Annotated in this window: 387 protein-coding genes, 6 tRNA genes, 1 other RNA gene, 1 pseudogene and 1 riboswitch (2 of these 396 cut by a window edge); of the genes and pseudogenes, 189 read left to right on the top strand and 206 right to left on the bottom strand. The window is 58.9% G+C overall.

Annotated elements, in window-relative coordinates:
- A protein-coding gene (locus tag DFT_RS03245; RefSeq protein WP_054029784.1) for a bifunctional lysophospholipid acyltransferase family protein/GNAT family N-acetyltransferase crosses the window boundary here: on the top strand, positions 1–1,168 show its 3' portion. Its footprint begins 713 nt before the window's first position; only the last 1,168 of its 1,881 coding nucleotides appear in the window; its start codon lies beyond the left edge, outside the window; the stop codon is at positions 1,166–1,168.
- 231 nt (positions 1,169–1,399) lie between these two features.
- Positions 1,400–4,240 (top strand): hypothetical protein, encoded by a 2,841-nt coding sequence (locus tag DFT_RS03240; RefSeq protein ID WP_054029783.1) that lies wholly within the window; start codon positions 1,400–1,402, stop codon positions 4,238–4,240.
- Positions 4,241–4,268: 28 nt separating this feature from the next.
- Here DFT_RS03240 and DFT_RS03235 read toward each other — a convergent pair whose 3' ends face one another.
- A complete protein-coding gene (locus DFT_RS03235) occupies positions 4,269–4,532 on the bottom strand; it encodes an IS1/IS1595 family N-terminal zinc-binding domain-containing protein (protein ID WP_054029782.1) in 264 nt (87 codons plus the stop codon).
- Between the two features lie 493 nt (positions 4,533–5,025).
- Here DFT_RS03235 and DFT_RS03230 point away from each other — a divergent pair, with 493 nt between their 5' ends.
- Positions 5,026–5,235, top strand: a complete 210-nt coding sequence (locus tag DFT_RS03230) for a hypothetical protein (protein ID WP_152971843.1) — start codon at positions 5,026–5,028, stop codon at positions 5,233–5,235.
- A gap of 384 nt (positions 5,236–5,619) precedes the next feature.
- Here the strand turns inward: DFT_RS03230 and DFT_RS03225 are convergent, their stop codons facing one another.
- The gene (locus DFT_RS03225; protein ID WP_054029780.1) at positions 5,620–6,342 is read right to left on the bottom strand and encodes a response regulator transcription factor; all 723 of its coding nucleotides are present in this window, start codon (positions 6,340–6,342) and stop codon (positions 5,620–5,622) included.
- 395 nt (positions 6,343–6,737) lie between these two features.
- On the opposite strand from DFT_RS03225, the gene DFT_RS03220 reads away from it, so the two are divergent.
- Together DFT_RS03220 and DFT_RS03215 are read left to right on the top strand one after the other, a co-directional pair.
- On the top strand, positions 6,738–8,201 hold the full coding sequence (locus DFT_RS03220) for an acetate--CoA ligase family protein (protein WP_054029779.1): 1,464 nt from the start codon (positions 6,738–6,740) through the stop codon (positions 8,199–8,201).
- A 201-nt stretch (positions 8,202–8,402) separates the two neighbouring features.
- Positions 8,403–10,523, top strand: coding sequence for a methyl-accepting chemotaxis protein (locus tag DFT_RS03215; RefSeq protein WP_054029778.1), 2,121 nt, complete (start codon positions 8,403–8,405; stop codon positions 10,521–10,523).
- Positions 10,524–10,619: 96 nt separating this feature from the next.
- On the opposite strand, the gene DFT_RS03210 is transcribed toward DFT_RS03215, so the two are convergent.
- From DFT_RS03210 to DFT_RS03190, 5 genes are all read right to left on the bottom strand, one after another.
- Positions 10,620–11,315 (bottom strand): ABC transporter ATP-binding protein, encoded by a 696-nt coding sequence (locus DFT_RS03210; RefSeq protein ID WP_054029777.1) that lies wholly within the window; start codon positions 11,313–11,315, stop codon positions 10,620–10,622.
- Positions 11,316–12,062 carry an ABC transporter ATP-binding protein gene (locus tag DFT_RS03205; protein ID WP_054029776.1) on the bottom strand — a complete coding sequence of 249 codons (747 nt, stop codon included), beginning with the start codon at positions 12,060–12,062 and terminating at the stop codon, positions 11,316–11,318. It abuts the gene before it with no gap.
- Positions 12,059–13,312 carry a branched-chain amino acid ABC transporter permease gene (locus DFT_RS03200; protein ID WP_054029775.1) on the bottom strand — a complete coding sequence of 418 codons (1,254 nt, stop codon included), beginning with the start codon at positions 13,310–13,312 and terminating at the stop codon, positions 12,059–12,061. The genes DFT_RS03205 and DFT_RS03200 overlap by 4 nt, the downstream gene beginning before the upstream one ends.
- A gap of 34 nt (positions 13,313–13,346) precedes the next feature.
- Positions 13,347–14,297: a branched-chain amino acid ABC transporter permease gene (locus DFT_RS03195; protein ID WP_200907005.1), complete on the bottom strand. Its 951-nt coding sequence runs from the start codon at positions 14,295–14,297 to the stop codon at positions 13,347–13,349.
- Between the two features lie 195 nt (positions 14,298–14,492).
- On the bottom strand, positions 14,493–15,767 hold the full coding sequence (locus tag DFT_RS03190) for a branched-chain amino acid ABC transporter substrate-binding protein (RefSeq protein WP_054029774.1): 1,275 nt from the start codon (positions 15,765–15,767) through the stop codon (positions 14,493–14,495).
- A 535-nt stretch (positions 15,768–16,302) separates the two neighbouring features.
- Here DFT_RS03190 and DFT_RS03185 point away from each other — a divergent pair.
- From DFT_RS03185 to DFT_RS03170, 4 genes are all read left to right on the top strand, one after another.
- Complete coding sequence (locus DFT_RS03185; protein ID WP_054029773.1) at positions 16,303–16,764, top strand: MaoC family dehydratase; 462 nt, start codon at positions 16,303–16,305, stop codon at positions 16,762–16,764.
- A gap of 12 nt (positions 16,765–16,776) precedes the next feature.
- Positions 16,777–17,760: an NADPH:quinone oxidoreductase family protein gene (locus tag DFT_RS03180; RefSeq protein WP_054029772.1), complete on the top strand. Its 984-nt coding sequence runs from the start codon at positions 16,777–16,779 to the stop codon at positions 17,758–17,760.
- Between the two features lie 114 nt (positions 17,761–17,874).
- A complete protein-coding gene (locus DFT_RS03175; protein WP_054029771.1) occupies positions 17,875–19,647 on the top strand; it encodes a CoA-transferase in 1,773 nt (590 codons plus the stop codon).
- 153 nt (positions 19,648–19,800) lie between these two features.
- A complete protein-coding gene (locus DFT_RS03170) occupies positions 19,801–20,205 on the top strand; it encodes a PaaI family thioesterase (protein WP_054029770.1) in 405 nt (134 codons plus the stop codon).
- A 94-nt stretch (positions 20,206–20,299) separates the two neighbouring features.
- Here DFT_RS03170 and DFT_RS03165 read toward each other — a convergent pair whose 3' ends face one another.
- From DFT_RS03165 to serA, 11 genes are all read right to left on the bottom strand, one after another.
- Positions 20,300–21,781, bottom strand: a complete 1,482-nt coding sequence (locus DFT_RS03165; protein ID WP_054029769.1) for a 4-hydroxyphenylacetate 3-hydroxylase family protein — start codon at positions 21,779–21,781, stop codon at positions 20,300–20,302.
- 140 nt (positions 21,782–21,921) lie between these two features.
- Complete coding sequence (locus DFT_RS03160) at positions 21,922–22,851, bottom strand: RluA family pseudouridine synthase (RefSeq protein WP_054029768.1); 930 nt, start codon at positions 22,849–22,851, stop codon at positions 21,922–21,924.
- Between the two features lie 64 nt (positions 22,852–22,915).
- On the bottom strand, positions 22,916–23,464 hold the full coding sequence (locus DFT_RS03155; RefSeq protein ID WP_054029767.1) for a CarD family transcriptional regulator: 549 nt from the start codon (positions 23,462–23,464) through the stop codon (positions 22,916–22,918).
- 151 nt (positions 23,465–23,615) lie between these two features.
- Positions 23,616–25,679 carry a sodium-translocating pyrophosphatase gene (locus DFT_RS03150; protein ID WP_152971842.1) on the bottom strand — a complete coding sequence of 688 codons (2,064 nt, stop codon included), beginning with the start codon at positions 25,677–25,679 and terminating at the stop codon, positions 23,616–23,618.
- Between the two features lie 23 nt (positions 25,680–25,702).
- Positions 25,703–26,290: an aminoacyl-tRNA hydrolase gene (pth, locus tag DFT_RS03145; protein ID WP_054029765.1), complete on the bottom strand. Its 588-nt coding sequence runs from the start codon at positions 26,288–26,290 to the stop codon at positions 25,703–25,705.
- 34 nt (positions 26,291–26,324) lie between these two features.
- Positions 26,325–26,960, bottom strand: a complete 636-nt coding sequence (locus tag DFT_RS03140; RefSeq protein ID WP_054029764.1) for a 50S ribosomal protein L25/general stress protein Ctc — start codon at positions 26,958–26,960, stop codon at positions 26,325–26,327.
- A 33-nt stretch (positions 26,961–26,993) separates the two neighbouring features.
- Positions 26,994–27,947, bottom strand: coding sequence for a ribose-phosphate diphosphokinase (locus tag DFT_RS03135; RefSeq protein WP_054029763.1), 954 nt, complete (start codon positions 27,945–27,947; stop codon positions 26,994–26,996).
- 50 nt (positions 27,948–27,997) lie between these two features.
- Positions 27,998–28,072: transfer RNA gene (locus DFT_RS03130), tRNA-Gln, on the bottom strand.
- 55 nt (positions 28,073–28,127) lie between these two features.
- The gene (locus DFT_RS03125) at positions 28,128–29,030 is read right to left on the bottom strand and encodes a 4-(cytidine 5'-diphospho)-2-C-methyl-D-erythritol kinase (protein ID WP_054029762.1); all 903 of its coding nucleotides are present in this window, start codon (positions 29,028–29,030) and stop codon (positions 28,128–28,130) included.
- Between the two features lie 60 nt (positions 29,031–29,090).
- The gene (locus DFT_RS03120) at positions 29,091–29,399 is read right to left on the bottom strand and encodes a DUF1844 domain-containing protein (protein ID WP_054029761.1); all 309 of its coding nucleotides are present in this window, start codon (positions 29,397–29,399) and stop codon (positions 29,091–29,093) included.
- 144 nt (positions 29,400–29,543) lie between these two features.
- Positions 29,544–31,124 carry a phosphoglycerate dehydrogenase gene (serA, locus tag DFT_RS03115; RefSeq protein WP_054029760.1) on the bottom strand — a complete coding sequence of 527 codons (1,581 nt, stop codon included), beginning with the start codon at positions 31,122–31,124 and terminating at the stop codon, positions 29,544–29,546.
- A 375-nt stretch (positions 31,125–31,499) separates the two neighbouring features.
- Here serA and DFT_RS03110 point away from each other — a divergent pair, with 375 nt between their 5' ends.
- Positions 31,500–33,074 carry a class I adenylate-forming enzyme family protein gene (locus tag DFT_RS03110; RefSeq protein ID WP_054029759.1) on the top strand — a complete coding sequence of 525 codons (1,575 nt, stop codon included), beginning with the start codon at positions 31,500–31,502 and terminating at the stop codon, positions 33,072–33,074.
- Positions 33,075–33,144: 70 nt separating this feature from the next.
- Here the strand turns inward: DFT_RS03110 and dnaK are convergent, their stop codons facing one another.
- The 3 genes from dnaK to ffs form a co-directional block, all read right to left on the bottom strand.
- Positions 33,145–35,076, bottom strand: a complete 1,932-nt coding sequence (gene dnaK, locus DFT_RS03105) for a molecular chaperone DnaK (protein WP_054029758.1) — start codon at positions 35,074–35,076, stop codon at positions 33,145–33,147.
- A 53-nt stretch (positions 35,077–35,129) separates the two neighbouring features.
- Entirely contained in the window at positions 35,130–35,759 is a 630-nt protein-coding gene (gene grpE, locus DFT_RS03100; RefSeq protein ID WP_054029757.1) for a nucleotide exchange factor GrpE, read from the bottom strand.
- 212 nt (positions 35,760–35,971) lie between these two features.
- Positions 35,972–36,214, bottom strand: an RNA gene (gene ffs, locus DFT_RS24770) — signal recognition particle sRNA large type.
- A 176-nt stretch (positions 36,215–36,390) separates the two neighbouring features.
- Here ffs and tilS point away from each other — a divergent pair.
- The 4 genes from tilS (at position 36,391) to DFT_RS03080 (ending at position 41,617) form a co-directional block, all read left to right on the top strand.
- Positions 36,391–37,917 (top strand): tRNA lysidine(34) synthetase TilS, encoded by a 1,527-nt coding sequence (gene tilS, locus DFT_RS03095; protein ID WP_083453284.1) that lies wholly within the window; start codon positions 36,391–36,393, stop codon positions 37,915–37,917.
- Positions 37,918–38,031: 114 nt separating this feature from the next.
- Positions 38,032–39,897, top strand: coding sequence for an ATP-dependent zinc metalloprotease FtsH (ftsH, locus tag DFT_RS03090; RefSeq protein ID WP_083453329.1), 1,866 nt, complete (start codon positions 38,032–38,034; stop codon positions 39,895–39,897).
- Between the two features lie 53 nt (positions 39,898–39,950).
- Positions 39,951–40,817, top strand: coding sequence for a dihydropteroate synthase (gene folP / locus DFT_RS03085; RefSeq protein WP_054029755.1), 867 nt, complete (start codon positions 39,951–39,953; stop codon positions 40,815–40,817).
- Between the two features lie 35 nt (positions 40,818–40,852).
- Positions 40,853–41,617, top strand: coding sequence for a type III pantothenate kinase (locus DFT_RS03080; RefSeq protein WP_054029754.1), 765 nt, complete (start codon positions 40,853–40,855; stop codon positions 41,615–41,617).
- A gap of 38 nt (positions 41,618–41,655) precedes the next feature.
- On the opposite strand, the gene DFT_RS03075 is transcribed toward DFT_RS03080, so the two are convergent.
- The 6 genes from DFT_RS03075 to DFT_RS03050 all read right to left on the bottom strand — a co-directional run bounded on the left by DFT_RS03075 (position 41,656) and on the right by DFT_RS03050 (position 46,783).
- Positions 41,656–42,573, bottom strand: a complete 918-nt coding sequence (locus DFT_RS03075) for an MBL fold metallo-hydrolase (RefSeq protein ID WP_054029753.1) — start codon at positions 42,571–42,573, stop codon at positions 41,656–41,658.
- Between the two features lie 67 nt (positions 42,574–42,640).
- Positions 42,641–43,294: a zinc-ribbon domain-containing protein gene (locus tag DFT_RS03070; RefSeq protein ID WP_054029752.1), complete on the bottom strand. Its 654-nt coding sequence runs from the start codon at positions 43,292–43,294 to the stop codon at positions 42,641–42,643.
- 105 nt (positions 43,295–43,399) lie between these two features.
- Positions 43,400–44,566: a type IV pilus twitching motility protein PilT gene (locus tag DFT_RS03065; protein ID WP_054030071.1), complete on the bottom strand. Its 1,167-nt coding sequence runs from the start codon at positions 44,564–44,566 to the stop codon at positions 43,400–43,402.
- 155 nt (positions 44,567–44,721) lie between these two features.
- A complete protein-coding gene (locus DFT_RS03060) occupies positions 44,722–45,804 on the bottom strand; it encodes a type IV pilus twitching motility protein PilT (protein ID WP_054029751.1) in 1,083 nt (360 codons plus the stop codon).
- Positions 45,805–45,933: 129 nt separating this feature from the next.
- Positions 45,934–46,449 (bottom strand): DivIVA domain-containing protein, encoded by a 516-nt coding sequence (locus DFT_RS03055; RefSeq protein ID WP_054029750.1) that lies wholly within the window; start codon positions 46,447–46,449, stop codon positions 45,934–45,936.
- Between the two features lie 22 nt (positions 46,450–46,471).
- Positions 46,472–46,783, bottom strand: a complete 312-nt coding sequence (locus DFT_RS03050; protein ID WP_054029749.1) for a YggT family protein — start codon at positions 46,781–46,783, stop codon at positions 46,472–46,474.
- Positions 46,784–47,038: 255 nt separating this feature from the next.
- On the opposite strand from DFT_RS03050, the gene DFT_RS03045 reads away from it, so the two are divergent.
- Positions 47,039–47,455: a hypothetical protein gene (locus tag DFT_RS03045; RefSeq protein WP_054029748.1), complete on the top strand. Its 417-nt coding sequence runs from the start codon at positions 47,039–47,041 to the stop codon at positions 47,453–47,455.
- Here the strand turns inward: DFT_RS03045 and DFT_RS03040 are convergent.
- Positions 47,450–48,724, bottom strand: a complete 1,275-nt coding sequence (locus tag DFT_RS03040) for a hypothetical protein (RefSeq protein ID WP_054029747.1) — start codon at positions 48,722–48,724, stop codon at positions 47,450–47,452. The genes DFT_RS03045 and DFT_RS03040 overlap by 6 nt on opposite strands.
- 187 nt (positions 48,725–48,911) lie before the next feature.
- Here DFT_RS03040 and proC point away from each other — a divergent pair, with 187 nt between their 5' ends.
- Genes proC through DFT_RS03020 form a run of 4 tightly spaced genes read left to right on the top strand, consistent with a single transcriptional unit; the run spans position 48,912 to position 51,454 of the window.
- A complete protein-coding gene (gene proC / locus DFT_RS03035; protein ID WP_054029746.1) occupies positions 48,912–49,742 on the top strand; it encodes a pyrroline-5-carboxylate reductase in 831 nt (276 codons plus the stop codon).
- A gap of 8 nt (positions 49,743–49,750) precedes the next feature.
- Complete coding sequence (locus tag DFT_RS03030; protein WP_200907004.1) at positions 49,751–50,233, top strand: MauE/DoxX family redox-associated membrane protein; 483 nt, start codon at positions 49,751–49,753, stop codon at positions 50,231–50,233.
- Positions 50,234–50,271: 38 nt separating this feature from the next.
- On the top strand, positions 50,272–50,973 hold the full coding sequence (locus tag DFT_RS03025) for a cytochrome c biogenesis CcdA family protein (RefSeq protein ID WP_054029745.1): 702 nt from the start codon (positions 50,272–50,274) through the stop codon (positions 50,971–50,973).
- A gap of 13 nt (positions 50,974–50,986) precedes the next feature.
- Entirely contained in the window at positions 50,987–51,454 is a 468-nt protein-coding gene (locus DFT_RS03020) for a thioredoxin family protein (protein ID WP_054029744.1), read from the top strand.
- Between the two features lie 21 nt (positions 51,455–51,475).
- Here DFT_RS03020 and DFT_RS03015 read toward each other — a convergent pair whose 3' ends face one another.
- Positions 51,476–51,745, bottom strand: a complete 270-nt coding sequence (locus DFT_RS03015) for a hypothetical protein (RefSeq protein WP_152971841.1) — start codon at positions 51,743–51,745, stop codon at positions 51,476–51,478.
- Between the two features lie 535 nt (positions 51,746–52,280).
- Here DFT_RS03015 and DFT_RS03010 point away from each other — a divergent pair.
- Positions 52,281–55,574 (top strand): PAS domain S-box protein, encoded by a 3,294-nt coding sequence (locus DFT_RS03010; protein ID WP_054029742.1) that lies wholly within the window; start codon positions 52,281–52,283, stop codon positions 55,572–55,574.
- On the opposite strand, the gene DFT_RS03005 is transcribed toward DFT_RS03010, so the two are convergent.
- The gene (locus tag DFT_RS03005; RefSeq protein ID WP_054029741.1) at positions 55,571–56,143 is read right to left on the bottom strand and encodes a M48 family metallopeptidase; all 573 of its coding nucleotides are present in this window, start codon (positions 56,141–56,143) and stop codon (positions 55,571–55,573) included. The two genes, DFT_RS03010 and DFT_RS03005, sit on opposite strands and share 4 nt — an antisense overlap.
- Positions 56,144–56,271: 128 nt before the next feature.
- Positions 56,272–56,685 carry a hypothetical protein gene (locus DFT_RS03000; protein ID WP_054029740.1) on the bottom strand — a complete coding sequence of 138 codons (414 nt, stop codon included), beginning with the start codon at positions 56,683–56,685 and terminating at the stop codon, positions 56,272–56,274.
- Between the two features lie 425 nt (positions 56,686–57,110).
- Between DFT_RS03000 and DFT_RS02995 the strand changes: the two genes are divergently transcribed.
- Positions 57,111–57,590: a DUF3124 domain-containing protein gene (locus tag DFT_RS02995; RefSeq protein ID WP_076750365.1), complete on the top strand. Its 480-nt coding sequence runs from the start codon at positions 57,111–57,113 to the stop codon at positions 57,588–57,590.
- Positions 57,591–57,606: 16 nt separating this feature from the next.
- On the opposite strand, the gene DFT_RS02990 is transcribed toward DFT_RS02995, so the two are convergent.
- The 4 genes from DFT_RS02990 to DFT_RS02975 all read right to left on the bottom strand — a co-directional run bounded on the left by DFT_RS02990 (position 57,607) and on the right by DFT_RS02975 (position 63,426).
- Positions 57,607–58,659, bottom strand: a complete 1,053-nt coding sequence (locus tag DFT_RS02990; RefSeq protein WP_054029738.1) for a potassium channel family protein — start codon at positions 58,657–58,659, stop codon at positions 57,607–57,609.
- A gap of 418 nt (positions 58,660–59,077) precedes the next feature.
- Positions 59,078–59,153 (bottom strand) — tRNA-Ala (locus DFT_RS02985).
- Between the two features lie 73 nt (positions 59,154–59,226).
- Positions 59,227–62,079 carry an FAD-binding and (Fe-S)-binding domain-containing protein gene (locus DFT_RS02980; RefSeq protein WP_152971840.1) on the bottom strand — a complete coding sequence of 951 codons (2,853 nt, stop codon included), beginning with the start codon at positions 62,077–62,079 and terminating at the stop codon, positions 59,227–59,229.
- A gap of 99 nt (positions 62,080–62,178) precedes the next feature.
- A complete protein-coding gene (locus DFT_RS02975) occupies positions 62,179–63,426 on the bottom strand; it encodes a lactate racemase domain-containing protein (protein ID WP_054029737.1) in 1,248 nt (415 codons plus the stop codon).
- Between the two features lie 474 nt (positions 63,427–63,900).
- Between DFT_RS02975 and DFT_RS02970 the strand changes: the two genes are divergently transcribed.
- The 3 genes from DFT_RS02970 (at position 63,901) to DFT_RS02960 (ending at position 64,897) form a co-directional block, all read left to right on the top strand.
- Positions 63,901–64,290: a hypothetical protein gene (locus DFT_RS02970; protein ID WP_054029736.1), complete on the top strand. Its 390-nt coding sequence runs from the start codon at positions 63,901–63,903 to the stop codon at positions 64,288–64,290.
- On the top strand, positions 64,287–64,634 hold the full coding sequence (locus DFT_RS02965) for a cupin domain-containing protein (RefSeq protein ID WP_054029735.1): 348 nt from the start codon (positions 64,287–64,289) through the stop codon (positions 64,632–64,634). Before DFT_RS02970 ends, DFT_RS02965 begins: the two co-directional genes overlap by 4 nt.
- Before the next feature lie 62 nt (positions 64,635–64,696).
- Positions 64,697–64,897 (top strand): hypothetical protein, encoded by a 201-nt coding sequence (locus DFT_RS02960; protein ID WP_054029734.1) that lies wholly within the window; start codon positions 64,697–64,699, stop codon positions 64,895–64,897.
- 16 nt (positions 64,898–64,913) lie between these two features.
- Here DFT_RS02960 and DFT_RS02955 read toward each other — a convergent pair whose 3' ends face one another.
- Entirely contained in the window at positions 64,914–66,308 is a 1,395-nt protein-coding gene (locus DFT_RS02955; RefSeq protein ID WP_054029733.1) for a sigma-54-dependent transcriptional regulator, read from the bottom strand.
- A gap of 6 nt (positions 66,309–66,314) precedes the next feature.
- A complete protein-coding gene (locus DFT_RS02950; protein WP_235506161.1) occupies positions 66,315–67,460 on the bottom strand; it encodes a two-component system sensor histidine kinase NtrB in 1,146 nt (381 codons plus the stop codon).
- A gap of 80 nt (positions 67,461–67,540) precedes the next feature.
- Here DFT_RS02950 and DFT_RS26105 point away from each other — a divergent pair, with 80 nt between their 5' ends.
- Complete coding sequence (locus DFT_RS26105; RefSeq protein ID WP_161807066.1) at positions 67,541–67,696, top strand: hypothetical protein; 156 nt, start codon at positions 67,541–67,543, stop codon at positions 67,694–67,696.
- 127 nt (positions 67,697–67,823) lie between these two features.
- Here DFT_RS26105 and DFT_RS02945 read toward each other — a convergent pair whose 3' ends face one another.
- The 3 genes from DFT_RS02945 to DFT_RS02935 form a co-directional block, all read right to left on the bottom strand.
- The gene (locus DFT_RS02945; RefSeq protein WP_054029732.1) at positions 67,824–68,297 is read right to left on the bottom strand and encodes a hypothetical protein; all 474 of its coding nucleotides are present in this window, start codon (positions 68,295–68,297) and stop codon (positions 67,824–67,826) included.
- 23 nt (positions 68,298–68,320) lie between these two features.
- Positions 68,321–68,884, bottom strand: a complete 564-nt coding sequence (locus DFT_RS02940) for a hypothetical protein (RefSeq protein WP_076750327.1) — start codon at positions 68,882–68,884, stop codon at positions 68,321–68,323.
- Positions 68,885–69,104: 220 nt separating this feature from the next.
- On the bottom strand, positions 69,105–70,250 hold the full coding sequence (locus DFT_RS02935; RefSeq protein ID WP_054029731.1) for a sulfite exporter TauE/SafE family protein: 1,146 nt from the start codon (positions 70,248–70,250) through the stop codon (positions 69,105–69,107).
- Positions 70,251–71,011: 761 nt separating this feature from the next.
- Between DFT_RS02935 and DFT_RS02930 the strand changes: the two genes are divergently transcribed.
- The 8 genes from DFT_RS02930 (at position 71,012) to DFT_RS02895 (ending at position 80,863) form a co-directional block, all read left to right on the top strand.
- The gene (locus DFT_RS02930) at positions 71,012–73,102 is read left to right on the top strand and encodes a molybdopterin-dependent oxidoreductase (RefSeq protein WP_076750326.1); all 2,091 of its coding nucleotides are present in this window, start codon (positions 71,012–71,014) and stop codon (positions 73,100–73,102) included.
- A gap of 49 nt (positions 73,103–73,151) precedes the next feature.
- Complete coding sequence (locus DFT_RS02925; RefSeq protein WP_054029729.1) at positions 73,152–73,685, top strand: 4Fe-4S dicluster domain-containing protein; 534 nt, start codon at positions 73,152–73,154, stop codon at positions 73,683–73,685.
- A 13-nt stretch (positions 73,686–73,698) separates the two neighbouring features.
- On the top strand, positions 73,699–75,858 hold the full coding sequence (locus DFT_RS02920) for an NAD(P)-binding protein (RefSeq protein ID WP_054029728.1): 2,160 nt from the start codon (positions 73,699–73,701) through the stop codon (positions 75,856–75,858).
- A 54-nt stretch (positions 75,859–75,912) separates the two neighbouring features.
- Positions 75,913–76,131, top strand: coding sequence for a hypothetical protein (locus DFT_RS02915; RefSeq protein ID WP_054029727.1), 219 nt, complete (start codon positions 75,913–75,915; stop codon positions 76,129–76,131).
- A 262-nt stretch (positions 76,132–76,393) separates the two neighbouring features.
- Positions 76,394–76,774: a response regulator gene (locus DFT_RS02910; protein WP_054029726.1), complete on the top strand. Its 381-nt coding sequence runs from the start codon at positions 76,394–76,396 to the stop codon at positions 76,772–76,774.
- Between the two features lie 124 nt (positions 76,775–76,898).
- Entirely contained in the window at positions 76,899–77,777 is an 879-nt protein-coding gene (locus DFT_RS02905) for a chemotaxis protein CheX (protein ID WP_054029725.1), read from the top strand.
- Positions 77,778–77,817: 40 nt separating this feature from the next.
- On the top strand, positions 77,818–79,590 hold the full coding sequence (locus DFT_RS02900; protein WP_054029724.1) for a protein kinase domain-containing protein: 1,773 nt from the start codon (positions 77,818–77,820) through the stop codon (positions 79,588–79,590).
- A 184-nt stretch (positions 79,591–79,774) separates the two neighbouring features.
- Positions 79,775–80,863, top strand: coding sequence for a GGDEF domain-containing protein (locus DFT_RS02895; RefSeq protein ID WP_054029723.1), 1,089 nt, complete (start codon positions 79,775–79,777; stop codon positions 80,861–80,863).
- Positions 80,864–81,074: 211 nt separating this feature from the next.
- On the opposite strand, the gene DFT_RS02890 is transcribed toward DFT_RS02895, so the two are convergent.
- Entirely contained in the window at positions 81,075–83,585 is a 2,511-nt protein-coding gene (locus DFT_RS02890) for an efflux RND transporter permease subunit (RefSeq protein ID WP_054029722.1), read from the bottom strand.
- Positions 83,586–84,311: 726 nt separating this feature from the next.
- Between DFT_RS02890 and DFT_RS02885 the strand changes: the two genes are divergently transcribed.
- Positions 84,312–86,393, top strand: a complete 2,082-nt coding sequence (locus tag DFT_RS02885) for a 3-hydroxyacyl-CoA dehydrogenase NAD-binding domain-containing protein (RefSeq protein ID WP_054029721.1) — start codon at positions 84,312–84,314, stop codon at positions 86,391–86,393.
- 141 nt (positions 86,394–86,534) lie between these two features.
- Here the strand turns inward: DFT_RS02885 and DFT_RS02880 are convergent, their stop codons facing one another.
- Positions 86,535–87,218: a TetR/AcrR family transcriptional regulator gene (locus DFT_RS02880; RefSeq protein WP_152971839.1), complete on the bottom strand. Its 684-nt coding sequence runs from the start codon at positions 87,216–87,218 to the stop codon at positions 86,535–86,537.
- Between the two features lie 349 nt (positions 87,219–87,567).
- Between DFT_RS02880 and DFT_RS02875 the strand changes: the two genes are divergently transcribed.
- The gene (locus DFT_RS02875; RefSeq protein ID WP_054029719.1) at positions 87,568–89,502 is read left to right on the top strand and encodes a thiamine pyrophosphate-dependent enzyme; all 1,935 of its coding nucleotides are present in this window, start codon (positions 87,568–87,570) and stop codon (positions 89,500–89,502) included.
- Between the two features lie 2 nt (positions 89,503–89,504).
- Positions 89,505–90,131: an indolepyruvate oxidoreductase subunit beta gene (locus tag DFT_RS02870; RefSeq protein WP_235506160.1), complete on the top strand. Its 627-nt coding sequence runs from the start codon at positions 89,505–89,507 to the stop codon at positions 90,129–90,131.
- Here DFT_RS02870 and DFT_RS02865 read toward each other — a convergent pair.
- From DFT_RS02865 to DFT_RS02850, 4 genes are all read right to left on the bottom strand, one after another.
- Positions 90,128–91,648 carry a DUF1302 family protein gene (locus DFT_RS02865; protein ID WP_054029718.1) on the bottom strand — a complete coding sequence of 507 codons (1,521 nt, stop codon included), beginning with the start codon at positions 91,646–91,648 and terminating at the stop codon, positions 90,128–90,130. The two genes, DFT_RS02870 and DFT_RS02865, sit on opposite strands and share 4 nt — an antisense overlap.
- A complete protein-coding gene (locus tag DFT_RS02860) occupies positions 91,630–92,439 on the bottom strand; it encodes an outer membrane lipoprotein-sorting protein (RefSeq protein ID WP_054029717.1) in 810 nt (269 codons plus the stop codon). The genes DFT_RS02865 and DFT_RS02860 overlap by 19 nt, the downstream gene beginning before the upstream one ends.
- A 3-nt stretch (positions 92,440–92,442) precedes the next feature.
- A complete protein-coding gene (locus tag DFT_RS02855) occupies positions 92,443–95,439 on the bottom strand; it encodes an efflux RND transporter permease subunit (RefSeq protein WP_054029716.1) in 2,997 nt (998 codons plus the stop codon).
- Between the two features lie 106 nt (positions 95,440–95,545).
- Positions 95,546–96,160 (bottom strand): TetR/AcrR family transcriptional regulator, encoded by a 615-nt coding sequence (locus DFT_RS02850; protein WP_054029715.1) that lies wholly within the window; start codon positions 96,158–96,160, stop codon positions 95,546–95,548.
- Positions 96,161–96,456: 296 nt separating this feature from the next.
- On the opposite strand from DFT_RS02850, the gene DFT_RS02845 reads away from it, so the two are divergent.
- The gene (locus DFT_RS02845; RefSeq protein WP_054029714.1) at positions 96,457–97,770 is read left to right on the top strand and encodes a PAS domain S-box protein; all 1,314 of its coding nucleotides are present in this window, start codon (positions 96,457–96,459) and stop codon (positions 97,768–97,770) included.
- Between the two features lie 147 nt (positions 97,771–97,917).
- On the top strand, positions 97,918–98,154 hold the full coding sequence (locus DFT_RS02840; RefSeq protein WP_054029713.1) for a hypothetical protein: 237 nt from the start codon (positions 97,918–97,920) through the stop codon (positions 98,152–98,154).
- A 32-nt stretch (positions 98,155–98,186) separates the two neighbouring features.
- Here the strand turns inward: DFT_RS02840 and DFT_RS02835 are convergent, their stop codons facing one another.
- Positions 98,187–101,459, bottom strand: a complete 3,273-nt coding sequence (locus DFT_RS02835; RefSeq protein ID WP_054029712.1) for a PAS domain S-box protein — start codon at positions 101,457–101,459, stop codon at positions 98,187–98,189.
- 349 nt (positions 101,460–101,808) lie between these two features.
- Between DFT_RS02835 and DFT_RS02830 the strand changes: the two genes are divergently transcribed.
- The 7 genes from DFT_RS02830 (at position 101,809) to amrS (ending at position 107,814) form a co-directional block, all read left to right on the top strand.
- Positions 101,809–102,558, top strand: coding sequence for a (Fe-S)-binding protein (locus tag DFT_RS02830; RefSeq protein ID WP_054029711.1), 750 nt, complete (start codon positions 101,809–101,811; stop codon positions 102,556–102,558).
- Positions 102,555–103,991 (top strand): lactate utilization protein B, encoded by a 1,437-nt coding sequence (locus DFT_RS02825; protein ID WP_054029710.1) that lies wholly within the window; start codon positions 102,555–102,557, stop codon positions 103,989–103,991. The genes DFT_RS02830 and DFT_RS02825 overlap by 4 nt, the downstream gene beginning before the upstream one ends.
- An 8-nt stretch (positions 103,992–103,999) precedes the next feature.
- Positions 104,000–104,668 (top strand): LutC/YkgG family protein, encoded by a 669-nt coding sequence (locus DFT_RS02820; RefSeq protein ID WP_054029709.1) that lies wholly within the window; start codon positions 104,000–104,002, stop codon positions 104,666–104,668.
- Between the two features lie 110 nt (positions 104,669–104,778).
- Positions 104,779–105,282, top strand: a complete 504-nt coding sequence (locus tag DFT_RS02815; RefSeq protein ID WP_054029708.1) for a methylated-DNA--[protein]-cysteine S-methyltransferase — start codon at positions 104,779–104,781, stop codon at positions 105,280–105,282.
- 90 nt (positions 105,283–105,372) lie between these two features.
- The gene (locus tag DFT_RS02810; protein ID WP_054029707.1) at positions 105,373–105,588 is read left to right on the top strand and encodes a dodecin family protein; all 216 of its coding nucleotides are present in this window, start codon (positions 105,373–105,375) and stop codon (positions 105,586–105,588) included.
- A 171-nt stretch (positions 105,589–105,759) separates the two neighbouring features.
- The gene (locus tag DFT_RS02805; protein ID WP_161807065.1) at positions 105,760–106,656 is read left to right on the top strand and encodes a hypothetical protein; all 897 of its coding nucleotides are present in this window, start codon (positions 105,760–105,762) and stop codon (positions 106,654–106,656) included.
- 144 nt (positions 106,657–106,800) lie between these two features.
- Positions 106,801–107,814 carry an AmmeMemoRadiSam system radical SAM enzyme gene (amrS, locus tag DFT_RS02800; protein WP_054029705.1) on the top strand — a complete coding sequence of 338 codons (1,014 nt, stop codon included), beginning with the start codon at positions 106,801–106,803 and terminating at the stop codon, positions 107,812–107,814.
- A gap of 107 nt (positions 107,815–107,921) precedes the next feature.
- On the opposite strand, the gene DFT_RS02795 is transcribed toward amrS, so the two are convergent.
- The 5 genes from DFT_RS02795 to DFT_RS02775 all read right to left on the bottom strand — a co-directional run bounded on the left by DFT_RS02795 (position 107,922) and on the right by DFT_RS02775 (position 115,596).
- The gene (locus DFT_RS02795) at positions 107,922–109,094 is read right to left on the bottom strand and encodes a 3-hydroxyacyl-CoA dehydrogenase family protein (RefSeq protein WP_054029704.1); all 1,173 of its coding nucleotides are present in this window, start codon (positions 109,092–109,094) and stop codon (positions 107,922–107,924) included.
- 17 nt (positions 109,095–109,111) lie between these two features.
- Positions 109,112–110,287 carry a thiolase family protein gene (locus tag DFT_RS02790; protein ID WP_054029703.1) on the bottom strand — a complete coding sequence of 392 codons (1,176 nt, stop codon included), beginning with the start codon at positions 110,285–110,287 and terminating at the stop codon, positions 109,112–109,114.
- Positions 110,288–110,882: 595 nt separating this feature from the next.
- On the bottom strand, positions 110,883–112,019 hold the full coding sequence (locus DFT_RS02785) for an osmoprotectant NAGGN system M42 family peptidase (protein ID WP_235506159.1): 1,137 nt from the start codon (positions 112,017–112,019) through the stop codon (positions 110,883–110,885).
- A complete protein-coding gene (ngg, locus tag DFT_RS02780) occupies positions 112,016–113,785 on the bottom strand; it encodes an N-acetylglutaminylglutamine synthetase (protein ID WP_054029702.1) in 1,770 nt (589 codons plus the stop codon). Before ngg ends, DFT_RS02785 begins: the two co-directional genes overlap by 4 nt.
- 29 nt (positions 113,786–113,814) lie before the next feature.
- Positions 113,815–115,596 carry an N-acetylglutaminylglutamine amidotransferase gene (locus tag DFT_RS02775; RefSeq protein ID WP_054029701.1) on the bottom strand — a complete coding sequence of 594 codons (1,782 nt, stop codon included), beginning with the start codon at positions 115,594–115,596 and terminating at the stop codon, positions 113,815–113,817.
- A gap of 105 nt (positions 115,597–115,701) precedes the next feature.
- Between DFT_RS02775 and DFT_RS26100 the strand changes: the two genes are divergently transcribed.
- On the top strand, positions 115,702–115,857 hold the full coding sequence (locus DFT_RS26100; protein WP_161807064.1) for a hypothetical protein: 156 nt from the start codon (positions 115,702–115,704) through the stop codon (positions 115,855–115,857).
- A 58-nt stretch (positions 115,858–115,915) separates the two neighbouring features.
- Here the strand turns inward: DFT_RS26100 and DFT_RS02770 are convergent, their stop codons facing one another.
- Genes DFT_RS02770 through trpD (DFT_RS02760) form a run of 3 tightly spaced genes read right to left on the bottom strand, consistent with a single transcriptional unit; the run spans position 115,916 to position 118,672 of the window.
- On the bottom strand, positions 115,916–116,599 hold the full coding sequence (locus tag DFT_RS02770; RefSeq protein WP_054029700.1) for a phosphoribosylanthranilate isomerase: 684 nt from the start codon (positions 116,597–116,599) through the stop codon (positions 115,916–115,918).
- On the bottom strand, positions 116,596–117,312 hold the full coding sequence (locus DFT_RS02765; RefSeq protein ID WP_054029699.1) for an indole-3-glycerol-phosphate synthase: 717 nt from the start codon (positions 117,310–117,312) through the stop codon (positions 116,596–116,598). Before DFT_RS02765 ends, DFT_RS02770 begins: the two co-directional genes overlap by 4 nt.
- A 10-nt stretch (positions 117,313–117,322) precedes the next feature.
- Positions 117,323–118,672 carry an anthranilate phosphoribosyltransferase gene (gene trpD / locus DFT_RS02760; protein ID WP_083453280.1) on the bottom strand — a complete coding sequence of 450 codons (1,350 nt, stop codon included), beginning with the start codon at positions 118,670–118,672 and terminating at the stop codon, positions 117,323–117,325.
- 197 nt (positions 118,673–118,869) lie between these two features.
- On the opposite strand from trpD (DFT_RS02760), the gene DFT_RS02755 reads away from it, so the two are divergent.
- The gene (locus DFT_RS02755) at positions 118,870–119,304 is read left to right on the top strand and encodes a hypothetical protein (protein ID WP_054029698.1); all 435 of its coding nucleotides are present in this window, start codon (positions 118,870–118,872) and stop codon (positions 119,302–119,304) included.
- 29 nt (positions 119,305–119,333) lie between these two features.
- On the opposite strand, the gene DFT_RS02750 is transcribed toward DFT_RS02755, so the two are convergent.
- The 7 genes from DFT_RS02750 to DFT_RS02720 form a co-directional block, all read right to left on the bottom strand.
- Positions 119,334–119,777 carry an NUDIX hydrolase gene (locus DFT_RS02750; protein WP_076750362.1) on the bottom strand — a complete coding sequence of 148 codons (444 nt, stop codon included), beginning with the start codon at positions 119,775–119,777 and terminating at the stop codon, positions 119,334–119,336.
- 227 nt (positions 119,778–120,004) lie between these two features.
- Positions 120,005–120,508, bottom strand: coding sequence for a ferritin-like domain-containing protein (locus DFT_RS02745; protein WP_054029696.1), 504 nt, complete (start codon positions 120,506–120,508; stop codon positions 120,005–120,007).
- A gap of 11 nt (positions 120,509–120,519) precedes the next feature.
- Entirely contained in the window at positions 120,520–121,221 is a 702-nt protein-coding gene (locus tag DFT_RS02740; RefSeq protein ID WP_235506158.1) for a phosphoribosylanthranilate isomerase, read from the bottom strand.
- A 29-nt stretch (positions 121,222–121,250) separates the two neighbouring features.
- Positions 121,251–122,093, bottom strand: coding sequence for an indole-3-glycerol phosphate synthase TrpC (gene trpC, locus DFT_RS02735; protein WP_235506157.1), 843 nt, complete (start codon positions 122,091–122,093; stop codon positions 121,251–121,253).
- Between the two features lie 132 nt (positions 122,094–122,225).
- Positions 122,226–123,245, bottom strand: coding sequence for an anthranilate phosphoribosyltransferase (gene trpD, locus DFT_RS02730; protein ID WP_054029694.1), 1,020 nt, complete (start codon positions 123,243–123,245; stop codon positions 122,226–122,228).
- A gap of 13 nt (positions 123,246–123,258) precedes the next feature.
- The gene (locus tag DFT_RS02725) at positions 123,259–123,828 is read right to left on the bottom strand and encodes an anthranilate synthase component II (protein WP_054029693.1); all 570 of its coding nucleotides are present in this window, start codon (positions 123,826–123,828) and stop codon (positions 123,259–123,261) included.
- Positions 123,825–125,327: an anthranilate synthase component I family protein gene (locus tag DFT_RS02720; protein WP_054029692.1), complete on the bottom strand. Its 1,503-nt coding sequence runs from the start codon at positions 125,325–125,327 to the stop codon at positions 123,825–123,827. The genes DFT_RS02725 and DFT_RS02720 overlap by 4 nt, the downstream gene beginning before the upstream one ends.
- Before the next feature lie 706 nt (positions 125,328–126,033).
- Here DFT_RS02720 and DFT_RS02715 point away from each other — a divergent pair.
- From DFT_RS02715 to DFT_RS02630, 18 genes are all read left to right on the top strand, one after another.
- Complete coding sequence (locus tag DFT_RS02715) at positions 126,034–126,660, top strand: TetR/AcrR family transcriptional regulator (protein ID WP_054029691.1); 627 nt, start codon at positions 126,034–126,036, stop codon at positions 126,658–126,660.
- A gap of 54 nt (positions 126,661–126,714) precedes the next feature.
- Positions 126,715–127,869, top strand: coding sequence for an efflux RND transporter periplasmic adaptor subunit (locus DFT_RS02710; protein ID WP_054029690.1), 1,155 nt, complete (start codon positions 126,715–126,717; stop codon positions 127,867–127,869).
- The gene (locus DFT_RS02705; RefSeq protein ID WP_054029689.1) at positions 127,866–131,162 is read left to right on the top strand and encodes an efflux RND transporter permease subunit; all 3,297 of its coding nucleotides are present in this window, start codon (positions 127,866–127,868) and stop codon (positions 131,160–131,162) included. The genes DFT_RS02710 and DFT_RS02705 overlap by 4 nt, the downstream gene beginning before the upstream one ends.
- Before the next feature lie 684 nt (positions 131,163–131,846).
- A complete protein-coding gene (locus DFT_RS02700; protein WP_054029688.1) occupies positions 131,847–133,724 on the top strand; it encodes a GNAT family N-acetyltransferase in 1,878 nt (625 codons plus the stop codon).
- A gap of 44 nt (positions 133,725–133,768) precedes the next feature.
- Positions 133,769–134,533: a short-chain dehydrogenase/reductase gene (locus DFT_RS02695; RefSeq protein ID WP_054029687.1), complete on the top strand. Its 765-nt coding sequence runs from the start codon at positions 133,769–133,771 to the stop codon at positions 134,531–134,533.
- A 44-nt stretch (positions 134,534–134,577) separates the two neighbouring features.
- Complete coding sequence (locus tag DFT_RS02690; protein WP_054029686.1) at positions 134,578–136,098, top strand: class I adenylate-forming enzyme family protein; 1,521 nt, start codon at positions 134,578–134,580, stop codon at positions 136,096–136,098.
- A 225-nt stretch (positions 136,099–136,323) separates the two neighbouring features.
- A complete protein-coding gene (locus tag DFT_RS02685) occupies positions 136,324–137,931 on the top strand; it encodes a B12-binding domain-containing radical SAM protein (protein WP_054029685.1) in 1,608 nt (535 codons plus the stop codon).
- A 537-nt stretch (positions 137,932–138,468) separates the two neighbouring features.
- On the top strand, positions 138,469–140,523 hold the full coding sequence (locus tag DFT_RS26675; protein ID WP_054029684.1) for a methyl-accepting chemotaxis protein: 2,055 nt from the start codon (positions 138,469–138,471) through the stop codon (positions 140,521–140,523).
- Positions 140,524–140,541: 18 nt separating this feature from the next.
- The gene (locus tag DFT_RS02675) at positions 140,542–141,048 is read left to right on the top strand and encodes a chemotaxis protein CheW (RefSeq protein ID WP_054029683.1); all 507 of its coding nucleotides are present in this window, start codon (positions 140,542–140,544) and stop codon (positions 141,046–141,048) included.
- Positions 141,049–141,111: 63 nt separating this feature from the next.
- Entirely contained in the window at positions 141,112–142,002 is an 891-nt protein-coding gene (locus DFT_RS02670) for a response regulator (RefSeq protein WP_054029682.1), read from the top strand.
- Between the two features lie 50 nt (positions 142,003–142,052).
- Positions 142,053–144,071 (top strand): methyl-accepting chemotaxis protein, encoded by a 2,019-nt coding sequence (locus DFT_RS26090; protein ID WP_161807063.1) that lies wholly within the window; start codon positions 142,053–142,055, stop codon positions 144,069–144,071.
- 16 nt (positions 144,072–144,087) lie between these two features.
- The gene (locus DFT_RS26085) at positions 144,088–144,402 is read left to right on the top strand and encodes an STAS domain-containing protein (protein ID WP_054029680.1); all 315 of its coding nucleotides are present in this window, start codon (positions 144,088–144,090) and stop codon (positions 144,400–144,402) included.
- A gap of 3 nt (positions 144,403–144,405) precedes the next feature.
- Positions 144,406–146,514: a chemotaxis protein CheA gene (locus DFT_RS02655; RefSeq protein WP_054029679.1), complete on the top strand. Its 2,109-nt coding sequence runs from the start codon at positions 144,406–144,408 to the stop codon at positions 146,512–146,514.
- A gap of 13 nt (positions 146,515–146,527) precedes the next feature.
- Positions 146,528–147,058 carry a chemotaxis protein CheD gene (locus tag DFT_RS02650; RefSeq protein ID WP_054029678.1) on the top strand — a complete coding sequence of 177 codons (531 nt, stop codon included), beginning with the start codon at positions 146,528–146,530 and terminating at the stop codon, positions 147,056–147,058.
- A 12-nt stretch (positions 147,059–147,070) separates the two neighbouring features.
- On the top strand, positions 147,071–147,520 hold the full coding sequence (locus tag DFT_RS02645; protein WP_054029677.1) for a response regulator: 450 nt from the start codon (positions 147,071–147,073) through the stop codon (positions 147,518–147,520).
- A gap of 5 nt (positions 147,521–147,525) precedes the next feature.
- Positions 147,526–148,590, top strand: coding sequence for a protein-glutamate methylesterase/protein-glutamine glutaminase (locus tag DFT_RS02640; RefSeq protein WP_054029676.1), 1,065 nt, complete (start codon positions 147,526–147,528; stop codon positions 148,588–148,590).
- Positions 148,591–148,657: 67 nt separating this feature from the next.
- The gene (locus tag DFT_RS02635; protein WP_054029675.1) at positions 148,658–149,023 is read left to right on the top strand and encodes a response regulator; all 366 of its coding nucleotides are present in this window, start codon (positions 148,658–148,660) and stop codon (positions 149,021–149,023) included.
- A gap of 14 nt (positions 149,024–149,037) precedes the next feature.
- Positions 149,038–149,904: a CheR family methyltransferase gene (locus tag DFT_RS02630; RefSeq protein ID WP_054029674.1), complete on the top strand. Its 867-nt coding sequence runs from the start codon at positions 149,038–149,040 to the stop codon at positions 149,902–149,904.
- 27 nt (positions 149,905–149,931) lie between these two features.
- Here the strand turns inward: DFT_RS02630 and DFT_RS02625 are convergent, their stop codons facing one another.
- Positions 149,932–151,050: an epoxyqueuosine reductase gene (locus tag DFT_RS02625; protein WP_054029673.1), complete on the bottom strand. Its 1,119-nt coding sequence runs from the start codon at positions 151,048–151,050 to the stop codon at positions 149,932–149,934.
- Between the two features lie 160 nt (positions 151,051–151,210).
- Between DFT_RS02625 and cydD the strand changes: the two genes are divergently transcribed.
- The 4 genes from cydD (at position 151,211) to cydB (ending at position 157,293) form a co-directional block, all read left to right on the top strand.
- Positions 151,211–153,004: a thiol reductant ABC exporter subunit CydD gene (gene cydD, locus DFT_RS02620; protein WP_054029672.1), complete on the top strand. Its 1,794-nt coding sequence runs from the start codon at positions 151,211–151,213 to the stop codon at positions 153,002–153,004.
- Entirely contained in the window at positions 152,988–154,736 is a 1,749-nt protein-coding gene (gene cydC, locus DFT_RS02615) for a thiol reductant ABC exporter subunit CydC (RefSeq protein ID WP_054029671.1), read from the top strand. The genes cydD and cydC overlap by 17 nt, the downstream gene beginning before the upstream one ends.
- Before the next feature lie 99 nt (positions 154,737–154,835).
- A complete protein-coding gene (locus DFT_RS02610) occupies positions 154,836–156,188 on the top strand; it encodes a cytochrome ubiquinol oxidase subunit I (RefSeq protein WP_054029670.1) in 1,353 nt (450 codons plus the stop codon).
- An 88-nt stretch (positions 156,189–156,276) separates the two neighbouring features.
- Positions 156,277–157,293 (top strand): cytochrome d ubiquinol oxidase subunit II, encoded by a 1,017-nt coding sequence (gene cydB / locus DFT_RS02605; RefSeq protein ID WP_054029669.1) that lies wholly within the window; start codon positions 156,277–156,279, stop codon positions 157,291–157,293.
- A gap of 52 nt (positions 157,294–157,345) precedes the next feature.
- On the opposite strand, the gene ftsH (DFT_RS02600) is transcribed toward cydB, so the two are convergent.
- The 4 genes from ftsH (DFT_RS02600) to DFT_RS02585 form a co-directional block, all read right to left on the bottom strand.
- On the bottom strand, positions 157,346–159,136 hold the full coding sequence (gene ftsH, locus DFT_RS02600; RefSeq protein WP_054029668.1) for an ATP-dependent zinc metalloprotease FtsH: 1,791 nt from the start codon (positions 159,134–159,136) through the stop codon (positions 157,346–157,348).
- Positions 159,137–159,455: 319 nt separating this feature from the next.
- Positions 159,456–160,064: a LysE family translocator gene (locus DFT_RS02595; RefSeq protein ID WP_054029667.1), complete on the bottom strand. Its 609-nt coding sequence runs from the start codon at positions 160,062–160,064 to the stop codon at positions 159,456–159,458.
- Positions 160,065–160,095: 31 nt separating this feature from the next.
- Positions 160,096–160,596, bottom strand: coding sequence for an acyl-CoA thioesterase (locus DFT_RS02590; RefSeq protein WP_054029666.1), 501 nt, complete (start codon positions 160,594–160,596; stop codon positions 160,096–160,098).
- A 61-nt stretch (positions 160,597–160,657) separates the two neighbouring features.
- A complete protein-coding gene (locus tag DFT_RS02585; protein WP_054029665.1) occupies positions 160,658–161,116 on the bottom strand; it encodes a hypothetical protein in 459 nt (152 codons plus the stop codon).
- 380 nt (positions 161,117–161,496) lie between these two features.
- Between DFT_RS02585 and aroF the strand changes: the two genes are divergently transcribed.
- The 14 genes from aroF (at position 161,497) to DFT_RS02510 (ending at position 176,781) form a co-directional block, all read left to right on the top strand.
- Positions 161,497–162,507, top strand: coding sequence for a 3-deoxy-7-phosphoheptulonate synthase (aroF, locus tag DFT_RS02575; protein ID WP_054029663.1), 1,011 nt, complete (start codon positions 161,497–161,499; stop codon positions 162,505–162,507).
- 3 nt (positions 162,508–162,510) lie between these two features.
- The gene (aroB, locus tag DFT_RS02570; RefSeq protein WP_054029662.1) at positions 162,511–163,530 is read left to right on the top strand and encodes a 3-dehydroquinate synthase; all 1,020 of its coding nucleotides are present in this window, start codon (positions 162,511–162,513) and stop codon (positions 163,528–163,530) included.
- A gap of 73 nt (positions 163,531–163,603) precedes the next feature.
- Positions 163,604–165,622 carry a universal stress protein gene (locus DFT_RS25390; protein ID WP_083453276.1) on the top strand — a complete coding sequence of 673 codons (2,019 nt, stop codon included), beginning with the start codon at positions 163,604–163,606 and terminating at the stop codon, positions 165,620–165,622.
- Entirely contained in the window at positions 165,615–165,944 is a 330-nt protein-coding gene (locus DFT_RS02560) for a hypothetical protein (RefSeq protein ID WP_054029661.1), read from the top strand. Before DFT_RS25390 ends, DFT_RS02560 begins: the two co-directional genes overlap by 8 nt.
- Before the next feature lie 4 nt (positions 165,945–165,948).
- Positions 165,949–167,493 carry a hypothetical protein gene (locus DFT_RS02555; RefSeq protein WP_054029660.1) on the top strand — a complete coding sequence of 515 codons (1,545 nt, stop codon included), beginning with the start codon at positions 165,949–165,951 and terminating at the stop codon, positions 167,491–167,493.
- Between the two features lie 274 nt (positions 167,494–167,767).
- Entirely contained in the window at positions 167,768–169,855 is a 2,088-nt protein-coding gene (locus DFT_RS02550) for a molybdopterin-dependent oxidoreductase (protein WP_054029659.1), read from the top strand.
- A gap of 33 nt (positions 169,856–169,888) precedes the next feature.
- Positions 169,889–170,416, top strand: coding sequence for a 4Fe-4S dicluster domain-containing protein (locus DFT_RS02545; protein WP_054029658.1), 528 nt, complete (start codon positions 169,889–169,891; stop codon positions 170,414–170,416).
- On the top strand, positions 170,413–171,867 hold the full coding sequence (gene rsxC, locus DFT_RS02540; protein ID WP_054029657.1) for an electron transport complex subunit RsxC: 1,455 nt from the start codon (positions 170,413–170,415) through the stop codon (positions 171,865–171,867). Before DFT_RS02545 ends, rsxC begins: the two co-directional genes overlap by 4 nt.
- The gene (locus DFT_RS02535; protein ID WP_083453275.1) at positions 171,867–172,925 is read left to right on the top strand and encodes an RnfABCDGE type electron transport complex subunit D; all 1,059 of its coding nucleotides are present in this window, start codon (positions 171,867–171,869) and stop codon (positions 172,923–172,925) included. Before rsxC ends, DFT_RS02535 begins: the two co-directional genes overlap by 1 nt.
- Positions 172,922–173,839: an FMN-binding protein gene (locus DFT_RS02530; RefSeq protein ID WP_054029656.1), complete on the top strand. Its 918-nt coding sequence runs from the start codon at positions 172,922–172,924 to the stop codon at positions 173,837–173,839. Before DFT_RS02535 ends, DFT_RS02530 begins: the two co-directional genes overlap by 4 nt.
- 13 nt (positions 173,840–173,852) lie before the next feature.
- Positions 173,853–174,476 carry an electron transport complex subunit RsxE gene (rsxE, locus tag DFT_RS02525; RefSeq protein ID WP_235506156.1) on the top strand — a complete coding sequence of 208 codons (624 nt, stop codon included), beginning with the start codon at positions 173,853–173,855 and terminating at the stop codon, positions 174,474–174,476.
- A 1-nt stretch (position 174,477) separates the two neighbouring features.
- The gene (locus tag DFT_RS25385) at positions 174,478–175,431 is read left to right on the top strand and encodes an electron transport complex protein RnfA (protein ID WP_054029655.1); all 954 of its coding nucleotides are present in this window, start codon (positions 174,478–174,480) and stop codon (positions 175,429–175,431) included.
- Between the two features lie 12 nt (positions 175,432–175,443).
- Positions 175,444–176,337 carry an RnfABCDGE type electron transport complex subunit B gene (gene rnfB, locus DFT_RS02515; protein WP_054029654.1) on the top strand — a complete coding sequence of 298 codons (894 nt, stop codon included), beginning with the start codon at positions 175,444–175,446 and terminating at the stop codon, positions 176,335–176,337.
- Positions 176,338–176,358: 21 nt separating this feature from the next.
- Entirely contained in the window at positions 176,359–176,781 is a 423-nt protein-coding gene (locus tag DFT_RS02510; RefSeq protein WP_083453274.1) for an iron-sulfur cluster assembly scaffold protein, read from the top strand.
- Between the two features lie 277 nt (positions 176,782–177,058).
- On the opposite strand, the gene fliB is transcribed toward DFT_RS02510, so the two are convergent.
- The 8 genes from fliB to DFT_RS02470 form a co-directional block, all read right to left on the bottom strand.
- Complete coding sequence (gene fliB, locus DFT_RS02505; protein ID WP_054029652.1) at positions 177,059–178,285, bottom strand: flagellin lysine-N-methylase; 1,227 nt, start codon at positions 178,283–178,285, stop codon at positions 177,059–177,061.
- The gene (gene gshB, locus DFT_RS02500; protein ID WP_054029651.1) at positions 178,285–179,298 is read right to left on the bottom strand and encodes a glutathione synthase; all 1,014 of its coding nucleotides are present in this window, start codon (positions 179,296–179,298) and stop codon (positions 178,285–178,287) included. The genes fliB and gshB overlap by 1 nt, the downstream gene beginning before the upstream one ends.
- Positions 179,299–179,796: 498 nt before the next feature.
- Complete coding sequence (locus DFT_RS02495) at positions 179,797–181,038, bottom strand: FAD-dependent oxidoreductase (protein ID WP_054029650.1); 1,242 nt, start codon at positions 181,036–181,038, stop codon at positions 179,797–179,799.
- Positions 181,039–181,071: 33 nt separating this feature from the next.
- Complete coding sequence (locus tag DFT_RS02490; RefSeq protein WP_054029649.1) at positions 181,072–181,869, bottom strand: undecaprenyl-diphosphate phosphatase; 798 nt, start codon at positions 181,867–181,869, stop codon at positions 181,072–181,074.
- A 171-nt stretch (positions 181,870–182,040) separates the two neighbouring features.
- Positions 182,041–182,847 carry an ABC transporter ATP-binding protein gene (locus DFT_RS02485; protein ID WP_076750325.1) on the bottom strand — a complete coding sequence of 269 codons (807 nt, stop codon included), beginning with the start codon at positions 182,845–182,847 and terminating at the stop codon, positions 182,041–182,043.
- Positions 182,844–183,626, bottom strand: a complete 783-nt coding sequence (locus DFT_RS02480) for an ABC transporter permease (protein WP_054029647.1) — start codon at positions 183,624–183,626, stop codon at positions 182,844–182,846. Before DFT_RS02480 ends, DFT_RS02485 begins: the two co-directional genes overlap by 4 nt.
- A gap of 8 nt (positions 183,627–183,634) precedes the next feature.
- A complete protein-coding gene (locus DFT_RS02475) occupies positions 183,635–184,570 on the bottom strand; it encodes an ABC transporter substrate-binding protein (RefSeq protein ID WP_054029646.1) in 936 nt (311 codons plus the stop codon).
- A complete protein-coding gene (locus tag DFT_RS02470) occupies positions 184,567–185,592 on the bottom strand; it encodes a biotin synthase BioB (RefSeq protein WP_054029645.1) in 1,026 nt (341 codons plus the stop codon). The genes DFT_RS02475 and DFT_RS02470 overlap by 4 nt, the downstream gene beginning before the upstream one ends.
- Positions 185,593–185,865: 273 nt before the next feature.
- Here DFT_RS02470 and DFT_RS02465 point away from each other — a divergent pair, with 273 nt between their 5' ends.
- A complete protein-coding gene (locus DFT_RS02465) occupies positions 185,866–187,353 on the top strand; it encodes a helicase HerA-like domain-containing protein (protein WP_200907003.1) in 1,488 nt (495 codons plus the stop codon).
- Between the two features lie 18 nt (positions 187,354–187,371).
- On the opposite strand, the gene DFT_RS02460 is transcribed toward DFT_RS02465, so the two are convergent.
- Together DFT_RS02460 and sodC are read right to left on the bottom strand one after the other, a co-directional pair.
- Positions 187,372–188,874, bottom strand: a complete 1,503-nt coding sequence (locus DFT_RS02460; protein WP_054029644.1) for a multiheme c-type cytochrome — start codon at positions 188,872–188,874, stop codon at positions 187,372–187,374.
- A gap of 140 nt (positions 188,875–189,014) precedes the next feature.
- Positions 189,015–189,545 (bottom strand): superoxide dismutase family protein, encoded by a 531-nt coding sequence (gene sodC, locus DFT_RS02455; protein WP_054029643.1) that lies wholly within the window; start codon positions 189,543–189,545, stop codon positions 189,015–189,017.
- A gap of 514 nt (positions 189,546–190,059) precedes the next feature.
- Here sodC and DFT_RS02450 point away from each other — a divergent pair.
- The gene (locus DFT_RS02450; protein ID WP_054029642.1) at positions 190,060–191,277 is read left to right on the top strand and encodes an anion transporter; all 1,218 of its coding nucleotides are present in this window, start codon (positions 190,060–190,062) and stop codon (positions 191,275–191,277) included.
- 22 nt (positions 191,278–191,299) lie between these two features.
- Here DFT_RS02450 and DFT_RS02445 read toward each other — a convergent pair whose 3' ends face one another.
- Entirely contained in the window at positions 191,300–192,616 is a 1,317-nt protein-coding gene (locus DFT_RS02445; protein ID WP_083453273.1) for a class II D-tagatose-bisphosphate aldolase non-catalytic subunit, read from the bottom strand.
- A gap of 420 nt (positions 192,617–193,036) precedes the next feature.
- Here DFT_RS02445 and DFT_RS02440 point away from each other — a divergent pair, with 420 nt between their 5' ends.
- From DFT_RS02440 to DFT_RS02420, 5 genes are all read left to right on the top strand, one after another.
- Positions 193,037–195,103, top strand: a complete 2,067-nt coding sequence (locus DFT_RS02440) for an OmpA family protein (RefSeq protein WP_054029640.1) — start codon at positions 193,037–193,039, stop codon at positions 195,101–195,103.
- Positions 195,104–195,538: 435 nt separating this feature from the next.
- Complete coding sequence (locus DFT_RS02435; RefSeq protein ID WP_054029639.1) at positions 195,539–196,048, top strand: hypothetical protein; 510 nt, start codon at positions 195,539–195,541, stop codon at positions 196,046–196,048.
- An 80-nt stretch (positions 196,049–196,128) separates the two neighbouring features.
- Complete coding sequence (locus tag DFT_RS02430; RefSeq protein WP_054029638.1) at positions 196,129–196,566, top strand: PaaI family thioesterase; 438 nt, start codon at positions 196,129–196,131, stop codon at positions 196,564–196,566.
- A 67-nt stretch (positions 196,567–196,633) separates the two neighbouring features.
- Entirely contained in the window at positions 196,634–197,755 is a 1,122-nt protein-coding gene (locus DFT_RS02425) for an MFS transporter (protein WP_235506155.1), read from the top strand.
- A gap of 3 nt (positions 197,756–197,758) precedes the next feature.
- Complete coding sequence (locus tag DFT_RS02420) at positions 197,759–198,601, top strand: class I SAM-dependent methyltransferase (protein ID WP_054029636.1); 843 nt, start codon at positions 197,759–197,761, stop codon at positions 198,599–198,601.
- Here the strand turns inward: DFT_RS02420 and cls are convergent.
- Both cls and DFT_RS02410 read right to left on the bottom strand, forming a co-directional pair.
- On the bottom strand, positions 198,596–200,035 hold the full coding sequence (gene cls / locus DFT_RS02415) for a cardiolipin synthase (RefSeq protein ID WP_054029635.1): 1,440 nt from the start codon (positions 200,033–200,035) through the stop codon (positions 198,596–198,598). The genes DFT_RS02420 and cls overlap by 6 nt on opposite strands.
- 44 nt (positions 200,036–200,079) lie before the next feature.
- Entirely contained in the window at positions 200,080–200,322 is a 243-nt protein-coding gene (locus tag DFT_RS02410) for a hypothetical protein (protein WP_054029634.1), read from the bottom strand.
- Between the two features lie 280 nt (positions 200,323–200,602).
- Between DFT_RS02410 and DFT_RS02405 the strand changes: the two genes are divergently transcribed.
- From DFT_RS02405 to DFT_RS02300, 22 genes and pseudogenes are all read left to right on the top strand, one after another.
- Entirely contained in the window at positions 200,603–200,914 is a 312-nt protein-coding gene (locus DFT_RS02405; RefSeq protein WP_054029633.1) for a hypothetical protein, read from the top strand.
- 132 nt (positions 200,915–201,046) lie between these two features.
- On the top strand, positions 201,047–202,885 hold the full coding sequence (locus tag DFT_RS02400; protein ID WP_054029632.1) for a sigma-54-dependent Fis family transcriptional regulator: 1,839 nt from the start codon (positions 201,047–201,049) through the stop codon (positions 202,883–202,885).
- 376 nt (positions 202,886–203,261) lie between these two features.
- Entirely contained in the window at positions 203,262–203,795 is a 534-nt protein-coding gene (locus DFT_RS02395; RefSeq protein WP_054029631.1) for a hydrogenase maturation protease, read from the top strand.
- Positions 203,792–203,932 (top strand): annotated as a pseudogene (locus tag DFT_RS26670) (helix-turn-helix domain-containing protein); the annotation flags it as partial. The gene DFT_RS02395 and the pseudogene DFT_RS26670, both read left to right, overlap by 4 nt.
- Positions 203,933–204,031: 99 nt before the next feature.
- Positions 204,032–207,097: an FAD-dependent oxidoreductase gene (locus DFT_RS02385; protein ID WP_152971858.1), complete on the top strand. Its 3,066-nt coding sequence runs from the start codon at positions 204,032–204,034 to the stop codon at positions 207,095–207,097.
- A gap of 54 nt (positions 207,098–207,151) precedes the next feature.
- On the top strand, positions 207,152–207,580 hold the full coding sequence (locus tag DFT_RS25670; RefSeq protein WP_152971837.1) for a hydrogenase iron-sulfur subunit: 429 nt from the start codon (positions 207,152–207,154) through the stop codon (positions 207,578–207,580).
- A 37-nt stretch (positions 207,581–207,617) separates the two neighbouring features.
- Entirely contained in the window at positions 207,618–208,736 is a 1,119-nt protein-coding gene (locus DFT_RS02375) for a Coenzyme F420 hydrogenase/dehydrogenase, beta subunit C-terminal domain (protein WP_054029630.1), read from the top strand.
- A gap of 72 nt (positions 208,737–208,808) precedes the next feature.
- Positions 208,809–209,735, top strand: coding sequence for an NADH-quinone oxidoreductase subunit B family protein (locus tag DFT_RS02370; RefSeq protein WP_054029629.1), 927 nt, complete (start codon positions 208,809–208,811; stop codon positions 209,733–209,735).
- Between the two features lie 176 nt (positions 209,736–209,911).
- Complete coding sequence (locus tag DFT_RS02365; protein WP_054029628.1) at positions 209,912–211,261, top strand: Ni/Fe hydrogenase subunit alpha; 1,350 nt, start codon at positions 209,912–209,914, stop codon at positions 211,259–211,261.
- 612 nt (positions 211,262–211,873) lie between these two features.
- A complete protein-coding gene (locus DFT_RS02360) occupies positions 211,874–213,208 on the top strand; it encodes a hypothetical protein (protein WP_152971836.1) in 1,335 nt (444 codons plus the stop codon).
- Positions 213,209–213,579: 371 nt separating this feature from the next.
- Positions 213,580–213,996, top strand: a complete 417-nt coding sequence (tssE, locus tag DFT_RS02355) for a type VI secretion system baseplate subunit TssE (protein WP_054029626.1) — start codon at positions 213,580–213,582, stop codon at positions 213,994–213,996.
- Between the two features lie 6 nt (positions 213,997–214,002).
- A complete protein-coding gene (gene tssF, locus DFT_RS02350; RefSeq protein ID WP_054029625.1) occupies positions 214,003–215,733 on the top strand; it encodes a type VI secretion system baseplate subunit TssF in 1,731 nt (576 codons plus the stop codon).
- The gene (gene tssG, locus DFT_RS02345; RefSeq protein WP_054029624.1) at positions 215,697–216,773 is read left to right on the top strand and encodes a type VI secretion system baseplate subunit TssG; all 1,077 of its coding nucleotides are present in this window, start codon (positions 215,697–215,699) and stop codon (positions 216,771–216,773) included. The genes tssF and tssG overlap by 37 nt, the downstream gene beginning before the upstream one ends.
- 65 nt (positions 216,774–216,838) lie before the next feature.
- Positions 216,839–218,236, top strand: a complete 1,398-nt coding sequence (gene tssK, locus DFT_RS02340) for a type VI secretion system baseplate subunit TssK (protein ID WP_076750354.1) — start codon at positions 216,839–216,841, stop codon at positions 218,234–218,236.
- A 2-nt stretch (positions 218,237–218,238) separates the two neighbouring features.
- Entirely contained in the window at positions 218,239–218,970 is a 732-nt protein-coding gene (locus DFT_RS02335) for a DotU family type IV/VI secretion system protein (RefSeq protein WP_054029622.1), read from the top strand.
- Between the two features lie 159 nt (positions 218,971–219,129).
- Positions 219,130–222,648 (top strand): type VI secretion protein IcmF/TssM N-terminal domain-containing protein, encoded by a 3,519-nt coding sequence (locus tag DFT_RS02330; RefSeq protein WP_054029621.1) that lies wholly within the window; start codon positions 219,130–219,132, stop codon positions 222,646–222,648.
- Positions 222,645–223,319 carry an AMIN domain-containing protein gene (locus DFT_RS02325; RefSeq protein WP_054029620.1) on the top strand — a complete coding sequence of 225 codons (675 nt, stop codon included), beginning with the start codon at positions 222,645–222,647 and terminating at the stop codon, positions 223,317–223,319. Before DFT_RS02330 ends, DFT_RS02325 begins: the two co-directional genes overlap by 4 nt.
- A gap of 71 nt (positions 223,320–223,390) precedes the next feature.
- On the top strand, positions 223,391–225,823 hold the full coding sequence (locus DFT_RS02320; protein ID WP_054029619.1) for a type VI secretion system Vgr family protein: 2,433 nt from the start codon (positions 223,391–223,393) through the stop codon (positions 225,821–225,823).
- A gap of 26 nt (positions 225,824–225,849) precedes the next feature.
- Entirely contained in the window at positions 225,850–229,572 is a 3,723-nt protein-coding gene (locus DFT_RS02315) for a DUF2169 family type VI secretion system accessory protein (RefSeq protein WP_054029618.1), read from the top strand.
- Positions 229,559–230,614 carry a pentapeptide repeat-containing protein gene (locus DFT_RS02310; protein ID WP_054029617.1) on the top strand — a complete coding sequence of 352 codons (1,056 nt, stop codon included), beginning with the start codon at positions 229,559–229,561 and terminating at the stop codon, positions 230,612–230,614. The genes DFT_RS02315 and DFT_RS02310 overlap by 14 nt, the downstream gene beginning before the upstream one ends.
- A gap of 228 nt (positions 230,615–230,842) precedes the next feature.
- A complete protein-coding gene (locus DFT_RS02305; RefSeq protein ID WP_054029616.1) occupies positions 230,843–231,496 on the top strand; it encodes a DUF3540 domain-containing protein in 654 nt (217 codons plus the stop codon).
- Between the two features lie 16 nt (positions 231,497–231,512).
- The gene (locus DFT_RS02300; RefSeq protein ID WP_054029615.1) at positions 231,513–231,917 is read left to right on the top strand and encodes a DUF4150 domain-containing protein; all 405 of its coding nucleotides are present in this window, start codon (positions 231,513–231,515) and stop codon (positions 231,915–231,917) included.
- Positions 231,918–231,923: 6 nt separating this feature from the next.
- Here the strand turns inward: DFT_RS02300 and DFT_RS02295 are convergent, their stop codons facing one another.
- From DFT_RS02295 to DFT_RS02275, 5 genes are all read right to left on the bottom strand, one after another.
- The gene (locus DFT_RS02295; RefSeq protein WP_054029614.1) at positions 231,924–233,816 is read right to left on the bottom strand and encodes an ATP-binding cassette domain-containing protein; all 1,893 of its coding nucleotides are present in this window, start codon (positions 233,814–233,816) and stop codon (positions 231,924–231,926) included.
- A gap of 9 nt (positions 233,817–233,825) precedes the next feature.
- Positions 233,826–234,224, bottom strand: coding sequence for an NINE protein (locus tag DFT_RS02290; protein WP_054029613.1), 399 nt, complete (start codon positions 234,222–234,224; stop codon positions 233,826–233,828).
- Between the two features lie 34 nt (positions 234,225–234,258).
- On the bottom strand, positions 234,259–234,705 hold the full coding sequence (locus DFT_RS02285; RefSeq protein WP_054029612.1) for a CGGC domain-containing protein: 447 nt from the start codon (positions 234,703–234,705) through the stop codon (positions 234,259–234,261).
- Between the two features lie 95 nt (positions 234,706–234,800).
- Positions 234,801–235,583, bottom strand: coding sequence for an EcsC family protein (locus DFT_RS02280; protein ID WP_054029611.1), 783 nt, complete (start codon positions 235,581–235,583; stop codon positions 234,801–234,803).
- A 23-nt stretch (positions 235,584–235,606) separates the two neighbouring features.
- Complete coding sequence (locus DFT_RS02275; protein WP_054029610.1) at positions 235,607–236,029, bottom strand: GNAT family N-acetyltransferase; 423 nt, start codon at positions 236,027–236,029, stop codon at positions 235,607–235,609.
- Between the two features lie 165 nt (positions 236,030–236,194).
- On the opposite strand from DFT_RS02275, the gene DFT_RS02270 reads away from it, so the two are divergent.
- The gene (locus DFT_RS02270; protein WP_054029609.1) at positions 236,195–237,847 is read left to right on the top strand and encodes an AMP-binding protein; all 1,653 of its coding nucleotides are present in this window, start codon (positions 236,195–236,197) and stop codon (positions 237,845–237,847) included.
- A gap of 43 nt (positions 237,848–237,890) precedes the next feature.
- Here DFT_RS02270 and DFT_RS02265 read toward each other — a convergent pair whose 3' ends face one another.
- The 18 genes from DFT_RS02265 to DFT_RS02200 form a co-directional block, all read right to left on the bottom strand.
- On the bottom strand, positions 237,891–238,259 hold the full coding sequence (locus DFT_RS02265) for a DUF362 domain-containing protein (RefSeq protein ID WP_054029608.1): 369 nt from the start codon (positions 238,257–238,259) through the stop codon (positions 237,891–237,893).
- A 24-nt stretch (positions 238,260–238,283) separates the two neighbouring features.
- Complete coding sequence (locus DFT_RS02260; RefSeq protein ID WP_054029607.1) at positions 238,284–239,063, bottom strand: enoyl-CoA hydratase/isomerase family protein; 780 nt, start codon at positions 239,061–239,063, stop codon at positions 238,284–238,286.
- Between the two features lie 154 nt (positions 239,064–239,217).
- On the bottom strand, positions 239,218–239,760 hold the full coding sequence (locus DFT_RS02255; RefSeq protein WP_054029606.1) for a flavin reductase family protein: 543 nt from the start codon (positions 239,758–239,760) through the stop codon (positions 239,218–239,220).
- Positions 239,761–239,906: 146 nt separating this feature from the next.
- Positions 239,907–240,659 carry a hypothetical protein gene (locus DFT_RS02250; protein WP_054029605.1) on the bottom strand — a complete coding sequence of 251 codons (753 nt, stop codon included), beginning with the start codon at positions 240,657–240,659 and terminating at the stop codon, positions 239,907–239,909.
- A gap of 193 nt (positions 240,660–240,852) precedes the next feature.
- Complete coding sequence (locus tag DFT_RS02245) at positions 240,853–241,065, bottom strand: VOC family protein (protein ID WP_200907002.1); 213 nt, start codon at positions 241,063–241,065, stop codon at positions 240,853–240,855.
- A 97-nt stretch (positions 241,066–241,162) separates the two neighbouring features.
- On the bottom strand, positions 241,163–241,513 hold the full coding sequence (locus DFT_RS24740) for a DUF4405 domain-containing protein (RefSeq protein ID WP_076750324.1): 351 nt from the start codon (positions 241,511–241,513) through the stop codon (positions 241,163–241,165).
- Positions 241,514–241,749: 236 nt separating this feature from the next.
- Positions 241,750–241,929 (bottom strand): hypothetical protein, encoded by a 180-nt coding sequence (locus tag DFT_RS02240; protein ID WP_054029604.1) that lies wholly within the window; start codon positions 241,927–241,929, stop codon positions 241,750–241,752.
- Between the two features lie 131 nt (positions 241,930–242,060).
- Positions 242,061–242,630, bottom strand: a complete 570-nt coding sequence (locus tag DFT_RS02235; protein WP_054029603.1) for a cell division protein FtsQ — start codon at positions 242,628–242,630, stop codon at positions 242,061–242,063.
- A gap of 78 nt (positions 242,631–242,708) precedes the next feature.
- Positions 242,709–243,212, bottom strand: a complete 504-nt coding sequence (locus DFT_RS25665; protein ID WP_152971835.1) for a tetratricopeptide repeat protein — start codon at positions 243,210–243,212, stop codon at positions 242,709–242,711.
- A gap of 154 nt (positions 243,213–243,366) precedes the next feature.
- Positions 243,367–243,813 (bottom strand): hypothetical protein, encoded by a 447-nt coding sequence (locus DFT_RS02230; protein WP_054029602.1) that lies wholly within the window; start codon positions 243,811–243,813, stop codon positions 243,367–243,369.
- 138 nt (positions 243,814–243,951) lie between these two features.
- Positions 243,952–244,377 carry a GNAT family N-acetyltransferase gene (locus tag DFT_RS02225; protein WP_054029601.1) on the bottom strand — a complete coding sequence of 142 codons (426 nt, stop codon included), beginning with the start codon at positions 244,375–244,377 and terminating at the stop codon, positions 243,952–243,954.
- 69 nt (positions 244,378–244,446) lie between these two features.
- Positions 244,447–244,812 (bottom strand): hypothetical protein, encoded by a 366-nt coding sequence (locus DFT_RS25660; RefSeq protein ID WP_152971834.1) that lies wholly within the window; start codon positions 244,810–244,812, stop codon positions 244,447–244,449.
- Positions 244,813–244,886: 74 nt separating this feature from the next.
- The gene (locus tag DFT_RS02220) at positions 244,887–245,216 is read right to left on the bottom strand and encodes a low molecular weight protein tyrosine phosphatase family protein (RefSeq protein WP_054029600.1); all 330 of its coding nucleotides are present in this window, start codon (positions 245,214–245,216) and stop codon (positions 244,887–244,889) included.
- Positions 245,217–245,297: 81 nt separating this feature from the next.
- Positions 245,298–245,615 (bottom strand): quaternary ammonium compound efflux SMR transporter SugE, encoded by a 318-nt coding sequence (gene sugE / locus DFT_RS02215; protein ID WP_054029599.1) that lies wholly within the window; start codon positions 245,613–245,615, stop codon positions 245,298–245,300.
- A 156-nt stretch (positions 245,616–245,771) separates the two neighbouring features.
- Positions 245,772–246,272: a hypothetical protein gene (locus tag DFT_RS25655; protein WP_152971833.1), complete on the bottom strand. Its 501-nt coding sequence runs from the start codon at positions 246,270–246,272 to the stop codon at positions 245,772–245,774.
- 150 nt (positions 246,273–246,422) lie between these two features.
- Complete coding sequence (locus DFT_RS25650; RefSeq protein WP_152971832.1) at positions 246,423–246,836, bottom strand: hypothetical protein; 414 nt, start codon at positions 246,834–246,836, stop codon at positions 246,423–246,425.
- 87 nt (positions 246,837–246,923) lie between these two features.
- Positions 246,924–247,286, bottom strand: coding sequence for a hypothetical protein (locus tag DFT_RS02205; protein ID WP_152971831.1), 363 nt, complete (start codon positions 247,284–247,286; stop codon positions 246,924–246,926).
- A gap of 59 nt (positions 247,287–247,345) precedes the next feature.
- Entirely contained in the window at positions 247,346–247,849 is a 504-nt protein-coding gene (locus DFT_RS02200; RefSeq protein WP_054029596.1) for a hypothetical protein, read from the bottom strand.
- 369 nt (positions 247,850–248,218) lie between these two features.
- Here DFT_RS02200 and DFT_RS02195 point away from each other — a divergent pair, with 369 nt between their 5' ends.
- Positions 248,219–249,340 (top strand): phage integrase N-terminal SAM-like domain-containing protein, encoded by a 1,122-nt coding sequence (locus tag DFT_RS02195; RefSeq protein WP_054029595.1) that lies wholly within the window; start codon positions 248,219–248,221, stop codon positions 249,338–249,340.
- A 68-nt stretch (positions 249,341–249,408) separates the two neighbouring features.
- Here DFT_RS02195 and DFT_RS02190 read toward each other — a convergent pair whose 3' ends face one another.
- The 3 genes from DFT_RS02190 to DFT_RS02180 are packed head-to-tail and all read right to left on the bottom strand — an operon-like array spanning position 249,409 to position 255,310.
- Positions 249,409–252,669, bottom strand: coding sequence for an efflux RND transporter permease subunit (locus tag DFT_RS02190; protein WP_054029594.1), 3,261 nt, complete (start codon positions 252,667–252,669; stop codon positions 249,409–249,411).
- Entirely contained in the window at positions 252,666–253,829 is a 1,164-nt protein-coding gene (locus DFT_RS02185) for an efflux RND transporter periplasmic adaptor subunit (RefSeq protein WP_054029593.1), read from the bottom strand. The genes DFT_RS02190 and DFT_RS02185 overlap by 4 nt, the downstream gene beginning before the upstream one ends.
- A gap of 23 nt (positions 253,830–253,852) precedes the next feature.
- Positions 253,853–255,310: a TolC family protein gene (locus DFT_RS02180; protein WP_054029592.1), complete on the bottom strand. Its 1,458-nt coding sequence runs from the start codon at positions 255,308–255,310 to the stop codon at positions 253,853–253,855.
- A 563-nt stretch (positions 255,311–255,873) separates the two neighbouring features.
- Between DFT_RS02180 and DFT_RS02175 the strand changes: the two genes are divergently transcribed.
- From DFT_RS02175 to DFT_RS02140, 8 genes are all read left to right on the top strand, one after another.
- A complete protein-coding gene (locus DFT_RS02175; protein ID WP_054029591.1) occupies positions 255,874–256,797 on the top strand; it encodes an ROK family protein in 924 nt (307 codons plus the stop codon).
- Positions 256,798–257,098: 301 nt separating this feature from the next.
- Positions 257,099–257,821, top strand: a complete 723-nt coding sequence (locus DFT_RS02170) for a TetR/AcrR family transcriptional regulator (RefSeq protein WP_054029590.1) — start codon at positions 257,099–257,101, stop codon at positions 257,819–257,821.
- 190 nt (positions 257,822–258,011) lie between these two features.
- Entirely contained in the window at positions 258,012–259,514 is a 1,503-nt protein-coding gene (locus DFT_RS02165; protein WP_054029589.1) for a 4-hydroxyphenylacetate 3-hydroxylase family protein, read from the top strand.
- Between the two features lie 184 nt (positions 259,515–259,698).
- Positions 259,699–260,502: an SDR family NAD(P)-dependent oxidoreductase gene (locus DFT_RS02160; protein WP_054029588.1), complete on the top strand. Its 804-nt coding sequence runs from the start codon at positions 259,699–259,701 to the stop codon at positions 260,500–260,502.
- Positions 260,503–260,527: 25 nt separating this feature from the next.
- Positions 260,528–261,682, top strand: coding sequence for an NAD(P)H-dependent flavin oxidoreductase (locus DFT_RS02155; protein ID WP_054029587.1), 1,155 nt, complete (start codon positions 260,528–260,530; stop codon positions 261,680–261,682).
- Between the two features lie 67 nt (positions 261,683–261,749).
- Positions 261,750–262,841 (top strand): 4Fe-4S binding protein, encoded by a 1,092-nt coding sequence (locus tag DFT_RS02150; protein ID WP_054030058.1) that lies wholly within the window; start codon positions 261,750–261,752, stop codon positions 262,839–262,841.
- Positions 262,842–263,119: 278 nt separating this feature from the next.
- Entirely contained in the window at positions 263,120–264,787 is a 1,668-nt protein-coding gene (locus tag DFT_RS02145) for a long-chain-fatty-acid--CoA ligase (protein ID WP_076750323.1), read from the top strand.
- A 70-nt stretch (positions 264,788–264,857) separates the two neighbouring features.
- On the top strand, positions 264,858–266,066 hold the full coding sequence (locus tag DFT_RS02140; RefSeq protein ID WP_054029586.1) for a thiolase family protein: 1,209 nt from the start codon (positions 264,858–264,860) through the stop codon (positions 266,064–266,066).
- Positions 266,067–266,135: 69 nt separating this feature from the next.
- On the opposite strand, the gene DFT_RS02135 is transcribed toward DFT_RS02140, so the two are convergent.
- Genes DFT_RS02135 through DFT_RS02125 form a run of 3 tightly spaced genes read right to left on the bottom strand, consistent with a single transcriptional unit; the run spans position 266,136 to position 268,925 of the window.
- Positions 266,136–267,173 carry a hypothetical protein gene (locus DFT_RS02135; protein ID WP_054029585.1) on the bottom strand — a complete coding sequence of 346 codons (1,038 nt, stop codon included), beginning with the start codon at positions 267,171–267,173 and terminating at the stop codon, positions 266,136–266,138.
- A gap of 1 nt (position 267,174) precedes the next feature.
- Complete coding sequence (locus DFT_RS02130) at positions 267,175–267,408, bottom strand: phosphopantetheine-binding protein (RefSeq protein WP_054030056.1); 234 nt, start codon at positions 267,406–267,408, stop codon at positions 267,175–267,177.
- A 20-nt stretch (positions 267,409–267,428) separates the two neighbouring features.
- On the bottom strand, positions 267,429–268,925 hold the full coding sequence (locus DFT_RS02125; protein WP_054029584.1) for a benzoate-CoA ligase family protein: 1,497 nt from the start codon (positions 268,923–268,925) through the stop codon (positions 267,429–267,431).
- Positions 268,926–269,184: 259 nt separating this feature from the next.
- On the opposite strand from DFT_RS02125, the gene DFT_RS02120 reads away from it, so the two are divergent.
- The 7 genes from DFT_RS02120 (at position 269,185) to recD2 (ending at position 279,543) form a co-directional block, all read left to right on the top strand.
- Positions 269,185–270,507: an ATP-binding protein gene (locus DFT_RS02120; RefSeq protein WP_152971830.1), complete on the top strand. Its 1,323-nt coding sequence runs from the start codon at positions 269,185–269,187 to the stop codon at positions 270,505–270,507.
- Positions 270,504–271,640, top strand: a complete 1,137-nt coding sequence (gene hisC, locus DFT_RS02115; protein ID WP_235506154.1) for a histidinol-phosphate transaminase — start codon at positions 270,504–270,506, stop codon at positions 271,638–271,640. The genes DFT_RS02120 and hisC overlap by 4 nt, the downstream gene beginning before the upstream one ends.
- Positions 271,630–273,942 carry a xanthine dehydrogenase family protein molybdopterin-binding subunit gene (locus tag DFT_RS02110; protein WP_054029582.1) on the top strand — a complete coding sequence of 771 codons (2,313 nt, stop codon included), beginning with the start codon at positions 271,630–271,632 and terminating at the stop codon, positions 273,940–273,942. Before hisC ends, DFT_RS02110 begins: the two co-directional genes overlap by 11 nt.
- The gene (locus DFT_RS26665; protein WP_083453266.1) at positions 273,932–275,356 is read left to right on the top strand and encodes an FAD binding domain-containing protein; all 1,425 of its coding nucleotides are present in this window, start codon (positions 273,932–273,934) and stop codon (positions 275,354–275,356) included. Before DFT_RS02110 ends, DFT_RS26665 begins: the two co-directional genes overlap by 11 nt.
- Positions 275,353–276,558 carry an MFS transporter gene (locus DFT_RS02100; protein WP_054029581.1) on the top strand — a complete coding sequence of 402 codons (1,206 nt, stop codon included), beginning with the start codon at positions 275,353–275,355 and terminating at the stop codon, positions 276,556–276,558. The genes DFT_RS26665 and DFT_RS02100 overlap by 4 nt, the downstream gene beginning before the upstream one ends.
- Positions 276,548–276,880 (top strand): STAS domain-containing protein, encoded by a 333-nt coding sequence (locus DFT_RS02095; RefSeq protein WP_054029580.1) that lies wholly within the window; start codon positions 276,548–276,550, stop codon positions 276,878–276,880. Before DFT_RS02100 ends, DFT_RS02095 begins: the two co-directional genes overlap by 11 nt.
- Before the next feature lie 161 nt (positions 276,881–277,041).
- Positions 277,042–279,543: an SF1B family DNA helicase RecD2 gene (recD2, locus tag DFT_RS02090; RefSeq protein ID WP_054029579.1), complete on the top strand. Its 2,502-nt coding sequence runs from the start codon at positions 277,042–277,044 to the stop codon at positions 279,541–279,543.
- Positions 279,544–279,898: 355 nt separating this feature from the next.
- Here recD2 and DFT_RS02085 read toward each other — a convergent pair whose 3' ends face one another.
- The 3 genes from DFT_RS02085 to DFT_RS02075 form a co-directional block, all read right to left on the bottom strand.
- Positions 279,899–281,092: a vWA domain-containing protein gene (locus DFT_RS02085; protein ID WP_054029578.1), complete on the bottom strand. Its 1,194-nt coding sequence runs from the start codon at positions 281,090–281,092 to the stop codon at positions 279,899–279,901.
- A gap of 5 nt (positions 281,093–281,097) precedes the next feature.
- Positions 281,098–281,940: an AAA family ATPase gene (locus DFT_RS02080; protein ID WP_054029577.1), complete on the bottom strand. Its 843-nt coding sequence runs from the start codon at positions 281,938–281,940 to the stop codon at positions 281,098–281,100.
- Between the two features lie 97 nt (positions 281,941–282,037).
- Positions 282,038–283,108, bottom strand: coding sequence for a uroporphyrinogen decarboxylase/cobalamine-independent methonine synthase family protein (locus DFT_RS02075; protein WP_054029576.1), 1,071 nt, complete (start codon positions 283,106–283,108; stop codon positions 282,038–282,040).
- Between the two features lie 389 nt (positions 283,109–283,497).
- Here DFT_RS02075 and DFT_RS02070 point away from each other — a divergent pair, with 389 nt between their 5' ends.
- The 4 genes from DFT_RS02070 (at position 283,498) to DFT_RS02055 (ending at position 286,934) form a co-directional block, all read left to right on the top strand.
- Complete coding sequence (locus tag DFT_RS02070) at positions 283,498–283,905, top strand: hypothetical protein (protein ID WP_152971828.1); 408 nt, start codon at positions 283,498–283,500, stop codon at positions 283,903–283,905.
- A gap of 68 nt (positions 283,906–283,973) precedes the next feature.
- Positions 283,974–284,156, top strand: a complete 183-nt coding sequence (gene tatA, locus DFT_RS02065) for a twin-arginine translocase TatA/TatE family subunit (RefSeq protein WP_054029574.1) — start codon at positions 283,974–283,976, stop codon at positions 284,154–284,156.
- Between the two features lie 329 nt (positions 284,157–284,485).
- Entirely contained in the window at positions 284,486–285,154 is a 669-nt protein-coding gene (locus DFT_RS02060; RefSeq protein WP_152971827.1) for a cupredoxin domain-containing protein, read from the top strand.
- Positions 285,141–286,934, top strand: a complete 1,794-nt coding sequence (locus tag DFT_RS02055) for an adenylate/guanylate cyclase domain-containing protein (protein WP_054029572.1) — start codon at positions 285,141–285,143, stop codon at positions 286,932–286,934. The genes DFT_RS02060 and DFT_RS02055 overlap by 14 nt, the downstream gene beginning before the upstream one ends.
- A gap of 65 nt (positions 286,935–286,999) precedes the next feature.
- On the opposite strand, the gene DFT_RS02050 is transcribed toward DFT_RS02055, so the two are convergent.
- The 9 genes from DFT_RS02050 to DFT_RS02000 form a co-directional block, all read right to left on the bottom strand.
- Positions 287,000–288,895, bottom strand: a complete 1,896-nt coding sequence (locus DFT_RS02050; protein ID WP_054029571.1) for a diguanylate cyclase — start codon at positions 288,893–288,895, stop codon at positions 287,000–287,002.
- A 296-nt stretch (positions 288,896–289,191) separates the two neighbouring features.
- On the bottom strand, positions 289,192–290,262 hold the full coding sequence (locus DFT_RS02045) for a cysteine desulfurase family protein (RefSeq protein ID WP_235506153.1): 1,071 nt from the start codon (positions 290,260–290,262) through the stop codon (positions 289,192–289,194).
- A gap of 267 nt (positions 290,263–290,529) precedes the next feature.
- Entirely contained in the window at positions 290,530–293,322 is a 2,793-nt protein-coding gene (fdhF, locus tag DFT_RS24725; protein ID WP_083453265.1) for a formate dehydrogenase subunit alpha, read from the bottom strand.
- A gap of 67 nt (positions 293,323–293,389) precedes the next feature.
- Positions 293,390–295,501, bottom strand: coding sequence for a molybdopterin-dependent oxidoreductase (locus DFT_RS02030; protein ID WP_054029568.1), 2,112 nt, complete (start codon positions 295,499–295,501; stop codon positions 293,390–293,392).
- A gap of 20 nt (positions 295,502–295,521) precedes the next feature.
- On the bottom strand, positions 295,522–296,139 hold the full coding sequence (locus tag DFT_RS02025) for an FmdE family protein (RefSeq protein WP_054029567.1): 618 nt from the start codon (positions 296,137–296,139) through the stop codon (positions 295,522–295,524).
- A 229-nt stretch (positions 296,140–296,368) separates the two neighbouring features.
- Positions 296,369–297,289 carry a formate dehydrogenase accessory protein FdhE gene (locus DFT_RS02020; RefSeq protein ID WP_054029566.1) on the bottom strand — a complete coding sequence of 307 codons (921 nt, stop codon included), beginning with the start codon at positions 297,287–297,289 and terminating at the stop codon, positions 296,369–296,371.
- A gap of 120 nt (positions 297,290–297,409) precedes the next feature.
- Positions 297,410–298,153 (bottom strand): 4Fe-4S dicluster domain-containing protein, encoded by a 744-nt coding sequence (locus tag DFT_RS02015; RefSeq protein WP_054029565.1) that lies wholly within the window; start codon positions 298,151–298,153, stop codon positions 297,410–297,412.
- 53 nt (positions 298,154–298,206) lie between these two features.
- Positions 298,207–301,245 carry a formate dehydrogenase-N subunit alpha gene (fdnG, locus tag DFT_RS02010; RefSeq protein ID WP_152971825.1) on the bottom strand — a complete coding sequence of 1,013 codons (3,039 nt, stop codon included), beginning with the start codon at positions 301,243–301,245 and terminating at the stop codon, positions 298,207–298,209.
- Between the two features lie 348 nt (positions 301,246–301,593).
- Positions 301,594–302,001 carry a winged helix-turn-helix domain-containing protein gene (locus DFT_RS02000; RefSeq protein WP_054029562.1) on the bottom strand — a complete coding sequence of 136 codons (408 nt, stop codon included), beginning with the start codon at positions 301,999–302,001 and terminating at the stop codon, positions 301,594–301,596.
- A gap of 430 nt (positions 302,002–302,431) precedes the next feature.
- Here DFT_RS02000 and DFT_RS01995 point away from each other — a divergent pair, with 430 nt between their 5' ends.
- A complete protein-coding gene (locus tag DFT_RS01995; protein ID WP_054029561.1) occupies positions 302,432–303,295 on the top strand; it encodes an amino acid kinase family protein in 864 nt (287 codons plus the stop codon).
- Between the two features lie 41 nt (positions 303,296–303,336).
- Here the strand turns inward: DFT_RS01995 and DFT_RS01990 are convergent, their stop codons facing one another.
- Positions 303,337–303,555 carry a hypothetical protein gene (locus tag DFT_RS01990; protein ID WP_054029560.1) on the bottom strand — a complete coding sequence of 73 codons (219 nt, stop codon included), beginning with the start codon at positions 303,553–303,555 and terminating at the stop codon, positions 303,337–303,339.
- Between the two features lie 75 nt (positions 303,556–303,630).
- Between DFT_RS01990 and DFT_RS01985 the strand changes: the two genes are divergently transcribed.
- Positions 303,631–304,008 (top strand): PadR family transcriptional regulator, encoded by a 378-nt coding sequence (locus DFT_RS01985; protein ID WP_054029559.1) that lies wholly within the window; start codon positions 303,631–303,633, stop codon positions 304,006–304,008.
- A gap of 68 nt (positions 304,009–304,076) precedes the next feature.
- Here the strand turns inward: DFT_RS01985 and DFT_RS01980 are convergent, their stop codons facing one another.
- The 13 genes from DFT_RS01980 to DFT_RS01920 all read right to left on the bottom strand — a co-directional run bounded on the left by DFT_RS01980 (position 304,077) and on the right by DFT_RS01920 (position 319,196).
- Positions 304,077–304,829, bottom strand: coding sequence for a hypothetical protein (locus tag DFT_RS01980; RefSeq protein ID WP_054029558.1), 753 nt, complete (start codon positions 304,827–304,829; stop codon positions 304,077–304,079).
- Between the two features lie 33 nt (positions 304,830–304,862).
- The gene (locus DFT_RS01975) at positions 304,863–305,729 is read right to left on the bottom strand and encodes an ABC transporter substrate-binding protein (RefSeq protein ID WP_054029557.1); all 867 of its coding nucleotides are present in this window, start codon (positions 305,727–305,729) and stop codon (positions 304,863–304,865) included.
- 220 nt (positions 305,730–305,949) lie between these two features.
- Complete coding sequence (locus DFT_RS01970) at positions 305,950–306,627, bottom strand: histidine phosphatase family protein (RefSeq protein WP_054029556.1); 678 nt, start codon at positions 306,625–306,627, stop codon at positions 305,950–305,952.
- Entirely contained in the window at positions 306,624–307,772 is a 1,149-nt protein-coding gene (locus DFT_RS01965; protein ID WP_054029555.1) for a DVU_1551 family NTP transferase, read from the bottom strand. Before DFT_RS01965 ends, DFT_RS01970 begins: the two co-directional genes overlap by 4 nt.
- Positions 307,769–308,836: an XdhC family aldehyde oxidoreductase maturation factor gene (locus DFT_RS01960; RefSeq protein WP_054029554.1), complete on the bottom strand. Its 1,068-nt coding sequence runs from the start codon at positions 308,834–308,836 to the stop codon at positions 307,769–307,771. The genes DFT_RS01965 and DFT_RS01960 overlap by 4 nt, the downstream gene beginning before the upstream one ends.
- Positions 308,837–308,870: 34 nt before the next feature.
- Positions 308,871–310,205: a DVU_1553 family AMP-dependent CoA ligase gene (locus DFT_RS01955; protein ID WP_054029553.1), complete on the bottom strand. Its 1,335-nt coding sequence runs from the start codon at positions 310,203–310,205 to the stop codon at positions 308,871–308,873.
- Positions 310,202–311,578: a radical SAM (seleno)protein TrsS gene (trsS, locus tag DFT_RS01950; RefSeq protein WP_369688298.1), complete on the bottom strand. Its 1,377-nt coding sequence runs from the start codon at positions 311,576–311,578 to the stop codon at positions 310,202–310,204. The genes DFT_RS01955 and trsS overlap by 4 nt, the downstream gene beginning before the upstream one ends.
- Entirely contained in the window at positions 311,575–312,015 is a 441-nt protein-coding gene (locus DFT_RS01945; protein WP_054029551.1) for a DVU_1555 family C-GCAxxG-C-C protein, read from the bottom strand. The genes trsS and DFT_RS01945 overlap by 4 nt, the downstream gene beginning before the upstream one ends.
- Positions 312,008–312,715 (bottom strand): DVU_1556 family methyltransferase, encoded by a 708-nt coding sequence (gene trsM / locus DFT_RS01940; protein ID WP_235506152.1) that lies wholly within the window; start codon positions 312,713–312,715, stop codon positions 312,008–312,010. The genes DFT_RS01945 and trsM overlap by 8 nt, the downstream gene beginning before the upstream one ends.
- Positions 312,716–312,744: 29 nt before the next feature.
- Entirely contained in the window at positions 312,745–312,957 is a 213-nt protein-coding gene (locus DFT_RS01935; protein WP_054029549.1) for a DVU_1557 family redox protein, read from the bottom strand.
- Positions 312,954–315,254, bottom strand: coding sequence for a pyridine nucleotide-disulfide oxidoreductase/dicluster-binding protein (locus DFT_RS01930; protein ID WP_054029548.1), 2,301 nt, complete (start codon positions 315,252–315,254; stop codon positions 312,954–312,956). The genes DFT_RS01935 and DFT_RS01930 overlap by 4 nt, the downstream gene beginning before the upstream one ends.
- 111 nt (positions 315,255–315,365) lie before the next feature.
- Entirely contained in the window at positions 315,366–318,089 is a 2,724-nt protein-coding gene (locus tag DFT_RS01925; RefSeq protein ID WP_054029547.1) for a molybdopterin-dependent aldehyde oxidoreductase, read from the bottom strand.
- A gap of 84 nt (positions 318,090–318,173) precedes the next feature.
- On the bottom strand, positions 318,174–319,196 hold the full coding sequence (locus tag DFT_RS01920; RefSeq protein ID WP_054029546.1) for a molybdopterin-binding protein: 1,023 nt from the start codon (positions 319,194–319,196) through the stop codon (positions 318,174–318,176).
- Positions 319,197–319,522: 326 nt separating this feature from the next.
- On the opposite strand from DFT_RS01920, the gene DFT_RS01915 reads away from it, so the two are divergent.
- The gene (locus DFT_RS01915) at positions 319,523–319,882 is read left to right on the top strand and encodes a winged helix-turn-helix domain-containing protein (protein WP_054029545.1); all 360 of its coding nucleotides are present in this window, start codon (positions 319,523–319,525) and stop codon (positions 319,880–319,882) included.
- A gap of 31 nt (positions 319,883–319,913) precedes the next feature.
- Entirely contained in the window at positions 319,914–320,096 is a 183-nt protein-coding gene (locus DFT_RS26080) for a hypothetical protein (protein WP_054029544.1), read from the top strand.
- Between the two features lie 51 nt (positions 320,097–320,147).
- On the opposite strand, the gene DFT_RS01905 is transcribed toward DFT_RS26080, so the two are convergent.
- Complete coding sequence (locus DFT_RS01905) at positions 320,148–320,369, bottom strand: hypothetical protein (RefSeq protein WP_054029543.1); 222 nt, start codon at positions 320,367–320,369, stop codon at positions 320,148–320,150.
- 245 nt (positions 320,370–320,614) lie between these two features.
- Between DFT_RS01905 and DFT_RS01900 the strand changes: the two genes are divergently transcribed.
- Positions 320,615–321,736 (top strand): TraB/GumN family protein, encoded by a 1,122-nt coding sequence (locus DFT_RS01900; RefSeq protein ID WP_054029542.1) that lies wholly within the window; start codon positions 320,615–320,617, stop codon positions 321,734–321,736.
- Between the two features lie 55 nt (positions 321,737–321,791).
- Positions 321,792–323,783 (top strand): ATP-binding protein, encoded by a 1,992-nt coding sequence (locus tag DFT_RS01895; RefSeq protein WP_054029541.1) that lies wholly within the window; start codon positions 321,792–321,794, stop codon positions 323,781–323,783.
- On the opposite strand, the gene DFT_RS01890 is transcribed toward DFT_RS01895, so the two are convergent.
- Positions 323,746–325,257 (bottom strand): cyclic nucleotide-binding domain-containing protein, encoded by a 1,512-nt coding sequence (locus tag DFT_RS01890; RefSeq protein ID WP_054029540.1) that lies wholly within the window; start codon positions 325,255–325,257, stop codon positions 323,746–323,748. The two genes, DFT_RS01895 and DFT_RS01890, sit on opposite strands and share 38 nt — an antisense overlap.
- Positions 325,258–325,751: 494 nt before the next feature.
- On the opposite strand from DFT_RS01890, the gene DFT_RS01880 reads away from it, so the two are divergent.
- Positions 325,752–326,159: a hypothetical protein gene (locus tag DFT_RS01880; protein ID WP_054029538.1), complete on the top strand. Its 408-nt coding sequence runs from the start codon at positions 325,752–325,754 to the stop codon at positions 326,157–326,159.
- 787 nt (positions 326,160–326,946) lie between these two features.
- Positions 326,947–329,685, top strand: coding sequence for a pyruvate, phosphate dikinase (gene ppdK / locus DFT_RS01875; RefSeq protein ID WP_054029537.1), 2,739 nt, complete (start codon positions 326,947–326,949; stop codon positions 329,683–329,685).
- Positions 329,686–330,496: 811 nt separating this feature from the next.
- On the opposite strand, the gene DFT_RS01870 is transcribed toward ppdK, so the two are convergent.
- Complete coding sequence (locus tag DFT_RS01870) at positions 330,497–331,561, bottom strand: bifunctional chorismate mutase/prephenate dehydratase (protein WP_054030053.1); 1,065 nt, start codon at positions 331,559–331,561, stop codon at positions 330,497–330,499.
- Positions 331,562–331,734: 173 nt separating this feature from the next.
- On the opposite strand from DFT_RS01870, the gene DFT_RS01865 reads away from it, so the two are divergent.
- A complete protein-coding gene (locus DFT_RS01865) occupies positions 331,735–331,935 on the top strand; it encodes a tautomerase family protein (protein WP_054029536.1) in 201 nt (66 codons plus the stop codon).
- A gap of 75 nt (positions 331,936–332,010) precedes the next feature.
- Here DFT_RS01865 and DFT_RS01860 read toward each other — a convergent pair whose 3' ends face one another.
- Positions 332,011–332,280 (bottom strand): HU family DNA-binding protein, encoded by a 270-nt coding sequence (locus tag DFT_RS01860; RefSeq protein WP_054029535.1) that lies wholly within the window; start codon positions 332,278–332,280, stop codon positions 332,011–332,013.
- A gap of 342 nt (positions 332,281–332,622) precedes the next feature.
- Between DFT_RS01860 and DFT_RS01855 the strand changes: the two genes are divergently transcribed.
- The gene (locus DFT_RS01855) at positions 332,623–333,144 is read left to right on the top strand and encodes a hypothetical protein (RefSeq protein WP_054029534.1); all 522 of its coding nucleotides are present in this window, start codon (positions 332,623–332,625) and stop codon (positions 333,142–333,144) included.
- Between the two features lie 87 nt (positions 333,145–333,231).
- On the opposite strand, the gene DFT_RS01850 is transcribed toward DFT_RS01855, so the two are convergent.
- Entirely contained in the window at positions 333,232–334,233 is a 1,002-nt protein-coding gene (locus DFT_RS01850) for a GNAT family N-acetyltransferase (RefSeq protein ID WP_054029533.1), read from the bottom strand.
- A 418-nt stretch (positions 334,234–334,651) separates the two neighbouring features.
- On the opposite strand from DFT_RS01850, the gene DFT_RS01845 reads away from it, so the two are divergent.
- Positions 334,652–336,322, top strand: coding sequence for an FAD-dependent oxidoreductase (locus DFT_RS01845; RefSeq protein ID WP_054029532.1), 1,671 nt, complete (start codon positions 334,652–334,654; stop codon positions 336,320–336,322).
- A 111-nt stretch (positions 336,323–336,433) separates the two neighbouring features.
- On the opposite strand, the gene murJ is transcribed toward DFT_RS01845, so the two are convergent.
- Positions 336,434–337,996, bottom strand: coding sequence for a murein biosynthesis integral membrane protein MurJ (gene murJ, locus DFT_RS01840; protein WP_054029531.1), 1,563 nt, complete (start codon positions 337,994–337,996; stop codon positions 336,434–336,436).
- Between the two features lie 256 nt (positions 337,997–338,252).
- On the opposite strand from murJ, the gene DFT_RS01835 reads away from it, so the two are divergent.
- Complete coding sequence (locus DFT_RS01835; RefSeq protein ID WP_054029530.1) at positions 338,253–339,020, top strand: enoyl-CoA hydratase/isomerase family protein; 768 nt, start codon at positions 338,253–338,255, stop codon at positions 339,018–339,020.
- 144 nt (positions 339,021–339,164) lie between these two features.
- Here DFT_RS01835 and DFT_RS01830 read toward each other — a convergent pair whose 3' ends face one another.
- The 5 genes from DFT_RS01830 to DFT_RS01810 all read right to left on the bottom strand — a co-directional run bounded on the left by DFT_RS01830 (position 339,165) and on the right by DFT_RS01810 (position 344,787).
- Complete coding sequence (locus tag DFT_RS01830) at positions 339,165–340,277, bottom strand: fructose 1,6-bisphosphatase (RefSeq protein WP_054029529.1); 1,113 nt, start codon at positions 340,275–340,277, stop codon at positions 339,165–339,167.
- A gap of 71 nt (positions 340,278–340,348) precedes the next feature.
- On the bottom strand, positions 340,349–341,518 hold the full coding sequence (locus tag DFT_RS01825; RefSeq protein WP_054029528.1) for a 6-phosphofructokinase: 1,170 nt from the start codon (positions 341,516–341,518) through the stop codon (positions 340,349–340,351).
- Positions 341,519–341,878: 360 nt separating this feature from the next.
- Positions 341,879–343,192: a TRAP transporter large permease gene (locus DFT_RS01820; RefSeq protein WP_054029527.1), complete on the bottom strand. Its 1,314-nt coding sequence runs from the start codon at positions 343,190–343,192 to the stop codon at positions 341,879–341,881.
- Positions 343,189–343,749 carry a TRAP transporter small permease gene (locus tag DFT_RS01815; protein WP_054029526.1) on the bottom strand — a complete coding sequence of 187 codons (561 nt, stop codon included), beginning with the start codon at positions 343,747–343,749 and terminating at the stop codon, positions 343,189–343,191. Before DFT_RS01815 ends, DFT_RS01820 begins: the two co-directional genes overlap by 4 nt.
- Before the next feature lie 9 nt (positions 343,750–343,758).
- Entirely contained in the window at positions 343,759–344,787 is a 1,029-nt protein-coding gene (locus DFT_RS01810) for a TRAP transporter substrate-binding protein (RefSeq protein WP_054029525.1), read from the bottom strand.
- A 276-nt stretch (positions 344,788–345,063) separates the two neighbouring features.
- Between DFT_RS01810 and DFT_RS01805 the strand changes: the two genes are divergently transcribed.
- Together DFT_RS01805 and DFT_RS01800 are read left to right on the top strand one after the other, a co-directional pair.
- A complete protein-coding gene (locus DFT_RS01805) occupies positions 345,064–345,462 on the top strand; it encodes an HIT family protein (RefSeq protein ID WP_054029524.1) in 399 nt (132 codons plus the stop codon).
- A gap of 374 nt (positions 345,463–345,836) precedes the next feature.
- Positions 345,837–346,250 (top strand): fibronectin type III domain-containing protein, encoded by a 414-nt coding sequence (locus DFT_RS01800; RefSeq protein WP_054029523.1) that lies wholly within the window; start codon positions 345,837–345,839, stop codon positions 346,248–346,250.
- A 102-nt stretch (positions 346,251–346,352) separates the two neighbouring features.
- On the opposite strand, the gene DFT_RS01795 is transcribed toward DFT_RS01800, so the two are convergent.
- From DFT_RS01795 to DFT_RS01785, 3 genes are all read right to left on the bottom strand, one after another.
- Complete coding sequence (locus DFT_RS01795) at positions 346,353–347,528, bottom strand: iron-containing alcohol dehydrogenase (protein WP_054029522.1); 1,176 nt, start codon at positions 347,526–347,528, stop codon at positions 346,353–346,355.
- A gap of 231 nt (positions 347,529–347,759) precedes the next feature.
- A complete protein-coding gene (locus tag DFT_RS01790; protein WP_076750320.1) occupies positions 347,760–349,763 on the bottom strand; it encodes a methyl-accepting chemotaxis protein in 2,004 nt (667 codons plus the stop codon).
- Positions 349,764–349,849: 86 nt separating this feature from the next.
- Positions 349,850–351,784 (bottom strand): HAMP domain-containing methyl-accepting chemotaxis protein, encoded by a 1,935-nt coding sequence (locus DFT_RS01785; RefSeq protein WP_054029520.1) that lies wholly within the window; start codon positions 351,782–351,784, stop codon positions 349,850–349,852.
- 396 nt (positions 351,785–352,180) lie between these two features.
- Between DFT_RS01785 and DFT_RS01780 the strand changes: the two genes are divergently transcribed.
- The 7 genes from DFT_RS01780 (at position 352,181) to DFT_RS01750 (ending at position 360,276) form a co-directional block, all read left to right on the top strand.
- Positions 352,181–353,107 carry a universal stress protein gene (locus tag DFT_RS01780; protein ID WP_054029519.1) on the top strand — a complete coding sequence of 309 codons (927 nt, stop codon included), beginning with the start codon at positions 352,181–352,183 and terminating at the stop codon, positions 353,105–353,107.
- A gap of 597 nt (positions 353,108–353,704) precedes the next feature.
- Positions 353,705–355,021 (top strand): ABC transporter substrate-binding protein, encoded by a 1,317-nt coding sequence (locus DFT_RS01775; protein WP_054029518.1) that lies wholly within the window; start codon positions 353,705–353,707, stop codon positions 355,019–355,021.
- Between the two features lie 86 nt (positions 355,022–355,107).
- Complete coding sequence (locus DFT_RS01770) at positions 355,108–355,977, top strand: branched-chain amino acid ABC transporter permease (RefSeq protein ID WP_054029517.1); 870 nt, start codon at positions 355,108–355,110, stop codon at positions 355,975–355,977.
- Between the two features lie 2 nt (positions 355,978–355,979).
- Positions 355,980–357,020, top strand: a complete 1,041-nt coding sequence (locus tag DFT_RS01765) for a branched-chain amino acid ABC transporter permease (RefSeq protein ID WP_054029516.1) — start codon at positions 355,980–355,982, stop codon at positions 357,018–357,020.
- A gap of 31 nt (positions 357,021–357,051) precedes the next feature.
- Positions 357,052–358,761: a long-chain-fatty-acid--CoA ligase gene (locus tag DFT_RS01760; protein WP_054029515.1), complete on the top strand. Its 1,710-nt coding sequence runs from the start codon at positions 357,052–357,054 to the stop codon at positions 358,759–358,761.
- 1 nt (position 358,762) lies between these two features.
- Entirely contained in the window at positions 358,763–359,530 is a 768-nt protein-coding gene (locus DFT_RS01755; RefSeq protein ID WP_054029514.1) for an ABC transporter ATP-binding protein, read from the top strand.
- 2 nt (positions 359,531–359,532) lie between these two features.
- A complete protein-coding gene (locus DFT_RS01750; protein ID WP_054029513.1) occupies positions 359,533–360,276 on the top strand; it encodes an ABC transporter ATP-binding protein in 744 nt (247 codons plus the stop codon).
- 119 nt (positions 360,277–360,395) lie between these two features.
- On the opposite strand, the gene DFT_RS01745 is transcribed toward DFT_RS01750, so the two are convergent.
- The 6 genes from DFT_RS01745 to DFT_RS01720 are packed head-to-tail and all read right to left on the bottom strand — an operon-like array spanning position 360,396 to position 368,413.
- Positions 360,396–361,307: an Lcl C-terminal domain-containing protein gene (locus DFT_RS01745; protein ID WP_054029512.1), complete on the bottom strand. Its 912-nt coding sequence runs from the start codon at positions 361,305–361,307 to the stop codon at positions 360,396–360,398.
- A 58-nt stretch (positions 361,308–361,365) separates the two neighbouring features.
- Positions 361,366–363,711, bottom strand: a complete 2,346-nt coding sequence (locus DFT_RS01740; protein ID WP_054029511.1) for an SLC13 family permease — start codon at positions 363,709–363,711, stop codon at positions 361,366–361,368.
- A gap of 25 nt (positions 363,712–363,736) precedes the next feature.
- Positions 363,737–365,035, bottom strand: a complete 1,299-nt coding sequence (locus tag DFT_RS01735) for a metal ABC transporter permease (protein ID WP_054029510.1) — start codon at positions 365,033–365,035, stop codon at positions 363,737–363,739.
- Between the two features lie 4 nt (positions 365,036–365,039).
- Positions 365,040–366,521: a metal ABC transporter permease gene (locus DFT_RS01730; RefSeq protein ID WP_152971824.1), complete on the bottom strand. Its 1,482-nt coding sequence runs from the start codon at positions 366,519–366,521 to the stop codon at positions 365,040–365,042.
- Positions 366,521–367,357 carry a metal ABC transporter ATP-binding protein gene (locus tag DFT_RS01725; RefSeq protein ID WP_054029509.1) on the bottom strand — a complete coding sequence of 279 codons (837 nt, stop codon included), beginning with the start codon at positions 367,355–367,357 and terminating at the stop codon, positions 366,521–366,523. The genes DFT_RS01730 and DFT_RS01725 overlap by 1 nt, the downstream gene beginning before the upstream one ends.
- Positions 367,358–367,372: 15 nt before the next feature.
- Positions 367,373–368,413, bottom strand: a complete 1,041-nt coding sequence (locus DFT_RS01720) for a metal ABC transporter solute-binding protein, Zn/Mn family (RefSeq protein ID WP_083453261.1) — start codon at positions 368,411–368,413, stop codon at positions 367,373–367,375.
- Positions 368,414–368,667: 254 nt separating this feature from the next.
- Here DFT_RS01720 and DFT_RS01715 point away from each other — a divergent pair, with 254 nt between their 5' ends.
- Positions 368,668–369,234 (top strand): metal-dependent transcriptional regulator, encoded by a 567-nt coding sequence (locus tag DFT_RS01715; protein WP_054029508.1) that lies wholly within the window; start codon positions 368,668–368,670, stop codon positions 369,232–369,234.
- A gap of 134 nt (positions 369,235–369,368) precedes the next feature.
- Positions 369,369–369,704, top strand: a complete 336-nt coding sequence (locus DFT_RS01710) for a hypothetical protein (protein WP_054029507.1) — start codon at positions 369,369–369,371, stop codon at positions 369,702–369,704.
- 217 nt (positions 369,705–369,921) lie between these two features.
- Here the strand turns inward: DFT_RS01710 and DFT_RS01705 are convergent, their stop codons facing one another.
- On the bottom strand, positions 369,922–370,902 hold the full coding sequence (locus DFT_RS01705; protein ID WP_054029506.1) for an endonuclease/exonuclease/phosphatase family protein: 981 nt from the start codon (positions 370,900–370,902) through the stop codon (positions 369,922–369,924).
- A 58-nt stretch (positions 370,903–370,960) separates the two neighbouring features.
- Here DFT_RS01705 and DFT_RS26920 point away from each other — a divergent pair, with 58 nt between their 5' ends.
- From DFT_RS26920 to DFT_RS01675, 7 genes are all read left to right on the top strand, one after another.
- Entirely contained in the window at positions 370,961–371,086 is a 126-nt protein-coding gene (locus DFT_RS26920; RefSeq protein WP_268750660.1) for a hypothetical protein, read from the top strand.
- Positions 371,087–371,326: 240 nt separating this feature from the next.
- Positions 371,327–372,412 (top strand): LbtU family siderophore porin, encoded by a 1,086-nt coding sequence (locus DFT_RS01700; protein WP_054029505.1) that lies wholly within the window; start codon positions 371,327–371,329, stop codon positions 372,410–372,412.
- A gap of 318 nt (positions 372,413–372,730) precedes the next feature.
- On the top strand, positions 372,731–373,657 hold the full coding sequence (locus DFT_RS01695) for a metal ABC transporter solute-binding protein, Zn/Mn family (RefSeq protein ID WP_054029504.1): 927 nt from the start codon (positions 372,731–372,733) through the stop codon (positions 373,655–373,657).
- Between the two features lie 10 nt (positions 373,658–373,667).
- Positions 373,668–374,444, top strand: a complete 777-nt coding sequence (locus tag DFT_RS01690) for a metal ABC transporter ATP-binding protein (protein WP_054029503.1) — start codon at positions 373,668–373,670, stop codon at positions 374,442–374,444.
- Positions 374,445–374,449: 5 nt separating this feature from the next.
- A complete protein-coding gene (locus tag DFT_RS01685) occupies positions 374,450–375,289 on the top strand; it encodes a metal ABC transporter permease (protein ID WP_054029502.1) in 840 nt (279 codons plus the stop codon).
- 121 nt (positions 375,290–375,410) lie between these two features.
- A complete protein-coding gene (locus tag DFT_RS01680) occupies positions 375,411–376,505 on the top strand; it encodes a HAMP domain-containing protein (RefSeq protein ID WP_054029501.1) in 1,095 nt (364 codons plus the stop codon).
- 26 nt (positions 376,506–376,531) lie between these two features.
- Positions 376,532–378,325, top strand: coding sequence for a glycosyltransferase (locus tag DFT_RS01675; protein WP_054029500.1), 1,794 nt, complete (start codon positions 376,532–376,534; stop codon positions 378,323–378,325).
- Positions 378,326–378,334: 9 nt separating this feature from the next.
- On the opposite strand, the gene divK is transcribed toward DFT_RS01675, so the two are convergent.
- The 18 genes from divK to DFT_RS01590 all read right to left on the bottom strand — a co-directional run bounded on the left by divK (position 378,335) and on the right by DFT_RS01590 (position 397,271).
- A complete protein-coding gene (gene divK / locus DFT_RS01670) occupies positions 378,335–378,685 on the bottom strand; it encodes a DVU0259 family response regulator domain-containing protein (RefSeq protein ID WP_054029499.1) in 351 nt (116 codons plus the stop codon).
- A gap of 17 nt (positions 378,686–378,702) precedes the next feature.
- Complete coding sequence (gene tmcA / locus DFT_RS01665) at positions 378,703–379,083, bottom strand: acidic tetraheme cytochrome c3 TmcA (RefSeq protein WP_054029498.1); 381 nt, start codon at positions 379,081–379,083, stop codon at positions 378,703–378,705.
- A 70-nt stretch (positions 379,084–379,153) separates the two neighbouring features.
- On the bottom strand, positions 379,154–380,497 hold the full coding sequence (gene tmcB, locus DFT_RS01660) for an electron transfer complex ferredoxin TmcB (protein ID WP_054029497.1): 1,344 nt from the start codon (positions 380,495–380,497) through the stop codon (positions 379,154–379,156).
- Positions 380,498–380,548: 51 nt separating this feature from the next.
- Positions 380,549–381,208 carry a TmcC family electron transfer complex membrane anchor subunit gene (gene tmcC, locus DFT_RS01655; RefSeq protein ID WP_054029496.1) on the bottom strand — a complete coding sequence of 220 codons (660 nt, stop codon included), beginning with the start codon at positions 381,206–381,208 and terminating at the stop codon, positions 380,549–380,551.
- A 69-nt stretch (positions 381,209–381,277) separates the two neighbouring features.
- Positions 381,278–382,540 (bottom strand): electron transfer complex subunit TmcD, encoded by a 1,263-nt coding sequence (gene tmcD, locus DFT_RS01650; RefSeq protein ID WP_054029495.1) that lies wholly within the window; start codon positions 382,538–382,540, stop codon positions 381,278–381,280.
- 181 nt (positions 382,541–382,721) lie between these two features.
- Complete coding sequence (locus tag DFT_RS01645) at positions 382,722–384,671, bottom strand: hybrid sensor histidine kinase/response regulator (RefSeq protein WP_054029494.1); 1,950 nt, start codon at positions 384,669–384,671, stop codon at positions 382,722–382,724.
- Between the two features lie 49 nt (positions 384,672–384,720).
- Positions 384,721–385,200 carry a response regulator gene (locus DFT_RS01640; RefSeq protein ID WP_054029493.1) on the bottom strand — a complete coding sequence of 160 codons (480 nt, stop codon included), beginning with the start codon at positions 385,198–385,200 and terminating at the stop codon, positions 384,721–384,723.
- Positions 385,193–386,131 (bottom strand): universal stress protein, encoded by a 939-nt coding sequence (locus DFT_RS01635; protein WP_054029492.1) that lies wholly within the window; start codon positions 386,129–386,131, stop codon positions 385,193–385,195. The genes DFT_RS01640 and DFT_RS01635 overlap by 8 nt, the downstream gene beginning before the upstream one ends.
- Before the next feature lie 3 nt (positions 386,132–386,134).
- Positions 386,135–386,680 (bottom strand): hypothetical protein, encoded by a 546-nt coding sequence (locus DFT_RS01630; RefSeq protein ID WP_054029491.1) that lies wholly within the window; start codon positions 386,678–386,680, stop codon positions 386,135–386,137.
- A gap of 63 nt (positions 386,681–386,743) precedes the next feature.
- On the bottom strand, positions 386,744–388,126 hold the full coding sequence (gene hmcF, locus DFT_RS01625) for a sulfate respiration complex iron-sulfur protein HmcF (protein WP_054029490.1): 1,383 nt from the start codon (positions 388,124–388,126) through the stop codon (positions 386,744–386,746).
- 98 nt (positions 388,127–388,224) lie between these two features.
- Complete coding sequence (gene hmcE / locus DFT_RS01620; protein ID WP_054029489.1) at positions 388,225–388,902, bottom strand: sulfate respiration complex protein HmcE; 678 nt, start codon at positions 388,900–388,902, stop codon at positions 388,225–388,227.
- A 77-nt stretch (positions 388,903–388,979) separates the two neighbouring features.
- Positions 388,980–389,108 carry a sulfate respiration complex protein HmcD gene (gene hmcD / locus DFT_RS26915; RefSeq protein ID WP_268750659.1) on the bottom strand — a complete coding sequence of 43 codons (129 nt, stop codon included), beginning with the start codon at positions 389,106–389,108 and terminating at the stop codon, positions 388,980–388,982.
- A 23-nt stretch (positions 389,109–389,131) separates the two neighbouring features.
- Positions 389,132–390,301 carry a sulfate respiration complex protein HmcC gene (hmcC, locus tag DFT_RS01615; protein WP_054029488.1) on the bottom strand — a complete coding sequence of 390 codons (1,170 nt, stop codon included), beginning with the start codon at positions 390,299–390,301 and terminating at the stop codon, positions 389,132–389,134.
- Between the two features lie 108 nt (positions 390,302–390,409).
- Positions 390,410–391,459, bottom strand: coding sequence for a sulfate respiration complex iron-sulfur protein HmcB (gene hmcB / locus DFT_RS01610; RefSeq protein ID WP_235506151.1), 1,050 nt, complete (start codon positions 391,457–391,459; stop codon positions 390,410–390,412).
- Positions 391,460–391,503: 44 nt separating this feature from the next.
- The gene (gene hmcA, locus DFT_RS01605) at positions 391,504–393,078 is read right to left on the bottom strand and encodes a sulfate respiration complex hexadecaheme cytochrome HmcA (protein WP_161807062.1); all 1,575 of its coding nucleotides are present in this window, start codon (positions 393,076–393,078) and stop codon (positions 391,504–391,506) included.
- A gap of 77 nt (positions 393,079–393,155) precedes the next feature.
- Positions 393,156–393,605 carry an RrF2 family transcriptional regulator gene (locus DFT_RS01600; protein WP_054029486.1) on the bottom strand — a complete coding sequence of 150 codons (450 nt, stop codon included), beginning with the start codon at positions 393,603–393,605 and terminating at the stop codon, positions 393,156–393,158.
- Positions 393,606–393,787: 182 nt separating this feature from the next.
- Positions 393,788–394,939, bottom strand: coding sequence for a sensor histidine kinase (locus tag DFT_RS01595; RefSeq protein ID WP_054029485.1), 1,152 nt, complete (start codon positions 394,937–394,939; stop codon positions 393,788–393,790).
- A gap of 55 nt (positions 394,940–394,994) precedes the next feature.
- The gene (locus DFT_RS01590; protein ID WP_054029484.1) at positions 394,995–397,271 is read right to left on the bottom strand and encodes a PAS domain S-box protein; all 2,277 of its coding nucleotides are present in this window, start codon (positions 397,269–397,271) and stop codon (positions 394,995–394,997) included.
- Positions 397,272–397,498: 227 nt separating this feature from the next.
- Here DFT_RS01590 and DFT_RS01585 point away from each other — a divergent pair, with 227 nt between their 5' ends.
- The 3 genes from DFT_RS01585 to DFT_RS26075 all read left to right on the top strand — a co-directional run bounded on the left by DFT_RS01585 (position 397,499) and on the right by DFT_RS26075 (position 398,747).
- Positions 397,499–397,984: a hypothetical protein gene (locus DFT_RS01585; protein ID WP_054029483.1), complete on the top strand. Its 486-nt coding sequence runs from the start codon at positions 397,499–397,501 to the stop codon at positions 397,982–397,984.
- A gap of 139 nt (positions 397,985–398,123) precedes the next feature.
- On the top strand, positions 398,124–398,465 hold the full coding sequence (locus DFT_RS01580; protein ID WP_054029482.1) for a nucleotide pyrophosphohydrolase: 342 nt from the start codon (positions 398,124–398,126) through the stop codon (positions 398,463–398,465).
- A 135-nt stretch (positions 398,466–398,600) separates the two neighbouring features.
- Complete coding sequence (locus DFT_RS26075) at positions 398,601–398,747, top strand: hypothetical protein (RefSeq protein ID WP_161807061.1); 147 nt, start codon at positions 398,601–398,603, stop codon at positions 398,745–398,747.
- Between the two features lie 309 nt (positions 398,748–399,056).
- On the opposite strand, the gene msrB is transcribed toward DFT_RS26075, so the two are convergent.
- The 7 genes from msrB to DFT_RS01545 form a co-directional block, all read right to left on the bottom strand.
- Positions 399,057–400,229 carry a peptide-methionine (R)-S-oxide reductase MsrB gene (gene msrB / locus DFT_RS01575; RefSeq protein ID WP_054029481.1) on the bottom strand — a complete coding sequence of 391 codons (1,173 nt, stop codon included), beginning with the start codon at positions 400,227–400,229 and terminating at the stop codon, positions 399,057–399,059.
- A 192-nt stretch (positions 400,230–400,421) separates the two neighbouring features.
- Entirely contained in the window at positions 400,422–400,718 is a 297-nt protein-coding gene (locus tag DFT_RS01570) for a PilZ domain-containing protein (protein WP_054029480.1), read from the bottom strand.
- A 466-nt stretch (positions 400,719–401,184) separates the two neighbouring features.
- The gene (locus tag DFT_RS01565; protein WP_054029479.1) at positions 401,185–403,311 is read right to left on the bottom strand and encodes a ThiF family adenylyltransferase; all 2,127 of its coding nucleotides are present in this window, start codon (positions 403,309–403,311) and stop codon (positions 401,185–401,187) included.
- A 44-nt stretch (positions 403,312–403,355) separates the two neighbouring features.
- Positions 403,356–404,399: a cyclic nucleotide-binding domain-containing protein gene (locus tag DFT_RS01560; protein ID WP_054029478.1), complete on the bottom strand. Its 1,044-nt coding sequence runs from the start codon at positions 404,397–404,399 to the stop codon at positions 403,356–403,358.
- A gap of 512 nt (positions 404,400–404,911) precedes the next feature.
- Entirely contained in the window at positions 404,912–406,240 is a 1,329-nt protein-coding gene (locus DFT_RS01555) for a two-component system sensor histidine kinase NtrB (RefSeq protein WP_054029477.1), read from the bottom strand.
- Positions 406,241–406,289: 49 nt separating this feature from the next.
- On the bottom strand, positions 406,290–409,640 hold the full coding sequence (locus DFT_RS01550; protein WP_054029476.1) for a chemotaxis protein CheB: 3,351 nt from the start codon (positions 409,638–409,640) through the stop codon (positions 406,290–406,292).
- A 416-nt stretch (positions 409,641–410,056) separates the two neighbouring features.
- The gene (locus DFT_RS01545; RefSeq protein ID WP_054029475.1) at positions 410,057–410,500 is read right to left on the bottom strand and encodes a VOC family protein; all 444 of its coding nucleotides are present in this window, start codon (positions 410,498–410,500) and stop codon (positions 410,057–410,059) included.
- Between the two features lie 264 nt (positions 410,501–410,764).
- Here DFT_RS01545 and DFT_RS01540 point away from each other — a divergent pair, with 264 nt between their 5' ends.
- The 4 genes from DFT_RS01540 to DFT_RS01525 all read left to right on the top strand — a co-directional run bounded on the left by DFT_RS01540 (position 410,765) and on the right by DFT_RS01525 (position 415,763).
- Positions 410,765–412,768 carry a methyl-accepting chemotaxis protein gene (locus DFT_RS01540; RefSeq protein WP_054029474.1) on the top strand — a complete coding sequence of 668 codons (2,004 nt, stop codon included), beginning with the start codon at positions 410,765–410,767 and terminating at the stop codon, positions 412,766–412,768.
- A 170-nt stretch (positions 412,769–412,938) separates the two neighbouring features.
- Entirely contained in the window at positions 412,939–413,925 is a 987-nt protein-coding gene (gene wtpA / locus DFT_RS01535; protein WP_054029473.1) for a tungstate ABC transporter substrate-binding protein WtpA, read from the top strand.
- An 18-nt stretch (positions 413,926–413,943) separates the two neighbouring features.
- On the top strand, positions 413,944–414,729 hold the full coding sequence (locus tag DFT_RS01530; RefSeq protein ID WP_054029472.1) for an ABC transporter permease: 786 nt from the start codon (positions 413,944–413,946) through the stop codon (positions 414,727–414,729).
- A complete protein-coding gene (locus tag DFT_RS01525; RefSeq protein ID WP_054029471.1) occupies positions 414,726–415,763 on the top strand; it encodes an ABC transporter ATP-binding protein in 1,038 nt (345 codons plus the stop codon). The genes DFT_RS01530 and DFT_RS01525 overlap by 4 nt, the downstream gene beginning before the upstream one ends.
- Positions 415,764–415,956: 193 nt before the next feature.
- Here DFT_RS01525 and DFT_RS01520 read toward each other — a convergent pair whose 3' ends face one another.
- Complete coding sequence (locus tag DFT_RS01520; protein WP_054029470.1) at positions 415,957–416,448, bottom strand: PaaI family thioesterase; 492 nt, start codon at positions 416,446–416,448, stop codon at positions 415,957–415,959.
- 353 nt (positions 416,449–416,801) lie between these two features.
- Here DFT_RS01520 and DFT_RS01515 point away from each other — a divergent pair, with 353 nt between their 5' ends.
- A complete protein-coding gene (locus DFT_RS01515; protein WP_054029469.1) occupies positions 416,802–420,401 on the top strand; it encodes a DUF3683 domain-containing protein in 3,600 nt (1,199 codons plus the stop codon).
- Positions 420,402–420,455: 54 nt separating this feature from the next.
- Here DFT_RS01515 and DFT_RS27100 read toward each other — a convergent pair whose 3' ends face one another.
- From DFT_RS27100 to DFT_RS01490, 4 genes are read right to left on the bottom strand one after another with little or no spacing between them, the layout of a single operon-like run.
- A complete protein-coding gene (locus DFT_RS27100) occupies positions 420,456–420,992 on the bottom strand; it encodes a UGSC family (seleno)protein (protein WP_273701368.1) in 537 nt (178 codons plus the stop codon).
- Positions 420,989–422,428, bottom strand: coding sequence for a thioredoxin family protein (locus tag DFT_RS01500; protein ID WP_054029466.1), 1,440 nt, complete (start codon positions 422,426–422,428; stop codon positions 420,989–420,991). The genes DFT_RS27100 and DFT_RS01500 overlap by 4 nt, the downstream gene beginning before the upstream one ends.
- 40 nt (positions 422,429–422,468) lie before the next feature.
- Positions 422,469–423,362: an NAD(P)H-dependent flavin oxidoreductase gene (locus DFT_RS01495; protein WP_054029465.1), complete on the bottom strand. Its 894-nt coding sequence runs from the start codon at positions 423,360–423,362 to the stop codon at positions 422,469–422,471.
- Between the two features lie 11 nt (positions 423,363–423,373).
- Positions 423,374–424,630 carry an MFS transporter gene (locus DFT_RS01490; protein WP_054029464.1) on the bottom strand — a complete coding sequence of 419 codons (1,257 nt, stop codon included), beginning with the start codon at positions 424,628–424,630 and terminating at the stop codon, positions 423,374–423,376.
- Positions 424,631–425,074: 444 nt separating this feature from the next.
- On the opposite strand from DFT_RS01490, the gene DFT_RS01485 reads away from it, so the two are divergent.
- The 6 genes from DFT_RS01485 to DFT_RS01465 all read left to right on the top strand — a co-directional run bounded on the left by DFT_RS01485 (position 425,075) and on the right by DFT_RS01465 (position 427,263).
- A tRNA-Val gene (locus tag DFT_RS01485) sits at positions 425,075–425,150 on the top strand.
- A gap of 44 nt (positions 425,151–425,194) precedes the next feature.
- Positions 425,195–425,272 (top strand) — tRNA-Asp (locus tag DFT_RS01480).
- 15 nt (positions 425,273–425,287) lie between these two features.
- Positions 425,288–425,629, top strand: coding sequence for a hypothetical protein (locus tag DFT_RS26660; protein ID WP_152971823.1), 342 nt, complete (start codon positions 425,288–425,290; stop codon positions 425,627–425,629).
- A gap of 16 nt (positions 425,630–425,645) precedes the next feature.
- Positions 425,646–426,038: a (deoxy)nucleoside triphosphate pyrophosphohydrolase gene (locus DFT_RS01475; RefSeq protein ID WP_054029463.1), complete on the top strand. Its 393-nt coding sequence runs from the start codon at positions 425,646–425,648 to the stop codon at positions 426,036–426,038.
- A 50-nt stretch (positions 426,039–426,088) separates the two neighbouring features.
- Positions 426,089–426,856: an alpha/beta fold hydrolase gene (locus DFT_RS01470; RefSeq protein ID WP_054029462.1), complete on the top strand. Its 768-nt coding sequence runs from the start codon at positions 426,089–426,091 to the stop codon at positions 426,854–426,856.
- 38 nt (positions 426,857–426,894) lie between these two features.
- Positions 426,895–427,263: a translation initiation factor Sui1 gene (locus DFT_RS01465; RefSeq protein WP_054029461.1), complete on the top strand. Its 369-nt coding sequence runs from the start codon at positions 426,895–426,897 to the stop codon at positions 427,261–427,263.
- A gap of 208 nt (positions 427,264–427,471) precedes the next feature.
- On the opposite strand, the gene DFT_RS01460 is transcribed toward DFT_RS01465, so the two are convergent.
- Both DFT_RS01460 and DFT_RS01455 read right to left on the bottom strand, forming a co-directional pair.
- Complete coding sequence (locus DFT_RS01460; protein ID WP_054029460.1) at positions 427,472–428,128, bottom strand: ferredoxin-like domain-containing protein; 657 nt, start codon at positions 428,126–428,128, stop codon at positions 427,472–427,474.
- A 366-nt stretch (positions 428,129–428,494) separates the two neighbouring features.
- Positions 428,495–428,905 carry a hypothetical protein gene (locus tag DFT_RS01455; protein WP_054029459.1) on the bottom strand — a complete coding sequence of 137 codons (411 nt, stop codon included), beginning with the start codon at positions 428,903–428,905 and terminating at the stop codon, positions 428,495–428,497.
- A 422-nt stretch (positions 428,906–429,327) separates the two neighbouring features.
- Here DFT_RS01455 and DFT_RS01450 point away from each other — a divergent pair, with 422 nt between their 5' ends.
- The 6 genes from DFT_RS01450 to DFT_RS01425 all read left to right on the top strand — a co-directional run bounded on the left by DFT_RS01450 (position 429,328) and on the right by DFT_RS01425 (position 436,211).
- Positions 429,328–430,713, top strand: a complete 1,386-nt coding sequence (locus DFT_RS01450; RefSeq protein ID WP_054029458.1) for an SLC13 family permease — start codon at positions 429,328–429,330, stop codon at positions 430,711–430,713.
- A 45-nt stretch (positions 430,714–430,758) separates the two neighbouring features.
- Positions 430,759–432,285, top strand: coding sequence for a sulfatase family protein (locus DFT_RS01445; protein ID WP_054029457.1), 1,527 nt, complete (start codon positions 430,759–430,761; stop codon positions 432,283–432,285).
- Positions 432,286–432,351: 66 nt separating this feature from the next.
- The gene (locus DFT_RS01440) at positions 432,352–432,660 is read left to right on the top strand and encodes a thioredoxin family protein (protein WP_054029456.1); all 309 of its coding nucleotides are present in this window, start codon (positions 432,352–432,354) and stop codon (positions 432,658–432,660) included.
- Between the two features lie 77 nt (positions 432,661–432,737).
- Entirely contained in the window at positions 432,738–433,670 is a 933-nt protein-coding gene (locus tag DFT_RS01435; protein WP_054029455.1) for an NAD(P)/FAD-dependent oxidoreductase, read from the top strand.
- 52 nt (positions 433,671–433,722) lie between these two features.
- Positions 433,723–435,582 (top strand): sensor histidine kinase, encoded by a 1,860-nt coding sequence (locus DFT_RS01430; protein ID WP_054029454.1) that lies wholly within the window; start codon positions 433,723–433,725, stop codon positions 435,580–435,582.
- The gene (locus tag DFT_RS01425) at positions 435,579–436,211 is read left to right on the top strand and encodes a response regulator (protein WP_054029453.1); all 633 of its coding nucleotides are present in this window, start codon (positions 435,579–435,581) and stop codon (positions 436,209–436,211) included. The genes DFT_RS01430 and DFT_RS01425 overlap by 4 nt, the downstream gene beginning before the upstream one ends.
- Before the next feature lie 329 nt (positions 436,212–436,540).
- Here the strand turns inward: DFT_RS01425 and DFT_RS01420 are convergent, their stop codons facing one another.
- From DFT_RS01420 to DFT_RS01390, 7 genes are all read right to left on the bottom strand, one after another.
- Positions 436,541–437,506, bottom strand: coding sequence for an alcohol dehydrogenase catalytic domain-containing protein (locus DFT_RS01420; protein ID WP_054029452.1), 966 nt, complete (start codon positions 437,504–437,506; stop codon positions 436,541–436,543).
- Between the two features lie 207 nt (positions 437,507–437,713).
- Positions 437,714–438,832: an anthranilate phosphoribosyltransferase gene (trpD, locus tag DFT_RS01415; protein ID WP_054029451.1), complete on the bottom strand. Its 1,119-nt coding sequence runs from the start codon at positions 438,830–438,832 to the stop codon at positions 437,714–437,716.
- Between the two features lie 199 nt (positions 438,833–439,031).
- Positions 439,032–439,246: riboswitch (cobalamin riboswitch) on the bottom strand.
- 438 nt (positions 439,247–439,684) lie between these two features.
- Positions 439,685–442,135 (bottom strand): endopeptidase La, encoded by a 2,451-nt coding sequence (lon, locus tag DFT_RS01410; RefSeq protein ID WP_054029450.1) that lies wholly within the window; start codon positions 442,133–442,135, stop codon positions 439,685–439,687.
- A 228-nt stretch (positions 442,136–442,363) separates the two neighbouring features.
- Complete coding sequence (clpX, locus tag DFT_RS01405; protein ID WP_054029449.1) at positions 442,364–443,608, bottom strand: ATP-dependent Clp protease ATP-binding subunit ClpX; 1,245 nt, start codon at positions 443,606–443,608, stop codon at positions 442,364–442,366.
- A gap of 5 nt (positions 443,609–443,613) precedes the next feature.
- A complete protein-coding gene (gene clpP / locus DFT_RS01400; RefSeq protein WP_054029448.1) occupies positions 443,614–444,228 on the bottom strand; it encodes an ATP-dependent Clp endopeptidase proteolytic subunit ClpP in 615 nt (204 codons plus the stop codon).
- A gap of 107 nt (positions 444,229–444,335) precedes the next feature.
- On the bottom strand, positions 444,336–445,688 hold the full coding sequence (gene tig, locus DFT_RS01395) for a trigger factor (protein ID WP_054029447.1): 1,353 nt from the start codon (positions 445,686–445,688) through the stop codon (positions 444,336–444,338).
- Positions 445,689–445,842: 154 nt separating this feature from the next.
- Positions 445,843–445,929: transfer RNA gene (locus DFT_RS01390), tRNA-Leu, on the bottom strand.
- Positions 445,930–446,042: 113 nt separating this feature from the next.
- On the opposite strand from DFT_RS01390, the gene DFT_RS01385 reads away from it, so the two are divergent.
- The 3 genes from DFT_RS01385 to DFT_RS01375 all read left to right on the top strand — a co-directional run bounded on the left by DFT_RS01385 (position 446,043) and on the right by DFT_RS01375 (position 447,431).
- Positions 446,043–446,795 (top strand): N-acetylmuramoyl-L-alanine amidase family protein, encoded by a 753-nt coding sequence (locus tag DFT_RS01385; protein ID WP_161807060.1) that lies wholly within the window; start codon positions 446,043–446,045, stop codon positions 446,793–446,795.
- A gap of 71 nt (positions 446,796–446,866) precedes the next feature.
- Positions 446,867–446,943 (top strand) — tRNA-Pro (locus tag DFT_RS01380).
- A 38-nt stretch (positions 446,944–446,981) separates the two neighbouring features.
- Complete coding sequence (locus DFT_RS01375; RefSeq protein WP_054029445.1) at positions 446,982–447,431, top strand: hypothetical protein; 450 nt, start codon at positions 446,982–446,984, stop codon at positions 447,429–447,431.
- A 49-nt stretch (positions 447,432–447,480) separates the two neighbouring features.
- On the opposite strand, the gene DFT_RS01370 is transcribed toward DFT_RS01375, so the two are convergent.
- From DFT_RS01370 to DFT_RS01320, 11 genes are all read right to left on the bottom strand, one after another.
- Positions 447,481–448,500 (bottom strand): HEAT repeat domain-containing protein, encoded by a 1,020-nt coding sequence (locus DFT_RS01370; RefSeq protein WP_054029444.1) that lies wholly within the window; start codon positions 448,498–448,500, stop codon positions 447,481–447,483.
- A gap of 4 nt (positions 448,501–448,504) precedes the next feature.
- Positions 448,505–449,140 (bottom strand): C-GCAxxG-C-C family protein, encoded by a 636-nt coding sequence (locus DFT_RS01365; RefSeq protein ID WP_054029443.1) that lies wholly within the window; start codon positions 449,138–449,140, stop codon positions 448,505–448,507.
- A 55-nt stretch (positions 449,141–449,195) separates the two neighbouring features.
- Positions 449,196–451,511 (bottom strand): type VI secretion system Vgr family protein, encoded by a 2,316-nt coding sequence (locus tag DFT_RS01360; RefSeq protein WP_054029442.1) that lies wholly within the window; start codon positions 451,509–451,511, stop codon positions 449,196–449,198.
- Positions 451,512–451,648: 137 nt separating this feature from the next.
- A complete protein-coding gene (gene wrbA / locus DFT_RS01355) occupies positions 451,649–452,260 on the bottom strand; it encodes an NAD(P)H:quinone oxidoreductase (RefSeq protein ID WP_054029441.1) in 612 nt (203 codons plus the stop codon).
- A gap of 29 nt (positions 452,261–452,289) precedes the next feature.
- A complete protein-coding gene (phoU, locus tag DFT_RS01350) occupies positions 452,290–452,952 on the bottom strand; it encodes a phosphate signaling complex protein PhoU (protein ID WP_054029440.1) in 663 nt (220 codons plus the stop codon).
- 19 nt (positions 452,953–452,971) lie between these two features.
- Entirely contained in the window at positions 452,972–453,811 is an 840-nt protein-coding gene (pstB, locus tag DFT_RS01345; RefSeq protein ID WP_054030049.1) for a phosphate ABC transporter ATP-binding protein PstB, read from the bottom strand.
- Positions 453,812–454,079: 268 nt separating this feature from the next.
- Complete coding sequence (locus DFT_RS01340) at positions 454,080–455,147, bottom strand: PstS family phosphate ABC transporter substrate-binding protein (RefSeq protein ID WP_054029439.1); 1,068 nt, start codon at positions 455,145–455,147, stop codon at positions 454,080–454,082.
- 99 nt (positions 455,148–455,246) lie between these two features.
- Positions 455,247–456,503 carry a phosphate ABC transporter permease PstA gene (pstA, locus tag DFT_RS01335; protein ID WP_054029438.1) on the bottom strand — a complete coding sequence of 419 codons (1,257 nt, stop codon included), beginning with the start codon at positions 456,501–456,503 and terminating at the stop codon, positions 455,247–455,249.
- The gene (gene pstC / locus DFT_RS01330; RefSeq protein ID WP_054029437.1) at positions 456,496–457,887 is read right to left on the bottom strand and encodes a phosphate ABC transporter permease subunit PstC; all 1,392 of its coding nucleotides are present in this window, start codon (positions 457,885–457,887) and stop codon (positions 456,496–456,498) included. Before pstC ends, pstA begins: the two co-directional genes overlap by 8 nt.
- A gap of 226 nt (positions 457,888–458,113) precedes the next feature.
- Positions 458,114–458,476, bottom strand: coding sequence for a tetratricopeptide repeat protein (locus DFT_RS01325; RefSeq protein WP_152971822.1), 363 nt, complete (start codon positions 458,474–458,476; stop codon positions 458,114–458,116).
- An 18-nt stretch (positions 458,477–458,494) separates the two neighbouring features.
- Positions 458,495–459,388, bottom strand: coding sequence for a TP0624 family protein (locus DFT_RS01320; protein ID WP_054029435.1), 894 nt, complete (start codon positions 459,386–459,388; stop codon positions 458,495–458,497).
- Between the two features lie 120 nt (positions 459,389–459,508).
- On the opposite strand from DFT_RS01320, the gene DFT_RS01315 reads away from it, so the two are divergent.
- The 3 genes in view from DFT_RS01315 to DFT_RS01305 are tightly spaced (at most 52 nt apart) and all read left to right on the top strand, a layout consistent with a single transcriptional unit that may run on beyond the window.
- Complete coding sequence (locus DFT_RS01315) at positions 459,509–460,285, top strand: MlaE family ABC transporter permease (RefSeq protein WP_054029434.1); 777 nt, start codon at positions 459,509–459,511, stop codon at positions 460,283–460,285.
- 32 nt (positions 460,286–460,317) lie between these two features.
- A complete protein-coding gene (locus tag DFT_RS01310) occupies positions 460,318–460,983 on the top strand; it encodes a P-loop NTPase family protein (RefSeq protein WP_054029433.1) in 666 nt (221 codons plus the stop codon).
- 52 nt (positions 460,984–461,035) lie between these two features.
- On the top strand, positions 461,036–461,373 hold the 5' portion of the coding sequence (locus DFT_RS01305) for an MlaD family protein (RefSeq protein WP_083453251.1). The gene runs 703 nt beyond the window's last position; the window shows 338 of its 1,041 coding nt (coding positions 1–338); its start codon is at positions 461,036–461,038; its stop codon lies off the right edge, out of view.

Here is a 461,373-nt window from a genome sequence, read left to right as displayed (position 1 = left end):
AAAACCCATTGAGCTGAAAATCGGCAATCTGATCCATCACCGCTGGCTGCGGAACTACAGCGACGACCAGATGCTCAAGTACCTCAGGTTCCGCACCTACGTTATGGGCCATGCCCGGCCTTTGCGCGCCGGCGCACCCTTCCCGGCCATTTTTCGCGGCTTCAAACAACGGCGCCCCCTGGCCGATCCCCAACCCCGTGAGGTGTGCCGCCGCGAGCTGCTGCAGCTGCCAGGGGATCAGCTTCTGGTACAGAGCGGCAACTTCGCCGTCTGGCATGCCCAGTCGACGCAAATCCCTCACCTTCTACTCGAAATCGGCCGACTCCGTGAAACCGCCTTCCGTCTCGCAGGCGAAGGCACCGGCCGGGCCTGCGACCTGGACCGCTTCGATACGCATTACACGCATTTGTTCATATGGGACACGGAAACAGAACAGATCATAGGCGCGTACCGCCTCGGCCTGGCCGATCAGATTCTGTCCCGTCAAGGCAAAAAGGGCCTCTACACCAGCACCCTTTTCCACAGCCGCAGCGCCTTCTTCGATAAGCTTGGGCCGGCCCTGGAACTGGGCCGTTCCTTTGTCCACCCCGACTACCAAAAATCCTATTCCCCCCTGTTGTTGCTGTGGAAAGGCATCGGCGCCTTCGTGGCGCGCTATCCGTGCTACCGGATGCTGTTCGGCCCGGTGAGCATCAGCAACGACTACAGCGATCTCTCCCGCCGCCTGATGGCCACCACTTTGTTGCGTCACGCCCAGACCAACGACCTGGCCATGATGGTGCGGCCCCGGAACCCGGCGAAGCTCAAACCGGTCCGTATCCGCGGCTGCCGCAGAATGCTGCAGGATCTGCATTTTCAGGACCTGAAAGAGATCGGAGCGGTGGTATCGGACATCGAACTGACGCAAAAAGAGGTGCCGGTATTGCTGCGCCAGTATTTGAACTTAGGCGGGCAACTGCTTGCCTTCAACGTCGACAAACACTTCAGCAAGGTGCTCGACGGCCTTATCGTCGTGGATCTGCTGCAAACGGAGCGCAAAACCCTGGCCCGCTACATGGGCGCCGAAGGCCTGTCCGCTTTCCGGGCGTATCACAGCTCCGACACCGAAGCAGACCCTGCCCCGGCACCCCGGCCGCCGGCGGCGCCGGTTTTGCGGCAGGCCGGATAACCCTGTTAAAAAGAGAAAGCAAATCCGCCTGGCAGCAGTAGGTTTATTAATGATCAATACAACCCCCGGGCCATTGCCCCGGCCTGTCGGTCGTGTTAGTTTTCGATGAGGTTATGATGACGCAATTGTTAGCGCACATGGCTGCGCGCCAACCCCCCGGCCCGGCATTGCGTGTCGAAAGTCGCAACAGCCGTTGCGTGGAGGCGTGCAGAAAGCATTCGGGGCACACTGATGCGGAACGGCGGAGGAAAAACCCATCGGAAGATCATCTGCGGCCTCGTGCTGATCGGGATGGGTTTGCCGATTCTTCTGGCCGTGGCGGCCACCACGGGTCCCGCCACCCCAAGCGGCCACCAGATCCATATCGCATTCGGTTTCCACGTCAATCTCTACCACTCGTTCCGCAACGACACCAATGATGAAAGCGGCTTCGGCAAAGACATCCGCATCATCCGCCACATCATCGACACGCTGGACCGCTTCAACGCGCGAGGCATACCCGTCAAAGGCGTCTGGGATTTCGACAACCTCTTCTCCCTGCAGGAACTGCTCCCCAAGTACGCGCCCGATATTATCGCGGACATTCGAAGGCGGGTGCAATCCAACGGTGATGAAGTCATTCTCATGTCCTACAACAACGGCCTGGTTTCCGCCATGACCGAGCAGGAGCTCGAAGACGCCGTAAGTTGGGCCATCTCCAACCCCTGGCAGAGCGGAGTGAAGGACCTCTTCGGCAGTTATACCCCCATCGTGCGCCCTCAGGAGATGATGACCACACCGGGCAATTTCTCGATCTACCAACGGCACGGCATCCATGCCGCGGCCCTTTATTACAGTGCGACCCCTTTCGACGCCTTCCGGGTCTTTTCGCGCCGGTTGACCCGCGTCGAAGCCCACAATCCGATCCGCTACCACCACCCCCAAACCCTGGAAGAGATGGTCATCGTGCCGACCTACCACTTCGGGGACCTGGTGGAACACGTGAGCCTGAAAAATTGGGTCCACGAACTGCGCCGCCTGCAAGCCGGCGGCGAATTCCAACAGGATGCGCTGATATTCATCAATTACGATGCCGACTCGGAGTTGTGGCAGGGTGTCGACCTGCCCTGGCCTTTGGGCTGGCTGCCCAACACCGACGGCCTGGCCGGTCTGATCGAAGAGGTCGCCGATCTTCCATATGTACGATTCACGACCCTGGGGCCGTACCTGGAAGATCATCCGCCGGTGGGCACCGTCGAATTCAGCCAGGATACCGCGGACGGCAGCTACAACGGATACAACTCCTGGGCGGAGAAGGCCGACATTCCCGATTTATGGACCGAAATCGAACGCAGTCGCCGGGTGCGTACAGCGGCCTTGAAATCCCTGCCGTTCATATCCGATCCCACCGCGCGCGCGGCGATCGAACGACAGGTCGCTGCCGCCGACATCCAGCGCCTCAGAGCCCTGTCCACTACCAATTACGGCATGGCAACGCCCTTTTTGGCACCCCAACGGCAGCGGGTGGTGGTCCGGATAATGGCCGATCTGAGCCGCGCCTCGGACCAGATCGCCCAAGCGTGTGCGACGATGCTTCACCGTCACCTCGAACACCAGACGCCACCGCTTCTCAAGGAAGCGCATCTGACGTGGTACGATACTCTCATGGTGCTTCAAACGACGCCCAGCGCGGCATCGGCCGGCCATCGCTTCCTGCAGGTCACACCGCCGCCCGGCCTCCGGAATCGGGCCCCCATCGTGCTGGTCCGACCCGACGGCACACTGCTGCCGACCATCGATCTGGGAGACCGGGTCGACGCGAGCGGTGCAAGACGGCGCCACCTGTATATCATGAACGATGGCGGTGTGACGGACGGTATGTATCACCTCTTTACACGGGATGCCCCGGCACACACCGGCCGGGCAGTACCGCCTCTTGTGCGCGCCGATGTCGATGAACTGGCCAATGGTCACATCACAGTACGATTCACACCCCATGGTGGGGTCGAAGGCGTCTACCATGAGGGCGTCCGCGTGGCCGACCGCGGCAGCCTGCTTCCGCGCCTCACCTATGACCAGCGACCGCTGACGGCCGTATCCGTCTTGAAGCAGCTGCATCCCGCTGCGGATGGCCGGTCGGCTTCGATATCCCTGAAGGGCGCGATGCCGGCGCCGTCTGCCCGTGGAGGCGCAGCGGGGTGGATGGATTATCGATTCACCCTGCTCGCCGATCATCCCTGGCTGTTGATAGAGGGCCGGATCACCTACCTGGCCACCGAACGCGCCGACCTGTTCAAAGCGGGTGAGCCCGGCCTCGCGCAGCCCGCCGACATGCAATGGCAGGAGGTGGCCCCGGCGGAAATTCGTTTTTCGCCGCGGGCGACCCGGAACGATCCTGTAAAGGTGCTCAAGCGAAACTACCTCGAGGTGGAGACCGAGTACCGACTCGACTACTTCAGACACGACCCCCGCAACCTTGCACTGGACAACATCAACAACCATATCACCGCATCCTATGTGGGCATCGTTTCGGGCAAGCACGGTATGGCCGTGGCCAAGGACAACAGCCGCTTGTCCAATTTCGCCTTTGCGCCCCTGAAAATGCGCCACCATGCCGAGAACGACGAATTTTCCATTCGTGTCAACCCCTTCGGCACCTATCACGGACACCAATACCATCCGCCCACATGGGGCAATGGCCAGGGGCACGAAGTCACGCGCCTCACCGGAGAACAATTCGCCAGCGCCGCCCCCACCTATAATGGCAAAAGCCAGGACTTCGCTCTGCTCCTGGCCTTTTTCAACGGCGAACTCCTGCCCGAGGAGATCAAGCAGGACCTGATCGGATTCGCCCACCCGCCCATTGTCATCTCCGCCATCGACACCGAGCGCCGGCGCCCCTCCCTGCCGGACCTGCACCACGCCCAAGCGACGTCGAAGCACGATGGACCCACCGCTGCGCCTCCATCCGCCATTGGGTTTTCTCCGGTGCAAAGTGACAGCACCGCCCGTCAGGAGGTCCCGCTGGCCCTGGGCATCAAGGTCCTCTGGTCAAACCTGCGCGTGCGCGCCAAAATGAGTTCTTACTTTTAGTCGCCGGGAAGGGTCCCGCAAGGGTTGGTTAGCTCAGCATCTTCAGATAGCCGCGGCAATCGGGATAGGCGGCGCATCGAAATCGCACCTCCCGCGCTTTTCGCATGTAAATGTGCATCCGACCGCCGCAAAGCGGACACGTCGGCCGGTCTGTGATCAGGGGCGGTTTTCGTTCCAGCACGAATTGTCGATTGCACATCAGGCAAAGATAGCGTTTTTTTCCGTTCTTCACATGGCCATATCCATAAATGGCGTCGGAAGCACAGTGGGGGCAGCGCACGTTCTGAATCATCGATCGACCTTTCGTCTCCCGTCACTTTTATTTTTCAACAGAGATGTTAGCGAAACGTAAAAGTTGTGTCAGGAGTTGGTCAGTTGGGCATCCCTTACAAAAAATGGAGGAAACAGGCGAATCGATGAACCATTCGATTGTTCATAAAATGTTCATAACTCGATGATCCACCTGAATTTTCAATAAATCCCGGCAACTCAAATTCTTCTCCAATTACGAAGAGTTGCAGTGTGGTGTGCAAAAAAGCCATTACAATACCCGACGTTATTCGAATGACGCCTGCGCGTCTCTAAAAACGCCTTAACCCCGGTTCACGGGTGTTGACTTCAGTCGGCCTGTGCGCAAGAGGATTGCCACAGGGCAATCCATCCACCCCATCCGCTCAGAAACACAGAAACACCGTTCCAGCGAACTATGCACCAACAGGGATCACGACCGGGCCCTTGGATATATTACCGAGAACAGCCGTTTCAATCGGCAAGCGAGGCCCAGCATGGAGCCAACGCCTTTGTATTACCGACCGAGTAAAAAAGCGCTCAGCATAGGGATCTTCCGCAACCACCGCTGTCCATATTACGATCGCTGCCTCGATAAAGCGGCACTCGAAGATCTGTTTCTCGATTGCGCAGCGTGTTGCCTGAAAGACGAAAAAGTGGAAGAGTTTGCAAAGATGTACGCTTTAAACCACACCGGGTATGAATAATTCGGAGCTTGAGGTTTATTGAAGCGCGTCCACCGTCTTTCGGGTACTTCTGGCCCACACATTCGCCAATTTGCCAATCTCCGTTTCCCCGATGGCGGAAGTCGTGGATCGGCATGTCGTGCAATAGACTCTTGGCGTGCCGCGGCCTGTCCAGCGAAGAAAGGTGCGGTGTTCTTTCTCGCACCGTGGGCATTTGCACAACACCAGAAATTTGCCGATGTTTTCTCTTTCTGGTCTACCATAATCTTTTTCTATTTCTCCATACTCTTGCGCAATTGGGACTTTGCTGAATACTTGCGGCGGCATCGACAGGCTCCTTTGTGGGTCGTGATGTGATTCAATTGTTCTATTTTCCGAGAGTAATGCACGCAAATTTGTCCTCGGTTAGACGCCGATTAGGATCTGGTGAGATGGTCGAAAATCCCCCTTGAAACGATAGCCTACCCCCCTCACGGTCTGGATGTAATCACTGCAACCGCCCAACTTGCGTCGCAATCCGACGATCTGGACATCCACGCTACGATCGGTGACGGTGTAATTGAATCCGCGTATCGCGTCTACGATTTGTGCCCGTGAAAAAGCCCAACCCGGCCGCGAGGCCAGGAAGCAGAGCAGTTCGAACTCTGACAAGGTCAAATCAACCGGGCGGCCTTTCACATAGACAGTGTGTCTACGCCTGTCGATGGTAATCCCGCCACGTTCCATTATCGATTCATCCGCCACCTTGACCTGGGAAGTGCGCCGAAGGACTGTGCGTACCCGGGAGACCAACACCCTCGGACTGAAAGGCTTGGTGATATAATCTTCGGCCCCGATCTCCAAACCGGCCACTACATCATGCTCCTGGGTCCGGGCAGTGAGCATGATAATCGGCAAAGCCGACAATGCCGGATCCTGCCGTATTTTTCCGGCAACGGCAAAGCCGTCCATCCCGGGCAACATCAAATCCAGAACCACTAAATCATAGCCGCCCGCCTGGAGAACCGCCAAGGCATCCTCACCATTCAACACCCCTGTAACGACGAAACCTTCGCGAGCAAGGTTGAAACGAACCACCTCCAGGATATCCTCTTCGTCGTCCACGACTAAAATTCTCCCCTGGGCCATCTAAAACATCCCGGTGTTTTTGAATGTGCCTCGTTATCGACACCAATGGTAGCATTTCTTTATCCTTCCACACTTCAGAAATAGTGTTACCCTTGTATGAGAAAAGGGTTAGAAATCCGTTGGCGACTCTATGTCATCCAGAAAATTCATAGCTGCGTTGTGCCACCCGAAGGTTACCACAGGCCTTGTCTTCCGATGCCGATCGATGCCACTCGCTTCTTGCCGAATGATGACTACACCGTTGACAGGCCTGTAACCTTCCGATATCTATTTGCCTTTGTCCGCCTCCGCCAATGGCCTGTGCATTCGGCCCCCTGTGTCCGAAAAAAATCATTGTTGCGGCAGCGCCGATCGACACGACCAAGTGCCAACCCATGCTGAGCAAGGAAAAATCGATGAACCCGGTAACCGACCCCTATCGCGACATACCCCTTTTCCCATTGATCAATCCAAGAAGCATCGCCTTTTTCGGCGCCTCCAACCGCTTTTCGGCCATGGGCACCAACCAGCTCAATTCGATCCTGGCACTCGATTTCAAGGGCAAAATTTACCCGGTGCACCCCAAGGAAACGACGGTTCTGGGGCTAAAGGCTTACGCCCATGTGGCGGAGCTGCCCGAGGTGCCGGACCTGGCGGTGCTGGTGTTGCCGACCGGCATTGTGACCGAAACGCTGAAAGCCTGCGGTGAAAAAGGCATCCGGCACGCCATCGTGGTCTCCGGCGGATTCAACGAAGTGGGCGGCGAGGGCAAGGCGCTGGAGCAGGAACTGGTCGCCGTGGCCCGTCAATACGGCATCCGATTTCTGGGCCCCAACTGCCTGGGGGTGGTCAACCCCCACCACGCGTTCAATGTGACCTTCGCCGCTTTCGAAGGACGGCCGGGGTTCATCGGCATGGCGTCCCAGAGCGGCAGTCTGCTGACCCAGATGTTCGCTTATCTGGAGCAATTTCATATCGGATTTTCCACCGGCATCAGCGTGGGCAATGAAGCGTCGGTGGACATCGTGGATTGCATGGCGTACCTGGCCGCCTGCCCCCACACCCGGGTCATCGGCCTCTACATCGAAAGCATCCGCAGGGGAGAAGCCTTTATAGAGGCCGCCCGGCGCATCGCGCCTCAAAAACCGATCGTGGCGTATTATGCGGGCGGTTCGGAAGCCGGACGCCGCGCGGCCTTTTCGCATACCGGCGCCATGGCGGGCCCTGATCCCCTGTATGACGGCATATTTCGCCAGAGCGGGGTGGTGCGGGCATCGTCACTCACCGAATTGTTCGATTTCTGCTGGGTGCTGGGTGCGTGCACCATTCCGCGCAGCCATCGCGTCATCGTCCTGACCCACTCGGGCGGACCCGGCGCCGCAGCCGCAGATGCCTGCAGCCGCAACGGCCTGACGCTGCCGAGCCTGTCCCGGCAGACCCTCGAACGGTTGACCCCGCTGATTCCCAGGACCGGCAGCACCGGAAATCCCATCGATCTGACCTTTTCCCAGGATCCCCTGGCCTATTTCAAAAGTATCCCCGAGGTGCTCCTGGCGGGCGACGAAGCCGACGGCCTGCTGGTCTATTGCTTCACCCCTCACCAGAACATGAAACGCATCATGGAAAGCCAAGGCTTGCCTGAAAAGGACATCGATGCCTTCACCCGGGAAACGGCGCGGCAAATAGCTGTACAAATGAAAACGCTAGCCGGGAACCACGCCAAGGCACTGATCGGATTCACCTACCAGGCGCCCGATATGCCGATCATCGAGCACCTGCTGGCCAGTGGCATTCCAATCATTCCGTCGCCGGAAAGGGGCGCGCGCGCCATGGCCGCCCTGGTTCAATATGGCCGCATGGTACAAAGCCTGGCAGGTTGAACTCAAATTCTTCCCTGATCATTAGAGACTTCGCACGCATTCCCAACAATGGTGTTGGACATCACCGGGCCAACCTCAGGTGGTTGTCCGATCTGGCCATATCTAAGCGATACAAAATAAATCTAATTTATTTTTTCGGCTGACCGATAACTGCTGTAGCAGGCTTGTTTTTAAAATCGATAACAATCAAAGGGAATCGCAATGCGCATCCAACTCAAAATGAAGCTCGGTTCAAAAATCACCCTGAGCACCTTGATGATGGTGCTGCTGGTCAGCATCGTTTCGACTATCGTGGTTTCGGTGATCATCCAACGCCAAAACCGCGCCATGGTCCGACAGTCGATGAGCAATTCGACCGAAACCTTGCGCCACACCCTTATAGAAAAACAAAACGCCATGCTGGCGGCCGCCCGGCAAATGATCGTGGTCAACAAGATGGGAGAAAGCATGGGTTTCCTGGAAGAGTACCGGGACTCCTCCTATGACTCTGGAATGACGCAGGAATCTTATAATGAACTGATTGTCGCCCTGCATCGAACCGCTGCCGGCGGAAACCTTTGGAAGGCTGCCCTTTACAATGCCGAAGGCCGACTGATTGCTTTTGCCGCCCGGCAAGCCGGGGAAGGTTACCGGGTCGGCCTGTTGGAAACCGGTAACTTGCGCCACATCCTGGTTGCAGACGGAGAGAGCCTGCGTACCAATGAGTTGAACCTGGTCCCGGAAAAGGACAATCAATGGATCGCCAACACCCATGATGGCGAATTATCTCAGGAAGAGAAGATCAGTTTCCAGGCCATCGAAAATCACCTGTGTATCCGCATCGAACTGCCTGTCACCACGGAAACCTTCAACTCACAAACCAAACAGCTCGAAACGAAGTTCGTAGGCGCAGCCGTTACCCTCCTGCGCCTCGATAACGACTTTGCGGCCTGGATACAAAAGCTCACCGGTTTGAAGGTCGCCTTCTTTGCCGGTGACCGCTTCAGTGCCGGCGATGCGACGGCCTACAAGGCCATCGACACCCGGGGATTGTCCGGCCAAGACGGTCAACACTGGCAATTGGAACGGGCGCAGGCCCGATTCGGCAGCATTGAGCTCGACAAGGAGGGCTATTATGAAAGCGTGCTGCCCATTCACAATCGAGAGGCAGTGTGCGGCGCGCTGGCCTTGTTGCAACCGGATGCCATCACCAAAGCCAACAACCGCCAGATGATTCTTGTGTTGTGCGTCGTCGCCCTGGCCTGCATGATCCTTGTGGCACCGGCCACCTGGTTGATGTCCCGGGCACTGGTCCGGCCGGTGGTCGGCATGCTCGCCAGAGTCAAGGACATCGCCGAAGGCGAAGGCGACTTGACCCAACGGCTGACAATCCATTCTAACGACGAACTGGGTGAGCTTTCCAGATGGTTCAACCTCTTTCTGGAACGGCTGCACACCATCATCCACCAGGTCAAGGAGAATTCTACCCGGCTCAACAGCTCTTCCACTCAACTGTCCAAAATATCGGAAGCATTGGCCGGCGGGGCCGAGCAGGCGGCCGGCGAAGCCCAGAGCGTATCGGGCGCATCCGAACAGATGAATGAAAACATGACATCCATCGCCGCGGCCATGGAAGAGGCCTCGGTCAACGTCAACATGGTGGCCAGCGCCGCCGGTGAGATGACCAGCACGATCAATGAAATCACCCAAAACGCCGCCAAGGCGCGCGTCATCACCGGCGAGGCGGTCACCCAGGCTGACAAGGCATCGACCCAGGTGGGAGAACTGGGCGGTTCGGCCCGCGAAATTGGCCAGGTCGTCGAAACCATCACGGACATCTCCGAACAGGTCAATCTCCTCGCGCTCAACGCCACCATCGAGGCGGCGCGGGCCGGTGACGCAGGAAAGGGCTTTGCCGTGGTGGCCAACGAGATCAAGGAACTTGCCAAACAGACGGCGGAAGCGACCCAGGAGATCAAACATCGCGTCGATGCGATTCAGAATTCAACCGACGGCACGGTGGCCGAAATCGAAAAAATCACCAGCGTCGTCAAAGACATCAACGAAAGTGTCATGGTCATCGCCTCGGCCGTGGAAGAGCAATCGGCGACCACCCGGAATATTTCCGACAATGTCTCCCAGGCCGCCCGGGGCATCACGGACGTCAATGCCCATGTCTCCAGAAGTTCGGAGGTGTCCGGCGAGATCGCCAGGCAGATCGGCCTGGTTACCAGCTCGGCAGGCGACATCTCCCAGAGCAGCGCCCAAGTGAACATCAACTCCAGGGAGCTTTCCGATCTGGCCGAAGCACTCGACAAGCTGGTGGGGATCTTCAAAGTTTGATGCGATGGCCTTCTGAAAAAAATGAAGACAAACAGGGGCGGCCACCTCGGTCCGCCCCTGTCTCGATTTGATCTTGAGCCATGAAATTGACTCTGCCTATACCTCGAGCCACTCTTTGCGGATGGTCTGGTCGTTTTTGATATCATCTGGGGTGCCTTCGAAGACAATCTTACCGTGCCCCATGATGTAGAGACGTTTGGAAATCCTCAAGGCGATGCTCAGTTTCTGCTCCACCAGCAGTACCGATACGCCGCGGCCGGCAATCTCTTCGATCAGGTCGCCGACCTGCTTGACCATCTGCGGCGCCAAGCCTTCGGTGGGTTCGTCGATCATGATGAAGTCGGGATCGCCCATGAGGGTGCGGCAGATGGTGAGCATCTGCTTCTCTCCGCCGGAAATCAAACCGCCATGCACATTCGAGCGTTCTCCCAAGCGCGGAAAAATTTTGAAGACATCGTCGATCGTCCAGCGTCCTGCCTGCTTTTTACTCTTCTGGCCCAACTGAAGGTTCTGAAGCACGGTCAACCCCGGGAAGATCCAACGGTCCTCGGGTACGAACCCGATGCCCTTGCGGGCGACCTGGTGGGGTTTGAGGCCGGCCACCTCTTCGCCTTTGTACTGGATCGAGCCGTGCGGCGGCACCAGCCCCATGATGGTCATGCAGGTTGTGGAACGGCCGACACCATTGCGTCCGAGCAGGCTCACGATTTCGCCCCGGTCCACCTTCAGGTTGACGCCTTGCAAAATATGGCTGCGACCGTAATAGGCATGCAATTCTTTGACTTCGAGCATTTAGGCGACCTCCTTGCCGAGATAGGCTTCCTGAACTTCGGCATTCTGGCGAATCTTATCCGGCAAATCGGTGGCCACCACCTTGCCGTAGACCAGGACCGAGATACGATCGGCCAGGTCAAACACCACGCTCATATCGTGTTCGACAATGAGCAGCGTCTTGCCTTCGGTGACATTTCGAATCAGTTCCACTGCCCGGGCGGTTTCGCTCTTGCTCATGCCGGCGGTGGGCTCGTCGAGCAATATCACATCCGTATCGCCGGCGATCGTGATCCCGATTTCGAGCGCCCGCTGCTCGGCGTAGGCCAGCATGGCGGCGGGAATATGCTGCCGGTCGGCGAGGTTGATCTTTTCCAATATCTCTTCTGCCTTACGGTTCACTTTTTTAAGCCGGTCGCACATGTGCCAGAAGGAGTAACGGTACCCCATGGGCCACAGCAGGGCGGAGCGCACATTTTCAAACACGCTCATTTTCGGGAAAATATTGGTCACCTGAAAACTTCGGCTCAGCCCGCGACGATTGATGCGATGGGGCGGCAGGTCGGTAATGGCATGTCCATTGAGTTCGATATACCCCCGGCTGACCTGGTAAAAGCCGCTGATCAAGTTGAACAGGGTCGACTTGCCCGCACCGTTGGGGCCGATAATGGCATGCCGCTCCCCCTTGGGGACCTCCAGATTGACGCCGTTGATGATTCGGCTGCTACCGAAGTTCTTGTGCACATCGACGAGTTTGAGTGCCGTCATTGAATCGCCGCTCCTTTCATCTGTTGTGCCACCTCATTCCAGCTGCGGCGCACCACCCGCTGGGCCTTTCGAAAGAAGAAAAACCCGATACCGATCAATGCCAGCGAAACGATCCAGGCAGCGGGTGACTGGGCCTTGAACGAGATCCCGAAAAGGCTCATGAGCTCGTCCGGATTGACACTCAAAGAGAGATGATAGTTGATTTCGATCAAGGTCATCAGGCCCAGAAACAGCACCAGCGACGGCACGGCGATGATGGCGTACGCCCGCAGCAACCGGCTCATGAGCCCCGCCTTCCACACCGGCTCGTGCATCATGATCAGTCCGGCCAGGCCACCCGGCGCCCACAGGACCATGCCCACGAAAAGGAGCCCGAAATAGAGCAGCCAGGCGTGGGTGATGCCGGCCAGGGTGAGCTGCATCAGCGTTACCAGGGCCGCCCCCAGGATGGGGCCGAAAAAGTGGCCCACGCCCCCGATATAGGTCATCATCAACACATTGCCCGATGGGATGGCGCCCACGGTCTCGGTGGTGATGATCTCGTAGTTGATGGCAAACAGGCCGCCGGCAATCCCGGCAAAAAAGGCGGCCAGGGTGAATTGCAGGGTCCGCACCACCCGGGCATTGTAGCCAATAAAGGCTGCCCGTTCGGGGTTGTCGCGCACCGCATTGGCCACCCGGCCTAGTGGAGTCTTGGTCTGCAGGTACATCAAGGCGATGCACACCAGCATCCAAGCCACGATCAGGTAGTACACCTCGATTTGCTGACCGAAGCGAAAGCCGGTCAGTGTGGTGTCCACCATGCGGTTGGCCGAGATGCCCTCTTCCCCACCGAAAAAGCTCGGCAGCATGAGGGCGCTGGCCGCGATCAATTCGCCGATACCTAAAGAGATCAGCGCAAAGGTGGTGCCGGCGCGATCGGTGGACAACCAGCCGAAGACGATGCCGGCCACCACGCCGCCCAATCCCCCTATCAAGGGCACCAGTTCCAGGGGTACCGGCCAACCCTCGCCGACCCAATTGAGGGCGTGCATGGCCAGAAAGCCGCCCAGGCCATAGTAGACCGCATGACCGAAGGAAAGCATGCCGCCCTGGCCCAGCAGCATGTTGTAGGAGAGTGCAAAAATGACGGCGATCCCCATCTGGCTGAGCATGGATCGCGAAAAACCGGAGTTGAAGATCAGCGGCAACACAATGCAGACGATCACCGCGGCGAACCAGATCCCGAACTGCTTCAGATAGTGATTCATAGATCGATGATTTCCTTTACCCTGTCTCTGATGATCAGGACTCGCGTTTTCCCATCAATCCTTTTGGCCGGAACATCAACATCAAGACCATGAACAGATAGGGCAGAATCGGTCCGGTGTGGGACAGCTGGATCCGCCAGATGTCACGGAAGAAACCAGACGTGTCGACCTGCCATCCAAACAGGGCCAAGAGGTCGGTCAGGGAATATTCGATACCCACGGCAAAGGTCTGGATGGCGGCCAGCAAAAGGGAGGCGACAAAGGCACCGGTCAACGATCCCATGCCGCCCACCACGATAACCACGAAGACGATGGGTCCCAGGGTGGCCGCCATGGCCGGTTCTGTGATCAGAAAGATGCCGCCGATGACACCGGCCAAGCCGGCCAGGGCCGATCCGCCGCCAAAGACCAGCATGAACACGGCCGGCACATTGTGGCCCAGCGCATTGACCCCCTCAGGGTGGGTCAATGCGGCCTGGATGATCAGACCGATGCGCGTGCGGGTCAACACCAGGTAGAGGCCAATGAACATACCCATTGAAATCAGCAGCATGAACATGCGGTAGGCGGAGACCTCCGCACCGAGTAATTTAAACAGCGGAAAATCCAGTAGCCTGGGTATGGGATACATGACGGCATTGCGCCCCCAAATGAGGTTGACGCTCTCCTCGATGATATAGAACAAGCCTACCGTGAAGAGAAGTTCGGCCACGTGGCCGTACTTGTGAAGGCTTCGCAGGCCGTACCGCTCGACAAGCGCCCCCAACCCGCCTACCAGGAGAGGCGCGATGACCAGCGCCGGCCAGAAGCCGACCCACGTGCTGATCTGATAACCGAAGTAGGCCCCCAGCATGTAGAAGCTGGCATGGGCGAAGTTGAGAACGCCCATCATGCTGAAGATCAGGGTGAGCCCACTGGAGAGCATGAACAGAAGCATGCCCAGGACAAGGCTGTTCAACAGCGAAAAAAGAACATATTCCAACATAGGATCACTTTCGCGGTCAGACGTTAACACCAGACAATAAAAGGCGTTGACATCGCCTTTTCGAGTTTCCTGCCATCTGAGACTGCACTACCCCAAGGCCTGATCGAGGATCGGCCTGCAACGATACCGCCCGGTCTCTCCGGATCAAACGTCTCCGGCGAGACCGGGTCGGGTTGAAGTCCTTTTCGAATTATCCTATTTTGCTGGCCGCTGCATCTGGCAGGTGGTCGGCATGGCAGTGTCCTTGGCTTCGATCCTTGCGATGGTCTTGAAGCCCACGCCGGAATTCTCCGAGTCGTATTTGACGGTGCCTTCACCCTTCTTGGCATAGACCATAAGATAAAGGGGCTGAATCAACTGGTGATCTTCGGCCCGCATGACCACCTTGCCGTAAGGCGTGTCGTACTCCATTCCTTCCAATGCAAAAGCGATATCTTTGGCCTTGGCGCTGCCGGCCTTATCGATGGCCAAGGCCAGCATCTCCATGGTGGTGCGGATACGGCCATAGTAGTAGGGACTCTTGCCGCCGTCCGAGTACTTTTCCTGGTATCCCAGGAAGAATTTTTCATCCTCGGGTTTGTTCTCTTCCACGGCCAGGTTGAAGTGCCATTCGATCACGGAGATGAGTTTGCCGATACCCGCTTCGCCGATGGCGGCCGGGGCACCCAGACCGCTGCCGTAGAAGGTGTAGAACTGGGCATCGAGACCGGCGTCTTTGGCGGCCTTGACCAGCAGCGACATGTCTGCACCCCAGTTTCCCGAGATCACCGCCTGTGCGCCGGAAGCCTGGATCTTGGCCACATAGGGTGAAAAGTCCTTTACCTTCCCCAGGGGGGTGAAGGTGTCGCCGACAATTTCAATATCCGGGCGCTTTTCCGCCAGCATCTGTTTGGCCGCATCACTGACCGCATGGCCGAAAACATAGTCCTGGTTGCAGAGATAGACCTTTTTGATGTCCGGCTTGTTTTTGATGTAATCGGTGATGGCGGCGATCTTCATATCCACATGGGCGTCGAACCGGAAATGCCAGAAACTGCACAGCTCGTTGGTGAACGCGGGCGTCACCGCCGCATAGTTGAGGTAAATCACCTGTTGATCGGGGTTGCGCTCGTTGTGCTTGTTCAATGCCTCGATCAAGGCGCCGGCGACACTGGAGGCGTTGCCCTGGGTGATGATACGGATGCCCTGGTCGATGGCGGCCTTGAGCACAATCAGGGCCTCTTTGGGGCTGGACTTGGTGTCGAAGGGCACGATCTCCAGCTTCTTGCCGCCCAGCACCCCTCCCCTGGCATTGATCAAATCCGCCATATACTGATAGTGTTTGTAACCGGCGTCACCCACGCCCGCAAAAGGGCCTGACAATCCTTCGACAAAGGCGATTTTAATCGTGTCCTGGGCCACTGCCGGAACAACGATCATGGTCAAAAGGGCGATACCCATCAACATGGAAAGAAACAATTTCCTCTTCATAGACCCCTCCTCCTTTTACCCGCCTTGCATGAATGAGATTGGAATTTAAATAAAATGGGCATTACGCCCGGCGATCAGTTCAGGCACCATCGGAGATGGTCGCCGGAATCTGTCCAGCACGTCGTTTTTCTCGGTTCAACCACCTCCTTTCATCGTTCACTTCAATGGATGGATAGGCTCACCAAACTGCGTGGCGCTACTTAACCGTGCTTGAAATTTATAGAGTCTTTGTAATTAATGATTTTAGTTCATTAAATTGCAGAAAACCGAAAAGGTGCCCCTTTTCTAGTCGTTGAATACCGTGCCGCTATCCTAACAGGGTATTCGAAATTGGTAAAGTCCAAAGTCTCTGGTGCTGACAGACAACGTTCGATGAGGCCAAACATTTTCAAGCCTTATGCGTTGACAGGCAGCACGCCTTCTGCCATAATTTCACACTACATATCAGCCCGATAGACCATTGCAGGGGTTGCGTCAGATCCGACTGCACGACGAACCAGAAAACCGAATACAAGGCCATAGAAAGGTATTTCCCATGCCAACAGTCGAATTCAGGTCGCTGGATGAATTGCGCCAAAAAACCGGCCAGGAGATTGCGGTAGGCGACTGGCTGACCGTCACCCAGGAACAAATCAATCTGTTTGCCCAAGCCACCGGCGATTTCCAATGGATTCATCTGGATGAAAAACGCGCCGCCGTCGAATCGCCATATGGCACCACCATCGCCCACGGATTTCTCACCCTGTCGCTGATTCCCCGCATCATGGGCGACACCTTGAAGCTGCCCCCAGCCAAAATGACGGTCAACTACGGCCTCAACAAGGTGCGTTTCGCGGCACCGGTACCCGCCGGCATGCGCGTACGCCCCCATTTGACGTTACTGGGTATCGAAGACGTGACGGGCGGCGTTCAGTTCCGCTGGAAAGTCCTCATCGAAGTTGAAGGCAACGACAAGCCGGCGTGCATCGCCGAAACGCTGTCCAGACATTACACCTGAAACGGAGCTCCTATGAAGGCCCTGTTGTGCGAAGCATTCGGACCCATCGACAACCTCACGGTAAAAGAGACCCCTACCCCCGAACCCGAAGAGGATCAGGTGCTCGTCGAGGTTAAGAGTGCGTCTCTCAACTATCCGGATGCCCTGATGGTTCTCGGGCGCTACCAGGTCAAGCCCCCTTTCCCGTTCAGTCCGGGAATGGATCTTGCCGGAGTTGTCTCCAAGGTCGGTCACAATGTGGATCATGTGGCCGTCGGCGATCGGGTCATCGCATTTCCAGGCTACGGTGCGTTCGCCGAATTCTGCCTGGCGCCCAAGGAGAAGGTGTCGCGGCTGCCGGATGGCATGCCGTTCCATGCCGGGGCCGCCTGCGGCTTGACCTATGCAACGGCCATCCACGCGTTTTTGGACTGCACTCAGGTCAGGCCGGGCGAAAACGTCCTGGTCCTGGGAGCTTCCGGGGGCGTCGGCACCGCCGCCATAGAAGTGGCCAAGGCCTTGGGGGCCAGGGCCATTGCCGCCGCTTCGACCGCTGATAAATTGGACCTCTGCAAAAAAACAGGCGCCGATGCGATCATCAACTACGATTCGGAAGATTTGCGGCAGCAAGCCCTGGCCTTGACCGACGGCCGGGGGGTGGATGTGGTCTTTGACCCGGTGGGGGGAGACTACACCCTGGCAGCCCTGCGCGCCACTGCATGGGGCGGACGGTTACTGGTGGTGGGTTTTGCCGCGGGCAGCATCCCCAAAATCCCCCTGAACTACGCGCTTCTCAGCGAACGCGCGATCATCGGGGTCTTTTGGGGCTCGTGGTCCAGCCAGTATCCCGAGGGCCAGCGCCGCAACATGGCCCTATTGTCCCAATGGTACGCAGAAGGAAAAATCAATCCGCTGATCAACGATATCATCTCTCTGGACGATGTGCCCAAGGCGATGCATCGCCTCATGGAAAGAAAGGTCACGGGCAAATTGGTCATCCAGATCCAGCCTGAATAACGACCATTTCCAAAGAAACCGGTTCGCCCCATGCATCGGTCGCCACCGGCCATTGGCCGTCAGGTAACAGCGATCAGACAGCAGTGGCACTTCCCAAGCGCACAGGAGCTATTGATGAAAGATAGGATCCGGACGATCATCGAAGAGAAGATGTCCATACCCGTGGTCGAGGGTGAAGACAAACGCTGTACCCCCAAGGAGGCCGTCGAGAAGCATATCGAGAAGCATATGACCCTGAATTTCTCGGCCGGCGTCGGTGCCCTCGTCTACGAGCTGGTCCGTTCGTTCTGGGATAAGGCGCCGGAGTTCACCGTCATATCCCCTTCGTTGAACCTGCATTTGGTGGCGATCGTCAGACAGCGTATCGCTAAAAAAATACTGACCAGTTTTGCCGGCATCAACTACCCCAGCCCGAGGCCGTGTCCGGTGGTTCAGAATGCCTATGCATCCGGCGTGATCGATATCGAAAGCTGGACCATGCGCACGATTCCACAGCGGCTCCTGGCCGGTGCCATGGGCATGGATTTCGTGCCCACCCGTTCCCTTATCGGAAGCACCATGGCCGAAGAGAACCGGGAATCTTTCCAGGTCGTGGAAAACCCCTTTGGAAGGGATGGCCGAATCGGTCTGTTGCGCGCCCTGCAGCCGGATATCACCCTCGTCCATGGCGCCGTGGCCGATCGCAGCGGAAATACCATCCTGACCTACCCGCTGGCCGGTGACGCCTACGGCGCCTGGGCGGCTAAAAAGGGCGTCATCGTCAGTGTCGACAAGATCGTTTCCACCGCGTACATCCGCCGGCATGCCCACATGGTGAGGATCCCCGCCTATTCGGTGCTCGCCGTCTGCGAGGCCCCCTTCGGCGCGCATCCGGTCGGCGTCATGCAGCACGGCCTGCCGGACTTCGATGCCTATTTTCCGGATTACGACTTCATGATCGACGTCAATAACGCCACCAAGAACGAGGGCGATTTCGACCGCTGGGTTCAGGAATGGATCCTGGATGTGCGCGATCACGACGACTACCTGTCCCGCCTGGGCAGCGAACGCATCTTATACCTCAAGGGTAAGGCGGCACCCGATGCCTGGTTGCCGGAAACCATGACCGAAGCGGCCGGCGTGGATTTCTCCCGCCCACCAAACGCCTTGGAACGCATGGTGGTGGCCGCCGGTCACATCATCGCCGAGCGGTGCGAGACCAAGGGATTCAAAAACATCCTGGCCGGCATCGGCCTGTCCAATCTGTCCGCCTGGCTGGCGGCTTACGCTCTGAAGGGCGGCCCCCATGAAGTGGACCTGATGGCCGAAATCGGCATGTATGGCTACCTGCCCCGAACCTCGGATCCGGCGGTATTCAGCCTTCACAACATGCATGCGTGCAAAATGCTTTCCAATATCGAAACGGTTCTGGGCTTCAATGTCGGCGGATCGACCAACCGCTGCCTTGGCGTTCTCGGTGCCGGCATGATCGATCCTCACGGCAATGCCAATTCGACGAAAATCTCCGACAAGGTTTACCTGGTTGGGTCGGGAGGCTCCAATGATATCGCCACAACCAATCAGGAGACGCTGGTGGTCATGAACGCCGGCAGGCACCGTCTGGTGGAAAAGCTGCCCTACATCACCTATCCCGGCGGCAACGTGCGTACCGTCGTCACCGATGTGGGCATGTTCGAAAAACTCGATGGCAGCGATCGGTTGACCCTCACGGCGTATCTGCCTGAAAAAGCCTCGGACACGGAAGCCCAATGCGTTGAAAAGGCCAGGGCAGAAGTCGGCTGGCAGTTGGCCGTGGCCCCATCGCTGAGACGCCTGCCTCTGTCCGATGTGCAAGACCTCACCATGCTGCGGCTCTTCGATCCGCGCGGGTATTATATCGGCAGATAGGCCGGGAGACTGGATTTTTATACGATCAGTTGAAGAGATACAGCATGGGGCTTCGGAGCAAAGAAGCATATGAGTTTTAAGTTTGAAGTGTTAAGTTTTAAGTGAACAAATGCTGTCGATTGATTGACTCGAATATGGGGAGGTCTTTCGAACATGAATGCACTGCGCGAGCATATCCAATCCTCGGAACGAAGCGGACAAATCGCTTTTTCCATCATAGAAAGAAGTAGCGTGTGCGTCATCAGTCGGATGCCTGTTCAGAAGGGCATCCTGAACCCGTTCGGCGTGGTTCAAGCCGGCGCAATGGTATGGCTGGCCGATGTGACGGCCTCGGTTCTAGTGTTGGAGGCGCACTCGGCGGAAGCGTCCGGCAGAGGGTTCCCTCTTGCCATCGATCTGCACACCTCCCTATTTGCAAACCAGAAGGACGGCGAAATCAAAGCCGAAGCCCGCTTCGTGCGCCAAGGGCGCAAAGTTTCGGTGGTGCGAACACGCCTGACGGGCAACAGCGATAGATTATTGGCCGAAGTGACCAGCACCCATGTCCCGGCGGAATAGAGGGATGTTCATCTAAAATCGACAGAATTCCACTACTTTAAACTTAAAACTTTACACTTTAAACTTCTTAAACTTCTTTTCTTTCCTATCCCCTTTACTTTTTGCCACCACCCGCAGCTTTATCCTTCCCCCTCCCCGGTATCCCGGCCAGCGCCTTGGCCAGTTTGATCTTCTCGGCCAATCGGCCCTCCCTGAAGATCATGATGCGTTGGGCCTGGGGCGATCCGGCGCCGTGCATGGACTCGACCATGGCGGTGCCCCCGGTCATGGCTTCGATCAGGCGACCGATCTTGATGCGCTCCTTTACCGGAATTTCGGAGACCCCGCTGAAATACTTCTCCACCAGGTGTCCCACCGCTTCGCTTTCCAGGTCATACTCGCTGGGCATGGTGGCGATGAAGCCCCCGGCGATGTCAGTGGCCAGGCGGGCGACTTCGAAGTGAAAGCGGGTGACGTTCTGCTTGCAGACGTTGGCGAGCATGGTGTCGACGAGATAGGCGCCCGAAGGAGTGGGTTGTCCTTCCGCCGAACAGGCAATGGACGAACTGTAGAGCGTCTCGCTCAGGTGGATCATCTCGGTGACCTTGTCCCTGATATGGGACCCCTTGGCCGTACCCTGGATCTGGGCCAGGTAGCTGACCGCACCGGTCAGCACGTCCATCAGTCCGGTTTTGCAGGCGCCGTAGTTGGCCCGGTGGTGGGCGGCGAAACGGTAGACCAACGACCCGGCATAGTCCGTCTCACCGTTCATGAAGATACGCTCGTTGGGGACAAAGACATCTTCGAAGGCGATGACCGCCTCACCGCCGACCACGCCAAAACGCGGCTTGCCCACATCGATGCGCTCCAGGTGATCCCGCCGGTCATCGCCGGCCTGACGTCCGAAAATCAGCGTAACCCCCGGCGCGTCGATGGGGATGGCGCACACGGTGGCATAATCACGGGAACGCTCATCCAACGCCGTGGTGGGCATGATCAGAATCTCGTGGGAGTTGACCGCCCCGGTCATGTGCAGTTTGGCGCCCCGGATCACCACACCATCCTCCCGGCGCTCGACCACCCGGACATACTGGTCGGGATCGCTCTGATCGGCAGGTCCCTTGGAGCGGTCGCCTTTGGGATCGGTCATGGCCCCCACCACCATCAGATTGTCATCCTGGATTCGGATCAGCCACTGCTTGAAGCGCTCCATATAGTCGGTGCCATATTTCTTATCGACCTCATAAGCCACCGAATAGACAGCATTGATACCGTCAAACCCCACACACCGCTGAAAGCAGGTACCGGTCTTCTGCCCGAGTACCCGGAGCAATTTGATCTTTTTGATCAGGTCTTCGATGTTCTGGTGAATGTGGGTAAACCGGCTGATGGTCCGTCCGGTCAAATGGGAAGTGGCGGTGGCCAGATCCTTGTATTTCGTCTTGCTGGCCAACGCATAGGTCATGGCCGCCGCCCGGACATGGGGCGCCGTGGCCGGATGGCGGGTCACATCTTCTATCATCTGACCTTTATAGTAGATTCTGGGGCGTAATTGCCGCAAGCTTTCGATATACTCGGCACCGTTTCGCAGCTTCATAATGTTCTCCTCGGTGGGGAAGTTGGCGGCGACCTCTCAGCCGACCTCTCAGCCAACCTCTCAGCCAACCTCTCAAGTGATCGCCAACCATTGTTTGCATGAACGTTTGAAATGTTGCTTCAAATTTCCAAGGCAGCAGCTTAACTCATATGGTCGTTCAGACGGCGCAAGGCGTCAAGTATGGATTGCATGTCGGCCGGCGGAGGCGCTTCAAAAGTCAGCGATTCTCCACTGATCGGATGGGTCAATCCAAGGCGACAGGCATGGAGCATCTGGCGCTGCGGCCGCTTGAGAATCTCGCACAGAACCGGTGCATTCTGAAGTCGACGCAGCACGCTGCGGCGTTGACCATAGACGGGGTCACCGACGATGGGGTGCCCCATGGCCATGCAATGAACCCGAATCTGATGGGTTCGCCCGGTCTTCAAGGCTATCTGTAGCAGGGTCGCTCTGCCAAAACGTTCCTGCACCTGCCAGAGGGTGAGCGCCGCCCTGCCTCCGCGGTCCACTACCGCCATTTTTTTGCGTTCGCCCGTATCGCGGCCCAAGGGCAAATCAATCACACCGCTCTCGTTGGAAGGATCACCGGCCACCAGGGCCATGTAGATCTTGTCGATCCGGCGTGCCTTGAATTGGGCCGATAGACCTTGGTGGGCGGCGCTGCTCTTGGCCACCACCAAAATCCCGGTTGTATCTTTGTCCAGACGATGCACAATGCCGGGTCGCCTCTCGGCACCGATGCCTTCCAGATCCGGGCAATGATAGAGTAACGCATTGACCAACGTACCGGAGGCATGGCCCGCCGACGGGTGGACGACCACACCGGCCGCCTTGTTGAGTACCAGCAGGTGCCGATCTTCGTAAAGGATGTCCAGCGGCATCTGTTCGGCCTCGACATCAACGGGTTCCGGTGCGGGCACCCACCCTGTCACCGTATCGTTGGGTTTCACCTTGTAGGCCGATTTACGTACGACGCCATCCACGAGAACGCAGCCCCTTCGAACGAGGTCGGCCGCCCTGGAGCGCGAGCAGTCGCTCAGGTGAAGGGACAGATAGGCGTCCAGGCGCATCCCGTTTCCAGCGGTATCGACTTTCAGCGTGAAGTTGCCCGGCTGAGGCATGGCAGGTTGTGAATCAGGCCTTGTCGTCGTTGGAAAACAAGGCTTCTATTTCAGATGCCACGGTCTTTTCGTCGGATTTTTTGGCGGTGGAAAGTTCTTTGATCAGCAGGTTATGGGCGGTGTCGTAAAGCTTGCGTTCGCCAAAAGAGAGATCCTTGTTCAACTTCAACAGGGAGAGATCCCGAAACACCTCGGCCACTTCGTAAAGGGACCCGGTCTTGATCTTATCCATGTATTCGCGGTAGCGACGATTCCAAGTCTGATTATCTATGGCCAGGTCCCGCTTGGAGGTCATCACCCCCATGATCTTGGGAACCTCTTTTTCACCGATCACATCACGCAACCCCACGGATTCGACATTCCATGTGGGAATCATGATGACCATGTTGTTTTCGAGAATTTTCATGATATAGAAATCATGCTTCTCGCCATTGACCACGCGTGTCTCGATCGCTTCGATACGACCGACACCATGGGCGGGATACACGGCCAGATCGCCGATACCAAATCGCTTGGTTTTCGCTTTCGTGCCGTCGTTATTTTCTTCTGCCGAGTTGGTCATTCACACACCGGGAACGCACGAACGGCGTTCGTTAAAGTTAGAGTTAGGTAGCAAACATAGCATTTTGCCCTTTTCCTTGCAACAAAAAAGGATCGGCACAAAAGTGCCGATCCTTATCATGCTTCAGCCGACTTAACGGCTGGTTTAACGATTACATCAAGAACGGAACCATCAACAGCGCCACCACGTTGAGGATCTTGATCATGGGGTTGACTGCCGGGCCGGCCGTGTCTTTGTACGGGTCGCCGACGGTGTCGCCGGTAACGGCTGCTTTATGGGCATCGCTGCCCTTGCCGCCCAGGTGGCCGTCTTCGATGTATTTCTTGGCATTGTCCCAGGCCGCGCCGCCGGTGGTCATGGAGATGGCCACGAACAGACCGGTCACGATGGAACCGATCAACAGACCGCCCAGGGCCTCTTTGCCCAGCAGGAAGCCGATGATGATGGGTGAGACCACCGGGAGCAGAGCCGGCACTATCATTTCGCCCAGGGCGAACTTGGTGACGATGTCCACGCACTTGGCGTAGTCGGGTTTGGCCTTGCCTTCCATGATGCCCGGGATTTCACGGAACTGACGACGCACTTCCTCGACCACCGCGCCGCCGGCCTTACCGACCGCCTTCATGGCAATGGAGGCGAACAGGTAGGGCAGCAGACCGCCGATGAACAGGCCGATGATGACGTTGGGATCGACCAGGTCGAAACGGATGGCTTTATCGCCGCCATGCAGGCTGAACTCGAAAATGAAGCAGGCGAACAGAACCAGGGCAGCCAGACCGGCGGAGCCGATGGCGTAACCCTTGGTAACGGCCTTGGTGGTGTTGCCGACGGCGTCCAGCGGGTCGGTGACGGCGCGAACGGTGTCATCCAACTCGGCCATCTCGGCGATACCACCGGCGTTGTCGGTGATCGGGCCGAAAGCGTCGATGGCGATGACCATACCGGTCATGGAGAGCATGGCCATGGCGGCAATGGCGATGCCGTAGAGGCCGGCCATATTATAGGCAATAAAGATACCGATACAAATGGCGATGACCGGCAAGGCGGTGGACTGCATGGAAACGGCCAGACCGGCGATGATGTTGGTGCCGTGGCCGGTGGTGGAAGCCTCGGCGACACTCTTTACCGGTTGACGGATGCCGGTGTAGTACTCGGTGATAATGACGATGACGACGGTCAGGACGATACCGACCAGGGATGCATAGAAAATGTTGACGGCCGGAATCGATTTGGTGGCGCCGGTGGCCAGCAGCTTCACTTCCAGGGTCGGCACCATTTTGACGATGGCGAAGTAGAAGCCGATGATGGCCAGGATCGCGGAGCCGAACATGCCCTTGTACAAAGCGCCCATGATGTAACCGCTGCTGCCCAGACGGACAAAGAAGGCGGCGATGATCGAGGCGATAATCGAGATGGCGCCCAACACCAGCGGCAATTCAGTGGCAATGGAGATTTTGGGGAACATCAGGCTGCCGAACAGCATGGCGGCTACGGCGGTGACGGCATAGGTCTCGAACAGGTCGGCGGCCATACCGGCGCAGTCACCCACGTTATCGCCCACGTTGTCGGCGATAACGGCCGGGTTGCGCGGATCGTCTTCAGGAATACCGGCTTCGACCTTGCCCACCAGGTCGGCACCCACGTCGGCGCCCTTGGTGAAGATGCCGCCGCCCAGACGGGCGAAGATGGAAATCAAGCTGCCGCCGAAGCCCAGGGCGACCAGGGCCACGACGTCATGGGTCACGGTATAGAAACCGGCGACCGCGGTCAGGGCCAGACCGGCCACGATCATACCGGTCACCGAACCACCCCTGAAGGCCATGGAAAGACCGGCGGCCAGTCCCTTTTTAGCCGCTTCGGCGGTGCGCACGTTGGCAATAACCGACACGCGCATGCCAATGTAACCGGCGGCGTAGGAAGCCACGGCACCGACCAAGAAGCCGAGGGCGGTGGTGATGCCCACGTTCATGCCTTTGGTGGAGCCGTAACCGATCAGGATGATCGCAAAAATGATGACTCCGGCAATGGCCACGCTTTTGAGCTGACGATTGAGATAGGCGATGGCGCCTTCTTTAATGGCACCGGCAATCTCGTTCATGCGCTCGTTTCCAGCAGGCGCGCTCTTGACGATACCGGCGATGATAATCGAGTAGATTACACCGACGATACCAATCATCGTACAATACAACGGAAGATTGTTCATTACAGCGTCCATTCTCTCCTCCCTACCTAAAATGGTTAACTTGACTTCTGGTTATATCGGTTCATCGCTATCTTCGTACCTTCGGTCAGGATCGTCACGATCGCTTCGCACGCCCTCTGGATAAAGTCTTTCAGTACGGTGCGCTCGTCGGCGCTGAACGCGCCCAGTACATGGCCGACGACATTGGCGGACCGGTCGGATCTGCCTACGCCCAGCCGCACCCTTGTAAAATCGTCAACCCCAAAGGCCTCGATGATCGATCGGATCCCTTTGTGTCCGCCATCGCCCCCTTTCTCTTTTATTTTTAATCTTGTGAAGGCCAGGTCGATGTCATCATGGACTATGACCATCGCCTCGCGTTGAATCCCAAAATAGTCGGCTATGCGCTGCAGCGGCGGGCCACTGCGGTTCATGAAAGCCTGGGGTTTGACCAGCAGGGCATCCACCCCCTTGATACGCCCCCGGCCAAACAAATTGTCCAACTTTTTACGCTGGACGTCGATCTTGAAAGCCTCGGCCAGCTGATCAATTACCAAGAAACCGGCATTGTGGCGGGTCACTGCATATTCGGAACCGGGATTCCCGAGCCCGGCGATCAAATAAGGCCCGTTCTGCGGCTTCATCCTCAAAGCGCCTCAATCGCCCGGGGCAATCGATCTATTCTTCCCCGGCGGCTACGGCAGCCTCCCCTTCAGCTCCCTCGCCTTCGCCCTCACCCGCCTCCGCGGTTTCGCGTTTGGTGGAAACCACGGTCAACACCGTGAAATTCACCTCGTGCGGAATTTCGACATTCTCTGTGGTCGCGATGTCGGCCACATGCACGGCGTCACCGATATCCAAATTCGATATATCGATCGTAATCGAGGCGGGAATCGCATCGGGACGACAGGCCACTTCGAGCTCGCGGCGGATGATTTGAAGCATGCCGCCATTTTCCACGCCAATGGATTTTCCAGTGGTCACCACGGGAACAAAGACCCGGACTTTCCGATCCATCGACACCTCGTAGAAGTCGACATGCAGCACCTCTCTGGAAACCGGATGCGACTGGAGCTCCTTGATCATGACCGTGGTCTCTTTTTTCCCATCGTCCAGGCTCAGATTATAGATGGATCGCCCGAGTCCGCCACGTTTGATGATCGTGTCCACATCATTCGTATCGATAGAAATCATGGTGGGTTCCGTATTCGGACCGTACAATACAGCCGGCACTCTGCCTTCCCGGCGCAGTGCCCGGGCAGGGCTGTTTCCCTTGGTTGTACGGATTTTGGCGTTCAGTGCTATTTTATCCAAAGAAAAATTCCTCCTTACACAACAAAGAATGGGTTATACAAACAACGACGTCACCGAATCTCCCCGATAACTCCGCAAGATGGCCTCTCCAACCAGTTCTGAAATGGTGAGCACCTTGATTTTCTCACAAGCAGCGGCCCCAGGTGACAGGGGAATCGTATCGGTGACGACGAGACTTTTCAAATCACTGGCCTTGATGCGATCGAGGGCCGGACCGGACAGCACCGCATGGGCGCAGCAGGCGTGCACCTCGGTGGCGCCGTTTTCCAGCAAAACGCCGACGGCCTGCGTCAAGGTACCGGCCGTGTCGACCATGTCGTCCAGTATGATGGCAATTTTGTCCTTCACATTGCCGATGACCGCCATGGCCTTGGCGACGTTGGGGGCCGTGCGGCGTTTGTCGACGATGGCCAGGCCGGCATCCAATCGCTTGGCAAAGGCCCTGGCGCGCTCGACACCGCCGGCATCCGGCGATACGACGACGATGTTGTCATGCAGATGTCTACGGATGTAATTCAAGATCACCGGTGCGGCGAACAGGTTGTCGACCGGAATATTGAAGAATCCCTGAATCTGACCGGCGTGCAGATCCAATGTGATCAGACGGTCGGCGCCGGCGGTGGTCAACAGGTCGGCGACCAACTTGGCGCTGATGGGAACGCGCGGCGCCACTTTCTTGTCCTGGCGCGCATATCCATAATACGGCATGACCGCCGTGATGCTTCTGGCCGATGAACGTTTCATGGCGTCGATCATCAGAAGGAGTTCAACCAGATGGTGGTTCACCGGAGAGCTGGTGGATTGGATGATGAATACATCCTTGGTGCGAACGTTGTCTTCGATTTCGATCTGGATCTCGCCGTCGCTGAAGGTGGTCACCTTCGCGCCGCCCATCGGCATCTTCAGGTATTCACAGATTCGTTTTGCAAGGGCCTGGTTGGAATTGCCTGAAAAAATCCAGAAATCATTGAGTGTTCTGCTTGCCACGATGTATTTGCCCCCCCCCTGTTAACCCCTCGGCCATACCATCAAAAAATTGGCTGGGGCGGGAGGATTCGAACCTCCGAATGCAGGAACCAAAATCCTGTGTCTTACCGCTTGACGACGCCCCAGCAGAATTGGAATTGACTTATGGTACCCTTTCCGACCGCCGCGCCAATGTATCAGTCATACCAGCAATCGGGTGGCGAATACCTGCCATGCATCCGGACGATCGAGGCGCTTCGCCGCGCGCCCGGCCGCTTCCTGGTCCTCAAACAGCCCGAACACCGTCGATCCGCTACCGCTCATCAATGAACCGATAGCGCCTTGATCTAGAAGCATTTTCTTGATTTTTTCAATGACTGGAAAACGGCGGATCACACCGGCTTCCAAATCGTTGTGCAAGTGATCCGTTGCACTGAAGTTTCCGTTTTTAAAAGGCTTGTACCTAAGTTTTTTTTTCGATTTTGTCAATCCAAAATTGAGGCTTCCAAAGACCTGCGCAGTAGAGATACCAAAGTCAGGGCAGACCAGAACGACTCCGAATGCAGGCAATCCATGGTAGGGCGTCAGTCGCTCACCGATACCCTCGGCCAGGGCAGGACGCTGATCGATGAAAAAGGGCACATCTGCTCCGAGGCGCAAGGCGAGAGCCAGAAGCCGCTGGCGGTCAAAAGGCGCACCGTAGTGATCATTCAGTCCCTTGAGCACGGCGGCGGCGTCGCTGCTGCCGCCGCCGAGGCCGCCGCCGGCCGGAATATGCTTGGTCAATCGGATAGATACAGGTTGGGGGCGAATACCGATGTCACGGTCAAGCGTCTGGTTGAAGAGCAAGGCCGCTTTGAGTGCAAGGTTGCTTGCATCAGCGGGGACACCTGGATGATCGCATTGAATAATGTTTTCAGAGGTGCCGATACCCAGCGCCAGGTGGTCATAAAGCGCCACACCGCACATGAGCGAGAACAGTTCGTGATATCCGTCCGGCCGCCTCCCGATGACATGCAGGCAGAGATTGATTTTGGCCGGCGCCCGCAGCACGATTTCATGCACCGCTCCGTTGATCGGTTGCTCTGCCGTGTGCGCCAACATGATAAGTCCCCCGATCGGGTGCCAAGGCCCACCAGGTCCGCTGTCGCGTCGCTCTAAGCGTCAAGCTTTCTCTTTGACATAGAGCATACGCAGCTCATAGAGGAGATTCTTGAGAATGTTATCCTCATCGCGGGTTAAATTGCCTCTAGTTTTGTCCTCCAGCATGGCCAACAGATCGATGGTCTGTTTCGCCAATGGAAGATTCTTCGTCTTCTGACCCGAGGCAGGGTCCTCGATGAGCCCGAGCTGCACCAGGGCAGAGGAGTTCAGCGATAAAACAAAGGTGGAAAAATCAATCTTGGGTAACGTGTAACTCTTTGTCTGGCTCTCCGACTGGCTTTTTTTCTCTTCTTTACGGTCGTCGGACATAGTTCCCTCACCTCCTTAAACACCCGCTGTCTTTTTTGTCTTCGGTTTGGTTCAACACCCCACGGCCGCAGACCATTGCTGTGAAGGGCCGCGTATGATGCATCGCATTCAGTTGGAACACCTGCCCATCCGACGCCGAGCTTGCTAAAACTCCAAGGGGGTCACATTCTTTACTGTCTTGAGACCGCGCAGTTCCGCCACGACGTCGCTGGGAATGGGCGTATCCGTGCAGAGGAAAATAATGTTGCGGTCCCCACCTTCTTCTTGCCCCACCTGCATTCGGGCGATGTTGATATTGTGTTTGCCCAGGCAGGTGCCGATTTCGCCGATGGAACCGGGAATATCCTGATTGTAGATCAACGCCATGTGGCCCAGCGGAATCATTTCCAGACGGAAGGTGTTGATACGCACCACCCGGGTATCTTCTTTTCCGAAAATCGTTCCCGAGACAACGTTTTCGCCCTCGGTGGTCACCAGTTTGGCGGTGATCAGATAGGTATACTCCTTGTGAGCCGCAATGGTGGTTTCGGTCACCTTGATGCCGCGTTGATTGGCCAGGACATGGGCATTGACGAAATTCACCACCTCCTTGACCATGGGGGCCAGCAACCCCTTCAGGAGCGCCGTCGTCACCGGCGACAGATCGACCCCCTTGAAGTCGCCGTAATATTCGATGATCATCTCTCTGGGGGCACCCTTGATCAATTGGGCCTGCAACGCACCCAACTGCTCGGCCAGCTTCAGATAGGGACCGACCTTCTCCAACACCTCACCCGTAACCGAAGGAACATTCACGGCGTTGACGATGGTGCCGGTCGTCAGATAGTCGATGATCTGCTGGGCGACCATGACGGCCACATTGGTCTGGGCCTCCATGGTGGAAGCACCCAGATGGGGCGTGCAAATCACCTTGTCGAGTTCGAGCAGGGGAAGTTGGCCCGGAGGTTCGGTTTCAAACACGTCCAGGGCCGCACCGCCGACTTTGCCGGCGACGATGGCTTCATACAAGTCGGCCTCGTTGACGATGCCTCCTCGGGCGCAATTGATAATCATCACGCCGTTCTTCATCTGCTCGAAAGCATCCTTGTTCAGCAATCCGGCGGTGGTTTTCATTTTTGGCACATGGACCGTAATATAGTCGGCCTGTTTGTAGAGCTCTTCCAGGGTCAAAGGCTCGAACCCATCGTTCTGGATCTTTTCCGGTGTGACATAAGGATCGTAAACCACCACGCGCATCTTAAGGCCCCGCGCCCGGTCGGCCACGATGGCCCCGATTTTGCCATACCCGATCAGCCCCAGCGTCTTTTTATAGAGCTCCCGGCCGGCCAGGCTCTTTTTCTCCCATCGGCCCCCCTTGAGTGAAGCGGTGGCCGCCGGGATATGACGCGTCAGGGACATCATCATGGCGATGGCATGTTCCGCAGTGGTGATCACATTGCCGGTGGGGGTGTTCATCACCACCACGCCCCGACTGGTCGCAGCCGGAATGTCCACATTGTCCAGACCGATACCGGCGCGCCCGACCACCTTGAGATTGACTGCCGCATCGAGCAGGTCCTCGGTGACCTTGGTGGCGCTGCGAATCACCAGCGCATCATATTCACCGATGATGGCCTTGAGTTCTTCCGGCGCAAGGCCGGTTTTGACATCCACATCGATGCCTTGGGCCTCCTGAAACATTTTGATCCCGACTTCACCCAGGTTGTCGCTCACGAGTACTTTCATTTTAATTCCCCTCATCCATAAGATATTGGCATCTTGCAGGTTGCGGTTGGTGCAGGGTCAGCCTTGTGCCATCCCTTCTCGAGTTGAAGTCCAGCAGCGTGAGGTGGCCAATTCGTCAGATGTTTCGAGGATTGGGCGCCTCGCCCCGATAAAACCGGGCTCGCGGGGAGGCTTTCGAGCCGCCAAAAATAAACGGCGCCATATTAGGCAAAATCCAAATCACATTCAAGACCTATTTAGGGATAGAAATGGATTCGAGGGGTTGTGTGAAAGCGGCTTCATCGCCGCCGTCGGGCTCGCGGGGCAGCTTGATAAATAGAGAAGAGTCTGTTAACCAGCGGTTCGAACAGATTGAACGTCAAACGAGGGAACACCATGTTGATTACTGAAATTCTTGCCCGCAATGCGCGCATGTATGGCGCGGAAACCGCGCTCATCGAACGTGATCCCGCCCGGAACAAACGCACCAGCATCACCTGGCAGAGATTCGATGACCAGGCCAACCAATTGACCCGGGCCTTGATGGCTGCCGGCATCAAGCCGGGGGACCGTGTCATCCATCTGATGACCAACTGCATCGAATGGTTGCCCATCTATTTCGGCATCTTACGCTGCGGCGCCATCGCCGTTCCGCTCAACTTCCGCTTCATCGCAGCCACTATCGAACGCTGCGTGCTGCTGGCCGAAGCCAAGCTGATGATCTTCGGGCCCGAATTCATCGAACGGATCGGCGACATCCAACCCCGTTTAGATCGATGCGTCCGCGCCTATGTCTTTGTCGGACCGAAGACGCTGTGCCCGGAGTATGCCGTCGACTACCTTTCTTTTTTACAGGCCCATGACAGCCGGCCGGTGGACGTCCCATTGCAGATTACCGACGCCGCCGCCCTCTATTTCACCTCCGGAACCACCGGCACCCCCAAGGGCGCCCTGCTGACCCATCGCAATCTCGAGTCGGCCTGCATTATCGAAAACCATCACCATCGCCAGACGCATGACGACAACTTTCTATGTTTGCCCCCCCTCTATCACACGGGCGCCAAGATGCACTGGTTCGGCAACTTCATCGTCGGCGCGCCCGCCGTTATTTTAAAAGGCGTGGAGCCGCGCTGGATACTGGAAGCCATTTCAGAAGAGCGCGTCACGGTGGTCTGGCTCCTGGTTCCCTGGGCCATGGATATCCTTTTCGCCATAGAAAGCGGCGACCTCAAGCTGCGTGATTATCAGATCGACCAATGGCGCCTGATGCATATCGGCGCCCAACCGGTGCCGCCCAGTCTGATCAAGGAGTGGCAGAGAATTTTCCCCAACCATCAATACGACACCAATTACGGTCTGACCGAGTCCACCGGGCCGGGCTGCGTTCATCTCGGTGTTGAAAACATGCACAAGGTGGGCGCCATCGGTCTTCCCGGATTCGACTGGGAATACCGCATCGTGGACGACCATCTCAATCCCGTCGAACCCGGCACACCGGGCGAATTAATCGTCAAAGGTCCGGGCGTGATGGTCGAATATTATCGTAATCCGGAAGCGACCGCAGATGCCATCAAATCAGGGTGGCTGCTGACCGGCGACATTGCCCGCCTGGATGAAGATGGATTTATCTGGCTGGTGGATCGAAAGAAGGATGTGATCATCACCGGTGGCGAAAATGTATTCCCCGTGGAGATCGAAGACTTTCTCCAAAGCCACCCCAAAATCGCGGATGTGGCGGTCATCGGATTGCCCAGCTTGCGCCTGGGGGAGATTGCCACCGCGATCATCAAGGTCAAACCGGGTCACACCCTGACCAAGGAAGAGGTGCGCCTCTTTTGTGAACAATTGCCCCGTTACAAACGCCCGCGAAAAATCATCTTCGATGACGTACCTCGCAATCCCACCGGAAAAATCGAAAAGCCCAAACTGCGCGAAAAATTCGCCGGCGCCAAGGAGAGCTTCCAGATTTAACCCCATTGAAAAACCCGCCGCAACTCCTGCTGCGGCGGGTTTTCAAGACGCGCTATCGAATTAAAAAAGGCTACTTCTTATCGTCTTTGACTTCCTCGAAATCGGCATCCACGACGTCATCGTCATGCGTGGCACCGCCGCCGGTCTGCTGACCCGCACCGGCCCCTGCTCCGCCTGCCGCCTGTTCGCTCTGAGCGGTCTGCTGCTGATAGATAGCTTCGGCCAGCTTATGGGATGACTGCGTCAGCTGCTCGCTGAGACGCTTGATCTCTTCGACATCCTGGCCTTCCATGGCCTTGCGAAGATCGGCAATGGCCGACTCCACCTTGCCGCGCGTAGCCGCATCGACCTTTTCGCCCAAATCTTTGAGCGATTTCTCGGAAGAGTAAATCAGGCTGTCGGCATGATTGCGCGCCTCCACCAGTTCCTTTTTCTTCCTGTCCTCTTCGGCATGCAGTTCCGCATCCTTGACGGCCTGGTTGATCTCCTCTTTGCTCATGCCGCTGGAGGCCGTGATGCTGATCGATTGCTCCTTGCTGGTGGCCAAATCTTTCGCCGACACCTTGACGATGCCGTTGGCGTCGATGTCGAAGGTCACCTCGATCTGCGGGATCCCTCGCGGTGCCGGGGGAATCCCCACCAGCTCGAATCGCCCCAGAGTCTTGTTGTTGGCGGCCATCTCGCGCTCACCCTGAAGCACATGGATCGAAACGGCCGGCTGATTGTCCGCGGCCGTCGAAAAGACCTGGCTCTTGCGGGTGGGAATGGTGGTATTCTTCTCGATCAAACGCGTCATCACGCCGCCCAGGGTTTCGATACCCAATGACAGGGGGGTCACGTCGAGCAGCAGAACGTCTTTCACATCCCCCTTGAGCACACCGCCCTGGATCGCGGCTCCGAGGGCCACGACCTCATCCGGGTTGACACTGCGGTTGGGCTCTTTGCCGAATATTCTCTTCACGCGCTCCTGGACGGCCGGCATGCGGGTCATACCGCCGACCAGGATCACTTCGTTGATCTCCGAATTGCTCAGCCCCGCATCCTTCATGGCTGTCCGGCAGGGGCCTTCCAGGTTATCGAGCAGGTCGGCCACCAGGGACTCGAGCTTGGCCCGGCTGATCTTCATATTGAGATGCTTTGGGCCGCTCGCATCGGCGGTGATAAACGGCAGGTTCACGTCGGTCTCCATGGAGGTCGACAGTTCCATCTTGGCCTTTTCAGCCGCCTCCTTGAGGCGTTGCAAGGCCATTTTATCGTTTCGCAGATCGATGCCCTGTTCCTTTTTGAATTCCGTTGCCAGATAATCGATGAGCCGCAGATCGAAATCTTCGCCCCCCAGGTGGGTATCGCCGTTGGTCGCCTTGACCTCGAAGACGCCCTCTCCGATCTCCAGGACCGAGACGTCGAAGGTACCGCCGCCCAAATCGAAGACCACGATCTTTTCTTCGCGGCGTTTGTCCAAACCATAGGCCAGCGACGCCGCCGTGGGCTCGTTGATGATCCGCATCACGTTCAATCCCGCGATCTTCCCTGCGTCTTTGGTGGCTTGGCGCTGACTATCGTTAAAATAGGCCGGTACGGTGATGACCGCATCGGAAACCGGTTCACCAAGGTAATCCTCAGCGTATTTCTTGATGTACGACAGAATGAAAGAAGAAATTTCGGCCGGGCTGTACTTTTTTCCACGAAGTTCAATGCGAACATCGCCGTTTTCAGCCTTTTTGATCTTGTAGGGAAGATTGCTGATATCCTTCTGAACTTCGGCCGAATCGAATTTACGCCCGATCAGGCGTTTGACGCCGAAAACCGTATTCTCCGGATTGGTGATGGCCTGGCGCTTGGCGATCTGGCCCACCAGACGCTCACCGCTTTCGGATATGGCCACAATAGATGGGGTCGTGCGCCCACCGTCCGGATTGGTGATGACCTTGCTGTCGCTGCCCTCCATAATCGCCACACAAGAGTTGGTCGTTCCCAAATCAATTCCAATTATCTTGCCCATTTGATCTCCTCCTTGAATAATTCATATATGGACATTCTATAGTTTTTGAATCATTAGCTATTTTCCTGCTTGACAGGGCCTCCGGTTTTGGACACAGCGACCAGTGCGGGCCTCAATAGTCGGTCATGAATCAGGTACCCTTTCTGCAACTCTTTGACGACGGTGTTGGGAGGTTGGTCTTGCACCTCTTCCTGCATCATGGCTTGATGGAAGCTGGGGTCAAACGGTTCACCCAGAGAAACCACGGGTTTTACCTGGTGTCTCTCCAAAATCTTCAATGTTTCGCTGAGCGTTAGATGAACCCCCTGAATCAGGGGATCGTTCGTATCATAATGGTTGGATGCCGATTCGATGGCTCGTTCCAGATTGTCTACGACCGTCAGCATCTCTTTCAGGATTTTTTCATTGGCATACTTCACAAGGTCCTGCATTTCACGGGCCGTTCGTTTTTTGTAGTTCTCAAAATCGGCAGATACGCGCAGGAGTCGTTCATAGTTGTCTTTTGCTTGTCGCTCGGCTTCTTCCAGTTTTTTGTTCAAGTCCCCATCTGCAGCTGAAGCTTCCGGTTCCGGCTCGACCGCTACCTTGCCGTCCGGACCTCTCGTCGGTGTCTCAACGCCAATTTCGCTGGCCTCTGCCTGTTCCAGGTCGGTCTCCTCCTGGATGTCGATTCTCTTGCTCATGCCTCCCCAAACTCCTTGAAATTGTTTTTCCGATTCGCCCTAAAACCATTCTATTCACTTGAAAATGCTCGCAATTCGAACGGCCCTGAAAAGTGATAAAAAAATAAGACGGCTTATGGGGATGTCAAGGCGCCGCAGACCCTGGGCACCGGGGATGAAAAAACAAGGATTTGGCCGATGGGCCGTTTGTGGATGGGCACTCGGTGAGTCGGTTGTGCACCCCCCTTCGAATATGCCCTTGCACATCGCCTTGCAACATGGCCGGGATCGATCCGCGACACAGACTGCATCACTTATCGCTGCTTCCTTCCGGACCTGACGAGGTTCGCGACCGTCTGTTGCGCGGCGGCCGGCCTGCAAAGCAACATGTTTCGAGCATCACCCTAGGGAGGGAATTCAGCCCCGCATAAGCGGATTTCGGGTCGAGGGCACCGCTAGCTCCCCGCCTAGCACAACCAGGGAACCGATTATAATTTGGCGGCGACTCATTTTCAAGGTAAAGTTGACAATTATTCATGGCTGCCATAGAACCGAGGCCGTGGCACACAGCGCCACGCGCAAGAGACCCCAGACCGACATCCTTGAACGCCGTCCGTTGATGCTTCCCGATCAGAAGATGACAAGGTAGCGCATGCCTTCACCACCCCATATCAAAAAGCCTTTCCCTCCTGTCCAGGATGCGGATACATCACGGCTTATAGTAAAGGTGCAACAGTGTATCGATGACTATGGCATGCTCCGCCCCGAGGATCGTGTGCTGGTGGGCGTTTCCGGCGGCCCCGATTCAGTGGCCCTCGTCCATGTGCTATCCTGGTTACGATGCCGTTATGCCATCGATTTGGGCATCGCACATCTGGACCACGGGTTGCGTCCCGACGCCGCGGCCCAAGAGACCGCATGGGTCAAGGGTCTGGCCGAAGATCTCGATGTGCCCTTTTTCTCATCGCGGCTCGGCACCTTTCCTGGGCATGGCTCTCTGGAAGCCTGGCTGCGAACCCAACGCTATGACTTTCTCGAGCAGACGGCGGCACAACATGGCTTTTCAAAAATCGCCGTCGGGCACCAGGCCAATGACAACGCAGAAGCGGTTCTCCTGCATCTGCTCCGGGGCAGCGGCATGCGCGGCATCGCCGGCATTCCACCGATTCGGGGCAATCGGATCATCAGGCCCCTGATTCGTGTCACGCGCACAGAGATACTGACGTGTCTCGATCGACTCGGCATCGACTGGCTGCATGACCCGACCAACATGGATGTGAGGTTTGACCGCAATCGGGTCCGCCACCAACTGATCCCGCTGTTGGAAAAAGACTACACCGCCAACCTGGTTCAAATTCTCAACCGCACGGCATCGATCTGTTTCGAAGAGGATCGCTGGATCGACGATCAACTGGCCCCGCTGCTAGCGCGATCTGTCGCCGCCCGGAATTCAACCTCCTTGCGGTTGCGTGTCGATTCCCTCGTCCACGCGCCTCGCCCCGTCCAGCGCCGCATCATCCGCAACGCGCTGCGGATGTGGTTGGGAGATCTCCAGCGCTTCAACGCCAACCACATCGAAAACATAGCCGCCCTGCTTCCGGACGACCAGCGGCATCGCCGCCTGCACCTGCCGCGCCGCATCGAGGCCGAACGAACGGTGACTGATTTGTACTTCCGGCGTTTCCCTGGTCACTGCCGCGGCCGCCCCCAGGCGGCGATACCCGCCGAACCGGTTGAATTTACACACGTGATCGAGACGGCGGAAGATCTACCGGTGGTCATCGAGATCCCCGAAGCCGGATTGCGCCTCGCGTTCCGGATCGAGCACGCCATCGCGCATGCCATCGATTACGAAATGGTCCGCTCGCGCGGCCCCCAACGGGTGTTCTTCGATCTGAACCGACTCACCTTTCCCCTGCTCATTCGAACTCCGAAACCGGGTGACCGAATTTCGCCTTTTGGATTGCAAGGCACCCAAAAGCTCAAAAAGCTCTTCATCGATCACAAGATACCCAAACCCGAAAGGTCACGGGTTCCCCTGGTGATCGGCGGCGATACGGTTCTGTGGGTCGTCGGTGTGCGCCGAAGCGGTCTGGCGGTTGTCGACGAGCAGACATCGAAGGCACTGCGCATAGAGGCCCAAACCATTGATAGAGTCAACGATATGAAGCAGTTGTAAAGGCGATCGCCCTGAGGGAAAACAAAATGATAATAGTTGCGAAAAGGCCCAAAGGGCATTATGGTAGGCAATTCCGGCAGTCGGCGGCACCAAACTATGGAGGAGGTATTCTTTTTGAACCCTTTTTATAAAAACTTGGCGTTATGGTGCGTGATCACCCTGATGATGATCATGCTCTACAAAATGTTCAACGCCCAAAACCTCACCGAAACCCCTTTGGGATACTCCGAATTTTTGGCCATGGTCGACGAAAATCGGGTGAACGAAGTCACCATCCAGGGCCAGGAAATCAGCGCAACCGATATCAGTGGACAGAAATACCGCGTATATACACCGGAAGATCCTGATCTCATTAGAAATTTAAGATCCAAAAACATCAGCATCAAGGCCAAGCCCCCCACCGAATCGCCCTGGTACAATATATTGATCTCGTGGTTCCCCATGCTCGTGCTGATCGGTGTGTGGATCTTTTTCATGCGGCAGATGCAATCGGGCGGCGGAAAAGCGCTATCGTTCGGCAAAAGCAGGGCCAGGCTCATGTCCGACTCCCAGGAGAAGGTCACCTTCGAAGATGTGGCGGGTATCGACGAGGCCAAGGAAGAGCTGAGCGAGGTTGTCGATTTCCTGCGCGACCCGAAAAAATTCACCCGCCTGGGCGGGCGCATCCCCAAGGGGGTCCTGCTCATGGGCCCGCCGGGCACGGGCAAGACGCTGCTGGCCAGGGCCATCGCCGGTGAGGCCGGGGTGCCGTTTTTCAGCATCAGCGGGTCGGATTTCGTGGAGATGTTTGTCGGTGTCGGCGCTTCGCGCGTACGCGACCTATTTGTCCAGGGCAAGAAGCACGCGCCCTGCATTATTTTTATCGATGAAATCGATGCGGTCGGCCGCCATCGCGGCGCCGGTCTGGGCGGCGGTCACGACGAACGCGAACAGACCCTCAATCAACTACTGGTGGAAATGGACGGGTTCGAGTCCAACGAAGGCGTCATTCTCATCTCGGCCACCAACCGGCCCGACGTTCTCGACCCGGCATTGCTGCGGCCGGGACGCTTCGACCGACAGGTGGTGGTCAATCTTCCCGACATCCGGGGGCGCGAGAAAATCCTCTCGGTTCACATGAAAAAGACGCCCGTGGATCAAAATGTCAATGCCACCAATCTGGCCAAAGGCACACCCGGATTTTCCGGTGCCGACCTCGAGAACCTGGTCAACGAGGCCGCGTTGCTGGCCGCCAAGCGCGGCAAGGAAAAGCTGGAGATGGTGGACTTCGAAGACGCCAAGGACAAGGTGTATATGGGTCTGGAGCGCAAGTCCAAGGTGATCCGCGAAGAGGACCGCAAAACCACGGCCTATCATGAAGGCGGCCATGCGCTGGTCGCACGCTTTTTGCCCAACACCGATGCCGTGAACAAGATCACCATCATCCCCCGTGGTCGCGCCGCCGGCGTCACCTGGTTTCTGCCGGAAGAGCGTGATTTCAAGTACAAAGATCAACTCGAGAGCGAACTGGCGGTGGCCTTCGGCGGCCGAGTGGCCGAAGAGATCGTCTTCAATCGCATCAGCACCGGTGCTTCCAACGATATCAAGCAAGCGACGGAGCTGGCCCAACAAATGGTGCGCCAGTGGGGAATGAGCGAGGAACTGGGACCGTTGTCCTATGCCCAGGGTGAGGAGCAGGTCTTTTTGGGTCGCGAAATAGCACAGCACCGTGACTATTCAGAGGCCACGGCCCAAAAAATCGACAAGGAAATCACGCGACTGATAAAAAATGCCCACCAGCAGGCCCATTCGGTCCTGAGTGAACATATCACTATCCTGCATGCCCTGGCTGACCGGTTGCTCGAAAAAGAGACGGTGCTTGGCAAGGAGCTCGACGAGCTGATTCTTTCGATCAAACCGGACGCCAACCTGCCGTCGGCCAAGGAGGATCAGGGCGAAGCCGATCCGGAGCTCCACATCGAGGACCCCGCAGGGGAGTGATCGCGCCGCGAAACCCATGAGGCCGGGATCATCATCGAGACTTTAAGAACGCCATGAAACACTATACCCTGCACTGGAACCGCTTTCATCTCGAACTCGGGCATCGCACGGCGATCATGGGCATTGTCAATATCACGCCCGACTCGTTTTCGGACGGTGGACAATTCTACTCCACCGAAGCGGCCGTGAGCCAAGCCGAACGACTGGTCCAGGCGGGCGCCGATATTGTCGACATCGGGGGTGAATCTACCCGGCCCTACTCCGAAGGCGTGTCCGCACAGGCGGAAATCGATCGGGTCATGCCGGTGATTGAACGTCTGACGACACGCATCGGTGTGCCCATCTCCATCGACACCAACAAGGCCGCTGTTGCCGAAGCGGCCTTGGCCGCGGGGGCCGCCATCGTCAACGACATCAGCGCCCTGCAGATGGACGATCAGATGGCTGCGGTAGCGGTAAAATACGATGTGCCGGTGATCCTGATGCATATGAAAGGACGCCCGCGCACCATGCAAATCGACCCGGTTTACGACGATCTGCTCGGCGAAGTGAAAGCGTACTTGAAAACGGCCATCGGAAGGGCGAGGCAAGCCGGTATCGCATCCGATAAAATCATCATCGATCCAGGCATCGGGTTCGGAAAAACCGTCGCGCATAATTTACAGATTATCCGGCGGTTGTCTGTTTTCGAAGAGCTGGACGTGCCGATTTTGATCGGCACGTCCCGCAAGGCTTTTATTCGTAAAATTTTGTCCGGGGCGACCGCGACCGAGCTGTCGGCGGACCGGCCCGAGGTCGAAACCGGCACCCAGGCGACCATCGCCATGGCCGTGAACAATGGCGCCCACATCGTCCGGGTTCACAATGTCGCCAACACCAAGGCAATGGTGACGATGCTGGACGCCATCCGAAACGCTTGAAAACAATCATCCAATATTAGAAAGGGCATTGTGGCATGCTGCTGGTCATCGATGTCGGCAACACCAATATCGTCATGGGCGTTTTCGATGGCGACACGCTCATCGAAAACTGGCGGGTCCGTACCGAACGCAATACGACAGAGGATGAATTCAACCTCCTGGCGGCCGGGCTCTTTGGGCGCAGCCGGATCGACATCGCCAGGATCGAAAAGACCGTTGTTTCCTGTGTCGTCCCACCCATGGTGACGATCCTGGACGCCTTTGCCCGCAAATATCTGAAACAGGTCGCCCATTGGATCGATGCCAAATCCTATCCCGGAATGCCGATCCTCTACAGCAACCCCAACGAGGTGGGCGCCGATCGCATCGTGAACGCCGTGGCGGCCTACGAACGCTATCGTACCAGCCTGATCGTCATCGATTTCGGCACGGCCACCACCTTCGATGTCATCACCGAAAAGGGTGAATACCTGGGAGGCGCCATCAGCCCCGGCATCGGCATCTCGTCCGAAGCGCTGTTTGCAAAGGCATCCAAGCTCCCACGCGTGGAGATCTTCAAAAAACCGGCCAGCGTGATCGGCAATGATACCATTTCGAGCATTCAATCGGGCATCATCTATGGATATGCGGGGATGGTCGATGGCATGATCGCGCGTATTTCCGCCGAACTGGGAACCCGCCCCAAGGTAATCGCCACCGGAGGACTGGCCCCTTTGATGCAGCATGTAGCCACCTGCATCGAAGCCGTAGAATCCGACCTGACCCTGGTCGGGCTGAAGATTATCGCCGATCGGCTCTAAATGTCGATACCGCCTGGGCGGTCAACGGAGCCGCCCGACTACTGCTCGGCAAGATACCCCCAATACCCTCGGACGCTGTTGAGCAGAAAAAAACGCTCGCGGCTGCGGACATCCGGCGACAGTTGATTGAAGCGTGACAGCGACGGATCGCTGGCCAGCAGGTCCTCCAGGCAGGCTTCCATCAGATCCGAACCGCCCTGTGGATGGCGTTCATACCAGGGCGTGATCTTCTCCAACCACAGCTTGAGCTGGGCGCGTTGGCGGTCGAGCATCTCGACGGCTTGCGAACGCATTCCCACATGCCCATAACAGATCCGGCGGGGAGCACGGGCGATGAGTCGATCGATGCTGTCGAGGCTGGTCTGGATGCGAAATCGCGGCGGTGTGGCCGGACGCAGGTAGGCTTCCCCATTTTCCAGCGAAAGGCAGACACCGCCCGCCTCACCGGCGAAGAGCAGATCGCCCATGAGAAAACTGAAGTGGTGGGGGGCATGGCCGGGGGTCGCAATGGGCACAATGCCCTGGGCCTCGAACCGATCCATGGGAAGCACCTGCCCCCCTGGCACCGGTTCGATGGGGCCGTAAGCGCGGGCCACATCGCCCAGCGTCTTGACGGATCCTTCCCACAACCGTTGCGGATCTACCAGATGCTCCACGGCCTTGGGATGGCACACCACCGGCGTCCCGGAAAATGCACGCGCCAATCCGCCGATACCGCCGGCATGATCGATGTGGATATGGGTCAACAATATAAAATCGAGGTGACGCACGCCGAGTTCGGCCAATGCGGAGAGCAACCGGCCGTTGGTCGATGACGGCCCCACATCCACGACGACGACCGGACCGGCAGTCCATACCCAGGCAGTGATGAAATCCGCAAAGCCGGTGATGGCCACCGGCAGGGTGACCATAAAAAGGTTATCAGCGGCTTGAACAACATGGCTAGACTTGGGCATGGGTCGGCAATCGATGTTTGACGGTAGAGGTACCAAGCGTTGACAACCCTATGTAGGCCCAACGCGCCTACCGGGTCAATGATTCCTTAAAGACTTTGTAAAACAGGCCGTAATCGGCCATTCCTCTTTGCAGGATCTTGTCGATATCATCGATGTTGCGAAGGTTCACGATCATATTTACGCTCTTTTGAAAAGCGGTCATGTGATCCATCGTCCGGAAGCGGGTGGTCAGGAGCGTCACGAACATGTTGCGGCGCGTCTCCATGGCCAGTCTTTCGATATAGATGAGGACTGGATTGGCATCCGGGTCCCGGGTGTCGAAATACTCGTTGAGCAACACCAGATCATACGTGTGGTAGCGCATCTTCTTGAGCGCTTCACGACTGTTGGGCGTTTCGGTGATGTGGTATTCCATCAGGTCGAGAGTGGGTCGCATCTTTTCACGGATCAGGGTGTCGGACTCGCAGACCAGTGCCGTTTTACCTTCTTCTTCGATAAAGTCGAACGGCTTTTCAGACGCGTCGTACCCTTCGCCATCGTCTTCGTCAAAATCGAACAAATCGTCGAAGGCGCCATCCTCTGCCTCGGCCTTTTGGGCCGGTCGATTGACGCTGATCTTGGACTGGCAACGCGGGCATTTCAGCGTGACGGTTTTGCCTTCCGGCAGTTTATCGTCGGCGACCTTCAGCTTACCGTTGCAATTCTGGCAAATAATCTCCATATCTCAATCCAATGCTCCCTGGGGCGGGCCAAACGCGGTTCGTGCCCGCACAGTATGCTCAACCGATACGATCACGCCATCCACCATTTACGAAACGCACCGGAACTACGCTTTTTTATGATACCCCCGATCGAGTTCCAGATCTTTGATATCCGTGGTCGACTCACCCCTCGCGCTTTTCACCTTGTCAATACCCCGGCTGGTGACGGCCTTGTGCGATGAATAGGCCAATGCCGTTTCCTGGGTGATCAACCCCTTCTCGTAAAGCTCCACGATATAGTCGTCGAAGGTCACCATGCCGAAGGGCCGCCCGGCCTGCATCATCTCGTAATAAGTCTTGCCTTCGGATTCGCCGTTCAATATCGCCTCTTTGATTCTCAAGTTGCTTCGCAGCACTTCGAAGGCCGCCACACGGCCGCCGCCGATCTTGGGCAGCAGGCGCTGGCTGACGACCCACCGAACCGTATCGGCCAGACGGATGCGGACCTGCTTTTCCTCTTCGTTGGTAAACATACCCAGGATGCGGTTGATGGTCTGCCCGGCGTCCACGGTATGCAGAGTGGTCAGCACCAGGTGACCTGTTTCCGCGGCCGTGAGACCGATTTCGACGGTTTCCCGGTCGCGCATTTCGCCGACCAGAATCACTTTCGGTGCCTGGCGCAGGGCGGCCCGCAGCCCATTGGCGAACGAATCGTAATCCCGCCCCAGCTCACGTTGATTGAAGGTCGCCTTCTTGTGGGGATGCTGATATTCGATGGGGTCTTCCAGCGTCACCACATGAACGGCACGCTGTTCGTTGATCTCCTCCAGGATGGCCGCCAGCGATGTGGTTTTACCGGTGCCGGTGGCGCCGGTGAAGATGATGATGCCGTTGAGTTCCCGGCCCATTTCCACGAAGGATTCCGGCAGCCGCATGTCCCGGATCGTCGGCACCTTGGACTCCAGCTGTCTTAAGACAATGGACAAATGGCCGGACTGGGAAAAAATATTCACGCGGAACCGCGCTTTGCCGGGTAGGCCGTAGGAAAGGTCGCAAGATCCGGTCTGCAGGAGCGTCTCGGTCAAACGACGATCGCCGTCGATGAGATTCAGCGCCACGATTTCGGTCTGAAACGGTGTCAGGCTGTCGATCTGGGGCTTGGTGCTGACCGGCAACAGCTCGCCGGAACTTTCCACCTGCAACGGCCGGCCGACCGTCAAATTGAGGTCCGACACGTTGCTGTGTGAATCGAGCATTCGGGTAAGGATGTGATCGATCTCTTGCTTCTTCATGGCCGTCCCCATTGCAACCGGCGCCTTTCGCTCTGGCGCCGGTCACCGTGTTAATGTGACCTGCTCCTTAGTGCCCATTCACAAATGGCCAATTTGCCTATTTGCGGACGGACGCTACTTAGTTCAGCCGGTCGCTCCCGCGCCGGGCGCAAGGCCTAAGCCTCGGTAAAATCCACCGGCGGCGACTTGAGCAGCGGGCGGAAACGTCCCTTGTCGTTGGACTTGGTATAGGCATCCTCGGCGCTGATCCTGCCTTTGTTGAACAGCTCCATGATGGCATCATCGAGCAGTTGCATCCCATACTTTTTACCGGTTTGGACCATGGATGGAATCTGGTGCGACTTGCCCTCCCGGATCAAGTTGCGAACCGCCGGTGTGGCGATCAGGATTTCCAGGGCCGGGATCCGCCCTTTTTTATCGATGCGTTTAAACAGGGTCTGGGAAATGATGGCGCGAATCCCGTCGGACAGGGTGGAACGGATCTGGGCCTGCTCTTCGGCCGGGAAGACTTCCACAATACGGTCCACGGTTTTGGCCGCACTGGTCGTATGCAGCGTGGAAAAAACCAGGTGACCGGTGGAGGCCGCCTCGATGGCGAGGCTCATGGTGGTCAAATCGCGCATTTCGCCGACCAGAATGATGTCCGGGTCTTCGCGCAGGGCGCCTCTCAACGCTGCCGAGAACGACTTGGTGTGGATGCCCACCTCACGATGGTTGACCAGACACCCTTGGCTTTTATGAACGAATTCGATTGGGTCTTCGATGGTGATGATGTGATCGGCCCGGGTTCGATTGGCCTCGTCGATAATCGCCGCAAGGGTCGTGGATTTACCACTGCCGGTCGGTCCGGTGACGATGACCAGGCCGCGCGGCAGGCTGGCCAACTTGGCCATGACCGACGGCAACCCCAACTGCTCGCAGGTGAGAATCGTGCTGGGGATTTCCCTGAACACGGCCCCCACTCCGTTTTTCTGCATGAAAAAATTGGCGCGGTATCGCGCCAGCCCGGGGATCTCATAACCGAAGTCCACATCTCCGGTCTCTTCAAAAGTCTTGATCTTATCTTCGGCCGCGATTTCATAGAGCATGGCGCGCAGACCGTCGTTGTCAAGCACTTTGTACTTGACCCGTTCGATGTCGCCATGCACGCGCAAGGCAGGCGGTTGGCCTGCCATAAGGTGCAAGTCGGAGGCATTCTGTTCGTGCATCAGCTTGAAAAAAGCATCAATTTTGGCCATGCGCAACTCCCTGGTTGAATTGCCCGGTTAACCTGCGAAAGGGCACTAAAACGCTACAGAGAATAACAGCCCACATCGAATGGTGGCTGTTCGGCTCTTTGTTCATTATCGGCCAATGGGCGGGAGGGTTTAGCTTAAAATGCTGGGCGGTTGTTTTAGGACGGCCACCTTGTCATCGGATTCATCCAATGCATCCATGCTCTCCTTGCCCATCTCCAGCAACTTGCTGTGGGCGTCGATGACGGAACGGATCTGAACTTCGATTTGCACCCGCTGGCGTTTGAGCTCGGAAATGTCTTCATGGAGTTGAGACAAGCGGTTGTGGGCGCGATTGAGGATCTTTTCAGCCTTGACCTCCGCGTCGGCAATGATGATCTCGGCCGACTTGCGTGCATTTTCCTTCATCTGTTCCAAGACCTTCTGGGAATTGAGCATGGCGCGCTTGAATGTCTCTTCACGCTCCTTGTAGCCTTGGGTCTCCATCTTCAGACGCCGCAATTCCTCTTTGATCTTGATATTCTCTTCCTGCAACGCAGTGATCGTTTCGGCCGTCTGTTCCAGGAAACGATCGACTTCGCGGATGTCGAATCCCCTGAATCGAACCCGAAATTGTTGTTGTTGAATATCGACTGCGGTAATTGTCATGTGACCTCTCCCTGCAGACACGCTAGAGTAGGCTGCTCCCGAAACGGACCAGGCTCTGCACGAGGAAAAACCTGAGGAAATAGATCGCCAGCAAGACGATCATGGGTGAAAAATCGATACCGCCGAAGGATACCGGAAAGCGTGTCCGAATTTTGTAAAGCACGGGTTCGGTGAGCATGTAGATAATCCTGACCACGCGCACGGCCAGCGGGTGGCGCGGGGACGGATTGACCCAGGACAGAACGACCTGGGCGAGCAGAACCCAAAAATAGAGCGCCAGGGCCAAATCCAGGATGTTGGCCACGGCGACGATGAAATAACCCAGTGGGTACATATGCGATGGTTACCCTTTCCCGGCAAAACGTTTTGGGACTCAGAATAGTGGAAAACGTCATGATATGTCAAGATTTTTCGTGGGTTGCATCATCCTCGGCTTCTTGGAACGACTGAATGTCCTTGGTTCTCCTGACCGGCTTCAGTGAGCGGCTCAAGTCTTGCGCCTCTCGGCCGATGTCGAATATAGAGCGTCTCGTCAAGTTTTCTGGGGAGTGATATTCGATAACGTCAGAAGGGAATTGAAATTTTAATCATGAACACCACATTAAAACTTTACGATGGGCTGAAGGCCTTATCCGACGCCGCCTTCCCCAAACAATGCCCCGTCTGCGGCCGCCGGTATGAGACCCTGGATGCCTACATTCGCGACATCGAGGCATCACGGCGCGTGAAAGATGATCCGAAAAGTGGTCCAGATGATGAAGGGCGGCCGAATGTCGAACTCTATCGCAACTGCCCCTGCGGCGCCAGGCTGCTGGATTGTTTCGACGATCGCCGCGACCTGAGTCAACCCGGATTGAAGCGACGCCGGCTTTTCGGCCAGCTTCTGGAAGTGCTCGACCGCAAAGGGATCGAACCACATATCGCCAGGGTGGAATTGATCCGCCTGATGAGGGGAGAAAAAAGCAAGGCCCTGTCTGATATGGGAGTCAAGACCAAGACGCTATGACAGCGGCAGAGGTCCATCCGAAGGACGCTTCTCGAGCGATACCCAGAAGGAAGAGGCCAAGGGCGTCTCCTTACCCAGACTGAATTTCATGAACTCCCGCATCAGTTCACTGATCAACTCGCTTTTGTCCATCCGGGCCACATAGGCCTCTGGATCCAATTCTGCAATCGCCTTTTTATTCTTCAAATCATCATCGGACAACGCCTTGTCGCGCATGTGGTGCACAACAGTCAACGCCTTCGCCCGCAGGGTGTCTTCATCGATTCGGGCGAGCGACTGGTAGACCTGCTCGAGAGTGACGGCGGCTGGTATTCTTTGCGATTCCAACAGCGCCTTGAATTGGGATGTCTGTCGCACCATACCCTTTTGAATGTGGTGTGACTCCACCAGGTTGAAACCCGCCCAGCCCGCGCCAAGCCACTGAAAAATACCGATTTTGACCTTGCCGGGGTGGTCGAGGTCCTCGACATAGGTGCATATGGAATAAAAATCGTAAATTCTGGATTTCACCCATCCCAGACCGGTTTTGTCCAGGCCGGGTTCCTCGGTGTACAAATAGTTCCAATTCTCGTCCTCACCGATGATAAATCCCTTTCTCCCCACTTCGGAATCGCCGTTCTGGCTGGAGATGGAGATCATCACCCGCAAGTTCTCCTGTCGGTAGAGCAAAAAGGCGCGATTGAGCCCATATTCATAGTAGGCACCGGTGTGCAGGTCCGGGGAGATGATCTCCCGTACGACGCCCCTGACCACCTTGGGCTGCGCCAGGTCATTCACCATCTTCCACAACTCGGGCGGACCGGCGCCGCCAACGGAAATCTGCTCCCATTGGGCATAGCGGACCGAAGAGGCATTGATCGCGCCTTCCGGAATTTGTTGATTGTATGCGTAGCGCAGGGCATCGTGCATGGAACGATCGAGGGTATAGGCGATGAAAGCCCCATGGATGTTATCGCGTTGCCGCGGCGTGTGGGCGACCATCTCTTCTGCATCGCGAACAAATGCGACCAGCGGGTCAATTCGGGAAACATCGATGGATGCACCGTTCGATGCATCGGCGCAATAGTCGAGCAGATAGGTCAGCCCGCTCTCCACAGCTTCGCTCTGGCCGACCGGTTCGGCCCCGAACGCATCGGACATGTCGTCGGCGCGGGCAGGCAGGATGAAGAATCCCACCCAAAGAAAAACGAATATGACGGTGCTGCAGAACAGCCTTCGGAATGAGGGCCGAATTTGACCTTCGCATGCGGATATATGGAATGGGTACAAGAATCGCTCCTTAGTGTTTTGGGTCTTTCATACTCCGGATCATACCCGAGGGTCAAGGCATCTGCGTCGCCCTGGTCATCTGTTTTTTTATTGACAATCCAACGGCAAGCCCTAAAGTAGCCTTTAAATCGCACCCGACAAGAAAAGCAAACATTGTGCCACAAAAACAACCATAAGGACACCCAAGATGCTTCAAGGTCAACACATCGGCTTCATCGGTGCCGGCAACATGGGCGAAGCGCTGATCAAAGGATTGCTGCGCAGTGGGCTGTCGACCCCCGGCCAACTGTTCTGTTCGGATGCCCGCGAGGATCGACGCGCCGAGTTGCAAGCCACCTATGCGATTCGGACCGTGGCGGACAACGTTGAGCTGGCCAGGCAATGCGATGTGATTGTTTATGCCGTTAAACCCCAGACCATGGGGGCGGTCGTCAAGGAGACCGCGGCGGCATTGGACGGCAACAAGGTGATCATTTCAATCGCCGCCGGGGTGCCCCTCAAGGCCATTGCCGCGTTGGCCAGACAACCGCTTCGCCTGGTACGCGCCATGCCCAATGTCTGTGTTTCGGTAGAAGCCGGCGCAACGGCTGTGGCACCGGGGGAGCACGCCCAAAAAGCGGACCTCGAGCTGGCCCAGGCGATCTTCAACTCGGTCGGCCGCTGCATTATCGTTCAATCCGAGCATCTTCTCGACGGCGTCACCGGATTGAGCGGAAGCGGCCCGGCCTATGTCTTTGTCATGTTGGATGCACTGGCGGACGCCGGCGTCAAGGTCGGGTTGGCAAGAGACGAAGCCCTGCTGCTGGCGGCCCAAACATTGATGGGCGCCGCAAAACTCCACCTGGATACCCAGATGCATCCCGGCCAACTGAGGGACCTGGTCACATCGCCAGGCGGCACGACCATTGCAGGACTGCATGCATTGGAACGTGGAGGCGTTCGCGCCAGCCTCATGAACGCCGTAGAGACTGCTGCGTTACGGGCCAAGGAGCTGGGCGAAGCGGTCCGTTTGGGATAGCAAGAGATATGCTCAAAAAAGTATCACCCATGATGCAACATTGGCCCAAAGCCCTGGAAGTCAGCGGGCGTGTCGCTCTCGGGGCCATTTTTGTTTACGCCAGTTGGGATAAAATCCTCGATCCGGCCGCATTTGCCCAGGCTATCGCCAATTATCAGATCCTGCCCGGCACCTGGGTCAATGGCGTGGCATGGCTGTTGCCATGGCTCGAAATGATCAGCGGCATCTGCCTGATTTCCGGCAGACTGGTGCGGGGCGGAGCGCTGGTCATCGCCTCGATGCTCGTCGTTTTCCTGTCCGCTCTGGGCTTTAATGCCTATCGCGGCCTGGATATCGCCTGCGGCTGTTTTTCATTGGACAGCACCGCAAGCGGACGGATGTACCTGGACTTTCTCAGAGACATCGTGCTGTTGACCATCGCCTTGCTGGTCATGGCCCGTGCGCGGACCGCCGCCCCTACCATGGAGCGTTCCGGCCAGAGGCCGAGATGACCCGTTTCCCATAACCCATTACATGAAACCCTGCACCCATGTTTGAAGAGATCGAATACAGTGCCGCACTCCTCGCCGGGCTGCTGTCCTTTTTTTCGCCATGTATCCTGCCCCTGGTACCGTCTTATTTTTCATTCATTACGGGGATATCCATAGACGAGTTGGCGCGGGCCGAAGGCGCCGGGGCGCGCCGGAAGGTCCTGTACAGCACATTGGCCTTCGTGTTCGGGTTTTCCATCGTTTTCATCCTGCTGGGGGCAACGGCCGCCTATTTCAGCGGATTGCTCCAGGGCGCCAAGGTCTATCTCAGAATTGCCGGCGGCGTGCTGATCATCCTGCTTGGCCTCCATTTGCTGGGGGTGCTGCGCATCCGCGCCCTGGACATCGAAAAACGAGCCCATATCGACCGAAAACCGGTGCACCTATTGGGCACCGTCTTGATCGGGATGGCCTTTGGCGCCGGTTGGAGCCCGTGTATCGGACCGATGTTGGGATCCATTTTAATTTTGGCCGGCAACCAGGATACCGTGCTCCAAGGCGTCGGATTATTGTCGCTTTATTCGGCCGGCCTGGCCTTGCCGTTCATCGCTTTGTCGATCGGCATCCACTTTCTCTTCTCGTTCGTGCGCCGCGCCGCCAAAGCGATTCGGTATATCAACATCGCCGCCGGAATGCTTCTCATTCTTACCGGCATATTGCTGATCACCGACAAATTCAGATTGCTGACGTATATCGGATAGTAAGGAGTGACCTATGAAGCGTTATGTCTATATATGTTTGGGATTGATCATCGCCTTTGGGACCCTGCCCATCGGCACCGGCGCATCCACTGCGCCAAACGACGGCATCAACTGGATCACGTTCGACGAAGCGCAAAAATTCGGACAGGATGCTTCCCGAAAATATCTGCTCTATTTTTACACGGATTGGTGCACCTATTGCCGCAAACTGGAACAGAGCACCTTCATCGACAAAGAGATCGCCGCCTACGTGAATCAGAATTTCATCCCGGTGCGGATCAATTCCGAACAAAAACCGAAACTTGCCGCCCGCTATCGCATCAACGGCGTCCCCAACCTGCGTTTCCTGACCCCCATGGGAGAAGATATCGCCCACTGGCCGGGATATATCGAAGCCGCAAGGTTTTTGCCCCTGCTCAAATACATCCAGACCGATAGCTATCTGAAGATGGGATATAGCGAGTTTTTGAAACAGCCGTGACTTTCCGGAACGGATTGGCCCTTAAAACTCCCGGCTCTGCACCTGCTGGTCATATCGACGCTTGATCAGCCGGAAGGCCACCGATCCCGCGACCGACACGCTCAGTGCAAGGAGGGTGGCGGGCAGCCAGGTGTGAGGATAATAGTCGGGTTGGGAACGGGCCACCACGATGCCCGCCACGCTGAACAAGATCACGGCCACCAGGAAAATCAGCACGATCCAGCAGGCCGCATTGCTGTCGTACCAAGGCGTGATGACTCTGCGAAATAGTGGATTGGCATCTATTTTCATGGCTCCGATCTCCCAACGATTTGGTCTTACATACAATCTGTCGGCGATAAAGGCAAACAGCATCCCACCCGATGAGGGATTCTAACTGAATGCCATTCACCAAATCCGGACCGGGTAGGGCAGGTGGCCGATGCCACACGCCAAGCGGTCAAGTGCCGGTAAAATGCACGGCGGGCGGCCCAGAAACTCGCTGCGCTCAAACAGTCTGGGCCGCTAGTGCCGTTTGCATTCAACCGGCACTAGCGACCGCTGGCTGACTTGGCCCTGGCCACCTGCCCCACCCGGGTCTGCTTCAACCGTTGCCATGCGAATTATTTATCAAACGCCTTCTGTAATACATGTCCTTCAAGGTGAATCACATTCAGTTAGAATTGCTGCCACCCGATCCGTGATGCCGGATCGTTGTCCGCTATGCGGCACACTCAATTGACACGCTCACCCATCCTGTGTAAGCACTCTCTTGCTGTTTTGGTGCAAATCTCAAAACTGAATTCCTGCGGGTTGCCTTCTGCCGCGGTTACCCGTCGAGGGTGCAATGAAAATCTCTATCCGCTTAACGCTCATTCTCGGTGTGCTCGGCCTGATCTGGGGGACCCAATCCATCATCACCTCCTCCACCTACATTTCATCGGAAAAGGTTTTACTGGGCCATGCACACGATATCATGCAGAATATCGCCGAACTGACCATTGAAAAGTCGAAGAACCACCTCTCCCTGGCCCAGGGCGCCGCACGGCTGACCGAACGGCTCATCACCTCGGACGTGGTGGGCGGCCGCGCTGATCAAGCCGTCCAACTGGAAAAATATTTTCTCGACCAGCTTGCCATATATCCCCATTTCGCAGGCATCTACGTCGGCAAGCCCAACGGCGATTTTTTTTACGTCAATCGCGACGCGACACATGCCCCCGACGGTCGTCGGACAAAAATCATCACCCACAAGGACGGTAAAAGGCAAACCCGTTTCATCTGGCGCGACCGATACGCTCGCGCCATCGATGAGACGCTGGATCCGGCCGACGCCTTCGATCCGAGAACCCGGCCGTGGTACCGCAAGGCCGTGGAACGCAATGCCATCGTGTGGACCGACCCTTATATCTTTTTTTCCTCTCAGAAACCGGGCATCACCATCGCGGGGCCTGTCTATCCAAACCATCGACGCAACGATGCACCCGAAGACAACCCGCTGCAAGCCATCGTCGGTGTGGACATCGAAATCGATCAGTTGTCCACCTTCATCGGCAACCTGCGCATCGGCAAAAACGGCAGCGCCTTCATGATCAACAGCAATGGAGACGTGGTCGCCTTTCCGGATGTGACCAAACTCACCCATACCGGTGACCCGGAGACCGGCAACATCCGGCTCGTCAAAATCGAAGAACTGGACCACCCGCTCAGCAAAGCCGCCTTTCAGGCCATCGGCGTCACCCGACAGGCGGACGGCCGCATCCGGCTGGACGGCCCCCGATTTGCCCGGTTCGTCCGTGGCGGCCAAGCTTACCATACCATGTTCACCCCTTTCCTCGACCCCAACTGGCCCTGGATCATCGGCGTCTATCTCCCGGAAAGCGACTATCTGGGCAGCATCAAAAGCAATCGGTCCTTCAACCTGTGGATCACGCTGGCCCTTTCCGTTCTGGCCACCCTGATCGGTTTGCGAGCGGCACGGGGCATCATCCGGCCCCTGGCCAATCTCGAAAAAGAGGCCCTGGCCATCAAACAGCACGATCTTTCCCAGAATTTCGATACCGGGTCCAGATACAAGGAGATTCAAGAGACGGCCGACTCGTTCACCCGCATGAAGGAGGCCCTGCGCAGCAGCGAAGAAAAATACAGAACCATCTTCGAAAACATCCAGGACGTCTATTACGAGATATCACTGGACGGCCGTATATTGGAAATCAGCCCCTCGGTGGCAAAATTCTCCAGCTATACCCGAGAAGAGCTTATCGGCGTGACTTTCGATCGGTTTTACGCCGATCCGCAAACACGCCGGGATTTCATCGACGCCATTCTCAAGCAGGGGAAGGTCGACGATTACGAGCTTCAGCTCCGCAATCGTGAAGGCGAAGTGCTCTACTGCGCCATCAACGCCGTCATCCGTTACCGGTCACCGGGCGTGCCAGATCGGATCATCGGTTCGCTGCGGGCCATCAACGACCGCAAACAGGCCGAATTCGAGCTGCGCCGTTATCAGAATCAGCTGGAAGAACTGGTGCGCGAGCGCACCAGTGACATGGAAAAGACCAATGATCGGTTGCGCCAAGAAGTGGAGACACGCAAGAAGAAAGAGGAGCAGCTGCGGAAGAGCGAAGCGAAATATCGTTCCATTGTGGAAAACATCTCCAACGGGTACTACGAAATCGATCTGGAAGGAAATCTGACGTTCTTCAACGATCCGTTGGCCGCGATGTTCGGATATGCCGACAAGCAGGACTTGATGGGTGTCAACTATCGCGACTACATCGATCCGCATGAAATCCCGGCCATCGAAACGCGCTTCAAGGAAATTTTCGCCACCGGCGAGCCTCACGAGCTCTCCCGCTACACGATCACAGACAGGAACGGCGCACGCAAGACCATTGAAGCCACCGCGGCGCTGATGAACGATGACGACGGCCGCCCGACGGGTTTTCGGGGGCTGGTTATGGATATCACCGAACGGCTCAACGCCGAAAAGGAAAAACAGAAGCTCGAAGCGCGGTTCCAGCAGATCCAGCGTCTGGAAGGCATCGGCACGCTCGCCGGTGGCGTGGCGCATGATTTCAACAACCTGCTCATGGGGATCCAGGGCAATGTTTCGCTGATGCTCATGCATACCCCACCCGGCGACCGCAACTACGACAAACTCAAAAGCATAGAGGCGTGCGTTGCCGGGGGGGCGGACCTTACCCGCCAATTGCTCGGATTTGCCCGCGGCGGCAAATATCTGGTCAAACCGGTGGATTTGAACCAGGTGGTGATTGGCACGGCCGGCATGTTCGGCCGCACGCGCAAGGAGATCCAAATCATCCACAAACACCAGGAACACATCTGGCCGGTCATGGCCGATCAGAGCCAGATCGAACAGGTGCTGCTCAATCTGTGCATCAATGCCTGGCAGGCCATGCCCGATGGCGGCAATATTTTTGTAGAGACCCGCAATGTGACGATTGGCGGCGACCTTGCCCGATCGTTCGGGATTGCGCCGGGACGCTATGTGCGGATATCGGTCGCCGACACGGGTACCGGCATCTCCCCGGAGATCCAGCACAAGATCTTCGAACCCTTTTTCACGACCAAGGAGATCGGCCGCGGAACCGGTTTGGGGTTGGCGTCCACCTATGGCATCATCAAGAACCACGACGGCGCCGTCGACTTTGTCAGCCGACCGGGCGAAGGGACGACCTTCTATGTCTATCTGCCGGCCACCGATGTTAAGGTCCAAAACCAACCAACGGCCGCGGCGATGCCGCCCAAGGGATCCGGCACCATTTTGTTGGTCGATGATGAGGAGGTGATATTGGACGTCAACCGTGCCATGCTCGAAACGCTCGGGTATACCGTTCTTTCAGCCCATGGCGGAAAGTCAGCCATCGACCTATACCAGCGCGCCGGGGACCGCATCGATATGGTCATTCTGGACATGGTCATGCCGGGGCTGGGCGGCGGCGACGTATTCGATCGCCTCAAAGTGATGAACCCGCGGGTCAAGGTACTGCTGTCCAGTGGCTACAGCTTGACCGAAAAGGCCGAAGAAATCGTCGCCCGCGGATGCCGGGGCTTTATTCAAAAACCCTTCAGTATCGATCAACTGAGCCTGAAGATCCGGGAGATCCTGGGACATTAGCCGCGGCTCACCAGGAGGGTCCAATAGTCATTGAGCTGCCTGTCCAGCGCTTTTGGATCGGGTACGCACTTGGCCAGCTCTTTCCAGAAAGCCGGCCCGTGGTTTTTGACACGGGTGTGAACCAGCTCATGCAGGATCGTATACTCCATGAGCGCTTCCGGTAGAAGAACCAGTCTGGCATTCAGATTGATATTGTTCTTGTGTGAACAACTGCCCCAACGGGTGCGTTGATGGCGCACGAACACCCGATTGTACCGAAAACCGTAACGCTCGGCCAGCAGATCGAGCCGCTCGACCAGAACCGACCTCACCTGGGATGGCGTCAGGTCGGTCTCGATTTCCCGTTCGCGCACCATTTGCTCCAGGCGCGCCATACGCGCCAGGTGCCTGGCCAGCCAGGGGGACTTGTCGCGCGCGACAGCGAATGCCTCCTGGAAAGAGACCCCTTTGGGCACGGCCACCCGAATGCCTCTGAACGGCTTGACCGACAGGTTGATATGCCTTGCCCTCGCGCTGCGCTCCAGCAGGATTTCGCCGACGCCATCCAACACTACCTTTTTTGACTGCATCCGCTGCCCCTTCCACCTCTCCCGCACTGCCTCCCCGCAGCCGCTATGGATAAATGGCACCCCATGACTTCCGAATGCCCCGAAGAATCGACCATCCTCTCAACAATTCTGCTGATCAGACCCTCTGATCACGCCCCGTAGAGGATGGCATCGATGGCAATGATCAGGGATGTATCCAACTCATTGGCCGATAACTTTTCGCCGTTATACCAGAGCACATATTTCGGGCCGGCGTCATTTTCAACCTCGTAATAAATTGGAACGATGAGCTTGAATAAATTACGGCTGCAGGGTTTGCGCTCGATTTGAGCGATAATCTCCTTGAAGAAGATGCTGTTTGCAGCGTGTTTGATTCTGACATCCTTAAACTTGATGACCGCTATGATATAGGATGCATAGTCTTTTCTGGCACTGATGAATTCCAGGCCAATTTCGTTGAATACTTTAATCAAATACTTTCTTGCATGGGAGGGTTCGGAAATATTCAATTTTGAATGCGTCGATCGGGAAGATATTTTTTCAAGATCAATCGTGTTGCCCATTTGCGCACACTTTCTAATGGTTCACGGTTCAAACAATGGTTTTTCGTTTAAGCTCAATGTCGGTCGTGGTCATGCACGACATACCACTTCATAATCAATATTGTTTATAAACAGCAGGTTATTCGATCATTAATCCAAGCGGTGTGATTTTTCAATCCATAATTGACGGCACCGTAAAAAGTCCGGAATTCGCTTTTCCCGTCATCGCGGCGAACGCCGGGATCCAGTATTTTCAATAGGTTCTGGATGCCGGCGTTCGCCGGCATGACACCTCTGCGACTTTTTACGGATTTATCATAATTGATCCATCTTCCTTAATTTATAACGAATTGGAACACGCGAGGATGGAAAGTGTTTGACAAGGGCTATTGCCCTGCGTAGGTTTTCAATCATTCTGGTATCGGAAACTCATGTTGGAGGACATCATGACTGTACGCGGATTGCTTTGCTCTATGGTGATCGTCGGTTGCCTGGCCTTCGGAATTGTGGATGCCATCGCCCAAAACAAGCCATCCGTATCCAGAGGGCAGATCCTCTATGTGCCCGTATATTCCCATATCTACATCGGAGACCGGGAACGGCCGTTTCTTTTGACGGTAACGTTGAGCATCCGCAACACCGACCGCAACTTTCCCATCACCATTCAAAAGGTCGTCTATTATGATTCCAATGGAAAACCATTGAATGCATATCTGGACAAACCCATGGCGCTGGAAAAACTTTCATCCACTCGTTTTGTCGTGCGTGAATCCGACAAATCCGGAGGCTCCGGTGCCAGTTTCATGGTTGAATGGGAATCGGATCAAGCGGTGTCCCCTCCACTGGTGGAAACCATCATGATCGGCGCCCAAACCCAGCAGGGCATATCGTTCACCTCCAGAGGTCTGGTCATCGAAGAAAAATAGATGGCGAAGTGACGGGTCAGGCGGCTGGATCGCAGACCCGCTGCAGTTTTTGCAGGTTTTCAGGCTTGCCAAGGGCAATCAGCAAATCGCCCTCGTTGATGATCGTTTCCGGACCTGGATTGAAGACCATTTCCCCCGAAGACTTTTTAATGCCGACGATGAGTATGTCAAATCTGGGCCGTATTCCCGAATTCTTCACCAGTTTATCCACAAACTCGGAATGCTTGCTGACCGGCAACTCCTCCATCTGAAGGTTGATGTCTCCCCTCATGGCCAGGTCGAGAAGACTGGTTGCCGTTGGCCGGAGAACGCTTTGGACCAGGCGCAGCCCGCCGATGTTGTACGGCATGAAAACGTTATCGGCCCCGGCCTGTTTCAGGCGGGAGACATGCGATTCCACATCGGTTCGGGCGATAATCATGATCTTCGGGTTAAGCTGCCTTGAGGTCAGGGTCACGAACACATTGTCCGCATCTTCGGAAAGCGCAGCGATCAGGCATTTGGCCTTCTCCAGGCCTGCCGAAAGCAAAGTCCCGTCTTTTGTGGCATCTCCTTCGATATAGAGAATCTTATCCTGCCCCAATTGAGCCAGGGAATCCTTGTCGTTTTCGATGACCACCACGTCCAAACCTTCGTTCTGGATGCCTTGGGCCACCACCTTGCCGATTCTGCCATAACCGCAAATAATGTAATGCCCAGTCAGTTTGCCGATTATTTTTTGCACCCTGCGTCTCCCCAAGATGTTCTGGAATTTCCCTTCCACCAGCATCTGCGCGAGTGACCCGCCAAGATAAAAAAAAGCACCCACACCCCCAAAAATAATGAGCATGGTCATTACCCGGGCGGTGTCGGAAAGCGGTTTTACTTCCATAAAGCCCACGGTGGAAAGGGTGATGATCACCATATACAGGCTCTCGATGAACCTCCATTTTTCCAACAGCATGTAACCGGACGTGCCGGCCATGATCAGCAACAGGATGAAACAGGTGCCCATGATGATAGACCAGCCAAACGGATGCAGCGAACGCGCCTGCGAGCGAAGCACTTTGGCCCTTTTCAGGAATGTCATCTCTATTCTCAATAAAACCTAACGATTGTCTCGACCCAAAGGTTCATCGGTATAAAATTCAGGGATACATGTTCAGGATTTAAAGACCATAGTTGCACAAATATTCACAAACAGCAATAAATCAGCGAGATACCGAAGGTATCGAGAAGCCATTGGCGGACTTTCACACTTCTCTTTTTTCCATATCAACTATGATGGCAAGGATTTTTTTCCAGGAATTCAGCAAGCTCAGTATCGGCCGCACCTCCAGATTGCGAGCCCGCTGCTTAGTTCTCACAAAATTGAATAGATGGGCACCATGGGATCCTCCATTCTCAATGTGTGTCCTCAGTGTGTGTGTAACAGCTGGAGAATCCAAGGTTTTTAGGCTATAAAACAAAAAAAAACCCGCTGCATTACCAGCGGGTTATAATCTGAATGGTGGAGATGAGGGGGATCGAACCCCTGACCTCAGCGTTGCGAACGCTGCGCTCTCCCAGCTGAGCTACATCCCCGAAATGTGGGCCTGTTCATAACAAATCATCCCTGCGGAAACAACAGAAATTTCAATGGCGGCCAATCCATGTCCTATCGATCCCGGCGATCCGCCACCTGAACCGCCTCCAAGACCACCTCTACGGGGTGGCGCACGGGCAGCCGCCCCAGGTGCTCCATCTGCATCTGGCAGGTGGGGCAGTCGGTGACGCCGAGATCGGCGCCCGAGGCGTTCAGCCGCTGGATCATGGGGGCGGCGATGGTGCGGCTCAAGTCATAGTTGGCGTGCAGCATGCCCCAGCTTCCCGCCATGCCGCAACAGGTGCTGTTCAGGTCCTGGAGCTGGACGCCGGGGAGGGCGCCGAGCAAGGCCAGGGAGCTGCGGCTGTTGGGCTGGATGCGCAGATGACAGGGCGCGTGGTACGCCAGTTTGACGTCCAGTGCGGCGGACGGCAGCCGATCGGTATGATCGCCGATCAATTGCGAGATGTGGATGGTCTTGGCGCGCACCTGCTCGGCGGTGGGCCGATCGAGAAGATAGGCCCAATCCTGCATCAAGGCATAACCGCACGAGGAGCAGGTCACCACGATCCAGTCGACCGCGTCGAGCAGCCCGTGCCAGGCGGCCATGTTCCGCTGAACAGCGTAGTGAGCCGCGGATGCGAGGCCCTTGGAGAGCTGGGGCAGGCCGCAGCAGGCCTGGGGCGGCAGATGGACCTGCATGCCCATGCGGTTGAGCAGGGCAGTAGCCGCCACACCCAGGGCGGGCCGGATGTAGCCGGCATAGCAACCGGCATAATAGAGCACGTGAGGGCCGTTGCCGGGCAGCACTGCGGGCACCCGCTGGTAGAGCGATCGCCGTTCAAACAGCACCACGCCGCGTTCCGGCGCCAGTCCGGCCAGGCGTGCGGAGAGCCTGCGGATAGGCGTTACCTGGGTGGCCGTGCCGATGAGGGGCGACAGCCGGTGGGTGGTCCTGGCCAGCAGTTCGACCTGGGCGGTAATCCGTTCGGGACAGCCCACACCGTGACGGCGTGCGTACTGGGCCTTGGCCTCCATGGCCAATTTGGGGATATTGACGTTGGAGGGGCATTCGACATAGCAGCTGCCGCAGTTGACGCACTGGGCCATCACCTGTTGAAGCGTGGCTGCATAAAGCGTCCGGTTCGGCAGCACGCCGCTGATCAGCGCCCGCAGCACATTGCCCTTGGCTCGGGGCGCGGCCGATTCGTCCCGGGTGGCCTTGTAGACCGGACACATGCGCGTGGCGGCGGTCACCGTGGTGCATTTGGCGCAGCCATGGCACAGTTCGGTTTCCCTAACGAATGCGTCCTGCCACAGCAGGCGCAGCCGGTCCAGGGGCTGACTTCGGTAATCGGGGCCGTAGCGCAGATGGCGGGTCATCTGGCCGGGATCGTCGCAGGTCTTGATCTCCGGGTTGAAGAGGTTCTGCGGATCGAGCAGTTGTTTGGTACGGACGAACAGATCATAGATCGCCGGATATTTCCGCTGGACATAGGCCGTGCGAAGACGGCCGTCGCCGTGTTCGCCCGACACCGTCCCGTCGAGCCCGTCGACCAGGTCGTAGACGCCGTCGGCAATGGGCTGCAGCAGATCGACATCGCGCGGATCTTTCAGATCGAGCAACGGCCGGGTGTGCATCAATCCCTTGGCAATGTGGCCGTAGACCACGAAGGGGATCTGCAAGCGTTCAAAGAGGTCATAGATCCCGGTGAAGTATTCGGTCAGGCGGTCCACGGGCACGGCCGCGTCTTCGACCAGGGCCAGGATCTTGCGGGGTCCCTTGAGCTTGTAAAGGGTCGGTACCGCGGCCTTGCGCACGGCCCAGAACTTCTCCTTCTCCACTGCCGAGACCGCTTCGTAGGCCCGCTCGGTCAACCCGAGGGATTGCAATTGACCGCGAAGCGTCTCCGCCTGGCGGGCGCACTCGTCGGCCGACGGGCCGTCGAACTCGATGAGCAGGACATTGTCGACGTCGTGGGGAATCCGCTCTTCAAGCGTCCGGTCCGATGCGCGAGCCAGCTGCAGGAGGGATTTGTCCATGATTTCGATGCCCGAAGGCGCCAGGCCCATGGCATGCTGGACCGCCCGGGCCGCGCTGAGAATGTCGTCGAAGAATGCGACCACGAGGCTGTCGGCGGCCGGCCGGTCGATCAGGCGAAAACGCAGGCGCGTGGCAATACCCAGGGTGCCTTCGGCGCCGCACAGCAGTCGGTGGAGATGCAAACGGCCGTCCCGGACCAATCCGCGCAGGTTGTAACCGGCCACATTGCAGGCGATGGGCGGATAGGCGCTCTCGATGGTCCCGGCGTGCCGATCGTATAATCGCGCCAATTGGGTGAGGTGGCGCGGCAAGGCATCGGTTCCGGCGGCCTCGATATCGGACAGCAAGGCCGCCGAACCATCGGCGAAGACCACCTCCGCATCGACCAGGTAATCGGCCACGTTGCCGTACTTGACCGAATGGGCGCCGCTGGCGTTGGTCGCGCACATGCCGCCGAAGGTGGCATACTCGCCGCTCGAGGGATCGGGCGGAAAGAACCGGCCGCTGCCCTTCAGTGCCACCTCCAACTCACCCAGGCGGAAACCGGGTTCGCACTCGAAGTAACCGCCCGGCACGTCCAGGTCAATCAATCGATTCATGAATTTGGTGAAATCGACGACGATGCCGTCGCCGACGGCCGATCCGCACAAACCGCTGCCGGCGCCGCGCGGATGGACCTGCATGCCGTTGCGGATGGCGAATTTGACAGTGCTTTGAACATCCTGCGTGCATCGGGGATAGACCACGGCGACCGGCAATTTCTGAAAAATACTGCCGTCGGTGGCGAGCATGTAGCGCCGCAACGGATCGGTGTGCACCTCACCGGCAATTTGCACGGCCAGCTCGTTAAAAGGGGGCTTGAGTTTACTTTTTGTGTTCATCTTGATCCATGGAAGCATGATGAAGAAGCATGCCGATTCCCAAACCATCCAAATCGACATCCTATCTCAACTTTCATGCTTTCCTGCTTTCATACTTTCCTACTTCTTTTCAGAATCCCGCCGAACCAGAACACTGGCATTGGGAATCACCGCCAATGTCCCCTGGTGCGCCCTCACCGCCTGCCGCGCCTCCTCCATGGAAATGGAGCCGACCCCGATCTTACGGGCGATGTCCGCCGGCAGCGCGGAGACCAGATCGATGCGGATCCGCCGCGTCTTCTCCATCAAGGCCAGGGCCGTACCGCCGTTGCCTTCGTAGCGGCCGGCCAGCCGTTCGAAGACCGCATCCCAGCCACCCAGGTCGAACCAGGGCAAAAAGGTTTGCGAACCGACGCCGTCCGGGCAGGCGGCCAGAAGGATCAGGCGCCCGCCGTCGCGCACAAAGGCAGCGGCGTGGTGGATGGCCTTGTGGCTCTGAATCAGGTTGATATCCTTGGGGTAGCCGCCGCACGAGGCCAATACCAGGTCATAGTCGGCCCCTTCCACGGCGGTATGCGCCGCGTGGCGGGCGCAGGCCGCCTCGAACTGGGCAACGCCCTGGCCCACCAGCAGGTCGCAAACCCGGCCCCGGCTGTCCAGGATGGCGTGCACGGACAGGTCCGCCGGCCGAAAGGTTTCCACTTCGGCCAGGTCCTCGGCCAGGGGGTTTCCGGCCAGCGCCCCCGACCGGCAGCCGTCCGCCAGGCGGCGCCGCGAACGATCCAGGAATAGCCCATGGTTCGCGTAAATGGCCTGCTTTTCACCCAATCCCGGGAAGATGAGTTTGCGACCGCCGCCATAACCGGCAAAATAGTGGTGGGCGATGGCGCCGAACGTCACCCGGCAGGTGGCCTCCAGTATATCTTCTCGAATGCGCACCGGTGTTCCCCGTCGGGTGTGACCCAGGGAGACGAAACGGGTCTGCCCGGCGCAGTCGTGATGCAGCCACCGACCGGTATCCAAGGCCGTGCCGTAAGCCTGGATGCACTCTTCCCGGCTTTGGCGGGTATGGGTGCCATAGGCGATATACACCTCGAGGTCGCCGGGTGCCGCCCCGTGCGCCGTCAACACCGACAGCAACACCGGCAGGTAGCGGGGATACTCGCACAGGCGGGTCTTGTCGGCCACGACGACGGCCGTGCGCCGCAGATCCATCGGACGCGATGCCAGATACTGTTCCAGGCGCCGGCGAAATCGGACGTCGTCAACGGCCAAAACCGGATCATCGACCGTTAACACGCACGGTTTGCTTTCAAAGTCCCATTGAACCGCATCGCTGCCGTAGGCCAACTCCAAAGCGTACCCCATCGACCACCTCATCCCTTCTGTGTCAAACGCAGTGTAACCTCACACCCTGAAAATAACAAGCCGGGCAACAGTGGTCCAACGATTCTGACTGAGTGTGATTCACCCTGAAGGGCCTGCATCATAGAAGTCGTTTAAAAAAATATCGCATGGCAACGGTTGCGGCAGGCCCGGGTGGGGCAGGTGGCCAGGGCCACGTAAGCCTGCGGTCATAGAGCCGGTTAAATGCAAACGGTGGACAATCGGCCCGGACTGTTTGAGCGCAGCGAGTTTCTGGGCCGCCCGCCGTGCATTTTACTGGCTCTTGACCGCTTGGCGTGTGGCATCGGCCACCTGTTCCACCCACGCCGGGTCTAATGAATGGCATCCAGATAGAACTGCTGTCAGCGGTCAAAGGGAGGCGCACCTTGATTCTCATTTCCGAAGGCCTTATAGTCGTTTTTAAATCAACCCGATTCACCATCACGAGGGAACCCTATGAAAGCACTAATCAGCATCGTCACCATCGCGTTCCTGGTTCTGGGGTCCAGCGCAGCCATTGCCAAGGGACCGAACGGCAAGGGCCCGGCCAGCCAGGCCTATGATCAGGCCGATGACAACGCCCGTTTTATCCGCGGCGAGAATCGGCCACAGGGCAAAGGATCAGAGGCCGATACCGCCAAGGAGACGAAGGCCAAGAAAAAAGCCAGGAAGGACGGTTCCAAAAAGGATCGCGCCGTCATGGACAAAAAGGGCAAGGGGATGAACGATACACCTCGCGATCCGGAAAAAATCCGGCAGCGGGACAGAACCCAGCAAAAGGAACGCGCCCGTGATCGCATCCATGTCCAGGAGAACAACACAGCCGGAGAGGATACCGACAAATGATCGTTGCCAACGAAAAAGACTTGACCGCAGCTCCCATCGAGAGCCCGGAAGTAAAAAACGCTAAAATCAAGGCGCTGATAGGTCCCCAGCAGGGATGGGGCGACCATGTGATGCGAGTGATCGAGCTGGATGCGCAGGGCTACTCGCCGGCCCATGCCCACCCCTGGCCGCACATCAACTACATCCTGGAAGGCCGGGGCGTGCTGATGATGGAGGGGAAAGAGCATCCGGTGGAGACCGGCGGCTATGCCTTTGTTCCGGCCGGCACCCCCCATCAATTCAGGAACACCGGTATGGAAAAATTCCGTTTCATCTGCATCGTGCCCAAGGAGGGACACCAATAGGCGTCGGATCTACCGCATAGATTCCGGCCGGATGTAAGCGCCACCGAACGGAGGAATGGATCATGGCCGAAAAGACATACTACCAATGCGACCAGTGCCATCGACAAGCCGAAACCCAGGCCGGTGAGCCCGTGCCCGAGTGTTGTGGTCGCCCCATGCGCGAAGTGGCCGACCCCCTGGATCAATGCACGCTCAGCAGCACCGCCGAGCACTCACGATTCGATGATGGCGGGGGGCCGTGCGACGACGGCAGGGCGGGATAGTTCGCCGCCGTAAAGGTCAGGCTTCGCGGTACGAGTCCGCCTTGATGCCGTAGCGGCGCATGATCTGCTGCAGGGCCTGCCGTTCGAGGCCGCACAGACGGGCGGCCTGGGACACGTTACCGTCGCACTCGGTCAGCAAATGCCCGATATAAGCATCGTTGAAATGCTGCAGATTTTTCTCTTTCGCCGCCTTGTAAGGCAGACCTTTTAAATCGGCATCGAAACTGGCCGTGATCTTTTCCCCTGCCTGCAGTCCCACGTCCTGGGGCCGGATCACCTCTTCGGGGGAGAATAAAATCCCCTGAATGATGATGTTTTCCAACTCGCGGATATTGCCCTCCCAATAGCGCCGCTTGAAAATGGCCATGAGCTCGGGCGAGACGCTCTTGTGCGGCTTGTTCAGTTCCGTGCAGTGCTTCTCCAGGAAATGGTTGGTCAGCAAGGCGATGTCTTCCACCCGCTCCCGCAGGGGCGGCAGGTGGATGGGCAACACGTTGAGGCGGTAGAAGAAATCTTCTCGAAACTCCTGGCGGCGGATCTTGGCCTTCAAATCCTGGTTGGTCGAAGCCAGAATGCGAACATCCACCTGAATCGATCGCGCATCTCCCAGGGGCTTGATCTCTTTCTCCTGCAAGACCCGCAGCAGCTTGGTCTGGATGCTCGGGCTCACATCGCCGATTTCATCCAGGAAAATGGTGCCGCCTTGGGCCTCCTGAAACAGGCCGATTCGATTCTGGGTGGCGTGGGTAAAGGCCCCTTTTTTGTAACCGAACAGCTCGCTTTCCAGGATGTTTTCCGGAACGGTCGGACAGTTGACAGCCACGTAAGGCCCTTTGTTCCGCAAACTGAGGGCATGGATGGCGCGAGCCGTGAGATCCTTGCCGGTGCCGGATTCGCCGGTGATCAGCACCGTCAGATCGTTTTTGGCCACCATCTGGATGGTTTCGAACACGCGCTGCATGGCCGGGCTCTGGCCGATCATCTGCTGAAAGCTGAAGCTGTCGCGGCACCGGGTCTGCAGGCGCAGATTCTCCTGGATCAGCCGGTTGCGCTCAAGCGCCTTTTCCAATCTTAAAATGAGCGTGTCATGTTCGAACGGCTTGGCGATAAAATCGTAGGCCCCGGCCCGCATGGCCTCGACCGCAAGTTCGATGTGGCCATAGGCGGTCATCATCACCACGGTCAGTGACGGATAGCTCTTGCGAACCATTTCCAGCAGGGCCATGCCATCCATTCCCGGCATCTTGATATCGGCCAGCATCAAATCAAACGGCTGCTGGGACAGCAGATGCAGCGCCTCCTCGCCGGATGACGCCGTCTCCACGCGGCAATTCAGGTCCGGCGCCAGGCTGCGCTTCAGGAGCTGAAGCATGTCCGGTTCGTCGTCTACGACCAGTATCTGTGGGGGCATGACGTATTATCTCCCGTTAAAACCGGCGGGAATGGGCAGCTCGATGGTGAACGTAGCGCCTTGCCCGGGCGTGCTCTCCACCCGGATACTACCGCCATGATTTTTAATGATTCCATAGCTGACCGACAATCCCAGTCCCGTTCCCTGTCCGGTGGGTTTGGTGGTGAAAAACGGGTCGAAGATGCGGGCCAAATCCTTGGCCTGAATGCCCTGCCCCGTATCGTGCACACGGATACAGGCCTTCTGATTACTCCCGTTCACCTCGGTGGTGATCGAAATCTCCCCCTGGCGGCCGACCGCATAGATGGCGTTCATCAGCAAGTTTATCAGCACCTGGGAAATTTTTTTCTGGTCGATGAGCAGCGGCCCGATCCTGCTGTCGTAATTGGCCCGGATATCGATGCCATCCAGCTTGGCATGCTGCCGGATGAAGTGGATCACCTCATCGATGACCGCGTGGACATCGCACAACTCCTTCTTGGGGGCCGAGGTGCGCGCGAAATTGAGCAGATCTTCCACGATGGATTTGCAGTAGCGGACCTGCTTTTCGATGGTCTTCAGATCCGCTTCGCGGTCCGACCCCTTGGGTTCGTTGCGGAGCATCAGCTGGGTATAACCGAGAATGATGCCCAGGGGATTGTTGATCTCGTGGGCGATACCCGATGACAATTCGCCGATGGAAGCCAGCTTGTCGGCCTGGGCCATCTGCTCGCGCATCAGGTGCTGCTGCTCGATGTCCTTGACCAGAAAATGGAGGATCCCCTCCTCGCCCGTATACCCTTCGGCCAGCCCGCCGCTGAGCAGTACCCTCCGGCGCCCTTCGGCGGCCATCTTCAAATCCACCTCCGTGTTGGAGATGAATCCCTGGCGGAGGACCGTCACGGCAATCTTTCCCCATTGGCCAGGATCGCAGAAATAGTCCTGAAACGACCGGGGGCCGGCGTCGTCATGAGCATTCTCCCATCCGAGCATCTTTTTACCCGAAGGGTTGATATCCAGGATCGTGCCCTCCTTGCGGGTGACCAGAATCATGTCCTTGGACCCTTCGAAGATCTGCCGGTATTTTTGTTCGGATTGGGTGAGCGCCTCGGTGCGTTCGGCCACCAGGTTCTCCAGGTTCTGATTCAAATAGAGCAGTTCCCCATGGGCCACTTGCAGGGCCTGCCGGCCCTGGACGATGCTCTGATATAACGTCCAGGTGCGCGCAAAAAAAGAGAGTCACCGCTCCGACCATGACAAATGCGAAGGTGTTGATGGCGCCGCTGAAGGGTTGCAGCGGCGCCCATGCCGACGCGTGCCCGCTGACGATGAGCACCTGCTTGACGATGTGCCCCACCGAGCGGGACACCGAGAACAACGCCAGGGCCAGGCACACCCAGAGCAAATAGGCCCATACGATATTATCGGGATCGCGCCGAAGCAGCATCGCGGCGTAACGCACGCACAAAAAACAAAATACGATCATCAGGACCGAGCCGCCCACGTCGACGATCCAGATGGGCAGAAAAGAGGCGTTCATGCGCCCCCCTTCGCGCCATCCCGATCCGCCGGCATGCGCAGCAGCCAGCGCAAGCCCATGAAAAGGAAAACCATGGCCGGCACGCACAACAAATGGTCCAACTTGACCAGGTAATAGAGGTGTGCGACCCACTCATGCCCCTGGGCCGCGTCGATATGCAGATGCATCGTCCCGATGCGTTGAATTTCGATGAGCCCGGATTGTTCTTCCAACCAATGGCCGACAAAGGCATCGGTATTCCAGAGGATAAAGAATAAGGCGGCGTACTGGATGAAACGCCATCCCCGCATGTCAACAAGGCGGCGTCTGCGCAACCAGTAGATCAGCAGCCCCATGGAAAAGGCGAAGAAGAGGTGGGCCATCTGGTGGGCATACAGCCCTTCGGGGCCGCCATGGGCTTGCAGCGCCCACACCGGCTCCGGCCAGCATACAGCAGCGGCCAGCAGCAGACTGAGTAAAAGGCAAATCAAGGGCGAACCGCTCCTTGGCGTCGCTATCCTGGCCCGCCGGCGGCATCGAGCATCTTTTGAACGTTACGGAAATAGGGCAGCCAACGGCGCAGGTGGCCGAATACGATTCGGCCGAGAATGTACAGCGGAATAAATATAAATGGATATCCGACGGTGGGTCCGACCAGAATCGACAGCGGCCAGGCCACCGCGAAATCCACATCGTGAAAACGGCCGTTCAACCACCCCAGGGCAAAAGGTACCGGCCAGAGCATACCGGCCGAATAGGCCGCCATGGTGAAAAAGTGGCGTCCCCAGGCGTCATTGGCCTGTTTGTTGAATGCCTTGTAGCCGGCCCGATCGCCGGCGTCATGCGCCATGATACTCAACGCTTCGCGCCGGGCGATGTCGCTCTTGAGTTGTTGCAGATGTCCCCGGTTGAAACGGATGGCAGCGGACAGGGTCAGCTCTCCGGCGATCACACAGTGCATGGCCAGGCAAAAAGCGCCCACCAGGAACCCGAACAGGGGGTCGCCGGGTAAACGGAAGGGTGCGATGAGTATGGCATCCATCCACAAATAGGCGGATGTCAGGAACTGGTCTATCACAACGTCATCTCTTCCAAAACGGGCCGGCGCCGTGCAGGGGCGCGGACGCCGGCACGCCTCTATTCAGTGCCCATCCACAAATGACCAATTGGCCCGATATCGGTGTTGCACGAAAAATTTAATCCTCGGAATATCATTCATATGCCTGCGGTCAAATCTTCCGTGCGCCGTGATCTCGACCCAATTTGCCTATTTGTGGACGGACACTCATTATCTGTGGCTAACCGAAGATTCGGTAATTGAAAAAGCCACGCAGGGTGTAGTCCAGACCCACATAGCAGGCCAGGACGATGAAAAACCACTTGAGGCCTTTTTCCGGGATGTATTTGCCGGTGCGCGGTCCGATCATCGACCCGATGAAGATGCCCACCAACTCCACACCGATCATGATCCAGTAAACGGTGACGCCCTTGATCATGAAGTTGATGATGGACAGAATCATGCTGATCAACACCGCCAGGGCCGATGTACCGGCGGCCACGAACATGGGCAGACCGACGACGCTGGTCAAAAAGGGCACATACAAGAATCCGCCGCCCACGCCGATGAACGAGGAGATGGCGCTGATGAAAAAACCGCCCACAAAGGCCCATACGGGGCTGAAGGTAAAGGTCTGGCCGAAGAAGGAAATCTCGGTCTTGGCCAGGCTGAAATGGGTGGTCTTGACCCCCTGGCCGGTAATGTCGCCTTTTTGTTTGATGGTCGCCTCGAACGCCTTGGCCGCATCCTTGGCCCGTTTCTTCGAAGACTGGCCTTTGGGGGTCATTTCATAGACCATGAACCCGCCGATGATGAACACGATCAGACCGAACCACCCCTGGTACTGGGAAAACTTCACCTTGCCCATGGTCGTGTAGACGACCAGGAAAGCGGCCAGCAGGGAGCCGAACCCCAGGAAAAGGCCCAAGGGGGCGATCAGGCGTTTCTGCTTGGCATAGTTCATACTGGAAACAGCCGCCGACAAGCCCACCAGCCACTGGTTGGAGACGCGGATGCTGTCAGTGATGAACTTGTTGAGGGTGGGGGCGCTGTCCTTAAAGGTCTTGGCATAGGCACCCAACCCGAAGATCGAGATGTGGCCCACACCGGCCATGATGCCGCCGAAGGCGCCAACGGTGGAAAAGACCCAACCGACCCATATGGCCCAGAAAAAGGCCAGCACCAGGTTAACCTGGATCCCACCGGGAATCCCCAGGTAACCCGTGGCTGCATTGGGATCGATCTGCCCCGATTCTGTCCCCTTGGGGGCCTGAGCAATGGCCTCTTCGAGGTTGGCGGCAGCAGCAGTATCCGCCAGAAACAGGGGTGCGACGAGCATGGCAGCTAACAACAAAATGGAAAAACAGGTCTTGACGCTTCGATTCATAACGCTCCTCCGAATATGAGAAAAAAACCAACTGCCGCCAGAAACGGCAACCTTCACATTAAAATTAAATGTTGCATATAGAGCAATCGGTATGCCAAATTTTCAGTTGACCCATACTGTCTTCAAAGGAATCCTCTTTTCTAGTTTAATATGTTTTTTCATATAGTTAAAAAGAATCCAGCCCCATTTTCCCCCGAATGACTGTCGCCCCAAAGCGACTCAACAACTGCTACGAATGCATATTTTTTATTGCATATTTTCCACGCATCGGATGAATTGACATAGACACAGCATGTTAGATACATGCAAGAAAAATTTTCATCTGCATTATTTTTTTTGCATTCTGCCGCAAACCCAATCCGCCTATCCGTTTGGTAACAGCCTAATAAATTGAAATTTTAGCTTTTATGCCTTTTCCAGGGGAGTGTCAAACGGTGACGACACCGTAAAAAGTCGCAGAGGCGTCATGCCGGCGAACGCCGGCATCCAGAACCTATTGAAAACACTGGATCCCGGCGTTCACCGGGAAGACGGTAAAACCTGATTCCGGACTTTAAACGAGTTCATCAAACGGTGGGGTGAGAAAAGTTTGTGGTATGTATTTTGCTTTGTACAGCCGACAGCGATTTATCCGTCGACCAGATTTTCAGAACCATCGAAACGAAATACCGGTCCTCGGCTGTGACACGCTGTGACACTATGACAATATAAAAAGGTGATGCCACCATCACAAAAAACGCCTGACATTGTGGAGGCTCAGAGTGGAAAAAACAGTTTATTCTTTGTGTTTTATGTGTTCCGTACGCTGCCCGATCCAGGTTCGCGTGGCCCATGGACAGGTCAAATGGGTTCAGGGCAATCCTCATGTGGCCGGTATCGAGGGCAGTCTCTGCCCTAAAGGTGCCGCTGGAAAGGCGTTGCTGTACGACGAGCAACGGCTTCAGACCCCTCTGATTCGCGACGGCGAGCGGGGCTCCGGTAAATGGCGCAGCGCCAGCTGGCAAGAGGCCCTCGACTACATCGCCGACCGACTGCGCAGTACCATCGACACCTATGGCGGCAAAAGCGTGGCCCTTATCGAAAGGACGAATCTCTCGACCCATGTATCCAAGACGTTTTTGAAGGCGATCGGGTCGCCCAACCATCTGACCCATGACGCTTTGTGCAAGGGTTCGGTCAACACCGCCTGCAGGAGCCTTTTCGGCTACAATGATGCCCAGGTCGGGCTGCAATATGACAAGACCAAACATATCGTTCTCTACGGCCGCAACATCTTCGAGGCCGTGGCGGTCAAGGAGGTCAAAAGCCTGATCGGCGCCATGGACAAAGGTGCCAAGATGACCTACATCGACCCGCGCGTCACGGTCACCGCTACCAAGGCCCATCGCTACTGGATGATCCGGCCGGGAACGGACCTGGCCCTCAACTATGCGTTGATTCACATCATTCTCAAGGAGCGGCTCTATGACGCGCCTTTCGTCGACCGTTGGGTGGAAGGACTGGTGGACCTCAAGGAGTTCGTCCAGGCCTACACGCCTGAATGGGCCGAGGCCGAAACCGGTATCCCGGCCGATGAGATGGTCACCTTTGCCCGCGAAATCAGCCGCGACAAACCGGCGGTGATCTTTCACTACGGCTACCGCGGCGCCCACCACGAGGAGGAAATTTACCTGCGTCGTTCCATCCTGATGCTCAATGCACTCATGGGATCCATCGAGGCGCCCGGCGGTTTCTTCTTCAAAAAAGGTCCCGGCGAAGCAGGCGGCAAACCGGCCCGCAAGCTCACCGACCAGGATCTACCCAAGGTTTCCGCCCCCCGCGCCGACCTGGTGGGCAGCAAGGAATTCCCCCTGCCCGATCCGGCTCATGGCGTTCCCCAGACCCTCATCGACGCCATTCTCACCGAGAAGCCCTATCCGGTCAAAGCGCTGATCATCAATCGCTTCGATGCGCTCAAATCCATCCCGGATACCAACCAGACCAAGAAGGCGTTTGAGAAATTGGACCTGATCGTGAGCATCGACGTCAATTTCAGCGATTCGGCCTGGTATTCGGATGTGGTGCTGCCCGAATCGACCTATTTCGAGCGGACGGACTGTATCCAACAGGCCAATGGGCTGAAACCGCAGATGTTTTTGCGCGAACAGGCCATTTCGCCGATGTTTGACACCCGGGAAAGCGCCGTCATTCTCAAACAGCTGGCCGACCGGCTGGGCGTGGGACAGTATTTCCCCTATGAAAACATGGATGAGCTGGTACAGTGGCAACTGGAAGGCACAGGATTTACACGGAACGATTTCCAAAGCAAGGGCTTCGTGGCCTACTGCAAGGATCCGATTTTCTGGGATCGCAAGGATGGTTTGAAACTCAAGACCCCCTCGGGAAAAATCGAGTTCAAGTCCAGTCTGCTCGAAAAGGCCGGATATCCATCGTTCCTTCCCTATGAACCGGTGAACCGTCCCGAGGGCGATCAATTCCGCCTGGTCGTCGGCCGGGTGGCGGCGCATACCCATGTTTCCACGCAAAACAATCCCTACCTTCTCGAGCTGTTTCCCGAAAATACCCTGTGGATCAATGCCAAGCGCGCCACGGCCCTTGGGATCGCGGACGGCCAGCCGGTGGAGGTCGCGTCACGGCGCGGCAATGGCACCATTCGGGCCTATGTGACCGAGATGATCCATCCGGACACGGTCTTTATGGTCCACGGCTTCGGCCATGAAGCCCGGAGAGCGGAACGCTGCTATAATAAAGGTGTGTCCGACAGCGTGCTGCAAGAGAGCATCACCGACCGGGTGGGTGGCAGCCCAGCCTTGCACGACACCTTCGTCACCGTGAAAAAAGCGGCCGCATGACCGCATGACGGCCACTGTATAAAGTTTCCAGAACGATAAGGAGAAGGAAATGAGTGACTACCAGCTCTTTCAAGATACCCGCAAATGCATCGGCTGCCTCGCCTGCGAGGTGGCCTGCAAAGCCAATAAAGACCTGCCGGTCGGCCCCAAGCCGTGCCATGTGGTGCAGGTCGGCCCCAAATTCATCGGCAACCTGCCGCGGGCTTCCTATATTTTCATGCCCTGCTACCATTGTGAAAAACCCTGGTGCGTGGACGCCTGCCCTACCGGTGCCATGCAAAAGCGCGCCAAGGACGGCATCGTTTTCGTGCAGGCCGACCTGTGCGTGGGATGCAAGGCGTGCATCCGGGCCTGCCCCTGGGGTGCCCCGCAATGGAACAAGGAGACCAAAAAGGTGGTCAAGTGCGACTACTGCATGGACCGCATCGACCAGGGCCTCGACCCGGCCTGCGTCACGGTCTGCATCACCCATTGTCTGAGCTTCGGCAAGGCCGATGCCATGCCGGAAATCCGCAGGGAACGCCATGCCCGGGCCATCGCATCGCTCGACCACAGCGCCTTTTCAGGTATCAGCAATATTTAGAGGGTAGACCGATATGTCCGACAATAAGTGCCCCGTGAACGACACCTTGACGCGCCTGCAGCAGGCTTCGGAAGGCATCGAACTGCAGCACCCCCGCAGTCGGCGGATCGTGAGCCAGATGGCGACCCTGGTTCGGGATGTGGCCACCGGCAGCGCCGGCGACGAACACCTGCCGGCCCTCGACGCCCTGGTCGAAGAGCTCGCCGGCTTCGCCCCCGATCCGGCCGGCGTGGCCCTGGGTCGGGAGCTGCGAGACGTCCTGGCGGCCCATCGCGAAGTCTTCGACAGCCATGTGAAGACCCATATCTGCGCTTCGGGACGCTGTGACGTGCTGACACCGGCGCCGTGCCAGATGGCCTGCCCGGCCGGCATCGACGTACCGACCTACGTCGCCCTGATCGGCGAGGGGCGGGATGCCGAAGCCATCGAGGTGATCCGCCGCGACAATCCTTTCCCATGGGTGTGCGGGCTTGTCTGCACCCGGCCGTGCGAGTTCATGTGTGTACGCGGCCGTATCGACACGCCCATTTCCATCAAAAGCCTCAAGGCATTTGCCGCCGAACGCGCCCTCTCCCAGGGGTATTACGTCAATCCCAAGCCGGCCGCGCCCAAAAACCGCAAGGTGTGCGTGATCGGCGCGGGACCCGGCGGCATGAGCGCGGCTTACTACCTGGCCATGATGGGTTACACGGTACGGGTCATCGAGGCCCTGCCCGTGGCCGGCGGCATGATGATGGTGGGCATACCCCGCTACCGCCTGCCCCGCGAGGTGATCGATCGTGAAGTGGCCATGATCGAAGATCTGGGCGTTACCTTCGACTTCAATACCCGTTTCGGCCGGGACGTCACCCTGCAATCCCTTCGCGACGAGGGATTCGAAGCCTTTTTTATCTCCATCGGCGCCCATGACTCCTTCAAACTGGGCATTCCCGGGGAGAATGATTTCCCCCAGGCCCTGCAGGCCATCGATTTTCTGAAAAATGTGGCCCTCGGTGACCGGCGCCTGCCCGGCAAGCGCGTGGTGGTCATCGGCGGCGGCAATGTGGCCATCGACGCGGCCCGCACCAGTCTGAGACTGGGCTGCGCGGAGGTCACCCTGGCCTATCGCCGCACCCGTGACGAAATGCCGGCCGACATCGAAGAGATCGAGCAGGCCGAGGAGGAAGGGGTCGAATTCGCCTTTCTGACCGTTCCCGTCTCCCTGACAGGCGGCGACGGCCGCCTGAGCGGGGTTCAATGCCTGCGCGCCGAGCTGGTGGAGCTGCCCGGTGCCAAACGCAAATCCCCCCGGCCCGTGGAAGGCAGCGAGTTCATCATGCCCGCCGACGCGGTGATCAGCGCCATCGGCCAGCGCGTCGATCAAAAGGGGTTGGAAGAGCTCAAGGAGTTGACCTGGACCCGGCGCGACACCATCCAGGTACACAGCGCCACCATGTCCACCGACATGCCCGGCGTATTTGCCGCAGGCGACGCGGTCACCGGCCCGGCCACGGTGGTCGAGGCCATCGGCGGCGGAAAACGCGCTGCCCAGGCCATCGATCGTTATCTCAACCATATTCCCCAGCCCAACATGCCTCCCGTGCCGGTGCGGCGACAGCGGGTGGGGTGGACCGAGGTGCCGGCCGCAACGAAAATGGCTCTCAAGAGGCCGCACCTGCCCCTGCTCAACATGGATCGGCGCCGCACCACCTTTCAACAGGTGGAGCTGGGCCTTTCGGAAAACATGGTGCGAGAAGAAGCCCGGCGTTGCCTGCGCTGCGACATCTGCCGCCGCTGCGGGCTGTGCGTCAGCATCTGCCGGGACAAAATGGGGATCGATGCCTTGCAGTTGGGCTATTTCGACTTCGATCATCCGGTGGTCACGGATTTCCGCAAGACCCAGGAGCGCTGCATCCTGTGCGGGGCCTGCGCCACCAACTGTCCTAACAACGCCATGCAGATGGACGACCGCAACGGCGAACGGATCCTGCACCTGTGCGGCACGATACTGAATCGGCAGCCGTTGCTCTATTGCGAGGTGTGTGGGGCGACCCTCGGGCCGGCACGCTACCGCGATTATGTTCTCAAACGCACCCAAGGCATTTCGCCGCCCACCGATGGTCACAACATCTGTGCAGCATGCGCGCGAAAAGCCAATGCGCTGGGCGCGCACCGAACCATGCCGATTGATTGATGGGAATCTAACTATCCACGACACCACGTGGACGACAGCACCACAGGAGGTGGTATGCCATTGCGCAAAGGTCAGAAAATAGAAGTGTTTCGCCGCAGCGACGACGAAGCCTGGGAAGATTACATGGATGCCTTTATCGGTTGCCACGGGATCATCACCGATCCCGACACATCCATCAACGACCCCGACGCCCTGGTCGAGGTGAGCCTGGAAGGCAGGGGCACCCATCGCCTGCCCCAGGATTGCATGCGCCTTCTCGAAGATCAGCCCTGATCCGGGGCGGGCCCCTGCGCCCGCCCAAGCCCGCTCGTTGTCATTGTTGATGCATTCGCGCATCGCATTGGATCGACATCCCTCCATCTGATAGGGCGCCTTTTCGTGCACGATCGCAGGCCCTTCCCGCCCCGGCGCCGGACACACCGCAAATTTTTTTCAAAACAATCATTCAACTTTCCAACTTAATCAACCGATATTGTCCATGGCGGTAATGGTTTAGAGCGTTACCTATGTTTCTGTCGCAAAAAGGGGGATCTGCATGAAAGCGCTTGTGGTCGATGATTCACTGGTCGTTCGAACAATCATCCAAAACGCCGTTAAACCGATTGGATACGAGGTTCTCCAGGCCTGTAACGGCAAAGAGGCACTGGACCTGCTGGCCACCCACGGCCCTTCGGTCGACCTCGTGCTGCTCGACTGGAACATGCCGGTACAAGACGGCTATGAAACCATCAAACAAATCAAGGCCAACGATGCCTATAACCATTTATGCATTTTAATGATTTCCACGGAATCGGAAGACGATAAGGTGGACCAGGCCCTTTCGGCGGGCGCCAATGGTTACCTCGCCAAACCCTTCAGCGAGGAGGAGTTGGCGGCCAAGATCAAGACCACTCTTGCCGCGTTCAAATCCAAATAGGGGTCGATGACGGCCGTCGACCAAACAGCGGCGCAGCAGGCATAAAGAATAAAATGCAGACGGTAGTGCCGCCCCAAACACCGAAGGTCCATCGACATCGGAGATCACGATCTGGAGAGCAACCATGAAGAACATACTTTTAGTCGATTGCAACGCCGAGGTCACGAGAACCGTTGCAAGCCTGTTATCGGACACCTGTAAAATTTCCAATCGGGCCTTTGGCGACGACTTCGCACCCGGCAGTGCCGGCATGATCATCTTGGATGCCCAGGGAGGCATCGATACGCCCGCCGACAAAATATCCAGAATCAGAAAAGCTTGCGCCTTCAGGGCGATCCCGATCATTGTCATTAAAGACGGCGACGACCTGGCGACCATCGAACGCTTGCTCAGCGCCGGCGCCACCGAAGTGCTGTCGCTGGATGCCCCCGCAGCCGCCTGCCGGCAAATTCTCCAGGGCCACTTGATTCCGAACCGGACACCCCTCGAAAAGGAGATGGCCTATTTGACCCCCTTCATCGAGAACACGGTGACCGTTCTGAAAAAGATGGCCTTTGTCGATGCCACCTTCCGCGAAGTCTACTTTTCCGATGTGTTGCGCACCTATGGCGACATATCCGGGATCATCGGTCTGTCCGGCACTTCGGAAGGCACGGTGGCCGTCACTTTCTACTGGGATCTGGCCCGCAAGGTGATCGCCAACATGATGAAAGTGACCGAGGACAAGATCAACGCCGAATACATTCACGATGGTGCCGGTGAATTGATCAACATGATCAGCGGCAGCACGAAAAAACAGTTCAAGGGAACGCCGTTTCACTTCGACCTCTCCCTGCCCACGGTGGTGGTGGGTTCCGGCCACCAGTTGGGGCACCCCGAAGGATCGAGCATCGCCGTTCTCATTTTCGATGTCGGTGAGCAGTCGTTCGTTCTACAAGTGTGCCTGAAACCCAAAAAGGAAACCAAAGAGCAGGCCGGATCCGTTGAGACCGAGGCGCAGTAGGCGTTTTGCTAACCCAGAGGGCAACCAGCGGCTGAATCTCATGAGTGCCACCAACGATATCCTTTTCATCAATCAAGACGAGCGCTTCCGGGCAAGTATGATCCCGTCGCTGCAGGCCGCGGGATACACCGTGCATGCGGCCACCGCCATGAGAAATGCTTTGTCGATCCTGGCAACCCATCAGGTCGGGCTGATCGTCTGCGACAAGGCCCTGGACGATATCGGCGGTTTGGAGTTTCTCGGTTTCATCAAAAAGGACCCGCTCCGGGAAAACATACCCGTCATGTTCCTGGTGCCGTTGAAGGATCAGGGGCGGCCGCTCAAACTGTTTGAACTCGGTGCCGTCGATTACCTCGTCTATCCGCTGGATTCGGATATGCTGATCGGCCGGATCGGGGAGGCGTTTCGATCGCCGTCCCGAACCCCTTCGGCCGAAAAGCCGGAGACCGTGCCCTCGGGTCCGATCGGCGAAACCGCCCCGGCCGAACCGCTGGCAGCGACGCCGGTCGACATCTCCACCATCGGCGTGGAGGTCTCCAGAGACGGCCTCCTCTGGATGCCGGGCAACATAAGAGGCTTCACCGACCAGAGCATCTCGATCCAGACCTCCCTCTTCGGGAAGAAGGGGGTCTCGCTGATGATCCGCTTCAAGCAGCCCGAAGGGGTGTTTGTGGTCAACGGGCGCATCGACACGATCGTCTTCGATGATTTTCAGAAACCGGCGGACATCGATATCCTGGTCGAACAAGACGACTCCTGGCGGCGCACGTACCATTGGCTGACGCATGGCGGCGATGCTGCGCCCGACGCCGCACCTCCCGGTGAAATTAGCGAACCCGCGCCGGTTCAAGGCGCTTCCGAGATCGAAGCCACCATTGCGCTTTTCCTCGAGGAAGACGATGCCAACGAGATCAGCGGAGAACAGCTGCAACAAAAGGCGGCCAAAAAGAAACAATCTTATGACATCCGATTCTATCACAGCATCATCGGAAAACAGCTGGACAACTACCGTGTCATCACGCTGATCGGCGCCGGAAGCATGGGTGGTGTCCTGCAAGGATGGGATGTGGCCCTGGAAAGAGAGGTGGCGCTCAAGATCATTTCGTTTGAATTGTCGTCCAAAGAAGAGTTCCGCGAATTGTTCGTCAAGGAAGCGCGGGTGATCTCCAAACTCAATCATCCGAACATCGCGCAGATATACAATATCGGTTGCAGCAGCGACATTCTCTACTATGCCATGGAGTTCGTCGATGGCATCACCCTCAAGGATGTGATCGCCAGGTACCGTAAACTCAGCCTTCAGAAGGGGCTGGCGGTCCTGATCACCGTCTGCAAGGCCCTGGAAGTGGTGTATCAAAACAGCATCGTGCACCGGGACATCAAACCTGCGAACATCATGATCACCCATTCGGGGGCCATCAAACTCGTCGATTTCGGGGTAGCTCACAGCAGAGACTTCAAACCGTCGGGCAAGCATCGTATCATGGGAACCCCCCTTTACATGTCTCCGGAACAGATCGCCGGGTTGACCCTGGACCATCGCAGCGACATGTACTCCCTGGGCGCCACCTTCTACCATGTCCTTTGCGGCGCACCGCCATTCAATGCCAAGGAGATCAATGACGTGCTGGATCAGCATCTCAATGCTTCGATTCCGCCGCTGTGGAAAAGAGATCCCAAGATTCCATCCCAACTGAGCGACGTCATAGATAAAATGATGGCAAAAGATCCCAATGACCGGTATCAAAGCTTCAAGGCGGTTGCCGACGAGATCTCGGGGTTGCGCACCAAGGCGACCCCCAACAAAACTTGAAAGGCGGCTTAAAAACGAATAGGACCCTATCCGGAAACCATCGCCCCGCCTTAATCAACGCTTGATTTCCGGCGCCGCGGAATTATGATGGCGTATCGATGAAAGTCGTTCCAACCAAGCTGTCGCGGCAAACACCGATACCCCGCTCCCCGAGCGGGCCACAAACGCCAAGCGGGTTACGATCATGGCCGAAAACGCCGAGCAGATCTGCCATTCATTATCGGAGAGTGAACCCGATCTCCTCGATCTGAATGCGTTAAGCCACGAGCAGCTGCGTGCCTGCGTCGATGTCAGCAAGTCCATCACCGCCGAACTGAATCCAGCCCGCCTGATTCCCACCATCATGGAAAAGGTGTCCAAGCTGCTGCCGTCCGAGACCTGGTCGCTCTTTTTGCTCGACGAAGCCACCCAAACCCTGAAATTTGAAATCAGCATGGACATCGACCTGGAAACGGTCAAAAATTTTCGTCTGGCCCTGGGACAGGGCGTTGCCGGAAAGGCGGCCCAGTTGCAGCGGCTCCTGGTGGTCGGAGACGTGTCCCAATGCGAATACTTCTTCGATCAGGTGGACGGCACGACGGGCCGGCGGACCGAGGCATTGATTTGTGTGCCGATTCTCTATGCCGGCCGCACCCTGGGGGTGCTCGAAGTGGTCAATCCCAAACGGATGGATGCCGCTATGCTGATGCAGCTGCGCCTGCTTTCCGACTATCTGGCCATCGCCATCGAAAACACCCGGCGCTACCAAGTGATGGAAGAGCTGGCGGTCCGGGACAATCTGACCGGCCTATTCAACCAGCGCTATCTCTACCCCACCCTCAAACGTCAAATTCTCAGATGCCGCAACGCAGGGCATCCCCTGTCGCTGGTCTTCATGGACATGGACAACTTCAAGGCCGTGGTCGATCGCCTGGGCCATCTCAACGGCAGCCGCGCACTGAGCGAGGTGGCCCAGCGCATCCAGGCCTGCATTTCCGAACCGGCCTTCGGCGTGGCTTACGGCGGCGATGAATTCGTGCTCGTTTTACCGGAATTCGGTCGATCGCGGGCGGTTCAGCTGGCCACGGAGGTGCGCCGCTCGGTGAAAAACGCCCCCTACCTGACCCGCTGGGGCCAACAGGTCTCCCTCACGGCAAGCTTCGGCGTGGCCACCTTCCCCGAGGATGCCGACGACAGCACCGCCCTGCTGGCCCTGGCCGACAACGCCATGTTCCGGGTCAAAACCACCGGCAAAGACCGGGTCAATGCCCGCGTGTTGAAAGCCGTCGACTAGTCGCCGTCTCGATTCGAGCCTGGCGGTCCTGTGTGGAAGGGATGCTTTGCAGGTTCATCAACTCGATGGATTCCCAAAAGCCGCTTTGGATGGCGCCGTAAGAAGTTCAAGATCAAGGCGCGCGAAATTCCGTGTCCTGAGGCCTACTGGTCGTACGCCGCAAGGACCACGGGATGAGCGCAACGCAGATATCGGGCTTCTTACGGTGACGTCACGATTCGACTTCCCGCCCAAACGGCTTCACCACCACGATCAGCCAGGGCAGCAGCGTCAGGGCGGCGATGATGGCCACCAGCATGGCCAGGCCGGTTAAGAGTCCGAAATAGATGGTCGGCCAGAAGTTGGAGAGTGCCAGAATGGAAAACCCGATGATAATGGTCACCGAGGTATAATACATGGCGTGGCCGATGCTGCCGTGGCAGCGGTGCATGGTCCGGTAGTAATTGCCGTCCGTCTTGATCTCTTCCTTGAAGCGGTAGATGTAGTGGATGGTGTCGTCGACGGCGATACCCACGCTGATGGCGGCGATGGTGATGGTCATCATGTCCAGGGGGATGTCCAGCCAGCCCATGACACCGATGACCGAACCGGCTGACAGCAGGTTGGGAAACAGGGCGATGAGGGCCAGACGGATCGAGCGGAACAGCACCATGAACATGACGAACAGCACCAGGGCGACCAGCCCCATGGTTTGGATCTGGGAAGAGAAAAGGCTCTGCAGCATGTTGTTGTAAAGCACCATGGTGCCGGTCAGATGGACCCGTTCGGCGGCCAGTCCGAGCTGGTCGACGAGGTCATGCTTGATTTTTTTCAGCAGGGCATCCCGGTTGAGGTCTTCGAGCGAATCGATGATGCGCACCGAAAAACGGGCTTCGTTCGCTTCGATGGAAAGATAGGGCTCTAATATCAGCTCCTTGTATTTGTCCGGCAGCTTGGTGTAGAGCACAGCCATGGAGATGCTGTCCAGGGATTTGCCGTCATTCAAGTTGCGGCCAATCTTCAGCAGCGTGGCCAGGCTGAGCTGCTTGCCGGTGGCCGGCAGACTATCGATGTAGTCGTGCACCGCCTCGATGGTCTCGAGACGCTCGTCGAAAAACCAGTACTTGTCATAATCCTCGACCACCTCCTGGTCGTAGGGATTGAGGAGGTCGTCCACCTCCTCATCGGGCTGGGCGAACTGCTTCAAATCGATATCATCGAACTGAACGATCACGTCCAGCGGCGTGGTGCCGCCCAGTTTCTTGTCTATCAGCGCCATGCCCTGATAAATCTCGGTGGAGGTCTTGAAATAGTCGATGAAGCTGTTCTCCACCCGCAAACGTGAAATGCCGACCACGGTCAGCGCGGTGATCACGCATGTGGCCAGCAGGATGATCGCGCCGTGGTGCTGAGTGAAGCGGGCCGAGGCGGCGGTCAGAAAATGACCGGCATGGCTGCCCTTTTCCGTGGGCAGGCCCCGCTTTTTGGCCAGCATGACCGAGGCCGGGAAAAGAACGAAGGTGAGCAGCAGGGAAAGCACCAGGCCGACGCTCATCATCCAGCCGAAGTTGATGACCGGTTTGATGTCGCACATGACCAGTGAGCTGAAGCCGGCGATGGTGGTCAGCACCGCGTAGAGACAGGGCACGAACTTGGTGCGCACCGTGTCGTGGACGAGCGCGCGCTGGTCCCTGGTGGGATCGGTGCGATGAAATTCGCGGTAGCGCACGATGAGATGGACCGTGAGGGCCAGGGTCATGATCAGCTGCAGGGAGATGAAGTTGGAGGAGATGACGGTCACCTCCCATCCGAAAATGGCCAGGATGCCCATCATGGCAATGACCGAAAGAAAGCAGCAGAGCATGGGCAGGAGGACCCAGAGGAACCGGCGGAAGATGAGTCCCAGCATGAGCACCAGCAGCGCGAAGACGCCCATACCGAAGATCTTCAAATCGTTGCGGACGAAGGAGATCATGTCGTCCTGGATCATACTGACGCCGCCGAGGAACAGATCGGCCTGATCGCGGTAGCGATCCATGATGGCCCGCACGGTTTTGATGTTCTCGTGCTGGGCGGTGCTCATTCGCTCCATGTGGCGGTCGATCTGCAGATTGACCACGCCGAGCGCCTCTTCGTCCGCTTCGCTGAGCGCATCATCCGCCTTCTTGTCCAGCAGGACATTGCGCTCCTTGAGCAGGGACTGATAGTGCGCGTCGGTCTCCAGATTCACGATGATGGCCGTGGTCTTCAGATCTTCACTGACCATCAAATTGCGGTAAAACGGGCTTTCGGCCAGCTCTTTGCGGGCCAACGCCCGATCGGTGGCCGATGACTCGAGGGTGCGGATGCCCTCGGAGACTTCGGCGTAGGACATGGGCGGGCTCTGAAACAGGGGCACGTCCAGCAGGGTCAGGACCGAGGTGACCAGGGGCAGCCGCTTCAACTCGTCGCGCAATCGACCGACGGCGGCCAGGTTTTCGTCGGAGAGCAGGTCCCCCTGCTTCGGGGTGTAGGCGATCAATAGGAAATCGGTGGCCCCGTAACGCTCCACCACCTCACGGGAGTACCGCAGGTCCCGGTCGTTCTCCAGCAGCAGGGTTTCGGCCGAGGCGTCGATGCGAAAATCTTTGGCCTTGTATCCCAATGCGGCGATGATGGCCAACAATACAAGGATCACCGCCAGGGGATGATCCAGCACGAGCCGGGTATACCAGCGAAGGGCGGCTTCAGAAATCTTTTTCATGGGTCTCCATCGGCTGCACGTTAAGGCCAGGATACATCATCGGATGCATCATCGGCGCGGAAAAGCCTCCAAACGGCCCGAGACAAATGCCCCCGTTTATATACGTTCGACCCGGCGGGGTCAAGACAGGAGGGGAATAGCCAGCGATTCCAACTAAATGCGATGCAACAAACCCGGCGTGGATGGACCAGGTGGCCGATGCCACACGCCAAGCGGTCAACTGCCGCTATGAATGCACGGCGGGCGGCCCAGAAACTCGCTGCGCTCAAACAGTCTGGGCCGCTTGACCGCCGTTTGCATTCAAGCGGCACTATTGACCGCTGGCGTATGTGGCCCTGGCCACCTGCTCCACCCACGCCTGCCATGTCTGCTGCGATACGATTCTTTTTATGAAACATCTTTTGGAAAGCATGCCCTTCAGGGTGAATCCCATTCAGTTCGAATTGCTGGAGAATAGCGCTCCGTTTCAACGTGTTATCACTTCCGGCGAGGCGGCATCTGCGGGGCTGGGAGGGGCGTGCCGGGTTTGTCGGAGCTGCGGGTTATAAGGTATGGACAGGAAAGCGCAGGTATGATTAAACAAGGACCGTTTATTGGTCATTTTGAGACATCCATTCCGGTTTGTCACATTTTTGAAAATCCATATCACCAATGCCCGTCCACAAACAGGCCAATTGGCTATTTGTGGATGGGCATGAACTATCAATTCATCAGGAGGAGAGACGAATGGTTGCGATTACCGAAGCCGTATCATTGGAAAAGCAAGGGGAGATCGCCCTGTTGTGGATCGACAATCCCCCGGTCAACGCATTGGGGCACCCCGTACGAAAGGGCATGGCCGACGGCATCACCATGGCGATGAACGATGACGACATCAAGGCGATCGTGGTCATCTGCAAAGGCCGCACCTTTTGTGCCGGCGCCGATATCCGCGAATTCGGCAAACCGCCGCTCGAGCCGCATCTACCCGACGTGTTGAACACGTTCGACCAGTGCTCCAAACCCATCATCGCCGCCATCCACGGCACGGCTTTCGGCGGTGGACTGGAAACCGCCCTGAGTTCCCACTTCCGGGTCGCCGTGCCCAGCGCCCAATTCGGGTTGCCGGAAGTCAAACTCGGCCTGTTGCCGGGCGCCGGCGGCACCCAACGCCTGCCGCGCCTGATCGGTCCGGAAAAGGCCCTGCCCATGGTCGCCACCGGCAACCCGATCCGCGCCGACAAAGCCCTCAAGGAGGGCGTCATCGATGAGATCGTGGCGGGTGATCTGGCCGAAGGCGCCATCGCTTTCGCCCAAAAAGTCCTGGCCGAAAAACGGCCCATGCGCCGGGTCAGCACCATGACCGAAAAAATCGACGAGGCACGCAACAAACCCGAAATCTTCGCCGATTACCGCAAACAGCTGGCCAAGACCGCCCGCGGCTTCGAAGCACCCGAAGCGTGCGTCAAGGCGGTGGAAGCGGCCGTCCACAAGCCGTTTGCCGAAGGCCTCAAGTATGAGCGCGAGCTGTTCCAGCAACTGATGAGCGGCTCCCAGTCGGCGGCCCAGCGCTACTACTTCTTTGCCGAGCGCGAAGTGGCTAAGATTCCCGACATCCCCAAAGATACGCCGCTGATCGATATCAAGAAGGTGGGCGTCATCGGCGCCGGCACCATGGGCGGCGGCATCACCATGAACTTCGTCAACGCCGGCATCCCCGTGACCCTGGTCGAGGCCAAGCAGGAGTTTCTGGACCGCGGCCTGGGCGTGATCAAGAAAAACTACGACATCAGCGCCTCGAAGGGCAAGATGACGGCCGACGATGTCAGCGCGCGCATGGGCCTGATCAAGGGCACCACCCACATGGAAGATCTGGCCGACGTGGACCTGGTCATCGAAGCGGTCTTCGAAAACATGGACTTGAAAAAAGAGATCTTCTCCAAGCTCGACGCCATTTGCAAGCCGGGCGCCATCCTGGCCACCAACACCTCATACCTGAACGTGGACGAGATCGCGGCCATGACCCAACGGCCCGAGTATGTGCTCGGCCTGCACTTTTTCAGCCCGGCCAACGTGATGCGCCTGCTCGAAGTGGTGCGCGCCGCCAAAACGTCGATCCCGGTTCTGGCCACGGCCATGGCCATCGCCAAAAAAATCAAGAAGATTGCCGTGATGGTCGGGGTCTGCCACGGCTTCGCAGGCAACCGTATGTTCTCCCAGCGCCGCCGTGAAAGCGAGAAGCTGATCCTCGAAGGCGCGCTGCCCGCCCAGGTGGACAAGGTGGTGTACGACTTCGGTTTCCCCATGGGTCCCTTCCAACTCTATGACCTGATCGGCAACGACCTGGGCTGGAGCAAGGAGACCTCCACGGGCGATTCGATCCGGGACCTGATCTGCGAGCAGGGCCGCTTCGGTCTCAAGGCCAGCAAAGGCTACTACAATTATGACCCGGGCAGCCGAGTTCCCAAACCCGCGCCCGAAGTCGATCAACTGATCGTCGAATTTTCAGAGAAAAAGGGATATAAACGCCGGGGGATCTCCGACGAAGAGATTCTGCAGCGTTGTATCTACCCGATCATCAACGAGGGGGCAAAAATTCTGGAAGAAAAAATCGCGGTGCGGCCGAGCGACCTGGATGTCATCTGGATCAACGGCTATGGCTGGCCCCTGTACCGCGGCGGCCCCATGTTCTATGCCGACCTGGTCGGACTGGACAAGGTGCTCGACGTGATGAAGAAGTTCCAGGCCGAACATGGCGATGACTTCAAACCCGCCGCCCTGCTGGAAAAACTGGTCAAAGAAGGGAAGAAATTCGCTTCCTTGAACTAGAGATGCCCATCGTCAAGCGGGTGGCATCCATCCAAAATAGATAGGGGCGGGCGTAACGCCCGCCCCTCGTTTCGTACTATGTTCACGCAACAGAAGTCAAACTTGGATGGGTTACTAAACAATTAGCGCCGACCGGCGCCGTCAAGCTTTCGTCGAACCGGTATCAGAAGACTCTTCCATTTTGAAGGAACCCGCCTGCTGCTCGATCGCCTCGCTCGAAGTGAGCAGCAATCGAATGATTGCGCAGGCCTTGTCAATGGCCGGTGAGCGCCCGCTGATCACGTCGCTGTACAAGATCCCCTGGTTGGCGAGGATGAAGATTTCCGCCAGCTTTTCCGCCGGTGAATGCAGCTGGATATGCCCTTGCCGCTCCTGCTCCCGCAAATGTTCGGCAGTGAGCTTGATGATACGCTGGCTCACGCCGCTCGTAAAGTTGGTCAAAATGCGAAAGGCGTAGCTCGGGTCATCTTTAATGAACTGCTGCATGGGTGGAAAGGACAAGATCGATGCCATGAAACTGCGGTGCACATTGACGATATGATCGATCCCATGCCCCGGGGTTTCCCGAACGGCGCGTTCGAATGCCGGCCCTGTCAGCGACCAGAAAATCTCGTCCATCAAAAGGTCTTTTTTGCCCACCCAGCGATACAGCGTGCCGCGGCTGACGCCGATCTCTTGGGCCAACTGTCCGAAACTGATCTTTTTGCCCTCCAACCATCGCCGGCGTGCCAACTTGAAGACTTCCAGAGGAGTGGCCTGGGGACGCTTGGAATTGGCCAGGGCCAATGCAAGTGGGGTCTTCTCGGTGTTATCGACTTTACTCACCATCGTCTCGCAATCCGTTCTTTTTGTTTGTCGAAGAGGTTTCGTGCGCTGCGCCTTTCCTCTCATCCTTTGTTTCACGATCTCGAATATGTCAAGGGGGCCTTGCCCGAGGCTGATCCAGTTAGCGGGCGCTGTCACAAGTGGTGTACAATTTATGGAAGTTTCTTTCAATGATTTTGTATGCCTTTTGAATTTTAGCGGAATTTGTCATTTCCCATGACAACAAGGCGGGCATGTGTCGCAGACCCGGTTCATTCGATTTCCCCTTGTCATCGCCCGGGAGCGAGGATACAACAACACAAGAAGTTGCATCTCAGATTGGCGCGCAAAACGCGCGAGAGGAGTCACGATGTCCTATCTGGTTCAGGGGAAAAAGGGCGAGCAACGGCTTTTCATGGGCAACGAAGCCATCGCTCGAGGGGCCTTGGAGGCCGGTATCTCCGTGGCCGCCGGATATCCGGGCACCCCGTCATCCGAAATCATCGAAAACCTGGCCAAAGTTTCCAAGGAGCGCCATCTCTACGTGGAGTGGTCGGTCAACGAAAAGGTGGCCCTGGAGGTCGCTGCCGCGGCATCCTTTGCCGGCCTCAGAGCGCTTTGCGTGATGAAGCAGAACGGGGTCAACGTGGCCTCGGACTTCCTGTTGCATCTGGCCGGGTCCGGCACCCGCGCCGGCCTGGTCCTGGTCCCGTGCGACGACCCGGGAGCCCTTTCCAGCGTCAACGAGGGCGAATCACGCCATTTCGCCCGCCTCGTCGAGATCCCCCTGCTCGAACCCGGTAACTTCCAGGAAGCCAAGGAGATGGTCCGATATGCCTTCACGCTTTCTGAAGAACTGCGCACCCTGGTGATGGTCCGCAGCGTCACCCGACTGTCCCACGCCAGCGGCAACGTGACCCTGGGCGAATTGCCGCCGACCGGCAGCAAGGCTTACTTCAAACATGATGGTTTCATCCTGGATCAGATGGAAGGCGCGGTGATCAGCTCGCCGGTGGAGTACAAGCACACGCTTCAGCAGGAACGTGTTCAGAAAGCCGCCGAACTTTTCGAAGAGAGCCCGTTCAACACCTATTGCGGCCCGCCCGACCCCGAGGTGCTCCTGATCACCAGCAGTGCCTGCAACCTCTACAGCAAGGAGGCGGTCCGCTTGCTCCAGGCCGAATCGCGGGTAGGCATTCTCAAGATGGGCACCACCTGGCCCCTGCCGCCCCGTTTCGTGGAGCGCCATCTGCGTATGGCCGACACGATCCTCATCGTCGAGGAGGTGCTGCCGTTCCTCGAAGAGAGCGTCAAGATCCTGGCCGCCGAGTTGGCCCCCACTATCGGCGTCAAAACTTTCTACGGCAAGCGCGACGGCACCATCCCCGCCACCGGCGAAATGAACCCGGATCGGGTAGTCCAGGGGCTGGCCAGGGTTCTGGGTATCGACTACCAGCCCGTGTCCGAGAGTTATGCCCAAAAAGCCCTGGAATCGGCTTTTTTCGGGGCGCCGGAGCGCGACCTGACCTTCTGTCCCGGTTGCCCCCACCGTGCTTCGTTCTGGTCGATCCACAACGCTCTGCAACTCGACCATCGACAGGGGTTCGTCTGCGGCGATATCGGGTGCTACTCCCTGGCCATGCGCCCCACCGGCTATGAAACCCTGAAAACCCTGCACGCCATGGGATCGGGAACCGGTGTGGCCAGCGGCTTCGGCATGCTCCGGGAGTTCGGCCTCGATCAGCCCGTGCTGGCCGTCAGCGGCGACTCCACCTTTTTCCACGCCGTCATGCCGGCCCTGGCCAACGCCGCCCACCACGGCGCCAACATCACCGTTGTGGTGCTGGACAACAGCGGCACGGCCATGACCGGATTTCAACCCCACCCCGGCCTCACCGTGGACGCGGCCGGTAAGGCGGTGCAGGCCCTGGACATCCGACGCATCTGCGAAGCCATGGGCGTCGAGGTGCGCCAGTGCGATCCCTTCGACCTGGCCGCCACCCAGGCCGCGCTCCTGGAGCTGATCTCTTCGCGGCAGGGTCCCAACGTGCTCATCCTCAAACAGCTGTGCGCCCTGAGCCCCGAGCGAAAAGGCAAACGCAGGTTCAACATGCACATCGTCGAGACGATCTGCATGGGCGAAAATTGCGGCTGCAACCGATTGTGCACCCGGGTCTTCAAATGTCCGGGGCTGATATGGGACAAGGTCAAAAAGGTTTCCCGCATCGATGATGTCATTTGCGCGGGGTGCGGCGTGTGCGCGTCGATCTGCCCGGCCGGAGCGATTCAAAAGGAGGCGGTGTAGCGATGAACGGATCGATGACGGCCCTGGCGGCCGACCCTTACAACATGATCATCACCGGCGTGGGAGGCCAGGGCAATGTCCTGGCCTCGCGTCTGCTCGGCAACATGCTCATGGCCCAGGGACTCAACATCACCATCGGTGAAACCTTCGGCGCCTCCCAGCGCGGCGGTTCGGTGATGAGCCACCTGCGGGCCTCGACCTTCAACGACCTCTCCCCCCAGATCCCCAAAGGCCGGGCCCACCTTATCGTCTCCCTGGAGCCCACCGAAGCACTGCGGGTCCTGAAGGATTACGGCAGCGAACAGGTCCACGTGTTGTGCAACATGCGGCCCATTCATGCCATCGCCGTAATCAGCGGCGAGGCCCAATACCCGGAGGCCGAACAATTAAAAGGGTGGATCACCGATCTTTCCCATACCGCCTGGTTCCTCAACGCCACAGAAACGGCTATGGAAATGGGCAATCCGATTTTCACCAACATCATCCTGGTGGGCGCCTTGTCGGCCACCGGCGTGCTCCCCCTGGACCGCGACATTTTCGAGGCGACCATCACCCGCATGGTGCCGTCGGATAAAATCGCCAAAAACCTGGAAGCGTTCGACAGGGGAAAAGAGCTCATCGAAAGTTAAAAGATGAGCTTCATTTTGGCATAGACAAAATCCCTATCCGCGTATTGGCCGAAGGTGGTCGTATCCCCGCCCCCATCGAAGGCCACGGCGCCGATGCCCGCCTGGGCCCATGACAACGGTTTGTATGTTATTTCAAAGTGATGGCGCTGGTCTTCGTCCTGGAAAATGAGCATGTAGCGATACCATATCTCCAATTTCGAATCCAACCACGCGTAGCGCAGGTAGGCGGTCATGCCGGTCTGGGATTCGGAGGCGACCATTCGCGGATCGTGATCGAAGATATGGCTCCCCAGCAATTGAAGATTGAAAAATAGATTGCGAATGAACAGGTCGCTCTTGTCCAGGCCGACCACATACTGGAGCTGATCTTTCTCCACGTTTCCGCGGGGTGTTTCCAGCAAGAGGGTGGGATCCTGCTGCCAATCCAGAGCGAACCAGGCACCGCGAGATTGATAGGCGGCCTCGGCCCGCAGCACCACCGCACCCAGGGTGCGTTCCACGTCGGCGCCGAACAGGGTCATGCGAGGGTAGGTGGCGTTGATGGATTGGGGCACGATGGGAAGCCCGAAATAGGGATCCGGCCCCAGCCGGTGGATCCCGTAGCTCGGTTTGGGGTCGTAGCCGTGAAAGGCGTAGAGGGCCAGGTCCGCCTTGAACAGTGAAAACATGAAACGGCCGCCGATACCGGCGTCGGCCGACCATGCGTCGGGTTCGTCCTCGCCGTCGATTCCGATGCCGGCGCCGGTCAATTGGCGAAGCAGCGCCGGTTCATAGTAATCTCCGGACTCCGGGGTCTGGCTGGCTTCGAAATAGGGGGACCAGAAACCTTCGAAGCGTAATCGTCGCGTGAACTGCACGTCGAGGAACGTTCCAATGCGCCCGGTCTTTCGATCGTTCAAATTGTAGAAGTACAAGGCGTTCAGATCTTCCGGGCAAACCCGGTCGATGGGCCTCACCTCGTCGCCTTTGCCCCAATAGAGGATTTTCTTGCCGATGGTGAGATCCACATAGCTGACCGCGCTCGGGCGAAGTTGATAGGTGGCGAAGAGCTCCCGCAGGTCGGTTCTGGCCTTGGCATCCTTTTCCAGGTCCTGGTAGTCCAACCGGAAGCGGCCGGCCATGCGGATGGCGCCGATGTCGCCCCATCCCTTCAGATCCAACCGATCGGTAGTGTGCCATTCGTGGTCATAGTCATTGGGGGCCCACAGATGGGCGACCAGCTCGCCTTCGTAATCCAAGGGAAAGTTCTTCCGGTCGACCGCCGGCGCAGTGGCGGTATCGCCTGCGCCGCTCGATTCGCCCAGCAGGTCCTCCATGTAGTCATCTTCTTCGCCCGCTTCCGCCGTTTCGTTTTCGCCCTGGTTCGAAAGGCTGGAAGCCATCCGGCGATGCGATCCCGGACTGGCTTCGGATGCCCAAAGGTTTGGATGGGTCATCGTCAAAGCTGCGATCAGGGCCAGAAGAAGAACGAGAGAAAACGCCCGGCAGGGCTTGCCGCCTAAAACGTCTCTTTCCATGCGGCCCCCAATTTTTCCTTATCGAAATCCAGGGGCTCGACGCCGCTGTCCACCTCGGCACGAACCACATCCAGGATGGTGGTGTGATTTTCCAGCAGGTCCTTGGCCACGGTTTTGAACGGGAGATGAATGGCGCCCACGGGTCGCACGTCGCCGGCCACAACGACCCGCTGCAACTTGTTGTCCCTGTTGTAAATTTTCATCTGCAGGGGGATGAAGGTCTCCTGGTCGAACCAGGCGATCCTCTTGGGAAAGCGCGCGCCGTCGGCCTTGGCCGTGGCCGTCACCTTGTAGCAGGCGCGCCCGGCGAGCGTGGTGTCGCTGCCGCGCTTGTAGGTGTAATCGTCCAGCTTGATGCCGCCCAGATCCTCATTGGTGAAATCGGTGTCTTCGAAATTGTTCTGGCGATCCTGGGAAGCGATCTGGCGGGGCCGGCCGATGGCCGGCACATACAGATACTGGTCGTTGTTTTCGCCATGGGTTTCGATGGTCAGGAAGGTGAGCCCGCGCTTCAATGAATCGGTGAATCGAAACACGATGCGGCTCAGATCGTTGTCGATCCTCTCCTTGATGATCACCTTGCGAGTATCACTGACCGCCTCGCCGGATTTGAGGGTCATCCGGGTGTAAATCACCAGGTCCCGCTCCGGTTCGTTGAAATCATCGGCAATATCGAAGATGCGGCGTCCATCCTTGTCGGCCGTCGCCGGGTCATAGGGGCCGATGTCAGCGGCCTGAGCGGAGACGCAATACGTCAACATCAGCAGCAAGAGAATCAAGCTTCTTTTCATGAATCACTCCTTATCCATTGATGAAGTTAAACGAGATCGGTCGATCAGCGACAATACCGCCGGCAGCAGCGTCAGGGAGCCGGCCGAAGATGTGATCATGGTCAGGGCGATGAGAAATCCCAGATGCACGAGCGGCACGAAGGTGGAGAACATCAGCACCGAAAAGCCGGCGGCCACGGCCAGGGCATTGATGCAGATCGATCCGCCGGTGGTGTCGGCCGTTTGGACGACGGCCTCTCCGTGGCCATGGCCGGCCCGGCGGTATAACCGGTATCGGTTCAAGTAGTGGAGACCGTAGTCGATGCCGATGCCGATGGCCACGCAGGCGGCGATGGCCGTGGCGGCGTCCAGGGGAATGTTAAGCAGCCCCATGACGCCGAAATTGATGCATATGGCCATGCAGAGCGGCAGTATGGAGAGCAGGCCGTAGACCAACGACCGCATGATCAGGGTGACGAGCACCAGGACGATCACCACCGACACGGCGATGGAACGCATCTGGCCGCTGACGATCATTTGCTCGGATTCGACGTAGAGTGCGCCGATGCCGGTCGTGTGCACCTGCACGCCGATGCGCTCCAGGTCTTGACCGAGCGGGCCGGCCAGGAGTTTCTCGATGGTGTGCAGGATATCCCGCGTGACTTCGCTCGACGCGGTTTTGATCTGCAGCATGAGCGCCGCCCGCCGCTTTTCTCCATCGATAAAGGCACGCGTATCATCCCGCTGGAACTTGTCGATATAGGATGCCAGGTGGGCCTTCAACGCTTGATTCGATCGATCGCCGGCCAGGTCAGAAATCCCTGGAATACGGTAATAGGCCGGATCGTTGAAATAGAAGGCCTGGTTCATCTTGCGAATCAGGTCGAGGACGGAAAGCGTCTTGCCCACTTGGGGATATTGCGCCTTGATGGTGTGCCCCAGGCGCTCCATAGCGTCCAGGACCAGCGGATCGAGCACGCCGTTGGCTTCGGAAGCGGTGAAAATGATGCGCATGTCCACGGTGCCGGCGAAATTGCCGTTGATAAACGTATCGGCCGCGCGGATGGGGGTGTCCTTCTTGAAAAACGCAATATTGTTCATCTCCACGCGGAGCCCGGTCACGCCGGCAATCGAACCCAGCACCACGAGGACGGCCAGGGCAATCACCTTTTTCGGATGCTGGTAGGATATGCGGCTGATCCCACGGATCAGGCGGCCTGACAGTCGGCTGCCCAAGCCGGCACCGGCGCCGCGCTGGTGAGCGGGCGCCCGCACCCCGAAACGGATCAGCAGGGCGGGGATCAAAAGCAATGAAACGAGCAATGCGAAAAAGACGCCCAGCGCCGTAAACAGGCCGAAATCCCGCAACGGCACGATGTCGTTGAAGACCAGGGAGACGAACCCGGCCACGGTCGTCAACCCGGCCATGACCACGCCGCGCCCGGTGCCGTCGAGGGTATCGGTCATGGCCGCGCTCGGGTCGGACGTCCCGGCATGGCGATGAACGAAGTAATAGACCAGGTGGATGCCATAGGCCGATCCAACGGCCACCAGCAAAACGGGCATGGCGGTGCCCACAACGGACAGGGGCACATCCAGCAGCGCCATGACGCCCATGCACCAACCCACGGCCAACAGGATCGTGATCATGGGGTAGAGCACGCCGGCCGGATTGCGAAAGGTGCAAAAGAGAAACAGCGTGACCACGACAAATACCAGGGGCAAGAGCCGCACGATGTCCTGGCGCATGTTCTCCGCAACGGCCTGATCGACGATGGAATAACCGGCCATGTGCACCCCATAGCGGCCGTCACCGAACAACTGCGTCACCTCTTCCTTGACGCCCTCGAGCAGCAGTTCGCGGTTGGGCTGATCCAGATTCGGCGCGCTGCGCACGACCACGAGCAGACTCTTTTCGTCCTGGCTGTAGATGCCCTCCTGGAGAAACGGCCAGGCGCGGAGACGCTGCCGTATTCGCGCCATGCTGTCGGTGGTGATCTCCCGGGGCACGAGGTCGCCCACACGAATCTGTTTGGGCGCCTGGACCAGGGCCTCGCCCAGGGCCTGGACGGCTTCAGGGGTCAGTGCACCTGCCAGAGAGGACCAGAAGGCTTCGGAAATGTCCGCTGGTTTGGGGCGCGTCGCATAGTATTGCAGGATGGCATCCGGACCGACGGCGCCGGCTTCGAGCATCTGCGCCACGAAACGCTCCAAGTCCGGACCGCCTGGAATACCAAACGGCGCCACCGCCTCGGCGATGCCGCCATAATCTGTGAATTCTGGCCAGACCGTGTCGGTTTCGGTCAGGGCCACCACCTTGTCGACCCAGGTGTTTTTGAAATGGCCGCGCCGGTCGGTGGTCTGATGGGCAAAGGCCGCCAGGTCGCCCGGAAAAACGGGATTGGCTGCGGCCAATGCCGCCAGGCGGTCGGCCAGTCCCAGGGAGAAACGATCCGTGTCGTCGACCGTCAGTAAAGCGGGCAGGCTGTCGCCGATGACCTCCGCCAACTCCGTTGGCTCGGCCAGCAGTTCTGTAAGGAGCTGGGGTGTAAAATCGGGATCTGAAGAGAGGCTTTGCAGTATCCCTGCCAGGGCCAGGGCGTGCTCCGACGACAACCCCCAGCGAAGCCCCAGTTGGTGCGCCGGTATGCGCAGATTGAGCGCGCGACATCTCGCCGCCAGCTCGCGGACCCGCTCGAGCAGGTCGACCCGGTAGATGCCGTCCGTGGATTGAATGGCGATGGCGATGCCGCCGGCATTGCCCAGAAGTTCCTCGGCATCCAGATAATGGTTCTTTGCCGCGTTGTCTTCCGGGAGCATGAACATCAGGTCATTTTGAATGACGATCTTTGGAATCGCCCAGATCGCGGCTGACGAAAGCCCGAAGACAAGTAAAATGATAAGCCAGAAGCGTTTGGCCAGCGGCATGATCCAAGCCGACATGCCGTCTGATGTAACAGGATGCTTTTGATTCGAATCGATCCGGTCTGTATCGAACGACTGCTCCGATCGAGTTTCCATGGTCACTCCTGAGTCCGCAACAAGCTGAATGGGCGATCCGCTGAGATGGGGGTCATAGCGCCGTGGACAGACCGACGTCTGTTGCCCGGTCGCTGGTCGTGCTTTGTCAATCGGGAATCGGTCGCTGTTTGGTCAGCCCGCCGAGGATAAAATCGGTCATTCGGCGGCTCAGGTTATCGATGTCGATATGATGCTTGACCCGCATGAAGTAAAACAGACTGCTGTCGAAAAGACCGATTAAAAAGGCGGCTTCGGTTTCCGCGTCTTCGAAAGCGATATGCCCTCTTTGTTGCCCGACGGGCAGGTAAGCGGCGATTCTGCCGATGAAGTCCGCATAGATACTTTCGTAGATCCCCCCGAACTTCCCGGCGTAACCGCTGCCTTCGACGAAAAGCAGCCGGGCCATCTTGTAGTTGGCCGTGAAGAGGGTGATCAATTCATGGATGAACCGATGCAGGTCCCGCCGGATGTCTTCTATCGAGGCGCCGGTGAACATATCGGCAGCATCGTCCAGCAGGCTCATGAACATGGTTTTGAACTCCGTGCAGATGTAATGAAAAATTTCTTCCTTTGATTTGAAATAGATATAGAAGGTGCCCTGGGCAACGCCGGCCTTGGCCACGATGTCCGAGATACGGGATTTCTGAAACCCGTTTTCATGGAACACATCGATGGCCGCCGATACGAGCTGCCGTTTCGTTCTCTCCTGTTTTCCGCTCATTTCGGGATCCTATCCTCTGCAAGCCTAATCGGCGGGAGCCGCCTTGCGGCTCACTCCTAAAAACTGACTGACGCGTCATTCATATTACGGTCCCTCCCGCCGTGTCAAGGCGAATCTGGGTGGCCCGGCAAGGCCAACGGGCGAAACGCATCGAACCCGGCCCAACCGATACCAGTGGCCACCTCACACCCTCTCGTCGCAGGGACAGAAAAAATTCGTTTCAAGAAAAGTTCAAGAAACGCCGCTTATTGCCGAAAAAGAGATGAAAGGGAGATGACATCAAAACGGAAACTATGATGGACAGAACCGCGTTGAAGGATCCATCGGCGTACAACAACGTCGATGTTTGCGACTTGAACGACGTCCTGGGGGGAACCCCCATGGCCACCTTTATGGTGAACGCCGAAGGCCGGGTTACCCATTGGAACCGGGCCTGTGAAATGCTCACCGGTGTTCGAAGCGATGATATCATCGGCACCTTCAAACATCGGGAGGCCTTTTACACCGAATCCCGGCAGGTATTGGCCGATCTCATCGCCAGCCATGCCGACCCCGCCCAATTGATCACGCATTATGGCGGCAAATGCAGACCCTCACCATCGATAAGGGGGGGCTACGAGGGTGAGGACTTTTTCCCCAAGCTGGGCCGGCATGGGAAATGGCTCTTTTTTACGGCAGCCCCCTTGAAAAGTTCGGAGGGCACCCTTCTGGGCGCCATCGAGACGATTCAGGACACCACATCCAATCACGCGGCCGAGGAGGCCATTCACTCCAGTGAAACCCAATATCGCCACCTTTTCGAATCGGCCAACGACGCGATTCTGGTGATCGAAGCCGGCCGGATTGTCGATTGCAACCGAATGGCCCTGGATCTTTTCAAAAGCTCGGGAACGACCCTGCTCGGGCGCTCCATTTTAGACCTGTCGCCGCAGTGTCAGCCCGACGGCGTAACTTCCAAGGATCACATAAAAAATAGGCGAGACCTCTATAATAAAAAAATGCTCCAGTGCTTCGAGTGGCGTTTCCTAAAAATGGACGGCACCTGGTTCGATGCGGAGGTGAGCCTTTCACAGATCGATGTGCTCGAAACGCCTCAGCTCCTGGCGATCGTTCGGGACGTCACCGAAAGAAACAAGATCGTCCTTACCCTCATGCAACGGGAAAAGGAGCTCGAAGAGAAGAGCCGCTACCTGGAAAAAGTCAACCAGGCCCTGAAAGCCTCCCTCGACCATCGCGAGGTGGAAAAACGGGCGGTGGAAGTCAATATGCTCGTGCACCTGAAGCGCTATGTAATGCCCTATATCGAAGAACTGGACAAATGCCAGATCAGTGCGGATGCCAGGGCGTACATGCGTATCATCGAGACCAACCTGAACGACATCGTATCCCAGTTTTCCACAAGCAAGTCCTCAAAATACCTCGATTTTACACCGACCGAAGTGCGCATCGCCGATTTTATCCGCAGCGGCCGGAATACCAAGGAGATCGCCGGGCTATTGGGCATGTCGCCGAGTTCGGTGCAATGGCATCGCAAAAATATCCGCGACAAGCTCGGATTGGTGAATAAAAAGAAAAACCTGCACACCTACCTGAGTTCCTTGAACGAGTAGCCGCGAACGGTTCAAACCGGTTGGCCGGGTGTTTTATCCACCCATTTTCCACCCCATTGTTTCCTGTTAAGCGATTCCGTTTTCAGCCGATATTTCCCCTGCGCCACGCGATAAGAACAGACCATCAAGATTGGAGGCACCACGCCGATGAAAGCAAACGATCCTATGTCACTGCATGAACCATATCAGAATGGCAAAATCATTCTAGATGCCCTTGAGGGCGTTGTCCGGAATCTATCCATGATCAATGCAAGCCTGGAAATATTGCTCAGCACCGATCCTCCCGAATTTGTGAAGCCCGATTTGATCAGAGCTTATGAGGCGGAGCGGCACGCCAGCCAGATTGCCCGCAATCTGACGATATTTTGCCATAAAACGTTTTAGTCTCTCGATTTGACTCGATATTGGAGAATCGCTCAACGTTGATCCAGAACAGTCCTGACCTTGACCGCCAGCTCTCGTAGAGAAAAGGGTTTCTGAATGAAATGGTCCTTGTCGTCCGATACGCCCCGGTGAACCACGACGTCGGCGGTGTAACCGGACATGTAAATATATTTCAACCCCGGACGCATCGACAGCAACCGCTGCGTCAATTCACTGCCGTTCATCTCCGGCATCACCACATCGGTAATGAGCAGGCCGATGTCCACGCCCTTTTCCTCGACCAGACGAATCGCATCGCCCGGCGTGGGCGCTGACAAAACAGTGTAATTCAAGCGCTGGAGCATCATCTGGCCGATCTCCCGGATAGTTGTATCATCTTCGACCATGAGAATGATCTCGCCCCGGCCGTGCGGGATCTCTTCTGAAGCTGTTTCCTGCTCTGCAGCAGCAGCGGCGGCCTGCTGCGGCAGATAAATATTGAAGGTCGTTCCCCATCCCGGTTCGCTCTCCACCTGGATGAACCCGTTGTTCTGTTTGACGATGCCATAGACCATGGCCAATCCCAGCCCCGTGCCCTGTCCCACGCCCTTGGTGGTAAAAAACGGATCGAAGATATGCGGTAGGGTCTCCTGGTCTATGCCCGAACCGTTATCTTTAACGGAGAGTCGAACGTAATCGCCGGCAACACAATCGGGATAGAGTTCGCAAAAGGCGTCGTCCACTGACACCGTGGCGGTTTGGATGGTGATCTTTCCCACGTCCGCTATGGCATCCCTGGCATTGACGCACAGGTTGGCCAGGATCTGATCGAACTGAGTGGGATCCATATAGACCATGAAACGGCCCTTGCCGGGCATCCAGGTCAGCTCGATGTTCTCACCGATGAGCCGGCGCAACATCTTGAGAACGGCTTCCACCGATTCATTGAGGTCGAAGCGCACCGGCTCGACGCGCTGCTTGCGGGCAAAGGCCAGCAACTGCCGGGTGAGATTGGCCGAACGCTGGGCCACATCGAGAATTTTCGCCAGGTTCTGGCGGATCGGATCGCCGGCATCCGTCCCATCCATCACCAGTTCGGTGTACCCGATGATGGCCCCCAACATGTTGTTGAAATCATGGGCCACCCCGCCGGCCAGGACGCCCACGGCCTCAAGTTTTTGAGCCTGCAACAACTGCTCCTGGAGTTTCTGACGCTCTACCTCGGCGCGTTTCCAATCGGTGATATCGACGAAACTGACCAGGTAACTCTCTCCGATCAAACTGGCGCCGATCAACATCTGACGCACCGCTGCGTCCTTGCAGGTCACCTGATATTCACCGGTGGCGATGTTTGAACGACTGACGAGTTCCTGATCGACGGCCTGACGCAAGTCCGATGCGACCTTTCCGCGGTAGTCCGAGTCTGGAAAGGCAACCGACAGAAAAGCATCGGCGGTTGGGACCTCGTCCAATCCGTAGCCCAAGGTCTGAATAAACCGCTCATTGACCTCGACGATGCGCCCATCCGCGGCAATCTCGACCAGCGGCAAGGGGGCCATCATGAAAAGCGAACGAAAGCGTGCCTCGCTCTCTTTCAGCGCTTTTTCGGCCCGCTTTTTTTCGGTGATATCCACGGTCATAGACAGGACCTGCTGGTGCCCGCCGACATCGAGCAACACCGAGGAGAACATGATATGCGACTCACTGCCATCCAATCGGCGGATCGAGGTCTCAAGATTATTGACAAACCCTTTCTTCCTGAGGGTATCGACCACCTTTTCCGTCTCTTCGTCGCTTATGGCCGCAAAATCGCTGGTTTTGAATGTCGATAGTTCATCCTGGCCAATACCCCGATTGGATAGAAACGCCTGGTTGGCGGCCAAATACCGCCCGTCTTCAGGATCGCTGATGGTGATGGCATATGGGGCATGGTCGAAAATGGCGCGAAACCAGGCCTCGCTCTGGGCCATGCCGGCCTGGGCGTCTTTCAGGGTCTGAATGTTGATATCCAATCCGATCAGGCGCGAGGGAACGCCGTCCGGGTCCCATTCCACCGCCCTCCCCTTGGAAAGCACCCAACACCAGCCGCCCTGCGCCTGCCGGAATCGAAATTCGATCTCGTAGGGCTCCCGACTGCAGGCCGCGATATACTCCCGATAGTGATGCTTCACCATCGGGCGATCTTCGGGATGCATGTAACTTTGCAGCTCCTCGACTGGTTCTTCTCGTCCTGCCCCGTCGTAACCGAGCATGCCGAACCACTGCCGGCTGAGATAGACGACCCGCCGATTCGGGTAGTAGTCCCAGATACCGGCCTGGTTCGCCGCCGTGGCCATCTTCAGCAGTTCGCCCTGTTCCAGCAGCGCTTGTTGCGCCATTTTCAGGTTGGCCACCTTTTCCTTCAACCGGCGCAGGAGAAAGTAGCTGACGATCAGGAGGCCGGCCATTACCACCGCCACGATCACGTTGATGATGCGGAGCAGGCGGCGCGCATTGGGATCCAGCCAATCGCCGATATCCAGCGATATCCATCGGTCGCGGATCGCCTCCATTTCACTTTCCGTGATCGTGTCGAGAGCTTTCTGGAGGGCGCTATAAAGCAACGGATAGTTGCGGCTCACCCCGATGCGCCACTCGAAGGCGTAGTCGGTGTTGCCGGCCACCCGCAGATTGGGGATGCCTTTCTTTTGAATATAGTAGGCGGCCACGGCCAGGTTTTCCACGAAGGCGTCCACCTGCCCGAATGAAACCGCCTGAAGCCCCTGGGGCACATCCGGCATGGGAACGACTTCGAACCGACCGGATGCGTCTTGGCCCAGGTAGGTTTGGGTGGCGTATCCGGCAACCACGGCCACCCGCCGCCCTTCGAGGTATTCTATGCGCTTGCCGCCGACAAAAGCTTCGGCGGTGATGATCACGACAGGCACCACGGCGTAGGGCGTTGTAAAAAAGGCATAGCGCTCCCGGTCGGCGGTGCGCACGATGGTGGGGGCAATGGCGCAGGCCCCGCTTTCCAGGGCCGCCAAATGCCGATTCCAGTCGTCGGAGGCCTGTTTGGGAAAGACGACCCCGAGGCGTTGCTCGACCAGGGCCATCACATCCGCGCCCATGCCTGTGAAGGTGCCTTGGTCGGAAACGAATTCGATGGGTGGAAACGAGGTATTGAAAAAGAGTACGGATTCAGAAGCATGCGCGTCGAGCCAGGCCCGCTCCTCGGGGGTCAGCCCGACGGCCCGGGGATTTTCGGCACGTGATGCCATGGCCGATGTAAAAGAAAACACGAGGACCAGCAGCAACGGAAGAAAAGCGTATCGTTCGTGCCTCATGCCTCTATACTCTCCTTCATCGTCCGATGGGGACTGGCTTGCCCCCAATTCTGCCACGTCGTTGAAATGAAGCGGTCAATTGATCCCGGTCATCCAGAGGTAAATAGGGAAAGAGGTCGTGTGAGCGCCGTTGGATTGAATCTACCATAGCACATCGCGATCCGTTAAGGCTACCAACGGTTTTCTTTATCAACAATCTCCAGCGGTCTTCTTGCGTCGTCAAATCCGTTTCATGTCTCTGACAGCGACGATCCAGAGCGTCACAGGGCACTTAAAGCTTAACACGGCATGCGGACAAGGGTATAGTGATGCTCATCGGTCACCATGAGCGAGAAAGGACGAATTGCCAATGAAGCGCGTCTCCCTGTTCATCCCCTGCCTGGTCGACATGGTGCTGCCCCACATCGGCGAAAGCACCGTGGCCCTGCTGCGGCACCTGGACTGCGAATCGACGTATCATTGCGAGCAGACCTGTTGCGGTCTGATGTCGTTCAACAGCGGCTTCCGCAACGAAGCTCGGCGCCTGGCCCGGCACTTTATCCGCGTCTTCGAAAACGACGAATGGATTGTGAGCCCCTCGGGATCGTGCGTCAACATGGTCAAAAATCGCTACCTGGAGCTGTTCGACGACGATCCGGTCTGGTTTGCGCGGGCCCACGATCTGGCTCCCCGGGTCTATGAACTGAGCCAGTTCATCGTGGATCACCTCGGAGTTGAAGACCTGGGCGGCACTCGCCATGCCAAGGTGGCCTATCATGAATCGTGCAGTACACTGAATGCCCTCGGTGTGTCGGCCCAACCCAAGGCGCTGATCCGCTCGGTACGGGGCACGGAGCTGGTCGAGCTCACCGGCGCCGACATCTGCTGCGGTTTTGGGGGCACCTTCGCCAACAGCTTCGCGGACGTATCCACGGCTCTGGTGCGCCAGAAAGCCCAATACTTCCTCGACAGCGGCGCGGATTTGCTGGTCATGTGCGATCCCGGCTGCCTGCTCAACATCCAGGGCTATCTCGACCGCCATCACCCGGGACGGGGTGCCGTCCATCTGGCCGACTATCTGGCTGGGAGCATCGGAGATAAAACACAGGTGGCGACATGAACATCACGACCGATAAGTTCAAAGAGACGGCGCGCCAGGAACTGGCCAACGCCCATACCCAGAAATTTCTTCAGATCCTGCCCCTGCGGCTGGCTTCCCGACGCGATAGCGCCTACCAGAGCTTTCCCGATCCGGTAGCGGCCCATCGATACGGCCAATCCATTCGGGACGAATCGATCCAGCGACTGCCCGAGCTGTTGCAGGTTTTTGAAACCAACGCGATCGCCAACGGGGCGCGGGTCTTCTGGGCCGAAGACAGCCGGGCCGCCAATGGTTACATCGTCGAACTGGCCAAACGACACGGCGTATCCTACGTGACCAAGGGCAAATCCATGGTCACCGAGGAGTTGGGTTTGAACGAGGCCCTAACCCAGGCCGGCATCGAGACCTGGGAAACCGACCTGGGCGAATTCATCACCCAACTCCTGCACCGTCCGCCGTTTCACATTGTCGGGCCGGCGCTGAACATTCCGGTCGAACAGATCTGCGACATCTTCCTGCAAAAAGGGGTGATCGACGCCCCCACCACCGACCCGGTGGCGCTTGGGATGGCGGCGCGCCGGTTCCTGCGCGAAAAATTCCGCGATCTTCAGATGGGGATCACCGGTGTCAACATGGCCGTGGCCGAAACCGGCACCGTGATCAACGTGGAAAACGAGGGCAACATCCGCCTCAACAAATCGAGCCCGCGCATCCTGGTCTGCGTGATGAGCCTGGAAAAGGTGGTGCCGACCCTGGCCGATGCCATGCACATGCTGCGCGTGCTGTGCCGCAGCGCCACCGGTCAGGCGGCCGGCGCCTACATCAGCCTGGACAGCGGTCCCAAGCGATCGGATGAAATCGACGGCCCCGAAGAGCTGCACATCGTTATCCTGGACAACGGCCGTTCGGCCGCCTACCAGGATCCGAAAACACGCGAAGCCCTGCGCTGCATCCGCTGCGGGGCCTGTTTGAACACATGCCCGGTCTATGGCAAGGTCGGCGGTTATCCTTACGGCTGGGCTTACTCCGGTCCCATGGGCCAGGTGCTGACCCCTGCCCTGCAAGGTCTCGGCAACACCGGCGATCTGATCCGCGCCTGCACCCTGTGCCATCGCTGTAAAATCATCTGCCCGGCCGGCATCGACCATCCCAGCCTGTTGCTTTATTATCGATATAAGGATGTGGTCGGAGACCGGGCCTTGGGTGGCAGCGGCGCCGGATGGCGCGAACGGTTCGTTCACACGCTCCTTTCCGTGGCCGGCAGCGATCACCGCTTGTGGCGGCTGTTTGCAAAGGTCGCCCGGCTGGCCGCCAATCGATTCCGGAGCGGTGATCGGATTCATTCGATGCCCAACGGTCCGCGGGGCTGGTTCAGCAGCCGTGACCTGCCCGCCCTTCCGGCCAAAACCTTCCGTGAGCGTTGGGCGCAAATGGACCCAAAGAAAAATTGAGGCACGCCATGACCGATCAGGTCCGACACAGAATTCTCCAAAGACTCCAGGGGGCCGAACGAAAAAACGCGGTGAAGAGACCGACGCTGCCCTTGCCGCGGGAACACCACCTGGATGCGGCCCAACTCAAAGATCAGTTCATGGCCCAGTTCGAAGCCCAGGGCGGGACCTGTTATCCCGTGGCTGACCGGGATGCATTGCACGACCGCCTGGCCGCCATCTTCCAGGCCGAGGGCATTACCCGGGCGATGGCCACGGCGGACGACGTGCTCTTGCCCCTGGACCTCGTCCGCTGGGGAGAGCGAAGCGGTGTGTCGGTCGTCATGCCGCCCGATTATCCAGATCGTCGAGGCTTTACCCGGGCGGTTTTCGACGATGTCCAGGCAGGGATCACGGGCGTGGATTTCGCCGCGGCCGAATCGGGCACCCTGATCCTCGCCCATGGCCGAAGCCAGGCCCGTCTGGTCTCTCTGGCGCCCCTGGTGCACGTCGCCATAGTTCCCGTCACACGCATCGTCGGGACCTACGACACGGCCATCCAGGCCCTTTTCACCGATGGCCGCAGGCCCTCCCAGGTCAGCTTCATCACCGGGCCGAGCATGACGGCCGACATCCAGGCCACGATGTTCAAGGGGATGCACGGGCCCCAAAAGATCTTTGCGTTGGTGCTGGAATAAATTGTACGCCTGGAACAGGCGGCGTGCCTCGAGAACGTGGGGCCATGGCGAGACGGAGATGTCGCGATGCGTACACAGCTTATGAGACTATATACCTGAAGGAGGGCACTATGTTCTATGACCATTTCGATACCGGCGTCATCGGCACGCTGACCCTGGTGGCCGACGAGGCCGGCCTTCGGCATATCGACTTTGCCACAGCGAAGCATCCCACGAAGATGGCGCCGTCGTGGAAGAAAAACCCGGGTTTTTTCAAGGCGGCCAAAGCCCAATTAAGGGCCTATTTCAACGGCGAGCTCAGAGCCTTCGACCTGCCCCTGGCCCCCACCGGCACACCCTTCCAGCAGCGCGTCTGGCAGGTTCTGGGCACCATCCCCTATGGCACCCTGGCCAGCTATCGTTGGGTGGCCGAAAAGATCGGCAACCCCAAGGCCGTGCGCGCCGTGGGTGGGGCCAATGCCAGAAACCCCCTTCCGGTGGTGATCCCCTGTCACCGGGTCATCGGTCGCAACGGCGCCCTGACCGGATTCGGCGGGGGGCTGGAGATCAAACAGCGCATGATCGAACTCGAAAAAGCGACATGTGGCACGAACGACAATCGAATGCTGCTTTGACAAAAGGGTTGACACTATTTCGACCCCGTTGCTACGAATCGGAAAAAAATCAGATGAAGCAATTCGTGCGTTGATCCAAAGGAGGCGCCTATGAGTGAAAGCATGTACATCGTCATCGACCTGGTAGGGACCAGCACCACGTCATGGCAAGATGCCGCGCAGAATGCCATCGAAACCGCGGGCCTGAGCCTCGACAACCTGCGCATCGCAGAAATCACCCAAATGGACATGAAAGTGGAAAACGGAAAAGTGATCGCCTACCGTACAAGGGTGAACCTCTCCTTCAAATACGTCGAAGACGATTAGGCCGGTCTGGTCCAGGGACGCTGAATGGCCACCCGCCCAAATCGTGCGAGCCGAGATGGCCCAGGGGCTGCATCCGGTATTTCTGCCGGAGTCTTGCCGCCCGGAATCTCTCAAGCCACGCTTGTCCTGTCCACCCATCGCCCCGAAACCGTGCCTTTGGCCAAAACATTGATGGCGGATCACGATACGGTGATCCTCGAGGAGCCGCCGGATCCCGGATTCACATCAATGCTTTCCGGGCGGCTGGAGATTGACGCCTATCTCCAAGAACTGGACCTGGAATTTCCGGCCTACAGCAGGCTCATGTGCGAGGCGCTGAGAGTCCTTCAGCACAAAGGGATACGGATTGTCCAGGTCGAACCCTTTATCGACACCCTGCTCAAGATTCACGAATTTTTTGCCGATGGCGGCAAGCCTTCGGATTTGCCGCAGAACACCACCCTGCACCGGGTGTATGAAGTGGAAAGGAAAGCCACCGCGGCCCTCCTGAATTTCTATTCGGTATCGGTCAGGGGCACTTTTGACGCCTGTATCGAAGCGGTCAAAAGATTCGCCCGGGCCGATGCGCAGCGGTTTGCCTTGCGCGACCAACTGCGGGCAGAGGGCATCATCGAGATCATCGCCGCTCCCGGCAGGCATTTTATCGAAGCCGGGCAGATCCATTATCCGCTATGGCGGGAACTGAAATCCAGGCTTCCCCGGGGGTATCGATTGAGGGTCTGCTTCCTGATGGCCGCGATCTTGCGCACCCTGGGGTTAAAGGGACACCTCTATGGCCCCGGTGATCTCCTGACACTCCTGTACCGATTCCATCCCCATCGACGCTTCGATGAAGAAGATATCCTGGCGGCCCGCGCACTGGTCTTTATCAAGCTGATTGCCAAAGAAGAAATCGAAGAAACCAGCGATCCTGTTCCCCATTGCCGCGATGAACTGGAGATCGGTGCGATCACCAGAGCCCTCTCCATGGCCGATTGTCGCCGGCTCTTCGGCCTGATCCGCAAAAAATCCACCCCTGATGCCCGTGAGATTGTGCTTCGCATGGTGGGGGCCAAGAGCAAACTCTGACTGGCATTGAACCGATTCGCCCCGCGTTCAACGGGAACCCGAGCCATACATTGAAAAATGGGTATTAACGCCCATTGACATTCTGCAAAAGCCAAATCATTTTTTTATATATGTGATGGGTACTTATAAAAAGGGGGGCGCGCCATGAAGGAATCCATGCTCTACGAAAAACGGGACGAAAACAAGGTGCGGTGCCATCTTTGCAGCCACCATTGCAGCATTCACCCGGGCAAACGGGGGATCTGCGGTGTGCGGGAAAACCGGGACGGCACGCTGTATACGTTGGTTTATGGCCGGATCGTGGCCGAGCACATCGACCCCATCGAAAAAAAGCCCCTTTTCAATTTCTTGCCAGGATCCAAGGCCTATTCCATCAGTACGGTCGGGTGCAACTTCCGATGCAAGCACTGTCAGAACAGCGATATTTCCCAGTACCCCCATGCCCACGGCGGACGGATCATCGGCGAAGACCGGACCCCGGCGCAGATTGTGCGAAGTGCCAAGTCCGCCGGCTGCGCAAGCATCGCCTACACCTACACCGAACCGACCATTTTCTTCGAATTTGCTCATGATACGTCCATCATCGCCCACCAGGAAGGCATCCAGAACGTTTTTGTCAGCAACGGCTACATGAGCGCCGAGGCCGCCCGCAAGATTGCCCCGCATCTGGATGCCATCAATGTGGATGTAAAGGCCTTCACCAACAAATTCTACAAGGAGGTGTGCGGCGCCCGGCTCGAACCGGTTCTGGACACGATCCGCCTCATGAGAGAACTGGGGGTCTGGGTGGAGATCACGACCCTGATCATTCCCGGCTGGAACGATGGCGAGGAGGAGTTGCGGGAGATCGCCCGTTTCATCAAAAGCGTCGGCCGCGAGGTGCCGTGGCATGTGACGGCCTTCTATCCCTCTTATAAGATGATGGACCACCCGCCGACCTCGGTGGCCACGCTGCGGCTGGCCCGGGATATCGGCATCTCCGAAGGGCTTCGCTATGTCTACGAGGGCAACGTCCGGAACAGCGGCGGCGAAAACACCCACTGCCATGGATGCGGGGCGGCGGTCGTTGAGCGCTCGGGGCTCTGGCTGGTGCGCAACCGGTTGAAAGACGGCAAATGTCCCGAGTGCGGAGAGAAGATCGACGGTGTGGGCATGTGAGCGGCCCATTCCAAGATGAGGTTGCGCCGCCGGCTCGACAAAAAAGGGCGTCCATGTAGACCGCCCTTCGAGCGTCTCACCTCGGGTTCATCGTTTTCCAGAGCCCGTTAAATCTCGATATGGCCTTTCTTGAGCATCTCCGTGGGCATGAACCACCGGATACCCAGCCGTTTGGAGATGGCCTCGCATCGTTCGGCGACCTTGTCCCATCCCATGCCCTTGGCCAGAGCAAATGGCCCGAATACCGATCCGCCGCCGTTGACCACGGCCTTGTCGATCTCGGCGGCGCTGTGGGTCACACCCGCTTCGAGCAGCTTGGTGCCTTCGTTGACTTGCAGGCAGATGATGTCGGTGACATCGAAATTGGGGTCCGCCTTGGCCGGATCGATGGTCGGACGGGCGCCGCCCGGCCAATCGAAGATCCCCTTGCCGCTCTTCTTGCCCAGGTTGCCTTCTTCCACCAGGCGTTTCATCCAGCCGCGCGGTTCGAATTCCGGGGAGAGGGTTTCGGCAAAGTAGGCGTTGCCGTGCAGGTTCACATCCAGACCGGTGAAATCCATGATCTCGTAAGGTCCCATGGGGGCGCCGATGGAACGCACCTTGGCATCCACGGCCTCGGGATCCACCATGCCTTTCTCGTAGAGTTCGGCCATATACAAGCCGATGGGCGCTCCCAATCGGTTGTAGATGAAGCCGGGGGTATCTTTTTCCACCCGCACCGGAACCATGTTGCCCCGGAAATTTTTCAGCCGCGACATCAGCTCATAGCTGGTCTGCATGGTCTCTTCGGAGGTGCCTTCGCCGTGGATGACCTCTACCAGCAGCATCATCATGACCGGATTGAAGAAGTGGATGCCGAGCACCTTGTCGGGCCGTTTGGTGGCAGCCCCCATCCTGGTGATGCTCATGTTGGAGGTGTTGGATGCCAGGATGGCGTGGGCCGGCGCATGGGCATCGGCCTCCTTGAAAATCTTGATCTTCAAGTCCAGGATCTCCGGCGCGGCTTCGATCATGAAGTCCACATCCTTGACCGCTTCTCCCAGCACCGTGAAGCCTGTAATCGCACCCAGGGCCCGGTTCATCTCTTCGGCGGCCATCTTCTGTTTGGAGACCATCTTTTCGAAACTGGCCTTGATCCGCTGTTTTCCACGTTCGACGAACGCCTCTTTAATATCGTACAGATGGACCTGCAAGCCGCCCAGGGCGCATATCTCGGCGATGCCGTGGCCCATATCGCCCGCACCGATGATCGCAATGGTTTTAATGTCGTCTGCCTTCATCTTCGATCTCCCTCCCGTTAAATCTTTTCCAGAACGACCGCATTGGCATTGCCGAACCCGCCGCACAATGTGGCCAGGCCATACTTCTCATTGGGAAACTCGGTTTTCAGGATATTGTGCAGGGTGACCAGGATGCGCGCGCCCGATTCCCCGAGCGGATGGCCCAGGGCCAGGGCCCCGCCCCACACATTGGTCTTGGCGAACGGGGCATTTTCGTTGTCCAGCTTCAGCTCCCGGATGCAGGCCAGCGACTGGCTGGAGAATGCCTCGTTGATTTCCACGGCGCCCATCTCCCCGGCGCTCAGGCCGAAGCGCTCGAAAAGCCTTTTCACGGCATAGATCGGTCCGACACCCATCACGGTGGGATCGCATCCGGCCTGCGCGCCGCATTTGTATTTGTAACTGTAGGGCAATCCCAGTTTGTCGGCCTTGTCCCGGCTCATCAGCAGCAGGGCGGCCGCACCGCTGGTCAGCGGCGACGAGGTCGCGGCGCTCACCTTGCCGTTCTCCTTGAACGGCGTCTTCATGAGCATCATATCTTCCTTGCTGACCGATTCGCGGATCCACTGGTCATGCTCCACGAGAAATTCCGATCCGTCTTCCTTGTGCCCCATCACCGGCACGATTTCGTTCTTGAACTTGCCCGCGTCGCGCGCCTGCTTGGCTTTGATGTTGGAGTGATAGGCCATGTTGACCATGTCTTCCTTGGTCACGTGCCACTGGTCGGCCACCTTTTCGGCGGTATTCCCCATGGGAATGTCCATTGGGTTGTAGCGGTTCCAGAGGCGCGGCGGCATATCCATGTTCGCCGCCATGGGAACCTTCTCCATGTCCTCCACGCCGGAAGCGATCATGATGTCCGCTTCGCCGGCCATGATGGCCCGGGCGGCGTCCATGGTGGCGCTCATGCCCGACGGGCACTGATTGCATATGGTCTGGGACGGGACGCTTTCCGGATAGCCGGCCGCGAGCCACGCCAGGCGCCCGATATCGTTCTGCATCCCCGATGCGTTGGCCGTGCCCGCCATGATGCAGTCCACATCCTCCGGTTTGATCTTGGGGTTGCGCTCGAACAGCGCGTGGTAAACCGCAGTCAGCAACTCATCGGGGCGTACCTTCCGGAACCACCCCTTTTCGTTGTGAGCCCTGCCGTTCGGGGTTCGCACGCCGTCGATGATCACACACTCCTTCATTGGGTCTCTCCTCTCGTCATGAATCGTTTCGGGTCTAAAAGCGGCTTTATTGGACAATGCCTCTCCTCTCAAGCCGATAAATGGGGTGACCTTAGCACTTTTTGCAAGTCATCGTCACGTCTTTTGGCACACAAGCAGCGATTCTAACTAAATGTCATTCATTAAACCCGGCCCGGTTGGCACAGGTGGCCGATGCCACACGCCAAGCGGTCAAGAGCCAGTAAAATGCACGGCGGGCGGCCCAGAAACTCGCTGCGCTCAAACAGTCTGGGCCGCTTATCCGTCGTTTGCATTTAACTGGCTCTAAGACCGCAGGCTCACGTGGCCCTGGCCACCTGCCCAACCGGGCCTGCCATAAACGTTGCCATGGGATTTATTTATCAAACATCTTCTGGAATGCAGGCCCTTCAAGGTGAATCACATTCAGTCAGAACTTCTGTCACAAAAGATAGGTTGTGCCCATCCAGAAATAGGCAAATTGGGTCGAGATCAAGGCATGCGAAAAATTTTACCGCAGGCATATGTCGAATATTCCGAGGATAAAATTTTGAGCATAACGCGGATATCGGGCCAATTGGCCATTTGTGGATGGGCACTAGGTCGTGATCCTGATCACATCCCTCGACGGTTGATGGGGAAACCCCTCCAGGCCCGCCAGGTCGTCTTTGTCGCGCAAAAAGGTCGGACCGCTCTGCATGTAGAGCGTGATGAGCCGCGTCACGGCAGTCAATGTGTCCATGTGGGTGCGCTCGTGACCGTGGGAGGCGTCCACACCGAAGCCGATCAGGGCGGTGCGGGTATCGTTGCCGGCCTCGATGGCCGAGGCGGAATCGGAGCGGTAATAGCGAAACACATCCTTGCGAAAGGGAATATCGTTTTCTTCGCACAGGCGCACCAGCTTGCGGCTGAGATGGTAGTCGAACGGCCCGCTCTGGTCCATCATGCAGATGGTGGCCGCATATTCGCTGGAGGCCTGTCCCGGCGCCACCGGCGCATGGTCGATGACGACCATCTCGGCCACATCGCCATAGACGATGGAAGAGGCACCCGAGCCCACCTCCTCGGAAATGGTGAACAACAGGCAGCAATTGACCGGCAGGGCGATCTGATGGTCCTGGATCATCTTCGCGGCAGTGAGAAGCAGGGCGACGCCGGCTTTGTCGTCCAGGTGACGCGCGTTGATGTAGTCCCGGGAGGTGATCTCCGGCGTGGCATCGAAGGCGATGAAATCGCCGATCTCGTACCCGGCATCTTGGAGTGCCCGGGCATCGTGACACGGTTCATCGACCCGCACCTCGATCTGGTCCCAGTGGATCGGCTGGGTGTTGATTTCATCGTTGAAGACATGTCCGCTGGCCTTCAGGGGCAGCACCGTACCGCGCTGGGGCCCGTTTCTGTTGAAGATCGTCACCCGCGCCCCTTCGGCGAACCGGCTCGACCAGGTTCCCACCGGAGCAACGCCCAGGCGGCCGTTCTCCTTGAGTTCGCGGGTCATGGCGCCCAGGGTATCCAAATGGACGGCCAGGGCGCGGTTTACCGTGGATTGGGTGCCCTCGAGCACGGCGCGGATGGCCCCGCGGCGGGTCACCTCGAAGTCGATCGCCAAATGCTGGAGCACCTCGCCGACGTAGTGCACGATCTGGTCCGAATAGCCGGAGGGGCTGGGGATATTGAGCAGGTCGACGAGGGTCTTTTTTAAGAATGTCGAGTCGATAGCGGGCATTTCCATCATGGCTGCTGGGCACTCCCTTGAATCGTTGCCGTTTCGGGAAAGAGAAAATCGATGAAGCGTTCCACGACGGGCTGGGGTTCATGATTGGCCAGACCGGGCCGCTCGTTGGCCTCGATGATGTGGTAATCCGGCCCCTGGATGTCGGGCACGCACAGATCGAGACCCGTCACCGGTATGTTGAGCGCCACGGCGGTTCGTTCCGCGGCCGCGATCAGATCGGGATGCACATCGGCCGTCACGTCGTGAATGGTGCCGCCGGTATGCAGATTGGCGGTCTTGCGCAACACCAGGGTGCGGTCCAGGGGCAGCACCTCATCCAGGGAGAAACCCTCGGCGGCCATGCAGCGACGCGTCTCCGCGTCCATTGGCACCCGGCTTTCACCGCCGGTGGCGGCCATGCGCCGACGGTTGTATTTTTCGATCAGGGTCTTGATCTTGTGCCGGCCGGTGCCGACGATTTCAGGCGGCCGCCGCACCGCTGCAGCAACGAACTTGAAGCCGATGACGATCATCCGAAGATCGCGTCCCTGGACATAGGCCTCGATGAGCACGTCCGGGCAGACCCGGCGCGCCGCGGCGACGGCCCGATCCAGTGCGTCGGGCGTGTTCAGGTCCACGCTGATGCCCCTGCCCTGTTCGCCCCGGGCCGGTTTGACGACGACCCTGCCGAGCCGTTGGAGAATCTTGCGATTTTGCGCCGGCTCCCCGGCCGTGTATTGCATCGGCACGTGAATGTCCTGGCGTTTGAGCGTCTGATAGGTCAATCGCTTGTCGTCGCATCGCATCATGGCGATGGCCGAGGTCATATCGGTGAGGGATTCATGGCAACAGATCGACCGGCCGCCGAGGCTCAGTTGAAACAAAGGCACCTGCTCATCCACGATTTCCACGCCGATGCCTCGACGCCGGGCCTCGTTGATGATGATAATGGCATAGGGATTGAGCTGCTGGCCGGGTTGGGGCGCGATGAACAACGGTTGGTTGATCGGATTTTTATACTTGACGCAAAATACCGGCACCCGCTGAAAACCGAGCTTCTCATAGAGCCGGATCGCTTCGTGATTGTCGTGCATCACGCTCAAATCCACGTAATTGCGTCCCCGCGTGAAATAGTGCTCCACCAGATGGCGCACCAGTGCCTCACCCACGCCGGGCGCATTGGCCGACGGATCCACCGCGAGGCACCAGAGGCTCGCACCGTTCTCCGGGTCGTTGAATGCTTCGCAATGGTCCACGCCGGTCACCGTTCCCAGCAGCTCGCCGGCCGCGGTCTCGGCCACAAAATAGCTGCGCGCCTTGTCCGGGTGAAACTCATCGATGAACTGCCGGTCGAGGGGCACCATTCGGCGGCTCTGGTAAAGGGCGCTGATCTGTTCGATGTGTTCGCGGGAAGAGGCCCGCCGGATGGCAAAATGGGACGGCGGCTTTTTATCGGTTCGATAATCATAGGACCAGAGCCGGTAGGTGTGCGACGGATCGATGAAGAATTTATCCGGCGCCATGGAGAGAATGACGTGGGGATCGCGCAGATAGAGCGTGATATCCCGGTGACCGGGCGCCTCCTTGATCATGGCGTCGAACAGGGCCTGATTGCTGTCGAAGGTGTGCCCGAAGATCAAGCGCCCCCATCCCATCTCGATGCTGGCGTTGGCTTCGAGACGGCGAAAGGCCGGCTTGTTGGGCTTTTCCCAGTTGCGTAAGGTCGGCATATGCCTGCGATCCATTCGTTCGCGATGACCGCCGCTCTTCTTTTGCCTTTTCTCCATGGGACCTCCCTGTTACGTCCTTCCCTGATTTACAGGTGATGCCGGGCCAACCACCGTTCGAGCAAGGCGATTTGCCACAGCTTGGATCCATTGAGCGGCGTCAGGTGGGCTTCCGGATCCGCCAGCAACTCTTCCACGTAGTCTGTATTGAACAATTGCCGCTCCCGGGCGGCCTGGCTGGTCACCGTCTCGCGCACCAGGTCCAGATAATCGCCTTGCAGGTATTTCAACGCCGGCACCGGGAAATAGCCCTTGGGTCGATCGATCACATCGGCGGGAATCAGCTTGCGGGCCACCTCCTTGAGGATGTATTTGCCGCCTTGCCGCACCTTCAACTCCGGCGGAATGCGGGCCGCCAGTTCTACCAGTTCGTGGTCCAGAAACGGAACGCGCGCCTCCAGGCCCCAGGCCATGGTCATGTTGTCCACCCGCTTGACCGGATCGTCTACCAGCATGATGGTGGTGTCGAGCTTGAGGGCCCGGTCGATGGCCGCCATGCCCGACCGGGTGCCGAACATGTCGGCCACGAATGCACGGCTCCAGTCCCGATCGACCCAATCGGACTGTACTGCCCTCCGGTACTCGGCGAAATCCCGATCCAGGAAAACCTTCGCATAGTCCGCCGCCGGATCCGTGCTCGCCATCAGGGGGGGATACCAATGATACCCGGCAAACACCTCGTCCGCCCCCTGGCCGCTCTGGACGACCTTGACATGCTTGGCCACCTCGCGGCTCAACAGATAAAAGCCGATGCAATCATGACTCACCATGGGCTCGCTCATGGCGTCGATACAGGCGTCCAGGGTACCAAGCAATTCGTCTGAGGCGGCCCGGATCTGATGATGGCGGGTGCCGAAATGGGCGGCGATCAAGTCCGAATAGCGAAACTCGTCGCCCGCCTCTCCACCGACCGACTCGAAACCGATGGAGAAGGTGTTCAATTCGTGCTGTCCGGCCTCGGCCAGCAGGGCGACCAGCAGACTGGAATCCAGCCCGCCGGAAAGCAACAGCCCCACCGGCACATCGGCGGTCAAGCGACGCTCGACCGATTGACGCAACGCCTGCAGCAGCAATGCTTCCCATTCCTCCTGGACATACTTTTCTTCCGATGTGCTTCTGCCAAAAGAGAGTTCCCAATAGACCCGGGTTCGCCGGGAACCGTCGGGCGCCACGGTCAGCGTCGTGGCCGGGGGCAATTTACGCACCCCCTGGACGAGGGTATGGGGCGCGGGCACAACGGCATGAAATGAAAGATAGTAGTTGAGCGCCACGGGATCGATCCGGGTGTCCACCGCCGGTTGGGTCAGCAGGGCGGGCAGGGTCGAAGCAAAACAAAAACGTTTGTGCTTTTCGTTATCGGCAAGGTAGTAAAGCGGTTTGATGCCCAACCGGTCCCGGGCCAGAAAAAGCCTGCCGCTGTCCCGTTCGAGAATGCAGAAGGCGAACATGCCGTTCATGTGCTCGACGCAACCCTCTCCCCAGGCATGATAGGCCTTGAGAATCACCTCCGTATCCCCGTTGGAAAAGAAACGATATCCTTTCTGCGTCAGCTCATCGCGCAACTCCCTGTAGTTGTATATCGCGCCATTGTAGACGATGGAAAGACCCAAGAAGGCGTCCACCATGGGCTGATGCGCCTGTTCCGTAAGATCGATAATCTTGAGACGTCGATGCCCCAAGCCGGTTTGGGCATGGCAATACACACCGGCCGAATCCGGACCCCGCGACGACAAACTGTCGAGCATCGGTTCCAGATCGCCAACAGGTACGCTACCACCATCAAATACTACGATACCGCATATGCCACACATAATTCTTCTTTCCGTTAAAATTCAATTGACGACGTTGTCTGTACACCCACGATTATAGAAGCACTGCAAAAGTCTTTTGATCATGAACTCGACAGGAAGAATATCATGGGAGAAAAACCTCATCCTGCCCATAGTCATACCGACAAAATGCAAAAAATGCAAATTGCCCGGTCCAATGGCGGAAGAAAATCGGGCGAGTGTATGCATGCCTCGAAAGAAGGTGAAGATGATGAAGCAGATATCCGGATCGAGTCCGGATGATGGAAGAACGCTTGATCAATTGCCGGCTTGAAGAAGGAAGCAATACCAGAATCGGCCCTTATCCGGCCTGCCCCGCGACGGCCTGGACGAAGGCGAACACCCTGGCCGGATCTTTTCGGCCGACCGGGTTCTCGACGCCGCTGATCACGTCCACACCATACGGCTGCACGGCGGCGACGGCCCGGCCGACATTGCCGGCATTCAGACCACCGGCCAGGATGAGCGGCAGCCGCACATGATCGCGGATCCGGCGGGCCAGGCCCCAATCGACGCTTCGCCCGGTACCCGCCGGACGGGTGTCGCTGACCGAATCGAGGATCAGGGCATCGACCCCGGTGTTTTCGATCCGACGGGCGGCTTCCAGGGGATCGGTGCATGCATCCCGGCACTCACCGGTCTCCGTGGAAAAACGCAGGGGCTTAAGGGCTTGGGCACCGAGCTGGTGGATTTCGGCCACCAGGGCAGCGGTCTCGGCGATGGGCTCGTTGCCGTGCAGCTGGACGGCATGGGGCCGTAATTGCTCGGTCAGCCCGATGACCGTGTCGGTATCATCCCCGACGACGATGACGCGAGAAACGAAGGGCGGGGTAACCCGCATCAGGGCCGCAGCGGACCGCCGATTCAGATTCCAGGGCACGTCCACCGGGTATTCCACCACAAAGCCCAAGGCCGCAGCACCCGCGGCCACACACAGGTGAACGTCCGTTTCGGTGGAGATACCGCAGATCTTGATGCGGGTCATGGCGGCCACCCCACTGCGATCAAATGGTCGAGAAAGGCGCCGGTATCGTCAGCCTTCAGAACCGCCGTGCCCACCAGGACGGCATCGGCACCGCCCCTGCCGGCGCGGCGCACATCTGCGGCGCAGCCTATCGCGCTTTCACTGATCAGGATGCGCTCTCCCCGACAGTGTTTGGCCAGGGCCTCGGTACGAGTCACGTCGCTGTCGTCCACCTCGAAAATGGTGATGTCACGGTTGTTGATGCCCATGAGGTCGAAGGGCAGGTGTGCGATCCGCTCGACTTCGACCAATGTGTGGGCTTCCACGAGACTCTCCAGGCCGCAACGCCTGGCGGCCTCGATCAACCGCACCAACTGGGCATCTTCAAGCATGGCGGCAATCAGCAGAAGAGCAGAAGCGCCGCACTCGGCCGAGGCTTCGACCTGCTGTTCGGTGGCAATGAAATCCTTGTGCAGGACCGGCAGGGATACCGCGGCGGCCACGCTGCGCAGCAGGTCCATGGTTCCGCCGAAATGATTTGGTTCCGTGACCACGCTGATGCCGGCCACCGGATGGCGGGCCATTTGGCAGGCGAATGTCCCGGGATCGCGTCCCCTCAGCAGGTCACCTTCCTTGTCCGAGCGTACCTTGACTTCGGAAATCACGGGGAATCGTCCCTCGCGCTGGCGCTGGCGAATGGAGGCGGACAATCTAGGTCGGGTCATGACGGCCATGGCGCGGTACTCATACGATCGAGTGCGATTTTTCCACGAGCTGATCGAGCTTGTGACGCGCAGCGCCCGAATCGAGCAACGAATGGGACAGGTCCATGGCATCGCGGATACCCGATGCCTTGCCGCTGACATACAGGGTGGCGGCGTTATTGAGCACCAGGAAATCGCGGCGCGGTCCGCGGTCGGCCCCATCGAAAATATTGCGGATTACCTGGGCGTTGAAGTCCGGCGGTCCGCCGGCGATATCGGCCAGGGTGCAGCGCTTGAGGCCGAAATCTTCAGGGGTGACCGTATAATATTTGATCTGCTGTCCACGCACTTCGGCGATGGAGGTTTTGCCGATCAGGGAAATTTCATCCAGTCCGTCCATGCCATGGGCGACGATCACGTGGTTGAAATCCATTTCGGCCACCACATTGGCCATCATGTTGACCAGTTCGGGTTTGTAAACGCCGATGGTGTGATTGCGGGCCCGCAGGGGATTGATGAGCGGACCGATCACCGTGAAAAAGATGCTCTTGATGCCGAGCTGGTTTTCGGGACCGAATACCTTGAGCATGACCGGATGAAAATTGGGCGCGTAGATGAAGCTGATGCCGATCTCCTCGATCAAGCGGGCGGCCTGCTGGGGCGTACCGTCGATATTGACACCCAGGGCTTCGAGAACATCCGCGCTGCCCGAGGGTGACGAGATCGAGCGGCTGCCGTGCTTGGCCACCGGAACGCCGGCCGCAGCGGTCAGAATGGCGTTGGCGGTGCTCACGTTGAAGGTGGTCGACCCACCTCCGGTGCCGCAGGTGTCGGTAAGATCCGATGTGAGCGAGACGTGGATCGGAACGCAGTTGTTGCGCATGGCCTGGGCGATGTAAGCCACTTCCTTGATGCTGGGGCCTTTGCTGAGCAAGGCCACCAGGAAACCGGCGATCTGCACATCGGACAGCTGACCGGCGTTGATGGCGTCGATCACGCTGTCGATTTCGTTTTTCTCCAGGTCGAAATTTTCGGTCAGGCGGGCCAGTATCGGCTTGATGGTGCGCCGGCCGCTCTCCAGGCTTTCGGCCCTGTCCTGGTCTGCAGGCGGAACGAGAACGACATCCGGCGCACCTGCATCCAGTTCGTGAAACTTGTAGGTCTTGAAGGCCATCATGGTGCGGGTCTCCAGGACCCCCTCGGTGTTTTGAATCTTTTCGGTGACGATGTCGGAAAGATTTTCGTAGTCGCGCACCTGGATTTTGGCCATGAGGTCATATTCACCGGTGATCGACAGCACCTCCACGACCTCCTGAATAGCGCCGAGTTGATTGGCCAGACGTGGAATTTTGCCCCTTTCCACCTTGAAGAGTACGAGCGCGGTAATCATGAGGGAAGTCTCCTTTCGTTTAGTCGCACCGACGCGTTTCACTCTCTGTTCTCAATGATAAATGACATGCCGACCCAATCAGGTCAAGATGGCCCCCAGTGTTAAGAGCGGTCTTGCCCTTCAAATCTTTCATAAGGATCTCTTATTCATTTTCAATTTGTAAATTGGTATAGAGAGAAAAAGGACCATGACGATTCATGCCAAATGACCCTATATATCCGCGCAACCGCCGATTCATCGCCGCCATGCCCGTCATCGCGGGGGTTTGCCTGTTGATCGGCGTCGCCACGCTGGCCGTCTCCAGCGTTAAAGCGGCTGTCATCTGGTGTCTCATGGCCGGGTTGTGGTGGGCCAACTATATGTTGAGCCGCAAGACCCCCTTTGCCGTGGTCTCCGAGGAGGCCTTGCTCCTGTTTCCCTCGCCGGTGCTGCCCCGCAAGGTGCTTCCGTGGAAACAGATTGTACGGTTGAGACTTCTGGCCGGCTACCGATGCCAAATTTATATGCGTAATGGGCGTCGGGTCGATGTCAGATTGTTCTGGCTGGATGCAGCCCGCCGCGGCCCGTTCGTCCAGACGATCGAGGCGGCCATTGCCCGAAACGTGGCCCATGGCGCGGATCCTGAAGCCTGACGCCATCGGATTTATGTCGGTGTCCGGTTCTATTCGGGTCCGAATCCAAATGCGTCCCGCAACAACGCCAGCGTCCTCTTGTTGACCGCCAGACCGGCCAGTTCGTCGGCCGCCACCCAACGGGCCGCCAACGCATCGTCTCCGGCCCTCAAGTCGCCGCCGCGAAATTCGGCGTTCAGATCGACGATGAGATAGTGAAAACGAACCCGTCCTTCGTCATCGTATTCGACCACATCAAAGGTGTAGACCGGGGTCGAGGCGGCAATCAAGATACCGGTCTCTTCGAGCACCTCCCGCTCCGCGGCGGCCTGCAGACTCTCCCCCAGTTTGACGCTGCCGCCCGGGATGGCCCACTCACCTGAAGCCGGCGGCCGGCCGCGCTGGATCAGCAGCACCCGGTGGTCATTGAACACCACGGCGCCCACGGCCAAGCGGGGCGCATCGGGATATTCAGCGGAGGAAAGGTCTTCCACATCCAATCGACACGATTCCTTCACTTTTAACTTGACGTCACCGTAAAAAGCCCAATATCTGCGTTGTGCTCATCCCGTCGTCCTTGCGGCGTACGACAAGTACGCCTCAGGACACGGAATTTCGCACGCCTTGATCTTGAACTTTTTACGGCGCCGTCCGACAGCGACTGTTTACATGGGCATCAAACTTCACACTTTAAACTTTTCACTTACGGCGAAGCCGTCAATCACATGGGCCAGAAGCGATTGTCTTCCCAGATCTCCGCCTTGATCTCGCGGTCCATCCGGGCCAGGAAATTCAGGTGGCCGTGCTCCCATTCGGCCAACCAGCGATAGAGCGCCTTCTCATTGGGATCCGATGCGTTTCGCGCGCGGTCGGCGTATAGCGAAATCGCCTGCTCCTCCATGAGCATGGCGGCCGAAATGGCCGCGGCTTCGAACCCGGCCGCGGCGATCTGGGACTTCAGCGTGTCGTTCAACACCTCATCGGCCACGGCCGTCTTACCCAGCGCGCCGGCATCGACATCGGCGAACTGCTGCCGCTCGGCGAATGACTTGAAGTGTTCTTCCAGAATACGCATGTGACCCAGTTCTTCATCGGCCATGGTCTTGAAAAACGTCCGGACCGCCTCGCTCCGGGTCTGTGCGGCCACCTGGGTGTAAAAGGCGTGCCCTCGTCGCTCGAGCAGCAGGGCCTCTTTTAAGATCTCCAATGGAAGTTGCGTGGGCATCTCTCTCTCCTTTAAAAAACCTGTTTGGGGCGTATGCCTTTCTCCCTGTAAAAGGCCGCCGTCTGTTTAACTTCATCGATGTAGCGTGCCACCTTTGTTAAATCCTTACGGCCGGGGCGCGCCTCCAGGCCCGAACTGGCATCCACCGCGTCGGGCAAAGCCGCATGGATGGCGCGGCCGACATTGTCCGGATCCAGGCCGCCGGCCAGGACGGTGGGATGGGAACGGACGAAATTGGCGGCCGCACCCCACTCCCATACCATGGCATTGCCGCCGGGCAAAGGGCCTTTGCCGCATTCGACCAGATAGGCATCCGCCGCGTAGGCATCCGCCTCGCTCATGTAGGGGGCTTTAGTGGTAAACAGCCCTTTCCAGACCGCGACCCGCAGTTGCGTGCGAACGCGTTGGATCAGGTCAGGGGATTCCCGGCCATGCAGCTGCACGATCCCCAACCGGCAACGCGACACGGCCTCGGCCAGAACATCCCATTCCGGATCGACAAACACCCCTGCGGCCACGACCCGTTTCGGCAAGGCCGCGGCCACCGTCACGGCACGATCCATTTCCAGATTCCGGGGACTGGGCGGGTAAAATACCAGCCCGACGGCGTCGGCTCCCAAACGGGCGCACGCCGCCGCTTCATCGGGATCGGTCAATCCGCAGATCTTGATGTAGGGAAATCTTCTACCGCTCGCATTTGCCGATGTGTTCACCATGCGCTCCTGACTGCTGCTGCCACGCCTCAATCCTTCACTTTCCCGGTAAGGGAACGCAGCATCGCGACCCGGTCCTTGGCCCGTACCAGGCTTTCACCGATCAGGAAATTGAAGATGCCGCCTTCCAGATTGCGCAGGATATCCTCCCGGCCGTGAATGCCGCTGGCCGCCACGGGCACCTCGTTCGGCTGGAGCAGGGCTTTCAGGCCAAGGGCCGTTCGCAGATCGGTGTCGAAATTGGCCAGGTTGCGGTTGTTGATGCCGATCAGCCGACTGCCGGCATCGTGGGCTGCGGCGTAGTCTTCGGCGCTGTGGATCTCCACCAGGGCGTCCATGCCCAGCTCGTGCGTCAGGGCCAGTAACTCTTTGAGTTGGGCGGGAGAAAGGATGCGGGCGATGAGCAGCACCGCATCGGCCCCGGCGGCCCGTGATTCGTAGAGTTGGTAAGGGTCGATGATGAACTCCTTGCGCAGGACCGGCAATCCGACGGCCTCCCTAACCCGGCGAAGGTCTTCCAGGCATCCTTTGAAATAGGGCGCATCGGTCAGTACCGAAACGGCCGCCGCACCGCCGGTTTCATATTGCCGCGCACATTCTACCGCATCCAGATCCACGCAGATATCGCCCTTGGAAGGCGAGGCGCGCTTCACTTCGGCGATGATATTCACGCCGCCCGGTCCGGGGCCGCAAAGACGCCGTTCGAACCCGCGCGATTGCCAGGGTCGATCATCGATCATGGACCGCAACCCATGTTCAGGTACGTTGTTCGCCGCGGCGGCCACCTCCGCTTTTTTGTCGGCCACGATGCGATCCAGTAGGGTCATCTTGCCTGTCTCCTTGCCGCCAAGGCTTCCGACGCCGTCATCCATTGACGGCGCCTCAAAAAGGCCCAAAAGCGTCATGCCGGAGTTGATCCGACATCCAGTAGCTATTGAAAATACTGGATCCCGGCTTCCGCCCGGATGACGGAAAAACCTGATTCCGGACTTTTGAGGATTTCATCATCCATTGGTTTGCGTATAGTCGACCAGGCCCTGCAGCTTGTCGAGGGCCTTGCCCGAATCGATGGATTCGGCCGCCATCTGGATGCCGCTTTTGAAGTCGGCCGCCTTGTCCACCACCATCAGGGCCGCCGCGCTGTTGACCAGCACCACGTCGCGTTTGGCACCCCGCTCTTTGCCGGAGAGAATGTCCTTCAGGATTCGGGCGTTGTGTTCAGGATCACCGCCGACCATGTCCGTGCTCGCGGCCAGGCGGCCGAAGTACAGCTCAGGCTGGATGTCATAGGTTCGGATCATGCCGTCGCGCAGTTCGCTGACGCGCGTGGGCGCGCAGACGCTGATCTCGTCGAGGCCGTCGTGCCCGTGCACCACCATGGCGCAGTGGGCCCCCAGCAGCTTGAGGGCCTGGGCGAACATTTCTGTCAGTTGGGGCGCATACACGCCCAGCAGCTGACAGTTGGCCGATGCCGGGTTGGTCAACGGACCGAGCATGTTGAAGATGGAGCGCACGCCGAGCTCCTTGCGCGGCTTGGCCGCGTATTTCATGGCGCTGTGGTACAGGGGCGCGAACAAAAAGCCGATGCCCACACCGGCGATCGCCTCCTCCACGATCTCGGGCGGCGTGTCGAGTTTGACGCCCAGTTCTTCCAGTACATCGGCGCTGCCGCACTTGCTGGAAACCGCGCGGTTGCCGTGTTTGGCCACCGTCACCCCGCAGCCGGCCACCACAAATGCCGTGGTGGTGGAGATGTTGAAACTTTGGGCACCGTCGCCGCCGGTGCCGACGGGATCCACCACCCTGGACCCGACCACATGGATGCGGCGGGCGTTCTGGCGCATGGCCCGGGCCGCGCCGGCCAGCTCCTCGAAGGTTTCGCCCTTGGTGGCCAGGGCCGCCATCATGGCCCCGATCTGGGCCTCGGTGGCCTGGCCGGTGAGCACGGTGTTCATCATGTCGGCCATCTGGGTTTCGGTCAGGTTCTGGCGCCGGATGATCTGGCTTAGATAGTCTTTGAACATTCTGGTCTCCTCTCTATCCGATCATTTTCACAAAATTCCGTAACAGCCGCTTCCCGATGGTGGTCATGATCGACTCGGGATGGAACTGGATCCCCTCGGTGGTGTGATCCGTGTGCCGCAGTCCCATGATTTCGCCGTCTTCGGACTCGGCGGTGATCTTCAGGCAGGCCGGCAGACTTTCCCGTTCCACGGCCAGGGAGTGGTAACGCATGGCCTGGAACGGCTTGGCCACCCCCTTGAAAATCCCCTCCCCGTCGCAGGTCACGGTGGATGTCTTGCCGTGCATCAGTCTCCGGGCGCCGATGATGGTGCCGCCGAAAGCGGCGGCGATGGACTGGTGCCCCAGGCAGACCCCCAGCACCGGGATGCGGCCAGAAAAGTGTTGGATGGCATCCAGGGACACGCCCGCATCGGCCGGGCCGCCCGGGCCGGGGGAGATGACGAGGGCCGCCGGTGCCAGCGCCTCGATATCGGTGACCCCCATGGCATCGTTGCGGATCACCTGCACCGGTGTGCCGATCTCTTCCAGGTACTGCACCAGATTATAGGTAAAGGAATCGTAATTATCGATCATGAGGATCATTGTCGAATCTCCTTGTCAAGGGCGATTTGGGCCATGGCCAGCGCCTTCTGCACGGCCATGGCCTTGTTGACCGTCTCCTGACGCTCACGTTCGGGATCCGAGTCGGCCACGATGCCGGCCCCGGCCCGAACGGTCATCTGATCGTCCTGCACGCAGGCCGTGCGGATGGTGATGGCCATGTCCATGTTCCCGCTGAACGAGATGTATCCCACGGCACCGCCATAGGTCCCGCGCGCCACCTGCTCCATCTCGGCGATGATCTGCATGGCCCGCACCTTGGGGGCGCCGCTCAGGGTGCCGGCCGGAAACGAGGCGCGCAGCAGGTCCCACACGTCGCAATCCGGCTTCAGCTCGCTGATGATGTTGGAGACCAGATGCATCACGTGCGAATAGCGCTCAACGACCATCAGGTCGGTGACCTGCACCGTGCCGGTGCGCGCCACGCGTCCCAGGTCGTTGCGGCCCAGATCCACCAGCATCAGATGCTCGGCGCGCTCCTTTTCGTCCTGGAGCAGTTCGTCGGCCAGGGCGCGGTCCTCCTGCTCCGTGGCCCCGCGCGGGCGGGTGCCGGCAATGGGCCGCAGGGTGGCCACGCGGTTCTCCAGGCGCACCATGGTTTCGGGAGACGAACCGGCCAGCACCGTTTGCCCCAGGTGCATGAAAAAGAGATAGGGAGAAGGATTGATATAGCGTTGGGCCCGGTAGAGCGCCAGCATGTCGTGGGGCGCCGGGCAGGTGAACGGCTGGGAAAGGACCGCCTGGATAATTTCACCCTGCCGGATGTAGGCCTTTACGCGCTCGACCTGCTCCCGAAAAACCGCTTCCGCCAGGACCGGCTGCAACCGGAGCTCGAACGGCGACATATTCATGGGTTCAGCCGTCAGCGGCATGTTGATCGCGCGCAACAGCTGGTTGAGCCGATTGGCCGCCGCGGCATAGGCATGGCCGGCCGCCTCGGGCCTGTCGATAAAACAGATCGATAAACACAACAAGGTGTTGCGGATGTTATCAAACACCAGCAGTTCTTCGGGTATCATGAAATGGGCCATGGCCTGGTCCTCGGCCAGCAGATTGGGCACCCGCGTCTCGAAAAACGAAACCATTTCATAGCTCAAATAGCCGACCAGCCCGCCCCAGAAACGGGGCAGCCCGGTCATTTCGGCCGGATGATAGCGGGCCATCAAGGTCTTGAGCACGGCCAACGGATCACCATGATGGGCGATACGCTCGGTGCCGCCGCGGGTGCCGACTTCGACGCGGTCTCGGTAGACGCGCACATCGGCATGGGCCGACGTGCCGATGAAGCTGTAACGCCCCCATTTTTCACCGCCCTCCACGCTCTCGAACAAAAAAATCGCCCCCTGCTTGCGGTAGAGCTTGGCCAACAGCGATACCGGTGTCTCCATGTCGGCCAGGATCTCCACGCCCACGGGGATCACGTTGTGCCTTTGAGCCAGTTCCTGGAACTGTTTCTGGTCCGGAAATTTGCGTAGCAGCATGGCGCCTCCTTCATGTTTCATAAAAAAAGGTCGCTGTGACCTCTTCGGCCCGCGACCCTTTTCAGTACAAAAAAAGGACCGTGAGCTCGAGTCGGCCCACGGTCCTTGTAACTGCCGGTATATGGTTTCAGTCGGTCGGCAGGGCACCGCAGGCACACAGGCACCAGCGCCACCACCATCCTCTGATGTTCACTGCTTCTTGTTGTCTCGATGGTATGGAAATCATCTGTGGATTCATGTCGGCTAAATAGAGAGGAAACCGCCAGGGTGTCAAGCGTTTTTTAGCAGGGCAGCGATTCTATCCGAACACTATTCATTAAACCCGGCGTGTGTGGAACAGGTGGCCGATGCCACACGCCAAGCGGTTAAGAGCCAGTAAAATGCACGGCGGCCGGCCCAGAAACTCGCTGCGCTCAAACAGTCTGGGCCGCTTGTCCGCCGTTCGCATTCAACTGGCTCTGAGACCGCAGGCTCACGTGGCCCTGGCCACCTGCCCCACACACGCCTGCCATCTCCGTTATCAAGGAAATTTTTATCAAACACCTTCTAAATATCCGACCCATCAGTCGGATAATGAATTGACTGCATCCCATAAATACCGCATCTATTTGTTTTTTAGTCCAATTTAAATATTGACAACCCTTTTGAATCGGGTTAGTTTTCCCGACTCTGGATTCGGAGAAGACCAAAGGAGAGAAAAAAACCGATGGATGTCACCACCATCCGAAGAAGCACCCGCGCCAGGGAGATCGCCCTGGCCGCCCTGCAGCTGTTTGCCAGAAAAGGCTATGCCGCCGCCAGCATCGAGGAGATCTCCACCGAAGCCGGCATCGGCAAGAGCACCGTTTACGAATACTATCGGAACAAAAAGGAACTCTTCCTGGCAGCCGTCACGGAAGGGGCGGAGCAATGGTTTTCGGATCTAGACGCCATCGGCCGGGAAACCGACGACCCGATCGAACGGTTACAACGCATCGCGGCATTGTACATACAGGGTCACGGGCCGGAGCAAACCGACCTGAAGTCCAAACTGTTTTATGAAGTGGTTTCCCAAGCTTTGCTGGAAAACGGCGCTTTTTTCGATCGACCCCATCTGATTCTGAGTTTATACCAGCGCCAGATCCGAACCATCGTCAACGTCCTGCTCGAAGGCGTCTCCAGCGGCCGGCTGCGGCCTGAAATCGCCTCTTATTCCGAAAGAATCGCCATCAATTTCATGGCCTGGCTGGATGGACTGGTCATCCACAACAGGGTGGCAGGCGACCAGATCGATCTGCGCGCCCAAATAGACCTCGTATTGACACAGGCCGCTCCATTGATGGGCAAAAATTGACTCAATCCAACAATTTTCCCCGCTCGGCGGGGCCACGGAGCCTTAACACCGATCATGGATTCCATCGATAACCACCCGCCCGGACCTCCCCGGCCGACCTGGCGGCATCGTCTCATCAAAGCACTCCCGACCCTGGTGGTGGCGCTTCTGGTCGGCATCATCGCCATGCTCGGCGGCAAGATCCGCTCTGAAGGCGAGATCATTGACGAGAAAAAGCGTTCGGAGCTGCACCAGGAGCGTGCAATCACCAATGTCGTAACCTTGGAAGTGCTGCCCCGTCTGCTTCAGGAGAAGCTGACCTTGCCCGGTCACGTCAACCCCTGGATCTCTTTGACCGTCGTGGCCGAGGTGAAAGGCAAAATCGTCGACAAGGCGATCGCGGAAGGCGACCGGGTGAAAAAGGGGGATCTCCTGGCCGTCATCGATAGGCGCGATTACGTCAACGCGTATGAATCCGCCAAGGCGGCCCACGAGTTGGCCGTGGTCACCGAAACCCGATTGCGGCGATTGTTCAACGAACGGGTGGCCACCCAGGCTCAGCTCGATGACATCGTGGCCAACGTCCGTACCAGCAAGGCCGCCATGGACAATGCGGCACTGGCATTGGAGCGCTGCACCATCCGTGCCCCCATGAACGGCGTGGTCGACCGGGTCCATGTGGAATCCGGTCAGTTCATGGATGTGGGCAACCCGGTGGCCCAGATCCTGGACATCGACCGGGTCAAGGTCGAGGTGGGCATCCCCGAGTCGGATGTGGATGCCGTCCGCCGCCTGGAGCGTTTTACGGTCATCGTCGAGGCATTGGGGGGTAAGCGATTCGAGGGCACCCGCCACTACCTGCAGAAGACGTCGGACGACTTCGCGCGCCTCTACAATCTGGAGATCGCCGTGTCCAATCCGGACGCCGAAATTCTGCCGGACATGTTCACCCGGGTGGTGGTCGTCAAGCGCGAGGTGCCCGATGGCCTGGCCGTACCGCTCTACTCCCTGATCCAACGCAACGGAACGGACGCGCTCTTCCTGTTCAAAGACGGGGCGGCCCGGCTGCAACCGGTCACTACGGGAATCCAGGATGGTTGGCATGTCCAGATCACCAGCGGCATCGCCGCCGGCGACCAGGTGGTGGTAGTCGGCCAGCGCAGCATCGAGGAGGGCGACCCGCTGCAGGTCACCCGCACGGTGCATGCCATGGAGGAGCTGATCCCATGATCGTATCGGATGCCGCCGTCAAAAACCGGATCAGTGTGGTGGTGTTCACCCTGATCATCGTCATCCTGGGCACGAGCAGCTACCTCTCCCTGCCCCGGGAGAGTTCGCCGGACATCACCATCCCGCACGTCTTCGTGCAGACCGACTACCGCGGCGTGTCGGCGGCCGACATCGAAACCGGCATCACCATCAAGATCGAAAAGAAGCTCAAGGGGCTGGACCGCGTCAAGAAGGTCAAATCGGTCAGCGCCGAAGGACTCTCCCAGATCGACATCGAGTTCATACCGGGCACGGACATCGACGACGTGCTGCCCAGGGTCAAGGACAAGGTGGACGAGGCCATGATCGACCTGCCCACGGACCTGGAGAGCGATCCGTCGGTCTTCGAAGTGAACTTCTCGGAGCTGCCCATCATCGTCTTCTCCCTCTCGGGGACCTGCGGCCCGCGCTGTCTGAAGAAGATCGCCGACGATCTCAAGGACGACATCGAAGCGATCCCCGGCGTCTTGGAAGCCGAGGTGTCCGGGGGCCAGGAGCGGGAGATCCGCATCGAGGTGGACACCGACAAACTCGCCTACTACCGCATTCCCATCACCGCCTTCCAGCAGGTGGTGCCCAGCGAAAACCAGAACACCTCGGGCGGCGCCATCACCCTGGGCCAGGGGCGCTACCAACTGCGCGTACCGGGCGAATTCGAGAACCCGGACGAAATCCTGGGGCTCATCGTGGCCACTCACCAGGGTCGGCCGGTCTACCTCAAGGATGTGGCCACGGTATTGGACGGCGCCAAGGATGAAACCAGCCGCTCGCGCCTCGACGGCGTGGATGCGGTCAATATCGCGGTCAAGAAGCGGGTGGGCGAGAACATCATCGCCATCACCGATCAGATCGACGAGACCATCGAACGCGTCCGGCAGGGCTGGCCGGCCGACACGCGCATCACCAAGCTGATGGACCGGGCCGAGGAGATCCGCGCCATGGTGGCCGACCTGGAGAACAACATCATCTCGGGCCTGCTGCTGGTGGTGGTGGTGCTGCTCTTCGCCCTGGGACTGCGCAACGCCGTGCTGGTCTGCCTGGCGATTCCCTTCTCCATGCTGCTGTCGTTCATCATTTTAAGCGCCCTGGGCATCACCCTCAACATGGTGGTGCTCTTTTCCCTGACCCTGGCCCTGGGCATGCTGGTCGACAACGCCATCGTCGTGGTGGAGAACATCTACCGCTTCATGGAACAAGGGGTGCCGCGCATCCAGGCCGCCATGCGGGCCACCAGCGAAGTGGCCTGGCCGGTCATCGGGGCCACCATGACCACCCTGGCGGCCTTTTTCCCCATGATCTTCTGGCCCGGACTGATGGGCGAGTTCATGAAATTTTTGCCCATCACCCTGATCGTGACCCTCTTTTCCAGCCTGTTCGTGGCCCTGGTGATCAATCCGGCCCTGGCGGCCTTTTTCATGCAGCTGAAAAATGGGCGGACGATGGAAGACAAAGTGCGTGCCACCGTATCCCCGGAAGCCGACGGCGAATCTCCGGTGGTCATCGACGGGCCGATTCTCTCCGCCTACTCCCGGCTGCTGCGCGGCGCCCTGGCCCACAAGCCGGCCGTATTGGGCATCTCCTTCGCCCTGCTGGTGGTCCTGATCCAGGTCTGGATGCTGGCCATCGGTCTGGAGCGGCCGGTGGAATTCTTCCCGGCCATCGACCCCAAGAGCGTCTATATCAATGTCGATCCTCCCGAAGGGGCCGACTTGGATTACGTGGACCGCATTCTCAAGGAGACCGAAATGGCCCTGTTGGGGGCCGGCGGCGGCGGCACGACGGTGACGCCCGAACGCTACGCCGCGGCCTACCGGCCCCAGGAGCACGTCAAGGCCACCGGCGAACGCTACGCCGCACCGGGCGACTTGAACAACATCGAGCATGTCTATACCAAGGCGGTCCAGGGGGGCAGCGGATTCTCCTTTGACAGCAACCTTCCCAACCACATCGGCGTTCAATTCGTGGACTTCCAGGAGCGCCGGACACCCACGGCCGCCGACGTGGAAGCGCTTCGCCGCAGGGTGGCCGGCATCGCCGGCGCCCGCCTGACCGTCGACGAACAGGAGGAGGGGCCGCCCACGGGCGCGCCCATCAACATCGAAATCTCCGGCGACAGCTTCGCCCAGTTGGGGGCCATCGCCGAACAGGTGCGCGACATCGTGGCCAAGCTGCCCCATGTCTACGATGTGCGCGACGACTATGTGGCCGGACTGCCCTCGGTCCTCGTGCGCATCGACCGCCAGCGGGCCGCCATCATGGGCCTGACCACCGGCACCATCGGCGCCGCCCTCAAGACCGCATACAACGGCCTGGACATCACGACTTACTATGAAGGCGACGAAGATTACGACGTCACCGTCGCCCTCAACGATGCCGACCGCCGGGTCACCGACATCCTGCACAAGCTGATGATCCCCACGCCCTCGGGCCAGATCGTGCCCCTGACCACCCTGGCCCGCATCGAATACGGCGGCAGCCTGGGCGACATCGTGCGCATCAACCACGAACGCGTGGTCACCGTCAAAGCCAATGTGGACGAATCCCGCATTCCCGGGGCCGTAGCACGCGCCCAGGCCGAGGAGATGCTCGCACAATTCTCCCTGCCGCCCGGCTACCGGTTGAAGTTTACCGGCGAAAACGAATTCCAGCAGGAGTCCGAGGCGTTTCTCTCGCGGGCCTTCACGATCGCCCTCTTCCTCATCTTCCTGATCCTGGTGACCCTGTTCAACTCGGTGGCGCAACCGTTGATCATCCTGACCTCGGTCCTGCTCTCCCTGGGCGGCGCCTTTCTCGGCCTCTACCTGATCAAGTCGCCCTTCGGCATCATCATGTCCGGGGTGGGCATCATCTCCCTGGCCGGGGTGGTGGTCAACAACGCCATCGTCCTGATCGACTACACCAACAAGCTGCGCGCCCGCGGCATGGCCCTCGACGAGGCCGTCGTGGCGGCCGGCGCCACCCGCCTGCGACCGGTGGCCCTGACCGCCATCACCACCATCCTGGGTCTGATCCCCATGGTCACCGGCGTGAGTTACGACTTCCATGCCATGGCCATCTCCTGGACGAGCGAATCGACCCAGTGGTGGCGCACCATGTCCATCGTGGTGATCTTCGGCCTCCTGATTTCCACCCTGCTCACCCTGGTGGTGGTCCCCTCCCTGTATGCCCTCATCGAAACCACGCAGGCCCGGCTCAGCCGGTGGCACACCCGGTTCAAACGGTGGTACGGGGCTCCCTACGTCGAGCAGCGCTGATCGTTCACAACACAGAATCGATATTATCAACTTCAGCGGATGCTGTGGGCGGGCGTAAAGCCCGCCCCTACGAGATCGGGTGAATCATCCAGGCGGGAAACCTCTACGGGGCTTGAAGGGTCTTACAGACCGTTGCCATAACCCGGCGGCGTAAGGGCAGGGTCTATCCCCGCCCGGATGGAAACTTGAACACCTCAGGAAAACCACATTTAGGATAAAATAAAACCCGACCCACGACGGCCAGCAATTCTACCTGGCTGTGATTCACCTTGAAGGGCATGCATTACGGGAGGCGTTTGATAATAAAGACTCGCATGGCAACGGAGATGGCAGGCGTGGGTGGGGCAGGCGGCCAGGGCCACATACGCCTGCGGTCCTAGTGCCGGTTAAATGCAAACGGCGGACAAGCGGCCCAGACTGTTTGAGCGCAGCGAGTTTCTGGGCTGCCCGCCGTGCATTTTACCGGCACTTGACCGCTTGGCGTGTGGCATCGGCCACCTGTTCCACCCACGCCGGGTTCAATGAACAGCATTCAGTTAGAATCCCTGGACGACGTCAGGGAGGCTTGCCGTTCATATGGGCCCATGCTACGTTGAACAGGCAACGGTCGAAAAGGCCGACCGGGTCCGACGGCAGCGGCGGCGCCCCGATAGAAACGGATAGCGAATACAGGATCGTAACGCGATGACAGATATGAGGAATAGCAACTGGCAGAAACGGGTGGTGGCGCCGGATGTCGCCCTGGGACGCATCGAACCGGGTATGAACCTGTTTCTCGGCACCGGCACGGGCGAACCGCGCACCCTGGTCAAGCACCTGATGGCCTCAAAAGCCTACAACCTGCAGGACCTGACCCTGATCCAACTGGTCAGCTTCGGCGACGCCATCTCCCTGGAGGCCCTGCAGTCGCAAAAGTACCGCCTGCGCACCTTCTTTTCCGGTTGGGTGGCTTCCGAAGCCATCACCGCCGGACATGTAGACCTGATCCCATCCCGCTTCTCCACCATTCCCCGACTGATCCGTTCCGGCCAGATCCCCATCGATGTGGCCTTCATACAGATCACGCCGCCCAACGAGGAAGGCTACTGCAGCCTCGGCTTGGGGGTCGATGTGGCCCGCTGGGCCATGGAGCAGGCCGAGCTGGTGGTCGGTGAAATCAACGACCAGGTACCGTTTACATATGGCGACACCTTCATCCCCATCGGGGAGTTCGATCTGCTGGTGCAATCCACCGAGCCGCCGATCTATTTCGACCGCTGGCCCCAGGAGGAGATCTTCGACCGGGTGGCGGCCAGCGTGGCATCGGTCATCGAAGACGGGACTTGCCTGGCCTGGAGCATCGGCCCGCTTTTCGAAGCCCTGCCCAAACACCTGGCCGATCGACGGGACCTGGGCATCCATACCCCTTCGTTCACCGATTCGCTGATGGAGTTGGTGAAAAGCGGGGCGGTCAGCAACCGTCGCAAGGGAGCGTTCCGGGGCCGATCCCTGGCCGGATTCGCCCTGGGCAGCACCCAGCTGATGCGCTGGCTGGATCGCAACCCCCTGGTGGAATTCCAAAGCGTGGACCGGGTGTTCAACCCGGCCGATATCGGCCGCAACGACCGCTTCGTGCTGATCATACCAGGCCGGCGGGTGGACCTGGCCGGACGGGCGGCCATGATCGTGGGCAAGGGCGGCGTGACCGCCGGGCCCGGCCAGATGGCGGATTTCTTCAACGGCGCGGAGATCTCCAGGGGCGGTTACACCATCGTGGCCCTGCCGAGCCGCAACCGCAAGGGAAAGCCCAATGTCCGTCTTTCGGTGGAAGACCTGCCCAACCTGATCAATCAACCCGAATCCATGGACATCATCGCCACGGAGTACGGCACGGCCCACTTGCGCGGCCGCACCTTGCGCGAACGGGCCCAGGCCATGATCGAAATCGCTCACCCCGAAGACCGGCCGGCCCTGGTCGAAGAGGCCAAAAAGGCCCGCATCCTCTACCAGGACCAGATCTTCCTGGCGGACAGCGCGCATCTGTATCCCCAGGACGTGGCCACCCGGCACACCTTTAAGAACGGGGTCAATGTCCGTTTCCGGGCCATCAAACCCTCGGACGAAGAGCAGATGCGGCGGCTGTTCTACCGTTTTTCCGACGAGGCCATCTACTACCGCTACTTCGCGCCGCTCAAAACCATGCCGCACACCGAGATGCAGGATTATGTCAACGTGGATTACCGCGACACGCTCTCCATCGTCGGCCTGGTGGGCGAACCAGGCCAGGAGAAGCTGATCTGCGAGGGACGCTATGTCAAGCACGACCGCCGACCCTATGGCGATGTGGCCTTTGTCGTAGATGAAACGTACCAGGGCCTGGGCATCGCCACCTTTCTCTACCGCATGCTGGCCCAGCATGCCATGCAGAACGGGCTGCAGGGCTTGACCGCCGACGTGCTGGCTTCCAACAAGTCCATGCTCAAGGTGTTTGAAAAAGGGGATGTGCAGATGCAGGCCCGATTGCTCGACGGGGTCTATGCCCTCACCATGACCTTCAAACATACGACCAAGAACAATGATTAAATCCGGTACGATAGGGAAACAGTCGATCCATACCAGGAGGCCCCATGGACTTAGGTTTGAAAGGAAAATCCGTTCTGATCACCGGCGGCTCCAAGGGCATCGGCCGGGCGACGGCCGAAACACTCTCCGCCGAAGGCTGCAACCTGCATCTGGCCGCGAGGGATGAAACGCAGTTGCGCGAGACCCAGAAGAAGATCGAATCGAAACATCGCGTGTCCGTGACCCTCCATCCCGTGGACCTGAGCATCGGGGACCACGCTCGCAAGCTGGCGGCCGCGTGCAAGGATATCGACATACTGGTCAACAACGCCGGCGCCATCCCCCGGGGCAATCTCTGGCAAATCGACGAAGCGCAATGGCGAGAGGCCTGGGACCTGAAGGTGTTCGGCTACATCAATCTGACCCGGGCGGTCTACGACCGGATGCGCGCCCGCGGCAAGGGCGTCATCGTCAATGTGATCGGTGCGGCCGGCCAGCGGCCCCTGCCCGACTATATCGCCGGCGGCACCGGAAACGCGGCCCTCATGGCCTTCACCACTGCGATGGGGGGGAAAAGCCTGCGCGACGGCATCCGGGTGGTGGCCATCAATCCGGGCCTGATCAAGACCCAACGGCTGGAGGCGCTGTTGCGCAGCGTGGCCCAGGCCAAGTTCAAAGATGCCGACCGCTGGCAGGACCTGATGCCCAGCGACCCACCGCCCGGCGATCCCGAGGATGTCGCCCGCCTGGTGGCCTTCCTCGCCTCGGACTGCGCCAAGTTCATCACCGGCACGGTGGTGACCATCGATGGCGGCTATTCGGCGACATAGAAAGAAATCTTCATCACCCAACTGAACCGAAGGGAGGACGCAGGATGAACCTTGCAGAGCTGCCCCAAAAGGAAATCGAGCGCTTTGGAGAACACGTCGCGGTCATCTTCAACGACCGGGAATACACCAACGTCCAGATGCGCCAAATGGCCCGCAAGCTCGCAAATGCATTGAAAAAAATAGGCATCGGCAAAGGCGACCGGGTCATCATCCAGATGCCCAACTGCCCGGAGGTCTACCTGAGCTTCCAGGCCGTCTATATCGTGGGGGCCGTCATCGTCCCGATCAACTTTATGGTCGGCGATGCGGAAACCGCCTATATCTATAAGGACACCGGCGCCAAAGCGGTCATCAGCAGCAAGGTCTTCCTGCCAAAAATCGAGGCGTGCCGCAAGACGGCGCCCGAGGTGCGACACGTCATCCTGACCGAGCGCGACGCGCCGGCCGGCACCCTCTCGTTCCATGACCTGATCGAACAAAACAGCGATACCATCGAAATGGAACCCACCGTCGACGACGATCTGGCCGCCCTGATCTACACGGCCGGCACCACGGGCATGCCCAAGGGCGTCATGCACACCCACCACAGTCTCTACATCAATGCCGTGATGCAGAACGGCACCGTGGGGCTGCCGTCGGGCCTGACCAGCATCAACGTGCTGCCCCTGTGCCACTCCTACGGCATCGCCAGTCTGAATTACGGCCACATCGTGGGCGGCGGGAAAACGGTCGTCCTGCCAGCCATCGACATCGATGCCATCTTCGCCGCCATCGAAAAGTACGAGGCCGACATCATGGCGGCCGTGCCCACCCTGTACGTCTACATGCTCATGCACCCCAATCCGAAAAAATACGATTTGAGCTCCATGAAGTACTGGATTTCGGGCTCAGCGCCGCTGACCCTGGACACCTGGCAGCGTTTCAAGGAGACCTTCGGGGCCGAAATCACCGAGGGCTGGGGGCTGACCGAGGCCGGCGCCAACAATTCCGCCAACCCCTTCAACGGCGTCAAAAAGGTCGGCTCCATCGGCCTGCCCATGAAGGGCACCCGGATGAAGGTGGTCGACGACCAGGGCAATGACCTGCCGCCCGGTCAACAGGGCGAGATCCTCATCGCCGGGCCCCAGATCATGAAGGGCTACTGGAACAAGCCCGAGGAGACCGCGAAAGTAATCAAGGACGGCTGGCTCTATACCGGCGACGTGGGATACCAGGACGAGGACGGCTATTTCTTCATCACCGAACGCAAAAAGGACTTGATCATCAAGGGCGGCGAAAACATCGCGCCCCGGGAGATCGAAGAGGTGCTCTACAGCCACCCCAGCGTGAACGAAGCGGCCGTGGTGGGCATGCCCGACGAGGTCTACGGAGAAAATATCAAGGCCTTCGTGGTCCTGGCTCCCGGCAAAAGCGCCACCGCCGGGGAGATCATCGACTATTGCCAAGGCAAACTCAAGCGCTTCAAATCCCCCAAGGAGGTGGTTTTCCTCCAGGCCCTGCCCAAAAGCCTGGTGGGCAAGATCCTGCGCAAGGAGCTGAGGAAAATGATCGACAGAACGCCTTAACTTTGACGCCACCGTAAAAAGCCCAATATCTGCGTTGTGCTCATCCCGTCGTCCTTGCGGCGTACGACAAGTACGCCTCAGGACACGGAATTTCGCACGCCTTGATCTTGAACTTTTTACGGCGCCGTCCGGCAGCGACTTTTTACATAGGCATCAACTTTCATACTTTCATACTTTTTACTTTAAACTTTAAACTTCTTAACCATCATGATATCCACCCCCTCCATGAAAAAATTGAAAATCGCACTGATCGCCCCGCCCTATCCCCTCGAAGAGGCGCCGTCACCTCCCCTGGGACTCTGCTATGTGGCCGCCGCCTGCGAAGCGGCCGGTGCCGAGGTGAGAATCTTCGATTATATCGTCAGCAAGTACACCCCTGAAAAATTGAGGGCGGCACTGGACGCATTCCGGCCCGATGTGGTGGGCGCCACCTCTGTTACCATGAACTTTCCCCAGGCCATCGGTATCATTCAGGACGCCAAGGCCCACTTGCCGCAGGCCATCACCATGATGGGCGGTCCGCACGTCAGCTTCGACGTGGAAAACACCCTGCGGCGCTATCCGCAGCTCGACCTGATCGTCATCGGCGAGGCCGAGCAGACCCTGCACGATCTGATCCCAGCGATCCAATCCCCCACTGCGTGGCCGACCATCGAGGGCATCGCCTTTCGTCAGGACGACGAGGTGCTGCGAACCCCGGCCCGCCCCCTGATCGCCGACCTGGATGCCCTGCCGCTGCCTGCCCGGCATCTGCTGCCCATGTCCCGCTACGAGGCCCTGGGATTTCCGGTGAGCATCATTAGCAGCCGGGGTTGCCCCAACGCCTGCATCTTCTGCCTGGGCCGGCGCATGGTGGGCCACAAACCCCGCTTCAGAGATCCCGCCCGGGTGGTGGACGAAATCGAAGGGTTGCTGGCCGAAGGAATGACCATCATCAATGTGGCCGACGACCTGTTCACCGCCAACCGGAAACGGGTGCATGCCCTTTGCGCGGAGATCCGGCGGCGCAACCTCGACTTCATCTGGAGCGTCTTCGCCCGGGTCAACACGGTGGATCCGGAGCTGCTCCAGGATATGCGATCGGCCGGTTGCTACAGCATCAGCTTCGGCATCGAGTCGGGCAATGCCGAGATGCTCAAGCGGGTCAAAAAGGGCATTACCCTGGCCCAGGCCCGCCAGGCCGTGGCGTGGAGCAAGGCGGCCGGCCTGCGTACCCACGCCTCGTTCATGGTGGGACTGCCCGGCGAGACCCTGGCCACGCTGGAAGAGACCCGTCGGTTCGCCGAAACCCTGGGCATCGAATACGGCTTTCATTTCCTCTCCCCCTTTCCCGGCACCACGATCCGGGATAACGTCGAGCAATACGATCTGGAGATCCTCACCGACGAATGGCGCCTGTACGACGCCAACCAGGCCATCGTGCGCACCGCCGCCCTGACGCCCGAGCAGATGGACGCCTTCGTGGCCGACGCCTACCGCAAGCAGATCGAGCAACGAGACACGGTGGAGGCCCGCTACCGCCAAGGCACCTGTTCGGACGAGGAATTTTTCACCTTCGAGGGCTTCTACCGGATGAAGCTGGCCTACGCCATCCTGTCCGAAGACATTATCAGTGAAAGCGACACCTTGCCCGTGGACACGACCGATCCCACGGCCCCCCTGGCGGCCCATGTGACCCGCACCACCGGCATGGACGCAGCCCTGGTGGCCCGGACCATTAAAAATTACTACGAGCGCGGCTTCTTGAAATACCAGCAGGCACCGGAAGGCCTGCACTGGTTCTGGACCCACAACCGCCATTGCCCAACCCTTTCCGCGCCCGCCCTGCCATAGGCGGTCTGACGCGGCGATTCCAACCGAACGCGATTCATTAAACCCGGCCCGGGTGGGACAGGTGGCCGATGCCACACGCCAAGCGGTCAAGTGCCGGTAACATGCACGGCGGGCGGCCCAGAAACTCGCTGCGCTCAAACAGTCTGGGCCGCTTGTCCGCCGTTTGCATTCAACCGGCTCTATTGACCGCAGGCGTACGTGGCCCTGGCCACCTGACCCACCCGGGCCTGCCATGCCTGTTACCATGCGAATTGTTTTATTAAACAACACCTTGGAAACATACCCGCAATTGTGAATCACATTCATTTAGAATTGCCGGGTATGAAGGACCGGGTGGATTCGCCCCCCATTTTACCCCACATAATTCATCGTTAAGTGCGCTCTGTGCATGACGATACTACCCTAAAATGATTTCACCGGCGGCTGCAGGACTCCGCATAATGGTTTTTTGCCCATGGAAATCAAAAAGCTTTTGATCGTTTGGCATCATTTTTTGGATCTTAAAGGGGATCAACTTATCCAGGAGGAAAGCGTTCAATGAAAATCAATCTCAAAACCATTTCATCGAAGCTGATCATCGGCGGTCTCATTTTAGTGCTGGTACCCGTCTTTGTGGTCGGCTTCATCGCCTTTCAAAAAGCCGGCAACGCGCTGCAAAAGCAATCCATGGAGCAGGCCCAGGGCATTGCCTCGGACCTGGCGCGAATGACCACGAATATCCTGGAGAGCGAAATGAGCAAAGCGGCATCCATGGCCTCTCAGCAAAGAATCCGGGAAATGGCCGAAGCGGTGGCGTCCAATGGCATTGCAGGTTCCCAGCACCGTATCGAGGATGTGTTCAACGCTCTGGCCCGACAATTCTCGGAAATGGGGAACACCTACCAGGGGATCTTCATCGCCGACGCCAAGGGCCAAGTGTATAACGGCATTCTCGACAACGGGAACCGCTATCAGGATATCGACATCTCCACCCAGGACTTCTTTGTGGAAACCAAGTCGGCCGGCAAGACCATCATCGGCAAAATGGTGGTCTCCAAGGCCACGGGCAAACCGGTGCTGACCATCTGCGCTCCCATCCAGGGCGACCGCAGGCAGTTCCTCGGTCTGTTGGGCATCGCGGTCAAGGCGGAATATCTGACGGACCTGATCGCCAACCGTAAGATCGGTCAAACCGGATATGGTTACATGATCAATGAGGCCGGCATGATTCTGGCCCATCCCAAGGCCGAAAACATCCTCAAGCTGGATGTCACCACGATTGGGGAAATGAAGAGCATCAACGACAGGATGCTCGCCGGCCAGACCGGTGTGGAATCGTATCGTTTTAAAGGGATCGACAAGATCGCAGGCTTTGCGCCGGTCGCCATCGCCGGCTGGTCCATCTGCGCCACCCAGGACGAAAGCGAGTTTCTGGCCGCTTCCAACGCCATTCGTAATGCGACCCTGCTCATTGCCATCGTCACGAGTATGGTCGTCGCGGTCGTCATTCTGCTGGGCGCCCGGACCATCACCGCGCCCATCATCAAGGCCGTGGGAATCTCCGATCAGTTGAGCAAAGGGGATCTCACGGTGAAGATCGACATCGACAGCAAGGACGAAACCGGCCAACTGCTCACCGCCATGAAGAATATGGTGGAAAAACTGCGTAATATCGTGGCCGACGTGCAGTCCGCGGCCGACAACGTGGCCTCGGGCAGCCAGGAGCTGAGCTCGAGCAGCGAAGAGATGAGCCAGGGGGCCACCGAGCAGGCCGCATCGGCCGAAGAAGCCTCTTCCTCAATGGAGCAAATGGCGGCCAACATCAAGCAGAATGCCGACAACGCCACCCAGACCGAAAAGATCGCGCTCAAGGCGGCCGAAGATGCCGAAAACGGCGGCCAGGCCGTGTCCCGCACCGTGGCGGCCATGAAGGAGATCGCCCAGAAGATCTCGATCATCGAAGAGATCGCGCGGCAGACCGACCTGCTGGCCCTCAACGCGGCCATCGAGGCGGCGCGGGCCGGCGAGCACGGCAAGGGGTTCGCCGTGGTGGCCTCGGAGGTACGTAAACTGGCCGAACGCAGCCAGACCGCGGCCGGCGAGATCAGCAGCCTGTCGAGTTCCAGCGTGGAGGTGGCCGAAAAGGCCGGTGAAATGCTGGGCCGCATCGTGCCGGACATTCAAAAGACGGCCGAACTGGTCCAGGAGATCAGCGCGGCCAGCAACGAGCAGAACAGCGGCGCCGATCAGGTCAACAAGGCCATCCAGCAGCTCGACCAGGTGATCCAGCAAAACGCTTCGGCCTCCGAGGAGATGGCTTCGACCGCAGAGGAGCTTTCCAGCCAGGCCGAACGGCTGCAGGATGCCGTGGCGTTTTTCAAGATCGACACCCAGGGAGTATCATCGGCCAAGCGGACCAAGGCCCCCAGTGCGCCGCGCAAGACCCCCAAGGCGGATATCGCCCACCACTTTCATCCCGCAGCCGCCAAACCCGCTGCCGGCAACGGCAACGGCCACGCCCGGGCAGCCTTTCATCCGGTCTCCGCGGACGGTGGCATCGACCTGGAGATGGGCGGCGGTGACGATCGCGACGCCGAGTTCGAGCGCTACTAAACGCGAAAGGAGGACACGATGACGGAACATACGGACAACCTATCGCTGCACCAGTATCTGACCTTTCGCCTGGGCGAAGAGATGTTTGCCCTGGATGTCTCCCAGGTGCGCGAAATCCTGGATGTCACCACCATCACCAAGGTTCCCCGCTCGCCGGCCTTCATGCGCGGCGTCATCAATGTGCGCGGCAGCGTGGTACCGGTGGTGGACCTGAGTCTCAAATTCGGCATGAAAAAGATCGAACGTACCTTGGACACCCGTATCGTGGTGATGGAGATCTCGCTTGAGGGTGAAATCACCGTCATCGGCGCATTGGCCGACGCGGTGCATAACGTGATGGAGATGGAGGCCAGCCAGATCGAGGCGGCCCCCAAGATCGGCGCCAAATGGAACACCGAATTTATCAGGGGCATCGGCAAACATGATGATGAGTTCATCATCATCCTGGACGTGGACCGCATCTTCTCCGTGGACGAGCTGTCCATGGTTCAACCCCACGGCACCGATGCCCAGCAGGCCGCATAACCATCAAAAGGGAGGGGCCACCCCCCTCCCTGAACCTTTATCGGCACCAATGGATCATGACCTATGGCCAACGTGCTCATCGTCGAAGACAGTCAGCCGGCTGCCAACGCCCAGGCCCACTCGCTCTGGGCATCGGGACACACGGTAGAATTTGCCTGCAACGGCAAGACGGCCCTTGAACAGTTTCAGGCGCAACACTTCGATGTGATCCTGCTCGACTACGATCTGCCGGACACCACCGGCCTGGCGCTTTACCACCGCCTGCGTCAGATCGACAAAGAGGTTTCGGTGGTGATGATCACCGGTCGCGGAGACGAACGGTTGGCCGCCCAGATCCTGAAAGAGGGGGCCAAGGACTATCTGACCAAATCCAGCGGCCTGCTGGAGGTCCTTCCCGAAGTGGTGCAGCGGGTGGTCAACGATCGGGAAATCCAAAAACAGCTGGCCGAACAGGAAGAAGCGCTCAAGCGGGCCCACGAGGAGCTGGAGCATAAGGTGGCCCGGCGTACGGCAGAACTCAAACAGGCCAACCAGCGGCTGGAGCAGGAAATCGACTACCGGCGCCGCGTGGAAAAGGTGCTGCTGCAAACGAACCGGGACATGCTGTTCATTCTGGACAGTGTGAACGACGGCTTCGTCTCTCTCGACGGTGCCGGACGCATCAGCTACATCAACCGCGCGGCCCGGGAGTGGTTGGCACCAGAGTGCCCCGACCCGATCAACAGCGCCTTCCACGACGCCTTTCCCTGGGCGGAGGGAACGGGGTTGGAAGAAAAAGCGGCCCAAACGGCAACGCTCGGGAAGAGGTGCGCCTTCGACATCAGGGTGGACAGCGAACGATTGACAGGCATCGTGGAATGTCGCATCTATCCAAGGCCCCAGGGCGTCACGGTGCAATTGCAGATCGCCGGTCAACGCAAAAATCAGCACATCCGGCTTGGAAACGACCGATGATGTTTGACTCAACATCTCGACCGACCGGCGAACCGCAGGAGGAGAAAACCGTGGCACTGATGGGATGGACCGCATTGACGTCCGCCTTGCGATTTCTGACGCGATCGTCGCTGATGCGGCGTGGGATCGAACGGATCCGTCGGATGGTCCCGCAACTCACGGCAGGTCCAGACCGGCCCGTCCCATCACCGCTCGAAGCAGCGTGCGAGGCGACTCCCCGTCTTCTTGAAAAGAGAGAAGAAGACCATGCGCCGCCGGCGCCTTGGTCCGACACCCAATCCTTGATGGATGCGCTTCAACGCAGCGGCAAAAGGCTCACCGGACTGTGCGGCCAAACCGAAAATGATTTTCTCGACCTGGGCGGCCGGCTGCAGACCATCCAGGCCGAGGCACGGCAGCTGGCCCAAACCATCGTGGCGATGCTGGGCGAGGAGCAGAATGCTTCGATCCGGGGTGCTCTCAGAGCCATCGAGAACCATGCCGCCGGGGCCATCGATGAGGTCAAGACCCGCCGGCTGCAGCTGGCCGCCGATCTGGACGGATTGCAGCGGATTCATGCCGATTTGGCCGCGCTGCATCTTCAGAACCAGCAGTTCAAGGTAGTGGCCAAAAACCTCAAAATGGTCGGTCTGGCCATCAGCATCGAAAGCGCCCGCAGTCAGGCGGCGACCGAGGCATTTCAAGCCCTGGCCGAAGAGATCGCGCAACTGTCGCGCACGGTTTACAGCGCGGTGGGCCATATCGGTGAGGACACTCAAACCGCCCAACGGGTCCTTGATACCGTGCACGCCGATATCGGCGCGCGCATGGCCCACCTGGAAACCCTCATGGCCGATGCCCAGACATCGGTCCGCAGAGCTCTGGATCAGGTGGCCTGTTTCATGAACCTGACCATGGACGCCCTGGACCGTATCAGCGAACAATCCCGGCAGATCGACCAGCAGGTGGGCCGCCTGGTCGTCGGTGTTCAGATTCACGACAACATCTCCCAACGCGCGGCGCACATCCATGAGGCACTGGACGAGGCCGAACAGATCCTGAACGGAACGCCCGGCGTTTCGCTGCCGCAGACCTCCATGCAGGCCATGCTTGGCCGCGTCTACGGCATCGTTCGTCTGCAGATGGCCCAGGTACAAACCATCTGCGAGGATGTGGCGGCGGTGCGGGAAGAGAGCCGGTCGGCACTGGGTGCCTTGCAAACGGCGGTAGGGGCTGTCACCCGCGCCGAAGCCCTGGACACCCTGGAGATCGATGCGGCCTACCCGGTCGCAGGCAGCCGTGCCCGCCATCCGGTGACGGTGCTGACCCAGGAACTGGAGCGGCTCACCGGCCTCTTCGACGAAGGCATGGCGCAGATCCGCCGTCTGGGCGAGGCCCGCAAAGAGACCGGCCGGACCGTGGCCCGTATGAACACCCATATCGACCAGGTGCGCGACATCAATTTCGACATCCGCCTCAAGGCCCTCAATGCGGTCATCCGCTCCTCCCGCCTGGGAGACGCAGGACGCGCCATCGCCGCCATCGTCAACGAAATGAAAGTGCTGGCCGAGCAGTCCAATACCACCGTCGGTGAGGTCACCGATATCATGGCGCGCATCGCCGAAGCCTCCAAATCCATGGACAGCGCCGGGGACGATCGGGGAGGGGCCGACGGCGCCGGTGCGCTGTTGCGCCGGGGCATCGAAGGCTTTTCCATCGCCTGCGCCACCTTCAAAACCGAGTCCCGGCAGGTCTTGGCAATGGGGCAGCGATTGGAGCGGCGCATCGCAGAGGGTCAGACGCATCTCGGGTTTTTCGACACCCTGGCCGATGGCGGCCGGACGCAACTGTCGCGCCTTGCGGAGGTTCAACACAGGCTGCAGCCTTTTGCCGAAGCCGCTCCGGACGACTGGCAGGCCGAAGAGCGGCGCATCATGGCCCGTTACACCATGGATCGTGAACGCGAAGCCCACCTGGGTCATCCCGACCCGGAGCGTGACCCTGCGCCGGAAGGGTTGGATCGATCCCCCGGGACCGACGCTGCGGCCGCGGAACCCGAGATGTTTGATGACAACGTGGAATTGTTTTGACGAGAAGGGAAATGCCATGCCCATAGAAAGCCAAACCCTTGACCATGGCCGCACGGTGTCTGTCCGCGGCGCCCTGAGCATCTGGGAAGCCGCCGACACGTGGCGCACCCTGTTGCCCCTGCTGTCGTCGCCAGATCCACTGACCGTCGACTTGAGCGAGGTGGAGAGCTGCGACGGGGCCGGCCTCCAGATCATTTGCCAGATCGCGCGCGCCGCCGGCTCACCGGATGCGGCAATCACCCTCGGCCCGCCATCGCCCGCGGTCACGGCGGCCCTGGTGCGAGCCGGCCTTGTTTTGGAACTTTTTGCAAACTCAGCCCAAGAGACATAGCCCATGGATACCCAACGCGAAGCGTATAAGATCGAAGCCTACGAACTGCTGGCCGAATTGGAGACCTCGCTGCTCGAGCTGGAGCAATCCCCCGACGACACGGCCCTGGTGGACCGCGTCTTTCGCGCCATGCACACCATCAAAGGATCGGGCGCCATGTTCGGCTTTGACGAGATCGCCGCCTTCACCCACGACGTGGAAACCGTGTTCGACCGGGTACGCGACGGCCGCATCCCGGTCACCACCCATCTCGTCAACCTGGCCCTGCTGGCAAGGGACCACATCAAGGGTTTGCTGGACGGCGGCGCTGAAGCCGAGGCCGACGACTCCGACAAAGGCGCCGGTATCCTGGCCGGCTTTCGCGCCCTGTTGAACCCGGACGACGCATCGGTGCCCGGCGACACCGAGCCCCTTTCCAACCCGGCGCCATCCGCACCGGCATCGCCGACACCGGTCCCTGAGCAGATGTTTCGCATCCAGTTCACCCCTTATGCCGACCTGTTCCGCAACGGTACGAATCCGTTGGCCCTGATAGATGAGCTGGCCGGCCTGGGCTCCTGCCGCGTCATCGGGTACACAGACCGAGTGCCCGAACCGGCTCTTTTCGACCCGGAAAGCTGTTATCTGCATTGGGAGATCCTGTTGACCACAGAGCGGGGGATCGACGCGATAAAGGATGTCTTCATCTTCGCCGAAGACGCATGCGACTTGGCGATCGAACCGATCGACGAGCCGGAGAGCGAATCCGGGCCATCTCCGCGCCTGGGTGAAATCCTGGTGGCTCGGGGCGATGTGGCCCCCGAGGCAGTGGAAACCGCCCTGCATCGCCAGAAACGGCTTGGAGAACTCCTGGTGGAATCCCAGACGGTCAGCCCAGAACAGGTGGGCGCCGCCTTGGCGGAACAGGCCTTTGTCCAGGAAACCCGTCAACGGCGAGAACAGCAATCATCGTCCGGCAGCGTGCGGGTCGCCGCCGAAAAACTCGACGCCCTGGTCAACCTGGTGGGCGAGTTGGTGACCGTCCAGGCCCGGCTGAGCCAGAAAGCGACGGCCGACCGCGACCCCGAGCTGCTGGCCATCACCGAGGTGGTCGAACGGCTGACCGCAGAACTGCGCGACCATGTGTTGAGCGTGCGCATGCTGCCCATCGAGACGGCGTTTGCCAAGCTGCGCCGCCTGGTGCGCGATCTTTCCGGCGAGCTGGGCAAACGCATCCAGCTGCACACCGAAGGGGGGGAGACCGAGCTGGACAAGACGGTCATCGAGCAGCTAAACGACCCGCTGGTGCATCTCCTGCGCAACAGCATCGACCATGGCATCGAAACCCCTGAAAAGCGCGGCGCGGCCGGCAAGCCCGAACAGGGCGCCATCCGCATCCATGCCGAGCACTCCGGGGCCAATGTGCTGATCCACATCCATGACGACGGGGCGGGCATCGATCCCCAGCAGATCCGGCGCAAGGCGATCGAAAAGGGGCTTCTTTCCCCGGAAGCCGAGAAGAGCGATAAGGAACTGCTGCAGATGATCTTCCTGCCCGGCTTTTCCACCGCCGGCGCCGTGACCAGCGTTTCCGGTCGAGGCGTGGGCATGGACGTGGTCAAGCGCAGCCTCGAGGCGCTGCGCGGCAGCATCGATATCACCAGCCGCAAGGGCCGGGGCACCACCATCACCCTCAAGCTGCCCCTGACCCTGGCCATCATCGACGGCCTGCTGGTGGAACTGGGCGATGAAAAATTCGTCCTGCCCCTGGCGGCCATCGAGTCTTGCGTGGAGCTGACCCGCAAGCATGTGGCCGACGCCCATGGCCGCAACATTCTCAACATCCGCGGCCAGATCGTGCCGTACATTCCATTGCGCGAACGTTTCGGCATCGAAGGAGCGCCGCCGGCCATCGAGCAGGTGGTGATCAACCAGCTCGATGGCCAGCAGGTGGGCATCGTGGTGGATCGGGTGATCGGTGAACACCAGATCGTCATCAAGACCATGAACACGCTCTACAAGGATGTGCAGGAGATCTCGGGTGCCACCATCCTGGGCGACGGCAGCGTGGCGTTGATCCTCGATGTGCAGAAGCTGCTGCACGAGTTGGACGACGAAGCCGTGGCGGCTTAACGGACCGATCGTCATGCCCCTGCCCCATCATGCCGATCGGCCGCAGCACTACCTGAAGCCGGGCGAAATTTACTGCACGGAACGGCCGGTGGTGGTGACCACGGTTCTGGGCTCTTGCGTGTCGGTGACCTTTTACCATCGCGCCTCCGGCCTGGCGGCCATATGCCATGTGTTGCAGCCCCAATGCCCGCGGTCGACGGGGTGCACGACGGGTTGCGAGGCCATGGGCCGTTACGCAACTTGTGCCATCGACGCCATGGGACGCTGGATGGCCGACTGCGGCGTGCGCCCGGGGCAGGTCGAGGTGAAGCTTTTCGGCGGGGCGGCCATGATGGGACGAGGGAACCGGCGGATCCAGCCGCCGAGCGTCGGCCGGCTCAATGTGCAGGCCGCCCTGTCGTCGCTCCAGCGTCTGGCCTTCAGGCTCAAGGTCGCGGATGTGGGCGGCGCCACGGGCCGCAAAATCCTGTTCGATACCGCCAGCGGCGAAGTGTGGCTGAAACGACTCATACCCGCGATGGTGGCCGACACAATAGAGGCGTGAAAGGAATCGACGATGAAAACCCTGATCGCGGATGATGAATTTGCTTCACGAACCATCGCCCAACGGCTGCTCGGCCGTCTCGGACCATGTGACGCGGTGACAAACGGCGCTGATGCGGTGCAGGCCTTCGAGCGCGCATGGCAGCAGAACCGGCCCTACAACCTCATCTGTCTGGACATCTTGATGCCCGACATGGATGGTCAGGAAGCCCTGGTTCGCATCCGCGAAATAGAAAAAGCAAAAGAGATTCGCGACCCGCTGAAGGTCAAGGTGATCATGGTCACGGCCCTGGACCATCCCCAATCGGTGATGACGGCGATTTACCGAGGCGGCGCCACCGCATATCTGGTCAAACCCATCCGGGAGCGCCAGTTGATGTCCGAGCTGTTCCAACTGGGTTTGGTGGCGCAAACGGAAGTCACGCCGTCCGGTACGCCATGTTTGCGGACGATCACAGGATAAGAGACATGAAAACCAAAATACAAGTACTCATCGTGGACGATTCGGCGGTGGTGCGCAACACCCTGACCGAGATCATCAACGCCGACCCGCGGCTGGCAGTGATGGCGACGGCCCAGGATCCGTTCATCGCCGCCGAACGCATGCGCAAACAAGCGCCGGATGTCATCACCCTGGATCTTGAAATGCCGCGCATGGACGGGCTCACTTTCCTGGAGAAGATCATGAGCCAGCATCCCGTGCCCGTGGTGGTCTGTTCGAGTCTGACCGAAAAAGGCTCCCTGTCGGCCCTCAAGACCATGGAGCTGGGGGCCGTCGAAGTCATCGCCAAGCCCCGTGTGGGCACCCGCAACTTCCTGGAAGAGTCCCGGGTGCGCATCTGTGACGCGATTTGCGCCTCGGCCGCCGCCCGGGTCAAACGCATTGCGCCCCCGCGCCGCATCGAACCCAAACTGACGGCCGATGCGGTGATCGCCAAGCCGGCCAGCCGCGCCATGGTGCGCACCACCGACAAGGTGATCGCAGTGGGCGCATCCACCGGCGGTACCGAGGCACTGCGCGTGTTTCTGGAAATGCTGCCGGCCGACGCCCCGGGCCTCGTGATCGTGCAGCACATGCCCGAGCACTTCACGCGCGCCTTTGCCGAACGCCTCAACACCACCTGCCAGGTGACGGTCAAAGAGGCGGAAAACGACGATACGGTGATGCGCGGCCGGGCCCTGATCGCCCCGGGCAACCGTCATGCCCTGCTCAAACGCAGCGGCGCGCGCTACTTCGTGGAGGTCAAAGAGGGGCCGCTGGTGAGCCGCCACCGGCCGTCGGTGGATGTGCTGTTCCGTTCCACGGCGCGCTATGCCGGCGCCAACGCCGTGGGCGTCCTGATGACCGGCATGGGCGACGACGGGGCCCAGGGCTTGCTGGAGATGAAAGAGGCCGGGGCCTATACCATCGCCCAGGACGAAGCCACCTGCGTGGTGTTTGGCATGCCCAAGGAGGCGATCAAGAAAGGCGCCGTGGACAAGGTCATGCCCCTCGAGGGCATCGCCAATCTGGTGTTGCGGCAATGTTTGTAGATACCGTCTATCCGTTATTCATCAGCAACCGTCCGTGGGTGGCACGACACAAGGAGGCAATCAGAAAATGAGTAAAAAAATCATGACTGTGGACGACTCGGCCAGCGTACGCCAGATGGTCTCGTTCACCCTCAAGGGGGCCGGTTACGAGGTCAGCGAAGCCCAGGACGGGCGCGATGCCTTGAACAAGCTCAACGGCGCCGGTGTGCAGATGGTGATCACGGACCTGAATATGCCCAACATGAACGGCCTTGAACTGATCAAGGCCCTGCGCGCCAAACCCGAGTGCAAATTCATGCCCATCGTCTTTCTGACCACCGAGTCACAGGCGGAAAAGAAGAACGAGGCCAAGGCCGCCGGCGCCACCGGATGGATCGTCAAACCCTTCAAACCCGACCAGCTGCTGGCCGTGGTGAAAAAGGTGCTCGGCTAATCAGGAGAGGCCCCATGACCGCCGACATCGCCGCCCGCACGTCGAGAGGCACCCTGTTGACCCCTCAACTGTTCGACGCCCTGAGCCGGTTCATCACGGCCGAACTGGGTATCAAGATGCCGCCCTCCAAGCGCACCATGCTCCAGTCCCGGCTGCAGAAACGGCTGCGCCGGCTGCGCCTGGACAGTTTCGAGGCCTACCATGACTATGTATTCAGCGACGAGGGGCGTGACCGGGAATTGCACCACCTGCTCGACGCGGTGACCACCAACAAAACCGACTTTTTCCGCGAGCCGCGCCATTTCCAGGTGCTGACGGAAACCACCTTGCCCGACCTGCTGAACCAGACCGGTGCCGGGCTGCGCCGGCCCCTGAAATTGTGGAGTGCGGGCTGTTCCACCGGCGCCGAAGCCTACACCCTGACCATGGTGCTCAGTGAATATGCCGGGCAAGTGCAGGGCTTCGCCTACCAGATTCTGGCCACCGACATCTCCACCCGGGTACTGGAAACGGGCCGCCAGGCCATCTACGAAGAGCGCGAAGTCGAACCAGTCCCCATGGCCCTGAAGAAAAAATACCTGCTGCGCAGCAAAGACCGCGGGCGGCCCCGCGTGCGCATCATCCCGGATTTGCGCGGCCGGGTGAAATTCCAGCGGCTCAACCTGATGGACGCCGACTACGGCCGCACCGCGGAGATGGACATCATCTTCTGCCGCAATGTGATCATTTACTTCGACCGCCCCACCCAGGAGGCCGTGCTCGCGCGGTTATGCCGATGCCTCAAGCCGGGCGGCTATCTCTTCATGGGACACTCGGAGACCCTCAACGGCTTCAACCTGCCGCTGCGGCAGATCGCCACGACGGTGTATCGAAAGCTGTAGCAAGACGATGCACGAGATCCGCGCTTATCAGGCGGCTTGAATCGCCGCCGTCACCTCTTCCAGCACGATCCCTTCGGACAGGCGCTCGAGTTCGGCCAGCTTCGCGCGAGCCCGGACGCCGCCGATGCGCCCCAGGGCCCAGGCCGCCATGGCGCGCACCCGTTCGTCCGGATTGCGGCGGCCCGCATCGGCCAGGTCGTCGATGTAGCGTTCGTCGTGGGTATTGCCCATGGCCCGCGCCGCATTCATCTGCCAGCGCCAGATTTGATCAGCGGGCATGTAAAACATGTGCGGCCAGATATGGGTTTTAAACCAGGTCTTGTCCATGCGCAGCAGCCGCTCCAGGCGCAAATAATCGGCCTTGGCCGCCACCCTGGGATTGGGGGGCAACTCCTCGGCCAGCCAGGCCGCATTGCGGGGGCAGACATTCTGGCAGCGGTCGCACCCGTAAACGTAAAGACCCATGGGTTCTCGCCATTCCAACGGCGTCAAACCCTCGCCGTAGTAACTCAAATAGGAGATGCACCGCAGCGGATCGATGGTCCCATCGCCTTTCAGGGCCCGGGTGGGGCAGGCGGCGATGCACGCGTTCCGGCACCAGTCGGGGCACCCCTTGCGGATGGAGGGCGTGTCCGGCTCGAACCGGCGATCCACCACCACGGTGATGGGCAGCACCCACGAACTCCGGCGGGCGGCTTTTCTTGAAAAAAGCAGACAGTTCTTGCCGAAGGTACCCATGCCCGCCCGGGCCGCGGCCATGCGGTGGGGCAGGTTGAAGGGCACTTTGGATTGGATGCCGTGGTCCCGCAGATAACCCCGAAAAGCCTTGATCCGCAGGGCCAGACCGTCTTTGGTGACCCGGTCGTCGTCCAGATAACAGCGCCCGAAATGGGCCTCCAGAAAGGTCGGATTGGCCATCTTGTAGTAGGCCTCCATCAATACGATGATCGTCTCGGCCCCGGGCAGGGTGCTCTTGGGATCAGTTCCCTGGAGCAACCCTAAGCCGCTTGTCTCGACCCATCCGTACTCTTTCTGGTGCTGCTCCAGAAAGGTCCGATGGGCGTCGAACGGCTCGGCCGAAGTGAACCCGACGTCATCGAAACCCTGTTCCATGGCCCTGGCGATCACATCCGCTTTGGTAATCATGTCCGCTCCTGTTGCGCGTTGTATTGAATGGTTCAGAATACATGATGCGGATCGCAGATAGCAAGGGGGGTTCGAATACTTGAAAATCTACGAGGCTCATGTATGATCCTCCTGCCTTGAACCCCCGTCTGCAACGCCGAGAGGAAAGTGACCGCCTGATATGCCGTCCGACAGCGATGTCATCTCCCACCAGGGGCTGCGCTGGCTTCTAACGCGGGCCAGACCCGCCATGCCCTGGATCACCGTCTCCATCGGATTGGGGGCGGCCGCCGGCATGGTGTTGATCATCCAGGCCGGGTGCCTGGCGCGCATCGTTCACGCCGTGGCCATCGACGGCAGGCCGAGGGAAGCGTTGCTGTTCGATTTCTCCGTGCTGATAGCGGCCGCCATCGTCAAGGCCGCGCTGGTCTGGGGCCGGGAAAAAGCCGGTTTTCGGGCCGGGGCCCAGGTGCGCGGCCAGGTGCGCATGGCGCTGGTCGATCACATCACCCGCCTCGGTCCTGTGCATGCCGCCGGTCACGCCGGCGGCGCGCTGACCAGTGCGGTCATGGAGCAGATCGAGGGGCTGCACGGCTTTTTCGCCCACTACTTGCCCCAGCTGGCCCTGGCCGTGGCCGTACCGGTGGCCATCCTGGCATTTGTCTTTCCCGTCAGCTGGGCGGCCGGCGGCCTGTTGCTGGTCACCGCGCCGCTGATTCCGTTTTTCATGGTGCTCATCGGCATGGGCGCCAGAAGCATCAGCCAGCGTTACTTCACCGCCCTGGCCCGCCTCAGCGCCCATTTTCTGGATGCCCTGCAGGGATTGCCGACCCTCAAACTCTTCGACCGGGCCCATGCCGAGGCCGACCGGGTGGCCGAAACGGCCGGCACCTATCGGGTGCAGACCATGCGCGTGCTGCGCGTGGCATTTTTGTCGTCGGCCGTGCTCGAGTTCTTCAGTTCCATCGCCATCGCCCTGGTGGCTGTCTATCTCGGCATGAGCTTCCTGGGGTATTACGATTTCGGTGCCTGGGACCGCCCCCTGACGCTATACGGGGGGCTCTTCATCCTGCTGCTGGCCCCGGAGTTCTACCACCCCCTGCGGGAGTTGGGCGTCCACTACCACACCCGCGCCCAAGCCGCCGGCGCCGCCGAAGAGATCCTAAAAATCCTCGACACCCCCCTGCCCGAAGCGGCGACCTCACGATGCGCCATCCCCGGCGACCGCATCGACCTGCGCATCGAAAACCTCTGCATGCGCTACCCCAATGCGGCTCGTGAGGTCCTTTTCGACATCAGTCTCGACATTCCGGCCGGCCAGCGCATCGCGCTGGTGGGTGAAAGCGGTGCCGGAAAAACGTCGCTGCTCAACGCCATGTTGGGATTCGTGCATCCCGGGCAAGGCCGAATATCGGCCAACGGGGTACCGTTGTTTGATCTGGCCCCGGAACGGCGGCAGGACGCCTTTTCATGGGTCGGTCAGCATCCGGTCCTGTTTTTCGGCACCATCCGGGAGAACATCCTCATGGGCCGCAAGGGAGCCGATGACGCTGATGTCCAGGCCGCCGCACGGGCGACCGGTGTGCTGGAATTTGCCGATCGCCTGCCGGAGGGCCTCGAAACGCGGGTCGGCGAAGGTGGCTACGGTCTTTCCCGCGGCCAGGCCCAACGCGTGGCCCTGGCCCGGGCCTGGTTGAAAGCGGCGCCGATCCTGGTGCTCGACGAACCCACCGCCGGTCTGGACCCGACCAGCGCCGGGATGATCATGGCCGCCCTGGAACGTCTGCCCCGTGGCCGCACCGTGCTGATGGCGACCCATCGGCTGGCCGCGTTGGCCGGAATGGATCGCATCGCGGTCATGGCCGACGGCCGGATCGTGGCGTGCGACACCTACGCAGCGCTGATGGCCGAACGGGGCGTCTTCTACCGCCTGGTCAACCGAATACAAGGAGGCACCGATGATCTTGCCCCGTGAATGGCGGCCTCTGATGCGCGGTTTACAATGCCACAAAGGTCCCATGGCCCTGGGCAGCCTGCTGGGGTGGCTGGCGGTGCTGGCCGCGGTCGGCCTGCTGGCCCTGGCCGGGTGGTTCCTGACGGCCGCCGCGGTGGCCGGCCTGACCGCTGCCGGCGCCGCGCAGTTCAACTTCTTTTTGCCCAGCGTTGGCGTGCGGCTCTTCGCCTTCGTACGAACTCTGGCGCGTTATGGGGAGCGGATCTTCAGCCACGACGCCACCTTCCGCATTCTGGAAAGCCTCAGAGACTGGTTTTTCAGGCGCATCGAACCCCTGGTGCCGGCTGTTCTCTTCCGCTACCCCAGCGGCGACATCCTCGGTCGCGCGGTGGAGGACATCGATACCCTGGACAATCTCTACCTGCGCGTCCTCTCGCCGACCGCCGTCGCGGCCACGGCGACCGCGCTGCTCGGCCTGTTCCTCTGGCGACTGGACCCCGGCGTGGCCTTGGCCGCGGCGGCCGTTTGGGTCCTGAACGCCCTTCTGCCCGTTGGCAGCGCACGCCTGGGACGAAAGGCGGGCGAGGCCCTCTCCCGCGCCAGCGTCGTGCTGCGAACCCGCACCGTGGCCTATCTCCAGGGCCTGGCGGAAATATGGATCTACGGCGCCGACGGCCATCACCTCGAAGCGATCCGGCAAGACGACCGGGCTTTACAGGCGGTCCAGGGCCGCATGAACGCCCTGAACGGGGCATGCACGGCGATGCTCGTCCTGTTTTCCGGTCTCGGCGCGGCCCTGGTGCTCTATGTCGGAGCGGGCCGCTGCGCCGACGGGAGGCTCGATGGGGCTCGATTGGCCCTGGCCATGCTGGCCTTTCTGGCGTCATTCGATGCCTTCTGGCCGTTGCCCAACGCCTTTCTCCACCTGTCGCGCACCCGGGAGGCGGCCAGGCGCCTGGTCGACATCACCGATGCCGCTGCACCGGTCGATTTTCCACCCGTGAGCGAATCACCGCCGGACGGATTCGACCTGGCCTTTGATCGTGTCCACTTCGCCTATGCCGCGGGGGCGCCACCGGTCCTCGACCGGTTCGACCTGCGTGTGGCGTCCGGCCGACGGGTGGCGGTTCTCGGTGCCTCTGGCGCGGGCAAAAGCACCCTGGCCCACCTGTTGGCCCGGTTCCAGGACCCTGACGAGGGCCGCATCCTGATCGGCGGCCGCGAGCTGCGGACCTTCAGCGAAACGGATTTGCGGCGCTGGGTGTGCATCATCTCCCAGCAGGCCCATATCTTCAATGCCACCCTGGCCGACAATCTACGGCTGTCCAATCCCGAAGCCTCTCAGGCGCAATTGCGTGATGCCCTGGCCGCGGCCGGCCTGATGCAACTCCTGGCCGAGTTGCCCGACGGCCTGGAGACATGGCTGGGCGAGACCGGCCGCCGCCTGTCCGGCGGACAGGCCAGACGCCTGGCCGTGGCACGGGCCTTCCTGAGCGATGCGCCGATATGGGTTCTGGACGAACCCACCGAAGGCCTCGATCCCCGCACGGCCCGGATACTGACGACCTCCATCCTGAAGCGAAGCAACGGCAAGACCCTCCTGTGGATCACCCACCGCCCGTCCGAAGCGGCCCTGTTGGATCGCGTGGTGTTTCTCGATGGCGGCCGGGTGACGGCCGAGGGCGAGCACCAGACCCTTTATACTCAGCATCAACGCTATCGGGACTTGATATCCGGGGGCGTTTTATCGTAGCATGCTTTTTCGGAATGATGATCGGACGGTTCGATGCCGCTCCGTGCCCTGCAGGCGAAAGACCCCCCAATCAAGCCTATAAAAGAAAAAGGATCAGTTATGGATGCACTATTGCTGTCTAGATTTCAGTTCGCGGCCACGACCATGTTCCACTTTCTCTTCGTGCCCCTGACCCTGGGGCTGTCGATCATCGTGGCCTACATGGAAACCAAGTACATCCGCACCGGAGACAAGACCTACCTGGACATGACCAAGTTCTGGGCCAAGCTGTTTCTCATCAACTTTGCCGTGGGTGTGGTCACGGGCATCACGCTGGAATTCCAGTTCGGCACCAACTGGTCGCGCTACAGCGCTTATGTAGGCGATATCTTCGGCTCCCTGCTGGCCATAGAGGCGACCGCATCCTTTTTTCTCGAATCGACCCTCATCGGCGTATGGATCTTCGGCTGGAACAAACTCTCCAAAAAGGCCCATGCCGCGGTGATGTGGCTGGTGGCGCTGGGTTCCCACCTGTCCGCCGTATGGATCCTGGTGGCCAATGCCTGGATGCAGAGCCCGGTCGGCTACACCATTCGCGAAGGCCGAGCGGAGCTCACCGATTTCGCGGCGGTGGTGACCCAGAAGTTTGCCGTCGTCAAAATCATCCATACCATCAGCTCGGCCATGGTGCTGGGCGCCTTTTTCATCATGGGGATCAGCGCTTACCACCTGCTCAAGAAGAATAACGTGGACTTCTTCAACCGCTCGTTCAAGACCGGCTTGGGCTTTGCCGTCGTCTTCTCCCTGGTGGTTTTCATCATGGGAGATCTCAACGGCGTGGTGGTGGGGGAAAAGCAGCCCGCCAAGCTGGCGGCCATGGAATCGCTGTGGGAAACCCAGAAGGCGGCACCGGTTTACCTGTTTGCCTGGCCCGATGAAGAAAACGGACGCAACACCATCGAAATCGGCCCCATCCCCGGCGCGCTGAGCCTGCTGGTCAAACACGATTTCAACGCAGAAATCAAAGGACTCAACGATTTTCCCAAGGAAGAACACCCGCCGGTGCTGATCACATCCTTCGCCTTCAAGGGCATGGTGGGTCTGGGCACGGTTTTCATCCTGCTCTCCATCGCCGGCCTGTTTCTCAAAGACAAACTGGTGAACACCCCCCTCTACCTCAAGATCATGGTCGCGGCGATCCCGCTACCCTACCTGGCCATTCAACTGGGATGGCTGGTCACCGAAATCGGGCGGCAGCCCTGGATCGTGTACGGGCTGATGAAAACGGCGGAGGCCGATTCGCCCATCGCCGCCTCCCAGGTGGGCATCAGCCTGGCCGCCTTTATCATCGTGTATGGCCTGCTGGGCCTGGCCGGCTTTTACCTGATCGCCCGCAAGGCCATCCAGGGGCCTGATATGGACGGCGACGATAATGGGCACGGAGCGATCGGACAGCCGCTGAAGACGGCCTGATTCCAGCGGACGGACTTCGATCGCGCCTACAGTTAAAAAATCCGCTGAAAAATCCATTGATTGAAGCATAACGAACCAGGAGATAAAGATGGCACTACAGAACATATGGTTTTTGCTTTGGGGGTTGCTCTGGGCGATCTACTTCATTACGGACGGATTCGACCTGGGGATCGGATCGCTCTATCCCTTCCTGGGCAAGAGCGACGCGGACAAGCGCACCATGATCAACGCCATGGGGCCGGTTTGGGATGGGAATCAGGTGTGGCTGCTGACCGCCGGCGGCGTCACCTTCGCCGCATTTCCGCTGGTCTACGCAGTCATGTTTTCGTCGCTTTACACCGCCTTGATGCTTATTCTCTTCGCCTTGATCATCCGGGGTGTGTCGTTCGAATTCCGGCACAAGATCGACGACCCCAAATGGACGAAGATATGGGACACCTGCATTTTTGTCGGCAGCGTGCTGCCCGCCATTCTTTTCGGGGTAGCCTTTGCCAACATCTTCCGGGGCATACCGTTCGATCAGGAAGGGGTCTACCAGGGCACCCTGCTGACCCTTCTCAACCCCTATGGCCTGCTGGGCGGCCTGCTCTTTTTACTGCTCTTCCTGCAGCACGGATCCCTTTGGCTCTCCGTTCGCAGTCAGGGCCCCATTCACGACCGGGCCGTTAAAACGGCCAACGGCATCTGGCCGGTCCTGCTGGTGGTCGCTGTGGTCTTTCTGATCGCCACCAAATTCGCCACCGGGCTCTATGACAACTACCTGGCCCATCCCGTGCTCTTCGTCATCGTCCTTCTGGCCGTGGCCGGTCTCTTCGGGGCCAAGGTCTTCCTGTCCAGAAAAGAGATCTTCAAGGCCTGGGTCGCATCGGCCGTGACCATCATCGGCTGCACCTTTTTCGGCGTGGTCGGGCTCTTCCCCAACCTGTTCCCGTCGAGCATCGATCCGGCCTACAGTCTGACCGCCCACAACGCCTCGTCCAGCCCGCTGACCCTGAAAATCATGCTCTTCGTGGCATTGTTTTTCGTGCCCCTGGTACTGGCGTATCAGATCTGGTCCTATCAGCTGTTCAAAGACAAGATCCGCACCGAAGACATGATGTACTAGCATACGCTCACAGGGCGGGCGCCCGGCCCGCCTTGTGAGTGTCGTTTGCCGTTTAGATCAAACTCTTGAACTCATCCTCATAGATCACCTCTTTTTCCAAAAGACGCTCGGCGATCCGTATCAGCGCCTCCTTGTGATCGGTGAGCATATCCCGCACATGCTGCTCCCGTTGATCGAGAAGCGCCTTGATCTCCTCGTCCAGTCTGGCCGCCGTGGCCTCGCTGTACTCGCGGGCGCCGCCAAAAGGTTGGTCGGTCTGCAGGAAAACCGGTGTGCGCTGCCGGGGATAGGTCGACAACCCCAGGGTTTCGCCCATGCCATATTCGGCTACCATGGCGCGGGCGATATCCGTGGCGCGCATCAAATCGTTGCCCGCCCCGGTGGTGGCGCTGTTGAACATGATCTTTTCGGCCACGCGCCCGCCGAGCAACACATCGATCTTGGACAGCAGCTCCTCGTAGCTCATCAGGTAGCGGTCCTCGGTGGGCCGCTGCTGGGTGTACCCCAGCGCGGCCAATCCCCGCGGTATGATGGAAATTTTGTGCACTGGGTCGGTGCCCGGGGTGAGCACGGCGGTCAGGGCATGCCCCACCTCGTGATAGGCCACGATCTTTTTCTCCTTGGGATTGATCACCCGGTTTTTCTTCTCCAGGCCGCCGATGATGCGGTCCACGGCCTCGTCCAACTCCTCGATCCCCACGGTCTGCTTCTTCTTGCGCACCGCCAGCAAGGCCGCCTCGTTAAGGGCATTAGCGAGATCTGCCCCTGAAAAACCTGGGGTCTTCTGCGCGATCACCGACAGATCCACATCCTCGGCCAGCTTGATCCGCTTGGCGTGGATCTTCAAAATGGCCAGGCGGCCGTTGATGTCCGGTCGGTCGATGAGCACCTGGCGGTCGAAGCGGCCGGATCGGAGCAGGGCCGGGTCGAGCACCTCGGGCCGGTTGGTGGCCGACATGATGATGATGCCGTTGCTGGGGTCGAAGCCGTCCATCTCCACCAGGAGCTGATTGAGCGTCTGCTCGCGCTCGTCGTGGCCGCCCATCATGCCGGCGCCGCGCGCCTTGCCGAGGGCGTCCAGTTCGTCGATGAAGATGATGCACGGCGCCTTCTCGCGCGCCTGTACGAACAGATCCCGCACCCTCGCGGCGCCCATGCCTACGAACATCTCCACAAATTCCGAACCGCTGATGGAAAAGAAGGGGACCCCCGCCTCACCGGCCACGGCCCGGGCGATCAGGGTTTTACCGGTACCCGGCGGTCCCACCAGCAGAACCCCCCGGGGCATCTGGCCGCCGATGGCCACATAGTCCTGGGGCTGTTTCAGAAAGCTGACGATCTCCTGCAGCTCTTCCTTGGCCTCGTCGGCACCGGCCACATCATCGAAACGCGTCTCGATGTCCTTTTCGCCGATGATCTTGGCCTTGTTCTTGCCGAACTGCATCATGCCCACCTGGCCGGCCTGCATGCGCTGCATCAGGAAGTACCAGACCCCGAAAAAGAGCAGCACCGGCAGAACCCACGACAGGATCGTTTTAAAAAGCGTGTTTTCCACCTCTCCTGAAAACTTCACGTTGTGCTCGGTCAACGCATCGGAAAGATCCGTATCCACACGCACGGTGGTAAAAAGGATTTCGCCCCCCTCCTCGTCTTTCATCTTCCCATGGATGCGGTCCTTGGCGATGGCGATTTCGATCACCTTGTCTTCCATCACCGCTTGCATGAACTCGCTGTACGGAATCACCTTGGGCCGAAACTGGGAAAAAATCAGGTTCTGCAGCAGCAAAATGCCCCACACCGCCATCAGGATGTACCAGATGTTGAACTTGGTCTTGTTTTCCATACGCTCCCCTCTTAAATAGTGCCTATCCACAAATGACCAATTTGCCCGAAATCTGCATTGCGCGAAAAATTTAATCCTCGGAATACGAACTATGTGTCTATCGAAAAGACGCTTTTTCTCATCATACCCCTGTACTTCGTCAAGCGGTGGGACCGGCGGATGGTCATAGCGTCATCCAGGCGCCGAGCGAGGACTGAGACCTTCAAGGCCGGTTCAGCGGCTTGTCGCGATTCAGTCCATTTTTAGAAATCGTTTTCAATAATCAAGCCGGAAAAAATAACATAACACATAATGCGGCCCCCGCACCCTCCATTCGAATCTACAACAACCGCAACCCTTCCCTGAACAGCAGGATGCCCAGGATGATCAGCAGCCCGCCGAGCAATCGCATGATGCCGAGGTACCACCGGCCCGTCAGGAAGGCGCCCGATTTGCCCAAGGCGACGGCCAAGGCCACCTTGGAACCCACCAGCAGGAGATAAAAACCGACGATGAAGGCCAGGGGCGCGATCGGGCCTTTGGCCATGGCGCGTGTGATGGTCGGGGCGCCGACGCCCAGCCAGAACAGATAGGGGTGGGGGCTGAGAAAATTGACCACGATGCCCTTGAACAGCGAAAGCGGTCGGGCGTCATGCAGATCGACGGATGCCGGATGCACACGCAGATGGCTGACGCCCAGGTAGCAGACGAACAGCCCCCCTGCGAGGGAGACGATGCCCAGCAGGGGTCGAAATTCGCTCAGCCTGGCCAGGATGAAGACGGTCACCAGGATGATCGGTGCATCGGTGACCAGCGGGGCCAGGGCCACCCGCAGACCGGCCCGCGTGCCGTGGGCCAGGGTTTCGGTCATGACGAGCGCCAGCAGGGGGCCCGGCGACAGACCGGCGGACAGTCCCAGCAACATCCCCATGGTCAGCTCGTTCAACATGCGTGTGTCCCGCCCTCGTCGATGGAATCGGCTATATGGCCGGGTCGGGCAAAAGGGTGATGGCGCCGCACACCGGGGCCTGCCAGTCAAGCCGCTGGTTTCTTGCCAGGTGGGCGTCGAGCCGCTCGGCGATGGCCGGCGGCAAGGGTGAGGATTTGCGTTGCCGCAGATCGGCATGGGTGCCCAGGGACTCCAGGCTGGCGGCCGCCTGACAGGTGGTCTCATTGATGATGAAGTGCATGAAGTGGAAGCGCTTGGCCGATCTTCCCAGAAGCCGGGTGTGCACGGCCACGGTCTGGCCGGCGTGCACCTCGCTCCAGTAGTTGATGAACTGCCGCAGGGCGAATCCGCCGGCCTGGTGGGCCTTGAAGTAGGCGGCGGTCAGCCCCACGTCATCGAAAAGCCCCCAGGTAGCCTCGTCGAACAGGGCCATGTACCAGCGCACATTCATGTGGCCCATGGCGTCCATGTAATCGTCGGGAATGGTCTGGCGATGGTACAGGGGCAGCGCGTGAAGCTGGTCGATGGTCACACGGCAACCGTTCGGCCTGTCCTGAACACCGCACGCCGCCGCCCCGTCGGTTTCAGAGCGGCTAGAACATGGGGTTGACGACGTATCCTTCCCCGCCGGTGTTGTCGATGTCGACGACTCCGGTTGATTCGGTATCCTGGTTTTTGTTGACATAACTCACCTTGATTTTAATGGCGTCCGATCCGACGGCCGCGCCGGCGCCATTGGTGGCATTGAGTGTGATGAGGTGAATCCCCGTGCTCAATTTGTTCGTGGTCACGCTCCTTCCCGTACCGATGCGTCCATCCAGGTTCGAAATCCAGATCAGCTCCAGTCCGCTCACATCGGCGCCGGCAGAATCTTTGACACTGCATGTCAGATAGATATTATCTCCGACCGCATGATTGCTATCATACACCGGACTGGTGATTCGAACCACCGCGTTTCTATCGGCCAGGGCGCTGCCCGCCGACAAAACCATTAGCCCGATGACCGCCGCGATGCACCACGATTTGATTTTTCCATTGAAATTACAATGCATTTTATCAACTCCTTTTCATGTGGAACAAAAAATGGGTTAAATAACATAGAGCGCCCAAGGCGCAAACATAGCGTTCTCAAGATGGACAAAAACGTGACCATCCAAATATTATCGTCCGATCGTGGAAAAACTTGACAAAAATCGGACACAGTGCTCTTATCCCTTTCAATTCGAGGTAAACAATGGCATTCGGGAAAAAAGCAAACGGTCGGATCGGGGGAAATTGGTGGCGCTTTGCGCTGTGGCGCACTTTGCCCACCGGTTGACCGGTGTCGATCCCGACAACTCAGATTTCCGGACCGTGGGCACGAACCGCCCACGGTCTTTTTTTTTGAAGTGGGAGGATGCCATGGGTCCGGCAAGGTGAAGGAGGAAGATTCATGCTGATCGTAATGGATAGGAAAGCCACTGCCGAAGAGGTCCAGCGGGTCGTCGACATCATCGAGTCCAAAGGCTACACGGCCCGGCCGATTCCCGGCGGCGACCGGGTCTCCATCGGCATCCTGAACAACGAGGGCCCGGTGGATCCGGCGCTCTTCATCGGTCTGCCCGGCGTCAAGGACGCCATCCCCGTCACGCGCCCCTACAAGCTGGTCAGTCGGGAAATCAAACCCAGCGACACGCTGATCGAGGTCGGCAAAGTCACCATCGGTAACGGCCATCTGACCCTCATCGGCGGACCGTGCGCCATCGAGAGCGAAGCGCAAGCCATGACCATCGCCGAACGGGTCAAAGAGGCCGGCGGCCACATTTTTCGGGGCGGCGCCTACAAGCCGCGCACCTCGCCCTACACCTTCCAGGGCATGGGACTGGCGGGCCTCAAGATTCTCGCCAAGGTGCGCGACACCTTCGACATGCCGGTGGTGACCGAAGTGATGGACACCGAGACCTTCGATCAGGTCGAAGCGTACGCCGACATCGTGCAGATCGGAACGCGCAACATGCAGAACTTCAGCCTGCTCAAGCGCGCCGGCAAATGCCGGCGGCCGATCATGCTCAAACGCGGCATGTCGGCCACCCTGGATGAATGGCTCATGGCCGCCGAATATATCATGGCCGGCGGCAACCCCAATGTCATCCTCTGCGAACGCGGGGTGCGGACTTTCGTGCGCCACAGCCGAAACACTCTGGATCTTTCGGTGGTGCCCGTGGTTCGGAAAGAGAGCCACCTGCCGATCATCATCGATCCGAGCCACGCGGCCGGCAAACGCGACCAGGTGATCCCGCTGAGCCGCGCCTCCGTAGCCGTCGGCGCCCATGGATTGATGGTGGAAGTCCACCACGAGCCCCAAAACGCCCTGAGTGACGGCGCACAATCGCTCTACCCCGAGCAGTTCACCCGGCTGTGCCGGGATGTCCGGAGGGTCCACGACATATTGAAGGACGATTGATCCATGCACGAAATCCTGATCCAAGGGCAAAGCGGACGCTCACGGGTGCTGGTCGGCGAAACGTTTGACAACCTGGCAAACTACCTGCCCGATGGCCGCACCATCATCATTACCGACGAAACGGTCGGCGCCCTCTACGGCAAGCGTTTCCCCCGAGGCGACGTCATCACCATCGGCTGCGGGGAGCAGCACAAGACCCTGGACACCCTCGCTATGATCTATGAACGGCTCATCGATGCGGAAGCCGACCGCAGCAGCTTCATCGTGGGCATCGGCGGCGGCATCGTGGGGGACGTGACCGGTTTCGCCGCCTCGACCTACATGCGCGGACTGCGCTTCGGCTTCGTGCCCACCAGCCTGCTGGCCCAGGTGGACGCCACCGTGGGCGGCAAAAACGGCGTCAACTTCAAGGGCTACAAAAACATGGTGGGCGTCTTCAACCAACCCGAATTCGTCCTGGCCGACATCGCCCTGCTCGACACCCTGCCGCCCGAAGAGATCGCCTGCGGCCTGGCCGAAATCGTCAAGCACGGCTGCATCGCCGACGCCGCCTATTTCGATTTCATCGAGTCCCACTGCGACGCCATCGCCCGCATGGACCACCCCACCCTGTTGCACCTGGTGGACGGCTCGGTACGCATCAAGGCCGCCGTGGTCAACCAGGACGAGCGCGAGGCGGGCGAGCGCCGCAAACTCAACTTCGGCCACACCCTCGGCCACGCTTTTGAAAAGACCCTGGGCATCTCCCATGGCGCGGCGGTCAGCGCCGGCATGGTCCAGGCGGCCGAACTTTCCGTTCAAAAAGGATTGCTGGCCCCGACCCACCTGGAACGCATCAAGACCCTGCTCGGGCGATTGGACCTGCCAGTGGCCCTGGATTTCGACCGCCGGGCCGTATTCGAAGCCTTGAAGAAAGACAAAAAGCGCGAACAGACCCGGCTGCACTTCGTGCTGCTCGAAACCATCGGAAAGGCGGTGGTGGAGACGGTGGGGCTGGATGAATTGGAAAAATGGCTGCGCTGATCCTTCGTTGACACCCTTCCGAGCCGACGCGTATAGTTAATATATTCATATGAACCTTTCATAGAGGATCGGCATGGGCGCCCCAAACCCGAGCATCCGCTCCATCCTCTGCATGGTCGATTTCTCTCCGGCCGCAAAGGCGTTGATCGACTGGTCGGCCCGCCTGGCGCAGCGCACAGGGGCCGGGCTGCGCCTGTTGCATGCCATCCACGTGCCATCGGACCCGCTCCATCCCACCACCGAATTCGAACGCAGCGGTGACCTTCAGGCGCGGCGAGCCCAATGCGAAACCGCCATCGCAGCGCTGATGCCGCCGTCGACGGTTTCCATGCAAGTTGCAATCGTCTCCGGTGATCCGGTCGAAGCGGTCGTCGACTATTGCCGTGGACATCCCATTGACCTGATCGTGGCCGGCAGCCTGGGCATCACGCGCTTGAAACGTCTCTTTCTGGGCACCGTGGTCGAACGGCTGGTGCGCCTTGTGACCTGCCCCGTGCTGATATTGCGACCCGCCGGCCGCGGTCCCGACAAGATCGGCCGGATCGGGGTGTGTTGCGACTTGTCGCCGGATCACCTCCCCTTGATTCGTTGGGGCGGCCGCCTGGCACACGCCCTGGGAGCCTCGGTGAAAGTGCTGCATGCCATCGAATCCCCTGTTCATGTGGATATGATCGATCCGGCGACCGGTCCCTACGGCCAGGTGCAATCGCAGCTCCAGCAGCAGATTGATGAACAACTGAAGCGCATGGCGCGGGACGAGATCGTGTCGGAGGTGGCCGTGAGCACCCATCTGGCCACCGGTCCGGCCCAGGATGAGCTGCTCGACAGGGTGCGCGGCGGCAACGTCGATCTGGTGGTGGTCGGTGTGCGCCACCACAGTGCCATCGGCAAGTTGATCGTCGGCTCGACCACCGAGATCTTGTTGCGCAAGGCCCCCTGTCATGTGCTCACCGTCCCTGTTCCGTTCGTGACGAAAGCAGCCGCCCAGGAGGCTGTCGCCCCCCGACCGCCGACCGGCGTGGTCCGGGATCCCTTCTACCTGGCGCACCGCTGCGAAACCGAACACGCGGAGAACCACCACCGCCTGGAAGCCGTTTACGCAATGCTGGACCGTCTCGAGCCTGCCTTGTCCCTGGTACGCATCCCGCCACGCCCGGCAACCGAAGAAGACCTCATACGTGTCCACTCGGCGGCCTATGTGCACCAGATCGAGGCCACGGCCCGACACGACCATACCCAGTTGACCCCGGACACCTACGCCTGCGCCGCCTCTTTCGCGGTCGCGTCGATGGCCGCCGGTGGCGTCATTGCGGCCATCGACGCCGTCGTTGCCGGGCAAATCCGCAATGCCTTTGTCCTGGCGCGACCGCCCGGCCATCATGCCGAGGCCGGCCGCGCCAACGGGTACTGCCTGTTCAACAACGTGGCCGTCGGCGCCCGCTATGCCCGTGAAAAACTGGGAATGGACAAGGTGCTCATCGTGGATTGGGACCTGCATCACGGCAACGGCATCCAGCATATCTTCGAACACGACCCTTCGGTACTCTACTTCTCGACCCACCAATATCCGCTGTTTCCTGGAACCGGTCACCTGTTGGAGGTGGGACGCGGCCGCGGAGAAGGCTACACCATCAATGTCCCCCTGCGCAAAGGATTGGGCGATGGAGAGGTCGCGCATCTTTACAAACGGCTGCTCGCACCGATCGCCCATGACTTCAAACCGGATCTGATTCTGGTGGCCGCCGGGTTCGACATCCATAAAAAAGACCCTTTGGGCGGCATGAAGCTCACCGCCCAGGGATTCGCGGCCCTGACGCGCATCGTCATGCAGATCAGCGACGCCTGCTGCCAGGGCCGCCTGGTCCTGGTACTGGAAGGCGGCTATCACCGGCAGTCCCTGGCCGATTCGGTCAGGGCCGTCCTGGAAGAACTTTGCGACCGCACGCACTGCGACGTCAACCAGGTGGCCGCCAGGTTCAAGCGACGAAAAGTCGAACCCAGCATTTACCGCTGTACCGAAGTGATGAAACGCTACTGGTCCTGTTTGAATGAATCGGAAGTCAACCGCGAAAGGCAGGATGATCATGGATAAGATCTCGATCATGGAAGCATCCGTGCGCAAATGGAACCGCATCATCGAAGGCAAGGGATCCGATGGCGGGGTGCTCGATTGCCCGCCGTGCCGCATCTTCTACATGCTGGTCTGTTCCGGCTGCCCCATCGCCGCCTACAGCGGGAAGAAGTTCTGCAAGGAGACCCCATACATCGCATGGTTCCGCCACCAGAACGAGGCCCACGGCTATATGTTCCGGAAGGTTTACTGTGAAGAGTGCCGGCGGCTGGCCATCGACATGCGCGACTACATGCAGACCATCGTCGACCACCTCAAGGCGCAGAAGGACGCGGGCAAATAGCCGGATGTCAGTCATCGCCAATATCGCCATGACCGTCTTCAGCCTGCTCATCGCCGCGGCCGCCTTCGGCTATTTCCGCGATCGCGGCGACACGGTGGCCGAAGCCGGCGCCTACGGCCTCATGGCCATGCTGATGCTCTCGAGTTGGACCGCCCAGATCCTTCTGCTGTTCGGTCTGCAGCGCTTCCTTCTTGTGGCCATGCTGATACTGACCATGCCGGCGTCGAAAATGGTGATCCTTCGCGGCAAGCTGCTGCGTGAGCAGCTCCGGATCGCATCCAATTTCATACGTCTCCACCCACTGCCCGCCATTGTATTCGTCTGCGGCGGCGCGTGTCTGTTCGCCTTCACCGTGTGGAACGAAATCACCAGGGGAGCGGTGACCTTCAAGGGCCTCTATCCAGCGCTGGCCCACCTCGACGGGTCGTTTTTCACCTTGCTGCAAATCTCGCCCGCCATCGCCGCCACGGGGCTGAACCACATCATCTTCCTGGCCGATTGGCAGCCCATGGTGGCCCTCCCGCTGGCCAACTCCGCTGCCTACCTGGTCATCGCCCTCGGCACCTATGCCCTGGCCCGCCGCTATGCCTGGCCGCCAACGGCCATCACGGCCACCCTGCTTATAGTGAGTATGCCCCGGCTCGTTCATCAGAACCTGGCCGCCCAGAGCGAGTTGCTGCCGGCCGCCGCGGCCCTGCTGGTCATCCTGGCCCTTTTCCGCATGGTCGAGCGGCCTCATCGGGAGGATGGCATCATGCTGCTCGCCGCCGCCTGCTTTTCGGTCACCGACGGCCGCTTATGCTACCTCATGCCGGCCGTGCTGCTCGCGCTGAGCCTGTTGGTCCTCGCGCGTCGGCACAACCTGCGCCTGTGGTTCCAGTCCCTCAGCGGGCATTGGGGATATATCGCGGTGGGCCTGGCGGCCGTACTGATATTCAGTCAGGGGGTCGGCATTTCCTACAACCTGCTGCACGGCCTGCCGTGGATGGGCGCATTGCCCGGAAAAGAGGTGGCCTTCAACGCCGGCGGCATCGTGGGCGCCGTGGCCAACATGGCCCGATATCTTCTCCAGAGCATTCATCTGCCCGATGCCATGGACACCGCCGCACATCGGATCTTCGGGTGGGGCCTGGTCGATGGACTGGACCTGGTGTATCGACAAGCGGTGGCCACGTGGGCCGGCGAGCGCGGCGCGGCCGGGGCCTACCGCTTGACCTGGGCACCGGACAACCCCTGGACCTGGTTCGGGCCAGTGGGATTCCTGCTGGTCATCCCGGCCATGGGACACGCCTTGTGGTGGGGACCGCACCGCCTCAAAACAACGGCCCTGGCCATGCTGGTGTATTGGATGCTCGTCGCCTTGATCGCCGCCTGGCGGCCCGACAATGTCCGTTTGCTGACCCCCATGTTCGTCTGCAGCGGTTTTTTTACCGCGTTCTTCCTGCCCCCCTGGCGCATCGGCCGCGCCGGCTGCCGGGTGCTGCAATGGTTCAGCCTGGCCATGACAGTTTATGCCCTGTTGACCTACCCGGGCCATAACGTGCTCTGACCCTTCTCCACCGCCGGCCCCGCAATCCAGATGGACCGGCACCGCGAGGCATGAGGGCACGGTCGCAAAATTGCGCCGGATATCGGTGAATTGGTTGCGGAAACGCAATGATCCCTCCGCATGCTACTGGTCATCCCCACCAAAAGGGACGCACAAATGCTACCAAAAGAATAAAATATGCGGCCCGCCGGGTCCCTGGCATGGTGAATGCTTAACCGCCGGACACAGCAATACGCTCGAATGTGCCGATGTCGAACCGAAAAGGAATGTTGCAATGAAAAAGCATATCAACACGTTGTGTTTTATGTGTTCTGTGCGTTGCCCGATCCAGGTCGAGGTGGAAAACGAACAGGTGATCAGCATCCGGGGCAACCCCCACGTACCGGCCATGAAAGGCGGCGTCTGCCCCAAGGGTGTGGCGGCGGTGGCAGCCCTGAACGACACCCAGCGGATCCAATCCCCGTTGATCCGGACAGGCGAACGGGGTTCGGGTCAATGGAAACGGGTGAGTTGGGAAGATGCCCTGGATTACACGGCCGATCGCTGCAAGGCGATTTTCGACACATACGGAGCCAAGAGCGCCGTGTATTGCGAACGGGCCAACCTGATCTCCGATATCTCCAAGTCCTTTCAAAAGGCCATCGGATCCCCCAACCACTTCACCCACGACACGGTCTGCAAGGGATCCATCAACACGGCCTGCCGTTCGATGATCGGTTACACCGACGGCCAGATCAATGCCGATTGGACCCATGCCAAACACGTGGTGCTGTATGGTCGCAACGTCTTCGAATCGGTTGAAATCAAGGCGATGAACAGCTTCATGGCGGCCCTGGAGAAGGGAACCAAACTGACCTACATCGATCCACGCGTGACGATCACGGCGGCCAAGGCGCACGATTACAAAATGATCCGGCCGGGTGGAGACCTGGCCTTCAATTACGCCCTGATGAACGTCATCATCAAAGAGAAGCTCTACGACGCCCCCTATGTGAAACGCTGGGTGGAGGGCTTCAACGAACTGAGCCGATTCGTGGATCCTTACACCCCGGAATGGGCCGAAAAGGAGACCGGTATTCCGGCCGCGGAGATCGTCAGCCTGGCCCGGGAGGTGAGCAGAGTCAAGCCGGCCGTGGTCTTCCATTACGGATACCGCGGCTCGCACCACCCCACCGAAGTCTACTTCCGCCGCTCGATCCTGATCCTGAACGCCCTGATGGGCAGCATCGAGAGCAAAGGGGGGCTCTTCATCAAAAAGGGGCTCAAGGACGCGGGGTACAAAGCCGGCCTGAGGACCTTCTCTTCCCAGAAATTTCCCGAAATGGAAGACAAACGCCGTTTCGACGGCTGCGGCCAGGACAAGTTCCCCATCGCCGATCCGGCCCATGGCGTGGGCTTCATGTTCCCCCACGCGGTGATCCACGAAGACCCCTATCCGATCAAGGTGCTGTTCGCCTTCCGCTACGATCCGCTGCTCTCCAATCCGGATTACAACACCAACTTGAAGGCCTTGCAGAAACTCGACCTGATCGTGGCCAGCGATGTCAATTTCGGTGCCACCACGGCCCTGGCGGATGTCATTCTGCCCGAGTCGTTCTTCCTGGAGCGTTCCGATCCCCTTCAGATGGGATCCGGGTTGAAACCGGCCATCAATCGCCGCATCGCCTGCGTCCGCCCGCGGTTCGATACCAAACCGATGTGGTGGATCGTCAAACAGCTGGCCGACCGCCTGGGCGTCGGCCAATACTTCCCGTACGACACCGCCGAGGATATCTGGAAATACCAGCTGGCGGACCTGGATATCAAGATCGAGGATTTCGACGAGACCGGTTTCGTCTCCCTGAGCGACAAGGCCATCTGGTGGGATCGCAACGACGGCATCAACTTCAAGACCCCCTCCGGCAAGATCGAGGTGGTCTCCGACTTGATGGAGAGCCATGGGATCCCATCGCTGCCGGCCTATCAACCGCTCGACCGTCAACCGGACGCGTTCCGCCTGATGTGCGGCCGCTGCGTGGCCCACACCAACGTCATGACGCAAAACAACCTTTACCTCAACCATCTGGTGCCCGAGAATCGCCTCTGGATCAATGAACGGCGGGCCGAAGAACTGAGGATTGCCGACGGCGACCGCATCGAGGTCGCCTCCGGCGCGGGCAAGGGCGAAATGCGCGCCTTCGTCACCGACCTGATTCACCCCGAAGCGGCCTTCATGCTGCATGGATTCGGGCACAAGGAGATCGACAGCAAACGCAGCTATGGTAAGGGGGTGGCCGATGCACTGCTTCAGGAGCGCCTCTATGACAGGATCGGTGGCAGTCCGGCGCTGGACCACACTTGGATCACGGTCAAAAAACTATAAAACCCCATCCGTTTCCCGGAGGAATTCACTATCATGGGTGATTACATCATTACCACCAATCCGAATCGCTGCATTGCGTGTCATGCCTGCGAGATTGCCTGTAAATCGGAAAAAAATATTCCGCTGGAAGCGACCCTGGGCAAAATCGTGGTCCTGGGTCCCAAGATGGTCAACGGCAAACCCAAAATGAGTTCGGTGTTCGTGCCCTGTTTTCACTGTGAAAAGGCCTGGTGCCTGGAGGCATGTCCCACCGAGGCCATCCGCCGCAGGGAAAAGGACGGTCTCGTTTATATCATCGAAAGCCTCTGCGTGGGCTGCAAGGCGTGCATCATGGCCTGCCCGTGGCACATCCCCCAATGGAATTCCGAGACGGGCAAGGCGATCAAGTGCGACCTGTGCATGGACCGCATCGACCAGGGCCTGGAGCCGGCCTGTGTGTCGGTCTGCCCCACCGATGCGCTCTCGTTCGGCAGGCCCGAGGAACTCTCCGACAAGACGCGCGAAGCCTACGCGCACGGATTGCTCGAAAGAAACCTATCAGCGACATCGGTGCGGTTATGAGAACTCAACTGGCGACTTTCCCCAAGGGCGGCGTCCATCCCAAGGAGAACAAGGACCTGACCCGCGCGCTGCCCATCGAAACGATGCCCGATCCATCCAAGGTGTCGTTGTTTTTAAAACAGCACGTCGGCGCGCCCTGTCAGGTCTCCGTGCCGCCCCGGGTCGATGCGCCCATCGACGACGGGCTCCTGTTGGCCGCATCCCATCCCGGTGCGGTCTTCCGCCTGCTGGTGCACAAAAAAGAGCGGGTCAACGTAGGAGACCGGGTGGGCGACACGGGCAACCGCCTCGGCGCCGTGCTGCATGCCAGCGTGGGCGGCATGGTGCAGGGGGTGGAAAACGCCCTTCACTATCAGGAGGGCAAGGCGCAGGCGCTGGTCATCCAGACCGACCCTGAATCGGTGCCGCCCCAATACAGCGAGGTGGATTGGCGGGCCTTTTCCAGGGAGGAGATCCAGGCGCGCATCGCCGCGGCCGGCATCGTCGGCTTGGGCGGGGCAGGGTTTCCCACGGACGTGAAACTCAATGTCAAACCCGGCACCCGGCTCGACACCCTGATCCTCAACGGCGCCGAATGCGAACCCTACATCACCTGCGACCACCGTGTCATGGTGACCTATGCCCGGGAAATCGTCGAAGGCGCCAGGATCCTCCTCACGGTGCTTGGCATCACCTATTGCGCCATCGGCGTGGAAAACAACAAGCCCGACGCCATTGCCGCCTTGAACGAGGCCATCGCCCGGGCCAGAGCGGACGACGGCTTCAGGATCGAAGTCAAGCCCCTGGCGGTCAAATATCCCCAGGGGTCGGCCGACCAGATCATGCAGAGCATCACCGGCCGGGTGCGTCCTTCGGGCCAGCGCTCTTCGAGCATCGGCATCATCGTCCAGAACGTCTACACCACCAAAATGGTCTACGATGCCGTGGCGTTGGGCAAACCCCTGACCGAACGCGTCATCACGATCACCGGACGGGCCATCGCGCGACCGGCCAACCTGCGCGTCAAAATCGGTACCCCTATTTCGGAAATCGTGAATTACCTCGGCGGCACCACGCCGGACCTGTGCAAGGTCGTGGTCGGCGGCCCGATGATGGGGTTTGCCGTGTCCGACCTGGACATTCCCATCACCAAAACGACGCCCGGGGTCCTGTTCCTCAGCCACGAGGAGGTCGACGCCCAGGCCTTCGGCCCGTGCATCCGCTGCGGATTCTGCCTGGATGCCTGCCCCATGGGGCTGGAACCCAACACCATCGGCATCTATGTCGAGGCGGGCCGGGGCGCCGAAACCGAACCCTTCGGCTTGATGGATGACTGTTTCGAATGCGGCAGCTGCGCCTATGCCTGCCCGGCCAAGCGCCCCCTGGTGCAGTTCATCCGCCTGGCCCGCATCGAGATCAACCAGGCCCGTAAGCTCAAAGAGGCCCGCGAACAGATAAGAAAAGCAGGATAATGGCAACTCACCACTCTACCATACCCCATCAATCGTGCGACGGGGCCGACGGGCACCACCTGCTGGTATCGGTATCGCCCCATCTGAAAAGCGATCTGACCGTATCGCGGATCATGTGGACCGTGGTCGCCTGCCTGATGCCGCCGCTGCTCCTCTCCATATTCGTCTTTGGTTTCCAGACTCTGATCATCACTCTGGTCAGCGTGATCAGTTGCGTGGCCACCGAGGCGATCGCCCAGAGGCTCCTGGGCCGCCCCGTCACCGTCAAGGACGGCAGCGCCGTGATCACCGGCGTGCTGCTGGCCTACGTGATCCCCCCGGGCGTTCCCTTGTGGACGCCGGTGTTCGGCGGGGTGATGGCCATCTTCGTCACCAAGGTCATCATGGGGGGTCTCGGCTTCAACATCTTCAACCCCGCCCTGATCGGCAGAGCCTTCCTGGTCGCCACCTATCCGGTGGCCATGACCACGTCCTGGCTCTCCCCGATCCGGGACTGGGCGATCTTCAAACACACGGGCCCCGCCGTGGATGCGGTCTCCTCGGCCACGCCCCTCTACGTGCTCAAACATTACGGGATGGCGGCCATGCTCGAACAGTTCGGCTCCCGCGCGACGGTCTACAAAGACTTCTTCCTCGGCGCCATGCCCGGCTGCATCGGCGAAACGTCGGCCCTGCTGCTTCTCCTCGGGGGTCTCTACCTGATCTTCAAAGGGTATATCCGGTGGCACATCCCGGTGTCGGTCATCGCATCGACCGGCGTGCTCACCTGGATCTTCGGCGGTGAGCGGCTGTTTACCGGCGATCCGATCATCGCGGTCCTTTCCGGCGGTTTGATGCTCGGGGCGTTTTTCATGGCCACCGACTACGTGACCTCTCCGAATCAGCGCGCCGGACAGATCGTCTTCGGCATCGGCGTCGGCGCCTTGACCGTGCTCATCCGGCTCAAGGGCGGCTACCCGGAAGGGGTCTGCTATGCCATCTTGCTGATGAACCCGCTGACACCGGCCATCGACCAACTCTTCAAGCCGAAACGATTTTCCCAGGGGGCGGTCCAATGAAAGAGATCATCCGCATCACCATCGCCCTGACCCTGTCCTGTCTGTTGGCCGGCCTGGTGATCGGCACCACATTCATCTTTACGGCCAAGGCCAAACAGCACAACGAACATCTCAATGTGCAGCAGACCATGCTCGGCCTGCTCGGTTACGGTCCCCAGCGACCAGCGGCGCCCGAGCTCCAACTGCACCAGGTCCACCGTTACATCGTAAAGCATAATGAGACGATGCGCATGGGGTATATGCTCCCGGCCCGGTGCAGCGGCGGCGGCCCGGGGTACGTGTGGGTCGAACTCGATCTGAAGGGAGACTTTCTCGACCGCCACGAACTGGCGCTCACGCCCGAGGCGGCCCTCTCCGCCGATGACCGTAAAAAGGCCCTGGCCGGCATCCTCGATCCAGGGGCCGAGGCCGACTTCGCCGACACCATGATCATCGCCTGCCTGGGCGACCGGCGGACGGCGTACCTGCTCCCCGGCGAGTTTCCCGGGTTCAAGACCTTCATCAAGGCCATGGTGGCCCTGGACGCCGACTTTCAGCTGCTGGGCCTGGAGGTCATCGAGCACGAGGAAGACCCCGGCCTGGGCGGCGAGATCACCCAGGATTATTTCAAAAACCAGTTCGTGGGCAAAACCTTCGAAAAACTCAAGCACCTCACGGTCATCAAGGAGCCGCTGCCGGCCGACTACGAGCATTATCTCAAATCCATGGGCCTGCGGAACAGCGGCCTTTCGGAAAGCGAAACCGCCGACATACGGCAGCGTTACAAGGACCAGGACATCCATGCCTTGACCGGCGCCACCATTTCCAGTGCCGCCGTCACCAACGGGGTCAAGGCCATGGTGAAAAAGTTCGCCTACCGCATTCAAGTCCTCGACCAGGCCCTGGCCGATGGCGATGTAAAGGTATTGTTTTAGAAAGGAACCGATCGTGGCTGCAACCACCAAAACCAACATGCAGCTGGTCGTCAACGGCCTGCTCAACGAAAACCCCATTTTTCGCCTGGCCCTGAGCATGTGCCCGGCCGTGGGCATCAGTACGACGGTCGCCAACGGCTTGCTGCTAGGGGTGGCGGTGCTGTTTGTGCAGGTCTTTTCGAGCTGCACCATCGCGCTGATCAAAGACCACATTCACCCGCGCATCCGCATTCCGACCTACACGCTGACCATCGCCACCTGGGTGACCGTCATCGACCTGGTCCTGGCGGCCTATCTGCCGGTGGCGTACAAGGCTATGGGCATCTTCGTGCGGCTGATCGTGGCCTTTGCCATCATCACCATGCGCCTGGAGGTGTTCGCCTGCCGCAACACCGTGGCCGCTTCCTTCTGGGACGGCGTCGGTATGGGGTTCGGCTTCATGTTCGGCATGGCGACCCTGGGCGCGGTGCGCGAGGTGATGGGGATGGGCACCCTCCTGGGATACGATGTATTGGGGTTCCGGCCCATGCTCTTCTTCGTGCTGCCGGCGGCCGGATTTTTCCTGGTCGGATTCATGATGGCGATGTTCAATTATGTTGAAACGCTCTACAACCGGCGGGCGAAGCGAGGATCGTGACATGAAACATGATGTAAAAGCCTTCTGGATGCTCATGTTGATCATCGCCACGCTGTGGATCGGCGGGTGCGAGGCGCCCAATTTCATCAAGGCGGCGCAATTCGAGGAGACGGACCGGATCGTGTTGACCTTCGCCGGCCCGGTGGACCCGGCGTGGGCGGAAGACCCCAGCCATTTCACGGTCAACGAAAAGCCGGACCCCGATATCCTCCTGGACATCGCCAGCGTGCGCCTCAGTCCGGATCGGAGCCGCCTGACCCTCACCCTGGTCGACCCCATCAACCAGGATCAGCCCCACCAGGTCGTCGCCAAGGAGATCGTCTCCGAAGGCCGCAACCTGGGCACCCAAAGCGTCACCGTATCCAAGCCCTATTTTGGATACCTGGTCAGCATTCTGATCGGCGCCTTGCTCATCCAGAACTTCGTCTTTTCCAAGTACCTGGGCCTGTGCGTCTTTTTCGGTACCTCCCAGAAGAAGAGCACGGCCGTCGGCATGGGGATCACCTTCACCTTCGTCATCGTTTTCGCTTCCCTGATGTCGTGGTTCCTCTACCAGTTCGTACTCAAGCCCTATCGCCTGGACTACCTGCAGATCATCGTCTTCATCGGCCTGGTATCGCTTACCGTCCAGGCGGTGGACACGGTGCTTCGCAAGATCAATCCGGCCCTGTTCAAGGCCTTCGGCGTCTATCTGGTGCTGGTGATCGCCAACTGCATCGTCATCGCCGTTCCGCTCATTCTGGCCGACAACGAATACAACATGATCGAGAGCCTGATGCTGGCCCTGGGCGCCGGGCTGGGATTCCTGCTGGCCCTGTTTTTGATGTCCTCGGTGCGTGAACGGCTCGATTTTGCCAATGTCCCCACATCATACCGGGGGCTGCCCATCGCATTCATCGTGGCCGGACTGTTCGCCCTATCGTTCATGGGCTTTTCCGGCATGTCGATTTTTTGAAAGAGGAGCAACATGGATCCTTTGTATATCAAACTGGCCTTGGGTGGCATCGCCCTGCTGGCCAGCATCGGTCTGTTCTTCGGGATCGGGTTGGCCCTGGCGGCCCACAAATTCGCAGTGGAAATCAATCCCAAGGTGGAGGCGGTCAAAGAGGTCCTGGCCGGGGCCCAGTGCGGCGGCTGCGGCTTCGCCGGGTGCGAAGCGTATGCTGAGGCCGTGGTAACGGATCCGGACGTGCCACCCAATTTGTGTTTTCCGGGAAAGGCGTCCGTGGCCGAGGCCGTGGCGCGCATCACCGGAAAACAGATGGGCGCCGTCGAAGACCTCGTGGCGGTAGTGCATTGCGCCCGGTCGATTCGTAAAGATTACCAGAAATACGATTACATCGGCTACGGCGTCTGCTCGGGCGCCAATCTGGCCTTCGCCGGTCCCACGGACTGTCAATTCGGGTGTGTCGGTTTCGGCGAGTGCGCCGCCAATTGTCCGTTCCAGGCCATTGCCATGGACGAGAACCATTTCCCGGTGATCAACGAAGAGACGTGTGTGGGATGCGGCCAGTGTGTGAAGACCTGCCCCAAGGGATTGATCACCCTAGTCCCCAAGAAGGCCCGCGCCATCGTGCGCTGCAGCAGCCGGGACCCCGGCAAGGTCACCCACCAGATCTGCGCGGCGGGGTGCATGCACTGCATGTCGTGCGTGCGGGCCTGCCCGGCCGAGGCCGTGGGCCTGGTCGACGGCGTGATCCGCATCGATCACCAGAAGTGCCTGGCCTATGGGCCCAAGTGCGAAGAGGCCTGCATCAAGGCCTGTTTCATGGTGCACGCCATTCAACCCCACAGCCGGCAGCCCTTGTTCCAGGTGGAAAAACGCCATGAGCCCACCGAGCAAGAAGCCCTGGCACTGTAACCTTAACGTGAGCCGCCGTTCATGAACCCATGGAACCTCGTGCTTGGGGTCGGTATCCTGTTGATCGTCACCCTGGTGTGGTTCGTTTTTTACTATTGCTTCAACCCCCATGTGGACGAGCCGGACGGCGGCGCCCGGGTGGTGGGGAGCTGCGGCGATGTGATGGAGATCCGCCTCAAGTTCGAAGCCGACCGCGTGGTGCAGGGCTCGCCGTGGACCAACGGATGCGCCCACAGCTTCAACTGCGTCTGGGCCGCGGTGGACCTGGCCAGGGGCAAGACGGCCGAGGAGATCCTGGATATAGACGCGGCCATGATCCGTCGGGCCGTCGGGGAGCTGCCGCGGGACCACTGGCACTGCGCCAGTCTGGCCGCCGAAACCCTGCACGCCGCCATCGACAACTACATGCAAGCCGGCTGGAAAACGACCAGCGATTCTAACTGAATGCTATTCATTAGACCCGGCCCGTGTGGGGCAGGTGGCCGATGCCACACGCCAAGCGGTCAAGTGCCAGTAAAATGCACGGCGGGCGGCCCAGAAACTCCCCCGGCCTGCGCCGGGGTCAAACAGTCTGGGCCGCTTGTCCGCCGTTTGCATTCAACAGGCACTAACGACCGCTGGCTGACGTGGCCCTGGCCACCTGCCCCACACGGGCCTGCCATAACGGCTACCATGCGATTTTTTATCAAGCAACGCAGATATTGGGCTTCTGACGGCGCCGTCAATTCTTGATCAGCACCGCCAGGTGCATCATTGCCGTACATCCGCTCCCGGCCAGCAACCCGAGGGCGTAATCCCTGAAACGCGCATCCGGCTCCACCACCTTGGTCAACGCATACATCAGCCGGCGGACCATTTCCCCTTTCATCTCTCCGTGCGGCCGCGCCGCAAGACCGATCAAACAGGTCTTGAGCATGGCGAAGTGCAGGACCATCGTCACATAGTCGTCATACACGCGTCGCCCCCGGTGAAAACAGAAATCGTGATGCCACAGGTAGTGGACCAGAAAATTTTCCAGCATGAAGCCGTGATTCTCGAAAAAGGGGAGATAGCGGTCGCGATGGGCGGCATCGTAGCGGCGAGCGACATCCTGTGAAAAAATCCCCGCGCCGGAGGGGTCCAGTCCGCCCCAACACGCCTCGACACACGCATTGAAGGCCTTTACCCTCACGGTCGGCAACACTTCGTCATACAGCCGTCCGACAAGCTGCAACTGCAAGCCGGTGAGCACAGGCGCACTTTCCATCAGGCCCATCAGCTCGCCGGCGGCCATCCGGCGTGCAAAGCCATCCAGAAGCGATTCCATGGCCGCCCCGCTCAAGCCCGGCGGCTGGGAGCCGACGGTTTCCAAAAGGAAGCCGAGCAACAGAAGACGTTGCCATAAGGCATGGCGGCGATCTTTCAGGAGCGCCACGGCAAAACCCCTCAGCAGGAAGCCGCTGGCCTCGACTTCGCCCGGCAACGCCGATTCCACCCCGCGCGGCAAGCGGTATGCGGGATCGAGGCGCAGATCGATCGTCTCGACGGCCTGGGGATTTGCCAAAACGCGACGGGCGATCTCGGGACATGCCATGGAGGCGGAAACTTCGACCCACGATGCCCTGGCCCTCAAGTGCCGGGGGAAAAGAGCACAGGTGTCGGGCAGAAAATCTTCGCCCAGTTCGGCATGGATCCGGCAAAGCCGTTGAGGGGTCAGGAAGGGGCACGTTTCGGTCTTGCGCCGGAATTTCGCGTAGCAGGTCTCGGAAGGGTCCTTGGAATTGCGCTCGAGCGCCTTTTGAATTCGCGCGCCGAGCCCCGTTGAAGCCAGGCGGCGATACCGCTCGTAAGATTTTTGATCGACATTTACCTCCCAGCCATAACAGCAGTGGTCCTCGCATTGGGCGCCGAGGCACCTGAAGTCTTTGATACAGGCTGGCATTTTCAGCAAAAACGATGGGGCTGGCATCACAATTCCATTGTTTGAGGCGGGCCTTCCAACTCATGCAGCCGAGCCCTCTGTTCCACGAAATCGATGACCGGCACCTCCAGCCGGACCGAGTCGAGCGCGTTGATGCGGGGAATACCGCCCGGAGAAACGCAATTGACTTCGATCAGCTTGTCACCGATGACGTCGATCCCGACGAAATAGAGACCGTCCCGCACCAGCCTTGGCCGAATGGCTTCACAAATGGCCACCTCATGTCTGGAAATCTTATGGGGAACCACTCTGGCGCCGGCCTTCACATTGGAACGGAACTCGCCCGGTTTGGGGATGCGGCGCATCGCCCCCAGAATCTCGCCATTGAGCAGCAGGATGCGGACGTCTCCTTCTCTCCCGGCTTCCAGGTATTCCTGCACCATGATCGGTTCACGATCTTCATAGGGCCGATTGGAACGGGTATAGTAATGGAGCAATGAGTGCAGATTCTCCTGGTCGCGCGTGCTGACCTTGATGACGCCTTCTCCGCCGAAACGTCTCAGCGGCTTGATGATCATGGCCCCGCCGAAATCCTCGATGAGGCGCACCAGGCGCTTGGGGTCCCGGGATACGTGGGTTTCGGGAATGATCTCCGGAAAATTGAGGATGTACAATTTGGAGTTCCCCAGAATCTGCCCCACCGTCTGGTTGATCATGAACACCTTGCGGTTGACCGACTCCAAGAATTCCAGGGTCTGATAGTTCAGGGGCGGATCTTTGCGCAGAAACAGGGCATCCAGCTCGGTAATGGTTTCGAAGATGAGTTCATCTTTTTTCAGGCATTCGATCAAGGCCGCCCAGTACGTCTCCATGGGCAAATCCGGGGCCACGGTGATATTTCGCATCCGGGCCACCACTTCGTTGGCGCGAATATAGACGTCGTGGGGCTCTAAAAAAAAGACGGTGTGGCCCCGCTGATTGCATTCATACATCAAATGGCTGGTGGTTTCATATTTCGGGTCGATCGATTCGAGCTTGTCCATCAAAAAGGCGATCTTCATAAGGGTCTCCTTTCGGTTGGAAAATCCCTGACAGTATAACCCCCTCTGTCCAACTGCGATGGCTCGAAAATGGATTGACTACGAGAATACGGATATGGAAAGCTTGGCGATCGAAAATTTATATTTAAATATATCAGTGCCCAGGAAAGTTGGAAACAGAATCTTCTACCGGGCAGGGATTCTAAATGAACGCGATTCATTAAACCCGGCGTGGGTGGGACAGGTGGCCGATGCCACACGCCAAGAGGTCAAGATCCAGTAAAATGCACGGCGGGCGGCCCAGAAACTCGCTGCGCTCAACAGTCTGGGCCGCTTGTCCGCCGTTTGCATTCAACCGGCCCTAAGACCGCAGGCTCACGTGGCCCTGGCCACCTGCCCCACCCACGCCTGCCATCTCCATTGCCAAGCGATTTTTATCATACAACTTTTGGAAGGCGCGCCTTTCAAGGTGAATCTTATTCAGTTAGAATTGCTGTCCGCCGGGACCCGTATGTCGGGTCAGTGCCGCTTGAGAAACTCCCTGATTTCCAGGGCCGCGGTACCGCCTTCGCCGGCCGCACTGACCACCTGTTTGGTGCTCGCATCGCGTACATCACCGGCTGCAAAAACACCCGGAATACTCGTTTCCAACAGAAATGGATCGCGATCTTCGAATCCGGGCGGCCGCTTCCCGTCGGCGAGCAAAGAGGGGCCGGTCACGACAAACCCCCATGGGTCAAGCCGGATGCCGCTGTTTTTGAGATAGCCCGTATTTGGGGAGAGCCCGATAAAAATGAAAGCCCCGTCCGCCGCCAACTCCTCCTCGGCCTGGGTCTGGTTGTCGACGATCAGGAGACGGTTGAGTTTGCCCCGATCTCCCCTGAAGGCGCGGACCTCCGTATGCCAGCGCACCTGGATGCGGTCGTGGGCGAGCACCTTGTCCTGGATAAACCGCGTGGCCTTGAATTTCTCGCCGCGCACCAGAATGGTGACTTGCTCGGCGAACTTGGTCAACAGCAGACTCTCCTCGGCTGCGCTGTTGCCCCCGCCGACCACGACCACATGCCGCCCCTTGTAAAACGGACCATCGCAGGTGGCGCAAAAATGTACGCCGGCGCCGATGTATTGGGACTCTCCTTCCACATTCAAACGCTTGTAACGGCTTCCGGTGGCAATCAACACCGCCTCGGCGCAATAATCCTGCCCGCCGCCGGCGGCGACGAACAGAAGGTTGTTCTTCTTCGCCACGCCGTGGACCTCCTGGGCCTGCAGGAGTTCGACTCCGAAACGTTCGGCCTGTTTGCGCAACCGCTGGGCAAAATCGAATCCCTCCACCCCTTCTGGAAAACCGGGCATATTATCGAGTTTTTCCGTCCCCGCCGCCTGACCGCCGAAAGCGGCGCGCTCGATCACCAGTGTATCGATGGCTTCGCGGGCCGTATAGATGGCGGCCGTCAATCCTGCAGGGCCGCCGCCAATGATAATGAGGTCGTAGTAAGTTCGCTCGGCCTGCGTTTTCAATCCCAGCTTTTCCGCCAGGCGGGCGTTGCTGGGCTCGGCCAGAAAACTGCCGTCGCCGAAAACGATGGTCGGCACGATCCGCTTGCCATGGTTCAGCTCGATCACCAATTGCTGCGCGGCCGGATCTTCTTCGATATCCACCCAATCATAGGGTATCTGGTGTTCTCCCAGAAAGACTTTACTCCGACGGCAATCGGGGCACCAGTGCGCCCCATACACGGTAATCCCGCTCTTTGTCATACAAGGCCTCCATGAGTGACATCCGGCACGCCGTCAATATCCTAAAAACAGCAACAAAAATAGAAAAATTCCCAGTGCGATGCGGTACCAGCCGAACAGGTTGAAGGTGTGCGAACGAACATAGTACAGCAGCCATTTGACGACCAAGAACGACACCACTGCCGATACGACGAACCCCAGCGCCACCATGCCCCACTCTTCCGGAACGGTCCCGGGCGGGGGCTGATGCAAGGCGCGAAAGATCTTCAGGCCGCCGGCGGCCAGCATGGTGGGAATGCCCACCAGAAAGGAGAACTCGGTGGCGGCCGGCCGGCTCAACCCGCACAGCAGCATCAGCAGGATGGTGGAACCGGACCTGGAGGTGCCGGGGAATACGGCCGCGATCAATTGGCCCGCACCGACCAGCACGACAATTTTCCAGGTAATCGCATGAGAGAAGTCACGGTCGCGAAGCCACCCCTCGACCAGCAGAAACCCGATGCCGCCGACGACCAGCGCCCAGGCGATGGGACCGATCTCTTCCGGCAGCTCGAAGCCGTACTTGTCCAGAAGCAATCCGCCGGCACCGGTGATGGCGAAGGCCACGGCAATCTTCAATGCGTAGAGCTGAACCTCGCGCTCCCGCCACTCGAAGACGAACTGGCGCAGGCGGTGGGGAAAAAGCGGCAGCACGGCGATCACCGCACCGCTCTGGATGACGATATTGAACAGATCGCTCTGCCGCGGAAGCCATTTCTGGGCGATCAGCAGATGGGCCGTGGAAGAGATGGGCAGAAACTCCGTGATTCCTTCGATGATTCCAAAAATGACGACAGCAATCCAGATCGGCATTCAACCTCCGGTGCAATAGGGCAATTCAATAGTGCCGGGCTTCCGTTCGATCAAGCGCATCTCCTTCCAGCGCCCCAATAGAATTCAAAGAATACCTCAACTTTCATGCTTTCTCACTTTCATACTTTCCTACCCTTTTTACCATTCACCCGTCTTCACTTACGATCGTCTCTATTTATAGAATTGATCCTCCGACCTCAATTCCGATCGTATCTGCCGGTACCAGCGGTGGAACGCCTCGCCCTCCTTTCTGCGCGGACGAGGCAGCGAAACGCGCATCTCCCGGCATATTCGGCCCGGCCCCTTTTCCATCACCAGAATCCGATCGGCCAGAAAAACGGCCTCGTTGATGTCGTGGGTCACGAAGAGGATCGTATGACCCAGCTCCGCCCACAAGGAGAGCAGCAGCGTTTGCATCTCTTCGCGCGTCTGGGCGTCCAGGGCGCCGAACGGCTCGTCCATGAGGAGCAGCTGAGGCTTGAGAATCAGCACCCTGGCCATGGCGACGCGCTGCTTCATCCCGCCGGAGAGCTGCCGCGGCAAATAATCGCGAAAAGGGCTCAATCCCACCAACCCCAGGTAGCGCGTCACTTCGGCGGCCAGCGCCTTACCGGGCAGACGGCCTTTCAAGCCGAAGGCGATGTTTTCCGCCGCGGTGAGCCACGGGAAAAGCGCATCCTCCTGAAAGACCACACCCCGGTCGGCCCCCGGTTTGACCACCGCCCGGCCCTGGACCAGCACCCTGCCACTGCTGGGCGCCAGGAAGCCGGCGATGATCTTCAGCAGGGTGGACTTGCCACAGCCGCTGGGTCCCAGCAGGCAGACCAGTTCCCCCTCCTTGACCTCGAAATTCACGTTATGCAGCACCTCGACGGCGGTGCCGCCGGTTTTGAATACGCAATTCAAGTCAACGGCCTGCAAGGCAGCCCCGGCCGACGCTCCGGACGGTGTGACGACGAGTCTGAGTCCTCGGGTCACGGCAGCCTCCGCGCACTTTTGAAGCAGAGTTTCATGCCGGCCTTCAAGAGCACATCGCTCAGCCGCCCCATGGCCGCGATGATCACGATGCCCACGATGATCATGTCGATGCGCCCGAGCATGCGCGCATCCATGATGATGGCCCCCAGCCCGTCCGGCACGCCGGTCAACTCGCCCAATACCAGGTAGGCCCAGGCGATTCCCAGGCCGAGACGCAGTCCGGTGACGATGCTCGGCATGGCGGCCGGCAGCAGGATGGCGAAAACGCCCCGGAAACGGCCGACGCCCATCATGGCGCCGGACTGGTACAGGATGGGATCGATCTGGCGGGCGCCGCCGGCCGAATTCAAATAGATGGGGAAAAATGCGGCCAGACCGACCAGAAAAATCGTGGTGTGCAGGCCGATGCCGAACCACACCATGCCGAGCGGGAGCCAGCAGATCCCCGGCACCGCACGCACGGCATTGATGAGGCCGCTGGCCAGCTTCTGAAAGAGCGGGAGCCGACCGGTCATCAGCCCCATGGGCAGGCCGAGCAGCACGGCCAGACCGAATCCGCAGCCGACGCGCAACAGGCTGGCCTGCAGGTCGCTGCAGAAACGTCCCGCATAGGGCGCGCTGCCGGCCTTTCCAAACAGATAGTGACCGCCGGCCTCGAGCACCTTCGCCGGTCCGGGCAGCAGGTAGGCCGGCACCAGCTGCGCCGCGTCGGCCAGGACCCAGGCCAGCATCAGCATGAACGGCAGGACCCAGGGCAACAGGCGATCGAATCGCGGCATGTCCGATCTCACCTTTCGGCCTTGACGCGTTTGACGAACTGCAGATCGAAGAGGCGGTCGTAATCGGGCTGCCGCTCGATCATGCGCAGGGCCTGCATGCGGGCCCCCAAGGCTTTGGCCCTTTGGACAAAGGCCTCGTCCATCTCCCAGGCCAGCTCCATATTGGCAGCGGCCGCTTTCAGGACCGCCGGCTCGGTCCCGAAAGCGGCCGCCCGCGCCAGCCATTGGTCCGGATGCCGATTGAGAAACTCGGCGGCCCGGGCATGGGCATGTACCAGCTGCAGCACCCGTTCGGGGTGTGATTCCAGGATCTGGCGGGTGACGAGCATCCCGGCATTGATCGTACCGACCGTGTCGTCATAATAAGGATAATCGAGAATGCGCCCATACCCTTCGTGGACCGCCAGTGTGGGAAACGGTTCGCCGGATAGAAAAGCATCGATGCCCCCGCGTGCCAAAGCCAACCCCATGTCGAAAAAATCCACTCGGATCAGGCGAACGTCCTGTTCCGGGTTCAGACGGTGGCGGGTCAGGACTTCGCGCAGGAGGATTTCGTGCATGGTGCCCGGGACATAGCCGATTTTCCGGCCCTTCAGCTCGCCGGCGGTCGCGATGGCGCTCGCTTTGCGCACCACCAGGGCCGAGCATTTATGGCACAGGGCGGCCACGACCACCACCGGCTGTCCCTGGGCCGCCGAGTGAATGGCATGGGCAATCGTGGTGCCGCACATGTCCAGGCTGCCGGCCAGCAGGGCGGTCTTCTGGTCTGCCGGATTGGTAAAGGGAAACACCTGCACGGCGGCTTCACCGCTTAAAAACTGCTCGTAGAAGAAAGGCTGGATGGTCTGGGCCGTCTTCCAGGTGCCCACCTTCAGAGGCGGATCGGCCGCTGCGGGCCCTGCTCCCAGAAGCAGGGCCAGGAGGAATGCAAGCCAGGTCTTCATTTCACACCTGCCTGCCGGCCGGGCGCGAAACAGTTGGAAGGCAGATCGGGATTCCAGCCCATCTCGCGCTGCAAGGCGTGACAGCGCATGAAATCCTGGCCGCGCCCCTTGCCCGTATCGGGCTGGCCGTCCCTGGGGCTGGCCCCCACCTCGGGGAAAAACAGATTGGCGCCGGCGATCAGCGAGGCGCTGTGGGGTTCGTGGGTGCAGTGGGCCCGGGGCCCATCGCCCATCACCAGCCTGGACACGGCCACCATTCGGGCCATCTCGAGCTCGCTGATCATGCCGTGGGACGACATGGGTGATCCCGGGAAATTGATCCGACGCATGATGCCGCTGTAAGTGGCGCCATGAGTGCGGGCCAGCAGCATGAGATCCACGATCTCCTCGTGGCGGTGCTCCGGCCCCACCGGTTCGACGCAGTTCATCCACTGCAGCCCGACCTCTTTGAAAACCCGGATGGTCTGGATGCGGCGCTCGGGTTTGAACGGGGTGTCCCGCCCCTCCCCCAATCGCACCGCATGGTAGGCGCCCACAAAACCTGCCGCCAGGAGCGCTTCGCCCTCCTTATGGTCGATATCGCGGGTATTGGCCACCAACGGCGTTGCCACGCTGCGGCCCAGAAGCCGCCCGATCTCAAGAAGACGTTCGAACGGGAAATTGCCGGTGGTCATCAGATTGAGGGCGTCCGCGCCGCTCGCCCCGGCCTGCCTGGCCCATGAAAGCAACTGCTCTTCGCTGAATTCCATGGATTGGGTAAAGATGCCCGCCTTGACGGTCAGTGAACAGAAGCTGCAGTTCAACGGGCAGGGGGCTACGTTGACACCGATGTGAAAGTGGTTTTCGCCCTTGTTTGCGAACCGTTCGCGGGACATCTGGTCGGCCGTCTGCATCAGCGCATAGGTCTCTCTGCCGTGCAGGGGAAGCGCCAGCAGAGCCAGCGCCTCGTCGCGTCGGATGCCCTCGAAGGCCGCACCCTTTTTCAAAATATCGGCGATATGTGGTGACAGTTGCCAGCCCATGGGCCCCTTTGATTGTGACGGCGTGTACACCCGCCTTTACGGGTTTTGTTACGATCCAGTTCTATCTATCAAATACGCCTCGGATTGGAAACCACTCGATTTTTTTAACTTGGAGTGGGCAGTTACAACCGGGCATGTTTTGACGACACCTATAAAGCCCGATTGTCGGACCACGCCGTCATTTTTCAATTGCCTTGACGGCCAAAGCGATGAATATTGGTCCCAGCGCTGCGCGCCAATCATACCATCTTGACTCGGGAGGGAAGAGACATCATGAACCCAGCGTCCTTGATCATCGGCGCCGCCCAGGGGCGGCTCATCGAACTGCCCGGCCGCATGGGCAACCGCCACGGCCTGATTGCCGGCGCCACCGGCACCGGAAAGACGGTCACCCTCCAGGTGCTGGCCGAAGGCTTCTCCCGCATGGGTGTGCCCGTGTGGGCCGCCGATATCAAAGGCGACCTGTCGGGGCTGGCCGCTCCTGGCCGGCCCCATCCCAAAATCGACGAGAGGCTGGCCGCCATCCCCCTGCCCGACTACCGCCAACAACTGTCACCGGCTCTCTTCTGGGATATCGACGGCCGCAGCGGGCACCCGGTGCGGGCGACCCCATCGGAAATGGGCCCACTGCTGTTGAGCCACCTGCTCGAACTCAACGATACCCAGACCGGTGTCATCTATGCGGCCTTCGACATGGCCGACGACCAGGGGCTGCTCCTGCTGGACCTGAAGGACCTGCGGTCGCTGCTCACCTGGATGGCGGAAAACAGCGCCCAGTTGCGAACCGAATATGGAAATATCACCTCGGCCAGCGTAGGCGCCATCCAGCGGCGCCTGCTGGTGCTCGAGGAACAGGGGGGCGAGCATTTCTTCGGCGAACCCGCCCTGCAGCTGCCGGACCTGATGCATACCGATTTTTCGGGACGGGGGGTGATCAGCCTCTTCGATGCCGGACGCCTGGTTCACCAGGCCCCGCGCGTCTACAGCGCATTCCTGCTCTGGCTGCTGGCCGAGTTGTTCGAGCAGTTGCCCGAGGTGGGCGACCCGCCGGTCCCCAAACTGGTGCTTTTCTTCGATGAGGCCCATCTGCTGTTTGCCAACGCGCCCGCGCCCCTGCTGGAAAAAATCGAACAGGTGGTGCGGCTGATCCGCTCCAAGGGCATAGGCGTTTACTTCGTCACCCAGAATCCCACCGACCTGCCCGAGACGATCCTCGGGCAGCTGGGGCTCAAGATTCAGCACGCCCTGCGCGCTTTCACGCCCAAGGACCAGCGCACCATCAAGGCCGTGGCCGACGGCTTCCGCCCCAACCCGGCCTTCGACACGGCCCAGAGCCTGACGGAGCTGGGCATCGGCGAAGCCCTGGTGTCGGTCCTTGACAAGAACGGCCGCCCCACCCCGGTCGAACGCACCTTGATCTCGCCTCCCGAGGGGCACATCGGTCCCTTGCCCGCCGAATCGCGGAACGCCCTGTTCGGGCGCTCGCCGTTGAAAGGGAAATATGACCAGACGGTGGATCGTGAATCGGCCTACGAAATGCTGAAGGTGCGCACCGAAACCGCCCGAGCGGCCGCCGAAGAACAAGCCCAAGCGCGACGCCGGGAAAAAGAGATGGCGGTCCGCAAGACGCCGGGCCGGCCCCGCCAGTCCATCGGTGAAGCCATGGCCAAAAGCGCGGCGCGCACCATCGGCAGCCAGATCGGTCGCCAGATCATCCGCGGCGTGCTGGGTGCGATTTTCGGCGGCGCATCACGACGATAACCGGCTACGGGCAACGCATCATTTGGCTTTTTCAGCCATGTCGCGCAGCTTCAGCCAGTCGTGTATCTCCATGATGGCGCTGGAAAGCGGATAGCGCCCGTCGTCGAACACCCCGTAATCGCCGCCTCCGGCCATGGCCGAGTTGAAACGGATGGTATTGGCGTAAAAGAGCCAAGTGTCGCACCAGCGCCGCTCGATGGCCTCGTCGAACGGACTGCCGCCTTTAGCCGGACCTTGGGCATATCCCTTCTGCCAGATGGTCTCCAGCAGCTGGGTGGCGGTCCTCACCTGGCTGTTGGTGACGCCCAGGGTGTGGTCCAGGCGGGCGAAGTGGCCGTTGACCCAAGTGGTGCCGTGACAGGCCAGGCAAGTGCGCTGCATGGTCGCGCGGCGCGCCTCGACTTCGTCCGCGCCGATGAGGAATGTGTCGGCCGGCGTGCCGTCCAGGTCGGTGGGCAGCGGCAGCCCGGATTTGTTCCGAATCGGGGCGGTGTCCGCCGATTTGGGCTGATGGTGGGCATAAATCAAACCGAAGAGGCGCCATCCCAATCGATCGTTCATCGTGTGGGTGCGTTCGCTGACCACCTCCCCGTTTTCATCCACCACCAGGCTCACGTGGCACGCCGCGCAGGTCGGCGCACTGAAATCCTTGCCAACGGTCCAGGGCACCGGTTTAAAATCCCACCCGCTCGAATGGCTTGAATACAGGTTGCCGTGCTTGCTGACCTTGTACACTTTATAGGCCGGCACGTCCGGCCCTGCGTGGCACTCGCTGCAGGTGTCGGGTTTGCGGGCCGTCTCGATGGAGAATTGATGGCGGGTATGGCAACTGCTGCAGGCGCCCCGGCTGCCGTCCAGGTTGATGCGGCCCACGCCCTGGTTGGGCCAGCCCGTGATGATGGGGAAAGAGAGCTCGCCCACGTCGGTGTCGCGCACCTCGGTGCCGGCCAGGGTCAGCCGGGTGCCGTGGCAGTAGTAGCAGGCTTCGGCGCGGGTCGACGCATCGGCCGGTTCGATGGCCAGCCGTCCGGCCTTGACCGCCATTTTACCCAGGATCGTCCGCTCCAGGTCATTGTAAAGGGTGTTGTCCGCCAGGTTGGTGTGGGCCATGGCCATGATGTTGTCTTTATACTGCTTGCGCTCCTCGGCATGGCAGGTGGCGCAGTCGTCCGGGCTGACGACGACGTGGATGTCGTAGCCGTTGTGTTCGAAGGTGTCGGCGTGAGCATCGCCCCGCATGCCATGGCACTCGGCACACCCGACGCTCGTGGTGCGCAAGGCTTCAGGGACCTGGCCGCTGGACACCTTTTTGGCCAATCCCTGGACCGTGAGGGCCTCCTGCACCGTGGTGTTGGCGTGACGGCTGCGCTGCCAATCGGCGATGATACCGGGATGATAGACCAGGTGGCACTCGATGCACGCCTCGGTATCAGGGCTGATCGGCGGTTGCGCCCCCATGGCCGGGGCAATGGATATCAGCGATACCAAGACAACTGCCCAGAGGATTAGGATACGATGCATGCGGCCTCCTGAAACGCTGTGGGTGTGTGTCGGAAGGGTTTAGACCTGCATAGCCTGTAACCCGACACATTTCAAGCGTTACTGCGGAAAGGCAGGGATCCTAACTGAACTCGATTCAGTAAACCCGGGAAGTACAGGCATTATTTCGGAACGACGCCACAGGCCACCCTTTCACCGCCGCCCCCCATGGGTTGGGGGTGATCCGAGTAATTGTCGCCGCCGGCATGAATGACCAGGGCGCGCCCTCTCAGATCCGCCAGTTTGATCCGCGGAGCCAGCACCGGGTGCGTCGCCTTTCCGCTGTCGTCCACGTAGAGGGCCGGCAGATCGCCCAGGTGGCCGTCGCCATAAGGCCCTGCATGCTTGCCGGTGCCGTCGGGATCATAGTGGCCGCCGGCCGCCAGACCGGGCACCATCCGGCCGTCCTTTTCAGCGGGACCGCAGGTCCCCTCGCTGTGCAGGTGAAAGCCGTGCAGTCCCGGCGTCAATCCATTTAAATCCGGGGTAAACAATGTGCCGTAGGCGGTTTCAGAAACCTTGACGGTGCCGATGACCGCGCCGACACCCTCAGGCGTCAACGCATGGATGTCAATCATATTGGGGTCTCTGGCATTGGTGCAGCCCCAGAGGGCTGCCACGAGTATCGCGACCGCGATGATGGGTCTTTTCATGGGGCGAACCTCCTTGCTTCATGAGATGGTTGCCGTTTGGGTGTGGCAATGGCGATAGACTACGCACTGAAAGGCGTTTGTCCAGATGCGAGGGACAGTCAGCAGTTCTAACTGAATGTGATTCACTCCGAAGTGATATGCATTACAGAAGGCGTTTGATAAAAAAAATCGCATAGCGACGGGCATAGCAGGCATGGGTGGAGCAGATGGCCAGGGCCACGTGAGCCTGCGGTCCTAGTGCCGCTCGAATGCAAACGGCGGACAAGCGGCCCAGACTGTTTGAGCGCAGCGAGTTTCTGGGCCGCCCGCCGTGCATTCCTAGCGGCACCTGACCGCTTGGCGTGTGGCATCGGCCACCTGCTCCACCCATGCCGGGTCTAATGAATGACATTCAGTTAGAATAGCTGAGGCCAGGGTTCCCGCTTGTTTTCCACCGCCGACTCTGCTACCTCACGCCATTCTTTTTCGTGCTGCAATGGTGGCCCCGGAAATGGGGCAAGGAGGCCATGGGGTCATGGAAGCCATCCTGATTTTCACCCTCACCTACGTGGGCGTCGCCATCGGACACATTCCCGGCCTGCAGCTCGACCGTACCGGCATCGCCCTCCTGGGGGCCATCGCCATGGTGGTCAGCGGCGCCGTGCCCCTGGGCCAAGCCGTGGGCAGCATCGATATTCCCACCATGCTGCTCCTGTATGCCCTCATGATCATTTCCGCCCAGTTGAGACTGGGCGGTTTCTACACCCGCGTCGCCCTGCACATGGCCCGCTGGTGCAGCCACCCCCGCCTGTTCCTGCTGGCCGTCATGGGTGTCGGCGCCATTCTCTCCGCCCTGTTGGCCAACGACATCATCTGCCTGGCCTTTACCCCGGTCCTGGCCTATTCCCTGTTGGGCGCCGGCATGAATCCAATACCTTTCCTGATGGCGCTGGCCGTGGCGGCCAACATCGGATCGGCGGCCACCATCATCGGCAACCCCCAGAACATGCTCATCGGTCAGGTGGGCCAATTGCCTTTCGGCGGCTTTCTGCAGTGGTGCAGCCCGCCGGTAATCGTGGCCCTGCTCGGCAGCTATCTCATCATCGTCTGGCTCTACCGGGGGCGATGGGCCGAGCCGCCACGCGACGGGCACATCCTCGCGCGACAGCCGGCCTGGCAGCCGTTCAACGCCTGGCAGAGCGCCAAGGGGCTGGCGGCCGTCACCCTGCTGATCATCCTTTTCTTCACCGATTTTCACCGGGAGCTGGCCGCCCTGGGCATTGCCGGGGTGTTGATGTGCAGCCGCAAGATGAAGTCGCGCCAAATGATCGAACTGGTCGATTGGCACCTGCTGACCCTGTTCTGCGCCCTGTTCGTGGTCATCGAGGGCATCTCCGCAGCCCAACTGCCCCAACACGTGGTCGCCTCGCTGGCCGGTCATCAGATCGATATCCGGCACCCCCTGGTGCTCACCGGCGTATCCACACTCCTGAGCAACGTGGTCAGCAACGTGCCGGCCGTCATGCTGCTCGTCCAGTTTTTGCAAGGCGCCCCATCACAGCTGTGGTATATCCTGGCCTTGTCCAGCACCTTTGCCGGCAATCTGATCACCATCGGCAGCATCGCCAACCTGATCGTCATCGAACAGGCCGATGTCTTCGGCATCGCCATCGGATTCTGGACCCACGCCAAGGTCGGCCTGGCGGTCACGGCCTGGTCCCTGTTGGTATTGGCGGGCTGGATCTACTTGTAAAACGCTCGTCTCAAAGGGTCGTTCAGCGCCAGCACGCCTCGACATAGCCATCCAATGCCTGCCGCACACTCAACTTCACCATGCCCATGGGATCGCCGTGAAGCCCCTGGGCCTGGATCATGGGGAAAAGACCCGGCAGATGCGCTTTGAGCAACTCATCCGGAATCTGCCGCCGGAGATTGTCCAGCAACCGAACCACGGCTTCCTGGGCGTCGGGAAAAGACCAGTAGTAGCGAATGCGGTCCCGGAGGCTGTAGTGGCGAAGATCATACATGTCTTCACGACTGCCGCGCAGATGGGATTGCCAATGGGCCGGGTGATCGAGCATGACGCGCTCCATCACCTCGATCAGATGCGATGGTGCGTCCATATCCGGCAGCGCCGCTTCGATGGCGGCCAGGGCGTAAAGTGTGCAGCGCAGGGCAAAAGTCAGGCAGGGCCCCGCCTTCAATATCGTAAAATGCCCGTCGATCAGCCGCCGCAATGCCTCCGGTGTCTGGTAATCGGTGGCGTGCACCTCGTAGGTCATGATGCCGGGCAGGCGCGCATGAGCTGCGGATAACGCCGCGGCCGCCTCCGGTTGGAAAGCGGCCACCTGCCGGTCGCCGAACTCCACACCGGGTTGCACCACCACGGCCAGGACCCGCTGCCAGGCCTCCGCCAGCCCGAGGCGACCGAACGCCCGCTCAAAGGCATCCAGCGCCTGATCCAACTGGCCGGGATCGGTCACCGTCACGTCGTTATCCGCTTCCAGACCGCCACCGGGAGGCGGCGTTTCATTGCCGATCACATAGAACGGGGGTGCATGGGGGCGCAACGCACGGGCAACCTCTTCCGCAGTGGCGCACAATTCGGCTGCCCGCCGGGCGGCTGTTTCAAGGGGCAGCGGCGGCCCTGGATCCGAAGCACAGGGCGCGCCGGTGTCCAGGTGGATCTTGTCGAAACCGGCGGCGACACACTGCTGCAGCAAGTCTCGGGTCCTGGCCATTGCCTCGTCCATCGGCACCGCCCGCCACAGATGGGGCCCCAGATGGTCTGCGCCGATCAAGACCCGCTCGATTGGCAATCCGGTTTGCCGGGCCAGGTGGTGCAGACGGCCGACAAAGGCCTCGGGGGTCATCCCGCTGTAGCCCCCGAACTGGTTGACCTGATTGGCGGTGGCCTCGACCAGCAGGAATTGATCCGCAGCGCTGGCCGTCTCCATGGCCGTCTGCAATACCACGGGGTGAGCCGAGCAAACCGCGAACACCCCCGGCCGCTCTCCCTGCAGGTGCCTCTCCTTGAGATTGAAGAGCCATCGATTCGTCATGCCGCTCGTCATGCCGCCTTGGTGCCCCATGATGAGTTCATAAAGGGTGGTTGCCGGACGGTTTCTCTAAAATTAAACCATAGTGAGCGATTGGATGCGGCGCAACAGGAAATACGGCAACAGGACATACGATCGATCAAATGATGCACATATCCGCACTTCCGGAAGCAAAAATGGTCATCGTGTCTGTATGCAAAACCATTTGCATATTTTTAATTGTTTGATTATACGATAATTTTTTAAATGGTATGCCAATTGCTGTAAAACCCGACCGAGTGGATGGCGTACACTATCCCCAGAAACATACTTGAACCGGCGTTTCATCTGCAGGCAGCATGGAAGTCGTGCAGGATTCGCACAGATTGCTTATCGCGCCAGCCTGTTATACCCGACATGCAGCTCAACCCGATCCAAAAAGAGAACCAAAAATCAAAAATATGGAGGAAGGCAATGAAGAAATTAGTTCTATTCGCGGTGATGGTCTTCGTGATGGCAGCCGCACCGGTTGCCATGGCATCCGAGACGACCCAGGACCCGGCCCAGCTGCTGGTCAAGGGCCCGGAAAAGGCCGCCGCGCTGACCTACCAGACCATGGAAACGGGCAGACTGCTCGTTTCCGTGACCGACGCCGACGAAGAACCCCTCATGGGGTTGACGGCAGCCGATTTTTCCATACGCCAGGGCATCAAAACCGCCAAGATCCTATCCGTGGAACCCCTGGCCACCGACAAGGAGGTGCCCCTCAATATCGTCATGGTGGTCGACAATTCGCAATCCATGGCCCACCGCAAGGCCATCGGGCCGCTGAAAAGTGCTCTGGAGGCCTTTTACAAGACGCTGCGCCCTATAGACAACGTGTCGGCCGTGGTGTTTGACGACAAACACACCCAACCGATTGCCGGAAAAGCGTTGCATGTCCGATCGATCGAGGCCGGGCGGGTGGATCAACTGCGCAGCTTTCTCGAACACAACCTGGACCGCGGTCTGACCGAAGGCACCTATTTACACGACGCCATGTTGGCCGCCATGGACATGGCGCGCCGCATGCCGCAGCGGAGCAACAAGTTCCTGGTCGTCTTCTCCGATGGAGAGGACATCAATTCCAGCGTCGATGAAAATGATGTCCGCCGAGGGGCCGTGGGCATCCCCAACCTGGCGGTTTACGCAGTGGATTACATGCCCTCGGCTGCCATGGACCCCTTCCTGCAGGCCTTGCCCAAAGAGCATAACGGACGCACCTGGAAGGCTGCTTCGGCGGCCGACCTGCTGCCGGTCTTCGAAGCGTTTTCCTCCACCCTGCTGCACCGCTATATCGTGTCTTACCGCTTCCTCGAGGCGCCGACGGGCCATCTGGCCTTCGCCGCACCGGATCTGACCATCGAAGAGGTCACCACCATCGACAGTGCGCCGTTGCTCAACCACATCTATTTCGATATGGGCCGCAGCGAACTGTCCGACCGATACATGCTGTTCAAGAGCCAGGCTGAGACCGCCGGCTTCGACGAAAAGCAACTCAAAGGCGCCATGGAAAAATACCGTCATGTCCTCAATATCATCGGCAGCCGGCTCAAGGCCAACCCCGAGGCGAAGGTGCGCCTGGTGGGCTGCAACGCCAACATCGGCAAGGAAAAGGGCCGCATCGACCTGTCCCGCAGCCGGGCCGAAGCGGTGCGCGCCTATCTGCGCTATGTCTGGGGCATCGACCCGAAGCGCTTCGAGGTGAAGGCCCGCAACCTGCCCGAAGTCGCCAGCACCAACCGCATCCCCGACGGGCAGGCCGAAAATCAGCGCGTGGAGATCTATGCCGACAACGAAGCCATACTGGACACCGTGGACAGCGCCTATGTCCAGAAAGTGAGCAATCTGAACGAACTGCGTATACTGCCAAAAATCGAGGCCGAGGCCGGTCTCGAAGAGTGGCAGGTGGAGCTGTTCTGCGGCGGCCGGGAGATCAAAACGATCAAAGGCCAGGGCGGACTTCCCACCGATTGGAGTGTTCCGTTGGAGGCGGCCCTGCTCGAACAGATCTCCACCTGCGAATCGGTGCAGATGCAGGTGCGCGCCACGGACAAAGAGGCCAACGTACTTGAATCCAGGGAACCGGTCGCCTTGCCGGTCCACTTTGTGCAACGCAAAGAGCAGATGGCCCGAATCGAAGGCTACCGCGTCCTGGAACAGTACGCCCTGATCCTTTTCGACTATGACAGCGCCGATATCAAGGACCGAAACCAGGTGATCATGGAGCGCATCATCGCCCGCATGAACGAGGTACCCGAAGCCAGGGCGACCATCACCGGCCACACCGACACCATCGGACGCGAAGAATACAACCTGGCCCTGTCGGATCGCCGCGCCCGGGCCGTGCATCAGTCGATCCTGGCAGCCAGACCCGAGTTTGCCGAACGGCTCGAAGTCAAAGGCGTCGGTCCATTCGATCCGCTTTACGACAACGGGCTGCCCGAAGGCCGTTCGCTGAACCGCACGGTGACGGTCACACTGGAGTACATGCAACGGTAACGCCCCGACACGGATCCGCCCATACGACCACTCGGGGCCCCGCTCATATTGATGACATCATTCGCATGGCAACCGGGATGGCAGGCGTAGGTGGAGCAGGTGGCCAGGGCCACCTGTCCCACCTACGCCGGGTTTGATGAATAGGATTCAGCTATAATCGCTGATCCCGGCATGATCTATTTGACACCCTCCCCTCCTTGACCTAAACTCCGCCGAACGAGCATTCATTTGAATCATCGAAGTTGAAGTACAAACGCGATGCCGTTAACTTAAGCGGTCGTTGCGGGCGGGCATAAGGCCCGCCCCTACGAGATCTTATTTTAATACAAGCAGTTGCCATGACCAAGGGTTGTAGGGGCGGGGTTTAGCCCCCCCGGATGAGAACCAAACGCCTTGAGTTAACGGCATTGAGTACAAACGAACTGGAATATAGAGTTGTCCGCCAAACCGTCTCTTCTCATCTTCCTTGCGCTGTCGATCGGTGTTGTGGCCGGTGGATGCGGCCGGAGCGACGATGCGGCCACCATCCGCAGCATGATCGTGCAGGCGGCCGATCTGGCCGAAAAGCATGACATCGCCGATCTCATGGCCATGACCGCCGACGGATTCCGGGCGTCGCCGGGAGACCACGATGCCAGAGGCGTGCGCGGCATTTTATTCGTGGCTTTCAAACACTACGGCGGTTTCACCATCCGATACCCCCGGCCCTCGGTTGAGGTCGACCCGAGTGCCGGCACGGCAATGGCGGCCGTGTATTTCATGATCGTCAGCCGGGACCGCCCCATGCCCGAGTTCAAGGGACTCTACGAGAATCCGCAGCAATGGCTGGAACAGGCCGGCGAGAAGGCCGATCTTTATCAGTTGAAACTGGAGCTGGTCGGGTCAAAGAACGAGTGGCGAGTCCAAAAGGCCGACCTGGTCCCATTCAAGGGAATGGGCTTTTGACCCGGGACCTGCTCGAACAATGGGGGTAAGGCCCCCGCCTGAACCCGATGATTCAGATGATGTAAAGGTAGAGACAAAAGATGCCATCCCGCTCCTTCGAAGCCATCGATCCCGACTACGCCCAGCGCGTGAAAGAGAGTTTTTACGGGCAGCCGTTCATGCGTCTGGTCGGTGGCCGTCTGATCTCCGTCACCCCGGGCCACTGCGAAATTCAACTGCCCCACAAGCCGGAATTGACCCAGCAGCATGGCTATTTTCATGCCGGCATCATCGGCACCATGGCGGACAACGCCGGCGGATACGCGGCATTGACCCTGACCGCCCCGGGTAAGGAGGTGCTCACCGTGGAATACAAGCTCAATCTCCTGTTGCCGGGCAACGGCAAGGGCCTGATCAGCCGCGGCCGGGTCATCAAGGCCGGCCGCACCCTGATCGTTTGCCAATCGGACGTCTTCAACGTCACCGAAAACGAAGAGATGCTGGCCGCCACCGCCATCATCACCCTGCTGCCCGTTTAACCGAGAAGGATTCCGAGCCATTCCGTCCGCATCCGCCAGCGCCCAAGCCAGCCCCCTTCGCCTGCAATTGGGCGTCTTCGCCCTTGTCTCGGCCGCCTTTACCAACATCTACATCACCCAGCCGGTACTGCCGGTGCTGCAGGCCGAATTCGCCACCAGCATGGTGACGGCCTCGTTCAGCGTCTCGGCGGTCATTTTCGGCATCGCCCTGTTCAACCTGCCCTTCGGCTTCCTGGCCGACCGGCTGCCCATCCGGCCGATCATCACGGCCGGCGGTACGGCCGTGGCCTTGGGGGGGCTTCTCTGCGCGGTCACTCACCACCTGGGACTGCTCATCACGGCCCGTTTTATCCAGGGCGCCTTCATCCCGGCCCTGACCACCTGTCTGGCCGCTTATCTGGCCAAGACCCTGCCCGCCGAACGGCTCAACGTGGTCATGGGATCGTATGTGTCGGCCACGGTTCTCGGCGGGCTGGGCGGCCGCCTGCTCGGCGGCTTTATCCATCCACCGCTGCACTGGCGCTATGCCTTCGTTTCGGCCGCCGTGCTCACGCTCCTCGCCGTCTGGGCGGCCCTCAAAGGATTGCCGCGGAGGGTCTCCGCAGGGAGCTCGAACCAACCGCAGCGAATCAGCTACTGGTCGCTGATCACCCGTTGGGATCTGCTGCGCATCTACCTGTGCGCCGCCGGCGCCTTCGCAGTCTTTTCCTCGATCTTCAACTACCTGCCGTTTCGACTGGCCGCCGCCCCCTTTAGCCTCTCCACCGAAGCCACCACCATGCTCTATCTGGTCTACGTGATGGGGATCTTCATGGGTCCCATGGCCGGTCGGACGAGCAATCGTTTCGGCAGCGGCACGACCCTGGTCGGGGGCGCCGCGATCTTTGCAATATCCCTGCTGATCGTAAAAATGGAATCCATCAGTTCGGTCATCATCGGCCTGGTGGGCATCTGCACCGGTTTTTTCGCCGTTCACGCCGCGGCGGTGGGCGCCCTGAATCGAAAGCTGACCGGCGGCCAGGGACGCGCCAACGCGCTCTATGTCCTGTTTTATTATGTCGGTGGATGGGTCGGTATCACCGGCACCGGATTGATCTATTCACACAAGGGATGGCACGCCGTGGTCCATACCTGCCTGGTCGTACTGATGATCCCACTGATGGCCGGATTTGCGGAAAGGAAAAAATGAGTCATGGAAAAGAAACACGACTACGAGCAATCCCTCAAACAGCATTACCAGCGGCCCAACCTGAGCGTCATTATCTCCGATGCGCTGAAAGCCGCCGGGAAGCAAATCAACTCCCATGAAGACACGGCCGCCCTGGACGAATTCCATATGCGCGGCCGGGACGCCACCCGCGAATTGGCCCGGCTGGCCGGCCTGGTCCCTGATGACGCCGTGCTCGACCTGGGGTGTGGTTTGGGCGGCCCGGCCAGGCGCCTGGCGGCCGAGTTCGGATGTCGGGTGACCGGCATCGATGTGATGCCCGAATACATTGAAGCCGCCGACATGCTGACCCAAATGGTTGGATTGGCCCAGCAGGTCACCTTCCGCACGGCCAATATGCTCGATATGCCGTTTGACACGGACAGTTTCGACCTCGTCTGGTCACAGCACACCTTCATGAACATCGAAGACAAGGCGCGGCTCTTCGCCGAGATTCGCCGGGTGCTGCGTCCCGGCGGACGACTGGCCTTTTACGAAGTTCTCAGCGGAAGCGAAACACCGGTTTACTACCCTGTGCAGTGGGCCAGCGACCCGTCCATCAATTTTCTCCTCGCGGAAGAGGAACTGATCGAACAGATCACCGGTGCGGGTTTTGAACAAACCCATTGGCAGGAGATGAGTTCCGAGTGCGCCCGGTGGTTCCAGAACGTGGTCGACCGCATGGGAAAGCGGCCCAAGGATGCGCCGCCCCCTGTCGCACTCAACCTGGTGATCGGCCGCACCACCGCCGAAAAGGCCAGAAACACGGCCCGAAACCTGGCAGAAAACCGGATACGGGTGGTCTATGGGGTCTGGCGCAGGTCATAAAATGGGCTCGAGCAGACTCACCGCCTTGACGGCAAACTTGAAAAAAACCGATCGGCGCTCGAACGCCCGCATCGTCACCATGCGACTGTGTACGATGTCGGCCATCAACATCTCCTCGACCTCGCCGACGAACGCAGGATGGAAATTGATCAGGGTCACTTCGAAATTGAGGCGGAACGACCGATTGTCCAGATTGGCGGTGCCGATGGCGGCATAGGTGTCATCCACCACAAACACCTTCTGGTGCATGAAACCCTGGGTGTAGCGATAGATCCGGATGCCCAGCGGCAGCAGCTTTTCGTAGTAGGCGAAAGAGGCCAGGTGCATCATCCGGTGGTCGGGCCTCTCCGGCAAGATGATGCGAATGTCCACCCCCCTTAACGCGGCCAGTTTCAGGGCTGCCAGCACCTTCTCGTCCGGAATGAAATAGGGTGTGGCCATCCATAGCCGCCATCTGGCATCGTTGATGGCGCGGACGAACATCAAGCCGCAGGTTTCCAGTTGATCGGCCGGTCCCGACGGCAGCACCAGCACCTCCTGGTTTCCGCCGTCGGTCGGTTGCACCTGCCAGTTGAGTTCGGGCATGGCGCCGGTGGCCCAGCACCAATCTTCCGCAAAGGCGAATTGAAGCGCCAGTATGGCGGGGCCGTGCACCTCGACATGCGTATCGCGCCAGGCGCCCCATTTGCCTTGGGCCGATACATATTCGTCTCCCACATTGTTGCCGCCCACATATCCGACGACGCCGTCGACGATCACGATTTTGCGATGGTTGCGAAAATTGAGCTGAAAACGGTTGGCCTTGCCGCGGGTGGAGTGAAAGGCCGAGACGGCCACACCGGCTCGGCGCAATTCGATCAGATAGTTCTGGGGCAGATCGTAGCTGCCGATTTCGTCATAAAGGAAGTAAACCTTGACGCCCGAACGGGCCTTGTCGATGAGGCGGGTCTTGAGATCGCGTCCGAGTCGATCGTCGCGAACGATGTAGAACTGGACCAGGACAAACGCCGCCGCATGGTCGATGCTGGCAAAAATACGTGCGAACGCACGGCCGCCGTCGGACAAAAGGCGGCACTGGTTATAGCGCGTGACCGGTGTCTGGGCCAATCGGACCAGGGTCTCCTGGCTCGCCGTCAGTTCGGCGGGGATGACATCCTTCTGGGACGCCTCCTGAAAGAGCCGATCCGACAAATGCGCGGTGGCGCCGCTCTTGGCGTGGCGCAACGTCACGTATCCATTGAACTTGTTGCGGCCCAAAATGGCATAGAGAATCAGGGTGATCCAGGGGAAGGTCACCAGTGCGATGGCCCAGGCGATGGCGCTCTGGGACGTGCGCGCCGTGGCGATGGCATGCACCGCCGCGCACAAACCCGCTATTTCGAAAACCAGGATGACAACCGTCATCACGGAAAAGATGGACACATCCCCGAACATGGCTCTCCGTCATCAGGCGAAAAAATGGACCTCACACGCTATCGTCATTTGCCCTGAATCGCTTCGAAGGGTTTGCCTTCATCTTTTCCCACATACTTGACGACCCCGGTGGTGGTATCGATGATAAAAATGTCCGTGAAGTTGTTGCGGGTGATGACCTGCATGCGGTATCGTCCGATTTGATCGCCGTTCGTGTGGGTCGCGCCCGTGAACATCACCAGCGCGAAGATCATCAGCATGCCCATCGCCATCAACACAGCACCTTTATTGATCGACAGGGTATCCATCGCCTGCCCTCCTTTTCGAAATTGCTTGTAAAAGAGGCCGGTTGACCTCACATGAAAAACGTGAAGCACATAATCCTCGCGGTGTCAAAAGAAACTCTTCCGCTGGTCCGTGGCCACGATGCCGCACCCCCCAATTTATCCCGCGGTGCCCCATGCGCAGGAGATCGATAAAACCGGTTCGCATCCCGGCGTTACTTGACAACAGTACAGCACCGATACATTTTTTGAACTGAATATGAACTGGGACTTCCGGTGACCATTCAAAAACAGGAGGTGGCCCATGGTCGAAGAAAAAAAGAGTGGTACATCCAATTCCGAAACCCGCAAGAGGGTTTTTATCAGCCGCGCACAGGTGCTGTCGGAAGAACAACGCGGCACGTTGACCGACAAGGAAAAGGCCTTCGAGGCATCCTGCAAGGACAGGGGGGTCTGGTTGGAACTCTTCTGCCCGGACGACAGATGCTTCACCGAGGAGGAACGCATCGAAATTCCGATTTACTGCGAAGATCCGAGAGTCAGCCAGAAATTATGGCTCAACCTTTTTTGCCCCGACGGCGAATGCGAAATCACTTCCCCTTCCCAATTGCCCTAAACCGGTCTTTTTTCGGTTCCCATTCGCCGGGATGCGCAACACCCCTCGCAGCACCAGGCCCTGCCACATGCGTATTGGCCGAAGCCCGATTTTGTGGTTAAATACGATCCAACCATCAGGGCAGGCTTACGCATGGAAAAGAAAACCAGAGAACAGCTCGTCACCGAAATCGTCGGGTTGCATGCCAGTATCACGATGCTGGAGCAGCGGGTACGGCAATATGAAAAGGAGCGCACAGCCCTTTTGGCGAGCGAAACGCGCTATCATACGGTCTTCGACAACAGCGGCGCCGGCACGTTCGTCAAAGAGGCGGACATGACCATCTCGATGGTCAATCCAGCGTTCGAACGACTCACCGGCTACACCAAGAAAGAGATCGAGGGGCGGATGAAATGGACGGATTTCATCCACCCCGACGATCGGCCTCGCCTGATCCGATACCATGATGAACGGCGCCAGGGCCAAAACGTCCCCACCGAATCGGAATGCCGTGTCATCGACCGCCAGGGAATCGTCAAAGAGGCTTACCTGAAACTCGACCTGATACCCGACACACAGCGCAGCATCGGCTCTCTGGTGGACCTGAGCCAGTTGAAAGAAGCCCGCCGGCAGATGAAAGAGGGCCAGGCCCTGTTCCAGGCCATCGTCGAGGGCTTCGAAGGATTTCTCTATGTGTGCAGCGCCGACTATCGGCTCACCTACCTCAACCCCCAGGCCCGGCGGCGGGTCGGACAGGATGCCGTGGGCGAGATATGCTACCGGGCCGTCCACCGCCGCGACACCCCCTGCCCGTTTTGCGTGCAGGATCAGGTCCAAAAAGGACAAACCGTTCGTTTCGAAATGATCAACCCCAAGGACCGGCGCTGGTACCAGAGCACCAACAGCCCGATTCACCACGTGGATGGAACGGTCTCGCTCCTCGCCATGGTCACGGACATCACCCCCGCCAAACGGGCCGAAGCCGCCCTTCGGGCCGCCGAAATCGAAACCCGCAAGGAGAACATTTTCTTGCGCAGCCGCATCAGCCAGCGGCACAAATTCGGCAACATCGTCGGACAGAGCCCGGCCATGCAGCGGGTGTATGAACAGATCCTCAGCGCCGCCGCCACGGATGCCACAGTCATCATCTACGGCGAACCGGGCACGGGCAAGGAGTTGGTCGCCCAAGCGATCCACGAGATGAGCGATCGCCGCAACCACCGCTTTGTCCCGGTGCACTGCGGCGCCATCCCAGAAAATCTGATCGAAAGCGAATTCTTCGGATATAAAAAAGGCGCCTTCTCGGGCGCGGACAGCGATCGGGGCGGCTATATCGATTTTGCCGACGGCGGCACCGTATTCCTCGACGAAATCGGTGAAATCAGCCTCCACATGCAGATCAAACTGTTGCGGGTCATCGAGGGGGCCGGGTTCACCCCGGTGGGCAGCAGCCAGGTCAAACAATCCAACATCCGCATCATCGCGGCCACCAACCGCGATCTGCGCGAACGCATCACCAGCGGCATGATGCGGGAAGATTTCTATTACCGCATCCACATCCTGCCCATTCATCTGCCGCCGCTCAAATCGCGCAAAGAGGACCTGCCGCTGCTCATCGACCATTTCCTGACCATCTACGGCGGCAAACAAAAACCGCCCCCCCTGACCGACCGCATGCTCGCCAAACTCGTCAACCACGACTGGCCGGGCAACATCCGAGAACTCCAGAACGTGATCATCCGGTACTGCGCGCTGCAGGTGATCGAGTTGAGCGCCAGCCCGCCGGCCCATATCATCACCCGGCCGGCGCGCGAGGAACGCCCGGGGTCAGGTCAGATCAAGGACCTGAAAACCATGGTCGCCGACCACGAACGGCGACTCATCGCCCAGGCTTTGGAAGCGAACCAGTGGCACCGCGGCAAAGTGGCGGATCAACTCGGAGTGGATCGAAAGACCTTGTTTTCAAAAATGAAGCGATATGGATTGGGTTAGCGTCCACCCGGTCGATTGGCCTATGCCATCCCGCTGTGAATTTTTACGGGTCTTGAAAGGCTTGGCGGTGCCGTCAAAGCGAAATTCGCTTCCCTTGATACAATAGGGCAATCACTCCCCATTTTTCTGCACTAATTTCCCAATTCCTGCTTGTACTTTATTTTATTATTAATTTATTTGTTATGAAAAGAGTACCGGGGCATGTGTACCCCACCGTTGAATAGTCTTAAAACTGCGCCGATTTTTTCTTTAACTTTTATTTTCAATATATTAGTCAAATAAATGAATTCTGGCATGGAAATTGGACTATAACGCCCGCTAAATGAGGCGTTCAACTTTTTATGCATTGCAAACTTTGCACAACAGGACTAAGGCTATGTTCGAATTCGGTGATCACCTGACCCAACCCTGCCTGGTATTCGGATGCGGCAATCCCCTGTTCGGAGACGATGGATTCGGGCCCCGGGTGATCGAACACCTGTGTGCCCACCACCAGTTGCCCCGGCACGTGGCTTGCCTCGATATCGGAACCACCATCCGCGACATGCTGTTTGATATCCTCCTTTCCCCCAAAAAGCCAAGACAGATTGTGATCGTGGATGCCATGGACATTGAAGGCGGGGTGCCGGGGCAACTTTCTGAAATCGATATATCCCAGATTCATCCGGCGAAAATCTGCGATTTTTCCCTGCACCAGTTCCCCACGACCAACATGCTCAAAGAGATTCAGGAGGGCACGGACATCGAGGTGCGTGTTCTGGTGGTGCACCCCACCGAACTGCCCCCCGAGATCCGGCCGGGTCTTTCACCGGCCGTGGCAGCGGCCGTGCCGGAGATGTGCCGCCGGATCATGGCGATCGTCACCCAAACCGTTTCGGCAGAACCGATCCAAGAAGGAGAAACCCAATGATTGATATTCGTGTCGGCCAACTGGCCCAGTTACTGGGCGTGCATCGCAACACTGTCACCAACTGGATCAAAAGAGGCCAACTCAAGGCGACCCCCACGGTCGGCAAACGCTATCTCGTTGAAGCGGCGGAGTTCGAGCGCTTCTGCAAGGCGGTCGGTATCCCGGCGGAGACGATGGAAAAAATCCTGCCGTCGGAAAAGCCTGCCGCTGAAACGGCGGTGTCCCGGCCCGTCTCGATGTTGCGCACCCCCCTGAAAAGCAAGGCGCCCATCGGCGCCGTCATGGTGGTCGGCGGCGGCATTGCCGGCATCCAGGCCAGCCTCGATCTGGCCAACTCGGGCTACGCGGTCCACCTGATCGAGCGCAGCCCTGCCATCGGCGGCGTGATGGCCCAGTTGGACAAGACCTATCCGACCAACGACTGCGCCATGTGAATTATTTCGCCCAAGTTGGTCGAGTGCGGTCGGCACTTGAATATCACGCTCCACACCTTGTCCGAAGTGGTCGGTTTCGACGGCGAAGCCGGCAATTTCACCGTTACCGTCAAGAAACATCCCCGCTACATCCAGATGGATAAGTGCATCGCCTGTGGCCTGTGCGCGGAAAAATGTCCGAAGAAGGTACCCAACGAATTCAATATGGGGCTGGACAAGCGCAAGGCCGCCTTCATTCCCTATGGACAGGCCGTGCCCCTGAAATACGCCATCGATCCCGAAGCCTGCATCTATCTGACCCGGGGCAAATGCCGCGCCTGCGAAAAATTCTGCCCCACCGGCGCCATCAATTTCGATGACAAGGAAGAGCTGGTCGAGCTTCAGGTCGGCTCGGTCATCCTGGCCCCCGGCTTCAAGCCCTTCGACCCTACGGGCTGGGACTTTTATGGATACGGCCGCATCGCCGACGTGGTGACGAGCATCCAATACGAGCGGCTCCTCTCGGCCGGCGGCCCCTGCATGGGCCATGTGGTGCGCCCTTCGGACGAGACCCCGCCCAAAAAGGTGGCCTGGATCCAGTGCGTGGGCTCGCGCAACACCAATCGCTGCGACAACGGCTACTGTTCAAGCGTCTGCTGCATGTACGCCATCAAACAGATGCTGATCACGGCCGAGCACGCCCACGGCGAGCCGGTCGAGCAGGCGGTCTTCTTCATGGACATGCGCAGCCCTGGCAAAGAGTTCGAGCGCTATTACGAAAATGCCAAGGCCAGCGGTATCCGGTTCATCCGCAGCCGCCCCCACACCATCGATCCGGGCCCGTCCGGCAGCGGCGTTCGTCTGCGCTATGTGACCGAGAGCGGCGAAACCCTTGACGAAGCATTCGACCTGTGCGTCCTGTCGGTGGGCCTGGAGCCGGCCAAGGGCAGCCGGGAACTGGCCACCACGGTGGGCATCGATCTGGATCAGTTCGGCTTCGCGTTCTCATCGAATCTTTCACCGGTTCAAAGCAGCCGGCCGGGTGTGTTCGTAACCGGCGCCTTCCAGGCGCCCAAGGCGATTCCACGTTCGGTCACCCAGGCTTCGGCCGCGGCGGCCGCGGCGGCCGAAGCATTGCATGACGCCCGCGGCACCCTGACCCGTCAGAAAACCTATCCGCCGGAGATCGATATTCATGACCAGGCGCCGCGCATCGGCGTCTTCGTCTGTTCGTGCGGGATCAATATCGCCGGCGTCGTCGATGTCAAGGCCGTGGCCGAATATGCCAAGGGCCTGCCCCATGTCACCCTGGTGGAAAACAACCTGTTCACCTGTTCGGCCGACACCCAGGACATCATCGCCGCGCGCATCCGTGAACACCGCCTCAACCGCATCGTGGTCGCCGCCTGTACGCCGCGCACCCACGAGGCGCTGTTCCAGGACACCCTCAAGGAGGCCGGTCTCAACGGCTACCTGATCGAAATGGCCAACATCCGCAACCAGAACTCGTGGGTGCACCAGCGCGAACCGGAACGGGCCACGGCCAAGGCCAAGGACCAGGTCCGCATGGCGGTGGCCAAGGCCGGTTTGATCGACCCGTTGAAAAACCTATCCATCCAGGTGGTGCAGAAGGCACTGGTGATCGGCGGCGGGGTGGCCGGCTTGACGGCGGCCCTGGGTCTGGCCGAACAGGGATACCCCACGGTCCTGCTCGAACGCGGCGACCGCCTGGGCGGCAATGCCTGGCACGTGACCGGCACGGCCAAAGACGAACCGGTCCGTCCCTGGCTGGAAGGGCTGATTCAACAGGTACAGCGCCACGAACGCATCAAGGTCCTGACCAACGCCCGCCTGAAAACCGCCGTCGGATCGGTGGGCAGCTTTGTCAGCGAGATCGAAGTCAACGGCGAAACGCGGGCGGTCACCTACGGCGCCGCCGTGCTGGCCACCGGCGCATCCGAGAGCCGCACGGACGAATACCTCTGCGGCCAGGACCCGCGAGTGCTGACCCATCTCGAGCTGGACGATCGTTTGATGCAGAATCCCGATCAATTCAAGGGGGTTCACAGCATGGCGTTCATTCAATGCGTGGGATCGCGGGACAGCCGGCGGCCCTATTGTTCCCGCATCTGCTGCACCCACACCATGCGCAGCGCCATCCGCCTCAAGACCCTCAACCCCCGGATGAACATCTATGTCCTTTACCGGGACATCCGCGCCTATGGCAAACGCGAAACCCTGTACCAGAAGGCGCGCGAGCTGGGGGTGCTGTTCATCCGCTACAGCCTGGATGCCAAACCCCGGGTGAGCGCCGATCCGCAGGGCCTGTCGGTCGCCTGCAGCGATCCGATCCTGCAGATGCCCCTGAACCTGCAGGTCGAACACCTGGTGCTGGCGACGGCCATCGAGGCCAATCCCACCCAGGAGCTCACCGCGCTGTTCAAGTGCGGCGTCAATGCGGACGGCTTCCTCAACGAAGCCCATCCCAAACTGCGGCCGGTGGACATGGCGGTGGACGGCCTGTTTGTGTGCGGCATGGCCAATTATCCTCAACCCATCGAGGAGAGCCTGGCCCAGGCCCAGGCCGCCGTTTCACGGGCCTGCGTGATCCTGGCCCAGCGCGAGATGAAACTGGATGCCATCAAATCGGCTGTGACCGATAAGTGCGACGGCTGCGCCCTCTGCGTGGACGTCTGTCCCTATCGGGCCATCCGCCTGGTGGAAACCGAGAACGGCGACGGCCGTAAAACCAAGCGCATCGTTACCGATCCGGCCCTTTGCAAAGGTTGCGGCCTGTGTGCCGCCACCTGCCCCAAGGGCGGGGTCGAAGTCAATGGGTTTACCCTGGATCAATTGCGCGCCCAGATGGCCGCGGCCCTGGCGGCATAGCGTGAAACAACGGATGGGACGGCCATTGGGCCGTTCCAACAAGAAGGAGCCAACATGCAAACATCGTATGAGCCTGTCATCCTTGGATTTCTGTGCAACTGGTGCGCCTATGCCGGTGGGGACCTGGCCGGCGTCTCGCGCCTGCAATATCCGCCCAACATGCGCGCCGTGCGGGTCATGTGCTCGGGCATGGTGCACCCCGACCTGGTGATCGAAGCATTCCAGCGCGGGGCTGACGGCGTGATCGTCATGGGCTGACACCTGGGTGAATGCCATTACCTGGACGGTAATCACAAAGCCCTGGCCCGCGCCCAAGTCATTCGCATCATCCTTGAAGATGCCGGTATCGACCCGGATCGCTTTGCCATCGAATGGGTCTCCTCGGCCGAAGCGCCCCGATTCGCCGAGGTGGTGACCGGTTTTACCGAACGAATCCGGGCCCTCGGCCCCAACCGGGTGACCCAGGCGGAAGTCGCCAATTAGCGCCCCGACCTTCAAGGACATCGAGCGAGGTAGACAAATGAAAACATTCTTTCACTTGATTCAAGAGGTTCAGAAGCCCGGGCTTTGCCACCGTTGCGGCGGCTGCGTCACCTTCTGCACCGCGGTCAACTACGGCGCCCTCAAGATCGACGAGGAGGGCAAGCCCGGCTACGATGATATCGAAAAATGCATCGAGTGCGGCCTGTGTTACACCATCTGCCCGGAAATCGACGAACTCGAGGAGGAGACCAAACGGCGGGCCAACTGGAGCCAGCCCATGGGCCGCATCATCGAAACGGCGGTAGCGCGTTCAACCGATGCATCGATTCTGGCCAACGCCACCGACGGCGGCGTGGTCACCGCCCTGTTGCTGCACCTGTTCGACCGGGGCCGCATCGACGGCGCCATCGTCACCCACCAGACCGGCCCGTTTCAACGCTCTCCCTTCCTGGCCACAACGCGGGAAGAAATCATCGCCGCTGCAGGATTTTTCTTCGACACCTCCCACGGAATGAAGCAGTTCAGCGACCAATACATGACCTATGCCAGCATCGAAGAGTTCGACCCCATGGTGAAAAAGGGATTGAAGCGCGTTGCGCTGGTCGGCACCCCCTGCCAGATCAACTCTGTGCGGCGCATGCAGGCCCTGGAGCTGTTGCCGTCGGATGCCATCAAGTTCTGTTTCGGCCTCTTTTGTTCGGGCAACTTTGTCTTCGGCCCGGCCGAGCGGGAAAAACTGGCCAAGATCGGCGGCTTCTCCTGGGACGAGGTCCGCAAGGTCAATATCAAGGAAGCCTTGATGCTGCACCTGGCATCCGGGAAGAAGATCACGATCGACTTGGAACAGCTTTACGCCATCCGCCGGTATGCCTGCCAGTATTGCAGCGACTACGCGGCCGAGTTGGCCGATATCTCTTTCGGCGGCATCGGCGCGGCCGAAGGCTGGACCACGGTCCTCGCCCGCAGCCCAGTGGGCCGGGCCGCACTGGCCGATGCCAAGGGCGCCGGAATGATCGAGGAGTTCAAGTATGCGGACAACCCCAGCTACATCACCGACGCCCTCAACACGGTGCGTTCCTGGTCGTCAAAGAAAAAGAAGATGGCCCGCCAGAATCGCCGGGGGCTCAAAAGCGGTTCCCCCTCGTTCAGCATGTAGGCGGCACGGCAATTGTTCACGCTACGCCATAAACTTTAAACGTCCGGCCCAGCCGGATTCAAGGAATTCATCATGAAGGTAAAAGTCGCAAGCGAATGGCTCAATTCCTGTTCGGGATGCGAGATTTCCATCATCGACATGGGCGAACGGCTGCTCGACGTATTGGAAGTGGCCGAATTCGTCCATCTGCCAGCCCTGATGGATCACAAGTACTTCGGACAAATGGGAGACGGACGGCACATCGAAATTCCCCAAGCCGATGTGGGCATCATCAGCGGCGGTCTGCGCAACACCGAACATGTGGAAGTGGCCGAGGCCATGCGCAAGAGCTGCGGCACCATCATCGCTTTAGGCACCTGCGCCACCCACGGCGGCATACCCGCACTGGCCAACGCGCATACCAAGGAGCAGATCCTGGATCGCTACTACCACACGGAAACGACCGAGGCGCCCGATGCCTATCCCAGCGAAGGGTTGCCGCCCCTGCTCGAAAGCTGCCTGGCCGTGGACGAAAGAATCAAGGTGGACATCTACCTGCCCGGATGCCCGCCCCACCCGGACCACGTCTTCTCGGCCCTGGTGGCCCTGGTCGAGGGCCGGACGCCGGTGCTGCCCGGAAAGAGCGTCTGCGACACCTGCCCCACCCGCCGGGAGGGCAAGGGCCAGCTCAAGAAGCTGCGGCGCTTTCTCCAAGCCCCTCACTATGGGGGGTCGGATGAACCGCTGGATCAAATGCGCTGCCTGCTCGAGCAGGGCATTCTCTGCATGGGACCGGTGACCCGCGCCGGTTGCGGCGGCGAGAGCGGTATACCGCGCTGCATATCGGCGCGAGTGCCCTGCCGCGGCTGCTACGGCCCGGTGCAGCACAACGGCAACCAACGGCTCGACATGCTCAACGCCCTGGCCTCCAACGGCATCGACATCGGTTCGCTGCCGGAAAGTTTCTCCATGCTGCGCTTTTCCGGGGCACATGGGTTGTTGAAGTCGAGGAAAGTTTAAAGTTGAAAGTGTAAAGTTTAAAGTGAAGGAATGCTGTCGATCAGATGCATCTACAAACCAACCTATCAAAATGACAGAATACCTTCACTTAACACTTAAAACTTAACACTTTAAACTTTTTCTTTTCTATTATTTTTATCAACCACCCGCACGCCGGGGATCAGGAGACTTACGATATGTCCCGAACCATAACGATCCAACCCCTCACCCGCATCGAAGGGCATGCCAGTATCGGCATCACCCTGGATGACAGCGGCAACGTGGCCGACGCCAAGCTCAGCTACATGTCGCTGCGCGGGTTCGAAAAATTCGTCGAAGGCATGCCGGCCGAAGAGGTGCCGCGCGTGGTCAGCCGAATCTGCGGCATCTGTCCCTGGATGCATCACCTGGCCTCCAACAAGGCGGTGGATGCCTGCTACGGTGTCACCCCCAGCCCCACAGGCCGCAAACTGCGCGAACTGATGCAAGCCATCGCCCATGCGGAAGACAAACTGCTGCACTTTTTCTTCCTGGCGGCCGCCGATTTCGTCATCGGGCCATCGGCCGATTATGCCGTGCGCAACGTCATCGGCATCGCCAAGGCCAACCCCGAACTGGCCACACGGGTCGTCAAAACCCGGCAACTCGCCAAGATGATCCTGGACAAGTTCTCGCGCAAGGCCATCCATCCGGTGGCCGGCGTCACCGGCGGATTCGCCAAGCCGATCCTCGAAGAAGAGCGCAAGGACATGCTGGCCAAGATGCAGGAGGTGCTCGACTTCGCCCTGTTCACCATCGAGTTCGCCAAAAAGGGCGTCTTTCCGCAATACATGGACGCAATCCAGAGCCTGGGCGTGATCACCACCGGTTTCATCGGCACGGTGGACGACGCGGGCGCTTTGAATCTGTACGACGGAAAACTGCGCATCATGAAACCCGACGGCAGTTACACCGATTTTGCGGCCGCCGATTACGCCGACTACATCGCCGAGCATGTGGAGCCCAACTCCTACGGCAAATACCCCTATGCCCGCTTCTGGAACGAAGGCTTCTCCATGGACCTGGAGCAACCCAGGGGCGTCTACCGCTCCAATACCCTGGCGCGCATCAACGTGTGCGACCATATCGCCACGCCCCGCGCCCAGGCCGAGCTCGAGGAGTTCCGCAGCCTGTTCGGCCGGCCGGCCCAGGCCACCCTGCTGTACCACTACGCCCGCCTCATCGAGGAGGTCTATGCCTGCGAACGCGCCATCGAGATCCTGCAGGACCCCGAGATCACCGATCCCAACGTGCGCGCCGAGGTGACTCCCAAGGGCGGCCGCGGCGTGGGGTGCGTCGAGGCGCCGCGCGGCACCCTGATTCACGATTACACCACCGACGAAAACGGGCTCATGGTGAAGGCCAACATGATCGTGGGCACCACCCACAACCTGGGCCCCATGAACATGAGCGTCAACCAAGCGGCCCGATCCCTGATCAAGAACGGCCACGTGGACGAAGGCATCCTCAACCAGATCGAAATGGCGGTGCGCGCCTACGACCCTTGAGTCAGCTGCGCAACCCATCGCCTGGATGGCGATGCCGGCATGACCGTCAGCGTCTACGACGCCAACAAGAAACTCCTGTGCAAGTGGCCGGCCTGATACCAGAAGCCGCACCACAGAAATAGAAAAAGGCAAGCGTGCGATCACGGATCGGCTGCTTGCCTTTTTTTGTCCGGCAATTTCCAATGATTATATCTGAATGCGCCTCATTAAACCCGGCGTGGGCGGAGCAGGTGGCCGATGCCACACGCCAAGCGGTCAAGAGCCAGTAAAATGCGCGGCGGGCGGCCCAGAAACTCGCTGCGCTCAAACAGTCTGGGCCGCTTGTCCGCCGTTTGCATTCAACTGGCTCTAAGACCGCAGGCTCACGTGGCCCTGGCCACCTGCTCCACCCACGCCTGCCCTGCACGTTACGATGGGAATTTTCTTTTCAGACAACCTATTGAAAGCATGCCCGTATAGGTGAGTTGAATTCTGCGACGGTAGTTGGGCGATTTCAGCAAAAACTTGAAAATTCGGGGTCATCATGTTCGAAAACCTGCCGATATTGGAAACGATACGATGATGCACCGGCCCCCGAAAGGAGACCTCATGCTTTCAGGCAGGAATCGGATAGTGACAATCTTGTGGATGCTGCTGACCTGGACCGTCGCCATTGCGGCCGGCACCCCGGCGAACGCCCTCGACCTGCCCCGCAGATTCTCGGTGGAAGTCGTTCCGGCCATCCGCCAGGCCAATCATCAGCAGGATGCGGTAGTCTACCATTTCGACGGTGAACGGGTCAGCGCCCGCTGGGAAACCCACACCCAGGGTGCGGTCGAATCCGGTGGTGTCACCCGGCTCGAGATGACCACGCAAATGGAAGGCACCTTCCGTAACGGCGTGCTCAAAGGGGAACAGAACTCGGTCATGCAAGCCATTCCGCCGGCCAACTACAGCAAGCATCATCCCGGCGGGCCGGTGACACAAATGTTCTACCGCGGCGTCATCGAAGGGACACTACAGCCCGACGGCCGCATCAAGGCCCGGGTCACCACCACCCTCACCGGCTGCAAGGCGCTGCTCACCGAGCCTGGATGGGACGACGCCCCGCCCACCCACCGCTGGGTGGACCAGCAGGTGCCCAACCAACCGCCCGGCATCATCGATTACTGGGTCAACCTGCCCACGGATCTCTGGTTCGACTCGCGCTTCATCCTGGCTTCGGGCGACCAATCCTTTCGACTGCGCAGCGCCCTGGAACGCCTGGACCGCTACATGAACGAAGCCTCCCAAAACCTGATGGCCGGGAAGTATGCCCTGGCCCGCAGTCAGATCGGCACCATCCGGGCCGAGGTGGCCGATCTTCAGGAGTCCATCCGCTCGGGCGGCCACGACACCCGCATCACCTTCAAAGGACTGCCCAGCGACGATGCGGTGCTGCAGCGCCTGGAGATGCAATTCATGATGGACAAGTGGAAGGAAAAATACACCATCGTCAACGAATCGCTGGCCGTGGTGCAGACCCAGCTGGCCGACCTGCGCCATCTGCTGTCCACCAACGTGTTCAAATCGATTATCAAGAACTACATCAGCTGGTCCAACTCGATCCCCACGGATGTCGTCTCCGGCATTGCCGGCTATTCGACCATCACGGGTATCGCCGACCTGCCCAGAGGGTTTCTGGGGTGGTACGAAGCGGGCCAGAAAGATGCCGGCATACTCAACGACCAGTTCCGCAACAAGCGCGCCCTGGAGGAAGCCGAACGCTTCTACGAACAGGAACGCCGGAAGATCATCGACGCCCGACAGCAGGTGGCCGATCAGCTCAACAAAAAAGGCAACAGCGGACTCATGGATCTGGATCGCAGCCTCCAGCAATTCTTCGCCGGACTGGGCTGGGCCGGGTGGCAGGCCGAGCCCCGGCGCAGCGAGACCCTTGCGCGTCTGAAGGGCAGTCCGAACCGCTGATTTTTATATCCGTTGCTTTGACCGCCCGCGAATGATGCAGGGCAAGGCCCGGGTGGGGCAGGTGGCCAGGGCCACATACGCCTGCGGTCAATAGTGCCGGTTGAATGCAAACGGCGGACAAGCGGCCCAGACTGTTTGACCCCGGCGCAGGCCGGGGGAGTTTCTGGGCCGCCCGCCGTGCATTTTACCGGCACTTGACCGCTTGGCGTGTGGCATCGGCTACCTGCTCCCCCGGGCCGGCGAGTTCACTAACATACGGATAGAATAGCTGGAGAGAGATGAAAGGGATTGTGATTTCTCAAGAAAAAGACTATGATTCTGACAATTTGTACCGATTCCAGGTTAAAGACGACCGGAGATGACGGGGCGCGATGCGGGAAAAGCGGCTTCTGGAAAGATTGCGGGCGATAGATCGAAACCCGGACTGGCGGGGCGAATCCGATCCCCGGGCGGCCATATCATCGGTCCTGGATCATCTGGGCAAAATCCTCAACACGCGCCAGGGCAGCGCCCTCATCGCGACGGACCTCGGCATGCCCGACTTTACCAGCGTTTCGAGTTCACTCAGCGCGGATGCCCTGCCCGAAATGGCGGATACCATCACCCGTGTCATCAACACCTATGAACCGCGCCTGACCGACGTGACGGTCGATTTTGAACCCCTCTCCCAACAATCTTTCAAGATCGGGTTCAAATTGTCGGCCAAGGTCAGAGGGGAAACGCGCGACATACCGGTGGTTTTCGAAACGGTCCTCACTTCCGACGGCCACATTACCGTATTGGAGTAATTTCAGGTGATCGGCAAATACTACGAAAGAGAACTGGCCAATCTGCGCGATCTCGCCCTGGAATTCGCCGAGGCCCATCCGGCCCTGGCCCCCCTGCTCGCCGGCCAATCCACCGATCCCGACGTTGAGCGGCTGCTCGAAGGCACCGCCTTTCTCTCCGGGCTGATTTACGAAAAGCTGGACAACGATTTCCCGGAAATCGTGCACGGGTTGATCCAGCTCATCTTCCCGCACTATCTGCGCCCCATCCCCTCGGCCACCCTGATCCGTTTCACACCCAAACGCAGCCTGCGCGAAACCCTCGTTATCCCGAAGGGAAGCGCCATCGATGCGGTCGAATCCGAGGGGACGCGCTGCACCTTCACCACCCGCTCCGATGTGGCGCTGTCGCCCCTCTCCATAGCCGCCGTCCAGTTCACTGCCTCGGGCGGTGGCAACGGGGTGTTGTGCGTCACCCTGCGCCTGGAGGGCATGGACGTGACCGCCTTCCAACCGGACAGCATCCGGTTTCACCTGGCCGGCATCTATACCGAAGCGTCCCGGCGCTACTGGATGCTCTTCACCCGATTGCGCGATGTCCGGCTGACCACGGATCAGGGTCAAAACGTCGATCTGGGCCGGCAGGCCGTCACCCCGGTCGGTTTCGACGAAAACGAGGCCCTGATCCCCTTTCCGGCCCGATCGTTTCCCGGCTACCGCATTTTGCAGGAGTACTTCATCCTGCCTGAAAAATTCCTCTTTTTCGACGTCAACGGGCTGAACCGGTGGCGCAACCGGGGCAGCGGATCCCAATTCACCCTCGAATTTGAGTTCGGCGATCTTCCCGGCGATCGGCCGCCCATGCGGGCCGAACATTTTCAGCTCTTTGTGGCGCCCGCCCTGAACCTGTTCGCCTACCAGGCCGACCCCATCGTGCTGGATCACAAGAAAACCGAGTATGCTGTTCGCGCCGGCGGCACCCATCCCCGCCACTACCAAATCTACGAGGTCAACAAAGTCACCGGGTTCGTCCAGGGCACGGTGCGCGAACGCGAATACCTGCCCTTCGAGCTGTTCAACCCGCAGGTGCAGGCCACGCCGGTTTATGCCGTGCATCATCGCCTCGCACCCCTCGACGGCAAGGCCGAAATGCATCTCTCGGTGGCCTACCCGGGAGGAACGACCGAGCCGAGCCCGGAGACCCTCTCCCTGGACGTGCTCTGCACCAACGGTTCCCTTCCCGAAACCCTTCGGCCCGGCGATGTCTGCCTGTCCACGGAATCGTCGCCGGAACTGGCCGAGTTTTCCAATATCCGGACGCCTACCGCGCCGGTCCAGCCGCCTTTGGGCCGGAATCTGCTCTGGCGATTACTGTCACACCTCTTTTTAAATTATCTCTCCGTGGCGACCGCGGAAAACCTGCGTTCCGTGCTCAAGCTCTATATCTTCACCGAAACACGGGACAGGGCCGCGGTCCTGGCCAACACCCAACGGGTGGAAGGCATCCGCGAGTTGAGTGTGCAGGCATCGGACCGCTTCGTGCAGGGGCACTTGCTGCGCGGCCAGGAGATCCACATCCAGATCGACCCCCAGGGGTTCGCCGGCGAAGGCGACCTCTACCTGTTCGGCTCGATCCTGGATGTTTTTTTGGGCAATTACGCCGCCATCAACACCTATACGCGGCTGACCGTCGAAGACACTTTGCACAAGGAGCGTTGGACATGGCCCATCCGGCTGGGCGACCGGGTCCTCCTGTAGCCCCGGACACACCGCATCGCTCCGGCGTACGCTCCACCATGCCGGAAGCGCTGCTGAAAAATCCCAAGGAATTCTCCTTCATCCAGGCCGTTCGGCTGCTCAAGCAGGCCTGCGCCGCGCCGGGGGCGCAGGACAGGGAATCGTTCCTGCGGGAGCAGCTGCGGGTGCGGCCTTATCTCTCCCTGGGGTTTCCGTCCAATGACCTGGTGGATATCCAGGAGCCTGCCCGGAAGGAGGATGACGCCGAAAACGCGCCGCGCCGATTCAAACTGACCGCCACTTTCCTGGGACTCTACGGCCCCTCTTCGCCGCTGCCCACCTACTACACCGAAGAGCTGCTGAGCGAGCAAAGCGAAGACAAGAGTGTCGGCCGCGACTTTCTCGACATACTGAACCATGGCTTTTTCGTGCTGTTCATCCTGGCCGACACATACTACCGGCTCAGCCGCCGCGTGGTCGAAGAGGACGACCGGGAGATGGTGTCGCGCCTCTTTGCCCTGGCCGGGCTGGGCCACGAGGAGATGCGGGAGAAAGTCTTTAACGAACCCGGCGCCCTGTTGCGCGCTATGGGTTTGCTGACCCAGTTTCCTCGATCCGCGGCCGGGTTGCGTGGCCTGCTGGCCGACCGCATCGGCGCGCCGGTGGCGGTCCGGCAATGCACACCGCGCGAGGCCGTGATCCCCGAAGATCAATGCTGCCGCCTGAGCCGGTCAGACAATGCCCTGGGGCAAAATGCCTGGCTCGGATTCACGGTCACGGATGCCATGGGCAAGATCGCCATCAGCGTCGGCCCCATGAATGCCGGGATGTATCAGGGCTATATGCCCGGCCGGCCCGAATTCGACGAACTAGTCCGGTTGGTCCGTTTTTACTGCACCCAGCCATTGATATTCGATCTGGAATTCATCTTGGCCCCCGGAGAGGCCCAATCGGCGCGGCTCGGAGAGGAACAATGGTCCTGTCTGGGGTGCGACGCCTGGCTGGCGCCGGACCCGAAGGTGGCGGCCCGTGCCGTTTTTTCCGATCATGGACGGCTATGACGCCCGCCCGGCAGGGCCTGGGAGAAAATGAAAATCAATTTTACGCGTTGTATGGGAGTCGAACCATGAGTGACGGCCCGATCTACTGGCACCCCGGACTTTTTCTGCAACCCCAGCACTTTCAGATGCTGCAGCGTCAATCAGGCGATGCCCTGATACCCGTCACCGCGGGCATGGCGCCCTTTTTCTGGGGCGTGACATCCGTGACCCTCAACGACGGTGCCCTGGCCGCCGGCCGGCTGGAACTCTCCTCGCTCCAGGTCCTGTTTCCCTCCAGTGCGGAAAGCATTGCCTTTCCCGGAAATGCCGTCTGCGCAGGCCGGCAGCTTTCCGCGGACGCCGTTCCGGTCAACGGGGCCGTGACGGTCTATGTGGGCCTGCGCGCCATGAAACCCGGCCAGGCCAATGTCACCGAAGCCGAAACCGAAGCGCAGATGGCCGCCGCGCCCACGCGAATGGCCGTTCCATCGACACCGGAGGCGATTCCCGATCTTTACGGCAACGGCCCGCCGGCCAAGGTCCGGCGCATGGCCTATGTATTGAACCTGGTGCTGGAAAACGAACTGGACCAGGCCGGCGACCTGGAACTGATGCCGGTGGCCCGTTTGCTGCGCCAGGGCGATAAGATCACGAGCGATCCCGAATTCGCACCCCCCTGCCTGACCCTGGCCGCCGTCCCGGCCCTGGACGCCATATTCAGGGAGATCCGCGACCGCGTGCTGGGCAAGGCCCGACAGCTGGAGGGGTACAAGAATCTTACGGCCGGCCAGCCGGTCTCCGGCGATTTCACCCTGCTGCTGATGGGGCTGCGCACCCTGTCGCGCTTTGCCGCGCGCCTGGACCACGCGGCGGCCTCGCCCTGCCTGTCGCCCTGGGAGGCGTACGGCATGCTTCGCGAATTGGTGGCCGAGCTGTCGGTCTTCTCCCTCAATGTCAGCGTCCTGGGCGAAGACTGGCAGGACAAACGACTGGTTCCGGAGTACACCCACACCCGGCTGGGGACCTGCTTCCGCGCGGCCCGCGACCTGATCGCCCAACTGCTGGAGGGCATCTCCGCGGGCCCGCGCTTCGTGACCCGTTTCGCCTTCGACGATCCCTACTGGACCGCGGACATTCCGCCCCAGATTCTTGCCGAAGGCAAAACTTCCGGGGGCAGCTTCTGGCTGGTGCTCCATTCGGCATCAGTGCCGTCCAATGCCTTGGCCGACGCGGCCAGGCGCCTGCTCAAGCTGTCGGACCCCGCCGGCATGGGGTCGCTGCTCGTACGGGCGCTGCCGGGCATCCCCCTGACTCTTTCCGAAACCCCGCCGGCGGGCATGCCCCGCATGCAGGGCGCGATCTACCTGCGCATCGGGCTTGAAAGCCCGCTGTGGGCTGGGGTGGAGAAAAGCGGCCGCATCTGCATGCACTGGAGCGACGCCCCCCAGGACCTGGACGCCCAACTGGCGCTGCTCGCGAGGTGACCATGGCCCTGATCGACCACTTTCTGCCGCCCATCGCCTTTGCGGCCATGCTGGCATCCGAAGCGAACCTGGCGGACACGCCTTATGACACGGCCCGTGCCGACATGGACCGGCTCCTGGACCGGGCCGTCGAAGCTGCACGCCGGGAGCATCCCGATCAGGCTGAAGACGCCCTGTTCGCCGTTTGCGCCTTTGCCGACGAAACCGTTCTGGACTCGTCGTGGCCCGGCCGGAACGCCTGGATGCGGCGCAAGCTGCAGGAAGAGCGCTTTCACACGGCCAATGCCGGCTGGGAATTCTACGAGCGTTTTGAAAGGCTCAGCGCCGATGCCCATGACACCGCCGACGCAATTGTCGATGAACCTCCCGATGAGAATCATCGATCGCCGGAAGGTTCCCGGAACGGGGCGCTACGGGATCTGCTGGAAGTCTACCTGGCCTGCCTGACCCTCGGCTTCAAGGGCCGCTATGACGGCGACCCGGGTCGTGACCGCATCGATCGGATGGCCGACGCCGGCCTGGAACGCCTCATGACCGACAGCCGGCTTTCCGAAGAAAAAGTCTTTCCGGAGGCCTACGGCACCCCGCTGCCGGCGGCCGAACCCGACCGGTTGCCGCCGGCGCTCCGGGCCATCGTCTTCTTCGGCGGCCCCTTGCTCCTGGCGGCCGTCATGTATGGGACCTATTGGAAGGTGCTGTCCGCATTCGTGCGAAACTGGATGGCACTGCTGTGATTTTAGATGAATTTCGGAATAAAAGTACGAAAGAATAGCGCGTCATGACAGCTAAAATCGACAGGATATCTCAACTTTCCTCCTTTGTTACGTTCATACTTTCATACTTTTATTTGGATTGCTTTTTTAATCTTTCGTCCCAATTGGTTTAGGAACCTTATGCCACGCCTGCTGATAACCGCCGTAAAACTGCTCCTTCTGTTGTTGCTCACCGTTGCCGCGGTGTTGGGCGCGCTGCTGCTGGCCGATCACATGGGGTGGCCGCGCTGGAGCGTGGCCGTTGCGCTGGCCGGACTCTTTTTCGTGATCGCGCTGATCCTCTTTTTGCGCCGCTACTACTTCCGCCGCCGGGAAGCCAGGTTCGTGCAACGGGTGGTCGAGCAGGACCAGAAGGCCATCGATGCGGCCCCGGTCCACGAACGCAGGGCCCTGCTGGAGCTGCAAGAGCGCTGGGCCGCGGCCGTAGCCAGTCTAAGGGCCTCTCGCCTGGGACGGCATGGGGACCCTCTCTACCGTCTGCCCTGGTTCATGATTTTCGGCGAAACCGGCTCGGGCAAGAGCACGGCCGTGGCCCATGCCCGCCTGACCAACATCCTCGGCGATGCCGGCCCGGCCAAGGGCATTGCCAGCACCCGTAACTGCGACTGGTGGTTTTTCAAAAACGCCATCATTCTGGACACCGCCGGCCGTTATGCCGTGCCCCTGGCGGATGAAGACAACGGCGAGTGGGAACGGTTCCTGGTTCTGCTGGCCAAATACCGGCGCAAGGAGCCGCTCAACGGCCTGATCGTCACCCTGCCGGCCGACCGCCTCCTCGAGGACGACGCGGATGCGCTGGCCGCCTACGGCCGTTCGATCCGACTGCGCATCGATCAGCTCATGCGCGTGCTGGGCGCCAAATTCCCGGTATACCTGTTGATGACCAAAGCCGACCGGCTGTTGGGCATGACGGCCATGGCCGAGCTGCTGCCGGAAAAGCTGCGCGGCCAGGCCATGGGACTGATGAATGCCGCCGAAAACGACGACCCGCTCGAATTTCTGAACCGCGCCATCGGCCACGTCTCCCGAAGACTCAAGGACCTGCGGCTGCAGCTGGCCCGCCAGGCCGGCCGCGCCGGAAGCCGGGCCGTGCTTTTCCCTGACGAGTTCGAGCGGCTGGCGCCCGGCATCCAGGCCTTCGCCCGGGGCGCCTTTCACGACAATCCCTATCAGGAAACGCCGTTTCTAAGGGGATTTTTCATCTCCAGCGGCCGCCAGGCCGGTTCGGTGCGTTCCGGTGTGCTGGGCGCTCTGGCAAGCTTCAAAGAGCGCCAATGGCACCTGCCGGACACGGGCTTGGGCCTTTTTCTGCACGACTTCTTCGACGCGATTCTGCCCGGTGACCGTGCCGCCTTCCGTCCCCTGGGCGAATATCTCTCGTGGCGCAAGGCCACCACCCATCTGGCCCTGGCCGCCTGGCTGCTGCTCCTGCTCACCGCCATCGGCCTGTCCGGTTTTGCCTACCGGCATGTGCGCCAGGCCATGACGCCGGCCCACGCCGCTTTTCCGCAAGCCCCGCAGCTGGGTGCCCGCCTGGCCGACGACATGGTCACCCTGGGCCTCCTGCGCGACCGCATCGCCGAAATGGAACAACGCCTGCACGGCCGCATCCCGGAACTGGCGGGATTCGGCCAGGGCAAGCGAGCGCTCGACGGCCTGAAGCGGGCCTACAATCAATGGTTCCGAACCTACATTCTCAATCCGACCGACCAGGCCATGAAAGAAAAGTTCGCGCCTGAAAAGATTCAACCCGGGCGCGGGGCCCTGGCGCCCTACCTGGAGTATCTGGCATGGCGCGTGGAAATCCTGCAGGCGCGCGAAGCGGGCCGGAGTCAGCGCGCCGACGCGAATCAGGACGACCCCCTGCCCTTCCTGGCCGTCGCTTTCGGCGGCCGCCTGCCCTATGTGACCGCTTACTTCGCGGACATGTACCGCTCGTATGCCGAATGGGAAGAAGATCCGGGCATCCTCCAGCGCGAACGGGCCGAGATGGAAGTTTGGGCCGACCGCATCATCGCCCTGGAAGGCCCCGACCTGGGCTGGCTGATCGGATGGGCCGACACCCGTCCCAACCTGGCCCCCATCACCCTGGACGATTTCTGGGGCGGCCATGGACAGGTGCAGGATGCGCCTCGAATTTCCGGGGCCCTGACCGTTCAAGGCAAAACGCAGATCATCCGCCTGATCGACCGCCTGCGCCTGGCGGTCCGGGACACGGAAACCTTCGACGGCCGGGTGGCCGCCTTCTGGGAAAGGTATGCCACCGCGTTCCTCTCCCAATGGGGCGAATTTGCCCGGGAGTTTGACAGAGGTATGGACCGGTTGCTGGCCCGCAACGACTGGTTGTCCAGCGCCGCGGCCATGACCACCCTGGACAATCCCTATTACCGATACATCACCCGCATGGACCAGGAACTGGCCGCGATCCGCGACATCCGACCCCATGCGGCGACCTCGCGGCTGGCCGGCGAACTGGTCCACATCCTGCAAAGCTATCGCAGCGGACAGGACAAAGCCGGCCTGCAGGCCCGCATCGCCGAAAAATTGCAGCGCATCGAAGCCCGTCTCGACCGGCGGGACAACATCATGGCCGCGGCCGAGGCCTTTGGCGATTACATGCAGCAGTTGGATGCCCTGGTTCCGGTCACGGCGGACGCCAATGCGGCCTTTCGTTTTGCCGTGCAGCACTTCGGGCAAACCGACGCCCAGGCCGAAGCCTCCCCGGTGATTCTGGGCTTGGGCGCGATCAACCAGATGCGCGCGCTGCTGGGTGCGGACCCAGCCGACGACGAAACGCTATGGGGTTTGATGGACGGACCTTTGCAGTTCCTCGTCACCCTGACCACCTATGAAACCGCCTGCGGTTTGAACGATGTATGGCAGTCCCAGGTAGTGGCGGAGACGGCCGGAACGCCGGAACGTCAACTGTGGGGGGCACTGTTCGGTGAGAAAGGGGTGGTCCCCGGCTTTCTCGCCGAACCGGCCAAGCCCTTCTTGCGGCGCACCCCGGGCGGCTGGACATCTGCGGCCTGGATGGGGGTGACGTTCCCGTTCGATGCGGCCTTCCTCTCCTTCCTCGACCAGGGCGCGGTTCGTCGACAGCAGCTGCAGCCCAAATACACGGTCTCCATCGCCACTCTACCCACCGATGTCAACGAAGACGCCCGCAGCGAACCCTACCAGACGCGCCTGACCCTGCAATGCGCGGGCCGTCCCCAGGTTCTGGACAACTACAACGCGCCGGCCAACAAAGATTTCAATTGGGACCCGGACAGCTGCGATGATGTCACCCTGGCCATCTATTTCGAGGAAACCACGCTGACCCGCACCTGGAAAGGGCAATGGGGCTTCCGGGATTTTTTGCGTACCTTCCGGGACGGCCGCAAAATTTACACGCCCGATGACTTTCCTGAGCAACGGGCGGATCTGAAACGTATCGGCGTGCGGCGCATTCAGGTCAACTACATCCTCAAGGACGCCGCCCCGGTGATGGCCATCGAACACTATCCGCCCCTGAGCGTGCCGCAGCGGGTGGCCCGCTGCTGGTCCGGGCTGGGCTGCGCGACGACGGGTGAAGATGGCGGCCAGGGGGCTCCCCAACGCCACGGCACCCCGGCAGCCAAAGGAACGAGCCGATGAGCGCCCTGCATTCGCCCCGCGCGCCGTGGTTCATGCTGGCCGCCTTCTGCGCGGCCGCCCTGCTCTTGTTCCTGGCCGCCGCCGGACCGGACCTGGGGCTGATCCTCGACACCTGTCCCGATCCTGAACCCGCGCCGGTCAAGCGGGAAGTCCGCATGCCCATCGTGATCGAAACACCCAAATCACCGGCGCCAAAGGTCTCACCGGATACCGGCACGGCGCACAAAACACCGGCTCCGGCCCCTCGCGGCCATGCATCGGATCGCTCGTCCGAAAAGACAGCGATGCCGGCGCCACCGGTCTCGCCGGCCCGGCCCGAGCCCGCTCCAACAAAGGCAGGCACCCTTTTGTCCCATAGCCTCGAATGGCGCGGCGACCGCTTCGAAGCGCATTTCCGGACCGATCGATTCGTCACCGGCGCAAAGATCTTCTTCAGGCCCTCGCCGTCGATCTGGGTGGTCGATCTGCCCGGACGCTGGCGCAACGCGGCCCCCCGGATCAACACCATCGACGAGGGCGGCATCGCGCGCGTGGTCATCGGCGAGCACCCCGACTTCCTGCGCGTCGTCTTTCACTACCGGGAGAGTAATCTGCCCCGACCGGCCGCTGCGCCGCGGGTGACTGAAAAGGACAATGGATTCGCCGTGGTGATCGGGGGAGGAGGGGGTTGAAGAAGTTTAAAGTTTAAAGTGTTCAGTTTGAAGTGAAGGAATACTGTCGATTCGATTAAAGGAGTATGTCGATGACCCAACTCAAAGAAGCCGCCTTTACTTTCGAGAGCCAGGCGCTGCCCAAAGACGCCTTCACGGTGGTCCGTTTTTCCGGAGAAGAGGGCCTTTCCCGCCTCTACCGGTTCGACATCCTGCTGGTATCGGAACGCAGCGATATCGATATCACCGCCGTGTTGCAGCAGCCGGCCACGTTCACCATCAGAGGTAAATTCGCCCATGGCCCGGACCTGCCTTACCACGGCATTCTTTCCGCCTTCGAGCAGCAGCAGCAGTATGGTCCCTATATCTACTACCGCGCCGAACTGAGGCCCAGGCTGTGGTGGCTCACCCTGACCCATCACAACCAGGTGTTCCTGGACAAGAAGATCGACCAGTTCCTCTCCGGCGTGCTTCAGGACGGCGGCCTGTCCCAGGGGGTGGATTTCGACTTTCGGTTCCAGGGCAAATACGAGCCCCGGCCCTATGTCTGCCAGTATGGCGAATCCCACTTCGACTTCGTCTCGCGCTGGATGGAACGCGAAGGGGCGTACTACTGGTTCGAGCAGGGCGGGCAATCGGAAAAGATGATCGCCGCGGACACCCATATCGCCCATACGCCCCTGCCCGGCCACGAAACCTTCGTCTACGCCCCGCCGTCCGGACTGGACGCCACCGGCGCGGACAAGGTGATCCGGCAATTCAACCTGAAGCAGCGCCCCATGCCCAAGAACGTGCTGCTCAAGGACTATAATTACCTGAAACCGAGCCTGGACCTGGAAGGCCGCGCCCCGGTGCAGGCGAACGGCCGGGGGGAGATTTACCTCTACGGCGAGCATTTCCAGGACAGGGGGGAGGGCCAGCGTCTGGCCGACATCCGCGCCGAGGCGTACCGGTGCCGGGAGAAGATCTTCCACGGCCGATCCACCATCCCCGCCATCAGGCCCGGTTACCTGTACACCCTTCAGCGTCATTACAGCCCGGATTTCAACCGCCGGTTCCTCACAACCGCCGTGCGCCACGAAGGCAGCCAGGAGTTCTACCTGGCCAGCGGATTGGGTTCGAGCGCCGGCGAGGACAAAGAGGGGCTCTTCTACCGCAACAGCTTCGAATGCATTCCCGGCGATACCCAGTTCCGGCCGGAACGCACCACCCCCAAGCCGCGTATTTCCGGCACCCTGTCGGCCAGGATCGACGCGGCCGGATCGGGCCAATACGCAGAGCTGGACGAACACGGCCGTTACAAGGTGGTCATGCCCTTCGACCTTTCCGGACGCAAGGGCGGCAAGGCCTCGGCCTGGGTGCGGATGATGCAGCCCTATGCCGGCGAAGGCATGGGATTCCACGCCCCCCTGCACAAGGGCACCGAGGTGCTGCTGTCGTTCATCGAGGCCGATCCGGACCGGCCGGTCATCGCCGGAGCGGTTCCCAACCCCGAGACCCCCAGCCCGGTCAACGACGCCAACCAGACCCAGGTGCGCCTGGTGTCGGGCAGCGGCAACATCATGCATATGGAAGACCAGGAGGGCCGTCAGCGCATCCTGCTGCATTCGCCCTCGGCCAGGACCTTCCTGCGCCTGGGTGCGCCCAACGACCCGGACACAGGCGACCGGCAGGGGAGCTGGCTCGATCCGTCCCGAAAAAAGGATAAGCAACAGGACCATCGGCTGGACGACATAGAAGAAAAAAATGAAGCGCAGGACAAACGATTGGACGAGGGGAAAGAGAAAGACAAAAAACAAGATGAGAGATTAGACGATATCGAAGAGAAAGACGAGAAACAGGACGAACGCCTCGATGAACTGGAGACCGAGTGGGGCGCCCGCCTGTATACGGACAAGGCATTGAAAATCCAGGCCGGAGGCGAGAACGCCCTTATTATGGGCGAATGCGTCGAAACCATTCTCGGTGCGGATATCGGCATCAAGGTAATTACCGCCGATGAATTCATCGGCGGATTGAAAACGGAACTGATGCTCGGCGGCGTGGGCAGCTACCATTTCCCCACAAAATGTGTGCTCGGCAAAAGCGAAGAAAAGATACTTGAAAGCAAACTGCATGCCTTGGAGCAGAGCACAACGGTTAGTGGAAATATTACTGTGGTCGCGGAGGAAGAAGAAGAGGTCGTCAATCAGCGGGTGCAGGTCACGTTGAGTCAGGAATCCTTGCAAAATGCACTCACCGAGGTGATCAACGAGCAGCTCAGGGCAGTCAATGACAGAATCGGCGCCGTGGAATCCGATATTCTGGCGGTGCAGACCGATATCACCACTGCGGGCACCAAGATTGATGCATTAAACTCCCGCGTCCTTGCCGTGAACACGGCCATCAAATCGGCGGCCACGACATTGATCGAGGGCGGGGTGACAAACGAGAATGTCGCCACGAAACTGGGAAACTTCGGCACCAGTATCGACAGCATCGCCACCCTCGCAATACGCGAGGGCACCCTGATCGTCGACGGTTGATTTTTCAAAAGGCAGCGAGACCATCCATGAAAGTCGTCAAGGAAACCACCCACGGCATCTTGCTCAACCACTTCGCCATCCGGGATAAAAATCACCTGGTGGTCTCGGTGTTGACCTTCTTCGACCTGGACGCCCCGGAAGCGCCGCTTTCCGAGCAGGAGATGTGGCGCTTCGTGCCTCGGGAGCTGGGCGAAAACGCCATCCTGGACGCCGCCATGCCCAAACCCCGTGCCGAGGTGCTGCTGCGGGCCAAATGCTTCTCCCCGCAGGGACAACCGCGGCCGGCCGCCCAGGTCGCCTTCCAGGTGGGCCGGATCGCCAAGACACTGAATGTCTTCGGCCCGCGTTTCTGGGAGCGGCGGGCCGCGGGCCTGGCCATCACCGATCCCAAACCCTTCGGCGTTATTGACCTGGATTGGCGCAACGCCTTCGGCGGACCGGAGTTTGAATCGAACCCGCTCGGCAGAGGCATGGCGCCCACACGAACGGAGGCCGGCACACCGGTCCTGGAACTGCCTGCGGTGGAGGATCCGGCCCATCTCATCGGTGCGCCCGGCGACCGACCGGCGCCGGCCGGCTTCATGCCCATCGATCAGACGTGGCCCCAGCGGCGTAAAAAAGCGGGCACCTATGACCAGAAGTGGTTCAGGGAACACTGGCCCTATTTTCCCGAGGACATGAACTGGACCTTTTTCAACACGGCCCCCGAAGACCAGCAGCAGGAGGCCTTTTTCCAGGGCGGCGAAGCCGTGGCGCTGACCCACATGCACCCCGAACGCCGGCAGGTGCAATCGTCCCTGCCCCGCCTGCGCCAACGGGTGTTTGCCCGCCAGCTCAAGGATCTCAAAGACCCGCGCGATGGCCTGCTGTTCCGCGAAGCGCAGACCCGCCTGGACACGGTCTGGCTCTTTCCCCACGCCCTGCGGGGCATCCTCGTGCACCGCGCCGTGCTGGAGGTGGCCGACGAAGAGGCCGTGGACATCCAACATCTATACCTGGTGACCGAGTCCCCGGACGAGGCGCCGCAACCCCTGGAACATTACCTCGCGGCGCTGGACAAACGCCTGGACCGCGGCGTGCCCATCGACATGTCCCAGATGGATGCGGCAAAGGCCCAGGCCGCCGAAGCCATGCGGCAGGTGGCCGACATTCCCAGGACCCTGGCCCACCGCCTGGCCGTGGCCCAGGGCAAGGCGCCCGATGCCGGCATCTCACCGCAAAACGCGGCCGCACGAAGCCTGGATCTTTTGAACCAGTCCCAGACCCGCCTGGACCAGGCCGAACGGCAACTGGGCGAGCTGAAAGCCAAATTCGGCCACCTGATCAAAATCGACCTAGCGCCGCTGACCGGGGCCAGGGCCAAACTGGAGAACCTCAAGGCTACCGTCGCCCGGCAGATGGAACAGGCCGAGGCCCTCACCCGGAAAGTCCAGGCCGCCAAGCGCGACATGCAGGACAAGGTGCTCGCCTCCCTGGACCGGCCGGAAACCCGGCAGTTCATTCCCCAGGTGCAGGCCCAGATGGCGCCTGCCGCCAAAACGCCCTGGCCCGAACAGGCCCTTGCCCTGGTGCGCCAGGGGCGCTGCGACCTCTCCCTGGATCATGACCGCATGGCCGCCCTGCGCCGACTGGGACTGCGGCCCGCGACCCTCAAGCGGGCCCTGTTCGCCAGTATGCCGCAGGCATGGGACTTCGATCCCCAAGCCTGGGGACTCGATCCGGCCCCGCCCACGACGATGCCGGCCGGCCTGCTCCTGGCGGCCCACCAAGGCGCGACGATCACCCGGCTCACGGTACGCGCCGGCCATCTGGCAGAACCGGCACATGACGTCAGCGTGCCTGGATCGGGGGACACCACGTTCGCCGCCGGCCTGGCCCCGGGCAAGCCCGTGGTGCGGGTGGCCGACCCTCTGGAAGCCTGGCTGGTGGAACAGGACGCCGGGGATTATGTCGGCGCCGTGGCCCTGCCCTCACCGGACACGGCCCCGGACAAGGAGACGGCGGCCCTGATAAAAGACGCCCCGCGCCTGCTGATCGTGCTCTATGCAATGGATCAGGCGGCCAGGGAACAGGAGTTCGCCCCCTGGCGCGCGGCCTATCCCCAGGCCGAGCCGCTGCCCCTTCCCGAATCGTCGGCCCTGTTCGACGCCCATGAAAAAGGGGTGTCGATCGAGCGGTGGATCGTCGCCGCCCTGGGACCGGACCAGGCGCCGTTTGTGCCCGAGGCGAGCCCGTTCCGGGCCAAAAAAGGGGACGACGCCGCCGGCATCGCCATTCCCAGTGTGGACGCCAAAGGCCTTTACCAGGCCTTTCACGACGGCATGATGGAAAAGATGGCCCCTTCCCTGGCCAGGAGCGAGGCGCTCAAACAGGAACTGCCCCTCAAAATGAACGCGGCCATCGACCAGGCCAAGGCCCAACTGCGCCGGCAGGGGATCGATCCCACGCCCCATTTCAACCTGCCGCCGACCCCGCCCAAACCCGAAGGTTTTCTGGGCGGGCTCGACCTGGCCGCCAAATACGATCATGTCCGCCAGGCCTTGAACAAGGCCGGACAGATGACCACCGAGCGTGCCGCGGCCCTGGATGCCCAGGAGGCGAAAATGAGCGGCCTGGTGGACGCATCCAAGGCGCGCTGGGCCGAGGGCCAGGCCAAACGCGCAGGCGCCGGCGGCGGCTTTGCCTTTCCCCAGTGGGCCAAGGAGATGCTCGCGCCGCTGCACATCGATCCGGACGACCGGGAGGAGATGACCCGCGAAACGGTCATCGACCGCCACGCCCGACAGGTCAGCCTCAAAGGCAAGGATTTGAGCGGTCTGGACCTCTCGGGCCTGGACCTGCGCGGCGCGGACCTGCGCGGCGCCCGCATGAAGAAGACCTCGTTCGCCGGGTCGAACCTGGACGGCGCCGACCTGAGCGCGACGATGGCCGAGCAGGCCGATTTCACCGGGGCCTCGTTCAGAAACGGGAAGGCCGTGCAGGCCATGATGGGCAACGCCGTTTTCACCAAAGCGGCCCTGAGCGAAACCGATTTCACCAAAGCCCTGCTCAAGGCGGCCGATCTCTCAAGCGCCGATCTTTCCCGATGCACCCTGCGGCAGACCCTGCTGGAGGGCGCCAACCTCGCCGGCGCCAACCTCGCCGGCGCGCGGGCCTCCCAAGGCTATTTCATGGGCGCGGACCTGAGCGGCGCCGATTTCACCCAGGCCGAGGCGGCCAAGGCGGTCTTTCACAAGACCACGGCCGTCGGCGTCAATTTCTCCGGCAGCGACCTGAGCAAGGCGATCATCTGGGACAGCCCGGCCGACCAGGCCGCCTTCCGGGGCTGCAACCTGCACAATGTGCGCATCGGCGGCGCCACATCGATCCAAAACGGCGATTTTGCCGACGCCAACCTGGAACGCGCCTCCCTGATGGACGCCGACCTGTCGGGCGGCAATTTCAAAGGGTCGCGCTTCCAACGCTCGTTTCTGCGCAACTGCAACCTCTCCCGGGCCGACCTGTCCGGCGTGCAGGCCAAACGCACCTTCTTCCACCGCACCAACCTGGAGGGCTCCAATCTCTCCGGCGCGAACCTGTTCATGGGGTCTCTGCGCAAGGCCCGCCTGGTCGACGCCGACCTGTCCAAGGCCAACCTCTTTGGTGCCGAGATGTACCGGGCCGTGGTGGGCCGTACCGATTTCGACCAGGCCAACCTGAAAATGACCCTGCTCAACAAACGCGTGGAGTTGCTCGATGACCCGAAATGAGATCGCCGAGGCCATTGCCCGGGACGACACCATCGAAAACCAGGACCTCACCGGAATCGATCTGACCGGCCTCGATCTTTCCGGAGCGCGCTTTGAACAATGCGACCTGAGCGGCGCCGATTTCCGCGGTGCCGCTATCCACCGCACCGGATTCCGCGATTGCGTGCTGCACGGCGCGGAGATGAGCGGCGCGGACCTCACCCAGGTGCTTTGGATGCACATGGACCTGAACGGCGTCAAACTCGCCGGCGCCAAGCTGGAAAAGGCCGTGCTCACCGGCGCCAGCCTCGTCGATGCCGATTTGACCGGCGCAGACCTCACCCGCGCCGTTCTGGACGGCGCCGTGCTGGACCGGGCCCGGCTGGCAAAGGCCCTCCTGTTCAGGACCGTGCTGGTCCAGACCTCGCTCCAGGCGGCCGACCTGACCGGCGCGGATCTGACCCGGGCCATTTTTTTAAAGGCCGACCTCACCGGCGCCCGCCTCAAGCAGATCAGGGCCCACAAGACCTTCCTGCGGGAGTGCGCCCTGGCCGGCCAGGACTTTTCGGGCTGCGAGTTCTCCTGCGTGCAGGTCGGCGGCGCGGACCTGACCGGCGCGAACTTTGCGGGCGCCGACATCGACCGCTCCAATTTCATGGAGGCGGTTCTCACCGACGCCGATTTCAGCGCGGTCAAGGCCTTTGGCGCGGTCTTCATGGCCGCCGACCTGCGCCGCGCCCGCTTTTCCAGGGCACAACTCGCCAATGCCTGCTTCGAGTCCGCCCGGCTGGACGGCGCGGACTTCACGGCCGCCCGGCTCGATCAGGCCCTGATGGCCCGATGCAGTTGTGTGGGCGCCAGATTCGCCAACGCGGATTGCAATTGCGCCGATTTTTCCCATGCCGACCTGACCGCCACCGACTTTTCCCATGCGGGCCTGTTTCGGGCCAACATGCACCGGGCAAAAGAGGAGCACACCGTCTGGGACGGCGCCACGCGCAGCCTGGCGTTGGAAACCGATCCCGATCTGGCCGAGGCCGAAGATTGGGGAGGAAGAAAATGAAGTTTGAAGTGTAAAGTTTGAAGTGAAGGTATTCTGTCTGATCAGGATGTTGGATGGTTATGAAACAAATCGTTGCCGGACGGCGCCGTAAAAAGTTCAAGATCAAGGCGCGCGAAATTCCGCGTCCTGAGGCGTACTTGTCGTACGCCGCAAGGACTGCGGGATGAGCGCAACGCAGATATTGGGCTTTTTACGGCGCCGTCGAGTTTGAAGTGAAGGAGGCATCAGATGCATCAGGCCGCTCCAAAAATCGCAGCACCCCAATTGACCCTGGCATACGCCACCGTTGAATCCCGCGACGGCGATAAGCTCGTCTTATGCACCGCCGCCGGACGCACCCGCGCCAGGGCGGCCGCCAGCTGCCTGCTGGTCCCGGCACCGGGGGACCAGGTGCTGCTGTCCGAAGACAATTTCGGCCGGACCTATGTGCTGGCCGTGCTCGAACGCCCCGGGGAATCGGTGGAAAACCGCCTGGCCTTCACCGGACCGACCCGGTTGGAAGTCGCCGGCGGCGACTTGACCCTGACCGCCGACACCGGCATCGGCCTGACCTCGCCGGCCCATGTGGACATGGCCGCCGCCGAACTTCGGGTTCACGCGGCCCGCGCCGAAATCGGCCTGGACGAGACCCGCCTGGCCGGGCGGTCGCTCAGCGCCAGCATCGAAACCATCCGCACCGTGGCCCGACGCATGGACAGCTTCGTGGCCCACTGGGTGCAGCGCATGTCCTCGTGCTTCCGATATATACGCGAGCACGACGAAACCCAGGCCGCCTCGGCGCGGCAACTGGTCGAAGGCACGCTCACGGTGCAGACCGGCAACAGCGTCCACACGGCCGAAGGACACGTGAAGATCGACGCCGAACAGATCCATCTGGGCTAATGTTAAAGGAGAAGATATGTTTCAATTGACCATGATGGGCGGAACGATGATGGGGGTTCCCGATGTGTGCCTCACGCCGACCCCGGCCGGGCCGGTGCCCGTACCCTATCCCAATGTCTCCACCGGCGCGACCACCCTGCCCACCACCACGGCGCTCACCGTGCTGACCGACGGCATGCCCTCCCTCAACCAGATGTCCGATGTCTATGTCAGCAACGGCGACAATGCGGGCGTGAACCTGGGCGTGGCATCGGGCACGGTCATGGGGCCCACCGAATTCATCATGGGCAGCCTGACCGTGCTCAAGGAAGGCATGCCGGCCCAGCGCATGACCAGCATGACCGGCCATAACGGCCTCTCCATGAACTGCCCGGGCGTCTGCCTGGCGCCCAGCCAGGTCACGGTGCTGGTCATGGGCTGACCGCCATCATCCCGTTGAAAAATCGTCGAGTTCCTGCCAGCGTCGGTAGGCGGCAGCGATTTGATCCTCGACCGCTTTCAGGCGGTTTTGCCGTTCCACGATCTCCTGCCGGGGCTGTTTGTAGAAGGATGGATCGGCCATGGCCGCCTGGAGCGCGCCCTGTTCCGACTCCAGGGCTTCGATGGCGGCCGGCAGGGCCTTGAGTTCGAGTTCCTGGGCGAAGGTCAGCCGCTTGGGCCGGCCCGGGGGCGCGGACTTGCGGGCCGGCGCCGGCTTGGAGGCCTCCACCTTCGGCGCGGCCGCTTGGGGTCGCTGGGAGAGCCAGTCGTCGTATCCGCCGGCATATTCGGTCACCTGCCCGTCGCCTTCGAACACCAGGGTGCTGGTGACGACATGGTTGAGAAAGGCCCTGTCGTGGCTGACCAGCAGCAAGGTGCCTTCGAAGGAGAGCAACAGCTCTTCGAGCAATTCCAGCGTCTCGGCATCCAGATCGTTGGTCGGCTCATCCAGCACGAGCAGGTTGGCCGGTTGGGTGAAGAGTTTGGCCAGCATCAAACGGTTGCGTTCGCCTCCCGAAAGCACGTGAACCGGTGTGCGGCAGCGGTCGGGCGAAAAGAGAAAATCCTGCAGATAGCCGATCACATGCCGCCTGCGGCCGTTGAACACGATGACATCATTGTCCGTGGAGATGTTTTGCGCAACGGTCTTCTGCTCGTCGAGCAGGCCCCGGAGCTGATCGAAATAGGCCGTTTGCAGATTCGTGCCATGGCGCACCGTGCCGCTGTCGGGCGGGAGCGTGCCGAGCAAGAGCCGGATCAGGGTGGTTTTGCCCGCGCCGTTGGGCCCGATGATGCCGATTTTGTCGCCGCGCATGATGAGGCTGGAAAAGTCACGCACGATGGGCCGCTCCCCGTAACCGTAGGATACCCCCTCGGCACGGATCACGAGCTTGCCGCTGCGCTCGGCCTCCTGCAGGGCCATTTTCGCCTGGCCGACCTGGGCGCGGCGCCGGCGCGCGGCCGCGCGCAGCTCCTGCAGGGCGCGCACCCGTCCTTCGTTGCGGGTCCGCCGGGCCTTGATGCCCTGCCGGATCCAGGCCTCTTCCTGGGACAACTTCTTGTCGAAGTTGCGGGCCTGCTCCGCTTCGACATCCAGCTCCGCCTCGCGGCGCTGCAGATAGGTCCTGTAGTCGCAGGCATAGGAGATCAGCCGGCCGCGATCCAGCTCCAGGATGCGCGTGGCGATGCGTTCCAGAAAGGCGCGGTCATGGGTGATGAACAGCAGGGTCTTGACGTTTCGGAGGAGAAACGCCTCCATCCAGACGATGCTGTCGATATCCAGGTGATTGGTCGGTTCGTCCAGCAGCAGCAGGTCCGGAGAAAGGGCCAGGGCGCGGGCGAACAGAGTCCGCCGCTTCATGCCCGCAGACAGGTCGGCGAAGGTTGCCCCGGAGTCCAGTCCGGTCCGCGACAGGATACTCTCGATCTGCTGCTGCAGCGGCCAGCCGCCTTCGCTGTCGAGCAGATGCTGCCATCGGTCGCGCTCTTCGCGCAAGCGCCTGTCATCGGCGCCTTGCAGGGCGTCAGACAGGCGATGATAGGCCGCCAGGGCCTGGCCGGCGGAGCCCAGCCCCTGCGCCACCACCTCGAAGACGCTCCCTTCGCAGCCGGCCGGCACCTCCTGCTCCAGGACCGCAACCCGAATGCCCTGCTGCCGGATGATCTCCCCGCTGTCCGGTTCGACCTCACGGTTCAGCAAGCGCAACAGGCTCGACTTTCCCACGCCGTTGCGCCCCAGAAGCCCGACCCGCTCGCCCTTTTCAATGTTGACGCTGATGCCGTCCAGCAGGGCCGGCTCGCCGAACCCCCAACGCACATCGCGCATCGCGATCAATGCCATACTGCCGTCTCATGAACTGCCGTTGATGATCGAAATCTGATCGTTCAGGGTCCACAGGTCGTACAGGTAACCGATGCCGAAAATGCCGCCCGAGACCAGATAGAGAATACCGGTGAACCATTTGCCCATATAAAATCGATGGACGCCGAACAACCCCAGAAAGGTCAGCAGAATCCAGGCGATGTTGTAATCCACGGGACCGCCGCGAAACCTCAGATCGGCTTGGCGGTCCATGGAAGGAATCAGGAACAGATCGATGATCCAACCGATGAACAGCAGCCCCAGCGTGAAGAACCAGATGGTCCCGGTCACCGGCCGGCCGTAGTAAAACCGGTGCGAACCGGTGAATCCGAAGATCCAGAGGATGTACCCGATGGTTTTGCGATGGGTGTCGTTTGAAGCGTTCATGAACCGATGGCTCCCTATAGTCGATATCCGTGATTTAATCGTAAGCCAGGCGCGTCTGAGGATCCGCCATGGTCGGCGCAATCAGCGGCTGCCATCGGTCCTCTTCCCATGTGCCCAGGGCGGTGTGCATGTCCAGATACTTCTGGGGAATCGGATGCGTGCCCACCACCACCCGGATGCCGTAGCGCTTTTCGAGAAACGTCTTGAACACATCGATGTAGGGGCAAGGCGGATACCCCACCACCAGTCCCGTGGCCAGGTGAATCACCTCGGCGCCGTTTTTGGTCATCTCGTCGCCCGCGTACTCGATGTTGCCGCCGGGGCAGCCATCACAGGTCGTAAATCCGACCAACTCCAATTCCGTGTCGCCATATATGCTGAAGGCCCCCTCCCTGGCCCGCATGGACCGCAGGCACTTACCGCCCGCGCAACGCCGATAGCGATCGCAGATAATAATACCGACCTTCGTCTTCCGATCCATCCCGACTCCTTTCAATGCATGTAACGATAGCGTCCATCCCCCTCGAATTAAAACGTTCCCGGATGCATTTCAAAAATGCGCCGCACAGATCTGTCTCACAACGCCGCCTCATAGACGTGCCGCACCTCTTCCGGATCATGGAGGCGCTCCAGCCTTCGAACGATGAAATGACCCCTGCCCATCTCCTGGAAGTGATCGATGAACATCGTGTTGATCAGTGCGCCGCCGAAGGCACCGACCACAGGCACCATTTGCGCGGCCGCCTTTTCCGACACGACAATGGAAAAACGCGAGGCGATCTGGGTGATCAGGCGAACGATCGCCGGCGCCCCCTTGTCGGAGAGGCCCCGCCTGGCCAGATGGGCCGCGGCATCCGACACCGCCTTGGCCATGGCGGTCCTGGCGGCGAAATATCCGGCATCGGCCGCATCGTCGCTGCTGGACCGGCCGCCCAGGGCCAACACCTGCAGGCACTGAAGTCTTGCGTCCGCCGTGCTCAGATCTTCGCCTTCGCTGCGGGCGATATCGGCGATCGATCGCAGCATGATCGTCGTCGACACGGGCAGCTCGACGGCCAGCGCGGTCCACCCCAAGGCGCCGCCCGCGGCCCCGGTCGTCCCGACCGCCAATTTGTGCCACCAGTTCGATGGGGGGCCCGGTTTTCCAGGCCCCAACGTCCACAAGGCGACGTCGAGCGCTTTCTCGATCGATTTCCGGGCCGCTTCATTGACCAGCAGGCGCCACCTTTCAGGCAGCATGGCAATACTCTTTTCAATCGGCGCGCCGACCACCATGCTGATCTTCGCCGCCAATCCCGGATGCTCCAGATACGCCTTGGCGGTTTTCAACGCCTCGATGTCCGCTGAAGAGAGTGTCATTGGCCATTTCCTGCGATCGCCGGCTATTCCGTAAACCCTCTGGCTTTCATTCGCTCGGGATTCGTGAAGCGCGCCATCCCGGTCTTCATCTTATCGAATCCGAACTGTCGGTAAAACCCTTCCTTCCCCGGCGACGCATACAATATCACATTGCACCCCTCGAGTCGCCCGAGAATCGCCTTCAGCAGGAGCGTCCCGATTCCCTTCCCCTGAAATTCGGGAACGACCGCCACATCATAGACCGCCCCCTGGTAGACCCCATCCGAGATCGCCCGCCCGAACCCGATCAATTGGCCGTCACGATAGGCGAACACGGCGGTATGGCTGGCCTCGAAGGCCTCCCTGTGCGCCTCCGGAGCGTGGTGCGCCATGCCGACCCGCTCCAGGGTTTGGGAAACCCGCTGCCAGTCCACGTCCGAACAGCCGTAACGAATATCGATGTCCATTTACAACTATCCTTTATTATTCGTAATCGTATAAATTTGCCAGAAACTTGCATTTCAGAAAATATAAAGATAATGATGCGGTTTCATTTTTTAAAGAAGGGACCTTGATACCGATCGGCAGTTGACACTGAATGGAACTGCGAATATCGACGATTGGATGGGCATATGAACACTACCTTGATCGACCTGTTTGAAACCAGCATTCTCGAGAACCGCACCCGGCCGGCCTTTTCCGATTACATGAAGGGCGACAGTGCCGCGGTCACCTATGGGCAGGTAGCCCTCAGGACACTGGCGATACATGAGCTGTTTGCGGCCTGCGGCATCCAGAGGGGCAGCAAAGTCGCGGTGCTGGGAAAAAATTCCGCCAACTGGGCCACGGCCTACCTGGCAACGCTCCTCTACGGGGCCGTTGTGGTTCCGATTCTACCCGAATTCAAGCCCGAGGAGATCTTCACCATCATCGAGCATTCGGACGCGCACATGCTGTTCTGCGCCGATGACCTCTTCCAAAAATGTGTCGCGTCTGGAAAAAAAATTTCCATCCCTGTCATTTCTTTAAAAGATTTCAGGCCGCTATCCGGCCTGGAACGAGGATCAGCAAAGGCAGGCCGCATCCATACCATCGAGGATGATGGCACCTCCTTGACCCCCGGCATGTTCGGACAAAAGACGGGAGTCAGGGATCACTCGGAATCCCTCGCATCCATCGTCTATACATCCGGCACCACGGGCTTCTCGAAGGGCGTCATGCTGCCCATGAGAAGTCTCATGGCCAATGTCGTTTTCGCCCAGGAAAATATGCCGTTGAAACCCGGCGACACGATACTTTCGTTTCTGCCCACGGCCCATGCCTTTGGATGCGCATTTGAATTCCTGTTTCCATTTGCCAACGGTTGCCACATCACCTTTCTGGACCGCATGCCCTCCCCGACGATTCTTTTGAAGGCATTTTCGGACATACGGCCCAGGCTGATCTTATCCGTTCCGTTGATCTTCGAAAAAATTTATAGCAGCAGAGTCAAACCGCTGTTGAACGGAAAAGCCGCCCCCCTGTTCAAACTCCCCCTGGTTAAAAACCTGCTCAACGCCATGCTTCGCAAAAAACTGCATGAGTTGTTTGGCGGAAATTTCATTCAGATCATCATCGGTGGCGCGGCCCTGAACCCGGAGGTGGAAAACTTCCTCCACGACATCGGATTCCGCTATACCGTAGGATACGGGATGACCGAGTGCGGACCGTTGATCAGTTATGCGGGCTGGGATTCGTTTAAAAAGTACTCTGTCGGGCGAAGTATCGATACTCTCGAAATCCGCATCGATTCGGATGAACCGTCGAACATTGCGGGTGAAATCATGGTCAAGGGCGCCAACGTGATGCTCGGGTATTACAAAAACGAGAAAGAGACCCGGTCCATTCTGACTGAAGAGGGGTGGCTGCGCACCGGCGATCTGGGCGTCTTCAACGATCATGGGAACATCTTCATTCGCGGACGCAAAAAAACCATGCTGCTCGGCTCCTCCGGACAGAACATCTATCCCGAAGAGATCGAGGCCAGACTGAACACCATGCCCTTTGTGGAAGAGTCCCTGGTGGTTCAAAGAGGCAACCGCCTCACGGCCCTCGTATTTCCCTCTATCGAACAAATGAAAGAGAAGAATTTAGATGACGAGGCATTGGCCCCGATAATGGAAAAGAACCGCAAGGCGTTGAATGCGATGGTGTCCTCGTATTCCACGGTATCCAAAATTGAAATCGTGAAAGAGGAGTTCGAAAAGACGCCCTCGAAAAAAATAAAGCGTTTCCTCTATTCATGAACGCATGCGGCCAGGCGGCGACAAGACCATTACGCGTATTGGCCTATTCGGCGTATTCGGAATTTTTCAGAGACACCAGCTGCTCAATGGTCTTTTCGGTCACCTTGATATTTTTGGCAAAATAACGCTGCAGACGTTCGATCAGTTGTCTTTGCTTGACCTTGTCACCGGCGTAATAGTCGTGATGTATCAGCTTGTTGGCCCAGGCCATATTGGCCTGCACCTCTTCAGGGATGCGTTCACCGTCATGCCGAACGGCCTCCTCCGGGCATATCTCATGACAGTGGGCACATCGTATGCACGCCTCATCATCAATAACGGCAATGTCATTTTCCATGAGAATCGCCCCGGCCGGGCATTCATCCACGCACGTTTCGCATCCTACGCATAACTCTTCTTTTATCCATGGCATGTTAACTGATGTCCACCTCCAGACTTATTTTTCTTTCCAGACCGCTTTTCGCTTTTCCAAAAATGCGTTAATGCCCTCTTTGGCGTCTTCTGTCGTACACAACCGCGCAAACGCCTCGTTCATATATTCAAAGGATTTATAATAATCCAGATCTGCTGCCGAATAAAAAGCCTTTTTGGCAAGTTGCAACGCCACAGGGCTTTTTTGTGCTAAAATTGCAGCCCAGTTTCGGGCCTCTTTATCCAGTTCAGCATCAGATACAGTTCTATTGATCAGACCCAAATCAAGGGCCGTCTCAGCTTTTATGAGATCACCGTAAAACAACAGTTCAAGTGCTTTTTTTCTGCCCACGGATTTGCTCACGGGAATCACAGGCCCGACACAGTTAAGCCCCACATTAATTGCGGTCAGCCCGAACTTGGTTTTCTCTCCTGCTATGGCAAGATCGGCAGCAGCGACCAAACCGGCGCCGTTTGCCGCTGCAACACCGTGCACCTGAGCGATCACAGGTTTGTTCATCTTGCTTATAAAAACGAGAGGTGCCTCCATACATTCTATCCACTGCTTGTATTCGGAAGGGGTTTTACCAAAAAAGTCGCCGATATCAATTCCCGCGCAAAAAGCCCTGCCCGCGCCTTTAATCAGAACGACTCTGACATTTTTATCCTTATCGAGCATCAACAAGGCATCTTTCAATTCATTGGCCAGTGTTGTTGTAAAGGTATTCATATGGTCAGGACGATTCAGCGTAATCTGGGCAACGAAATCATCACCCACCTCGACGATAATGGATTCATAATTCATGGCCATATTCCTTTCTCATTAGTTTCAGCGGTTATCCACAAAGTCCAGATTAGAAATATTCCCAGAGCGGGTCAAGACCAAACAGATACGGTCACACCAAGCCAGAATTTTTTCCATTTGGGCTCCCACAATCTCCTCGTGCTGGAAATGAACGTTAAATGCCGGATGGGAGCTTGGAGGTCATCATCTTCTTCCGATCAATCCTACGCCCGTCAACAATGAACGTTCCGTCGCCAACAGCGTGAATCATGCGCTTCTCCTTGCGCTTGTTGTCGATGTATGCGGCAACTGCCTCCAACACGACAATGTTGTGCTTTTTAACGATGTCGATGACCTTGCACTCTATGTTGGCGAGGCACTCCTTGATCAAGGGCGACCTGACGACCTTGCCCTGCAAAGGTGTCAGCTTGAACTTGGCAAACTTGTCTGTGTCTTTCCCGGAGCACGTCCCTATACCGACCACCCTATCCAGCATGTCAACTGTCGGAATGGCAATGACGCACTCCCTGTTTTTTCGCAAGGCCGCGAAAGAATAATTCCATTCACCCGTGGTGATGGCAAACACCGGGGTGAAATCTATCACTATGGTCCATGAGATAGTCATGATGTTGTCTTTCTGCCCATCATGGGTCGTCACAAGAACAACAGGCCCTGATTCGATCAGGGTAAAGGCCTTGCTCAGTCTCAACTCACGCATGAGAGCACCTCGTGATATTCCTTTGTTTGTCCTATGGCCAGGCCAAGCTCGTCCGCTCGATGTCATCAGGCGCCAACGATTTTTTAAAGGCAGGTGTGGAGCGGAAGCGGAACACCTGTCCCGTGTAGAGAAACGTTGGGCGGCACTTATCGCGTCGGCATCACCCGCACGTGCGCCCACACGCGGTTCTTTCCAACGTCGGGGTCCATTTCCGTGATAAGAATTCGATCACCCTTCTTGGCGACACCGACTGCGTCAGAGAGCTTGTAGAGTGGAAATGAGGGCTTTCCCGAACGAAGATAGGTGTCGTCCACGACAGAGTAGACCTCTTGCTCCTTCGGCAGCGATCCGCGAATCTCGAGCTGTCGTGCTTCCCAATGCCCGTCTTTGAAAGTCCCCAAGTACATCCAGCCCTCAAGCATGTAAGACCGAGAGATCTTTAGTGCTGCGCTGGTCAGTGCAGCCTGCGACGCAACAGGGACTTCGTCTGGGTCAGGAGACTTCGAATCCAAGCTTGCCCTCTGGGCCGCCTCCGTTTTGCCAATAACTGCCCCAACGATCGACCGCACGTCAGGATCATCGTTCGCGAGCCGCTCCAAAACTTCATTTGATTCCTGACGATCCGCAGCCAAAATGATGTAGATTGCGGCTCTCTTATCGTTCAGATTCAGCTTATACAAGGCATAGGCGGCCATCTTGGCCTTCTCAGGAGAATCTCCGGCCAGCAGGTCGATGTATGGCTCCATAGCACTGACAGCACTAACCGTCTGAGCGATCTCCTCAAGCTGTCTCGAGGTATCTCTGGCCTGGTCCGAGAGTATCAAACCACCGACTCCCAGAAGTATGGGAGTCAGAATCGTCGCGATTGCCTGCAAACGGGGAAACGGTTTATCGGCCATACTCCATACCTCCACGTGTCTCTTGACGACCGGCCTTAGAGGGAGCGGCCGCTTTTTGGCCGCGTTCCGCTACAGGTTGAGGTTATGAAAAAACTGTTTCCGGGCAGCAGGGGACGTACATGAAAGTTTAAATAATTCATTATCCCTTACGCTATACACCAGCCGGCTATGAAGAAAATGCAATTTTCATAGTTTAATGTACGTTCCCCAGTCCCCCTATCAGAAGGTTTCCCATCACGGCAAACTCGACGGTCAACACGTCCCCTTTTTTCCCAGACGGAAAGTCTCCCGGTGCGCGATGCACTGCACCAACGGACGAATCGGGAAAGATTTTGGAGTATAACCGCGCCGCGTCCTCGACGTCGCCATCGTACCAGAGACAAACCGTGTTCTTTGCTGGTTTCATCATGCCCCTCCTTGATTGGAGGATAAGGCATCTCCCGACAGCAGTGTGGAGCGGCAGAGTAACACCGGTCAGGCGAGGAAAAATGTTTATCAAGAATTCATGTCCTTGCGATAATCCATGCAACGATCAAAATAAATATCCATGCTCCGGAAATACACCATAAGGCATTTTTCCAGTTATTTCCGAAATAGCGTTTTGTCGATTGAACAATCCATGTCCAATTCAGCCAAAGATGTAAAAATAAAAGTATCAATAAGATAGCAGAGAGAAAAAGATGAATATCCCCCCATTCATGTCTGTGGAGACCCAGAAAATATTTTGCAGCCTGATGTTTTTTTCCTTCCGGTATGACAAATCCCAACAACAATCCGATCAAAGCAATCGAACAAATATCAATGAAAAGAATGGCATCGATAATATATTTTAAAGAATTCTTTTTCATTTTCATTCATGAACTCTCGTGTCGTAGCCGCGTGGTCTTTGGGGTACTATGGTACAAGGGGACATACATGAAAAGGTACAAGAGGTACAAGGGGACGGGTACAAGGGGACGTACATGAAAATATAAAAAATCTATTATCAACTGCGCTCCGCGCCAGCGAAATTTGCAAAAAGGAGCTCAATATTAATTGTTTAATGTACGTTTCCTATGTGCCAAAATCCCTTAAATCCCAATCTGAGCATTTACTCTCCCTTATACTCGAGCATTTCTTTATATCCTTCCGGGTTTGCCTGGACATCTGCGAGGTACTCCTCGATGGCTTTGTCATAAACGACTGGGTCCATATCCTTTGCTTCGGCATTGGGGTCCAGTTCCAGGTATTTGCGCCCTTTAATTGACGCAATAGCCTCTGTGGAGGACAATGGGGAGTATCCGGATGTCCGCGCCCGCTATATCCTTTTGAGCTTCATTCTCTCTCCTATAAGAATACAATGCTCAGGGGCAGCAAAAAGCAGAGCGAGAAACGAGCGACGCTTTTTTCTGTCCACTGGAGCTAATTGTTATGCGCTTTGCCTTTTTCACCTTCGATGTATTTCCAGCTATGTGGGTACATAGTTGACAGAGGGGGATTGTGATAACCCTCTGCATCATAAATCCCAATTTCTTCTTTCAGTTGCTCTTCTAACTTCAACGTTGCATCGAAAATGCTTTGCCGTAAATCCTTGTTTACTTGTGCATCTGGTTCGTATTTTGGATTCCAATTTGTATTTTCGTCTAAGATATTTCTTAGTTCCAAAATGTTTACGATCCCTGAATGGCTCAAAAGAATAGCGTTGCTACTATCCCATTTATCTATCTCATTGAGTCTGTTTTTCAGCTTAGAGTATGGTAAGTCTATTGCCCTTAAATCTTTTCCCAAGTCACTCAATACCTTATACAGTGACGGATATGCCTCAAGCCTTTTTTCATAGAGCTTTTGGTTAAACCTGCTTTCAAGTTCCACTTTGAGGTTGTTAACTGTTAAATCTGCTTGGTTTGAACTGACAATATACGAGACGAACGCCGATACAAGCACGCCTGAGAGGGCTATCAATGCAACTGTTGTCGTTTCAGAAAATTTCATTACGCTCCCTCGTTTACCGCATAACGATAAGCTGTCGGGCGGCATGGTCCTCGCCGTCCCGACCAGCGATGGGTTGTGTCACGCCATTTTAAATTTTTCCCACATTTCTTTATATTCTGCTACGGCTCGTTGCGCTTCTGGAAAATCTCTTAATTTCTTATACAGCTTCAACCGCAAACCAAATGATGTATTATGAGGACATGGATACACTCGCCAAGCTTTTGATAAGCAATCTATGGCCTTTTCAACCTTCCCAGATTCTAAATAGCCCAATCCCATGTCTACGAATGCGTTAGTATATCCACAAGAAATTGGTTCAAACCATAAATGGTCATATTTTATTCTTGCTTTAGATGCCCATATCGTCAGTGATTGGATTCTTAGTACCATTCCAAGCTTCGCTAACATCCAGAGATATAAATGAAGGAGCATCCCTATACCAACCGAAATTCCTTTTGGCCCGATTTCATCCCATTTTTTGAATTCAGGCGGCTTATTTTGAGCTGGATCGGGGCCATTTAACCACTTGCGCCAAATATGCAGAAGATTTAGTACGTCCGTTTTTGATAGTTCAGAATTCATCTTCAACATCGCTATCTATGACACAACGTTTGCTTCACCAGCCGGGGGGGGATACTGATAAATGCTTACAAAATATGTTATATTAAGGTCAGTAGAAGCCTTCCAAAAAATGCCAAGGCCCGCCCGGTCTGCATGCAAGCGATTGTTCGGTGTCCTATTTGATTTCCATTTTTTTGAATGGACTTAAAGATTCCCAATATTTCTTTAGTTTCTCTGCCTTTTGTAAAGCTTTTTCCAATTCTGAATCTGAGCCACTCAAAAAGACAGCGCAATATTGATTTAAATCGTCGAATAACCTACGGAAACCATCTAATGGATCTTCAGAAGAGCCCGGATATTTTGCTATACGCTTTTGTCCGGTTAATGCCCAAAGGAAAAATTCATGACCAATCGATTTCTCACATAGTGAATATTCCACTAAACCGAGCGAAAAACGAAAATGATACTCAAGTTTTCTGTCTTCTTTCTTCCATGACCCGAATGCAAAATTACCACCCGAACTCTGCCCTTTCCCTTCGACGAAAAATTGAAAACCATTTTTTACCATCAGTGGTTTTAATATTTCAGTACCATCGGAAAGGATTTCGCTTTTTGATTTCATGTTTCTACACACCGAACGTATGGCTCATGGGCCGCAAAAGCATACGACGTTCACCAATGAAAAGTTAGATGATGAAATCGCTACAGCCACAGTCGCCCGCCTTTTGCGGTCCAATGGAGCCTAAGGTTCGATTCCCTTTTATTCGAGATACCCATTTTCTCTCGACATCACAGGATTTGGGAATAATCCCATCCCGGTTTTTAAATTGCCAAAGCCGAATTTACGGTAAAAATCCTGTTTCCCAGGTGCAACGTAGATCAGCACAGGGCCACCTTTCGGCAATTTCGATAGAAGCGCTTCCATAATTGATTTACCCACGCCTTGATTCTGGAACTCAGGCAATACGACCACATCATAGATGGCTGATTGATATTGACTATCTGAAATCGCACGACCAAAACCAATGATTGCATGATCAAGATATGCAGAACAAACAGTATGGCTATTTTTTGCTGCTTCTTTTAACTTATTTGGTTCACGTGTACCGAGGGGTGCAAGCCTAAATATCTCGCACAATGCTACCCAATCGATATTTTCAATTCCGTATTTTATGATGATCTTCATAGTTACTTCACAAATCGAACGCCGCGTGTCTGGGGCGGCATGCTCCTCGCCGTCCCAAGCACACGCTGGTTATACCTTGTTTTCTATTATGAAGTTAATTTGGAATCCAGCCTCTCCATGCCTGCCACCTGCCCAAGCAGTGTAGTATATGCGAACTGGACGATGACAACCTTGACATTGGAAATCCAAAAATGAATTGGCGGTTCCTTTGTCCAATGTGCTAACAAGATTATCAATTTTATGGGCCATGTCTTCACTCAGATTTGTAAACTCTGATAGACTATGTTTTTCGAAATCCTTAAATGATAAGGACAAACCCTTTTGGCAAAATGGACATTCATAAACAGATCTTGGATATGTATCCCAATCACTATAGTTGCTATAGTCAACCTTGCCTAATCGTTCTTCAGCAGGAACTGTTTTCATATCTTTCATGAGGTATAACTTTCGGCTTCACAGGGAGCGGCGCTCTTTGCCGCGATCCTGTGCAAGCCGTGGTTAGCGAACCCCTATGGATTCTGAAAAAATACGCCTATGCGCTGCTTTAATAGCTTTATGAGCCCTTCATCCATATACTCAAACTCATCAGGGATATCCAGACAGATCACCCTTTGTTTGTTGATAAATTTACGGTACTTTTTCCGCAACTTGTTTCTATGTGGTTTCTCCATTACAAAAATATAGTCGGCCCATTCTATAAGTTCCGGAGATGTTGGAACAACAGCATCATTATTCAAACCGGCTGACCTCACTTCGAAACCATCAGCTCCAGAGAAAATTGCTTCCGCAGTGGGACTTCTTAACTTGTTTTGACTGCATAAGAACAAAACATGTTTCATAATTTGTGATTTCTTCGCTAACGCCACGCTCACCGGTAAATTGGGAGCGCAGCGAGTAATTTATCCGAGTGCAGCGTTTTGTTAGGCATGGGCCAGTTTGAGGCCAACAATACCCGCACAGATCAGCCCTAAACTTACTAGCTTAAGAACGTCCGTTGACTCGCCGAACAATAAAATGCCTAGAAGTGCCGTACCTACAGAACCAATACCAACCCATATCGCATAGGCTGTACCGACGGGCAACGTTTTCAAAGCCAAGCCTAGCAAGAGAAAACTTGCCACCAGTGAAATCACCGTGCCAAAAGCAGGCCATGGTTTCGTAAACCCATCTGTATATTTTAATCCAATGGCCCAACCAATCTCCAAAAGGCCAGCTATAAACAAAATTACCCAACTCATAAACACCTCTCAATTAGCTTTGGGGCCGTCCCCTAACGAAGTTGAGAGGTGAGGTCGTCCTCACTTCAGAATGAATGCCTAACGCTGCGGTCGGGGGCAGCAAGGCTTCCACCAACCTTTGTAAAGGTGACGATACTTTCGCCTGCACTGTTTTCCTTAATGGCCGGGCCCTTGCTGTCCCTTGAACCGCATTGTTAAGCCCTTAATCCTTTGTATGAAGGGTTTTAGCCAAAAATGAGCCGATAATTCATCTTCAAATATTTGTTGAATGCGATCAGAGTGTTTATGCATAGTCTGAAGTCGCTGGTCTCCTAAATCGGAGGCAGTGTGGAGCACTGAATACTTTTTGGCACAATCATAAAACTCTTCCCGCAAGTCCTTAGGCAAATATAGCTTTACAATTTTAGCGTAATTCAAAGCAGGAAGGTAAGCTTCGACCAATCGCGTACTCCGTTCTTTAGAATTATCAACAGAGTCGTGATGATATAATATATCAGTTGCTTTCATCCTTCCTTCGTCGAGCTTTTCCAAAAAGAGTGCAAAAGATTCTGCCCTTCTTTCAAGAAGCCATTTATGATGTTGTGATTGGCGAGTGAAATAGGCACCTATAAAACCACCCGCAAGTGCCGATAAAGCAGTAAATATGGTTTGAATCATCTATTATTCTCTCAGGCTTAACACAAAACTAACCGGCGGCGGATAGGTTGGCACAGCCTTCCTGATAGCTTCTGAAAATGTAAACCTCAATGGCGCTCAATTCGCCCCGCTTTTAGCCGTCTGAGTTTAGTGATAGGTTATGCCTTTTATTCATTCTTTTTTTCCAGATTGCTCACCTGAAACCATATCTGTGAGGCCTTTTAAAATACCAGTAGCTGAGCCTGCACCACTCTCAATAACTCTAGTTAGACCATATAAAGCACCAACACAGAGTATGTAAGGAATTAAAAGAAATAACCCAGTGATCCTTATCGATTTTGGTATTTCAATATTTGGAAACCAGAATACAACAATTAGGAAAATGCTCAAAAGACATCCCCAAACTAAAAAAATAAAAATCCCTACAAGTTTTATAAAGCCGTAAAAGTTTGTTGATCCACTTTCTTGAGTTTTTTTGAAATCAACTATTTGCCGATAAAATATCTTTCCGATCGTATATGTTGCACCAGCAACTGGCAGTATATAAAATAGAGTTGGAATAAGAAATTCAAAAATTTTGCCCATAATTTATTCCTACGGCATAACGTGCGCCTTACCGGCGCGCGGCGGGCTTCCGCGCGTCCGAGTAGAGGCGATTGTTAAATGAGATTGTCATTCAACCTTCCAACTGTCCAAATCCCCTGGAAGATACAGGTCCCATTTTAAATAAAAATCTGCTGCATCTTCTGGTTTCTTAAATGCCTTTTCTCTTTTCTCACTGACGATTGGCGCACCGAATGCGCTATAGTGCAAAATATGGCAGATATAATTTTTGCCCGTGTTTTGGATAACCACTCCTTCCTTCCCTTTTGACAGATCGCATGGGAACCATTCAGTTTGCGTAATCAAAGAAACCAAATGAGCCCGCACCTCGTTGTAATTTAAAGGGGGGTGAGGCCATATGCCTTTCGCAACCCTATCCGGCACATTCATATGGCCACCCTTAAGAAGGAATGTAAGAGTATCTTTGTCCATATACATTTAACGCCAAGCTTCACGGGGAGCGGCGACCTTTGCCGCGATCCCGTGCAAGCTTATGTTGGGCGATTTTGTTTTGTATAAATAACTCCAAATCCCTTTGGATCGTAGAGGTCCCAACTTGCATTTTCATAATGTACAAAATAGTCCTTGGCATTTAAAATGGATGCCCATTTATCTATCAACTTCATGAAATCATGCAATTTAAAAGAAGCAGGATTAATGTCATTCGGAAAAAATGATATTTCAAGGCAATATTCGTCCTTTTTCTGGCTGTCCCAATCAATGAATAATTGAATACACGGAATTAGTTGTTGGTCGGATACCAAAACGCAATGAATATAACCATTTCCCTCACTTAATATTTTGGCCGGATTTTCTTTCAGAAGTCTTGAAACATCTTCGCCTTCATTATCAGTTGCATTGTCTATTCTATATCCTTCTGTGAAATTCTTTATTGCTTCTACCATATAAAAATGTGACGTCGGCGTGAATGTAATATCCCTCGTCATTCCATCAGTGTCCAAAATACACTCTATAACTTTCTGCTTTGTAAACATGCTTCTATACGTCCAACATTAATATTATCCAGCATTCCTTGTTTCTCAGAGCGGCCTTCCGAGAAGCTTCCGCTCATTCGCCCTGATAAAAATTAGAACCATTTGTATTTAAACTGTATATTGACAATTAGGACCAAATGGCAAATAAATTCTTGACAAAATTAAAATTATTTCTCTACAAAACGTTATTCCGATCGCATCAGATTGATCAACACGCCAAATTATTACATTAAAAACAGATACATCTAATCGCCGCCGTTCTGAATTTTATATCTTTCCCCGCCACCTCATTTACGGCTGCGTTCTGCTTTTTGTCCTGATTATTGATATTATGCAGCATGCTGCATAATACCGACGGAGAATTATGCGATGTCTTTCGACGATTTTTGCAACTACTTGAAAACGATCAAAACCGTCCCTCAAAAGCACCTGCCCTTTTATCTGAGATGGACCAGGGAGTTCGTGATGTTCTGCAAAAGCAGGCCGGATCTTATCTCCCTTGAAAAACAAATTGATCCCTTTCTGAACCGGATGGCCAAACACCATGAACAATGGCAAGTCGATCAGGCCGGACAGGCAGTCCGTTTGTATTGCTATTTCATCAAAAGAATCGAAGCAAAGCCGGTCAAAGGCGGTGCCATGCCTATTGACGACTGGAAATTGGCCGGCGAAAAAATGGTGCGGATTCTCAGGCTTAAACAAAGATCATATCGCACCGAGCAAACCTACATGAAATGGTTGCGCGATTTTTATTTATTCGTGAAGCCGGAGCTGCCTGCGCGTTTGTCCGATTCCCATATTATCGACTTCCTCTCATATCTGTCGGTAGATCGACATGTCGCCAAATCCACCCAAAATCAGGCATTCAATGCAATTTTATTCTTTTATCGTCACATCCTTGAAAAAGAAATCGGCTCTATTCATAATGCGGTAAGATCTAAACGGGGTGCACGCCTGCCAACGGTCCTATCCCGCGATGAAGTTTCGCTGCTCTTTGACAAACTATATGGTACGACCCTCCTTATGGCCAAAATCATTTATGGCGGCGGACTGCGCCGGGATGAATGCGTTCGCTTGAGGGTCCAGGACCTGGATTTCGAGCGGAATACGCTCACAATCCGTGCCGCCAAAGGCGACAAGGACCGACAAACGCTTTTTCCGGAATGTCTTGCGGATGAGGTTAGGATGCATCTCAAAAGGATACGAGCAATTTATGAGGGCGACCGAAAAGCAGATGTCGCCGGTGTCCATCTGCCTGGCGCTCTGGATAGAAAGTACCCCGGGGCCGCCAAGGAGTGGATCTGGTTTAGGGTGACCACCCACACGCTGAGACACTCTTTTGCTACCCATCTGCTTGAGGACGGCTATGATATCCGGACGATACAGCAACTTTTGGGTCATGCCGATTTGAACACCACGATGATCTATACCCATGTGGCCCGAAAAAATGCCCTTGGCGTTCGAAGCCCGCTGGACAGTCAGGCCACCTGAGGGACCGAACACGCGGACCGATTCGATCGACCGCCGGAATCGTATGTCCCTGGCAGCCGCCCGCCATTCTACTCTTCCAGTGCCTCCCCGCCCTGACCGGCCAGCCCGTGCCCGTGGGCGAACTCCCAGCGTTTGTCCAGGAAGTAGAGGATCGGCACGGTCATTCGCGAAAAGAGCAGCGAGGCGATCTCGCCGGCCATGAGCGATATGGCCAGGCCCTGGAAAATGGGGTCGAAGAGAATCACCGAGGCGCCCACCACCACGGCGGCGGCGGTGAGCATCATGGGCCGGAAGCGCACGGCGCCGGCGTCGATGACGGCCTGGTCCAGGGGCATGCCCTCCCTGATGCGCAGTTCGATGAAGTCCACAAGGATGATGGAGTTGCGCACCACGATGCCGGCGCCTGCGATGAAGCCGATCATGGAGGTGGCGGTGAAGAAGGCCCCCATGGCCCAGTGGGCCGGCAGGATGCCGATGAGCGAAAAGGGGATGGCCACCATGATCACCATGGGGGTGGAGAAGGACTGGAACCAGCCCACCACCAGCACGAAGATCAGCACCAGCACCACGCCGAAGGCGATGCCCAGGTCGCGGAAGACCTCGTAGGTGATATGCCACTCGCCGTCCCACTTCATGGCGAACTTGCGGTCGCTGTCGGGCAGCTGGGCGGTGTGCTGGGCAATCTCATACCCTTCGGGGATCTGGAGCTGGGCGATCTTCTTCTGCATTTCGAGAATGGCGTAGACCGGACTCTCCTTGGCGCCGGCCACGTCGGCGATGACGTAAACCACGGGCATCAGGTTCTTGTGGTAGATGCTCTTCTGGCCGGTGGTCTCCTCGAGCCGCACCAGGGAGCTGAGCGGCACCAGGTCGCCGGTGGCGGCGCGCACCTTGATGGCCTGCAGCCGCTGGATGTCGGCGCGTTGGGCCAGGGGCAGGCGCACGACGACGGGCACGTCCTCGCGCTCCAGGGGCTGGTGCAGCAGTCCCACCTGGCGGCCGTCCAGGGCCAGCTGGAGGGTGTCGGCGATCTGCGCGACGCTGATGCCGTGCAGGGCGGCCTGTTCGCGGTCGATCTCCAGCTCGTAGCGCAGATGGTCGTCTTCCATGAACCAGTCCACGTCCACGACGCCTTCGGTCTCTTCGAAGATCTGCATGATCCGGCCGGCCAGCTCGCGCTGGCGGTCGTAGTCCGGGCCGTAGACCTCGGCCACCAGGGTGGAGAGCACCGGCGGGCCGGGCGGCACCTCGGCCACCTTGATGCGGGCGTTGTGGCGCCGGGCGATCTCCACCAGGGGCGGCCGCACGCGCTTGGCGATGGCATGGCTCTGCTCGGCGCGATGGTGCTTGGCGGCCAGGTTCACCTGGATGTCGGCCATGTAGGGCGCCCGCCGCAGGTAGTAATGGCGCACCAGACCGTTGAAATTGAAGGGGCCGCTGGTGCCCACGTGAATCTGGTAGTCGGTCACCTCGTTGACCGTGGCCAGGTAGTCGCCCATTTCGCGCGCCGCGGCGGCCGTGCTCTCCAGGGTGGCGTCCTCGGGCATGTCGATGATCACCTGGAACTCGCTCTTGTTGTCGAAGGGCAGCATTTTGACCTTGACCCAACCGACGGCCACAAGGCCGCACGCAACGACGAGCAGGCCCACCACGCCGATAAGAAAGATCCAGCGCCAGCGCGGGTTGTGAAGCAAAGGGTCCATGACGCGGCGGTAAAGCCGGGTGGACCAGTCTTCGCCGCCGTGGTCATGGCCGCCGCCGTGTTCGCCGGTGCCGTCGCTCTTGAGCAGGCGCACCGAGGCCCAGGGCGTGACGATGAAGGCCACGATGAGAGAAAAGAACATGGCGGCCGATGCGCCCACCGGAATGGGGCGCATGTAGGGCCCCATCAGGCCGCCCACGAAGGCCATGGGCAGGATGGCGCCGATGACGGTGAGCGTGGCCAGGATGGTGGGGTTGCCCACCTCGTCCACGGCCTCGATGACCACCTTGAAGCGGCTGCGCCCCTTGTTCTCCGGCAGGTGGTAGTGGCGCACCACGTTCTCCACCACCACGATGGCGTCGTCCACCAGGATGCCGATGGAGAAGATCAGGGCGAAGAGGGTGATACGGTTCAACGTATAGCCGTAGAGGTAGAAGGTGGCCATGGTGAGCGCCAGGGTCACGGGGATGGCCAGGGCCACCACGCCCGATTCGCGCCGGCCCAGGACGAACCAGATGAGCAACGTGACGGAGATCACGGCGATGGCCATGTGGTAGAGCAGTTCGTTGGACTTCTCGGCCGCGGTCTCGCCGTAGTTGCGGGTGACGGTCATCTGGATGTTGTCGGGCAGTTTGCTGCCGCGCATCTTCTCGATGCGGTGCAGCGCCCGCTCGGCCACGTCGATGGCGTTGGTGCCTTTGCGCTTGGCCAGGGAGAGCGTCACCGCCGGACGGATCCCCCGGGATTCGATCTGCTTCTCTTCGCCGGCCGGGCCTGTGCCGAAGAAGACGTACTGGTCCGGCTCGGCCGGGCCGTCGACCACCTCGGCCACGTCCTGAACGTAGACCGGCCGGCCGTGGAAGTTGCCCAGCACCACCCGTTGGACATCCTCGGTTGTTTTCAAAAATCCGCCCACGTGGACGGTCACCTCGCCCGCCTGGGAAGGATAGGCGCCGGCGTGCGACGCCTGGTTGGATGCCTGCAGCATGCCGGCGGCCTGATTCAGGTCGATCCCGGCCGCCGAGAGGCGCACCGGATCGAAAAGCACCCGCACCTGGCGCGGGGTGCCGCCGATGAGGGTGGTGATGGAGACATCGGTTTCGCGCTTGATCACGGTTTCCATCTCGGCGGCCACCCGGCGCAGCAGGTAGTGGTCCACGCCGTCGTCTTCGCTCCAGAACGTGAGGGCCAGGATGGGCACGTCGTCGATGTACCGCGGTTTGATCAGCGGCGGCGAGGCGGCCCAAGGAATGCGGTCGTAGTTGGCCATGAGCTTGGACTGCAGGCGCACGATGGCGTTCTCCTCGTCCTCGCCCACGTAGAAACGCACGATGGCCATGCTCATGCCGGGGCTGGAGGTGGTGTAGACATACTCCACGCCGGGGATCTCCCAGAGCAGCTGCTCCATGGGACCGGTGATGCGCTGTTCGACCTCGCGGGCGTCGGCGCCGGGCATCTGCACGAAGATGTCGATCATGGGCACGATGATCTGGGGCTCTTCTTCGCGCGGCAAGGCCGCCACGGCCGCGATGCCCAGCAGAATGGAGGCGGCGATCACCAGCGGGGTGAGCTTGGAGTCGATGAAAAAATGGGCGATTTTGCCTGCGGCACCGGTACCTGGCTTCATCGGACCTCCTCCACGCGCATGCCGTCCTGCAGGGTGACAGGCACGTCGCTGACATAGCGCTGCCCCGCTTTGAGGCCGGAGATGATCTCCACCCGGTCGCCCAGAGATTTGCCGGTGCGCACCAGGCGGAAGCGGGCGATCTGTTCCTCTCCGACGACGAACAGGCCGGTGAGCTGGCCCTGCTGCACGATGGCCGTTTCGGGCACCATCAGCAGGCCGGCCCCGCCGATGGGCAGAAAGACCCGGGCGAACATTCCCGATTTGAGCGGCAGGTCCGACGGCATGGCCACCTTGACCTCGAAGCTGCGGCTGCGGGCGTCGGCGGCCGGCACGATGCGGCCCACCTCGCCCGCCACTTCCAGCTCGTCCAGGGCCGGCACGCGCACGGTAACCTTCTGTCCGATCTGCACGGCCTGGATGTGGCGCTCGGGCAGCACCAGGTCGGCGCAGAAGCGCCCCTCCTGCTCGATGTTGAGCAGGGGCGTGCCGGGCGCGGCCAGGTCGCCTTCCTCGATCAACTTGGCGGTCACCCGGCCGTCATAGGGCGCCACCACCTGGGCATCCTTGCGGGCCAGGGTGGCCTGCTCCAGGGCGGCGCGGGCCTGCTGCACCCGTGAGCGGGCGGCTTCCACCATGGCTTCGGCCTGGGCCAGGGCGGCCCGGGCCTGGCGGCTGCGGGACTGGACTTCGTCGAATTCCTGCTGGGAGACGGAATGCTCCTGGAGCAGTTGTTCGTAGCGCTGGTGGGTGGACGCGGCCAGGTCGGCGGCCGCCGCGGCCGCATCCCGGGAGGAGACGGCCGACGTCTGGGCCCGCATGGCCTCGCGCAACCCGGCCTGGGCCTGGTCCAACTGGGCGGCGACGGTGCGCGGATCGATGGTCACCAGAAGATCTCCGGACTTGACCGCGTCCCCCTCCTGCACGTGGACGCGCTGGACCGCGCCCATCAGTTTGGCCGAAATGGTGCTGGCCGTACGGGCGTTGATGGTGGCCACGGCCTCGTAGCGCACCGCCTCCTGGCTGATCTGCGCCTCGGCCACCGGCGCCTGGATGGTCCGGGCGGCCCCGGGCGGGGTGTTGCCCGGCGCGATATCGCCGCCGCAGGCGCTTAAAACGGCGGCCATCCACAAGGTCACGATGAAGATGGGAACTGGCTTCATTGGGTCTCACTCCCTATCGGCGATTATTTAAAGTCCTTGTCCAGGGTGCCACTGGCCAGCGCCAGTGCGATCCGTGCCACTTTGTAGTCGTGCAGGGCCTTGAAGTGCCGGGTCTGGGCCTGCTGCAAGGCCACCTGGGCATCGAGCAGGCTGACCAGGGCGAGCAGGCCGTTCCGGTAGCGGTTGGCCGTGATGCGCAATCCCTCTTCTGCCTGGTCCACGGCGGTGCGGGCCACCTCGATGCTCTGCCAGGCGCTCTGGGCCTGGTAGTAGGCTCGCTGGGTGTCCACGCGCACGTTGAGCGCCTGGGCGTCGCGCATGGCGCGCACCCGGGCGGCCATGGCCTTGGCTTCGGCCGCGCGCGCCGAGATGCGCTGGCCGCTGAACAGGTTCATCTGCAACACCGCGCCCACGGCGTAACTGTCATGGGAATCGGAAAAATCTTCGCTGTTGATTTCGTAGTTGCCCTGCAGCGCCAGGGTCGGCAAATGGGCGGCGCGGGCCCGATCCAGCTGCCGTCGGGCCACCGTCTCCTGCAGATCGAGCTGTTTCAGATCGGACCGCCGGTTCAAGGCCGTTTCGATCCAGGCATCCAGTTCTCCCTGGGGGGCGGTGCATTGGGAAAAGGCCCCCGCAAGCCGGGTGCCTGGGGGCACGGCGTCCGGAGTGCCCATCACCGCGCCCAGTTGGGCCAGGGCGACGTTCACCTGGCTGTCGGCCTGCAGCCGCTGCTGGGAAAGCTCACCGATGCGCACCCGGGCCCGCAGCACGTCGCTCTTGACAGCCAGGCCGCTGCGCTCGCGGTCTTCGACCACCTTGAGATGCGCCCCGGCCGTCTCCAGGGCCTGGTCGACCACGCCGCGCTCCTCGGCGGCCAGCAGGCAACCCACATAGGTGATAGCGGTTTGGGCGATGATCTCCTGCTCGGTGCGTTGGAGCGCCAGGTTGCCGGCCTCCAGATTCTCCCGGGCCTGGCGCCACCCGATCCAGGTCTGGCCGCCGTCGAAGATGTTCCACGAGAGCGTGAGGGCGGTGCGGAAATTGTCGATGGGATCCGGATCGTTGAGGCGGTCGGGATCGAAGTCCCGGGCCGTGATCGCGCCCTGGTTGAGCCGGGTGCCGAAGGCCCACAGCGGGCTGGTGGTGCGATTGTACGTCTCGGACACCTCCAGTTGGGGCAGCAGTCCGGAGCGGGCCTGGGTCACCTGGGCATCGGCAGCCGTCACCTCATGACGGGACGCCTGGACATAGGGATTGAACTTCACCGCCGTCGCAATCGCGTCCTCCAGGGTGAGCGTCGGCAAAGAGCTTTCGGCGCCGGCCGGCGGCACCGCTGCATGGCACACGATCCCGGCGGCCAATGCAAGCGGAATCAAGGCGTTGGCCGGTCCCGAAAGCCGAAGGGAGAACGTCGACCCGACGATTCGCATCACCCGCGCCACGGCACGGTTGCATCCTGAAAAACACCTGAACAACCTCATGAGCGTACTCCATCTGATGGACCGACAAGGCCGGCCGGTTTGGGGGTTCGGTGAAAATGGCGTGGTATTGGCCTATCATCATAGGTCAACCGGCTTCCGGTTTCAATGGAAGGTGTTTCACTAACCGCCAAGGTGCAGCCGTTTTAAGCAAATTCGATTCAATCTGAAGGGCATGCTTGCAAAAAGTTTTTGATAAAAAATTTGCATGGCAACGATTATGGCAGGCGTGGGTGGGGCAGGTGGCCAGGGCCACGTGAGCCTGCGGTCAATAGAGCCAGTTGAATGCAAACGGCGGACAAGCGGCCCAGACTGTTTGAGCGCAGCGAGTTTCTGGGCCGCCCGCCGTGCATTTTACTGGCTCTTGACCGCTTGGCGTGTGGCATCGGCCACCTGTCCCACCCGGGCCGGATTCAATGAATGGCACGCAGTTATAATCGCCGGCCATGACGCCAAAAAGTTGCGAAGAGAATCAATTTCGGATATCTGTTGAGCGGATCGCAGCTCATTTTTCGAAAGGACGACTGGCGACACCATCTTACCATCACCCTTTTATCGATCGGCCTATGACTTCGCAAACCCGTCCATACCGCATCGGCATCGACCTGGGCGGCACCAAGATCGAAGGCGTGCTGCTGGCACCCGACGGCCGGACCCTGGCCCGCCGGCGGATTGCAACGCCGCGGCACGCCGCGCATGCCGACACAGAGTACAAGGAGATCTGCACCGCCATCTGCGGGCTGGTGACGGAGATGATCGACGGAATGCCGAACCGCGCCCCCTGCAAGATCGGTGTCGGCATACCCGGCACCACCGACCGTCACACCGGCCTGGTGCAGAACGCCAACACCACCAGCCTCATCGGCCGGCCGCTGAAAGGGGACCTGGAACATCGCCTGGGGCGCCCCATGGGGATGGAAAATGACGCCAATTGCTTCACCATGGCCGAAACGCAAATGGGCGCGGCGCAGGGTTACGGCCTGGTCTTCGGCATCATCATGGGCACGGGATGCGGCGGCGGCATCTGCATCGATGGCCGGTTGCACTCGGGCCGGCACCAGATCGCCGGAGAGTGGGGCCATTTTTCAGTCGATCCCCAGGGGGAGCTTTGCTGGTGCGGCAACCGAGGCTGCATCGAAACGAAAATCAGCGGCGGCGGCGTGGCCCGGGCCTTTGAAAAGCGCTGCGGCCGCAAGCTGACCCTGGAGCAGATCACCGAGGGGTATCGGCGCGGCGACGATCCGGACTGCACCGTCGCCTTCGAACAATTCATAGATGATTACGGCCGCTGCGTCGGCGGACTGATATCCACGCTCGATCCGGATGCCATCGTGCTGGGCGGCGGCGTGTCCAATATCGAGGAGCTTTATAGCATGGGGCTGGCGCGCGTTCGGCGCTATGCATTCCACCCCAATGTCCAAACCCCCATCCTCAAAAACCATTTGGGGGATTCGGCGGGGGTTTACGGCGCCGCCTGGATAGGATGTTAGAACGTGTCCGTTCACAAATGGCCAATTGATCCGATATCTGCGTTGCGCGAAAAATTTAATCCTCGGAATATCGACCATATGCCTGCGGTTAAATTTTTCGCGCGCCTTGATCTCGACCCAATTTGCCTATTTGTGAACGGACACTGTAAAAGCGCTTTTCAATTTTGTATAAAGCAGGTATGGTTAGCCGTATAAATAAAACGAACGTCCGCTCGATGAGCTGCCCCGGAGCAATGCCGCCGCAAACGGCTTCAGCATACGGACTCCAATTGAACACGAAAGGTGCCCCTTGACAAACGCCATGGCCGCGAAAAAAAAGACCGCCGACATCAACCCACCGACCACCTTTGCGGAATTCAGCAAAGTCGTCACCATTTCCAAGAAGGACATTTACCAGGAGACCATTTCTGAAAACCGCGAGACCCTGCGCGTCAAAAAGGAAAAAACCGTCTTCAAGAATCTCGAAAAAATTTTCGGGGCCGTCCTGAAGATCAGCAACCGCAAGGGGTTCAAAGCCATGAGCATGCGCGACCTGAGCCGGGAAAGCGGGTTGAGCATGGGGGCGCTGTACACCTATTTTTCCAGCAAGGATGAACTGGTGGAAATGCTCCAGAACCAACGCCGCTCGATCTCCGAACGCATCGTGCGGGAGCGGCTCGACGAAGAAACCACCAATCAGGGCAAGCTCAAGGCGGCCATATACACCCATCTGTACCTGAGCGAAGCCATGCAGCCCTGGTACTATTTTTCTTACATGGAGGCCAAAAATCTCAGCAAGATCGAACGCGACAAAGCGGTGGCCAGTGATTTGAACATGGAAAAAGCTATCGAAAACATTATATTGGAAGGCCAGCAGAATGGCGAGTTCCACAAGCGGGACAGCCAGCTGACCGCCAGCCTCATCCAGGCCATGCTCCAGGATTGGTATCTGAAACGCTACAAGTACAACCAGCGCAATATTTCCGTGGATCAGTATGCCCAGTTCGTGGTCGAATTCGTCAGCGAGTTCCTCATAAAAAAATAGAACGAACGCTCGATTTTTTTCATTGACATGCCCCCACTCCCCTTGCTAAGACTTTTTCATCGGGCCTATCCAGGCAAATGGCCAGTTTAGACGATCCAAAACCACCGTTTTTGCGGCCCCCTTTTTCGGTTGAAGGGAATTCATTTTATATCAATGTGTTAGCTCGAACCTTCGGGCAAGGAGGACCCCCATGAGGACAAAACAGGATTACATCAATGCGCTTTCCAAGATGAAACGCAACCTCTATTTCGACGGCGAACTGATCGACCGGACCGACGAAATGCAGATGGACTGCATCAACACCATCGGCACGACCTACGACGAAGCCCAAAAGCCGGAAAACCAGGATCTGATGACCGCGATTTCCCATCTGACCGGCGAACGCATCAACCGCTTCAACCACATCCACCAGAACAAGGAAGACCTTCATAGAAAGCAGGACATGACCCGCATGCTCTGCCAGAAGGTGGGCGGCTGCATCCAGCGCTGCATGGGCATCGACGCCACCAACGCCATCTACAACGTCTCTTACGAGGCGGACAAGATGAACAAGGGCGAAACCAGCTACCACGAGAACTTCAAGAAGTGGCTGGCCCGTTTCCAGACCGAGGACATGGTGGGCTGCGCGGCCCAGACCGACGTCAAGGGCGACCGCATGCTGCGACCGGCCGACCAACCCAATGCGGGCTCTTACGTCTATATTAAGGAGCGGCTCAAGGACGGCATCGTGGTGGAAGGCTGCAAGCTGCACATCTCCGAAGCCTCGGTGGCCGACGAAGTGCTGGTGGTGCCCACCCGCGCCCTGCGTCCCGAAGACAAGGACTATGCCGTTTCGTTCGCCATTCCCGGCGACTGGGACGGTTTGAAGCAGGTGGTCACCATTCACAACCTGCGTCCGCGCCAACACTTTGCGCGAGGTTTCGTGCCGGGCTCCACCGACTCCTACATGATTTTCGACAACTGCTTCATCCCCTGGGAGCGGGTCTTCCTGGCCGGCGAGCATCAGCACGGAGGGGTCCTGGCCCTGCTGTTCGCCCTGTTCCACCGCCACTCCTACTCGGGCTGCAAACCGGCCATCGGCGACATCATCCTGGGCACCGCCGCCCTGGCCGCCGAAGTCAACAACGTGCACAAGGCATCCCATGTCCGTGAAAAGCTGGCCGAGATCATCATGACCTCCGAGCTGGGATACGCCGCCGGTTACACGGCTTCGGACCTGGGCAAACCGGAAGTGTACGTGCCGGGCATCGGCTTCGTGCCCTACGGCCCGGGTTCCTACATCCCCCACTCCATCTACTGCAACGTGGGACGCTGCCTGACCGGCGAAGCGGTCTACAGAGAGGCCGAGATCCTGTGCGACATCGCCGGCGGCGTGGTGGCCACCTTCCCCCACGAAAAGGATTTCTCCAATCCGGATATCGGCGACCTGCTGCTCAAGTACACCCAGCGTAATCCCAAGATGCCGGTGGAAGACCAGGCCCAGTTCTGGCGCTACCTGGGCGACGTGCTCTGTTCGGCGTCGGGCGGCATCATGAACGTCGGCAACTATCACGGCGGCGGCTCGCCCGTCATGGAGCAGATCGCCATCACGACCCAATACGACATCGAATCCCGCAAAAAGGTCGTCAAATATATTGCCGGCATGAGCGGCGGGGACCGGGAAGCTTTGGCCCCGAAACCCAAAAAAGCATAACGTTCGAACCCGCAGGGCGAAACGGAGCGGCGTCACGGCCGTATCGCCCGTAAAAGCGGTTGTTATACCAATCCAAACAGGATGTACCCCTGCCCTTTTCTTGGACAGGGGTACATCCATTGCTGACGCCGGCGATGGTGGCAGCCATTGACCGTTGCAGTGCAACCCATAGGAGAACAGGCAGATGAACCAGAACAGCTGCGGCCGCCTGAACGATAAAGTGGCCATCATCACAGGCGCCGCCAGCGGCATCGGCCGGGCGACCGCCATCCTTTTTGCGCGCGAGGGAGCGGCCCTCGTGCTGGCGGATATGCAGGAGAGTGCGCTGGAAGAGACCCTGTCCATGGTCAAAGCCGCCGGCGCCCAGGGGGTCGCCCGCAAGGTCAATGTGGCCTCCGAAGCAGAGGTCAAGGGCCTCGTCGACCTGGCGATCGAAACCTTCGGCCGCATCCACGTCGTCTGTAACAATGCAGGCATCACCGGCCAGTATGGCGGTCCGGAAGAGTGGGACGGCGAGGACTGGCAGCGGGTTTACGCAGTCAACGTGTTGGGCGCGGTTTATATGATCAAGCACGCGGCCAGACATCTGATCGAAAGCAAAAGCGGCGCCATCGTCAACACCGCTTCGGTGGCCGGCATCCGCTCCGGCGCCGGCGGCAATGCCTACAGCGCCAGCAAAAGTGCCCTGATCAATCTCACCATGACAACGGCCTGCGACCTGGGCGGCTTCAATGTGCGCGTCAATGCGGTCTGCCCGGGCCTCATCGAAACCGGCATGACCAAGCCGGTCTTCGACTATGCCCGGGATAAAGGCAAGGAGAGCAAGCTGGGCAGCCGATGCGAGCTGCGCCGCTACGGCCGGCCCGAAGAGATCGCCGCCGCAATCCTTTTTCTGGCCAGCGACGAGGCCAGCTACATCACCGGACAGGCTCTGCCCGTGGACGGCGGCAATACGGCATCTTTGAATTTGCCTGGAATGAAATTTTAAACCAGTTTTAAGGAGATATCAAAATATGGCCAGACCTGTGTTGAAAACAAAGCTGTGCGACATGCTGGGCATCGACTATCCGATCCTCAGCGCCGGCATGGGGCCGACCCTTATGGGCGAAAACACCGGTGCACCGGTGGAACTGGTGGTGGCGGTCTCCGAGGCCGGCGGCATGGGGGTGCTGGGCGGCAGCGGATTTACGGTGGAAGAGCTGCGCAGCGCCATCCGAGAAATCAAGGCCCAGACCGACAAACCCTTCGGCGTGGACCTGCTGCTCCCCAAAAAGATCGACCTGGGCGGCCCTATGGGCGGCAAGCAGGTGGATGAGGTGCCGTTGAGCCAACTGCTGAAGCTGCTGCCCAAGCCCCACCTCGACTGGGTCAACAAGGTCAGGGCCGATCTGGGGTTGCCCGAGGTGGAGGTGATGGTGCGAATGAACTCCACCACCATGCGGCCCCAGGAGTCGGTCAAGGTGTGCATCGAAGAAAAAGTGCCTCTTTTTTGCGCCGGCCTGGGCAACCCGGGATTCATGGTGGCCGAGGCCCATGCCAACGGCATGAAGGTGCTGGGCATCACCGGCAACGCGAAAAACGCCCGGCGCATGGCCGAATCGGGTATTGACCTGCTGGTGGCCCAAGGCCACGAAGGCGGCGGACACACCGGCCGTATCGGCACCATGGCGCTGCTGCCGGCGGCCATCGACGCAGCCAACCCAGTTCCCGTTCTGGCGGCCGGCGGCATCGGCGACGGTCGCGGCGTGGCAGCGGCCCTGGCCATGGGCTGCATCGGCGTGTGGGTGGGCACCCGTTTCCTGGCCACCAACGAAGGCGGCGCCCTGCCGGTCAACAAGCAGCGCATCATCTCGTCCACGGACGAAGACACCCGCGTGAGCACGGCGTACACCGGCAAGACCCTGCGCGCCAGCTACAACAAGTTCCACGACCTGTGGGCCGAATCGGGGCTCGCACCTCTGCCTTTTCCGACCCAGGTGATGATCTCCTCGGCGCTGCTGGCCGGTTTCATCGAAGCCAAAAAGGACGACTATGTGGGCGGTCTGGCCGGCCAGGTATCGGGCATCATTCATGACATCAAGCCGGCGCGGACCGTGTTGGAGGAGATGGTGGCCGAAACGGTGGACATCCTGGCAAGGCAGTTGCCCGAACGGGTACGGCTGAAATAGTGCCCATCCACAAATGGCCAATCGGCCCGATATCGGCGTTGGATCTCCCGCGGAGGGGAAGAAAACCATGACAGATTCTATCTATATCAAGTTACGCGAGCAGTTGGACCAGTATTCGGTAGGCTTTCCCAAAACCGCTTCGGGCATCGAGCTGAAGATCCTACAAAAGCTCTTCACCCCGGAGGAAGCGGCCATGTATCTCGACATGACCATGATGCTCGAGGCCCCCCAAGCCGTGGCCGAACGCACCGGCCGGGCACCGGAAGCGGTGAGCGCACTGCTCGAGCGCATGGCTGCCAGGGGACTGATCTTCCGTCAACGCAAGAATGGTGACGTGCGTTATGCAGCCGTGGCGTTTGTCATCGGTTCGTATGAGTTCCAGCTCAAGAACATGGACCGAGAACTGGCCGAAATGATGGAAGCCTACCTCGAAGAGGGGCTGCTCGACTTTACGCCGGGAAAAAACATTCTGCCCCTGCGCACCATTCCGGTACACAAATCCATCACGGTGAGCCATCCGGTGTCACCTTATGCCCAGGCCCGTGAGATCATCAAAACCAAAGAGACCATCGCCCTGTCCGATTGCATCTGCCGGGTACAGCAAGAGTTGCTGGACAAGGGGTGCGGCAAACCCAAAGAGGTGTGTCTCTCGTTCGGTTCGCATGCCGACTATTATGTGGACAACAAGCTGGGACGCTACATCACCCAGCAAGAGGCCCTCGAGGTGCTCGACCGGTGCGAAGCGGCGGGCCTGGTCAACCAACCGGCCAACATGATCAATCCGGGCGGCATGTGCAACTGCTGCGGCGATTGCTGCGGCGTCCTGCGAACGCTCAACAAACTGCCCAAGCCGGCCGAGGCGGTCTTCAACGACTACTGGGCGCACGTGAACCCGGAACTGTGTACCGGTTGCGAAACGTGTCTGGACCGTTGCCAGATGGCCGCCATCGACATGGTGGATGGGATTGCCGTGGTGAATCAAGACCGCTGCATCGGATGCGGGCTTTGCGTCACGACCTGCCCCACTGAAGCCGCACAATTGGAACTCAAACCCGAAGATAAGCAGTCCAAGCCGCCGGCCAGCGGCAGGAAATTGATGACCCGAACGGCCAAGCTCAGGGGCACCTCTCTGGTTCCCCTATCGATGGTAGGGGAATAGAACTATCCGAGGGGAGCCGCACGCGAAGTTGCATTTAACGCCCAACTAGCGTATGGCGAAGATCGTAAAAAAATGGAACAACTTGACAGTTTGCATGGTGGCCGACCAGGCCTTGAGCACCATGCAACCTATTGTAATAGAAATAAAAACGAGTTCAACCAACCTTTAATCGGACCAACCACAGGTGGACTTCGGCGTTCTTTGTTACAGCAAAGATAGGCCCGTACTGGACTGAGCAGGAGTCGATACAATCACTATAGGGCATTAAAGGAGACAACATGATGGAAGAGAAGTTCTGGCACAAAAATTACGACTTTAATATCCCCACATCCATCCGCTATCCCAACATTCCGGTCCATGAGTTGGTCAACCTGGCGGCCAGCATCTTTCCCAACAAGGCGGCGTTCAATCTCTACGGCACCGAGCTGACCTTCTGGCAGGTGCGCGAACAGGTTCTGCGCATGGCCAACGCTTTGACCAAACTCGGCATCAAAAAGGGGGATCGCGTCGCCGTCCATCTGCCCAACTGCCCCCAATACGCCATCGCCTACTATGCCACCATGGCCGTGGGCGCCATCGTGGTCAATCTCAACCCCATGTACACGGCCCAGGAACTCATCGCTATCAACAAGAACACCGGTACGACCGCCATGTTCACCTTCGATATGGTGATGGCCAACATCAAGGCCCTGGCCGCCGAGGTGAATATCTCCAAAATGATCGTCACCCGGGTGACCGACTATATCGAAGGTTTTGGTGTGAGCACCGCCAAGGACATGGATCTGCCCGAAGGCTGGCACCACTTCTCCGAACTTCTGGCCGGCAGCACCGACACCAAGCCCGCGCGAGTGCCCGTCGTCTCCAGCGATCCGGCCCTGATTCAATTCACCGGCGGCACCACCGGTATTCCCAAGGGCGCCGTGCTCACCCATGGCAACATCATCGCCGCCACCGTTCAGGCCAGCATGTGGGGCTCGTTCCTCAACGACAAGACCCCGCCGGAAAAACGCAACGTCCTGGCCATGCTGCCCTTCTTCCATGTCTATGGCGATATCATCGTTTTGAACTGGGGCATGTTCAACTGCGCCACCCAGATCCTGGTTCCGCGTTTCGACATCGAAGAGGTGATGAATCTTCTGGCCGGCATCGACCGCATCCAATTCTTCCCGGCCGTGCCGACCATGATCAATGCGATTCTCAACCATCCCAGAGCCGAAGAGATCGGGCTGGGCAAAAAATTCGGCCTGCTCAACAGCGGCGGCGCCCCCTGCCCGGTCAAATTGATCGAGCGGGCCAAGGACCTGGGCGTGTCGTTCAGCGAAGGATGGGGCATGAGTGAAACCACTTCGGTGGGCGTCGCCAACCCCAACATGGGGCTGAAAAAAGAAGGCAGCATCGGCGTTCCCTTCCCCGATACCGAGGTCAAGCTGGTCGATCCCAACGACGGGGTCACCGAAGTCAAGCGGGGCGAACCGGGCGAACTGATCATCAAGGGACCCCAGGTGATGCAGGGCTACTGGAACAATCCCGAGGAGACCGCCAACCAGCTCAAGGACGGCTGGCTCTACACCGGCGACGTGGCCGTTCAGGACGAAGACGGGTATCTTTTCATCGTGGACCGCACCAAGGACATGATCATCGCCAGCGGGTACAACATCTACCCGCGGGAGATCGACGAAGTCCTCTTCCGGCATCCCAAGGTCGCCGAAGCGGTGGCCATCGGCATACCGGACGAGTATCGCGGCGAAACGATCAAGGTGTTCGTCACCCTGAAACCCGGAGAGACCGCTACCGAAGAAGAGATCATCGAGTTCTGCAAAGACAAGCTGGCGCCCTACAAACGGCCCAAGATGGTCGAGTTCAGGAACGATATTCCCAAGTCCGCGGTCGGCAAGGTGCTGCGCAAGGTGCTGCGGGCCGAAGAAGAGAAAAAGATGAAGAAATAGGGAATCCCCCGGTCATTAGAGCGGGATTTCATTTTAACGAATCGATTAAATCGATTAAAAGGAGAAAAACATGGCAGAAAGAGAAGTCGTATTTGTGGATGCGGTTCGCACCGCGTTCGGACGTATGGGCGGGACGCTGCGCGACATCCCGGCCTCGAAACTGGCCAGCATCGCCATCAAGGGACTGCTGGAAAAAACCAAGATCATGGAAAAAGCCAAGGTGGATTGCGTGATAATGGGCATCGCCGCCCATTGCTCGGTGGCCGTCAACCCGGCCCGCTGGGCGTCACTGGATGCGGGCCTGCCCTATGAAACCTCGGCCTCCTACGTGGAGATGCAGTGCGGTTCGGCCATCGATTCGATCAACCATTCGGCCTGGAAAATTCTCTGCGGCCACGCCGACATCGTCATCGCCGGCGGCAGCGAGGCCTACAGCCAGATCCCGGTGAAGTTTTCCATGTCGACCCCTCCCTACAAGCTGATTCCGCCCATGCCTTTGAACACCACCCTGTCACCGGTGAAAGAAGAAGCCATCGGCATGGGGCTGACCGCCGAGAACCTGCAGAAGATGTACAATATTTCCCGCGAAGCGTCGGATCAATTCGCCTACAACAGCCAGATGCGCGCCAAGAAAGCCATGGAGTCCGGCTGGTTTGACGAAGAGATCGTGCCGGTCGTCTTCCCCGCCACGCGCAAGACCCCGGAAGTCGTCTTCAAAGTCGACGAACACTGCCGTCCCGACACCACCCTGGAAGGCCTGGCCAAATTGCCCCCGGCTTTCACCAAGGACGGCACCGTGACTGCGGGCAACGCCTCGGGCCGCAACGACGGTGGCGCCATGGTGCTGATGATGACCGCCGAAAAGGCCAAAGAGCTGGGCTACACCCCCATGGCCAAATGGCTGGCCGGCGGCGACTACGGCGTGGATCCCAAGATCATGGGTATCGGACCGGCCTACGCGATTCCCCTGGCCCTGAAACGCGCCGGCTTGAAACTCTCCCAGATGGACATCATGGAGTGCAACGAGGCCTTTGCCGTCCAGAACCTGGCGGTCATCAAGGAACTGGAAAAGCAGACCGGCGACAAGGTCGATATGGACAAATGGAACCCCCTGGGCGGCGCCATCGCCTTCGGCCACCCCAACGGAGCATCGGGCGCCCGCGTCTGCATGTTCGCCATGCGCGAGTTGATCCGCCGCAAGGGTCGTTACGGTTTCTTCAGCTCCTGCTGCGGCGGCGGGCTGGGCGTGGCCACCGTGATCGAGAACCTGCAGCGATAAGTTTCTGTACGTCTTCTGTGTTGAAACACCGTTGTTCTCAGGCCCTCTCCTTCTGGGGAGGGCCTTTTTTTAACCCCTTTGCATATCCTCGCGGATCATCTCGACCAAACGACGGCCCCGGTCGGAGAGAATCTCGAGACCGTCCAGATCGGGATCCACGAAATGCTTCTGCATCAACAACCCGTCACTGCCGAACCAGATCGGTAAAAATCCTCCCAGGCGATACCCCAACTCCCGCAGCAGGGCGACCATCGCACCCGCCCAGGGCTGGCCCAAATCCACGTAGACTTGGATCAGCGCAAAATTGAACCGCCGCATCTCTTCTTCCAGATCCCTGAACCGAGCGGAGAGTCCGCGTCCCGGCGCGGCGACGATGCAGCGGGCCACCTGGGCAAAATCGAAGCGGGTCACCTGAATGGCGCCGTCGTCGCCCGGAAGGCCGAGGTGCGAGGGCAGCAGTTCGCGGTCCAGGTTCAATCCATCTAACATAAAAGCCAGCTGCTCTCGATACCCCTCAGGCACATAGAGCACCTTGCGATCGTCATTGACCACCCGGGCAAAAAGCATACACCCGACGCGGCCCTGGGCGCTCTGTTCGGTCTCATACGCCTCGGCGGGCATCAGGGCAGGCTCCAGCCCGGTCTCGATGCACCGGCTGGTTTTGGACAGTTTCTGCGTAGTGGTGTGGTTGCACACCGCTTCACCGAAAATCCCATCGACGCCATCTCGGCCGACCAGTTTCATGGTGAGTTGATAGGCCCGGTAAAAGGCCATGGTGGTGCGATAGGCCGGCAGCGTCAATCCCAGGCCGGATTCGTAGAGATGGGGGTTGGGCGCCGAACTGCGAAAGAGAGCGGCATGGGCCACGATGTCGCCGCGCGGTGCGCGGGCCACGGCACTGTGCAACTCGCCCGTGCGATGCTGCGCGATCAGGCGATCGGGGATGTAGAAGGTGTCGATGGGATAGCCGTCGCCATAAACGGCGTAAAACAGCCGCGCAATACCCGGCGCATCGGCCGGTTCGAAAAGGCCGGCTTTGAATTCCTGTCCTGCCGGAATCTCGTGACGCTCATCGGCCAGCCATTCAAGGGCCTCTGGTCTGTCCATATCACCGGTTCCCTTCGATAAAGCGCTTGAAATCGTCGAGTGTCTTTAATTGCAGGGCATCGCGGTCCGATATCCGCACCCGGAACTTCTCTTCCACGGCCAATGCGAATACCGGATAATCGATGGAATCCATGCCCTGCAACAAGAGGGGTTTGGCCGGGTCCATCGCGTCGACGATGGATCGCTCGACGCCGGCATGGCACATGATCCGTTTCAATTCCTCAACCGTAACCATGGCAAATGTCGTCCTTTCCATTAGATTGCTTTTCTGAGTTCGAATCGTTTCACCTTTCCCGTAGCCGTGCGCGGCAGATCTTCGACAAAAATGAAGCGCGCCGGGCACATATACTCCGGGAGCAGATCGAGCATGTGATCGCGCAGTTCGCGGGTCAATCCGGCCCCTGGCCGCACACCGGGTGCGAGCAATACGAAAGCGCCCGGCTTGGCCAGTCCGCCGACCGATATCGCGGCGACGCCGCATTCGGCTACGGCCGGATGCCTGTGCAGCGCATCCTCCACACGTACCGGCGAAATCCATTGCCCGCCGGCCTTGATCATGTCGTCGCTGCGGCCGCGGTAGTAATAATACCCGTCCTGCTCCACGAAAACATCTCCGGTGCGCACATAACCGTCCGGCAACATGGTCGCCGCGCTCTTTTCGGGCCGGTTCCAATAAAAGGGGGCCAGGGTGTCCCCCTTGATCAACAGATGCCCTTCCACGCCCGGCGGCACATCGTTGAGATCGTCGTCCACGATACGGATGCTGAAGCCGGGGACGATCTGCCCGGTCGATCCGGGCCGCGCCCGTCCGGGTCGATTGCAAATATAGATACAGCACGCCTCGGTGGAACCGATCCCATCGATCAGCTCCAGGCCGGTGAGCCGTCGCCACTCTTCGAAAATGGATTCCGGCAAGGCCTCGCCGGCCGAACAGCAGAGCCGCATGGGGAACTTCATCTGATCGGCCCCGCACGAGAGGATCAATTGCATGTAGATGGTGGGAACCGAAAAAAAGACCGTCGGCCGATGCTGTTCGATAATCCTCAGAATCTCGGCCGGATCGGGCTTTCCCGGGTGAAGAACGGCCGATGCGCCGAAAAACAGCGGATAGACCAGGCTGTTGATCAATCCATACGCGAAAGACAATTTGCTGGCCGAAAAGATCACGTCCTGGGCGCGGAGGCCCAATATCTCCTCGCCCACCCGGCGGGACGGCGCCATCAGGTCCGGGTGACGGTGGGGAATGCCTTTGGGCTGACCCGTGGAACCGGAGCTGTAGAGCATGAAGGCGAAATCCTCGGCCGCGGGCGCGTAAGGCTGCCAATCGGCCGCCGGCTCGGATCCGGATGCGGCCAGGCCGCCCTCGGGTTCGCAGAGGATCTCATCCACCTTGCCGCTGGCGGCGGCTCGCGGCGCGGACAGCGCCGGATGGGTGATCAGCAGACGGGCGCCACTGTCCTTCAGGATGTAGGCCACATCAGCCTCCGAGAGGGTCGTTCCGGCAGCGATGGCCACCACGCCGGCCATGATGGATCCTAAAAAGGCGATGGGAAAAGCCGGCACATCCGGCAAGACGATCAAGACCCGTTCGCCGGGGTGGATGCCGCGCTGCTGCAACCCAAACGCGAATCGGCGGCACGCCGAATCCAGCTCGCGGTAGGTGATCGATTGCGCGCCACAGAAATAGGCGATCTTGTCCGGGTGTCGCTCCAGGTTGGGCGCGAGTAATGCGACGGCCGCGTTTTCGATCATGGTGAACCTCCAACCTCTTGCTAAAGACATATCAAATGGGTGATCCGGATGTCGAGACCGCCCGCCGATGCTACCGGTTTCCTTAATCGTTGCCGGATGACCGACCGCAAGACCATCGGGCTGCGGGTGATGCGGGTGGACACTATCTTATTGGCTTTGACCGGGAAATCTTTAACCGGTGCGCTATTTTTAGCGTCCTTGGGTCATTTTTGAAGTAAACTTCGCGGGCCTTCCAACCGATAACATGGCAATGGACACCATGACGCCAAAAAAAGAAAACCGATCGATTGTGATGAAAATGCCGGTCGCCGAGGCGTTCATTCCCCTTTCGGCCGCATTCGTGAACCAGGCGGCCCAGGGTCTGGGGCTCGATGAGGATGGCGCCGATGCGCTCTCCCTGGCCACCGAAGAGATCATCGCCTATCTTGCCCGGATGGCCCAATCCGAGCAGGATGTCGACATCCGCTGTTCGGCCGGAAGCTGTTTCATCGAGACGAAGATATCTCTGCCGGTGCGGCAGTTGCAGCTGCATGCCTTCAACATGACCGCAACGGTGAATGCCGAGGATGACGCCGGCCTCGATCAGATGGGGCTGCTGATCGCCTCGCGCATGACCGACCGGTTCCACATCACCCGGTCGGCCGGCCAACACCTGGTGCTCACCCTGGTCAAAGAGTTGCCGTATCCGGAGATCAAAAGGGACACTCAGTCGCCGACGCCCGGAAAGTTGAGCCAGTACACCTTGCAGGCCGCGGATGCGGCCCATGTCAAATGGTTCCTTCGCCTGGTAACCCAATGCTATCCGGATGCCCTTTTCCCATTGGATTTTCGCTATCCAGGCAAGGTGGTGGATATGGCGGCTGGCGGAGACTACCAGATTGTAACCGCCAAGGGTCCTGCCGGCGAACTGGGCGGCGGGATCGCCTGGCGATGGGAAGGGCGCAAGACCGTCGAACTTTTCGGCCCCTATATTTTTCAGGAACACGGCGACCCGCAAATGGCCCGCGACCTCATGGACAGGTGTATCGGGCATGTGGCGCGGACGTCGGCGCTGGCCCTGATCAACCGCATGCCCACGCCCGATCTTCCCGAAGGGTACCTGGAAGCGCTGGAGCCAAAACAGAACGACATCTCAGGTGATGTCAGCAGTCCGGCCCGCGCCCGGTTCAGAATGATGGTCGAGGAGACGGGGGAAGTGGTGTGGGCCCATCCCGTTGTGGTCGGTTTTCTGCAAAGCGAATATCGGCGCCTCGTGTTCCCACGGGATATCCAGACAGCCGGTTCGGACGGCGAGGCCGATGAACCGTTCTCGGTCCTCAGCGCCGAAATCGACCGGCGCCTCGCCGTCGCCACCTTGCGGCCGATCTGGCCCGGTGAGGACAAGGCGAAGAATATGGCCGCCCATGTGGAACTGCTGCGCCGGGAAGCCATGGCGACGATCTTGTTCGAGATGGATCTGGGGCAACCCTGGCAGGCGGGTTTCACTCCCGGACTGATCGCCCTGGGATTTTTTCCCCGCATGATTCTGCCTCATGCCGGTTCGGCGGACCTGTTGATATTCCAGTTGAGAACCGACGCATGACAATGAACGACGCCTGCATGGATAAAATGGCCATCGACCGGCTGGTCCCGGACCACATCAAGTGCTTCGAGGCCTACATCCCCAGCAAACCCGACGATGTGCTGATGAAAATGGCCGGCTGCAGCCGGCTCCTGCGCCTGAACAACAACGAGAACCCCCTGGGCCCGCCGCCGGCCGCCCGCAGGATCATCGAAACCTATCCGCCGCCCCGAGCCTCTGTCTATCCCAGCGGCGACGCCTACCATCTACGCTGCAAACTGGCCGACAGGTTCGGCCTGCACCCGGACCAGTTCCTCGTGGGTAACGGCGCCAACGAGGTGATCGCCTTCGTGATCAAAGCTTTTTGCCAGGAAGGGGACAACATCGTCACCGCAGACAAGACCTTTGCGGTGTACGAGTGGGTGGCCACTTTTTCCGGCTTCGAGGCCCGACTGGTGCCGTTGAAGGGTTTCGCCTACGACGACGCGGGCATGTTGGCGCGCATCGACGAACGCACCAAGATCCTGTTCGTCTGCAATCCCAACAACCCCACGGGCACCTACTGGAGCGAGGAACGGCTGCGCCGGTTTCTCGACCGCGTGGCCGGCCGCCAGATCGTGGTGGTGGACGAGGCCTACTGCGAATTCGTGGAGCAGCCGGATTTCCCGGACGGCCTGGGTCTCATCGCCGAATATCCCAACCTGGTGGTCTTCCGGACCTTTTCCAAAATGTACGCCCTGGCCGGGCTGCGCATCGGGTATCTGGCCGGCGACCGCGACGTGGTGGATATCATCCGGCGCACCTGCGTGGTCTATTCGGTCAACGGCCTGGCCCAGGAGGCGGCGCTGAAGGCGCTCGACGACCACGAGCACATCCTGGCCACCCGGGCGCTGGTCCGCGACGCCAAGGCCATGTTGACCCGGGAACTGGACTATCTGGGCCTGACCCATGTCTCGGGCGAGGGGAACTTTCTCATGGTCCGTCTGCCCATGAGCGATACCCTGGCCTATCGCAAACTGATGACCCATGGGGTGATGGTGCGCAGCATGGCCGGGTTCCGATTTCCCAACTGGATCCGCGTCACCGTGGGTCTGCCCGATGCCATGCACGCCCTGGTGGAAGCATTGGCGGAGATGTTGAATCATGACCGATAAGAGGCGGGTATTTCAGGTCGGCGAGGCGATGATTCGGCCCGATGCCCTGACCAAGGTGACCGGCACGGAAAAATACGCCGTGGACGGATACGCACCCGGCTTTATGTGGGCCGGCGTGAAGCGTGCCGGAGTCCCCCATGCGCGCATCCGCGGCATCGCGACCCAGGCGGCGCTGGAGGTGCCCGGCGTGCAGGCCGTATTGACCGCAGCGGATGTGGGCGGCACCAACCGCCAGGGGGTGGTCCGCAAGGACCAGCCGGTACTGGCCGACGAACGGGTGCGCCATTGCGGGGACCCGGTGGCCCTGGTGGTGGCCGACAACCCGGCCGCCCTGGCCGAGGCCCTGGATCGAATTAACCTCGATCTGGAACCGCTCGAGGCGGTTTTCGATCCCGAAGCGGCCCTGGCGGCCGATGCGCCGATCATTCATCCGGACCATGCCCAGGGCAATGCTTTGTTCTCGGCCCGGATCTGCACGGGCGACGGCGACAGCGCCCTGGCGGCCTGCGATTCGGTCGTGGAAGGATGTTTCGAGGTGCCCCGCCAGGCGCACGCGTTTCTGGAAACCGAAAACGGATGGGCTTTGGCCGGCGATGACGGGCGGATCGAGATCACCGTATCCACCCAGACCCCGTTTCGAGACCGCCTGGAAGTGGCCGAAGCCCTGGGGCTGGAGATGGATCGCATCCGCATCATAGCGCCCTATTGCGGCGGCGCCTTCGGCGGCAAGGACGGCATCAACGTGCAGAGCCTGCTGGTTCTGGCCGCCCTGCGCTGCCCGGGACGTCCGGTCAAGATGTGGTGGCGCCGGGAGGAGAGTTTCCTGGCCGGGGTCAAGCGGCATCCGGCCCGGCTCTATTACCGGCTCGGCGCATCCAGCGACGGCGTGCTGCAGGCGCTTTCGGCGCGCATCTATTTCGATACCGGACCGTATGATCACCTGGGCGGGGTCGTGGCGGCCCTGGGCCTCGAACATGCCGGCGGCCCCTACCGGATTCCCCACACGGATCTCCAGGCCTGGGCAATCTACACCAACAATCCGATCTCCGGCGCCTTCCGCGGCTTCGGCGTGCCGCAGGTGGCCGCTGCCATGGAATCGATGATGGACATGCTGGCACGAAAACTGGGGACCTGTCCGCTGGCCTTGCGCGTGAAAAACGCCCTGGTGCGCGGCGACCGCTGCCCGGCGGGCGTGACGCGCCAGGGCACCATCGGCCTGTCGACCTGCCTGCAGACCGTCGAGCAGCATCGGCTCTGGCAATCGCGCCATGAATGGCGGGCCGCGGCCGGGCCGCATTGCCTGCGGGGCACGGGCATCGCCTGCGTGTCCCACGGCATGGGGTACGGCCCCGTGGTGCCCGATGCAGCCACGGCCGGCATCGAGTTGATGGGCGACGGCCGCTTCCGCATCCTGGCGGGGGTGGTCGACATGGGCCAGGGCAATGTGGCCACCTACCAGCAGATGGCCGGCGACATTCTCTCCCAGCCGTCTGAAAACTTCGTCCTGGTGCTGCCCGACACGGACCGCACCTTTCCCAGCGGCTCGGCGACGGCCAGCCGAACCACCTACACCTTCGGCAACGCCCTGATACCGGCCGCCGAGGCCCTGAGAAAGCGGCTGTTGGCCCGATCCGCCGACTTTTTGATGATCGCCGATCCATCCGAACTGACCCTGATCCCCGGCGCCGTGCGTCATCTTCCGTCCGGGAAAGAGCTGCCCCTGGCCATGCTCGGCCGGGCGCTCAATGCCGCCGAACGCTTCGCGACCCATCATTACCGGGCCCCGGTGTCCAGGGAAAAGGGGACCGACGATGCCAACCTGCGGCTGCACGGATTTCCGCACGCCATCTTCTCCTATGCCGTCCACCTGGCCCGGGTGGAGGTGGACCGATTGACCGGGCAGGTGGCGGTGATCGACTATCTCACGGTGAGCGATTGCGGCCGGATCGTCAACCCCCGCCTCTTCGAAGGCCAGCAGGAAGGCGCCGTGGCCCAGGGCGTGGGATATGCCCTGTTCGAAGATGTCATTGCCCGCCAGGGCCGGCTGCAGACCAACGACCTGGCCACCTACATCCTGCCCACGGCGGCGGACATGCCGGCCATGGAAACCATCGCCGTGCAGACGGCCGAACAGAGCGGCCCCTTCGGGATGAAGGGGGCCGGCGAAATCGGCATCGATGCGCCCGCGCCGGCCATCGCCAATGCCGTGAGCGATGCCTGCGGCCGGCGGCTGTTCCGCTTCCCCCTGACCGCGGAACGCATTCTCACGGCCCTTTCGGAAAGCGGCAGCCATGAAGATTGAATTCGAATTGAACGGAAAACCGATTTGCCTGGACGCACCCGCCGACCGCCGGGCCGTGGATCTGCTCCGGGAGGACCTGGGCCTGACCGGCACCAAGGAGGGGTGCGGCACCGGCGAGTGCGGGGCCTGCACGATTCTGGTGGACGGCCGCAGCCGGCTCTCCTGCCTGATGCTGGTCCCCCAACTGGAAGGCCGCAAGATCACCACCATCGAAGGTCTGGCCCCCGGAGAGCATCTGCACCCGGTCCAGGCCGCCTTTGTGCGACACGGGGCCGTGCAGTGCGGCTTCTGCACGCCCGGCATGGTGCTCACGGCGGTGGATCTGCTGGCGCGTCACCCCGAACCGCGCCACGATGAGGTCATCGAGGCCGTCAGTGGCAACCTGTGCCGTTGCACGGGATATCAGAAGATCGTGTCGGCCGTCATGGATGCCGGGAACACCCCGCCCATGCCGTGTTCCCGCCAGGAGCCGGCGCCGGATCCGCCGCCAAACGGCCTCCGAAACGCCGGCCGGCCCGGAGGGACGACCGCGGGCAGCCCGGTATGGATGCCCCGCACATTGGAGGATCTGTGGCCCCTGCTCGCTCAATATCCCCAGGCGCGGGTCTTCGCTGGCGGCACCGACCTGCTGGTATGGCGCCGGAATGGAAAGATCGACTCACCGGCCCTGATCGGCCTGGAGCGCATCGACGCGCTGCGCGGCATCGCCGAAACCCCCGATACCGTCCGGATCGGCGCCGCCACAACCCATGAGGCGCTGCTGGCCGATCCCCTCGTCTCCCGACACTTTCCGGTATTGAAGCAGGCACTTCGAACCTTGGGATCGCCCCATATCCGGCACGTGGGCACCATCGGCGGCAACCTGGCCACGGCCTCGCCGGCCGGAGACACCCTGCCGCCCCTGCATGTACTCGACGCCACGGTGACCGTTCAATCGGCCGAAGGCACCCGTCATCTGCCCATCGCGTCGCTTATCACCGGGCCCGGACAGACCGCACTGATGCCCGGCGAAATCATCTCCGCGGTGATCATTCCCAAGCCGGCGGCGGATGCGCGTCAGCACTTTGAAAAAGTGGGACTGCGACAAGCCATGGCCTGCGCCGTGGCCAGCCTGGCGGCGGTCGTCACGTTCGACGACACCGGCGGCATCGACCGCGCCCGCCTGGCGTGGGGCAGCGTCGGCCCCACGGTCGTGCGCCTGCCGGAGGTCGAAGCGGCCCTGTGCGGAGGTCGGCTCGACCAGAAGACCCTGGACGCGTTGCGGCCCCTGGTCAGCCGACACCTTTCCCCGATCAGCGATGTCCGCGCCGGCGCCGATTACCGCCGCCGGGTCGCCGGCAATCTGCTGCTGCGGCTCGCGGACGACCGTCCAACGCGCCAGGCGACGGCAGACACGGTGGAGCAAGCTTCATGAGCGACGCCCCTGCATTGGCGATGGGCTCATCCGGCGCCGGCCTGCTCACGTCCCGCAAGTTCCTGGCCTTGATGGCCGCGGCTTTCCTGGCCTATGCCAACGTGGCCGTCTTTTTCGGTTTCGTGGACCATCTGCGGGCTCTGCCCGTATCGCCGGCCGATTACGGCATCCTGATCGGCGCCATGGCAGCCGCATCCCTGGTGGTACGCCCGCTGGTCAGTCCCTTTTCCCACGCCGGCAACACGCGGCTGTTGCTCTTCATCGGCACCGCTCTGGCCGTCGCCGCCCTGGCCGCCTACACGATCGCGGCCGGATTCTGGAGCATGCTGCTGGTGCGCCTCTTTCACGGGACCGCCTTTGCGGTGCTCGGAACGGCCCTGATGACCGCTGTGGTGGGCGTCATCCCCAAGGCCAAAAGCGCCCAGTTCTTCGGATACCTGGCCGTGGTGACCCTGCTGCCCTACACCCTGATTCCCCCGCTGCTGCCGTTTCTGGACGCGCACCTGGGTGGCTTCAACCGCATCCTGTTGATGTTCGCCTTGCTGACCCTGTTGGTGTTCCCGCTGGTCGTGTTCGTCTCCGGACGCGAGCCCATGCCGTCGGGGGATGATACAGCCTCCGCCCTGACCGGCCGGGAAATCATGGCCAATTTAAAAGATGCGCGGGTGTTGCGCATTCTGGCCGCCATGCTGCTGCTCTACTGCGGGCACGCCATGGTCTTTTTCTTTTTGGATGGCTATGGACAATCGATTCGGATCGCCTGTGCGGGAGTTTTCCTGACCCTCTCCACTGCGGGTGAAATCGGTATCCGCGTCGCCGCCGGAACGCTCTTCGACCGCATGGACAAACGGCGGCTGGCGGCCGCGGCCCTGGCGGCGCTGGGCCTGGCTTATGCCGCGCTGGCCCATGTTCCCGGCGAGTGGCTCTTTTTTGCCCTGGGTCTGATCTTCGGATTGGGGTGGGGCGTGGCCATGCCGGTCTTCAACGGGTTGATCTTCGATGTGTCCAAACCCCGTTTCCGTGCCTTCAATATCAACCTCGGCCTGCAGATGTTCCAGGCGGGCTTCTTCCTGGGCCCCCTGATCGGCGCGCCTCTGTTGGACCGCTGGGGATATGCCTCGCTCTATCATTGCTGCGCGGTGCTCAGCCTGCTGGCCGTAGTGCTCATATGGACGAGAAAGGAGAAAAACAATGGAAGTTGACTTTCGAGTGCAAGCCGATACGCTGGTGGCCTCCCTTCGAGGACGCCTGGACACCCATACCGCCCCGGCGTTCGAGGAGCAGGCCCGGGAAGCCCTCAAACGAAATGAGAAGAAATGGGTCTTCGATCTTTCCGGATTGGCGTATGTCAGCAGTGCGGGGCTGCGCGTGGTCCTCGCCGCGGCCAAGGCATTGAAGGCCGATGGCGGGGAGATCCGACTGGCCGCGGCCGGGGGTTCGGTCAAAAAGGTATTTCAGATCTCGGGATTCTTCTCCCTCTTCAAGTACTTCGATACACCGGAGGCGGCGCTCGAAGCGTTCTGATCGAGCGCGGCGATGGTTGTAATGCCATTGACGCCCCGGCCCTTTTTCATCTATCTTGCGCTATAGCGTTGCGCTCTTGGCTTGCCCATCATGCTTGCCCGTCAGGCATGCCCCTCAGGCTTACGGGCAGCCTTGCCCTCATCGCCACCAGGACGGAACCCATGCGGCCAGCGCGCCACCAGCATACCGGCATCATCACCGAAACCCTGCGCGGGATCGTGGACCGGGTCACCTACCACAATCCGGACAACGGCTGGTCGGTGCTGCGGGTCTCTCCCTTCGACCAACCCCATGAGCAGGAAACGGTCATCGTCCACCAGACCCGGGTGTATGCCGGCGCCACCATGACTTTCCACGGCGCATGGACCATGCATCCCCGGCACGGCCGCCAATTTCAGGCGGCCACGGCCATCGAGCAGAAGCCGGCCAGCGCGGCGGCCCTGGAAAAGTATCTCGGCTCGGGCCTGATCAAAGGGGTCGGCCCCAAGACGGCCCGCAAAATCGTGCGCCACTTCAAGGAGCAGACCCTGGCGGTCTTCGAGGAGGATATCGAGAGGCTGACCGAGGTGCCGGGTATTGCCCGAAAAAAACTGGAGATGATCCGCGCGGCATGGTTGGAACACCGCGCCATCCGGGAGGTGATGATGTTTCTCCAGTCCCACGGCATCAGCACCCTGTTCGCCGTGCGCATCTACAAGGCCTATGGCGACCAGGCCGTGGCCATGGTGAGCGAGGACCCCTACCGGCTGGCCGCCGACTTTTACGGCATCGGCTTCTTCTCTGCCGACAAGGTGGCCCTGAGTATCGGCCTGGCGCCGGACAGTCCCCAGCGCATCATGGCCGGCATCAAGCACGTACTGGCCGCCGGCCGGCAGTTCGGCCACTGCTACCTGACCGCAGCACAAATCAACGAGCACGTCGACGAACTGCTCGGCCTGGCGCTGGCCGAGCGTCTCCCGGACCTGCTCGACCAGATGACGGCCGAGGGGCTGGTGATGATGCGCCGCATAGCCACCGGGCATGGAACGGCCGAGGCCTGCTATTACGCCCGCTCTTTGTACTACGACGAAGGGTACGTGGCCCGCCGGATCGGCGCCATGCTGGGGTCCGTTCCCGTGGATGCCGACCGGGTGGCGGCCTGGATCGACCGCTATTGCCGGACCGCCGGCATGACCCTGAGCCGGGACCAGGCCGCGGCTGTCGAGGGCTGTGTGCGCCAGGGCTTCGCGGTATTGACCGGCGGGCCGGGGGTGGGCAAGACAACCACCACCCGCGTGCTGGTCAAGCTGATCGAAGCCATGGGCCGCCGGGTGCTGCTGGCCGCACCCACGGGCCGGGCCGCCCAGCGCATGAGCGATGTGATCGGCCGAGAAGCCCGGACGATCCACCGTCTGCTCGAATGGCAGCTCGACCGCTTCAAACGCGACGAGCAAAAGCCGCTCGACACCGATTTCCTGATCGTGGACGAGTGCTCGATGCTCGACATCAGCCTGACCGCGTCCCTGCTCAAGGCCGTACCCGAGCATGGCCAGGTCCTGTTCATCGGCGACGTGGACCAGTTGCCGTCCGTTGGCGCCGGCAACGTGCTCCGGGACATCATCGCCTCGGGCCGGGTGCCCTGCTTCCGCCTGACCCAGGTCTTCCGCCAGGCCGAGCAATCGCTGATCATCCGCTATGCCCACCAGATCAACCGGGGGGACCTGCCCCGCATCGATTCGCCCTTCAAACGTCCGGAGATCTGGCACAGCGGCGAGGACTGCCTCTTTTTCGATTCCGACGAGGCCACCCGGGAGCAACTATCGTTCATCGCCAAGGTGAAACGCTTTTTCGATTTTAAAAGCATGGCGCCGGGCACCGACGCGTCGCCTGCCACGAGCCCTTATGAATTCCGCATCGACGAACCGATCGTGCCCTACGAGACCGAATTGACCATCCCCGAAAAGTTCCGCCATGTGGACCCGGAACGACTCTATGCCGCCGGCAGCCGCATCGAGGAACTGCTGGCCGTGGTCAAAAAGGTCCATCCCTGGTCATCCCTGCACTATGGATTGTCTGCTGTGGATGTGGTTCAGAAGCTCTATCTCGAATGGATCCCCAAATATTTCGGTGCCGGCCGTGAAATCCAGATCCTGTCGCCCATGACCCGCGGCAGCCTGGGCACCCTGTCGCTCAACGCCCTGATCCAGGCGGCGGCCAACCCCGAAGCACCCGGAAAGCGCCAGCTGAAGGTGGGCGAACGAATCTTCCGCGAAGGCGACCGGGTGATCCATCGCCGCAACAATTACGACCTGGGCGTGTTCAACGGCGACATCGGCTCCATCGCGCGCATCGACAACGAAGCCCTCACCTGTATCGTCCATTTTGCCCAGGACGACCGCCGCGTCTTCTACCAGCGCGACGACATCGTGGAACTGGACCTGGCCTACGCCATCACCATCCACAAGTCCCAGGGCAGCGAGTTCGAAGCGGTCATCATCCCCGTGCTCACCCAGCACTTCAAGATGCTCTTCCGGAACCTGATTTACACCGGTCTCACCCGCGCCCGCAAACTGGCAGTCCTGGTCGGCACCCGCAAGGCCCTTGCCATGGCCGTAAAAAACGAAGACACCAGCCGACGGCAGACGGCGCTGCGGGAGTTGCTGGAAGCGAACGGGCGGGCATAAAACCCGCGGCTATAAGGTTTGGGTGGAAATCAGTGATTCTAACTGAACGCTATTCATTAGACCCGGCGTGGATGGAACAGGTGGCCGATGCCACACGCCAAGCGGTCAAGAGCCAGTAACATGCACGGCGGGCGGCCCAGAAACTCGCTGCGCTCAAACAGTCTGGACCGCTTGTCCGCCGTTTGCATTCAACTGGCTCTAAGACCGCAGGCTCACGTGGCCCTGGCCACCTGCCCCATCCACGCCTGCCATATCCCTTGCGATGCGCATTTTTTGTATAGAAAAACTTTTGAGGGGCGCACCCGTCAAGGGGAATCGCATTCAGGCAGAATTGCTGGGTGGAAATTCAGGTGGACTAGGTGCGCGCCATCAAATGTCCCACCGCCTTCTCCAGCCCGTCGATGGTCAGTTCGAACATGGGGAAGATCTGGGCGATGAGGTTGATGGTGCGGGTGTAGGGCCAGCGGACCCGGCGCACGGGGTTGAGCCAGACCGAGTGGCGGAAGGTCTTGGCGAGAAATTGCAGGCATTCGATGCTGGGCCGGCCGCTGCGGTTGGTGATGTAGATCGAGCCGTCCTGGGCCATGAGTTCGTAGGGCGCCATGCTGGCATCGCCCACGAAGATGAAGCGGGTGTCGGGATCGCGCCGCACCAGGTCGTCGACCTTGAGCGGCTTCTTGTAGCGTGCCGGGTCCTCCCACAGGGTGTCGTAAATGGTATTGTGGAAGAAGCAGGTCTTGAGTTCCTTGAACTGGGCCCGGGCGTAATCGAAGAGCGTCTGCACGAGCGGGATGTAGGGGTCCATGGACCAGCCGCCGTTGTCGATGGCCAGGATCACCTTGAGACGGTCCTTGAGGCTGCTGTCGAAGACGATCTCGATCTCGCCGGCGTTTTTCATGGTCTGGTATATGGTCTTGTCGACGTTCACCTGGTCCTTGGGGCCGGAGGGCACCAGGTGGCGCAGCCGTTTGAGCGCTTCCCCCATCATGGAGGGCGTCAGCGGGCCTTCCAGGGAGTAGTCCTTGTAGCGCCGCTCCATGGCCACCTTGACGGCTGATTTATTGCGCGACACACCGCCCACGCGCATGCCGCCGGGATGAAAGCCGGAGTGGCCCACCGGCGAGGTGCCGCCCGTGCCGATCCAGCGATTGCCCCCATCGTGGCGTTCGGTCTGTTCCTTGAGCCGCTCCTTGAAATATTCGATTAGCTCCTCGGGGGTGAGCTTCTGCAATTCGGCTTCGTCCATGCCCATGGCGTCGGCCAGCTCCTTGGGGTGCTGCAGCCACTGTTCGAGCAGCGAGCGGGCCAGCGCGTCGAGTTCCAACCCCTCCCGGTCAGGCAGGGCCACCCCCTCGAAGTAGTGGGCGAACACCTGGTCGTACAGATCGAAATAGCGCTCGCTTTTCACCAGGATGGCGCGCGACACGGTGTAGAAATCTTCCAGGGAGTTCACCAGCCCCTTGCCCAACGCCTTTTGCAGGGTCAGAAAAGCGGTCGGCGAGACCGGTACGCCGTGGTCCTTGAGCTGATAGAAGAAGTCGATGAACATCGGGCCTAATACCTCGCCCGCCGCTGGGTGATGCGGTTGGCCGTCTCGAAGTCCTGGCTCTTTTTGAACAGCACGCCCAGGTAGGGCAGTTCGTCCTTGATCAGGCGCTTGGGCTTGAAGTCCGGATCGCTTTGCAACGCCCTGATCCAATTGATCAGCTCGCGGGTGGCCGGCCGTTTCTCCACGCCTTCGATCTGGCGCAGGCGATAAAAGGCGTCGATGGCGTTTTCGGAAAGGTCGCTGCTCAAACCGGGAAAATGGACATCGATGATGCGGCGCATCATCTTGGGGTCCGGAAAGGCGATGTGGTGGAAGTTGCAGCGGCCCAGAAACGGATCGGAGAGATCCTTCTTGGCATTGGAGGTGATGATGATCACCGGCCGGTGCTTGGCCCGGATGGTCTTGTCGATCTCGATGATGTCGAACTCCATCTGGTCGAGCACGTCGAGCATGTCGTCCTGAAAGTCGGTATCGGCCTTGTCGATCTCGTCGATGAGCAGCACGGTGCGCTTGTCGGCCGCGAAGGCCTGGCCGATCTTGCCCATTTTGATGTAGGCTTCGATGTCGCTCACATCCCGCTTGGAGTCGCCGAAGCGGCTGTCGTTCAGACGGGTCAGGGTGTCGTACTGATAGAGCGCCTCGACCAGTTTCATGCTCGATTTGACGTTGAGCGCCAGCAGGGGCATGCCCAGGCTCTCGCTGATGGCATGGGCCAGCATGGTCTTGCCGGTTCCTGGTTCGCCTTTGAGCAGCAGGGGCATCTCCAGGGCCATGGAGACGTTGACGATCTGCGCCAGTTCGGCATCCAAAACGTAGCGTGAAGCACCGCTGAAAGTTTCTCCGCTCATAGTCGTATTTCCTTATCTCCTAAATAAGTTTAAAGTATGAAAGTGTTTTCATACTTTCTTGCTTTCCGACTTTCATACTTTTTTCCATACTTGTGAACTAAGTGTGCCTTACCCTTTCCGACAACTCCCGGGTCAACTCCAGCACCCGATGGCTCAATTCCGGCGTCAAGGAGCCGGTGCCGCAACTGGGGGTGATGAACGATTGGCGACCTGCCATTTCCGTATCGATCCCCATGGCACCGAGCCGTTGCAGGCACGATTGCCACAGGGCATAGAGGTTTTCGCCGGTGGCCGCCGCCACCTGATCGGCCTGGGAGGTGGGCACCAGCCCCCAGGCCAGATAGCGGCCAGAGGCCAGAAAAGGTCTGAGCGCATCGCCATAGAGGATAAATTTGTCGAAATAGCCATAGGCATCGAAATTGACCACGTCCACATCCGAGTCGAGGAGCAGGGACCAGTCGGTGTTGGCGCACACATGCACACCGGCCAGGCCGCCCTGTTGGTGAATCGCGTCGATCACCTCCTTGAGGCAACCTGCGATGTCATCCCTGGAGATGCTGATCATATCCGAGGAACCATAACTGGCCAGGACGGGTTCGTCTATGAAGATGATGACCGGGGCACCGACCTCGCCGAGGCGCTGGGCCTGCCAGGCCGCCTTGAGGGCCAGCATCTTGACCGCTGCCTCGCGCACGGCCTCGTTGTAAAAAACGGCACGCCGATCCTGATCGGTCAGGGAGGTACAGAAGGTGATCGGCCCGGTGATCTGTCCCTTGACCGCGAAGAGAGGGTCGGAACGATCGCGCAGACTTTCCAAGAGGGTAAAAAAACCGGCGGCGACATCCGTGCCGAGGGCGAAACGGCTGTCGTCCAGCCGATCGCCGTGTTCGGCAACGGCGAGATAAGCCTCGAAAAAGGCGGCCATCTCTTCACCGAAATTTTCCGCTGTCACGTCGATAAAAGTTCGCTCGGCGCCGCGCACGAGACCGGGCATGCCATCCACGAACTGGGCCACCATGCCCTCTTTTCTGAACAACGGAAGTTGCACCCAGTTGGGGATCTCCGGTACGTATTTCAAAACCAGCCGGGTGGCCTCGCCATGGTCGCGCAACGGCTGACTCCCGATGAGCATGGCCCGCCCTTCCGGTGGATTCTTTAGTGTCTTCATATCCATTTCCTGACTTGGATCTCTTATGTTGAAAACTCAATCGAGGGAGACCGCATTGGGTCTCTTGTTCCTTAATCAGTGCCTGTCCACAAACAGGCAAATTGGGTCGAGATCAAGGCGCACGAAAAATTTAACCGCAGGCATATGGCTTATATTCCGAGGATCTAATTTTTCGTGCAACGCCGATATCGGGCAAATTGGCCATTTGTGGATAGGCACTGATTATCAGGCATTCGGGGCGCGACTGTATCATAGGCGACCATGCCAGACAAGGTGTATGGCGCCAAGAGGATATCGATGATGCCGAGTTTCCGTTGATTGACACCCCCGGATGGCGGTGATATATTTTGGCCTTAAAATTCAATATCCACCAGGCCCCGGGAGCATTCATGAGCAAGGTCATTTCATTGGACGACAAACTGAAGCTCAATGCCGAGCAAAAGGCCGCCATGCTGCACAAGCAAAAGATCATGGCCGTTCGGAAGGTGTTTCAGTGCAGTCACTGCCCGTCCAAATGCGAACGCTGTGGCACGCCCTTAGGTATAGACCCGAGAAAGACAACAGAACAGCCAAAGACCCCGTACCATTTCTGCAGCGGATGCGCAGAAGAATATATCGATTATATTCACCGCCTGCAGGGCAAAGGCAATCCCGAGGCCTATTGGCATAATCACGATTGGCTCAAGGCTTGGCACGCATGGATCGAATACCAGGGTGCCGTCGATCGATATACACACTCAAAAGAGTTTCGCAGACTTGTGGTTGAATTGGGACCCGATGGTCATACGTGTGATTAGCGGTTACCTGGGCACGCATAGACTCGACGGCATACCCCCCATACAGCGGCGACAATAAGGAGAACAGTATGTTTGGTATCGGAATTCCCGAACTGATAATCATTTTGGTGATCATTCTGATCATTTTCGGTGCCGGCAAATTACCGGAAATCGGGGGCGGAATGGGCAAAGCCATCCGTAACTTCCGCGATGCCACCCGTGAAAAAGAGGCAAAGAAACAAGACAAAATCGAAGACGACAAGACCACCTAAACTCTTTCTATCGACACGTCGCGCCTCCTCCATCTACCTGCGGGTTCCCCATGCCGGGCAACCTGCTGGTATTTATTTAGTGCATAGCCATCATTCCGCTGGAAGTCAGCTTCACACGTGTCGTCTCGTTCGTTGCGGTATCAGACCGCACCAGTCCGGGCCCGAGCTATCCGAAACAGCAAGAATGCCAAAAACCCGAAAATATGAATAGGGGCGAAGGCCGCTCTTTGACGAACGGCCATTCGATCTTATTCAGTTTAATGACGTCGCTGATCACAGGCCGTGAGGGAACCGGTCTCCTATGATATGGCGGCACTAGCGAGGATGTCATGCGAATCGCGCTCTTGTCATTGTTAATGATCCTCTCGTCCGTTTTCTCCGAGGCCGCCGACATCGACGGATGGATCGTCGTCATGGACAAGTCCGGCCAAAGCCCATTGAAAAGCCATGCCCACGCGATCGTGTATCTGGAAGGTTTCTTTACCGAACCGGTCGGGGAGGCGGTCATGGACCAGCAGGCCAAGAAATTCACACCGCGCCTGTTGCCGGCCGTTCAGGGACAATCAATTCGTTTCGAAAACTCGGACATCTACCAGCACACCGTTTTTTCGCCCCATCCCACGGAGCCATTCAGCCTGTCGCGCTATGGACAAGGAGAATCCCGCAGCGTGGTTCTCCACGAGGTCGGCCCCCACCCCGTCTATTGCGATATTCACCAGAGCATGATCGCCGATGTATATGTGGTGCCCAACCGATATTTTGCGGTGACCGACGACAGGGGGTTTTTCCGCATTGCCGACGTACCGTCCGGCCGGCATCGGTTGCGGGCGTGGCACATCCTCGGGGGCAATGCCACGCTCTTTGTGGATATCGGCACCGGGAATCGATCTGTATCCTTAGAGTTGCAGAGCGTGAAAACGGCCGTCGAAACGCCTGTATCCCCATGGCCTGTCCCTGGCTACGACGCCACTGACTTCCAACAGGATGGCTACTATTAAAACGATCGGTTTTCATTTTCCTTTTAAATACAAACTGGCGCTCACCATCACAGCTGTGGTGATCGGCGTGCTGGCAGGCACTTTCTTTGTCCTCCAGCGCCGGATCGAAGCCAAGGCGATAAGGGGCATCAAGATCGACTTGCAATCCACCCGCCAGATCGTCGCCGACCTGATCGAAGAACGCAACGTGCGTCTCCAGGAACTGGCCAGAGCGGTGTCGGGCGGTGAATTGATGCGCACCATCCTGACCGACGCCCGACTGGACCGTCTGACCTGCGACGACATCGTGCTCAACGAAATCCTGCCCAGTTACCCGCAGCTCTCCGTGCTCGGCGCGGCGGACAGCCGGGGTTTGATCCGGGCCAACAACCCCCTAAAACCGGACATCGCGGCGGTGCTGGCCTCGAACGATCAGCTGAAAAGCAGCTTCAACGGTTCGATCGCCCATGGTTTCATGCGCGTCGGCCGCAACTACCATCAGATCATCGCCCTGCCATTGATGATCGGCCCCAACGAATTCCGCGAAATGTTGGGGGTCGTCTTTGTCGGCATGCCCTGGACCGCAACGGATCTTGCCAAACTGCGACGCCTGAGCGGGGCCGACATCGCCCTGCTGTCCGACAACGCCATCGTGTCATCGGCGGGTCCGGCCTTCGATGCCATGCCCACGGGAAACGCGCCAACGGCTTTATCACGGCCGGTGTTGGACACCATCTCCAGCACCGTGCCGCAGATGCACGCCATCGCCGGAGAAAGGTTCCTGTTTTTAAAAATCGGCATTCAGGCGGAAACCGGCATACCGGCCTTTGCCATTGCCCGATCTCTCGACGCCCAGCTCGGTTTCGTCCAGGAGATCCGGCGGGTCATGCTGGAATTTGCAGGTGTGGGGATCGTCCTCGGCGTGTTGGTCAGCTTCTTTATCGCCATGGAGATCGCCAAGCCGGTCCAGACCCTCACTGCAGCGGCCCGCCATGTAGCCAAGGACAATTTCGGCGTCCGGGTGGTGGTGAGCGGCAAAGACGAATTTGCAGAGCTCGGGGATGCCTTCAACCAGATGATTGCGGGCCTGCACGAGAGGGATATGATCCGCACGGCCTTTGGCCGCTATGTGGACCACGAAGTGGCCCGACGTCTGCTCGAACGGCCTGAAATGCAGCTTCTGGGAGGCCAAAAAAGAGACGTGGTCATTTTTATGGCCGATATCCGGGGATTTTCGCGGCTGTCCGAACAGCTCACCCCCGAACAGACGGTGCAGCTGCTCAATCGCTACTTTGCCCACATCATCGATATCATCAAAGACAAGGAGGGGGTGGTGGTCGATTTTGTCGGTGACGGCATTCTGGCCCTTTTCGACCCCCTGGAGCGCGACATGGCGGCCATGGCCTCGTCTGCCGTATCCTGCGCCTTCGAGATGCACCACCGGTTGCACCATGTCAACGAGGAGATGATCGCAGAGGGCCTGCCGCCGATCGCCATCGGTATCGGATTGAACGCCGGTCCGGCCATCGTGGGCAATATCGGTTCCAGGGAGCGCGCCAAATTCGGCATTGTCGGCGCCGAAGTCAACCTGACCCAGCGCATCCAGGGCGAAGCCAAACCCGGTGAAGTGGTTGTTTCGGCCCCCCTCTATGACCGGATCAAAAACAGGGTGCGCGTCCACCGGACGTTCATCTGTGAATTGAAGGGGTTCCGCCAGCCGCGCACCCTCCATGCCGTCGGGCCGCCCGATGGCGATAGCCCGCACCTTTCCATGGGGCGAAACGATCCATCGGCAGCATAAAAGAGGATGATGCAACGCTTAAATGGAAGGGCGCGCCGGACCTTGCCATTTTCCAGTACCCGGGCTTAAACCGGCATATCGGCATGGGAAAGCGCCGCCGCGGGATTCTCCGCCAGGGCATCCAGGAAGATATCGACGATGCGAGGATCGAATTGGGTGCCGGCATTCTGCCGCAACTCTTTGACGATCTGTCGACCGGTCAACGGTGGGCGATAGGGTCTTTCCGACATCATGGCGGTAACGGCGTCCGCAATGGCCAGAATGCGGGCTCCCAGCGGGATCTCTTCGCCCTTCAGTCCATTCGGATAGCCGGTACCGTCATAGCGTTCCTGGTGGTGGAGCAGAATGTCCCGTTCGTCGCGAAAAAATTCGAACAGGCCGGCTACTTCGGCCAGCACGGTGGCATGGTTTTCGATGCAGGCCCACTCCTCCGCATTCAATGGGCCGTTCTTGCCGATCACCGACTCGGGAATCAGGATCTTCAACCGGTCGTGCAACATGGCGGCCCGCTTGATCGTTTCGATCATCGCGCCGGAGAGGTGCAGGCGCCCTCCCATCCAATCGATCTGGGCCAGGGACTGGTGATTGTGCGCCTTGAATCGGGCTGCCCCCAGCTGATCGAGCAGCAATGCGAGGGCATTCAAGGAGGCCTTTTTGCTCTTTTCCAGAATGGCGGTCATCCGCTCGCGGACGAAGGCCATGTCCACATCCTGCTTTTCGCCCTGAAACATATCCCCGGGCGTTTCCATGTAGACGATCAGGCGGTTGCGGCCTTCCGCCTTGGCGCGGTAGAGCGCCTTGTCGGCCAAGGCCAGCATGCTGCGGACATCCGGAGGCTGGTGAAGCCTGAGGGACACGCAGCCGACGCTGATCGTGGTGTGGATTTGGTTTTCCCCGTCCCTGAAAAGATAGGCTTCGGTCGCACTTCGCAGTTTCTCACCGGTGTTTTGGGCTCCCTCGATATCCGTGTTGGGCAGCAGAACCAGAAATTCTTCTCCACCGTAGCGGAAACAAAGATCGCTCTCACGGACCTTCGCTTTCATGAGGCCGGCAAATTGCTTGAGCACGGCATCTCCGAAAATATGGCCGTAGGCATCGTTGATCTGCTTGAAAAAATCCATGTCGATGAGCAAGCAGGAAAGATCGTTGTCGTACCTCCGGGCACGTGAGAATTCTCTTTCCAACGATTCGTTCATATAACGCCGGTTGAAGAGCCCGGTCAAATCGTCACGCACCGACATTTCGGCCATTTTTTCCATGGCCTGATTCACCTCGGCTCTGAGCCGGTGCTTTTCCAGCGTATGGGCGATGACGCGCAGCAGGTTGGGCCGATCCAGGTGCGACTTGGGCAGGTAGTCATAGGCCCCGAGCTGAATGGCCTGGGCCGCGACCATCTCGTCTCCATGCCCGGTGCTGAAGATCACCGGTATATCGATTCGCATTCGTTCAAGATCGGTGAGAAATGCCAGGCCGTTTCCCCAAGGCAACAAATAATCCAGGATCATGAGATGGAAGGTGTTTTCGGCGAGTTTACCGAGCGCCTCCTCAAAGGTGCGTGCGCGGCTGATATGAATCCTCTCCTCCCCGGCAAGCGCGGCGACGATACGCTCATAGTCCGAATCCAGGTCTTCGATGATCAGCAAGTCGATGGGTCGATCGAACGAAACAATCTTGACGTCTGACCCGGCCGGCTCAGCCTGGTCCGGCCGAATGGCCTGGATCTTTTGAACGATCTTGGCAATGCGGTGACCGGCCGCCTTGATTTTGTCCAGATGCGAGTCCATTTTGACCGGATCATCGCGATCAAAGGCAAACAGGTCGATATAGCCCATGAGCTCTACCAGAGGCTGGTTGAGTTCATGGGCGGTTGCGCCGGCCATCTGCAAGAGGATTTTCAGGCGTTCCCCTTCGATCACGGCCTGATCCTGATCCGAAGTTGGGTTAGGTTTGTCGGTCCCCATAATCAATCCTGCTGGTTAAGATGAGATATGGGTTTAAAATCAATGCCGTTAACTTAAGACGTTCAGGTTTCCATACGGGCGGGGATAAACCCCGCCCCTACGCCCCCTTTTTATGGCGAATGGCTCTATTACAGCCCAAACCTCGCAGGGGCGGGCTTTACGCCCGCCCGCAACATCCGCTTAAGTTAATCACATTGGGTTCAAAATCATAAATAAAACCGCCGACTAGGCTTCGCGAAGCTTACGAACGGCGGTGGTCACGACCGACACGGCGCGGTCGATCTGCTCAGCCGTCGTCATGCGGCCCACCGAAAACCGGAGGGTGCCTTTGGCCCAATCCATGGGCAGCTGCATGGCCTCGAGCACGTGGGAAATGGACACCGTATCGGCGTGACAGGCGGCGCCGGCCGAGGCGGCCACTTCCAGGCCGATCTCCTCGAGAATGCGGTTGGCCCCAGATTGCGAAACGCCAGACTGAGCGTGTTGGGCAGCCGCCGGTCAGGATGGCCGTTGAGGCGCACGCCGGTCAGGCCGTCGGCGATGCCATGATGCAAGCGGTCGCGCATGGCCTGAAGGTGCCCCATGCCGGCGGGCAGATCACGCCCCGCAATCTCGCACGCTTTGCCCAGGGCCACGATGAACGGAACATTTTCCGTGCCGGCGCGCCAGCCACGCTCCTGGCCGGCGCCGTGGCAGAATTTTTCGGGCTGCAGCCCCCGGCGCACATACAGCGCACCGATACCCTTGGGCGCGTAAAGCTTGTGACCGGCCACCGAAAGCAGGTCCGCGCCCAAGGCCTGCACGTCGACCGGTATTTTGCCCAGGGACTGGGCCGCATCGGTGTGCACGGGTATACCATGGCGCCTGGCTATGGCGGCAATCTCGGCGATGGGCTGCACGGTGCCCACCTCGTTATTGGCATGCATGACGGTCACGAGGATCGTGTCCGGCCGCAGTGCTCTCTCCACCTCCCCGGGATCCACCATCCCCTGGTCGTCCACGGGCACGCAGGTGGTCTCGAATCCTTCGGCCGCCAGGTAGCGGCAAACCTCGAGCACCGCCGGATGCTCGAAGGCGCTGGTGACGATATGCCGGCCTTGGGACTTCATCGACCGGGCGATACCTTTGATGGCATGGTTGTTGGATTCGGTGCCCCCCGAAGTAAAAAAAAGCTCGTCCGGCCGGCAGTTGAGCAGCCCGGCCACCTGCCGCCGGGCGCCCTCCACGGCCTGCTTGGGCTTGATGCCGTACCAGTGCGAGCTGGAGGGGTTACCGAATTCTCTCTCCAAAAATGGACGCATGGCCGCGATCACTTCCGGATCGAGTGGGGTGGTGCCGTTGTAATCCAAATAGATGGGTTCAACCATGGAATGGGCACTCCTTGGGATCGTCAGCGCACCTGGTTGTATCGGGCGCTCTTTCAGCGTTGCAGGGGAATGTAACAGAATTCAGGCACAAATGGTACAAGCTGCCTCAAAAAAAATCGATCGACTCACGATGATTCAGGAAGGAGTTGGAAATGATGTGCCGGCCGATAGGACGGTGATCCTATCGGCCGGTGCTTGGATGTGCTGCCGGACATGAATGACCTGACGGCGATGGCGTTCGAGCCGCGGCGACTGCTATCCGCAGGGTCAAACGCGGGCCATGGATGCCGGATCGGTCAATTTTTCGATGCGTACCGCGCAGGCCTTGTACTCGGCCGTCATCGTGATCTCGTCGAAGGCGGCATTGGTGAGCCAATTGGCATTGGCCTCCCTGAAATGAAAGGCCATCCACACCATCCCCTGGGGCACCGCGTCGGTCACGTTGGCCTTGACCTTGATCTCTCCCCGCCGCGAGGCCACGCGAATCATTTCGCCGTGGGCGATGTTCAGGGCTTGGGCGTCCGCCGGCGAAATATCGGCCGTCTCCTCGCCCAGGATATCGTTGAGCCCTTCGCAGCGGCCGGTCTGGGTACGGGTGTGGTAGTGGGTCAACCGCCGGCCGGTGCTGAGCACCAGCGGATAGGTGTCGTCGGGCACCTCGGCCGGCGGGGTCCATTCGGCCGGTGTAAAGATTCCCAGGCCACAGGTGAAGTGGCCGTCTCTATGCAGAAAACAGGTGCCCGGATGATTTTCGTCCGGGCAGGGCCACTGCAGCCCGTCGCCCTCGAGCCGATGGTACTTGATGCCGCACAGCTGGGGGGCCAGCACCGACACTTCGTTGTCCCAAATCTCCCTGGCGCTGTTGGAGGTCCACTGGTGCCCGAAACGCTTGGCGATCTGTTGGAAAATCCACCAGTTGGGCTTGGCCTCGCCCGGCGCCGGACTGGCCGTGCGGACCCGGTTGACCCGCCGCTCGCTGTTGGTGAAGGTGCCGTCGTTTTCGCTCCAGGCGGCTGCCGGCAATATCACGTGGGCAAAACGGGTGGTCTCGTTTAAAAAAATGTCCTGCACCACGAGGAACTCGGCCGAGGCCAATTCGTGCTCCACCTTGTGGATGTCCGGCTCGGTGTTGGCCAGGTTCTCGCCGAAGATATAGAAGGCGCGAACCTGGCCGCTGACCAGCCCTTCCATCATCTGGGGGATCATCAATCCGTTGTGGGCCGGCAATCCTTGCACGCCCCAGGCCTTTTCGAACTTGGACCGCAAGGCCAGGTCGCCGACTTTCTGATAGCCGGGAAACACGTTGGGCAGCGCGCCCATGTCACAGGCACCCTGTACGTTGTTTTGCCCGCGCAGGGGGTTGACCCCGCCGCACTCGACCCCCATGTTGCCCAGCAGCATCTGGAGGTTGGCCGTGCTCATCACGTTGCGGGTACCGCAGGTGTGTTCGGTGATGCCCAGGGTGTAGCACAACATCATGGGCTTGACCGACGAGATGCGCCGGGCCACATCCCGAATCATGTCCGCCGAGACGCCGCAGATGTCGGCAGCGTATTCGGGGGTATAGCGCAACACTGTGGCGGCCAGCTTATCGAAATCCACGGTGCAGGAATCGACGAATTTCTTGTCATACCAGCCTTGGGCGATGAGCACGTGCATCACGGCATTGAGAAAGGCGATATCGCTGCCAACCCGGATGGGCACGTGCAGTTCAGCGCAATCGGCCAGCTTGTGCCGCCGCGGATCCACCACGATCAGCCTGGCCCCTTTCAACACAGCATTCTTGACAAAGGTGGAAGCCACGGGATGGGCTTCGGTCATGTTGGAACCGATCACCAGGAACATCCTGGCCCGCGCGAATTCGTTGAACGAGTTGGTCATGGCCCCTGAACCGAACGTGGTCGCCAGCCCGGCGACCGTCGGAGCATGTCAAGTACGGGCACAATGGTCGATGTTGTTGGTCTTGAACACCGACCGGAAAAGCTTCTGCATCTGGTATGAGTCTTCATTGATGCTGCGCGCGCAGCTCACCCCGGCCACCGCATCCGACCCGTTGGCAGCGATGATTTCCTTGAACCTGGAAGCCACCAGATCCAGGGCTTCGTCCCAGGAAGCCTCACGGAAATCGCCCCCTTCCCGGATCAGCGGCGTCTTGACCCGATCCTCGGAATAGATGAAGTCATAGCCGAAACGCCCCTTGACGCACAAGCGCCCCTGGTTGGGCTCGGCCCCCTCCACCCCGGTCACCTTGACGATGCGCCCGCCCTTGACGTGCAGCAACTGCTGGCATCCCACGCCGCAGTAAGGGCAAGTGGTGCGGACGGTCGTGGTCTCCCACGGCCGCCAACGATAGCGCGCCTTTTTCTCCACCAGGGCACCCACCGGGCAGGCCTGAATGCATTCACCGCAAAAGACGCATTCCGAATCGGCCAGAGGCCGATCACCGGCGGCGACGATCTTGCTTCGGGCGCCCCGGTACCCGAAGCTGATGGCCCGGTTGACCTGAACCTCGTTACAGGCCTGCACGCAGCGCCCGCACAGGATGCAACGTGAAAAATCCCTGACGATCAGCGGATTGGCCAACTCCTGGGGATAAGCGCCCTCATGGGGTTGAAAGCGTCCCACCTTGACCTGATAGCGGAACGCCAGGTCCTGCAGCTTGCAGTCTCCCCACACCGGGCAAAGCTCGCTGGAACCGTCGCTGTCCTGAACGCCCAGCTGAAAGCCGGTCCAATCCCCATCGCCGCCGTTGAGAGCGGCACAATTGTGATTGCCCGAGGAGAGCATCAATTCCAGAATCAAGCGCCGCGCCTCGATCACGCGCGGCGATTCGGTCTGAACCTCCATACCGGGCGTTGCGGGTGTGCTGCAGGCCGTGGGCAGGGTACGGGCGCCGGCCACCTCGACCACGCAGATGCGGCAGGCCCCGGTGGGCGTGGTTCCCTTCAGATGGCACAGGGTTGGAATCCAGATACCCGCCGCCTCGGCCGCCTCGAGAATGGTCTGGCCCGGGGAAAAGAGAACCTCGTGTCCGTTTATCATCATCTTCTGCTGCGTCATGATGATCCTTTCTGCTCGTCCGCCTCACAGCCGGACGGGCGGTTGCAACACGCCAGGGCGATATCGGTCAGATGGCTCTGGCCAACGCCACGTTTTCTTCCTGCACCTTATGTACGCTGACGAAATGCTCCTGCAAAGCGACGGCCCCGCCGGCCGGGTCCCACAGATCCAGCCCGCCCTGCATGAATTTATTGTCCGCCAACCCCTTCCCCTTGGCACGGCTCTCCACCGGCAGGGTGTGCCCGAACCCATGCAGGAGAAAAACGGCTTCGGGATGAATCGCATCGGTCACCTTGGCCACGATCGTGTCCGAATAGCCGTTCTGGGACACCGCTACCCGCTCTCCATCCTCGATACCCAGTTGCCCGGCGGCATCGATGTTGATCCAGAGCACGTTTTCCGGTACCTGCTCGAACAGCAACGGATTGTTCACCGTATGTCCCTGGGTGTGCATGGCGCACCGGCCGAAGGTTAGGCGGAACATGCCTTGGGACGGGCGCTCGACCGGCGTATAGGGCATCAGCGAAGCGATGCCGTTGCTTTCTAAATTTTCCGAGACCATCTCGATTTTTCCGCTGGGCGTCTTGAACTTGAGATTGTCCCGATCCCGGTAGACCGGTGCATCGCACAGCGGCACCAGACCCGTGGCATCGAAATCCTCGATCGTCACGCCGGTCCCTTCCAGTTGAAACCGCCAGATGTCGTTCACATTTTCATAGTCGAGCTGCGGCAAACCCAGGCGCCGGGCCAGGCCGCCCACGATCTGCCAGTCGGCTCGCGTGTCGTAACAAGGCTCCACCGCCCGCTGACGCCTGAAAAAGTAGGGCCGGAGCGTATTTTTACAGGCCAGAACGCACTCACGTTCCAGGTAGGTCGACAGGGGCAGAACCACGTCGCTGTACCAGGCCGTATCCGACCAGCTGAAGGTCACCGACACCAACAGATCCAGGCGATCGAAAATCCGTTTCAGGTGGTCGGGATCCGGGAACCCCATGAGCGGGTCGTGGCGATAGGCGATATAGGCCTTGACCGGATAGGGGTCGTCGGTCTCCATGGCCTTGTACATTAAATGGGCCATTCCCGGCCCCTTGTCGAAGTGCGGATACCGCCATCCGACGCCGTCGGCCCGTTTCTCTTTGGGGGCCGGATAGAGATCCATGAATTTTTTCAGCCCCTTGCGGCCCACGTCCTTCGGCGTATTGGTCAGCGGCAATCCACCCTTGGTCCCGTATGCGCCCAGCAGCGCGTTGATGATGTAGATGGACCGGCACACGTAGAACGAATGGCGATACCGCGCCGTCATCCAGCCGGGGTGCCAGATCACCGCCGGCGCGGCGGCAGCCAGGCGATGGGTAAAATCTCTCAAACGGTCGGCGTCGACACCGGTCTCGGTTTCGGACCACTCCGGGGTGTACGGCTCGATAAACGACTTGAGCGCATCCATGCCCTCGATATATCGTGCCGCATACCGGGCGTCGTATAAACGATCCTTGAGCAGCACATGGATGACCGCCAAATTGAAGGCATAATCGCTTCCCGGCCGCACCATGAAAAAATCATGCGCCTTGGTCGACGATATATTGGCCCGGATATCGATCACGCTCAGTCGGCATCCCTTGTCCAGGGACTTCATGAGGGTGTTGACCTCCTGGACATCCACCGCTTCGAAGATATTACGTGTCTGCAGCACCACATGGCGTGCGTGGGCATAATCATAAACCACATCCTTGCGGCCCAGCCCGGTCAGGGACAAATTGGCATGCTGGACGTTCCGCGCACAGGAACCGTCGTGGTTGCAGTAGTTGGGGGAGCCTATGCCGCGCAGCAGTGCGCGGTGCATGTCCCGGAACGGACCGCCGCGATCCGTCATGGCCACGGTACGCTCACCGTGTTCGGCGATCACCGACTTGAGCCGGTCGCAGGTGTAATCCAGTGCCTCGTCCCAACTGACCCGGCGCCAGCGGCCCTCACCTCTCGCCCCCTCCCTGATCAGTGGGGTTTGGGGCCGTTCGTTGTCCGCCACCAGGGCCTTTCCCGCGCTGCCGCGGGGACAAAGGCCGCCGGACATGGCCGAAACATGGGGATTGCCTTGAAGCGATACGATACGGCCGTTTTCCACCCGTGCCATGGCCGGGCAGCGCACCGTACACATACCGCAGATCGTATAAATATTTTCCATTGTCGCTCCTTTGTTCGACATCAGGCCGTCGTGTAAGGGGACAAACCCTGGCACGCCCGGCAAGCCGATCCGTGCTTCAGCGGATAGGACTCACCGCATTGCGGGCAAATCCCCCTGGTTCCAACCGAATCTTTGACCATCAGCCGCGGTTGAACGCGGATGGTCTCCATTTGCAGAATTTTTTCACCGGCCTGTCGGATCTCTCGCAACAATGCGCCACTATCCTGTTCGGCCTTGGGTTTGCGCTTGAAAAACCAACTGTCGATCTCTTTCCAGGCGGCCACTTTGTGGGTATGGATAAACACGCGCACGCCGATGCCGCTGTACTTGTCATACAAGGCCAGGGCAAACCGGCCCAGATCCATCACCTTGAGCCAGCCGTTGCCGGCGGTGCAGGGCGTCAGCATCTGAATGGCATCCGGCAGACAATGGCCGGTTTCGGCGATAGCGTCGAACAGGCAGCCGGATGGCATGGCGCTGAGCGCCAGATCGACCATCTTGCCGCCAATGACGAGCCCAGGCGCCGGATACCCATGGAAAGCGGTGATCCGCTCCATGAAGGCATCAAAGCAGTGGGTTGTGCCCTTGGAATCCCGGACCCAATCACCTGTGGGATGGACCTTCCCTGCGATTCTCATAGGATGATACGTTATCCTTGGTTATTATTGGATATATGAATCCATTGGCCGCTTCATACGAACGACATCCGCAGATAGCATACCGTATCACTTATGTCAATTTTGATATAAAATCGCCCGAGAAAACTTTGGAAGCGAGTCGGCACTCAGGATGCGTGAAACGTCGTTGCCGGACGTCGCCCTAAGAGGCTCAACATCAAGGCGCCCGAAATTGGTGTGAGGCGGGGGACTACTGAAAGGTATTCCACGGCATGAGGACCATTGGGGTATACCCTTTTTCCTGGGCGAGCATGTCCAAATGGGCCAGGCTCACGCAGGCGGTGTCCAGGTGGGGCAACGTGCCTGTTTCCCGCAGATCGATGCACGGAAGATAGTGGTGGCAATGGTGGCAGACATCGATCCGCTCTCCGGGTTCTTCCGGCACGGTGAAGTACAGCTTCATCTCGGTATCTTCTTTTTCGCAGACCGCGCACAAGTTGCGGTGCACCCGCCAATCGTGTCCACACAGGACACAGTGCAGATAGCGCTGGCCGCCGCCGCCCACCAGATACTCGGAGCCCAATGGCTCGGCCTTGGATAGGTAACTGATGGCGGGCAACGATCCACAAATGGGGCAAAAGCCGTGATGCCATGAGTCTTCCTGAATTTGGGCACGCAAGAGGGGCGCCAGGGCCTGGAGCACGGCCGAAAGTGCCATATGGATGACGAATCCGAGGGCCGGCGGTTCGTCCGGGTGATCCGAATGGGATGTGACGGTGCGCCCCAGATAGATATCGGCCAGGGTCACGAGGTCCAGGCCGCCGCGGCCATGGGCGGCCATGATACGGTCGAAGTCGCCGGCCATGGCCGGAAAGCCCGTTTTCAAGACAGGCATCAAGGCAACGAAGGCACGGCTCAATGCCGGCTCGAGGATGCCCAAAGAGAGGCTGGAAAGCAGAGGCGCGCCGTCGTCCAGTCGGCCGCCGAAGTCATCGAGGGCTGGCGTGTTCAACTCTGCTCTCAAGCTGCAGACCAGGCGGGCCCTTTCTTTGTAAAGGTCGGCAAACGGCTGTACCACGCTCTGCAGCATGGGCCGTTTGGCCGCAATGGTTTCGACCACTCGGTCGATGCGTTGTTCGACTTCGGCGACAGCTGGAATGGCAGGCGGCATGGCGGCTCCTTTGCGACGGTCATGCCCCGGCGGCCCGCACTTGAACGGGCCCCCCAGGGCATGACCTGAAAGACGACACAGGCCTTGCCCGGAGAATCACACCGGACGAGGCCCGCCGTCTCAGAGTTTGAGGATGGCGCCAACGCTTCTGCGCAGCGGACGTCCCAGCATGGAAAGGAATATCTTGCGGTCCATGGGCGGCTGGAATCGATGGGCCACGCTGTTTTCGTGATAGTTTTCGGGAGCGTCGACGAGCAGGTAGATGACGCTGACATCTTCGGGGTCGGCCAGCATCGCCTTGGGGTAATCCTTGCGAAGATCCGCCAGACGCTGCTCGGCCAGGAGGAGCATGTCCGCCCGTTCGCCGAAATTCATGGCGCCCGTGGGGCAGGCCTTGACGCAGGCCGGCAGAAGGCCGCGTACGACCCGCTCGTGGCACATGTTGCACTTGCTGATCAGGCCTGTGGCCGGGTCGCGGCGGGGAATATCGTAGGGGCAGGCCGAGCGCATGCTCTCGAATCCCTCGCCGGAAATCTTCCGTGTTTTATCCGTAAAAACAACTGCGCCGGTGGCCGTGTCCTGAACCACGGCGCCCTCTTCGTAATTGTCGGCCTCTGCCTTGCAAGGCGGTTCGAGGCAGTGCCGGCATTGATCCGGGAAAAAGTTCCAATGGATCCGATTGTCTTCCAGGTATTCGCTGAAACGAACGACCTTGTAGTTGTTGGGGTTGAGGTCGGGTGGATTCTGATGGCTGCCCCGTTGTTTGGTGGGATTGGCCGGCAGCTCCTTCCACTCCTTGCAGGCGATCTGGCAGCCGCGGCAGGCCGTGCAGCGCGAGGTATCTATGAAAAATGCCTTGGACATGGCGCTTCCTCCTTATGTTCAACGGGCGGGACCGGCCCGCCCGGAGTCAAGTGTCAGGCGATCTCGGTCAACTGGGCAGCCTTGCGCACATTGACCAGGCACGCCTTGAGTTCAAAAATGGTCGTGTTGGGATCGGCCACCGACGGGGTGAGACGGTTGGTCGAATCGCCGCATTTGGGGGTGGTCCAGCCGAAGCAGAACGGCATGCCGATAAGGTGCACGGTCTTGCCCTGGACCTGGAACGGCCGGATGCGGACCGTCACCATGGCAATCGCCTCGACCTTGCCCCGCACGTTCTCCACGATCACGCCGTCGCCGTTCTGAATCCCCTTTTCCTTGGCCAGTTCGGGGCTCATCTCCACGTAGAGCTGGGGTTCGGCCTCGAGCAGGTTGGGCACATTGCGCGTCTCCCCGCCGCCGCACCAGTGCTCGGTGAGGCTGTAGGTGGTCAGCACGATGGGATAGGCGGGATCGGCCGGCTTGGCCAGTTTGTCCAAGTCGCTGGAGACGAACTTGTACATCGGGTTGTTCAGCTGGCCGGAGAAGGGATGTGAAGACACCGGGGTTTCCACCGGCTCGTAGTGCTCTGGGAAAGGACCATCGACGCGGCCGGGGCCGAAGATCTGGCTGAAGCCATGAACATGCATGATAAACGGGTACTTGCCCTTCTCGTCGGCCATTGGCGGCCACGGGCCGTCGGGCACATCGCCGACCCATTTGCCGTCTTCCCAGGCGATGAGGGCCTTGTCCGGGTTCCAGGGTTTGCCGTTGGGGTCCACCGAGGCGCGGTTGTAAATGATGCGGCGGTTGACCGGCCAGCACCAGGACCAGTTGGGGTAGAGACCGATTTTCTCCTGCATGGGCGTCTGTTTGGGATCGCGGCGTTTGGACTTGTTGCCATCTTCCTCGGTAAAGCTGCCGGTATAGAGCCAGTTGAGGCTCGAGGTGGTGCCGTCCGCCGCCAGGAAGCCGAAACTGGGCACGAGCTGGCCCTTTTTGTATTCTTTGTTACCAGCCTTGGCGTCGGCCAGGAAGAAGCCGTTGATGCGGCGGGTCCACTCTTCGGCGTCATAGCTCGCCGGCCAATCGAGATAGGTGACGGCCTCGGGCAGCTTGCCGCCCTCTTTGACGTACTTTTCGCGGATCTTGTTCATCATCCCCACGAGCATGAAACCGAAGTTTTTGGCCTCGCCCGCCGGCTCGATGGCCTTGTGGTGCCAGAGCAGCCAGCGGCCGCTATTGCTGATCGTGCCCTCCTTTTCGATGCGGTGCGCCGAGGGAAGGAGGAAGTACTCGGTCTTGATCGACTTGGGATCGACGCCCGGCCGGTGCCAGTTGTCGGTGGTTTCGCTGTGGTGCAGTTCGGAGGTGACGACCCAGTCCAGGCGGTCCATGGCGGCGCGTGCCTTGTGGGAGTTGGCCAGGGTGTTCATGGGGTTGAGACCGAAGATGAACCCGCCGCGCACCTTGCCCTGGTACATCTGATCGAAAAGATACATGTAGGAGTAGTCCACGCCCTTTTCGAGTTTGGGCAAAAAATCATAGCAAAAATCGTTGTCGGCGGTGGCCTTTTCTCCATACCAGCCCTTGAGCAGGCTGACCACGTACTTGGGCTTGTTCTGCCACCAGTTGGCGCTCTTGGGATCCTTGGTGACCGGCGTGTTGGCCTTGTGGTAGTCGGCCAGAGTCTGCCAGTCGACCATGGGTGTCGCCATGTAGCCGGGCAGAATGTGGTAGAGCAGGGCGTGGTCGGTGGAGCCCTGGACATTGGGCTCGCCGCGCAGGGCGTTGACCCCGCCTCCGGGGATGCCGATGTTGCCGAGCAGCAATTGGATCATACAGGCCGATCGGATGTTCTGCACGCCCACGGTGTGCTGGGTCCAGCCCAGGGCATACATCACCGTGCCGGCCTTGGTGCCCGTGCCTGTGACGCTGTAAGCCTCGTAGACCTTGAGCAGATTCTCTTCCGAAACGCCGGTGATGGCGGAAACTTTGTCCAGGGTGTAGCGTGCGTAGTGCTTCTTGAGCAGCTGAAACACGCAGGAAGGATCCTGCAGGCTCTTGTCGCGCTTGGGAACCCCGTTGCCATCGAGCTGGAACGACCAACTCGTTTTGTCATACTGGCGCTTTTGGGCGTCAAAACCGCTGAACAGGCCGTCGTTGAACCCGAAGTCCTTGTTCACCAGTAACGAGGCGTTGGTGTATTCGACGACATACTCTTTGAAGTACTTTTCGTTGTCGATGATGTACTTGATCATACCGCCCAGAAAGGCGATGTCGGTGCCCGACCGCAAGGGGACGTGAAAATTGGAACGAGCGGATGTGCGCGAAAATTTGGGATCCACGTGGATGACCACGGCCCCTTTGTCTTTGGCTTGAAGGACCCATTTGAAGGAGATGGGGTGGTGCTCGGCAGCATTGCTGCCCATGATGAGGAAGGCATCGGCGTTTTTAAGATCGATCCAGTGGTTCGTCATTGCCCCGCGTCCGAACGACTCTCCCAGAGCCGCAACAGTGGGGCTGTGTCAGGTACGGGCCTGATGGTCGAGATAGACGATGCCCAGTGCGCGCGCCATCTGGTGGGCCGCAGCGCACTCCTCGTTGTCGGCGTGCGAGGTACCGATGAAGAACATGGACTCCAGCCGGTTGACGGTCCTGCCCTTGGTGTCCTTGAGGATCAGGTCCTTGTCGCGCACCTTCTTGACGCGCTGGGCAATCTGTTCCAAGGTCCAATCCCAGCTCTTTTCCTCCCACCGGGTGCTGCCCGGTGCCCGGTAAAGGGGTTTGGTCAGGCGATGCTCGTTACGGGTCATGGAGAGCATGGAGGCGCCCTTGGCGCACAGGGCGCCTTGATTGATGGGATAATCCGGGTCGCCTTCGGTGCTGACCAGTTTGCCGTCCTTGACATGGGAGATGACGTGGCAACTCACCGAGCAGAATGGACAAATGGTGACGACCTCCTTGGCGCCTTCGATCTTGAGCGTGTCGGCATAGGCCCGCACGGGCCTGACGTCCACGCCCAGTTGGAGCATGGACAGGCCGACGACTCCCGCCCCGCTCACCTTCATAAAGTCACGTCGATTGACTTGCATGGCTGCCTCCTTTCTTAGGGCCGAAGGGCGAAAGGACCGGGCCCGGTTTCGTGATCTATAAATAGTGGAGCCGGTGGAAATGAATTTTGAAAGAGGAGGTGCAGGGGAACCCGAGCAGATATATCATAATTGACACAATGCCATCGGCAGTGTCAATCCTTGAAACCTAAAAACATCAAATAATTTAATATGTTATGTTTAGCATAAATACGAAATCATGCGAAGGCCGTTAACTATTCGAGGTCTTTTTAAAATACAGTAACGCAATTTTACTCACGATTCTGCTGGTGAGATGGATCGGCGGGAGCGATGCCGTCAGGGGCGAACGGTCTGGTGCGCAGGTTTTTTCTAGACGTGTGACGGATCTGCGTCGGAAGGCTCTTCAAAGGCGATCGGGTCACATGGCAACAGTTCCTTGGCCCGAGACAGGGCATACGCTTCGACCTCCCGGAACCAACGGCGGAAGCAGACGACCAACTGTGAACCTGCTTCTGTGATCTGGTACCCGGCTTTGTTGCCGGCTTTTTTTTCGATCAGCGCGACGCCCAACACCTGCTCGGTTTTTCTCACTTTTCCCCAGGCCGCGCGATAACTCATGCCCATGGCCTTGGCCGCGCCGCTCAGGGATTTCCCGGCTTGGATCTGTTCCAGAAGCTTCAGCCTTCCCAGGCCGAAAAAAATGCCATTCTCTGTTTCCAACCACAAATGCAGGCGCACCACGGGTTGTCGGTTACCATCCAGTGCATCGATGATCATGGCATCACCCTTCTTGTCAGATGGGTTAAAGGGGAATAAAAACTTTTATAGGGTCATATTCGCCAGGAATAAAGAGAATTTATTACATAAATGATCCCGTGTGCGATCCCGTCGCAGGGTCAATGATGATACATGTTTCGTTTCAAATCCAACAGAGGTCTAACTCAATGTGAATCACCACGGAGGGCATGCATTACAAAAGTTGTTTTGAAGAATGATTCACATGGCAACGGAGATGGAAGGCGTGGGTGGGGCAGGTGGCCAGGGCCAGCTGTTCCAACCACGCCGGGTTTAATGAATGGCATTCAATTAGATTCCCTGAAAATCCAACAGACGCTTTGACGAGCAAACACTCGTGATATATTTTGATTCGGCGTTTTAACATTTGTGGCTAAAATCAAAGGATCAAACCAAAAACGGGAAGGTGAAGATGGGCAAATTAATAAAGGAAGAACCGGAAAAGGGAAGACTCCATATCGATTCGCCGCTGATGGGGGAGTCGTTGGTGAGCAAGGAATTACTCAAACGGACCGAGTCAGCCGAATACTTCCGCATGCACCCGGATATCAATGTGATCAAGATCGGCGGGCAGAGCATCATGGACCGCGGCGGCAAGGCGCTGTTTCCGATCCTCGACGCATTGATCAAGGCCAAGGACAAACACAAGATTCTTCTCATGACCGGGGGCGGCACCCGGGCACGGCACGTCTATAATATCGGCGTGGATCTGGGAATGCCCACCGGTGTCCTTTCCAAATTGGGCGACAAAGTCTCCTGGCAGAATGCGGAGATGCTCTCGGTTCTATTGGCGAAACACGGCGGCGTTAAAATCGGTCACGGCGATAACCTGGAGCAGTTGACCATGTTTTGCCGTTTGGGATACATGCCGATCACCTACGGCATTCCACCCTATGGTTTCTTTGAACATCCCGCCGAGCACGGATCCATACCACCACACCGCACCGATTGCGGCGCGTTCCTGCTGGCCGAAAACATCGGTGCCCGTTCGTTGATATTTCTCAAGGATGAAAAGGGGCTCTTCGACAGGGACCCCAAAAAAGTTCCCGAATCCGAGCGTGCCGGCCTGCCTTTTTTCAGCCGCATTTCGGCGCGGGAACTGATCGATCTGGATTTGGACGACTTGATCGTCGAGCGCCCGCTATTGACCTTGTTGCAACGCGCCAAGTGTCTGAAAGAGCTTCAAATCATCGACGCGTTAAGACACCCCGAGCACATCCTGGATGCACTCGAGGGCAAGCATGTCGGCACCATCATTTACAAAGATGAAGACTGATACAAGCAGCCGGGCGCAGAGCCTGAACCGCTCCAGTGAAATCAGTCTGGTTTTTCGCCGCCGGTCTGGTCGCCCCTTCCGGCCTTCAAATAAATGATTTCCGCACCGGTCTCGGCGCTGATCTGGTCCAGCTCTTTTTTGCGGACGTGCTTTACATAGACCTTGACATCCGCGCCGCTGATGCCAACCACCCGAAATCTGGGCTTTTTTTCGCCTTGTTCGATTTTCCGCCGTTCGCGGACAAATATTTTGGTTGCCATGGCCGTTTCGCCTCCGTTAGGGTTAATTCTAACTATTTTATATGTTCTATAAACAAATATATCCTTGAAGGATCTATGTCAAGAAATACAAAAAGACCCCGACACCCCGGATCGAAAAAAGCGGAGCGATACATCCAGCCTTCTATTTTACTGGCCCTGAAAAGCAAGGCGTCCTACGGCTATGAGCTGATCCAGGAGATATCCAAATTCGGCTTCGTTGAAGGCCAGGCGCCGCCGGGCATGATCTATCGCCACTTAAGGGAGCTGGAAGAAAATGGTTGGGTCGTGTCGCAGTGGGAGACCGAAGGGGCGGGTCCCGCCAAACGGGTCTACCAGATTACCCCGGAAGGTTTGGACGTGTTGTCGTACTGGATCGACTACATGAACAGCCAGGCGGAAAAGCTATTGAAATTTATCGCGTCGTTCCAAAACGCATCGCAAAAAGAAAATTGAACGGCTCCGGCGCATGATTGCAGCCGGTTAAGGCCCGAAAGCAAGTGCCTTGCCTGGCTGACTCGGCATCAATTCAGGCGAGAGCCCTCTATTATGGGAGTTCCGTTTTTCTTGCGCTTTTCATGGATGTTCTCCCACAGATTGGGCCCCTTGGGGGAGACGAAAAGAACCGGCCGGTGGGCAATGAGCCGGGGACGCAGCCAGCCCTTGGTGATGACGGTATCGCTCGGGGCCGGTATCCGCGTATCGCGATCGGCCGACACGACATCGATGCCGCTCTCTCTCAATTCCAGGACCGTGGTTTGCCCCGGCCAGTCACGCAGTCGGCCCAACTCCACGAAACGGCCCGACCAGCCCGACAAGGTCAATCCCACAGCCGCCGCCGCCCCGATGATGCCGTCGCTGGTTCCGCCGTGGCCTGACAGATGGACCTTGGCCGCCGCCTGAACGGCCTGCTTCTGAGTGGCAATGCGATGGGTGCAGGCCTGTCCAAAGTCCATGAGGTCCCCCAGGTCTGTGCTGCCGTCCGCTGCCGCACACAACCCCGGATCACTTCCTGGGAGGGAATGGGTTTGTATATGATCGACGGCACGGTCGATCACAGCGTCCAGGAGTGCCGGGTCGGCCATCTCCACGATCATGCAGGCCGCACTGTTATGGGAGGTATAGGGAATGGCATCGCAAACCAGGAGCTGCTGGCGGACAACCCCCAGGCACCGGCTCCCCTCGGGCAGTTCGTCCTCAAACCATCGGACCAGTTTGCCGGTGCCATAGGGTGAATCGTGATGGTCGGTATCGTCGAAACCAATATAGGCTTTCATAGGTCACCTCGGCTGCCGATGGGGTCAGGTCTGTCAATGATCGTACTGGCGGGCGTATTCAGCATCGTTGTACAGGCCTTCGCCATATAATTCGGCGCCGTATTCCCTGATGATTTTCTGACCCTGGTCAGAGATCACGAAGTCGATGAAAGCCGCCGCCAATGCCTGGCCGGGGGTCGCGCCCGAAGGTTGGCACAGCGTGTGGTAGGTGTTGATCAGGAAAGGGTCGCCCCGAAACAAAACCTTCAAGTTTTTCAACTCCTTCCTGGCCGCCACCCAGGTGCTGCTGTCGGTCATGAAGTATCCTTGCTTTTCATCCGCCATTTTCAGGGTCGCCATCATGAAGGTAAGGGTCGTCAGATACCAGTCCCCCGAGGGTTCGATGGCCGCTTTTGACCAAATGGCCAGCTCTTTTTTATGGGTCCCGGAATTGTCGCCGCGGGAGAAAAACGGGGCCTTTGCCCGGGCGATCCTGGCATAGGCGTCGGCAGCGCTCGTTGCAGATGAAATACCGGCAGGATCGTTTTCGGGCCCCACGATGAAAAATTCATTGGACCCGATCAGGTGGCGCTTGGTCGCCCATCCCTCGGCCACGGCCTGCTTTTCCGCGGCCGGTGCATGTACCATGATAAAATCGACCGCTTTATCCTTCAGCAATTTCAAGGATGCGCCTGAACCGGCCTTGTTCCAACACAGGCGGGTGTCGTGAGTCTTGTTGAACGCCTTGGCCAGAACCTCGATCAACCCCAATTCACCGGGGCTGCCTGTCGCCAGGCGAATGGTGACCGCACCGTCGCCATATATCTGGGTACACTCCCCCCGGGCAAACGCAAGGGTGGCGAATGAAACGAAAATTCCAAAAATGACCCAGGTCTTCTTGGGAAAAATGGCATGACGCATGCGCGACCTCCTGTTGTAGATGGCGGTAAAGCAACACCCCACTAATGACAAACACCCCAGGAAGTCAACGCCATTTTTTCTCCAATCATTTGATTTTCTTATAATTACCAATAACGATGAAAAATGACAGCATGCTGGCTGGATGGAAGATGGATGGCCGTGTAAAACGTCGCTGTCGGACGGCGCAGTCAAAATTTGGTCGATGGGAAAGGCTCTCGGGTCAGGATGAACTTGTTGAGCCGGCGGATTCACCGTCCCTCGGCAGCCGCCACGCTACGGGCAGGTTGACGGCCCGCACCCGAAATCCACCGGCCCGCGCTTCGATGATGTTCAGCCCCGCAGGGTCCTGGCCGATTCGAAAAAGATGGTTCAGGGGCATTCCGAGCAGATGGCAGAGGATCACCCGATTGACGCCGGCATGAGCGACAATCAGGGGGCTTCCGGTGCATTGGGTCGCAATGCGCTCGAAGGCCGGCATCACCCGGGACTGGAGATCGGCAAACGATTCGCCGGACGGCGGCCGGTACCCGGCCGGATCCATACCGCGATTCGCATAGGCATGGGGATCTGTCGCGCGCACGGTCTCGAACGCGAGTCCTTCCCAGGCCCCCAGGTCCACCTCGCGCAGCTCGGGCAGCGCGATGACTTCCAGGCGGCGGCTCTCGGCGATAATCCGCGCCGTCTGCACAGAGCGTTGCAGATCGCTGCAAAATACGTCGGAAAGACCAGCCTCGCTGAAAAACGCCTGCCATTGACGGGCCTGGTGCATGCCGACAGGGCTCAGGGCAAGATCGCTGCGACCGATATAGTGCTTGCCGCCGGATGGCTGCAACAGTTCCCCATGGCGCAACAGATAGATCGTCCGGTCCCCGCCTTCGGCGTCTCGTTTCGCAGTCATTGGATCGTGCCCCCATCGGTATCCACATGTTGCAGGATAATCTGGATGCCGAGGCCGGTGATGCGTTCGACGGCCGCCTGGATTGCCAGCGCCGACCGCTTGCGCCTCTCGATGGCCGCCACGGCCTGAGGATCTGTTCCGTACTTGGACAATTTCCGTTCGAAACGCTCGCCCAGATCCGCCAGCCGGTGGCCGACCACCAGTTTATCCGCCAGGAAGACGACTGCGGCTTCGTCGGGAATAGGGTTCGGCCCGACCTCCAGGTCCATGTGTACCCGCACGACCGAGGCCAACCTCGGGAATCCGAGATCTTCCAGCAGCCGCGCGCCGGTGGCAGCGTGATCGGGTTGGTCGCGGGCGACATCGTGCACCCGGGCGGCACTGCGCACCAGGTCGAGGTCCAGGGAAACGCCTGCGCGTGCCAGGGCCGATGCCAATTCGATGGCGACCGCAGCCACGGCGTCGCAGTGGCGCCGGACCGCTTCGGGCATCCGATGCACCTGCACCATGAGCGCGCGGCACTCCCGGTCCGTGGGAATATCCTCTCGTTCCAATCGCGCCGCCATCCTTTGGTAATCTTCTTCGGTATCGAGGTCCAGCAAGATGCCCTGGTCGGCCACCGGCACATCCCGCATCGACCGGCTCCCCTCTGCCCAGAAGGCCCGCAAGCCCCCCTCCCCCCGCCAATCGGCCAACTCGGCGGCCAATGCCACGGGCAGCAGCAGGGGATGCCCCCGCCGGCCATCGAAGCACGGATGATGGATGGCGTCGGGAAAGGTCGAAAATTCTTCGGCAAGCGCCTTCACGGTGGCCGTCCGAACCAGGGGAAGATCCACGGGATGGACGAAAAATCCGCTGCAACCCTCCGGCAGTGCCCGCACACCGGCCATCACCGACGAAAACATTCCTTTTTCATAGTCAGGATTGATGACGCAGCGCACCCCACTGGAGCCCAGGGCGGCAACCACCTCATCCCCCCTGTATCCCACCACCACGCAAACATCGTCGATACCGGCGGTCCGATACAGATCCACGACCCGCTCCACGACCGTCGTCGCACCCAGTTGCATCAGCGGCTTGAAACGCCCCATTCGCTTGGAAAATCCGGCGGACAGGACGATCGCCGAGAGATTGCCGGCATTCATGGACGCTGGCACTCCTGAAAATTGAGTTTGCAATTTTCCGCGATCATTTCGGCGACGATGCTGACCGCGATCTCGGCCGGGCTCTCGGCCCCGATATTCAGGCCGATGGGCGAATGGACCCGCTGCAATGCCGCTTCGGTAAACCCATCCTTTCGCAACCGCTGGAATATGGCATCCCGCTTGCGCCGGCTGCCGATCATCCCGATGTAGCCGGCGTCCGTCTCGAGGGCCTTGGCGAGAACCGCCATATCGTATAGATGACCGCGGGTGAGGATGACGATGAAGCTCTGCGCGTCGACGGACATGCCGTTAAACGGGTCGTTCAAATCGAGCAGCACCTGGACCGTATGGACATCGGGAAACCGGCGGCGGTTGGCAAATGCCTCCCGGTCGTCCAGCACCACGACGCGAAAACCGACCATGGCCAGCATCCGTGCGGTGGGCTGGGCCACATGGCCGGCGCCGACCACGAAAGCGGTCTTGGGTTTGTGGATCGGTTCCAGGATCACATGGTGATCTTCCACGAAGACGATCTGCATGGCCTTGGCCGATTGTCCGGTTTGGGCCAGCGATGCGACGGCCGGCGCCGTCAAAGGCAGATGCCCCTTCACGCGGCCGTCACCATACAACAGGGCATGGTAAATGCGATCGACCCGCTCGGCCGAACGTTGGAGCGCGATCACGAATACCCCCCTATGCCCCTGGTTCTCCATCTGCCGCCAGCCATCGAACAGATCGACGATTTCCGGGGAAGGAAAGATGGGATCGAGCAATATTTCAAGATCCCCACCGCAAATCATATCCATGCTGGCCACATCGGCATGGCCCAGATCGAACCGCTCAAAACGTGCCGCACCGCCGGACAGAAGCCGCCGGGATTGCTCGATGATAGTGGCTTCCACCAGGCCGCCGCCGATGGTGCCGACAGGTTCTTCTTCGGTGGTCACCACCATCTGGGTGCCCGCCGAGCGCGGCGTGGCCCCTTGTTGAGCGGTGATCTTGGCCAGAACCAGCGGGGTCCCCTGGGATAAGCGCTGAAACGCCGTTTCGGCGATGGTCTTCAATGTGTTCCCTCCATCATGTACATCGGACAATCGATCATTCCCTTTCCACGACGATTTTACGTTTGGCCGCCGGTCCGGTCAAACCCGCGCCGCTCTCCATCGAAATGGGGGCCAGCACCAGGCTCCCGTTGGCCAGGGCGGCTCTGACGGCCGGCACCCGGCGGAGTGCGGCATCCGCCTGTGGAGGCAAGCGCGTGTCCCTGCGCCGGACCATCAATCGCACCTGGAGCGCGTCTTGCCCGTCGCTGGTTTTCAGGGTGGCCTGGAAATTCAAAACATCCGGTAATGCAAAAAGCGCCTCGTCCAGGCTCGCCAGGTCCAGTGTCACCCCATCGGAGAGACGCACGCTCTCTCCGAGTCGACCCTGGACCCATCCCATGCGCCGCAGCGTCGCGCCACAGGGGCAAGGGCCATCGATCCAGCTCGCCAGATCACCGGTACGATAACGAATCAATGGCATCGTATAACGCGTCAGGGTGGTAAATACAATCTCACCCGGCCGCCCACCATGGTCGATGGGTTCATGGGTCACCGGATCGACAACTTCAAACAACAGATCCGCCTCGCGCAGATGATAGCCATCGTGCGCCCCACAGGCCAGCGCCCCTCCATAGCCCATCTCGGTCATGCCGTAATGCTGAAACACCGGGCAGTGCCAGGCCTCGCGGATGCAGCTCACGATGGCCCGGGGCACATAGTCGGTACTCAGCAGGACCGACTGAATGGTACCCGGAGCGATCCATGCACGATCCTCGTGGCGCGCCAGGGCCAGCACCTGCACGGGAATGCCCACCAGCGCATCGATGCGCAAATCGAGGATCGCCTGGATGGCGTGACGGGGGTCCTGAACCAGACCATAGGCCAATCCCACGGCGTTCATTCGCGCCAGCGCTCTGCGCAGCAGGTCTCCCACGCTGTCAGGCAGTTCGCCGGGCAACAGGATCAACACCCGTTGGCCCGGTTTCACCAGCGTGGTCATGCCGTGATGGAAGAAATCGACGGTCCGCTCCAGATCTTCTTCATCGAAGAAAATCCGCTTGGGATCACCCGTGGTGCCGCTCGAATGCAACGTCACCACCCGCGCCACCGCCCCCTGGGAACCGCATACCAGTTCCAGCGGCTCCCGGCGCAGGACGTCCGACGGTGTAAAGGGCAACCTGCGAAGCTCATCGATCCGGTCCAGCCGGGGGATGCCCAGACCCTCCCACTGTCTGCGGTAATAGGGGCTTCGAGCGGCACGGGCAAGGGTTTGATTGAGCCGCTCGAGCTGGTAGTCCGATAGAAGTTCCGGCTCAAGCGGTTGGTGGGCCGTCAGGCCGATGCGTGCGACGGCCCAATCCTCCAATGGGGTCCTGGCAATGGGGATCATGTTCGATAGAGGGCGCGGCCGTCGACGGCCGTCACGTTGTACAGGCAAAAGGGAACCAGGCGCCGGTCGCCGGTCATGATATGGATGCAGCACTGCTGCACCCGTTCCAGGTCGAGGTTCCAGACATCCTGAAACGCCATGGCCGACACCGAAAACGTGCGGGTGTGGGCGGTGGCCAGAAAATCATCCAGGGAAAGCAACTTTTCATCGCGTCCTGTTTGCATTGCCCCGCCACAGCCACAGGCATGCGCCGAAAAATCATCCCCACCCGCCGGTGGTGCGGCCCACTGTCGGGCCACCGAACCGATGGCGCGTGCCGCCCCCTCTTCGGCCCGGATCGGTGCCTGACGGCGCCACGTCATGGGGCCGGGATGCGACGGCCGAGGCCGGCCATCCGAAGAGAGAAGGTATTGGGCATGGAACGAACAAAACGAGTGTTCACACCCGGGCGGACGAAAATGATCGGCCCGAAAAAGGCCGCCGGTCTGTATCTCGATGGACTGCATGAGTTCGGGCAGGGTGATCCGGTCGTGGTCTCCGGGTGGTCCCGGATGGCGGCCGAAGTAGCTCACGGGCTGAAAATGGACCCCTCGAACGGTGGGATACCACTCCAGGGCCATGCGTAGAATATCACCCGCGGCGTGGCTGTTGCGGCCCGGTACCAGGGTCGGCACCAGCACCACGCCGAGGCCGGCCCGGGCGCAGGCGGCCACGGCAGCCTGCTTTTCCGACCAGAGGGCGCGCCCACGCAAAGCGCGGTAGGCGGCATCGTCCACTCCGTCAAACTGTAAAAAAAGCGAGGCGACACCGGCCGCTTTGAGCACCCGGGCATAACCCGGGTCCCGAGCCAGGCGCAGACCGTTGGTATTGATCTGGATGAAATCGAAACCCGCCCGGCGGCCCATGGCCACCAGTTCCGGCAGATCGTCGCGCAGGGTGGGCTCGCCGCCGGAAAGCTGGATGTTGCATGTGACGCCAGAGCGCCGCAAATGATCGTACCAACCACCGACGACCTCGCGCGGCAGGTCATCCCCGTCGGGCCGGGAATCGGCATAGCATACCGGACATCCCAGATCGCACCGCCGGGTCACTTCCAGAATCACCGTGCACGACCGCTGGCGATGATCGGGGCACAGCCCGCAGTCGAAAGGACAGCCCCGCTCCCTGTCATGGCCCACCACCGCAGGCCGGGTGGCGATTTTGGGCCGCCGCCAGGCCACCATGTCCGGCGCGCCTTTCCAGATCAACGCCTGAAACGCCCCGTGGCGCGGGCACTCTTTTTCCAGGTAGACGCTATCTTCCCGGACCACGCGCCGGGCGGGAATGCGCTCGAGACAAACCGGGCAAAGGCTGGCGGTGGATTCCACATTCAACACGAGTCCGCCTTCCCATGCGTCGCCAGAATCTCCATCACCTTGTGATAGGTCTCGGCCACCAGAGCGCCGCAGGTCTGCCTGGCAGCGGCCGGTCCGCGCTCGCCCACGATCGATTCGCAGGCGATGCCGCCGTGGGTCTGGCCGACCCTCGCTTCGAACCAGTCAGTCAGCTCCTGCAGCATCATGGGCAGCTGTTCAGCGGCGAGCGCCGGGCCGCCATCGTCGCGGGCCATAAACGCCAGCAGGCAACAACCGCCGGTGAGGGCGCCACAGGTGGCTCGACCGGCGCCGCATCCATAAGCCAGGCCGGCCACGGACCGCACCAAATCGTCATTGGTCTGCCCGCAAGCCTCCATACCCAGCAGCAGGAGAATCTGGCTGCAGCTGTAACCCTGCTGGCCCCAGCGCATCATGCGGATCAGCAGATCATCCATGTTCCTCAGCTCCTCTGCGTGCCACCATCAAATAATATCCAGATCGCCCGATGGGGCCCTGGAAGCCGTCGCCGCAACCACCCCCCGCAGCCTTCCAGAAGGCCGCCATGGAGCCGTAGGCCCATACCAATTGAGCGGCCAGTCGCTTCAACAGCGGCGTGTGGTCCTCGAACAGCAGCACTTCGAAATTCGCAGTGCGCATGCGTTCATGCAAGGTCCGGCAGCCGGTGACGCCCGCCAGGCAGGACATCAACGCTCCCGATGCCGGCCTCTCCTCCCGTTCGCCGTTTCGGGCGTACAGATCGGAAACGACCAGATAGCCCCGCGGCGCCAGGACGCGGTGCCACTCGCCCAAGGCCACCTGCGGTGCGGACAACAGGGAAAGGACACATTCACAAAAGATGGCCGCCAGGCAACTGTCCGCAAAAGGCAGTGCCTCGGCCCTGCCCCGGATCAACGGCAAACCGTCGGTCGCGTTTCGCCCTGTGCCCAGCAAACGGCCGGACGCATCCAACCCGAAGGCTTTCAAACCATGCTTGCGGCGCAAGTGGGCCACGGTGGCGCCGTTGCCGCAGCCCACGTCCAGAACCGCGGCCTCTGTCGGGAGCGTGCAATAGGCCAACGCCCTCTCGGTCAACGCCAATCCCCCCGGACGGATGGTCGGCCCGGTGACGGTCCTCAGCGCCGGGGTCTCATACAACTTCACCTCTTCTGGCACTTCAAACGCCTCTATTTATCTTCCAGGATCTTCTCCACCTCGGCCATCTTGCCCAGGGCCAGCGCCTCGGGCACAAGCACCCGGCCGCATCCGGGACAGCGGGGCATGTCGGTGGTAAAGCTGTTGTTCATATAGGTGACGGTGACCTGACCGAGTTCCAGCGGCCGGTCGCAGGCCGCACAGTGCCAGGCCAATTCATCGCCCCAATCCTTGTCGCTCTTCATGGGCCGTGCACCTCCATTCGATGGGAATAGGCGTTGAAAACCTCGAATCCGGCCTCGCAAGGGGCGTATTCCACCCAGAAGGTCACGTGGCGGGGACGGCCGGCGGCTTTGACGCGACCGGTACCCGGATGGCGGAATTTGGGGCTGCCGGCCTCGGCCCGGGCAATGACCTGCTGCACATCCTCGACGAGAATGTGCCGCGCATCGAGGGTCTCCCTTACGTCAGGCGCCATCCTCAGGACGAGCGCGCGATACTCCGGGCCGCCGGATGGTGTCTCACCCCACCACCGGTCCAAAAGGTCGGTTCTCAACCGGGCGCGATGTTCCCGTCGCGCGGACCAGCCGGGCCTCGGCCGGGTCGCCGGGTCCGGAATCCGCCGGTCGGGAAAGATGAGATCCAGCAGGTGCAAGGTTCGCTTGCCCACCGCCGCCAAGCTGTCCCGACACATGGCACAGTAAGCCACATAGTCGTAGCCGCTCAAGTCGGCCCGGCGGCGGATCACCTCCCGGGCCAAGTCGGGGTTGGCGTTTTGCATCAACCCGCCGAAACCGCAGCACTCGGTCTTCTCACCACTCAAAGGGAGTTCCGCAATGGATACCCCGAGCTGATCGAGCAGGCGGCGCACCGCGACCTGAACGTGCGGCATCTCCCGGGTGGTGCAAGGATCGTGGATCGCCAGAGGGCCGGCCGCCGAATCGGTGTCGATAGGCGGCAACCCCACCTCCGCCAAGGTCTCCCAGACCGACTGGACCGGCACCTCCGGCCGGTGATCTTGGAACACCACATGACAAGTGGCGCAGGCCACGATCAGCTTCGGCCTGCCCAACGCCTCCCAATGGTGTTGCCATTGCGCCAGGGCACGATCGAAATCGGCCTCGCGCCCGGCCCAGAAGGCCGGTGCGCCGCAGCAGGCGAGCATCAGGCCGACCCGACCCCCCAGGGCATGGTTGAGATGGGCGTACAGCGCATCCACCTGGCCGGGCGCAGACGCGCTGAGCTGGCAGCCCGGAAAGAACAGATGGCTGCTCTCTCCCGCACCCGGGGCGTGACGGGCCAGGAAGAAATCCTCCCCGAGACTGAAGGCCATGTCCTCCAAGGCGAACTCATGGGCCGTAGGCGGCATCTTGCCGCGCTGCACCATGCTGCGCCGCGCCTGCAGGCAAAGATCCTGCATGGCGAAGTCTTCCGGGCATACCGCCTCGCACAGGCCGCACAAGCTGCACGAATTGATCAACAGATTGGCCGATCGACTGCCCATCACGATCGATTCGTTGTTGTAGATCTCCCGGACATATTTTCGGGGATAGGCACCGAAATTCTCCAGATAGGGGCATACCTTGACGCATTCCAGGCATTGGCAGATCAGGCAGCGCGCGGCTTCGGCCATGGCCTCGGATTCGCTGTAGCCGGCCTTGGCATCGGCCATGGGCACGGCCGGTTGGGCGACCACATCGGTCAGACTGGTGTACAGGCGGGTGTCGTAGGGTCCTTCACGTTCGCGTCCGGCGGTCATGGAAACCTTCTGCAGGAAGCGATCGATGGAGGTGGCAGCCCAGCGGCCCTGGGCGACCCGCCAGATGGTCGACAAGACATCGCCGCCGGCAAAGACCTCCGGCCGGCTGGTGGCCTGGGTGCCGGTGTCGATCCGGACCTCTCCCCCGGCGCCTCTGTCCAAGGGCCACTGCAGCGATGCCACCGCATCCAACCCGATGTAGAAGGCATCGAACCGATCACGCCGGTCTTCGAAAAAGGCCTGGCCATGAACGGCCGTCCCGGTTTCGAAAGCGACCCCCAGGGTTTCGAGACTGGCGAGCTCCGCGGCGACGATCGCCGGCGTCAGGACCGGATGAGCATCGCACAGCACGGCCCCCGGCACATCCCCCGGCTCGAACAGGGTGACGCCGTAACCTTTTCGAACCAGGTCCCAAGCCACGGTCAGACTGCTCAATCCGGAGCCCAGCAAGGCGATCCGCTTCGGCCGGCCCGGCAGCCGCGTCACCCGGTATTCGCTTCTCGCCAGACGGACGCAGGCCTGCTCGAGGGCGGCGATACGGATGGCGTCGCCGGCTTCGCCACGTTTGCAGCGCGCTTCACAAGGCCCATCGCAGATGCGCCCCACCAAGCCGGCCAGGGGCATGGTCCGCGCCAATGTCTGCCAACCCTGATCCCATCGGCCCTTCTGCAAATGGCCGACGAAGGAGCGGACATCCACGTGAATCGGGCAGGCGGCGGTGCAGGCCGGCGGCTCCTCCTGGATGCAGCGCCGCTCCCATTGTCTGAGTTCGTTCTGATCCATGTTACCCTGTGCCCATCCACAAACGGCCAATTGGCCGTTTGTGGACCGACGCCAACTGAATTTTCGGCGCGGGGCGCAGGCACCCCACGCCGAAACGAGATGGATACGGTATTACTTTTTCAAGGCAGCCAACACCTTTTCCGGAAGGGCCGGCAAATGGCGGATACGCACACCACAGGCGTTGTGGATGGCATTGATCACGGCCACATGAGATGAGGTCAGGGGCAACTCACCCACGCCGGCCGCACCGAAAGGACCGTTTTCACGGGGAGATTCGATGTAGTGGAGATCCATCTTGTCCGGTATCATCTTGGCATAGGGCAAACCGCAGGCGCGCAGGTTGTTGTGCTTGCTCAAGTCCTCGAAATCCTCGCTGAGGGCCAGGCCGATGCCCTGGGCGATGCCGCCGTACATCTGACCGTCCACCACCAGCTTGTTGTTGATGCTGCCCACATCGGAAATGGCGGTGAATCCTTCGACCGTGGTCTTGCCGGTCGCTGTCTCCACGGCCACCTCGGCCATGAACATGCCATACATATAGACCGAGAAGGGTTCTCCCTGGGATGTTTTCAGATCGCAGTTGGTACACATAGAGGCGGTCCATTGACCTGAGTAGCTCACCGGTAGATTTTCGGCCTCCATTTCGGCAAAGGTCCGATAGGTGCCATCAGGTTTGCGCATGGCGGCCATCAGCATCTCGCAGCCGTTCTTGATGGCATTGCCGGTCACCACCTGGCTGCGGCTGCCGCCGGCCGGTCCGCTGTTGGGGGTGATGGCGGTATCGTTCATCACCAGCCGGATTCGATCGGGTTGGACTCCCATCGGTTCGAAAGCCTTGTGCGCGGTCCCCAGGGCTCCCATGTCGGCGCCCTGGCCGTGATCCTCCCAGCTGCTGAAAACCGTGATGGTGTTGTCGGGGTTGAGCGCCACCCGGATTTCGGAGCTGTCCGCGCCGTCGAGGCCGCATCCATAAATGCCCAGGGAGATACCCACTCCCCGCTTGACATCGGCGGTGGAGTTCTGCCCGGCCTTTTCCAACGCCGATGTATAGATCGGCCGCAGCTTCTCGATCATCTCCTGGAAGCAGAACACTTCCGGGACCTGCCCGGTGGGCGTGGTGTCGCCCGGCCGGTAGACATTTCGGGCGCGCAGTTCCAGCGGGTCGATGCCCATCTTCTCGGCCAGTTCGTCGATCAGGCTTTCACTGGCCAGAAAACTCTGGGGCGAGCCGTAGGCGCGGAAAGCCGATCCCCAGGCATGGTTGGTGCAGACGGTGCGTCCCATGCCACGGATATTGGGAATACCGTATCCGGCCCCGATGAACTGGGCGCCGCGCAGGGTGAGCAGATCGCCGAACTCCGAGTAAGGACCGTGATCCACGCTCCAGTCGCTCTCCATGGCCACGATCTTGCCCTCTTTGTCCGCGCCGTACTTCACCTTCATCCAGAAGGGCGACCGTTTGCCGGTGTAGGTGATGTGCTGCTGGTAATCGTAGCGCAGGAAAACCGGCCGGCCGGTGGCCATGCAGGCCACGCCCAGCAGCGCCTCCATGGTGGGGCTGAACTTGTAGCCGAAGGTGCCGCCGGCCGGGTTCTGAACCAGGCGCAGCTTATTGGGAGAGATGCCGACGCCGGCCGCGATCATGGCCGAATGCAGATGGATGGCGATGCTCTTGGAGTGGATGGTCAAACGCTCCTCGTCGTCGAAGTAGGCGCAGCCCACATCGGTTTCCATGGTCAGGTGGGGCTGGCGCTGTAAGTAGTAATCGCCTTCCGCCGTATATGCCGCCGACTGCATCAGGGGGGCGGTCTCGCCGCCCTTGACCACCGGCAGTTCGAAATAGACATTGGGCGTGCCCGGATGGATCTCCATGGCGTCTTCGGCCATGGCCGCCGGGGCACTCATGTAGGCCGGCAGCTCTTCGAGGTCGACTTTGACCTTCTCGGCCGCCCGGCGGGCCTGGTATTCGTTGTCGGCGCAGACGATGGCAATGGCGTCTCCGTATTGAAACACCTTCTGGTCACAAAGAATCGGCCGGTCCCACCCATCCCCCTTGTTGGTGGGGAATGTAATCAGGCCGGTGATGCGGTTTTTGCCCGTGACATCCTTGGCGGTCACCACCTTGAAGACCCCCGGCATCTTTTCGGCCTCGGAGGTATCGATCCCCTTGATATTGGCGTGGGAAACCTTGGCCTGCACCAGGGCCAGGTAGAGGGTGTCGGCCGGCATCTTCAAGCCCAGATCGGCACCGTAATCCAGGGTGCCGGTCACTTTGGCCACCGCCGAGGGCCTGGGATGGTTGGTCCCCCAGATATGGCCGTCGGGGGGTATGCGGAAAAGCAGATCCTCGGCCTTCATCTCTCCACGCATCACCTTGGCGGCATCCATGACGGCGTCCACCAATTGTTTGTAACCCGTGCAGCGGCAAGCGTTGCGATGGGTCTGGAACCACTCGCGCACATCCTCCCGGGTGGGGTTGGGGTTCTGGTCGAGCAGGGCCTTGACCGACACGATGAATCCGGGGGTGCAGAAACCACACTGGGCGCCGCCGTGAACGATCCAGGAGAGCTGGATGGGATGCAGGTTATCGCGGTTGCCGATGCCTTCCACGGTAATCACCGTGGAACCGTCGGCGACCTTGGACATCTTGGTCACGCAGGAACGCACCAGCTTGTCGTCCAGGATCACGTTGCAACATCCACACTGAGCCTGCCCGCAGCCGATTTTGGTGCCGGTCAATCCCAACTGCTCGCGCAGCACATTGGCCAGGCTCTGGTCGGCCTCGACGATCACTGTCCGCGGAACGCCGTTGACGTGTAAGGTCCGTTTCATCATGTCGTTTTCTCCTTTTCAAAAAGGGGGGTTGTTTCTTCTGTCGCAGCGCCCTCCAAAAAACAGACAACTATTGAAGTCAGGATGTTATCCGCATCCGAAACCACAGATCGGGTAGCGGCATTCGGCGCATCCGGAACAATAGCCGCCATGTCCCAGGGCGGTGATATCTTCCCTGAGGACCTTCTCGCCGGCCACGATGCGCGGTACCACCAGATCGAATATGCTGGCCCGGTAGTACATGACGCAGCCCGGCAGCCCGAGCACCGGAATCTCGCCGATATGGGCCAGCATGAACATGGCGCCTGGGAAAACCGGGGCACCATAGGTCACTACCTCGGCGCCCGCCGCACGAATGGCGGCCGGGGTGCAATCATCCGGATCCACGGACATGCCGCCGGTCACCACGACCATCTGGGCGCCTTCATCGATCAACGCACCGATGGCGTCGGCCGTGGCGGCCACATCATCTGAAACCAGGATCTGGCGAATGATTCGGCAGCCCATGTCCTCAAATTTCTTTCGTACCACCGGCCCGAACTTATCCTCGATGCGGCCATGGTAGACCTCGCTGCCCGTCGTCACCATTCCTACCTGCAACGACCGGAAAGCCTTGACGCAGACCAGCGGAAATGTCTCCCGGCAGACCGCCTCGACCGCTTCTATTTTAGCGGTTACGATGGTGAGGGGAACGACCCGCATGCCGGCCACCGCCCGGCCGGCTGTGACCGGGTGGTGGGTGTGGACCGTGGCCACAACGATTTGCTCAATGGCGTTGATCCGATGCAGGGCACCCACATCGATTTTCAGCAGGCCGCTTCGTGCCGCGATGAGGTTGACCCGTCCTTCCGACGGCGCCGTCATGGTGAGACCTTCCCCGGCGGCCGCCTTGGCCAAGCGCAGGGCCGCTTCGTCTTCATGCAGCCTTCCAGGTCCGAGCACCTCCACGTAAACGTGCTGTTTGCCGATATCGAGCAGCGCGGGCACATCCTCTGATTGGATGATGTGCCCGCGCTTGAACGCCGGCCCTTTCATTGCGCCTGGGATGATGCGTGTGACATCGTGGCCGAGCACCATGCCCACCGCAGATTCAACCGGTACTGCTTTCATGCGATTGGCTCCAATTTCTATCCGTGTCAGCAAGTACGGATTAAATGTGTTGGGTTTCCGCTGTCGAGTGGCACCTAAACCATTTAGGCTCTCCTATAAATTGAAAGGAATTATGTCAATATTGATATAGTAACTATCACATGCTTTTCTGACCGCTTCGGATTTTATGACTTCATAATGAACACTATATGACAATTACCGACCAAGAATAACCTTCTTGATTTTTATGACTGTCGAACCCTACTGTAAGAGTAGTTTTAAAAGCGCCGAAAAATTGATAAGTGGATAAACCAGATGGGGCGGGTACCCCTTTGAAAGGATGGGTCATGGCAACGGAACACATGCCATTTGGCATTCGATCCAAGGTATGGATCGAAGACGGAGAGGGACATGTGGTTTTTGGATTGGGTCGCTATCGAATGCTGGATACCATCCGAAAAACCGGTTCCTTGAATGCGGCTGCAAAAGAGTTGAAGATGAGCTATCGTGCCGTGTGGATGCGAATTCGCATGTCAGAAGAGCGTCTTGGCAAGGCTTTGGTGGAAAGAGATGGCAATGGATCGCGTCTGACCCCCTTTGCCCAGCAGCTGATGACCCAGTTTCAGCAACTTCAAAACCGAGTCAACAAAGATTCCGACGCTCATTTCGCGCACACCATGGCCGAAAGCTTCACGGCGTCGGATTAGTACCGACCGCCATCTTCACCCAAAGGATGCTATGGAATTCATCATCGTGATCATACTGGCGAGCATCGTGTTTGCCATCTGCTTTGCCGTCTTTTTACTTAAAGGGCGTCACTCGGAAGAGCCCCTCAGATTGCATGCTTGTGGTCAAGCCGGCGATTGCCATTGCCGGGACAAGCACCCCGGCCAAGAACGAAGTTCCAATGATGGGCAATAAATGGTGTATTGTCAGGCAATGCTTCAGGCAGGCCCGATCCAGTGCCAGAGCTCAGGCAAAGATGTCGATCTGGCTTCCGATGGTGCGCTCGACAGCCACCTTGCCGTCCATGCCATATGTCATCCCCTCGATGACATGCGGGGATGGGATACGATAAAGACGGGGTTGCCGGCGATGAGGCGCGCCCGGCGGTTGGCGCAGGGAGAAGTCGGGTACCGCGACCTTCGCAGGTGCCAGGATTGGCAGATAAAGTGTATCCGCGCTGGCAGTCATCACATATCTTCCTTTTGGCCGGTCGTTCTTCCTTCAAAGCCCGAAACGGCTTCGATCGGCTTGCACAGCCAATGACACGGATAGTGGCGGGGGCCTTGTGTGTCGCCATGCGGCTGGGTCAGGTCCGTACGGGGGATCAGATTACGGATCTGCGCCAGCGCCGAGAAATTTTGCAATTAAAATAACACAGGCTTGCCCGAATGTCGAACAAAGAGAGCCAATCCTCAAGTAAATGGGGAAAAATGATGAAAAAACGCTTGAACCTTGCCGGACTCTGGATCTGCCTCGTGCTGATGGCCGTAAGCCTGTGCCTGACGGCGCCGAATGGCCAGGCGGACATTTACCGCTGGCAGGACGATAATGGCACCTGGCATTTTTCAGACAGCCCAACTTCAGAGGCACCCATCCGTCAGGCTCCGGTTCCATCGGTGGAGCAGCCGAATGCCAAACCGGATCGGCCTGCTGAAAATGACCTTTCTCATGAATCCACTGGGTCCATTCACCCTGCACTCATCGAAAACCCGACATCATCCTCGGCATCAGGCCCCTTGTCCGAGGAAGCAACGGCCGACCTCGGCGGTTTACTTTGGCGCATCACCTCTCCTGAAGGCGACGACAGCCACCTTCTCGGCACGATCCACAGCGCCGATCCGCGTGTCGTGCAGTTGCGGCCGGCGGTGTCACACGCGCTGGATCGTTGCGAACGATTTGTCATGGAAATGGAGATGGACGCTTCGGTCCTGACGGCTTTCGGAAGCAACATGATGCTGACCGACGGAAGCGATCTGGAAGGGTTGATCGGGGCCGCTTTGTATGCTCAGGTGGTCGCGGCCATGGCCGATCTGGGCATGCCCGAAATGGTGGTGCGCACCCTCAAACCCTGGGTCGTCATGGCGCTCCTCAGCATGCCGGCGCCCACCGGGGAACCCTTCCTCGACATGGTGCTGCAACAGCGCGCCGGTGCGGCCGGGAAACCCACCTTCGGCCTGGAGAGTGCCGACGAACAACTCTCGGTCTTCGAAGCGCTCTCCATGCCCGATCAGATCGAACTGTTGAAAATGGCCCTGGCCCAGCTACCCGAACTGCCGCGCATGTTCGAACAGCTCATAGAAGCCTATGTTGCCGATGATCTGGGGCGCATTGCGGCATTGGCGGCCGACTATAAACGCTCCGGCAACCCGGCGGCCACCCAACGGTTCATGCTGCGACTCAACGACGAACGCAACGAGCGAATGGCACGACGGATGCTTACGTTTCTCGATCAGGGCAACAGTTTCATTGCCGTCGGCGCCCTGCACCTGACCGGGCCAAAAGGTCTGATACATCTGCTCCGCAACCAGGGTTATCGTGTCGTACCGGTTCGATAGTACGATCTGAATTGGAACACGTTGCCCGTTTCACCGGGACCAAGGAGTAACAGGCATGCCATCGCTCGAATCCATCGTGTCGGGCACTCGACCAGAAAACAGGGAACTGGCGATGGAAGTCCATCCCCTGACCCTGACCTTTGTGGGAGCGTGCGCCCCCTTGGAAAAAGGGTTCATGGCGGATTATGTCCAACGGTCACTGACCCAGTTGCGCCTGGCCACCCTGCTGAGCACCTTTTTTTACCTGCTTTTCGCAGTCCTGGACGCCATCGTCGCCCCGGAACTCAAACATGAGCTCTGGCTCGTCCGTTGCGTTGTCGCCCTGTGCATCCTGGGGGTCTTCGTCTTCACCTATTCGCACCACTTCCCCAAGTACATGCAACCGACCATCGCGGCGTGTGTGATCATCGGCGGATTGGGCATCGTCTACATGACCGTCATCGGCAATTCGCTCATTGCCGGCACCTATTATGCCGGCTTGATGCTGGTGTTGATGCTGGCCTACAGCATGATCTGGGCGCGCTTCGTATGGGCGAGCGCCTGCGGCGCCATCCTCATCGCCGCTTACGTGGCCGCGGCCGCATGGAACCCCGAGCTGTCAGTGGGGGTGGTAGCCAACAATGCCTTCTTTTGCATCAGCGCCAATATCCTCGGCATGGTGGTCTGCTATGCCTTCGAGTATTACAATCGTCGTGATTATTACATGCGCTGCCTGGTCAAAGAACAGCATGAAGCCGTGGAAGCGGCCAAGAATGTGCTCGAAGAACGCGTCGAGGAACGCACCCGCATGCTCGCGAAAACCAATGAGGAATTGCGCCGCGAGATCGAAGCACACCAACGCCTCGACTGGGAAAAGCACGTGCTCGAAGGTCAGCTGCGCCATGCCCAGAAGATGGAGGCCATCGGCACTCTGGCCGGCGGTATTGCCCACGATTTCAATAACATGCTGGCCGCCATCATGGGCCACTGCGAACTGGCCATGATTCAGCTTTCCAATCGAAAGGAAGCTGAAATCTGCCTGACCGAGGTGCTCAATGCCAGCCACCGCGCAAAGGACCTGGTCGGCCAGATTCTATCCTTCAGCCGACAGAGCGAAAGCGAACTCAAGCCCCTGAAGATCAGCCTCGTCATCAAAGAGGCCCTGCGGCTGCTCAAGGCGACCCTGCCGGCCAATGTGGTCATCGAACAGCATATTCACGCACCGGACAGCACCGTGGTGGCCGATGCCACCCAAATCCACCAGATCCTCATCAATTTATGCACCAACGCGGCCCATGCCATGGAACCCCGGGGCGGGATCTTGACGGTCTCTTTGGAGGATGTGGAAATCCAGCACCCCTCCCTGCCGGATGCGTCCGATCATCCCGGCCAGCTGGAAAAAGGATCGTACGTCTGCCTGACCATCGGCGATACGGGCCATGGCATCCCCGAGCATCTCATGGAACGGATCTTCGACCCCTATTTTACCACCAAGGCCAAGGGCGTCGGGACCGGTTTGGGATTGGCGGTGGTCAGCGGCATCGTCCAGAATCATGGCGGCGTCGTCCATGTGGAGAGCGCGCTGCACCAGGGCACGCGATTCAAGGTCTACCTGCCTCGTGCCGAGGGCCAGGAGGTCCCCGAGCTGCAACAGTTTCGGCTTCTGCGCCAGGGCAATGAAAAAATCCTGCTGGTCGACGACGAGGAGGGTTTGGCCGAATTGGGGGCCAAATTGCTGACGACCCTCGGCTATCGGGTGGCCGCCTACACCGAACCGGAAAGCGCGTTGGCCGCTTTTCGCGATGACATCCAGGGATTCGATCTGGTGATCACCGACATGATCATGCCTAAAATGAGCGGGGAGGAACTGGTCCAGAAGATCTTGTCTTTAAGATCGGACATGCCGATCATCATCTATACCGGATATACCAATATGATGGCCGCCGAAAAAATCCGGCGGCTGGGCATCAAGGCCGTGTTACGAAAGCCGATCACCATTTATGGCCTATCCCAGGCGATCCAGAAGGTCCTCAATCAACGGCCCGCCGGGCCACCGCAAACAGATTGACGCCCTCGGGTTCGGCCACGATCTGCACTTGACCGCCAAACGGCGAATCGGCAAAGAGGTGGCGCAACTCCTCTTCGTCCCGGTAGATCAGTCGCCAGTACATCAACTGATCCATCAACAACCGGTCTGGATTGGCCGGTGCGAAATTGCCGATGATCATGACACCGCCCGGCTTGAGATGCTCATGGCAACGGCGGATCAGGGCCGACACCAGACGATGATCCAGATAGTCGCACAAGCCGGATGAGTAGATGATGTCCTGGCGTCCGAAATCCTGTTTGACCCGCCCTAATGCCCATTTGATCACATTTTCATGCATGAAACGGATCGCCGCCCGATGATCGAAGGTGTTGACCTGCTGGTTGGCGAATTGCAGGGCCTCGGGGTCGATATCGATGCAGAGGGCATTGATTTTTTCACTGTAGCCGCCTTGGGCGATCAAATCGAACAGCTCACGGCAAGGGCCGCAGGCCAGGTTCATGATGTCGATGGAACGGGAGGTCTCAAGCCGTTCCCGGCACAAGCGATCGAGCAGATCGTGGAGCAACCGGCGACGGCCGCGTACCGCTCGGGCAGGCACCTGTTTGAGCAGCCAGCCGTCGATTAAATTACCCAGTTTGCCATCTCCTTCGGGCTGATTGCGGTAGATCAGTTCGATCATATAAAAATCACCCGCATATCCCTTGGGCTTGTAATAGGCTCGCTCGAAAAAGCGGCTGCGCACCAGATAGGGAAACACCTCCTTGAACATATAGCCCCAGATGAAATCGGCGCTATCGGTTTCCGGCAACAGGGCCGCAGCCGCCCTCATTTTCTCGAAAAAGGCGTTCAAGATGGCTTCTCCTTCTCTCTTGAGTTCAGGAGAAACACCGGCGCCGGGTTCACCCTGCAATCGATAGCCCACATCGAACATGCGCGCCTTGAAATCTTCGAGCTCCTGGTTGACCCGTTGCCATGCCGATGATCCCAGCAGATCCACCGGCAACTGCTGCAACCCTCTGAAGTGTTCCCTGCCGGTGGACAATGATGCTGCGTAAGCGGTCAACGGCCCCCGGTCCGACAACACCTGCCGGAAACGCACGCACACCGACCGCAACAGATACTCCAGAAAACGCGCATACAACGACACGTCGTCTCTCTGCAGGCGCATCATGGCCGCGCGGTCGAACACCCGCAGGCGCACCTCTTCCACGGCCTTGATGTTACGGGTACGTGTCATTTGATCGAAGAAACCAATCTCTCCGAAAAAAGAACCCGGCCCGATCAATGCCACCACGATGGGGGTTCGCTGCGCCGTATAGGAGACCTCCAGCGTTCCCTGCTCCACATAATAAAAACATTGGGAGGCCTCACCCATGGAAATCAGGTCGGCACCCTGGGTACAGTGCTGTGCCTCGCCGAAAGGCAGCACCGCCGCGACCAGTTCGTGGTCCGGTGAGCCGTCAGTCGAGTCGGTTATAGACGAATTCCCCATGCGTTTTTCCTTTCATACAGCCTTGGTTGGCCATGGATCGCCGCCCATCCGGAAACGGGCGGCTTCTTTTCGTATAATGGAAACGATGGATGGGTCAATCCCACCCAAACCAACCAGGGGATTCCAACTGAATGCCATTCATTCAACCCGGCTTGGATGGAGCAGGTGGCCGATGCCATGCCTATTTTTTTATCAGATGCCTTTTGTAATGCTGCCCTTCAAGGAGAATCACATTCAGTTAGTGCCCATGCACAAATGGCCAATTGGCCCGATATCGGTGTTGCGCGAAAAATGTAATCCTCGGAATATCGGCCATATGCCTGCGGTTAAATTTTTCGTGCGCCTTGATCTCGACCCAATTTGCCTATTTGTGGACGGACACCAGTTAGAATTACTCAGATCCACCCAGCGGAAAAAATAGCGGTCCACCGTGTAAACAATTGCAGCAGCAGCCGCGTCATAGGGTGTCAAAACGGCATGAAAGGAGATGTGTCATGAAAGCCAAAGCCATTTTGACCGCTGCATCTTTAGTCGTGTTTGCTTCGCTCGCCATGATTCCCAACCCCAGCTGGGCCGGTTCGCCCCAGAGACATCGATGGGAGGGGGTGGCCATCGGCGTCGGTGCGGCCATCATCGGAAGTGCCCTGATCAACTCCTTACACCAATCCAGTGCCTATGCCGAGCCGGCCCCGGCAACCGCTTACCATCCCGATTATGAAAGAAGGCCGGCGCCGAGGGGGCACTGGACCATCGAAAAGGCATGGGTTGAACCCGTCACCCGCAAAGAGTGGAATCCAGGCCACTACAATCGCCGGGGGCGATGGGTACCCGGGGAATGGATCCAGATTGAGGTCGAACCAGGGTACTGGGTCGAAAGAAAGGTGTGGGTTCCGTATCGGTAGTATCGCTTAGAAAAAATTATAAAAATAAATAAAAGCCCTGCCACCCAGTGGTCCCGGATGGCGGGGCACCGTCCGACGCCCGCTCCTGCTGCCTTTTTTACGTTCAGACATTTCCGAACTCCGAATGTTCGTCTGATGAACGTCTCAGGCCCCACACACCTGCCGTCGCTCTCGAGGCTATCTTTCAGATTTGCCCAGCCATTTAGCGCAACAAGAGCAATTCCAACTGAATGTGATTCACCTTGAAGAGTGCGCCTTCCAAAAGTTTTTTTGATATAAAAATTCGCATCGCAACGGACATGGCAGGCATGGGTGGGGCAGGTGGCCAGGGCCACGTGAGCCTGCGGTCTTAGAGCCAGTTGAATGCAGACGGCGGACAAGTGGCCCAGACTTGTTTGAGCGCAGCGAGTTTCTGGGCCGCCCGCCGTGCATTTTACTGGCTCTTGACCGCTTGGCGTGTGGCATCGGCCACCTGTTCCACCCATGCCGAGGTTAATGAATAGCGTTCAGTTAGAATCCCTGGCGCATCAAGGTTACCCTTTTTTTCGATATCAAATTGCGTTATAGTTTTTCTCCACAATGCGCATAGCAGCACCTCCCGCAGGACAGAAAACCCGGAAATCGACCTCCGGAACAGATTCTATTCAAACAACAGCATTAGCAAGATGGATCGAGGTTTCCCCCGAATCTGACAAACAGGGACATGTTATTGTCTTCTTTGTCCAACCGGGTATTTGTTGCGCAGACAATTTGAATCATTTCCCCAAACATGGCCGAGGAGAAAACGATGAGCACAAAAAAATGGGTTTACCTTTTCGATGAACTCGATCAAGCGATGCAATACGTCAACGATGAATGGGACGGACTGCGTGGCCTCTTCGGCGGCAAAGGCGCCAATCTCGCCGACATGCAGCGAATCGGCGTGCCGGTGCCGCCCGGATTTACAGTCACCACCGAAGCATGCAATGGCTACTTGGCGGGCGGCGGCGTTTTCCCGGACGGCATGTGGGACCAGGAACTTCAAGCCCTGATGGCCATTGAAAAGAAGACAGGCAAAACATTCGGCGATGCCGATCATCCCTTGCTGGTGTCCTGTCGTTCCGGAGCGAAATTCTCCATGCCTGGAATGATGGATACCGTATTGAACATCGGTCTCAACGATGAAACCGCCAAGGGCATGATCCGGCACACCAAGGATCCCCGGTTTGTGTATGACGCTTATCGTCGATTGATCCAGATGTTCGGATCGGTGGTCATGAACATCCCGGACGAAGCCTTTGAAAGCGCCATCGAACAAATGAAACGCGAGGTCGGCGCGGCCAGCGACGCCGATCTGACCGGAGCACAGTGGCAATATCTCACCGCGCGGTTCAAAACCATATTCCGCAGTCACACCCAGGTCGATTTTCCCCAGGACCCCGTCGAGCAACTCAAGATGGCCACCGAAGCGGTGTTCAAAAGCTGGAACGGCAAGCGGGCCGTCGATTATCGGAATGCGGCCGGAATTGCCCATGATCTGGGCACGGCCGTCAATATCGTCACCATGGTGTTCGGCAACATGGGCGACGATTGCGCCACCGGTGTGGCCATGACCCGCAACGGAGCCACCGGCGCACCCAAGCTGGAAGGGGATTACCTGATCAATGCCCAGGGTGAGGATGTGGTCGCAGGTATCCGCATGACCAAGGATATCGATCAATTGGCCGATGACATGCCCGAGGCCTATGCGGAGTTGCAGCAGATTGCCAAGGTCCTCGAAAAACACTACCGCGACATGCAGGACATCGAGTTCACCATTGAAAAGGGTAAACTCTGGATGTTGCAGACCCGGGACGGCAAACGCACCGCCCAGGCCGCGGTGCGCATCGCCGTAGACATGGCCGAAGAGGGGCTGATCACCCACGAAGAGGCCGTGACGCGCGTATCTCCCAGCCAGATCGACTTTTTCCTCCACCCCCAGTTCGACACCCAGGCCATCGCCGAGGCCCGGTCCCAGGGTATGGTGCTGGCCCGCGGACTCAATGTCTCACCCGGCGCCGCCGTGGGCAAGGTGGTGTTCGATGCCGACCTGGCCGAATCCTGGGCCAAGGAGCAGGGCCGCAAGGTCTTGATGGTGCGCCCGGAAACCAAACCCGACGACGTCCATGGCATGCTGGCCGCCAAGGGTATTTTGACCAGCCGGGGCGGCCGGACCAGTCATGCGGCGCTGGTGGCCCGCCAATTCGGCAAACCGGCCATTGTCGGCGTATCGGCCCTGCAGATCGACCTGAACAAACGACGCATGAGCGTCGGCGATCGGGTGATTCAAGAGGGCGATTGGTTGTCGCTGGATGGCAATACAGGAGAGATCTTTATCGGCCAGTTGACAACCATGGTGCCCGATATCAAGGATCCCTGGCTCATCAAACTGCTCGCCTGGGCCGACGAGATCCGCACCCTGGGCGTCTGGGCCAATGTCGATTACCCCGTGGATGCCCAACGGGCGAGAGAATACGGGGCCGAGGGAATCGGCCTGTGCCGGTCCGAGCACATGTTTTTTGAAAGCGAGCGCCTGCCCTACATCCAGAAAATGATCATGGCCCAGCTGCCGTTCGATCGGCGCGAAGCCCTCAACACGTTGCTCCCCTTCCAGAGGGAGGATTTTGCCGGATTGTTTCGCGTCATGGACGGGTTGCCGGTCATCATCCGGCTCATCGATCCGCCCTTGCACGAATTCCTGCCCGATCTGGTCCAACTGATCAATGAATTGGCCGATCTCAAGATGCGGGTCAAGCATGCCCCCACCCTTGCCGAAATCGACAGTTTGTTGCAGCAGATTCAACGCAAGGAGACAATTCGAAAACAGGCTGAACATCTGCACGAACAAAACCCCATGCTCGGCCTCCGCGGGGTGCGATTGGGCATTCAGATTCCCGAACTGACCACCATGCAGGTCAGGGCCGTCTTCGAGGCGGCCTGTGAAGTGACCCGCGAAGGCGTCAAGGTGCTCCCCAAGGTGATGATCCCGCTGACCAGCCACGCCAATGAGCTCAAGGTGCAGCGCGAGGTGCTCGAGAACGAGGCGCGCAAGGTAATGGCCGAGCAGGGGATTGAGATCGAATATAAATTCGGGACCATGATCGAGTTGCCGAGAGCCGCCCTGACGGCCGACCGGATCGCCGAGCATGCCCAATTTTTCTCGTTCGGGACCAATGACCTGACCCAGACCACCTATGGCATTTCCCGCGACGACGCCGAAGCGGGCTTTCTCATCGGTTACCTGAACCGCGGCATCTTGCCAGAGAACCCATTTGCCACCCTGGACCGGGACGGCGTCGGTGAATTGATGCGCATCGCCATCAAGAAAGGGCGCACAACCCGCAAGGACATGGAGTGCGGCATTTGCGGCGAACATGGCGGCGATCCCGACTCCATCGCCATTTGCCACGAATTGGGGCTCACCTACGTTTCTTGCTCGCCGTTTCGGGTGCCCATCGCCAGATTGGCGGCCGCGCATGCGGCTCTGAAGAGCAAGAAAGCGAAATAGGTTGACGCACCGCGCCGATCATCATGTGGAGATCAAGTTTGGCAAGCAAAAAAGAGGGCGGTTTAATGGGGGAGGTCATGAGGCGTGCACGAAACCCCTCGGTGCCTGCGTATGGCAAATTTCTTGTTTTCGCAGGCACCGGGAAAGGAAGGGGCACGCGTTTGAATGATCGCTGACGTGGATGGCAACTTCCAAACGCCGGCGTTATCTCGATGTGATATCCCTGGTGGGCGGCGCCACGTCCCGCCCGCCGGCGATTTCCTGGGTCGCCTTGAGCTCCTCGTGGTTGACCATCTTGAAAAAACGCCGCTCTTCACGCACATTTCTACAATGATTACAAATTGTTACATGACTTACCGGTGTCCCGCAAATTCTACAGCGACTTCCCACAGGATCTCCTTTCGTTAGCGGTTTGTTTTCATTGAATAAACGGAGAAAGTCCGTTTTGTAGGAACGCGACCGGATGATGAAGCGGTCCCGATCAAGGGCGACGCCAACGTAATACAACGAGATGGGCTTGTCAACCCAGTCGTGAATTTTGTCCCTGCAGAGAGGCCACCAGCATGATTTCAGAGGAAATGAGCTTTATAGAAGCTTGATTCTGAGTGGTTTCATGTCGGATGAGATACAAAATGGTCTAAGGGATTGATAGAAAAATTGATCGCCCCCTAAGACCCCTTGCCATAAGCATTCTACGAGCAAGTAGTCACAACATACGATGTAAATAGGGGAACGCGCGACGTTGCTGTATCGGTCCGTCCAAATGGACCTCTGTCTGCTTCTGAATTAGCCGGCTGTTTATTCAGCCTTATTAGCACTCCGATCGATCCATCGGGTAGCTGCCAAGACGTTTGACATGAATGGACATGCGATCGAGCTGTTCGAAGACGCGCTGGACGTGAGCGTCTTGCATGCCGCCCTCGAAATCGAGGAAAAAACTGTAGTTGCCCGGATCCGAGCGCAACGGCATGGAGGCGATGCGCGTGAGGTTGATGTGTTCTTCGGCAAACAGCCGCAGCACATTGAACAACTGACCGGCTTCGTGCGCCGTGGCAAAGATGATCGATGTCTTTTCGCCCGGGCCTTCGAAGGGGGCGCGGGCCAACAGCAAAAAGCGGGTCGAGTTCGAGATGCCATCGGCAATGCCGCTGGCGATGATCGCAAGATCGTACAATTCCGAGCACAGACTGCTGGCAATGGCCGCCGCGGCCCTGGGATTCTCACGGGCCAACATCTTGGCCGCCCCGGCCGTGTCATAAAATGGCCGCGCTTCCAATTTGTTCTTGAGCAAAAATCGCTGGCACTGGGCCAGGGCCTGGGGGTGGGAATAGACCACCCGGATTTCACCAAGCGCCACGGGCGCCGTGGCCAGCAGGCAGTGGTTCACGGCCACTCTCGCTTCTCCGGTCACCTTTAAATCGGTGGTGGTCAGCAGATCATTCACCTGGGTGACGGCCCCTTCCAGCGAATTTTCCACCGGTACCACACCCAGATCGAAATAGCCCTCCTGCACCCCCTGAAACACATCGACGAACTCCATGCAGGGGATATAGGCCCCGCCCGGCACCAGCTTGCGGCACGCCACCTCGCCGTAAGCGCCGGCCTCGCCCTGGAACGCAACCAGCTTGCGCTCCTCTTGTTGCAGCCGCTTGCTCTCCTGGATGATGGTACGCAGGAGTTGACGGGCAAACGATCGCTCGACGAGATCCAAATTCATCCGCTCGGGTCTGGACAGTACGGTTTCCTCCCGTTTGACGTCCACCACCTCGGACTTGAATTTCTTCGCCATAATGGCCAGCCCCATGCGCTCTTGCAACAGGACCAACAATTCACGATCAATTTTGTCTATCTTATGACGGATCTCTTCCAATCTCATCGCTCGCGGTTTCACCTCATCGTATCGATCGGGCAGGGGGCACCCCATTGAATGGCGTTGAACCGAATGGCATTTCGTTTTTTAAACAGTTGTGCATAACATGGGCAATGCTCTAAAACAATGCAAACCTGAAACCGCAGGACCGGCCAAATCAATGCAAAGGAGGTCAACCCATGCCCTATGTCAATATCAAAATCACGAAGGAGGGGGCTACGTCGGAAAAGAAGGCCCAACTGATCCAGGGGGTCACCGATCTGCTGGTGTCGGTACTGGGCAAGAATCCTCAAACCACGGTGGTGGTTATCGAAGAGATCGATACAGACAACTGGGGAATCGGCGGCAGGACGGTCTCGGAACTGAGAAAAAAGGGATGAACGAAGAGAGCAGGCAGGGATTTATGAAATCCCTGCCTGATGACTGGCCCAAACAAACGACTTAAAAAGGGGCAACTAGTTCACTGCATCCTTGAGCGCCTTACCAGGCACGAATTTAGGCACATTCCGCGCCGAGATCTTGATCTCCGCGCCACTTTGAGGGTTACGGCCGGTGCGGGCTTTGCGCTCGCTCACTTTAAAGGTGCCGAATCCTGAAATCTGGACCGAGTCCTTTTTAGCCAAGGCGTCAGAGATGGCATCAAGAACACAGTCCACCGTTTCCTTGGCTTGTTTCTGAGTACCAACGATTTCAGCTACTTTAGCAATTAAATCCGCTTTGTTCATGGAATCTCCTCCTCTGTCTGGTTTCAAATTGTAATGCTTATTTGCGCCGTGGCCGTCGGCAATGGCCAGCCGCGGCGTTTCGGCTGCCCCATGCTCTTTTTATGGGAGCCATCGGGTGCATGCCATAGTTCCGGATAGATGAAGTGTGCGCTTGCCGGGCGCAATGAAAAGGATAATAACCATTCATCGCATCGGGTGAAGGGTGCCTTCATTTACCTGGGCTGAACAAAATATACAAGCCCAAATGCTTTGACAGAAGGAAAAAGGCCGAATAGAGACGGCAAATGCCGGTCATTCCGAATTCTTTGGGCAAGGGATGACACGCAGACAGGTTCCTTAAACATGGTTGAGATAATCCAAATGATACAGCTTCGCAATCAATTGCAGCGCTTGTGCGACCAGTGGCTCTCGACCGGGTTGCCTTCCCGTGACGCATTGCTCCAAACCGCCGAACAACTCAACAGATGGAAAATTCAACACAAAGTCCCCGGCATCTGGCCCGCCGCGCCGCTTATGATCACCGCCACCCTGGATGATGGAATTGGTCAAGGGATTGATATCATAAATATTTTTTCCGATATAGTCGGGATGAAGGTCAAACCACTCGGACTGCTTCAGCCGGCCGAACGGATTGTCGCGGCGTGCCTGAAAGATCGACCGGCGTTTCTGGGGTTGACCGTTCTGCAGATCGACAGCGAGGAAACCCTTTCGCTGATCGGACAGCGAGTCCCCTCTCAAACGCGTATCGTCGCTGGCGGACCGGCATTCAAATATGAGCCCGAGATGGCGGTTCGCTGCAATGTGCGCCATGTGGCCGTCAACGTGGCGGCATACATCGACTATGTATTGCAGTTGAATTTTTAACAATATGTTTTAATTAGTAATTTATTTCACGGGAGTGCAGTCGCCGAAACCCTTAACCGATGACTATCCCGGAACTGAACCTATTTTTCAGGCAATCTCCAAGTAGTACATGGCCACCCCCGGCGAGGCGGCCTGGCGCTCGCTATACTCGGGTCCCTGACACGGCTCAAACCCCATGCTCAGATACAACCGTTTGAGGTTGGGATTGTTGGTGAGAGATATAAAGCGTTTAAATCCTTTTCTTTTCAATTCGTCGATAAAGGCCTGAACGGTGAACACCCCCACCCGTTGATTACGGAACCGTGTGGATATCGCGAGGGCCGCGATTTCAGCGGTCTGCGCATCGATGGTCTTTTTTTCCACGCATCCCACAACGATGTCGTCGATGGTGGTCACGTAAAAATTGTTGCGGTTCAGGATCAAATATTCCTTGGTCCTTGGCTTGAGATATCCTTCACTTTTGTAAAGTTTGAGGATGCCATCGATCAGGCGCACCTCATTCTCGGTCGCCACGGGTTGGAATCGCTCGACAAAGTTATTGGCGATCAGGGTCCCCCACCCTTCTATGGTGAACAGTTCGTATTTGATGGCATCTTTACCGGCCGGGAGGATATGCACCCGATCGTAGTGGCCGCTATCGATACGGCTGCAGATGCGATCGAGCACTCCCTTGAAATTGGTGTTGGCAATCAGGTCTCCCCATGCGTTGATGCTTTGGCGCACGCCTTGGGTGGTGACGCTGTTGATCCTGTTGCCCAGATGATCGACCAGGGCCTTGCGCTCCAGAAATATCAATTTATGGACATTCTCTTCATGGTCGAGCACATAACTGTAGAAATCGACATCAGGCGGCACTCTGACGATACGGGTCTCGGACAGGCGGTCGGCCAAGAGCCGGAAATATTTCTGATTGGCAAATCGGTTGGCGATGTTGTGATAAAGGGCGGTTTTGATCTTCAGGCGGCTGAGCAACTTCAGATCGGAAATCACGGCATTGAGATTGTCGCGCAATATCCCTTCCCTGCAGGCGATGCAAACGCTCTTGCCTTCCAGGGAATGGGTGTACTCTTCGATATATAGCCGCGGCATGGTCTCTTGTAGTGCCCTCCATGAGGTGCGTTTGGATCGGCATCGCTGCCCTTTCTATCACGCCGAGGGTAACATAAAAGGATTTGAGGTCGCAAGCCGGCGTCTCCGTTCACAGGATTCCAACTGAATGCTATGCATTACACCCGGGGTGGGTAGAACAGGAGGCCGATGCCACACACCAAACGGTCAAGTGCCGGTAAGATGCACGGCGGGCGATCCCGGTCGAAATCGAAGGGGGGTATTGACCTGCTCGAAATGGATGAGTAGGATAGGCCCCCCGAAATCAAGCTGAATGCGGCTCGACCACGCCGGAGATCCCCTCGAAACGACCGTGTGCTTCGGGATCAACCGAATGGATACCGGCCTTGTCTGCCGGACCGTTTACAATTAAAACCATGGAATAGGAGAATCAGCGATCATGTCCAAAAAACCACGCATCCTGATCGTGGGTGGGGTGGCCGGCGGTGCATCGTGCGCGGCCCGCGCCCGCCGGCTCTCGGAAACCGCCGAAATCGTCATGTTCGACCGCGGCACCCACGTCTCTTTCGCCAACTGCGGCCTGCCCTATTATGTAGGCAACGTCATCCAAAACGAAGAGGACCTGCTGGTGGCCACCCCTCAACTCTTCAAGGAGCGCTTCAATATCGAAGTGCGCCTGCGATCCAATGTGGCCGCCATCGACCGTGCCAACCGGCGCATAGAGGTCACGGACCTGGAACGCGGGACCACCTATGGTGAGGATTACGATTACCTGGTCCTGTCTCCCGGCGCCCGCCCTATTCGACCGAATTTACCGGGCATCGATCTTCCGGGGATCTTCTCGTTGCGCACCATCCCTGACAGCCGACAGATCGTCCAGTGGATCGAACAATTCGAAGCCACCCAGGCCGTTGTAGTCGGCGGCGGTTACATCGGCATGGAGATGACCGAAAACCTCCACACCCGGGGTCTCAAAGTCACCGTTGTGGAACGACTTAACCAGGTCATGCCCCTGCTCGATCAGGAGATGGTGGCTCCCATCCACGATACGCTCATCAAACACGGCATTTCGCTCTACCTCAATGATGGGGTCGCCCAATTTGAAAAGGGAGAAGGGCACCGCATCAAACTGACCCTCCAAAGCGGTCACCAGATGGAAACCGACCTGGTCATTTTATGTATCGGCGTTCGCCCTCACACCTCCCTGGCCGAAAAGGCCGGATTGGATATCGGCCCCGGGGGCGGCATCGAGGTCGACGGCCAAATGCGCACCAGCGATCCGCACATCTGGGCCGTGGGTGATGCCGTTGAGGTCAGGGACGTGGTCACCGGCCAGACCGGCGTGGTTCCCCTGGCCGGTCCGGCCAATCGCCAGGGACGGATTGCCGCCGATGCGATCATGGGACGCAGCAGCACATTCCGGGGGGTGCAGGGCACCTCGGTGGTCGGCATCCTCGACCATGTGGTGGCCTTCACCGGCGCCAGTGAAAAGACGCTCCAAAAGCTCGGCATGTGGGATCAGATGGAAAAAATTTACCTGCATCCCGGCCATCATGCCAACTACTATCCCGGCGCCGAGCCGATCAGTCTCAAATTCATCTTCAAAAAAGAGGATGGACGCATCATCGGTGCCCAGGCCGTTGGGCAGAAAGGCGTCGAAAAGCGCATCGATGTGGTCGCCATGGCGATCCAGATGGGGGCGACGGTGTTTGACCTGGAAGAGGCCGAATTGTGTTACGCGCCCCAGTTCGGTTCGGCCAAAGACCCGGTGAACATGGCCGGGATGATCGCCGCCAATGTGCTCAGGGGAGATGCCCGCCTGGCCCACTGGGAGGAGGTGGAAGAGAGCAGTGCCCTGATGCTGGACGTGCGCGATGTCATGGAGTACAAACAGGACCACGTCGACGAAGCCGTCAACATACCCATCGACGAGCTGCGCCGACGCATGCAGGAAATCCCCAAGGATCGCGAGATCTGGACTTACTGTTTCGTCGGTCAGCGCTCCTATTTTGCGGCCCGGACCTTAACCCAGCATGGTTACAACGTGAAAAACATCAGTGGGGGATTTAAAACCTTTTCCATGCATGAGACGGCGAAGTTTTTATCTTGAGCCGGCTGTGTCGGAAGATTAACGCTGAGGGCGGGCATAAAGCCCGCCCCTGCTTTCAGGGGGAATCAAATTCAGATAATTGTATTGATTTGTGTCGTGGCGGAAACGACATCACCGATCCCTTCTGAGCAACCTTGCGGTCAGCTTGTGCCACACGACACGGGCCTCTTCTATCTTGAAGGCCCAGGAGATCCCACCCATCAGCAGTAAAAAAACCAGGCTTTGGACGACAATTAGGCCAACGCTGCCGGACAGGGTGGAGGCGTCCACCCACCGGTACATGATCTTCTGACTCAACACCAGGCCACCTGCCACTGGTGCACAAATGGCCAGGCATTTGCCGTAAAACGCATATACCGACTCGCTCCCGGTGTTGTGAGTGCGGTGGTTCCAGACAGCGTAGAGCACGGCCACCTGAAGCAGGACCGATCCGGAAATGGCCAGTCCGATTCCGAACACCCCCCAATATTTCAAGCCGATCCAGTATAGCGGCAGGCTTAAAAGAACGGCCATGGTGCCGTAAACGGCCGGCAGCAGCGTGTTTTGCATGGCGTAAAATCCGCGGTTCACCACCGTCTGGGCCGCAAAAGCGACGGCACCGATCAGCATGCCCGTGAGCGCCCAGGCGGTGGCGTGAGCATCCGCCGAGGTGAACGACCCACGTTCGTACAACACGCGGATGATTTCGTAACGCACGACATAGACCAGCACGGAGACAGGAAGCACCAGCGCCAGATAACGCAAGGTATTGTTAAACATCCTGTTCATGTCATCCCATTGCCGCTGGGCCGCCATTCTAGCCAGAAAAGGAAAGGCGGCCACGCCGACCGCCTGGCCGAAAAACCCCACCATGGCCAGGATCACCCGCCAGGCAAAATCGACATGGGTGATGGCGCCGGCATCGAGATAGCTGCCGAAGAATTTTGAAAAGATTTCCGTCGAAAAAGTCATGGTGAGCCCCAACATCAAGGGCAGGGTCAAAACAATGTAGCGCTTCACATCGGGATGACGCCAATTGAAATTGATTCGGAACTGCAAGCCCGCTTTTCGGGCGCCGATCCATTGGATCAAAAAACCGCCCCCGGCGGCGCCGGCCAATGCCCCCCAGGCAAATCCTTCGACACCCAGCCGGGACCCCATCAGGATACCGCCGCCGATAATGCCCAAGTTATAAACGAGCCCCGACAGGGCCGGCACAAAAAAACGCTCCTTGGCAAATTGCACGGCCATGAGCATGCCGCCGGCAAAGAAAAAAAACTGGGCCGGCAGGATGATGCGTGTCATGCGCACCGCCATTTGCATAAAAACCGGATCGGATCTGCCGGGTGCCAGCCAGGTCAGCAGCTGCGGCGCTGCCACCATGCAGAGTACGATCAGCACCACTAAAAACGCACCGAGCACCGTAAGAAGAATGGAAAAAATCTCCCAACCGCCGGCTTCGTCGTCCGCGGCCAGGTAACGTGCAAAAATGGGAATGAATGTGACGGAAAAGAAACCGCTGGCCAGCACATGATTCAGAATCTCTGGCAGGATGAAGGCCACTTTATAGGCATCCGTGGCAATATTGGCACCGATCATGGCGGAGAGGATCGATTCGCGCAGAATGCCCAGGATGCGGCTCAGGAGGATCGAGGCCATCATGATCAGTGCGGCGACGCCCATCTTCCGATACATACGATTTCCCATCAGGTTCCTGAAAAAAGTGAAATGATGCGCATCTTGCCCGAACGTGGCGATCGAGGCAAGAGGGTTTTCAACGTATGGCGGCTATCGCCCAGGGGGTTGAACGCACCCACTGCAAGGCCTTTACAAGGCTTGACATCCGCATCCGGCCCATGAAATAGTACGTCCGCTTTGCGCTTTGAACCCGCCAGCCAATGAGATTCTCCGGGTTTAATCCCACACACATTCACATAACTGGAGGTATGGTATGGAGTACAGCAACATCATCGTGACGACCCAGAACTACGTGACCACCATCACCTTGAATCGGCCGCCGACAAACTCGGTGAATTTAGGCATCCGTGAGGAGTTGGATCACGCCGTCAAAGCGCTCGAAGAGAGCAAGGAAACCCGGGCGATCATCATCACCGGCGCGGGTGAAAAAGGATTCTGTGCCGGCATGGACGTCTCCGATATCGCCAACATCGCCAAGGGCCCCAATGGCAACGATATCTTCAACCGGATCGAGCGCATGCCGAAACCGGTGATCGCCGCCATCAACGGCTATGCCCTCGGTGGAGGCTGTGAACTGGCATTGGTGTGCCATTTCAGACTGATTTCCGATGCATCCCGGGCCATCATGGGGCTGCCGGAGGTGAACCTGGGCATTACCCCCGGGTGGGGCGGCATCCAGCGGCTGCCGAGGACCGTCGGTAAATCCAAGGCCCTGGAGATGATCCTGTTCAGCAAGCGGCTGGCGCCTCAGGAAGCGCTGGAGATCGGCCTGGTCGATCGCGTCGTACCGGCGGCGGACCTGATGAAGGAAGCCATGACCCTGGCCGTGACGTTGACCAAACGGCCGCCTCTGGCGGTCCGGGCGGTTCTGGAAGGCATGTCCACCGGGCTCGAAAAAGGCCTGGAAGCCGGACTGGCGGTGGACCGCGAATGGGCCACCAAGCTAGGCCGGAGCCACGATGCCGTGGAGGGCATGACGGCATTTCTGGAAAAACGGGAGCCGGTGTTCAAAGGGGAATAAGCTTCGCCTGCCTGACGGCCAGACGCGAAAAGAATATCCTATAAAAATCAAACGGCGATCCAGGTGAGTGACCCCGGGTCGCCGTTGTGTTTCCGCCGATCTGCACCGAATCCACCCTGTGCCTGCACCGACGATTTCAATGCATCAGGAAGAAAAAGGTTTTTCGATCACGAAACGCTCGTCGAGCTCCTTGAGAATACCCATGATGCCACCATAGGATAGGGTTTCGAACGGCTGCATGGCGGTTCCGAAAAATCCCTGCTGCCGGATGTCCAGGGTCTTGGAAGTGGCATGCGCACGCACCTGATCCCAGAAGGGGTGGTCGAACGGATCAATGGCTTCGGTCAAATGGCCGTCCCGAACGCAATAGGCCGCGCATGAAACGCTCGGCGGGCCGTCGAAATAGGAGACGCCGCTGTTGCGTCTCACGGGCATCAGCGGACCGTGGTGACTGCCGCGCTGAAAGCCGCTGACATGGGCGCAGAGGGCAAAGGGCGCCAGCACCTCGCCGGCGGCGGGAAAGGCGTCCTGCACCCGCACGATGGCCACCGGATCATCCCGGCCCAGCATGATACCGGCGACATAGTGCAACCGGGTCGTGCTGACCGCCACGCTCTGCTCTTCGGTGGTGCGCGAATGGACGGACCGAATGGCAAAGCGTTCGTCGTCTCTCAGCAGAGCCGCCAGGTTGTAAAGATCCTCCGGCGCCTCGAGAGTGATCACCCGATCGTACTCCCGATAGACCACGTCCATGACTTCGAAACGAAATCCTTTGCGCATGCGGGGCGACAATATCAGCCCGGAAGCGTGCATGGGATCGGCAAAGGCCTGGTAAAGCGGCAGGTTGAAGGCGCCCGGCACGCTCTTGTCGATGGAAAAGACCAGAAAGGCTTCATTGGAGCGCTCTTGGAAAGTGATCTGGGCCAGCGAGGGGCCGAACCCCTTGGAGGCACCCGAAATGCCCTTGTCGAAAATATCCTGACCGGCGCCATAGAGTCCCTGCTCCACTGCCACCCGGGCGCCCTGGGCGAACGCCTCCCAGATCATATCCTGCACGGCCGTCTGGCCCGGATCGCCCTGATAGGTGCACACCGCGGTGATGTCATCGCCGGTGAAGTGAAGATCGAAATCCGCGATGAGCTGGCCTCGATGCGCTTCGAGCGCCTCACGCACCGAGTTCACAACTTCCGTACTGGGTTGCAGGTGGCCGCCGATGCTGCCGATATCCGCCCGCATGGCGACGATCGTGGTTTGCATGTCACCCTCTCCTTTCCCATCCGCAGGCCCTGCCCGGTCCTGCGGGAGTAATGAACCCACCGTCGATGCGATCAATAGAGGAACATGGGCATGCCCTCGGCCTTGCGAATGATCGGACGATAGGCTTCGGCATCGTATAGGCTTTCCACATCCACCCGTTTGGCACCGCCCTTAAGGTCATCCAGACGAAGCGCCGTATAGCGGCCCTGAACCAGGGCCACCATTCGGCCGCTTTGTCCCTGGCCGATCAACTCGATGGTCAGGTTGGCGTAGTTCATGGCCACCATCAGGTCCAACGAATCGGGCGAGCCGCTGCGCATGAGGTAAAACAGCGGCTGGAAAATGATGCCAAGTCCCGTTAGCTTTTTGATTGCTTCGGCCGTCACCGCCCCGATCCCGCCCAGCTTTCGATGGCCGAAGGCATCGGCTTCGCCGCGCAACACCATGTCCCCCCCAACCATACTGGCCCCTTCGCTGATGGTCAGCATGGCGTAGCGGCTGGGATTGGCCCGCCGGTCATCGACCAGAAAACGGGCCAGGCGATCGATATCGAACGGCACTTCCGAGATGAGGACCCGGTCCGCGCCGGCCAGGTAGCCGGAAACCAGGGAGGTTTCACCGCAATAGCGGCCGAAAAGTTCGACGACGGCGATGCGTTCATGGGACCCCGAAGAGGTCCGCAGGGCATGAATGAAATTCACGCTGCGCGTCACGGCCGTGGAAAACCCGATGCAATAGTCGGTGCCGATCACATCGTTATCCATGGTCTTGGGAATGGCGATCACCGGAAACCCCTCCTGATGGAGACGGGCGGCGAACGAGAGCGTGTCGTCACCGCCGATGGGCACCAGCAGATCGATGCCCAGGTGGGTGAGGTTTTTCAGCACATGAGCGGTGAAATCCACTTTTTTGGAGGGATCGGCGAAGGAGTCCTGAAGGAATGCAGGCGCATCTTTGTATGTCACGGCACTCGGGTTGGTCCGTGAAGTGTGCAGAATAGTGCCGCCCGACCGATCGATGGTCCTGACGTTGGATGGGTCCAGCGGCCGAACAAATTCCGTTCCAGCCTCGGGTGTGTCGGGCGAATATTCCAAGAGACCGGCCCATCCCCTGCGAATGCCCAGCACCCGGATCCCCAGTTGGGACGCCCGCACCACGAGCTGTTTGATGCATGGGTTGAGACCGGGCACATCACCACCACCCGTCAAGATGCCAATGGTCCGAATGTTTGTATTGCTCATGACCTGGCGCCTCCCCCGCGCGCGATGCGACCCGGCCGTCCGCACGGGGCCTTGCGGCCCCAACAAAAATATGGCGCCGATGTCAAGGCACAGGCCTCGTGCATGGCGGTCCGGTCACTTTTTAAAGAACGGATCAATAAACAGCGCACCCTATGATTTATCGTGAATCCGCAATCTTCATGCCAGACGGGCCTTTGTCGGCACTCGAATTAATCTTCTGAAATCATTTGAATTGGTCATCATCGAGGCGCGACCCGCAGCCGGGGATAGGCGCAATGGCTGGCAAAATAGCTGACAGTATGTAAATTTCATCGAACCACGGGAAGAGCAGAACCGTTGAAAAAAAGGTAGAAAGAGGGGTCAATACATCAAATTCGGCAAAAATAGAACCAACCGGGGAAAAACGGCGATGATGGCGATACCGACCAGTATGGCCAGGAGAAACGGCAGAATGCCCTTGAAGATGGATTCGAGAGTGATCGACTCCTTCATTCCCATGGCCACGCCATAGACCACATAGACGTTGATACCCACCGGCGGCGTGATGACACCCATCTCGGTCACCATCACGATCACGATGCCGAACCAGATGGGATCGTAGCCCAACTGGAGGACCAGCGGATAAAAAATCGGCACGGTCAGCATGACCAGGGCCAGGGAATCCATGAAACAGCCGCCCAGGAAGTAGACCAGGACAATCAGCGACAGGATGAGGATGGGCGGCAGGTCGAGATGTTCGATCCAGGATGCGATATTGAACGGGATACGCGTCACGGCCATGAATTTGCCGAACACCACGGCCCCGGCGATGAGCATCATCACCATACAGGAGGTCTTGAGGGTTTCGTACAAGGCGTTTTTGAATCCGCCCCAGCTCAACTGGCGCCGGATGCCCGACACCAACACCACTCCGACGACGCCCACCGCGGCCGCCTCGGTGGGGGTGAACCATCCGAAAAAAAGCCCCCCCATGACGAGCGCAAAGACGGCGACGGTTTCACTCAAATCCCGCATTGATTTCAACCGGGCTGTCCAGGAAAAGGATTGCCCCCGGGGACCCTGGTCCGGGGCAATGGCGCACCAGATCATGATGGCCGCACAAAACAAGGCGGTAATGAGGAAAGCCGGCACGATACCGGCCACAAACAGCTTGCCGATGGATTGCTCGGTCAGCACGCCGTAAACGATGAGCACGACACTGGGCGGCATGATCATGCCCAGGCCGCCGCCCGAGGCAACCGCCCCTGCAGCCAGCTCATCGGCGTATCGGTACCGCTTCATCTCCGGTAGCCCGACGGTGGCCATGGTGGCCGCGGTCGCCGGACTCGATCCGCACACGGCACCGAAGGCCGTACAGGCCGAAACCGTGGCCACGGCCAAACCACCCCGGGTCCCCCCCAGAAACGTATAAGCCGTATTGTAGAGTCGTCGGCTGATACCGCTGTTGAAGGCCAATTGGCCCATGAGAATAAAAAGAGGTACGGTCGTCAAACCATATGATGAAAAAACAGAATAAAACTCCTTGGCCAGCAGGTTGAGGGCGCCCTGCACCGAGACCATGGTGCTGAACCCCAGGAAACCGACCGTCGCCATGACGTAGGAGACAGGCATCCGGGTCAAGAAGACCAATACCATCAAGACGATGCCGATAATACCGATGACCGTGGGACTCATTTACGCAGCAACTCACTCCAGGTTTCGATCACTCCCTTGACGATCACGGCGGAAAGCACCAGAAAACAGCCGGCCACGGCAACGATGATCAGGTACTCGGGCAGCTCCAGGTTCATGGAGACCTCTCCCGACGATTTTAAACTCAGGGCATAGACCACCATGCGCCAGGTCACCACCACGAAGAAAGCAAAGCTTACGATGCCGGTGCACACATCGACCAACAGGCGCCGCTTTTCAGGCATGCGGCGCACGAAGATCTCCACCCCGATATGGCCCCGGGTCTGGTGGGTAAACGGAAGGGCGGCAGCGGCGGCCAGGACCCCCATGAAACTGACCAGCTCCACCGACCCGAAAACGGGTTGTTTAAAAAAACGCCCGATGACGTCGACGCACGTCAGCAGGCTCATTCCCACCAGGCAGGCGGCACCGCAGATTTTCAATTTATCGGACAAGAAGTCGATGATTTTACCCAAAACCTGCATGGCGTCACACCTCTGGTTCCAAAAAGCATCGGCCCGGTGGTCGGCCGACCCACCGGGACCGCTCTCGTTTGGCATCGGATCTCTCTATTTTTTGCTCAGCTCTTGACGAATGGCCGCGATCACATCGGTCCCTCTCAACCCCTTTTCATCCAGAGACTTGGCATATTCGTCGATCATCGGCGCCACGGCCGCCTGCCAACGGGCAGCCTCCTTGGGATCGATCTCGACGGTCGTATTGCCCTGATCGAGGAAGAATTGCAACCCCTCTTTGTCACTGGTATCCCAGGCTTCGCCATGTTTGACGGCCCACTCTTTGTTGATCTCCCGGATCACCGCCTGATCCTTGGGGTCTATACTCTCCCACTTGGCTTTGTTCATCACCACAAAAAACGAGGTGGTATAGGCCACCGGATAGGCCAGGGTCACGTAGTCGAGCACCTCGCCCAGCTTCCAGCCCTTGTTGGTTTCAATGGGATTGGCGGAGCCGTCCACCACCCCCTTTTGAAGGCTCTGGTATGATTCCGGCATGGGCATGGGCACCGGCGTGGCCCCCAATGCCTTGACCATCTGGGCACTGATGCCCGTCGAGCGGATCTTGAGCCCCTTCAAATCCTCCAACGTACGCACCGCCCGGCCGCGGGTGTGAATCAGCCCCGCACCGTGCGCGTGAATGTACATCAATTGGGTATTTTCCAACTCTTTGGGCAAAAATTGCTCGTAGATCGAATTGGCCACCCGCGTTGCCGTGACGCCGTCCGGATACCCCATGGGCAAATCAATGGCCCCCATGACCGGAAAACGGCCGCGGGTGTAGGCAAAGGCCGAAAAGCCGATGTCGGCGATGCCGTCAAGTACGCTGTCATAGGTCTGATTGGCCTGGGTCAAGGTCTGGCCTGCAAAATACTGAACTTTCACTCGGCCTTCCGTGCGCCGCGCCACCTCCTGGCACCAGCCTTCGGCCAGCTGACTCTGAATATGGGTGGGGGGGAAAAAATTGCTGTAGGTCAATTGGATCGTACCCGCCCAGGATGTGGCCAATCCGATTGAACCAAGCACACCCCAGACGCACAGAAAAGACAGACTCAAGGCGATCAGTTGGAAGCTCTTTTTCATGGGAGATCCTCCTCTCCCGGCGTTGCCGGAAGCGTAAAGTGAAAAATTGAAATTTCGGACCAAGGATTCAATGGAACGATCGGCTCTAAAATCCGCCAAACAAGCGCAGCAAGTTACCGTGCAAGCGACCAGGTTGTCAACAATGGAGGCGACCGCATGCTGGATCAATGGCTTCGGGATTGGAAATATGATAAAAACGTAGACATTCAAAGCCGCTTGTCGCAAATGGAAGTGTTTGTGGGAACCACGACCCATCGCTTGAACAGGGGGTAGACATTGCGTTCCGAAGTCGACTGCCGCTTCTGCCCGGAACGGATTAAAGACCGGATTGTGGCGGAATACCAATCGGTCTGGGCCATCGAGGATCGATTCCCAGTCTCCCCGGGCCACCACCTGGTCATCCCCAAACGGCATGCATCCGACTGGTTCGCCATGACCGAAACGGAATGCCGGGACGCAGACCACCTGGTGCATCTTCTAAAGGAAAAACTCAGTGCCGCCGACCCCACCATAACGGGTTTCAATATCGGCATGAACTGCGGCAGATCCGCCGGGCAGACGATCTTTCACGCTCACATCCACCTCATCCCCCGTCGGGAGGGCGACACCCCGGATCCGACCGGCGGCGTCCGAGGGGCGATACCGGCCAAGATGTGCTATCGGATAAAAATATAGCTTGACAGTTCTCGACCCACACGGGTTACGAAACATGCCAACCGGCGTGAAAAAATCGTTCTGAGCCGAATCGGCTCCGTTCTCTGCATTGTTAACATCTGAAAATATCCCCAGAGACCTTCAATACCGCATCCCAGGCGATTTAGAAAATCGACATGCGCCAACCAACATCGTTTCGAGGCAACCCATTGATGACGCCAAGAAGCCGACTTCACCCAACCGCAAAATAATTAAACCACTTTAGTTTCAAAAAGTTATAGCCCAGATAAAGCATGCTCGATCCCGCAATGATAAACATGGCATTGGTTTTGCTTCGGCCTTGGCGGGCGCGGCTCACCGAGAACGCCAAATCCAATAGAATCTGAAGGGACTTTATGCTTTTTCTCAAACGTCTTGGACTCCTAACACTTCTTCTTTTTTTATATCCCGCCATTGGCATCGCTAGAGAAGTTACTCTGGCGTGGGATACCAACACAGATGATAACCTTGCCGGCTACCGATTGTATGCCCGGGAACGCGGCGAAGCCTATGACTACAGATATCCTGAATGGCAAGGCACCGCCAACCAATGCACAGTCACCGGTTTTGACGAATATGAATCCTACTACTTCGTCGTAAGGGCCTATGACAACGACGGAAACGAAAGCGGCAATTCCAACGAGGTGTACCTCGCTTCGGTATTGGGGGACGACTCGAACAGCAACAGCCTGGACAACGATGGGGGGTCATCGGGCGGCGGTGGAGGTGGGGGCGGCGGCTGCTTCATCTCATCCCTATCCGGACAATAAAACCATCCCTGCAGGCCAAAGGGAGAGAAAAGCCGAAAGTCTTAAGGTCCGCCTGGCGGGGTGGTGATGCCACCAGCCCCGCACCCATCCGCAAGATACTGCCTACATTCTCTTCAGCACCGCCAAAGCATCCTCGGCTGTGAATTTCTTGCGATTGTAAAACGCCGCCCCATCCTTGGGAGATACATCCGCCACGGCCGACAGTTTTTCCTCGGACACGCCGGCGTCTTTCAATGTAATCGGCAGGCCGGAAAGTTCATGCAGGGTCTTGCGCAGCTCCCGGATCTTTTCGATCACCCGCACGCCGCGCTGCGACTCGGGTGTCTGGACATACTCGGTGGCGCCGGCCATGGGCAGCAGAAGCTCACCGAGATCTCGGCCAATGGCATCCAGATTAAATTCGAGCACGTCGGGCAGGCAAATCGCCATGGCATCGCCATGCGGCAAATGGCACACGGCACCCAGGGAGTGCCCGATGGCATGCACCATGGTGACCATGGAATTGGAAAAGGCGATGCCGGCCAGAGTTGCGGCATTGGCCATGCCAAGGCGGGCTTGCAGATTCTTCCCATTGCGGACCGCTTCGACCAGGTTGTTGAATATCAAACGGATGGCCGACGCGGCCACCGCATCGCTGATCGGATTCTTTTGAATACCCAGGCAAGCTTCCACGGCGTGTGTCAGGGCATCCATGCCGGTGGATGCGGTCAGCCGCGGTGGCAGGGTGGCGGTCATACGGGGATCGATCACCGCGGTATTGGGCGGCATCGACGGCGAAATCAAGGAGAGCTTGATGCCTTTGTCCGGGTCGGAGATGACGGCCGCCGATGTCACTTCGGAACCTGTGCCGGCTGTGGTGGGAATGACGACCAGGGGACGGGTCGGTTTGACCATCCGAAGGACCGCCTTGAAATTCATTAAATCGATGTCATCGTCGGCCAGTTTGATCTTGACGCCCTTGGCCGTGTCGATGGCCGATCCGCCGCCCACTGCCAGGATAGCGTCACAATCGTGCTGCTTGTATAGCTCAACGATCTCCAACACCGCCGATACCGGTGAATCCGGGGGTACCCGATCGTAAACCGCACCGATGACCAGGTCGGATTCGGCTACGGCACCCTGTATCAGGTCGAGCAGGCCGGCCTTGGCCACCCCCTGATCCGTGACGATAAGGATCCGCTTGCCGCCGAGTTGTTTGAACTCTCCGGGGAGTTTATCCAGCGAGTTCTCTCCGGAGACGATTTTGACCGGGCAATGGAATCTGTAACTGTTCGACATGGTGACTCCCTATATCCGCGTTACGAGGCCAAGTTGAGGCCAAGATGAAACCAACTAAAATGAAACCAACCAAATAGATAAATGAGACAATATGTCGACCTGTTCCTACCCTGTCAACAAAAACTTCACCGATAAACCCTCGGGGATTGGCACCGGCTGGCCATTCTATTGAATCAGGCGATTTGATCCCACGGCCGACATCGGACCAATCGACCATTTGTGGATGGCACTCTAAATCTTGAATTGGTGGACCATTTGTTCGAGTTGCTCGGCCAGTTTGGAAAGGTCCTGGGCACTGATATTGACCTGGGCGCTGCCGTCGGTCATCTCATTCATGGCGCTGCTGATACCGGCGATGTCGCCGGCAATCTGCGATGAAACCAGCGAGCTCTGGTTGACGTTCTCATTCACCTCCTGGATGCCTTGGGAGGCTTGGGCCACATTGTTGGCGATATTTTTGGTGGCCGAGGATTGCTCTTCCACTGACGTCGCAATGGTCACCACCAGGTCGTTGACCCGGGCAATCACGCGGGCGATGTCGCCGATTTGATCGACCGTGACCTGGGTGGTGCCTTGAATGCCCGCAATCTTGGCTTTGATCTCTAGGGTGGCCTCTGCCGTCTGTTTGGCCAGCTCCTTGATTTCGTTTGCAACAACAGCAAAACCCTTGCCTGCCTCGCCCGCGCGGGCCGCCTCGATGGTGGCGTTGAGGGCGAGCAGATTCACCTGCTCCGAGATGTCGGTGATCGTTTCAACGACGTTGCCAATATCCCGGGCTGCCGCGCCCAACTGATCCATGTTGGCCGATGCGTCGGACGCCTTCAGCGCGGCCTCATCGGATATGTGCCTCGCTTTTTCAGCATTCGTCGCCAGTCCGCCGATGGTGTTGGACATCTCTTCCGATGCGGAGGCCACCATATTGGTATTGGTGGCGGACTGCTCCATGGCTGCGGCGACATTATTCATATTGGCGCTCATCTCCTCGGAAGCCGCGGACACAGTATTGCTCTTCTCGGAGACGTTCTGGATTCCCTGGGTGATCTGTTCGGATATGGCGGACAATTCGGTGGATGAAGAGGAGAGCGTTTGAACACCCGACGCGATGTCCCGAATGATACCTTGCAGCTTTTGGATAAAGACGTTGAACCACCGGGCCAGGTCGCCGACTTCGTCCCTGCTGGCGACCTCCAGCCGCATGGTGAGATCACCTTCTCCCTGGGCGATGTCCTTCAGCCCGGCAACGGCGGCATTGATCGGTCGGACGATGCTACGAGCCGCCAGCATCACCAGCACCGCCATGATCAGGCCTGCCAGAATGGCAACCAGGACATTGGTATTGCGAATGGATACCGAGGCGGCAAGAAACTCTTCTTCGTTCTGGGTGGCGCTGATCGACCAGCCGTTAAATCCCACGGGCGCAAATGCGGCGGTTTTTCGAATGCCCTGGAAAATGTAATTCTCAACACCGGTTTCACCGGCCATCATGCGTTGGTTGATCGAAGACATCTCTTTTACGGTGGTCACATCGAGACGCAACACATGCTCCGGGTTCGGATGGGCAAGGATGAGACCTTTGCTGTCGATCATGTATCCATAACCCGATTGTCCAATTTTGCGGGCAGCAACCAGATCCGAAAAAAAGCGGATTTTGATCTCCGTACCGACGGCGCCGATAACATCGCCCTCCTTATTGAGAACCGGAGCACAGGCCACGATGATCGGCTGGTCGTTGCTTTTGGAGGGGGCGACATCACTCATGATCGCACGGCCCGTTTTCAAGGCCTCCTGAAAATAGTCCTGGTCGGAGACGGAGACGCCTTCGTAACTCTCGCCGTTCTCCAAGATACCGGTCAGCACCAGACCGGATTTATCCGCCACGAACACCGCCTGATAGTAGTCGGACATGTTGGCGAACTGGCTTCTCAAATCCGCGTAAATTTCATAGGTGTAGTCATGAATGTTGCCATAGCCCAGCTTATCGATAGTAAGCAGCAGATTGACGATCATCTTCTGGCCGGAAATCACCTGAGCCAGTGCGATCTCCGATTTGATCCCCATGGCGGTCTGCTTGGCCAAATCGGCAGCGACACCTTCGGCCTGTTGCCTCGACAGATCCTGCATGGCCACGCGCGCCTTGGAAAAGGAAAGAAATCCGACGACCATCAAAGGCAACACAACGGCGCAAACGCCTCCGATAATGAGCTTTGAAGAGATCGATTTCAAATTGATTCTCATTTATCCCCCCAAGTCGAAACATTCGCAGGCGCACGAATCCCGCCCCGTCGCGTGGCCAAGCCCTACCAACATCTCAGTTTTCCTGCCTAAAATTTAAATCGCCCCACCACGGCATTGAGTTGACCGGATAGGGTGGACAGCTCCTCGGCGCTCAACTTTACGGTGGCGCTGCTCGCGGACATCTCACTGGCATCGCCGTTGACCTTGCCGATATCTTCGGCGATGTCGGCGGAGACAGCCGAACTTTGAGCCACGCTGGCGCTGACTTCCTGGATGCCGAGCGAGGTCTGGCCGATATTGCCGGCGATATCCCGGGTGGTAACGGCCTGCTCCTCCACGGCCGAAGCGATGATGGTCACGGTTTCGTTGACATGGTTGATGACCTCTGAAATCTCACCGATCTCAGACACCGTGAGACCGGTGGAATGCTGGATGTCATCGATTTTGGCCTTGATGTCCTGGGTGGCCCTGGCGGTCTGGGCAGCCAGTTCCTTGATTTCATTGGCCACAACCGCGAAACCCTTGCCGGCTTCGCCGGCCCGGGCCGCTTCTATGGTGGCGTTGAGGGCGAGCAGATTGGTCTGTTCGGAGATTTCGGTTATCACCTCGGTGACCTTGCTGATGGCCGCCGCCGCGGTGCCCAGTTGATGCACCCGCTCCGAGGTCTTGCTGGTCTTGTCCACGGCCGTTTCGGTCACGCCCCTGGCCTTCTCTGAATTGGCGGCAATTTCACCGACCGATGCATTCATCTGTTCGACGGCCGCAGCCACCAGATTGGCACTGGTGGAGGCCTGCTCACTCGAAGCGGCCACCGAAGCCATGGTGGTGCTCATCTCTTCAGCGGCACCCGCCACCGATGACGCGCGACCGGACATATTCTCGGCCGCTTCGGACATTTTGGCCGACACCTGGAACAACTGACTGGCGGACTGGCTTAACTGGCCGGCGTTGCCGGCGATTTCCCGGATCATCTGGTTCAATTTTTCCATGAAGACATTGAACCAGTTGGCCAATTCACCGACCTCGTTTTTAAAAGCGATGTTGAGCCGCTTGGTCAGGTCCCCTTCGCCTTCGGCGACGTCCTGCAATCCCGCCGTCACCTGTTTGATGGGACCGGTAATCGACCGTGTGGTCAGCCAGGCAAACACAACCCCCAACAGCACGGCGGCAAACATCGCAACCCCGATGACGGTCAACGAAAGCGACTGGACCTGTTCCAAACCCTGGGTGGCCTTTTCCAGCAGGCCGTTGGTAATCTGCCCGATGCGCTCGCCCGCGCCACTCATCTTTTGCTGCATCTCCTGCTGACCAATGACCTGATCATAGTGATGCTTCAACGATTCACAGATCAGATCGTAACGGGCGCTGATCTTGGCATGGACCTCGCGGAGCTCGTCGCTGTTCTCGATAAGGTCGAACCATTTGGCCATGGCATCGCTCAACTGCTTTTCGTAGGCCTCGATTTGCTGCCAACGGCTGGCGCTGGGCCGCTCGAAATAGCCGATGGTCCCGGATTGCAAAAAGCTTTGGGCCACCAACATATCCTCGGTTCGAAACATTCCCTGCTTGATCAGATCGCCGAATGTGTTCAGCCAATCCATGGCCTTTTGTTCCTCGGCAATTTTGACGGCTTCATATTCAGCGTAGCGGACGAAACTTCCATGGAATTGACGATAGCCATCCAGCAGGGCCGTCAAACTCTGGCGCCCCTCTTCGGAAAGGCCCGGTCGCTTACTGGCGACCTCCAATAGTTCGGTGATCTCGCTCAATTGACGGGTGGCGGCTTCACCGGCCTGAGCCTGTTGGGCCCGCCCCTGCTCATGGCTGTTCAAAAAATAGAGGGCCACCTGCTCCTTGGCATCGCTGAAGGCAGTTTGGGCAAGGTTCACTTGCTGATAGGTATCCATGACTTTTGACACATTGTGCAGGGAGACCAGCCCGGATAGTCCGACCACTCCTGTAAAAATCAGCACCAGCGCGAACCCGAACGCCAGTTGAGTCTTCAATTTCCAAGCTTTCATCGAAATTTTCCACCCTTTCTCCGCATTTTCAAATTATCATGGGCAGGTACGACTGCCGATCCATCTTGTGTATCGGCCGCTTTCTTCAGGACTAAAGCGCAGAATATCGACAAGGTGTATGTCCGAAACTTTACACGTTGTAAAAAATTCAGCCACAGTCGGTCCCCTGACCTGGCCTGGGCCCCATAGCCGCCCGGCCCGCCGTTCGAGAAACTTAATGGCGATCACGGCCTAATTATTTGCTTTCTTTATATTTTCAATCAAATCAAATTGATGGCCGCGATGCAAGATGACCGGTTACGCTTTAGGCGTGTCTGGCACGCTTTCTGCTGATTAAATTGCGATTACGGGCTGCAAAGCGATGAAACAATCGCCTCAAGAGAAAGGAAGGATGCCATGAAAAAGAAACTGCTGATCGCAACGGATGGTTCCATCCACTCAAAACAGGCCTTGACCTATACCGCGGCGTTCATGTCCGGTGGGGCCGAATGGCAATGCACCGTGTTCAACGTGCAGCCGATCATGTCCCAATACCTGGTCGAAGAGGCCAAGACCGATGCCGCGGTGCGCACCTCGCTTAAAAAGATGAGCGAGCAATACCAGGCCGAATCCATGGCAACCCTAAATAAGGGCCTTGATATCCTCCTGAATCAGGGTATCGACAAAACCGACATCGAATTGGTCAGCCAGGAAAGGGTGCTGGGATTGGCAAAGGATATTCTCGAGTATGGCCGCCAGAACGACTATGACGCCATCGTTACCGGTCGAAGGGGGCTGACGCGGGCGCAGAAACTCTTCATGGGCAGCGTGACCGCCAAGCTGGTGGAATTCAGCGACGGCCAGACGGTCTGGGTCGTTGACGGCGACATCACCCCCAGACATTTTCTGATTGCCGTGGATGTGATGGCTCCGTGGGGCCGCCTGCTCGATCGGCTCTCCAGGCTTCTGGCCGGAATGTCCCGACTTCACCTGACCTTCTACCATGTGGTGCAGGAGAGCTGGGTGGAGCAATTGGGGACGATGAGCCCTGAAACCTATGACATGGCTGCCAAATTGGCACGACATGAACAGGAGATGAGTGAACGGTTTCGTCAGGAGGCCACCCAGCGGATGATCGCGGCCGGGATCGACGGACGCCATATACAAATGCTGACGCCCAAGAAAACGGCCAAAATCGGCAAAATGATCATCAACGAGGCGGAAATCGGCGGTTACGATACAGTGGTCACCTGCCGCAGTGGCAGCGGACGGGCCTATTATTCTGGCAGCACCTCCAGATATGTGGCCGATCGACTTACCGATCATGCCCTCTGGATCGTGTGATTTATTCACATTGATATAACAAGGCGACGACAACGTCATGCACCGGCGAGGCGCCAACCGGTTAGCCATGTCCCCCGATCTGTTTCAATCGAAGGGGGAAAGGGTTTTTTATTGCGTTTACGCCGTGTGATTCGGGACGCGTGACCTATCGGCGGGTGGTGGACACATATCCATCCAGAATAGCCGAGAGGTCCAGATTGACAGAACAGTTTGGGGTTCTGTTTACCATCCATTCAAGACCTGCTTTTACATTCCACGAAGACCGCCTGTCCAAAGCTTAAATACAAGCTGACCCGATCTGGGTATTGACAAAACAAAAGGGAATAACGTAGAAGAAAGTTATTGAACTCAATTCATATTCTTATTGAAATACATGGGCTGACACAACCTCTGCGCCATGCCGGGGGTATGCGGCTGCGCTGAAAAGGAAGATGACATTGGGCGACACGCTGAAACCGATCGAACATTTTTCATTTTTACACCATCGAACTTTTCCCACCCTCCAGACGGCAATCCCAATCGACGAACCCTCTCGACAGGATCCATCTGCCGAGATTAAGGCGGCACATGCAAACAAACAGGGAAAGGAGTAACTCAATGAAAAAGGTTAGACTTCTCTTGGTCGCAGGGCTGGTAGGGATGTTGGCCTTGACGATCGGCGTTCCGGCATGGGGCGCCGACACCATCAAGATCGGCGTCATCGGCCCGATGCAGTTTGTGCAGGGTAAAGGGCATTGGAATGGCGCCACCATGGCCGCCGAAGAGATCAATGCCAGGGGCGGAGTCAAGGTCGGCAAAAAAATGATGAAAATCGAGCTGGTCAAGGCCGACTCCAACGAGTTTCTCAACGTGACCGATGCCACCAATGCCATGGAACTGCTCATGACACGCGACAAGGTGGATTTCGTGGTCGGCGGTTTCCGCACCGAAGCGGTCTTGGCCATGCAGGATATCGCCATGGAGTATCAAAAAATCTTCATCGGCTGCGGTGCGGCCCATCCGGAATTGTGCACACGAGTGGCCCAGGATTACGACACCTACAAATACTTCTTCCGCGGCACGCCATTTAATTCCGCATTTCTGGTGCGCACCAGCTTTTTGCATTTGAAATTCGTCGGCGACATACTCAAGAAAGAGCTTGGCCTGGAGAAAATCAAGGTAGCTGTGGTGGCCGAAAAAGCCATGTGGGCCGATCCCATGGTCGCCGCCACCGAAGGTTTTCTGCCAAAAATCGGCATGGAATCGGTGGGCGTGTGGCGTCCCTCTCCAGTGGCCACCGATGTGACCGCCGAGCTTTCCGCCATTCAGCGCGCCGGCGCCCAGATGATCTTCACCATTTTCTCTTCATCGGTGGGCATCCCCTTCGCTCGCCAGGGCGGTGAGCTGAAAATCCCGGCCGTGCAGGTGGGGATCAACGTGGAAGGCCAGAAAGATGGTTTCTGGGAAGCCACCCAAGGCATGGGAGAATACATCCTTACGATGAATACCTACTGCCGCGGGGTGGAGTACAACGAACTCACCGCCCCCTTTGTCGAAACCTTCTATAGCAAGTTCGGCGAAACCCCGACCTACACGGCCGATACCTATGCAGCCATCAAACATACACTTGTTTCAGCGATCGAAGAAATCGGCAGCCTGGATGCGGACAAACTGGTCAAAGTGATCGAAGCGTCCGAGCACAAAACCCCCGGTGGGCTTGTCAAATACATGAAAGACGAGCAGGGTCGACACCTGCACGACCTGACCTGGGGGCCGGGCTACCTGACCAGTCTTGCCGTTCAATGGCAAAAGGGCAAACCGGTTGGCGTGTGGCCCAACAAGTGGGTCGCCGCTCCGGGTGCACCGGAAATCACCTACAAAGGCATCCAGGAATACAAGATTCCGCCCTGGGTCATCCAAGCCTATAAAAAATAGCCACGAAACAAATTCAAGAACGAACGCAAGCGCCCCCGGCGGTCCTTCCGCCGGGGGCGCTTGCCCAGGTGATGCGGTGAGGTGTTATGCTAATCGATATCTTGATCACCAGCCTGATCAACGGAAGCACATACGCGCTGCTGGCGATCGGTTTCTCCCTGATTTTCGGCGTCGCCCGAATCGTCAATATCGCTCACACGGCCTTTTACATGGTGGCGGCCTACTGTATCTATTTCACGACCTACCGCCTGGGATTCAATCCGCTCTCGGCGATGATCACCGGGATCGTCTTCGTATCGATCCTCGGGTTGATCGTTTACAAAATCTTCATCGCCCCCATCCGTGAACACGAACAGGCCGTGCTGATCGGCACCATCGCCCTGGCCATCGCCCTGCAGGAGATCATGATGCTGATCTTCACCGGCGATTACCTGAGCGTACCGGCTCTGATCAAGGGATATGCCACGATCCTGGGCGTAAAGGTTTTCTACCAACAGCTGATCACCTTCGCCTCTGTGCTGGTGGTGCTGGGATTGATGCGGCTCTTTCTCATGCATACCAAACTCGGCCTGGCCATCCGCGCCACGGCTCAGGATCGGGAGGTGGCCAATCTCATGGGCATGAACGAAAGCCGCGTGGCCATGATGGCGGTCGTCATCTCGGTGGGACTGGCCGGCGCCACGGGCGCCATCATCGTGCCGCTTACCACGGTGGAGCCGTTCATGTGGAGCCACCCGCTGATCATGATGATGGCCGTGGTGGTGCTGGGCGGCATGGGCAGTATCAAGGGCAGCTTTTACGCTGCCTTCATACTGGGATTCGCCGAAGCCATGGTGGTCTTTTTGATCCCCGCCGGCGCATTTCTCAAAGGCGCGGTGGCCCTGTCCATCATGATTCTGGTGCTCATAGTCCGCCCGACAGGCCTTTTCGGTGTACAATTCGAAGAAGAGAGATAGTTATGAATCTGCTGCGCTATCACTTGCGGAAACTTTTTTTGATACTGAAAAACGAAGTGTTCGTCCTTCCCAGCCGGATCGTCGTACTGCTCTTTTTTTTGACGGTGCTTCTGCTGCCGCTGCTCTACGATGACCCGTATATGATGCGGATCCTGATTCTGGCCAGCATCTTTGCCATTTTCGCAGCCAGCTGGGATCTGCTCTCCGGCTTTACCGGCCAAATCAATTTTGGGCATGCCCTGTTCTTTGGGGTAGGAGCTTATGGTGCCGCCATATTGAACCTGAAGGCCGGCTTTCCCCCATGGGCCAGCATCCCGGTCGGTGCCCTGATCGCGGTCATGGCCGGATTGCTGGTGGGCCTCCCCTGCCTGCGGCTGCGCGGCACCTACCTGGCGCTCACCACACTGGCCTTTCCCATCATCCTGATGGGTTTTGTCTTCTCGGTGCCGGAGTTGACCGGTGGAGAACTGGGGCTTTCCGGTTTGAGTCGTCTGGCACGCTCCAGGATTGCCAATTACTACATCGTCATCATCACCATGTTGGTGCTGGTCGCCACCATGTGGAAGATCACCGACTCCCACATGGGGATCATCTTTCACGCCATTCGTGAGGACGAACTGGCCGTCAAGGCGGCCGGCATCAATACCACCAAATACAAACTGATCGCCTTCAGCCTCAGCGGATTTTTCGCCGGTCTATCCGGCGGCCTCTACGCCCACTTCATGCGCATCGCCGGCCCCTCCACCCTGGAGATCTCCATGTCCTTTCAGGTGGTCATCTGGAGCGTGTTCGGCGGCATGGTCACCATCTGGGGGCCGGTCGGCGCCGTTTTCATTCTGTTCCCCCTCTTGGAGTTCTTCCGCATATGGCCTGAGCTGCGGCAACTGATGTTCGCCATAGTGGTCATGGTCGTACTGCTCTACATGCCGGGTGGTTTGCTCCCTTGGCTGCGCAGTAAAATCGAAAACGAATGCCCGCGTTGTAAAATCCGCAACATTGCCACTCGCAAGGTGTGTCGTGTCTGTGCGGCGAACATGCATTAGGCTTCATCCCAATTAGGAGGAAAATCGCACGATGGATCAAAAAACGCTCTACACCAGCAGACCATGGCTCCAATGTTATCCGGACAACGTGCCCCCGAGCGTGGAAATTCCGAATCTGGCGGTCCCTGAGTTGTTGGATCAAACTGCCGATAAGTACAAAAAAAAGACCGCCCTGATCTTTTACGGCAAAAAAATCAGCTACAAAGAGCTGATCGAACTCATCGATCGCTGCGCCACCGGCCTGGCCGAGTTGGGCGTCAAAAAGGGCGATACGGTGGCCATTTACCTGCTCAATTCGCCCCAATTCATTATCAGTTATTTCGGGGCCCTGAAGGCCGGCGCCAAGGTGACCCCGATCAGCCCGGTCTACACCAGCAAGGAAGTCCGTCACCAGCTCGAAGACAGCGAAGCCAAGACCGTGATCTGCGAGGACATGCTGTATACAAACATCGAACGTTCGGGTGTCGTCCTGGACAACGTGATTCTTTCCAACCTGGGCGATTTTCTACCCCTGCTGAAGAAAGCATTTGCAAAGAAAGCCATCAGCAAGGCCTATGCCGACCTGAAACCACCTACGGCCGAAGAGATCAAGCAAATGGGGCTTTTGGTTTTTAGAGAGTTTCTCAACGCCCATCCGCCCCACCCGCCCGCGATCCAATTCGACCCCGAAAAGGATATCGCCGCCCTGCCCTACACGGGCGGTACCACCGGCCTGCCCAAGGCCGCGATGCTAACCCATCGCAATCTGGTGGCCATCTACGCCATGGGCAAGGCGTGGTGGCCGTTCGTGGAAGAGGGCAAGGAGACCATCATCGCCTTTTTGCCGCTGTTTCACATTTACGGCCAGGCCGTACTGATGCTCTCGGGCCTGACCCAGGGCCAGACCCTGGTGCTCTTCACCACCCCGGACATGGAAGAGATCCTCAATGCCGTGGACCGTTACCAGGCCTCGGCCTTTTATGGTGTGCCCACCCTGTACGAGTACCTCAAGGAGCACGAAAAAACCGACCGAGTCGACTGGAAGCGGCTCAAAATCATCGCCTGCGGCGCAGACACGCTGCACGACACCACCTGCGAGGGATGGGAACGGCGCACCGGCAGCCAAATCCTGGAAGGCTTCGGCATGACCGAATGCACGGCCATCAGCCACAGCAACCCCAAGGATCGCCCCAAGAAAGGATCGTTCGGCGTGCCCATCACCGGCATGGATGCCGCTGTCATCGACATGGATAGCCTGGACTTCAAGCCGATCAACGAGGAGGGCGAGCTGATACTCAGCGGGCCCAATGTCATGGCCGGTTACTGGAAGCGCCCGGACGCCAACGCCGAGACCTTCATCGAGATCGACGGCAAACGCTGGATGCGCACCGGCGACCTGGTACGCATGGACGAGGAGGGCTACTTCTTTTTCTTCGACCGCAAGCGCGATTTGATCAAACACAAGGGCTATTCGGTCTTTGCCCGCCACGTGGAAGAAGTGCTCTACATGCATCCGCAGGTCAAGGCGGCCGGTGTGGTCGGCGTACCCGACCCCAAGGTCGGTCAGATCATCAAGGCTTATGTAGTATTACAGAGCGAAGCGCGGGGTAAACTCTCTGAAGAGGATATCATCGAATTCTGCAAGCAGAACCTGGCCCACTACAAAGTTCCGGGTATCATCGAATTCAGGGGCGAGCTGCCCAAGACCGATGTGGGCAAAGTGTCCCGCCGGGAACTGCGCGACGAGGCGGAGGATAAATGATATGGCCGTTCCCCTGTTAGAAGTAGCGAATCTGAATAAGAGTTTCGGCGGATTGAAGGCCACCGGCAACGTCAGTTTCAATATCGCCCGCGATGAGATCGTGGGATTGATCGGACCCAACGGGGCCGGCAAAACGACCCTGCTGCGCCAGATCACCGGCATCATCAAGCCCGACAGCGGCAAGATTCGCTTCAAAGGGCAGGATATCACCCGGCGCAAGGTATGGGACATCGTCAACATGGGCATCGCCGGCACCTTTCAGAACATGCGGCCCTTCCGGCGCCTGCCGATCATCGCAAACGTGATGGTCTCTTGCCTTTCGCCCCGCTCCATGAAAACCGGCGAATGGGTCAAGCGCATCGAGGCCAAGGCCATGGATGCCCTCGAATTCGCCGGCATCTCCGACATGGCCCTCGAAAAGGCCTCCACCTTGTCCCAGGGCGACCTCAAGCGCCTGGAAGTGGCGCGCGCCATCGCCACCGAACCGGAACTGTTGTTGCTTGACGAGCCGTTCGGCGGTTTGAGCCCGGCCGAGACCGATCTGATGGCCAAGTCGATCAAACGGCTGCACAAGGGGGGCCGTTTCGGACGCCTGCACAGCGAAGGGCCGGCCATGATCATCATCGAGCACAAGCTGCAGGCACTGATGAAAATCGTCGACCGCGTCATCGTCCTCAATTACGGCGAGTTGGTGGCCGAATGCTCACCCGATGCAGTGGTGAAGCATCCCGCGGTCATCGAATGCTATCTTGGCAAAGGAGATATATAACGGTGCTGGAAATAACCAATCTGACGGTCTGTTACGACAAGGCGATGATCATCAACGACATCAGTCTGCGTGTCGAAGAGGGAGAGTTGGTGAGCCTCGTAGGCCCCAACGGCGCCGGCAAATCCACGACCCTGCGGGCCGCCACCGGCCTGGTGGCCTGGGAAAAGAGCATCCACCGCGGAGGCGACGGCGACATCACCCTTCAAGGCACGGTGGAGTTCATGGGCAAGCGCATCGAAAAAACGCCGGCCCACGAGATCGCCAAGATGGGCCTGATCCACTGCCCCGAGCGACGGCGGCCGTTCAAGGAGATGTCCGTTCTGGAAAACCTAAAGGCCGGCGCCTACTTGCTGACCGACAAAAACGAAATCGATGAAAACCTGCGCCATGTCTACCAGCTCTTTCCCCGGCTCAAGGAGCGATCCCACCAGATCTCCGGCACCCTGTCCGGCGGCGAGCAACAGATGCTCGCCGTGGGCCGGGCCATGATGTCCAGCCCCAAGCTGCTGTGCATCGACGAACCCTCCACCGGCCTGGCGCCCATCATGCGCACCGAGGTGTTCCGCAAGATCCAGGAGATCAAAGATCTGGGCATCACCGTGCTGCTGGTCGAGCAGGAGGTGAGCACGGTCTTTACCATGACCGACCGCAACTACGTCCTGTCTTCGGGCAAGATCATCGCGGAAGGCAAGGGCGATGAGCTGCTGAAAGACGAAGTGTTGCGAAAAACGTACCTGGGAATGTGAGGTATTGAATCGATGCGCGGAGATTACGGGGGGGAACCGGATAAGCAGCATATCCTATGAACAACAATAGACAGAATACCATCACTTTAAACTTAACACTTTGAACTTCAAACTTATTTTCATCTATTTCTGACCAGCCAGACATCGAATACGGAACCGGACTTGAAGCCGACGCCCACGGCGCCGTCCTGCAGATAAAGCACCCAGGCATAAGAGGATTCGTAACGGCTGGTGGTGGAGGTCCAGTAGTCGGAACGCACATTTTCGAACGGATGGTCAAGGGGCAGCGCCGGGCTGTGGGTGCCCAGATCGCATAAGCTCTCCATTTCGCGGACCGTCGGTAAGCGCCAGCTATCATGGCCCAGATACCTTTTCCGATTGGCAGCGGCCGCCATCTCACAAGCCGATTCCCAATCCACCGGCGCTGGGGCGCTACTGGCCGACCGATCCCATATCAATCCGGTCAATCGATCCAGAACCCCATCTTCACGCACGTCAAAACGCGGCTCGGGCCACGGACGTCCCGCCCGCAGGGCGCCATCCTGCCCACCGCCGGCGCACGTCAGCGGCATGTGTTCCTCGTCGTAACAGGCGCGCTGGCCGGTGCGATAGGGCCACCCATCGGAAGGCGCGTCGGCTCGAACCGGCCACACCATATAAAAACCGTGTTTCATCCCTTTGAAGACGCGCGCACCGCCCAGGTGCACGTACCAGGCTTGCTCAGGCAACCGGCTGCAGGTGGTAGTGGTCCAGTAGTAACCGGAAAAGACATTGACAAAGGGATGCCCGGCCGGCAGCGACGGATTGATCCGGGAATGGCTGACCAGGCTGAAGAGCTCGCGCCGGTTGGGCAGATGCCAATCCTCAAAACCGGCCCACCGCCGCCGATTGAGGTCGTCGACAAAGGCCAATGCTTCGTGCCAGGTCATGGGAAACTCTCCTAATGCCGCATCGATGGGCCATGCGAGCCCGCTTTGACTGTCGACGGCCACGCGATCTTGAATCAGAAAACGTCTCTTTTCCCCGTTCATCGGCCATCCATTGTTGACGACACCGTCATGGTTTGAATCGCTTTCAGTACATTCTCCATCAAGCCGGCCAGAGGATCGGCAGGAGCCACACCGAGACCCCGAACGTGACCACGGTCAACGGAACTCCCACCTTCACATAGTCGATGAAACGATATCCGCCGGGCCCCATGACCAGCAGGTGGGCGGGATGCGACAGCGGGCTGGCAAAACTCGATGAAGCGGAGATCGCCACCGTCATCATCAAGAGCTGAGGCGAAATCCCCAGGGTCGATGCGGCGCTGAGGGCCACCGGTGCCATCAAGACCACCAATGCCGCCGTGGGGATCACCTGGGTGCCGATCACGGTGACCAGGAAGAGCGCCGCCACCACCCAGCGGGGCCCGTATTGCCCGACCACGCCGATCAGCACCTGGGCGCCCATCTGGGCCGCACCCGAATTCTCGATGGCCACTCCCAGGGGCAACATGCAGGCGATGAGAAAAATGACCTTCCATTCGATGGCGCGGTAGGCCTCTTCCATGCTCAGGCATCCGACCAGGACCATGAGCGCTGACCCGGCGACGGCGGCGATGGCGATGGGAACCAGGCCGAGGATCGCACCCAGGATCACCGCCAGCATGATGACCGTGGCAATGCCGGCCTTCTCCAGTCGGGGGGCCTGCACGGCCGCCGGGTCGAGCACGAGAAAATCGCGATCGCGCGCCACGGCCTCCAGCTTTTGCCGCTGCCCGTAGACCAGAAGGGCGTCCCCGAACTTGAGCGGCATATCCTGCAGGCCGGTACGGTATGCTTGTCCGTTTCTCCAGATGGCCAGCACACTGACACCGTAATGATCCCGGAAGAGAAGGTCGGCCAGGGTCCGGCCCGCCAGCGTGGTCCGGGGTGACAGCAGCACTTCGGTCACGCCGATTTGCTGGGACTCCAATTCGGCCAGCAAATCGGCGGACTGTTCGCTGATTTCCAGGGCCTGAAGTCCTTCGAGAATCTCCAGGTCCTGCGTCGTCCCCTGCATCACCAGGAGATCACCGGCCTGCACCTTCTCATGGGGCGACGGCAAACAGATCAACGTCTCACCGCGAACGATCCCCGCCACGGTAAGGCCGAAGGCATTTCCCAGGCGGCTCTCGACCAGATCCCGATCGGCCAGTACCGATCCGCTCGGGACCCGGACGGTCAACAACCTGGCACGGCCGCTGGTCAATCGATCCACCTCATCCTGGGGCACGAATCGCGCTTCAGCCACGAACCCTTGGCCGGTCAGCGCTTCCAGGGCCTCCATTTCCCCCTGAAGCAGCAAACGATCGCCCGCGGCGAAACGATGGCGCCTTGGATCCAGAACAACGTTGCCGGCCGCATCGCGAAGCATCAACACGTGGACCCGATATTTGGGCCGCAGGCCACTCTCGGCCAGCGTCGCCCCCACGAGGGGTGAGTCGTCGGCCACCCGTCCCTCGGCGGCCGCCAGCCTCTCGAGGATCAACTCCCTTGCCGACTCGGAAGATTCGACCTGGAGATGCTGACTGCCATGAAAGCGTCGCAGATGATCGGGTTGGCCGTGCACGATCAGTCTGTCGTCCACCTGCAGAATTTCCGTGGGCCGAGGTGCAAGGATCAAGTCCCCTTGACGTTGAAGCGCCACCACGGTCAGGAAGAGGGCCGAGCCAAGGCGGCTCTCGGCCAACGAGTGGCCGACCAGGGTCGATCCCGATCGAATATGGGTGGTGAAGATGTGGGTACCGAGCTGGTAGGGATCCTGCCTGGACAATCGGCCGCCGTCAGCAGCTTCCTTGGCCCGCGCAGGCAGCAGGCGACGCCCGATCACCACCATAAAAACGATACCGGCCGCCACGATGGCCGCCGTGATGGGGGTGAAGTCGAAGATGGCAAACGTCTCGAGCCCGGCGGTGCGCAGGGCATCGGTGGCCAGGATGTTGGGCGGGGTCGAGATGCCGGTAAACGGACCGCCCAGCAGACATCCGAGCGCCAGCGGCATCAGTAAACGTGAGGGCGGACGGCCGCTGCGCCGGGCCAGTTCCATGGTCGCGGGCAACAGGATCGCGGCCACCGTCACGGTGTTGATCAGGGCCGACAAAAGGCTCGCGGCCGCCATCAGCACCACCACGAGCAGCACCTCGCTGCCTTTTGAGAAACGCTGCAGCGGCTGCCCCAGACGATGGGCGACACCGGTGCGGTTCAATCCCGCGGAGAGAATGAACATCGCCCAGACGGTCACCACCGCCGGGCTGCTGAATCCGGCCAACGCCTGCTCGGCTGTGACAAATCCGCCCAAGGCAAGGGCCGCCAGCACGAGCAGGCCGACCAGGTCCACCGACAGCCAACCCCCGATGAAAATGACAAGCGCAACGGCCACGATCGCAAGCAGCACTATCACTTGAAGCGTCACAGCAATTCACCTCGTGCCCTATCGATCATGGAATCGCTTTCCGGTGCGGGTCCAGGGTGGGATAGTTGGCAGCACGCTTCAACCGCTCCTGCATGGCCTCGTCGGTCACGTGCTCCAGTTGATGGGCGCTGTAATGCGCCTCGGCGTCGCAAAACCCCATCTGGCCGCACAGATAACTCTCCCAGAGGCGATGGGAACGGATTAGGTTGGCGGCCGATGATAGGCCGCTTTCCGTCAACACCACACCTTCCAGGGTGCGCCGCACCATTCGGGTCCGCAGCAGGTCGGCAAGGGCCAGGTTCACCCAGCCGCCGGTCAACAAGGCCTTGCGCAGATCATCCGTTTTGACGGCAGGTGACCGTTGGCCGGACAATTCCTGCACCCGGTAGAGCATGCCCAGGATGTCGTCCCGGTTGACACGCAATGTCAGGAGACCCTGGGCGACCATCCGGCCGATGATGCCGTGGCGGGGGGCGAAAAGAAAAACCGCCAGAAACAAGACACCGACAGCCACGGCCATCATCCCGGCGGTGCTCGTATCGCGGAAACCGATCCAAGTCGGTATGGTAATCGCGCCAAGATGACCCAGGACGGCCGACAGGGCGGCGACGACGAGACTGATCGCCAGCATGGCCACCAGCCGATCGGTCAGCAGGTGGGCGGTGGCGGCCGGCACGATCAGCATGGCGATCACCAGGATACTGCCCACGCTTTCGAACGCGGCGATGGTGGTGGCGGCCACGAGCGCCATCAGCACGTAATGCATCACTCCCGCGTTAAATCCCATGGTGGTGGCCAGCGCGGGGTCAAAGGACGTGATGCGCAATTCCTTGAAGAAGAAAACCACGAAAAGCACATTGACCAACAGCATGATCCCGTTGGTCACTGCCGCGCGGGGGATCTCCCACCCGAATAGCGCGTAGACGTCCAGCGGGGTAAGCTCGATGGCGCCATAAAGCACACAGCCCGGATCGAGGTCCACATGATCGGCGGCCTGGCGGATCAGAATCAATCCCAAAGCGAAAAGCGTGGTGAAAATCACCCCCATGGAGGCCCCCTGGTCCAATCCGCTGAGCTTGCCGATGGCTTGAATCAATACCGCTGTCAGGACCCCCACACCCACCGCGCCGACGAGCATAGGCAAACTGTCCCGGCTGCCGCTGACCAGAAATGCGATGGCCAGGCCGGGCAGCACGGCATGGCTGATGGCATCGCCCATCATGCTCATGCGCCGCAGCACGAGATAGTTTCCCAGCAGTGCGCAGGACATGGCGCTGAGGATGCCGGTGACGATAATCCAGCTGTCGATAAAGGTCCATTCCATATGCCTATACCCCACTGCGGATCAGCTCGTGCGGACTCTCCGGCACGGCTTTGGGCGTCCAATCGGGCAAACCGGCTTCCAACTCGGCGATGATCCGCTCGTCGATAACGTGTTCGATGGCATCGGCCCCCCAATCCACCTGGCCCGGCGCCGTATCGGCGTATGCGATCAGATAGGCTTCCCATAGCCGATGCTTGCGGACCACCGCGCGCGCCTGCAAAACGCCTTCCGGCGTGAAAAAATACCGTCCTTCCGGGGACAAACGAAGCCACCCCTTTCGGATCAGCTGACGCAACCCTTTTTGCAGGCCGTGGACCGACCAGGACCGTCTGGGCAGCAATTCTTCCAGGCGGGGACCGTCGATGCGGGTTTTGTCCGCAATAGCGCCGCTCTGTTGGGCCGCGATCTCCTGCCATTCATACAGCTCGCGCAGCAAATTTTCGTGCATCACCTTTTTGCCGAGGCGCCAGCGGTCAAGGGCCATTTGCAACAACCCGCCGTTGGTGCCAAACACCAGGCTGAAGAAAAACAGGGACGAGGCCGTCATGACAATCACCGCGCCTGCCGGCAAATTGGCCATCAAGGCGCTGACCGCTGCGCCGATCATGCTGCTCAACGCGCCGAAGCCGGCCGACAAAACGAGCATGACCGAGAGCCGACGACTCCAGAAACGGGCCGTCGACGGCGGTATGATCAACAGGGCCACCACCAGGATGAGCCCCACGGCCTGCAGCCCCACCACGGTCACCACCACCACGAGGGACATCATGAAGAAGTCCAGGCGCGCCACGGGCCATCCCTGGGTAAGGGCAAAATCTGCATCGAAGCAGACGAGGGAAAACTCCTTGAAGAACAGCAGGCAGAGCAGCGCCGCGACAAAAGCCGTCACCGCAATGAGCAGTGCGTCAAATAACAGCATGGAAGCGGTTTTGCCGTAGATGAAGGAGGTGAGTCCGGCCGAATTGCCTGTCTCCATGCGAGTGGCGATGCCCATGATGGCGATGCCCAGGCCGAAATAGACGCTCAGCACGACCCCTAATGCCGCATCGTCCTTCAGCCGCGAGTAGCGCTCGATCACCAGCACCGAGCCGGTCCCCAGCACCGCAAATACGGCGGCACCGGCGATGAGTCCAATGAGGGATTTGCCGTCGCCGAAAAAGACGGTCATCAGGATAAATGCCAGCGCGATCCCGGGCAGGGTGGCATGGCTGAGGGTGTCGCTGAGCAACGCCCTCTTGCGCAGAATCAAAAATGTCCCGCTCAATCCGGCGGCCAGCCCCAGCAGGGTGGTGCCGACGATGACCACGCGGGTATTGTAATCTCTCAAGGTCAACACACGCAGCAGTTCTTGCCAACCGGGCCACTGCAGGCCGGTGTCGCCCAAGCCGCCGGCATGGGCCAGGTCGGGCCAGAACCAAACCCAAGCGGCCGCCGCAATCCAACCAAGGCCATGGGAGACCATTCTCTTAATGGATGAACCCGGCATTATCGGTGCCCCCCTTTGGCACCCCCCGTTCCAATCCCCGGCTGCTGGGCGTACTTATGCAGCGCCTGGCTGAGCAGCGTCAGCTTGCCGCCGTAAGTCTTCTTCAAATTCTCTTCGGTGAAGACCTCCTCGACGGGCCCGGCAGCCACCACCCGCATGTTGAGCAGCACCACGTGATCGAAGTAAGTGGTCACGGTCTGCAAATCATGATGGACCACCACGCAAGTCTTACCGGCCGTCTTGAGCTCCTTGAGCAGGGCAACGATCGCCTTTTCGGTGGCCACGTCCACGCCGGCGAACGGCTCATCCATGAAGTAAACCTGCGCATCCTGGGCCAGGGCGCGCGCCAGGAAGACACGCTGTTGCTGGCCACCGGAAAGCTGACTGATCTGTCGATCGGCATAGGCCTCCATACCCACCTTGCGCAGCTCCTCGACCGCCTGTTCGCGATGGCGCCGCGACACCGGTTTCAGCCAGCCAATTTTCCCATACAATCCCATGGCCACAACATCTGTCGCGCTGACCGGAAAATCCCAATCCACACTCTCGCGCTGGGGCACATAACCCACCAGACGCCGCTGGGCTTCATATGAACGGCCGTAGATGCGAATATCGCCGGTTGCTTTGGGCACCAGCCCCAGGATGGCCTTGATCAGGGTGCTCTTGCCGGCGCCGTTGGGGCCTATGACGGCCACGAGCTTGCCCTCGGGCAGCACCAGGTTCACATCCCACAACACCGGTTTTCGATGGTAGGCCACCGTCAGGTCGTTGATCCAGATCGGGGCTGTCTCCTGCCCCGCGTCGGCTATGTTTTCGAATTCGGATAAGTTGGACATGAAAGCCTCCAGACGCTATTTCCGGATGGATACTTTAGTTTGATGCGCAAGACTGAGTTTGCCCTGCATTCCCCCGGCCGGTGCCCGGCCGCCCAGTGCCCGTGCAATCACCGTGGCGTTGTGATCGATCATCCCCATGTAGGTGCCCTCGTAAGTGCCGGCCGCGCCCATGGCGTCGGAAAACAGCTCCCCGCCGACGATGACCTGATGGCCGCGCGACGCGGCCCCTTCGATCAGCGCCCTGGCGTTCTTGTCGGACACGCTGGACTCCACGAATACCGCCGGCACGCGGCGGCTGACCAGCACGTCCACGATGCGGTTGATGTCTTTCAAGCCAGCCTCGGATTCCGTGGAGAGGCCTTGGATGCCCAACACCTCTATGCCGTATGCCCGCCCCAGATAGTTGAAGGCATCGTGGGCCGTCACCAGAATGCGCTGTTGTTCGGGAATCGAACCGATGACCCGGCGCACATAATCGTCCAGTTCCTGGAGCCGGATCTGGTATCGTTCGCCGTTACGCCTGTAAACATCGTCATTCACCGGGTCGAATGCAACCAGGGCGTCCACCACCACCTTCACGGCAAGGTTCCACCGGCTCACATCCATCCAGACATGCGGGTCGTGATGACCCGATTGGACATCACGAATCAGGTCGCCCACCTGGAGCAGCTCGGTCACGGCAATCACCGGCCGGCGGCGCGAGATCTTGACCAGAATATCGGTCATCTGTCCTTCGAGCAACAATCCGGCGTAAAAAATGATGTCCGACTTGATCAGCGCCGCCACGTCGCCGCGCGTGGGGTTGTATAAGTGGGGATCGACGCCGGCGCCGATGATCTGCGTCACCTCGGCCTTGTCGCCGGCCACCTGCCTCACGATGTCGGCCACCATGCCCACCGTGGCCAATGCCTTGTATGGGTAGCTTCCCTTGTATGCGTTGCCTGAAGCCGCCGCGGCCCAACCCAATATCAAAACAGCGGCGGCTGACACGATCCAACGGCATCGATGGCGTAAAGGCAAATCCATCCCCCTGGGTGCGCTCCACCTCTTCGACATGCGCAAGTTCCTCCGGCTGAAATTTTGCCAACGCATCATAAAGCAAGCCATCGATCGCATGCAATGAAAATAGCGGAATGATACAGCCGCAGACGTATTAAAACGGGGCATGGTGAATGCGTTCAGTTGAACGGTGGCAACATCCCGGGCCTTGTCACCGGGCCTTGTCAAAAGATGGCTTGACAATGAGTGCATCCTTCCATTATTAGAACCTTAAAATTTTATTTTGAAACCCTTTCGGAATAGGAGATACGATGGTATCCACCAAAAAAGAGAGTCTCGCGGATAAGCCGTTGACCTCTGTCATGGAGGATTACCTTGAGGCGATTTTCGATCTGGACAGGGAAAAAAAAGTCGTTCGCGTAAAGGATATCGCCAAACGGCTGGACGTTAAAATGCCAACCGTCTCCAGCATGCTCAAAACCCTGAAAAGCCGGGGTTTGGTCAGTTACGAAAAGTACGAATATGTGGAATTGACCAAGGATGGCGCAGATATCGGCAAGGAGATGAGGCGACGGCACGGGGTGCTGTTCAAATTCCTGACCGAAATTCTGAAAATCAAATCCAAGGTCGCCGACGAAGAGGCCTGTAAAATGGAGCATACCCTCAGCGAAGGCACCCTGGCCAGCCTGACCGACTTCATGGAGTTCATTCAGACATGCCCGCGGGCTGGGGAAAGCTGGCTTGAGCATTTCGAAGAGTATCGCCGGCATGGCCACAAACCTGAAAAATGCATTGAACGTTGCGACGTCTTTTCGATACCGTTGAAAGAAAAAGTCGATGCCATCAAAAACAGGTCATCACGCGGTCCGAAGAAATAGTAATCGACACTGCTCAACGCAACTTAGCGGCATAGAAGCAAAATATCCGCCGCCTTTGAAACAACCCTTTAAAGACGGCCATTTTTGTAAGATAGTTGTTAGAAGGATTAAACTTTAAAAGGATGGCAAAATATATGGGGCTGGATAAAAAGGACATCATCAACGCGATCGAGACCAGCGTCAAGGAGCTTCAGCAGGGCATCGACATGCATCGCTGTTTGGTAAGGTCCATTCTGGAAGGACAGATCGACGACCGTAATTTGAAACCCCTGTTCGATCTGTGTCCCAAGCGCTCCAGGGAGCTTCGCTTGGAAGAGGTCATCCATGAAGCCATCGAAGAAATAGAAGAGAGTCGCAAAGCCTTCAAATCCAAGCGCCTCGAGGCGTTGCGCAAGAAACTGCCCCAGACGCTGATCGAAAACAACGAGGGCGGCAGGGATGTCCTGCGGTTGCAACGAACATTAAGATAGAGAGGCCCTCTTGCGGTCTTTCGGTCGACCACCAGCACGAAAAAAGTGGAGTCGTAACTATAGGTATTCTGTCACACCTGGTTACCCCTTCACATCACTTCACACCAATGGGGCCGAAGGCTGCAGGCGTGTTTTTTGGGGTAGTCGGATAAAACACTGTGAAGATCCCTAATGGATTATCCTGTATTTGTCTATTCATATTCCGCCGCCTCTTTTCCTATCTCCAATTGATCTTCATCATCAGAGGCGCATGGTCGGACAGTTTGTCCCGGTCGTGAATGAACTGCGCTGTGATTTCGATCGCCAGACGATCGGCTCCGGAGCTCATGATGATATGATCGATGGCAAAGGGGTGTTTTGCATTGTGGGGATAAGGGTGCTTCCTGCCGGATCGTGCCCGTTCGAGATCGGCGATGGGATTGAATCGTTCGGTCCCTTCGCGGCAGTGCCACAATCCTGTGGCCGGCTGCTCCCATGTGCAGCATTCGCTGTCGTCCCAGGCCTCCCACACCGGGTCGCCCAATCCGTCCAACTGGCGATTCACATCCCCCAGAATGATAAACTCTTCACCGGCCGCCGCCCGGGCATCCATCCAGGCCTCGAGGCGCGGCACCTGTTCGGCCAACCGGCTGCACGGCGACTCATCACCACGATACTTCGGCTCGCCATAGGAGCAACCCGATTTTAAATGAACGGCCAAAAGATGCAGGCGTCTCCCCGGCTCATTGGTCGAGAACACAATGATATGCACGCCCCATCTTTCTGAGGGTTGGGTGGCCAGATAGCGAACATCTGGCTGCCGTTGGTATCGGAGGCCGAGCCTGGTCTGGAGGTCCTTACGGATGGCAAAACCGGTCCGTTGCATGCGGCGCCGGTCCCCTTCGCGGCATCGACCGAGTTCAACGGTGGGTCGCCCGGAAATTTCGATATGGTATTCGGACGGTGTGAATAGGCGCCTTGCGGCTGATAGATTTTCAACCTCCTGGAAAGCGATGATATCGGCGTTCAAATCGGCCGCGAACTTGTGGAGAGCCTGGTAGTCATGATTCTTTCGCGGCTTGCAGCCGGCGTCATCTTGCGCTGCAAGGTGTTCGATGTTCCAGGTGCATAGGGTGAGCGTTGGAACCGTGTCCCCCGGCAGTGGATGTACCACCACCAATCCGCAAAACCATAAAACTGTTGCATAGAAAAATTTCATCAGTACCTCCGGGCAAAGCATTCATTCGAATATCTGGCGCGGAACAGGCTATTGGAGAATGAATGAAAACTCAATTGAAAACCCTGCGCCGGATCCGGTTGCCAATGCGGCGACGGTCAAAACCGAGGATCTCTTTGCTTCTTGCAGTACCGATGAGGAGGAATCAAACGGGGCCGGTATTTAAAAAGTACTTGACTCTGCAATCCGTGCATGGAATATAGTGCATCCTAAGTTTGGATTGCCTAACTCAGTTGCGTTAGCCTTGCGGCCGATGACCTGAAAATGGTGCATGGGAAGCGAAGGTGCAGCGGCGCTTGAGATACATGATACGAGCGCCGTTGCGCCTTTTTTTTGTCCCACTGATAAGCGCACAAGGTTACCGGACCTAACATCATTGCTTTTATCGAAGAAGGAGGAGTGTACGATGAAGAAATGGGTAGTGTTGTTGACATGTTCGCTGTTGATGGGTTTGACGGCAGCGGCCCTGGCGCAGGACAACGCCAGTCTCGAAGAGCGTGTCCGGCTTCTGGAAAAAGCCATTGGCGGGACAGAAGCGGGCAACTCTTGGTGGGACCGCATTCAGGTCAGCGGCCTGGTGGAGGTCGAGGCCTATTACCAAGACGCCGACACGGCAGATGACAGCAGCGACGTGGACCTGGCCACCGTGGAACTGGCCGTGGATGCCCGCATCATCGACCATGTAGACGGCCATGTGCTGTTCAAGTGGGAAGACGATGATCTGTTCGTGGACGAGGGCTTCATCACCCTGACCGGTACCGACGCCTTTCCGGCCTACCTGATCGCCGGGCGGCAGTACCTGCCCTTCGGCCGGTTCGACACCCACTTCATCACCGACCCCAATACCCTGATCCTCGGGGAAACCAACGAGGGATCGCTGGTGGCCGGCTGCCGCATCGGCGGCGAACTGGTCGATCTCTCGGTGGGCGCCTTCAATGGGAAAATCGAGGAGGCGGGCGAAGACAACCACGTCGACGGCTTCGTGGCCGGCGTGACCGCCCAGCCCTTCGAGGGGTTGACGCTGGGGGCGTCGTATATCTCCAGCCTGGCCTCTTCGGACGCTTTCTCCGAAGTGATCACGGATCGGAACGGAGACGGCGACATCGATCCGGTCGAGGATTTTGTCGGCGGCTGGAGCGCCTTCGTCACTTTCGAATTCCTCGACCGCTTCCGGCTCATCGGCGAGTATGTGTCAGCCCTGGATGAATTCGAAGCAGGGGAAGTCTATATCGACACCGACCCTGATGACCGTAAGCCCGCAGCCTGGAACGCGGAATTCGGCGTCATGATCGTCGAGGATCTGGAACTGGCCGTGCGCTATGGCGGATCGGACGACGGGGCCGACTTCCTGCCCGAAAAACAATACGGCGCGGTGATCAACTGGGGCGTCTTCAGCTGCACCAACCTGGCTCTGGAATATCTGCACGACGAATACGAAGACGATGTGGAAGAGACCGATACGGTCACGGCCCAATTGGCCATCGAATTTTAAACTCAATGCCGTTGACTTAATGCGTTCGGCCTCCCTTCGGGCGGGCATACAGCCCGCCCCTACACCGCACGATTAGAACAACTGCCTGTATTGCCACTCAAATCTCGTAGGGGCGGGCTTTATGCCCGCCCGCAATATCCGCCCAAGTAAATGACATTGACTTTGAAGCCCATCGGTTGCATCTTCGAGGCCAATGCCCTATATTTGCACGGCGTGCATTGGCGGACAGGTGATCTGCCGATTTGAATCACACAAACCATCAGAATCGAACCGTCCCCGCAATCCGGTCTTTCCGGCCTCGGACAAAAGGTTGTCTTCATGCGTATAGCTATCAATTTACTATGGGCCGCTGTGATTCTACTGATGACATTAAAGGCCGGGTATGCATCTGATAAGATTGCGGTCTTTGTCAGCATCCTGCCCCAGAAATATTTTGTGGAACAAATCGGAAAGGATCGGGTCGAGGTCCAGGTCATGGTGCAGCCCGGCGCCAGCCCGCATGCCTATGAGCCAAAACCCACCCAGATGGCGGCCCTTTCCAAAGCCAGTATCTACTTTGCCGTGGGCGTGCCGTTTGAAAACGTCTGGTTGAAAAAATTCGCCGCCGCCAATCCTGAAATGGCTGTGGTTCATACCGATCAAGGCATCGAGAAGATATTTATGACCGGGCACCATCATGGAGAAGAAGATCATCACGAAGCGGCTGGGGCACACGGGCATTTCCCAAGCGAACACGATGCCAACCGGCAGGCCCATGCCGCCCCCGATCCACACATCTGGCTCTCGCCGCCCTTGGTGAAAATCCAGAGCCGCACGATCGCAGATGTCCTGCAGTCCGCCGATTCTGTCCATAAGGATTTTTACGAAGATCAGTTTCGGCGTTTTGCCGCCGAAATCGATCGTCTCGACGCCCACCTTAAAACCACCTTCGCCGGCAAGGCAGGTCTGCGATTCATGGTGTTTCACCCCTCCTGGGGCTACTTCGCGCACGCCTACGGACTCGAACAGATCGCCATCGAGATCGAAGGAAAAGACCCCAAGCCCGCTCAATTGAAGATGCTGATCGAAGAAGCCAGGAGAGATGAGATACGCGTGATCTTTGTTCAGCCTCAATTTTCCACAAAAAGCGCCGCGCTCGTGGCCGATTCGATTCGCGGCCGTGTCGCCTACGCCGACCCGCTGGCAGAAGATTGGCTGACCAATCTTTGCGATCTGGCCGACACCTTCAACGCGGCCCTAAGATAGGAATGCAACCGTGAACGATCCGATTGTCGAGATCCACGATGTCACTTTCGCTTACAACGGCGAAACGATTCTGGATTCGGTGAACCTGGCGATCCCATCAGGCGACTTCATGGCCATGATCGGTCCCAACGGCGGCGGCAAAACCACCCTGCTGCGATTGATTCTGGGTTTGCTGAATCCGCTCCGTGGCACCATTCGTGTCATGGGCCGATCCGCGCGGCAGGCTTCTTCGTCGGTGGGCTACGTTCCACAGAACGTACACATCAACAACAGTTTTCCCATTACCGCCATGGATGTCGTGTTGATGGCCAAACTCGGTCCAAAAACGAGATGGGCGCGCCGATCGGCCGCCGACCGCAAGGAAGCGCACGCCACTTTGGAAAAGATGGAGATGGCGGCCCATGCCGACAAAAAAATCGGAGAGTTGTCCGGCGGTCAACGCCAGCGGGTCTTCATCGCCCGGGCTTTGGTGACCCGACCCCGGCTGCTGCTGCTCGATGAACCCACGGCCGGCATCGACACCAAGGGACAGGCCGATTTCTACCGACTGCTCAAGGAATTGAATCGCGACATGACCATCGTAGTGGTCAGCCACGATCTGCTGGCCATCTCGCGTTATGTCAAATCGGTCGCCTGCGTGAACCGCCGCCTGCACTACCATGACCAGGCCGAGATCACCGGCGAAATGCTGGAAACCATGTATCCCTGCACAGCCGAAGAGGTGTGCCCAGTGGAACTGGTCGCCCACGGCCTACCCCACCGGGTTCTGATGGAGCACAAGGAATAACGGCGATGATCGAGGCCCTCGAATTTGACTTCATGCGCCACGCCCTCGCGGCCGGGCTACTGGCCAGCATCATCTGCGGCATCATGGGCACCCTGGTCGTGGTCAACCGCATCGTGTTTCTCTCGGGCGGGATCGCCCACGCCGCTTATGGCGGTATCGGCATGGCCTTTTTTTTCGGCTGGCCTTACCTGGTGGGCACCATCGGATTTTCATTCGCCGCCGCCATGGTCATGGCCGCCGTGACCCTTCGGGCCCGGCATCGCGCCGACACCATCATTGGCGTCATTTGGGCTCTGGGCATGGCAGTAGGCATCATCCTGCTCGATCTGACGCCGGGTTACCATGTGGACCTGATGAGCTATCTGTTCGGCAGCATCCTCACGGTTCCGGTTACGGACCTCTATATTATGACCGGGATGGGTCTATTCATCACGTTGGCGGTGATTTATTACTACAAGGATTTGCTGGCCATCAGCTATGATGAAGAGTTTGCCCAGATCCGGGGAGTACCTGTCAAAACGCTCTATTTCGGCATGATCGGGCTGCTGGCCGTCACCATCGTGCTGGTCATCCAGGTCGTGGGGTTGATCCTGGTCATCGCGCTGCTGACCATCCCGCCGTTCATCGTGGAAAAATACGCCAAATCCCTGCTCCAGATGATGGTCGCATCCAGCGTTCTCGGCGCCCTGTTCACCGTCTGCGGTCTCTGGCTCTCCTATCGGTACGACCTGACCTCGGGGGCCGCAATCATCCTGGTGTCGAGCCTCGCCTTTCTTATCTCGCTGATCTTCGACCGTCTGAAGCTCGGCATGGCGCCCAATCGAAAACCCGATTCGACCCGCTGAAGGCGGCCACGAGTTCTATAGTCGAGCCCGATTGGAAGTTGCGCATATGTCTGGATGGGTATATTAGTCTCGTCCCAATCAGGTCCCATCCAACCTGATTCGGACACCGGGAGAAAAAATCATGACCATTGCTCCTCGAATCCGTCTTCGCTTCGGCCCGAAGCTGTTCCTCAGCCATTTTCTGGCCGTGCTGTTCGTATCCGGCAGCATCGGTACCTTTTTTTATTTCAACGCCATCGAGAGTTTGATGCAGAGTCTGCGCTCACGCCTTCAAAACAGCGCGGCCCTGTTGAGCCAGAGCATTGACGCACGGGAGCTGGAGACCATCCGCACTGCCGCCGACATCGAATCGGCGCTTTACACCACCACCCTGGAAAAATTGCGCCGGTCGCGACGCGCCAACCCGGACATCGCCTTCCTCTTTATCATGCGCAAGGAGGCCGACCGCGTCGCATTCGTGATCGATTCCGACGAAACCGAAAACCAGGCCATGCCCGGCCGTGAATATCCCGAGCCACCCGACCTATTGCAGACCGGCTTCCACGTCCCCTCGGTGGACGACAAACCCTACCGGGACGAGTGGGGCGTCTTTCTTTCCGGGTATGCCCCGCTGCGTCATGGGGAAGGCCGCTACCTGGTGGGCATCGACATGCGGGCCGACGAGGTGGACAACAAGCTCGCCCAGCTCAGGCTGACCGGTTGGGTATCCCTGCTGGCCTCTTTGCTTCTGGCACTGTTGTTCGCCCTTTATCTCTCGCGGGGGTTGACCACCCGCATCAACACCTTGATCCGACGCTGCCAGCAGGTGGCCCTGGGATGTTTCAATGAAACAATCGAAATGCGGACCTACGACGAGTTTGACGATCTCATCGAAGCCTTCAATACCATGGGGGAAGAGTTGGAACGGACGCGCCGCAAGGCTGATGACGCCATGGTCGAGGTGCGTGACGCCCGCGACCACCTGGAGGTGCGCGTCCGCGAGCGGACGCAGGAACTGGAAACTGCATTGGAGAAGGTGCAGGTGCTCAGCGGATTGCTGCCGATCTGCTGCTCCTGTAAGAAAATCAGAAATGACGAGGGATATTGGCAGCAGGTGGAACAGTTCGTCTCCATGCACACCGGCGCGCGCTTTTCACACGGCCTGTGCCCGGAGTGTGCGGCAAAGATGTATAGCGATATCCTTCTTCAGAGGGAAAAAGCCCCAAATCAAAGGTGACGGTATTGCAGAAGGGACCGTAATATATGAAAATATCGGTATCCATGATTGCTTTGAATGAAAAAAATTTTATTGCCAGGGCATTGAGTTCGTGCACGTTTGCAGATGAAATCGTCGTTGTCGATGGCGGCAGTACGGACGGAACCGTTCAAATTCTCCAATCCCACAGCAAAGTGAAATTAATTCACCACCCTTGGGATAACCACTTTGGACGCCAGCGAGAGATTTCCCTTAGACACTGCTGTGGTGATTGGATTATTCGGCTGGATGCAGACGAGGCTTTTTCGATGGTTTTTGAAGAGCAGATCAGAAATCTCTTGGAGACGACGCCCGAGGATGTGGCGGCTTATCGGATAAAACAATGCAATCTAGTAGGCAGTGAAAAGTTCTATTCTAGAGCTTTTGACCAGCTGGAAACCTATCCAAGGATCTGGAAAAATCGAGCCGGTGTGCGTTGGGAACGATCTATCCATGAAAAATTGTCGGGTATCACCGGCCGAGTATTGGATTGGCCTGTGTATGTCGTGCATTATGGATTTCTGGACAAAACCACATTCTTAAACAAGGGCCTACGATATGCCAGGATACCAGGTAGCCAGGTGAACAAGCCCGAAGATCTGGTGTTCAGGAATTATGATTTTCAACCTGCCCCCAGAGAGGCTCAGGTAGGCCCTCACGTGATATCATATACAGTGAAAGGGCATGACGCGAGAAAGCCGCAAATTGCAATCGTCAGAGGGCCCCATCTCAACCGTTGGGAAATCCAGCTCTACCAACCTTTGCAGGATACATTTAATCTGGTGGTGTTCACTACTTGCATGCCGCCGCCGGGATGGACGGAAAAAGATATCCCAATTATCACGCTTCCAGAAGACAAAACCGTCCTTACAGCTATGAACGGGGTTGAGTTTGCTCTTTTTGATGCGGATATAATTTTCGTTTCCCAAATTTTATGGCCATATACATTCCAAGCTGTCAAAACCAAAGATAAATTCGAAAAAAAGATAATCGCCCTGCAATGGGATAGAAATGCGTTTGCACACGAAACAAATGAGGCCATCAAATATTTCAAACAAAGCAACAAGGAGCTGGTAGATGTCTTCATTGCCGACACGCCGTGTGCCAGAGATGCGCTGCTCATTGAAGGTGTGCCGTCTCATAAAATTGTCGTCATCCCGACAGGAATTGGTTTGTCTGAATGGACACCTGACGAAAAGACACGTAACTTCATCAGACGCCAATTAAGAATTAAGGAAACAGAGCGGGTCGTTTTGGTTTATAATGGCCATGGATTGACAGATGGCATAGACGAGATTGTACATGCCGCGAAATTGCTTGAGTCAAAAGGTGGTTTAGTTGCAGATAGCACTAAATATATCATTGCCAGTCAGGCGGATGACCAAAATCTTATAAAAAAAATAGAAGCATTGAATCTGAAGCAAAGATTTATTTACTGTTCCGATTACTCGCTTTTTGATCTTTTCAACTGTACAGATATCTTATTTTTGCCATGCCTTCCCGAGATGTCATGGCAAGAACCACCCCATATGCTTTTGAGAAAGGCACTGTCATTCGGGCTACCAATAATCGCGACCGCCATTGAAGGGATTCCTGATGAGGTAGGTGATGCAGCCATCCTGATTCCAAAAGACAATCCCGGAGCGCTCTGTGCCGCAATTTTAGAACTATTCCAAACTGACCAAAGAAGAACGCTTTGCAAGAAAGCAAGAAGCCGGGCAGAGACACAATTTTCTGCTGAACGGACAGTTCAGGCCCTGCGGAAACTGTTCGGAACGGTTTTTTCCTCAATACCCGAATAAGGAAGATTTTCAACCGATGGTCTTCTTGACGATACCGAGCACCTTGTCGGGATCAAAGGGTTTGGCCACGAAAGCGACGGCATCCTTGACGGCGTGATCGCCGTCGATCCCGCTGATCACGATAACCGGCGTGTCCCGCAATGCCTTGTCCTGCCTCAGCTTACGGTAAAAACGCGGCCCCCATTCCCCAGGCATTTCCAAATCCAGCGTGATCAAATCCGGCCGTTCGGCGTGCACCAGCTGCAACCCTTCCATGCTGCTGCTCGCCGTGCAGGTCACATAACCGTTATCTTCGAACAAGGCTTGCAGATACTTCACAATGACCGGGTCGTCATCGATGATCAATATTTTTTTCGGCATCTCTTGTCTCCCAGGAGCTAACGCACATGGCACTGTGCACAGGCAATGGGCCCCTTCTGCTCCGCCAGATGGCATCCCTTGCAATTGTTATGGAAAGCCTTGCGCAATCCGGGTTTGCGTCCGACGTCCTTGATTTCGTGGCAATCGGCACACGTCTGGTCTTCTGAGGATTCCCCCTCCAGCTTCTGGCCCGATTCATCATAGAGATGATGGCACTCGGCACAGTCGTCAAGCCCCGCCGTTTCATTGTGGACATCGTGCTCGAAAATGGCGGGCGGTCGCTGGGGCCGGTCAAAGACACCGTTGTCGACGAATGTCATATCCTCCTGGCCGGAAGCGGTGCACACCGCCAAGGCAATGGAGAGAATGGTCATCCCCCAAAAAAGCATTCTTTTCATTCGGTCCCATTCCTTCCTTCAGCACCCATGCCCAAGGGTAGCGACAGTGCCCTTGAGACCCGCCATCCGGCTATGGGCTTTCGGGCTTTTCCATGCACTCGTAGATTATATCGCCGAAGAACTTGATATCCAACCCGATCTCATAGTGATGAATGATGTCGTGCAATCCACTGTGGCAGTTGTGGCAGGGCGCGATCAGCGTCTGGGCGCCGCGGCTCTTGGCGTCAAAAAGCTGCTCGGCCTTGACCCGATTACCCGCCATCCGCTTGTTTTTGTAAGGCGGACCGCAATTGATCACACCGCCTCCCGCCGCGCAGCAGTAATTGTGCTCGCGGTTGGGATGCATCTCCACCAACTCCTCGCAAATCTGGGACACCACGTATCTTGCCATTTCGTGCAGCCCGCCGCCGCGCACGACATTGCAGGGGTCGTGCAAGGTAACCGGCTTGTCGTATTTGCGCGCAATGCGGATCCGGCCCGTCTTGAGAAGATCATGATAAAACTCGATGGCATGAACGATGGGAATCGGCGGCATGGCCCAGCCCAACCATCGGTTGCCCATGTCGTAGACGGATCGGAAGGCGTGGCCGCACTCGCCCATCACGATCTTTTTGACCTTGAGTCGCTCGGCGGCGTCGAAGTGGGCCCGCTTGACCCGGCCCATGATCTCGTTGTCGCCGCTGAACATGGCCATGTCGCTGTTGTCCCAGCCCATGCCGGCCGGCATGGTCCAATTCACGCCGGCGGTGTGCATGATCACGGCCGCCTGATAGATCAACTGGGCCTGGAACTTGGGTTCCGGCGCGATGACCGAATACATGATATCGGCGCCTTCCTTCTCGAGGGGAATGCGCAGCCCGGGGATCTCCTCACGCGCCTCATCTTCCTGCCACTGCAGGGTGTCGATCCACTCGTCGCCCTTGACCCACATCTGGTTCATGGTGGCCGCGTGGCTGTGGGCCGTGTCCTGAAGGTAGAGCGGCGTGACCCCCAGTTTGTGAATGATCCGACGAACCATGCTCATCATATAGGCGATGTCGATGCCAAACGGGCAGTATTGGACGCACCGCTTGCACAGGTTGCATTCGGTATGGGCGATCTGCGCGGCCCGCCGGATAAAATCGGCATCCACGCGACCTTTGGATTCAATCATGGGCCAGATCGTCTGCTTGACCTTGCCCACCGGGGAAAACCGGGGATCTTTGTCGTTCGACAGGTAAAAGTGGCATGCATCCGAGCAAAGTCCGCAGTGAATGCAGGTTTGGATATAGGCTTTGAAACGCGCACCGGTCTCCGCACCCAACACGCTGTTGATCACCGTCTGGATCCGTTCGGGAGTCAACCTGTGCACGCCGACTTCGATACCCTCGTCCAGCTCTTCGCCCTTGGCTGTATCTTTGTTCGTCTCGGCCATTCTTTTTCATTTCCCTGATCAGTTGGGTTACGGTACTTCCCGGCTTTCGGATCACCAGTCGCGGGCATGCCGGACACCGCCGAATTCAGAACCCATATAAGCCCGTGTCAGCCACCCCAGGAGCATATGCCCCAGGCGAGTAAACGGTAAAAGGGCCAACATCAATTCGCCGCTGAACATATGCAAAATGGTCATCCAGGCACCCTCGGTCCACTGGTGGTAGGCCACAAACCCGGTGATGAACGGTGCCGCGGTCAACGCCAGAATCAAATAATCCGAGACGTCCGTGACGAAGCGCACCTCCGGTTGCGTCCAGCGTCGCACTGCGAAAAAAACGCAGCACGCGATGACGATGGCGCACATGATGTCGGCCAGCACATCGGGCAATGCCCACCAGGTCAATCCCCAGGATTCATCCCAAAGGACGATGTGGGAAAGCAGAAAAATCGGCGTGATCAACAAACAGAGGTGGAACACGAACGTCACGACGGTCAGCACCGGCATGGTTCGCCAACGCACCGTGCCGAAAGGCGTGAGCCAGTGGACGATCGAACGAAGGCCGTATCGCCAGCTCATATACGATGAAATGAACGGTTCCCGGTTGCGGACCAGTATCAGCAACCGGATCAGGCGATAACACAACCCGCCCAGAAAAATGATAAAGGCCGCCCATGCCAATGGCCCGGCAACAAACTGATATAATGCATGCATCGGGATGGCTCTCCATTCATGCTGTGGTCAATTCGGCTTTTATCCTGTCCGTATCCCCTTTGAAAGGGCCTACTCCGCAATCTGATGGACGGCAATGACGCTTCGCCGGTAGATGCCCTTATCTAGGCTTCGGATCAACAACCGTGTGCCATCGGAACTGAAGCACGGTTCCCAAACCATGTCGCAGGCACTGGACCATAAGCGGTCGTTGACCGCAACGGTGTACCGACCGTCGATCTCCACCTTTACTGCGACGGCGTTTCCATCCGGAGAAAAGGCAGGCCGCCACGCCATGTCAAAAGCGTTCCGCCAGGCCCGGCCATCGACGGCCACATGCCATTTCGCCCCTTCCTTGGCCAGGGCCGCCACCCGTTGACCTTCAGGGCTGAATGTCAGGTCGGTGACCATGCTGCCGAACGTCAGCGGCCAGGCGGTGCCATCCACGGCAACTGTCCAGCGGCCGTACTTGGGGGCCACGATGGCGGCCAGACGGCTGCCATCGGCATTGAATTGCTGGCGCCATAGTTGCACGAAGGGCTGTGGCCAGATCGTTCGCCCGTCTTGCGCCATGACCCATTCTCCCTTGCTGCGCACCGGTGCCACGACGGCGCCACTGGTCGGATGGAAACAAGGCGCCCACACCGTCTGATAGACCTGGGGCCACAATTGCCCGTCAACGGCAATGGTGTAATCATAAAGATTGAGGCGCACCTCTGCAGCCACATGGCGCTCGTCGGGGCTGAACGCCACGTGCCACACATTGACGAACATCGGATCCCAGCTCTTGCCGTCCACGGCCACGCTGAAGGTACCCTCCTGGAAGGCATGCACCTGGCCGGAATCGACAGGCCTCACCTGTACGGCCGCAGCCGTGCTGCGTCCAGACGGACTCAAGGCGAAGTAGCCGATATCTGAAAAATCGGATTCCCAGGCCTTGCCGTCCACGGCCATGGCGTAACGGCCCGCCTGCTGAACGGCGACGGCCAGATGGGTGCCATCGGCGCTGGCCAAGGGGTGCCAGGCATAATCGTAACCCTCGGACCAAGCCTCTCCGGATACGGCAACCGTCCATTGGCCGCCGTCTGAGATCAAGGCATAGGGCCGGTTGTCCGGTGTGAATCTCAGGTGCCAGATCTTGTCGAAAGTCTCATCGGACCAGAGTTCACCGTTAATGCAGACATTGAACGCTTCGTCGACACGGACGATGGCCGCGACGGATTCACCGTCGGGGCTGGCGTAGGGTTCTTCCACCCATTCAAAGCGTTGGGACCAATCGGAAATATCAATCTCTTTATGACCGATATCCCAGTCCCAACTCTGGTTTGAAACCATTTGACCTCCTTGCCTGCTTCAAAGAGGGTGGGAACACCCGGTGGAAATTGCCGCTGACCTTGTCATGGAAACGGGTGGGCTGTAGGTTGAGCGGCGGTGAACGACGGTATAGGTATGGATATTTCCGACCAAAATATTGTGTTCAGGGTGGATCAACCAGGGATAGAAGTCAAGACCAAAATCACGTGTCGACGGCGCGGTTTTCCGGTCCGCGGGCCGGATCGATCCCTGCTGCGGTTACGGGCAGGCGGACCGAAAAGAGCGATCCGACGCCTGGAGTGGAGTCAACTTCGATGCGGCCTTCGTTTTTTTCTAGAATCTGCCGGGCAATGAACAGCCCCAACCCGCTCCCCCCATGTTTATGGCTGATGAAATGGGGCGTAAAAATGCGCTCTTGGGTGTCACGATCCATGCCCTGGCCGTTATCTCTGACTTGAAAGATGATAACCCCATTCTCGGATCGGACACGCATGTCGATGGTGTGCCGCTTGCCCGGGGTGCTGTCCGTCAGGCAGGCTTCGAGAGCGTTGTCCAATATGTTGGATAGGATGCTCTGCAGCATGGCCGGATCAACGCTGGCAGCCGAGAGCTCGTCGGAGACCGCCCAACGCCATCCGATCCCGTGCCGGGCGGCCTTGGGTTCGAACTGTTCGGCAAGCTCGCGCACAAACGAGGCCACATCCACCCGCTGCCATTTCAGGTCCTTCTCTTTAGCATAATAAAGGATATCCATCACCAGACTGCGAATACGGGCGATCATCTGGCGCACCGCATCCCACCCCTCGCGGATCGCATCCGGGTCCGCCTTGGAGATGCCGCGATCCATCATATAGATGCCCCCGTCCAGGCCGGTCAGCAACCCTTTGATCCCATGGGAAACCGACCCGATCATCAGTCCCAGTCCGGCGAGCTGCTCCTGCAGGTGCCGGATCTCGGTGACATTGGTGGACATCTCCATCACATGGGTGATGCAGCCGGCGCTGTCACTGATGGGTGCGGTCTGCACCAACATGCGCCGCGTACTTCCGTCGGGACCGGCCACGTCGATTTCCACCTGATGGGGCCGACCGTCCTCGAAAGTCCGGGCCACGGGGCAGTCTCCGCAGACCGCTTCTCTTTTACGATAAACCTCGTAGCAACGCGCCTGATCGCTACCTCCGAAATCTTCCCGGAAACGCCGGTTGGCCTCGGTGATGCGATAAAAGCGATCCTGGACCGTGATGTAGCAGGGGGCCTCATTGAACAGCAGCTGATAGCGATGGCGAGCCAGCTGCAGCTCATCCTGAAGACGCCGGATCTCGGTCACATCGGCGGCAATCTCCACCACCAGAGCAACCTGCCCCTGGGCGTTGCGGATAGGAGCAGTGTAGACGATGACAGGCGTTTCTGTACCGTCCGGAAAGCGGACTGTCGTGCCGATACGCTGACCGACGCCCGAGCGGAAGGTGGCCTCGGCTGGAGAGGGCGCCTGGGCCTTGTATATCTGCCCGCTGGCGTGGCCTTCCGGCGGTCCCCATTTGGCGATATAACGCTGGTTGGCCGCCACCACCTTAAATTCGGACGAATGAATGGAAACAAAGCAGGGCAGATCGTTGAAGCAGGCGATGCCGCTGTTCAGATCCCCGGCGATGTTCTGCATGGCCGCGGCCAGCCCTTCCAGGGCCTGCCCCACGGCCGCCGAGCGTTCGGCCGCCACAAGCCGTGCCGATTTTTCCTCGACCAGTCTTTCGAGGTTTTCCGTGTAGTCACGCAGCTGGCGACGCATGCGGATTCTCTCGTTGGCGCGCTTGAGTGCGATCTCCAAGGCATCGTCGTTGATCGGTTTGGTAACGAAATCGGTTGCTTCCAATTTTAGACACTGGATGGCCAGCTCCATATCCCCGTGTCCGGTGAGCATGATCACTTCGGTGTCGGGATCGTCCTGCTTGATCTTCTGCAGCAGTTCGATGCCGTCCATGACCGGCATCTTGATATCGGTGATCACGATGGGTGGGCGTTGGTCTCTAAAGAGCTGCAATCCGTGTCTGCCGTCGACGGCAGCAAGAATCTCGTAGCCCAGGTCGGCCAGGGCGATGCCCAGCACCTTGCGAATGCCCTCTTCGTCATCGACAAGCAGCAGCCGTCTATCCATTGTCGGTCCTCTGGGTCGACACGCCGGCGGTTTTGGGCGGCGTTGAAGGTCATACCGGATCGAGCGGCGGCCCTGAAAGGCCTCTCGATCGGGTGGCGAGCACTCTTCGGGCCAGGGTCAGCAACGCCTGGGGATCGGGCGGCTTTTCCATGTAGGCTTCAGGATCGGGAACAGGGGTTCGGGATTTCATATTGATCATGGCCAGGAAATGCCGGAAGGCCTTTTCATCCACCGCCGAAAGCATGATGACCGGAATGGCGGCCAGACGCGCATCGCTTTTCAGCGCTTTGTACATGGCCGCGCCGCCTTCGCCCGGCATCATCACATCCAGAACGATCAGATCGGGGTTGATGGACCCGGCCTTGGTCAATCCCTGGCGACCGTCCCGCACGGCCACGGCTTGAAAACCGCTGGTCTCGAACAACGTGGTCATGAAAAGGCGCATGTCCATTTCATCGTCCACGATCAAAACGGTCGGCAACTTGGTGTTAGCGTTCACCAAAGCGCGACGATCCTTCCGGTCATCCATGGCTCCCGGCCTCGTTTAAAGCCTTGTCAGGGTGATTGACCGAGGCCACCGGGCAAGCCGAACGCAGCACGACCTGTTCGACCGTACTGCCCAACAACGCCATCTCCGGGTCAGCCTCCCGGGTGTGATGGGCCATGACGATCAGATCGGCCTGGCGCTCGCGGGCCAATTTCAAGATCTCCACATAGGGTGCGCCTTCCCAAACCTGCACCGTGTATTTTGAAACCCCCTTCAGCAGGGGCAGGTAGTCGCTGTCCAACCTGGTGCGCGCAGCGGCGATGCGCGCCTCGATCTCCTGTTGGGCCTTGACCTGTCCGGCGGCGGTGGTCTCCAGATCCACGGCGTGAAAGATGTGCAGATCGGCGTCCACCTCTTTGGCAAGACGTGCGGCCCACAGGAAGGCCGCCTTGGAGGCCCTGGAAAAATCGATGCCCACGACGATGTTGGAGAACAGCTTCCAGCAGGTGGTGCAAGGTCGGCTGATGATCACCACTGGACAACGGGCGGCCTTGGCCACTTTCTGCATGGTGCTGCCCACTACGCTGCGGTAGCGGGAAGCGCCCACATCTTCGGGCCGGGTGTGGGCGCCCATAATGATCATGTCCACATCCTCCTCGCGCGCTTTGCGCAAAATTTCACGATGGGGGACGCCGACCGCCGCCTCCAAAACGACCCGATCGGCATCTTTAAGTAACTCGCCGTAGGTGTTGCGCATCTCTTCCTTGACCCACTCGAGGTAATCGGGATCCATCTGTTCGGGTTCGCCGGTACGCACGTCGGTGACGAAGGGGCTGAATCCGCGGGTGGGAATCCCCATCACGTGGAAAACGATGAGCTGGGCATCCCACTTCAGCTCAAGATCGAAGGCGACTTTGGCCGCGTTGTCGCAAACCGGAGAAGCGGTGGTTGCAAACAAGATCTTCTTAAACATGGCTCAGCTCCCTATCTTGCACTGCCGGGGCGTGCCGTGAAAGCTCAGTTCCCAGGCAATGCTGTCGATGAATTCGAAAAGGGTATAGGCCGTCTCGAATGTGAAAATATCCATCCGATCGCCGAAAACGACATGTCGCAACGGCCCCAGGCGCAGGGGCATATCCAGAAGAAAACTCAGATCCAGGGAGCGGATGTCTTCGGGTTGATCCGGTCGATCGGTCCGCACCCCATGCAGGCTGTTGTAGATGTCCAGGCGCGGTTTTCCGGGATAGCCGACCATCTCCACGGTCTTGGTCAGGGCCAGATGGTCGAAAGTCCCCCAGCGGCAGTCTTCCCCCGGGCACTCCTGTCCCTGGCGCATCAACAGGGGATAGAAGTCACCCATCCGCACCAGATCCGGATAGGCCCTTAACAGGTGAAAATAGCTGCGCAAGGTGCATCCGTCGTCCAGTTGCAGCTGGTGGCCCAGGCAACCCAGCGGATCTTGTACTCGAGTCAGAGCTTCGGTTCGCAGTCGCCCATCGGATTGCAGCACGACACGGTTCATCGCCAACACCTTGGCCAAAAAGGTTCCCGGCCATGCGCCATTTGCGCCGGGAAACCGTCCTCATCACTCTTCGGGCCGGAGGTGCTCCGGCACCACGACCATTTTGAGCAGCAGGGGCTTGAGAAACGACCAGCGGATGCCGATATGGTAGATCTCTTCCATATCCCGGATGGCATCCCAGCAATTGTGGCAAGGCGATATCACCAGTTTGGCGCCGGTGGCCAGAATCTGATCGCGCTTGACTTTCAGCCCCACATTGCGCGCATCCCGGTAACGCCCGATGCCGTTGAGCCCGCCGCCGCCGCCGCAGCAGAAATTGTGCTCCCCACAAGGGGCCATCTCGCGAAAATCCTCCGCGATATAACTCATGATCTCACGGGCGCAGCGCTTCAAGCCCGCATTGCGGATATAGTTGCACGAATCCTGGTAGGTGACCGGTTCCTTGATGCGCTTGGCCGGATCGATTTTCAATTTGCCGGTGCGCAGGGCTTCGGCCACCCATTCCACATAATGGAAGCTTTCGACGGGGGTCTGGCCGCTCTTCAGGCCCGCCCAATAGGGCCCTTCGATGACCGTGGCACGGTAGGCATGGCCGCACTCGGTCACCACCATGCGCTTGGGCTTCAGGCGATCCATGGCTGCGTATACGCTCTCCACCTGTTTCTTGCACGCCTCCCAGTCTCCGGCGAACATGGCCAGGCTGGTCTCTTCCCACCCTTCGCTGGGCACGGTCCAGTTCTCCCCGGCCAGGTGGAACAGGATGGCCGCTTCGGCCAGATCTTCGGGATAGTGCTTCACTTCGCGGGCGTTGACCGTGTAGATGATGTCGGCGTTGGGCTTGTCCACCGGAAACTCCAGGCCCGGCCAGTCCTCCTCGTACTCTTCGCACATCCAGCCGCAGGTCTCGACCCAATCTTCGGTGGTCACATCCATCTGGGCACGGTAGATACGATGCATACCGGAACCGATTTTCAGCTCCCAGGGAACGAAGCCCTGTGAAAAACAGAGACCTCGGACGTAGCCGAACATCACCCCCATATCGATGCCGAACGGGCAGTACAAGGCGCAACGGTTGCAGCAGGTGCATTTGGACCAGGCGGTATCCATGACATAGTGCATGAAGGCGTTGTCCACCTGCCCCTTGCGCCGCACCAGCTCACCCAGTGTCGACTGGATCTTGTAGGAGGGCACCTGTTGCGGATCGCGTCCGTTGGCCAGGTAGAAGAAGCAGCTGTCGGCACACATGCCGCAGCGGGCGCAGATCTCCAGCCAGGTGCGCAGCCGTGATTTGAGCGTCTTCTGGAGCGTGGTCCACAAGGCATCGCCGTTGACGTCGAGCTGCTTCATCTCTTCATAGTACTGCTTGCCGCTCTTATCGGCCAGCAGCGCCTGCAGCTGCTCCACCGTATCCACCGGTTTCTTGTTGCAAAGTATTCCTTCAGGCATGGGTAGTTCCTATTATCCGAATTATTCGCGCTACATTTTCGATGCTGGCATCAACCGACTTTCGGGTTATTCCCCCGCGTCCGACCCGACCTTCATCCCTACCACGGCATCCCGCTGCTTTTCATGCCGCCTCGCTTGATGCCGAAGTCCATCCCCAGTTGGGCCCGCGAGAGAAAAAAGAGGATGAAGTGGGACAACTTGGTCAGGGGAATGGCCACCAGCATGAGTTCTCCGCACAGAATATGGGCGATCAGCCAGAACTTGTAGTCCCCCAACTGGTGGTAGGTGATGAACCCTGTCAAAAAGGGGGCCACTGCGATCAAAATCAGCATGATGTCGTAGGCTTTGGTCAGGATTCGCACCTCCGGCAAGGCGATGCGGCGCAGCAGGATGAAAAAGGCCGCCACCATGACGGCGATGGTCATGAAATCGGTCATGGCTTCGGGCAGCGACGGCAAGCGAAACCCCCAGCGCTCCTCGAGCAGCAGATTGTGCCCCAGCAAAAAGACGGGCGTCATCAGCAAGCAGACATGAAAAGTGAACACCAGAATGGTGAAACCTGGGTAGAAGCGCCACCCATGGGTGCCGAAAGGGATCAGCCAGCGCCCGATGGAACGTAAAGCCCCCTTGACCCCGTGAGCGAGGTGCTCGCGGTAGGCCACGCGATCCATCTGCCACTGCAACCCGCGCACATACCAGATCAAACGCCAGATCAACCCCACGAAGAAGACCCCAAATGCGATCATGGCCAGCGGTCCTGTGACGAATTCGTACATCTTTGACTCCTGCCGCCTTTTCAGGCCGTTTCGATATCGTTCTGCCACCCGGTGACTGTGGTGGAACGCAACATCCCCTAATCTTTGTCCCTTCCGTTCAAAAAGCGCCAGAACGCCGGGATGGCGATCAGAGCCAGCACGATCAGGATGTAAATGATATTTTTCGTATGGAGCATAAACTCCTGCAGGGTATGGATCGTATCCACAGAATGCCTCCTTGCCGACCCGATCAGTGCGCTTCGTAGTCCGGATGGGCGTATAGAATCGGCATGCGCATCACGATGAAGCGGAAAGCCAATACGCCGATGGTGACGATGAATACCGATATGCCGATCTCCATCCAGTGGGGAAAGTAGCGCTGCTCGGCCGGCAAATGCCAGTTGAAGGCCACCAGACAGATATTGAAACGGTTCACCACGATGCCCAGAACGGTCCAGGCCGCCGTCCAGCGGATGAGGGTCGTGTTCTTTTCGCGAACCCCCAAAGCATAAAGGAATGCCGGCAGGGCCACGAAGCCGAGAAGTTCGACCAGGTACCAGGCGCCGAACCCGGTGGCCAGGTAGTGCCACTGGTTGTCGGCGGCGATGCCGATCACCTTGATGAAGAAATAGCCGGCCAGGACCCAGGCGGCGGCCTTGCCGAAACCGAGCATCAGGTCGTTCTTGCCGGCCAGATGGGCCTCGTCCATCTTGTCCTTGAAGAATTTATGCGACAGCCCGCTTTCGAAGATCACCATGGAGAGTCCGGCGATGATGCTGGTGATGAAGAAGTAGATGGGTATATAGGGCGAATACCACAACGGATGCAGTTTGGACGGAGCGATGAGAAAGAGCGCCCCCAAAGAACTCTGATGCAGGGTCGAGAGCATGACGCCGAAGATGGTCAGGATCAATGTCAATTTGACCACCAGGCTGCGGGCCCGCTTCAAGCCGAGCCACTCCATGGCGGCCGGCGAAAACTCGATGAATAGGACCGTCAGGTAGAGCGCCACGCAGGCGGCCACCTCGAACAGCAACGAGGTGGTGCCCCGCGACACCAGAAATGGATAGGGCAGACGCCAGGGGCGGCCCACATCGTAATGCAGGGCCAGCACCACCAGCGCATAGCCCAGAAAACCGGTGAGGATGGCCGGTCTGACGGCGGCGTGGAAGCGCTTCATGCCAAAGATGTAAACCGCCGCCGAAGTGACGTAACCGCCGGCGGCCAAGGCCACGCCGACGAGCAGGTCGAATCCGATCCAGATACCCCAGGGATTGTCGTCGGACAGGTTGGTTACAGTGGACAACCCCCCGGTAAACCGGAGCACGGTGATGATCAATCCGACCACCACCAAGATCCCGGCCACCACATTGAACGGGGTGAGGTATCGACTGGATGTCGGGGTTGGTTCCTGGCTCATGGAAGCCCTCCTGTATTCCCCTCGGTGTCATCGGGGAGATCAAACGCAATGGATGCGCTTGAACGTTGAGTTTCTGAACCTGCAGGCCATTCGGACTGCATGAATCTGCTACGCCTTTTCGCCGTCGCCCGTTTCGCTTCCACCGGACGCCAGTCGGGCTTTGGCTTCGGCCTCCAGGGCTTTTTTGAATTCCCGCTCGATCGCGGCGGCCTTGTCCTGCTCCGCCTTTTCCAGGGCGGCCTTGAGACGTCCTTCGGCTTGGACCTCCGCATGATCAACGGCCTCGCTCACGGCCGCGGCCCGCTCCTCGGCGGCGATCTTCTCCTTGCGCTTGTTGATGGCATAGATCCCGGTAAGCAGCACCGGCCACAATCCAATGACGATGGGAACGGCGCCAAGGGCCCCCGAGGTGTATTCTCCGGCCGCCTTGTTGCCCAGGTCCTCCCGCAGGCCCAGGGCTTCGAACGGCGCGCCGGAAAGATACAGCCAGCTGGTCCCACCCATCTCGTGCTCGCCGTAAATGTGGTCCAGGTAGCGATCTGGAAAAGTGTGGATGCGGTCGCGGGCCACCCGGATGAGTTCGTCCCGCTTGCCGTACACCAGCGCTTCGGTGGGGCAGGCCTCGACGCACCCCGGCAGCTTGCCCTCCAGGATGCGCGGGTGGCACATGGTGCACTTCATGATCTTGGGGTCAAGGGCCTTGTGATATTCATAGGCCGGAATGTCAAAGGGGCAGGCGACCATACAATAGCGGCAACCCACGCATACATCGGCATTGTAGATGACCGCCCCTTCAGGCGTCTTGGTAAAGGCCTTGACGAAGCAGGCCGACGCGCAGGCCGGTTCCAGGCAGTGGTTGCACTGCTTTTTCACGAAGACCGGCGGCAGGGTGTCCCCGTCTGGGAAGAACTGATTGACGACGGTGTAAGTCCGAGCCGTGGTGCGCCGCCAGGCCTCCATGACTTTGAGGTCGTCGAAAGGCTGCTCGGGGGCAGGCAATTCGTTGACGGTATTGCAGGCCGCTTCGCACCGCCGGCAACCGATGCAACGGGTCATGTCGTGCAGCACGGCATTGCTGTCGGCATACCCTTTGAACTGCTTGTTGGAGGCGGCCCTGGCCGTCCGGCTCGTGGCGCCGACCACGCCTGCGGCGCCCATCCAACCCAAAAAATTCCTGCGTGACATCGACATGCGAAAAACCCTCAATTGTTGCGCGCGGTTTCAGCGCGTTTGGCATGGCAGGCCGTGCAGTCGCGATTGGCCGGCTTTTCGATCCCCATTTTCTCGTGGCACAACATGCACTGTTCGTGATAGGCCGCCATCAGTCCCGGCCGGGTCAGGTTCATCGCATCGGAAGTGCGTCCGTGGCAGGATCCGCATTGGGGCGGCTTGAGCGATGCCGGGCTGTTGTGATGGCACCCCTGGCAGAAGGTGGTCGGCTGGGTGTGGAAGGCGGCGGCCAAGGCATCGTCGCGCATCAGGTCCGAAAGCTTCTGCACGATCTGCCGGTGGGGCATCTTCACCGCTTCGTAGGCATCCACCAGGTGGTCGATGATCACGGTTTCGGGGATGTCCTCGACGGCCACCGGAGGCGGAATTTGCCGACGGGCATCGATCAGTGATGCCGCCATTTCACTGGCCAGCATTTCGTATCCGGGACGCGCCACCGGCGCCTCCTGGGGCATGTGACACACCTTGCAGGCCGCCTCGCCGGCCCAAACCTTCTCCGCCGGCATGCTGGCATGACAGCCGGCGCACTCGGCCCGCAACTGTTTTTGGGTGTGGCAGCCCACGCAGCTCATCTGGGCGTCCTGTTCATGCATGGCCTGGGACAGCTTGACCATCTTGCCGTCCGCATGCCCCTGGATGGGATGGCAGCTGGCGCAGGAGGTCAACTCGGCGTGGTGGCAGGTGCGGCAATACTGGGTCGCGCCCTCATGCTTGAGGTGGTCGAAAGGCACCAGGGCCATACGTGGTTTTTGCGCGTCGACCTTTTCATCTTCCCGGTGGGCCTTGACCAGCGTCACATCCGGCTGGTTGCGCTCCAGGCGAGGAATATCGGCCACTTTGGCGATGAGAGCCTGGGCCTCCGGGTCGTGGCAGCCGGCACACTCCATGGGACCGGCCGTCTTCTTCTGGAGCGACAACTCCCGATGGCAGCCGACACAGTCCAGGTGGGCCGCCTGGCGGTAAGCGATGCGGTTTTCCTGGGTCTGATCCTTGTGACAGTAAAGGCAGGCCCCCTCTTTGCCCTTATCATAGTAAAGCTGCTTGGTTTCGGGGTTGTAGGCGTGGTGGCAGCGCTCGCACTTCTGCTCGGCGGCCTTGACGTGCCGGTAGTGGAGGGATTTATCCAAGCCAATGCCGGCGCGGATGTTGTTCACCGCCTTCTCTGCCACATGGCACTCCCCGCATGTGACCGGCCCTGACGGTTGGTTTTGGCTGCGGTAATCGGCATGACACCCGATACACCCGTCGTGGTAGACGTCCATGACGGCCTGTTTGTCAGTATCGGCCGTACGGTTATACTTGAGTGAAAGATACTTCTCACCCTGAGGATGGCAAGCCAGGCAGTCCTTTTGGGCCTTGGCCAGCGCCTCTGTGTGTTTGCCATGGAAAAAAACCACGGGCGGCCGCTCCAGCGGCCCGAAGGCCCGCAGTCCGTCGATAGTGATTATATCGGCCCGGCCCGGGATGGGTTCGGACGGCGCCTGGCGTGCCACGGCCAGCGATACCAGTAACGCCGTCAGCATCAGCAAGCCAAATGGGAGAACCATCTTTCTGCCGTTCCTCACGAAACTTTTGCCCATTTTTACGAGTCCTATCATAGACACTCCTTGGCACAGGGGCGCGCTTAGACGGCGCACCGGGGATCCAACACCTTGGCCGCTTCCTTATCGTCGAGCAGATCTTGCAAGGTGGTGTCATCGTAGACTTTGAAAACCGCTGTTTTGACCCGCTGCCATAAACTGGAAAAGGCGCAACCGCCAGCAAACGGGCAGTTGCGCACCGAGATACAGGCCAGGCATTCCGCTTCGGCCATCTCTTTATGCACATGTCTGAGGATTTCACCGACGGTGATTTCCGCCGCCGGCCGGGTGAGCTGGTAGCCACCGTAAAAGCCCCTCGTGGACGTCACTAAACCGCTGCTTTTGAGGTGGTAAAGGATCACTTCGAGAAAACGGTGCGGGATCGCCTGGGCAGCGGCGATCGCCGAAATTTTAGTCGGACCCGAACCCTGATGCTTGGCCAGCTCGTAAACGGCCCGCAAGGCATATTGGCCCTTTTTGGTTGGAATCAGCATTTCCGTCTCATCATGTTAACGGGTTTCATTTCCAGATTGGACGGGATGGTGTCGCACCTTCTTGACCGATATAGTCAAGATAATGCTGAATCGTCAAGTTTTTTCTGAATGCCATTAAGTACAATTAAAAAGGATCATCTATCGAGGCAGGAAGATCGGGCAGGCAGAATGATAAACCTTTTTTATTCAGATAATTGCGAAATGTTATGCCCCCAGGGCAAACAGATTTCGAAGGTGGTGCCGGCCCCTTTTGTTGAACTTACGGCGATACGGCCCTGATGATTTTCAACGATTTTGCGGGCCAGCATGAGGCCGATACCCGTACCCCTGCTGCCCTTGGTGGTGAAGAATCCTTTGAACAGGCGGGCTTGCACCTCCGTCGTCATGCCCCCGCAGTTGTCGCTGACATGATAGCAAACGCCCTCTTCCCCAGCTTCGACGGTCAAGGCGATAGTGGGTGTCAGGCAGCGGTTCGGTTCGGAGTTGCAGGCCTCCAAGGCATTGACCACCAGATTGAGCAAACAGCGGTTGATCGCCTCCGGATCCATGGGAACAGCCCTAAGGTCCGGCGCGCACTGGAGCGTCATGCGGACATCGTGAGCTTCGGCCCGGGGGAACATCAGATCAAAAACCGCCCGGAGGGGTGCGGCTGGATCGGTGGGCGTGACGTCGGGCCGGCCCGGCTTGGCGATATCGAGCAGGTCCAGGCTGAGTTGTTCGACCCGGGCCACATTGTCTCGAACCATGCGCCAGCCTTGCTTCAAATAGTCCTGGTTTTGCAGTTCGAACCCCTTATCGACCACAAACAGGCCGCCCCTGAGGCTGCCGGTGATATTCTTGATGGCATGCGCCAGACCGGCCACGGTCTCTCCCATGGCGGCCAGGCGCTCGGCCTGGATCAGACGGCGGCTCTTCTCCTCGACCATTCGCTCCAGGTTCTCGGTATATTCCCGCAGTTGAGCCCTGAGAGAAATGCGCTCCAGGGCCCGCTTGAGAGCCACGTCGAGAATGTCGTCGTCGATGGGTTTGGAGATGTAATCCGTGGCCTCGTATTTGAGGCTCCGAATGGCCAGGTCCGTTTCGCCATGGCCGGTGATCATGATCACTTCGGTTTCCGGGTTGCGGCGCTTGAGGGCACGAAGCAGTTCGATGCCGTCCATCCCCGGCATCTTGATATCGGTCAACACTATCGGGGGGCCGAGTTCATCGAAAAGGGCCAAGGCCTGCCGGGCATCTGCGGCGGTGTGGACGCGATATCCGCGGTCGGCCAGGGCGATGCCCAGCACCTTGCGGATTCCCTGTTCGTCATCGACCAATAAAATGTCTGTCGTCATGTGCGCTTCCCGGCCAAACCGCTTGATGATGCAGTGCTTGGGTCCACTAGAATTACTAGGTCTCCGGAGGGATCGGGAACTCGATCAAAAAACAGGCCCCGCCCTGGGGGTTGGGCCGGGTGTAGATCCGGCCGTTGCACTCCTTGATGATCCCATAACTGATGGAAAGCCCCAGTCCGGTGCCCTGCCCCACCTTCTTGGTGGTGAAAAAAGGCTCGAAAATGCGCTCGGCAATGCCGTCGGGTATGCCCGTGCCGGTGTCGCAAACGCTGACCACCACACGGTCGTCCGTGCGAGTGGTGGAGAGCCTGATCCGGTGGCTGCGATGGTGCCCCGGCTCGGCCGCCATCTGCTCTTCAATGGTGTCACGGGCATTGATCAACAGATTGATGAACACCTGCTCAAGGCGGCCCGGGTCCCCCATCACCATGGGCAGATCTGAGGTGATCTCCCATTCGACTTCGATGCCGCGCACCTTGAGCTGCTGACTGAAGATATCGAAGGCCTGGCGCAGGATATCGTTGACCTGCACCGGCACCAGTTCAGGTCCGCTTTTGCGGCCGAACTGACGCATGTGGTTGATGATCTTGGTGGCCCGCTGGACATGGCTGTCGATCTCTTCGGACATGGTCAGCAGGACATCCTCGGCGATGGGTGCCTTATTCCGCAGCTTGCGCATGAAAAAACTGCTCGCCGTCTTGATCACCGACAGGGGTTGGTTCAGTTCGTGGGCCACGCCGGTGGCCATCTCGCCCAAGGTAGCCATCTTGCTGGCCTGGATCAGCTGCTGTTCGGCCTCCAGACGCTTGGTGATGTCGCTGATGGTCACCAGCAGCACCTTCACACCACCATACGCCGAGGGCGAAATACGGATCGTCACAAAGCGCGCCAGCCCATCCTTGTCGCGATGTTTGGCCCGCTCGATCACCGTCGCCGTCTTCAAACCGGCCGCGGTCACCGGGTCGGGACGCTCCCAGAACAACTCCAGGAAAGAGGTGCCCACCACCTCCCCACGCTGAAACCCGTAGACGGCGTCGACGCTGGCGTTGCAGTCCAGGATGATCCACGTCTCCGGATCGAGCACGAACACAGGATTGGGGATGTTGTTGAAGATGGCATGATACTTCTTTTCCGATTGCACCAGCTTTTCTTCCAACTGCTTGCGCTCGGAGATGTCCAGGTTCATCTCCATGGCGGCAACGATGTTGCCCTCGGCATCCTTGATGGGCGACGTACGCACGATCCAGTGCCGCATGGTGCCGTCCTTATCGAGGGCCGACTCCTCGCTGTAGTGCGGAAGACCATCTTCGAAAGTCATCTCCACCGGGCACACGACACACTTGGTGTCGCGCCCTTTGTAGGCCTGGTAGCAGAAGGCGCCGGGCTGGGGCTTGAACCTTTCGGCGAATTCCCGATTGTACTCGATAATCCGGTAGTTGCGATCCTGGACCGTGATGATGCAAGGCACCGTCCCGAAGAGATTTTGATACTGATTGCGCTGGCGGTTGAGGGCCTGGGTCTTCTCGCCGATGGATTGCCCCATCTGGTTGATCGCCTGGGCCAACGCCTTCATTTCGTCGTTCTGGTTGATCTGGACCGCGGCGCCGTAGTCCCCGCTCTCGATGCACCGCGCGCCCTGGATCAGGCGCTTGACCGGCGCCGTCACGAACCGCAGGATGATGAACACGATCATCACGGCGATGCCGACGAACAGGCCGACCGCCAGCAGAATCAGGTTGCGCTGGTAGACAGCCGCTTCGCGGTCCACATCCTTGAGTGAAACCACCAGGTCCAGGGCCCCGAGGACCCGTTTATCGGCCGGGTGCACATGGCAGGCATCCGTGGCGCAACCGGGTTCATTGTATACCGGGCTGATGATGCCCATCATGCGATAGCCTTGATCCGAGCGGAGCAGGCGCACCCGTTCGGTCAAGGGCACCGATACCTGCGGCGGATCGACATTGTGACAAATATCGCAGGCCTCGGCCTTGATGTTGGTTTGCCGGTCCACCTCTTCGGAACGGTTGGAATACTTGATCTCACCGGCCTTGTTGTAAATACGGACATTTTCGATGTCGTTCTGGCGCGCGACGTTGTTGATGATCTGTTGGATGTCGTCGCGGGAATTGAGCATCATGGCATAATGGGTGCCCAGCCGGATGGTGTTGCTCAAGCGGTCCATGTTTACGGCCAGGTCGTCCATGGCCTTCTGTTGCAGATATTGGTAATTTAAATATCCCCAAATGCAGAGGCACACGAGCATGATGCCCGCGACGCTGATGAGCAGTTTGGTGATCAGACTGTTCCTCAATTTTCTGAAAAATGGGGCCATTGCAGCTACCTTAAAGGGTATCGGGCGTCAGAGGCAGTTGGCGCACCTGAATGGCGGTGTTGATCCCGTACGATAACCGATTCCCCGTATGGGGTCAACGTCGCGGGTTTCCCATGGACACCCAAACCCCTTGTCATGCCCGCGTGTCCATGTTATGGACTGCCGGTAATCGACTCTCGAAAACCATGCCGCCAAGGCCAATGCATCGCCGCAAGGAGGTTGATCCCATGGATTCTTTGAACCGCTTCGCTCCCTTTGTCGTGTTAATCGCCCTGTTCGTCGTGCTGCAGGCTGCATTGATCGGTCTGGACTGCCGAAAAGGGCCGGCCGCCGTAGCCGAAGCCTTTGCCAAGGATTATTACTACCTGGACACCGACATGCAAGAGTGGCTCTGCGCCGGAGAAGGCGAAAGCGGTGACCCCGTCCGGACATTCCTGAACCGAAAAAGCGACGAGGCTGCCCAAAGGGGGTTCGATATCAACTATCTCCGACACATGTTCACCCATATCCATACCGAGACCCTCTCACAGGATTCGGAGTCGGCCGTCGTTCACCTGACTGGAACGACGCGCGTGGCCATCAACCCGGTCTTCATGGTCGTCGGCAAACTGTTTCGCATCGGCAACGACTATCCCGTCGATGTCACCATCGAGCTGGTCAAGGAAAACGGGCGTTGGCGCGTGTGCAACGCTCCGCTCGGATTGCAATCTTGATCTCCTGTTTTTAGCAACCTCCATTTCTTCTTTAAATTTTAAGGGGCGGCGCCATCCGGCACCGCTCCTTTTTTCTTATGGACTGCAACCGCCTGGAGCCTTGCGACAGGCACCAGGAAGTTGAGAGGAAAGGCTTTCCATGCAAACGCTGACGCTTCGAGATTATCAAGACCGGGTGGACCAATGGGTGAAACAACACGGCGTGCGCTATTTCGGCGAATTGACCAACCTGGGCATTCTGATGGAGGAGGTGGGCGAGGTAGCCCGCCTGATGGTGCGGCTATATGGCGAACAGAGTTTTAAAAGCACGCCGCGAACCAGGGAGGACCTGGCCGACGAGCTGGCCGACGTCATGTTTGTGCTCGCCTGCATCGCCAACCAGACCGGCGTGGATCTGACCGCTGCGGTGTCGGGCAACCTGGAAGAAAAAGCCCGGCGCGACCATCGGCGCCACTGGCAAAACCCCAAACTGACATCATAGCGCTGGTTTCCTGCCGGTCCCGGCCAGGCGCGGCCCCGACGGTTTCACAAGACAAGGGCTTGCCAGCCCGCCAGGCGTGGTTATCATGGTGCTGAAAATCAAAAACCTTCGGCACAGTCAATCAGGAGGGTTGCCATGAACGATTCGTCCAGTAAAAACCAAAATGGTTGCATGAGCCTTTGTGAATCGAAGTTTACCGAGTGCACCCGCAGCATGCCATCGGGGTGCGTCGAGGATCTGCGGGTGTGCCGCGACAACTGCCGTCTGGAGCAGCAGAGCTGAGCCTGACCGCGGCGTCCAGCACCCGCACAGCCATCTGCATATCGACAAACGACGATGAGATGAGTGCTCATCACTCATTAAGGCCCGGCGAGAACCTCGCCGGGCCAATTTTTTCAAAGACATGGGGATGCTTTCATCCTATCAGTGCCCATCCACAAATGGCCAATTTGCCCGATATCTGCGTTCTGCTCAAAATTTTATCCTCGGAATATCGACTATATGCCTGCGGTAAAATTTTTCGCACGCCTTGATCTCAACCAAATTTGCCTATTTGTGGACGGACACTATCAATCTATTTATGTTATGGGCTCACTTGCGCCCCGGGGCGGTCGCCTGTGCCCCCTCGAACAGGGCGGCATAGCGTCCATAGCCTTCCTTCTCAAGATCCTCCCTCGGAACAAACCGCAACGCGGCCGAATTGATGCAGTAACGCAGCCCGGTGGGTTGCGGGCCATCATCGAAGACATGCCCCAGGTGGGAGTCGGCATGCCGGCTGCGCACTTCGGTGCGGACCATGAACAGGCTGCGGTCGGCACGCTCGACGATGTTGGCGGGCTCCAGGGGTTGGGTAAAGCTGGGCCAGCCCGTTCCCGAGTCGAACTTATGCGTGGAGCTGAAAAGGGGTTCGCCTGAAATGATATCGACGTATATCCCCTCTTCATGGGTGTTCCAGTAGGCGTTGTCGAACGGCGGCTCGGTCCCCTCCTGCCGCGTTACCTTGTACTGCATGGGGGTCAAGGTGGCCCGCAAGGTCTGGTCATCGGGAATGGGCCGCAGGGCGCCGGCTGCCTCTTTCCCTTCGGACGCGTCTAAAGAGCCGGCGCGCTCGTCCGGGATTTGCCCGAATTTATCCATGCGCCATGCATTTTCCAGAAATTGATCGCGCCCGGAGCCCGAGCGATACCATTTATAACGGATGGGATTCTTTTTGTAATAGTCCTGGTGATACGGTTCCGCCTCGTAAAACTCGCCGAGGGGCAAAATCTCCGTGGCAATGGGCCTTTCGAATTGACCCGAGGCGATCAACCGTTGTTTCGATGCTTCAGCCATCTGGCGCTGCCGATCGTCGGCATAAAAGATGGCGCTGAGATATTGCCTGCCGCGATCCACGAACTGGCCGCCCGGATCGGTAGGATCCACATGCCGCCAGAACACATCGAGAAGCTGCGCGTAGGAAACCTTTTCTTCATCGTAAACCACCTTGACCGCCTCGACATGGCCCGTTTTACCGGCCGATACCTGCTCGTACGTCGGGTTGGCGACCTGGCCGCCGGTATAGCCCGAGATGACCTCCAGGACTCCCGGCACCTTCTCGAAATCCGATTCCGTACACCAGAAGCAGCCACCGGCGAAGACGGCGGTTTGCGTTTTCTTCGAAGAACCGGTTTTGTTTTGACCGGCGGCGACATGGTGATTCGATATATGGTTATATCCTGCAACGATGGCGACCAGCGCCAGTGTGATCAAAAGGATTGTTTTCATAAGTGACCTCCCTCCTCAGCCGATCCTCACGATGAACTCCTTCATGTGGCTTCTCGAATTGCGATATTCGCCTGAACACGATGGAGCTTAACACGTATAATAAGACCGCTTATCGAGAGCGCCACATCCCGGCGGAGATGCCCACGGAATCCGGATCAGAAGCTGGAAAGGTGCGACCGCCTGGAAGAGAGGCTATGCTGCCGGTGATGATCCCTGCCGAAAGGCGACCGCCACGGTGCCGGCGCGTGCTCTCACGACATGTCCTGTAACGACCACGACGCCGGATCGTTGCCGATAGGGGATCGTCAAAAAGAGCTCTTGCCCCAGATTGGGCTTGAATTGGGAGGGGTGTTCGACCAGAGCGCCACCGAGGCTCAAGTCTCTCAAGTAACATCTGAAATAACCGTTGTGATCATTGAGATCGATTTCAAAGACGCAGCTCCTGCGTTCGTGCCGCCGCCGTTCGCCAAAGATCAATTTCCGGCTCATCTGAAACTCCATTGGGGTTAAAAATATCGTGGCGCCGGGCAAATGGAACCGGGAAAAGAAGCAGAGGAACGAGAGGAGAATAGCCATCAGAGAGGATAGGGCGCACAACAAAATGCCTGGCGGGTTCCATACGACAGAATGATTCCAAAATCAAACCGTAATCCGCCCATTCAGAGATTCTAACTGAACGCGATTCATTAAACCCGTCGTGGTTGGAACAGGTGGCCGATGCCACACGCCAAGCGGTCAAGAGCCAGTAAAATGCACGGCGGGCGGCCCAGAAACTCGCTGCGCTCAAACAGTCTGGGCCGCTTGTCCGCCGTTTGCATTTAACTGGCTCCAAGACCGCAGGCTCACGTGGCCCTGGCCACCTGCCCCACCCACGCCTGCCATGTCCGTTGCGATGCGAATTTTTTTATCAAACTCCCTCTTTAATGCATGCCCTTCCCGGCGCCGTCCGCATGGCCTATCGCCCAAACGCCTGTTTTATCGATCCAGCCGCCTGCTCCGGCTCAGGAGTCCCGCCACTGAGGTCATCCCGGGAGGATGCCTCGAACGGCCAGGGCAACCGGAAGGAGGCCAATGGCTTTCGCAACGTGCGGCAGCCGACCGGCCGCCCTTTTCCGACGCGAAACAGCATGACATGCCCCTCGGATTCATGCGTCACGCCGAACAATCGCTGGTATCGGGGCCACAGGTCCTTCAACAACCGCCGATGGGCGGGACGGAAATCGCCCTGCCCGCCGAGTTGCCAGCGCAACCAGAACAAGGTGGCGGCGGTCATGGGTTGAAACGCCAGGCCCAGGCTGGCCACCGTCAGCCAAATCCGCTCCAGCGCCCTGCCGCCGGCAATCAGATCTTCGGGGAGCACGCTCGGAACCTTGAGCATCCCCACCGCCGAGGCCGAAAGAATGCCGTGGCGGGAAATCCCGGATATCATCCTGCCCATCCCCAAATGGTTGAGCATCCGCATCACCGGCCAGGGCCGCGTGCACCGGATAAACCACTCGCCGGCCCTGCCCGCCTCCAGGTTCTTGAGGAAAAACCCGTCGCGCCGTTCGCGTGCCTCCTGGACGCTGAAACGAATCATGCGCATGAGATGGGTGTGCAGCCCTCGATGCTCCGCCCGTATACGGTCGATACCGGCGACCAATTGCGCAGACTCCCGGATCTGTTGCGGTTCGGTCAGCAAGAGCAGCTCGGCCTGCTGAAACGGTTGTATGGCCGCGTGAATCTTGAGGCGATGATCGGGCTCCAGGGGCGAGCCATCGTAAAGCGTACGGTTGGTATGCCTTTCCCAGACAAACCGATGCAAGGGATCTTCGCACAACGTGCCGGGTGACAAATCGATCTGGACCCGGGCATTGCCGTCTGCCGCCGAAACCGCAACGGCGGCCGCCATTCCGAAACGGCTGGCCGCCAGCACCAGGTTTTCCACGGCAGCACCGCAGCTGATCAGGGAGGCGGCCTGGGCCACGTTGAAAAACGAATCATCTGCTGCGGGATCCACCATGAAATGAATGGTATCGGCCTGATGGGCATAACGCCATGGCTGGCAATTATCTCCCGAGGGCGCCCGAATGGCGGCTTTCATCAGATAGTCCCGAACCTCCGCGGTCAGCGGCCCGCCGCCCGGCGCCGATGGCGCTTCGAGCTTCGGTCGAGGCTCTTGCAAATATTCAGACTGACCGCACAGTCTGGCTTTCATCAGCCATCGCTTGACCCGCTGCAGCGGCCCCCGGTTGCCGAACCACAACCGCCCCTGGACGAATCGGCGCGCAAACGGATCGAACTGGAAGTAATAGGGCGCCGGCCGCAATCCCGGTTTGCCGAGCAGGATCCGCACCACCTCGGCCGCCGCCACGGCCGAACACAGCTGGCATCCGGCGCCGAGGGAAGGCCCCCGCTGCTCGGCCATATCGATGCTTCCCGGCAAGGTATAGGACTTATGAGCGGCCTTGGGGACCAGGCCGACAAAGAAAGCGATCAACTTCTCTTCCACGCGCATGTCGTCATGAAGATCGAAATAGCGATCGAACGTCATGCCGCGATCCGGTGCGAACACCATGAACGCACTGCCGAATCCGATCGGTCCGGCCGTGACCACGTGGATGCGCTTCTCCCAGGCACGACGAAAAATCAACCGCCGAATCTCGATGTTGAAAAAATCCATGCCATCGATGACTACATCCACGCCCTCGAGGAAGGCATCGATGTTCTCCGCCGTGACCCCTTCCTCGAACACCTTCAGCGCCGCAAACGGATTGATGGCTCGCGCCTCTTCGGCCAGCACCTCGCATTTGGGGCGGCCGAAGGTCCCGGCCCGGGCACCGTGCTGGCGATTGATGTTGACCACTTCGAATCGGTCCAGATCGGCGAGGTGAAACCGGCCGACGCCCAGACGGGCCATGGCCGCCACGTGGGCGCCGCCCGCTCCGCCCAGGCCGGGAATGGCCACGACGGCTTCGTGCAGACGCTCCTGTTCGCCAGGCGTCAGAAACCCGATGTTGCGGTCGAAGGCTTGCTCATAGTATTCGTATTTGCTTCCGGCAGTCGCAGGGTGGATCTGCCGAGGGGATTGACAAGCTTGCATAACTGACTCCTTTTACCGGCTGAGCCGGACGTTGTGACAAGTGGTTATAGCAGGACTTCCATCGGCCGACGGTGTTCGACGGGCGCATCGATTAAAACAGGCGCGGTCAAAGCTTTGGAGAGGGCCGCCGCCGGCATCCCGAACATGGGATCATAGGTGCACCGAACCCTTTGGCTCATGATTCGGCAAAGCCACATCATGCGTTCCGGGGAAGCATACATCTGATCGATAAAGGATTGCCTGGGCCATACCATGACGTCCACATCTTCGGAGTGGGCCACCAGGGTGCTGGCCATCCCCCGTCCGTCCAAAGCCGAAAGTACGCCGAAGAGCTGGCCGGGGCCGAGTTGCATCGCATCGGCTGCCTGTTCTTTGGATCCGGCCTTATCCATTGGTTCTGACCGGCCCTGAACCCGCACCACGCCCCGCATGATCTGATAGACATGCGCATCCTCGTCTCCCCCGGCGACGATGGTCTCATCTTTTCGGAAGAGTCGGCGCTCGGCCGAATCATCGAACAGGTGTTTATCCGGATCTGAGAACCGCTTCCTATTGCTATCCGGCAGATCTTCGAGATCCACGTGCACGGGGATGATCCCGACGCCCAGGGCATGATCCATGATTTCGGGCCCCAGTGGCCGGGCCCCTATGAGACGCGCCAACAGCGGCAGCGCCGGCGGGTGCATCACCGCCAGTACATGGCGCGCGCCATGCTGGCGCATCTTGCGAAAGCACATCTGAATCAGCGATACGACGAGGCCGGGATGGCGCCGGAAACGCCTGCTGATGCAAAACCAACCGACCGTGGCGCAGCCGCCGTGCAGCGATCGGCGCAACGGCCCGAAATCGAATGCCTCCTCGGCCGGCAGGCCCACCGGGTTGTCCAGCACCAACCGAATGCCGGCCACGGGCGTATCGCCGTCGAAGGCGAGAAAATTGCTCGTCTCCGCGAAGCTGTCGAAACGATCGAAAATGTGCTTGTTCGACAGATCGAAGCGCCTTTCCTCTTCGATGAACACCTTGGACCGCAGTTGGTACACCTGTTCCTTTTCCCATGTTGATCGCGCAACTTTGAGTTGCAGTGACATAAAACACCTCCTGATTTGGGTTTGATATGAAACATCGATTGATGGTCGATGATGCAAAAACAGCTCCCTGGCCGGGCCACGCAGCGCAGGGCCATGAAAGCCTTGACAATTTTACTGTACCGAGGGGGAATCAAACGAAGGAAAGGATCCGGAAAACGTCAATCGACGCGTCCACGCACCAGCGATTCTAACTGAATGTCATCCATTAAACTCGGCCCGGGTGGGGCAGGTGGCCGATGCCACACGCCAAGCGGTCAAGAGCCAGTAAAATGCACGGCGGGCGGCCCAGAAACTCGCTGCGCTCAAACAGTCTGGGCCGCTTGTCCGCCGTCTGCATTTAACTGGCTCTAAGACCGCAGGCGTATGTGGCCCTGGCCACCTGCCCCACCCGGGCCTGCCGCAACCGTTGCCACACGAATTATTTTCAACAAACGCCTTCTGTAAAACATGCCCTTCAGGATGAATCACATTGAGTTGGAACTGCTGTCCGTGCACGAAGACGGCTTGGCGGATCAGGAAAGAATGGGGGCTTTTGCGGCCTGGACAGGCAATGCAGGCAGGTAGACCGTCACCAGGGTGCCTTGACCCGGTGTTGAATCAACTTGAATATGACCATTGTGCTTTTTAACGATGGAGTGGGTGATGGTGAGGCCGAGGCCCATACCCTTCTTGGAGCCCATCTCTTTGGTCGTGAAATAGGGGTCGAAAATTTTTCCCAAATGTACCGGGTCGATCCCGGGTCCCTGGTCGCGTATCTCGATTCTGACGTATGTCCCCGGGAGCAAAGGATTGCCGGCGGCCGACGAAATTTGCACATTTTGTGCCGTAATCCACAATCTGCCTCGCCGGGACATGGCCTCCCGGGCATTGCAGATGATGTGTTGCAATGCCGACATCATTTGCACTTCGTCGACGATAACGGGATGCAGGTCTGACGGCAGCTGCAGATCGCATCTCACTTGAGAGCCTTGGAGGCTCGATTCAACGGCCTCCGAGACGATATGATGGATCTCTTTGGGCCGTGTCAGGGGAGTGCCCCCTTCGGCAAAGGTCACCAGGCGATTGGACAAATCCCTGGCCCGCATGGCGGCCCCCATGGACTTGTCCAGATGCAGGTCGGCCTTCCCTCTCTCATGCCAATGGATCCTGGCCAGTTCGAGATGGCCCACCAGGGCCGCCAGAATGTTGTTGAAATCATGAGCCAGACCACCGGCCAGTGTGCCGATGGATTCCAGGTTGCGGGTACGCAACAATTCTCTTTCAGCCTTCTTCTGATGGGTGATATCGCTGATGCTGATGAGAAGCTGCCCGGAAAGGTCGCGTCCCGTACCCGAATTGACGGATGATTCGATCCGGTGTCCCTCGCACCTGGCGTCCAGCACGCCGCCAGTGCTGGATACGATGCGAAACTCGAGCGTCTTGCCCTTAGGGTCTTTGTAGAAGGCACGATAGCGTGCATAATAGAGTTCTTGGTCCTCGGGGTGGATCATATCGGCCAACGGTTTCTGAAGCAGGTCGGCGATCTCCCTGTTCAACATCGCCGCCAGGGTCTGGTTGGCCTGCAACACCATGCCCACCGCATCGGCCACCACATAACCGACCGGTGCATGATGGTACAAGTCGAGATACCGATCGTGTGACCGTTGCAACTCCTGTTGCGCGGCGCGAAGCTCTTCGTTCTGAAGCTCCAGTTCGATCTGGTGCACATTCAGGTCGTGCAGCAGACGCAGCACCTCATTATCAGCCGCCGGTTCGCTCTGTTCTGGGCGCCGGCCCAAACGCTCCAGTGCCTTTTCGCGCAGCAGTCGCATTCGCTCTGTAAAATCATTGTCGCTGTCCATGGCTGCGAACCTCTCTAACCGATCTCTTCCGTTTCAGTTCAATTCGGTCTTAAGCCGGTGCAACATCGGCAACCTCGAATATCTGGCAAAGGGCATGAGTGGGCTGCCCTTGGCCATCACGGATCAGGGTCACAACCAGCTGAACGGCCAATGTCCGGCCATTCCCGCCCTGTAATCGCATCGGGGCGTAGTAGAAATCGCGCCGACCGGCTTCCATCTCGGTCAACATCGCTTCACCTGCCTGCCGGTCGCCAGGGTGGATGCATTGCACCAGCGTCATGTCTGCCAGCGCTGCCTCTGAAGTTGACAAGATTCTTTTAAAGGCCGGATTGCTCTCCAGGAATCGGCCCTTTATATTCACCAATGCAATACCGATGGATGTCCCCTCAAAAGATGGCTTGAATTTAGACACACTGAGCAGGCAACTCTCCTCCTTGTGCTTGCGCTCGGTGATATCGGTGGCGAAGCCACATATCAATTCCAGCCGCCCTTCTGAATCGAAGACCGGAAAGCCGCGGTCATGAATCCACCGCACGGCACCTGTCTTGTCCGTGATACGGTATTCGAGATTCCATTGCCCCTGGGTGTGACGCGATAGCTGATCGGCTACGACATCGCGGTCAGCCGGATGCACGGAATCGAGAAAGGAACGGGCGTCCCGGCAGAGTGCCTGCATATCCTTTCCCCATATAGTCTCGTAGGCCGGGCTGATGTAGACCACCCGGCCATTGTCCGGGGTCCGGATCCAGAAGACATCTTCGAGCTTGTCGGCCAACAACCTCAATTTCGTTTCACTCTCCTCCAAAGCGTTTCGTGAGCGGACCTGCGAATCGATATCGATAAAGGCCATGACCGATCCTGAAAAGAATGCCGCCCCCACGGTATACGGCAATATCCGCATCAGATAGTGATGTCCGCCCCGTGTACGAACCTCCTTCTCGACAGGCTCATGGTCGGCGTGCACTTTTTGCACGAGAGCCACTGGATCGACATCTTCAAGGCTGTGGGGGATTTGATGAAGAGGCCGGCCGACATCTTTTTCGGTGATCTGATAAATCTTACTGGTCTGGGGAGTAAACCGGCGGACTTCCATATTCTCATCGAGAAACAGCGTGCCGACGCCGCTGCTCTCCATAAGATTGCGGATGTCGTTGTTCAGCTCAGTCAGCTCGAAAATCTTGCGCTGGTGTTCGGTGTTGACGGTGTGCAGTTCCTCGTTGACCGATTGGAGTTCTTCGTTGGTACTTTGCAGCTCCTCGTTGCTGGCCAGCAACTCTTCATTGGTGGCCTGGAGCTCCTCGTTCGAGGTCTCGAGCTCCTCGATGGTGGCCTGAAGGTTCTCACGGGTGAACTGAAGCTCCTGCTCCAGGTCCTCTATACGCTGAGCGGCCTCCTGATCCAGATCGTAGCTCGCGGCCTCGGGCCCCATCGGCTTGGCCGCGGTGCGGTCAGGCTCTTCGATCAGTATCACCGCCATCGGCTCCTGGCCTTTTTTCTGGAGGAGCGGCTTGATGCGCAAGTCGATGGTGCGGACCAAACCCGGCCTGCGAAGCCGGACATGGGTGTAACGCACCTCCTCTTTTCGCTTGAGCGCCTTCTGCAGGCCGGTGGACAACGGCACAGAGAGGTCGTTGACGGCCAGGCGGGCGATGTCGTTGACGACCCGGCCCGAGGGATACCTCAAAATTCCGCTGGTGTCGCCCAACACATGGATCAGCTCCATCTGCTCGTTGACAACCATGGCTAACGGCAAATAGTCGCCTGCCAGGGTTTCGAGCAGACGATCCAATATTCTCTCTTCTTCGTGCAGCCGCATTGCTTTTTGCGGTCCCAGAAAGCTTGGCCGCAGCAGCCGGCCACCTTTGGACCGCAGCTTGGAGACCTCCATCTCCGCGATGCCCTTTTTTCGGTTTCCCTTGGAGCGGTAAATTTTCCATTTGTGGCTGAGTGGCTCGAACTCCTCCATCATCTCCCCAACCGTCTCGCTATGGCCTAAAAACAACAACCCGTCCTGGTTCAGAGAAAAGTTGAAGTATGCCAACACCTTTCGCTGTAATACCGGTTGGAGGTAAATGAGTAAATTTCGACAGGCGATAAACTCAATATTTGTAAAAGGCGGGTCCTTGATCAAATTGTGCTGGGCAAATACAACCATCTCGCGGATGCCACGTGCGACCTGGAAGGCATCCCCGCGGCGGACGAAGTATTTCGATAGGAAATTCGGGGAAACATCGGCCGCGATGCTCTCGGGATAGATGCCGTTTCCAGCCAGGAGCACCGATTCGTGATCCACGTCGGTGGCGAAAATTTTGATATCGAGAGATCGGCCCAACTTTTCGAGGGTTTCACGGCAAAGAATGGCAAGGGTGTAAGCTTCCTCGCCTGTAGAACATCCGGTTACCCAGAATCGCACAAGAGGGCCTCTGACCCGCGCCAGCAAGGCCGGCAAATGCTCGTCGGCCAGCAAGCGAAATGCTTCGGGATCCCGAAAGAAATTGGTGACACCGATAAGCAATTCCTTATACAAAACCGACAGTTCACGTGGGTAACTCTCCAAGAACCTGACGTAATCCCGCAGTGTATGGATGTGATTCACGGTCATGCGACGCTCGATGCGGCGCACTACCGTCGAAGGCTTGTAGTAAGTGAAGTCGACCTTGTGCCGATCCCGAAGTAGTGCGAAAATACGCGTCAGACCGTCCTCATCGGTGAGAAGCGTTTCAGAACGGACGGACCGCATCTGTTCCGGATGATCGGCAAAGGCCAGCATTTGCGCCGGCATCTCCTCCGGTGGCAGAATAAAGTCGACCAGTCCGGTAGAAATGGCACTGCGCGGCATGCCGTCAAACTTGGCGCTGGCCTCATCCTGCACCATCACCATGCCACCCGATTCCTTGATGGCCCGCACGCCGCGCATCCCGTCGCTGCCCGTCCCCGAAAGGATGACGCCGATCGCCTTTTCGCCTTGATCATCGGCCAGTGATCTCAAAAATGTATCTATGGGAAGAAAAATACCGGATCTCGAACGTTCCGGGTCGCCGAGCATCAACCGGCCATGAAAGATCGTCAGATGCTTTTTGGGGGGGATCAGATAGACCGCATTGGCGGTCACCTGCATGCCGTTCTCGGCGCGACAAACATTCATTTCGGTGCGCTTCGAAAGCAGTTCCACCATAAGGCTCTTGTAATCGGGGGAGAGGTGCTGAATAACGATGAAGGCGAGCCCGCTAGTCGGGGGCATATGCTTGAAGAAGGCCTCTATAGCTTCCAATCCGCCGGCCGAGGCGCCTATGCCCACATAGAAACTGGGTGGACGAACATCAGGCAGCGCCTGTATCTCCTGCTCGGTCGACGTCGTAGGAGGAAACTGCTCTGCACTCTGGTCGCTGTCCGATGTCATCTCCCCACCCCCTGCCATGTGTCTGGCACTGCAGTTTATTTTGACATAAGCACTCCCAACTATTGGTAAGGCTATCGACGCTATGGCTGCACGTTGCGCGGCGATCACATTAACCGAAACGATAGGCACGATATTAGAAAAGACAATCGGCGAACCAAGTGAAACCAACGAATGAGAACACAGGATTCAGCGCCACTTAATTTTGCGGGATACTTTCATCCGTACTTTCCACAATCTGATGCAGGCGGGCTGTCATCTACCCAACTGACAGAGATCCGCAATACTGGGCCTGACAGTGTTCAGACATGTTTTTGAAGTGATGAACCAAGGTGTTCGGCGGCGCGGGTGGGGCATGGCGCGAACGGCGGGGAATCAGGGCCGTCCGCGCCATGGTTTTCAAAAGGCGTTCGGACCGGCTAATATTCCGGTGGGCGCATCTGCTCGGGTGGAATATCCTTCGTATGCTGGCCGAAGGTCCACATGTGGCCCTCCAGATCATTGGCCGCATAAACACGATCTCCCCAGAACATATCTTCGGGCGGCATGACGATCACGGCGCCCTTGGCTTTGGCACTTTCGTGGTGGCGGTCCACATCTTCCACATAGACATAGAGCCCTTGATTGACACCCTTCAAATCGAGGGGGCTCAAGCTGTTGTATTCCCGGTTGGCCGGGCCCAGCATCACCACGCCGTCGGCGTATGTGATTTCGGCATGCATCAATCCGCCCTTTTTATCCGGCAAGGTGAAGCTGACCTTGAAACCGAAGACCGAGCACAGCCACTCGACGGCTTTTTCGACATGATTGTAATGCAAGTATGGAATAATACGCGGCATATCTTTAGGTGGGTTCTGTACCATGATGACACCTCCTTTTCATATGTCACATAGTGCGACACCTCCGCCACATTTAAAGCCCTGCCCCATTTTTTTGACTTGTCTTTGCCCTCATCACCCATGGTTCACCCTAAAGCCCCCTATCGATGCGACCGATAATGATTTGGTGAAACGCCGCCCCGAACCGGCATGCCGACGCGCCATGGGAAACGGACATTTTTTGTGATGGCATTGCCAACGGGATGTTATCTCGTGTGAAATTTTCCATTCGATCGAAGGAGCATTGCAATGAAGGTCAACCTGAAATCCATTTCGTCCAAACTGATGCTGATCGGTATATCTGCGGCCCTGATCCCCTTGTGCGTGGTGGGGTATATCTCGTTTACCAAGGCACGCGACGCGTTGGTGACCTTGTCGATGAACCAGGCGCGCGACGTTGCCGTGGACTTGAGCCGGTTGACCCGGACCATCCTGGAATCCGAGGTGCACAAAGCCGCCGCCATGGCAGCCCAACCCGATGTCCTTCGGGTCGCAACGGCGGTCGAGGAAAAGGGCCTATCCGGGTCCGGAGAGATGATCGCGGCCACAGCGCAGGCGCTCAAAAAACAATTCGCTAAAATGGGCGATTATTATCAGGGGATATTCATCGCCGATGCCAAAGGTCAAATATACACCGGTATCCTGGAAAACGGCAGCGTCTATCAGGGGGTGGACATCGCCAACAATCCCACATTCCTGAAGTTGAAAAGGACCGGCAAGCCGGATATCGATGAGGTTATCCGCTCCGCGGCCACCAAAAAACTGATCACCACCGCCGCCGCTCCCATCACATCGGAAGCCGGCCGGTTCCTGGGAATTTTCGGCATCGTCATCAAGGCGGAATATTTCACCGAGCTGATTTCAAAACGCACCATCGGCCGGACCGGTTACGCCTACATGATCAACAAGGGAGGGCTGCCCATTGCCCATCCGAACGCCGATATCATATTGAATCCCGCCGTGGCCGATATCCCTGAAATGAAGCATATCAACAGCCGGATGATTGGGGGGGATACCGGTGTGGAGGAGTATACGTTCAGAGGCGCCGATAAGATCGCCGGATTCGCCCCCGTGGGCGTCAACGGCTGGTCCATCGCCGTTACCCAGAACCGGCAGGAGTTCCTGGTGGCCTCGAACGCCATCCGCAGTGCCATCGTCCTGGTCGGCCTCTTTGCCGTGGTGGCGACCACAGTGCTTGTACTGGTGTCCGCACGCACCATCACGCGGCCGATCAATGCCGCGGTAGCGGGTTTGAAAGATATCGCCCAGGGTGAAGGCGACCTGACCCTGCGCCTGCGCGTCGACAGCCGGGACGAGGTGGGCGACCTGGCCAGGTGGTTCAACACTTTCATAGAAAAGCTCCAGGGCATCATTCGGCAGATTGCCCACGGCGTGGAGACACTCTCCGCCTCGTCCACGGAGCTGTCGGCCATCTCCGAGCAGATGTCCCAGGCGGCCCAAAACACGTCCGAAAAATCCAACGTGGTGGCCACCGCTTCGGAGGAGATGAGCACCAACATGGCCAATGTGGCCGCCGCCATGGAGCAGTCGGCGACCAATACCCAGGCGGTGGCCACGGCGGCCGAGCAGATGTCGGCCACGGTCAACGAAATCGCCAAGAACTCCGAGCGGGCGCGTTCGATATCGGACACTGCCGCGCGCAAGTCGGCAGAGACATCGGGACGGATGGACCATCTCGGCAACGCGGCCCAGGCCATCGGCCATGTGGTGGAAGCCATCACCGACATCTCCGAACAAGTCAATCTGCTGGCCCTCAACGCGACCATCGAGGCCGCCCGGGCCGGTGAAGCCGGCAAGGGGTTTGCGGTGGTCGCCAATGAAATCAAGGAGCTGGCCAAGCAAACCGCCGAAGCCACCCAGGACATCAAAGAGAAGATCGGCACCATTCAAGACACCACATCCCTCACGGTCAAGGACATCGAGGAGATCACCCGGATCATCCAGGAGGTCAACGACGTCGTGTCGGGCATCGCCACGGCGGTGGAAGAGCAGTCCACGGCTACATCCGAAATCGCCGGCAACGTGTCCCAGGCGGCCCGGGGCATCCAGGAGGTCAACACCAATGTCAGCCAAAGCTCATCGGTAGCCGGAGAAATCTCCCGGGATATCGTCGAGGTCAGTGCGACGGCCAATGAAATGTCCTCGAGCAGCAGCCAGGTCAATATGAGCGCCGATGATTTGGCCAAACTGGCCGAACAATTGAAGCTGATGGTGGGGCAATTCAAGATCTAAAAGAGGTCTGATATCGTGGCAAGGTGTAATCCAAAGTAAGAAGGAGTCAACGCTCTCCATCGGTCGCCTGATTTTTCCATGATCTCTTGACAAAAATGGACGAACGCAGAAGAAATGCCTCGGTTGCCATGTGCACCGGGGCATTTCAATTCAATGGAGAGGAAAGAGTCATGAAGAAAGCATCGCTTTTCAGTCTGATCGCCGTATTTTCTTTTGTGTTCGCATCGATCCTGGCGGCAGGTGCCGCCCAGGCCGAACCGCAAGGCAAGCTGGTCATGTTCCATGCAGGCAGCCTTTCGGTGCCCTTTCAGGCCATGGAAAAGGCCTTCGAGGCCCAATACCCCAAAGTGGACCTGGTCCGCGAAGCCAGCGGCAGCCAGCAGGCGGCCCGCAAAGTGACCGACCTGAAAAAGCCCTGCGACATCATCGGATCGGCGGATTACAAGGTCATCGACAAGCTGCTCGTTCCCGATTATGCAGATTGGAACATCCGGTTTGCCACCAACCAGCTCGTCCTCTGTTACACGGACAAGAGCAAATACGCCGACACGATCAATGCCGGCAACTGGTATGAGATTCTCCAGAAAAAGGGCGTGGTCTGGGGGCACTCGGATCCCAACCTGGATCCCTGTGGATATCGCGCACTCATGGTGCTCCAACTGGCGGAGAAGCACTACCGCAAACCCGGCCTTTACGAGGCCGCCATCGCCAACCGCCCCCTGGAAAATATCCGTCCCAAATCGGTGGAGCTGGTTTCCCTGCTCCAGACCGGAAACATGGACTATGCCTGGGAATACCTTTCGGTCGCCGTCCAGCACGGCCTGAAGTATGTGGTCCTGCCCGATGAGATCAATCTGGGCAACTATCAATTCGACGATTTCTACACCCAGGCCACGGTCAAGGTGTCGGGGAAAGAGCCTGGCACCCTGATGGAGCTCAAAGGGGGGTCGTGCACCTATGGCATCACCCTGATCAAAAACGCACCCAACCCGGAGGCGGCCGTCGCCTTTCTCCAATACATGCTCTCGCCCGACGGCGGCCTGAAAATTCTGAAGGATATGGGCCAACCGCCGTTCATCCCGTGCCAGGTGCCCACGGCGGCCATGCAGGAACGGCTCCCGAAAGAACTGAAACCCCTCGTGGAAGTCAAAAACTAGATTTTCGAAAGTGAGCTTATGCGAAGAAAGGAGCTGTTTTTCTGGCTCACACTGACTTGCGGCATCGTCATCGTCGCCTATATTCTCCTGCCGCTGGTCGAGTTGATGACCTCCTCTTCCATACCCGCCTTGTGGGAGAGCATCCATGACAAGGAAGTGGTGCGGTCGATCCGGCTGAGCGTCTTTTCGGCCGGATCGGCCGCCCTCATCTCGTTTCTGTTTGGCACACCGCTGGCCTACCTGCTGGCACGCCAGGATTTCAGAGGCAAACGCCTCCTCGAGGCCATTATCGATCTTCCCATCGTCATTCCCCATCCAGTGGTCGGCATCGCCATTCTGGGCATCGCCGGAAAAAACCATTGGATCGGCCGGCTCCTCTTCGACCTGGGCATTCGCATCATGGGGAGCGTCACCGGCATCATCGTCGCCCTGACCTTTGTCGGGATTCCCTTCTATATCCATAGCGCAAAGGCGGGATTCATGGCCGTCTCTCCCCGACTCGAAAAAGTTTCAAGAAGTCTGGGGGCCTCCATGACCGGGACCTTCCTGCGCATCACCTTCCCCCTGGCCTGGCGCAGCATGCTCATCGGCATCATCATGTGCAGCGCCCGTGCCATCAGCGAATTCGGCGCCGTGGTCGTGATCGCCTACCACCCCATGACCGCCCCGGTCCTCATCTACGAACGCTTTGAATCCTATGGATTGAAGTACTCCCAACCCGTGGCCGTCTGGCTCGTCATCGTCTCTCTTTTCCTTTTTCTTTTTCTTCGTATCCTGACGACGCGGGAGACAAGGGAGAAATGATCCGCACCGAAGCATTGAACATCCACCTCCTAGATTTTTCTCTGCGGAACGTCAATCTCTCCGTCAACGAGAATGAATTCTTCGTCCTCATGGGACCCACCGGGGCCGGCAAGACCGTCCTCCTTGAAGCGATCGCCGGATTGATTAAGGTCGACGGCGGCAAAATCTTCATCGGAGAAACGGAGGTCACCGGTTTGCCTTCGGAAAAACGGGGCGTGGGCATCGTCTACCAGGACCATGCGCTGTTTCCCCATCTCGACGTCATGGAGAATATCACCTATGGCCTGCGGTACCATGGTATCGAGGCTGGTGAAGGCCGGGCGAGGCTTAAGGGATTGATGGATTTGCTGGGGATCGCGCACCTGCTCACCCGCCTTCCCATTCATCTCAGCGGCGGAGAAAAGCAACGGGTCACATTGGCCAGAGCCCTGATTGTGCGCCCCCATGTCCTGCTTCTGGATGAACCGCTGTCCGCCATCGACCCGGGCTTCAGGGAAGAAATCCGCACCGCCATCAAGACGCTGCATCAAACGACCCAAACCACCTTCCTGATGGTGACTCACGACTTCGGCGAAGCGTTATCCCTGGCCGACCGCGGAGCTATCATTCTACAGGGTGAAATCGCCCAGACAGGGGCCATTCAGGATCTCTTTCACCGGCCCGCCTCCATGGCCGTCGCCGAATTCGTGGGCATGAAAAACATTTTCGAGGCAAGGTTCGAAAACAGCATCGCCCATGTCCGAAACCTTCGCATCCAGCTCAACGCCCCCGTAAACCCGCGTCATCGATATCTCGCGATTCGTCCCGAGGACATCACCATGCGCCGAAATTCATCCCCACAGGAACAGTCCAACCGCTTCCACGCGGTCGTCACCGCCGTCGCAGGTCAGGGCTTCGCCTATGAAGTCCAGCTGAAATGCGGAGAACTCACCGTCAAGACCATGGTATCGAAACGAGCCATCGTGGACCTGGAGCTTCGGGAAGGCGCAAACGTTGTTGTCTTGGTTGACGCCGTGGCCATTCATACTTTCTAATCCCAGCATTCGAGAAATCCGCCAATCACTTTTAAAGGCACGCGTTCATTCCTGTTTGAGCAGAGGACAAAAAATCCGGAACCCTGTTTTCGCGTCATTCCGGCGAACGCCGGGATCCAGTATTTCCAATAGATTCTGGATGCCGGCGTCCGCCGGCATGACGCATCTGCAACGTTCTACGGTGCCGTCATGTTTAAGTAGAGGGTAAAAACTTGGGGGGTAACGATGCGACGCCCACAAACCCAAAAACGTCCCTGATGGTCTGCAATCCCCTGGTGATCATCATCTTGGATGTCCCGTGCGCGAGCCATTTGCCATCTTGATCGACAGCGGTCGCCTCGGCCAGGCACATGGTTTTGCCGATCTTGATGCTTTTTCCCCTGGCTGTGATGACCCCATCGCTGATGGGTGCCAGAAAGTCGATCTTCAAGTCGATGGAGATCATGCCGACGCCTTCATCGAGTTCGCAATAGACAGCCCAATAAGCGGCCGTATCGATGATCGACGCATAGACGCCGCCATGTATCCCGCCAAAAGGATTGAGATGTTCACGGCCGACCTGGAGTTCCACAACGGAATACCCGCCCCCCATCTCTTTGACCGGCATGGACAAATGTTTGAAGTAGGGACCTTGATTGATTGCATGGAGCACGGCCTGCACGTGATCGGGATTGAGTGAAAGCATAACGCCTCTCTGATGCTTGGGGGTTCACTGCCCATCTATAGGTGAAAAAGCGCCATATAAAAAGTCCGGCCGCTTTTCCGAGCCTTTCGGATGGGGCACGGTTCAGTCGCCCGCAACAGTCGGTTGGAATTTTTCCTGAAAATTGGCTTGCAAAGGCCCGGTCCTTGATCAATAAAAGAGGCTGGAATTCAGGGAAGCCGACGAACACCGACGCGCCTGGTTTTCTATTCGGGAGCGTTTTTTGTTTGTCAATCATTGACGGCATCGTCATGAAACGATTTTTCACCAATCCATCAAAGATCATGATGGGAACCATCGGCCACGGGCCGCTGGGCAACATAGCAAAACAATAGATGAGCAGGACCACCTCCAGGGAAATCCCCTTCAACTACACCTCGGCCGACGACCGGCGCGTCTGGAGCATGCTGTTGGGCGAGGAGGTACTCGCACCGTTGGAGCGGCTGGTGTTCACCCGCCGCACCGGGCGGTCGTGGCGTCTGCTCATGCGGCTCATCGGGGATCTGTTCATTTTCCGGCGCAATCCGTTCCTTTACCAGCAGCTGATCGATGACCGCGACCTGCGACAGCGCTTTTTTTCCATGGTGCGCAGCGACCTGGCCCAGATCACCGAACGGAGCCGCAAGACACCCGAGCTGGACCTGGTGCTCGAAAAATGCCGGGGGCAGTTCGATGCCCTGGAACACGAACTGACCGCAGCCATGGAGAGCCGGGAGCGCACCCGCCGCCGGCTCGGCGCCATCGTGGGCGATCCCAATGTCTTTTTCGATCCCTTCACCCTCTGCGCCCACGCCACCGATGCCACCGACTGGCGCCTGCATCTGCCCGTGGCCGTGGTCTGCCCGAGCCGGGAAGACCAGGTGCCGCCCCTGCTGCGGGCCGTCGCCGGTCTCGGTCTCAAGGCGATCCCCCGGGGAGGCGGCACGGGCCTGACCGGCGGGGCGGTGCCGGTGGCGCCCGGCTGCGTGATGATCAACACCGAAAAGCTCAACCGCATCGGCGCGATCCGCGACGTGCCCTTCGACCAGCCCGACGGCACCACCCTGACCCTGCCCACCCTCGAACTGGAGGCCGGGGTCATCACCGAGGCGGCCATGCAGGCGGCCGAGGCGGCCGGCCTGATCTTCGCCGCCGATCCCACCTCCTCGTGGGCCTGCACCATCGGCGGCAACATCGCCGAGAACGCCGGCGGCAAGCGCGCCGTGCTGTGGGGAACGGCCATCGACAACCTGCTCGGATTTCGCATCGCAGTGGCCGACGGCCGCCTGCTCGAGGTGCGGCGGCTGCAGCCCGACGCCGTGCGCATCGATCCCCAAGGCTCGATTCACTTCGAGGTGAGCGACACGGCCACCGGCGAAGCCCTCAAACGCATCGAGATCCACGGCTGGCAACTGCGCAAGCCCGGCCTGGGAAAGGATATCACCAACAAGACCCTCCAAGGCCTTCCGGGCGTCCAGAAAGAAGGCACCGACGGCGTCATCACCTCCGCCGTGTTCGTGCTGCATCACCCCTATCCCCATCAGCGCACCGTCTGCCTCGAATTCTTCGGCGAAGACATGGAAGAGGCCGCCGAGGTGATCGACCGAATCTGCGCGGCCTTTGCCGAAAAGGGGCGCGAAGCCCTGATGGCCCTGGAGCACTTCGACGAAGAATATGTGCGCGCCATTCAGTACAAGGCCAGGGCGCCCCGCAGCCAGCGTCCCAAGGCCGTGCTGCTCATCGATGTCGTGGGCCACACCGCTCAGCAGATCGACAGCGGCCTGTCCCGCCTGACCACCCTGCTGGCCGACTATCCCAACACTTTCATGGCCGTGGCCCAGAGCGCCCAGGAGGCCGAGCGGTTCTGGCGCGACCGCAAGCGGCTGGGGGCCATCGCGGCGCGCACCAACGCCTTCAAGCTCAACGAAGACATCGTGCTACCGGTCAAGGCCCTGGCTGAGTTCGCCGCCTTCGTCGACCAGCTCAACGTGGAGGAGGAGCGCGCCAACCAGGAAGAGGCGATCTGGCAGCTACTGAACTACATGGAAAAGGCCGTTCCCATCGAGGACCCGGAATGGCTGAGCGCCAAACTGCCCCGGGCACGGCAACTGCTCCAGGCCGCCATGGAGCAGATCAAGCTGGCCGGCCGCAACCACCTGCGCAACGAAACCCACCTGCGCCAGGTCCAGGCATCCCTCGCCGAATTGCTGCGCGGCTACAGCAAGGTCAACGCGGAAATTGAACGCGACATGGCCGAGATCCGCAACCGCCGTATCGTGGTCGCGACCCACATGCACGCCGGAGACGGCAACGTGCATGTCAACATCCCGGTCTTTTCCAATGACCGGGAGATGATGCGCCACGCCGCCGAAGTGGCGGATGTGATCATGGAAAAGGCGGTGGCGCTCGAAGGGGTGGTGAGCGGCGAACACGGCATCGGATTCACCAAGATCAAGCATCTGGACGCCGCGATCATGGCCGAATTCAAACGCTACCGGGAGACGGCCGATCCGGACGGCCTGTTCAACCCGGGCAAGCTGACCGATCGGAGCGTGGCCGAGCGGGTCTATGCCCCGTCGTTCAACCTCCTCGAAATGGAGGCGCGGATCCTGCGTTACGGCCGCCTGGAACAACTGGCCGAAAAGATCTCCCAATGCGTGCGCTGCGGCCGCTGCAAGACCCCCTGCTGCGTCTTCTACCCGGGCGGCAATCTCTTCTATCACCCGCGCAACAAGAACCTGGCCCTGATCGCCATCATCGAAGCCTTGCTCTACGATGCCCAGCGCTCCCATGCCGTGGGGCTGCGCCCCCTGCACTGGCTGGGCGAACTGGCCGACCACTGCACCCTGTGCCACAAATGCCAGGCGCCCTGCCCGGTGAACATCGATACGGCCGAAGTCTCGATCCTCGAACGCGAGGTGCTGATCGCCCACGGCACCCGACAGACCGCGTGGCCCACGCGCATGGCCCTGGCCTACCTCGCCTCGCGCTCGCCGGCCACCAATGCCGTGATGCGGCGCGCCGTCTTCCAATGGGGAGGAGCGCTTCAGCGGCTCGCCGCGCGTCTCGCCGGCGGCCTGTGGCGCCGCGCCTCGGTGCTGCGACCGCTCTATGCGCCGGCGCCGGCCATCGCCGCCCAGCCGCTCACCAGGCAATTCCCCCACGGCCACGATATGAACCATGTACTGGTGGTCTCGCCGGAGCAGACGCCGACGGCCACCGTATTCTACTTTCCCGGCTGCGGCTCAGAACGGCTGCATGCCGACATCGGACTGGCCGCCATCTTCCTGCTGCTGCACAGCGGCGTGCGCGTGGTGCTGCCGCCGAAATTTCTCTGCTGCGGTTTTCCGTCCCGCGCCAATGCCAAGACCGACCTGACCAACCGCCTGGAGTTGGAGAACACCATCCTCTTCAACCAGATCCGCGGCATGCTGGGGCATCTCGATTTCGATGCCTGCCTGATCACCTGCGGCACCTGCCGTGAGGCCCTGGTGCGCATGAAAACCGACGACATCTTCGATGCGCCGGTCGCCGACGTGACGGGCTTTGTGCTGGACCGCGGACTCGACGTCCGGCTTTCGGGCAAAAGTTGTTATCATCAACCCTGCCACGACTCCCTCGACGGTCGGGGCGAGGCGCTGCTGCACGACATCGCCCCCGAAGGGGTGACCGCCGTGCCGTACTGCTGCTCTGAGGCCGGCACCCTGGCATTGAGTCGCCCGGACATCGCCGCCGCCATGCTGGAACGCAAACGATCGGCCCTCGCGCCCCAGTTCGCCCTCGACCCCATGAACCAGTTGCTGACCAACTGTCCGGCCTGCCTCAACGGCCTGAGCCGCTTGGGGCTCGTGGCGCCCAAACACCTGGCCGTGGCCCTGGCCGACGCCTGCGCACCGAAAGATTGGCGCCACACGACCGTCCAGCACCTGAAGCGCGCCGAGCTGATCCGGATCTGACGAAAACCCGCTCGCCCACTCGCACATCCCGGATACCGCAGGAGACCACTCGTTTCATCTCCGTTCTCCGTGACTGGTGATGGCCTCGATCAGATCCTCGACGGCGGCACGGGCGATCTCCCGCATCTCCCCATCGGTGCGATCCTGGATCGGATGGGGAACGAACACCGCCGCCGGGTCGTACCCCAGGGCCGTCGCCTGGGCCGTCCCCGCCGCCTCGAACTCGGACGAGGCCACATAGACGCTGGGGATCCCCCGGCCTTCCAGATCGACGATATCATGCACACTGCATGACGTGCACGACCCTCAGTCGGCCAGCGCCTCGATCACCACCTGGCATTCGGCGCTGATCTGCTGCATCAGGGCCACCGGCGCCACGCGGGCAAAGGTCGGCTTCTGATAGCGTCGCACCGATACGCCGTCGGCCCTGAGCCGGGCTTCGATTTCGTCGAGAAACACATCGCCGCGGGCCTTTGAGATATCCAGCAACCCCACGCATTGACCGGCCAACTCTTTGGGCCGGGGCAGACGCTCCCGGCGAGCCGGGGCCAGCTCGGCGGTGGGATCGAGCAATACCATGCCTGTATTCATTGTCCAATCTCCTTGGTGACCGATTGACTTCCCTTGGCGCCGCTGGCCACCCAGCCGCTGATGATGGCCGAAAACATGCCCGCCGTACCGCCGGCATGCACGATATCGAGGCCGCCCGGTCGAAATTTGGGCAGAGTGGTGTGGGCCAGGGACTCGGGAATGCCTTCGGCCATGCCGTGGGCGCCGCGCACCAGATCGACGCCGGGAATCTGCAGCAGCTCGTCCAACCGCTGGCGCAGGCGCGCCTTGGTCCAACCGGCCTGGCGGAACACCCGGCCGTGTTCGGGCGATACCACCAGGAAGGCGTCCGCTGCCATGGGAATCTTGGGATGAGCCACGGTGCGCAGACAGGCCGCATAGGTGCGCGCCAGGGATTCGGGGTCGCGGGAGTGCTGGTCGAAAATGGGCTGCACCCCGCTGCCGGCAAAGAGGGTCACCGTCGATGCGCCTTGGGCAAAGCCGCGTTCGGCGGCCAGTGATTCCCAGGGCGAACCGGCTTCGTCCTCGGCAAAGCAGAAAGTGTATTTCCCCGGTGTGCCCAACGTGGCGCGGTCGATCTCGCCCGGCCGCCCCCCGCCCACGTTGCGCACTACCAGCTGCAAGGCCCGGCCGATGGTCGCATTGGCCCGGTTGCCCTGGCCGAAGGCATTGACGCCCGAGTTCATGCCCACCGCCTTTGCCATGGGGCCGTTGACGATCACCACCGGACCCGCGAAATAGGTGGTGGCCAGCAGGCCGTGCAGACAGAACGTATCCAGGCAGGCCGCCTCCACGGCGGCGATCACGATGGGCAGGTATTCCGGCTTGCAGCCGGCCATGACCGCGTTGATGGCCACCTTTTCAACGGTGCAGGGCGCCTGGTTGGGCGGTATGATGCCCACCACCTCGTCCGGCGCACGGCGGGTCCCGGCCAGCATGCGCACCACCCGTACCTCGGTGGGCGGCACCACCGGCAGGCCGTCGGTCCACCCCCTGGCAAAGCAGGTTTCCATCTCGTCTTCATGCGACGGCGTCTCGATCCGGCGCGCCGCCAGGCGAACGCCGCCGTAACGCAAGGCCAATTCCTCGGCCAAGCCGGGCTCGACGCTCCGGGAGCCGCACCCCGGCCGGTTCGGCGGCAAATCCTCGCCCAAACCCTCGATGCCGGTGACCGCCTGCCATTCGGCCCGGTCCCAACCCACGGCCCGTGCCGTCTCCACCCCGTTTTGCATCCGGATCAGGGTCGGCACGGCCTCGACGGCCAGGCGGAAGGAGTGGGCCAGGGCCGTATCGTCCACCACCCCCGGCCATCCGTCCGGGAAGGCGGGGTCGTCCTGGGAGCAGACGGTCAGCGGCTTTCCCTTGTCGACGATCTCGCGAAGCACCGGAACGACCATGCCGCAGGTGGCGCATTCCCGCTTGCACACGACGATAAGCCCGTCGGCGGGTATCTCCATGAATGTGCCTTTCCGTTTTCGGTTAAAAGCAAGACACTGGTCAGGCGACCATCCCCTCGATGATCGCTTTGACCGGCCGGATCTTTTTGATCAGCGCGCTGACCTGGCCGGCACCGGCCGGAAACAGGTCGAAATCGCCGCTGCGCCAGGCTTTGCCCGCATCGCCCAGTTGATAGGCCTTGCTCAGGTCCGCACCCTCGGCCATCAGGCCGGCCATTTTGGGATTGACGATGGTTCTCATGGCCATGGGGCCCATGGGCAGCAGCGTAGTGCCGGCATCGCCGCAACCGATGATGGCCTCTTTCCACGCCGGGGAGGCCGGACTCTCTTCCGCGCACAAAAACGCCGTGCCGACCTGGACCCCCTGGGCGCCGAGGGCCAGGGCCGCCCGGTAGCCCCTGCGATCCGCGATACCGCCGGCCGCGACCACCGGCACGTCCACCTGGTCGCAAACCAGGGGAATCAGGATCATATTGGTCGATTCAGGCCCCGTGGTGCGCAAGCCGCCGGATTCGGCGCCCGAGACCACCACTCCGTCCGCGCCGGCCTCGACGGCCTTGACCGCCAGAGGGGCCGCCAGGGCCACATGCAGGCCGTTGAGGCCCAGAGCCTTGATCCTTGGATAGATCTTCTTGGGCGAACCGGCCGAGGTGGTCACCGTCCGGACGCCGGCCCCGGCCAGCATCTCCAGTATCGCCTCGTTGTTGGGATTCATGGCGATCATGAGATTGGCGCCGAAGGGCTTATCGGTCAGCGCCCGCACCTCGGCGATCATCCGCTTCACCTTCTCCAGGTCGGTGATAAAGCCCAGGGCCAGCATGCCGAAGCCGCCGGCTTCGGACACCGCCGCCACCATCCGCGGGTCGTTCAGTTCCCCCACAGGGCCTTGGATGATCGGATAACGACAGCCCAAAAGGTCCAGCAAATTGCTCATATCCACGCCTCCTATCCCTTTTTTCTCTTGCCAAGAGTTTCGACGGTAAACAGGTAGATCACGGTGGTGACGACCAGGCAGATGGCGCAGAACCCGAAGGCGTCGATGAATGCCGAGCCGCCCATGGCATCGTCGGGATGCAGATATTTCATCATGTTGCCAAGGCCCTGGAGGAAAACCGCCACGCCGATCATGGTGAAAAAATTGATCCCGGTCATGGCTGCGCCTGCCCGCTCCGGGGGCATGCGCTCTTTGATGTGGGTGTACATGATTCCGCCGGCGCTGCCAAAGAAACCGAAGGAAAAAAAGAGGATGCTCAGCACCGCCATGCCCGTGCCGGGCTCCAGCCGGGTCAGCACCAGCAAGACCACCGCCATGCCGATCAACCCGCTGATCACGACCCCTTTACGATTTTCCAGAATCGTATCGGACAGCCATCCGAATATCGGGCTGCCCACCACGATGCCGACGCTGGTCAGGATGAGCAGGTTGCCCGCCGTGACCGCCGGCACCTGGAGGGTCTGGATCAGGAAAGGCCCGGCCCACAGGGCCTGCACCGCCGCGAAGATGCCGTAGCGGCAAAAGGTGCCCAGGGAGATGATCCAATAGTCCTTCTCTTTGAAAAGACGAACGAGGCTTTGCAGGATGTCCCTCATCCGGGTCGACGCCGCCTCGGGCACATCGGGAACCAGCGGCGTCCGGGGACGGTCGCGGGCAATGGCGAAAAAGAGAACCACCAGGATCAGATTGATCCCGGCCATGACCAGAAACGAGTTGCGCCACCCCATGGCCTGGGCCAGCAGCACCAGCGGCGTGGCCGCGATCAGATTGCCTACGGTCCCCAAAGAGACGACCAGGGCCGACAGGGTGGCAAAATAGCGCGGCGTGAACCACAAAGTGATGATCTTGAGCGTGCCCATCAGGTTGCAGGCCATGCCGATGCCCATCAACGCGCGGCCGGCAACCAACGCAGACACCGAATGACCGGCGGCGAACACCACCGAACCCGCCACGGCGATGGCCGACAGCACGGTCATGGAGATGCGCGGCCCGATGCCGTCCAGGTACATGCTGATGGGAATCTGCATCAGGGCAAAAGCATAAAAGAATGCGGCCGAAATGAGGCTCAATTGCGGGGTGTCCAACGCCAGTTCACCGATCAGCTGCGGTGAGATCACCGCCACGGACGCCCGATAAAACTGGGAAAGCACGAACAGCAGGCAGGCGATCAGAAAAATCAGCCAGCGTTTAAGATGATCGGGTATCATCGCAGATCGTTGCACCTTAGGTAAGTTGTTTTTCGGCAGTGAGCGGAGATCAAGCGCCGGGCCCGGGCTTCTGTTCGGTCCTGCCATATTAAATGCGAGCGGCAACAGGGTCAACATTTGTTTTGAACGGCCTGTTTTACTATCTGGAAGCCTGTTTGCTCTCACCGAACATCCGGTTGGATCCCCGCTTCCCTGAGGCCTTTATGCACACCGCTATCCAAAATGGGACCCACCCCTTTGCCGGCACCCCCTTCCATTCTCAATAACGCAGTTGCAAATTTTTCCGACCATGTCATAGGAAATCCTTTTTATAGATTCCCCGGATGGTCGCAGTTTGATAAACTTTTAAAGTCTCGGAGGCGTCATGCCGGCGAGTTTCAATCACGGCCTAAAAATCCGCTTGACATCGATCATCCGAACTGGTAGCTACAGCGCTTCATCCACGGGCGGATAGCTCAGTTGGTAGAGCACCGGCCTTACAAGCCGGGGGTCACAGGTTCAAGCCCTGTTCCGCCTACCAAACGAGCTGGAAAGCTCTAAAACATGTTCTTATCGATGAGTTTCGGGGGTGTAGTTCAGTTTGGTTAGAACGCCGGCCTGTCACGCCGGAGGTCGCGAGTTCGAGTCTCGTCGCTCCCGCCATAATATCAAGGGCTTATGATTAGAATCATAAGCCCTTTTTTCTTACCTGAATCTATCGTCCCCAAAAATATCCCCAACATAGGCAGCATATTCTTTAATGTATTGAGAATTTCTGAACTGAGAGGAGCTCATCCTGCCTGTCTGGCTTATCCGATCGAATATCTGCCCGCAATTCTTGACAATCCCTCAGCTTATGGTATCCTGCCCGAAAACAGCAACCATCGGATCAACTTCATGCGCAAGCCAGGGACATGTCGGGCAAAAGACGCCACGTTTTCGATCACCGCAACAGAAAGAATCGCCCCATCAGAGAAAATTCAAACCCACTCCGCCGCATCGCATGCGGCACAACGTTGATCGGCTGAGCTTCGCCATGACCAAAGTCACCGCCGCCCTCATCACCGACGCAGGAAAAATCTTTGCCGCCAGAAGAAAAACGACGGCCAGGCTGGCCGGCCTGTGGGAGTTTCCGGGGGGCAAGGTCGAAAGCGGCGAAACGCCGGAGCAGTGCCTGAAGCGGGAGCTTTGGGAAGAGTTCGAGATCGATGTGGTGGTCGGTGAATATATGGGGACCAGCGTGTACGACTATGAGTTTGGCACCATCGAGTTGATGGCCTTCAGGGCAAGGATCGTGGGAGGTGATTTCAAGCTGAACGATCATGCCGAGGCGGTTTGGGTGGGAGCCGATGATATCGACCAATACCATTTCGCGCCGGCGGACCTGCCGTTCGTCCGGATGATCCGGCAGGGACAAATAGCGCTTTGAGCGCGTCCAGTCGATTTTAATTGAAGACGTGGAAGAAGAAAGGACCTTCAATGACCCATTCGATAATCGATAATATCTCTTTTGATGCCGGCCGATGGCCGCTCCAGGCGGATCGACCGACGATCTTCTTCATTCATGGTTCGGGCAACAACCGGTTATTCTGGAAAAATCAGCTCGAGAGCCTGAATGACTGCGCCAACACGGTCGCCGTGGATCTTCCCGGACACGGAGAGAGCCCCGGCGCAGGCATGGACAGCGTCGACGACTATGCGCGGGTGGTGGAAAAACTGATCGCGAGTCTTCAGGCGCCCATGCCGATTCCCTGCGGCTTGAGCCTGGGCGGGGCGGTGGCGCTTCAACTGCTGCTCGACGGAAAAGGGCGCTATCATGCGGGCATATTGATCAATACGGGGTCACGGCTGAGGGTCATGCCGCAAATCTTCGATATGATCAAAACCGATTACCAGACCTATGTCGAATCGAGCCCGCAAGTGGCGGCCTCTCCAAAAACGGATCGCAATCTGCTTAGGGGGTACATCCAAGAGTCGAAAAAGTGCCGTCCCGAGGTGGTCTACAAAGATTTTGCGGCCTGCAACGCCTTCGACGTGATGAGCCGTCTGAAAGAGATTTCCGAAACGATCCTGATTCTTTCCGCCCAAGATGATCAGCTGACGCCGCCCAAATATGCCCAATTCCTCCACCAGGGCATTCCCAACTCGAGCATCGTGAGCATACCCCAGGCCGGCCATCTGTCTCCCATCGAGCGTCCGAACGATGTAAACTCGGCCATCCGGGAGTTTCTCGGGCGATTGGCGTGAGATTTCGTCGTCATCTTCTTTTTTAAGGCATCGTATTGATGAAAAATGACAATTCCCATCTGGTCTATTCCACCGAAACCGGCCGCATGTGTCCGAATTGCGGCCGTCCTTTGAAAAAGTGCGGTTGCAGGAGCAAGCATGTTAATTCATCGGTCGATTCAAGGGTCGATGGCATCCTCCGCATCAAACGGGAAACCAAGGGGCGGGGCGGCAAGACGGTCACCACCATCTCGGGATTTGATGAAAACGAGGATGTGGTGAGGCAATTGGCCGCCCGCCTCAAAACCCTCTGCGGCACCGGCGGTTCGGCCAAAAATGGCATCATCATGATTCAAGGGGATCACCGGGAGGCCATCAAGAGGGAACTGGAAACGCAGGGATTCAAAACCAAGCTCGCCGGGGGATGACGCGCTTGATCGCAAACGAGGCTCACCTGGGGAATGCCATCATGGGAAACCCGCCTGCCGCCAGGTGAGTCCGTGTGATCTCCGGGGGCCACCAGGACGCTGCCGAAGCGTCATGCCGTCCGGCGCCGGCATTCCGAATCTTCAACAGGTGATGAAACCCGATCGAGAACGGGATGACGTATTCAATAGTTGCGGGATGCCACGTCGATTATTGCACAGCGGACTTCAAAGCATCGAGACCGACCCGTTCGATCATCTTGCCGAGACGTTCACCCTTGGTGGCCGTCTCCGCATAATAAGCGATCACTTTTTGGGCGAATTCCAGGGCCTGTTCGTCGGTGAGGCCCTTTGCGACCTCGTCGGCCAGTCTGGGGGTGACGCCCACGTTGCCGCCTACCACGACCTTCCAGCCATCGGGTTCGCCGATCAGTCCGAAATCGCGAACCGAAGACTCGGCGCAATTGATCTTGCAGCCCGACACTGCCATCTTGAACTTCCCCGGCAATTGAGCCCCATGATAGAGGGCATCCAGCTTCATGCCCATGCCGAGGGCATCCTGTTTGCCCATGGTACAGAAGGTGGTGCCGGGACATGCCCGGATGCTTCGGACGCAAAGGCCCACCGCCGCGCCCTTGTCCATTCCCAGATCGTTCCAGACACTGTCGATGTCTTCTTCTTTCAATCCGACCAGGGCGATACGGGTGGCGCCGGTGATTTTCATCGCCTGGACCTGATATTTTTCCGCGATGTCGGCCAGCTTCCGCAGCAACTCCGGCGTCACCACACCGCAGGGGATATGGGGGGCAATGGCATAGGTGGTTCTGCCTTTTTGGGGAATGGCGCCTTTTTCTCCGATTTTCAGCATGGGGTTCCTCCTTATGTTGATCATTGGCTCAAAGTGGGCTTGAATAGGTCATTCAACACTTTTCTTTATCATTATTGGCCACAGAATCAAAAGCAAACCTCGACACACAAGAGATGGGCACACGATAGCCCCGAGGCATTCGAGCGATCGCGATGTCGATCTATATGGGATGGGTTGGCCCTTCGGGACCAGGAATAGGCGGCCTGACCGGTGCGAGGCGAGGCTCGCGGGCGTGAGGACAGTCGGGTGCATGGCGCCGGGGGATCGCCAATCAGCGGCCGATCCCCCTTCTATTGGCAGAGCTTAAAGGGTTGTGACGCGCCTTGTGAGGATTTCGAAAAAGTCAACCAGAGGGACAAGACCACGTCAAGCCGCTTTTCGACCGGTGGTGGTCGTGTGGGGTGGCTCGTCTGTAACATTTCGCGTTTTGGCAAAGGCGACCGGCTCGATGACGCCGGCGGAGGTCTGCACTGCCTCGTATTCGCTCAATCGCTTTTTGATCCGAAGCATCTTCAGACCAACGACCCCAACCGCGACAATCCCGATCGCGACGGCGAGTTGCGTCATGCTGAACGGTTCGGTGCCTAGTGAAATGAGAAACTTGATGAAGAACGCCACGCTGACAGCCATCATGGCCACGATGGCAGGCGTGTAAATATTGCCGACAAGAAAATCGCTAGTCCAGGCCGATGGCCTGGGGTTCCGACACATGATCAACACGACCCCGAAGAGCAGGACCGAAAGGGCCACTCCCGCGGCTCCATAGACCAGCATCATAACGACCTCCCCCTGGATCGACACGGCATGGTGCGGCTCAGGTTGCCGTTGCGTCCCGGATTCCCTTAAATTGTTATCACCAAACCGCTCATGGTCTGAAGAATAACGAATTCTAATCGTCGGCCAAGGCGAAATCAATAGCGATAAATAACATTATTAGTAGTTTATTGGTAGGCTCCACAAAAACCCTCATCGATGAACAGGGGTGGCCGCCCTAGAAAAAAAACCTCCAAAACCTAGTAGTTCTCCGAGTTGTTTTCAATTTCCCCTTCTGGTTGAATGCCTTCTAAACAATGGCCCGGACAAAATTTCGCGAGGGAAGAGAAGATCGCATCGATGAGCGCCGCCCGAACCCCTTTTTATCGACCGGAACCGTTTTAAGAAGACTTTCAGAAACCAATACTTTTGACCGAGGAGCAAACATGCTGACGATGACCCGCATCAAATGGCTGATCAGCCTGGCGATTCCCGTCGCGATTTATTTTGCGGTGGATCCAACGGTTCACCCCAAGATGCCGCTGTTTTTCGCGTTCACGGCTTGGGCGGTGACGGTTTGGGCCCTGGAAATCCTGCCCGCCATTCCCGTGGCCGCGGCCCTCACCTTCTTCTATGTGCTGGGCGAAGTGGCGCCGGCCAAGGTGGTCTATGCCCCCTGGAGCTCCTTTTTGCCGTGGCTTTGTTTGGCCGCCCTGGTGTTGGGGGATGCATTGGAACACACGGGGTTGACCCGAAGAATGGCGTTGCGGCTGATGCTGTTGGTCGGCGCCACCTATCGAAATACGATCATCGCCCTGATGGCCACGGGCATCTTCATGGCCTTCCTATTACCGGATATCATGTGCCGGGTGATCATCTTCGTGGCGATCGCCCACGGCCTGGTGCTGGCCCTGGATTTGAAACCCACCTCCCGCATCTCGTCAGCGATCATCATGGCCGGCTTTTTTTCGGCCACGTCACCCGGATACGGCTTTCTCACGGGCACGGAGATGGCGCTGATCACGGCCTCCATCGCCACGCCGGTGATCGGTCCCGTGTCCTGGGGTGAATTTGCACTGGCCAACCTGCCCTTCAACCTGCTCTACTGCGCCATGTCGGTCGTCCTGTGTGTCTATGTGATTCCCGGCAAGGAACACCTGCCCCAAGAAGATCACCTCAAGGAGGTGATTCACAAGCGTCTCGCGGAGATGGGGCCGATGACCGCCACCGAGTGGAGATTACTGGCGGTTTTGATCGTGGCGATCACCGGCCTGCTGACCCAGAAATTTCATGGCATGCCCGGCACCTTCGTGTATGCCATGGTCGGTTTGACCTGTTACCTGCCTGTGCTGAACATTTCCAAACCGGAAAACTTCCGCCACCTGAATGTGGGCTTCATCATCTTCATCGTGGCCTGCCTGGGCATCGGCGCGGTGGCCCAATTCATCGGCGCGGACAAATGGATGGCATCGCTGGTGTTGCCCGTGATGCAGAAATTGCCGCCCAGCCTGAGTGTCCTGGCGGCCTACTGCACCTCGGCGGCGGTCAATTTCATCCTGACCCCCCTGGCGGCCGTCTCGTCGCTCACGGCCCCCATGATCGAAATCGCCCAGGCGCTGGGCATCAACCCAAAACCCATGTTGTTCGCCTTTCTCAACGGACTCGACCAGTACATCTTCCCCTATGAATATGCGCTTTACATGTATGCCTTCACCACCGGCTACATCACCGCGCGACACATCATGAAGGGACTGGCCCTGCGCATGTTTTTCACCGGCGTCGGCATCATCGCCATCCAAGTCCCCTACTGGCGATTCATCGGCATTTTATAGATTCAGGATTAAAACGTACGATTCAAAAAGCTTAGGAGGCATCACATGACAGAAAACAAGATCAAAAACGTCGTCTTCATCATGCTGGACACATTGCAGTTCAACTACCTGGGCTGCTACGGCAACAAGACGGTCAAAACCCCCAATTTCGACCGCTTCGCGCGCAACGGCATCCTCTTCGAAAACGCGTACAGCGAAGGCCTGCCCACCGTACCGGTACGACGCGCCATCATGACGGGCCGCTTTACCCTCCCCTTTTCCGGATGGCAAGCCCTCTCCCACGACGACACCACCATCACCGACATCCTGTGGGGACGCCAGGTACAGACCGCCCTGGTCTATGACACCCCGCCCATGCGGCTTCCAAAGTACGGCTATTCCCGCGGTTTCGATTATGTGAAATTCTGCCCCGGCCATGAATTGGATCACACCACCTATGCGGAGCGAACCCTCGATCCCGGTATGCGGCCCATCGATTATACCTCCCCCACCATGGTCTACAACGAGAACGGCGAATTGATCGACGACGCCAGCCAGGCCCTGCTGGACGAAATCGAATGCTTTCTCAAGTTCCGCCAGGAGTGGCGTTCCGAGGAGGACAACTACGTGAGCGTGGTGGCCCGGGAGTCGGACCGCTGGCTGCGCGATGTCCGCATCAAGACGCGCCCCTTCATGCTCTGGGTCGACTCCTTCGATCCCCACGAGCCCTGGGATCCACCGTCGGTATGGCGAAAAGAGCCGTGTCCGTATGATGCGGAGTGGAAGGGCAACCCCATCCTGCTGGCGCCCTGGACCCCCGTGGAGGGCCGAATGACCGATGCCGAGTGCGAGCACATCCGCGCCCTGTATACGGAAAACATCGAGCTGGTGGACAAACAGATCGGCAAACTGCTCGACTCCATTCGGGACCAGGGGTTGTGGGACGAAACGCTGATCGTCATCACCTCGGATCACGGCCAGCCCATGGGCGAAGGCGAACATGGCCATGGCATCATGCGCAAATGCCGTCCCTGGCCTTACGAAGAGCTGGTCCACGTGCCCCTTATGATGCATGTGCCCGGCATGGCCGGTGGCCAGCGCATCAAGAGTTTCGTGCAGAATGTCGATGTGGGCGTCACCATCCTGGATGCCCTCGGCCTGTACCAGGAAATCAACACGCTGGACGGTGGCCACGGCTTTCCGGTCTACGGATGCATCGACATGCAGGGCAAGAGCCTGATGCCCCTGGTACGCGGCGAGACGGACAAGATTCGCGACTTTGCCATCGCCGGCTATTTCGGAATGTCCTGGTCGATCATCACAGAAGATTACAGCTACATCCACTGGATCCTCAAGAACGCCAGCCAGCGCGATTACACCAGCCAGGACAACCCCGGCAAAGTCACCATGGAAAACGAAGAGATGTGGTCGTGCACGGCCGGCGCCAAGCAGGAGTGCCCCGAAGGCGACGAACTCTACGACCGACGCAACGATCCGTTTCAGCTGCGCAACCTGCTCGACCAAAAGCCTGATGTGGGAGAAAAACTGCTCGAACAGTTGAAACTCTATATTGGCGAGCTGCGCACCATGTAACCACCGATCTTGCGGGGCGAGGCCGATCCTCGCTCCGCAAGCCACACCATGAAAAAGGAGATTCCCATGTTTGAACAACTCACCGATGCGACCTACGAAAACCGCATGGCCGACACGGCGGCGGGTGTGTGTATTTTCATCAAAAAACTCTGTCCCCATTGCAAGAACATGATGAAGGTGATGGAAAAATTCAGCGCGCTGCAACCCGGCGTCACCCTGCTCTCCATCGATATCGAAGAGAACAAGGGGTCGGCCGATGCCCTCGGCGCCGAACGCGCACCGACGACCATCGTCATCAAAGGCGGCAAAGTGGTGGGCAAGAAGGCCGGGCTCATGAACCCCAAGGAGATGTTGGCCTTTTATAAAAATGTGTGATGCATCCCGGCCGGCGGCGTTGCCATGGAAGCGCGCCGCGGCACGGTCCGATGTGTCGATCATGGCAGGAGTCAGATATGAATGAAGAGCGCATCTATGATCTGGTGATCCTCGGCGGCGGGCCGGCGGGCATGACGGCGGCCATCTATGCGGCCCGGGCCAAGCTGAAAACCATCATTTTGGAAAGCAACATCACCGGGGGATTGGTGAACGCCACCTACACGGTGGAGAATTTCCCCTCCTACCCCAGCATTCACGGCATGGATCTGATGGAAAAATTCCGTGCTCATGTGGACAGCCTCGAGGTGGAAGTGGAAGAGGTCTGCGATATCGATCGCCTGGAGCTTGGCGGACCCTTCAAGCGCGTGGTCACGGATGAGGGCACCTACGCGGGCAGAGCCATCATCCTGGCCACCGGACGCAAGCCCATCCCGCTGGCCACGCCCACGCCATCGGAGCAGGTTCACTGGTGTGCCATCTGCGACGGAATGGCCTATGTGGGCAAGCGGGTACTGGTGGTCGGCGGAGGCAACAGCGCTTTCGATGAAAGCCTGTATATGCTATCCATCGGTATCGAACATATTACCCTGGTCGAGGAGATGCCCCGCTATTTTGCAGCCCAGGCCACCCAGGAGCGCCTCTTCAGCTGCGGCAAGGCGGTCGGCCACACTTCCACGAAAGTGGCGGACCTGATCGTGGAGAACGACGTGCTCAAGGGCGCCGTACTGAAACATACGGAGAGCGGCGACACCAGCACCGTCGAGGTGGATGGGGTTTTTGTCTTTCTCGGGCAGCACCCCAACAACGAGCTGTTCAAGGATCAGCTCGAGCTGACGGAGCAGGGCTACATCCGACCGGGGCAGGACATGGGCACCGGAATACCGGGCGTGTACAGCGCGGGCGACATCAACGACAAACCCTTTCGCCAGATCACCACGGCGGTCTCCGACGGCACCATTGCAGCCCTATCCGCCGAGCGCTATATTCGATCCCAGGGGAATGTCTGCTGACTCCCGGAATCCGGACCCCACCGTCACCAACGGAATTGAAGGATGCCAGGCCATGAAACACATCAAACGCCACCGCCCCTGGTGCCGTCGAGCCGTATGGTGTTCTGCCGTGGTGTGGACTTGGCTTGTGCTGGGGTCACCCTTCTGGTTTGGGCCGGTGGTCTATGCCGAATACGGGCAGACCCGTCACGTGCTGGTGCTTTACTCCGGCCCGCTCGACTTTCCGGCCACACGGCAGGCCGAAAAGGGCATCCGGGAAGTCTTCGTCAGCCGCACCCGCTTCAACATCCAGCTCTTTTCGGAGTATCTGGACCTGTCCCGATTTCGGGACGAGGGGCAACGAACGGCACAGGTGGATCTGTTGCGCCAACGATACGCCCAGGACGGCATCGACCTGATCATCAGCGTGGATCTGCCGGCCGCGGAATTCCTGCTGCAATTTGCAGATCAAGTATTTGCGCAGACGCCCATCGTCATGTGCTCCATTCCCCGATCTCAATCCGACCGTTTCACCGCCGACGCGCTGAAATCCAGAGCAGTGGTGGTATTTGAACCGAACATCGCGGAAGAACTTGTGGCAACGGCGCTGACGCTCAGACCGGCGAGCCGGCATGCGGTGTTGATTGCCGGCGATTATGACAATGACCGCATCAGGGTCGCGCAGTTGCGAAAAGTACTCTCTTTGCGGGGTAAACAGCTCGAATTGATCGATTTGACGGGTCTTGCCGTCGAACACCTCGTCGAACGGCTGAGACGACTGCCCACCGATGCGGTGATTTTCTTTTCGACCTTTTTTGTTGACGCTGCAGGCCGCAGTTTCGTTCCCCGGGATGTGCTGAGATTGGTGGCCGACAATGCGGATATCCCTGTTTTCGGACCTTACGAATCCTATATGGGCGCGGGCATTGTCGGCGGTCGCCTGATCAGCCTCATGCGACAAGGCCAGAGAGCCGCCGAGCTGGGCAGCCGGATACTCAACGGTGCAGACCCTACAGATATCCCTTTCGACGAAGGCAGGGATACGTGTGTAACCGCTTTTGATTGGCGGCAGCTCCAACGCTGGCAGATCGATCATCGGAACCTGCCGGCCGAGGCGAACCTGCTGTACCGCGAGCCGACCTTGTGGGATTTGTACAAATACTACTTTCTGGGCACCTTTCTTCTGGTGGCGCTGCAGTCCGTCCTGATCGTCGCCCTCATGGTCAATCTGCGCCAACGTAAAAAGGCTCAAATGGCGCTGCGAGACAGTCAACAGGACCTGGAAGTGCTGGCCGGCCGATTGATCTCCTCCCAGGAAGAGGAGTTGCGGCGCCTCTCACGCGAGTTTCATGATGACATCGCCCAACGGTTGGCCGCCGTATCCATTGCCGCCGGAACTCTCGAAAAGCAGTCCGGAAAGCTGGCGCCGCAGGTGTCGCAAAAGATCGAACACATCAAAGACGAGCTCATCTGTCTGTCCGAGGATGTCCATTCGATCTCCCGCGAACTGCACCCGGCTATTCTCAAAGATCTCGGCCTTGAAAGAGCCGTCCGATCGCTCTGCATGACCGTCTCCGACCGGGAGAATCTGAACATCGAATTCCACCCGGAGGCCATACCGGAAACCGTGCCCAAAGAAGCGGCATTGTGCGTCTATCGCATCGTGCAGGAGAGCCTGAGAAACATCGCCAAGCATGCCCGTGCCCATAACGTCGAGGTCTCGCTGAGGCGGTGCGGCGCCGCCTTGTGCCTCGAGGTGACCGACGACGGCGTCGGTTTTGCGCCCAAAAGCGTCCGCCACACCCCTGGCATCGGCCTGGCCAGCATGCGCGAGCGGGTGCAATTCGCCAAGGGGGAATTCACCATCCGTTCCGAACCGGGCAAGGGCACCTCGGTGGCCGTGGCCGTCCCCATTGAAGGGAGCGCATCATGAAACGTCCCAGGATTTTATTGGCCGACGACCACCGGATGGTGGCCGAAGGACTGCGCGGACTGCTCGAACCGGATTTCGAGCTGGTGGGTATCGTGGAGGATGGACGGGCCATGCTCGACGCAGTGGAACGGCTGCATCCCGACGTCGTGGTGGTGGACGTCTCCATGCCCCTGCTCAACGGCATCGAGGCGGTGCGCCAGCTGAAAAAGACAAACAAGAAGATTGCCGTCGTTTTTCTGACCATGCATCTCGATGTGACCTATGCGGCCAGCGCCTTCGAGGCGGGCGCTTCCGGCTATGTCCTCAAACACGCCGCCCCCACCGAACTGATCAGCGCCATCAACAGTGCGCTCAAGGGCCGCACTTACATCACACCCATCCTGGCCGGTCAATTGTTGCAGTACCAGAAGGGCAAACCACGGGGAACCGAGGGCGAACGCGTGGCCCTGACCCATCGCCAGCGCGAGGTGCTCCAACTGATCGCCGAGGGGCGCACCGTCAAGGAGGTGGCCACGATCCTGAAAATCTCCACCCGCACCGTTGAATTCCACAAATACACCATCATGGAGAACTTCGGGCTGAAAAGCACCGCCGACCTGGTCCGGTTCGCCATCAAAAACCGCATTTAGCCTCAGCCGTCGATCGATCGCAAATCAGCAATTCTAACTGAATGTGATTCACCTTGAAGGGCATGCATTACAGAAGGCGTTTGATAAAAAATTCGCATGGCAACGGTTGAGGCAGGCCCGGGTGGGGCAGGTGGCCAGGGCCACGTCAGCCAGCGGTCGCTAGTGCCGGTTGAATGCAAACGGTGGACAAGCGGCCCAGACTGTTTGAGCGCAGCGAGTTTCTGGGCCGCCCGCCGTGCATTTTACCGGCACTTGACCGCTTGGCGTGTGGCATCGGCCACCTGTCCCACCCGGGCCGGATTTGGTGAATGGCATTCAGTTAGAATCCCTCATCGCAAATCCAGTATGGTTTTGAAGCTCCGGCCGTCGAGGAGATCGCAGAACCGCCGTTCCACATCCTGGGGCGGCACGATCGCTTCGACGAGCAGCTCGAAGGCGCGGGGATAACGGCCGATGAGCGCCAGGGCCGCCGCCATGTGACGGCGGGTGAGGCCATAGGCGCCGAAAACCGCGGCCTCCTTGTAATGGATCAGGTTGATCCCATCGGCCGGAAGCCGCCCGCCCCCGGTCAGACCGCTGAAAAAGGCGCAGCGTCCGCCCCTGGCCAGCCGGACGAGTCCCTGGACGAACGCCTCGGGATCGGGGCAGGCATTGAGCATCGCATCGAACTCATCGTCCTGGGGAGCGGCGCTGCGCGCCATGACCTGCGATATCTGCCGAAACGCCTCGGATTTGGCGATCTTGTCCGGATTCTTTTCAATCACCAGGGGCTGTGCGCCCATGGTCCGGGCCGCCAGGGCGGCGATCAACCCCAGGGTTCCGCCGCCGAAAATGACGAGGCGTTCGCCGGCTCCAAGGCCGAGTTTTTCCAAGGCATTGAGGGCGCATCCCGCTGGTTCCGCGAAGCAGGCCAGGTGGGCTGGCAAATCGGCGGGAACCGGAATCAGGCTGGCGGTGGGCGCCAGCAGGTGGCGGCTGAAACCGCCGTCGAAGTGAAAGCCCATGATTTGCATACCGTCGCAAAGATTCTCGCGACCCCCAAGACAATGCCGGCATCGTCCGCAAGCGTGGCCCGGCCACACCGTGAACAGGCGGCCGTTGTCGTCCCGGGCCGCGACCTCGTGCCCCGGCACCCGGGGCAACACCAAGTCCCTATGCCCGGTGCGCCACATCTTGGCATCGGTGCGGCAAATGCCGCAGTATTCGACGGTCAGCCGCGTCATGCCATCCTGGGCCGCCGGCCTTCCCGATGCCCGTGTCTCCAGGAGGCCGGGAGCGGTCAATACCAGTTTCATGCCGTTTCTCCTTTCCTGCCCCTTCGGCGAACCTGCCTTCACCTTTCCTGTGTTCAGCTGACCCGGTTTGACGGAGTATTAAAAAGCCGATATCGGACGGCGCCGTAAAACGCTCGAGATCAAGGCGCGCGAAATTCAGTGTCCTGAGGCGTACTTGTCGTACGCCGCAAGGACCACGGGATGAGCGCAACGCAGATATTGGGCGTTTTACGGCGCCGTCAGGCTTCGCAGCCGTTCCAATCCCCGCTTTGGATCCCTGTTCTGACACGCCACCCAGGCTTCCAGGGTCCGGTAGGCGTCTCCGCGGTCCATGGCCGCGAGGGCCCTTTCCATCCCCGCGGCGACGGTGGCAGCCTTGCCCGCCACCTTGAGGATCAGGGCCGTGTTGAGCAGCACGGCCTGCCTTCGGCCCGCGAGACCGTTCTTCTTCCCGCGAATCAGGGCCACGAATCGCCGGGCTTCGGTGGGCAGATCGGCCGCGGGCACCAGATCGGCCGGGTCGATGGCATCCAGGCCCAGGGCGGATGGCGACAATGCATACTCATGGATGCACCCCGCTTCATCGAGTTCGGCGCACCAGGTGATGCCGCATACCGAGGCCTCGTCGATACAGCGCCCGGTGTCGGCGATCTCTCCGCAGCACACCAGCGCCCTTCGGTAGCCGATCGCCCGCATGGCCGATGCCACCGGTATCATCACGTCGCGGGCATATACGCCGCGCACGGCATGACGCGGCCGGGCCGGGTTGGCCAAGGATGCGGCGATGTTCAGCGGGGAACCGAAATGGATCTGGGAAAGGATGCGTCCCAGGGCCTGGGCATGGATCCGGGCGCTCATGCCGTTGAACAAGCCGATGTTGGCCTGGGCGATGCTGCGGGCCACGAGGTCGGCCTCGCATTCGACATCCACACCCATGGCCTCGGCCAGGTCGACCGTGCCGCACACCGAAGTGATGGCCCGAGACCCGTGGCGCGCCATGGGCACACCGGCGGCGGCGGCAACGATGGCCGCAGCTGTGCTGATGTTGAAGGTTTTGAAGGCGTCCATGCCGGTGCCGCAGTTCTCCATCAGGGGGGTGTCAGCATCACTCACCGTCCCGCAACGCACCTTGGTGGTATCCAGCTCGTAGATCGCCTCCCAGGCGCCGGCCACCTCCTGGGCGGTCTCTCCCTTGGCGCGCAAGGCGGCCAGAAAGGCGCCCTGTTGCATGGGCGTAGTGTCGTTTTTCATAAGGCGGGTAAAGGCGTCCCGGGATTCTTCACGGGTCATGTCCCCTTTCTGGATAAGCCGGGTGATGAGCTGTCCAAAGGCTTTGTCCTGTTGCATCGACCGCTTGCTCCTGCATGAATGAACCGAGGAAAAGGGCCGAACGATCCGGAAGAAAAATCGACGACAGAGGGACCTGACGAAAAGGTGGGCGTAAAAAACCCGCAGGCACCTGCGTATCGCTTCCCTTGGCGCGTTCGGCCGGGCCAAAACGATACGGACAGCTTCCAGCGGGTATCCGTCAGGGTGGGCAGTGGGTTGCCCCGGCAATCGACAGGCAGGCTTTCTGGCTCACGGGCGGTGTCTCTTGCGCCTACCGGCCGCGCCTTCCCATCGACACGGTGTCGACAGTGGCATGCTGCGGCTTTCGTTCCCGATCACAGCAACGGCTGGTATGCGATGGACTCTCACCATCTTTCCTTTTAACGGGCGTCCCTTTGTGGGGCGTCCCGCACCTGTCAGCCGGACCCCTCCTAACCTGAAACGGGGGCCGTGTCAACCGGTCGGCGGTAATTGCAGCAGTTCTATCCGAATGCCATTCATTAAATCCGGCCCGGGTGGGACAGGTGGCCGATGCCACACGCCAAGCGGTCAAGAGCCAGTAACATGCACGGCGGGCGGCCCGGAAACTCGCTGCGCTCAAACAGTCTGGGCCGCTTGTCCGCCGTCTGCATTTAACTGGCCCTAAGACCGCTGGCTCACGTGGCCCTGGCCACCTGCCCCACCCGGGCCTGCCACAACCGTTGCCATGCGATAATTTTTATTAAACGACTTCTATGCTGCAGGCCCTTCAGGGTGAATCACACTCAGTTAGAATCGCTGCGGCAATTGCAGTTTCAATGGAAGGGAAATCGATGGAATCGACCGGGTTCGTCTACGGCTGAAAACCGCGGACGAACCCGGTCAGTTGCGCTAATTGATGGGGGCGTGTTTGTCCGGAGGATTATCCACGCCGCTCAAGTCGAAATGGGCGTCCTGATTGGCAAACAGGCTTTCTCCCTCGCCCAGCACCAGCGCGTGGGGCAATACTTCGTCCATGTGCTCGACAGTGACGATTTCCAGCTGTTTGGCGATGGTGTCCGGAATATCTTTGAGATCTTTCTCGTTCTCCTTGGGGATGATGATCTTTTTGATCCCCCCCCGGTGGGCCGCGATGATCTTCTCCTTGAGCCCGCCGATGGGCAGCACGCGACCGCGCAGGGTGATCTCGCCGGTCATGGCCACTTCGCGGCGGGTGGGCCGACGGGTCAGGGCGGAAATCACCGAGGTGCACATGGCGATGCCGGCCGACGGGCCATCCTTGGGAATGGCGCCTTCGGGGATATGAATATGCAGATCGTACTTGCGATAGAATTTGTTGTCGATGTTGAGCAGATCGGCACGGGAACGCACGAAGCTAATGGCGGCCTGGGCCGACTCTTTCATCACATCGCCCAGCTTGCCGGTGACCATGACCTGGCCGCGGCCCGGCATGACCAGCGTTTCGACGAAGAGCAGTTCGCCGCCCACCTGGGTCCAGGCCATGCCGGTGGCCATGCCGACCTGGTCCTCTTCTTCGATCTCTGTCTTTTTGAATTTCGGTGGCCCGAGGTACTTGAGCACGGCCGCTGCATTGACGCGTATGGGCTTATCGGTCTGGGTCTTGACCACGTGGCGGGCCACCTTGCGGCAGATGGAGGCGATTTCACGCTCCAGGTTGCGCACACCGGCCTCGCGGGTATAGCGATTGATGATCGTGTAGATCGCGTCTTCCGAAAAGGTAACCTGCTCGGCTGTCAAGCCATTGAGCTTGATCTGCTTGGGGACCAGGAACTCTTTGGCGATGTTGTATTTTTCGTGTTCGGTGTAACCGGGCAGCCGGATAATCTCCATGCGATCCTGCAACGGCAACGGAATGTCGGGCAGGGTATTGGCCGTGGTGATGAACAATATTTCGGACAGATCGTAATCCAGGTCCATGTAATGGTCGTTGAAAGCGTAGTTCTGCTCCGGATCGAGCACCTCGAGCAGGGCCGCGCTGGGGTCCCCGCGGAAATCCATGCTCATCTTGTCCACTTCGTCCAGGCAGAAAACCGGGTTGTTGGCGCCGGCCTTCTTGAGAGACTGGATGATCTTTCCGGGCATGGCACCGATGTAGGTGCGCCGGTGGCCGCGGATCTCGGCCTCGTCGCGGACCCCGCCCAACGAGAGGCGGACGAACCGCCGGCCTGTGGCGCGGGCCACGGAGCGGGCCAAAGAGGTTTTGCCCACGCCCGGCGGACCTACCAGGCAGAGAATGGGGCCCCGAATCTTTTTCACCAGGGCCTGCACGGCCAGATACTCGAGAATGCGCTCCTTGGGCTTTTCCAGGCCGTAATGATCTTCATTGAGGATCCGCTCGGCCTCGGTGATGTCGATGTGCGTTCGGCTGCGTTCGAACCAGGGCAGGCTGATGATCCACTCGATGTAGTTGCGCACCACAGTGGCCTCGGCCGACATGGGGGTCATCAACTTGAGCTTTTTGAACTCCTGGCGAGTCTTGTTGGCCGCCTCCCTGGGCATGCGCTTGCGCTTGATGCGTTTTTCCAGCTCCTGAAGCTCATCGGCGGCCTCGTCCTCGGTCCCCATCTCCTTGCGAATGGCGCGCATCTGTTCGTTAAGATAGTAATTTTTCTGGGTCTTTTCCATCTGCTCCTTGATACGACCCTTGATGCGCTGGTCCATGCGAAAGACTTCGATCTCCAGGTTGATCAACTCCACGAGCAGATCGAGCCTCTGGTTGACGGGAACCGCTTCCAGAATCCGTTGTTTGTCCTCAATTTTGAAAGAAAAATGAGACGCCACGACATCGGCCAGCTTGATATAGTCATCGATGCCGGCCACTTTGGCCACCAGGTCCTTGGAGATGTTTTTGTTCAGCTTGGCATAGGCCTCGAACCCCTCCTTGACCTTGCGCGCCAGGGCCTCGGTTTCGGCCTCTCCCGATGCGGGAACCACATCGACGATGGGCTCGAGTTCCACCTGAAAAAATTCCTCGGCCTTGATGAATCGCCTCACCCGCGCCCGCTGTTTGCCTTCGACCAGGGCCTTGACCGTGCCGTCGGGCAGTCTGAGCAACTGCAGCACGGTGCCGATGACACCGATGCGGCTGATATCTTTTTCGCTGGGGTTGTCGACGTTGGCGCTGCGCTGGGTGGACAGAAAAATATACTTATCCGCCGTGTTCATCGCATTGGAAAGTGCTGCCACGGATTTGGGTCGCCCCACGAACAGGGGCGCGACCATCTGCGGAAAGATAACGATATCGCGCAACGGCAGCAGGGGCAGCAGCTGCCCGCTCTGTTCATTATCTTCGTTTTTGAAAAATCGCGTGATATTCACCATGCCTGTATCCTACTCCTGGAAACCTGTGATCGATCCGTCGGCCATCCGACAACTCACAATTTAATACATCAGGTTGAATTGTACAGCAATCGGGTGCCAACAGACAAGTCGTCCCATTGAATGCGAGCGGGGACCATGCGGAGGGCGGGTGGCCGCCCCACCCGGGAACGAGGTCCGGTCCGGGCGGCACCGGCCGGACCTCACGGGCGGGGGAATCCCATCGAACGGTTAAGCCTGTTTTTTCGTTTGCTCGTAAAGCAGAATCGGATCTTCCTTGTGGAGCACCACATCTTCGCCGATGACGCACTCTTTGACATTTTCGATAGAGGGTATTTCGTACATGATATCGAGCATGCAACCCTCCAGGATGGCACGCAACCCGCGGGCACCCGATTTGCGCTTGATCGCCTGGTCGGCTATGGCCGACAGGGCGCTGTCGGTCAGACGCAGATTGACCCCCTCCACCTCGAAAAGCTTCTGGTACTGTTTGACCAGCGCGTTTTTGGGTTCCGTGAGAATGCGCACCAGGGATTTGGCGCTCAGCTCATCCAGCGTGGCGATGACCGGCAGACGTCCCAGAAATTCGGGAATCAGGCCATACTTGATCAAATCCTCGGGCTGGACCTCGCGCAGCACTTCGCCCAGAGGCGCTTCCTTTTCTTTGACGATTTTCGCGCCGAATCCCATGGCCTTGGTGCCCAGGCGACGCTTGATGATCTGATCCAGCCCGCTGAAGGTACCGCCGCAGACGAACAGAATATTGGAGGTGTCCACCTTGACGAAATCCTGCTGCGGGTGTTTGCGTCCGCCCTTGGGCGGCACGCTGGCCGTGGTGCCCTCGATGATCTTGAGCAGGGCCTGCTGCACCCCCTCTCCCGACACGTCGCGGGTGATCGACGGATTGTCCGACTTGCTGGCGATCTTATCGATCTCGTCGATGTAGACGATGCCGCGCTTGGCCTTTTCCACATCATAATCGGCGTTTTGCAGCAACGCGAGGATGATATTCTCCACATCCTCACCCACATAGCCGGCCTCGGTCAGGCTGGTGGCATCGGCGATGGTGAACGGCACATTGAGAAAACGCGCCAGGGTCTGGGCCAGCAGGGTCTTTCCGCTGCCTGTGGGTCCGATGAGCAGGATATTGCTTTTTTGAATCTCCACATCGCTGGTGCTCAGAGTGGTATCGAGCCGCTTGTAATGGTTATAAACGGCCACGGCAAGGATCTTCTTGGCCGTATCCTGCTCGATGACGTATTCATCCAGCTTCTTTTTGATCTCCTTGGGAAGCATCAGGTTGGCCAGTTCCCCGACCTCCTTCTCTGTTTCCTCTTCGATGATCTCACTGCACAGCTGAATACATTCATCGCAGATGTAAACGGCCGGACCGGCGATCAACTTTTTAACCTCTTTTTGATTCTTTCCGCAGAAGGAACAAAAGAGGTTGTCATTTGGATCGTCTTTTTTTGCCATGTTGATTACTTCTCCGCCTTATCAATGGTGTCCAGGTCTTCGCGATTGCGGATCACATGATCGACAATCCCGTAATCCCTGGCTTCAATACCCGACATGAAATAGTCCCTGTCGGTATCTTTCTGGATCTGGGTCAGATCCTTGCCCGTGTGCTCCTTCAAGATCTTGTTGAGCGTCTCGCGCATGCGCAGTATCTCACGGGCCTGAATTTCGATGTCTGATGCCTGCCCCTGAACGCCGCCCATGGGTTGATGAATCATGATTCGGGAATTGGGCAGTGAATAACGCTTTTTGGCGGTTCCGGCAGCCAGCAGCAAGGCTCCCATGGAAGCGGCCTGACCGATGCATACCGTGGCGATATCCGGTTTGATGTATTGCATCGTATCATAGATTGCCAATCCAGCGGTAACCGATCCTCCGGGTGAATTGATGTAAAAGTTGATATCCTTGTCCGGGTCTTCGGATTCCAGAAAAAGCAACTGGGCGATCAGAAGGTTGGCCACCTCGTCGTTGATGGGGGTTCCCAGAAAGATGATGCGATCCTTGAGCAAACGGGAATAGATATCGTAAGCCCGTTCACCACGACTGGTTTGGTCGATGACCATTGGAATGACCGTCACGCTAACACTCCTTTCAGCCTGGACTGTGCACCGGCCTGGACCTCCTGGCCGATTCCGTCCGCTTCGGCTGTCTCATTGTTGTAATTATAGCGCCAATCCCCACCAGATCAAGAGCTCTTCGATTCCGGGGCGCCGGCCACCTCGTCGGTGGCCTGCCGGCCGGAGGGATCGACCTCCTGAACCGCGTTAGAATCAATGATAAGCTTCAACGCTTTCTTTTCAAGCAAGGTGTGCTCAAAAAATGCCAGGCTGTTGGGATCCTGCTTGTAAAACGCCTTGATGCTTTCCACCGGCTGACGATACATCTGGGCCATCTCCTGCAGCCCGACCTCCATCTCCTCGTCGCTCATCGTGAGCTTTTCCTGGTCGATGAGTTTGGAGAGGATCAAATGCCGCCGCACCTGCTTTTCGGCCACCGGACGATATTTCTCGGCCATGGATTCCCTTGAAATTCCGAGTTCCTCCATGGATTTATTGCTGTATTCAAAAGAACGCTCGGCATCCTTGATGATATGATCCAGTTCGGAAGTGACCATGGTATCGGGAACCTCAAACTGGACCTGATCGAGCAGCTGGGTAAAAATCTGCTCGTTCAACTCCTGTTCGATCCGCTTGTCATATCCATTCTGCAGATTTTCCCGGATCTTATCCTTCAGCATCTCCAGGGATTCGAATTGATCCCCCAGGCTCTTGGCCAGCGCATCGTCGATCTCAGGCAGGACCTCTTCGCGAATCTCGTTGAGTTTGACCTTGAACAGGATCTGCTGGCCGGCAAGCTCCTTGCCGAAATAGTCGTCCGGGAAAGTGACCGGGATCTCCCGTTCCTCGCCGACCTGCATCCCCACGATGCCATCATCCAGGTCCTTGACCACCTTTCCCTCGCCGAGCTTGACGACAAAGTTATCGGTTTTTGGAGTCGATTCGTGAGGTTGACCATCCTTGTAACCCTCGTACTCGATGACCGCGACGTCACCGATGGCCACCGGACGCGCCTCCTCGACCTTGTTGTGCTTGGCCATGTTCCGCTGCAACAGCTTCAACTGCACGTCGAGCTCCTCGTCACTGACCCCGTACTTGCTCTTGGTCAGATTGAGGTTTTTGTAATTGATGTCGTTGATCTCGGGCCGAATCTCCACCTTGGCGTCAAAGGCGTAGGCACTTTGGTCCTTGAGTTCCGGGGGATCGACTTCGGGTGAGCCGACGATGTTGAGGCCGGTCTGCTGAATGGCCTCGATAAACGAATCCTGAATCAGTTTGGCGGATACGTCGGCGTGAACATCTTTGCGATACATGCGCTCCAAAACGGACCGCGGCGTCTTGCCGGGACGGAACCCTTTGATCTTGGCCGTTTTCTTAAGCTCTGCATAGGCCTTGTTGATCTCGGAAACCACTGTTTCCTGGGGCACTTCGATATGCAACACTTTTTTGACGCTGCTTTGATCTTCGACAGTCACTTTCATAACCACACACCTTTCTCAACCAATAATAAAGTGCCTCAAGGAACTTTTCTCAAGGCACTTCGCATTTTCCGCGCCATCCGGCCATCCGAAGCCCGCGGCCGCTATACCCGATTGTGCATTCGACCCTGAAGATCGCTCGTGGAGGCATGAGATTTGGTGCGAGAGGGGAGACTTGAACTCCCACTCTGTCGCCAGAGCTGGATCCTAAGTCCAGTGCGTCTACCAATTCCGCCACTCTCGCGCGATTTATGGCCCAGACCCGATTTAGGTACTTGACATTCAACCCTTTTCAACTAAAGTGAAAACAAAAAATTTTAGTTAATATTAAACCAGATGGGTGTCAAGCGAAAACACGTGACCACTGAACGCCGCAAAATACCGACGGGCCTGGTCCCCATCATCCTTTATATGACGATGGTGATCGTCACACCGAGCGCTGCAAAGGCCCAGGATCAGCCTCCCTCTCCTTTTGCCGGCGCCCATGGCACGGTGGCGATCGATCCAGGCCACGGCGGCAAGGATGTCGGCGGCCGCGGCAACGCCGGCGCCACCGAAAAAGAGATCTGCCTGGCCATCGCAAGAGAGCTGACCCACCGCCTGGAACCTGGCTACCGGGTCGTCCTCACCCGTAGCGACGACTACGACATCCCTCTCGAGGAACGCACCGCCATTGCCAATCACCATCGGGCCGACCTGTTCATCAGCATCCACACGGGGGCAAGTTACCTGCGCAATACCGAAGGCATGGGCATCTACCATTATCAACCGGCGGCCCGAGCGGTCGCAGCCCCTTCGTCGTCCAACACGGCGCTGCCCTTATGGCATCAGGCCCAGATGGCCCATTTGAACGCCAGCCAGGCGTTGGCCGGCAGCCTCAGGCAAAGCTTGACCCAGCTCGCCGGCCACCCCACTGTCCGCACCATTGCAGCGCCTCTGGCAGTGTTGCAGGGCGCCGACATGCCGGCCGTGATCATCGAAGTGGGTTACCTGACCCATCCCTCGACCGAAGAGGAACTGCGGTCCGCCGAATATCAGGCCGCCCTGGCCAAGGCCATCGCCAGGGGTGTGGAACGCTATTTTGCGGCTTCCCTGCGCCACGAACGTTGACGGCACCGTGGTGAGCCAAATAGGATATGGGTTGCTTCAGACCCTCAGCCATGGTATTCAGCGGCCAAAATCGGGGCGTGGCGCAGTCTGGTAGCGCACCTGCTTTGGGAGCAGGGAGTCGGAGGTTCAAATCCTCTCGCCCCGACCAGCTATAATCCTATGAGATCAATAGATTGAAATAATCTCATGACCAATAAATTGAAAATCAATCCGCCGCTATTTCTAGTGAGTACCAACTGGCCGTGTTGGAAATGTGACACAAGGATTCCGCTGGCCGCCCTGCTCGCCATCAAGGTCGATGAAATTAACGGCGATATCTGCAAGTTGACCAATATCATCCAATTGCCGGATGAGGTATTGGCTTTCATACAAAGCCGCGTCCCATCTTTTAAGTATTCTTATTCAATGACAATAGGCACAAAATATTTTGCCAACACATGTCCGAACTGTGGCGTCATGCAGGGTGATTTCTACCTTCACTCAGAGCCGGGTTCGCCCTTTTTCCCAATGGACAAAAAGGAGGCCAGGGCCTTATTCATGACCGAAATTCCATTGACGACACCCATACAGGTTGAAGCGGACTATGAATTGGGAGCGCCCTGCGAAATGATCTACACTCACGCCAAAAGAATCTGACGAAACCGACCCACCAAACCGACCAACAAAATCGATAAAAAGGCCGATATCAGCAATCGGCCTTTTTCTTTGGCTGCTTTTTGATGTGCTGAATCGCCGCGGTGGCGGTCGCGGCGACACTTTCGTCCGGGTCTGCCTGCAATTGTTGCAAGCGCGTCAGGGCCGGCTGCGCAGACGCGCCCATGGTGCTCAGGGCAATGGCCGCATGGGTCCGGGCAGGCGGATGAGGATCCTCGAGAAGCTGGGTGAGCGCTTCGACCGCTTCGGTGCCGTGCACTTTGATGCAGGCGAGGGCCAATGCCGCGGCGGCGCGTACCTCTTCGACGGGGTCTTTGAGGCAGGTCAAGATTGGGCCGACGGCCTCGGCGGCGATTTCCCGTAGCTCGGCCAACAGTTCGAGGCAGATTCGACGAATCCGCGCATCCGGGTGGTCGAGCCGCGCCACCAGCATGGAAACGCCCTCCGCCGCCAGGCCAGTGATTTTTACCACGGCCGCATGACTCGCCATAAGCGTTTCAAGGGGCAATTGGGTAAAAATGGCCTTCAGGGTGCCCACCGACGGCCGCGCATCCGGCCCTATCCAACCCAACGCCTCGATGGCACCGAGCCGCACCCGTTCATCTTCGGACGCCAGGCTGGCCGTCAACCCCTCGACTGCAGGTGCACCGATACGGCTCAGCGCAAGGACCGCATTGGCGCGCAAGACCGAATCTTCATCCGCCAGGCAGGCGATCAATGGCGCGACGGCGGATTGTGCGTCAGGGCCAAACCCGCCCAGCGCGGTGACCGCCGCCTGGCGCACCGACAGGGGTTGCCGTGTATCGAGGGCCATGATGAGACGGCCGACGGCGCCTGGGCCCGCCTTGGGTAGAACGGCCGCCGCCAACTGGCGCACCCCTTCGTCCGGATCTTCCAGGCACAAGCTGATCTCCTTGAGCAACGGCGACATATCGGCGTCGGCGATCATCAGTCGGGCCAGGGTGGTCAAGCGGGTCGGACTGTGGTGGCTATCGAGCTTCTGACGCGTCTCGGTCATCGGCATGGTGGGGGTCGTGTTGATGGTATCCAAGTCGCTATCTCTGATGCTCTTTTTCCATACTCTCGATGATAATTGTCGCGGCCAGCCGGGCGCCCATGCCAGGCGCGACCGGACACTTCGCCCTGGCGCCGGATTGGTTGAATGCGGCCCACTCGTCAGGCCCGGCAAAGGGATCATGGGCCTCGCCCAACAGCAACTGCTGGATATCCGTGCAGGACAGGCTGCCGAACATCGCCTTGAATCTTTGGATATATTGCCTTCCGGCAACATAGTGGGCGACATTCTGAAAGTTGGCCGGATCCGTATCGGAAAAATAGAGCCCCAAGGCCACCAGCCCGCCGGCGACCGGGCCGCATATGCCGCCGGTCATGGCCAGGCCGGGAAACGGCGCCATAGCCTTGATGATCTCCATGTTTCCCAACCCGAACGCCTCCAACAGCGACAGGGCGGATCCCTTGGCGCAACTGCGGGTGAGATAACAGTACTGCTCTGCGGCAAGCTGAACCCGATCCAAAAAAACCTCTTTCTCGCGAATGAGGGTTTCCGGCGCCGGCTTGACCTTGGGAATGCCATGGTCCACCAGGTGCCTGAATTTCGCCTCGATAGCCGGAAGATCCCATTCCCGCTCGGCCAGCATGGCAACTCTCTCTTTGATCTCATTTGAAGCCATCGATACTATTTTCTCCTTGATTCTCAGGGGGAAATACAAACGCACGGGATGCCGATCACATAACATTACCCACGCCGGGGCTATAGCTGGAGGAGACCACGCTGGTCGACATCAGCGTCTGGGCCTGAACCAGAATGGCCTTCACCAGGGCCGCGTCCAGGTTGATCAGCCCCCCGGACAATTTGATCGTCGCGCCTTCCAGGTTGATTTGCGGTGCCTTGACCGAAAAGGATCCCGCGGCCTGGGCCTCGATGACAGGCGCTTCGATGGCCACCTTGGCATCGGATTTGATATTCACGCCGCTGGATCCGTTTATGTTCACCTGGCCGCCGACCACCTCCACCCCGCCGCCGATGACGCGTACAGTGCCGTTCCGGCAATCGATCTGGATCTCCTGGTCCGACTTGTTCTGGACCAGAATCTTCTTCTCTCCGCAGTTGAGCCAGACCTTCAGGTCTTCGCCATTGTCCGCCAGCAGGATGCCGGCCGGGGATGGTGCGTCCCATAACGCCGCTTTCTGACCGTTTTCGGTCTCGAGTTTGATCCCGCTGACCCGGGTGCCCTTGCACAGGTGCAAAGAGTGGTCGTCCGCCGTGGCGATCCTGGCTTCATTGCCGAATTCGCTGTACCCGGCTCCATCGGCCATTGCGATCGTCTGGTTGCCGCCGGTCTTTAGGTGAACGCGGGCCTCGCGGTCATCGAAAAGCAACCGGTGTTGATACGGCGTCAGAATGACATTCTGAATGCGTTCTTCGGGTTTCAGCGGCGGACGGTTCAAGCCATTGTAGACCACGCCCGTAATCAAGGGCTTGTCCGGATCGCCTTCCAGAAAAGTCACGACGACCTCGTCACCGGGCAGGGGATGAAACTGAAAGCCGTGATCCGAACCGGCATACGGATAGGCCACCCGCAGGAAACAGGTTCGCTTTTCATCTTCGGATGGGGCGCGATCCCAGTGAAACTTGACCTTGGCGCGCCCCAGGTCATCCATGTAACACGTTTCCTCCGGGGGACCGACCACCTCGGCGGTCTGGGAGCCTAAAATGGCCGGTTTATGGGTCACGCGGGGTGGGCGGTAAGCGGTCTGGGAGGGCAGGCAGGTGAACCCATTGCTGTAAACCAATTGCGTGTCGGGTTTACCGACCAGGGCGTCGATCACCTTTTTCAGATTGTTGAACATGTCGAACAGTGAAAAGACGCCCAGCGGCCCAAGTGCCAGGCGGGGCAGTTGAGAGGCGATACCCGTATTGGACAACAATCCTGGAACGATCTGGTCGGCGGACAGGGGCCCCAGCTTGTCCAGCCCGATCTCCGAAAGCAAGCCTGTAATCAAGTCCTCCGGGCCCTTGATCTCCGGATCCGTCGGGGCTTTCTGCTGCGAGCCGGAATGCTGCACCGAAAGAAGCATGTATTCCTGGTTGAACGCTTTCCGCGGATGGCCTTCCATTTTAAACAAGAATCCGGGCGTCAAACGGCAGCAATTGCTTTGCCCCGATCCGAAGGCGGTCTGGGCCTGCATCTCTTCATAACGGACGCGGGCCGCCTGGTTGCCTTCGGGCAACTCGGCAAATTCGCCCGGATAATCGTAGATTTCAAGATGGCCCGCTGGGCTGCCCTGGGCTTTGCCCTGCAGCACGATGTCCGGCCGTTCGTAGTTGTAGTCTCTTAAGGAGACGGCATTCGGGCGGGTTTGATAACCGAAGCGGTAATCGTAGATGTGTTCTTCGTCCTGGACCTCTCCGGTGACTTCATGAAACAACACCTCGGACTTCCCGTCGATCGACTTGTGGCACGAGGGGGCATCCACCATGACCAACACATGGTGGCCGCTACCCTGCTGCTCGTCGTAACGGTGATCGAAATAGTAGTAGATCCCCTCTTCTTCCATCAAGCGGGCAATGAAATTGAGATCCGATTCCCTGTATTGAAGGCGAAATTCGCGGACGGGATAGGTGTTGCGCAACAATTTGGAATTGAGATGATCCGCACTGATCCCGGCTTCGCGCACCACTTCGGCGACGATTTCGGGCACCGTTTTATTCTGGAAGATCCGGCAATCGAACCGTTGGGTCAGGGACCACAGGGCCGGCACCAGATCGGCGTAAAATATCGTGTTGCCGTCGACTTCCGCGATCCACCAGAAGCGCGAAAAGATGCCACAGATCCGCCGCGTCTCGGGGCCGTTTTTAATGGTCAACACGGCGGATTTCCCCACCATGTCATCGGCTTTGATCTCATCATCCTGCGACTGCAGATAGACCTGGAACCCAAACAGCTGGGACAGCCCTTCATTTCCGCTAAAACTCGACACGCGGAATTGCTTTTTCAGTTCGGTGATTTCGATCGAAAACTCAGCTGTCGTGTAGACCATGAGCGCCAATCCTTTCTTCATCCATAAGGTGGGAGAGGAAAGTCCCGGTTTTTGCAGACCGGCAAGTCATGGTCACTATGCCCTCTTTTGGGGCAAATCGCAAGAATTCCTATTGAAATGAAAGCAAAACCAAGGGCCTAAGCTTTCAGCCGGGCGGCTATGCCGGCCACGTGCTTGCCCTGGAAGCGCGCCGCGTCCAGTTCGTTTGGACTGGGCCAGCGCTCTCCGGACGTGCCGGCAATGGTCGTTGCGCCGTAAGGTGATCCTCCGGTGATCTCATCGTTGCGCATCTGCTGCTGAAAGGTGTAGGGCAGACCGACGATGACCATCCCATGGTGCAGCAGGGTAATCTGAAAAGAGAGCAACGTGGCCTCTTGTCCGCCGTGTTGGGTGGCCGTGCTGGCAAAGACGCTGCCCACCTTTCCGACCAATGACCCTTGGGACCAGAGCTGGCCGGTGGCGTCCAGGAACTGCCGCATCTGGCCGCACATGTTGCCGAATCGCGTGGGCGTCCCGAAGATGATGGCATCGGCCGATGTCAATTCGTCGACCGTGGCCACGGCAATCTGGGCAAACGTCTTTTGGGCGTCAACAGCACCCATTTTTTCCAACACACCCTCTGGAAGCGTCTCCGGTACGCGTCGCAGGACCACCTCGGCGCCTGGCACCTGCCTGGCACCTTCGGCCACGGCCTCGGCCATTTTGTAGACATGACCATAGGTGGAATAAAAAACGATCAATACTTTCATGGCGACCTCCTTTCTGAATCTTGCCTGTTTTATTCGGGAATCTTCCCGTGGCGCACGATCTCGCCCTCGATCAGATGGACCACCTCCTCGGCGATGTTGGTGCTGTGGTCGGCCAGCCGTTCCAGGTGGCGCGAGATGAGCAGCAGGTTGATCAGTAAGCTGACCCGGTCCGGATTCTCCTTGATCGATTGCTTGATGCGCTGATAGGCCTGAACCTGGATATCGTCCACCTCATCGTCCATGAAGATGACCTTGTAGGCCGTGTCCACATCCAGGTTGACCAGGGCGTCCAGGCTCATCTTGAGCATGGCCAGCACCTTTTCGGCCATGGGGGTGTAATCGAAGACAAAGGCCAGTGGCGGACGCTTGGCCACGACCTGCAACCGTTCCGCGATATTGACCGCCTCGTCGCCGATGCGCTCCAGGTCGTTGTTGATCTTGATGGTGGCGACGAGAAACCGCAGGTCCACGGCCACCGGCTGGTAAAGCGCCAGCAGCTTCAGACACTCCTCCTCGATCTCCACCTCCATCTCGTCGACTTCCCAATCCGAATTGATGATCCGCTCGGCGATATCGGCATCCCGCCCCTCGACGGCCTCGACCGCCATGCGCGCCCGCTCTTCGACCAGGGCGCCCAGGGAGAGCATCTTTTTCTTAATTTTTTCCAATTCTCTGCGCAAATGTTTCGACATGCGTTCCTCCCGACACCACCTATCCGAATCGGCCGGTGATATAATCCTGCGTCAGCTTGTGCATGGGCGTGGTGAACACCTCGTCGGTGCTGCCCACCTCGATCAAGTCTCCCAGGTGAAAATAGGCGGTGCGCTGGGAAACGCGGGCCGCCTGCTGCATGGAGTGCGTCACGATGACGATGGAGTACTGCTGACGCAGCTCGTCGATCAACTCTTCGATTTTGCCCGTGGCGATAGGGTCCAGGGCGCTGCACGGCTCATCCATGAGAATCACTTCCGGACCCACCGCGATGGTGCGCGCGATGCAGAGGCGCTGCTGCTGTCCGCCGGACAGGCTGGTGCCCGGGTGGTTGAGGCGGTCCTTGACCTCATCCCACAATCCCGCCTTGATCAGCGACGTCTCCACGATCTCGTCCAACTCGGCGCGGTTGAGGGCCAGACCGTGAATCTTGGGGCCGTAGGCGACATTGTCGTAAATCGACTTGGGGAAAGGGTTCGGTTTCTGAAACACCATTCCCACCTGGGCCCTCAACGGCACTACATCGATTTGGCGATCGTAGATATTGACACCGTCGAGCAGGATGTCGCCGGTGATCCGGCATCCCTCGATGGTATCGTTCATGCGGTTCAAACAGCGTATGAAGGTGGATTTGCCACATCCCGAGGGACCGATCATGGCAATGACCTCGTTGCGCGCAATATCGAGGGAAACATTGATGATGGCATGTTTGTCACCGTAGTAGACATTGACGTCGCGGCAGGTCATGCGCGGATCGTCGACAAACGGATGCCCGACGGTGTGCCCATCGCCTCTGTTTTTGTATGGTGCAACGACCCTGTCGTCGGAGGCGGTCTGCATGTTGTGGCCTCTGGCCTTCTCCTCGCTGCTCACACCGGACTCCTTTTGTGAGGTTTGATCATGCTGAAAGGCGACTATCATGGCATCACTCCAAACCCAGTCACACGAATAACATACGGCGCACCGCCGCGCAAACCGGCCGTGCGCCGCCCCGAAAAATTTAAAATAAACACGAATCTTCCAATCCGTAAGGGCGGGCATGAAGCCCGCCCTAAACACGCCGGGGAAAAATTTCTCAAGAAACCGCTATCTCTCCCCGGTTTTGCCACTACTTCAATTGACCGATGGAAAGGCTCTTCAGGGTTTTCACATCGGAACTGAACTGCTTGCGCTCATTTTCCGGCATGGGGATCAAGCCCTTGTCGGCCAGATAGCCGTCATCACCCCAGGCCTTTTCGGAAGTAAACTCTCCGAGATATTCCTTGATCCCGGGAATCTGGCCCACGTGGGCCTTTTTGACGTAGAAAAACAGGGGCCGTGATACCGGATAACTGCCGTCGGCGATCGCTTCGAAGGTCGGCGCAACCCCATCGACCATCGCGCCCTGAATCTTGTCCACATTCTGATCGAGGAAGCTGAAACCGAAAATCCCCATGGCGTCGGGATTGGCATCCAGTTTCTGAACGATCAGGTTGTCGTTTTCACCGGCTTCGATGTAGGCGCCGTCCTCGCGCACTGTGTGGGCGATAGCCTTATATCGGTTCTTGTCGCTCTTGGCCAATCCCTTGACCCAACCATATGAATCGGCACCGGCTTCCATCACCAGTTCCACGAAAGCGTCGCGCGTTCCTGAAGTGGGCGGCGGTCCCAGCATCTCGATCTTGGTGGCCGGCAATGCCGGGTTGATCTCCTTCCAGGTCTTGTATGGATTGTCGATGACCTTTTCGCCGCCCTTGGGATCCGGGATCTGTTTGGCCAGCGCCAGATAGACCTCTTTACGGGTCAACTTCAGCTGGGGGGACTTTTTGGAATTGGCCACCACGATGCCGTCGTAGCCGATTTTCACCTCCAGAATGTCTTTGACGCCATTGTCGCTGCACATCTCGAATTCGGTCGGTTTCATGCGACGACTGGCATTGGTGATATCCGGATGCTGCACGCCCACGCCGGCGCAAAAAAGCTTGAACCCACCGCCTGAACCAGTGGATTCGATTTTGGGCGTTTTAAACGCGGTGGTTTTACCGAACTGCTCGGCCACCACCGTCGCAAACGGATAGACGGTGGAAGATCCCACGATGCTGACGTAATCCCTGGCCGCATCGGCCGCCACCAGACCCGCCGATCCGGCAATGAAGAACCCGGCGGCTACCCACTGTGCTACTCTTTTTCTTAACATGACTTCCTCCTTGATTGGTCTCTCGTTCGCTTACTGCTTGATTATAAAATGAAATTGCCGCAAACCAGCCCGACATGGACGAGCCGACGGCATCCGCCGCTACCAGCGGCGCTCGAACTTCTTCCTCAACACCACAGCCAACCCGTTCATGGCGATCAGGAATACCAGCAACGCCATGGTGGCGGCCGAGGTCCGCTCCAAAAAGGCCCGTTCCGGGCTGTCTGCCCAGAGATAGATCTGCACGGGCAACACAGCCGATGGATCGGTAAAGCCGGCCGGAATATCCACGATAAAGGCCACCATGCCGATCATGAGCAACGGCGCCGTCTCTCCCAGGGCGCGGGCCATGCCGATGATGGTGCCGGTCAGCATGCCGGGCAGGGCCAGCGGCAGGACATGATGAAGGATCATCTGCATCTTGCTCGCCCCCACCCCCAGGGCCGCCTCCCGAATCGACGGCGGCACGGATTGCAGCGCCGCGCGACTGGCGATGATGATCGTGGGCAGCGTCATCAGCGACAGCACCAGGCCGCCCACGATCGGTGCCGACCGGGGCATGCCGAAGCCGTTGAGGAATACGGCCAGACCGAGCAGACCAAACACGATGGAAGGCACGGCCGCCAGGTTGTTGATGTTGACTTCGATCAGGTCGGTCCAGCGATTGCGCGGCGCGAACTCTTCCAGGTAGGTGGCCGATGCGACTCCGATGGGAAACGACAACACCAGGGTCACCACCAGAGTGAAAAAACTGCCGCAGACCGCTCCCCAGATACCGGCCAATTCCGGCTCGCGGCTGTCGCCGGAAGTGAAAAAGGCGGTATTGAATCTTTTCTCGAGTCGTCCTTGCGAGATCAACTGGTCGATCCAGGCCAGCTGCTGTTCGGAAAGGCGCCCGCTCTCCCGCTCCAGGTGCCCCTTGAGGAGCATGTCGACGTCATCGTCGGCCGGCACCCAGATCGGGAGGGTTTTGCCGATGAGCGAGCGGTCCTCCAGGACCATGGCCCGCAACTGGAAGGCCGCACCCGAGCTGACCAGGGCATACAGACTACGCTTGGCACTCCGCCCCGATACCTCCGGAAACATATTGTAAAGAGCTGTTTTTACCAGATGCGGGTAGTCCTGACGGCCCACGTCGCCCTCGCTGAAAAGCTCGGGGTCGAAAAAAACATCGAGCTCAATTCGGGATTGGAACACCACCCCGCGGCCATTCATGAAAATGCTGGCGAACAGGATCGAGAGAAACGCCAGGCTGATCACGATGGCCCCCAGACCCAGGCGCCGGAAGCGTCGCTCGGCCCGGTATCGCCGCTCCAATCCCCGGTTGACGATATCGATAGTTTTGAGTTCCTTATTCATACTGCTCCCGGTACTTGCGCACCACCTTCAAGGCAATGATGTTCAATCCCAGCGTGATGAGGAACAACAGCAAGCCCAACGCGAAGGCCGCCAATGTCTTGGGGCTGTCGAACTCCTGGTCGCCCACCAGCAGGGTAACGATCTGGACCGTCACGGTGGTCACGGTCTTGAAGGGATTCAGCGTCAGATTGGCGGTCAGACCGGCGGCCATCACCACGATCATGGTCTCGCCGATGGCCCGCGAAACCGCCAGCAGCACCCCCCCGACGATGCCCGGCAACGCGGCCGGCAACACCACCTGCTTGATCGTCTCGGACTTGGTGGCACCGAGCCCGTAGGCACCGTCACGCAGCGATTGCGGCACGGCGTTGATCATGTCGTCGGAAAGCGACGAGACAAACGGAATGATCATGATCCCCATCACCAATCCGGCGGCCAAAGCACTTTCCGAGGAGACATCGAGCCCCACGGTCTGTCCGAGGTTTCGAATCATGGGCGCCACCACCAGGGCCGCAAAAAAGCCGTAGACCACGGTAGGAATGCCCGCCAGGATCTCCATCAGCGGCTTGGACACGGCCCGAAAGCGTTTGCCGGCGTACTCGGACATGTAGATGGCGGCCATCAGCCCGATGGGCACGGCGACGGCCATGGCGATCCCCGATATGAGCAAGGTGCCGGCGAAGACCGGAATGGCGCCGAAGGCACCCGAGGCCCCTACCTGGTCGCTGCGGATGGCCATCTGGGGGCTCCATTGCAAACCGAATAGAAACTCGGTGACTGGAACGGCCTTGAAAAATCGAATCGCCTCGTACAAGACCGACAGCACGATGCCGATGGTGGTAAAAATGGCCACGGTCGACGAGGCCCCCAGGACCCACAGGATGATGCGCTCCACGTGGTTGCGGGCCCTGAGGTGTTTGTTGATCCGGCTGCGCAGTACCGCCACAGCCGAGATGGCTACGGCCAGTACCACCACGGCCAGGGCGATGTTTGCGATCCCCTGGAGACGTCGATAATGGTCTGCGGCCGCCTGGATGGCCGGATTGATTTGGCCGGACAGAATGTTGCCGCTGTTGAGGTTTTTGATGTCGTTGAGCACCAGACTCAATTGGGCGGGCGAAAGTTCGCGAAGCTCCGGCGGCAACGCGGCCACTACGAAGTGGGTGATCACGGTGGATTCAAAGGCCTGCCAGCCGGCGAAGATGATCAGGGCGGGCAGGCCGCACCACAAGGCGGTGAGCATGCCGTAATACGGCGGTCGCGAATGGAGGGCGCGCACCGCGGCCGGGTTGCCGGCCACCGCAACAGAGCGACGCAATCCAATGTAGTAGGCCAGGGCCGTCATCCCCAGAAGGAGAATCACTAGAATCCCGGGAGAGATCATGCGACAACCTCAATTCTCATATCATCAAACAAGGCGGCTCCTTACAGAACACATCGCCAAAACCCGGTGCCCGGAAACATCGTGTTCCGGAACAACGACACGGCCAAGCTAACCCCGGCCTGTTTGGCTATTGTTTGTCTCGTGTTAGATTTCTGTTAGCGCCGGTCGCAAACCGGCTGAGGGCAGGCGAGGGCAAATGGCCCTCGAAGATGGAGGAAAGGAGCGATTAGGGTTTGAAGCGGTTCAGTCGTTCATATCCTTGATGGACGTTCTCGCGTTCCCGGTCGTTGTCCGCCATGGCCTCGGCCAGCCGCATCATTTCCAACCCTTTGGGATAATCGCCGCTGCCGGCATAGGAGAGACCCAGTCCGATATAGGCATCCGTATAGTAGGGATCCAGCTCTCTCGCCCGTTCGAACTCCCTGCAGGCATCGATGAATTTCTTGCGGTCGATCAAGGCTTGCCCGTTGGCCACATGATGGGCCGGCGTGTCCAACCCCTGGCGCAGAAAAATGGTGTTCGGGCCGCATGCCATCACGATCAAGATTGCACACGCGGTCCCCCACCAGAAAAATCTTACCTTTGACATCACACCACCTCGGCACACCTACGGATCAAGGATAATGATCACGCGGCATTTTTTCAAAAACCCCAAATTGGCAGATGCGTCCCGCAATTTGGCGGCATCGGCGTTGCTGATCACCACATCACAATTTCGATCTTCGAGGGTGTGCAACCCCTTTACGACGAGCGGCTTGGGCCCCACCCGCGGATGCCGCTCCGGTTTATCCAAGGCACTGACATACATACAAACGCCTTGCTGCACCGCATAATCACGGCTGACAAAGGCCGATCCGAAGATCTCCCTGCCATTCTCATCGACCAGCATCGGCACCATGGCCGGCCGGGCGCCCGTGCCGCGCGCATCGACGACCAGCCCGGTAAAGACATTCGGCTCCTCCGGCGGCGTGCGCAGTTCGGGAGATCCGGACGCCGTGTTTCCCGGGGCAGCCGGAGTGAAGGATTTGATGCTCTCCACCGGTTTGATCGACTCGGGCAACACCAATTGAGCCAGTGGACCGAGCATGGACATCTGCACCTGGACCGCGACACCTCCCGCTTCATCCGATGGCCCGGCGTCAATGACCGAAGCGGCGGCCGCCATCTCCGCTGCCCTGGCCGCAACCTTCGGGTCCGCCGACATGACGTGGCCCACATACCGAAAGGCATCCATGCGGATATGCGCCATGGTCACGAGCAACTGGTGGATCGACGCTTCCCGGGACCGACGCAGCATCGCCTCCTTGGATGGGCCGCCCTCGACCGATGATGTGTCGGAGGGGGTGTCGGAAAAAATTCTGCTGTGGGCCATCAGGACCCCATCGCTCCAATGGATGCTGCCGTTGGGCAGGGTTTCAATGAATGCGCCATGAGGTTCGGCGAAACCGACCAGGGGGCAGGCAATCAGCAGGCAACAACTCAAAGAAAACCAGATGCGCATTATTAGTCTACTGTTTTTAGGTAGTTATCCAAACTGTTGACCGTGTCGAACAATATATTGTAAGACTCTCTGGAAGTCAACCAATCCTCAGACGAGGTGCAACGGGGCCAGTAACGGGTTATGGAACAGGTTATCGGTTATATCGGCCGCAAAACCATTGACGCCTTCACCCACATGCTGGACCTGTTCGCATTGTTCTACCGCATGCTCGCCCAGATTCGAGACCGCCCCCAGGCGGGCCGTGCCCTGATCCGCCGCATCGTCATCGAACAACTCTATTTCACCGCCGTGCAGGCCTTGCCGATCCTGATACCCGTGGCCCTGCTGGTCGGCAGCATGGTCATCGTCCAATTCGCCAAATTGTCCGGACAATACGATTTCGGCCGCCTGTCGGTCCTGCTAGTCATCCGCGAACTCGGTCCGGTCATCACCGCCTTACTGGTGATCCTGCGGTCTGCCACCGCAGTCACCATCGAAATTTCCTACATGCGGGTGCTGCATGAGCTGGATGCCCTGGAGATGGCTGGCTTGGACCCGATCCGCGTGGTGTGTCTGCCGCGTCTGATCGGGATCACATCGGCAATGGTCGGGCTGTTCATCGTCTTCGACCTGGTGTCGCTATTGGGGGGCTACGTCGTCGTCTGGGCGGCGACGGACATCCCCATGGGCAACTTCCTATACCAGATCGCCAAAGCCATCATACCCGCGGATATCGGGGTCGGGTTCCTCAAGGCGATGGTCTTCGGCATCGTAATTACCGTGACCAGCCTGTATCGCGGGTTCGAGACCAAAATTCGCATCACGGAGGTGCCGGTGGCCACATCGCGCTCGGCCATCGAATGTTTTTTTTATTGCCTTGTTATTAACGCATTGATTTCAATTGCTTTTTACCTATAGCCATGCATGTCGTACAACTCCAGGATTACAGTGTGCCACCCCAGGGTTCCGGAGAGGGACTGCGCGATATCTCCTTTACCCTGGCAACAGGGGACGTGTGCGCCATCGAAAGCCCCAATTCCGATGATGCGCAACTGTTTCTCAAGGCCCTGGCCACATTGGCGATGCCGTCCAAAGGCACGTATGTGTTTAATGGACAACCTCACGATCTGCGCCGCTACGGCGACATGCTCTGCTGCAAGCAACGGATCGGTTATGTGGCCCGCGACGCTGCCTTGATCAGCAACTTGACGGTTCGACAAAACCTGTTGCTGCAGCGCTACTACCATGAAAACCGCCTGGATATCGATCTCGAGCCCGACGTTCTGCGCCTCTGCCAATCCTTCGGACTGATGGAAAAACTCGACCAGCGGCCCTCCCTGCTCAATACCATGGAGATTCAAGCGGCCATCGTTATTCGTGAGTGGACGAAAAAGGCACACGTGATGCTGCTCTCCCAGCCCGAAGACTTTATCGGGCATGCCAAGTTCGATCTGCTCGTCGCCCTTTTCGAACAAATGATCGCGCAACGGTTGCCGACCGTCTTCCTATCCTTCGATCAACGGTTGTTCGCGCGTTTCGCCAATCGAAAAATTGTGGTAGACAAGGGGAGCTTGACGATGACGGTGCCTGGAACGATATCAGCCGGATCGCCATGATACCATCCCGGCCGTCATCCAACGGTCAGCCCGGCGGAGAAAACAAATCGACATGGAGATGGAATTCTCAAAGATAGAAAAGATCGTGGGCGCTTTCGTGGCAGGCGTACTCCTGCTGCTCCTGTTGAGCGTCGTGATGATCGGGCGCGGCAAAGACTGGTTCGAAACGTATGTAACCTACTACACCACGTTTAGCGAAACTTATAACCTGCAAGTCAACGCGCCGGTCAAACTCTTCAGAGCCGATATCGGCAAGGTGGATGACATCACCCTCGAGAACAACCGCGTGCTGGTCAAACTGGCCATCCGGCAGAAATATACCCCACGCATCCGTGAAGATGCGGTGGCCGTGGTCGAAAGCCCCACCCTGATCGGCTCCGAGTATATCGC

This window comes from Desulfatitalea tepidiphila, assembly GCF_001293685.1.
Lineage (GTDB): Bacteria > Desulfobacterota > Desulfobacteria > Desulfobacterales > Desulfosarcinaceae > Desulfatitalea > Desulfatitalea tepidiphila.
The sequence above is the reverse complement of the archived record's forward strand: the minus strand, read 5'-3'. Positions and strand labels throughout refer to the sequence as shown.

What these genes read in the sequence shown, in the direction of transcription:
- DFT_RS03240 (WP_054029783.1), top strand. Translation starts at nt 1,400, where the DNA reads ATGCGGAACGGCGGAGGAAAAACCCATCGGAAGATCATCTGCGGCCTC.
- DFT_RS03235 (WP_054029782.1), bottom strand. Translation starts at nt 4,532, where the DNA reads ATGATTCAGAACGTGCGCTGCCCCCACTGTGCTTCCGACGCCATTTAT.
- DFT_RS03230 (WP_152971843.1), top strand. Translation starts at nt 5,026, where the DNA reads ATGGAGCCAACGCCTTTGTATTACCGACCGAGTAAAAAAGCGCTCAGC.
- DFT_RS03225 (WP_054029780.1), bottom strand. Translation starts at nt 6,342, where the DNA reads ATGGCCCAGGGGAGAATTTTAGTCGTGGACGACGAAGAGGATATCCTG.
- DFT_RS03220 (WP_054029779.1), top strand. Translation starts at nt 6,738, where the DNA reads ATGAACCCGGTAACCGACCCCTATCGCGACATACCCCTTTTCCCATTG.
- DFT_RS03215 (WP_054029778.1), top strand. Translation starts at nt 8,403, where the DNA reads ATGCGCATCCAACTCAAAATGAAGCTCGGTTCAAAAATCACCCTGAGC.
- DFT_RS03210 (WP_054029777.1), bottom strand. Translation starts at nt 11,315, where the DNA reads ATGCTCGAAGTCAAAGAATTGCATGCCTATTACGGTCGCAGCCATATT.
- DFT_RS03205 (WP_054029776.1), bottom strand. Translation starts at nt 12,062, where the DNA reads ATGACGGCACTCAAACTCGTCGATGTGCACAAGAACTTCGGTAGCAGC.
- DFT_RS03200 (WP_054029775.1), bottom strand. Translation starts at nt 13,312, where the DNA reads ATGAATCACTATCTGAAGCAGTTCGGGATCTGGTTCGCCGCGGTGATC.
- DFT_RS03195 (WP_200907005.1), bottom strand. Translation starts at nt 14,297, where the DNA reads ATGTTGGAATATGTTCTTTTTTCGCTGTTGAACAGCCTTGTCCTGGGC.
- DFT_RS03190 (WP_054029774.1), bottom strand. Translation starts at nt 15,767, where the DNA reads ATGAAGAGGAAATTGTTTCTTTCCATGTTGATGGGTATCGCCCTTTTG.
- DFT_RS03185 (WP_054029773.1), top strand. Translation starts at nt 16,303, where the DNA reads ATGCCAACAGTCGAATTCAGGTCGCTGGATGAATTGCGCCAAAAAACC.
- DFT_RS03180 (WP_054029772.1), top strand. Translation starts at nt 16,777, where the DNA reads ATGAAGGCCCTGTTGTGCGAAGCATTCGGACCCATCGACAACCTCACG.
- DFT_RS03175 (WP_054029771.1), top strand. Translation starts at nt 17,875, where the DNA reads ATGAAAGATAGGATCCGGACGATCATCGAAGAGAAGATGTCCATACCC.
- DFT_RS03170 (WP_054029770.1), top strand. Translation starts at nt 19,801, where the DNA reads ATGAATGCACTGCGCGAGCATATCCAATCCTCGGAACGAAGCGGACAA.
- DFT_RS03165 (WP_054029769.1), bottom strand. Translation starts at nt 21,781, where the DNA reads ATGAAGCTGCGAAACGGTGCCGAGTATATCGAAAGCTTGCGGCAATTA.
- DFT_RS03160 (WP_054029768.1), bottom strand. Translation starts at nt 22,851, where the DNA reads ATGCGCCTGGACGCCTATCTGTCCCTTCACCTGAGCGACTGCTCGCGC.
- DFT_RS03155 (WP_054029767.1), bottom strand. Translation starts at nt 23,464, where the DNA reads ATGACCAACTCGGCAGAAGAAAATAACGACGGCACGAAAGCGAAAACC.
- DFT_RS03150 (WP_152971842.1), bottom strand. Translation starts at nt 25,679, where the DNA reads ATGGACGCTGTAATGAACAATCTTCCGTTGTATTGTACGATGATTGGT.
- pth (WP_054029765.1), bottom strand. Translation starts at nt 26,290, where the DNA reads ATGAAGCCGCAGAACGGGCCTTATTTGATCGCCGGGCTCGGGAATCCC.
- DFT_RS03125 (WP_054029762.1), bottom strand. Translation starts at nt 29,030, where the DNA reads ATGTTGGCGCACACGGCAGAGCAACCGATCAACGGAGCGGTGCATGAA.
- DFT_RS03120 (WP_054029761.1), bottom strand. Translation starts at nt 29,399, where the DNA reads ATGTCCGACGACCGTAAAGAAGAGAAAAAAAGCCAGTCGGAGAGCCAG.
- serA (WP_054029760.1), bottom strand. Translation starts at nt 31,124, where the DNA reads ATGAAAGTACTCGTGAGCGACAACCTGGGTGAAGTCGGGATCAAAATG.
- DFT_RS03110 (WP_054029759.1), top strand. Translation starts at nt 31,500, where the DNA reads ATGTTGATTACTGAAATTCTTGCCCGCAATGCGCGCATGTATGGCGCG.
- dnaK (WP_054029758.1), bottom strand. Translation starts at nt 35,076, where the DNA reads ATGGGCAAGATAATTGGAATTGATTTGGGAACGACCAACTCTTGTGTG.
- grpE (WP_054029757.1), bottom strand. Translation starts at nt 35,759, where the DNA reads ATGAGCAAGAGAATCGACATCCAGGAGGAGACCGACCTGGAACAGGCA.
- tilS (WP_083453284.1), top strand. Translation starts at nt 36,391, where the DNA reads ATGCCTTCACCACCCCATATCAAAAAGCCTTTCCCTCCTGTCCAGGAT.
- folP (WP_054029755.1), top strand. Translation starts at nt 39,951, where the DNA reads ATGAAACACTATACCCTGCACTGGAACCGCTTTCATCTCGAACTCGGG.
- DFT_RS03080 (WP_054029754.1), top strand. Translation starts at nt 40,853, where the DNA reads ATGCTGCTGGTCATCGATGTCGGCAACACCAATATCGTCATGGGCGTT.
- DFT_RS03075 (WP_054029753.1), bottom strand. Translation starts at nt 42,573, where the DNA reads ATGCCCAAGTCTAGCCATGTTGTTCAAGCCGCTGATAACCTTTTTATG.
- DFT_RS03070 (WP_054029752.1), bottom strand. Translation starts at nt 43,294, where the DNA reads ATGGAGATTATTTGCCAGAATTGCAACGGTAAGCTGAAGGTCGCCGAC.
- DFT_RS03065 (WP_054030071.1), bottom strand. Translation starts at nt 44,566, where the DNA reads ATGAAGAAGCAAGAGATCGATCACATCCTTACCCGAATGCTCGATTCA.
- DFT_RS03060 (WP_054029751.1), bottom strand. Translation starts at nt 45,804, where the DNA reads ATGGCCAAAATTGATGCTTTTTTCAAGCTGATGCACGAACAGAATGCC.
- DFT_RS03055 (WP_054029750.1), bottom strand. Translation starts at nt 46,449, where the DNA reads ATGACAATTACCGCAGTCGATATTCAACAACAACAATTTCGGGTTCGA.
- DFT_RS03050 (WP_054029749.1), bottom strand. Translation starts at nt 46,783, where the DNA reads ATGTACCCACTGGGTTATTTCATCGTCGCCGTGGCCAACATCCTGGAT.
- DFT_RS03045 (WP_054029748.1), top strand. Translation starts at nt 47,039, where the DNA reads ATGAACACCACATTAAAACTTTACGATGGGCTGAAGGCCTTATCCGAC.
- proC (WP_054029746.1), top strand. Translation starts at nt 48,912, where the DNA reads ATGCTTCAAGGTCAACACATCGGCTTCATCGGTGCCGGCAACATGGGC.
- DFT_RS03030 (WP_200907004.1), top strand. Translation starts at nt 49,751, where the DNA reads ATGCTCAAAAAAGTATCACCCATGATGCAACATTGGCCCAAAGCCCTG.
- DFT_RS03025 (WP_054029745.1), top strand. Translation starts at nt 50,272, where the DNA reads ATGTTTGAAGAGATCGAATACAGTGCCGCACTCCTCGCCGGGCTGCTG.
- DFT_RS03020 (WP_054029744.1), top strand. Translation starts at nt 50,987, where the DNA reads ATGAAGCGTTATGTCTATATATGTTTGGGATTGATCATCGCCTTTGGG.
- DFT_RS03015 (WP_152971841.1), bottom strand. Translation starts at nt 51,745, where the DNA reads ATGAAAATAGATGCCAATCCACTATTTCGCAGAGTCATCACGCCTTGG.
- DFT_RS03010 (WP_054029742.1), top strand. Translation starts at nt 52,281, where the DNA reads ATGAAAATCTCTATCCGCTTAACGCTCATTCTCGGTGTGCTCGGCCTG.
- DFT_RS03005 (WP_054029741.1), bottom strand. Translation starts at nt 56,143, where the DNA reads ATGCAGTCAAAAAAGGTAGTGTTGGATGGCGTCGGCGAAATCCTGCTG.
- DFT_RS03000 (WP_054029740.1), bottom strand. Translation starts at nt 56,685, where the DNA reads ATGGGCAACACGATTGATCTTGAAAAAATATCTTCCCGATCGACGCAT.
- DFT_RS02995 (WP_076750365.1), top strand. Translation starts at nt 57,111, where the DNA reads ATGACTGTACGCGGATTGCTTTGCTCTATGGTGATCGTCGGTTGCCTG.
- DFT_RS02990 (WP_054029738.1), bottom strand. Translation starts at nt 58,659, where the DNA reads ATGACATTCCTGAAAAGGGCCAAAGTGCTTCGCTCGCAGGCGCGTTCG.
- DFT_RS02980 (WP_152971840.1), bottom strand. Translation starts at nt 62,079, where the DNA reads ATGAACACAAAAAGTAAACTCAAGCCCCCTTTTAACGAGCTGGCCGTG.
- DFT_RS02975 (WP_054029737.1), bottom strand. Translation starts at nt 63,426, where the DNA reads ATGGGGTACGCTTTGGAGTTGGCCTACGGCAGCGATGCGGTTCAATGG.
- DFT_RS02970 (WP_054029736.1), top strand. Translation starts at nt 63,901, where the DNA reads ATGAAAGCACTAATCAGCATCGTCACCATCGCGTTCCTGGTTCTGGGG.
- DFT_RS02965 (WP_054029735.1), top strand. Translation starts at nt 64,287, where the DNA reads ATGATCGTTGCCAACGAAAAAGACTTGACCGCAGCTCCCATCGAGAGC.
- DFT_RS02960 (WP_054029734.1), top strand. Translation starts at nt 64,697, where the DNA reads ATGGCCGAAAAGACATACTACCAATGCGACCAGTGCCATCGACAAGCC.
- DFT_RS02955 (WP_054029733.1), bottom strand. Translation starts at nt 66,308, where the DNA reads ATGCCCCCACAGATACTGGTCGTAGACGACGAACCGGACATGCTTCAG.
- DFT_RS26105 (WP_161807066.1), top strand. Translation starts at nt 67,541, where the DNA reads ATGACAAATGCGAAGGTGTTGATGGCGCCGCTGAAGGGTTGCAGCGGC.
- DFT_RS02935 (WP_054029731.1), bottom strand. Translation starts at nt 70,250, where the DNA reads ATGAATCGAAGCGTCAAGACCTGTTTTTCCATTTTGTTGTTAGCTGCC.
- DFT_RS02925 (WP_054029729.1), top strand. Translation starts at nt 73,152, where the DNA reads ATGAGTGACTACCAGCTCTTTCAAGATACCCGCAAATGCATCGGCTGC.
- DFT_RS02920 (WP_054029728.1), top strand. Translation starts at nt 73,699, where the DNA reads ATGTCCGACAATAAGTGCCCCGTGAACGACACCTTGACGCGCCTGCAG.
- DFT_RS02915 (WP_054029727.1), top strand. Translation starts at nt 75,913, where the DNA reads ATGCCATTGCGCAAAGGTCAGAAAATAGAAGTGTTTCGCCGCAGCGAC.
- DFT_RS02910 (WP_054029726.1), top strand. Translation starts at nt 76,394, where the DNA reads ATGAAAGCGCTTGTGGTCGATGATTCACTGGTCGTTCGAACAATCATC.
- DFT_RS02905 (WP_054029725.1), top strand. Translation starts at nt 76,899, where the DNA reads ATGAAGAACATACTTTTAGTCGATTGCAACGCCGAGGTCACGAGAACC.
- DFT_RS02900 (WP_054029724.1), top strand. Translation starts at nt 77,818, where the DNA reads ATGAGTGCCACCAACGATATCCTTTTCATCAATCAAGACGAGCGCTTC.
- DFT_RS02895 (WP_054029723.1), top strand. Translation starts at nt 79,775, where the DNA reads ATGGCCGAAAACGCCGAGCAGATCTGCCATTCATTATCGGAGAGTGAA.
- DFT_RS02890 (WP_054029722.1), bottom strand. Translation starts at nt 83,585, where the DNA reads ATGAAAAAGATTTCTGAAGCCGCCCTTCGCTGGTATACCCGGCTCGTG.
- DFT_RS02885 (WP_054029721.1), top strand. Translation starts at nt 84,312, where the DNA reads ATGGTTGCGATTACCGAAGCCGTATCATTGGAAAAGCAAGGGGAGATC.
- DFT_RS02875 (WP_054029719.1), top strand. Translation starts at nt 87,568, where the DNA reads ATGTCCTATCTGGTTCAGGGGAAAAAGGGCGAGCAACGGCTTTTCATG.
- DFT_RS02870 (WP_235506160.1), top strand. Translation starts at nt 89,505, where the DNA reads ATGAACGGATCGATGACGGCCCTGGCGGCCGACCCTTACAACATGATC.
- DFT_RS02865 (WP_054029718.1), bottom strand. Translation starts at nt 91,648, where the DNA reads ATGGAAAGAGACGTTTTAGGCGGCAAGCCCTGCCGGGCGTTTTCTCTC.
- DFT_RS02860 (WP_054029717.1), bottom strand. Translation starts at nt 92,439, where the DNA reads ATGAAAAGAAGCTTGATTCTCTTGCTGCTGATGTTGACGTATTGCGTC.
- DFT_RS02855 (WP_054029716.1), bottom strand. Translation starts at nt 95,439, where the DNA reads ATGGAAACTCGATCGGAGCAGTCGTTCGATACAGACCGGATCGATTCG.
- DFT_RS02850 (WP_054029715.1), bottom strand. Translation starts at nt 96,160, where the DNA reads ATGAGCGGAAAACAGGAGAGAACGAAACGGCAGCTCGTATCGGCGGCC.
- DFT_RS02845 (WP_054029714.1), top strand. Translation starts at nt 96,457, where the DNA reads ATGGACAGAACCGCGTTGAAGGATCCATCGGCGTACAACAACGTCGAT.
- DFT_RS02840 (WP_054029713.1), top strand. Translation starts at nt 97,918, where the DNA reads ATGAAAGCAAACGATCCTATGTCACTGCATGAACCATATCAGAATGGC.
- DFT_RS02835 (WP_054029712.1), bottom strand. Translation starts at nt 101,459, where the DNA reads ATGAGGCACGAACGATACGCTTTTCTTCCGTTGCTGCTGGTCCTCGTG.
- DFT_RS02830 (WP_054029711.1), top strand. Translation starts at nt 101,809, where the DNA reads ATGAAGCGCGTCTCCCTGTTCATCCCCTGCCTGGTCGACATGGTGCTG.
- DFT_RS02825 (WP_054029710.1), top strand. Translation starts at nt 102,555, where the DNA reads ATGAACATCACGACCGATAAGTTCAAAGAGACGGCGCGCCAGGAACTG.
- DFT_RS02820 (WP_054029709.1), top strand. Translation starts at nt 104,000, where the DNA reads ATGACCGATCAGGTCCGACACAGAATTCTCCAAAGACTCCAGGGGGCC.
- DFT_RS02815 (WP_054029708.1), top strand. Translation starts at nt 104,779, where the DNA reads ATGTTCTATGACCATTTCGATACCGGCGTCATCGGCACGCTGACCCTG.
- DFT_RS02810 (WP_054029707.1), top strand. Translation starts at nt 105,373, where the DNA reads ATGAGTGAAAGCATGTACATCGTCATCGACCTGGTAGGGACCAGCACC.
- DFT_RS02805 (WP_161807065.1), top strand. Translation starts at nt 105,760, where the DNA reads ATGGCGGATCACGATACGGTGATCCTCGAGGAGCCGCCGGATCCCGGA.
- amrS (WP_054029705.1), top strand. Translation starts at nt 106,801, where the DNA reads ATGAAGGAATCCATGCTCTACGAAAAACGGGACGAAAACAAGGTGCGG.
- DFT_RS02795 (WP_054029704.1), bottom strand. Translation starts at nt 109,094, where the DNA reads ATGAAGGCAGACGACATTAAAACCATTGCGATCATCGGTGCGGGCGAT.
- DFT_RS02790 (WP_054029703.1), bottom strand. Translation starts at nt 110,287, where the DNA reads ATGAAGGAGTGTGTGATCATCGACGGCGTGCGAACCCCGAACGGCAGG.
- DFT_RS02785 (WP_235506159.1), bottom strand. Translation starts at nt 112,019, where the DNA reads ATGATGGAAATGCCCGCTATCGACTCGACATTCTTAAAAAAGACCCTC.
- ngg (WP_054029702.1), bottom strand. Translation starts at nt 113,785, where the DNA reads ATGGAGAAAAGGCAAAAGAAGAGCGGCGGTCATCGCGAACGAATGGAT.
- DFT_RS02775 (WP_054029701.1), bottom strand. Translation starts at nt 115,596, where the DNA reads ATGTGTGGCATATGCGGTATCGTAGTATTTGATGGTGGTAGCGTACCT.
- DFT_RS26100 (WP_161807064.1), top strand. Translation starts at nt 115,702, where the DNA reads ATGGGAGAAAAACCTCATCCTGCCCATAGTCATACCGACAAAATGCAA.
- DFT_RS02770 (WP_054029700.1), bottom strand. Translation starts at nt 116,599, where the DNA reads ATGACCCGCATCAAGATCTGCGGTATCTCCACCGAAACGGACGTTCAC.
- DFT_RS02765 (WP_054029699.1), bottom strand. Translation starts at nt 117,312, where the DNA reads ATGGCCGTCATGACCCGACCTAGATTGTCCGCCTCCATTCGCCAGCGC.
- trpD (WP_083453280.1), bottom strand. Translation starts at nt 118,672, where the DNA reads ATGATTACCGCGCTCGTACTCTTCAAGGTGGAAAGGGGCAAAATTCCA.
- DFT_RS02755 (WP_054029698.1), top strand. Translation starts at nt 118,870, where the DNA reads ATGCCAAATGACCCTATATATCCGCGCAACCGCCGATTCATCGCCGCC.
- DFT_RS02745 (WP_054029696.1), bottom strand. Translation starts at nt 120,508, where the DNA reads ATGCCCACGCAACTTCCATTGGAGATCTTAAAAGAGGCCCTGCTGCTC.
- trpC (WP_235506157.1), bottom strand. Translation starts at nt 122,093, where the DNA reads ATGGATGACGGCGTCGGAAGCCTTGGCGGCAAGGAGACAGGCAAGATG.
- trpD (WP_054029694.1), bottom strand. Translation starts at nt 123,245, where the DNA reads ATGTTCAAAGACTATCTAAGCCAGATCATCCGGCGCCAGAACCTGACC.
- DFT_RS02725 (WP_054029693.1), bottom strand. Translation starts at nt 123,828, where the DNA reads ATGATCCTCATGATCGATAATTACGATTCCTTTACCTATAATCTGGTG.
- DFT_RS02720 (WP_054029692.1), bottom strand. Translation starts at nt 125,327, where the DNA reads ATGCTGCTACGCAAATTTCCGGACCAGAAACAGTTCCAGGAACTGGCT.
- DFT_RS02715 (WP_054029691.1), top strand. Translation starts at nt 126,034, where the DNA reads ATGGATGTCACCACCATCCGAAGAAGCACCCGCGCCAGGGAGATCGCC.
- DFT_RS02710 (WP_054029690.1), top strand. Translation starts at nt 126,715, where the DNA reads ATGGATTCCATCGATAACCACCCGCCCGGACCTCCCCGGCCGACCTGG.
- DFT_RS02705 (WP_054029689.1), top strand. Translation starts at nt 127,866, where the DNA reads ATGATCGTATCGGATGCCGCCGTCAAAAACCGGATCAGTGTGGTGGTG.
- DFT_RS02700 (WP_054029688.1), top strand. Translation starts at nt 131,847, where the DNA reads ATGACAGATATGAGGAATAGCAACTGGCAGAAACGGGTGGTGGCGCCG.
- DFT_RS02695 (WP_054029687.1), top strand. Translation starts at nt 133,769, where the DNA reads ATGGACTTAGGTTTGAAAGGAAAATCCGTTCTGATCACCGGCGGCTCC.
- DFT_RS02690 (WP_054029686.1), top strand. Translation starts at nt 134,578, where the DNA reads ATGAACCTTGCAGAGCTGCCCCAAAAGGAAATCGAGCGCTTTGGAGAA.
- DFT_RS02685 (WP_054029685.1), top strand. Translation starts at nt 136,324, where the DNA reads ATGAAAAAATTGAAAATCGCACTGATCGCCCCGCCCTATCCCCTCGAA.
- DFT_RS26675 (WP_054029684.1), top strand. Translation starts at nt 138,469, where the DNA reads ATGAAAATCAATCTCAAAACCATTTCATCGAAGCTGATCATCGGCGGT.
- DFT_RS02675 (WP_054029683.1), top strand. Translation starts at nt 140,542, where the DNA reads ATGACGGAACATACGGACAACCTATCGCTGCACCAGTATCTGACCTTT.
- DFT_RS02670 (WP_054029682.1), top strand. Translation starts at nt 141,112, where the DNA reads ATGGCCAACGTGCTCATCGTCGAAGACAGTCAGCCGGCTGCCAACGCC.
- DFT_RS26085 (WP_054029680.1), top strand. Translation starts at nt 144,088, where the DNA reads ATGCCCATAGAAAGCCAAACCCTTGACCATGGCCGCACGGTGTCTGTC.
- DFT_RS02655 (WP_054029679.1), top strand. Translation starts at nt 144,406, where the DNA reads ATGGATACCCAACGCGAAGCGTATAAGATCGAAGCCTACGAACTGCTG.
- DFT_RS02650 (WP_054029678.1), top strand. Translation starts at nt 146,528, where the DNA reads ATGCCCCTGCCCCATCATGCCGATCGGCCGCAGCACTACCTGAAGCCG.
- DFT_RS02645 (WP_054029677.1), top strand. Translation starts at nt 147,071, where the DNA reads ATGAAAACCCTGATCGCGGATGATGAATTTGCTTCACGAACCATCGCC.
- DFT_RS02640 (WP_054029676.1), top strand. Translation starts at nt 147,526, where the DNA reads ATGAAAACCAAAATACAAGTACTCATCGTGGACGATTCGGCGGTGGTG.
- DFT_RS02635 (WP_054029675.1), top strand. Translation starts at nt 148,658, where the DNA reads ATGAGTAAAAAAATCATGACTGTGGACGACTCGGCCAGCGTACGCCAG.
- DFT_RS02630 (WP_054029674.1), top strand. Translation starts at nt 149,038, where the DNA reads ATGACCGCCGACATCGCCGCCCGCACGTCGAGAGGCACCCTGTTGACC.
- DFT_RS02625 (WP_054029673.1), bottom strand. Translation starts at nt 151,050, where the DNA reads ATGATTACCAAAGCGGATGTGATCGCCAGGGCCATGGAACAGGGTTTC.
- cydD (WP_054029672.1), top strand. Translation starts at nt 151,211, where the DNA reads ATGCCGTCCGACAGCGATGTCATCTCCCACCAGGGGCTGCGCTGGCTT.
- cydC (WP_054029671.1), top strand. Translation starts at nt 152,988, where the DNA reads ATGATCTTGCCCCGTGAATGGCGGCCTCTGATGCGCGGTTTACAATGC.
- DFT_RS02610 (WP_054029670.1), top strand. Translation starts at nt 154,836, where the DNA reads ATGGATGCACTATTGCTGTCTAGATTTCAGTTCGCGGCCACGACCATG.
- cydB (WP_054029669.1), top strand. Translation starts at nt 156,277, where the DNA reads ATGGCACTACAGAACATATGGTTTTTGCTTTGGGGGTTGCTCTGGGCG.
- ftsH (WP_054029668.1), bottom strand. Translation starts at nt 159,136, where the DNA reads ATGGAAAACAAGACCAAGTTCAACATCTGGTACATCCTGATGGCGGTG.
- DFT_RS02595 (WP_054029667.1), bottom strand. Translation starts at nt 160,064, where the DNA reads ATGTTGAACGAGCTGACCATGGGGATGTTGCTGGGACTGTCCGCCGGT.
- DFT_RS02585 (WP_054029665.1), bottom strand. Translation starts at nt 161,116, where the DNA reads ATGCATTGTAATTTCAATGGAAAAATCAAATCGTGGTGCATCGCGGCG.
- aroF (WP_054029663.1), top strand. Translation starts at nt 161,497, where the DNA reads ATGCTGATCGTAATGGATAGGAAAGCCACTGCCGAAGAGGTCCAGCGG.
- aroB (WP_054029662.1), top strand. Translation starts at nt 162,511, where the DNA reads ATGCACGAAATCCTGATCCAAGGGCAAAGCGGACGCTCACGGGTGCTG.
- DFT_RS25390 (WP_083453276.1), top strand. Translation starts at nt 163,604, where the DNA reads ATGGGCGCCCCAAACCCGAGCATCCGCTCCATCCTCTGCATGGTCGAT.
- DFT_RS02560 (WP_054029661.1), top strand. Translation starts at nt 165,615, where the DNA reads ATGGATAAGATCTCGATCATGGAAGCATCCGTGCGCAAATGGAACCGC.
- DFT_RS02555 (WP_054029660.1), top strand. Translation starts at nt 165,949, where the DNA reads ATGTCAGTCATCGCCAATATCGCCATGACCGTCTTCAGCCTGCTCATC.
- DFT_RS02550 (WP_054029659.1), top strand. Translation starts at nt 167,768, where the DNA reads ATGAAAAAGCATATCAACACGTTGTGTTTTATGTGTTCTGTGCGTTGC.
- DFT_RS02545 (WP_054029658.1), top strand. Translation starts at nt 169,889, where the DNA reads ATGGGTGATTACATCATTACCACCAATCCGAATCGCTGCATTGCGTGT.
- rsxC (WP_054029657.1), top strand. Translation starts at nt 170,413, where the DNA reads ATGAGAACTCAACTGGCGACTTTCCCCAAGGGCGGCGTCCATCCCAAG.
- DFT_RS02535 (WP_083453275.1), top strand. Translation starts at nt 171,867, where the DNA reads ATGGCAACTCACCACTCTACCATACCCCATCAATCGTGCGACGGGGCC.
- DFT_RS02530 (WP_054029656.1), top strand. Translation starts at nt 172,922, where the DNA reads ATGAAAGAGATCATCCGCATCACCATCGCCCTGACCCTGTCCTGTCTG.
- DFT_RS25385 (WP_054029655.1), top strand. Translation starts at nt 174,478, where the DNA reads ATGAAACATGATGTAAAAGCCTTCTGGATGCTCATGTTGATCATCGCC.
- rnfB (WP_054029654.1), top strand. Translation starts at nt 175,444, where the DNA reads ATGGATCCTTTGTATATCAAACTGGCCTTGGGTGGCATCGCCCTGCTG.
- DFT_RS02510 (WP_083453274.1), top strand. Translation starts at nt 176,359, where the DNA reads ATGAACCCATGGAACCTCGTGCTTGGGGTCGGTATCCTGTTGATCGTC.
- fliB (WP_054029652.1), bottom strand. Translation starts at nt 178,285, where the DNA reads ATGCCAGCCCCATCGTTTTTGCTGAAAATGCCAGCCTGTATCAAAGAC.
- gshB (WP_054029651.1), bottom strand. Translation starts at nt 179,298, where the DNA reads ATGAAGATCGCCTTTTTGATGGACAAGCTCGAATCGATCGACCCGAAA.
- DFT_RS02495 (WP_054029650.1), bottom strand. Translation starts at nt 181,038, where the DNA reads ATGACAAAGAGCGGGATTACCGTGTATGGGGCGCACTGGTGCCCCGAT.
- DFT_RS02490 (WP_054029649.1), bottom strand. Translation starts at nt 181,869, where the DNA reads ATGCCGATCTGGATTGCTGTCGTCATTTTTGGAATCATCGAAGGAATC.
- DFT_RS02480 (WP_054029647.1), bottom strand. Translation starts at nt 183,626, where the DNA reads ATGCCGCGATTCGATCGCCTGTTGCCCTGGGTCCTGCCGTTCATGCTG.
- DFT_RS02475 (WP_054029646.1), bottom strand. Translation starts at nt 184,570, where the DNA reads ATGAAGACCTGGCTTGCATTCCTCCTGGCCCTGCTTCTGGGAGCAGGG.
- DFT_RS02470 (WP_054029645.1), bottom strand. Translation starts at nt 185,592, where the DNA reads ATGGGCTGGCAACTGTCACCACATATCGCCGATATTTTGAAAAAGGGT.
- DFT_RS02465 (WP_200907003.1), top strand. Translation starts at nt 185,866, where the DNA reads ATGAACCCAGCGTCCTTGATCATCGGCGCCGCCCAGGGGCGGCTCATC.
- DFT_RS02460 (WP_054029644.1), bottom strand. Translation starts at nt 188,874, where the DNA reads ATGCATCGTATCCTAATCCTCTGGGCAGTTGTCTTGGTATCGCTGATA.
- sodC (WP_054029643.1), bottom strand. Translation starts at nt 189,545, where the DNA reads ATGAAAAGACCCATCATCGCGGTCGCGATACTCGTGGCAGCCCTCTGG.
- DFT_RS02450 (WP_054029642.1), top strand. Translation starts at nt 190,060, where the DNA reads ATGGAAGCCATCCTGATTTTCACCCTCACCTACGTGGGCGTCGCCATC.
- DFT_RS02445 (WP_083453273.1), bottom strand. Translation starts at nt 192,616, where the DNA reads ATGGGGCACCAAGGCGGCATGACGAGCGGCATGACGAATCGATGGCTC.
- DFT_RS02440 (WP_054029640.1), top strand. Translation starts at nt 193,037, where the DNA reads ATGAAGAAATTAGTTCTATTCGCGGTGATGGTCTTCGTGATGGCAGCC.
- DFT_RS02430 (WP_054029638.1), top strand. Translation starts at nt 196,129, where the DNA reads ATGCCATCCCGCTCCTTCGAAGCCATCGATCCCGACTACGCCCAGCGC.
- DFT_RS02420 (WP_054029636.1), top strand. Translation starts at nt 197,759, where the DNA reads ATGGAAAAGAAACACGACTACGAGCAATCCCTCAAACAGCATTACCAG.
- cls (WP_054029635.1), bottom strand. Translation starts at nt 200,035, where the DNA reads ATGTTCGGGGATGTGTCCATCTTTTCCGTGATGACGGTTGTCATCCTG.
- DFT_RS02410 (WP_054029634.1), bottom strand. Translation starts at nt 200,322, where the DNA reads ATGGATACCCTGTCGATCAATAAAGGTGCTGTGTTGATGGCGATGGGC.
- DFT_RS02405 (WP_054029633.1), top strand. Translation starts at nt 200,603, where the DNA reads ATGGTCGAAGAAAAAAAGAGTGGTACATCCAATTCCGAAACCCGCAAG.
- DFT_RS02400 (WP_054029632.1), top strand. Translation starts at nt 201,047, where the DNA reads ATGGAAAAGAAAACCAGAGAACAGCTCGTCACCGAAATCGTCGGGTTG.
- DFT_RS02395 (WP_054029631.1), top strand. Translation starts at nt 203,262, where the DNA reads ATGTTCGAATTCGGTGATCACCTGACCCAACCCTGCCTGGTATTCGGA.
- DFT_RS02375 (WP_054029630.1), top strand. Translation starts at nt 207,618, where the DNA reads ATGAAAACATTCTTTCACTTGATTCAAGAGGTTCAGAAGCCCGGGCTT.
- DFT_RS02370 (WP_054029629.1), top strand. Translation starts at nt 208,809, where the DNA reads ATGAAGGTAAAAGTCGCAAGCGAATGGCTCAATTCCTGTTCGGGATGC.
- DFT_RS02365 (WP_054029628.1), top strand. Translation starts at nt 209,912, where the DNA reads ATGTCCCGAACCATAACGATCCAACCCCTCACCCGCATCGAAGGGCAT.
- tssE (WP_054029626.1), top strand. Translation starts at nt 213,580, where the DNA reads ATGCGGGAAAAGCGGCTTCTGGAAAGATTGCGGGCGATAGATCGAAAC.
- tssG (WP_054029624.1), top strand. Translation starts at nt 215,697, where the DNA reads ATGGCCCATCCGGCTGGGCGACCGGGTCCTCCTGTAGCCCCGGACACA.
- tssK (WP_076750354.1), top strand. Translation starts at nt 216,839, where the DNA reads ATGAGTGACGGCCCGATCTACTGGCACCCCGGACTTTTTCTGCAACCC.
- DFT_RS02335 (WP_054029622.1), top strand. Translation starts at nt 218,239, where the DNA reads ATGGCCCTGATCGACCACTTTCTGCCGCCCATCGCCTTTGCGGCCATG.
- DFT_RS02330 (WP_054029621.1), top strand. Translation starts at nt 219,130, where the DNA reads ATGCCACGCCTGCTGATAACCGCCGTAAAACTGCTCCTTCTGTTGTTG.
- DFT_RS02325 (WP_054029620.1), top strand. Translation starts at nt 222,645, where the DNA reads ATGAGCGCCCTGCATTCGCCCCGCGCGCCGTGGTTCATGCTGGCCGCC.
- DFT_RS02320 (WP_054029619.1), top strand. Translation starts at nt 223,391, where the DNA reads ATGACCCAACTCAAAGAAGCCGCCTTTACTTTCGAGAGCCAGGCGCTG.
- DFT_RS02315 (WP_054029618.1), top strand. Translation starts at nt 225,850, where the DNA reads ATGAAAGTCGTCAAGGAAACCACCCACGGCATCTTGCTCAACCACTTC.
- DFT_RS02310 (WP_054029617.1), top strand. Translation starts at nt 229,559, where the DNA reads ATGACCCGAAATGAGATCGCCGAGGCCATTGCCCGGGACGACACCATC.
- DFT_RS02305 (WP_054029616.1), top strand. Translation starts at nt 230,843, where the DNA reads ATGCATCAGGCCGCTCCAAAAATCGCAGCACCCCAATTGACCCTGGCA.
- DFT_RS02300 (WP_054029615.1), top strand. Translation starts at nt 231,513, where the DNA reads ATGTTTCAATTGACCATGATGGGCGGAACGATGATGGGGGTTCCCGAT.
- DFT_RS02295 (WP_054029614.1), bottom strand. Translation starts at nt 233,816, where the DNA reads ATGGCATTGATCGCGATGCGCGATGTGCGTTGGGGGTTCGGCGAGCCG.
- DFT_RS02290 (WP_054029613.1), bottom strand. Translation starts at nt 234,224, where the DNA reads ATGAACGCTTCAAACGACACCCATCGCAAAACCATCGGGTACATCCTC.
- DFT_RS02285 (WP_054029612.1), bottom strand. Translation starts at nt 234,705, where the DNA reads ATGGATCGGAAGACGAAGGTCGGTATTATTATCTGCGATCGCTATCGG.
- DFT_RS02280 (WP_054029611.1), bottom strand. Translation starts at nt 235,583, where the DNA reads ATGACACTCTCTTCAGCGGACATCGAGGCGTTGAAAACCGCCAAGGCG.
- DFT_RS02275 (WP_054029610.1), bottom strand. Translation starts at nt 236,029, where the DNA reads ATGGACATCGATATTCGTTACGGCTGTTCGGACGTGGACTGGCAGCGG.
- DFT_RS02270 (WP_054029609.1), top strand. Translation starts at nt 236,195, where the DNA reads ATGAACACTACCTTGATCGACCTGTTTGAAACCAGCATTCTCGAGAAC.
- DFT_RS02265 (WP_054029608.1), bottom strand. Translation starts at nt 238,259, where the DNA reads ATGCCATGGATAAAAGAAGAGTTATGCGTAGGATGCGAAACGTGCGTG.
- DFT_RS02260 (WP_054029607.1), bottom strand. Translation starts at nt 239,063, where the DNA reads ATGAATTATGAATCCATTATCGTCGAGGTGGGTGATGATTTCGTTGCC.
- DFT_RS02255 (WP_054029606.1), bottom strand. Translation starts at nt 239,760, where the DNA reads ATGCGTGAGTTGAGACTGAGCAAGGCCTTTACCCTGATCGAATCAGGG.
- DFT_RS02250 (WP_054029605.1), bottom strand. Translation starts at nt 240,659, where the DNA reads ATGGCCGATAAACCGTTTCCCCGTTTGCAGGCAATCGCGACGATTCTG.
- DFT_RS02245 (WP_200907002.1), bottom strand. Translation starts at nt 241,065, where the DNA reads ATGAAACCAGCAAAGAACACGGTTTGTCTCTGGTACGATGGCGACGTC.
- DFT_RS24740 (WP_076750324.1), bottom strand. Translation starts at nt 241,513, where the DNA reads ATGAAAATGAAAAAGAATTCTTTAAAATATATTATCGATGCCATTCTT.
- DFT_RS02235 (WP_054029603.1), bottom strand. Translation starts at nt 242,630, where the DNA reads ATGAAATTTTCTGAAACGACAACAGTTGCATTGATAGCCCTCTCAGGC.
- DFT_RS25665 (WP_152971835.1), bottom strand. Translation starts at nt 243,212, where the DNA reads ATGAATTCTGAACTATCAAAAACGGACGTACTAAATCTTCTGCATATT.
- DFT_RS02230 (WP_054029602.1), bottom strand. Translation starts at nt 243,813, where the DNA reads ATGAAATCAAAAAGCGAAATCCTTTCCGATGGTACTGAAATATTAAAA.
- DFT_RS02225 (WP_054029601.1), bottom strand. Translation starts at nt 244,377, where the DNA reads ATGAAGATCATCATAAAATACGGAATTGAAAATATCGATTGGGTAGCA.
- DFT_RS25660 (WP_152971834.1), bottom strand. Translation starts at nt 244,812, where the DNA reads ATGAAAGATATGAAAACAGTTCCTGCTGAAGAACGATTAGGCAAGGTT.
- DFT_RS02220 (WP_054029600.1), bottom strand. Translation starts at nt 245,216, where the DNA reads ATGAAACATGTTTTGTTCTTATGCAGTCAAAACAAGTTAAGAAGTCCC.
- sugE (WP_054029599.1), bottom strand. Translation starts at nt 245,615, where the DNA reads ATGAGTTGGGTAATTTTGTTTATAGCTGGCCTTTTGGAGATTGGTTGG.
- DFT_RS25655 (WP_152971833.1), bottom strand. Translation starts at nt 246,272, where the DNA reads ATGATTCAAACCATATTTACTGCTTTATCGGCACTTGCGGGTGGTTTT.
- DFT_RS25650 (WP_152971832.1), bottom strand. Translation starts at nt 246,836, where the DNA reads ATGGGCAAAATTTTTGAATTTCTTATTCCAACTCTATTTTATATACTG.
- DFT_RS02205 (WP_152971831.1), bottom strand. Translation starts at nt 247,286, where the DNA reads ATGGACAAAGATACTCTTACATTCCTTCTTAAGGGTGGCCATATGAAT.
- DFT_RS02200 (WP_054029596.1), bottom strand. Translation starts at nt 247,849, where the DNA reads ATGTTTACAAAGCAGAAAGTTATAGAGTGTATTTTGGACACTGATGGA.
- DFT_RS02195 (WP_054029595.1), top strand. Translation starts at nt 248,219, where the DNA reads ATGTCTTTCGACGATTTTTGCAACTACTTGAAAACGATCAAAACCGTC.
- DFT_RS02190 (WP_054029594.1), bottom strand. Translation starts at nt 252,669, where the DNA reads ATGAAGCCAGGTACCGGTGCCGCAGGCAAAATCGCCCATTTTTTCATC.
- DFT_RS02185 (WP_054029593.1), bottom strand. Translation starts at nt 253,829, where the DNA reads ATGAAGCCAGTTCCCATCTTCATCGTGACCTTGTGGATGGCCGCCGTT.
- DFT_RS02180 (WP_054029592.1), bottom strand. Translation starts at nt 255,310, where the DNA reads ATGAGGTTGTTCAGGTGTTTTTCAGGATGCAACCGTGCCGTGGCGCGG.
- DFT_RS02175 (WP_054029591.1), top strand. Translation starts at nt 255,874, where the DNA reads ATGACTTCGCAAACCCGTCCATACCGCATCGGCATCGACCTGGGCGGC.
- DFT_RS02170 (WP_054029590.1), top strand. Translation starts at nt 257,099, where the DNA reads ATGGCCGCGAAAAAAAAGACCGCCGACATCAACCCACCGACCACCTTT.
- DFT_RS02165 (WP_054029589.1), top strand. Translation starts at nt 258,012, where the DNA reads ATGAGGACAAAACAGGATTACATCAATGCGCTTTCCAAGATGAAACGC.
- DFT_RS02160 (WP_054029588.1), top strand. Translation starts at nt 259,699, where the DNA reads ATGAACCAGAACAGCTGCGGCCGCCTGAACGATAAAGTGGCCATCATC.
- DFT_RS02155 (WP_054029587.1), top strand. Translation starts at nt 260,528, where the DNA reads ATGGCCAGACCTGTGTTGAAAACAAAGCTGTGCGACATGCTGGGCATC.
- DFT_RS02150 (WP_054030058.1), top strand. Translation starts at nt 261,750, where the DNA reads ATGACAGATTCTATCTATATCAAGTTACGCGAGCAGTTGGACCAGTAT.
- DFT_RS02145 (WP_076750323.1), top strand. Translation starts at nt 263,120, where the DNA reads ATGATGGAAGAGAAGTTCTGGCACAAAAATTACGACTTTAATATCCCC.
- DFT_RS02140 (WP_054029586.1), top strand. Translation starts at nt 264,858, where the DNA reads ATGGCAGAAAGAGAAGTCGTATTTGTGGATGCGGTTCGCACCGCGTTC.
- DFT_RS02135 (WP_054029585.1), bottom strand. Translation starts at nt 267,173, where the DNA reads ATGGACAGACCAGAGGCCCTTGAATGGCTGGCCGATGAGCGTCACGAG.
- DFT_RS02130 (WP_054030056.1), bottom strand. Translation starts at nt 267,408, where the DNA reads ATGGTTACGGTTGAGGAATTGAAACGGATCATGTGCCATGCCGGCGTC.
- DFT_RS02125 (WP_054029584.1), bottom strand. Translation starts at nt 268,925, where the DNA reads ATGATCGAAAACGCGGCCGTCGCATTACTCGCGCCCAACCTGGAGCGA.
- DFT_RS02120 (WP_152971830.1), top strand. Translation starts at nt 269,185, where the DNA reads ATGACGCCAAAAAAAGAAAACCGATCGATTGTGATGAAAATGCCGGTC.
- hisC (WP_235506154.1), top strand. Translation starts at nt 270,504, where the DNA reads ATGACAATGAACGACGCCTGCATGGATAAAATGGCCATCGACCGGCTG.
- DFT_RS02110 (WP_054029582.1), top strand. Translation starts at nt 271,630, where the DNA reads ATGACCGATAAGAGGCGGGTATTTCAGGTCGGCGAGGCGATGATTCGG.
- DFT_RS26665 (WP_083453266.1), top strand. Translation starts at nt 273,932, where the DNA reads ATGAAGATTGAATTCGAATTGAACGGAAAACCGATTTGCCTGGACGCA.
- DFT_RS02100 (WP_054029581.1), top strand. Translation starts at nt 275,353, where the DNA reads ATGAGCGACGCCCCTGCATTGGCGATGGGCTCATCCGGCGCCGGCCTG.
- DFT_RS02095 (WP_054029580.1), top strand. Translation starts at nt 276,548, where the DNA reads ATGGAAGTTGACTTTCGAGTGCAAGCCGATACGCTGGTGGCCTCCCTT.
- recD2 (WP_054029579.1), top strand. Translation starts at nt 277,042, where the DNA reads ATGCGGCCAGCGCGCCACCAGCATACCGGCATCATCACCGAAACCCTG.
- DFT_RS02085 (WP_054029578.1), bottom strand. Translation starts at nt 281,092, where the DNA reads ATGTTCATCGACTTCTTCTATCAGCTCAAGGACCACGGCGTACCGGTC.
- DFT_RS02080 (WP_054029577.1), bottom strand. Translation starts at nt 281,940, where the DNA reads ATGAGCGGAGAAACTTTCAGCGGTGCTTCACGCTACGTTTTGGATGCC.
- DFT_RS02075 (WP_054029576.1), bottom strand. Translation starts at nt 283,108, where the DNA reads ATGAAGACACTAAAGAATCCACCGGAAGGGCGGGCCATGCTCATCGGG.
- DFT_RS02070 (WP_152971828.1), top strand. Translation starts at nt 283,498, where the DNA reads ATGAGCAAGGTCATTTCATTGGACGACAAACTGAAGCTCAATGCCGAG.
- tatA (WP_054029574.1), top strand. Translation starts at nt 283,974, where the DNA reads ATGTTTGGTATCGGAATTCCCGAACTGATAATCATTTTGGTGATCATT.
- DFT_RS02060 (WP_152971827.1), top strand. Translation starts at nt 284,486, where the DNA reads ATGCGAATCGCGCTCTTGTCATTGTTAATGATCCTCTCGTCCGTTTTC.
- DFT_RS02055 (WP_054029572.1), top strand. Translation starts at nt 285,141, where the DNA reads ATGGCTACTATTAAAACGATCGGTTTTCATTTTCCTTTTAAATACAAA.
- DFT_RS02050 (WP_054029571.1), bottom strand. Translation starts at nt 288,895, where the DNA reads ATGGGGACCGACAAACCTAACCCAACTTCGGATCAGGATCAGGCCGTG.
- DFT_RS02045 (WP_235506153.1), bottom strand. Translation starts at nt 290,262, where the DNA reads ATGGTTGAACCCATCTATTTGGATTACAACGGCACCACCCCACTCGAT.
- DFT_RS02030 (WP_054029568.1), bottom strand. Translation starts at nt 295,501, where the DNA reads ATGGAAAATATTTATACGATCTGCGGTATGTGTACGGTGCGCTGCCCG.
- DFT_RS02025 (WP_054029567.1), bottom strand. Translation starts at nt 296,139, where the DNA reads ATGAGAATCGCAGGGAAGGTCCATCCCACAGGTGATTGGGTCCGGGAT.
- DFT_RS02020 (WP_054029566.1), bottom strand. Translation starts at nt 297,289, where the DNA reads ATGCCGCCTGCCATTCCAGCTGTCGCCGAAGTCGAACAACGCATCGAC.
- DFT_RS02015 (WP_054029565.1), bottom strand. Translation starts at nt 298,153, where the DNA reads ATGTCCAAGGCATTTTTCATAGATACCTCGCGCTGCACGGCCTGCCGC.
- DFT_RS02000 (WP_054029562.1), bottom strand. Translation starts at nt 302,001, where the DNA reads ATGATCATCGATGCACTGGATGGTAACCGACAACCCGTGGTGCGCCTG.
- DFT_RS01995 (WP_054029561.1), top strand. Translation starts at nt 302,432, where the DNA reads ATGGGCAAATTAATAAAGGAAGAACCGGAAAAGGGAAGACTCCATATC.
- DFT_RS01990 (WP_054029560.1), bottom strand. Translation starts at nt 303,555, where the DNA reads ATGGCAACCAAAATATTTGTCCGCGAACGGCGGAAAATCGAACAAGGC.
- DFT_RS01985 (WP_054029559.1), top strand. Translation starts at nt 303,631, where the DNA reads ATGTCAAGAAATACAAAAAGACCCCGACACCCCGGATCGAAAAAAGCG.
- DFT_RS01980 (WP_054029558.1), bottom strand. Translation starts at nt 304,829, where the DNA reads ATGAAAGCCTATATTGGTTTCGACGATACCGACCATCACGATTCACCC.
- DFT_RS01975 (WP_054029557.1), bottom strand. Translation starts at nt 305,729, where the DNA reads ATGCGTCATGCCATTTTTCCCAAGAAGACCTGGGTCATTTTTGGAATT.
- DFT_RS01970 (WP_054029556.1), bottom strand. Translation starts at nt 306,627, where the DNA reads ATGACTGCGAAACGAGACGCCGAAGGCGGGGACCGGACGATCTATCTG.
- DFT_RS01965 (WP_054029555.1), bottom strand. Translation starts at nt 307,772, where the DNA reads ATGAATGCCGGCAATCTCTCGGCGATCGTCCTGTCCGCCGGATTTTCC.
- DFT_RS01955 (WP_054029553.1), bottom strand. Translation starts at nt 310,205, where the DNA reads ATGATCCCCATTGCCAGGACCCCATTGGAGGATTGGGCCGTCGCACGC.
- DFT_RS01945 (WP_054029551.1), bottom strand. Translation starts at nt 312,015, where the DNA reads ATGGATGATCTGCTGATCCGCATGATGCGCTGGGGCCAGCAGGGTTAC.
- DFT_RS01935 (WP_054029549.1), bottom strand. Translation starts at nt 312,957, where the DNA reads ATGAAGAGCGACAAGGATTGGGGCGATGAATTGGCCTGGCACTGTGCG.
- DFT_RS01930 (WP_054029548.1), bottom strand. Translation starts at nt 315,254, where the DNA reads ATGGATCAGAACGAACTCAGACAATGGGAGCGGCGCTGCATCCAGGAG.
- DFT_RS01925 (WP_054029547.1), bottom strand. Translation starts at nt 318,089, where the DNA reads ATGATGAAACGGACCTTACACGTCAACGGCGTTCCGCGGACAGTGATC.
- DFT_RS01920 (WP_054029546.1), bottom strand. Translation starts at nt 319,196, where the DNA reads ATGAAAGCAGTACCGGTTGAATCTGCGGTGGGCATGGTGCTCGGCCAC.
- DFT_RS01915 (WP_054029545.1), top strand. Translation starts at nt 319,523, where the DNA reads ATGGCAACGGAACACATGCCATTTGGCATTCGATCCAAGGTATGGATC.
- DFT_RS26080 (WP_054029544.1), top strand. Translation starts at nt 319,914, where the DNA reads ATGGAATTCATCATCGTGATCATACTGGCGAGCATCGTGTTTGCCATC.
- DFT_RS01905 (WP_054029543.1), bottom strand. Translation starts at nt 320,369, where the DNA reads ATGACTGCCAGCGCGGATACACTTTATCTGCCAATCCTGGCACCTGCG.
- DFT_RS01900 (WP_054029542.1), top strand. Translation starts at nt 320,615, where the DNA reads ATGAAAAAACGCTTGAACCTTGCCGGACTCTGGATCTGCCTCGTGCTG.
- DFT_RS01895 (WP_054029541.1), top strand. Translation starts at nt 321,792, where the DNA reads ATGCCATCGCTCGAATCCATCGTGTCGGGCACTCGACCAGAAAACAGG.
- DFT_RS01890 (WP_054029540.1), bottom strand. Translation starts at nt 325,257, where the DNA reads ATGGGGAATTCGTCTATAACCGACTCGACTGACGGCTCACCGGACCAC.
- DFT_RS01880 (WP_054029538.1), top strand. Translation starts at nt 325,752, where the DNA reads ATGAAAGCCAAAGCCATTTTGACCGCTGCATCTTTAGTCGTGTTTGCT.
- ppdK (WP_054029537.1), top strand. Translation starts at nt 326,947, where the DNA reads ATGAGCACAAAAAAATGGGTTTACCTTTTCGATGAACTCGATCAAGCG.
- DFT_RS01870 (WP_054030053.1), bottom strand. Translation starts at nt 331,561, where the DNA reads ATGAGATTGGAAGAGATCCGTCATAAGATAGACAAAATTGATCGTGAA.
- DFT_RS01865 (WP_054029536.1), top strand. Translation starts at nt 331,735, where the DNA reads ATGCCCTATGTCAATATCAAAATCACGAAGGAGGGGGCTACGTCGGAA.
- DFT_RS01860 (WP_054029535.1), bottom strand. Translation starts at nt 332,280, where the DNA reads ATGAACAAAGCGGATTTAATTGCTAAAGTAGCTGAAATCGTTGGTACT.
- DFT_RS01855 (WP_054029534.1), top strand. Translation starts at nt 332,623, where the DNA reads ATGGTTGAGATAATCCAAATGATACAGCTTCGCAATCAATTGCAGCGC.
- DFT_RS01850 (WP_054029533.1), bottom strand. Translation starts at nt 334,233, where the DNA reads ATGCCGCGGCTATATATCGAAGAGTACACCCATTCCCTGGAAGGCAAG.
- DFT_RS01845 (WP_054029532.1), top strand. Translation starts at nt 334,652, where the DNA reads ATGTCCAAAAAACCACGCATCCTGATCGTGGGTGGGGTGGCCGGCGGT.
- murJ (WP_054029531.1), bottom strand. Translation starts at nt 337,996, where the DNA reads ATGTATCGGAAGATGGGCGTCGCCGCACTGATCATGATGGCCTCGATC.
- DFT_RS01835 (WP_054029530.1), top strand. Translation starts at nt 338,253, where the DNA reads ATGGAGTACAGCAACATCATCGTGACGACCCAGAACTACGTGACCACC.
- DFT_RS01830 (WP_054029529.1), bottom strand. Translation starts at nt 340,277, where the DNA reads ATGCAAACCACGATCGTCGCCATGCGGGCGGATATCGGCAGCATCGGC.
- DFT_RS01825 (WP_054029528.1), bottom strand. Translation starts at nt 341,518, where the DNA reads ATGAGCAATACAAACATTCGGACCATTGGCATCTTGACGGGTGGTGGT.
- DFT_RS01820 (WP_054029527.1), bottom strand. Translation starts at nt 343,192, where the DNA reads ATGAGTCCCACGGTCATCGGTATTATCGGCATCGTCTTGATGGTATTG.
- DFT_RS01815 (WP_054029526.1), bottom strand. Translation starts at nt 343,749, where the DNA reads ATGCCAAACGAGAGCGGTCCCGGTGGGTCGGCCGACCACCGGGCCGAT.
- DFT_RS01810 (WP_054029525.1), bottom strand. Translation starts at nt 344,787, where the DNA reads ATGAAAAAGAGCTTCCAACTGATCGCCTTGAGTCTGTCTTTTCTGTGC.
- DFT_RS01800 (WP_054029523.1), top strand. Translation starts at nt 345,837, where the DNA reads ATGCTTTTTCTCAAACGTCTTGGACTCCTAACACTTCTTCTTTTTTTA.
- DFT_RS01795 (WP_054029522.1), bottom strand. Translation starts at nt 347,528, where the DNA reads ATGTCGAACAGTTACAGATTCCATTGCCCGGTCAAAATCGTCTCCGGA.
- DFT_RS01790 (WP_076750320.1), bottom strand. Translation starts at nt 349,763, where the DNA reads ATGAGAATCAATTTGAAATCGATCTCTTCAAAGCTCATTATCGGAGGC.
- DFT_RS01785 (WP_054029520.1), bottom strand. Translation starts at nt 351,784, where the DNA reads ATGAAAGCTTGGAAATTGAAGACTCAACTGGCGTTCGGGTTCGCGCTG.
- DFT_RS01780 (WP_054029519.1), top strand. Translation starts at nt 352,181, where the DNA reads ATGAAAAAGAAACTGCTGATCGCAACGGATGGTTCCATCCACTCAAAA.
- DFT_RS01775 (WP_054029518.1), top strand. Translation starts at nt 353,705, where the DNA reads ATGAAAAAGGTTAGACTTCTCTTGGTCGCAGGGCTGGTAGGGATGTTG.
- DFT_RS01770 (WP_054029517.1), top strand. Translation starts at nt 355,108, where the DNA reads ATGCTAATCGATATCTTGATCACCAGCCTGATCAACGGAAGCACATAC.
- DFT_RS01765 (WP_054029516.1), top strand. Translation starts at nt 355,980, where the DNA reads ATGAATCTGCTGCGCTATCACTTGCGGAAACTTTTTTTGATACTGAAA.
- DFT_RS01760 (WP_054029515.1), top strand. Translation starts at nt 357,052, where the DNA reads ATGGATCAAAAAACGCTCTACACCAGCAGACCATGGCTCCAATGTTAT.
- DFT_RS01755 (WP_054029514.1), top strand. Translation starts at nt 358,763, where the DNA reads ATGGCCGTTCCCCTGTTAGAAGTAGCGAATCTGAATAAGAGTTTCGGC.
- DFT_RS01745 (WP_054029512.1), bottom strand. Translation starts at nt 361,307, where the DNA reads ATGAACGGGGAAAAGAGACGTTTTCTGATTCAAGATCGCGTGGCCGTC.
- DFT_RS01735 (WP_054029510.1), bottom strand. Translation starts at nt 365,035, where the DNA reads ATGGAATGGACCTTTATCGACAGCTGGATTATCGTCACCGGCATCCTC.
- DFT_RS01730 (WP_152971824.1), bottom strand. Translation starts at nt 366,521, where the DNA reads ATGCCGGGTTCATCCATTAAGAGAATGGTCTCCCATGGCCTTGGTTGG.
- DFT_RS01725 (WP_054029509.1), bottom strand. Translation starts at nt 367,357, where the DNA reads ATGTCCAACTTATCCGAATTCGAAAACATAGCCGACGCGGGGCAGGAG.
- DFT_RS01720 (WP_083453261.1), bottom strand. Translation starts at nt 368,413, where the DNA reads ATGTCGAAGAGGTGGAGCGCACCCAGGGGGATGGATTTGCCTTTACGC.
- DFT_RS01715 (WP_054029508.1), top strand. Translation starts at nt 368,668, where the DNA reads ATGGTATCCACCAAAAAAGAGAGTCTCGCGGATAAGCCGTTGACCTCT.
- DFT_RS01710 (WP_054029507.1), top strand. Translation starts at nt 369,369, where the DNA reads ATGGGGCTGGATAAAAAGGACATCATCAACGCGATCGAGACCAGCGTC.
- DFT_RS01705 (WP_054029506.1), bottom strand. Translation starts at nt 370,902, where the DNA reads ATGAAATTTTTCTATGCAACAGTTTTATGGTTTTGCGGATTGGTGGTG.
- DFT_RS26920 (WP_268750660.1), top strand. Translation starts at nt 370,961, where the DNA reads ATGAATGAAAACTCAATTGAAAACCCTGCGCCGGATCCGGTTGCCAAT.
- DFT_RS01700 (WP_054029505.1), top strand. Translation starts at nt 371,327, where the DNA reads ATGAAGAAATGGGTAGTGTTGTTGACATGTTCGCTGTTGATGGGTTTG.
- DFT_RS01695 (WP_054029504.1), top strand. Translation starts at nt 372,731, where the DNA reads ATGCGTATAGCTATCAATTTACTATGGGCCGCTGTGATTCTACTGATG.
- DFT_RS01685 (WP_054029502.1), top strand. Translation starts at nt 374,450, where the DNA reads ATGATCGAGGCCCTCGAATTTGACTTCATGCGCCACGCCCTCGCGGCC.
- DFT_RS01680 (WP_054029501.1), top strand. Translation starts at nt 375,411, where the DNA reads ATGACCATTGCTCCTCGAATCCGTCTTCGCTTCGGCCCGAAGCTGTTC.
- DFT_RS01675 (WP_054029500.1), top strand. Translation starts at nt 376,532, where the DNA reads ATGAAAATATCGGTATCCATGATTGCTTTGAATGAAAAAAATTTTATT.
- divK (WP_054029499.1), bottom strand. Translation starts at nt 378,685, where the DNA reads ATGCCGAAAAAAATATTGATCATCGATGACGACCCGGTCATTGTGAAG.
- tmcA (WP_054029498.1), bottom strand. Translation starts at nt 379,083, where the DNA reads ATGAAAAGAATGCTTTTTTGGGGGATGACCATTCTCTCCATTGCCTTG.
- tmcB (WP_054029497.1), bottom strand. Translation starts at nt 380,497, where the DNA reads ATGGCCGAGACGAACAAAGATACAGCCAAGGGCGAAGAGCTGGACGAG.
- tmcC (WP_054029496.1), bottom strand. Translation starts at nt 381,208, where the DNA reads ATGCATGCATTATATCAGTTTGTTGCCGGGCCATTGGCATGGGCGGCC.
- tmcD (WP_054029495.1), bottom strand. Translation starts at nt 382,540, where the DNA reads ATGGTTTCAAACCAGAGTTGGGACTGGGATATCGGTCATAAAGAGATT.
- DFT_RS01645 (WP_054029494.1), bottom strand. Translation starts at nt 384,671, where the DNA reads ATGGATAGACGGCTGCTGCTTGTCGATGACGAAGAGGGCATTCGCAAG.
- DFT_RS01640 (WP_054029493.1), bottom strand. Translation starts at nt 385,200, where the DNA reads ATGGATGACCGGAAGGATCGTCGCGCTTTGGTGAACGCTAACACCAAG.
- DFT_RS01635 (WP_054029492.1), bottom strand. Translation starts at nt 386,131, where the DNA reads ATGTTTAAGAAGATCTTGTTTGCAACCACCGCTTCTCCGGTTTGCGAC.
- DFT_RS01630 (WP_054029491.1), bottom strand. Translation starts at nt 386,680, where the DNA reads ATGAACCGTGTCGTGCTGCAATCCGATGGGCGACTGCGAACCGAAGCT.
- hmcF (WP_054029490.1), bottom strand. Translation starts at nt 388,126, where the DNA reads ATGCCTGAAGGAATACTTTGCAACAAGAAACCGGTGGATACGGTGGAG.
- hmcE (WP_054029489.1), bottom strand. Translation starts at nt 388,902, where the DNA reads ATGTACGAATTCGTCACAGGACCGCTGGCCATGATCGCATTTGGGGTC.
- hmcC (WP_054029488.1), bottom strand. Translation starts at nt 390,301, where the DNA reads ATGAGCCAGGAACCAACCCCGACATCCAGTCGATACCTCACCCCGTTC.
- hmcB (WP_235506151.1), bottom strand. Translation starts at nt 391,459, where the DNA reads ATGGGCGCCGCAGGCGTGGTCGGCGCCACGAGCCGGACGGCCAGGGCC.
- hmcA (WP_161807062.1), bottom strand. Translation starts at nt 393,078, where the DNA reads ATGGTTCTCCCATTTGGCTTGCTGATGCTGACGGCGTTACTGGTATCG.
- DFT_RS01600 (WP_054029486.1), bottom strand. Translation starts at nt 393,605, where the DNA reads ATGCTGATTCCAACCAAAAAGGGCCAATATGCCTTGCGGGCCGTTTAC.
- DFT_RS01595 (WP_054029485.1), bottom strand. Translation starts at nt 394,939, where the DNA reads ATGACGACAGACATTTTATTGGTCGATGACGAACAGGGAATCCGCAAG.
- DFT_RS01590 (WP_054029484.1), bottom strand. Translation starts at nt 397,271, where the DNA reads ATGGCCCCATTTTTCAGAAAATTGAGGAACAGTCTGATCACCAAACTG.
- DFT_RS01585 (WP_054029483.1), top strand. Translation starts at nt 397,499, where the DNA reads ATGGATTCTTTGAACCGCTTCGCTCCCTTTGTCGTGTTAATCGCCCTG.
- DFT_RS01580 (WP_054029482.1), top strand. Translation starts at nt 398,124, where the DNA reads ATGCAAACGCTGACGCTTCGAGATTATCAAGACCGGGTGGACCAATGG.
- DFT_RS26075 (WP_161807061.1), top strand. Translation starts at nt 398,601, where the DNA reads ATGAACGATTCGTCCAGTAAAAACCAAAATGGTTGCATGAGCCTTTGT.
- msrB (WP_054029481.1), bottom strand. Translation starts at nt 400,229, where the DNA reads ATGAAAACAATCCTTTTGATCACACTGGCGCTGGTCGCCATCGTTGCA.
- DFT_RS01570 (WP_054029480.1), bottom strand. Translation starts at nt 400,718, where the DNA reads ATGAGCCGGAAATTGATCTTTGGCGAACGGCGGCGGCACGAACGCAGG.
- DFT_RS01565 (WP_054029479.1), bottom strand. Translation starts at nt 403,311, where the DNA reads ATGCAAGCTTGTCAATCCCCTCGGCAGATCCACCCTGCGACTGCCGGA.
- DFT_RS01560 (WP_054029478.1), bottom strand. Translation starts at nt 404,399, where the DNA reads ATGTCACTGCAACTCAAAGTTGCGCGATCAACATGGGAAAAGGAACAG.
- DFT_RS01555 (WP_054029477.1), bottom strand. Translation starts at nt 406,240, where the DNA reads ATGGACAGCGACAATGATTTTACAGAGCGAATGCGACTGCTGCGCGAA.
- DFT_RS01550 (WP_054029476.1), bottom strand. Translation starts at nt 409,640, where the DNA reads ATGACATCGGACAGCGACCAGAGTGCAGAGCAGTTTCCTCCTACGACG.
- DFT_RS01545 (WP_054029475.1), bottom strand. Translation starts at nt 410,500, where the DNA reads ATGGTACAGAACCCACCTAAAGATATGCCGCGTATTATTCCATACTTG.
- DFT_RS01540 (WP_054029474.1), top strand. Translation starts at nt 410,765, where the DNA reads ATGAAGGTCAACCTGAAATCCATTTCGTCCAAACTGATGCTGATCGGT.
- wtpA (WP_054029473.1), top strand. Translation starts at nt 412,939, where the DNA reads ATGAAGAAAGCATCGCTTTTCAGTCTGATCGCCGTATTTTCTTTTGTG.
- DFT_RS01530 (WP_054029472.1), top strand. Translation starts at nt 413,944, where the DNA reads ATGCGAAGAAAGGAGCTGTTTTTCTGGCTCACACTGACTTGCGGCATC.
- DFT_RS01525 (WP_054029471.1), top strand. Translation starts at nt 414,726, where the DNA reads ATGATCCGCACCGAAGCATTGAACATCCACCTCCTAGATTTTTCTCTG.
- DFT_RS01520 (WP_054029470.1), bottom strand. Translation starts at nt 416,448, where the DNA reads ATGCTTTCACTCAATCCCGATCACGTGCAGGCCGTGCTCCATGCAATC.
- DFT_RS01515 (WP_054029469.1), top strand. Translation starts at nt 416,802, where the DNA reads ATGAGCAGGACCACCTCCAGGGAAATCCCCTTCAACTACACCTCGGCC.
- DFT_RS01500 (WP_054029466.1), bottom strand. Translation starts at nt 422,428, where the DNA reads ATGGAGATACCCGCCGACGGGCTTATCGTCGTGTGCAAGCGGGAATGC.
- DFT_RS01495 (WP_054029465.1), bottom strand. Translation starts at nt 423,362, where the DNA reads ATGAGCAATTTGCTGGACCTTTTGGGCTGTCGTTATCCGATCATCCAA.
- DFT_RS01490 (WP_054029464.1), bottom strand. Translation starts at nt 424,630, where the DNA reads ATGATACCCGATCATCTTAAACGCTGGCTGATTTTTCTGATCGCCTGC.
- DFT_RS26660 (WP_152971823.1), top strand. Translation starts at nt 425,288, where the DNA reads ATGATTAGAATCATAAGCCCTTTTTTCTTACCTGAATCTATCGTCCCC.
- DFT_RS01475 (WP_054029463.1), top strand. Translation starts at nt 425,646, where the DNA reads ATGACCAAAGTCACCGCCGCCCTCATCACCGACGCAGGAAAAATCTTT.
- DFT_RS01470 (WP_054029462.1), top strand. Translation starts at nt 426,089, where the DNA reads ATGACCCATTCGATAATCGATAATATCTCTTTTGATGCCGGCCGATGG.
- DFT_RS01465 (WP_054029461.1), top strand. Translation starts at nt 426,895, where the DNA reads ATGAAAAATGACAATTCCCATCTGGTCTATTCCACCGAAACCGGCCGC.
- DFT_RS01460 (WP_054029460.1), bottom strand. Translation starts at nt 428,128, where the DNA reads ATGCTGAAAATCGGAGAAAAAGGCGCCATTCCCCAAAAAGGCAGAACC.
- DFT_RS01455 (WP_054029459.1), bottom strand. Translation starts at nt 428,905, where the DNA reads ATGATGCTGGTCTATGGAGCCGCGGGAGTGGCCCTTTCGGTCCTGCTC.
- DFT_RS01450 (WP_054029458.1), top strand. Translation starts at nt 429,328, where the DNA reads ATGCTGACGATGACCCGCATCAAATGGCTGATCAGCCTGGCGATTCCC.
- DFT_RS01445 (WP_054029457.1), top strand. Translation starts at nt 430,759, where the DNA reads ATGACAGAAAACAAGATCAAAAACGTCGTCTTCATCATGCTGGACACA.
- DFT_RS01440 (WP_054029456.1), top strand. Translation starts at nt 432,352, where the DNA reads ATGTTTGAACAACTCACCGATGCGACCTACGAAAACCGCATGGCCGAC.
- DFT_RS01435 (WP_054029455.1), top strand. Translation starts at nt 432,738, where the DNA reads ATGAATGAAGAGCGCATCTATGATCTGGTGATCCTCGGCGGCGGGCCG.
- DFT_RS01430 (WP_054029454.1), top strand. Translation starts at nt 433,723, where the DNA reads ATGAAACACATCAAACGCCACCGCCCCTGGTGCCGTCGAGCCGTATGG.
- DFT_RS01425 (WP_054029453.1), top strand. Translation starts at nt 435,579, where the DNA reads ATGAAACGTCCCAGGATTTTATTGGCCGACGACCACCGGATGGTGGCC.
- DFT_RS01420 (WP_054029452.1), bottom strand. Translation starts at nt 437,506, where the DNA reads ATGAAACTGGTATTGACCGCTCCCGGCCTCCTGGAGACACGGGCATCG.
- trpD (WP_054029451.1), bottom strand. Translation starts at nt 438,832, where the DNA reads ATGCAACAGGACAAAGCCTTTGGACAGCTCATCACCCGGCTTATCCAG.
- lon (WP_054029450.1), bottom strand. Translation starts at nt 442,135, where the DNA reads ATGGTGAATATCACGCGATTTTTCAAAAACGAAGATAATGAACAGAGC.
- clpX (WP_054029449.1), bottom strand. Translation starts at nt 443,608, where the DNA reads ATGGCAAAAAAAGACGATCCAAATGACAACCTCTTTTGTTCCTTCTGC.
- tig (WP_054029447.1), bottom strand. Translation starts at nt 445,688, where the DNA reads ATGAAAGTGACTGTCGAAGATCAAAGCAGCGTCAAAAAAGTGTTGCAT.
- DFT_RS01375 (WP_054029445.1), top strand. Translation starts at nt 446,982, where the DNA reads ATGACCAATAAATTGAAAATCAATCCGCCGCTATTTCTAGTGAGTACC.
- DFT_RS01365 (WP_054029443.1), bottom strand. Translation starts at nt 449,140, where the DNA reads ATGGCTTCAAATGAGATCAAAGAGAGAGTTGCCATGCTGGCCGAGCGG.
- DFT_RS01360 (WP_054029442.1), bottom strand. Translation starts at nt 451,511, where the DNA reads ATGGTCTACACGACAGCTGAGTTTTCGATCGAAATCACCGAACTGAAA.
- wrbA (WP_054029441.1), bottom strand. Translation starts at nt 452,260, where the DNA reads ATGAAAGTATTGATCGTTTTTTATTCCACCTATGGTCATGTCTACAAA.
- phoU (WP_054029440.1), bottom strand. Translation starts at nt 452,952, where the DNA reads ATGTCGAAACATTTGCGCAGAGAATTGGAAAAAATTAAGAAAAAGATG.
- pstB (WP_054030049.1), bottom strand. Translation starts at nt 453,811, where the DNA reads ATGCAGACCGCCTCCGACGACAGGGTCGTTGCACCATACAAAAACAGA.
- DFT_RS01340 (WP_054029439.1), bottom strand. Translation starts at nt 455,147, where the DNA reads ATGTTAAGAAAAAGAGTAGCACAGTGGGTAGCCGCCGGGTTCTTCATT.
- pstA (WP_054029438.1), bottom strand. Translation starts at nt 456,503, where the DNA reads ATGAATAAGGAACTCAAAACTATCGATATCGTCAACCGGGGATTGGAG.
- pstC (WP_054029437.1), bottom strand. Translation starts at nt 457,887, where the DNA reads ATGATCTCTCCCGGGATTCTAGTGATTCTCCTTCTGGGGATGACGGCC.
- DFT_RS01325 (WP_152971822.1), bottom strand. Translation starts at nt 458,476, where the DNA reads ATGTCAAAGGTAAGATTTTTCTGGTGGGGGACCGCGTGTGCAATCTTG.
- DFT_RS01320 (WP_054029435.1), bottom strand. Translation starts at nt 459,388, where the DNA reads ATGCGCATCTGGTTTTCTTTGAGTTGTTGCCTGCTGATTGCCTGCCCC.
- DFT_RS01315 (WP_054029434.1), top strand. Translation starts at nt 459,509, where the DNA reads ATGGAACAGGTTATCGGTTATATCGGCCGCAAAACCATTGACGCCTTC.